Annotated in this window: 395 protein-coding genes, 24 tRNA genes, 1 other RNA gene, 5 pseudogenes, 2 riboswitches and 1 other annotated feature (2 of these 428 cut by a window edge); of the genes and pseudogenes, 219 read left to right on the plus strand and 206 right to left on the minus strand. The window is 45.0% G+C overall.

Going from position 1 to position 461,373, the window contains the following annotated elements; genetic code table 11:
• On the plus strand, window positions 1-789 hold the 3' portion of the coding sequence (glyA, locus tag A6E01_RS03250; protein WP_017029154.1) for a serine hydroxymethyltransferase. The gene continues 462 nt to the left of window position 1, outside the view; the window shows 789 of its 1,251 coding nt (coding positions 463-1,251); the start codon falls outside the window, past its left edge; the stop codon is at window positions 787-789.
• 51 nt (window positions 790-840) lie between these two features.
• On the opposite strand, the gene A6E01_RS03255 is transcribed toward glyA, so the two are convergent.
• The 15 genes and pseudogenes from A6E01_RS03255 to leuS form a co-directional block, all read right to left on the minus strand.
• Window positions 841-1,335 carry a M48 metallopeptidase family protein gene (locus A6E01_RS03255; RefSeq protein WP_065209566.1) on the minus strand — a complete coding sequence of 165 codons (495 nt, stop codon included), beginning with the start codon at window positions 1,333-1,335 and terminating at the stop codon, window positions 841-843.
• Between the two features lie 112 nt (window positions 1,336-1,447).
• Window positions 1,448-1,777: a hypothetical protein gene (locus A6E01_RS03260; protein WP_017029156.1), complete on the minus strand. Its 330-nt coding sequence runs from the start codon at window positions 1,775-1,777 to the stop codon at window positions 1,448-1,450.
• Window positions 1,778-2,388: 611 nt separating this feature from the next.
• Window positions 2,389-3,414 (minus strand): IS110 family RNA-guided transposase, encoded by a 1,026-nt coding sequence (locus A6E01_RS03265; protein ID WP_065209567.1) that lies wholly within the window; start codon window positions 3,412-3,414, stop codon window positions 2,389-2,391.
• 542 nt (window positions 3,415-3,956) lie between these two features.
• Complete coding sequence (gene lipA / locus A6E01_RS03270) at window positions 3,957-4,922, minus strand: lipoyl synthase (RefSeq protein WP_017029157.1); 966 nt, start codon at window positions 4,920-4,922, stop codon at window positions 3,957-3,959.
• Window positions 4,915-5,628, minus strand: a complete 714-nt coding sequence (lipB, locus tag A6E01_RS03275) for a lipoyl(octanoyl) transferase LipB (RefSeq protein WP_017029158.1) — start codon at window positions 5,626-5,628, stop codon at window positions 4,915-4,917. The genes lipA and lipB overlap by 8 nt, the downstream gene beginning before the upstream one ends.
• Before the next feature lie 150 nt (window positions 5,629-5,778).
• Complete coding sequence (gene ybeD / locus A6E01_RS03280; protein WP_017029159.1) at window positions 5,779-6,048, minus strand: DUF493 family protein YbeD; 270 nt, start codon at window positions 6,046-6,048, stop codon at window positions 5,779-5,781.
• A gap of 175 nt (window positions 6,049-6,223) precedes the next feature.
• Window positions 6,224-7,405 (minus strand): serine hydrolase, encoded by a 1,182-nt coding sequence (locus A6E01_RS03285; RefSeq protein ID WP_017029160.1) that lies wholly within the window; start codon window positions 7,403-7,405, stop codon window positions 6,224-6,226.
• Between the two features lie 120 nt (window positions 7,406-7,525).
• Window positions 7,526-8,317: a septal ring lytic transglycosylase RlpA family protein gene (locus A6E01_RS03290; protein WP_017029161.1), complete on the minus strand. Its 792-nt coding sequence runs from the start codon at window positions 8,315-8,317 to the stop codon at window positions 7,526-7,528.
• Window positions 8,317-9,438 carry a rod shape-determining protein RodA gene (gene rodA, locus A6E01_RS03295; RefSeq protein ID WP_017029162.1) on the minus strand — a complete coding sequence of 374 codons (1,122 nt, stop codon included), beginning with the start codon at window positions 9,436-9,438 and terminating at the stop codon, window positions 8,317-8,319. The genes A6E01_RS03290 and rodA overlap by 1 nt, the downstream gene beginning before the upstream one ends.
• Window positions 9,435-11,336 (minus strand): penicillin-binding protein 2, encoded by a 1,902-nt coding sequence (gene mrdA, locus A6E01_RS03300; RefSeq protein WP_065209568.1) that lies wholly within the window; start codon window positions 11,334-11,336, stop codon window positions 9,435-9,437. Before mrdA ends, rodA begins: the two co-directional genes overlap by 4 nt.
• A 6-nt stretch (window positions 11,337-11,342) precedes the next feature.
• Complete coding sequence (gene rlmH, locus A6E01_RS03305) at window positions 11,343-11,813, minus strand: 23S rRNA (pseudouridine(1915)-N(3))-methyltransferase RlmH (RefSeq protein WP_017029164.1); 471 nt, start codon at window positions 11,811-11,813, stop codon at window positions 11,343-11,345.
• A gap of 3 nt (window positions 11,814-11,816) precedes the next feature.
• Entirely contained in the window at window positions 11,817-12,134 is a 318-nt protein-coding gene (gene rsfS / locus A6E01_RS03310) for a ribosome silencing factor (RefSeq protein WP_017029165.1), read from the minus strand.
• A gap of 55 nt (window positions 12,135-12,189) precedes the next feature.
• Window positions 12,190-13,200 carry a DNA polymerase III subunit delta gene (gene holA, locus A6E01_RS03315; RefSeq protein WP_017031153.1) on the minus strand — a complete coding sequence of 337 codons (1,011 nt, stop codon included), beginning with the start codon at window positions 13,198-13,200 and terminating at the stop codon, window positions 12,190-12,192.
• Window positions 13,201-13,509: 309 nt separating this feature from the next.
• A pseudogene (locus A6E01_RS21510) lies at window positions 13,510-14,025 on the minus strand (LPS-assembly lipoprotein LptE); the annotation flags it as partial.
• A gap of 132 nt (window positions 14,026-14,157) precedes the next feature.
• On the minus strand, window positions 14,158-16,731 hold the full coding sequence (gene leuS, locus A6E01_RS03325; RefSeq protein WP_065209570.1) for a leucine--tRNA ligase: 2,574 nt from the start codon (window positions 16,729-16,731) through the stop codon (window positions 14,158-14,160).
• A gap of 144 nt (window positions 16,732-16,875) precedes the next feature.
• On the opposite strand from leuS, the gene A6E01_RS03330 reads away from it, so the two are divergent.
• Window positions 16,876-17,346 carry a zinc ribbon-containing protein gene (locus A6E01_RS03330; RefSeq protein WP_017031150.1) on the plus strand — a complete coding sequence of 157 codons (471 nt, stop codon included), beginning with the start codon at window positions 16,876-16,878 and terminating at the stop codon, window positions 17,344-17,346.
• Window positions 17,347-17,357: 11 nt separating this feature from the next.
• Here A6E01_RS03330 and A6E01_RS03335 read toward each other — a convergent pair whose 3' ends face one another.
• From A6E01_RS03335 to miaB, 6 genes are all read right to left on the minus strand, one after another.
• Complete coding sequence (locus A6E01_RS03335) at window positions 17,358-17,912, minus strand: hypothetical protein (RefSeq protein WP_065209571.1); 555 nt, start codon at window positions 17,910-17,912, stop codon at window positions 17,358-17,360.
• Between the two features lie 67 nt (window positions 17,913-17,979).
• Window positions 17,980-19,506: an apolipoprotein N-acyltransferase gene (gene lnt, locus A6E01_RS03340; protein WP_065209572.1), complete on the minus strand. Its 1,527-nt coding sequence runs from the start codon at window positions 19,504-19,506 to the stop codon at window positions 17,980-17,982.
• A gap of 55 nt (window positions 19,507-19,561) precedes the next feature.
• On the minus strand, window positions 19,562-20,458 hold the full coding sequence (gene corC, locus A6E01_RS03345) for a CNNM family magnesium/cobalt transport protein CorC (protein WP_017243017.1): 897 nt from the start codon (window positions 20,456-20,458) through the stop codon (window positions 19,562-19,564).
• A 60-nt stretch (window positions 20,459-20,518) separates the two neighbouring features.
• Window positions 20,519-20,983 carry an rRNA maturation RNase YbeY gene (gene ybeY / locus A6E01_RS03350; protein ID WP_017243016.1) on the minus strand — a complete coding sequence of 155 codons (465 nt, stop codon included), beginning with the start codon at window positions 20,981-20,983 and terminating at the stop codon, window positions 20,519-20,521.
• Window positions 20,983-22,089: a PhoH family protein gene (locus A6E01_RS03355; RefSeq protein ID WP_017243015.1), complete on the minus strand. Its 1,107-nt coding sequence runs from the start codon at window positions 22,087-22,089 to the stop codon at window positions 20,983-20,985. The genes ybeY and A6E01_RS03355 overlap by 1 nt, the downstream gene beginning before the upstream one ends.
• Before the next feature lie 66 nt (window positions 22,090-22,155).
• Window positions 22,156-23,580 carry a tRNA (N6-isopentenyl adenosine(37)-C2)-methylthiotransferase MiaB gene (gene miaB, locus A6E01_RS03360; protein ID WP_017243014.1) on the minus strand — a complete coding sequence of 475 codons (1,425 nt, stop codon included), beginning with the start codon at window positions 23,578-23,580 and terminating at the stop codon, window positions 22,156-22,158.
• 594 nt (window positions 23,581-24,174) lie between these two features.
• On the opposite strand from miaB, the gene A6E01_RS03365 reads away from it, so the two are divergent.
• Window positions 24,175-25,332: an FAD-dependent oxidoreductase gene (locus A6E01_RS03365; RefSeq protein WP_082961333.1), complete on the plus strand. Its 1,158-nt coding sequence runs from the start codon at window positions 24,175-24,177 to the stop codon at window positions 25,330-25,332.
• 122 nt (window positions 25,333-25,454) lie between these two features.
• Here the strand turns inward: A6E01_RS03365 and A6E01_RS03370 are convergent.
• From A6E01_RS03370 to lolB, 20 genes are all read right to left on the minus strand, one after another.
• A tRNA-Leu gene (locus A6E01_RS03370) sits at window positions 25,455-25,539 on the minus strand.
• An 83-nt stretch (window positions 25,540-25,622) separates the two neighbouring features.
• Window positions 25,623-25,697 (minus strand) — tRNA-Gln (locus A6E01_RS03375).
• Between the two features lie 34 nt (window positions 25,698-25,731).
• Window positions 25,732-25,816: transfer RNA gene (locus A6E01_RS03380), tRNA-Leu, on the minus strand.
• 174 nt (window positions 25,817-25,990) lie between these two features.
• Window positions 25,991-26,065 (minus strand) — tRNA-Gln (locus A6E01_RS03385).
• Between the two features lie 34 nt (window positions 26,066-26,099).
• Window positions 26,100-26,184: transfer RNA gene (locus tag A6E01_RS03390), tRNA-Leu, on the minus strand.
• Window positions 26,185-26,236: 52 nt separating this feature from the next.
• Window positions 26,237-26,313: transfer RNA gene (locus tag A6E01_RS03395), tRNA-Met, on the minus strand.
• Window positions 26,314-26,351: 38 nt separating this feature from the next.
• Window positions 26,352-26,436 (minus strand) — tRNA-Leu (locus A6E01_RS03400).
• A gap of 82 nt (window positions 26,437-26,518) precedes the next feature.
• Window positions 26,519-26,593 (minus strand) — tRNA-Gln (locus tag A6E01_RS03405).
• A gap of 34 nt (window positions 26,594-26,627) precedes the next feature.
• Window positions 26,628-26,712 (minus strand) — tRNA-Leu (locus A6E01_RS03410).
• Window positions 26,713-26,795: 83 nt separating this feature from the next.
• Window positions 26,796-26,870, minus strand: a tRNA-Gln gene (locus A6E01_RS03415).
• Between the two features lie 34 nt (window positions 26,871-26,904).
• Window positions 26,905-26,989, minus strand: a tRNA-Leu gene (locus A6E01_RS03420).
• 73 nt (window positions 26,990-27,062) lie between these two features.
• Window positions 27,063-27,139: transfer RNA gene (locus A6E01_RS03425), tRNA-Met, on the minus strand.
• Between the two features lie 80 nt (window positions 27,140-27,219).
• Window positions 27,220-27,294, minus strand: a tRNA-Gln gene (locus A6E01_RS03430).
• 8 nt (window positions 27,295-27,302) lie between these two features.
• A tRNA-Leu gene (locus A6E01_RS03435) sits at window positions 27,303-27,387 on the minus strand.
• Between the two features lie 40 nt (window positions 27,388-27,427).
• Window positions 27,428-27,504: transfer RNA gene (locus A6E01_RS03440), tRNA-Met, on the minus strand.
• Between the two features lie 417 nt (window positions 27,505-27,921).
• Entirely contained in the window at window positions 27,922-29,013 is a 1,092-nt protein-coding gene (gene ychF, locus A6E01_RS03445) for a redox-regulated ATPase YchF (RefSeq protein ID WP_065209573.1), read from the minus strand.
• Between the two features lie 10 nt (window positions 29,014-29,023).
• Window positions 29,024-29,614: an aminoacyl-tRNA hydrolase gene (pth, locus tag A6E01_RS03450; protein ID WP_017027130.1), complete on the minus strand. Its 591-nt coding sequence runs from the start codon at window positions 29,612-29,614 to the stop codon at window positions 29,024-29,026.
• 148 nt (window positions 29,615-29,762) lie between these two features.
• Window positions 29,763-30,710, minus strand: coding sequence for a ribose-phosphate pyrophosphokinase (locus A6E01_RS03455; RefSeq protein ID WP_017027129.1), 948 nt, complete (start codon window positions 30,708-30,710; stop codon window positions 29,763-29,765).
• Window positions 30,711-30,736: 26 nt separating this feature from the next.
• On the minus strand, window positions 30,737-31,606 hold the full coding sequence (ispE, locus tag A6E01_RS03460) for a 4-(cytidine 5'-diphospho)-2-C-methyl-D-erythritol kinase (protein WP_065209574.1): 870 nt from the start codon (window positions 31,604-31,606) through the stop codon (window positions 30,737-30,739).
• On the minus strand, window positions 31,603-32,223 hold the full coding sequence (gene lolB / locus A6E01_RS03465) for a lipoprotein insertase outer membrane protein LolB (RefSeq protein ID WP_237334488.1): 621 nt from the start codon (window positions 32,221-32,223) through the stop codon (window positions 31,603-31,605). The genes ispE and lolB overlap by 4 nt, the downstream gene beginning before the upstream one ends.
• Window positions 32,224-32,345: 122 nt before the next feature.
• On the opposite strand from lolB, the gene hemA reads away from it, so the two are divergent.
• From hemA to ybaK, 8 genes are all read left to right on the plus strand, one after another.
• Entirely contained in the window at window positions 32,346-33,602 is a 1,257-nt protein-coding gene (hemA, locus tag A6E01_RS03470; RefSeq protein WP_065209576.1) for a glutamyl-tRNA reductase, read from the plus strand.
• 16 nt (window positions 33,603-33,618) lie between these two features.
• Window positions 33,619-34,707 carry a peptide chain release factor 1 gene (gene prfA, locus A6E01_RS03475; RefSeq protein ID WP_065209577.1) on the plus strand — a complete coding sequence of 363 codons (1,089 nt, stop codon included), beginning with the start codon at window positions 33,619-33,621 and terminating at the stop codon, window positions 34,705-34,707.
• A gap of 3 nt (window positions 34,708-34,710) precedes the next feature.
• Window positions 34,711-35,568: a peptide chain release factor N(5)-glutamine methyltransferase gene (prmC, locus tag A6E01_RS03480; RefSeq protein ID WP_065209578.1), complete on the plus strand. Its 858-nt coding sequence runs from the start codon at window positions 34,711-34,713 to the stop codon at window positions 35,566-35,568.
• On the plus strand, window positions 35,568-35,951 hold the full coding sequence (locus A6E01_RS03485) for a SirB2 family protein (RefSeq protein WP_017027123.1): 384 nt from the start codon (window positions 35,568-35,570) through the stop codon (window positions 35,949-35,951). The genes prmC and A6E01_RS03485 overlap by 1 nt, the downstream gene beginning before the upstream one ends.
• A 3-nt stretch (window positions 35,952-35,954) precedes the next feature.
• Complete coding sequence (locus tag A6E01_RS03490; protein ID WP_065209579.1) at window positions 35,955-36,764, plus strand: SirB1 family protein; 810 nt, start codon at window positions 35,955-35,957, stop codon at window positions 36,762-36,764.
• Between the two features lie 23 nt (window positions 36,765-36,787).
• Window positions 36,788-37,639, plus strand: coding sequence for a 3-deoxy-8-phosphooctulonate synthase (gene kdsA, locus A6E01_RS03495; protein ID WP_065209580.1), 852 nt, complete (start codon window positions 36,788-36,790; stop codon window positions 37,637-37,639).
• A gap of 126 nt (window positions 37,640-37,765) precedes the next feature.
• A complete protein-coding gene (gene ushA, locus A6E01_RS03500; protein WP_065209581.1) occupies window positions 37,766-39,406 on the plus strand; it encodes a bifunctional UDP-sugar hydrolase/5'-nucleotidase UshA in 1,641 nt (546 codons plus the stop codon).
• Between the two features lie 15 nt (window positions 39,407-39,421).
• Window positions 39,422-39,895: a Cys-tRNA(Pro) deacylase gene (gene ybaK, locus A6E01_RS03505; protein ID WP_065209582.1), complete on the plus strand. Its 474-nt coding sequence runs from the start codon at window positions 39,422-39,424 to the stop codon at window positions 39,893-39,895.
• Between the two features lie 2 nt (window positions 39,896-39,897).
• Here the strand turns inward: ybaK and A6E01_RS03510 are convergent, their stop codons facing one another.
• On the minus strand, window positions 39,898-40,482 hold the full coding sequence (locus A6E01_RS03510; protein ID WP_065209583.1) for a LysE family translocator: 585 nt from the start codon (window positions 40,480-40,482) through the stop codon (window positions 39,898-39,900).
• 108 nt (window positions 40,483-40,590) lie between these two features.
• On the opposite strand from A6E01_RS03510, the gene A6E01_RS03515 reads away from it, so the two are divergent.
• Entirely contained in the window at window positions 40,591-41,034 is a 444-nt protein-coding gene (locus A6E01_RS03515) for an Lrp/AsnC family transcriptional regulator (protein ID WP_065210341.1), read from the plus strand.
• Between the two features lie 252 nt (window positions 41,035-41,286).
• On the opposite strand, the gene rluF is transcribed toward A6E01_RS03515, so the two are convergent.
• Both rluF and smrA read right to left on the minus strand, forming a co-directional pair.
• Window positions 41,287-42,294 (minus strand): 23S rRNA pseudouridine(2604) synthase RluF, encoded by a 1,008-nt coding sequence (rluF, locus tag A6E01_RS03520; RefSeq protein ID WP_065209584.1) that lies wholly within the window; start codon window positions 42,292-42,294, stop codon window positions 41,287-41,289.
• Window positions 42,295-42,312: 18 nt separating this feature from the next.
• Complete coding sequence (smrA, locus tag A6E01_RS03525; RefSeq protein ID WP_017031135.1) at window positions 42,313-42,897, minus strand: DNA endonuclease SmrA; 585 nt, start codon at window positions 42,895-42,897, stop codon at window positions 42,313-42,315.
• Window positions 42,898-43,282: 385 nt separating this feature from the next.
• Here smrA and A6E01_RS03530 point away from each other — a divergent pair.
• Window positions 43,283-43,359 (plus strand) — tRNA-Pro (locus tag A6E01_RS03530).
• A gap of 311 nt (window positions 43,360-43,670) precedes the next feature.
• On the plus strand, window positions 43,671-44,654 hold the full coding sequence (locus A6E01_RS03535; protein ID WP_065209585.1) for a transporter: 984 nt from the start codon (window positions 43,671-43,673) through the stop codon (window positions 44,652-44,654).
• Window positions 44,655-44,659: 5 nt separating this feature from the next.
• On the opposite strand, the gene A6E01_RS03540 is transcribed toward A6E01_RS03535, so the two are convergent.
• Genes A6E01_RS03540 through A6E01_RS03555 form a run of 4 tightly spaced genes read right to left on the minus strand, consistent with a single transcriptional unit; the run spans window position 44,660 to window position 47,028 of the window.
• Complete coding sequence (locus A6E01_RS03540) at window positions 44,660-45,205, minus strand: hypothetical protein (RefSeq protein WP_237334489.1); 546 nt, start codon at window positions 45,203-45,205, stop codon at window positions 44,660-44,662.
• Window positions 45,206-45,216: 11 nt separating this feature from the next.
• Window positions 45,217-45,897 (minus strand): C39 family peptidase, encoded by a 681-nt coding sequence (locus A6E01_RS03545; RefSeq protein WP_167714317.1) that lies wholly within the window; start codon window positions 45,895-45,897, stop codon window positions 45,217-45,219.
• Window positions 45,898-45,901: 4 nt separating this feature from the next.
• A complete protein-coding gene (locus tag A6E01_RS03550; RefSeq protein WP_065209586.1) occupies window positions 45,902-46,225 on the minus strand; it encodes a carbon storage regulator in 324 nt (107 codons plus the stop codon).
• Between the two features lie 23 nt (window positions 46,226-46,248).
• Entirely contained in the window at window positions 46,249-47,028 is a 780-nt protein-coding gene (locus A6E01_RS03555; RefSeq protein ID WP_065209587.1) for a hypothetical protein, read from the minus strand.
• Window positions 47,029-47,568: 540 nt separating this feature from the next.
• On the opposite strand from A6E01_RS03555, the gene A6E01_RS03560 reads away from it, so the two are divergent.
• The 3 genes from A6E01_RS03560 (at window position 47,569) to A6E01_RS03570 (ending at window position 50,077) form a co-directional block, all read left to right on the plus strand.
• Entirely contained in the window at window positions 47,569-48,210 is a 642-nt protein-coding gene (locus tag A6E01_RS03560; RefSeq protein ID WP_065209588.1) for a helix-turn-helix transcriptional regulator, read from the plus strand.
• 222 nt (window positions 48,211-48,432) lie between these two features.
• Complete coding sequence (locus tag A6E01_RS03565) at window positions 48,433-48,993, plus strand: outer membrane beta-barrel protein (RefSeq protein WP_017031128.1); 561 nt, start codon at window positions 48,433-48,435, stop codon at window positions 48,991-48,993.
• 43 nt (window positions 48,994-49,036) lie between these two features.
• Window positions 49,037-50,077, plus strand: a complete 1,041-nt coding sequence (locus A6E01_RS03570; RefSeq protein ID WP_017031127.1) for an ion channel — start codon at window positions 49,037-49,039, stop codon at window positions 50,075-50,077.
• 36 nt (window positions 50,078-50,113) lie between these two features.
• Here A6E01_RS03570 and catB read toward each other — a convergent pair whose 3' ends face one another.
• A complete protein-coding gene (gene catB, locus A6E01_RS03575) occupies window positions 50,114-50,749 on the minus strand; it encodes a type B chloramphenicol O-acetyltransferase (protein ID WP_065209589.1) in 636 nt (211 codons plus the stop codon).
• A 268-nt stretch (window positions 50,750-51,017) separates the two neighbouring features.
• On the opposite strand from catB, the gene galE reads away from it, so the two are divergent.
• From galE to A6E01_RS03595, 4 genes are all read left to right on the plus strand, one after another.
• Window positions 51,018-52,031 carry a UDP-glucose 4-epimerase GalE gene (gene galE, locus A6E01_RS03580; RefSeq protein WP_026012711.1) on the plus strand — a complete coding sequence of 338 codons (1,014 nt, stop codon included), beginning with the start codon at window positions 51,018-51,020 and terminating at the stop codon, window positions 52,029-52,031.
• Window positions 52,032-52,042: 11 nt separating this feature from the next.
• Window positions 52,043-53,095: a UDP-glucose--hexose-1-phosphate uridylyltransferase gene (locus tag A6E01_RS03585; protein ID WP_017031124.1), complete on the plus strand. Its 1,053-nt coding sequence runs from the start codon at window positions 52,043-52,045 to the stop codon at window positions 53,093-53,095.
• A 76-nt stretch (window positions 53,096-53,171) separates the two neighbouring features.
• A complete protein-coding gene (gene galK, locus A6E01_RS03590; protein WP_065209590.1) occupies window positions 53,172-54,335 on the plus strand; it encodes a galactokinase in 1,164 nt (387 codons plus the stop codon).
• A gap of 213 nt (window positions 54,336-54,548) precedes the next feature.
• Window positions 54,549-55,034, plus strand: coding sequence for a VOC family protein (locus tag A6E01_RS03595; protein ID WP_017030954.1), 486 nt, complete (start codon window positions 54,549-54,551; stop codon window positions 55,032-55,034).
• A 185-nt stretch (window positions 55,035-55,219) separates the two neighbouring features.
• Here A6E01_RS03595 and A6E01_RS03600 read toward each other — a convergent pair whose 3' ends face one another.
• The gene (locus A6E01_RS03600; RefSeq protein ID WP_017031121.1) at window positions 55,220-56,299 is read right to left on the minus strand and encodes a LacI family DNA-binding transcriptional regulator; all 1,080 of its coding nucleotides are present in this window, start codon (window positions 56,297-56,299) and stop codon (window positions 55,220-55,222) included.
• A gap of 249 nt (window positions 56,300-56,548) precedes the next feature.
• Between A6E01_RS03600 and A6E01_RS03605 the strand changes: the two genes are divergently transcribed.
• From A6E01_RS03605 to A6E01_RS03635, 7 genes are all read left to right on the plus strand, one after another.
• Window positions 56,549-58,651, plus strand: a complete 2,103-nt coding sequence (locus A6E01_RS03605; protein ID WP_017031120.1) for an alpha-galactosidase — start codon at window positions 56,549-56,551, stop codon at window positions 58,649-58,651.
• Window positions 58,652-58,731: 80 nt separating this feature from the next.
• Entirely contained in the window at window positions 58,732-60,435 is a 1,704-nt protein-coding gene (locus A6E01_RS03610) for a solute:sodium symporter family transporter (RefSeq protein WP_017027100.1), read from the plus strand.
• A 638-nt stretch (window positions 60,436-61,073) separates the two neighbouring features.
• Window positions 61,074-63,728 (plus strand): beta-N-acetylhexosaminidase, encoded by a 2,655-nt coding sequence (locus A6E01_RS03615; RefSeq protein ID WP_017031118.1) that lies wholly within the window; start codon window positions 61,074-61,076, stop codon window positions 63,726-63,728.
• 1,555 nt (window positions 63,729-65,283) lie between these two features.
• A complete protein-coding gene (locus tag A6E01_RS03620; RefSeq protein ID WP_017031117.1) occupies window positions 65,284-66,405 on the plus strand; it encodes a porin in 1,122 nt (373 codons plus the stop codon).
• A gap of 64 nt (window positions 66,406-66,469) precedes the next feature.
• A complete protein-coding gene (locus A6E01_RS03625) occupies window positions 66,470-67,093 on the plus strand; it encodes a YccT family protein (RefSeq protein ID WP_017031116.1) in 624 nt (207 codons plus the stop codon).
• 103 nt (window positions 67,094-67,196) lie between these two features.
• Window positions 67,197-67,568: a DUF2799 domain-containing protein gene (locus A6E01_RS03630; RefSeq protein ID WP_017027453.1), complete on the plus strand. Its 372-nt coding sequence runs from the start codon at window positions 67,197-67,199 to the stop codon at window positions 67,566-67,568.
• 616 nt (window positions 67,569-68,184) lie between these two features.
• A complete protein-coding gene (locus A6E01_RS03635; protein WP_017027454.1) occupies window positions 68,185-68,877 on the plus strand; it encodes an oligogalacturonate-specific porin KdgM family protein in 693 nt (230 codons plus the stop codon).
• A gap of 106 nt (window positions 68,878-68,983) precedes the next feature.
• Here the strand turns inward: A6E01_RS03635 and A6E01_RS03640 are convergent, their stop codons facing one another.
• The gene (locus A6E01_RS03640) at window positions 68,984-69,808 is read right to left on the minus strand and encodes a DUF2797 domain-containing protein (RefSeq protein ID WP_017027455.1); all 825 of its coding nucleotides are present in this window, start codon (window positions 69,806-69,808) and stop codon (window positions 68,984-68,986) included.
• Window positions 69,809-70,435: 627 nt separating this feature from the next.
• Here A6E01_RS03640 and gltX point away from each other — a divergent pair.
• The 3 genes from gltX to A6E01_RS03655 all read left to right on the plus strand — a co-directional run bounded on the left by gltX (window position 70,436) and on the right by A6E01_RS03655 (window position 78,433).
• Window positions 70,436-71,863: a glutamate--tRNA ligase gene (gene gltX / locus A6E01_RS03645; RefSeq protein WP_017027456.1), complete on the plus strand. Its 1,428-nt coding sequence runs from the start codon at window positions 70,436-70,438 to the stop codon at window positions 71,861-71,863.
• Window positions 71,864-71,945: 82 nt separating this feature from the next.
• Window positions 71,946-77,366, plus strand: a complete 5,421-nt coding sequence (locus tag A6E01_RS03650) for an ATP-binding protein (RefSeq protein ID WP_237334490.1) — start codon at window positions 71,946-71,948, stop codon at window positions 77,364-77,366.
• A gap of 8 nt (window positions 77,367-77,374) precedes the next feature.
• Window positions 77,375-78,433 (plus strand): HD-GYP domain-containing protein, encoded by a 1,059-nt coding sequence (locus tag A6E01_RS03655; RefSeq protein ID WP_017027458.1) that lies wholly within the window; start codon window positions 77,375-77,377, stop codon window positions 78,431-78,433.
• Here the strand turns inward: A6E01_RS03655 and A6E01_RS03660 are convergent.
• Window positions 78,430-79,833, minus strand: a complete 1,404-nt coding sequence (locus tag A6E01_RS03660; protein WP_017031112.1) for a sensor domain-containing diguanylate cyclase — start codon at window positions 79,831-79,833, stop codon at window positions 78,430-78,432. The two genes, A6E01_RS03655 and A6E01_RS03660, sit on opposite strands and share 4 nt — an antisense overlap.
• A 515-nt stretch (window positions 79,834-80,348) precedes the next feature.
• On the opposite strand from A6E01_RS03660, the gene tig reads away from it, so the two are divergent.
• From tig to A6E01_RS03695, 7 genes are all read left to right on the plus strand, one after another.
• Window positions 80,349-81,650 carry a trigger factor gene (gene tig / locus A6E01_RS03665; protein WP_017027460.1) on the plus strand — a complete coding sequence of 434 codons (1,302 nt, stop codon included), beginning with the start codon at window positions 80,349-80,351 and terminating at the stop codon, window positions 81,648-81,650.
• A gap of 110 nt (window positions 81,651-81,760) precedes the next feature.
• Window positions 81,761-82,384 (plus strand): ATP-dependent Clp endopeptidase proteolytic subunit ClpP, encoded by a 624-nt coding sequence (gene clpP, locus A6E01_RS03670; RefSeq protein WP_017027461.1) that lies wholly within the window; start codon window positions 81,761-81,763, stop codon window positions 82,382-82,384.
• Between the two features lie 67 nt (window positions 82,385-82,451).
• Window positions 82,452-83,729, plus strand: coding sequence for an ATP-dependent protease ATP-binding subunit ClpX (gene clpX / locus A6E01_RS03675; protein ID WP_017027462.1), 1,278 nt, complete (start codon window positions 82,452-82,454; stop codon window positions 83,727-83,729).
• Window positions 83,730-83,964: 235 nt separating this feature from the next.
• A complete protein-coding gene (lon, locus tag A6E01_RS03680; protein WP_017027463.1) occupies window positions 83,965-86,310 on the plus strand; it encodes an endopeptidase La in 2,346 nt (781 codons plus the stop codon).
• Between the two features lie 195 nt (window positions 86,311-86,505).
• Complete coding sequence (locus tag A6E01_RS03685; RefSeq protein ID WP_017027464.1) at window positions 86,506-86,778, plus strand: HU family DNA-binding protein; 273 nt, start codon at window positions 86,506-86,508, stop codon at window positions 86,776-86,778.
• A 159-nt stretch (window positions 86,779-86,937) separates the two neighbouring features.
• Window positions 86,938-88,794, plus strand: a complete 1,857-nt coding sequence (gene ppiD, locus A6E01_RS03690; RefSeq protein WP_065209592.1) for a peptidylprolyl isomerase — start codon at window positions 86,938-86,940, stop codon at window positions 88,792-88,794.
• Window positions 88,795-88,940: 146 nt separating this feature from the next.
• The gene (locus A6E01_RS03695) at window positions 88,941-89,246 is read left to right on the plus strand and encodes a ComEA family DNA-binding protein (protein WP_017027466.1); all 306 of its coding nucleotides are present in this window, start codon (window positions 88,941-88,943) and stop codon (window positions 89,244-89,246) included.
• Between the two features lie 8 nt (window positions 89,247-89,254).
• Here the strand turns inward: A6E01_RS03695 and rrtA are convergent, their stop codons facing one another.
• Window positions 89,255-89,791 carry a rhombosortase gene (gene rrtA / locus A6E01_RS03700; protein ID WP_237334491.1) on the minus strand — a complete coding sequence of 179 codons (537 nt, stop codon included), beginning with the start codon at window positions 89,789-89,791 and terminating at the stop codon, window positions 89,255-89,257.
• A 6-nt stretch (window positions 89,792-89,797) separates the two neighbouring features.
• On the opposite strand from rrtA, the gene A6E01_RS03705 reads away from it, so the two are divergent.
• The gene (locus tag A6E01_RS03705; RefSeq protein ID WP_065209594.1) at window positions 89,798-90,412 is read left to right on the plus strand and encodes a tRNA-uridine aminocarboxypropyltransferase; all 615 of its coding nucleotides are present in this window, start codon (window positions 89,798-89,800) and stop codon (window positions 90,410-90,412) included.
• Window positions 90,413-90,419: 7 nt separating this feature from the next.
• On the opposite strand, the gene A6E01_RS03710 is transcribed toward A6E01_RS03705, so the two are convergent.
• Genes A6E01_RS03710 through A6E01_RS03720 form a run of 3 tightly spaced genes read right to left on the minus strand, consistent with a single transcriptional unit; the run spans window position 90,420 to window position 93,614 of the window.
• Window positions 90,420-91,733, minus strand: a complete 1,314-nt coding sequence (locus tag A6E01_RS03710; RefSeq protein ID WP_065209595.1) for an anti-phage deoxyguanosine triphosphatase — start codon at window positions 91,731-91,733, stop codon at window positions 90,420-90,422.
• Between the two features lie 22 nt (window positions 91,734-91,755).
• Entirely contained in the window at window positions 91,756-92,343 is a 588-nt protein-coding gene (gene yfbR, locus A6E01_RS03715; protein WP_065209596.1) for a 5'-deoxynucleotidase, read from the minus strand.
• Between the two features lie 56 nt (window positions 92,344-92,399).
• A complete protein-coding gene (locus A6E01_RS03720; RefSeq protein WP_017027471.1) occupies window positions 92,400-93,614 on the minus strand; it encodes a pyridoxal phosphate-dependent aminotransferase in 1,215 nt (404 codons plus the stop codon).
• Between the two features lie 228 nt (window positions 93,615-93,842).
• Here A6E01_RS03720 and A6E01_RS03725 point away from each other — a divergent pair, with 228 nt between their 5' ends.
• The 6 genes from A6E01_RS03725 (at window position 93,843) to A6E01_RS03750 (ending at window position 100,480) form a co-directional block, all read left to right on the plus strand.
• Window positions 93,843-95,147 (plus strand): isochorismate synthase, encoded by a 1,305-nt coding sequence (locus A6E01_RS03725; protein WP_065209597.1) that lies wholly within the window; start codon window positions 93,843-93,845, stop codon window positions 95,145-95,147.
• Complete coding sequence (menD, locus tag A6E01_RS03730) at window positions 95,144-96,847, plus strand: 2-succinyl-5-enolpyruvyl-6-hydroxy-3-cyclohexene-1-carboxylic-acid synthase (RefSeq protein ID WP_065209598.1); 1,704 nt, start codon at window positions 95,144-95,146, stop codon at window positions 96,845-96,847. The genes A6E01_RS03725 and menD overlap by 4 nt, the downstream gene beginning before the upstream one ends.
• 6 nt (window positions 96,848-96,853) lie before the next feature.
• Window positions 96,854-97,663, plus strand: coding sequence for a 2-succinyl-6-hydroxy-2,4-cyclohexadiene-1-carboxylate synthase (gene menH, locus A6E01_RS03735; RefSeq protein WP_237334492.1), 810 nt, complete (start codon window positions 96,854-96,856; stop codon window positions 97,661-97,663).
• A 49-nt stretch (window positions 97,664-97,712) separates the two neighbouring features.
• Window positions 97,713-98,708 (plus strand): o-succinylbenzoate synthase, encoded by a 996-nt coding sequence (gene menC / locus A6E01_RS03740; RefSeq protein WP_065209599.1) that lies wholly within the window; start codon window positions 97,713-97,715, stop codon window positions 98,706-98,708.
• 4 nt (window positions 98,709-98,712) lie between these two features.
• On the plus strand, window positions 98,713-100,146 hold the full coding sequence (menE, locus tag A6E01_RS03745; protein WP_017027476.1) for an o-succinylbenzoate--CoA ligase: 1,434 nt from the start codon (window positions 98,713-98,715) through the stop codon (window positions 100,144-100,146).
• Between the two features lie 133 nt (window positions 100,147-100,279).
• A complete protein-coding gene (locus A6E01_RS03750) occupies window positions 100,280-100,480 on the plus strand; it encodes a hypothetical protein (RefSeq protein ID WP_017027478.1) in 201 nt (66 codons plus the stop codon).
• A gap of 26 nt (window positions 100,481-100,506) precedes the next feature.
• Here A6E01_RS03750 and A6E01_RS03755 read toward each other — a convergent pair whose 3' ends face one another.
• Window positions 100,507-101,430 (minus strand): YeiH family protein, encoded by a 924-nt coding sequence (locus A6E01_RS03755; RefSeq protein WP_017027479.1) that lies wholly within the window; start codon window positions 101,428-101,430, stop codon window positions 100,507-100,509.
• 243 nt (window positions 101,431-101,673) lie between these two features.
• On the opposite strand from A6E01_RS03755, the pseudogene A6E01_RS21680 reads away from it, so the two are divergent.
• From A6E01_RS21680 to A6E01_RS20875, 4 genes and pseudogenes are all read left to right on the plus strand, one after another.
• A pseudogene (locus tag A6E01_RS21680) lies at window positions 101,674-102,055 on the plus strand (Tim44 domain-containing protein); the annotation flags it as partial.
• Between the two features lie 44 nt (window positions 102,056-102,099).
• Window positions 102,100-102,549: pseudogene (locus A6E01_RS21685) on the plus strand (Tim44 domain-containing protein); the annotation flags it as partial.
• 367 nt (window positions 102,550-102,916) lie between these two features.
• Complete coding sequence (locus tag A6E01_RS03765; RefSeq protein WP_017027481.1) at window positions 102,917-103,162, plus strand: GlsB/YeaQ/YmgE family stress response membrane protein; 246 nt, start codon at window positions 102,917-102,919, stop codon at window positions 103,160-103,162.
• A gap of 91 nt (window positions 103,163-103,253) precedes the next feature.
• On the plus strand, window positions 103,254-103,547 hold the full coding sequence (locus A6E01_RS20875) for a YkgJ family cysteine cluster protein (RefSeq protein WP_082961334.1): 294 nt from the start codon (window positions 103,254-103,256) through the stop codon (window positions 103,545-103,547).
• Window positions 103,548-103,606: 59 nt separating this feature from the next.
• Here A6E01_RS20875 and pta read toward each other — a convergent pair whose 3' ends face one another.
• Both pta and A6E01_RS03775 read right to left on the minus strand, forming a co-directional pair.
• Entirely contained in the window at window positions 103,607-105,739 is a 2,133-nt protein-coding gene (gene pta / locus A6E01_RS03770) for a phosphate acetyltransferase (RefSeq protein WP_017027483.1), read from the minus strand.
• 94 nt (window positions 105,740-105,833) lie between these two features.
• Window positions 105,834-107,030 carry an acetate kinase gene (locus A6E01_RS03775; RefSeq protein WP_017027484.1) on the minus strand — a complete coding sequence of 399 codons (1,197 nt, stop codon included), beginning with the start codon at window positions 107,028-107,030 and terminating at the stop codon, window positions 105,834-105,836.
• A gap of 330 nt (window positions 107,031-107,360) precedes the next feature.
• Between A6E01_RS03775 and yfbV the strand changes: the two genes are divergently transcribed.
• The 5 genes from yfbV to malZ all read left to right on the plus strand — a co-directional run bounded on the left by yfbV (window position 107,361) and on the right by malZ (window position 112,832).
• Window positions 107,361-107,813: a terminus macrodomain insulation protein YfbV gene (yfbV, locus tag A6E01_RS03780; RefSeq protein WP_026012921.1), complete on the plus strand. Its 453-nt coding sequence runs from the start codon at window positions 107,361-107,363 to the stop codon at window positions 107,811-107,813.
• A gap of 314 nt (window positions 107,814-108,127) precedes the next feature.
• Window positions 108,128-109,093 (plus strand): ABC transporter substrate-binding protein, encoded by a 966-nt coding sequence (locus A6E01_RS03785; protein ID WP_017031097.1) that lies wholly within the window; start codon window positions 108,128-108,130, stop codon window positions 109,091-109,093.
• 65 nt (window positions 109,094-109,158) lie between these two features.
• Complete coding sequence (locus tag A6E01_RS03790) at window positions 109,159-110,076, plus strand: ABC transporter permease (protein WP_017027487.1); 918 nt, start codon at window positions 109,159-109,161, stop codon at window positions 110,074-110,076.
• Window positions 110,073-110,867: an ABC transporter ATP-binding protein gene (locus tag A6E01_RS03795; RefSeq protein ID WP_017027488.1), complete on the plus strand. Its 795-nt coding sequence runs from the start codon at window positions 110,073-110,075 to the stop codon at window positions 110,865-110,867. The genes A6E01_RS03790 and A6E01_RS03795 overlap by 4 nt, the downstream gene beginning before the upstream one ends.
• Before the next feature lie 123 nt (window positions 110,868-110,990).
• Window positions 110,991-112,832: a maltodextrin glucosidase gene (malZ, locus tag A6E01_RS03800; RefSeq protein ID WP_017027489.1), complete on the plus strand. Its 1,842-nt coding sequence runs from the start codon at window positions 110,991-110,993 to the stop codon at window positions 112,830-112,832.
• Window positions 112,833-113,029: 197 nt separating this feature from the next.
• Here the strand turns inward: malZ and dusC are convergent, their stop codons facing one another.
• Complete coding sequence (gene dusC / locus A6E01_RS03805; RefSeq protein ID WP_017027977.1) at window positions 113,030-113,986, minus strand: tRNA dihydrouridine(16) synthase DusC; 957 nt, start codon at window positions 113,984-113,986, stop codon at window positions 113,030-113,032.
• Between the two features lie 143 nt (window positions 113,987-114,129).
• Here dusC and A6E01_RS03810 point away from each other — a divergent pair, with 143 nt between their 5' ends.
• Entirely contained in the window at window positions 114,130-114,732 is a 603-nt protein-coding gene (locus A6E01_RS03810; RefSeq protein ID WP_017027978.1) for a YecA family protein, read from the plus strand.
• A 38-nt stretch (window positions 114,733-114,770) separates the two neighbouring features.
• Here the strand turns inward: A6E01_RS03810 and dsbB are convergent, their stop codons facing one another.
• Window positions 114,771-115,292, minus strand: a complete 522-nt coding sequence (gene dsbB, locus A6E01_RS03815) for a disulfide bond formation protein DsbB (protein ID WP_017027979.1) — start codon at window positions 115,290-115,292, stop codon at window positions 114,771-114,773.
• A gap of 141 nt (window positions 115,293-115,433) precedes the next feature.
• Complete coding sequence (gene nhaB / locus A6E01_RS03820; protein WP_017027980.1) at window positions 115,434-117,029, minus strand: Na(+)/H(+) antiporter NhaB; 1,596 nt, start codon at window positions 117,027-117,029, stop codon at window positions 115,434-115,436.
• Between the two features lie 636 nt (window positions 117,030-117,665).
• On the opposite strand from nhaB, the gene fadR reads away from it, so the two are divergent.
• From fadR to A6E01_RS03835, 3 genes are all read left to right on the plus strand, one after another.
• The gene (gene fadR, locus A6E01_RS03825; RefSeq protein WP_017027981.1) at window positions 117,666-118,505 is read left to right on the plus strand and encodes a fatty acid metabolism transcriptional regulator FadR; all 840 of its coding nucleotides are present in this window, start codon (window positions 117,666-117,668) and stop codon (window positions 118,503-118,505) included.
• Between the two features lie 347 nt (window positions 118,506-118,852).
• Window positions 118,853-119,140 (plus strand): hypothetical protein, encoded by a 288-nt coding sequence (locus tag A6E01_RS03830; RefSeq protein ID WP_017027982.1) that lies wholly within the window; start codon window positions 118,853-118,855, stop codon window positions 119,138-119,140.
• A gap of 600 nt (window positions 119,141-119,740) precedes the next feature.
• Entirely contained in the window at window positions 119,741-120,031 is a 291-nt protein-coding gene (locus A6E01_RS03835) for a hypothetical protein (protein WP_017027983.1), read from the plus strand.
• Window positions 120,032-120,109: 78 nt separating this feature from the next.
• On the opposite strand, the gene A6E01_RS03840 is transcribed toward A6E01_RS03835, so the two are convergent.
• From A6E01_RS03840 to imuA, 3 genes are read right to left on the minus strand one after another with little or no spacing between them, the layout of a single operon-like run.
• Entirely contained in the window at window positions 120,110-123,199 is a 3,090-nt protein-coding gene (locus tag A6E01_RS03840; protein WP_065209600.1) for an error-prone DNA polymerase, read from the minus strand.
• Between the two features lie 32 nt (window positions 123,200-123,231).
• The gene (locus A6E01_RS03845) at window positions 123,232-124,662 is read right to left on the minus strand and encodes a Y-family DNA polymerase (RefSeq protein ID WP_017027985.1); all 1,431 of its coding nucleotides are present in this window, start codon (window positions 124,660-124,662) and stop codon (window positions 123,232-123,234) included.
• Window positions 124,659-125,333, minus strand: a complete 675-nt coding sequence (gene imuA, locus A6E01_RS03850; protein WP_017027986.1) for a translesion DNA synthesis-associated protein ImuA — start codon at window positions 125,331-125,333, stop codon at window positions 124,659-124,661. The genes A6E01_RS03845 and imuA overlap by 4 nt, the downstream gene beginning before the upstream one ends.
• A gap of 151 nt (window positions 125,334-125,484) precedes the next feature.
• Between imuA and A6E01_RS03855 the strand changes: the two genes are divergently transcribed.
• Together A6E01_RS03855 and A6E01_RS03860 are read left to right on the plus strand one after the other, a co-directional pair.
• Window positions 125,485-126,825 carry a DUF1800 domain-containing protein gene (locus tag A6E01_RS03855; RefSeq protein WP_065209601.1) on the plus strand — a complete coding sequence of 447 codons (1,341 nt, stop codon included), beginning with the start codon at window positions 125,485-125,487 and terminating at the stop codon, window positions 126,823-126,825.
• A 13-nt stretch (window positions 126,826-126,838) separates the two neighbouring features.
• Window positions 126,839-127,948 (plus strand): DUF1501 domain-containing protein, encoded by a 1,110-nt coding sequence (locus tag A6E01_RS03860; protein WP_017027988.1) that lies wholly within the window; start codon window positions 126,839-126,841, stop codon window positions 127,946-127,948.
• Here A6E01_RS03860 and A6E01_RS03865 read toward each other — a convergent pair.
• The 3 genes from A6E01_RS03865 to A6E01_RS03875 all read right to left on the minus strand — a co-directional run bounded on the left by A6E01_RS03865 (window position 127,945) and on the right by A6E01_RS03875 (window position 132,648).
• Window positions 127,945-130,212 carry a putative bifunctional diguanylate cyclase/phosphodiesterase gene (locus A6E01_RS03865; protein ID WP_082961335.1) on the minus strand — a complete coding sequence of 756 codons (2,268 nt, stop codon included), beginning with the start codon at window positions 130,210-130,212 and terminating at the stop codon, window positions 127,945-127,947. The genes A6E01_RS03860 and A6E01_RS03865 overlap by 4 nt on opposite strands.
• A gap of 38 nt (window positions 130,213-130,250) precedes the next feature.
• Window positions 130,251-131,183, minus strand: coding sequence for a transporter substrate-binding domain-containing protein (locus tag A6E01_RS03870; protein ID WP_065209603.1), 933 nt, complete (start codon window positions 131,181-131,183; stop codon window positions 130,251-130,253).
• 61 nt (window positions 131,184-131,244) lie between these two features.
• Window positions 131,245-132,648, minus strand: a complete 1,404-nt coding sequence (locus tag A6E01_RS03875; protein ID WP_017027991.1) for an aminotransferase class V-fold PLP-dependent enzyme — start codon at window positions 132,646-132,648, stop codon at window positions 131,245-131,247.
• Between the two features lie 767 nt (window positions 132,649-133,415).
• Between A6E01_RS03875 and A6E01_RS03880 the strand changes: the two genes are divergently transcribed.
• On the plus strand, window positions 133,416-133,853 hold the full coding sequence (locus tag A6E01_RS03880; protein ID WP_017243745.1) for a DUF3859 domain-containing protein: 438 nt from the start codon (window positions 133,416-133,418) through the stop codon (window positions 133,851-133,853).
• 96 nt (window positions 133,854-133,949) lie between these two features.
• Here the strand turns inward: A6E01_RS03880 and A6E01_RS03885 are convergent, their stop codons facing one another.
• Both A6E01_RS03885 and A6E01_RS03890 read right to left on the minus strand, forming a co-directional pair.
• Window positions 133,950-134,831 carry an NAD(P)-dependent oxidoreductase gene (locus A6E01_RS03885; RefSeq protein ID WP_065209604.1) on the minus strand — a complete coding sequence of 294 codons (882 nt, stop codon included), beginning with the start codon at window positions 134,829-134,831 and terminating at the stop codon, window positions 133,950-133,952.
• 256 nt (window positions 134,832-135,087) lie between these two features.
• A complete protein-coding gene (locus A6E01_RS03890; protein WP_017027994.1) occupies window positions 135,088-136,026 on the minus strand; it encodes a LysR family transcriptional regulator in 939 nt (312 codons plus the stop codon).
• 107 nt (window positions 136,027-136,133) lie between these two features.
• Here A6E01_RS03890 and A6E01_RS03895 point away from each other — a divergent pair, with 107 nt between their 5' ends.
• Together A6E01_RS03895 and pdxY are read left to right on the plus strand one after the other, a co-directional pair.
• Window positions 136,134-137,162, plus strand: a complete 1,029-nt coding sequence (locus A6E01_RS03895) for a B12-binding domain-containing radical SAM protein (RefSeq protein ID WP_065210344.1) — start codon at window positions 136,134-136,136, stop codon at window positions 137,160-137,162.
• A 323-nt stretch (window positions 137,163-137,485) separates the two neighbouring features.
• Window positions 137,486-138,343: a pyridoxal kinase PdxY gene (gene pdxY / locus A6E01_RS03900; RefSeq protein WP_026012887.1), complete on the plus strand. Its 858-nt coding sequence runs from the start codon at window positions 137,486-137,488 to the stop codon at window positions 138,341-138,343.
• Between the two features lie 135 nt (window positions 138,344-138,478).
• Here the strand turns inward: pdxY and A6E01_RS03905 are convergent, their stop codons facing one another.
• Window positions 138,479-138,661, minus strand: coding sequence for a hypothetical protein (locus A6E01_RS03905; protein WP_065209605.1), 183 nt, complete (start codon window positions 138,659-138,661; stop codon window positions 138,479-138,481).
• Between the two features lie 344 nt (window positions 138,662-139,005).
• On the opposite strand from A6E01_RS03905, the gene A6E01_RS03910 reads away from it, so the two are divergent.
• Window positions 139,006-139,287 carry a type 2 periplasmic-binding domain-containing protein gene (locus A6E01_RS03910; protein ID WP_065209606.1) on the plus strand — a complete coding sequence of 94 codons (282 nt, stop codon included), beginning with the start codon at window positions 139,006-139,008 and terminating at the stop codon, window positions 139,285-139,287.
• A gap of 32 nt (window positions 139,288-139,319) precedes the next feature.
• On the opposite strand, the gene A6E01_RS03915 is transcribed toward A6E01_RS03910, so the two are convergent.
• On the minus strand, window positions 139,320-140,240 hold the full coding sequence (locus A6E01_RS03915) for a LysR family transcriptional regulator (protein WP_065209607.1): 921 nt from the start codon (window positions 140,238-140,240) through the stop codon (window positions 139,320-139,322).
• A 158-nt stretch (window positions 140,241-140,398) separates the two neighbouring features.
• Between A6E01_RS03915 and A6E01_RS03920 the strand changes: the two genes are divergently transcribed.
• From A6E01_RS03920 to A6E01_RS03950, 7 genes and pseudogenes are all read left to right on the plus strand, one after another.
• Entirely contained in the window at window positions 140,399-141,220 is an 822-nt protein-coding gene (locus A6E01_RS03920) for a hypothetical protein (RefSeq protein WP_065209608.1), read from the plus strand.
• A gap of 85 nt (window positions 141,221-141,305) precedes the next feature.
• Window positions 141,306-142,529: pseudogene (locus A6E01_RS03925) on the plus strand (DUF1254 domain-containing protein); the annotation flags it as partial.
• Between the two features lie 776 nt (window positions 142,530-143,305).
• Window positions 143,306-143,590 (plus strand): annotated as a pseudogene (locus A6E01_RS21215) (DUF1214 domain-containing protein); the annotation flags it as partial.
• Window positions 143,591-143,989: 399 nt separating this feature from the next.
• Window positions 143,990-144,598, plus strand: a complete 609-nt coding sequence (locus A6E01_RS03935) for a hypothetical protein (RefSeq protein WP_102543106.1) — start codon at window positions 143,990-143,992, stop codon at window positions 144,596-144,598.
• A 26-nt stretch (window positions 144,599-144,624) separates the two neighbouring features.
• Window positions 144,625-145,917, plus strand: a complete 1,293-nt coding sequence (locus tag A6E01_RS03940) for a collagen binding domain-containing protein (protein ID WP_017028004.1) — start codon at window positions 144,625-144,627, stop codon at window positions 145,915-145,917.
• A gap of 319 nt (window positions 145,918-146,236) precedes the next feature.
• Window positions 146,237-146,638 (plus strand): hypothetical protein, encoded by a 402-nt coding sequence (locus A6E01_RS03945; protein WP_017028005.1) that lies wholly within the window; start codon window positions 146,237-146,239, stop codon window positions 146,636-146,638.
• A gap of 79 nt (window positions 146,639-146,717) precedes the next feature.
• On the plus strand, window positions 146,718-147,071 hold the full coding sequence (locus A6E01_RS03950) for a hypothetical protein (protein ID WP_017028006.1): 354 nt from the start codon (window positions 146,718-146,720) through the stop codon (window positions 147,069-147,071).
• A gap of 141 nt (window positions 147,072-147,212) precedes the next feature.
• Here A6E01_RS03950 and puuE read toward each other — a convergent pair whose 3' ends face one another.
• From puuE to A6E01_RS03965, 3 genes are all read right to left on the minus strand, one after another.
• Window positions 147,213-148,139, minus strand: coding sequence for an allantoinase PuuE (gene puuE, locus A6E01_RS03955; RefSeq protein ID WP_065209611.1), 927 nt, complete (start codon window positions 148,137-148,139; stop codon window positions 147,213-147,215).
• 62 nt (window positions 148,140-148,201) lie between these two features.
• A complete protein-coding gene (locus A6E01_RS03960) occupies window positions 148,202-148,933 on the minus strand; it encodes an aspartate/glutamate racemase family protein (protein WP_017028008.1) in 732 nt (243 codons plus the stop codon).
• 3 nt (window positions 148,934-148,936) lie between these two features.
• A complete protein-coding gene (locus tag A6E01_RS03965; RefSeq protein WP_017028009.1) occupies window positions 148,937-149,608 on the minus strand; it encodes a GntR family transcriptional regulator in 672 nt (223 codons plus the stop codon).
• Between the two features lie 332 nt (window positions 149,609-149,940).
• On the opposite strand from A6E01_RS03965, the gene A6E01_RS03970 reads away from it, so the two are divergent.
• A complete protein-coding gene (locus tag A6E01_RS03970; RefSeq protein ID WP_017028010.1) occupies window positions 149,941-151,380 on the plus strand; it encodes an NCS1 family nucleobase:cation symporter-1 in 1,440 nt (479 codons plus the stop codon).
• A gap of 68 nt (window positions 151,381-151,448) precedes the next feature.
• Here A6E01_RS03970 and A6E01_RS03975 read toward each other — a convergent pair whose 3' ends face one another.
• Both A6E01_RS03975 and A6E01_RS03980 read right to left on the minus strand, forming a co-directional pair.
• Entirely contained in the window at window positions 151,449-151,781 is a 333-nt protein-coding gene (locus tag A6E01_RS03975) for a hypothetical protein (protein WP_017028011.1), read from the minus strand.
• A gap of 122 nt (window positions 151,782-151,903) precedes the next feature.
• The gene (locus A6E01_RS03980; RefSeq protein WP_065209612.1) at window positions 151,904-153,124 is read right to left on the minus strand and encodes an MFS transporter; all 1,221 of its coding nucleotides are present in this window, start codon (window positions 153,122-153,124) and stop codon (window positions 151,904-151,906) included.
• 117 nt (window positions 153,125-153,241) lie between these two features.
• Here A6E01_RS03980 and A6E01_RS03985 point away from each other — a divergent pair, with 117 nt between their 5' ends.
• Window positions 153,242-154,111, plus strand: a complete 870-nt coding sequence (locus A6E01_RS03985; RefSeq protein ID WP_065209613.1) for a LysR family transcriptional regulator — start codon at window positions 153,242-153,244, stop codon at window positions 154,109-154,111.
• 94 nt (window positions 154,112-154,205) lie between these two features.
• Here the strand turns inward: A6E01_RS03985 and A6E01_RS03990 are convergent.
• Window positions 154,206-155,356, minus strand: a protein-coding gene (locus A6E01_RS03990; protein WP_102489714.1) for an IS3 family transposase whose coding sequence is annotated in 2 segments (ribosomal slippage) — window positions 154,206-155,113 and window positions 155,113-155,356 — 1,152 coding nt in all. Because the reading frame shifts where the segments join, the coding sequence is not laid out codon by codon here.
• A 69-nt stretch (window positions 155,357-155,425) separates the two neighbouring features.
• Here A6E01_RS03990 and A6E01_RS21620 point away from each other — a divergent pair.
• From A6E01_RS21620 to A6E01_RS04005, 3 genes are all read left to right on the plus strand, one after another.
• The gene (locus A6E01_RS21620; RefSeq protein WP_257744130.1) at window positions 155,426-155,554 is read left to right on the plus strand and encodes a hypothetical protein; all 129 of its coding nucleotides are present in this window, start codon (window positions 155,426-155,428) and stop codon (window positions 155,552-155,554) included.
• Between the two features lie 362 nt (window positions 155,555-155,916).
• A complete protein-coding gene (locus A6E01_RS04000; RefSeq protein ID WP_017028018.1) occupies window positions 155,917-157,074 on the plus strand; it encodes a D-alanyl-D-alanine carboxypeptidase family protein in 1,158 nt (385 codons plus the stop codon).
• An 83-nt stretch (window positions 157,075-157,157) separates the two neighbouring features.
• Window positions 157,158-157,781 carry an NAD(P)H-binding protein gene (locus tag A6E01_RS04005; protein WP_065209615.1) on the plus strand — a complete coding sequence of 208 codons (624 nt, stop codon included), beginning with the start codon at window positions 157,158-157,160 and terminating at the stop codon, window positions 157,779-157,781.
• Window positions 157,782-158,013: 232 nt separating this feature from the next.
• Here the strand turns inward: A6E01_RS04005 and A6E01_RS04010 are convergent, their stop codons facing one another.
• The 6 genes from A6E01_RS04010 to A6E01_RS04035 form a co-directional block, all read right to left on the minus strand.
• Entirely contained in the window at window positions 158,014-159,129 is a 1,116-nt protein-coding gene (locus A6E01_RS04010; RefSeq protein WP_065209616.1) for an ISAs1 family transposase, read from the minus strand.
• Window positions 159,130-159,650: 521 nt separating this feature from the next.
• A complete protein-coding gene (locus tag A6E01_RS04015) occupies window positions 159,651-160,958 on the minus strand; it encodes a tyrosine-type recombinase/integrase (protein WP_065209617.1) in 1,308 nt (435 codons plus the stop codon).
• Window positions 160,959-161,047: 89 nt separating this feature from the next.
• Window positions 161,048-161,138 (minus strand) — tRNA-Ser (locus A6E01_RS04020).
• Between the two features lie 175 nt (window positions 161,139-161,313).
• Window positions 161,314-161,390 (minus strand) — tRNA-Pro (locus A6E01_RS04025).
• 2 nt (window positions 161,391-161,392) lie between these two features.
• Entirely contained in the window at window positions 161,393-163,192 is a 1,800-nt protein-coding gene (locus A6E01_RS04030) for a DUF3413 domain-containing protein (RefSeq protein WP_065209618.1), read from the minus strand.
• Window positions 163,193-163,217: 25 nt separating this feature from the next.
• Window positions 163,218-163,433, minus strand: coding sequence for a YejL family protein (locus A6E01_RS04035; RefSeq protein ID WP_017028634.1), 216 nt, complete (start codon window positions 163,431-163,433; stop codon window positions 163,218-163,220).
• 84 nt (window positions 163,434-163,517) lie between these two features.
• Between A6E01_RS04035 and yejK the strand changes: the two genes are divergently transcribed.
• The 3 genes from yejK (at window position 163,518) to A6E01_RS04050 (ending at window position 167,266) form a co-directional block, all read left to right on the plus strand.
• Entirely contained in the window at window positions 163,518-164,519 is a 1,002-nt protein-coding gene (gene yejK, locus A6E01_RS04040; RefSeq protein ID WP_017028635.1) for a nucleoid-associated protein YejK, read from the plus strand.
• A gap of 181 nt (window positions 164,520-164,700) precedes the next feature.
• Window positions 164,701-165,819 (plus strand): aspartate-semialdehyde dehydrogenase, encoded by a 1,119-nt coding sequence (asd, locus tag A6E01_RS04045; protein ID WP_026026173.1) that lies wholly within the window; start codon window positions 164,701-164,703, stop codon window positions 165,817-165,819.
• A 436-nt stretch (window positions 165,820-166,255) separates the two neighbouring features.
• A complete protein-coding gene (locus tag A6E01_RS04050; RefSeq protein ID WP_065209619.1) occupies window positions 166,256-167,266 on the plus strand; it encodes an IS110 family RNA-guided transposase in 1,011 nt (336 codons plus the stop codon).
• Between the two features lie 220 nt (window positions 167,267-167,486).
• On the opposite strand, the gene A6E01_RS04055 is transcribed toward A6E01_RS04050, so the two are convergent.
• Both A6E01_RS04055 and A6E01_RS04060 read right to left on the minus strand, forming a co-directional pair.
• Window positions 167,487-168,335, minus strand: coding sequence for an ion transporter (locus A6E01_RS04055; RefSeq protein WP_082961337.1), 849 nt, complete (start codon window positions 168,333-168,335; stop codon window positions 167,487-167,489).
• A gap of 195 nt (window positions 168,336-168,530) precedes the next feature.
• Window positions 168,531-169,172 carry a YchE family NAAT transporter gene (locus A6E01_RS04060; protein ID WP_065209621.1) on the minus strand — a complete coding sequence of 214 codons (642 nt, stop codon included), beginning with the start codon at window positions 169,170-169,172 and terminating at the stop codon, window positions 168,531-168,533.
• A 603-nt stretch (window positions 169,173-169,775) separates the two neighbouring features.
• On the opposite strand from A6E01_RS04060, the gene adhE reads away from it, so the two are divergent.
• Window positions 169,776-172,448 (plus strand): bifunctional acetaldehyde-CoA/alcohol dehydrogenase, encoded by a 2,673-nt coding sequence (adhE, locus tag A6E01_RS04065; RefSeq protein WP_065209622.1) that lies wholly within the window; start codon window positions 169,776-169,778, stop codon window positions 172,446-172,448.
• 265 nt (window positions 172,449-172,713) lie between these two features.
• Here adhE and A6E01_RS04070 read toward each other — a convergent pair whose 3' ends face one another.
• The 5 genes from A6E01_RS04070 to sodB form a co-directional block, all read right to left on the minus strand.
• Complete coding sequence (locus A6E01_RS04070) at window positions 172,714-173,259, minus strand: amidohydrolase family protein (protein WP_237334493.1); 546 nt, start codon at window positions 173,257-173,259, stop codon at window positions 172,714-172,716.
• 31 nt (window positions 173,260-173,290) lie between these two features.
• Window positions 173,291-174,414, minus strand: a protein-coding gene (locus A6E01_RS04075; RefSeq protein ID WP_102477418.1) for an IS3 family transposase whose coding sequence is annotated in 2 segments (ribosomal slippage) — window positions 173,291-174,162 and window positions 174,162-174,414 — 1,125 coding nt in all. Because the reading frame shifts where the segments join, the coding sequence is not laid out codon by codon here.
• 51 nt (window positions 174,415-174,465) lie between these two features.
• On the minus strand, window positions 174,466-174,867 hold the full coding sequence (locus A6E01_RS04085) for an amidohydrolase family protein (RefSeq protein ID WP_237334494.1): 402 nt from the start codon (window positions 174,865-174,867) through the stop codon (window positions 174,466-174,468).
• 73 nt (window positions 174,868-174,940) lie between these two features.
• Entirely contained in the window at window positions 174,941-175,618 is a 678-nt protein-coding gene (locus A6E01_RS04090) for an SDR family oxidoreductase (RefSeq protein WP_017027023.1), read from the minus strand.
• Window positions 175,619-175,966: 348 nt separating this feature from the next.
• Window positions 175,967-176,551, minus strand: coding sequence for a superoxide dismutase [Fe] (gene sodB, locus A6E01_RS04095; RefSeq protein WP_065209625.1), 585 nt, complete (start codon window positions 176,549-176,551; stop codon window positions 175,967-175,969).
• Between the two features lie 341 nt (window positions 176,552-176,892).
• Here sodB and grxD point away from each other — a divergent pair, with 341 nt between their 5' ends.
• On the plus strand, window positions 176,893-177,222 hold the full coding sequence (grxD, locus tag A6E01_RS04100; protein WP_017027025.1) for a Grx4 family monothiol glutaredoxin: 330 nt from the start codon (window positions 176,893-176,895) through the stop codon (window positions 177,220-177,222).
• 94 nt (window positions 177,223-177,316) lie between these two features.
• On the opposite strand, the gene A6E01_RS04105 is transcribed toward grxD, so the two are convergent.
• The 11 genes from A6E01_RS04105 to A6E01_RS04155 form a co-directional block, all read right to left on the minus strand.
• Window positions 177,317-178,642 carry a Na+/H+ antiporter family protein gene (locus tag A6E01_RS04105; protein ID WP_017027026.1) on the minus strand — a complete coding sequence of 442 codons (1,326 nt, stop codon included), beginning with the start codon at window positions 178,640-178,642 and terminating at the stop codon, window positions 177,317-177,319.
• A 33-nt stretch (window positions 178,643-178,675) separates the two neighbouring features.
• Window positions 178,676-179,320, minus strand: a complete 645-nt coding sequence (gene rnt / locus A6E01_RS04110; protein WP_026026054.1) for a ribonuclease T — start codon at window positions 179,318-179,320, stop codon at window positions 178,676-178,678.
• Window positions 179,321-179,480: 160 nt separating this feature from the next.
• Window positions 179,481-179,897, minus strand: a complete 417-nt coding sequence (gloA, locus tag A6E01_RS04115; RefSeq protein WP_017027028.1) for a lactoylglutathione lyase — start codon at window positions 179,895-179,897, stop codon at window positions 179,481-179,483.
• 38 nt (window positions 179,898-179,935) lie between these two features.
• Window positions 179,936-180,571 (minus strand): endonuclease III, encoded by a 636-nt coding sequence (nth, locus tag A6E01_RS04120; RefSeq protein WP_017027029.1) that lies wholly within the window; start codon window positions 180,569-180,571, stop codon window positions 179,936-179,938.
• A 10-nt stretch (window positions 180,572-180,581) separates the two neighbouring features.
• Complete coding sequence (locus A6E01_RS04125; protein ID WP_065209626.1) at window positions 180,582-181,274, minus strand: electron transport complex subunit E; 693 nt, start codon at window positions 181,272-181,274, stop codon at window positions 180,582-180,584.
• On the minus strand, window positions 181,274-181,903 hold the full coding sequence (gene rsxG / locus A6E01_RS04130; RefSeq protein ID WP_065209627.1) for an electron transport complex subunit RsxG: 630 nt from the start codon (window positions 181,901-181,903) through the stop codon (window positions 181,274-181,276). Before rsxG ends, A6E01_RS04125 begins: the two co-directional genes overlap by 1 nt.
• A gap of 4 nt (window positions 181,904-181,907) precedes the next feature.
• Window positions 181,908-182,957: an electron transport complex subunit RsxD gene (gene rsxD / locus A6E01_RS04135; protein WP_017027032.1), complete on the minus strand. Its 1,050-nt coding sequence runs from the start codon at window positions 182,955-182,957 to the stop codon at window positions 181,908-181,910.
• Window positions 182,957-185,524 carry an electron transport complex subunit RsxC gene (gene rsxC / locus A6E01_RS04140; protein ID WP_065209628.1) on the minus strand — a complete coding sequence of 856 codons (2,568 nt, stop codon included), beginning with the start codon at window positions 185,522-185,524 and terminating at the stop codon, window positions 182,957-182,959. Before rsxC ends, rsxD begins: the two co-directional genes overlap by 1 nt.
• Window positions 185,525-185,530: 6 nt before the next feature.
• Entirely contained in the window at window positions 185,531-186,118 is a 588-nt protein-coding gene (gene rsxB / locus A6E01_RS04145; protein ID WP_017027034.1) for an electron transport complex subunit RsxB, read from the minus strand.
• Entirely contained in the window at window positions 186,118-186,699 is a 582-nt protein-coding gene (gene rsxA, locus A6E01_RS04150) for an electron transport complex subunit RsxA (protein ID WP_065209629.1), read from the minus strand. Before rsxA ends, rsxB begins: the two co-directional genes overlap by 1 nt.
• A 1,146-nt stretch (window positions 186,700-187,845) precedes the next feature.
• Window positions 187,846-187,921: transfer RNA gene (locus A6E01_RS04155), tRNA-Asn, on the minus strand.
• Between the two features lie 516 nt (window positions 187,922-188,437).
• Here A6E01_RS04155 and uvrB point away from each other — a divergent pair.
• Genes uvrB through A6E01_RS04170 form a run of 3 tightly spaced genes read left to right on the plus strand, consistent with a single transcriptional unit; the run spans window position 188,438 to window position 192,240 of the window.
• Entirely contained in the window at window positions 188,438-190,465 is a 2,028-nt protein-coding gene (gene uvrB, locus A6E01_RS04160; RefSeq protein WP_170875130.1) for an excinuclease ABC subunit UvrB, read from the plus strand.
• 19 nt (window positions 190,466-190,484) lie between these two features.
• Entirely contained in the window at window positions 190,485-191,888 is a 1,404-nt protein-coding gene (gene luxO, locus A6E01_RS04165) for a quorum-sensing sigma-54 dependent transcriptional regulator LuxO (protein ID WP_065209630.1), read from the plus strand.
• Window positions 191,881-192,240, plus strand: a complete 360-nt coding sequence (locus A6E01_RS04170; protein WP_017243445.1) for an Hpt domain-containing protein — start codon at window positions 191,881-191,883, stop codon at window positions 192,238-192,240. Before luxO ends, A6E01_RS04170 begins: the two co-directional genes overlap by 8 nt.
• A gap of 30 nt (window positions 192,241-192,270) precedes the next feature.
• On the opposite strand, the gene yvcK is transcribed toward A6E01_RS04170, so the two are convergent.
• Window positions 192,271-193,155, minus strand: a complete 885-nt coding sequence (gene yvcK, locus A6E01_RS04175) for a uridine diphosphate-N-acetylglucosamine-binding protein YvcK (protein ID WP_065209631.1) — start codon at window positions 193,153-193,155, stop codon at window positions 192,271-192,273.
• 173 nt (window positions 193,156-193,328) lie between these two features.
• Window positions 193,329-193,496: riboswitch (molybdenum cofactor riboswitch) on the plus strand.
• On the opposite strand from yvcK, the gene moaA reads away from it, so the two are divergent.
• The 11 genes from moaA (at window position 193,485) to A6E01_RS04230 (ending at window position 203,852) form a co-directional block, all read left to right on the plus strand.
• Window positions 193,485-194,474 (plus strand): GTP 3',8-cyclase MoaA, encoded by a 990-nt coding sequence (gene moaA, locus A6E01_RS04180; RefSeq protein ID WP_017029750.1) that lies wholly within the window; start codon window positions 193,485-193,487, stop codon window positions 194,472-194,474. It overlaps the preceding riboswitch by 12 nt.
• A 51-nt stretch (window positions 194,475-194,525) precedes the next feature.
• Window positions 194,526-195,038, plus strand: coding sequence for a molybdenum cofactor biosynthesis protein B (gene moaB / locus A6E01_RS04185; RefSeq protein ID WP_017029749.1), 513 nt, complete (start codon window positions 194,526-194,528; stop codon window positions 195,036-195,038).
• Window positions 195,039-195,044: 6 nt separating this feature from the next.
• Window positions 195,045-195,524 carry a cyclic pyranopterin monophosphate synthase MoaC gene (moaC, locus tag A6E01_RS04190; RefSeq protein ID WP_065209632.1) on the plus strand — a complete coding sequence of 160 codons (480 nt, stop codon included), beginning with the start codon at window positions 195,045-195,047 and terminating at the stop codon, window positions 195,522-195,524.
• Entirely contained in the window at window positions 195,521-195,766 is a 246-nt protein-coding gene (moaD, locus tag A6E01_RS04195) for a molybdopterin synthase sulfur carrier subunit (protein WP_017031046.1), read from the plus strand. The genes moaC and moaD overlap by 4 nt, the downstream gene beginning before the upstream one ends.
• 1 nt (window position 195,767) lies before the next feature.
• A complete protein-coding gene (moaE, locus tag A6E01_RS04200; RefSeq protein WP_017031045.1) occupies window positions 195,768-196,217 on the plus strand; it encodes a molybdopterin synthase catalytic subunit MoaE in 450 nt (149 codons plus the stop codon).
• A 528-nt stretch (window positions 196,218-196,745) separates the two neighbouring features.
• Window positions 196,746-198,374, plus strand: a complete 1,629-nt coding sequence (locus A6E01_RS04205; protein ID WP_065209633.1) for an ABC transporter substrate-binding protein — start codon at window positions 196,746-196,748, stop codon at window positions 198,372-198,374.
• 93 nt (window positions 198,375-198,467) lie between these two features.
• Window positions 198,468-199,388, plus strand: coding sequence for an oligopeptide ABC transporter permease OppB (gene oppB / locus A6E01_RS04210; RefSeq protein ID WP_017029744.1), 921 nt, complete (start codon window positions 198,468-198,470; stop codon window positions 199,386-199,388).
• Between the two features lie 24 nt (window positions 199,389-199,412).
• Entirely contained in the window at window positions 199,413-200,315 is a 903-nt protein-coding gene (gene oppC / locus A6E01_RS04215) for an oligopeptide ABC transporter permease OppC (protein WP_065209634.1), read from the plus strand.
• Window positions 200,316-200,335: 20 nt separating this feature from the next.
• Complete coding sequence (gene oppD / locus A6E01_RS04220; protein WP_017031042.1) at window positions 200,336-201,313, plus strand: ABC transporter ATP-binding protein; 978 nt, start codon at window positions 200,336-200,338, stop codon at window positions 201,311-201,313.
• Window positions 201,310-202,311 (plus strand): murein tripeptide/oligopeptide ABC transporter ATP binding protein OppF, encoded by a 1,002-nt coding sequence (oppF, locus tag A6E01_RS04225; protein WP_017031041.1) that lies wholly within the window; start codon window positions 201,310-201,312, stop codon window positions 202,309-202,311. Before oppD ends, oppF begins: the two co-directional genes overlap by 4 nt.
• A 596-nt stretch (window positions 202,312-202,907) precedes the next feature.
• Window positions 202,908-203,852 (plus strand): glutathione S-transferase family protein, encoded by a 945-nt coding sequence (locus tag A6E01_RS04230; RefSeq protein WP_017029740.1) that lies wholly within the window; start codon window positions 202,908-202,910, stop codon window positions 203,850-203,852.
• A gap of 101 nt (window positions 203,853-203,953) precedes the next feature.
• Here A6E01_RS04230 and A6E01_RS04235 read toward each other — a convergent pair.
• The 5 genes from A6E01_RS04235 to A6E01_RS04255 all read right to left on the minus strand — a co-directional run bounded on the left by A6E01_RS04235 (window position 203,954) and on the right by A6E01_RS04255 (window position 204,697).
• A tRNA-Tyr gene (locus A6E01_RS04235) sits at window positions 203,954-204,038 on the minus strand.
• A gap of 80 nt (window positions 204,039-204,118) precedes the next feature.
• Window positions 204,119-204,203: transfer RNA gene (locus A6E01_RS04240), tRNA-Tyr, on the minus strand.
• A 79-nt stretch (window positions 204,204-204,282) separates the two neighbouring features.
• Window positions 204,283-204,367: transfer RNA gene (locus A6E01_RS04245), tRNA-Tyr, on the minus strand.
• A gap of 80 nt (window positions 204,368-204,447) precedes the next feature.
• A tRNA-Tyr gene (locus A6E01_RS04250) sits at window positions 204,448-204,532 on the minus strand.
• An 80-nt stretch (window positions 204,533-204,612) separates the two neighbouring features.
• Window positions 204,613-204,697 (minus strand) — tRNA-Tyr (locus A6E01_RS04255).
• Between the two features lie 318 nt (window positions 204,698-205,015).
• Between A6E01_RS04255 and A6E01_RS04260 the strand changes: the two genes are divergently transcribed.
• Both A6E01_RS04260 and A6E01_RS04265 read left to right on the plus strand, forming a co-directional pair.
• On the plus strand, window positions 205,016-206,080 hold the full coding sequence (locus A6E01_RS04260) for an efflux RND transporter periplasmic adaptor subunit (RefSeq protein WP_017031039.1): 1,065 nt from the start codon (window positions 205,016-205,018) through the stop codon (window positions 206,078-206,080).
• Window positions 206,080-209,190 (plus strand): multidrug efflux RND transporter permease subunit, encoded by a 3,111-nt coding sequence (locus A6E01_RS04265; protein WP_017027270.1) that lies wholly within the window; start codon window positions 206,080-206,082, stop codon window positions 209,188-209,190. The genes A6E01_RS04260 and A6E01_RS04265 overlap by 1 nt, the downstream gene beginning before the upstream one ends.
• A 48-nt stretch (window positions 209,191-209,238) precedes the next feature.
• Here the strand turns inward: A6E01_RS04265 and A6E01_RS04270 are convergent, their stop codons facing one another.
• Window positions 209,239-210,039 carry a DNA-3-methyladenine glycosylase family protein gene (locus tag A6E01_RS04270; RefSeq protein ID WP_065209635.1) on the minus strand — a complete coding sequence of 267 codons (801 nt, stop codon included), beginning with the start codon at window positions 210,037-210,039 and terminating at the stop codon, window positions 209,239-209,241.
• Between the two features lie 29 nt (window positions 210,040-210,068).
• Entirely contained in the window at window positions 210,069-210,626 is a 558-nt protein-coding gene (locus tag A6E01_RS04275) for an outer membrane beta-barrel protein (protein ID WP_065209636.1), read from the minus strand.
• A 177-nt stretch (window positions 210,627-210,803) separates the two neighbouring features.
• Here A6E01_RS04275 and A6E01_RS04280 point away from each other — a divergent pair, with 177 nt between their 5' ends.
• Window positions 210,804-211,121 carry a DUF1244 domain-containing protein gene (locus A6E01_RS04280; protein WP_065209637.1) on the plus strand — a complete coding sequence of 106 codons (318 nt, stop codon included), beginning with the start codon at window positions 210,804-210,806 and terminating at the stop codon, window positions 211,119-211,121.
• Window positions 211,122-211,154: 33 nt separating this feature from the next.
• On the opposite strand, the gene A6E01_RS04285 is transcribed toward A6E01_RS04280, so the two are convergent.
• Both A6E01_RS04285 and A6E01_RS04290 read right to left on the minus strand, forming a co-directional pair.
• Window positions 211,155-212,792, minus strand: coding sequence for a VRR-NUC domain-containing protein (locus A6E01_RS04285; RefSeq protein WP_065209638.1), 1,638 nt, complete (start codon window positions 212,790-212,792; stop codon window positions 211,155-211,157).
• A 133-nt stretch (window positions 212,793-212,925) separates the two neighbouring features.
• The gene (locus tag A6E01_RS04290) at window positions 212,926-213,996 is read right to left on the minus strand and encodes a PLP-dependent cysteine synthase family protein (RefSeq protein ID WP_017027845.1); all 1,071 of its coding nucleotides are present in this window, start codon (window positions 213,994-213,996) and stop codon (window positions 212,926-212,928) included.
• A gap of 129 nt (window positions 213,997-214,125) precedes the next feature.
• Here A6E01_RS04290 and A6E01_RS04295 point away from each other — a divergent pair, with 129 nt between their 5' ends.
• Window positions 214,126-214,593, plus strand: coding sequence for an Lrp/AsnC family transcriptional regulator (locus A6E01_RS04295; RefSeq protein ID WP_017027846.1), 468 nt, complete (start codon window positions 214,126-214,128; stop codon window positions 214,591-214,593).
• A 49-nt stretch (window positions 214,594-214,642) separates the two neighbouring features.
• Here A6E01_RS04295 and putP read toward each other — a convergent pair whose 3' ends face one another.
• The gene (gene putP, locus A6E01_RS04300; RefSeq protein ID WP_017031033.1) at window positions 214,643-216,076 is read right to left on the minus strand and encodes a sodium/proline symporter PutP; all 1,434 of its coding nucleotides are present in this window, start codon (window positions 216,074-216,076) and stop codon (window positions 214,643-214,645) included.
• Window positions 216,077-216,342: 266 nt separating this feature from the next.
• The gene (gene tesB / locus A6E01_RS04305) at window positions 216,343-217,200 is read right to left on the minus strand and encodes an acyl-CoA thioesterase II (RefSeq protein ID WP_065209639.1); all 858 of its coding nucleotides are present in this window, start codon (window positions 217,198-217,200) and stop codon (window positions 216,343-216,345) included.
• 151 nt (window positions 217,201-217,351) lie between these two features.
• Here tesB and A6E01_RS04310 point away from each other — a divergent pair, with 151 nt between their 5' ends.
• Window positions 217,352-217,798: a YbaY family lipoprotein gene (locus tag A6E01_RS04310; RefSeq protein ID WP_017243359.1), complete on the plus strand. Its 447-nt coding sequence runs from the start codon at window positions 217,352-217,354 to the stop codon at window positions 217,796-217,798.
• A gap of 53 nt (window positions 217,799-217,851) precedes the next feature.
• Here the strand turns inward: A6E01_RS04310 and A6E01_RS04315 are convergent, their stop codons facing one another.
• Window positions 217,852-218,154: an MGMT family protein gene (locus A6E01_RS04315; RefSeq protein ID WP_017031030.1), complete on the minus strand. Its 303-nt coding sequence runs from the start codon at window positions 218,152-218,154 to the stop codon at window positions 217,852-217,854.
• A gap of 59 nt (window positions 218,155-218,213) precedes the next feature.
• Here A6E01_RS04315 and A6E01_RS04320 point away from each other — a divergent pair, with 59 nt between their 5' ends.
• Together A6E01_RS04320 and ffs are read left to right on the plus strand one after the other, a co-directional pair.
• On the plus strand, window positions 218,214-218,948 hold the full coding sequence (locus tag A6E01_RS04320; protein WP_017031029.1) for a VP0952 family biofilm-associated protein: 735 nt from the start codon (window positions 218,214-218,216) through the stop codon (window positions 218,946-218,948).
• A gap of 112 nt (window positions 218,949-219,060) precedes the next feature.
• An RNA gene (gene ffs / locus A6E01_RS04325) (signal recognition particle sRNA small type) lies at window positions 219,061-219,157 on the plus strand.
• A gap of 617 nt (window positions 219,158-219,774) precedes the next feature.
• Here ffs and A6E01_RS04330 read toward each other — a convergent pair.
• Window positions 219,775-222,132 (minus strand): putative glycoside hydrolase, encoded by a 2,358-nt coding sequence (locus tag A6E01_RS04330; protein WP_065209640.1) that lies wholly within the window; start codon window positions 222,130-222,132, stop codon window positions 219,775-219,777.
• A 376-nt stretch (window positions 222,133-222,508) separates the two neighbouring features.
• On the opposite strand from A6E01_RS04330, the gene A6E01_RS04340 reads away from it, so the two are divergent.
• From A6E01_RS04340 to A6E01_RS04395, 12 genes are all read left to right on the plus strand, one after another.
• Window positions 222,509-223,852: a glucoamylase family protein gene (locus A6E01_RS04340; RefSeq protein ID WP_065209642.1), complete on the plus strand. Its 1,344-nt coding sequence runs from the start codon at window positions 222,509-222,511 to the stop codon at window positions 223,850-223,852.
• 17 nt (window positions 223,853-223,869) lie between these two features.
• Window positions 223,870-224,910: a hypothetical protein gene (locus A6E01_RS04345; protein WP_198589759.1), complete on the plus strand. Its 1,041-nt coding sequence runs from the start codon at window positions 223,870-223,872 to the stop codon at window positions 224,908-224,910.
• Between the two features lie 56 nt (window positions 224,911-224,966).
• The gene (locus tag A6E01_RS04350; RefSeq protein WP_082961338.1) at window positions 224,967-226,331 is read left to right on the plus strand and encodes a hypothetical protein; all 1,365 of its coding nucleotides are present in this window, start codon (window positions 224,967-224,969) and stop codon (window positions 226,329-226,331) included.
• A 128-nt stretch (window positions 226,332-226,459) separates the two neighbouring features.
• Complete coding sequence (locus tag A6E01_RS04355; RefSeq protein WP_065209643.1) at window positions 226,460-227,575, plus strand: ABC transporter ATP-binding protein; 1,116 nt, start codon at window positions 226,460-226,462, stop codon at window positions 227,573-227,575.
• A 28-nt stretch (window positions 227,576-227,603) separates the two neighbouring features.
• Window positions 227,604-230,978 (plus strand): GH36-type glycosyl hydrolase domain-containing protein, encoded by a 3,375-nt coding sequence (locus A6E01_RS04360; protein ID WP_065209644.1) that lies wholly within the window; start codon window positions 227,604-227,606, stop codon window positions 230,976-230,978.
• 148 nt (window positions 230,979-231,126) lie between these two features.
• Window positions 231,127-232,113 (plus strand): LacI family DNA-binding transcriptional regulator, encoded by a 987-nt coding sequence (locus tag A6E01_RS04365; protein WP_065209645.1) that lies wholly within the window; start codon window positions 231,127-231,129, stop codon window positions 232,111-232,113.
• 8 nt (window positions 232,114-232,121) lie between these two features.
• On the plus strand, window positions 232,122-233,369 hold the full coding sequence (locus A6E01_RS04370) for an extracellular solute-binding protein (protein WP_065209646.1): 1,248 nt from the start codon (window positions 232,122-232,124) through the stop codon (window positions 233,367-233,369).
• A 24-nt stretch (window positions 233,370-233,393) separates the two neighbouring features.
• Complete coding sequence (locus A6E01_RS04375; RefSeq protein WP_065209647.1) at window positions 233,394-234,269, plus strand: carbohydrate ABC transporter permease; 876 nt, start codon at window positions 233,394-233,396, stop codon at window positions 234,267-234,269.
• Between the two features lie 2 nt (window positions 234,270-234,271).
• Window positions 234,272-235,093 (plus strand): carbohydrate ABC transporter permease, encoded by an 822-nt coding sequence (locus A6E01_RS04380; RefSeq protein ID WP_065209648.1) that lies wholly within the window; start codon window positions 234,272-234,274, stop codon window positions 235,091-235,093.
• Entirely contained in the window at window positions 235,093-235,581 is a 489-nt protein-coding gene (locus A6E01_RS04385) for a hypothetical protein (RefSeq protein WP_065209649.1), read from the plus strand. The genes A6E01_RS04380 and A6E01_RS04385 overlap by 1 nt, the downstream gene beginning before the upstream one ends.
• A gap of 2 nt (window positions 235,582-235,583) precedes the next feature.
• Complete coding sequence (locus tag A6E01_RS04390; protein WP_065209650.1) at window positions 235,584-237,767, plus strand: glycoside hydrolase family 3 N-terminal domain-containing protein; 2,184 nt, start codon at window positions 235,584-235,586, stop codon at window positions 237,765-237,767.
• Window positions 237,768-238,180: 413 nt separating this feature from the next.
• Window positions 238,181-238,381: a hypothetical protein gene (locus A6E01_RS04395; protein ID WP_017031000.1), complete on the plus strand. Its 201-nt coding sequence runs from the start codon at window positions 238,181-238,183 to the stop codon at window positions 238,379-238,381.
• A gap of 51 nt (window positions 238,382-238,432) precedes the next feature.
• Here A6E01_RS04395 and A6E01_RS21220 read toward each other — a convergent pair whose 3' ends face one another.
• Complete coding sequence (locus A6E01_RS21220; RefSeq protein WP_156744612.1) at window positions 238,433-238,576, minus strand: hypothetical protein; 144 nt, start codon at window positions 238,574-238,576, stop codon at window positions 238,433-238,435.
• A gap of 17 nt (window positions 238,577-238,593) precedes the next feature.
• On the opposite strand from A6E01_RS21220, the gene A6E01_RS21690 reads away from it, so the two are divergent.
• The 6 genes from A6E01_RS21690 (at window position 238,594) to A6E01_RS04420 (ending at window position 245,118) form a co-directional block, all read left to right on the plus strand.
• A complete protein-coding gene (locus A6E01_RS21690; protein ID WP_082961339.1) occupies window positions 238,594-238,770 on the plus strand; it encodes a helix-turn-helix domain-containing protein in 177 nt (58 codons plus the stop codon).
• 201 nt (window positions 238,771-238,971) lie between these two features.
• Window positions 238,972-240,078 carry an HlyD family secretion protein gene (locus tag A6E01_RS04400; RefSeq protein WP_065209651.1) on the plus strand — a complete coding sequence of 369 codons (1,107 nt, stop codon included), beginning with the start codon at window positions 238,972-238,974 and terminating at the stop codon, window positions 240,076-240,078.
• Window positions 240,068-241,132, plus strand: a complete 1,065-nt coding sequence (locus A6E01_RS04405; protein ID WP_065209652.1) for a DUF2955 domain-containing protein — start codon at window positions 240,068-240,070, stop codon at window positions 241,130-241,132. Before A6E01_RS04400 ends, A6E01_RS04405 begins: the two co-directional genes overlap by 11 nt.
• A 230-nt stretch (window positions 241,133-241,362) precedes the next feature.
• Entirely contained in the window at window positions 241,363-241,785 is a 423-nt protein-coding gene (locus A6E01_RS04410) for a hypothetical protein (RefSeq protein WP_065209653.1), read from the plus strand.
• A 241-nt stretch (window positions 241,786-242,026) separates the two neighbouring features.
• Window positions 242,027-243,058, plus strand: coding sequence for an FUSC family protein (locus A6E01_RS04415; RefSeq protein WP_065209654.1), 1,032 nt, complete (start codon window positions 242,027-242,029; stop codon window positions 243,056-243,058).
• 440 nt (window positions 243,059-243,498) lie between these two features.
• On the plus strand, window positions 243,499-245,118 hold the full coding sequence (locus A6E01_RS04420) for a BCCT family transporter (protein WP_170875129.1): 1,620 nt from the start codon (window positions 243,499-243,501) through the stop codon (window positions 245,116-245,118).
• Window positions 245,119-245,228: 110 nt separating this feature from the next.
• Here the strand turns inward: A6E01_RS04420 and A6E01_RS04425 are convergent, their stop codons facing one another.
• On the minus strand, window positions 245,229-246,383 hold the full coding sequence (locus A6E01_RS04425; RefSeq protein ID WP_065209655.1) for an amino acid permease: 1,155 nt from the start codon (window positions 246,381-246,383) through the stop codon (window positions 245,229-245,231).
• Between the two features lie 591 nt (window positions 246,384-246,974).
• Here A6E01_RS04425 and A6E01_RS04430 point away from each other — a divergent pair.
• The 3 genes from A6E01_RS04430 (at window position 246,975) to A6E01_RS04440 (ending at window position 250,548) form a co-directional block, all read left to right on the plus strand.
• Window positions 246,975-247,565, plus strand: a complete 591-nt coding sequence (locus A6E01_RS04430) for a murein L,D-transpeptidase catalytic domain family protein (RefSeq protein WP_017027565.1) — start codon at window positions 246,975-246,977, stop codon at window positions 247,563-247,565.
• 261 nt (window positions 247,566-247,826) lie between these two features.
• On the plus strand, window positions 247,827-249,041 hold the full coding sequence (locus tag A6E01_RS04435; protein ID WP_065209656.1) for a peptidoglycan DD-metalloendopeptidase family protein: 1,215 nt from the start codon (window positions 247,827-247,829) through the stop codon (window positions 249,039-249,041).
• Window positions 249,042-249,339: 298 nt separating this feature from the next.
• The gene (locus tag A6E01_RS04440) at window positions 249,340-250,548 is read left to right on the plus strand and encodes a multidrug effflux MFS transporter (protein WP_237334495.1); all 1,209 of its coding nucleotides are present in this window, start codon (window positions 249,340-249,342) and stop codon (window positions 250,546-250,548) included.
• Between the two features lie 40 nt (window positions 250,549-250,588).
• Here the strand turns inward: A6E01_RS04440 and A6E01_RS04445 are convergent, their stop codons facing one another.
• Together A6E01_RS04445 and A6E01_RS04450 are read right to left on the minus strand one after the other, a co-directional pair.
• Window positions 250,589-251,587, minus strand: a complete 999-nt coding sequence (locus A6E01_RS04445) for a TerC/Alx family metal homeostasis membrane protein (RefSeq protein WP_017243335.1) — start codon at window positions 251,585-251,587, stop codon at window positions 250,589-250,591.
• Between the two features lie 370 nt (window positions 251,588-251,957).
• Window positions 251,958-253,220, minus strand: a complete 1,263-nt coding sequence (locus tag A6E01_RS04450; protein WP_065209658.1) for a metal-dependent hydrolase family protein — start codon at window positions 253,218-253,220, stop codon at window positions 251,958-251,960.
• Window positions 253,221-253,870: 650 nt separating this feature from the next.
• Between A6E01_RS04450 and A6E01_RS04455 the strand changes: the two genes are divergently transcribed.
• The gene (locus A6E01_RS04455) at window positions 253,871-255,358 is read left to right on the plus strand and encodes a SulP family inorganic anion transporter (RefSeq protein ID WP_017030986.1); all 1,488 of its coding nucleotides are present in this window, start codon (window positions 253,871-253,873) and stop codon (window positions 255,356-255,358) included.
• 10 nt (window positions 255,359-255,368) lie between these two features.
• A complete protein-coding gene (locus tag A6E01_RS04460; RefSeq protein WP_065209659.1) occupies window positions 255,369-256,202 on the plus strand; it encodes a universal stress protein in 834 nt (277 codons plus the stop codon).
• Window positions 256,203-256,408: 206 nt separating this feature from the next.
• On the opposite strand, the gene A6E01_RS04465 is transcribed toward A6E01_RS04460, so the two are convergent.
• On the minus strand, window positions 256,409-256,747 hold the full coding sequence (locus A6E01_RS04465; RefSeq protein WP_065209660.1) for a cytosolic protein: 339 nt from the start codon (window positions 256,745-256,747) through the stop codon (window positions 256,409-256,411).
• A gap of 248 nt (window positions 256,748-256,995) precedes the next feature.
• Between A6E01_RS04465 and A6E01_RS04470 the strand changes: the two genes are divergently transcribed.
• The 3 genes from A6E01_RS04470 to A6E01_RS04480 all read left to right on the plus strand — a co-directional run bounded on the left by A6E01_RS04470 (window position 256,996) and on the right by A6E01_RS04480 (window position 259,210).
• The gene (locus tag A6E01_RS04470) at window positions 256,996-257,253 is read left to right on the plus strand and encodes a hypothetical protein (RefSeq protein ID WP_017030983.1); all 258 of its coding nucleotides are present in this window, start codon (window positions 256,996-256,998) and stop codon (window positions 257,251-257,253) included.
• A 503-nt stretch (window positions 257,254-257,756) separates the two neighbouring features.
• Window positions 257,757-258,539 carry a hypothetical protein gene (locus A6E01_RS04475; RefSeq protein ID WP_065209661.1) on the plus strand — a complete coding sequence of 261 codons (783 nt, stop codon included), beginning with the start codon at window positions 257,757-257,759 and terminating at the stop codon, window positions 258,537-258,539.
• Between the two features lie 35 nt (window positions 258,540-258,574).
• On the plus strand, window positions 258,575-259,210 hold the full coding sequence (locus A6E01_RS04480) for a hypothetical protein (protein WP_065209662.1): 636 nt from the start codon (window positions 258,575-258,577) through the stop codon (window positions 259,208-259,210).
• Between the two features lie 229 nt (window positions 259,211-259,439).
• On the opposite strand, the gene ltrA is transcribed toward A6E01_RS04480, so the two are convergent.
• Entirely contained in the window at window positions 259,440-260,912 is a 1,473-nt protein-coding gene (gene ltrA / locus A6E01_RS04485; RefSeq protein WP_102328750.1) for a group II intron reverse transcriptase/maturase, read from the minus strand.
• Between the two features lie 714 nt (window positions 260,913-261,626).
• Between ltrA and A6E01_RS04490 the strand changes: the two genes are divergently transcribed.
• Window positions 261,627-263,222 (plus strand): hypothetical protein, encoded by a 1,596-nt coding sequence (locus tag A6E01_RS04490; protein ID WP_065209664.1) that lies wholly within the window; start codon window positions 261,627-261,629, stop codon window positions 263,220-263,222.
• Between the two features lie 350 nt (window positions 263,223-263,572).
• Here the strand turns inward: A6E01_RS04490 and A6E01_RS04495 are convergent, their stop codons facing one another.
• Both A6E01_RS04495 and A6E01_RS21515 read right to left on the minus strand, forming a co-directional pair.
• Window positions 263,573-264,055 carry a hypothetical protein gene (locus tag A6E01_RS04495; RefSeq protein WP_065209665.1) on the minus strand — a complete coding sequence of 161 codons (483 nt, stop codon included), beginning with the start codon at window positions 264,053-264,055 and terminating at the stop codon, window positions 263,573-263,575.
• A gap of 637 nt (window positions 264,056-264,692) precedes the next feature.
• Window positions 264,693-267,014 (minus strand): Lcl domain-containing protein, encoded by a 2,322-nt coding sequence (locus A6E01_RS21515; RefSeq protein WP_237334496.1) that lies wholly within the window; start codon window positions 267,012-267,014, stop codon window positions 264,693-264,695.
• Window positions 267,015-267,576: 562 nt separating this feature from the next.
• Between A6E01_RS21515 and A6E01_RS04505 the strand changes: the two genes are divergently transcribed.
• The 3 genes from A6E01_RS04505 to A6E01_RS04515 all read left to right on the plus strand — a co-directional run bounded on the left by A6E01_RS04505 (window position 267,577) and on the right by A6E01_RS04515 (window position 270,357).
• Window positions 267,577-268,056: a hypothetical protein gene (locus A6E01_RS04505; RefSeq protein WP_065209666.1), complete on the plus strand. Its 480-nt coding sequence runs from the start codon at window positions 267,577-267,579 to the stop codon at window positions 268,054-268,056.
• 133 nt (window positions 268,057-268,189) lie between these two features.
• Window positions 268,190-269,215, plus strand: coding sequence for a LacI family DNA-binding transcriptional regulator (locus A6E01_RS04510; protein ID WP_065209667.1), 1,026 nt, complete (start codon window positions 268,190-268,192; stop codon window positions 269,213-269,215).
• 314 nt (window positions 269,216-269,529) lie between these two features.
• The gene (locus A6E01_RS04515; protein ID WP_017029629.1) at window positions 269,530-270,357 is read left to right on the plus strand and encodes a family 16 glycosylhydrolase; all 828 of its coding nucleotides are present in this window, start codon (window positions 269,530-269,532) and stop codon (window positions 270,355-270,357) included.
• A gap of 72 nt (window positions 270,358-270,429) precedes the next feature.
• Here A6E01_RS04515 and A6E01_RS04520 read toward each other — a convergent pair whose 3' ends face one another.
• Both A6E01_RS04520 and fusA read right to left on the minus strand, forming a co-directional pair.
• Complete coding sequence (locus A6E01_RS04520; protein WP_065209668.1) at window positions 270,430-271,431, minus strand: substrate-binding domain-containing protein; 1,002 nt, start codon at window positions 271,429-271,431, stop codon at window positions 270,430-270,432.
• A 166-nt stretch (window positions 271,432-271,597) separates the two neighbouring features.
• Window positions 271,598-273,619 (minus strand): elongation factor G, encoded by a 2,022-nt coding sequence (gene fusA / locus A6E01_RS04525; protein ID WP_065209669.1) that lies wholly within the window; start codon window positions 273,617-273,619, stop codon window positions 271,598-271,600.
• A 404-nt stretch (window positions 273,620-274,023) separates the two neighbouring features.
• Here fusA and A6E01_RS04530 point away from each other — a divergent pair, with 404 nt between their 5' ends.
• The gene (locus A6E01_RS04530) at window positions 274,024-274,497 is read left to right on the plus strand and encodes a Fur family transcriptional regulator (protein ID WP_017029632.1); all 474 of its coding nucleotides are present in this window, start codon (window positions 274,024-274,026) and stop codon (window positions 274,495-274,497) included.
• A 10-nt stretch (window positions 274,498-274,507) separates the two neighbouring features.
• Here the strand turns inward: A6E01_RS04530 and A6E01_RS04535 are convergent, their stop codons facing one another.
• A complete protein-coding gene (locus A6E01_RS04535; RefSeq protein ID WP_017243900.1) occupies window positions 274,508-275,278 on the minus strand; it encodes a glutathione S-transferase family protein in 771 nt (256 codons plus the stop codon).
• 426 nt (window positions 275,279-275,704) lie between these two features.
• Here A6E01_RS04535 and A6E01_RS04540 point away from each other — a divergent pair, with 426 nt between their 5' ends.
• The 3 genes from A6E01_RS04540 (at window position 275,705) to A6E01_RS04550 (ending at window position 278,776) form a co-directional block, all read left to right on the plus strand.
• Window positions 275,705-276,826 carry an ISAs1 family transposase gene (locus A6E01_RS04540; protein ID WP_065209670.1) on the plus strand — a complete coding sequence of 374 codons (1,122 nt, stop codon included), beginning with the start codon at window positions 275,705-275,707 and terminating at the stop codon, window positions 276,824-276,826.
• 41 nt (window positions 276,827-276,867) lie between these two features.
• On the plus strand, window positions 276,868-277,587 hold the full coding sequence (locus tag A6E01_RS04545) for a sulfite exporter TauE/SafE family protein (RefSeq protein ID WP_065209671.1): 720 nt from the start codon (window positions 276,868-276,870) through the stop codon (window positions 277,585-277,587).
• A 61-nt stretch (window positions 277,588-277,648) separates the two neighbouring features.
• The gene (locus A6E01_RS04550; protein ID WP_017029635.1) at window positions 277,649-278,776 is read left to right on the plus strand and encodes a glycoside hydrolase family 88 protein; all 1,128 of its coding nucleotides are present in this window, start codon (window positions 277,649-277,651) and stop codon (window positions 278,774-278,776) included.
• A 131-nt stretch (window positions 278,777-278,907) separates the two neighbouring features.
• Here A6E01_RS04550 and A6E01_RS04555 read toward each other — a convergent pair whose 3' ends face one another.
• The 6 genes from A6E01_RS04555 to A6E01_RS04580 all read right to left on the minus strand — a co-directional run bounded on the left by A6E01_RS04555 (window position 278,908) and on the right by A6E01_RS04580 (window position 286,057).
• A complete protein-coding gene (locus A6E01_RS04555; RefSeq protein WP_017029636.1) occupies window positions 278,908-279,228 on the minus strand; it encodes a hypothetical protein in 321 nt (106 codons plus the stop codon).
• Between the two features lie 159 nt (window positions 279,229-279,387).
• The gene (locus A6E01_RS04560) at window positions 279,388-280,611 is read right to left on the minus strand and encodes a dipeptidase (RefSeq protein ID WP_017029637.1); all 1,224 of its coding nucleotides are present in this window, start codon (window positions 280,609-280,611) and stop codon (window positions 279,388-279,390) included.
• A 202-nt stretch (window positions 280,612-280,813) separates the two neighbouring features.
• Window positions 280,814-282,214: an FUSC family protein gene (locus A6E01_RS04565; RefSeq protein WP_017029638.1), complete on the minus strand. Its 1,401-nt coding sequence runs from the start codon at window positions 282,212-282,214 to the stop codon at window positions 280,814-280,816.
• A 155-nt stretch (window positions 282,215-282,369) separates the two neighbouring features.
• Window positions 282,370-284,529 carry a glycoside hydrolase family 3 N-terminal domain-containing protein gene (locus tag A6E01_RS04570; RefSeq protein ID WP_017029639.1) on the minus strand — a complete coding sequence of 720 codons (2,160 nt, stop codon included), beginning with the start codon at window positions 284,527-284,529 and terminating at the stop codon, window positions 282,370-282,372.
• Between the two features lie 162 nt (window positions 284,530-284,691).
• Entirely contained in the window at window positions 284,692-285,315 is a 624-nt protein-coding gene (locus A6E01_RS04575; RefSeq protein WP_017030962.1) for an SGNH/GDSL hydrolase family protein, read from the minus strand.
• Between the two features lie 70 nt (window positions 285,316-285,385).
• Entirely contained in the window at window positions 285,386-286,057 is a 672-nt protein-coding gene (locus A6E01_RS04580; RefSeq protein WP_017029641.1) for a glutathione S-transferase, read from the minus strand.
• 377 nt (window positions 286,058-286,434) lie between these two features.
• Between A6E01_RS04580 and A6E01_RS04585 the strand changes: the two genes are divergently transcribed.
• The 4 genes from A6E01_RS04585 to A6E01_RS04600 all read left to right on the plus strand — a co-directional run bounded on the left by A6E01_RS04585 (window position 286,435) and on the right by A6E01_RS04600 (window position 292,611).
• A complete protein-coding gene (locus A6E01_RS04585) occupies window positions 286,435-288,003 on the plus strand; it encodes an ABC-F family ATP-binding cassette domain-containing protein (protein WP_065209672.1) in 1,569 nt (522 codons plus the stop codon).
• Between the two features lie 383 nt (window positions 288,004-288,386).
• The gene (locus A6E01_RS04590) at window positions 288,387-289,478 is read left to right on the plus strand and encodes a NapC/NirT family cytochrome c (protein WP_017029643.1); all 1,092 of its coding nucleotides are present in this window, start codon (window positions 288,387-288,389) and stop codon (window positions 289,476-289,478) included.
• Between the two features lie 13 nt (window positions 289,479-289,491).
• Window positions 289,492-291,942 carry a molybdopterin guanine dinucleotide-containing S/N-oxide reductase gene (locus A6E01_RS04595; RefSeq protein ID WP_026026244.1) on the plus strand — a complete coding sequence of 817 codons (2,451 nt, stop codon included), beginning with the start codon at window positions 289,492-289,494 and terminating at the stop codon, window positions 291,940-291,942.
• Window positions 291,943-292,071: 129 nt separating this feature from the next.
• Window positions 292,072-292,611 carry a hydrolase gene (locus tag A6E01_RS04600; protein ID WP_017029645.1) on the plus strand — a complete coding sequence of 180 codons (540 nt, stop codon included), beginning with the start codon at window positions 292,072-292,074 and terminating at the stop codon, window positions 292,609-292,611.
• Between the two features lie 96 nt (window positions 292,612-292,707).
• On the opposite strand, the gene A6E01_RS04605 is transcribed toward A6E01_RS04600, so the two are convergent.
• Window positions 292,708-293,193 (minus strand): VOC family protein, encoded by a 486-nt coding sequence (locus A6E01_RS04605; protein WP_017027103.1) that lies wholly within the window; start codon window positions 293,191-293,193, stop codon window positions 292,708-292,710.
• Window positions 293,194-293,415: 222 nt separating this feature from the next.
• On the opposite strand from A6E01_RS04605, the gene A6E01_RS04610 reads away from it, so the two are divergent.
• Together A6E01_RS04610 and A6E01_RS04615 are read left to right on the plus strand one after the other, a co-directional pair.
• A complete protein-coding gene (locus tag A6E01_RS04610) occupies window positions 293,416-294,327 on the plus strand; it encodes a LysR family transcriptional regulator (RefSeq protein ID WP_065209673.1) in 912 nt (303 codons plus the stop codon).
• A gap of 108 nt (window positions 294,328-294,435) precedes the next feature.
• Window positions 294,436-295,638 carry an MFS transporter gene (locus A6E01_RS04615; RefSeq protein WP_065209674.1) on the plus strand — a complete coding sequence of 401 codons (1,203 nt, stop codon included), beginning with the start codon at window positions 294,436-294,438 and terminating at the stop codon, window positions 295,636-295,638.
• 49 nt (window positions 295,639-295,687) lie between these two features.
• On the opposite strand, the gene A6E01_RS04620 is transcribed toward A6E01_RS04615, so the two are convergent.
• Window positions 295,688-297,004, minus strand: a complete 1,317-nt coding sequence (locus tag A6E01_RS04620; RefSeq protein WP_065209675.1) for a serine hydrolase domain-containing protein — start codon at window positions 297,002-297,004, stop codon at window positions 295,688-295,690.
• 289 nt (window positions 297,005-297,293) lie between these two features.
• Between A6E01_RS04620 and A6E01_RS04625 the strand changes: the two genes are divergently transcribed.
• The 4 genes from A6E01_RS04625 to A6E01_RS04640 all read left to right on the plus strand — a co-directional run bounded on the left by A6E01_RS04625 (window position 297,294) and on the right by A6E01_RS04640 (window position 302,962).
• Window positions 297,294-297,929 (plus strand): trimeric intracellular cation channel family protein, encoded by a 636-nt coding sequence (locus A6E01_RS04625; RefSeq protein ID WP_065209676.1) that lies wholly within the window; start codon window positions 297,294-297,296, stop codon window positions 297,927-297,929.
• A gap of 144 nt (window positions 297,930-298,073) precedes the next feature.
• Window positions 298,074-300,353, plus strand: a complete 2,280-nt coding sequence (mrcB, locus tag A6E01_RS04630; RefSeq protein ID WP_237334497.1) for a penicillin-binding protein 1B — start codon at window positions 298,074-298,076, stop codon at window positions 300,351-300,353.
• Window positions 300,354-300,526: 173 nt separating this feature from the next.
• Window positions 300,527-300,937: a hypothetical protein gene (locus A6E01_RS04635; protein ID WP_017030952.1), complete on the plus strand. Its 411-nt coding sequence runs from the start codon at window positions 300,527-300,529 to the stop codon at window positions 300,935-300,937.
• Between the two features lie 117 nt (window positions 300,938-301,054).
• Window positions 301,055-302,962: a BCCT family transporter gene (locus A6E01_RS04640; protein ID WP_017029648.1), complete on the plus strand. Its 1,908-nt coding sequence runs from the start codon at window positions 301,055-301,057 to the stop codon at window positions 302,960-302,962.
• Window positions 302,963-303,041: 79 nt separating this feature from the next.
• On the opposite strand, the gene A6E01_RS04645 is transcribed toward A6E01_RS04640, so the two are convergent.
• The 4 genes from A6E01_RS04645 to A6E01_RS04660 form a co-directional block, all read right to left on the minus strand.
• Window positions 303,042-304,481 carry a DUF1254 domain-containing protein gene (locus A6E01_RS04645; protein WP_065209678.1) on the minus strand — a complete coding sequence of 480 codons (1,440 nt, stop codon included), beginning with the start codon at window positions 304,479-304,481 and terminating at the stop codon, window positions 303,042-303,044.
• A 100-nt stretch (window positions 304,482-304,581) separates the two neighbouring features.
• Window positions 304,582-305,211: a Crp/Fnr family transcriptional regulator gene (locus A6E01_RS04650; RefSeq protein WP_065209679.1), complete on the minus strand. Its 630-nt coding sequence runs from the start codon at window positions 305,209-305,211 to the stop codon at window positions 304,582-304,584.
• Window positions 305,208-306,236 (minus strand): metal-dependent hydrolase, encoded by a 1,029-nt coding sequence (locus tag A6E01_RS04655; RefSeq protein ID WP_065209680.1) that lies wholly within the window; start codon window positions 306,234-306,236, stop codon window positions 305,208-305,210. Before A6E01_RS04655 ends, A6E01_RS04650 begins: the two co-directional genes overlap by 4 nt.
• A 103-nt stretch (window positions 306,237-306,339) precedes the next feature.
• A complete protein-coding gene (locus tag A6E01_RS04660; RefSeq protein ID WP_065209681.1) occupies window positions 306,340-307,215 on the minus strand; it encodes a LysR family transcriptional regulator in 876 nt (291 codons plus the stop codon).
• Window positions 307,216-307,275: 60 nt separating this feature from the next.
• Between A6E01_RS04660 and A6E01_RS04665 the strand changes: the two genes are divergently transcribed.
• A complete protein-coding gene (locus A6E01_RS04665) occupies window positions 307,276-307,713 on the plus strand; it encodes a CidA/LrgA family protein (RefSeq protein WP_065209682.1) in 438 nt (145 codons plus the stop codon).
• Window positions 307,710-308,396 carry an LrgB family protein gene (locus A6E01_RS04670; RefSeq protein WP_198589094.1) on the plus strand — a complete coding sequence of 229 codons (687 nt, stop codon included), beginning with the start codon at window positions 307,710-307,712 and terminating at the stop codon, window positions 308,394-308,396. Before A6E01_RS04665 ends, A6E01_RS04670 begins: the two co-directional genes overlap by 4 nt.
• A gap of 66 nt (window positions 308,397-308,462) precedes the next feature.
• Here the strand turns inward: A6E01_RS04670 and A6E01_RS04675 are convergent, their stop codons facing one another.
• The 6 genes from A6E01_RS04675 to A6E01_RS04700 all read right to left on the minus strand — a co-directional run bounded on the left by A6E01_RS04675 (window position 308,463) and on the right by A6E01_RS04700 (window position 315,113).
• On the minus strand, window positions 308,463-309,515 hold the full coding sequence (locus A6E01_RS04675; RefSeq protein ID WP_082961340.1) for a LacI family DNA-binding transcriptional regulator: 1,053 nt from the start codon (window positions 309,513-309,515) through the stop codon (window positions 308,463-308,465).
• A 234-nt stretch (window positions 309,516-309,749) separates the two neighbouring features.
• A complete protein-coding gene (locus A6E01_RS04680) occupies window positions 309,750-310,712 on the minus strand; it encodes a helix-turn-helix domain-containing protein (protein ID WP_065209684.1) in 963 nt (320 codons plus the stop codon).
• A 115-nt stretch (window positions 310,713-310,827) separates the two neighbouring features.
• Entirely contained in the window at window positions 310,828-311,859 is a 1,032-nt protein-coding gene (locus A6E01_RS04685; RefSeq protein ID WP_017029660.1) for a porin, read from the minus strand.
• 559 nt (window positions 311,860-312,418) lie between these two features.
• Entirely contained in the window at window positions 312,419-313,540 is a 1,122-nt protein-coding gene (locus A6E01_RS04690) for an ISAs1 family transposase (RefSeq protein ID WP_065209685.1), read from the minus strand.
• 80 nt (window positions 313,541-313,620) lie between these two features.
• A complete protein-coding gene (gene yjeH, locus A6E01_RS04695) occupies window positions 313,621-314,814 on the minus strand; it encodes an L-methionine/branched-chain amino acid transporter (RefSeq protein WP_065209686.1) in 1,194 nt (397 codons plus the stop codon).
• Window positions 314,815-314,861: 47 nt separating this feature from the next.
• Window positions 314,862-315,113, minus strand: coding sequence for a hypothetical protein (locus tag A6E01_RS04700; RefSeq protein ID WP_065209687.1), 252 nt, complete (start codon window positions 315,111-315,113; stop codon window positions 314,862-314,864).
• Window positions 315,114-315,335: 222 nt separating this feature from the next.
• Here A6E01_RS04700 and A6E01_RS04705 point away from each other — a divergent pair, with 222 nt between their 5' ends.
• On the plus strand, window positions 315,336-315,722 hold the full coding sequence (locus A6E01_RS04705) for a hypothetical protein (RefSeq protein WP_017029670.1): 387 nt from the start codon (window positions 315,336-315,338) through the stop codon (window positions 315,720-315,722).
• A gap of 86 nt (window positions 315,723-315,808) precedes the next feature.
• Window positions 315,809-315,976 (plus strand): hypothetical protein, encoded by a 168-nt coding sequence (locus A6E01_RS21395; protein WP_167714318.1) that lies wholly within the window; start codon window positions 315,809-315,811, stop codon window positions 315,974-315,976.
• 322 nt (window positions 315,977-316,298) lie between these two features.
• Here A6E01_RS21395 and A6E01_RS04715 read toward each other — a convergent pair whose 3' ends face one another.
• The 5 genes from A6E01_RS04715 to ugpB are packed head-to-tail and all read right to left on the minus strand — an operon-like array spanning window position 316,299 to window position 321,328.
• Complete coding sequence (locus A6E01_RS04715; RefSeq protein WP_017029671.1) at window positions 316,299-317,138, minus strand: HAD-IIB family hydrolase; 840 nt, start codon at window positions 317,136-317,138, stop codon at window positions 316,299-316,301.
• A complete protein-coding gene (locus A6E01_RS04720) occupies window positions 317,131-318,237 on the minus strand; it encodes a sn-glycerol-3-phosphate import ATP-binding protein UgpC (RefSeq protein ID WP_065209688.1) in 1,107 nt (368 codons plus the stop codon). The genes A6E01_RS04715 and A6E01_RS04720 overlap by 8 nt, the downstream gene beginning before the upstream one ends.
• A gap of 3 nt (window positions 318,238-318,240) precedes the next feature.
• The gene (gene ugpE, locus A6E01_RS04725; protein WP_065209689.1) at window positions 318,241-319,089 is read right to left on the minus strand and encodes a sn-glycerol-3-phosphate ABC transporter permease UgpE; all 849 of its coding nucleotides are present in this window, start codon (window positions 319,087-319,089) and stop codon (window positions 318,241-318,243) included.
• Window positions 319,089-319,970, minus strand: a complete 882-nt coding sequence (gene ugpA / locus A6E01_RS04730) for a sn-glycerol-3-phosphate ABC transporter permease UgpA (RefSeq protein WP_065209690.1) — start codon at window positions 319,968-319,970, stop codon at window positions 319,089-319,091. The genes ugpE and ugpA overlap by 1 nt, the downstream gene beginning before the upstream one ends.
• Window positions 319,971-320,020: 50 nt before the next feature.
• The gene (gene ugpB, locus A6E01_RS04735; protein WP_017030933.1) at window positions 320,021-321,328 is read right to left on the minus strand and encodes a sn-glycerol-3-phosphate ABC transporter substrate-binding protein UgpB; all 1,308 of its coding nucleotides are present in this window, start codon (window positions 321,326-321,328) and stop codon (window positions 320,021-320,023) included.
• A gap of 218 nt (window positions 321,329-321,546) precedes the next feature.
• On the opposite strand from ugpB, the gene A6E01_RS04740 reads away from it, so the two are divergent.
• From A6E01_RS04740 to A6E01_RS04775, 7 genes are all read left to right on the plus strand, one after another.
• The gene (locus A6E01_RS04740) at window positions 321,547-322,284 is read left to right on the plus strand and encodes a glycerophosphoryl diester phosphodiesterase (protein WP_017029673.1); all 738 of its coding nucleotides are present in this window, start codon (window positions 321,547-321,549) and stop codon (window positions 322,282-322,284) included.
• 10 nt (window positions 322,285-322,294) lie between these two features.
• Window positions 322,295-323,053 (plus strand): DeoR/GlpR family DNA-binding transcription regulator, encoded by a 759-nt coding sequence (locus tag A6E01_RS04745; RefSeq protein ID WP_065209691.1) that lies wholly within the window; start codon window positions 322,295-322,297, stop codon window positions 323,051-323,053.
• A gap of 494 nt (window positions 323,054-323,547) precedes the next feature.
• Entirely contained in the window at window positions 323,548-324,855 is a 1,308-nt protein-coding gene (locus A6E01_RS04755; RefSeq protein WP_065209693.1) for an MATE family efflux transporter, read from the plus strand.
• 56 nt (window positions 324,856-324,911) lie between these two features.
• Window positions 324,912-325,676 (plus strand): ATP-binding cassette domain-containing protein, encoded by a 765-nt coding sequence (locus A6E01_RS04760; RefSeq protein WP_065209694.1) that lies wholly within the window; start codon window positions 324,912-324,914, stop codon window positions 325,674-325,676.
• A 3-nt stretch (window positions 325,677-325,679) separates the two neighbouring features.
• Complete coding sequence (locus A6E01_RS04765) at window positions 325,680-326,486, plus strand: ABC transporter ATP-binding protein (protein WP_017030927.1); 807 nt, start codon at window positions 325,680-325,682, stop codon at window positions 326,484-326,486.
• A 12-nt stretch (window positions 326,487-326,498) separates the two neighbouring features.
• A complete protein-coding gene (locus tag A6E01_RS04770; protein WP_065209695.1) occupies window positions 326,499-328,004 on the plus strand; it encodes an ABC transporter substrate-binding protein in 1,506 nt (501 codons plus the stop codon).
• Between the two features lie 5 nt (window positions 328,005-328,009).
• Entirely contained in the window at window positions 328,010-329,746 is a 1,737-nt protein-coding gene (locus A6E01_RS04775; RefSeq protein WP_017029682.1) for an ABC transporter permease subunit, read from the plus strand.
• Between the two features lie 256 nt (window positions 329,747-330,002).
• On the opposite strand, the gene A6E01_RS04780 is transcribed toward A6E01_RS04775, so the two are convergent.
• Window positions 330,003-331,010 (minus strand): LacI family DNA-binding transcriptional regulator, encoded by a 1,008-nt coding sequence (locus tag A6E01_RS04780; protein WP_017029683.1) that lies wholly within the window; start codon window positions 331,008-331,010, stop codon window positions 330,003-330,005.
• Window positions 331,011-331,173: 163 nt separating this feature from the next.
• On the opposite strand from A6E01_RS04780, the gene manD reads away from it, so the two are divergent.
• The 4 genes from manD (at window position 331,174) to fdhF (ending at window position 340,465) form a co-directional block, all read left to right on the plus strand.
• Complete coding sequence (gene manD / locus A6E01_RS04785; RefSeq protein ID WP_017029684.1) at window positions 331,174-332,391, plus strand: D-mannonate dehydratase ManD; 1,218 nt, start codon at window positions 331,174-331,176, stop codon at window positions 332,389-332,391.
• 46 nt (window positions 332,392-332,437) lie between these two features.
• Entirely contained in the window at window positions 332,438-333,571 is a 1,134-nt protein-coding gene (locus A6E01_RS04790) for a Gfo/Idh/MocA family protein (protein ID WP_065209696.1), read from the plus strand.
• A 190-nt stretch (window positions 333,572-333,761) separates the two neighbouring features.
• Window positions 333,762-336,044, plus strand: a complete 2,283-nt coding sequence (metE, locus tag A6E01_RS04795) for a 5-methyltetrahydropteroyltriglutamate--homocysteine S-methyltransferase (protein ID WP_102542852.1) — start codon at window positions 333,762-333,764, stop codon at window positions 336,042-336,044.
• 221 nt (window positions 336,045-336,265) lie between these two features.
• The gene (fdhF, locus tag A6E01_RS04800; protein WP_065209698.1) at window positions 336,266-340,465 is read left to right on the plus strand and encodes a formate dehydrogenase subunit alpha; all 4,200 of its coding nucleotides are present in this window, start codon (window positions 336,266-336,268) and stop codon (window positions 340,463-340,465) included.
• A 76-nt stretch (window positions 340,466-340,541) separates the two neighbouring features.
• Here fdhF and A6E01_RS04805 read toward each other — a convergent pair whose 3' ends face one another.
• Together A6E01_RS04805 and A6E01_RS04810 are read right to left on the minus strand one after the other, a co-directional pair.
• A complete protein-coding gene (locus A6E01_RS04805; protein WP_198598442.1) occupies window positions 340,542-341,825 on the minus strand; it encodes a serine hydrolase domain-containing protein in 1,284 nt (427 codons plus the stop codon).
• Window positions 341,826-341,853: 28 nt separating this feature from the next.
• Complete coding sequence (locus A6E01_RS04810) at window positions 341,854-342,246, minus strand: RNA polymerase subunit sigma (protein WP_065209700.1); 393 nt, start codon at window positions 342,244-342,246, stop codon at window positions 341,854-341,856.
• A gap of 190 nt (window positions 342,247-342,436) precedes the next feature.
• On the opposite strand from A6E01_RS04810, the gene A6E01_RS04815 reads away from it, so the two are divergent.
• Together A6E01_RS04815 and A6E01_RS04820 are read left to right on the plus strand one after the other, a co-directional pair.
• Window positions 342,437-343,984, plus strand: a complete 1,548-nt coding sequence (locus tag A6E01_RS04815) for a cryptochrome/photolyase family protein (RefSeq protein ID WP_065209701.1) — start codon at window positions 342,437-342,439, stop codon at window positions 343,982-343,984.
• Between the two features lie 5 nt (window positions 343,985-343,989).
• Window positions 343,990-344,226, plus strand: a complete 237-nt coding sequence (locus tag A6E01_RS04820; RefSeq protein ID WP_017029691.1) for a hypothetical protein — start codon at window positions 343,990-343,992, stop codon at window positions 344,224-344,226.
• Window positions 344,227-344,387: 161 nt separating this feature from the next.
• Here the strand turns inward: A6E01_RS04820 and kdgR are convergent, their stop codons facing one another.
• Window positions 344,388-345,173 carry a DNA-binding transcriptional regulator KdgR gene (gene kdgR, locus A6E01_RS04825; RefSeq protein WP_017029692.1) on the minus strand — a complete coding sequence of 262 codons (786 nt, stop codon included), beginning with the start codon at window positions 345,171-345,173 and terminating at the stop codon, window positions 344,388-344,390.
• A gap of 217 nt (window positions 345,174-345,390) precedes the next feature.
• Between kdgR and A6E01_RS04830 the strand changes: the two genes are divergently transcribed.
• Together A6E01_RS04830 and A6E01_RS04835 are read left to right on the plus strand one after the other, a co-directional pair.
• Entirely contained in the window at window positions 345,391-345,918 is a 528-nt protein-coding gene (locus tag A6E01_RS04830; RefSeq protein WP_017029693.1) for a YgjV family protein, read from the plus strand.
• A gap of 119 nt (window positions 345,919-346,037) precedes the next feature.
• On the plus strand, window positions 346,038-346,715 hold the full coding sequence (locus A6E01_RS04835) for a DUF3047 domain-containing protein (RefSeq protein ID WP_017029694.1): 678 nt from the start codon (window positions 346,038-346,040) through the stop codon (window positions 346,713-346,715).
• Here A6E01_RS04835 and A6E01_RS04840 read toward each other — a convergent pair.
• Entirely contained in the window at window positions 346,707-347,531 is an 825-nt protein-coding gene (locus A6E01_RS04840) for an FTR1 family iron permease (RefSeq protein WP_017029695.1), read from the minus strand. The two genes, A6E01_RS04835 and A6E01_RS04840, sit on opposite strands and share 9 nt — an antisense overlap.
• A gap of 318 nt (window positions 347,532-347,849) precedes the next feature.
• Here A6E01_RS04840 and A6E01_RS21400 point away from each other — a divergent pair, with 318 nt between their 5' ends.
• From A6E01_RS21400 to A6E01_RS04855, 4 genes are all read left to right on the plus strand, one after another.
• Entirely contained in the window at window positions 347,850-348,005 is a 156-nt protein-coding gene (locus tag A6E01_RS21400; protein WP_017029696.1) for a hypothetical protein, read from the plus strand.
• A gap of 235 nt (window positions 348,006-348,240) precedes the next feature.
• Window positions 348,241-349,122, plus strand: a complete 882-nt coding sequence (locus A6E01_RS04845) for a LysR substrate-binding domain-containing protein (RefSeq protein ID WP_026026246.1) — start codon at window positions 348,241-348,243, stop codon at window positions 349,120-349,122.
• Window positions 349,123-349,259: 137 nt separating this feature from the next.
• Window positions 349,260-350,153 (plus strand): acyltransferase, encoded by an 894-nt coding sequence (locus tag A6E01_RS04850; protein ID WP_017029698.1) that lies wholly within the window; start codon window positions 349,260-349,262, stop codon window positions 350,151-350,153.
• A gap of 167 nt (window positions 350,154-350,320) precedes the next feature.
• Entirely contained in the window at window positions 350,321-350,878 is a 558-nt protein-coding gene (locus tag A6E01_RS04855; RefSeq protein ID WP_017029699.1) for a sugar O-acetyltransferase, read from the plus strand.
• A 60-nt stretch (window positions 350,879-350,938) separates the two neighbouring features.
• On the opposite strand, the gene A6E01_RS04860 is transcribed toward A6E01_RS04855, so the two are convergent.
• The 5 genes from A6E01_RS04860 to A6E01_RS04880 form a co-directional block, all read right to left on the minus strand.
• Complete coding sequence (locus tag A6E01_RS04860) at window positions 350,939-352,120, minus strand: multidrug effflux MFS transporter (protein ID WP_065209704.1); 1,182 nt, start codon at window positions 352,118-352,120, stop codon at window positions 350,939-350,941.
• A 111-nt stretch (window positions 352,121-352,231) separates the two neighbouring features.
• A complete protein-coding gene (locus tag A6E01_RS04865; protein WP_017029701.1) occupies window positions 352,232-353,620 on the minus strand; it encodes a HAMP domain-containing sensor histidine kinase in 1,389 nt (462 codons plus the stop codon).
• On the minus strand, window positions 353,617-354,303 hold the full coding sequence (locus tag A6E01_RS04870; protein WP_065209705.1) for a response regulator transcription factor: 687 nt from the start codon (window positions 354,301-354,303) through the stop codon (window positions 353,617-353,619). The genes A6E01_RS04865 and A6E01_RS04870 overlap by 4 nt, the downstream gene beginning before the upstream one ends.
• Window positions 354,304-354,314: 11 nt before the next feature.
• On the minus strand, window positions 354,315-354,890 hold the full coding sequence (locus A6E01_RS04875) for a PepSY domain-containing protein (RefSeq protein ID WP_065209706.1): 576 nt from the start codon (window positions 354,888-354,890) through the stop codon (window positions 354,315-354,317).
• 238 nt (window positions 354,891-355,128) lie between these two features.
• Entirely contained in the window at window positions 355,129-356,031 is a 903-nt protein-coding gene (locus tag A6E01_RS04880; protein ID WP_065209707.1) for a 1,4-dihydroxy-2-naphthoyl-CoA synthase, read from the minus strand.
• Window positions 356,032-356,252: 221 nt separating this feature from the next.
• On the opposite strand from A6E01_RS04880, the gene A6E01_RS04885 reads away from it, so the two are divergent.
• Entirely contained in the window at window positions 356,253-357,689 is a 1,437-nt protein-coding gene (locus tag A6E01_RS04885; protein ID WP_237334498.1) for a M48 family metalloprotease, read from the plus strand.
• A 197-nt stretch (window positions 357,690-357,886) separates the two neighbouring features.
• On the plus strand, window positions 357,887-358,282 hold the full coding sequence (locus A6E01_RS04890) for a DUF2391 family protein (protein WP_017029707.1): 396 nt from the start codon (window positions 357,887-357,889) through the stop codon (window positions 358,280-358,282).
• A gap of 22 nt (window positions 358,283-358,304) precedes the next feature.
• Here A6E01_RS04890 and A6E01_RS04895 read toward each other — a convergent pair whose 3' ends face one another.
• From A6E01_RS04895 to A6E01_RS04910, 4 genes are read right to left on the minus strand one after another with little or no spacing between them, the layout of a single operon-like run.
• Complete coding sequence (locus A6E01_RS04895; protein ID WP_017029708.1) at window positions 358,305-359,063, minus strand: iron ABC transporter ATP-binding protein; 759 nt, start codon at window positions 359,061-359,063, stop codon at window positions 358,305-358,307.
• Between the two features lie 2 nt (window positions 359,064-359,065).
• Window positions 359,066-360,016, minus strand: a complete 951-nt coding sequence (locus A6E01_RS04900; protein WP_065209709.1) for an iron chelate uptake ABC transporter family permease subunit — start codon at window positions 360,014-360,016, stop codon at window positions 359,066-359,068.
• A complete protein-coding gene (locus A6E01_RS04905; RefSeq protein WP_065209710.1) occupies window positions 360,009-360,965 on the minus strand; it encodes an ABC transporter permease in 957 nt (318 codons plus the stop codon). Before A6E01_RS04905 ends, A6E01_RS04900 begins: the two co-directional genes overlap by 8 nt.
• A 22-nt stretch (window positions 360,966-360,987) precedes the next feature.
• Window positions 360,988-361,908: a siderophore ABC transporter substrate-binding protein gene (locus tag A6E01_RS04910; protein ID WP_206191626.1), complete on the minus strand. Its 921-nt coding sequence runs from the start codon at window positions 361,906-361,908 to the stop codon at window positions 360,988-360,990.
• Window positions 361,909-362,013: 105 nt separating this feature from the next.
• Here A6E01_RS04910 and A6E01_RS04915 point away from each other — a divergent pair, with 105 nt between their 5' ends.
• Both A6E01_RS04915 and A6E01_RS04920 read left to right on the plus strand, forming a co-directional pair.
• Window positions 362,014-362,952, plus strand: coding sequence for a LysR substrate-binding domain-containing protein (locus A6E01_RS04915; RefSeq protein ID WP_017029712.1), 939 nt, complete (start codon window positions 362,014-362,016; stop codon window positions 362,950-362,952).
• A 146-nt stretch (window positions 362,953-363,098) separates the two neighbouring features.
• Entirely contained in the window at window positions 363,099-365,072 is a 1,974-nt protein-coding gene (locus tag A6E01_RS04920; protein ID WP_017029713.1) for a TonB-dependent receptor domain-containing protein, read from the plus strand.
• Between the two features lie 81 nt (window positions 365,073-365,153).
• On the opposite strand, the gene A6E01_RS04925 is transcribed toward A6E01_RS04920, so the two are convergent.
• From A6E01_RS04925 to A6E01_RS04940, 4 genes are all read right to left on the minus strand, one after another.
• A complete protein-coding gene (locus tag A6E01_RS04925) occupies window positions 365,154-366,206 on the minus strand; it encodes a DUF2955 domain-containing protein (RefSeq protein ID WP_017029714.1) in 1,053 nt (350 codons plus the stop codon).
• The gene (locus tag A6E01_RS04930) at window positions 366,196-367,371 is read right to left on the minus strand and encodes an HlyD family secretion protein (RefSeq protein ID WP_017029715.1); all 1,176 of its coding nucleotides are present in this window, start codon (window positions 367,369-367,371) and stop codon (window positions 366,196-366,198) included. The genes A6E01_RS04925 and A6E01_RS04930 overlap by 11 nt, the downstream gene beginning before the upstream one ends.
• 103 nt (window positions 367,372-367,474) lie before the next feature.
• Window positions 367,475-368,623 (minus strand): DUF481 domain-containing protein, encoded by a 1,149-nt coding sequence (locus A6E01_RS04935; protein WP_065209712.1) that lies wholly within the window; start codon window positions 368,621-368,623, stop codon window positions 367,475-367,477.
• 97 nt (window positions 368,624-368,720) lie between these two features.
• Window positions 368,721-368,990, minus strand: coding sequence for a hypothetical protein (locus tag A6E01_RS04940; RefSeq protein WP_065209713.1), 270 nt, complete (start codon window positions 368,988-368,990; stop codon window positions 368,721-368,723).
• Window positions 368,991-369,210: 220 nt separating this feature from the next.
• Between A6E01_RS04940 and A6E01_RS04945 the strand changes: the two genes are divergently transcribed.
• On the plus strand, window positions 369,211-369,627 hold the full coding sequence (locus A6E01_RS04945; protein WP_017029718.1) for a CBS domain-containing protein: 417 nt from the start codon (window positions 369,211-369,213) through the stop codon (window positions 369,625-369,627).
• Between the two features lie 225 nt (window positions 369,628-369,852).
• Entirely contained in the window at window positions 369,853-370,623 is a 771-nt protein-coding gene (udp, locus tag A6E01_RS04950) for a uridine phosphorylase (protein ID WP_017029719.1), read from the plus strand.
• A gap of 74 nt (window positions 370,624-370,697) precedes the next feature.
• Here the strand turns inward: udp and A6E01_RS04955 are convergent, their stop codons facing one another.
• Window positions 370,698-371,858: a Card1-like endonuclease domain-containing protein gene (locus A6E01_RS04955; RefSeq protein ID WP_017029720.1), complete on the minus strand. Its 1,161-nt coding sequence runs from the start codon at window positions 371,856-371,858 to the stop codon at window positions 370,698-370,700.
• A gap of 224 nt (window positions 371,859-372,082) precedes the next feature.
• Here A6E01_RS04955 and hinT point away from each other — a divergent pair, with 224 nt between their 5' ends.
• The 6 genes from hinT to A6E01_RS04985 all read left to right on the plus strand — a co-directional run bounded on the left by hinT (window position 372,083) and on the right by A6E01_RS04985 (window position 377,267).
• On the plus strand, window positions 372,083-372,433 hold the full coding sequence (hinT, locus tag A6E01_RS04960) for a purine nucleoside phosphoramidase (RefSeq protein ID WP_017029721.1): 351 nt from the start codon (window positions 372,083-372,085) through the stop codon (window positions 372,431-372,433).
• A 41-nt stretch (window positions 372,434-372,474) separates the two neighbouring features.
• Window positions 372,475-373,836, plus strand: a complete 1,362-nt coding sequence (locus A6E01_RS04965) for a COG3014 family protein (protein ID WP_170875133.1) — start codon at window positions 372,475-372,477, stop codon at window positions 373,834-373,836.
• Window positions 373,836-374,225: a YcfL family putative periplasmic lipoprotein gene (locus A6E01_RS04970; protein ID WP_017029723.1), complete on the plus strand. Its 390-nt coding sequence runs from the start codon at window positions 373,836-373,838 to the stop codon at window positions 374,223-374,225. Before A6E01_RS04965 ends, A6E01_RS04970 begins: the two co-directional genes overlap by 1 nt.
• 9 nt (window positions 374,226-374,234) lie before the next feature.
• A complete protein-coding gene (gene lpoB, locus A6E01_RS04975; protein WP_017029724.1) occupies window positions 374,235-374,825 on the plus strand; it encodes a penicillin-binding protein activator LpoB in 591 nt (196 codons plus the stop codon).
• Between the two features lie 235 nt (window positions 374,826-375,060).
• The gene (gene ycfP, locus A6E01_RS04980) at window positions 375,061-375,600 is read left to right on the plus strand and encodes an alpha/beta hydrolase YcfP (protein ID WP_017029725.1); all 540 of its coding nucleotides are present in this window, start codon (window positions 375,061-375,063) and stop codon (window positions 375,598-375,600) included.
• 377 nt (window positions 375,601-375,977) lie between these two features.
• Window positions 375,978-377,267 (plus strand): NAD(P)/FAD-dependent oxidoreductase, encoded by a 1,290-nt coding sequence (locus A6E01_RS04985; RefSeq protein WP_065209714.1) that lies wholly within the window; start codon window positions 375,978-375,980, stop codon window positions 377,265-377,267.
• A gap of 73 nt (window positions 377,268-377,340) precedes the next feature.
• Here the strand turns inward: A6E01_RS04985 and A6E01_RS04990 are convergent, their stop codons facing one another.
• Together A6E01_RS04990 and mfd are read right to left on the minus strand one after the other, a co-directional pair.
• The gene (locus tag A6E01_RS04990) at window positions 377,341-378,150 is read right to left on the minus strand and encodes a peptidoglycan binding protein CsiV (RefSeq protein WP_065209715.1); all 810 of its coding nucleotides are present in this window, start codon (window positions 378,148-378,150) and stop codon (window positions 377,341-377,343) included.
• 167 nt (window positions 378,151-378,317) lie between these two features.
• Window positions 378,318-381,773 carry a transcription-repair coupling factor gene (gene mfd, locus A6E01_RS04995; protein ID WP_065209716.1) on the minus strand — a complete coding sequence of 1,152 codons (3,456 nt, stop codon included), beginning with the start codon at window positions 381,771-381,773 and terminating at the stop codon, window positions 378,318-378,320.
• A 227-nt stretch (window positions 381,774-382,000) separates the two neighbouring features.
• Here mfd and lolC point away from each other — a divergent pair, with 227 nt between their 5' ends.
• The 3 genes from lolC to lolE are packed head-to-tail and all read left to right on the plus strand — an operon-like array spanning window position 382,001 to window position 385,138.
• Window positions 382,001-383,209: a lipoprotein-releasing ABC transporter permease subunit LolC gene (lolC, locus tag A6E01_RS05000; RefSeq protein WP_026012923.1), complete on the plus strand. Its 1,209-nt coding sequence runs from the start codon at window positions 382,001-382,003 to the stop codon at window positions 383,207-383,209.
• On the plus strand, window positions 383,202-383,897 hold the full coding sequence (gene lolD, locus A6E01_RS05005) for a lipoprotein-releasing ABC transporter ATP-binding protein LolD (protein ID WP_017029731.1): 696 nt from the start codon (window positions 383,202-383,204) through the stop codon (window positions 383,895-383,897). Before lolC ends, lolD begins: the two co-directional genes overlap by 8 nt.
• Window positions 383,894-385,138: a lipoprotein-releasing ABC transporter permease subunit LolE gene (gene lolE / locus A6E01_RS05010; RefSeq protein WP_017030890.1), complete on the plus strand. Its 1,245-nt coding sequence runs from the start codon at window positions 383,894-383,896 to the stop codon at window positions 385,136-385,138. Before lolD ends, lolE begins: the two co-directional genes overlap by 4 nt.
• Before the next feature lie 103 nt (window positions 385,139-385,241).
• Here lolE and A6E01_RS05015 read toward each other — a convergent pair whose 3' ends face one another.
• Entirely contained in the window at window positions 385,242-385,787 is a 546-nt protein-coding gene (locus A6E01_RS05015) for a DUF2062 domain-containing protein (protein ID WP_017243895.1), read from the minus strand.
• 8 nt (window positions 385,788-385,795) lie between these two features.
• Here A6E01_RS05015 and A6E01_RS05020 point away from each other — a divergent pair, with 8 nt between their 5' ends.
• The 5 genes from A6E01_RS05020 to kdsB are packed head-to-tail and all read left to right on the plus strand — an operon-like array spanning window position 385,796 to window position 391,793.
• Window positions 385,796-388,093, plus strand: coding sequence for a DNA internalization-related competence protein ComEC/Rec2 (locus A6E01_RS05020; RefSeq protein ID WP_237334499.1), 2,298 nt, complete (start codon window positions 385,796-385,798; stop codon window positions 388,091-388,093).
• A gap of 32 nt (window positions 388,094-388,125) precedes the next feature.
• Window positions 388,126-389,874: a lipid A ABC transporter ATP-binding protein/permease MsbA gene (msbA, locus tag A6E01_RS05025; protein WP_065209717.1), complete on the plus strand. Its 1,749-nt coding sequence runs from the start codon at window positions 388,126-388,128 to the stop codon at window positions 389,872-389,874.
• A gap of 3 nt (window positions 389,875-389,877) precedes the next feature.
• The gene (gene lpxK / locus A6E01_RS05030; RefSeq protein ID WP_026012922.1) at window positions 389,878-390,876 is read left to right on the plus strand and encodes a tetraacyldisaccharide 4'-kinase; all 999 of its coding nucleotides are present in this window, start codon (window positions 389,878-389,880) and stop codon (window positions 390,874-390,876) included.
• Window positions 390,866-391,045, plus strand: a complete 180-nt coding sequence (locus A6E01_RS05035) for a Trm112 family protein (protein ID WP_017029737.1) — start codon at window positions 390,866-390,868, stop codon at window positions 391,043-391,045. The genes lpxK and A6E01_RS05035 overlap by 11 nt, the downstream gene beginning before the upstream one ends.
• Before the next feature lies 1 nt (window position 391,046).
• Entirely contained in the window at window positions 391,047-391,793 is a 747-nt protein-coding gene (gene kdsB, locus A6E01_RS05040; RefSeq protein ID WP_065209718.1) for a 3-deoxy-manno-octulosonate cytidylyltransferase, read from the plus strand.
• Between the two features lie 183 nt (window positions 391,794-391,976).
• On the opposite strand, the gene A6E01_RS05045 is transcribed toward kdsB, so the two are convergent.
• The 3 genes from A6E01_RS05045 to A6E01_RS05055 form a co-directional block, all read right to left on the minus strand.
• Window positions 391,977-393,503 carry a SpoVR family protein gene (locus tag A6E01_RS05045; RefSeq protein ID WP_065209719.1) on the minus strand — a complete coding sequence of 509 codons (1,527 nt, stop codon included), beginning with the start codon at window positions 393,501-393,503 and terminating at the stop codon, window positions 391,977-391,979.
• A gap of 23 nt (window positions 393,504-393,526) precedes the next feature.
• Window positions 393,527-394,798, minus strand: a complete 1,272-nt coding sequence (locus A6E01_RS05050) for a YeaH/YhbH family protein (RefSeq protein ID WP_017030375.1) — start codon at window positions 394,796-394,798, stop codon at window positions 393,527-393,529.
• Between the two features lie 187 nt (window positions 394,799-394,985).
• On the minus strand, window positions 394,986-396,920 hold the full coding sequence (locus A6E01_RS05055) for a PrkA family serine protein kinase (RefSeq protein WP_065209720.1): 1,935 nt from the start codon (window positions 396,918-396,920) through the stop codon (window positions 394,986-394,988).
• A gap of 205 nt (window positions 396,921-397,125) precedes the next feature.
• Here A6E01_RS05055 and A6E01_RS05060 point away from each other — a divergent pair, with 205 nt between their 5' ends.
• The gene (locus tag A6E01_RS05060) at window positions 397,126-397,869 is read left to right on the plus strand and encodes a MipA/OmpV family protein (protein ID WP_065209721.1); all 744 of its coding nucleotides are present in this window, start codon (window positions 397,126-397,128) and stop codon (window positions 397,867-397,869) included.
• Between the two features lie 74 nt (window positions 397,870-397,943).
• Here A6E01_RS05060 and A6E01_RS05065 read toward each other — a convergent pair whose 3' ends face one another.
• From A6E01_RS05065 to A6E01_RS05085, 5 genes are all read right to left on the minus strand, one after another.
• Window positions 397,944-398,444, minus strand: coding sequence for a YfbU family protein (locus A6E01_RS05065; RefSeq protein WP_017030372.1), 501 nt, complete (start codon window positions 398,442-398,444; stop codon window positions 397,944-397,946).
• Window positions 398,445-398,506: 62 nt separating this feature from the next.
• Entirely contained in the window at window positions 398,507-399,241 is a 735-nt protein-coding gene (gene pflA, locus A6E01_RS05070; protein WP_017030881.1) for a pyruvate formate lyase 1-activating protein, read from the minus strand.
• A gap of 130 nt (window positions 399,242-399,371) precedes the next feature.
• Window positions 399,372-400,385 carry a lipid A deacylase LpxR family protein gene (locus tag A6E01_RS05075; protein WP_017030370.1) on the minus strand — a complete coding sequence of 338 codons (1,014 nt, stop codon included), beginning with the start codon at window positions 400,383-400,385 and terminating at the stop codon, window positions 399,372-399,374.
• 128 nt (window positions 400,386-400,513) lie between these two features.
• Window positions 400,514-402,790, minus strand: a complete 2,277-nt coding sequence (pflB, locus tag A6E01_RS05080) for a formate C-acetyltransferase (protein ID WP_065209722.1) — start codon at window positions 402,788-402,790, stop codon at window positions 400,514-400,516.
• A gap of 355 nt (window positions 402,791-403,145) precedes the next feature.
• The gene (locus A6E01_RS05085; RefSeq protein WP_017030878.1) at window positions 403,146-404,687 is read right to left on the minus strand and encodes a DUF3360 family protein; all 1,542 of its coding nucleotides are present in this window, start codon (window positions 404,685-404,687) and stop codon (window positions 403,146-403,148) included.
• A 611-nt stretch (window positions 404,688-405,298) separates the two neighbouring features.
• On the opposite strand from A6E01_RS05085, the gene A6E01_RS05090 reads away from it, so the two are divergent.
• From A6E01_RS05090 to A6E01_RS21405, 5 genes are all read left to right on the plus strand, one after another.
• On the plus strand, window positions 405,299-406,069 hold the full coding sequence (locus tag A6E01_RS05090; RefSeq protein ID WP_017030367.1) for an ABC transporter ATP-binding protein: 771 nt from the start codon (window positions 405,299-405,301) through the stop codon (window positions 406,067-406,069).
• A 66-nt stretch (window positions 406,070-406,135) separates the two neighbouring features.
• Entirely contained in the window at window positions 406,136-406,912 is a 777-nt protein-coding gene (locus A6E01_RS05095; RefSeq protein WP_017030366.1) for an ABC transporter substrate-binding protein, read from the plus strand.
• Between the two features lie 170 nt (window positions 406,913-407,082).
• Entirely contained in the window at window positions 407,083-407,823 is a 741-nt protein-coding gene (locus A6E01_RS05100; protein WP_017030876.1) for an ABC transporter permease, read from the plus strand.
• Between the two features lie 3 nt (window positions 407,824-407,826).
• The gene (locus A6E01_RS05105; RefSeq protein ID WP_017030364.1) at window positions 407,827-408,510 is read left to right on the plus strand and encodes an ABC transporter permease; all 684 of its coding nucleotides are present in this window, start codon (window positions 407,827-407,829) and stop codon (window positions 408,508-408,510) included.
• Window positions 408,511-408,726: 216 nt separating this feature from the next.
• Window positions 408,727-408,879: a hypothetical protein gene (locus A6E01_RS21405; RefSeq protein ID WP_167714319.1), complete on the plus strand. Its 153-nt coding sequence runs from the start codon at window positions 408,727-408,729 to the stop codon at window positions 408,877-408,879.
• Window positions 408,880-408,928: 49 nt separating this feature from the next.
• On the opposite strand, the gene xthA is transcribed toward A6E01_RS21405, so the two are convergent.
• From xthA to dinG, 5 genes are read right to left on the minus strand one after another with little or no spacing between them, the layout of a single operon-like run.
• Entirely contained in the window at window positions 408,929-409,735 is an 807-nt protein-coding gene (xthA, locus tag A6E01_RS05110; protein WP_065209723.1) for an exodeoxyribonuclease III, read from the minus strand.
• A 26-nt stretch (window positions 409,736-409,761) separates the two neighbouring features.
• Window positions 409,762-409,926 carry a pleiotropic regulatory protein RsmS gene (gene rsmS, locus A6E01_RS05115; RefSeq protein ID WP_017030361.1) on the minus strand — a complete coding sequence of 55 codons (165 nt, stop codon included), beginning with the start codon at window positions 409,924-409,926 and terminating at the stop codon, window positions 409,762-409,764.
• Window positions 409,926-410,474 carry a primosomal replication protein gene (locus tag A6E01_RS05120; RefSeq protein ID WP_017030360.1) on the minus strand — a complete coding sequence of 183 codons (549 nt, stop codon included), beginning with the start codon at window positions 410,472-410,474 and terminating at the stop codon, window positions 409,926-409,928. Before A6E01_RS05120 ends, rsmS begins: the two co-directional genes overlap by 1 nt.
• A 9-nt stretch (window positions 410,475-410,483) precedes the next feature.
• Window positions 410,484-411,263, minus strand: a complete 780-nt coding sequence (locus A6E01_RS05125; RefSeq protein WP_026012825.1) for a sulfite exporter TauE/SafE family protein — start codon at window positions 411,261-411,263, stop codon at window positions 410,484-410,486.
• Window positions 411,264-411,280: 17 nt separating this feature from the next.
• On the minus strand, window positions 411,281-413,350 hold the full coding sequence (gene dinG, locus A6E01_RS05130) for an ATP-dependent DNA helicase DinG (RefSeq protein WP_065209724.1): 2,070 nt from the start codon (window positions 413,348-413,350) through the stop codon (window positions 411,281-411,283).
• A gap of 534 nt (window positions 413,351-413,884) precedes the next feature.
• Here dinG and A6E01_RS05135 point away from each other — a divergent pair.
• Both A6E01_RS05135 and glgA read left to right on the plus strand, forming a co-directional pair.
• Window positions 413,885-414,910: a porin gene (locus A6E01_RS05135; RefSeq protein ID WP_065209725.1), complete on the plus strand. Its 1,026-nt coding sequence runs from the start codon at window positions 413,885-413,887 to the stop codon at window positions 414,908-414,910.
• Window positions 414,911-415,230: 320 nt separating this feature from the next.
• Window positions 415,231-416,679 (plus strand): glycogen synthase GlgA, encoded by a 1,449-nt coding sequence (glgA, locus tag A6E01_RS05140; protein ID WP_017030355.1) that lies wholly within the window; start codon window positions 415,231-415,233, stop codon window positions 416,677-416,679.
• A 625-nt stretch (window positions 416,680-417,304) separates the two neighbouring features.
• Here the strand turns inward: glgA and purB are convergent.
• From purB to mnmA, 3 genes are all read right to left on the minus strand, one after another.
• Window positions 417,305-418,675 carry an adenylosuccinate lyase gene (purB, locus tag A6E01_RS05145; RefSeq protein ID WP_017030354.1) on the minus strand — a complete coding sequence of 457 codons (1,371 nt, stop codon included), beginning with the start codon at window positions 418,673-418,675 and terminating at the stop codon, window positions 417,305-417,307.
• 141 nt (window positions 418,676-418,816) lie between these two features.
• Window positions 418,817-419,434 (minus strand): high frequency lysogenization protein HflD, encoded by a 618-nt coding sequence (hflD, locus tag A6E01_RS05150; RefSeq protein WP_017030353.1) that lies wholly within the window; start codon window positions 419,432-419,434, stop codon window positions 418,817-418,819.
• A 17-nt stretch (window positions 419,435-419,451) separates the two neighbouring features.
• On the minus strand, window positions 419,452-420,582 hold the full coding sequence (mnmA, locus tag A6E01_RS05155; RefSeq protein ID WP_065209726.1) for a tRNA 2-thiouridine(34) synthase MnmA: 1,131 nt from the start codon (window positions 420,580-420,582) through the stop codon (window positions 419,452-419,454).
• Window positions 420,583-420,747: 165 nt separating this feature from the next.
• Here mnmA and A6E01_RS05160 point away from each other — a divergent pair, with 165 nt between their 5' ends.
• Complete coding sequence (locus A6E01_RS05160; protein ID WP_017030351.1) at window positions 420,748-421,011, plus strand: hypothetical protein; 264 nt, start codon at window positions 420,748-420,750, stop codon at window positions 421,009-421,011.
• Between the two features lie 52 nt (window positions 421,012-421,063).
• On the opposite strand, the gene A6E01_RS05165 is transcribed toward A6E01_RS05160, so the two are convergent.
• Window positions 421,064-421,753, minus strand: coding sequence for a pseudouridine synthase (locus A6E01_RS05165; protein ID WP_065209727.1), 690 nt, complete (start codon window positions 421,751-421,753; stop codon window positions 421,064-421,066).
• A gap of 303 nt (window positions 421,754-422,056) precedes the next feature.
• Here A6E01_RS05165 and A6E01_RS05170 point away from each other — a divergent pair, with 303 nt between their 5' ends.
• Window positions 422,057-424,285 (plus strand): NADP-dependent isocitrate dehydrogenase, encoded by a 2,229-nt coding sequence (locus A6E01_RS05170; RefSeq protein WP_065209728.1) that lies wholly within the window; start codon window positions 422,057-422,059, stop codon window positions 424,283-424,285.
• Window positions 424,286-424,358: 73 nt separating this feature from the next.
• On the opposite strand, the gene A6E01_RS05175 is transcribed toward A6E01_RS05170, so the two are convergent.
• Window positions 424,359-425,783 (minus strand): basic amino acid/polyamine antiporter, encoded by a 1,425-nt coding sequence (locus A6E01_RS05175; protein WP_065209729.1) that lies wholly within the window; start codon window positions 425,781-425,783, stop codon window positions 424,359-424,361.
• Between the two features lie 306 nt (window positions 425,784-426,089).
• Here A6E01_RS05175 and A6E01_RS05180 point away from each other — a divergent pair, with 306 nt between their 5' ends.
• Entirely contained in the window at window positions 426,090-426,380 is a 291-nt protein-coding gene (locus A6E01_RS05180; RefSeq protein WP_017030347.1) for a putative quinol monooxygenase, read from the plus strand.
• A gap of 93 nt (window positions 426,381-426,473) precedes the next feature.
• Window positions 426,474-427,256, plus strand: coding sequence for an esterase/lipase family protein (locus tag A6E01_RS05185; protein WP_017030346.1), 783 nt, complete (start codon window positions 426,474-426,476; stop codon window positions 427,254-427,256).
• A gap of 115 nt (window positions 427,257-427,371) precedes the next feature.
• Here A6E01_RS05185 and A6E01_RS05190 read toward each other — a convergent pair whose 3' ends face one another.
• On the minus strand, window positions 427,372-428,028 hold the full coding sequence (locus A6E01_RS05190) for an NAD(P)H-dependent oxidoreductase (RefSeq protein ID WP_017030345.1): 657 nt from the start codon (window positions 428,026-428,028) through the stop codon (window positions 427,372-427,374).
• A gap of 305 nt (window positions 428,029-428,333) precedes the next feature.
• Here A6E01_RS05190 and A6E01_RS05195 point away from each other — a divergent pair, with 305 nt between their 5' ends.
• Entirely contained in the window at window positions 428,334-428,564 is a 231-nt protein-coding gene (locus A6E01_RS05195; RefSeq protein WP_017030344.1) for a glutaredoxin family protein, read from the plus strand.
• Window positions 428,565-428,622: 58 nt separating this feature from the next.
• Here the strand turns inward: A6E01_RS05195 and cspD are convergent, their stop codons facing one another.
• Window positions 428,623-428,844 carry a cold shock domain-containing protein CspD gene (cspD, locus tag A6E01_RS05200; protein ID WP_017030343.1) on the minus strand — a complete coding sequence of 74 codons (222 nt, stop codon included), beginning with the start codon at window positions 428,842-428,844 and terminating at the stop codon, window positions 428,623-428,625.
• A 443-nt stretch (window positions 428,845-429,287) separates the two neighbouring features.
• Here cspD and clpS point away from each other — a divergent pair, with 443 nt between their 5' ends.
• Complete coding sequence (gene clpS, locus A6E01_RS05205) at window positions 429,288-429,608, plus strand: ATP-dependent Clp protease adapter ClpS (RefSeq protein ID WP_017030856.1); 321 nt, start codon at window positions 429,288-429,290, stop codon at window positions 429,606-429,608.
• Between the two features lie 57 nt (window positions 429,609-429,665).
• Window positions 429,666-431,930 (plus strand): ATP-dependent Clp protease ATP-binding subunit ClpA, encoded by a 2,265-nt coding sequence (clpA, locus tag A6E01_RS05210; RefSeq protein WP_065209730.1) that lies wholly within the window; start codon window positions 429,666-429,668, stop codon window positions 431,928-431,930.
• 143 nt (window positions 431,931-432,073) lie between these two features.
• Here the strand turns inward: clpA and infA are convergent, their stop codons facing one another.
• From infA to aat, 3 genes are all read right to left on the minus strand, one after another.
• The gene (gene infA / locus A6E01_RS05215; RefSeq protein ID WP_001040192.1) at window positions 432,074-432,292 is read right to left on the minus strand and encodes a translation initiation factor IF-1; all 219 of its coding nucleotides are present in this window, start codon (window positions 432,290-432,292) and stop codon (window positions 432,074-432,076) included.
• 71 nt (window positions 432,293-432,363) lie between these two features.
• On the minus strand, window positions 432,364-433,062 hold the full coding sequence (locus A6E01_RS05220) for an arginyltransferase (RefSeq protein ID WP_017030340.1): 699 nt from the start codon (window positions 433,060-433,062) through the stop codon (window positions 432,364-432,366).
• Window positions 433,063-433,105: 43 nt separating this feature from the next.
• On the minus strand, window positions 433,106-433,813 hold the full coding sequence (gene aat, locus A6E01_RS05225) for a leucyl/phenylalanyl-tRNA--protein transferase (protein WP_065209731.1): 708 nt from the start codon (window positions 433,811-433,813) through the stop codon (window positions 433,106-433,108).
• A 6-nt stretch (window positions 433,814-433,819) separates the two neighbouring features.
• Between aat and A6E01_RS05230 the strand changes: the two genes are divergently transcribed.
• Together A6E01_RS05230 and aroA are read left to right on the plus strand one after the other, a co-directional pair.
• Window positions 433,820-434,275, plus strand: coding sequence for an outer membrane lipoprotein (locus A6E01_RS05230; RefSeq protein ID WP_017030338.1), 456 nt, complete (start codon window positions 433,820-433,822; stop codon window positions 434,273-434,275).
• 119 nt (window positions 434,276-434,394) lie between these two features.
• Window positions 434,395-435,678 carry a 3-phosphoshikimate 1-carboxyvinyltransferase gene (gene aroA, locus A6E01_RS05235; RefSeq protein WP_017030337.1) on the plus strand — a complete coding sequence of 428 codons (1,284 nt, stop codon included), beginning with the start codon at window positions 434,395-434,397 and terminating at the stop codon, window positions 435,676-435,678.
• Window positions 435,679-435,762: 84 nt separating this feature from the next.
• Here aroA and A6E01_RS05240 read toward each other — a convergent pair whose 3' ends face one another.
• Both A6E01_RS05240 and A6E01_RS05245 read right to left on the minus strand, forming a co-directional pair.
• On the minus strand, window positions 435,763-436,566 hold the full coding sequence (locus A6E01_RS05240; RefSeq protein WP_065209732.1) for a glucosaminidase domain-containing protein: 804 nt from the start codon (window positions 436,564-436,566) through the stop codon (window positions 435,763-435,765).
• Window positions 436,567-436,738: 172 nt separating this feature from the next.
• Window positions 436,739-436,984 (minus strand): YciN family protein, encoded by a 246-nt coding sequence (locus A6E01_RS05245; RefSeq protein WP_017030335.1) that lies wholly within the window; start codon window positions 436,982-436,984, stop codon window positions 436,739-436,741.
• A 245-nt stretch (window positions 436,985-437,229) separates the two neighbouring features.
• Between A6E01_RS05245 and topA the strand changes: the two genes are divergently transcribed.
• Together topA and A6E01_RS05255 are read left to right on the plus strand one after the other, a co-directional pair.
• Window positions 437,230-439,863, plus strand: a complete 2,634-nt coding sequence (topA, locus tag A6E01_RS05250; protein ID WP_065209733.1) for a type I DNA topoisomerase — start codon at window positions 437,230-437,232, stop codon at window positions 439,861-439,863.
• 181 nt (window positions 439,864-440,044) lie between these two features.
• A complete protein-coding gene (locus tag A6E01_RS05255; protein ID WP_065209734.1) occupies window positions 440,045-441,349 on the plus strand; it encodes an inosine/guanosine kinase in 1,305 nt (434 codons plus the stop codon).
• Between the two features lie 297 nt (window positions 441,350-441,646).
• Here A6E01_RS05255 and A6E01_RS05260 read toward each other — a convergent pair whose 3' ends face one another.
• The gene (locus A6E01_RS05260; RefSeq protein WP_065209735.1) at window positions 441,647-442,069 is read right to left on the minus strand and encodes an H-NS family histone-like protein; all 423 of its coding nucleotides are present in this window, start codon (window positions 442,067-442,069) and stop codon (window positions 441,647-441,649) included.
• Between the two features lie 457 nt (window positions 442,070-442,526).
• Window positions 442,527-442,711, plus strand: a riboswitch (Lysine riboswitch).
• A gap of 90 nt (window positions 442,712-442,801) precedes the next feature.
• On the opposite strand from A6E01_RS05260, the gene A6E01_RS05265 reads away from it, so the two are divergent.
• The 9 genes from A6E01_RS05265 (at window position 442,802) to hisIE (ending at window position 451,991) form a co-directional block, all read left to right on the plus strand.
• Window positions 442,802-444,397, plus strand: a complete 1,596-nt coding sequence (locus A6E01_RS05265; RefSeq protein ID WP_065209736.1) for a Na+/H+ antiporter NhaC family protein — start codon at window positions 442,802-442,804, stop codon at window positions 444,395-444,397.
• Window positions 444,398-444,613: 216 nt separating this feature from the next.
• Window positions 444,614-444,741 (plus strand) — a sequence feature (His leader region).
• A gap of 45 nt (window positions 444,742-444,786) precedes the next feature.
• Window positions 444,787-445,683 (plus strand): ATP phosphoribosyltransferase, encoded by an 897-nt coding sequence (gene hisG, locus A6E01_RS05270; RefSeq protein ID WP_017030330.1) that lies wholly within the window; start codon window positions 444,787-444,789, stop codon window positions 445,681-445,683.
• 3 nt (window positions 445,684-445,686) lie between these two features.
• A complete protein-coding gene (gene hisD / locus A6E01_RS05275; RefSeq protein ID WP_065209737.1) occupies window positions 445,687-446,982 on the plus strand; it encodes a histidinol dehydrogenase in 1,296 nt (431 codons plus the stop codon).
• Between the two features lie 12 nt (window positions 446,983-446,994).
• A complete protein-coding gene (gene hisC, locus A6E01_RS05280; protein ID WP_065209738.1) occupies window positions 446,995-448,047 on the plus strand; it encodes a histidinol-phosphate transaminase in 1,053 nt (350 codons plus the stop codon).
• A gap of 27 nt (window positions 448,048-448,074) precedes the next feature.
• The gene (gene hisB / locus A6E01_RS05285) at window positions 448,075-449,148 is read left to right on the plus strand and encodes a bifunctional histidinol-phosphatase/imidazoleglycerol-phosphate dehydratase HisB (RefSeq protein ID WP_065209739.1); all 1,074 of its coding nucleotides are present in this window, start codon (window positions 448,075-448,077) and stop codon (window positions 449,146-449,148) included.
• A gap of 3 nt (window positions 449,149-449,151) precedes the next feature.
• Window positions 449,152-449,778: an imidazole glycerol phosphate synthase subunit HisH gene (hisH, locus tag A6E01_RS05290; protein ID WP_065209740.1), complete on the plus strand. Its 627-nt coding sequence runs from the start codon at window positions 449,152-449,154 to the stop codon at window positions 449,776-449,778.
• 32 nt (window positions 449,779-449,810) lie between these two features.
• Window positions 449,811-450,548: a 1-(5-phosphoribosyl)-5-[(5-phosphoribosylamino)methylideneamino]imidazole-4-carboxamide isomerase gene (hisA, locus tag A6E01_RS05295; RefSeq protein WP_065209741.1), complete on the plus strand. Its 738-nt coding sequence runs from the start codon at window positions 449,811-449,813 to the stop codon at window positions 450,546-450,548.
• Window positions 450,549-450,585: 37 nt separating this feature from the next.
• On the plus strand, window positions 450,586-451,359 hold the full coding sequence (hisF, locus tag A6E01_RS05300; RefSeq protein ID WP_017030324.1) for an imidazole glycerol phosphate synthase subunit HisF: 774 nt from the start codon (window positions 450,586-450,588) through the stop codon (window positions 451,357-451,359).
• Window positions 451,356-451,991: a bifunctional phosphoribosyl-AMP cyclohydrolase/phosphoribosyl-ATP diphosphatase HisIE gene (gene hisIE / locus A6E01_RS05305; RefSeq protein WP_017030323.1), complete on the plus strand. Its 636-nt coding sequence runs from the start codon at window positions 451,356-451,358 to the stop codon at window positions 451,989-451,991. Before hisF ends, hisIE begins: the two co-directional genes overlap by 4 nt.
• Window positions 451,992-452,043: 52 nt before the next feature.
• Here hisIE and A6E01_RS05310 read toward each other — a convergent pair whose 3' ends face one another.
• The 4 genes from A6E01_RS05310 to A6E01_RS05325 form a co-directional block, all read right to left on the minus strand.
• Window positions 452,044-452,538 carry a YchJ family protein gene (locus tag A6E01_RS05310; RefSeq protein WP_017030322.1) on the minus strand — a complete coding sequence of 165 codons (495 nt, stop codon included), beginning with the start codon at window positions 452,536-452,538 and terminating at the stop codon, window positions 452,044-452,046.
• Window positions 452,539-452,590: 52 nt separating this feature from the next.
• Window positions 452,591-453,226, minus strand: coding sequence for an EAL and HDOD domain-containing protein (locus A6E01_RS05315; RefSeq protein WP_017030321.1), 636 nt, complete (start codon window positions 453,224-453,226; stop codon window positions 452,591-452,593).
• Window positions 453,227-453,470: 244 nt separating this feature from the next.
• Window positions 453,471-454,190, minus strand: coding sequence for a UDP-2,3-diacylglucosamine diphosphatase (gene lpxH, locus A6E01_RS05320; protein WP_017030320.1), 720 nt, complete (start codon window positions 454,188-454,190; stop codon window positions 453,471-453,473).
• Window positions 454,191-454,253: 63 nt separating this feature from the next.
• Window positions 454,254-454,748: a peptidylprolyl isomerase gene (locus A6E01_RS05325; RefSeq protein WP_017030319.1), complete on the minus strand. Its 495-nt coding sequence runs from the start codon at window positions 454,746-454,748 to the stop codon at window positions 454,254-454,256.
• Between the two features lie 156 nt (window positions 454,749-454,904).
• Between A6E01_RS05325 and cysS the strand changes: the two genes are divergently transcribed.
• Together cysS and A6E01_RS05335 are read left to right on the plus strand one after the other, a co-directional pair.
• Window positions 454,905-456,284, plus strand: a complete 1,380-nt coding sequence (cysS, locus tag A6E01_RS05330) for a cysteine--tRNA ligase (RefSeq protein WP_065209742.1) — start codon at window positions 454,905-454,907, stop codon at window positions 456,282-456,284.
• A gap of 81 nt (window positions 456,285-456,365) precedes the next feature.
• Window positions 456,366-456,944, plus strand: a complete 579-nt coding sequence (locus A6E01_RS05335; protein WP_017030317.1) for a thymidine kinase — start codon at window positions 456,366-456,368, stop codon at window positions 456,942-456,944.
• 129 nt (window positions 456,945-457,073) lie between these two features.
• Here A6E01_RS05335 and A6E01_RS05340 read toward each other — a convergent pair whose 3' ends face one another.
• The 4 genes from A6E01_RS05340 to cmoB form a co-directional block, all read right to left on the minus strand.
• Window positions 457,074-458,051, minus strand: a complete 978-nt coding sequence (locus A6E01_RS05340) for an alpha-L-glutamate ligase-like protein (protein WP_026012684.1) — start codon at window positions 458,049-458,051, stop codon at window positions 457,074-457,076.
• Between the two features lie 4 nt (window positions 458,052-458,055).
• Window positions 458,056-459,561 carry an inactive transglutaminase family protein gene (locus tag A6E01_RS05345; protein WP_065209743.1) on the minus strand — a complete coding sequence of 502 codons (1,506 nt, stop codon included), beginning with the start codon at window positions 459,559-459,561 and terminating at the stop codon, window positions 458,056-458,058.
• Between the two features lie 32 nt (window positions 459,562-459,593).
• Window positions 459,594-460,346 (minus strand): ATP-dependent zinc protease family protein, encoded by a 753-nt coding sequence (locus A6E01_RS05350; protein ID WP_026026295.1) that lies wholly within the window; start codon window positions 460,344-460,346, stop codon window positions 459,594-459,596.
• 176 nt (window positions 460,347-460,522) lie between these two features.
• Window positions 460,523-461,373, minus strand: the 3' portion of a protein-coding gene (gene cmoB, locus A6E01_RS05355) for a tRNA 5-methoxyuridine(34)/uridine 5-oxyacetic acid(34) synthase CmoB (protein ID WP_017030313.1). Its footprint extends 124 nt past the window's final position; only the last 851 of its 975 coding nucleotides appear in the window; the start codon falls outside the window, past its right edge — the gene reads right to left on this strand; the stop codon is at window positions 460,523-460,525.

The raw sequence follows: 461,373 nt of genomic DNA on the forward strand, positions 1-461,373 counted from the left end.
TACGAAGAAATGGAAGCTTTGGCGGTTGAGCACAAGCCTAAGATGATCATCGGTGGTTTCTCTGCATACTCTCAAGTATGTGATTGGGCTCGTATGCGTGAAATCGCAGACAAAGTTGGCGCTTACTTCTTTGTTGATATGGCGCACGTTGCAGGTCTTATTGCTGCTGGCGTTTACCCGAATCCAGTTCCACACGCTCATGTAGTTACAACAACGACTCACAAAACTCTAGCTGGTCCTCGTGGTGGTTTAATCCTTTCTAACGAAGGTGAAGACCTTTACAAGAAATTGAACTCTGCGGTATTCCCTGGTGGTCAAGGTGGTCCTCTAATGCACGTTATCGCTGGTAAAGCAGTAGCGTTCAAAGAAGCACTAGAACCAGAGTTTAAAGAATACCAAGCGCGCGTTGTTGCTAACGCAAAAGCTATGGTTGCTGAGTTCTTAGCTCGTGGTTACAACATCGTTTCTGGCTCTACAGAAAACCACCTATTCCTTGTTGACCTAATCGACAAGGATATCACTGGTAAAGAAGCGGATGCGGCTCTTGGCGCAGCTAACATTACAGTGAACAAGAACTCTGTACCAAACGACCCTCGTAGCCCGTTTGTTACTTCTGGTATCCGTATCGGTTCTCCTTCAATCACTCGCCGTGGTTTCACTGAAGAAGACGCGAAAAACCTTGCTGGCTGGATGTGTGACATCCTAGACAACATGGGTGATGAGTCGGTAATTGAAGCGACTAAAGCTAAGGTACTAGAAATCTGTAACCGTAAACCTGTTTACGCATAAGATTAAAGGAGCCTGAATGATAAAAGCGAGCCTAATGGCTCGCTTTTTTGTTTATTGGTTCTCTAGATACATCATGAACAGTCGAGCATCTAGCTCAAGCTGATGGTAATCAGGTTCCATATGACAACAAAGTTGATAAAAGGCTTTGTTGTGTTCTTTTTCTTTCAGATGCGCTAATTCATGCACGATCAACATTCGTAGCAATGGCTCTGGTGCATCCTTGAATACATTTGCGATACGAATTTCATTCTTTGATTTTACCTTACTCCCTTGAACGCGATTCACGTAAGAGTGCAGGCCCAATGCATTGTTGATGAGGTGGATCTTGTGGTCGTAAATCACCTTGCTTAACGGGGCCGATTTTTTCAGAAAACGATTTTTAATTGCCATTGTATATTCAAACAAGGCCTTTTCGCTTTTGATGGTGTGCTTGGTAGGGTAACGCTGCTCAAACCATGCGTTTAGCTGCCCTGACTCTACAAGTCGGGTGATAGGCGTGACTATGTGTTCGGGGTAGCCCTGAATGTATCTCAGTGAAGGGTTCATCGTATTCCAAAGCAATAACAGAAGTGCCCAATTCTACCCAATTCCTAATGCCTAAAGAATGGATTTATTGAGCTCTTCTATATTCAATGCTTGATGATAGATAACTTGGCAGTTAACCGCCTTTGTTGATACTCAGCTGCGTGCCTGATTTACAACGGAATGTATAGTAGCGACGGCTTTCGCTAAATTTAGATAGCCCTTCGCCTGAGCAGTAATCGATATTGATGTCGCGCATAACCTCTAGGGTTTTTTCATTATCTAGAGCGAACTTAGACCCATCCGCACAAATGATACGAACCTTGCCATCATCACTCACCGAGTAGAGTGAGACCTCGGTGTTACACAGTTCAAATGATGCTTCTAAGTAGTTGTCTTCTTGAGTGTTTCTATCTGCGCAGCCCCACAAAAACAGAGCTGACAGCGCGCATAATAACAGTCGCATTAAACGACCTCCCTTATTTATGACCAGTCCTAGCTTTAATCATAATGGGCTTAGCGTAGAAAGCAAAAAACCACTGCAATGTGTGGGTGTTTATTTGGGAGTTTTGAGGTTTGTCGCAATTGGGGGAGTGCATTAACTTGCGAGGTTTGCTTAACAAGGCGTCATTCTGGAAAACTCGAGGAGTTTATCCAGAACCTTAGGGAGTGCGATATTGAGATTGTGCACACTAAGCTCCTAGATAGTTGCAAGCAACTTCTAGGATGACAGTGGTGTTGTGCTTATTTCAAATCGCAAGGTTCGCCATAGACCAAAACGTGTCATTCTGGAAAGCTCGCAGAGTTTATCCAGAACCTTGGAGAGTGCGATATTGAGATTGTGCGCTCTAAGATCCTTATATGGACCCCCTCGGTAAATCAACAAAGAATTTGGAAAACAAGTATAGATGCGCACTTATATACGGGCTTTATTGAGGAGCTACCTCGCCCTAAAATGTAGTCGCACCAGTAGGCTATTTCTCGATATCGGCAAGTCTACTGCCTCGAATCTTATCTAGCTCATACTGGTCGGTCTTACCTGTCTTACATCGCTCTTCGTTGACTATGCTCGGTCTATCATGACAATTTAATTGGCTGATAGTCCGAATCATTCTTTAATAAAGCATAAGCGGTTCGAACGGTTTTGTTCGCTAAAGCAATTGCAGCGATCTTTTTTCCTCGCCGTTCGACTAGCGCTTGTAACCACTGCTCTTTGTTTGTTGTCGCTGGACGGTTTAATACATGAGTGATAACGGAAAGCGCTCCTTGAAATAAAACTGAACGAAGTCGCTTATCCGCACTGTACTTAGATATATGTCCAATACGCTCTTTCCCGCCGGAACTGTTCTGTTTAGGTGTTAGCCCTATATTAGCGGATGCTTCTCGGCCATTAGAAAAGTTTTCACCTCGCCCTAATCGTAACGCTAACCCTAGCGCCCCGACCCCTTCTAGCTTCATCAGCTTTTTGCAAATATGATGCGACTTAACCAAAGATTCGAGCTGCCTATCTAGTTCTTGCAAGTGTTCAATTTGGCACAATAAATGTGACCATGACCTGTGTAGCGCCGTTCTAAAACTATCAGGTAAAGAGTTATCAGCATCTTCTAGGATGAAAGGGATTTCCTTTCTTAACTTAGATAGGCCTTGCGGTAGAATAACTCCGAACTCAGCTAATACTCCTCGCATCTGGTTACTTTGTGCGACTAGTTGAACCTTAGCCAAGTGTCGCATACGCTCTAACGATTGAAGTGCCTGCTCCTCAGTTGAGTGAATATGAGTACCATGGATGTGCTCTTGCTGTGCTGCAACACCAATGGCTAAAGCATCATTCCTATCTGTCTTTTGCTTGGTTTGAAATGCTTTTACGGCTCTGGCGTTGATGACTTTTACAATGTGGCCTGCGCTAATTGCGAATCGAGCCCAGTAGTGTGCACTGCCACAGGCTTCCATAGCCACGAGGGCTTGTTTTTCATTTATCAGAATTTCTTTGAGTTTTGCTCGACTGACTTCGCGGTTGTAAATGACTTTTCCGTTAGGGCAGAGTTTGCAAACTTGGAATACATTCTTTGCTAAATCAATAGCTAATAGATTAGGCTTAGTCATGTATGGGCTCCTTTGGCTAATCTTTAGTCGGATTAAGACCGTAGCTCCTCAAGGAGAGGGAGTCCATACATCTAGATAGTTGCAAGCAACTTCTAGGATGACGGTGGTGTTGTGCTTGTTTCAACTTGCAAGGTTCGTCATAGACCAAAACGTGTCATTCTGGAAAACTCGAAGAGTTTATCCAGAACCTTGGAGAGTGCGATATTGAGATTGGTGCGCGCTAAGATCCTAGAGAGTTGCAAGCAACTTCTAGGATGACAGTGGTGTTGTGCTTATTTCAAATCGCAGGGTTCGTCATAGACCAAAACGTGTCATTCTGGAAAACTCGAAGAGTTTATGCAGAACCTTAGGGAGTGCGATATTGAGATTGGTACAATCTAGAGCCCAGAGCCCAGAGCCCAGAGCCCAGAAACAAGAATCCAGAAACGAAAACCTAGAGAGTTGCGGGGCAACCTCTAGGTTTGTGGAATACAAAGTATCGCTGGTGGGGAGATCCCAGATAAAGCAACGCTTTTCTGGGATAAAAAATCCTAGGGGATTTTTTACTTAACTTCCTCACCCTTTGCTTGTAGGTCTGCGTGGTATGAAGAGCGTACGAAAGGGCCACAGGCTGCGTGGGTGAAGCCTAGCTCTAGTGCAATCTCTTTTAGCTCGTCGAACTCTGCTGGTGGAACGTAGCGTTCTACTGGCAGGTGGTGGCGGCTTGGTGCTAGGTATTGACCTAGAGTTAGCATGCTTACGCCGTGCGCTCTGAGATCCTTAAGCACTTCTACGATCTCTTCTTTCGTTTCGCCTAAGCCCATCATTACGCCAGACTTAGTTGGAACGTCAGGGTGTTGTTCTTTGAATTTCTTCAGAAGTTCTAGTGACCACTTGTAGTTAGCTCCAGGGCGTACACGACGGTACAGGCGTGGCGCTGTTTCTAGGTTGTGGTTGAACACATCCGGCGGATTTAGCTTAAGCTCTTCTAGGGCTTTATCCATACGACCACGGAAATCTGGAACCAGAGTTTCAATGCGAATGTTTGGGTTAAGCTTGCGGATCTCTTCATTACAGTCAGCAAAGTGTTTAGCGCCGCCATCACGCAGATCATCACGATCCACTGATGTGATTACCACGTACTTTAGCTTCATGTCTTTGATGGTTTGAGCCAGCTTTTGTGGTTCGTTGGTTTCCGGAGCAACCGGACGACCATGGGCTACATCACAGAAAGGACAGCGACGAGTACAGATAGCACCTAAGATCATGAAGGTCGCTGTACCGTGGTTAAAACACTCTGCTAGGTTAGGGCAAGAGGCTTCTTCACATACCGAGTTCAGGTTGTTTTTACGCATAGCAGACTTAATGTCTTGAATGCGCTGGCTATCAGCAGGTAGCTTAATCTTCATCCATTCAGGCTTACGAAGGACTTCGCTGCGTTCAACTGGAACTGACTTAGTAGGGATCAGCGCCATCTTATCAGCGTCGCGATATTTGACGCCTTTTTCCATTTGAATTGGTTTACTCATAGCTTTCTGTCATTTCTATTACGTCTGTGTAATCCAGTAAGGCACTTAATTCCTTAACCAGAATACCTTGAATGTTTGCACGCTGATCATCGGTTGTGAAATCAGCGACCTGAACCATTTCCATACCGGCATAACCACAAGGGTTGATGCGTAGGAAAGGGGAGAGATCCATATCTATATTCAGAGCTAATCCGTGAAAGGAACAACCTTTGCGGATTCGAAGTCCAAGGGAGCAGATCTTTTTACCCTCTACATACACGCCAGGAGCATCTGGACGGGCAGCAGATTCGATACCGAGCTTAGCAAGGGTTTGCACCACGGTGTTCTCTATATGAGTTACCAGTTCACGCACCCCTAAACCGCGTCGACGCAAGTTCAGTAGGAAGTACACCACCATTTGGCCTGGGCCGTGATAGGTTACCTGACCGCCGCGATCACTTTTTACCACAGGGATATCACCGGTATTAAGGAGGTGTTCCTCTTTACCCGCTTGGCCTTGCGTAAAAACAGGATTGTGCTCAACAATCCATACCTGATCGACGGTATTCTCGTCGCGCTCATCGGTGAATCGGTGCATTCTCTGCCATATTGGTTCGTAATCTTGACGACCAAGATGGTGGATCTCCAATCGATCACTGAGTAGCGATGAGGTTGCGTTTGCTTGTTTCTCTGTATCGTTAGGCAATTCGTTACTTCCCTGAATCATCTATATCGAAGTACGCACATTACTAGCAACGTGAGGTTATTTCTACTAGAAAAAGGCGAATTAATACTATTTGTATTACAAAAAATGGTGCTCAAAGATGCACCACTTTTAAGATCAACGGCTTACAACTTAACAGTTAAGTCTTGGCGGTTATAACACGACGCGAACGATTTCAATATCACTGAGTTCTTTGTACAGTGTTTCAACTTGCTCGATAGAGGTAGCTGTAATGGTTACCGAAACCGCGTTGTACGTACCTTTACCACTTGGAGTGATTTTAGGGCTGTAGCTACCAGGTGCGTGGCGTTGGATCACTTCCAAGATGAGATCTGGCAGTTCAGGCTTTGCGTAACCCATTACTTTGTAAGTAAATTGGCACGGGAACTCCAACAGGTCTTTTAGTTTTGGTTGCTCTTGCATGGTTGCGACTCCAAATGGAAATAGTGTAAATAAGGGCCATTTAAGGCGCGAATGTTACTTTGATTGAACTAAAAACTCAATATGAGGTTCCATTGCCTGTATTTCAAGCTAGCGATAGATAAAAAAGAAGCTGCTATAAAGCAGCTTCTTTTCACATTAACTTAAGCGAAAACGCTTAGAACCAGCTCTTAAAGAGCAGTACCAAATAGTCGATAAGTCGACTGAATAGGCCACCTTCATCAACACTTTCTAGAGCGAGCAGTGGGTATTCAGCGATGTCTTCACCATCGACTTGATAGAATACTCGACCTACAACATCGCCCTGTGCGATTGGCGCTTTGAGTTCTTTATCTAGCACAAAGCTCGCTTGTAGGTTCTTCGCTACGCCACGTGGAAGCGTCACATAGGTATCTTCAGCTAGACCCAATTTAACGGTGTCTTGGCTACCCATCCAGATTTTCTCTTCAGCAAACACTTCGCCTTTTTTATGAGGAGCGACTGTTTCGAAGAAACGGAATCCATAGTTCAGCAGTTTTTTGCTTTCTGCTTTACGAGCATTAGCACTCTTAGTACCCATAACGACCGCAACAAGGCGCATTTGGCCTTCTGTGCCAGAGCTCACTAGGCTATAACCCGCATTGCTAGTGTGGCCAGTCTTGATGCCATCAACGTTCATGCTTTTATCCCACAATAAACCATTACGGTTGTACTGAGTGATGCCGTTGTAGGTGTACTGCTTCTCTGCGTAGAGTGCATACTCATCAGGCACGTCACGGATAAGGGCTTTACCTAGTAGAGCCATGTCGTATGGAGTTGAATATAGGTTATCGTTATCAAGACCGTGGACGTTGGCAAAGTGTGAGTTATCCATACCTAGCGATTTTGCCCAAGCGTTCATGAGATCAACGAAGGCATCTTCAGAGCCAGCAACGTGCTCAGCCATTGCAACACAGGCATCGTTACCAGATTGAATGATGATGCCGTGGTTAAGCTCGTCAACCGTGACAGTTGTGCCCACTTCGATGAACATCTTTGATGAATCTGGGAAATTTTTCGCCCAAGCATTCTTGCTGATAACAACTTCATCATCTTTAGAGATGTTGCCACGCTTTAGCTCTTGGCCAATAACATAGCTGGTCATCATCTTGGTTAAGCTCGCTGGATGAAGCTGAGTATTCATCTCTTTCTCAGCCAATACCTTGCCTGAGTTGTAATCCATCAGTACATAGCCTTTGGCTGCAATCTGTGGAGCATCCGGTAGCACGATAGGTGCGGCCTGAGAGGTCGCTGCAAAAGCAACTGAGGCAAACGCACTCGTTACGGCGAGAGATTTAAGTGATTGGGTGATAGTTTTCATCTTTTCCGTGTAATGTCCAAATTGAAGGCAAAACTTTTTGTATAGTAGCAGAATCAAAAGTCTAGACCAGAGAAACTACCATAATGCTTGCCAAAGTGTGAATTTTAATCCGCGCCCGATCTACTCAGGTTTATGCTTTTTAATAAAGGCGCTCGGATGTCCATTTTGTTGTAGTTTCTCTAGGAGCTGCTTAGCTTCGATGGCGTCAGCAATTGGACCAATAAAGATTCTATTGATGTCATCCTGTTTTTTTACATAACTTGGCTGCTCATACTCTTCAGTGAGTTTGTTGGACAGCTTCTTCGAATTGGTTGCATTTCCAAGGCTCGCTACTTGAATCACATAGCTTGGGTGAGCATCCGATTTTGTGTTGTTGCCAGCCTTTGGTTTAGTCGTAATAAACTCTATTTCGACATTCGCCACGCCAGTTTGCACTACTCCAAGTTTAGTAGCTGCCGCATAGCTCAGGTCGATAATTCGCCCCTCATGAAATGGCCCCCTGTCGTTGACGCGAACAATGGCCGTTTTGCCATTGTCGACATTGGTGACTTTGACATAACTTGGAATAGGAAGATTTTTGTGAGCAGCACTCATGGAATACATGTCATAGGTTTCGCCATTTGAGGTCAAATGCCCATGAAATTTTTTGCCGTACCAAGAGGCCTTTCCCTTCTCTTTAAAACCCTCAGGGTTATTTATCACAGAATAGGATTTACCACGTACAGTGTAATCTTTGTTTCCACCTAGGCTATAAGGTTCGTAGCGTGGAGTCGCATCCTCGATATGGTTCAAGGAGATCGGTGAGTCGGGCGGGACATCTTGTGCTATTGCATAGCGATCTTTGTCCGATCCTGAACATCCAGCAATGATTGTCAGAGCTGCGCCCAATCCTAGGGTTGTCAATATTCGCATTAGTTTGCCTTCGAAAGCATTTTTCTATGAGTTTGGATGGACATTAATATGCCAAAGCCTGCCATTAAGGTCACCATTGAGGTGCCGCCATAACTGATTAATGGCAAGGGTACGCCCACTACGGGCAAAATCCCGCTCACCATACCAATATTTACAAAGATGTAAACGAAGAAACTCAGTACCACGCTACCTGCCATCATTCGACCAAAGGCCGACTGGGCCTGACTAGCGAGATACAAACCTCGACCAATAATGAAAAGATAGACAGTGAGCAAGAACATGACGCCAATCAGTCCCCACTCTTCGGCAATAACGGCAAAGATGAAGTCAGTATGGCGCTCCGGTAGGAACTCTAGTTGTGATTGGGTACCTTGCAGCCAACCTTTACCGGTTAAACCGCCAGAACCAATCGCAATCTTACTTTGGATAATGTGATAGCCCGCACCTAGGGGATCGGACTCTGGATCAAATAGGGTTCTAACGCGCACCTTTTGGTATTCACGCATCAAGAAAAACCACAGTATCGGCACGAACGCCCCCACCGCTAGAGCTGCCGAGAGGATGATATTCCAGCTAATTCCCGCTAGGAAAATCACGAAGATACCGGAAGCTGCGATCAAGATTGAGGTACCCAGATCGGGCTGTTTAGCGATCAATATTGTGGGTAACATAACCAAGATTAAGGAGGTTGCGAGAACCCTAAAGCTTGGCGGAAGAGGGCGGTTACCTATGTATCTCGCGACCATGAGTGGTACAGCCAGTTTCATTAATTCAGAGGGTTGAAAGCGTACAAAGCCAAGATTAAGCCAGCGTTGAGCTCCTTTTGATGCCTCACCAAAGAAGAGCACTCCTAACAATAGGATGAGCCCTCCAGTGAACAGCAATGGAGCGAGTGTCTCATAGGTCCTTGGGGTGATTTGAGCCATGATAACCATGACCCCTAGCGCTAATATCATGCGCATCATTTGACGTTCCATCATGGCGAGATTTTGGCCACTGGCGCTGTACATGATCACCAGAGAGCACCCCATCAGGATCAGAACTCCAAAGATCAAAGGAAGGTCAAGGTGCATACGCTCAAACAGTGAGCGGTTTTTGCCTGTTTCAGGATCTAGTTTCATTCTTCAGGCTCGATATAGTCATAAGTTGGGTTTAACAAAATATGGTCAAAGATCTGTCTTGCCACTGGTGCACCATGAGTTGAACCGCCACCCGCATTCTCTAGAACTATGGTCAAAATTACCTGAGGATTATCGTATGGCGCGAATCCTGTGAACAGAGCGTGATCTCGCAAGTGTTCAGCTATCTCGTCAGCATCGTATTTTTCATCTTCCGCGAGTCCAAATACCTGTGCCGTTCCCGATTTACCGGCGCTCTTGTATTTCATGCCTGCAAATGCGCGGCGGGCAGTGCCTCGTTTACCATGGTTAACCAAGTACATGCCGTGCTTGGCAATGGTCCAGAATTCCTTCTTCACTCCAGTGATGGGTGGATAAAGCTCTGGCTGTTTAAACTCTTCCACTGTGCCATTATGCTCAACGGGCTTGATGGTTGAGCGAAGGATCTGCGGTGCCATTACCTTGCCTTCATTGATCAATACCGAAGTAGCTTTAGCAATCTGCATTGGGGTTGCTGTCCAGTAACCTTGACCTATGCCGACAGGAATTGTGTCCCCTTGATACCAAGGTGCGTTATGTCTGGCACGCTTCCATTCACGTGTCGGCATGTTGGCTTTGCTTTCTTCATAGATATCGATGCCAGTGTAGTCACCAAAACCAAACTCTTGCATCCATTTAGAAATACGGTCGATGCCCAAGTCATAAGCTATTTGATAGAAGAAGGTATCCACCGACTCTTCGATGGCTTTATTAATATCAACTTCACCATGCCCCCAACGTAACCAGTCTCTAAACGGTCGAGTTTTGGAATTTGGAATACGCCAATATCCAGGGTCGTTACGTGTTGTGGTCGGGGTAATCACCTTTTCCTGTAACGCGGCCACTGCAATGAAGGGTTTTACTGTCGATGCAGGAGGGTAAATACCTAACGTGGCACGGTTTACCAGCGGGCGATTAATATCACTGAGTAGCGCTCTATAATCTTTGCCTGAAATGCCGTGAACAAAGGAGTTAGGGTCATAGCTAGGGCTAGATACCATAGCCAGCACCGCATCAGTATGAGGCTCAAGGATAACCGCGCTGCCTCGACGACCATCCAGAAGCTCGAACAAATAGCTTTGTAGCTTAATATCGATGTTCAGAACGATATCTTCACCCGGAGTAGGTGGTTCATATTTTAGGGTACGAATGACGCGGCCGCGGCTATTGACTTCAACCTCTTGGTAGCCCGGTTTGCCATGCAAGAGATCTTCGTAGTACCGCTCGATGCCTAACTTACCAATATCATGTGTCGCTTGGTAATCCTGCACCTTATCTTCGCGGGTTAAGCGCTGTATATCGCGATCATTGATACGGGAAACATAGCCGAGAACGTGGGTCAGGATCTCTCCATAAGGATAGAAACGTTTTAGGGTAGCGTTGACTTCTACGCCTGGAAACTCATGCTGATGAACAGAGAAGATAGCGACCTGTTCTTCTGAAAGTTGCCCAAGTAGTGAGACTGATTTAAAACGTCTAGAACGCTTACGATCTCGCTGAAACCGCTCTACTTGCTCTTCCGAAATAGCGGGCAGCAGTTGCTGAAGGCTAGAAATCGTTTCATCAAGGTTGGTGACCTTTTCAGGGGTGATTTCTAGGGAAAATACGGGTCTATTCTCGGCTAAAACAATGCCATTTCTGTCGTAGATCAAGCCACGGTTGGGCGCGATAGGTACGACTTTGATACGGTTATCGTTAGAGCGAGTTTGGTAGTCTTGAAACTGATTAACCTGAATATGGTACAGGTTAACGATAAGCAGACCGATGAGTACAAGGATGCCAATGAAGGCAACCAAAGCGCGGTTGCTAAAAAGACGAGTCTCGAGTTTATGGTCTCTAAAGTGAGAGCGCTTACGCATCATGCTCTGTTACTCACGATGGTACGGGTGGTTCGCGTTAACGCTCCAAGCTCGATAAAGACTCTCTGCCATTACTACGCGCACCAAAGGGTGAGGAAGAGTCAAAGGAGAGAGTGACCAGCTTTGTTCTGCTGCCGCTTTACAGGCTGGCGCTAAACCCTCTGGGCCACCAATTAAGATGGATACATCTCGAGCATCAAGTTTCCAGCGATCCAATTGTTTAGCCAGTTGTGGTGTATCCCAAGGCTTGCCTGGAATATCTAAGGTCACAATACGGTTTCCCTTAGGTACCGCAGCCAACATGGCTTCGCCTTCTTTTTGCAAGATGCGTGCAATATCGGCATTCTTGCCTCGTTTACCAGCAGTAATTTCAATGAGCTCTAGTGGCATATCGTTGGGAAAACGACGCTTGTACTCATTAAAGCCTTCTTCTACCCATTTTGGCATTTTAGTGCCAACGGCAACGAGTTGGATCTTCACTGATTAACCCCAAAGTTTTTCTAGTTGGTAAAGCTCGCGATGTTCTTCTTGCATGACATGAACCATAGTAGAACCCATATCTACGACAACCCATTCACCTTCAAGTTCACCATCCATTCCTAGAGGCTCAATACCGATCTTTTTTGCTTCAATAGCAATATGATCAGCGATTGAAGATACGTGGCGCTTAGACGTGCCTGTGCAAACCAGCATGTAATCAGTCACGCTTGATTTACCCTGAACGTCCAATGTCACGATCTTTTGTGCTTTCATATCGTCAGCTTTATCAGCTAAAAAGTCTTTTAATGCTTCGCCTTGCAATGCCGGCTCCTTAATAAATTTGTTTAGGTTCAAAAAAGTATACCATGCGTCGCTGTTAAGCGTTTCTCGGCATGCTCATATCGAGTGTCAACTGGGTAAGTATTGGCCATACACTGTTGTCGTAGTCGGTTTTCACGGTATGTTCTGCCTGAGCTAACGTACATACCATGCTATAGAGTGTTTTTGGCGTATGGCGGTTAAGGGCTGCTGTATAAAGCGGTCGCTTGTTGTTCCAAACGCGGTATTGGTCAAACACTTGTTGTAGGCTTTTGCTTGTGAGTTCTTGTTTGTAGCTCATCAAGGTATTCAGCTCTTTTTGCAGTGTTCGCAGTAAGATCACCGCTTCAACGCCTTCACCATGTAACTCACGCAGGATTCGCTGGCTACGTTTAGCCTTGCCTTCGAGCATGGCATCAATCCAGTTAAACGCCGTAAAGTGGTTATGCCTGCTCAAGGCTGATTCTATACGAACTAGGGTAAGTACACCGTCAGGGTAGAGTAAACAAAGCTTCTCTAAACTCTGACTCAGCGCTAATAGGTTCCCTTCATGCCATTGAGCCAGCATTTGCACCGCCTCAGTATCAGGCTTGAGCCCTAATTGATGGCAACGTTGAAGTACAAACTGAGGCAGTCGTTGAATATCGGGTGTGAGACAACTGACCCAAAGGCCATTGGAATTCAGCGCCTTAAACCACTTAGCGTTTTCTTGTGCTTTAGTGAGTTTACTTCCAGATACAATCAGAATGACATCAGGGTTGAGTACTTGATGAAGGTTAAGTAGTTCTTTGGTTATGGCTTGATTAGTGCCCGATTCAGGGAGTTCTAGTTGTAGAATTTTCTTCTCAGCAAATAGACTCATCGAATTACAGGCATCAAAGACCTCATTCCAGTCGGTTTGAGCTGTAATAGAAAAGCGAAACACCTCACTAAAGCCTTCTGATTTGGCTCTGTGCTCTATTTGGTCTCGAGATTCTTGAATGAGTAGGGGCTCACCACCAAACAGCAAATACACTGGGTGCAGTTGCCTTTGTAGTGTGTTGGCCAACTTGTCGGCAAAGATACGCATGCTTAGTCTCTACTTAGCAACGTCAGATTCAGAGTTCACTGTTGTGTCTTCTTCTGTGTTAGTTGCTTCAGAGCTGTTTGCTTCAGACGTATCTTCTGAATCGGTTTCTACACTCGCGTCTGGATTCTCGGCTTCTGAGTTGCTGTCAGCTTCTGAAGTTGATGATGCAGGAGGCGCCGTTTGCAGCTCAACAGGAATTGTTGCCTGATCGTTTTTCTCGTATTCAGCCTGCAGACTAATCTGGTCGTCTTTTCTTTGAGAAGGGTCTTCAATCACGCCGTCTTCATTAACGAAGGTATCAAATGAGCCGTCATCGTTATCAAGGTCGGTGCGTAATCGCGCCAGCTGACGAATGATCTGTCTTGCGGCTTGCTTGCGCATCTCATCTTCAATCATGTCTCTTTCAACAGATTTTGCCAGTGCGGTTAACGGGTTATCGAGATAACTGCGGTTAACTTGGGTGCTGAATGTTCGTGTACCCACATCTGGAACCACGACGCGGTAGCTTGCTCTTAGAGTCAGTTCTTTTTCCGCTGCACGACTGTTTTGATATAGGGAAAGGGTGCGTTCGCTAATACTCTCGGTAAGCAGGTGAATATTGGTGATATTCGCCGCTGGAGTAACAAGCTGTATGCCATTTTGTCTTAGTTCCGTTTTGACCTCTCGAGTGAACTGAGCATAGTCATCGTAGCTGGTCAAAGACATGGAACTGACTTCTTCTGGCACCAAGTAGCTGCCGCGAAAATGAAAACCACAGCCGCTCAGTAATGAGGCAATAAGTAGAGCAATAGCTAGGCGTAAATGAGAAAGGCGTGCAATTTGCATCAAAAGAATACTCTCTTAAGGAAGTTCGGTTCTTATCGTGCTTCTCTGGAACAAGGCCGTTTGCGACAAAAAAGCAGGATAAAAAACGAAAAGTGAGGGCTACATGATGTAACCCTCAGCTTTAAGCGTAGATTAGTTTGCTACAATATTCAGTAGCTTACCTGGTACATAGATCACTTTACGCACAGTTTTATCTTCGATGAACTTAACGACGTTCACATCGTTTAGACCCAGTTCTTCAACTTGCTCTTTCGATGCATCGGCAGCCACGGTTAGTTTTGCACGAAGTTTACCGTTTACTTGAACAACGATAGTTTTTTCGTCTTCAACTAGTGCTTTCTCATCAAACGTTGGCCATGTTGCCGAGTCTACGTTTGATTCACCTAATGCAATCCACATTTCGTAAGAGATGTGCGGAGTCATCGGGTAAAGCATACGAACTACCGCTTTTAGTGCCTCATCAAGGATCGCTCTGTCTTGAACTGATTCTTGAGGCGCTTTTGCTAGCTTGTTCATTAGTTCCATGATGGCAGCGATTGCAGTGTTGAACGTTTGGCGACGGCCAATATCGTCAGTCACTTTAGCAATGGTCTTGTGAACATCACGGCGTAGAGCTTTTTGGTCACCTGATAGTGCAGCAACATCAACAGATTCAGCAGCACCCTTAGATGAGTGTGCGTGAACCAGTTTCCAAACACGTTTCAAGAAGCGGTTTGCACCTTCAACACCAGACTCTTGCCATTCAAGGGTCATATCGGCAGGAGAGGCAAACATCATGAACAGACGTACTGTATCAGCGCCGTACTTGTCGACCATCTCTTGCGGATCAATACCATTGTTCTTCGACTTAGACATCTTGATCATGCCTGAGTGTTCTACGTTACGACCTTGAGTGTCTACCGCGTTCTCGATGCGACCTTTACCATCACGCTCAACGGTTACATCCGTTGGTGCGATCCATTCTTTAGTGCCTTTCTCGTTGGTGTGGTAGAAGGCGTCAGCCAGAACCATACCTTGACAAAGAAGCTGCTTGAACGGCTCGTCAGAGGTCACGTAGCCTGCATCACGAAGCAATTTGTGGAAGAAGCGAGAGTACAGTAGGTGCATACATGCGTGCTCGATACCACCCACGTACTGGTCTACAGGTAGCCAGTAGTTTGCTTTTTCTGGATCTAGGATATCGTCCGCTTGTGGTGAACAGTAGCGTGCGTAGTACCAAGATGACTCCATAAAGGTATCAAAGGTATCTGTTTCACGAAGTGCTGGCTCACCGTTGAATGTGGTTTTTGCCCACTCTTTATCAGCTTTGATAGGGCTCGTTACGCCATCCATCACTACGTCTTCAGGTAAAATCACTGGTAGCTGGTCAGCAGGTACCGGATGAACTTCACCGTCTTCCGTCGTTACCATAGGGATTGGAGCACCCCAGTAACGCTGACGAGATACACCCCAGTCACGTAGACGGAAGTTTACTGTCTTAGTGCCTTTGCCTTCTGCTTCCAGTTTTGCTGCGATAGCATCAAAGGCTGCTTGGAACTCAAGGCCATCAAATTCGCCTGAATCAAACAGTACACCCTTCTCAGTGTATGCAACCTCTGAGATATCTAGCTCAGCGTCATCAGTTGGCTTGATTACTGGCACTATGTCTAGGCCGTATTTAGTCGCAAATTCGTAGTCACGTTGATCGTGAGCAGGAACTGCCATAACAGCGCCTGTGCCGTAATCCATCAATACGAAGTTAGCAACAAATACAGGTACTTCACGGCCGTTCAATGGGTGAATTGCGGTAAGGCCAGTCGCCATACCTTTCTTCTCCATTGTTGCAAGCTCAGCTTCAGCAACCTTGTTGTTTTTGCACTCTTCGATGAACGCAGCAAGCTCAGGGTTATTCTCTGCAGCGATTGCTGCTAGAGGGTGACCTGCAGCAATACCCACGTAAGTCACACCCATTAGGGTATCTGGACGCGTGGTGTAAACTTCTAGGTCTTGTTGACCATTAACTTCAAACTTTAGCTCAACGCCTTCAGAGCGACCGATCCAGTTGCGCTGCATGGTCTTAACCATTTCAGGCCAGCCATCGAGGTTATCTAGGTCATCTAGAAGCTCTTGAGCGTATTCAGTGATCTTAATGAACCACTGTGGGATCTCTTTTTGCTCTACTGGAGTATCACAACGCCAGCAGCAGCCATCTTCAACCTGCTCGTTTGCAAGAACAGTTTGGTCGTTTGGACACCAGTTAACCGAAGAGGTTTTCTTGTAAACCAAGCCTTTTTCATAAAGCTTAGTGAAGAAGCCTTGCTCCCAACGGTAGTACTCTGGAGTACAAGTCGCGAACTCGCGGTTCCAGTCGTAACCAAAGCCAAGAAGCTTAAGCTGGTTCTTCATGTACTCGATATTTTCGTATGTCCAAGGAGCCGGTGCAGTATTGTTCTTAACTGCAGCGTTCTCTGCTGGCAGGCCAAAAGCATCCCAACCAATAGGTTGCATCACGTTTTTGCCTTGCAGGCGCTGGAAGCGAGATACTACGTCACCAATGGTGTAGTTACGTACGTGGCCCATGTGTAGACGACCACTTGGGTACGGAAACATAGAAAGACAGTAGAATTTTTCTTTGTTTGGGTCTTCACTTACAACAAAGGTTTCATTGTTGTCCCAGTGCTGTTGAACTTTTTGTTCAATATCTTGCGGGTTGTATTGTTCTTGCATCGACGCTATCCATTTTCTTGGAAACTGTGAGAACGATTAAATCAGTTCGTTTTAGATCAGCATAGAATACCTAAAGGAGCTAAAAGCAACAACCACAAAGCAAGCTTTAAGCAATGTTAATTGCCATTAGGCAAAGGAGGGCATATGCCAAAACGTCAGGCGGGTTATGATGAGCTGTTATCCGATGTAGTAGAAACCTTAAAACACAGCCCAGATGAAATAAATAATGTGATTGCTAATTCAGAGAAGGTGGTTGAGGCTGCCAATGACATGACCAAAGACGAATTAGCCTTAGTTTCGGCGTATGTTAAGTCGGATCTGCAAGAATTTGCTAATAACTTTGAAGAGAGCAAGTCGGGGCCTTTTTACCTCATGATTGCAAATACGGTGTGGCAATCGCTATTGGATATTACCGATAAAACAAAAGTCGAATGGGTTGAATTTTTTCAAGATCTTGAGCACCAAGGGGTGTATAAGTCCGGCGAGATTATCGGCTTGGGTGTACTAATCTGCGAAAAATGTGGCCACCGAACTCAATATAATCACGCCACCGAGATTCAGGCGTGCCCTCAATGTGGGCATGATGAGTTTTCTAGGCAGCCACTAAAACCTTAGGATTCAAGACCCTAGTAATCTTGATCTAAGGTTACGTTCCAATTGGACTGCAGATCATTAGCTGTGATCTCTTCTGCGATGTCTTCACGAGTCGCAGTCGGAGCCCAAGTTAACCCGTAATAGAGTTGATGAGTACCGTAATCGTCCTCAATGGAACCCCTTAATAAGAAGGGCGCCACCAAAACGGTATTTGGCTTTATGTTGACGCTTTGAGAAACCTTGCGTGTGATATGTTTTTTGCCATTTTTAAACTGTGTTCTGCGATGAGGGTAGCAACGTATTTCGGTAAGAAGTTGATAGCCAGTAGGCATATCATCAATGTAAAGATACCCTTCAAGGTCGCCATTATCGTTTCTTTTTCCGTTCGTTAGATACCCAGATTTATATTGGTCACCAAATTTCAGGTCAAATCGTCGGCAAGTGAATTTGTTCACACCGTCATAAGAGATGGAAAATGGTATAGCGACAGCGCCCATAGTATTCGAACTGTCTTGAGTATTTCCGGCACAACCACTTGTTGTTAGAAGTAAGATAGAAATAGGAAGAAGAGAGAAGTGTTCTTTCATTGCAAACCCTTGCTAGTTGATCTCTTTTCAAGCTAGCAAAGGCTTACCGTATTGAGTTTAGTGCTAATTAGTCTTTCGGCCGAGTTCTCATAGATAGGAACACAGAGAACAATAGGATACAGAAAACTGCGATATCTAGCGGTAACCCACCAAATTGAACGTAAGGGGTTTTACCGTTTGTCGGTACGACCTTCGCTCTTAGTACTGCTTCCTCAAACTGTGGAAGATCAGCGGTTATGTGACCTTTGTAATCCGTGACGGCGGTGACACCGTTGTTCGTTGCGCGAATCACGGGCATACCAAACTCTAAGGCTCTCATGCGAGCAATAGCCATGTGTTGAAGCGGGCCTATTGAGTCACCAAACCAAGCATCGTTAGATAGGGTCAAGATGTAGTCAGTTTCGTCGGTGATATTATCTCGAAGCTGCTGGCCAAAGATAATCTCGTAACATAGCGCTACCACCATATGCATGCCTTTGGCGACAATATTGTCTTGCACATAATCACCACGATCAAATGAAGACATCGGTAAATTAAAGAACGGCGCCAGAGGTCTTAAAAAGTCCTCGAGAGGCACAAACTCACCAAACGGCAACAGGTGATGCTTTTTATAGCGAGGCTGAGTGTCGTAGTTGTATTCACCTGATGGTGTCACTCCAACCGTTGTGACGCTGTTGTAATAGGTGTGACGCCCCTCTTGAGTCAGGACCCCAGTGATTACCGCTGAATCGTTCTGGCGAGCCGCTTTATCGAGATTGCTCATGAAAGAGGTGACTTCGTCTTCGAACGCAGGTATTGCCGCCTCAGGCCAGATGATAATATCCGCATCCCAGTTTTGGCGAGTATGGTCCATATACTTCATTAGCGTTGGCCAGCGCTGGCTTGGTAGCCACTTTGTCTCTTGCTGAACATTGCCCTGAATAAGTGCCACTGTTTGTGCTCGACTTTCGTCAGGGGCTACCCAGTTGATGAAATGCGTTAATCCTGCAACGGCAAACAGTGCCACAGGAATCCACACTTGTTTCCAAGTACGGCGAGTAATAATCATGGCTAAGCTACTCGATATCGCCATCACCCACATGCTAATCAAGTCTACACCGCCGATAGGAGCTAATCCGGATAGTGGTGATTCTATCTGTGTGTAACCTAGTAAAAGCCAAGGGAAGCCTGTTAGAGCCCAGCCACGTAACCAATCACAGATTATCCATAAAGCGGGGGTGACAAGTAGGGCATTAAACCAGTGCTTGTGTCCGTTAAATTTCGTATATAGGGCAGCAAACAGCGCCGAGTAGATCGAGAGATAACCAACCAGCAACGCCATGAGTAGTAGGCTGGCGGGTTTTGGCATGCCACCAAAGGTATCTATGCTGACATGCACCCAACTGATGCCTGTGGCAAATAGCCCTATGCCCCACAGGTACCCTATTAAGGCAGAGGAGCGAGTTGATTGTCCCTTAAGTAAGAGAAGCAACAGCAACGGGCTGAGCAGAGCCAGGGGCCAAATTTGATATGGGGCGAAGGAAAGAGTTGTGCTGGCGCCAACAAAAGCGGCCGCAAGCGGCCGCATTAGGCGATGAGTCATCAATGATTTCATCTTAGTATTGAGTCTGTTTCTCTAGAGGGTTATACCTCGTCCGAGAGCAAGCGTGTTATTCGCCACTCTCTTTCTCAGACTCATTGTCTGGGACGGTAACCTGAAGTTGAATAATACGGCGATTATCTGCTGACGTGACCTTGAAGCTATACGCCTCGATCTCGACGATTTCGCCTCGACTAGGTAGATGACCAAATTGGGTCATGACCAAACCACCTACGGTATCCACTTCTTCATCGCTGAAGTTAGTGTCAAAGGTATCATTAAATTCTTCGATAGTCGTCAGAGCCCTGACAGCAAATGTATGTTTGCTGAGCTGGCGGATCTCTAACTCTTCTTCGTCGTCAAACTCATCTTCAATCTCACCAACGATCTCTTCAAGAATATCCTCGATAGTGATCAGGCCAGATACACCACCAAACTCATCGACCACAATTGCCATATGGTAGCGCTCTTCGCGGAATTCCTTAAGTAGGCGATCCACACGCTTACTCTCTGGAACAACCACTGCAGGGCGTATGACTTGCTCGATATCGAAGGGTGCACTTTCCGAGCCTAGATATTTCAACAGGTCTTTAGCCAGCAAAATACCTTCAACGTGGTCCTTATCCTCGCTGATAACAGGGTAACGGGAGTGTTGTGCGTCAGTGATAAGATTGATGAGCGCATCAAGGTCGTCAGTGCGTTCTACCGTAACCATTTGCGAGCGAGGGATCATGATGTCACGAACTTTCTGCTCGGCAATTTCCATCACACCCTCAAGCATATCTCGAGTGTCATGGTCGATTAGGTCGTTTTCTTCCGAATCACGGATGACATCGACGAGTTCTTGGCGGTCTTTAGGGTCCACTTGGAAAAGTTGACCTAGACGTTCGAAGAAGGATTTCCTACTCGGACCTTCTGATTTTTCCTTTGAGCCCTCTTTAGAGGGCGAGTTGTCTTCGCTGTTCATTGCTTCTCAATGGTTAACGCTATCAAATGTGTAATAGCTCACTGTATCTTTATATTGGGATTACTGCTTTTCTGCAAGGTAAGGATCGTCAAAACCTAACCCTTGCATAATTTCAGTTTCTAGAGATTCCATCTCTTCGGCTTCTTCGTCCTGAATATGGTCGTAGCCAAGCAGGTGTAAGCTGCCGTGCACCACCATATGAGCCCAATGTGCAGTCAGAGGTTTTTGCTGCGCAGCGGCTTCATCTTCAACCACTTGCTTGCAAATGACAAGATCCCCTAGCAAATTTATTTCTACGCCGGGAGGTGCCTCAAATGGGAAGGACAGAACGTTGGTCGGCTTATCTTTACCACGATAATCGTGATTAAGCTGGTGGCTCTCTTCAGAATCCACTATACGAATAGTGAGTTCTGAGTCAGGCTGAAATTGCGTTAACGTGTAATCAAGCCAAGACTGAAAGTCTTGTTCTGAAGGTAACTGGCTGTCGTTTTCAACAGCCAGTTGTAGGTCCAGATAAATGGCCATTATTTACTCACAAGTTGTGATTGTTGCTGAGTTTGAAGTGCAGCGTCAGCGACAAGTTTAGCTTCACGCTCTTCGCGTTCTTGACGACGACGTTGTTCAATCGCTTTCTTTTCTTTTTGGTCTTGAACTTCCCACTTCTCATAGGCGTTAACGATACGTGCTACCACTGGGTGTCGCACAACATCATCCGCTAAGAAGAAGTTGAAGCTGATATCGTCCACTTCAGAAAGTACTTCGATAGCGTGGCGTAAGCCAGATTTAGCACCACGAGGTAAATCTATTTGGGTAACGTCACCTGTGATAACAGCTCGCGAGTTAAAGCCGATACGCGTTAAGAACATCTTCATCTGCTCGATGGTGGTGTTCTGGCTCTCATCCAAAATAATAAATGCGTCGTTCAAAGTACGGCCACGCATATAGGCAAGAGGCGCAACTTCAATAACGTTACGTTCAATCAACTTTTCAACACGCTCAAAACCTAACATTTCAAACAGTGCATCATAAAGAGGGCGAAGGTAAGGGTCGACCTTTTGGCTGAGATCGCCAGGCAAGAAACCCAGCTTTTCACCGGCTTCTACCGCAGGGCGAGTCAATAAGATACGTCTGATCTCTTGGCGCTCAAGTGCGTCGACGGCAGCTGCAACGGCTAGGTAAGTTTTACCAGTACCAGCGGGGCCAACACCAAAGGTGATATCGTGGGTGACCATGTTCATCAGATATTGGGCCTGGTTTGGCGTGCGAGGTTTAATCACACCCTTTTTAGTCTTAATAAACACTTCTTTGCCGTGAGAGAACTCAGCTTCGGCAGCCTGCTCAAGGACGCCACTTTCTTTCACTTCTAGATGGATTTGCTCTGGCTCTATATCAGGGATATTGCCACGAACAGGCGCAGTTTGAACGTAAAGTCTTTTAACGATATCGAGTGCCGCAGAGGCGGTATGAGGTTGGCCCACGATGGAGAAGTGGTTACCACGATAGTTGATTTCAACGCCAAGGCGACGTTCTAGGTGCTTGATGTTGTCATCAAAAGGGCCACAAAGGCTAGAAAGACGGTGATTATTTGCTGGTTCTAGATCGATCTCTAGGGTAACAATTTTATTGCTCAATGGTGCCTCGCATTTACTGTACTGAAGGAGTCCTTGTGGACTCTTTCAGTATAGCTGTATGTTACTTTAAGGTGTAAATGTCGCTACACCTAATTCATCTTCCTTGCGTGTCTTAGTCATCATCTCAGTTGGAGAGACAGCGATACGAAGGTCCATTTCTGATTCTGTGCGAACAAGTTCGCCACGTAAAGAGTTAGCGAACACGTCTGTGATTTTTACATCAACGAATTGGCCAATTAGGTCAGCATTACCTTCAAAGTTCACTACGCGGTTGTTTTCTGTACGTGCGCGAAGCTCCATCAGATCTTTCTTCGATGGGCCTTCTACCAATACGCGTTGCACTGTACCTAGCATTTGACGAGAGTAACGCATCGCTTGTGCGTTAACCGTTTGCTGTAGCTCGTACAAACGCTCTTTCTTCTCTTGCTCTGTCAGATCACATGGGTAATCTGCTGCTGGCGTACCAGGGCGAGGAGAGAAGACAAAGCTGAAGCTCATGTCGAAATCAACGTCACGGATGATCTTCATTGTGTCTTGGAAGTCTTGGTCAGACTCACCAGGGAAGCCAACAATAAAGTCTGAGCTGATCTGGATATCAGGACGAGCTTTACGCAGTTTACGGATAATCGACTTGTATTCGATTGCGGTATGAGGACGCTTCATCATAGTCAGGATACGGTCTGAACCGCTTTGCACTGGTAGGTGCAAGAAGCTAACTAGCTCTGGAGTGTCTTCGTACACTGCAATGATGTCGTCAGTAAACTCAAGCGGGTGGCTTGTAGTAAAGCGAATGCGGTCAATACCATCAATTGAGGCTACTAGGCGCAGTAGGTTTGCAAACGAACAGATGTCACCATCGTACGTTGGACCGCGGTATGCATTTACGTTTTGGCCAAGAAGGTTGACTTCGCGTACACCTTGCTCAGCAAGTTGTGCGATTTCAAATAGAACATCGTCCATCGGACGGCTAACTTCTTCACCACGAGTGTAGGGTACAACACAGTATGTGCAGTATTTAGAACAGCCTTCCATAATAGAAACGAACGCTGTTGCACCTTCAGCGCGAGGCTCAGGTAAGTTGTCAAACTTCTCGATCTCAGGGAAAGAGATGTCCATAACAGGGGCATCATCGCTTTGAGATTGTTTGATCATCTCTGGAAGACGGTGCAGTGTTTGCGGGCCAAAGATAACATCAACGTAAGGTGCACGTTGACGAATATGGTCGCCTTCTTGAGTCGCAACACAACCACCAACACCGATGACTACGCCTGGTTTAGTGTCTTTTAAAGTCTTCCAACGGCCAAGCTGGTGGAACACTTTTTCTTGTGCTTTTTCACGAATAGAGCAGGTGTTTAGTAGTAATACATCCGCTTCTTTAGGATCTTCTGTTAGCTCAAATCCGTTGGCGGCATTAAGCAGGTCAGCCATCTTTGATGAATCGTATTCGTTCATCTGGCAACCCCAGGTCTTGATCAGAAGTTTCTTACTCATTGCATTCACACTCGTGTTAATTAATCACTTTTCAACTGGCTATATTGCTCAGTATTTCACCACGCATAGTCGTGGCGAGCCGCGTATTGTACTGACTAAATGATGCAATGACTAGCTTTCAAGCTTAAATTTCATCCGTTGCAGGGTAAGGCATTGTTTGTATTGAGCTGCTTTTTTGTAGATTTAATCCAAACTGGGGAGGTAACAACAAATAAACTTAAGGGGGAGAATTAGGGTCTGTTGACCTTTTGCGATTAAATTTTGCTCGACCAGAAGCCATTTAATCAAGGCGAGGGACTTGCAGCCTAGTCATCTAAGCAAAAGGCGCTCAACGAAGAGTAAATGGCTTCTGGACGAGCCCTTCGGGTAGCGCTTTGTTGGGCATTACTACCGCGTTAGCCGCTTTTCATGTGGAACCACCACACCTAAAAGCGACTGCCTTGTATTAATACCCAACAAATCGCTACAAAAACAACCTCAAAAGATCAACAGACCCTAGAGCATGAATAAATTGAGTCCTCGTACAGGCATTGCTGAGCGCTTTTAAGTACAATTAATCAAAAGGCATAAACAAATGTTATTTAAGGATAAAGGGTGGCACACATGCATTTTGATGTAGCAGTGATAGGCGGTGGCATGGTTGGCGCCGCAACAGCGCTCGGGCTGGCAAAGCAAGGTAAACGAGTTGCGATTGTCGAGGGCTACCAACCTAAGTCTTTTGAATCTTCTCAAGACTTGGATATCCGAATCTCAGCCATATCAAAAAGCTCCGTTGATCTTCTAGAGCAACTGGGTGCTTGGCCCCATATCCAAAGTAAGAGGGTTTATCCCTACTCAGGCTTGGAAACGTGGGAACTTGAAAATTGCTGTACACGCTTTGATGCGGCTGATCTTGATTTGCCTCTGCTGGGTTATATGGTTGAGAATCGTGTTTTGCAGTTGGGGATCTGGGAGGCTCTGAGTGAGGACTCGAACGTGACCTTTTACTGCCCGGACTCTTTGGTGAGTATGACGACAAATGAACAGGGTAAGCACTTAGAGCTGTCGTCTGGGGATGTATTGAGCGCCAGCTTAGTGGTTGGAGCGGATGGTGCAAACTCAAAGGTGAGACAAATCGCTGGAATTGGCGTGACAGCCTGGGATTACCGACAAGATTGTATGCTGATCAATGTGGATACAGATTGCCTTGATGTCGATGTGACTTGGCAGTGGTTTACTCCTAGTGGCCCAAGGTCGTACTTGCCGATGGGCGAGGGCAAAGGTTGCCTAGTTTGGTATGACTCACCGCAGCGCATTAAGCAGCTTGCTCAATTAAGTGTTGCAGAATTACAAGCTGAGATAGAGCGATGCTTCCCTAAGAGAGTTGGCCATGTAACGGTAAAAGATTCGGCTTCATTTCCTTTGAAACGTCGCCATGCCCAACACTACTGTAAGGAAGGGGCTGTGTTGGTGGGAGATTCCGCCCATACCATCAATCCATTGGCGGGACAGGGTGTTAATCTAGGCTTTAAAGATGTTACTGCATTGCTGACAACATTGAGTGATGGCGATTATTCTTTGGATAATCTTGAACAATATCAGCAACTAAGAAAAACAGATAATTTGATAATGCAAACCGCTATGGATGTATTCTATGTGGGCTTTAGCAATAATCTAGGACCAGTAAAGATGCTAAGAAATGTTGGGCTTAAACTGGCTGACAGTGCAGGCCCTCTTAAGCATCAAGCATTGAAGTATGCCTTAGGGTTATAGCGTTTTTAATTGTTAAAACGGAAAGGGCGCAGATAGCATGATGTTGTCTGCGCCCTTTTTATATGAGATGACTTTTCTACAGGCAATAAAAAACCCGTCTAAAAGACGGGTTCTCTATATGATGGTGCGGAAGGAGAGACTTGAACTCTCACACCTTGCGGCGCCAGAACCTAAATCTGGTGCGTCTACCAATTCCGCCACTTCCGCATCAATTTTGTGGTTAGAGAGATGATTGGTGAATCTCAATAACGTTGTGTACTCTTTTTACTAAGAGCTACCACTTTAAATAGTGGCTGGGCTACCTGGATTCGAACCAGGGAATGCTGGCATCAAAAGCCAGTGCCTTACCGCTTGGCGATAGCCCAACAGAGAAAGTTCCATGAACTCAATCTTAAATAATGGTGCGGAAGGAGAGACTTGAACTCTCACACCTTGCGGCGCCAGAACCTAAATCTGGTGCGTCTACCAATTCCGCCACTTCCGCATCGCTTTGTTTTATCTCTAAGCAAGAGTTTAGTCTTAGTCGATGATTGGTGAATCAACTAGACGTTGTGTGCTCTTTTACTAAGAGCGTCCACTTAAATAGTGGCTGGGCTACTTAGAGCCGAACCAGGGGGAATAACGAGGCATCAAATGCTTTGTCTCACCCTTATTGTAGTGGCTGGGCTACCTGGATTCGAACCAGGGAATGCTGGCATCAAAAGCCAGTGCCTTACCGCTTGGCGATAGCCCAACAGAGAAAGTTCTAAGAACTCAATCTTAAATAATGGTGCGGAAGGAGAGACTTGAACTCTCACACCTTGCGGCGCCAGAACCTAAATCTGGTGCGTCTACCAATTCCGCCACTTCCGCAACAATCTTGTAGTCTTAGTCGATGATTGGTAAATCAACTAGACGTTGTAAATGGTGGCTACTGCGGGATTTGAACCTGCGACCCCATCATTATGAGTGATGTGCTCTAACCAGCTGAGCTAAGTAGCCACTCTGTTTTAGAGATAACGTGATCCCTAAATTAAATATGGTGCGGAAGGAGAGACTTGAACTCTCACACCTTGCGGCGCCAGAACCTAAATCTGGTGCGTCTACCAATTCCGCCACTTCCGCATCAATTTTGTAGTCTTAGTCGATGATTGGTGAATCAACTAGACGTTGTGTGCTCTTTTACTAAGAGCGTCCACTTAAATAGTGGCTGGGCTACCTGGATTCGAACCAGGGAATGCTGGCATCAAAAGCCAGTGCCTTACCGCTTGGCGATAGCCCAACAGAGAAAGTTCTAAGAACTCAATCTTAAATAATGGTGCGGAAGGAGAGACTTGAACTCTCACACCTTGCGGCGCCAGAACCTAAATCTGGTGCGTCTACCAATTCCGCCACTTCCGCATCAATTTTGTGGTTAGAGAGATGATTGGTGAATCTCAATAACGTTGTGTGCTCTTTTTACTAAGAGCTACCACTTTAAATAGTGGCTGGGCTACCTGGATTCGAACCAGGGAATGCTGGCATCAAAAGCCAGTGCCTTACCGCTTGGCGATAGCCCAACAGAGAAAGTTCCATGAACTCAATCTTAAATAATGGTGCGGAAGGAGAGACTTGAACTCTCACACCTTGCGGCGCCAGAACCTAAATCTGGTGCGTCTACCAATTCCGCCACTTCCGCATCGCTTTGTTTTATCTCTAAGCAAGAGTTTAGTCTTAGTCGATGATTGGTAAAATCAACCAGACGTTGTATATGGTGGCTACTGCGGGATTTGAACCTGCGACCCCATCATTATGAGTGATGTGCTCTAACCAGCTGAGCTAAGTAGCCACTTTAATTTTGAGCGAGAGAGGATAAACTAATCTCGCTTTATTTCCAATGATTTTTTAATAAAATCACGAAATAAAATGTGGCTGGGCTACCTGGATTCGAACCAGGGAATGCCGGCATCAAAAGCCGGTGCCTTACCGCTTGGCGATAGCCCAACTAAATATGGTGCGGAAGGAGAGACTTGAACTCTCACACCTTGCAGCGCCAGAACCTAAATCTGGTGCGTCTACCAATTCCGCCACTTCCGCATATTTCCTAATAACTCTCAAAAAGAAAGCATTTAGGAAATGGTGGCTACTGCGGGATTTGAACCTGCGACCCCATCATTATGAGTGATGTGCTCTAACCAGCTGAGCTAAGTAGCCATTACCATATTGTCTTTCTCAACGCTGTTAGACAGTGTCGAGAACGGAGCGCATTATGCGTATATCCCCGGAAACCGTCAATAGTTTTTTTGAAGATTTTGTCACTTATAGCGCGTTCGAACTTTTTTTAAACAAAGCGCCCCGTTTTTATTCAAAAATGCACCAAGAATTAAACACAAACAGACAACAGAAATTAAGTTATTCATGACCTAGTTGGAGAATGAATAACATAGTTGATAAGCAGATTATCTGTGGATCCAAAACAAAAAAGACCGCCGAAGCGATCTTTTTAATCAAAGCTTAATCAATGTTTAGCTAAGCTAGAATGGGTTTAATCAAGGAGGGTTCGCGCAGCATACAAGTGTATGTGAGCAAACCCGACGCAGAGTAAATGTATTCTAGCAACGATAAACTTGATTAAACGTTGAAGCGGAAGTGTATTACATCACCATCTTTAACGATGTAATCTTTACCTTCTAGACGCCATTTACCTGCATCTTTAGCGCCACTTTCACCCTTAAATTGGATGAAATCATCGTAACCAACCACTTCAGCACGAATGAAGCCTTTCTCAAAGTCAGTGTGGATTTTACCTGCTGATTGAGGAGCCGTTGCACCAATAGGGATAGTCCATGCACGCACTTCTTTAACACCGGCGGTAAAGTAAGTTTGTAGAGTAAGAAGGTCATAACCTGAACGAATAACACGGTTTAGGCCTGGTTCTTCAATGCCCATATCAGCAAGGAACTCAGCGCGGTCTTCGTCGTCAAGCTCAGCCATTTCGGACTCGATAGCGGCACAAACAGGAACGACTACGTTGTTCTCTTTCGCTGCGAACTCTCGTACTGCGTCTAGGAACGGGTTATCTTCAAAGCCGTCTTCATTAACGTTAGCGATGTACATAGTAGGCTTTAGCGTTAGGAAGTTTAGGTAGCCAACCGCTGCCAATTCTTCTTTGCTTAGCTCAACCGTACGAGCCATTCCGCCTTCAGTTAGGACTGGAAGTAGTTTTTCTAGTACAGAAAGTTCAAATTTAGCGTCTTTATCGCCACCTTTGGCTTTTTTAGCGTTACGCTGCATCGCGCGTTCACAGCTATCTAAGTCAGCCATCGCTAGCTCAAGGTTGATCACCTCGATGTCTTCGATAGGTGATACTTTACCTGAAACGTGAACAATGTTTTCGTTCTCAAAACAGCGAACAACGTGACCAATAGCGTCAGTTTCACGGATGTTAGCTAGGAATTTGTTGCCTAGACCTTCACCACGAGATGCACCCGCTACCAAACCTGCAATATCCACAAATTCCATAGTAGTAGGCAGGATCTTTTGTGGATTTACGATTTCAGCAAGAGCGTCTAATCGTAGATCTGGCACAGGAACCACACCTGTGTTTGGTTCGATGGTACAGAACGGGAAGTTAGCCGCCTCGATACCTGCTTTAGTTAGAGCATTGAAAAGAGTTGATTTACCAACGTTTGGAAGACCAACGATGCCACATTTAAAACCCATGATTAAAACCTTATTCTGCTTTGAACGTGTGTAAGCGATTTTGTGCTTTAGTTAAACCGTCTTTTAGCAATATATCTAAACTGCGTACGGACTCGTCGACTACGGCTTCAAGACATTCTTGCTCTTTAGCTGGAGCTTTGCCTAATACATAGCCAGCTACGCGGTCTTTATGACCTGGGTGGCCGATGCCGATGCGTAGTCGATAAAATTCTTTGTTATTGCCTAGTTTGCTAATGGAGTCTTTTAATCCATTGTGGCCACCGTGACCGCCACCTTTCTTGAACTTGCCTACGCCCGGAGGTAAGTCTAGTTCATCGTGTGCGATCATTATCTCTTCAGGTTTAATCTGATAAAACTTGGCTAATGCCGCAACAGATTTACCGGATAGATTCATGAAGGTGGTCGGGATCAACAAGCGTAGGTCGTGGCCATTTGCCAAGATTCTGCCTGTTAAACCAAAAAACTTTGGCTCATTTTTTAGTGTCACATTGTGTACGCGAGCTAATTCTTCGACGACCCAAGCGCCTGCATTGTGACGTGTTTTAGCGTATTCAGGACCCGGATTCGCCAGACCGACAAGTAATTTGATTTCTTGGCTCAAGATTTGACTCTCGTAAATGTAGGTGACAATAAAAAGCGCGATATGATAGCACGCAACGTAGCTAAGAGTAAAAAATCCCGGTGCTTATTACTAAGTACCGGGATTTTCAAAGTTATTTAGGTTCAATGGAACCCGATGTTAGCAACAATTAGTGGCTGAACATCGCTGAGATTGACTCTTCGTTGCTGATGCGACGAATAGCTTCAGCAAGCATGCTAGATAGAGTTAGTTGAGTAACTTTACCTGTTGCTGCCATCTCTTTGCTCAATGTGATTGAGTCAGTGATGATCACTTGGTCAAGCACAGAGTTTTTGATGTTCTTAGCAGCGTTGCCAGAGAACACTGCGTGAGTTGCGTAAGCAAATACACGCTTAGCGCCGCGCTCTTTAAGAGCTTCAGCTGCTTTACACAGAGTGCCACCTGTATCAATCATGTCGTCAACGATCACGCAGTCGCGGCCTTCAACATCACCGATTAGGTTCATTACTTCTGAAACATTAGCACGTGGACGACGCTTATCTACGATAGCGATGTCGATGTCACCAAGCGCTTTAGCAGTAGCACGAGCACGTACAACACCACCAAGATCTGGAGAAACAACAACAGGATCTTCTAGGCCACGGTTTGCCATGTCTTCTAGTAGTACTGGAGTACCGAAGATGTTGTCTACCGGCACGTCGAAGAAACCTTGAATCTGTTCAGCGTGTAGGTCGATAGTTAGAACGCGGTCAACACCAACGTTAGACAAGAAATCAGCGACTACTTTAGCCGTGATTGGCACACGAGCAGAGCGCACGCGGCGATCTTGGCGAGCATAGCCGAAGTAAGGGATTACAGCTGTAATACGGCCAGCAGAAGCACGACGCATAGCGTCGATCATTACCACCAATTCCATTAGGTTGTCATTGGTAGGTGCGCACGTTGATTGGATGATAAATACATCGCTACCACGAACGTTTTCATTAATTTGTACAGCGACTTCGCCGTCAGAAAAACGGTCTACAGTAGCATCACCTAGAGAAATGTATAGGCGATCAGCAATGCGTTGGGCTAGTTCAGGTGTTGCGTTACCAGCAAATAGCTTCATATCAGGCACGGTGGAAACCTCAAGGTTGCGTCCAGTTAATTGGGTAGTGTTTGGGCAGTAAACTGCGCCAATGTCAGGTGCAAAGGAGAAATATTGTTTCCTTGTGCAACAAATGCTGTTGTATTTTCAGGGAGTTGTCTTAATATGGTTTCTGCCTCTAATTGAGTATCAAACTCAGCAAAAACGCAAGATCCTGTCCCCGTCAATCTTGACGGCGCGTATTGTAACAGCCATGAAAGTTGCTTATCAACCTCTGGGTACAGTAAACGCACTATTTTTTCGCAATCGTTTTCGTAAGGACTGCTATCTAGTTCATTCCAGCCACGTTTTTTGGTGTCTCGCGTTAAATCTGGATGAGTAAAAATATCTACCGTGGCGATGCTCACGTCCGGTCTTACCACTAAATACCACTTTTCAGCAGGAGTCACAGGGGTCAAGTTCTCCCCGACACCCTCTGCAAAGGCGGCGAAGCCTTGCACAAATACAGGAACATCAGCCCCTAAGCTTAATCCAATATCTGCTAATTGTGGCAGAGGAACGTTTAGACCCCATAGAAAGTTCAGAGCAACTAAAGTCGTTGCTGCATTTGAAGAGCCGCCACCGATGCCACCTCCCATAGGAAGGACTTTCTTTATATGAATATCCGCGCCGAATTTGCATTGCGCGTGCGCTTGTAAGGCGGTCGCTGCTTTCCAGATAAGATTTTGCTCAAGTGGCACACCCGCAAGCTCAGGGGTAACGATAATTTTTCCGCTATCGTTAGGGGTAATGGTGAGTTCATCGCCAAAGTTAATGAACTGGAACAAGGTTTGCAGTTCGTGGTAGCCGTTTGCACGACGACCCGTAATGTAGAGAAAAAGATTAAGTTTGGCGGGAGAAGGCCAAGTGGTAGCTGTGGTTATCATTGGATCTCCCACTTGCTAACAGCAATGTTTAACTTAATTGGCTCGCGAGAGAGGGTCATTCTATTAGGAAGAATAACATCTTCGTTTTCTTGATAGCCTTTGTAGTCCATCAACCAAGTTTGCTCACCACGAGTTTGCTGAAGCGAAAGCAATGTACCGTTGTCGGCCACCTGGAAGTTATCAGCCGCAGTAGGCTGCCCTTTAATCCAGTCTTGCATATAAACAATAGGTAGGCGCATGCTTGTCAATTGATAGAAAAGTAAGTCGGCATCTTTATCAAAGTAGCGATTGCCATCAATGTCGGTTACCTTTGCCCCTTCATCATCAATCACAAGGTTCAATACCGTCTTACCTAAAAAGGTAGATAGGCGCAGTTCACTCTTTTCAGGAGATTGCTTCCAGTGGAAATTTAGGCTTTGGCGCTGAGTAGGATCTATATAGCCAAGCTTTCCAGTGATGCGAAAGTGAGTCAGAGCGGACAGTTTTTGCTGGTGATCTTGATACTCGACACTGTGCGTAGGCATGCGCTGCGTGGTTTCACAGCCAAACAGAAGCAAGACCAAAACAATTGGCGTAAACCTAACCAACCATTTAGAAAAAAAGGATATTTGAGTCATTTGCATGGCAAGAATGAGAGTTCTGATTCAAGGTTTGTGCCAATGATACAATAAAGCCTCTTTTATTGCTGTAGTGGTTCAAGTAAAATTGCGGTTTTGTTTTGTCCATGTCTAAGTAGTCCATGTCTCTATTGACCATAGGAATCAATCACAATACCGCCTCGGTGGAACTGAGAGAAAAAGTCGCGTTTTCTCCAGATAAGATGAGCGATGCCTTGCAGCAGTTGCAATCAATGCCTGTGGTCAGCGGCAGTGTGATCTTATCTACGTGTAATCGCACAGAGCTCTATGTTGATGTTGATGCGCAAGCAAGCAACGATATTGTTGATTGGTTGATTGACTTCCATCAGGTTGATGATGGTGATTTAAAGCCGAGCCTCTATACACATAGGGATGAGCAGGCTATCCAACATCTAATGCGCGTTTCGTGTGGACTAGACTCTCTGGTTTTGGGCGAGCCTCAAATCTTGGGGCAAGTAAAGCAAGCCTACGCTGATGCGAAAGAGCACGAAGCGGTGCAAGGTAATCTTGATAAGCTTTTTCAAAAGGCTTTCTCTGTTGCTAAGCGCGTTCGCACAGAAACAGACATCGGTGGCAATGCCGTATCCGTCGCCTATGCCGCGTGTACTCTAGCAAAGCACATCTTTGAGTCCTTAGATCGCTCGCGTGTGCTGCTCGTGGGCGCCGGTGAAACTATTGAATTAGTTGCCAAGCATCTATCTGATAATGGATGCACGCAAATGACGGTAGCCAATCGAACCAAGGAGCGAGCAGCAGGCTTAGCATCGCAGTTCGATGCGCAAGTGGTGAGCTTAAGTGAGATCCCTACAGCACTGGCACAAGCCGATATTGTGATCAGCTCAACGGCAAGTCCTCTGCCCATTATTGGTAAGGGCATGGTTGAAAGCGCGCTTAAGTCTCGTAAGCATAAGCCGATATTGTTTATCGATATTGCTGTCCCTCGTGATATTGAATCTGAGGTATCAGAATTAAGCGATGCGTATCTGTATACTGTCGATGACCTACAGTCCATCATTGACCAGAATATTGAACAGCGCAGAGCAGAAGCGGTTCAGGCAGAAAAAATCATTGGTATAGAGAGCAAAGAGTTTCAAAGCTGGTTGCGCTCTCGAAAAGCCGTAGAAAGTATTAGAGATTACCGCCGTGCATCCCACACAATGCGACAAGATTTGCTCGCTAAGAGCTTGCAAGCTTTAAGCGCTGGTGGTGATCCAGAAAAAGTATTACTAGAGTTAAGCAACAAATTAACCAATAAGCTTATCCATGCCCCAACTAAGGCGCTTCAAGAGGCGGCTGAGAAGGGAGAGTTGGATGATTTGGCTGTATTGAGAAAAAGCCTAGGTCTCGAAGACCTTTAACTAATTTAAGAAGAATATGAAAGCATCGATTTTAGTGAAGTTAGAAACGCTGGTTGAGCGTTACGAAGAAGTGCAGCACCTGCTTGGTGATCCCGATGTTATTGGCGATCAAAACAAGTTCCGCGCGCTATCAAAAGAGTATTCTCAGCTAGAGGAAGTCACTAAGTGCTTCCAAGCCTATCAGCAAGCTCAAGAAGACCTTGAAGCGGCGCAAGAGATGGCTAACGAAGATGATCCTGAGATGAAAGAAATGGCTCAGGAAGAAATCAAAGATGCAAAAGCAAACATCGAGTCTTTGACCGATGAGCTACAAATCTTACTTCTACCTAAAGATCCAAACGATGAGCGTAACTGTTTCCTTGAGATCCGCGCGGGTGCAGGTGGTGATGAAGCGGGTATTTTCGCAGGTAACCTTTTCCGCATGTACTCTAAGTTTGCAGAGAAGAAAGGCTGGCGCGTTGAAGTCATGAGCGCTAACGAGTCAGAGCAAGGCGGTTATAAAGAAGTGATCGCTAAGATTTCTGGCGACGGCGTTTACGGCACCATGAAATTTGAATCAGGCGGTCACCGCGTACAGCGTGTACCAGAGACTGAATCTCAAGGCCGTGTACATACCTCTGCATGTACTGTTGCGATCATGCCTGAGATCCCTGAAGCGGATCTGCCAGAGATTAAAGCAAGCGATCTTAAAATTGATACCTTCCGTGCATCTGGCGCGGGTGGTCAGCACGTTAACACCACTGACTCTGCTATCCGTATTACTCACTTGCCAACAGGCACAGTAGTTGAATGTCAGGACGAGCGTTCACAGCACAAGAACAAAGCGAAGGCGATGTCTGTGCTAGCGGCGCGTATTATTCAGGCCGAAGAAGCGAAGCGTGCAGCTGAGGTTTCTGATACTCGTCGTAACCTGCTAGGTTCTGGTGATCGTAGTGACCGTATTCGTACCTACAACTACCCGCAAGGCCGAGTGTCTGATCACCGTATCAACCTAACTCTGTACCGTCTAAACGAGGTATTGGAAGGGGATATGCACGCGCTTATCGATCCTGTGATGACTGAACACCAAGCTGATCAGCTAGCAGCCCTTTCTGAGCACGGCTAATTCGTGTCTTTGCCTAGTATTCAAGAGTCGCTGGTTGCAGCGACTCTCTTGTTGACGGAATCTGGCGCTGATTCAGCCAAGCTGGATGCCTCTGTGTTGCTTTGCCATGTGTTGCAAAAGCCGCGCAGCTACCTGCTCACTTGGCCAGAAAAAGCCCTCACCGAAGAGCAGAACCAAGATTTTAACGCCTTGATAGTGCGCCGCGTTAGTGGCGAGCCTGTGGCTTATATCACCGGCGAACGAGAGTTTTGGTCTCTGCCGCTAAAGGTTTCCCCAACTACCTTGATTCCGCGCCCAGACACCGAGCGTTTGGTTGAGCTTGCACTTGAGAAAATAGGCTCAGAGCCAGGTAAAGGGTTAGATCTTGGCACTGGCACTGGCGCGATAGCGCTAGCCTTGGCATCAGAATGCCCTCACTTTGAATTTATCGGTGTAGATATTCAGGCGGATGCTCAGGTTCTGGCGACAGACAATGCACGTCAATTGGGTATCCGTAATGCTCGCTTCTTACAAGGCAGCTGGTTTGAACCTGTTGTTAATGAGGGGCCATTCCAGATCATCGTATCTAATCCTCCTTATATTGATGAGCAAGACCCACATTTAGCGGTAGGAGACGTTCGATTTGAACCTGATTCTGCGCTAGTGGCTAAGGACAATGGTTTAGCGGATCTTAGGCACATTGCATTGCATGCTACAGAATACCTTGCCGAGAATGGTTGGCTGCTCATGGAGCACGGTTATGATCAAGGGGAAGCAACACGACAAATTCTTACAGAGATGGGCTATGACTCCGTCTCTACTGAACAAGACTATGCCGGTCAAGATAGAGTGACCTTAGGCCAATTTAAAGGAAGAAGTTAATGTACGTTGCATTAAAGCACACCCATCTAATGTTGATTGCATTGAGCGCAGGATTATTTCTGACTCAGTATATCTTGATGGTGACTAAGTCACCGCTGCAAAACAAGACATTCATTAAAGTTGCACCACATGCCGTCAATGGCTTGCTGATTTTATCTGGCATCATGTTGCTGTTTGTGACGGGTTGGGTTCCGTTTGCGCCTGGCTCTGAATGGTTATCTGAGAAATTTACCGCATTATTAGCCTACATTGCGCTTGGTGTGTTTGCACTACGCATGGGTAAAAACCAATTGTTACGTGGCTTTGCATTCTTAGGTGCCATGGGTTGGTTGTTGATGGCATTCAAAATTGGCATGACGAAAATGCCAATGTTTATGGGGTAAACAATGTCAGATCTGTGGTTTAACGGTCTTGATGATTTAGAATTGGTCGAAGGCGCATTGCGTCTTTGCTCCCAGGTCGACCCTAGCATTAATGCTACTTGGGTTGAGTTGCAATTAGAAAAGATGCTTGATGAAGCTGAACAGGTTTTATCGAGAGAAACGAACGAGAAGGCACGCTTTGATGCCTTAATACGCATGTTCTATCAGGAGTGGGGCTTTCAGGGTGACTATGAAAACTACTTTTCTTCTGAGAACGCCTTTGTAGAAAAGGTTCTGCAACGTAAGAAGGGCATCCCTGTCAGCCTTGGTGCACTGATGTTGTATTTAGGTCGTAAACTTGGTTTTCCAATAGAAGGTGTCAGTTTTCCCACTCAGTTCCTGTTAGTGGTTAAATGGCCAGATATGAAGCCTGATTATGTGAATCCGTTTAATGGCGAGTATGTGGCTAAGCACACGTTGCAGTCTTGGCTTAAAGGCGCCGAGGGTAATGCAGCTATGCTTAAGCCTGAGCATTTGTCGATTGCCGATACTTCTACCATTATTGGACGCTGGCTAGGCGTGCTGAAGGGCGCTCTTATGCGTGAGGAGCGCTATACTCAAGCCTTGGCGTGTAGCAATCTTGCGTTGAGCCTAGTGCCTGAAGACCCGTATGAGATTCGCGACAGAGGCTTCATCTATCAGCAGCTAAATTGCTTCCAGGTTGCACGCAAAGACTATGAGTTTTTCATTGAAAAATGCCCTCATGATCCCGCGGCAGACATGCTCAAGCTACAATTAAAATCAATTAACGACGAGCCAGTGGTCTTACACTAGCTTCAATAAAAAGAGAGATACACATGGAACAAAAAGTAGTTCAGGTTGGTGATATTTCAGTTGCCAATGATAAGCCTTTCACTCTATTTGGTGGGATTAATGTTCTTGAATCACGCGATCTCGCAATGCGTGCATGTGAACACTACGTTGAAGTGACGGATCGCCTAGGCATTCCTTACGTGTTTAAAGCCTCGTTTGATAAAGCAAACCGCAGCTCAGTTCACTCTTACCGTGGTCCTGGCCTTGAAGAAGGAATGAAGATCTTTGAAGAGCTGAAATCTACGTTTGGCGTAAAAATCATTACTGATGTGCACACTGAAGCGCAAGCGCAGCCTGTTTCAGAAGTGGTTGATGTTATTCAGCTTCCTGCTTTCTTGGCTCGTCAGACTGACCTTGTAGAAGCGATGGCAAAAACGGGCGCTGTAATCAACGTGAAGAAGCCTCAGTTCATGAGTCCAAACCAGGTAGGTAACATCGTTGATAAGTTTGCTGAGTGTGGCAACGATAAGATTATCTTGTGTGAGCGCGGCGCATGCATGGGCTACGACAATCTAGTTGTGGATATGCTGGGCTTTGGCGTAATGAAAAAGGTGTCAAACGGCAGTCCTATCATCTTTGATGTGACTCACTCACTACAAATGCGCGATCCAAGTGGTGCAGCATCTGGTGGTCGCCGCGAGCAGACAGTAGAACTGGCGAAAGCAGGTCTTGCTACAGGTATCGCAGGCTTGTTTATTGAAGCGCATCCAGACCCAGATAAAGCGCGCTGTGATGGCCCTTCAGCTCTGCCTTTGGACAAGCTAGAACCATTCTTGACACAGATGAAATCACTGGATGATTTGATTAAGAGCTTTGCTCAAATCGATATCAAATAGGGTTTAACACTCTAACTCTGTGATAGTAATAGTAAAAACGGGCATTGCATTCGCATGCCCGTTTTTTTGTTGCTATTTTTTGTGCGAATACATTTCATTGGAAAGAAATACATGGAACGGTTAAAAATGAAATCATTGGTCTTGGCTGTAGCGTTTGGCACGCTCGCGGTAGGCTGTGCATCGGATAATGTTGTTGAAACCAACGGCGTTCAAAAGCTGACAATCTTACATACCAACGACCATCACGGTCGCTTCTGGCCAAACAAATATGGCGAGTTAGGTATGGCGGCGAGAAAGACGCTCATCGATCAAATTAGAGAGGAAGTTGAGTCTGAAGGTGGCGCCGTATTGCTGCTTTCCGGTGGTGACATTAATACCGGTGTTCCTGAGTCCGATCTTCTCGATGCAGAACCTGACTTCAAAGGTATGACGTTACTCGGCTATGACGCAATGGCACTGGGTAACCACGAATTTGATAATCCATTATCGATTCTAGAAAAGCAGCAAGAGTGGGCTGAGTTCCCTATGTTGTCTGCCAATATCTATGACAAAGAGAGCCAAACACGTAAATTTCAGCCTTATCAGATGTTTGAGAAAGAAGGTCTGAAGATAGCGGTCATTGGCTTAACCACGGAAGACACAGCAAAGATTGGTAACCCTGAATTTATTCAATCTCTCGATTTCAGAGATCCAAAGCCAGAAGCCAAGCAGTTGCTTGCAGAGATTGAGCAATCCGAACAGCCAGATATCACCATTGCTGTGACTCACATGGGTCACTACCAAGATGGCAATAACGGCGGTAATGCTCCGGGTGACGTAGCGTTAGCTCGTTATCTTCCAGCTGGCGCTTTAGACATGGTGATTGGTGGTCACTCACAAGAGCCTGTTTGTATGGAAGGGCCTAATCTGGTGAAGAAACAGTTCAAGCCTGGTGATGAGTGTCAACCTGACCAACAAAACGGCACTTGGATCATGCAAGCCTTTGAGTGGGGCAAATACGTTGGTCGTGCGGATTACGAATATGAAAACGGTGAATTAAACCTTGTTCATTACGAACTTGTGCCTATCAACCTAACCAAAAAGGTAGAGGTTGATGGTAAGAAAGAGCGCGTCATCGTGGGTGAAGAAATTGAGCAAGATTCAGATGTCGAAGATTTCTTAGCGCCGTATCAAGAGCAAGGCCAAGAAAAATTGAATGTGAAGATCGCAGAGTCTAATGGCAAGCTGGAAGGCGATCGTAATAAAGTTAGATTTGAACAAACCAATCTAGGACGCTTGATTGCTACCGCGCACATGACTCGTGCAAAAGCTGACTTTGGCGTAATGAACTCAGGTGGCGTGCGTGATTCTATTGCACAGGGTAATATCACCTATAAAGATGTGTTAACGGTTCAACCGTTTGGCAATATCGTTACCTATGTGGACATGACGGGCGTTGAGGTATTGGATTACCTGAATGTTGTTGCATTGAAACCAACGGACTCGGGCGCTTATGCTCAGTTTGCGGGTATTTCTATGACAGTGACGAGCAAGGGTGTTACTGATGTGATGATTGGCGGCAAAGCGATTGATCCAAACGGTAAGTATCGCTTTAGTATCCCTAGCTTCAATGCCGCGGGTGGTGATGGTTATCCTGCGATTACCGCTCATCCTGGTTATGTGGATACTGGTTTCGTTGATGCTGAGGTTCTGAAAGAGTATCTTGAGAGCCATAGCCCACTAGACGTAACTCTATACGCGCCAAATGGCGAAGTTCGTTACCCGTAAAAATAAGAGAGAACCATGACACCTGCTGTACGTTTATTGAAAAAGAACAAGGTACCCTTTGAACTTCATCAATATAAGCATGACCCAAACCATGAAAGCTTCGGTTTAGAAGCTGTTGAGGCGACGGGGCAGCCTGCGGAGCAGGTGTTTAAAACTCTACTTTTCTCAGTGGACGGCAGTGCCCAAGGTCTAGGAGTTGCTGTTGTCCCTGTTAACAAAAAGTTGAATCTTAAGCTTGCCGCCAAGGCGAATAAGCTTAAAAAGGCCACTATGGCCGACCCTGCATTGGCACAAAAAATCACAGGTTATCTGGTTGGAGGGATAAGCCCTTTAGCTCAGAAAAAACGCCTGCCAACCTTTATTGATCAAAGTGCCGAGCATCAAGCCACCATCTGCATTAGTGGTGGAAAGCGAGGGCTAGAAATTGAAATCAACCCACAGTTGTTGGTTGAGCAAGTCCAGGGCTGCTTTGCCCCTCTAAGTGAGTAAAGCTAAAGCATCGCAACGGCGGATAACAGCAATAGAGAAGCCATCCCTACATTGAAGCTTTTGATTCGAATGGAGGTAGTGAGCCAGCGCTGCAGTTGCATGCCTGCTAATGTCCACAGTGTGACCGATGGTATATTGGCTAAGGTAAAAATCCCTGAAATCACCAGTAGTTCCCACCACGAACCCGTTGCACTAAACAAAGCGATAGCGGTCAACGCCATCGACCACCCCTTTGGATTAACCCATTGAAAGCTCGCCGCACCTAAAAAGCTCATTGGTGTGAATGAGCCTTTCTCCTTCACCTTACCGCTGGTGGCGATCTTTGCGGCCAAGTAGAGCAAATACCCAAGGCTGACATACTTAAGTATGGTGTGACTTTGAGGATAAGCATTAAACACGCCAATCAACCCAACTCCTACCAAGATCAGCATTACGGCAAAACCTATCGTAATCCCCAACATGTGAGGGATGGTTTTCCTAAAACCTACATTAGCGCCCGAACTCATCAACATTATATTGTTTGGTCCCGGAGTCGCTGTGGAGACAAAAGCAAACAAGAGTAACGCGCCTAAGTGATGCAGTTCCATGACTAAAACCTTCTATCGTAAATGGATAGAACAATTTTAATTGTGGCACTGAGCAATTATTCGCTTATATTGATAGTAATAAACCCAATTGAACAATCTGAGTGCGCTATGGATAAGTTTGACGACAGAATATTGCAAGAATTAAAGCGAAGCGGAAAAATAGCCAATGTTGAACTGGCAGAGAAGGTAGGTTTGTCGGCTTCGGCGACATTGCGGAGAGTGCAGGATCTCGAGCGTAAAGGGATCATTAAGGGTTATCGGGTGCTTCTTGATGGTGTGCAGCTTGGCGTGGGTTTCGTGGCTTACGTGTCGATAGGGCTCTCCTCGCACAGCAAGAAGGCCCAACATGCCTTTGAACAGCATGTTCGCTTTGTCGATGAGGTGGTGGAGTGTCACAATATTACTGGCGCTAATGAGTATTTGCTGCGAATTGAGACAAAAGATTTAGCCGCATATAAGCGTATTCATGCCGATGTGCTGGGAGAGTGTGAGTACGTGAAATCGATTACTACTATGGTGGTGATGGATTCGCCTAAGGATGAAAGGCTTTGATCAGCTGCAAGCTTTAAGCTGTCAGCTTTCAGAAAGAGCTTTAATATCGATAGGAAATGGTCATTCTGGAGCATACGAGGTATTTATCCGGTATGCCTGCCTAGCAGAATCTTAGAGTGCATATGGCTAACTGCAGCACTCCCTAAGATCCTAGATAACAGCTAAGCTGTTTCTAGGATGACGGCTGAGGGGTGACTATTTCAAGAAGATACTTGTAGCTGAAAGCTTGAAGCTGACAGCTACAAATAAGTCTTACTTCTTCAAGCTGAGCTTTCCCTTCACTCGAGGCTTGTTGCCTTCGCTTGGTTTTGTAGGGGTGGCTTTTGGTTTAGCGTAACTTTTATTGCCAGATGGCTTTCCAGTTGACGAATTGCCCTTTGGTCTGTGTCTGCTAGGGGTAAACTTGCCATCAAATACCTGCTTTTGCTCATCGCGGTTGCGACGGGCTCTAGAGGCTTGGTTTTCTTCACGGCTATCGTAAAGCTTAGCGTCAGTGGCTTTTCTTATACGTCGGCCTTGAGCATCCTTTACGGAGGCTTCTTCTGTTCCTACAGAATCGCCGCTGAGTTCAAGCAAGGTTTTTACCTCATCATCACTTAAGTAGCGCCATTTACCGTTGGGAATGCCATCGATAGTGATATTCATAATACGCACTCGGCGCAGTTTGAATACACGGTAATCTAACGCTTCACACATGCGTCGAATCTGACGGTTCAACCCTTGAGTTAAGACGATGCGAAAGCTGTACTCGGACTCTTTAGTGATCTCACATGGCAAGGTTACCGTGTCCAAAATGGGCACACCGCTGGCCATCTTCTTCAAAAACTCTGGTGTGATAGGTCTATCAACACGAACCACATACTCTTTTTCGTGGTTGTTCCCAGCGCGAAGGATCTTATTGACGATATCACCATCGTTGGTCAAAAAGATTAGGCCATCTGATGGCTTATCTAATCTACCAATCGGGAAAATACGTTCTTTGTGTCCAATAAAGTCGACAATGTTTCCAGGGATATCGCGCTCTGTGGTACAGGTGACCCCTGTAGGCTTGTTCAGTGCTATGTAGAGGGCTTTGCGCTTTTCTCTTAGTGGTTTGCCATCAACAAGAACCTCGTCCTCTGAAGAGACCTTAGTGCCCATCTCTGGGATTTTACCATTAATGGTCACTCGGCCTTGTTCGATCAGTCTGTCCGCCTCTCTGCGAGAGCAGAAGCCAGTTTCACTGATGAATTTATTTAGTCGCTTTGCGTTATCAGACATAGTTCTCTCTGTTTTGAGTTAACCTTGACGTTTTTGGTGACGTTCTCGGTTCTCTAGTTTCTTCTCTTCGTTCTTCTTCAGCATTACATAGATTGCGCCACTTCCACCGTGAAAGGCTTGAGCTGAATGAACACAAAGTACTTCATTAATTTGTTGTAGCCAAAAAGCAACGTAGCTTTTCATTAGTGCTGGTGGGTTTGAGTTATGACCCTTACCATGCACGATAATGATAGTTCTTGCTTCGAGTCTTAAGCATTGCTTGAGGAAGTGTACAACTTCATCTCGTGCCTGAGTTAGGGTTCTGCGATGCAGATCTAACTTGGCTTGAATTGGGTACTTGCCCAGCCTTAGTTTCCGGTAAACACCATTTTGTACACCGCTACGTTTAAACTCGATAATATCGTCAGGCTTTAGCATGGGCGCATTATCAAGCGTTAAATATTCAGGTAGTTCTTCTTCAATACTTACCGCCGCCAGTTGTCTCAGTAGATGGTTATCATCGGTGGTATGAGACCTCTTATGGACGGCGGTGTCTTGATGGAGAGGTTTAACATCTCCCATCATCTCATGAAAGGAAAAATCATTTTCAAATTCTTCAGACATAAAAATCAAGAAATAGGTTGGAATAGGGAGATTATAATTGGAAATCGACGAACGTCACTTAAAAAAGAAAAACCGAGGCAATTCAGATTGCCTCGGCGCAACAATTGGCTGCTAACTGATCTAGTGAGGAGATTCATCACCCATTGCTGAATGATGTAACCATAGTAATTTGTGACTTGAAAGTAGAGATGATCTGGATCAATTGTTGCTCGTATGTAACTTTTAGTTTGCTGTTAATGGCTGGTGGCTCTCATTTTTGGTGAGGTAGTGTGATTTGTCGCCACATAGATAGCTCAAACGCATTTTTATAAAGATAGGTATTGCGCAGTGAGAAAAAATCCGTAATATACGCGGTCTCAGCAGGAAATACTCCTCGTTGAGAACTCGGTGAATAGCGCAGCTTGGTAGCGCATCTGGTTTGGGACCAGAGGGTCGGGGGTTCGAATCCCTCTTCACCGACCATACATAGAAACCCCGCACATCGTGCGGGGTTTCGTCGTTTTAGAGGGAAACAAATCAGTCGAGTACGGAAGCCCGCCGCGCTGGAACGCCAGTCCGCCGGAAGCCCGGTCGCATCCAATCCCTCTTCACCGACCACTTTAAAGAAGCCTGTCAGAAATGACGGGCTTTTTGCGTTTCTACAGTATGTACTTTTGTCCCTTCAATGCTTAATCAGATTATATTTTCTTGTTGTTATTTTTTAGGTGAATAAGTTGCGGTATACGCAAAAGTTGTCTAAAAATTAACCACTCTTTACGAGGGAGGATTTTGTGATGTTAGGCAAGCCGATTGTCTGGTGTAGCGCAGTCTTATTGTGCATGAGCCAAACTATTCATGCGGAAGAGAACAACGACGTTACACTGACGGTTGGGGATGTCATTGATAAGCCGGGAGTTTTATCACCTAAAGGGACTTGGTCCTTAGAAGGCTCTCTTAGCTTTACACAGAACTCCTCAAATCGTGTCTCTGTTGTTGGCTATACCGTGCTTCCCACCTTAATTATTGGCCGTATAGAGGTCAGTGATGCAGATTTTGTGACGACTACTTTTGGTTTAACTGCGCGATTAGGACTAACCAACGCGACGGAGTTTGAACTACGTTTGCCTTATGTTTACCGTAATGATCAGATAACAGTGAGACCAATACAAGATGGTTCCCCCGACGTGATTAACCGTTCGAATAGCGGAGGAGCGATGGGGGATCTAGAAATTGGTTTGCGTCATCAGTTTAATTTTGAAAGCACACCCTATTGGATAGGGGGGCTGAGACTCAAAACCAGAACGGGTCGCTCTCCTTATGAAATTGATATTGATGAAACTACAAATACTCTAGAGGACGTCTCTACAGGCTCAGGGTTTTGGAGTATTGAACCCAGTCTCACCATGCTCTACCCAACTGATCCCGCAGTGCTATTCGCTAATATAGGGTACATATATAATATTGAAGATAAAGTCGAGGTGGGTAGTGAAGAGCAAAAGATTGATTTGGGGGATACCATATCAATTGGGGGAGGGATGGGGTTTGCTGTCAATCCAGACCTGTCGTTCTCAATAGGAGTGACCCACAGAACTATTCTAAAGAGTAAGATCAATGGACAAGAGCCGGATGACGCCAAGCTTTTACACTTAGACTCTTTGACGGTAGGGGTGAATCTAAGAATGAATCCACGCTCATCTTTAAACATCAGCGCACAAGCCGGACTGACCGAAGATACACCAGACTTTCAACTATCGGTCAGAGTACCTTATTACTTCTAGTCAGTTTAGTATCTATGCTGAAGTAAAGACTCTTTCAAGCGAAGATCATCTCTGATCTGCTTATTAACACTCTCTACTCGAGCATCCACATCGACAACAGTATTAAGCCCAAGCACACTATCATCCAAGGTGTTTTGGATGATATTGATAATGCTTGGTCCAGTTATGTCAGGCTTGGGCAATTCAGCTTCCTCTGATTGAAGGTCTGTGCCGCCAATGACATTACCTTCTCCAACCTGAACCACATTAACGAGACTAGAGTTAGTTGGATTATAACCTTCGTCATTAGACGTTGGTTTGGCGGTGAGAGTACCATTGTGGAATACGAGATTAGCAATAGTTGTTTGATAGATGTTTTTTCCGTTGACCGCAGCCGTGATGCTTATGCCAATATCAATGACATAATCGTTGCTAAGCTGAAAGCCGCCCCTCAAGGTCGACAGAGTGGTGTTGTCGGCGATTTCAATACCAGCTACACGGATCTCATCAGCGTGTAAAGTACTGACGGGAAGTAACAACAACCCGAACGCTACTATTAACTTACTCGTCATTATAGCCACTCCTAATAGTCCCCAGAGATGGGTAGCGTGATACTAAACACCCCTAGTGAATCACGTGAAACGCCTGCTTCTAGTGGTGAGGCATTGTAGATTGAGAACTCATCATCTGTAATGAAGCCTGCCTTGCCTACTTCTGCTTCATTACGCACTATCAAGGTGAGCCCCTGATAATACTGATTGAAGTGTTCAACAGGCATAACCATAGTTCCGCGAGAGGGATCCCCAATAACAATATTGTTCTCACTTATCCCTCGAATGACAACAAAGTGCATATAGCCATCGAAATTAACTAAGGTTATTCCGGGAACTCCAATACTACGGAGTTTCTGTAAGCTAATATGAAAACCATCGGCCTTTAGGCCCACAGACTCAAGATAGAACTTCATGTCTAACAGGGAAAAGCCTTGTTGATTGATGAGACTCTTGTCTCCTTGTTCATACATCACATCAAAGATATCCTGCTCTCTGGCAGGGCGTTGATAATGAAACTGCAACAAAGAAGCCAGAGCAGCAGAGCCACAACTGAAATCATATTGCTGTCGATAAACATCACCAAAAACCAGTTCTTTGTAGCTTTTGACTGGCACCGAATAGTTAGCTCTGTGCGGCAGGAATTCAATAGCAAAGGTTGATGCCGACAGTGTCAGCACCAACCATGCTAGGGGTCTTCTTATCCTTTTCATCTTGCTATTCGATACTCAAATTGACGACGGTTGAATTCTGAATCAGTACGTTGTTACCTGTATTTTGAATAACGCTGGAAATACCAGAGCTATCAGACAACGCTCCCGAAGACAGAATGTTATTACCGCTAACTGTGTTGCTTGCTGTGTTGCCGACGCTTATGCCATCGACGTCAGAAGCTAAACTCGTAAAATCGAGTTCTACAGACTGCTTACCTCTAGATTGCTCCATCACCTCGTTGGCAACAGCTACGTTGGGCAACACGAGTTCTTCAGCGTGCACAGAGAAGGTCAACATCAAACTGATCGTGCACAGTGTCAAACGCATCATATTCTCCTAGCCAATTTGGTTTAATCCGCTAAAACATTGGCATTGGTTGTCACGTTTTGTTGGACTAAGGAATTAGCTCCAGCATTTTGAGTCACTGTAGTGATACCAGCTGCACCACCAAATCCACCAAGGTTATTGGTATTACTCATTCCAGCTGCACCACCAGGTCTTCTTCCAAAGCCACCACCTGAATTCAAACTATTACCACTTACGGCACCAATTTGAGCTGAGTTTGCGATAACGACGTCAGCATCTAGGGTGATAGTGTTATGACTGTTCTCATAATTAGCACTGGAATCAGTATTAAAACTATCTTTGGCATCATTTCTGGTCACTGTGCTGTTATCTGATTTGTCGGTCATACTATTGTCTGACTTGTCATTAAAGCTGTCTTTTGCATGATTGCTGGCGTCATTTTTGACAATACTACTGTTGTCCGATTTGTCTGTTGTACTGTTGTCTGACTCATCGTTAAAGCTGTCGGCTACATGAGTACTAGCATCATTTTTGACAACACTACTGTTATCAGACTTGTCTGTAGTACTACTGTCTGATTTGTCGACCATACTGTGGTCTGAATTGTCGGTCATACTACTATCAGAGCGATCGTTGTAACTGTCATCAATGTTGGCACTGTCTTCCCACTGGTTATTCCCATTGCCGTCATCAACATAGTTATCATCAACTTCTACACTGTTCGATGGGCTTGGTGAACCATGTCTGCCACCATCAGCTAACGCATTGCCGCCAAGAAACATTGCCGCCAATACTATAGCGATTGCTGTTTTATTAAGACTCATAATAAGTACCCCATTTATCCTTGCTTGTTCAGTTAAGGGTTTTACAAAAATACGTCGTTACTCTCACTTCTCCTCGAGAGCAATGAGATTATAGATAAGGCAAAGCTGAGTGTTAGTGGTGAGAGCTTGCATCTCAAAGTAAGTAAGACCTTTGTGGTAAAAATCATTAATAAACAATGAATTAAGTGAGTTTTTGACAAGGTTGCTTAGAGTATGAAAACTCATGTTAAAAAAGGCTGAGGAAGTTTGAATCTAAATTTTAGCACCGGCTAAATTAAGGGAAATCTAAATCAAAGTATGAGGCGTAGTATTAGCAGATAAAACAGTTGCTTGAAATTTAAGAGACTTAGAAATAGGCATAGATAGGTTCTCAATAGTAGTAATTTTGATGAATGATGTAATGGGATATTCATCTAACTCTCAGCTTTTCACCTTTCTGTTGGAAGCTCTTTAAACTATATTTACTGTACGATTTTTAATCAATTCAGTGAGGCGGTGGCACGTTTAGGTTGTAGTGTGAGCCACTAAAAAATACTAGTCATGAACACTCGAACTTTGTTGATCCTTGCGGAGAAAAATCTGCAAACTAGTCTTCTAGAAAAGCAGCTTTCCGCCAATACAGCCCTGAATGTACATACTTGCCTGCCTGAAGAAGCCATTACCAACAGCCAAACTCTCGTAACTGACTTAGTTTTGATAGAGCACAGTTACTTGCGTGATATCGACAACAAACAACTTTTACCCGACTTTGATATGTTAAGTTGGCCTCTTATGGTGCACAACGTTCCTGCCACACCACTGGATGAAGAACTTCTACGTTGGAAGTTGTTAAAAGGAGTACTTCTTAAAAATGCGATGGTTGAGCACATAAACGAAAGCATTGAATACATCTTCAATGGAGGCCTCTGGCTACCTAGACCCTATATGGAGCGATTAGTATCGAGCTATCGTTGCTCTGATCTATCTTCCGATCCACACGATTCGGATTTAACCTCTAGAGAAAAGCAAATATTAGAGCTATTGGCTTATGGCATCTCGAACCAGCAAATAGCGACGCGATTGTTTCTCTCGGAGAGCACAGTAAAAAGTCACATCTACAAGCTGTATAAAAAGTTAAATGTTCATTCGCGCCATGATGCAATTAAGTATGCACGTATGAATGACTACTCGCTGACGAAATAGCCACAAACCCGTTCTCATTAAACTAGATAATATCCTTTAATTTCATCTGCTTATTTTATTTAGGTATATGGTCATCTGTTGCATTAGGGCGGTCACACTTTTCAATTAATCTCTTCAGATTAGCTACATTTACTATCGTGTTTCTCTATTTCATCATAATCAAGGTCTAGTATTAGGTATCAGTATTACGAATACTTTTTGAGCTTGTAAGGACATTAGCGAATGATCAAAAACGCTCTCACAATCCCGCTACTAATCGCGGTTTCGTTTCCTTCATTGGCCGCGGAGTCTGACAATATTACGTTTTCTCATTTTTATGGTGGGATCAAACTGGGGTCTGCGAATTATGGTGACTTGGGTTCGGGTGTAACAAGCGTAAGCGAAGTGGATGATTCCCCATTTGCTTGGGGGGCCTTTTTTGGTGTTCAGGCATTGCCATGGCTAGCTTTTGAATTGGGGTACCATGACTTAGGCGAAGCTGACCTCAAGGATATACCGGGTAGCTACGACGCTAAGACCCTTGATCTAACGGCAAAAGGCTCTTATGAAATGGTTGATCGCCTCTCTATCTTTGGCAAGATAGGTTTTCAGGCCTACGAGTGGAGCGCCAATGGAGAGAATGTCTTTGAAGACGATCAAGGCTGGACCCCACACTTAGGTGTTGGGCTTGAGTATCAATTTCATAAAAACTGGTCTGGCGCCGTTGAGTACACATGGTATAACGATATTGGTGGTCCAGATATTAACTACTATGGTATTTCAGCCGCTTACCACTGGTTCTAACAATGTCCCAAATTGCGGTGTAATTCGAGAAATGGAATGACGAGTGATACTTAAACAACGACTACTTATTTGGTGGGATAAATACCTTTCGAGATACGCGTTGGTGTTAGCTAGAACCAACGCATTGTTTTTGGTATTTGCATACTCAACTCTAGTTTATTTGGGCTATCGAGTGCTTGGAGAGCATGCACTTACCGATCAGCTTGTTGATTTTATTTACTTCCTTGCCGTCACTGGTTCAACCGTTGGGTATGGTGACATGTCACCTTCTACGCCCAATGGCCGCCTATTCACTGCCTTTTTTGTTATACCTCTATCGTTAGGTTTATTTGGTGTCATTATCGGCAAGGTCATCAGTGCGTTTTCGACGTTCTGGTTTCGTCAATTTAAAGGAAAACACAACGTGAATTTTACTAACCATATTGTGATTATTGGCTACAATCGCGACAGAACGCCACACTTAGTGCAAATGCTGAAGCGAGAAGAAAGGCAGCGTAAAATTGTTCTTATCAGTGTCCAAGAGCAACAAAACCCACTCGGCGATGATGTTGAATTTATCAATGCACATAGTTTTACTGAAGAAGATGATCTAAAGCGAGCGAGCATAGATAAAGCGTCGTGTTTGGTTGTCGATACAGATACTGATGAAATGACATTAACCATTTCTTTATTTGTAGCTAGGCTGAACCCGAATGCACATCTCGTTGCTCACTTTGTGGATGATGTGAAATGTCAGATCCTTTCAGCGCATTATCCCAATGCTGAATGCATATCGAACCTTTCAACTGAATTGCTGGCCAAGTCGGTAATAGATTTCGGTAGTAGCTTTATACACAGTGAATTGGTCTCCGCCCACAAGGGACAGACCCAGTACAGTATTGTGGTGCCTCAAGAGGTGCCTGATTTTGAACTGGAAAAAGTGTTCTTAGATTTCAAACAGAACTTCGAAGCAACGATTATTGGCAGTCGTAATTCGGCAGGAGAGGTCAATATCAATCAAAAGCTCAGTACTGTGATTAAAAGCGGTGAGATTTTATTCTATATCGCAGATGAAAGAGTCGAGTTTTCAAGTTGGCCTAAGTAAAGAATGACTAAGGCCATTGCATTGCGGCAACTTGGACTACTCGTTTATTATGCTCTCTTTCCAATAGGCATAAAGGCCTTCAATATTAGAGGAGCAAAGTAATTTCATAGCTTCTTTGATATGCAAATCGCTCCATTCCCACCATTTCATCTCGATAAGTTGAGTGCGCTGATGTTCGTTAAAGCGATAACGGATATGTTTTGCCGGGTTCGAACCTACGATGGAATAGGGCTCAACATCTTTGGTTACCACGGCTCGACTCGCAATAATGGCACCATCACCAACTCTGACACCATTCATGATCATCGCTTCAGTACCAATCCAGACATCATTGCCAATGACAGTATCACCTGAGCGCTCAAAGCCATCTTTGGCATCCATAAAGTGTTCATTATCTTGATAGAAAAAGGGAAATGTACTGGCCCACTGATTCTGATGACCTTGATTACCGGCCATCATAAACACAGCTCCTGAACCGATCGAGCAATAGCTGCCGATGATCAATTTGTCCACGTCATCTCTATCAGGAAGTAAGTAACGAGCGCAGTCATCAAAGCTGTGTTTATGGTAATAGCCAGAGTAATAACTGTGTTTACCGACAATGATATTGGGGTTAGTAACTTGCTCTTTGAGCGTTTTCCCTATGAATGGGCTTTCAAAATAATTGGTCATCTAGTCGTTCTCGTAAGCTGATTGATTAAAAGTACTGTGTAAAATCAGAACTTTCAACATCTTAAAGATGGCATCATAGATACACCGATGGTGATAACGTTTACACTTTACTTATCCCTTATTTATCCTGTGAGTTAATCTTTATAGGTATGTACTGCTTCTTTTTTGTGGAAACGTTTACACTGTTTGAGTTTGATCACGGATCGATCCTGTAATTGATTGCTAAACTGATTGGCAGTTGATCAATTTAATGTACAGAGAGGTTATTGTGAAAGTACTCGTTACAGGTGGTTTGGGATATATAGGAAGTCATACTTGCGTGCAAATGCTAGAGGCAGGTATGGAACCTATCATCGTAGATAACCTTTGCAATGCAAAAGAAGAGGTTCTGCAGCGCATTGAGGCTTTGACTGGGATATCACCAAGATTTCATCTTGGTGATATCCGAGACGAAGCCTTCTTAGATAGCGTGTTTTCACAACATGACATCGCAGCGGTTATTCATTTTGCTGGCTTAAAGGCAGTGGGTGAATCAGTGGCAAAACCTCTTGAGTATTACGATAACAACGTTAATGGCTCGTTGGTGCTGTGTCGCTGCATGAGGAAAGCAGGAGTGAAGAGCATAGTGTTTAGTTCTTCAGCCACGGTATATGGCGACCCTGAGATCGTACCCATCACCGAAGACTCTCCAACGGGTGCAACGACCAACCCGTACGGCCGCAGTAAATACATGGTAGAGCAGTGTTTATCGGATCTGTTTGATGCAGAGAATGACTGGAGCATTACCTTGTTGCGCTACTTCAATCCTGTTGGTGCTCATCCAACGGGAAGTATGGGTGAAGATCCGCAAGGGATCCCGAATAACTTGATGCCGTTTATTGCTCAGGTAGCGGTTGGACGTCGAGACAAATTAGCGGTATTTGGTGATGATTACCCAACCCCAGATGGCACAGGTGTTCGTGACTATATCCACGTTATGGATCTTGCAGATGGACATATAGCCGCATTAAAAGCAGTGGGCAAAGAAGCCGGGCTGCATATCTATAACTTAGGTACCGGCAAGGGTTCAAGCGTATTGGAAATGGTTGAAGCCTTTGCTAAAGCGAGCGGCAAGCCTGTGCCTTATGAGATCTGTCCTCGTCGGCAGGGAGATATTGCAGAGTGTTGGGCAAGCACACAAAAGGCACAGCAAGAGCTAGGTTGGAAGGCAAGTCGCAGTGTTGAAGCCATGACCGCTGATACCTGGAACTGGCAATCACGCAATCCTCAAGGTTACGAATAAAGAGAACAATTATGTCAAACATCGAATTTAACCCAGTAGATCACCCACATCGTCGCTATAACCCATTAACTGGGCAGTGGATACTAGTTTCACCACACAGAGCAAAGCGCCCTTGGAGTGGTCAGGATGAGAAACCATCGACACAAGAGTTACCTAGCTACGACAAAGAGTGCTTTTTGTGTCCAACCAATGCTCGTATCTCTGGTGATGAAAACCCTGATTATGATGGTACTTATGTATTTAGTAATGATTTTGCGGCCTTAATGCCTGACTCCCCTGATGCACCGCAATCGGATAACCCCTTGTTCAAGACTCAAGGGGTGCGGGGCTTGAGCCGAGTGATTTGTTTCTCACCAGACCACAGTATGACGCTACCTGAGTTACCTGTGAACAAAATCAGGGGCGTAATTGATACCTGGAATGAGCAAATTGAAGAGCTGGGCAAAGAGTATTTATGGGTGCAGGCCTTTGAGAATAAGGGTGAAACAATGGGCTGCTCACAGCCACACCCACACGGTCAGATTTGGGCGAACAGCTTCTTGCCCAATGAGATTGAGCGTAAAGAAAAGCACTTGAAAGAGTATTACCAACAACAGGGCTCAAACCTGCTGGTGGATTACGTTGAAGCTGAAATAAAAGATGGGTCTCGTACTGTAGTTGAGACTGAACATTGGATTGCTGTAGTGCCTTACTGGGCGGCGTGGCCTTTTGAAACCATGCTATTACCGAAAACACATATTCGCCGAATGAGCGAGCTAACCGACGAGCAGCGTGATGATCTTGCTGTAGCGATCAAGAAGCTCACAAGCCGTTACGATAATTTGTTTCAGTGTTCATTCCCTTATTCTATGGGCTGGCATTATGCCCCCTTCTTTGAAGAGGGAACGGACATAGAACATTGGCAGTTACATGCTTTGTTTTATCCGCCGCTACTGCGCAGTGCCACCGTCCGTAAGTTTATGGTGGGTTATGAGATGCTTGCGGAAAGCCAGCGCGATCTCACCGCAGAGCAGGCTGCACAGCGTCTTCGTGACCTCAGTGATGTGCATTACAAAGAACAATAATAACCCTAGAAAAAGCGACTGATCCAAACGGGTTTAGAGCAGTTGCTTTCAACAATAAAAATTAGAGAAAAATCCTATGTCTGAACTTATTCAAAACGTGAAATCCTCTTTCGAACAGGTACTTAACTACAAACCAACTCATATTATTCAAGCTCCGGGTCGCGTGAACTTGATTGGTGAACATACTGATTACAATGACGGTTTTGTTCTTCCTTGCGCTATCAACTACCAAACCATGGTTGCTGCAGCCAAACGTGATGACAATATCGTTCGTGTGATATCCGTTGACTATGACAATGCTGTAGATGAATTTGATATCACCCAAGAGATTGTATTCCAACAAGACAAAATGTGGGCCAACTATATCCGAGGCGTGGTGAAGTGTTTATTGGGCCGAGGTTTTAAGTTTAAAGGCGCCGATATTTCAGTAACGGGTAATGTGCCACAAGGAGCTGGCCTGAGTTCATCGGCAGCATTGGAAGTGGTTATAGGTCAAACCTTTAAGGTGCTTTACCAACTAGAGATCAGTCAAGCTGAGATCGCTCTCAATGGTCAGCAGGCTGAGAATGAATTCGTAGGCTGTAACTGCGGCATTATGGATCAAATGATCTCAGCAGAAGGCCGTGAAAACCACGCAATGTTGTTAGATTGCCGCAGTCTGGAAACGAAAAGTGTATCAATGCCTGAAGACATGTCGGTGGTGATTATCAACTCTAATAAGAAGCGAGGGCTTGTTGATAGTGAGTACAATACTCGCCGTGAACAGTGTGAAGAGGCGGCTCGTATTTTCGCAGTTAAGGCTTTACGTGACGTAACGATCGAGCAACTTGAAGGTAAAGCCTCAGAGCTCGACGAAGTCGTATTTAAACGTACTCGCCACGTTATTACCGAAAACAACCGCACACTAGAGGCCACTGACGCACTTATTGCGGGTGATATGAAGCGCATGGGGGAGCTAATGGCTGAGTCGCATGCGTCTATGCGAGATGATTTTGAAATCACGGTGAGCGAAGTCGATACCTTAGTGGAGATTGTTAAAAATGTCGTGGGCAGTGCTGGTGGTGTTCGTATGACAGGTGGTGGCTTTGGTGGCTGCATCGTCGCATTAGTGCCCCCAAGCCTAGTAGAGGAAATAAAGTCTTCCGTTGAGCAACAATATGAAGCGGCAACAGGCCTTAAAGAGTCAATCTACGTCTGCCAAGCCAAGCAAGGTGCTGGTTTAGTCGAGTTGATAGACTAACAATCTCTTGATTCTTAGCTCTAAACACTCTAGCTGCTAATTTGTTGAAAACATTTTCTTGAAAGAAAGGTGGGGCAGGTAGAGTGTTAATTTTTATAGTGAAATATTATCATTTAAATAAATTTTAATAATTTTTATTGATAAGCAGTTCTCCATATACTCTCTCCATCGACGCAAAACACGAAACAAATTACTAAGAGATTGGAGCAGATTATGAAAATGAATCACGTAGGTATCATGGTTGGCGATATGGACAAAGCGGTTGAGTTTTATACTAAAGCGCTGGGTCTTAAAATCGTAATGAACAACACTAAGGTTATCGAAGAGCGCGAAACCGCTATTGGCCGTATGTGTATCGCAGTATTCGGCGAAGGCTTTAAAGGCTTCAACATTGCACACCTTGTCACTTCAGACGGCATCGGTGTTGAGATGTTCGAAATGAAAGAGCGCCAAGAGCGTCACGAAGTTGACTTCTCTCGCCTAGGTATCTTCCACTTCTGCCTGCAAACAGAGGACTTTGAAGGTGCTATCGCTCGCACAGAACAATACGGCGGTAAGGTTCGCATGGACATCATGCGCTACCACCCAGAAGACGACAGCAAACAAGCAAAAATGGTGTACCTAGAAGACCCGTTTGGTAACTTGTTCGAGCTTTACTCGCACACTTACGAAGAAACGTACGCTTCTGATTACTCTTAATCGAGACAGTGAGTGAAATGAGAAAGGATTGGCTATTGCCAATCCTTTTTTGGTTTTGAAGATTCAATGACATTAGTTCAGAATTAGAAAATACCTAGCAGTGAGGTGTCTTCTATTTCAGTACCTTCTTATCTCTGACTAGTACGCACACTCCGGCGTGTAAATAAGCGTTCAGTGCGATTATCTTACTGATCCGGTAGCAGAGCCTCAACTTGGCGAAGTAGATCCTGTATCTGTTGCTTTTGATAGTGAGCTTCTATTTTTGGTTTGCTGCTCTCACGCTTTATGAGCTCGACAGGAATACGCACTTGTTTCTGTGGGGGCTCAATGAGAGGGTCGTGATTTTTTAATTCGATGGCGAGAATCACGGCTTGTTGTCCTATTTCAGTAAAGTCTTGCTTCACTGTGGTGAGGGGCGGGTTGAAGTAAGCACTGTCTGCTATACCATCAAATCCAACGACAGCCACTTGCTGGGGAACCTCGATGTTCATTTCGTTTAGGGCTCGAAGTGCTCCCAAGGCCATCTGGTCACTAGCAACCAATATGGCATCAAAGCTCTTTTGTTTTGCTATTGCTTCTCGAACGGCAAGGTACCCACTTTGAGCTTGCCAGTCTCCTTGATATTGAAAAACCGCCGACTTGTTTACGTCACTTAGCGTACTGAGCCAACTTTCCAGTCGAATCTTAGAGGCACTGGATTTGCTCGGTCCGGTGATTAGTACGAATTGCTCTCTATTACCTTCCAATAGATGGTGTACGGACTGTGCCGCACCGTCCGCATGTTCGCCATGAACAAAATGCACACCAGTGCCATCAGGTACATCAATAAAGATAAGATGAAGGCTTTGAAACTGCTCTACTAAATGAGTCGCGTCTTCAGAAGTCAGTGGCACATTTAGGATCACACACTCCACTTGCTGTGCAATAAGCTCGCGAATGGACTGTTGGATATTGCTAAGGGTGGGGTCTGAAACCACAGAAAAAGCAGTACCAAAATGCAACTCATGCGCTTTCATACGCACGCCGTTGGCTATCAGTGCCGCACCATGTAATGCCATATCAAGAGTGATTAAGCCTATGCTGGTGGAACGGGCACGGCTAAGCATTTGCGCGCCCTTATTTGGAACATAGCCTAGTTGTTTAATTGCTTTGTTAACTTTGTTCCGTGTTTTCTCCGCGACATTTTCGGATCCATTCGTCACTCGTGAAACGGTTTGTGTCGAAACACCAGCCAGTTTTGCGACGTCTTTGAAGGTGACACTCACTGTTATTTCCTCAACTTTGTTTCCCGACTGGGTCAATACTATAAAAATTATCACAATATAACCTTGACCAACTTCAATAATGTCGTAAAAACATGCAATTATGTTCTCGAAAACAACTAGATCTAGATCGAATTATGTACCTATTGCGCCTTGTTTAGATCACATTTAACAGCCTTTTGGCTACAAAGTTTAGCGTTTTGTATCAGTATTAATCGTTATTAATGTTTACGAAAACAATGTTGGTTTACCATGAACGAATTTATCCATCTACAAAGTAAAAATCACAGCTTGATCATCAAGACTGCTCGAGTTCCTGAAGTGTTGCATTGGGGCGCAAAGATCGCTCAGATCGATGAGGATCTGTTGTTGTCTACCGAGCGTCCCATTTCTCAAGCGCGCTTGGATGTTGATGTGCCACTATCCCTGTGTCCTGAGTTGGGTAGTGGTCATTTTAATGCACCTGGCATTGAAGGGCACCGCGATGGACTGGACTGGGCACCAGTATTTAATTTGGTTGCGACCAAGCAAACTACAGATGCTGTTGAGTTCACGCTACGTGATGATGTGGCAAAGCTGGAGCTTACCATTGAGCTAGAGCTGGATTTTGACACAGATGTACTTAAAAAACGCACCTCGGTGAAGAACTTGGGAGACAGTCGTTACTACTTGGGTAAGCTTTCATCAACGCTTCCATTGCCAAACCATGCTAACGAACTAATGACTTTTCATGGTCGCTGGTGTCATGAGTTCCAAACTCAGCGTCAACGTTTTGAACATGGCGGATTTATGCAAGAGAACCGTCGTGGCCGTACTTCACATGAGAATTTCCCAGGACTGTTTGTGGGGAGCAATGGTTTTAGCGAACAAAGCGGTCAGGTGTGGGGTTTCCATTTAGGTTGGAGTGGTAACCATCAGATGCGTGCAGACGTTCGTAGTGATGGTCGTCGATTTGTTCAGGCTGGAGAGTTGCTTCTAGCGGGCGAGTCGATCTTGGATGCGGACGAATGCTATCAAAGCCCTTGGCTTTATGGCTGCTACAGCAATTCTGGTCTCAATGGTATTTCACAGCGTTTTCAACAGTTTGTACGCCAGAATATCGTTAAGTTTCCAGTAGATAAGCCTCGTCCTGTGCACCTTAATACCTGGGAAGGCATCTACTTTGACCACAAGCCTGAATACATCATGCAGATGGCAAGTGAAGCCGCAGAGATGGGAGTGGAGCGCTTTATCATTGATGATGGCTGGTTTATTGGCCGTGATGGTGAGCGCGCCGCTCTTGGTGACTGGTACCTAGATGAAATGAAATACCCAAATGGTCTAGAGCCAGTGATTGAGCATGTGAATGAAAAGGGTATGGAGTTTGGTCTTTGGGTTGAGCCTGAAATGGTGAGCCAAGATTCTAACCTGTACCGTAATCATCCGGAATGGGTGCTAGGTCTGCAAGGGTATCATCAGCCATCAGGTCGCTGGCAGTACGTTTTGGATCTGCAAAATGAAGGTTGTTTTAACTACTTGTTTGAGCGCCTTAATGATCTACTGACTCGTTATAACATCACTTACCTTAAGTGGGATATGAACCGCGAACTTGTTCAGCCAGGCCATCAAGGTCGTCCAGCGGTTCACGGCCAAACAATGGCACTGTATCGCTTAGTTGATGAGTTAAACAAAGCGCATCCTGAGGTTGAAATAGAGTCTTGCTCGTCAGGTGGCGGTCGAATTGATTTTGAGATCCTAAAGCGTACGCAACGATTTTGGGCATCTGATTGTAACGATGCATTAGAGCGCCAGGCGATCCAAAAGGGTATGAGCTACTTTTTTCCACCTGAAGTAATGGGCGCTCATATCGGTCCTGATGAGTGTCACTCAACTAATCGACGTCATCATATTAATATGCGCGGCGTAACTGCTCTTGGTGGTCATATGGGGGTTGAGCTTGACCCTGTAAAAGAGCCTCAAGAAGAAAAAGAAGCCTTCTCTCGCTACATTGCTCTGCATAAGCAATATCGCCACTTGCTGCACAGCGGTCGCAGTTTCCGTATCGACCCTGCGGACAAAAACCAGAATATCTACGGTGTTGAAAGCGATGATGAAATGTTGATAACGGTTTGTCAGTTAGCAATGCCAGATCATGCGCTTCCATCTCCTCTTCGCATTAGCTGCACTGATTCTGACGCCAAATACCAAGTGAAATTGGTAGAGATGCCACAGACCAGTTTTCAGCTGATGAAGCAACGTCCTAAATGGCTAGATAAAACACTGACTCTAAGCGGCGACAATCTGAAAGAAATAGGGATAACACTGCCTATTCTCGACCCAGAATCCGCTCTGATTGTGCACCTACAAAAAATCTAATAACGACAAAACCTCTGTAAAACACTACCGGCAGCGAGGTATTGCTGCCGAATAAAATATAACAAATAAAGGAAAATAAAATGTCTATAACGGTATTGCTATCGTTCTTTCTGTTTACTGGGTTTGTGGTGGCTTACACCTATAACAAAGTAAAGAATGACAAGAACACCTCACAAGACGGCTTCTTTCTTGGCGGAAGAAGCCTAACTGGTGGCTTGATTGCGAGCTCACTTATTTTGACTAACCTTAGTGCAACGAGTTTCGTTGGTATGAGCGCACAAGCTTACACCCACAACATGAGTGTTATGGGATGGGAAGTGGCCTCTGGTGTGACGCTCGTTATCATCGCTTTGATGCTCGTGCCACGCTATTTGAAGCAAGGTATTACCACCATTCCTGATTTTCTGGAAAGTCGCTACGACCTTTCTGTGAAGAAGTTTGTTACGCTACTTTTCCTTTGTCAGTACGTGATCAACATTTTGCCGACAACTCTTTATGCAGGTGCTGTGGTACTGGGTGAAATCTTTGATGTTCAGGCTCTATTGGGCATCTCTGAATTCAGTTCTATCGCTCTGATTGCGGCCACCATAGGACTACTGGGTTTCTTCTATGCTATCTATGGTGGTTTAAAGGCGGTGGTTATCGCTGATACTATCAATGGTGTTGGCCTGATTATTGGCGGCCTAATGATCCCTGTATTTGGACTTATGGTATTAGGTGGCGGTAGCTTCGGTGCAGGATTGGATACTTTGCTAACAGCTGCTCCTGAGAAGCTTCAATCTGTGGGTACTTCAACGGATCCACTGCCGTTCTCGACACTATTTACGGGTTTGTTGCTGGTGAACCTTTACTACTGGGGTACAGATCAGTCTATTATCCAACGTGCTCTTGGCGCAAAGAATCTAAAAGAAGGTCAGAAAGGCGTTATCCTTGCGGGTGCGATTAAGGTTATTTCTCCTCTATTTCTTATCATCCCTGGAATTATCGCATTCCATATCTTTGGAGCGGATGCGGGTAATCCAGATACCATGTACACGCGTTTGGTTAATGAGGTTCTGCCTAAACCACTGGTTGGCTTCTTTGTTGCAGTGATGTTTGGTGCCATCCTAAGTACCTTCAATGGTGTATTGAACAGCTCAACGACCTTATTTGCTCTTAATGTGTATAAGCCTTTATTTGGTAAAGGAAAGAGTGATGAAGAGTTGGTGAGTAAGGGTCGCATCTTTGGTGTTATTATTGCGATAATCTCTGTATGTATTGCACCTTTCATCATGTATGCACCAGAAGGCTTGTTTCAATATCTACAAATGGTTGCGGGATTCTTTAGTGTGCCTATCTTTACCATTGTGTTTGTGGGATACATCTCTAAGCGTGTACCCGCTATTGCAGCCAAGATTGCTTTGACAGTATTCGTATTGTCTTACGCGGCAATGCAGCTAGTGTTTGATACGCCGATTCACTTCCTACACCAATTGGCTATCTTGTTTGTAGTGTGTACGGCTCTGATGTTCATCATTGGTCACTTTATGCCTCGTGAGACCGAGTATGTGATGCCAATAAATGAGAATATTGATGTTACACCATGGGCATTCCGCTTTGAGGCGTCAGCCATTATCTTGTACATGGTTCTAGGTGCTTATGTGATGTTCTCTGATGTCGGCTTTGTTTCTAATGACCCAACAGTAATGCAAGTCTATGGATTCTGTGGATTGATTATGCTTGCAGGAATCGCCTTCCGCTTACTAAGACGTAAGGCAAAAAACAAAACAGTGGCATGTGCCTAGCTGAGTAAAGTACAACCACATAGATACGTTCTAAAAGCCCTTGCTTTAACCTTCATTACTCAATGGATGGATTAAGCAGGGGCTTTTTGCTATGCGCTTTAAATGCTTTAAATATCAAGTATGTTATTTTTAGTTGGAAAATTAGTTGCTGATCACATTACTGTCTTCTGGAGTAAGGTGCATGCCATTTTTGTGGCTGAATAATACAGCTATCAGCGTAATACTTATAAAGTGAGTTCTTCTTTCTTTCCACTAATCCCACCTTAATCCCTTGCTATGATTAGCTTCTGGCTTTACCTATCTCAATCTAAGCTGGTTGTTTCACTCGCTGAGCAGAAAAACAACAATCGTCGTTAAGATCTAAAAAAACACCATTTTGACGTTTTTGACGAGCAGTGGTGATAATCACACTTTCAATATAAAAATACCTCAACGCAGCCTAGGTATTGAGTGTTAATTAAAGTGTTTATTGGTATTTAATTCATATAAAACAATAAGTTAAATCAACTCCCTTCCGTTTTTACTCCTATTTGACCTTGACTTACTAAATTTGCAATGCGAATTAACGCGTTTTAGATTATATGCAGACCTACTCATTAGCTGATTTAGAAAAATTAAAATACCAATAGGGACTTATCATGTTGAAAAAGAGTTTGATTGCTACCTCTGTAATAACCGTACTGGCTGGGTGTTCTTCAATGCAGAACTCACCACAGAATACCGTTGACCTGCTTGCTAACAATCTAGACATCAAATATGAAGTATTAACTAACCACGGTGCGGATGAAGGCTTGAAATGCCAAGATCTAGGCGCAGAGTGGGCTTCATGTAACCAAGTTAAAATGACGCTAACCAACGATGGTGAAGCGGTGGATTCAAACGACTGGACTATATACTTCCACAGCATCCGTTTGATTCTAGATGTCGATAATGAGCAGTTTAAGATTACTCGAGTGACTGGCGATCTACATAAACTTGAGCCAACAGATAAGTTTGAAGGATTTAAGGCGGGTGAGAGTGTTGACCTAACCTTTATTGGCGAATACTGGCAATTGTTTGAAACTGACTTCATGCCGGGCGCATTCGTTGCAGCTGATGGTGCGGAGCCGAAGCAAATCGTATCACTGAGCGATGTGGATATGACTGATTTCGTGAGCGGTTTAGAAGGGGACAACCTTAAGCGTACCGCTGGCGACAACAATATCATTGCCACAGCGGCATCACGCTTTGATAAAAACAGCGATGTAGCACTAGAAGACGTTACGACAGCCATTATTCCTGCACCGTCTTTCTCTCAAGCTAAAGAAGGTTCACTGGATATCTCTGGTGGTCTTAAGCTAGAAAATGCACCATTTGAAGACGCGCAAGTGCAGGCTCTTGAGAGCCGAGCTGAACTACTAGGTGTTAACTTAGCGGGTACGACACCCGTTCAGATCGCAATTACTCCTGAAGAGTTCAAAGCAGAACATGCTAAATCTGGTGCTTACTCTCTAAACATTGAGCAAGATGGTATTGAGATTAAAGCCTTCGATAATGCGGGTGCGTTCTACGCGATGCAGTCTGTTTTCGCATTGGTAAACCTAGATGCACCCACTGAGCTACCTCAGGTTGAAATCAAAGATGCACCACGCTTTGACTACCGCGGTGTTATGGTCGATGTAGCGCGTAACTTCCATACTAAAGAAGCGATTTTATCGACCATCGACCAGCTAGCCGCTTACAAAATGAATAAACTCCACCTTCACTTAACTGATGATGAAGGTTGGCGTCTAGAGATCCCAGGATTACCAGAGCTTACAGAGATCGGTGCGAAGCGTTGTTTCGATTTGGATGAAAAATCGTGCTTACTGCCTCAGCTAGGTTCAGGTTCAACAACGGAAAACTTTGGTACAGGCCACTTTACTCGTGCTGATTACCTAGAAATCTTGAAGTACGCGAAAGCTCGCAACGTTGAAGTGATTCCAGAGATTGATATGCCAGCTCACGCAAGAGCAGCAGTAGTTTCAATGGAAGCTCGTTACGACCGTTTAATGGCTGAAGGCAATGAAGAAGCGGCTAATGAATATCGCCTAATGGATCCTCAAGATACTTCTAACGTTACTACGATACAGTTCTACGATAAGCAGAGCTTTATCAACCCATGTATCGATTCATCTAAGCGCTTTGTTGACAAGATCATTACTGAAGTTGCAGCCATGCACAATGAAGCAGGTATGCCTCTTACAACATGGCACTTTGGTGGTGATGAGGCGAAGAACATCAAGCTAGGCGCTGGTTTCCAAGACATTAATGCTGAAGAGAAAGTGGCTTGGAAAGGCAACATCGACCTATCTGAGCAAGACTTACCATTTGCTAAGTCTCCTCAATGTCAGGCACTAATTCAAAGTGGCGATGTTGAAGAGTTTGGTCACCTTCCAAGCTACTTTGCAGAAGAAGTTTCAAAAATCGTTGCACAGAAAGGCATTGCAAACTTCCAAGCATGGGAAGATGGCCTGAAATACAGTGAAGGCGCAGATTCATTTGCCACTGAAAACACACGTGTGAACTTCTGGGAAACTCTGTACTGGGGTGGCGCGGCAACTGTTTATGAGTGGGCGAACAAAGGCTACGACATAGTTGCATCAAACCCAGATTACGTTTACATGGATTTCCCATATGAAGTAGACCCGAAAGAGCGCGGCTACTACTGGGCAACTCGTGCAACAGATACACGTAAGATGTTTGCATTTGCTCCGGAAAACATGCCTCAGAACGCAGAAACTTCAGTAGACCGTGATGGAAATGGCTTTACAGCGGCAGGTACGGTTGAACAGGAACGCCCATTCTACGGTATGTCAGCTCAGCTTTGGTCTGAAACAGTACGTACTGATGAGCAGTTTGAGTACATGGTATTCCCTCGCGTTGTTGCAGCAGCAGAGCGTGCTTGGCATGCAGCTGAATGGGAAAACGAATATAAGGTTGGTGTTGAATACTCCCAAGATACAGACCTTGTGAACAAAGATGCACTTCTTGCTGATTGGACTCGTTTTGCCAACGTAATGGGTCAACGTGAACTGGCTAAGATTGAAAAAGCGGGCATTGATTACCGCCTACCAATCCCAGGAGCTGAAATTGTTGATGGCAAGCTTGCTATGAACGTTCAATTCCCAGGTGTAGAGCTTCAGTACTCTGTTGATGGTGAAAAGTGGGTGACATACCAAGATGAACAGCGTCCATCTGTTTCTGGTGATGTATGGATTAAATCAGTTTCCGCTAGCGGTGAAAGGGAGAGTCGAGTAACACAAGTTAAGTAAACTACGTAGGGTTTGTTTATTTCCTCTTGGCCAGCACTAGATGCTGGCCCTTTTTTTGCCTTGAATAAAGTACGCATATTTAAGGTTCAATAACATTAGTTATGCTCGCCATCAGTCGCCACTTGCAGTGTCTGTTGTTTTTAGTCTCTAGCGCATCAAGGGTGTGACATCCTGACTTAGCACCGTCTACTCTTTCCTTTCTACACAACTAACACGAGACTCGTTGTTGCCGAAGTCTTTTATCGGCAATCTTATGAGGTATTTAGATCCCCGATAAGAGCACTCGGGGATGACAGAGCTTAGAAAGTCCGACTCTTCTAACGTATTGATATTAATGTGAAATCCACAATTTAGAGGCCCTAAGGGGTGCTTTGCCAACCCAAGCATAAAACTCACCAAAAGCAGTAGATACTCGAATGTTCCTATCGAGTATCTACTGCTTTTGATATCCCGTAATGTCGCCCCGAGGTTTCCAATAGGGGCTCTAAGAGATGTGTGCTGACCCAAGTACTAAACTCCCCAAAACCCGTCATACTCGAGTGCTTCTATCGAGTATCTACCACTTTTGATATCCCGCAATGTCGCTTCGAGAACTCCAATCGGGGCGCTAAGGGGTGTGTGCTGACCCAAGTACAAAACTCACCGAAACCCGTCATACTCGAGTGCTCCTATCGAGTATCTTCCACTTTTGATATCCCGTAATGTCGCTTCGAGATCTCCAATCGGGGCGTTAAGAGGTGTGTGCTGACCCAAGTACAAAACTCACCGAAACCCGTCATACTCGAGTGCTTCTATCGAGTATCTACTATTTTGGTATTCCACAATGCGAATCCAAGATCTCCGATAGGGGGCTTCAAGAGATGTTTGTCGACCCAAGCACAAAAACTCACCGAAACCCGTCATACTCGAGCGCTTCTATCGAGTATCTACTTTTGAATACCCCGCAATGCAGCTCGTTTTCACTAGGGCTCACTACTTCAAAACAAAGCTGAACGAGAGTGTATCTGCTACAGTTCTTGGCCAAATCTTATAACCACTCTCTTTTGCTAAGGTTTCTTGAGCGAAAATACACCTATTTTTACCTTCACATCCCTCCCAAGATACTCAACTTAATTCACATTCTTAATTTAGATTGTGTGGTTTGCCGTTAAAAATGATTTAACGGAAGGTTTGGAATCTCTATATGCAGTCCTTTCAATTGCTTAGCTTAAACTTAGATCACATTTTCTGTGATTATTTTGAACTTCTGTAATTTGAAATCTAAATCCAGTATGACCCACTTCAACTTTTTCTTGTGATTCAGAGTTGAAAGTCGTCTTATCATGAAGGTTTTTTTCGATGTAAATGGAATTTGACGATTTTGACGTATCGTAACTGACTGAAATTATTGAATTAATTATCTTTAGGTTTTTTGATAGTGAACTTGCTCAAACAAATCCCTCACACTTATTTCGTGTTTGAAAAAATCTGTAAGAATTATCCCAGTAAACAAAAACGGCACCGGAAGTGCTGATTACTCAAATAAAATAATTTATAAAATACAAGGGGTTCCTTCATGTCTCTGTTCAAAAAGTCTTTAGTAGCGGTCGCGTTATCCAGTCTTTCTCTAAGTGGTGCAGCACTAGCTGCGGGTATCCAAGGTGAGAATGCCGCAGAAAATTTCTTAACAAAGAGTGATTTTTCATATGAGGTTTACGGCATCATCGCTTTGCAAGCAGCATACCGTGACTACGATAGTGGTGATTCAGCTACAGACGACAACTTAAGTGGCATGCAGTTGAACAACGAATCCCGTATCGGTTTTCGTGGCAAGAAGCAATTCAAGAACTTTGGTCCAACATTCTTGTGGCAAATTGAAGGTGGTTATGTAGATCCGAGCTTTGGTGGTTCAGGTGCTGGTCTTGGTGAGCGTGATACCTTCGTTGGTTTTGAAAGTGAAGGCATGGGTCAAGTTCGTTTAGGTCGTGTTTTGACTCCTATTTACGAGCTGATTGACTGGCCAGCATCTAACCCTGGTTTGGGTGATGTATACGACTGGGGTGGTTCAATTGGTGGTGCAAAATACCAAGACCGTCAATCAAACACCATTCGCTGGGATACTCCAAAATATTTTGATGCGTTATCTTTTGATCTAGCGGCAGGTGCGGGTGATGAGGCTGCGCTCGGTGCAGGTGACGATTACTGGTTTGGCGGTGCTGCACACTACAACGTGGGACCTTTCCAATTTGACCTAGCGTATGAGCGAAATGATAAGTTCAAATCTGAAGGTGCAGTGTGGACGAACGATACTTACCTAGCTGGCATTCAAGCATGGTTTGAGAATGGTATTTCATTCTTCGCTCAGTACAAGCACATGGAAGCATCAACAGACACTGGCATTGATGAATCACAAGGCGCTATGTCTACAGGTCTTATCTACACCACGGGTGATTGGCAGTACAAGCTAGCTTATGCAATGAACTTCGAGCTTGAGCGTGATGGACAAACTATCGACAACTCAGACGATAACGTAATCTCTGGTCAGATTCTGTACTTTGTTGACCCATCAGCGGTTCTGTATGCACGTGCACGTACTCTAGACTTTGGTGATAAAGTGGTAGCAACGGATACTACGGACCTTCGTTGGAAGTCTGAAGACTTCATGGAATTCTCAGTAGGTGTTGAATACTACTTCTAATTCAGTCAATTTAATAAGGGCGCCTCGCGCCCTTTTTGTATTTAAATTTATAGGAATTATTTTTATGAAAAAGTCTTGTTTAGCCTTGGTGACTGGCCTTTTAATCAGCTCTAGCGCATTTGCTGACAGCTTTCTTTCTTTTCAAACTGAGATAGTTCCTCAGGTCGTTAATAATAAAGCGGTCGATAACGGTATCTTTACCGATATTGACCAAATAAAAATCGTTGAAGGTAGTAACCAAATTGGCGTAACTGTGGGTCAAATAGTATTTGAAGACGCGAAACGTCGTAAGTTTGATTCAAGCCTGATGTTGATGACGTTTAATGCCGACGATGAAGACAGTTACCAGTTATCTTACAAAAAGATGCGAACAATGGAAGAGGCCAATAAGTTTGATAGATCTCCCGAGTTTACTTTGACTGATGGTTCGGGTGAGCCGGTAGACTTTGAATTAGTGGTGTTACCAAAAAGTGGTTTTCAAGGCTTCAACGACTACGAAAAACAAGTGGTTTCGTATAATAAATTAGTTAAAAACGGCACAGCTTCAGCAACGGCAGCTGTCGCGGTTTCTGCTGCACCAACCACTGACGGTGTTGAGGTATCTGAGGGCATTAAGGCTCAGTTCTCTAATCTTTCTCGAGATGAGCAACAGCAGTTCATGCAATGGGCAATGCAAAACCTTAAATAGAAAAAGTTCTTTCTCGTCTGAAATTTAATCTGCAGTTTCTCTTTCTACCGTATAGAGGGTGGTCAATGGGTAGACATCACTTTGGTGATTGAGAGAGGAACTTATGAGATTACTATTAACGGCTGTATTTGCCAGTCTACTGACAGCATGTGCAGCGACGCCATCTAACTCTTCTTGGCAAGAGATCGGGTATAAGCAAGGTGCTAAAGGGTTGCCGATGCAAACCACTGCCAATCTAGAGCAACGCTTTGACCTTGATATGGTGAAAGAGGGTGAGTACACAGAATACCTTGCTGGCTTTGAACAAGGTAAGCAGAAGTTTTGTAACCCAGTTCAAGCATATGAGTACGGAACATGGGGCAATAGATACAAGGGTCAATGCAGCGGACTCCCTGAAGAGGCATTGATCGCTGAGCAGATGAAGTTAGGTTACGAAAGATACATATTTAGTGATAGCGAAGGCTACTACCCTTAACATTACTTCAAAGTTTTAAGGCTCCTTGATACTTTTCATGTTGAGTATCTAGGGGCTTTATTTTTGTCATGAAAATACTCTGTATTTCACACCAAAGCCAACCAACTTAACGCCCTATCAATTTTTATAAGCAGTAAAAGTACGACTACTTTACGTGACTCTTGTCACCCTTTTCTGATTATGTCCAGATTATTGCTTCAATTTATCTAAATCTACTTTGACTCAAGTCCCATTCAACCTATCCATATTCGATTGACATCGTGATCATAGTCACCTTTTGTATTTGTTGTTGAATTCTCTACAAAATTTACATTTTCACTAACTTGTTGTTTTTAGTGGTTTAATTAACTTTTATTTTTTTTATAAGACATGTTGATGTGATATATGTCGCACTGTCGATAGCTTTATTTTTCTTTGCGAATTAACTGAAGCAGGATGCATCCAAGTCATGGAGACATTGTAGCTACTGAAATCGAACTCGAATTCGAAAGTGCAGTACTACTGAAGCTGAAAAGGATTTGTTCTTGGTTCTAGAAGGGTTGCCAAGAAAATCATTAGAAGAGCTTGTGAATTGAAGCTCTCAATAAATTCTAGTTTGACAAATGTAGGTATAAACATGAAAAAAGTTATCGGGTTAAGTGCACTGGCATTGGCTGTTTCTTCTCCAGCATTCGCATCTTCTTACGTTACAGGTAATGTTCAGTTTCACGATGACGGTCGTATCCACGGCTCAAAATCAACTTCGACACTAGAAGCGGGGCATACTTTTGAAAACAGTTTAGGCGGCCTGACTCTTTACACTGAGTTTGACGGCATTCAACTTGGTGAGATTGTTACTGAAAATGGTGGTGCAGGTAATACTACTCCTGCTATCACTGTTGGTGGTGAGCAATCATTTAACCTAACCGATCACCTATGGGTTGCTGCTGGCTACCAGCATTTGATTTCTGCGGGTGAGTCTATTCAGTACCGCCCATTAATTAAGATTGGCTACAACTTCGATAACGGCCTTTCTATTAGCAACCGTACTCGTGCTCATATTGATGCAACTGATGCCGATGCTGATACAGATTACCGCATGGACAACCGCATTGCTTACGATTTTGCGGACATGGATCTGGCTCTAAGCTACAACAACGTTTACATGATTGAAGGCGAGACAATGGATCACGAGATCCGTGCAACTTGGACACGCAATGGTGTTCAGCCTTACTTCGAGTTCCGTAGTCAAGCAAATGGTCTAGATAATGCTCAAGGTGACAGCTTGACGAACAATGCCTTCGTATTTGGTGCTTCTTACGGCTTCTAAGGGTTATTTCCTCATAGGGCGTTTACCTTTTTTGCCCAGTAAACACAAGGAAGGGTGTTAATTGTTTGATTTGCCGAGCTGGATTGTCAGCTCGGCTTTTTTGTTTTTAATACTCAGCGGTGATCTCGTAGGAAGTGAATTTACGCAGGTTAATCACACCGGTATCGAAGTATAAGTACTGACCCTTGATGCCAAGTAGAGTGCCACCTAAACGTGGTGTTTTATCAAAGTTCAAGGAACTGATCTTGGTTGGGTACTCGGTCACAGGGTAGTCAATCTCAACAACGTCAGCATCTAGGCGTTCAATTGCGTCTGCACCGAACCTAAGCTGAAGCTCTGATAGCTTTTCTTCTATCTGAGGAATCAACTCTTGGGAGCGTTGCTTCAGGTCTATGCTGTCTGCTTTGCCTTTTAGCATGTTGCGCCAATTGGTTTTATCAGAGATAAACGCTTTTAATGCCGTTTCTACCAAACCCGACTGAAGGCGAGAACTGACCTTGAAAATCGGTAGGGCTTGGTTGGCTCCCTGGTCTATCCAGCGAGTAGGTATTTGTGTATGACGAGTAATACCGACCTTTATCGCAGTAGTATTGGCCAAATAAACGTAGTGGGGCACAAAGCAATTGTCTTCGCCCCATTGGGGTTCTCGACAGGTGCCTTTATCAAAATGGCAGGTTTCCGGTTTCATTATGCACATGTCGCATTTAGCAAGCTTGGTCATGCAAGGGTAGCAAAACCCTTGAGAATAACTTTTCTTGGTTTTCTTGCCGCACTCTTGGCAATGGATGTTGCCTGAATGTTCTAAAGTGAGCGGCTTACCAATCAAGGGCATAAGATCAAGCAACTGATCATCTAGTGGTAATTGATAGGTGACTTGTCCATCTTGTAGAGCGGAGGTCATCTTGCGGATATGGCCAGTTATTTGAGTCATGCTTTGCGTATTCCTTTGTATTTCGCAACCGTTCGTTAGTATACCTAACAAAATTGTGACTGTGCTCGTAAAGTTGTTTATAGCGAATCGAGGTATTTTAATTACTGATTTAGTTACCTTTTGTTGCAGGTGCTTACATATTACAACTGTAAGCCATTTGCAATAAGTGTGATCTAGATCTCTTTTGGTCTATTAATATTGCAATCTGTCATAATACTGAAACATTAATGTTGTTAAGGGGCGTTAGATGGCGCATATTGAAAGGGTGTTAAACATTATCAAGGAAAGCTTATGCATCACCTATCTATGATTGAACATTCTGAATTTGGTCTTATCAGCCGTATCGCTCTATTTTCATTGGTCTCACTGATCTGCGTAGTAAGTTTCATATTATGAATACTCTAAGCTAGGGGAGTATCTGCAAAGCTACATCGGTTATGCCAAATACTCCCCGCCCCCGCGTCATTTCACTATCTTAATTTTTGCTCTAAATCACCTTGCTTAAGGCTTACTCTGCCCCTCTTTAACTAGTTTCAGCTGGATCTCGTTGTACATTTGTACTTCGGTGCTAAAATAGCGACAAATTTTACGCTTATCCAAGCGACTGGACTGTTAAAGGTAAATTCAATGACGGTAAAAACTCGTTTTGCCCCAAGCCCAACTGGCTTCCTACACGTAGGCGGTGCTCGTACTGCACTTTATTCTTGGCTTTACGCTAAAAACCAAGGCGGTGAATTTGTACTGCGTATCGAAGACACTGACCTAGAACGTAACTCTCAAGAAGCAGTAGACGCTATCCTTGAGGGGATGCAGTGGATGGGACTGGATTGGGATGAAGGTCCGTACTTCCAATCTAAACGATTTGACCGCTACAACGAGTGTATCGACCAACTACTAGCAGAAGACAAAGCGTACAAATGCTATGCGTCTAAAGAGTTGCTTGAAGAGATTCGCGCAGAACAAGAAGCCAATAAAGAAGCACCTCGCTACGATGCCAATCACCCTAAAGTTGTTGCGGCAAATGCCCAAGCTAAAGATGGTGACGATTATGTAGTTCGCTTCCGCAACCCGAAAGAGGGTAGCGTAGTATTTGAAGACCAGATTCGTGGTCGTATTGAAATTGGTAATGACCAGATGGATGACCTTATCATTCGTCGTACCGATGGCGCGCCAACATACAACTTCGTAGTTGTAGTGGATGACTGGGATATGGGTATTACCCACGTAGTTCGTGGTGAAGACCATATCAACAATACGCCTCGTCAGATCAACATCTACAAAGCATTAAATGCGCCAGTTCCTACCTTTGCACACTGTGCAATGATTCTAGGTGACGATGGTGCAAAACTGTCTAAGCGTCATGGCGCTGTATCAGTAATGCAATACCGCGATGAAGGTTACTTGCCGAATGCTCTAAACAACTACCTAGTTCGCCTAGGTTGGTCTCACGGCGACCAAGAGATCTTCTCAAAAGAAGAGATGATTGAGTTCTTTAGCCTGAATGCTATCTCTAAATCAGCCTCTGCGTTCAATACAGACAAGCTGTTGTGGCTAAACAACCACTACATCAAGACTTCAGAGCCTGAGTACGTTGCTAAGCACCTACAATGGCATTTGGATCAGCAAAACCTAAACACAGACAACGGTCCTGCTATTACTGAAGTGATCACATTGGTTGGTGAGCGTTGCAATACACTTGTTGAGCTAGCTGAGCAAGTTCGTTACTTCTATGAAGACTTTAGCGAGTTTGAAGCGGGCGCTGCTAAGAAGCATCTGCGCGGCGTAGCAAAAGGTCCTCTAGAATTGGCACTGGCTAAAGCTGAAGCACTGACAGATTGGTCTACTGACGCGATCAAAGATGGCGTGATCAAAGCCGTTTGTGACGAGCTAGAGATCGGCATGGGCAAAATCGGCATGCCACTGCGCGTTGCGGTTACCGGTGGCGGTCAATCTCCATCTGTAGATGCTGTCATGGAGTTGATTGGCAAAGAGCGTGTTATTGCTCGTATCAAGCTTGCGCTTGAGTTCATCGCACAACGCGAGGCAAATGCTTAATTAGCTGAGTCACACTCTAAGCAAACTGATTTAATCAAACCGCTAACTTTCAGTAAGTTAGCGGTTTTTTTGTATTATAGTTATGGGACTGTCTTTGTCTCGCTATGGTGCCTTCTTGAAATCTCGTGCTATTCCTCTTTTTGATACCCTTAGGTTTTTAATACCGTTGCTGTTCGGCTTGCTGTTTTCAACGCTTGGTCTTGCTGATATCGAACTGACTGAAGAGGAGAAGGCTTGGCTTAGAGAGGGACAAAAAGTTCAGGTTGCGGTATTTGAAAGTCATCACCCTTTTATGTTTACGAATAATCGGGGCGAGTTTGCCGGTATAGTTAATGATTACCTTCAATACATAGAAAAAGAGACGGATATAGATTTTATAGAAGTCCCTATAGTTACCCTTGAAGAAGGCTACCAAGGCATAGAGGATGGCAGCTTAGACTTGTATCCAATGACCTTTGATTTTTCAGGGTCACAGATTGCTCTCAATTACTCAGAGCCATACCTCCCATATCATTATTTTGTATTTACCAACATTAACGATACCTTTGAACCAAAATTGACGCCCAATTCTGAAATACTGCCCAAGCTTGCTGTCATTAAAGGAAGTGCGGTTGACCGATTCCTCCATACTCAAGAGAGCAACTTAGAGGCAGTTTACTTTCAAAGTGATAGAGAAGCGCTTAAGGCACTGGATACAGGACTGGTTGATGCTTTTGTGGGTGAAAAAGTTTCCTCTCAAGGACTGATTAAAGGGCTCCACCTCAAAAACGTCAAAGAACTAAGACCGGTAAGAGCGCTTTATGGCTTGCGACTGCAAATGGCCACCAATCCCAAAGCTACTCAGTTATTGTCGATTATAAATAAGACATTGAAGAGTATGCCCTATGATATTCAAAACGGCATTATGGCGCATTGGTATGATAATGAGCCGCATAAAAATCGACTAAATGGCTATACCTACTTCAATCGTGTCCCCTATATGTACACCTCGGACTCGGCAGTTGGACTAGAGTTTTCTATCTTGCAACACCTGTTTGAGTCCATGGGTTACGAGGCAGGTAATTTATTAGCTGGAAGCCAAGATTTTAATTATGCCAAAAAGTTGGTAGCCGACGACCTTGATTTTGTATCAACTCAAATCGTCGATAGTTGGGTAGTGCAAAATCAAACGCAGGGAGACCTGTTTTACTCTGATCCTTATTTAGTTCAAGAGTACCGACTGGTTTCTCGTTTGGGTGAGCGTATAGCGTTAGATGGTCAAGTACCCAAGATAGTAGGGAGTATTGTAAGTAGAGATGATGTGGTCGTTGCCCATGCTATCAAAATGCTTGGAGAGCGCTTTGGCCGAGGGGTCGATAAGGAGTTTATTGATTTAACTCGCGCTTTAGAGGCGCTTGACGAAGGAGAAGTGGATTTTCTGCTGCTCGATTCAAGGCAACTGTCCGTTCATTTGAGCCGTCTGAATCAAGAATTGAGCGTCAATATTACTCATGATCAAAGCACTCGCTTTAGAGTTCCGCTGACGATTGCTTTTCGTGATCCAGTGCTTCGCGACAAGTTTAATGCTGAGATCAGTATTTTTGCCCGCAGTGCGAAGTACCGCCGCTTAGAAAAGCTGTACGAGAATGCATCATTTCGCTCCAAGGCTCAAAGTGGTGAATTGATGGTAGAAATCGTAGCTTACTTGATATCCGTAGATAGGGATGAGCTCATTGATAAGGTGTTTGAGGCATTTAATTTCTCTAGTGGATTCGAGGCGATTAGCCTTCAATTGGGCGACAACCCTAACAATGTGAGAAATTATTCTACGAATAAAGGCCGGATGGTAAAGGTTGATAACTTTAGCCGTCAGGGGTTGATACATTTAACTATGCCATTAATACAAGAAGACGGCATAGAGCAGGTTAACCTTGGTGAGTTAACCATTTATTCAGAGCTGACAAATAGCACCTCATTTGACCAAAACTACATCCCTCCATTAAGTGTCTTTGAGGGGTTCAGCGCAGCCGATTATCAGAATATTCGTGAAATTTACCAGCGCTCTAACTTACAGGTATCAACGTTAAATCTATCTCAACAAGAGGTTGAGTGGATCAAAGAGAATCCAGTAATCTCGGTTGGTATCGACCCTGCTGCTTTGCCTTATGAGGGCGTTCAAAATGGTGAATATCGAGGGATTGTTGCCGATGTGCTGAAGGAGATGAGCCATAAAGTTGGCGTTCAATTTGAACCTTACTTGGTTGGCTCTTGGCAAGAAACTGTTGATAAGGTGGAGAGACAGGAATTACCTATGGTTTCCGCCGCCATAGAAAACAAGAGCATGTCGTATGATTACGTGACGACTTTGCCATTATTCACGGATCAACTCGCCGTGGCGGGTAGGACAGGACTTGACTATGGTCATGGCTTGGAAAGCATGGATGGAAAACGGGTCGGAATTCAGCGCGGTGCCTCAAATACTCCAACGCTAATGGACAACTACCCAGAGATTGAGTGGGTGTTAGTGGATAGTTCTGCTATTGGCTTAGAACGATTAGCGAGTGAAAAGTTAGAAGGATATGTGGATACGACTTATGTCATTAACTTCATTTTTAATGAACACTCCTATCGTAATTTGTCCATTGTGGACCGCTTAGATTACAAAGTAACGCCTACCTTTCACACATTAAAGAGCGAGCCGATACTCAGCTCTATTGTCACTAAAGCGGTACGTTCAATCAGCGCTAGCCGAAAACAGCAGATCATAAATAACTGGGCCTCAAGTCGAGTGATAGAGAAGATCGACTATCGAATGATATTGTTGATATCCGGTTTCTCGCTCCTTGTCCTTGTGATTTTTTTCATTTCAAATAGAAGACTAAAGAAGCAGGTGGAGGCGACTACTAAGGCAGAGCAGGAGGCCCTTGCCAGTCGAAATCAACTGTTTGATATCCTCAATACCTCGAGTATTGCGGCAATCATGGTGCAAAATGATCGCATTGTTTACTCCAATACCCGTGCTTTAGAGCAGTTTAAACTAAGCAGCAATGAGTCTTATGGAACACTCATATCACGTGTTTATGCGGATGCGGAGGATAGAGAAAATGTCTATCAGGAGCTTCAAGATAAAGGAAAGATCGTTGATAGGGAGATGGTGTTTCAGCGAGAGGACAACAGTCAGTTTACTGCTTTGTGTAGTTACTACGAGATAGATTATCTAGGTCAGCCGGCCGTGCTTTTCTGGAGCTATGATATTTCAGAGATCAAGGCGTTAAATAAAGAGCTAGCAAACGCTATTGTTGCAGCCAACATTGCCAATCAAACAAAAAGTGACTTCTTGGCTAACATGAGTCACGAGATCCGCACTCCAATGAATGCCATTATCGGCATGTCTTATCTCGCCCTTGAAGGTAACTTGAATAGCAAGGCGCGAAATTATATCAGTAAGGTCCACCAGTCTGCTCAATCTTTATTGTTGATAATCAATGATATATTGGATATTTCTAAGATTGAGTCGGGCAAGTTAGACCTTGAACAGCGCCCTTTTTCTTTAAAGGATACCCTAAGGGATATCGCTAATATTCTGAGCTTTAGAATTTCAGAAAAGAACGTAGATTTCATTTATAACATCGAGCGCTCTATTCCAAGAATGGTGATTGGTGATGAGCTTAGACTGTCACAGGTGTTGATAAACCTAGGTAATAACGCCACCAAATTTACCGATAAGGGTGAGATTCTTATCGGCCTTGAAGCTAAGCCTGTGGATAGCCGAGAAGATCTGTATCGTTATCACTTTTATGTGCAAGACACCGGAATAGGGATTGCAGAAGATAAACTCAACAGCTTATTTGAGTCATTCCAGCAGGCGGACGCATCAACGACACGGGAGTATGGCGGCACAGGGCTAGGTTTGAGTATTAGCCGTCAGATTATTGAGTTAATGGGCGGACGAATATGGATAGAGAGTGAGTTAGGAATAGGGAGTACCTTTCACTTTGAGGTTGAGCTTAAGGTTGCCACAAACGCCAATAGGCTCATTCAAGAAAGGTTGGATAATATCAGTGACTTGAGTGATAAGTCTTTGTGGGTATTGGAGTCTTCCGAAAAGGGGGAACTGGCGTTACGTAATGCCTTGCTCGGCACTGATTTAAACCCAAGAATTTATGATGACTTCTCGAAATTATTAGAAGCGCTGAAAGAAGCGAATCAAGTTCAGTCCATTATCTACGTTTGCGATGTCGGACTCTCAAAAGATGCCTCCATATTTCAATCACAGCTAAGGCAACTCAAAGAGAAAGGACGAGTGATCTTAAGTAGCGCCAATGAAGATAGGACTACTCTCGCCAGAGAAAATGATATCGAAACTTTACCTCGCCCTTGGCTTCCCTTTGAGTTCCTCGCCCAAGTCAGTGGTTTAGAGCTTGATGATGGGAAGCAAGCGACGGGAGAGGACATTGACTATGAGACATTGTTACGCGGAACACGAGTGCTTCTTGTGGAAGATAACGAGCTCAATCAAGAATTGGTTCTTGGACTTGTTGAACCCTTTGATCTTGATATTGATGTGGTAGGGAATGGACAACTGGCTGTAGAAAAGGCCAAGCAGCAACGATATGCGATAATCCTGATGGATATTCAGATGCCCGTGCTTGGCGGCTATCAAGCCACTGAGCAAATTCGAGCGTTCGATAAGCAAACGCCTATCGTGGCAATGACTGCGAATGCGATGGTGGGTGATGAAGAAAAAGCCGCTGCAGTAGGGATGGACGACTACTTGGCGAAACCCATAGAAGTGGCGCGCTTGATGGAAGTACTGGTGCGTGCAGCTCTAAAGGAACAAGGGCTGAGTGATGCAACGCCACAAATAATACAGCCGCAAGTCGCAACGAAAGAATCTGAAGAAGGCATCCTATTTTCTGCTGAGAAAGGGTTACAAACCTGCAATCAAAATAGAGCCTTGCTGTTAAACCTACTTCGCAAATATTTGACTAACTCTTCAGCGCGTATCGATAGCTTTGTTCAAGCGCTAGAAGAGAAAGACTGGGAAACAGCAAAACGAGAAATCCATACAGTTAAAGGTACCTCAGCAAATATCGGTGCCATGGTGCTTACAAGCTTGTGCGTCCGTTATGAACAACAGATGCATTCTAGTTCTCCTGAGTTGACGCATCTGCAGATTGATCGCCTTCGTTCAGTATTGATGGAGACAGAGGTCGCAATAGAAGCGTACCTTCATGATAGCCATGCTTTGGCGTTGTTGACTCAAGGCAGCGAACAAGATGATATAACAGTCTATGCGCAGAGTGTACGTTATGAAGAGTTGTATCCCCATATGAGCGAGCTTAAGGGGCTAGTGGAAAACTATGACCTTCAAGCGACGGATAAAGTACAAGCACTTAGAGAGCAGTATTCACAGACTGAGCTACTACAATTACTCGATGCCATAGAAGGCGCTTTGGCCAGCTATCAGTTTGATGGAGCGTTAAAGGTGCTAAATGATTGGTTCGAGAGTCACAAATCTTAGGGAAAGAGATGCCAGACGAAAAGACAATGCTACACCAGGATCAAGATAAGCCCTTGTTATTAATTGTGGATGACACCGCGGAAAACATTGATGTTTTAGCGGGGTTGTTAAAGCAAGACTATCGAATCCGAATAGCGACCAATGGTGAGTTGGCGCTGAAACTGGCTCAAGTCATACCGCTTCCTGATCTTATTTTGCTGGATATAATGATGCCTGAGATTGATGGCTTTGAGGTGTGTCGCCAGTTAAAAAGCCAAGATAATACTCAGCATATCCCTGTTATTTTTGTCACCGCAAAGATATCGCCCGAGGATGAGATCAAAGGCTTGCAACTTGGGGCGGTGGATTACATAGGAAAACCTATCGTTCCTCCCATCGCCAAGCAGAGAATTGAAACACATTTGGCATTATCAGACCAAAATAAGCAGTTGTATCTAAAGGTAAAAGAACAAACAAAAGTCATAAAACAAACCAACGTTGAGCTGCTTAAAAGGCTAGGAAGGGCGGCGGAATACAAAGATAACGAAACCGGTATGCATGTTTTGCGTATGGCGAATTATGCCTATATTTTAGCGAAGTCGTGCGGTATGCGGGATGAGCATGCTGATCTATTGAGAGAGGCGGCACCCATGCACGATATAGGCAAGATTGGCATTCCTGATGGCATTTTACTAAAGAAGGGGAAACTAGACCCTGAAGAGTGGAATGTGATGCGTACTCATGTGCAAATTGGCGTAGATATTCTGGGTGATAGTGAAGACTCTAAGCTCATGGAAATGGCTCGTATCGTTGCCTTAACTCATCACGAAAAATGGGACGGTACAGGTTACCCCAATGGCTTAGAGGGAGAGCATATTCCTTTAGTTGGACGCATCTGCGCTATTGCTGATGTATTCGACGCGTTAACGTCTGCTCGTCCATACAAACAGCCTTGGTCTGTTGAAGAAGCATTACAGTTTTTGGGTGAACAAAAGGGTCAACACTTTGATGCTACGCTGGTGGATCTGTTTTTAAGCCAAGAGCCTAAAATACGGGAGATCATGAGAAAATATGCTGAGCCTGATTAGTGGTTGCTGTTTTTATCTAGCGCATTGATAGTCTCTATCTCTGCTCGACGAAGGCCCTTAAGTTGTCGCTTGAGGGCTTTGTTTTTATACATATTAATGTCTGCTTCAGACAGCAAGTGATCAAAAGTGATGCTCTTATTGTGGTACAAGCTATAACCAATGCTGACTTTGATATTGACGAAGGCACCTTGTACCAGATATTGGCCTTGCTCAACTCTAGATTGGATGGACTGTACCAATTGCGCTAACTCGTCCTCGTTCTTAATTCGAGAAACAATAATAAGGAACTCATCGCCGCCCACACGCGCAATCGTATCGTTAGCGCGGACACTTTTTCGTAATCGCTTAGCCACTTGTTTCAATATGAGGTCGCCACTGGCATGACCGTAGTTGTCATTTATCTGCTTAAAACCATCAAGGTCGATATTCAGTAAAGCAAATCGTGTCCCCGAATGCTTAGCGTTCCCTATAATGTTTTTGAGGGTATAAATAAAGTAGCGACGGTTTGGAAGGCCTGTCAGTTCATCTTGCATAGAGCGCTGCCTAGCTTGCAGATATAGCATTGAGATGATGGCGAACATGGCGAGTATGATGGACAGTATTAAATAGCCGTACCATCTGACAGGATTGATAAGATACCAAAAGGCTGGATTGGCATCCGGCTTTTCAGCAATGAACACCTCCCAATCTCCGTAGTTAATTTCAACATCATTCACCAGCAGTGGCTTTTTCATCGCCTGTAGATCGCCAAATACTTGCGTAGGGGCTTCTTTCTGCCTTACAGCAATAGAGTAAACGGTATCTAATAGGTGAGAGTCTTCTACGACTTTCTGTATGTTAATCAACAGAAGAATGTGTCCTAGGTAGGAGCGACTGCCGATATCTCCTGTGAAAATGGGACTGCGCAGTATGTACAACTCGGGTGCATCTTCAACCTTGTGTATGGTGCCTTGAGCCCAGGTCTTAGGGTGACTTTTAAGCTTTTGTATCTGATTTTTAACCGTTGGAGAACTTGTAGTATCGAGCCCAATAGTAGGAGCATAGAGCAATTCAGGATAGACATAGGTGATAATGTCATCGATAGCGACTCCAACCGCCATTAATTGACTGTCATGATTAAGTAGGCTTTGACTGATTTTTTGTAGCTGTTGATTGGTGATACTGGGCTGAGTGCTAATGATGTTGGCTAATGTATAGGCTGAGTAGATTTTTTTCTGCAAGGATAAAGATAGCTCAGCCGAAACCTCAGCCACTTTGTTTTGCGCGTCAGACAAGCGGATGGTTTTTAATTGATTTTGTTTTACCGCGTACTGATTCTCAATGAAATAGGTTCCAACTATTCCACATAGCAGTATTGCAGAGGTGATGAGGGCTTTTTCTAGCCTTGACGTTAGTTGCACATTTTCCCACCGATTCGCATTGCGATTGCATTTACAGATATTACTTTTGACTGAAGTATAAATAGCATAGTGAATTCTCAGCAGTAAGGTAGGACTATTCTGTCGTGTAACAATACGCTGATCTGTAAAGTAGGTGAAGTTTGAGGGAGATCTCGTTTTTTGTACTTATATGGCATTTTTTATTTTTGCTGTTGATTTTATCAAACCTGCCCCCATTGTATCTTTCAGTGAGATTTCTAAAATATCTCGCCATCAATATTGAAGAGTGTTTAGGGGCACGTCTCGACACAGCTGGTCTATGTCGGTAGAATGTCGCGTCAATTTATTACTCTGAGGTTAATTGGAGATGTCTTGGCTTAAGATATCGCTAATTGATTCGTTGTTGCTTTGATAGCAACGGCACTCTTTTTTGTATTTAGGTGTCTCTTTGAGGCGCACACTAGGATGTTGTCACTCTCTGTAAGGGCTGTGACGCCATGCTCAGGAAACTGAGCTTTTGTTGAGGTTTAAAAATAATGCAAGCTACTGTTGAAACTCTAGAAGGTCTTGAGCGCCGTCTAACTATCACTGTTCCTGCTGCTAACATTGAAGATGCAGTAACAGCTGAACTACGTAACATCGCTAAAAACCGTCGTTTTGACGGCTTCCGTAAAGGCAAAGTGCCTATGAAAATGGTAGCGAAAATGTACGGTAAAGCGGTACGTAACGACGTTATGGGTGAAGTGATGCAGCGTCACTACATCGAGGCTATCGTTAAAGAAAAGATCAACCCAGCAGGTGCTCCAACTTTCGCACCAGTAGAAACCGCTGAAGGTCAAGATCTTGTATTTACTGCAACTCTAGAAGTTTTCCCTGAGATCGAACTTAAAGGTCTTGAGAACATCGCTGTTGAGAAGCCAGTAGTAGAAGTTAAAGATGCAGACGTAGACAACATGATTGAAACTCTACGTAAGCAACAAGCAACTTGGACTGAAGTTGATGCAGCTGCTGAAGAAGGCATGCGTGCAACTATCGATTTCTCTGGTTCTATCGACGGTGAAGAGTTTGAAGGCGGTAAAGCTGAGAACTTCCCACTAGAAATGGGCCAAGGTCGTATGATCCCTGGTTTTGAAGACGGTATCACAGGTAAGACTGCTGGTATGGAATTCGACATCGACGTAGCTTTCCCAGAAGACTACCACGCTGAAAACCTAAAGGGTAAAGACGCTAAGTTCTCTATCAAAGTGAACAAAGTTGAAGCTCGTGAGCTTCCAGAGCTTACTGACGAGTTCGTTGCTAAGTTCGGTGTTGAAGAAGGCGGTGTTGACGCACTTAAAGCTGAAGTACGCAAGAACATGGAGCGTGAACTTAAGCAAGCTGTTAAGACTCGCATCAAAGATCAAGCAATCGACGGCCTTGCTAAAGAAAACGACATCACTGTTCCTTCTGCTCTTATCGAGCAAGAGATCGGTGTTCTTCGCCAGCAAGCGGCACAACGTTTCGGTGGTAACACTGATGCTGCTGACCAGCTTCCTCGTGAACTGTTCGAAGAGCAAGCTAAGAAGCGCGTAGTTGTTGGTCTTCTTCTAGGTGAAGTAATCAAAGCTGAAGAGCTAAAAGCAGATGATGAGAAAGTTAAAGCTCTTATCACTGAAATGGCGACAGCTTACGAAGACCCAACTGAAGTTATTGCTTACTACGAAAGCAACGAAGAAATGATGAACAACATGCGCAACGTTGCTCTAGAAGAGCAAGCGATTGACGCTATCATCGCTAAAGCACAAGTGACTGACAAAGAAGAGTCATTTGATGCAATTATGAACCAACAGCCTGCTTAATGGCGTTGTGTTCACGTAGAAGGTTGACTTTTAAATAACACTTCTACTAATAATGGTCCGTATGAGATAATCATTCGGGCCATTTATTTTAGGGATAGGGATATAACACTATGAGCTACCAAGAAAAAAATGTAATGTCGCCGATCGTCGATGCACTCGTACCTATGGTGGTAGAGCAGTCTTCGCGTGGCGAGCGTTCTTACGATATCTATTCTCGCTTGCTTAAAGAGCGAATCATTTTCTTGACTGGACAAGTCGAAGATCACATGGCCAATCTCGTAGTGGCCCAGTTGTTGTTCCTAGAATCAGAAAATCCAGAAAAAGATATTTTCCTATACATCAACTCTCCTGGTGGTAGTGTAACTGCTGGCATGTCTATTTATGACACTATGCAGTACATCAAGCCGAATGTGAGCACTGTATGTATGGGCCAAGCGTGCTCTATGGGCGCATTCCTGCTAGCAGGTGGTGCACCAGGTAAGCGTTTTGCTCTTCCTAACTCTCGTGTGATGATTCACCAACCGTTAGGTGGTTTCCAAGGCCAAGCGTCTGATATTCAAATTCACGCTCAAGAAATTTTGACTATCAAAAAGAAACTAAACACACTTCTTGCTGAACATACTGGTCAGCCAATGGAAGTAATCGAGCGCGATACCGATCGCGACAACTTTATGTCTGCAGACGAGTCAGTTGAATACGGCTTAGTAGACTCAGTGTTGTCTCGAGGCAAATAAGCCCGTCGGTTCAAGTTTTTTGATATAAACTTTATTAGATTAAAGTTTAAAGCTAAGAGGTTAGCGAATGACAGATAAAAGCAAAGAGAGTGGCAAGCTTTTGTACTGCTCTTTCTGCGGTAAAAGTCAGCATGAAGTTCGCAAGTTGATCGCGGGCCCGTCCGTTTACATCTGTGACGAGTGCGTTGATCTTTGTAACGATATTATTCGTGAAGAGATCAAAGAGGCTCTGCCGAAGAAAGAGTCAGAGGCGTTGCCGACTCCACGAAATATTCGTGAACACCTTGACGATTATGTAATCGGTCAAGAGTATGCGAAAAAAGTGCTTTCAGTAGCTGTATACAACCACTACAAGCGCCTACGCAACGGTGATAAAACCGCTGACGGTGTTGAGCTAGGTAAGAGTAACATCTTGCTGATTGGCCCAACGGGTAGTGGTAAGACACTGCTTGCAGAAACGCTAGCTCGTTTCCTAGACGTACCGTTTACTATGGCGGACGCTACAACACTAACTGAAGCGGGTTATGTGGGTGAAGATGTAGAAAACATCATCCAGAAATTGCTTCAAAAATGTGATTATGACGTAGCAAAAGCTGAGCGCGGCATCGTTTACATCGATGAGATTGATAAAATCTCTCGTAAGGCTGAAAACCCATCTATCACCCGTGATGTATCAGGTGAAGGTGTTCAGCAGGCACTACTTAAACTGGTCGAAGGTACAATCGCTTCAGTTCCGCCTCAAGGTGGTCGTAAGCACCCTCAGCAAGAGTTTTTGCAGGTTGATACCTCGAAGATTCTATTTATCTGTGGCGGTGCATTTGCTGGCCTAGATAAAGTGATTGAGCAACGCGTTGAAACGGGTTCTGGTATTGGCTTTGGCGCGGAAATCCACGCGAAAGACGAGAACAAGAGCATCAGCGACATGTTCAAGCAAGTAGAGCCTGAAGATTTGGTTAAATACGGCCTTATCCCTGAGTTTATCGGTCGTCTTCCGGTAACGACGACTCTTACTGAACTTGACGAAGCTGCCTTGATTCAGATTCTTAGCCAGCCTAAGAATGCACTGACTAAGCAGTATGCAGCCTTGTTTGACATCGAAGACGTAGAGCTTGAATTCCGTGAAGATGCACTTAACGCAATTGCGAAGCGTGCAATGGAGCGTAAAACAGGTGCTCGTGGTCTTCGCTCAATTCTTGAGAACGTGCTACTTGATACCATGTACGAACTGCCTTCAATGACAGACGTAAGCAAAGTGGTTATCGACGAGTCCGTTATCAATGGTGAGTCTGAACCACTGATGATCTACAACGGCGGTGACAACCAAGCGGCGATTGCAGAATCGTAAGGTTGAGCCTTAGAAAATAAAAAGCGAGCAGTAGCTCGCTTTTTTTGTGTCTGTTGATCGCATACTTACGTATGAGATGACTTGTATTCCACTGTTTTACATTCTATTTCAGTCAAAACAACGAAAAACGAGCACTATTTGAGTAAGTTAGCTGATTCTTATTGTTACAAGTATTGATTCTATTTAAAGTGACCTTATATAAAGACCATAAGCCGAAAACGGAAGAGAGAGAACTATGAACTTGGAGCGTTCCGAGCGTATTGAAATACCCGTTCTACCATTACGAGATGTGGTCGTTTACCCACATATGGTCATTCCTCTGTTTGTTGGTCGCGAAAAGTCGATCAACTGCCTTCAGTCTGCGATGGATAATGACAAGCAAGTACTGCTTGTCGCCCAAAAAGAAGCGGACACCGAAGAGCCGACCAAAGATGATTTATTCCAAGTAGGTACCGTCGCCACCATACTGCAGCTTCTCAAATTGCCAGATGGTACGGTTAAAGTGCTGGTTGAAGGTCAGCAACGTGCGCAAATTCACTCTGTGCGCGAAGACGATTTCTTTATCGCGGATGCTGAGTTCCTAACCACGCCGGTGATGGATGATAAAGAAGAAGAGGTGGTTGTACGCAGCGCTATCAATCAATTCGAAGGCTTTATTAAACTGAACAAGAAGATACCGCCAGAGGTATTAACCTCTTTGAATGGTATCGATGATGCCCCACGTCTTGCGGATTCCATTGCCGCTCACATGCCTCTGAAACTTGCTGAGAAGCAGCGAGTGCTTGAGATCATCGACGTTAACGAGCGTCTTGAGTTCTTGATGGGTAGCATGGAGTCTGAGATTGACATCCTGCAGGTTGAAAAACGCATCCGTGGTCGCGTCAAAAAACAAATGGAAAAATCCCAGCGCGAGTACTATCTGAATGAGCAAATGAAAGCGATTCAGAAAGAGCTTGGCGATATGGATGATGCACCAGATGAGTTTGAAGCGCTCAAGGCAAAGATCGAAGAATCTAAAATGCCTACAGATGCTCGTGAGAAAACAGAGCAAGAGCTGCAGAAGTTGAAGATGATGTCACCTATGTCGGCAGAAGCGACAGTGGTGCGCAGCTATATCGACTGGATGGTGGGTGTACCGTGGGCTAAGCGCTCTAAGGTGAAGAAGAACCTAGCCAAAGCTGAAGAAGTGCTCAATGCCGATCACTACGGCTTAGAACGCGTTAAAGAGCGTATCCTTGAGTACTTGGCGGTGCAAAACCGTATCAACAAGCTGAAGGGACCTATCCTGTGTCTTGTTGGGCCTCCAGGTGTCGGTAAAACCTCTCTAGGTCAATCTATTGCAGCTGCAACAGGTCGTAAATACACTCGTATGGCACTGGGTGGCGTACGTGATGAAGCAGAGATTCGTGGACATCGCCGCACTTACATTGGCTCTATGCCAGGCAAGCTTATTCAAAAGATGTCTAAGGTCGGGGTGAAGAACCCTCTGTTCTTGCTTGATGAGATCGACAAGATGTCGTCTGACATGCGCGGTGACCCTTCATCAGCGTTGCTAGAAGTACTGGATCCAGAGCAAAACAACGCCTTTAACGATCACTATCTAGAGGTTGATTACGACCTGTCTGATGTGATGTTTGTGGCAACGTCGAACTCTATGAATATTCCAGGCCCACTGCTAGACCGTATGGAAGTGATTCGTCTATCGGGTTATACGGAAGATGAAAAGCTGAACATTGCCAAGAACCACTTACTTGACAAGCAGATCAAGCGCAATGGTTTGAAGCCTCAAGAGATTGAAGTTGAAGACTCTGCCATTGTAGGCATTATCCGTTACTACACTCGTGAAGCTGGCGTTCGTAGCCTTGAGCGCGAGATTTCGAAGATCTGCCGTAAAGCGGTGAAGAACATCTTGCTGGATAGCGCTTTGAAGAAAGTCGTCGTCAACCAAGACAATCTGAAAGAGTACTTGGGCGTGCAGCGCTTTGATTACGGTAAAGCTGATGACAGCAACCGTATTGGTCAGGTAACGGGTCTTGCATGGACTGAAGTCGGCGGTGATCTACTGACCATCGAAACTGAGTCTATGGTAGGTAAAGGCAAGCTAACACAAACCGGTTCACTGGGCGATGTTATGCAAGAGTCTATCCAAGCTGCGATGACGGTAGTGAGAAGTCGTGCAGAAAAGCTGGGTATCAACCCAGATTTCTATGAAAAGCGCGATATTCACGTTCATGTTCCTGAAGGCGCAACACCGAAAGATGGCCCAAGTGCAGGTATCGCTATGTGTACGGCACTGGTTTCAAGCTTAACGGGTAACCCTGTAAGAGCGGATGTTGCGATGACAGGCGAAATCACTTTGCGCGGTGAAGTTCTACCTATCGGTGGCCTAAAAGAGAAGCTACTAGCGGCGCACCGTGGTGGCATCAAAACCGTACTGATCCCTAAAGATAACGAACGCGATCTGGAAGAAATCCCTGAAAACGTTAAGAAAGATTTAGTGGTAAAACCAGTACAATGGATTGATGAAGTATTGACCGTCGCCCTGCAAAATGACCCGAGCGGAGTGTCCGTAGAAGGGTAAAAGAGTGATAAGTCGCAAATATTAGTACGTAAATTAAGCTGATGAGTACAAAATACTTGTCAGCTTTTTTATTGGGCGCTACTTTAACTAATGAGGCTGTAGCCCTTTCCTAATAAGGGTTACAAGCTAGATTCATAAAAACAATGGAATTGACCTACCTAAACTTTCACTCAGGTAGTAATAGGGGAATATATAGTGAATAAAACTCAACTTATCGAAAAAATCGCGGATAACGCAGATCTTTCTAAAGCTTCTGCCGGTCGTGCTCTAGATGCAGTGGTTGAATCAATCAGCGACTCACTGCAAGGTGGCGATCAAGTGGCTCTAGTGGGCTTTGGTACTTTCAGCGTCCGCACTCGTGCTGCTCGCACCGGTCGTAATCCAAAAACTGGTGAAGAAATTCAAATTGCAGAAGCTAAAGTACCTGCATTCAAGCCAGGTAAAGCACTTAAAGACGCAGTTAACTAATAAATTGCTCTCAAGTCACATCAGATAACAAATTATCGTTATCAAACCTTGTATTTATGCGCATCCTACTGGTGCGCATTTCTTTTTCTGATATCATCGGGTGAATGATTTTTAGAGCCTGAGTTCAATACAGGCCGCACTTCGGAGTTTCACACTATTATGATGGAAAGATTACGCGAAGGCGTAAATAGCATCGCAGTTAAGATCATTCTAGGTCTGATTATTCTCTCTTTCGTTTTTACCGGCGTAAGTGGCTATTTAGGTGGCGGGAACAGTACTGCTGCTAAAGTGGGAAATGCTGAAGTTTCTCGCGCAGAATTTGAAATGGCTTACCAGAATGAGCGCAATCGTGCCCAGCAACAAATGGGCGATTATTTTACTAGCCAGCTAGGCGACCCTGCATTTGTGCAGTCGTTCCGTCAGCGTGTGTTGGATCAAATGGTTAATCAGGTGTTGCTTGAGCAGTACGCTGAATCAATGGGCCTTCGCATCAGCGACCAACAGATTCGTGAAGTGCTGCTAAGCATGCCTCAGTTCCAAAGCAATGGTCAGTTTGATCAAGAGGTTTACCAAGCGTCTTTACGTCGTGGCGGTTACAACGCAGAAAGCTTTGCCGAGTACCTTCGTAGCGACCTTGTTCGCCAGCAAATCCTAAGTGCTATTGAGCAGAGCGAATTCGTGCTTCCTCAAGAAGTTGCTCAAGCATCAATGCTACTGACGCAAAAGCGTGACATTCGCACCATCACTATTGACCCAAATGAAATGGCAAAGAGTGTTGAGCTAACGGATGAACAGCTTCAAGATTTCTACCAAAACAACCCTGAGCGTTTCACTCGTCCAGAGCAGTTCAAGGTGTCATACGTTGAGCTATCTGCTGAGAAAATGAATCAGAGCGATGCGGTTACTGACGAAGAAGCTAAAGATTTCTACGAGAAGAACATCGACCGTTACTCTACTCAAGAGCAACGTAGCCTTAGCCATATCCTAGTTCAAGATGAAGCGAAAGCCGATGAACTATTGGCTGAACTAAAAGCAGGTGCTGATTTCGCTCAAGTAGCGAAAGACAGCTCAGAAGACTTTGGTTCTGCTGAAGAAGGTGGCGCACTAGGTTGGGTTGAAAAGGGCGTGATGGACCCAGCGTTTGAAGAAGCAGCATTTGCTCTACAAAACACGGGCGATTACACCGAAGTCGTTAAGTCTGATTTCGGCTATCACATCATCAAGCTAGACGACCTAAAAGCGGCGCAAGCTAAGCCGTTTGTTGAAGTAGCAGCAGAAATTAAGACAGAAGTTGCTGAGCAGCAAGCTGTTGACCGTTTCTACGCACTACAGAATGAGCTTGAGACAGTCGCGTTTGAATACCCGGATTCACTGGATGACGCTGCAGAAGCGGTTGGCCAGAAGGTGATCACTACAGACTTCGTTTCTGTTGCAGACGCGCCTGAAGTGCTGAAATCTCCTGCTGTTATGCAAGAGCTACAAACACCAGAAGTTCGTGAAGATGGTCTAAACTCTGCGGTTGTTGAAGTTGACCCTGAGCACATCATCGTTGTTCGCATTGAAGATTCTCGCCCTCAAACTGTACTTCCATATGAAGAAGTAGCAGCTCAAGTTAAAGAGCAGCTGCAACAGGTTGAAGGTCGTAATCAAGCGAACGAACTGGCGGCTCAAGTGGTTGAAGCGCTTGAAGCTGGCGACAAGACTTTGCTTGCTGAAAATAACTTAAGCTTCAGTGAAGTACAAAGTGTTGACCGTGGTTCTGATCTTTCGCGCACTGTATTTGCAATGCCTCGCCCTAGCGAAGGTAACCTGCACTACGCGAAATCAATCGACGCTGCGGGTAGCATCGTGATTATTGAGCTAAACAAAGTGGTTAGTGAGATTGACGACCAGTTCAACGCTCAAATCAGTGAACAGTTGCAAACAGGACACGTACAACAAGACCTTATGGGTCTAGTACAGACACTGCGTAACACGACTGATATCGAGTACTACATCTCTGGAGATGCGCAGTAATCATACCGCCGCATTTGCATTAAGAAACGGGCCGCTTTTAGCGGCCCGTTCTAGTTTCTGCCAGTGTTCATTCCAACTATGAGCGCTTTTTTCTAGCTTGAGTAGGGCACGTTTGTGCCTAATTGACTTAAGGGAAGGAGAAAGAGATGGGATTAACGATGATAAAGCGTTTGTGGGTCATTGCACTTTTAGCGCTAGTACCGGTTATAGGGTATGCCGCAGATGAGATGAAGGGCGATAAATACGAAGGTATTGAGATTGAAGTGAACATCAATACTGCCTCTAGTGACGAGCTCGCAACACTACTGCTTGGGGTAGGAGAAACAAAGGCAAAACAAATCGTCGCCTTTCGTGAGGTGCATGGTGAATTCAAAGATGCTGATGAGTTGCAGATGGTGAAAGGAATCGGGCAGGCGACAGTCGATAAAAATCGCGCTCGTATCCGGTTATAATTATAGAACTATTGCTTTAACAACTTACGGGCTAGCAGCGCGACTGCTAGCCCAGATAAGGAGCCAATCAGGTGTGATTCAGTGGATACCCTAGCATTGATAAGCTCAGCAGTAGATAAAGTCACGAGTCCGCTATTTTCAGCCAGTAACTTCAACCCTAAGCCCGCCAACAAAAACCAACTGCTACGCTTCCCTCTAGTGACTTCTTGATAGGCATATAGGGCAAACAACCCGTGCAGTACGCCCGATAAGCCATAGTAGATTTGGGTCTGCGTAAACAGTAGCCCAATACCGATGAAGGTCGAGATAAGGGCGATATAGATACTCAGTTTTTTCCATCGAGCATGAAATAAGTAGCTAATGATCCAGAGTCCAGCGAGGTTCATCAGCAAGTGATACGCATTAGTATGGGTAAAGTTGCCTGTTATTAGTCGCCACCATTGGTGTGTTGCGATAAGATCGTGCTCCCAACGTAGCGCAGTTGATACCGCTGGAATCATAAACGTCGCTAAGAGTAAGCTGAAGGCAATTAGGAATTTATACACGTAACTATGTCCCGATACTGTGAAAGGTGTGGCCGCGCCAAGAAAGCCTGTTTGTGTCAATGGATTCAGGCGGTTGAAAGCTCTATTGAGGTGGTTATTCTGCAGCACCCTAGTGAGGTGAATCAAGCGAAAGGTACCGCCAAGATTATAGAGTTGAGTGTTTCACCTAGTCACCTTTTGGTTGGAGAGGACTTTTCGGCTCATCCAGTGGTAAATCAATGGTTAGCTGAGCCCAATACGCTCAATCTCATCCTGTTTCCCACTCTTGATTCTGTGGAGCTGGGTGGCACGGTAAAGACCTTAGCCAATTATCACAAAACACGCTTATTTCTCATTGATGGAACTTGGAAGAAAGCCTTTAAGATGTATCAGTTATCCAGCAACCTTCACTCGTTGCAGCAGGTCCATTTACCTAAGGATTTAGAGGGGCGCTACACCATACGCAAGGCCCCTAAAGAGAATGCGTTATCTACCGTAGAGGCTGCTTATCACGCGCTTACCATAATGAACGCCTGTGATGCAAAACCCTTAATCAACGCCTTCGATAAAATGGTTGAGTTTCAGATCTCTCAATTGCCTGAAGGTACTTATGATAAGTACTTTGGCGGTCGCAATAGATAGTCAACAGCTAGCTTGCAAACATCTTTGAGTGCATCTTTTGCGCGTACCCATCGGTCATAGCAGAGATGTAGTCGCAGATGACTCTAAATCCTTGGTCTTGCTGATCCCTCGCTAGTCTCCACTTGTTCTTGGTTGCCTCTGGAAGCAGTCTTTCTGGGTCACCACTGAGCGCTTCAAAAAGGTCTATGACGATTTGCTGTCCCTTGTACTCAATGAGCTGAACCTCAGTGGCTTGAATCACATAGTGACTGACAAAAACCTTAAACACCTCGAGTACATCGAGCATCGGAGGATGAAGGGTGGCGTTGAATCGAACAAGAGGATGGCTAAATTCACTGTCGGTGACTTCGGTAATTTCCGCACTGGTGAGTAAGGCATTAACGATACTGCCAATGGCATCTTTTCGCAGATAATGCTCCCCAGAGAAGAGTTGCTCGCTTAAGCGGTTGATCTCAGCCTCCATCCAAGGGTGACCACAATCTGCAAGTTTGCTGGCGGCCGATTCGAGCCATTGCTGCTTAGAGACCAAGCCTAAAACAATGGCATCCTCTAGATCATGTACTCCATAGGCAATATCATCTGCTAACTCCATGATGGAACAGTCGAGTGACTTGAAACGGGTCTTCTTGGTGGTATATCGATTGCCCGCGTGTTGCTTAAGGCTACAAAATGGTTCTATGTCCTGTGATGGTAGCCCTTGAAGCACCCATTCAAAATACGCGTTGTCGATATCAAAGACACCCTTCGCAGGTGTCCAGCGACTTGCCTTAAGCTGTCTTGGATTATCTATGCCATCGGGTATGGAATCGCGCTCTACTTTACTCAGCAGTGACGGGTATTTGAGAAGCCCAAGCAAAGTGCGTCGGCACAGATTCATGCCGTGATGCTGAGTGTAGGGCTCTAGTTGGCTGACGATCCTAAAGGTCTGAGCATTGCCTTCAAATCCACCATGCTCACGCATCATATAATTGAGCGCAACCTCACCACCGTGTCCGTAGGGTGGATGGCCAATGTCGTGAGCAAGGCACAGGGTTTCAATCAAGCTGGTGGTAGGAAGTATTGAAAGAAGATCAGGGTGCTTAGATTGCAGCTGGGCGAGAATACCAGAGCCAATCTGCGCAGCCTCTAGAGAGTGTGTCAGTCGCGTGCGATGAAAGTCATTGCCACCAGCGCCATGCACCTGTGTCTTGGCCTGCAAGCGCCTAAAAGCAGCAGAATGGAGCACTCTAGCCCTATCTCTTTGATAAGGGTCGCGGTGATCATTAAGGCGTGCTTTATTCTCTTCGTTTATACGCTGTTGCCAGAGGTTTTCTACTTCCATGTGATTCAACTACTTTGTTAGATTAACTGATCTCATCAAGGGTCAACTCGAAGCTCGCGGAGAAGGTTTTTAGGAAATAACACATTTCCGGAGAGTCCCTCTCTTGCAGTGTTTGCTCTAAACGTCGCTTTGCTGCGGCAAACTCATGATTACCCGCTGAAAGCTCTTCCAGACACTTTAGATAGGCACAAATGCAGTCAGCTTGCTTTACTAGCGAGTGCTCTTCGTCTGTGGCTTCTCCGTTAATAAGAAATGGCTTAAAGTCATCGACTAATTCTTCTGGAACCATAGACAGAAGCTTCTCTTCCGCCGCGGCCTCGATCTTTTTGTATTCCTTGGCAATGTAGGGATTGTAGTATTTGACTGGGGTAGGAAGATCGCCTGTCAGAACCTCACTACTGTCGTGATACATGCCGAGTACTGCAATGTGTTCAGGGTTGACATTACCACCAAATTTTTTGTTTTTGATGATAGCAAGTGCATGAGCAACAAATGCGACCTGAAGGCTGTGCTCTGAGATGTTTTCCTTAGAAACAGAACGCATCAATGGCCAGCGCTGAATAAGCTTCATCCTAGCTAAGTGGGCAAAAAAGTGGCTTTCTTTGTGCATGCTAATCAACCTTGTAGTAAGACAAAAAAAGAGGCACTAGGCCTCTTTAACGTAAGTTATTGTGTGTACTGCGTGATGAAACGCTCGAAGCGTCCTATCGCCACTTCGAGGTCTTCGATATGTGGCAAGGTGACAATCCTAAAGTGGTCGGGCTTAGGCCAGTTAAATCCTGAACCCTGAACCAATAGCACCTTCTCTTGTTTCAAAAAGTCTAGCACCATTTTTTGATCATCATGGATTTTGTAGATCTTGGGATCTAATTTAGGGAACAGGTACAGTGCACCTTTGGGTTTGACACACGATACACCGGGAATAGAAGTGATCATGTCAAACGCTCTGTCTCGTTGCTCTAAAAGTCGACCACCCGGCAGTATCAACTCGTTGATACTTTGGTAACCCCCTAATGCGGTTTGCACGGCATGTTGCATAGGTACGTTGGCACACAGTCTCATAGACGAAAGCATGTCTAAGCCATCAATATAGCCTTTTGCAAGGTGCTTGGGACCGGTGATGAACATCCAACCACTGCGGAAGCCACAAATACGGTAGGCCTTTGATAGACCATTGAAGGTAACCATCACCACGTCGTCTGCCAGAGTGGCAATAGAGGTGTGAGTGGCACCGTCGTAAAGGATTTTGTCGTAGATTTCGTCGGCAAAGATAATAAGGTTGTGCTCGCGAGCGACCTCAATAATTTGCAACAATAGATCGCGACTGTAGACCGCTCCGGTTGGGTTATTAGGGTTGATCAGAACCAGACCACGCGTCTTGGGTGTGATCTTAGACTTGATATCTTCGATATCAGGGAACCAATCAGATTGCTCATCACATAGGTAATGAACTGGGTTACCCCCAGATAGAGATACTGCTGCCGACCACAAAGGGTAATCAGGCGCAGGTACCAGTAATTCGTCGCCATTATTCAGTAGGGCTTGCATCGCCATTACGATCAACTCGGAAACACCGTTACCCATGTAAACGTCTTCAACGTCTAATGAACGTAGCCCTTTTCTTTGATAATACTGAACCACAGCCTTACGAGCAGAGTAAATACCTTTAGAGTCACAGTAACCCTGAGAGGTTGGTAGATTTCTCAGTACATCGACTAGAATTTCATCAGGGGTATCAAAACCAAACGGGGCGGGGTTGCCGATATTTAGTTTAAGAATTTTATGCCCTTCTTCTTCCATGCGTTTAGCATGTTTGAGTACGGGACCACGAATGTCGTAGCATACATTATCGAGTTTTGATGACATCTCGATATTTTTCATTGTTAACCCTTAGAGTTTATCGATGTTAATAGTGTCAAATTACACCAAATTGGTAATTTTGAGTAGAAAAATCTGTACCCAAACCATTGAGTTACGCCCATTTCAGAGCTTAAATTTATGTTTGCTCTACAATTGTAGTTGTCCTGCTTGATTTGGCTAATCAGTCGCCCTAGAGTATGCGCATGAACAGGGTAAATCTTAAGAGAAAATAGAGAGTTAGAGGTCACATTGTCTCATCTTGCAAATGCTATTAAACAGCTCGCCCAACAAGTTGAATCCGCACCGAGAGATGTCTGCCGTGTAGAGGTGGCCATTGAAGAGTTGTGCGCCGATTCTGTTCTGCCATGGATGGGAAACCAATCTCTGTTTCCAAAATTTTATTGGCAGTCTCGTGATACCACCGAAGAAGTGGTCGCATTGGGTCAGGCTAGAACGTTTAACGAGATCAACCCCGCCTACTCGGTACTCAATCAGGATCAGAGAATTTGGGGGGGATATGCCTTCCCTTATAAAGAAAATAAAGGACGTTGTCTGAGTTCATTCTTCTTTTTGCCTCATATTGAACTCGTCCGAAGAAAACAGGATTGGTTTTTAGCGGCTAACCTGATGGAAGATAGAGATGCGGTGCGCCGTGCTGTCTATCGTCTCAATGGCGATACGATGTCGCTTTCTGAGCACATGCCAGCAGTTACTGACGTCTTACATACCCCAAATAAAGAATTATGGAATGATAATGTCGAACTGGCATTAGAGACTATCCATAACAGTGATTTGAAAAAAGTGGTTTTGGCTCGCCAAACCACCATCAAGTTGGATTCTGTGCTGCAGGGCATCGAACTATTAGCCTTGAGTCGTAAACAAAACCGTCACAGTTTTCACTTTCTATTCCAGCTAGAAGAAGGCCATTCGTTTATTGGTTCGACGCCCGAGCGATTATACAGTCGTCGTGGTCAACTGATTGAAACCGAGGCACTCGCCGGCACCATTGGTCGACACAGCAACCCAGCGCAAGATCTGCAGTTGGCGAATTGGCTGATTAATGACAAAAAGAATCTGCAAGAGAATCAATATGTGGTGGATGATATTGTCGAAAGCTTGGCACCCTTTTGCTCAAATATTGAGGTAGAGGGTGAAGCTCGTTTGGTTCGCCTTCGTCGTGTTCAACATCTAAAACGCCATATACAAGCAGAGCTAACCAAGCACGCAGACAGAGGAAGACTTCTGCAAGCTCTGCAGCCGACAGCAGCCGTCGCAGGATTACCTAGAAGTCTAGCCTTGGAGTTTATTGAATGTCATGAGCCATTCTCACGAGCTTGGTATAGTGGCTCGGTAGGCTATATTAGCGAGCAAAGTGCAGAGTTTTGTGTGGCTATTCGTAGTGCTCTAGTGCAAGAGGATAACCTGCATTTGTTTGCGGGTGCTGGCATCGTTCCTGGCTCGCAAGCTGAACATGAGTGGCAAGAATTAGATAAGAAAATGTCGACGCTTCTTAGCCTCATTACCGAGCAAAGTGTATTGGAACAGGCTTCATGAGTCGGCTGTCCCTTGATGGCTTATCTCAAGCACAAGTAAACCGGGTTTGGTCGGCAGTTTTACTTGAAGAAGCGACCCGCTTTGGCGCCAAGCATGTGTGCATTGCGCCAGGTTCGCGCTCCACACCGCTAGCCTTAGAGTCCATCCAACAAGACAATCTCACTCTGCATACTCATTTTGATGAGCGCGGCTTAGGCTATTTTGCATTGGGCCTTGCTAAGGCAACTCAAACCCCGGTTGTTGTTATTGTCACCTCAGGAACGGCGGTTGCTAACTTACTACCTGCGGTTGTAGAGGCAAACCTTACCGGCGAAAAACTGATAATAATGACCGCAGATAGGCCAATCGAATTAGTTGGGGTCGGCGCGAACCAAGCGATTGTTCAACAAGGCTTATTCTCAACTCATGTCGTTTCTGCGTTAAACCTGCCAAGTCCAAGCGCTTCGGTAAATGTGCGTTGGTTACTTTCTCAGTTTGATGAAGCGCTGTATACACAGCGAGAGAAGGGCGGGCCTGTACACATTAATTGCCCGTTTCCTGAACCTCTCTATGTAGAAGATTGCCCTTCGTTGTCACAGATAAAAGATCTGCCTGTGAATTGGCTCAACTCCCGTGAAACCTTTGTGCAAAAAGAACAGGGTACTCGCTCTAATGCCTTTGTGGAGTTTCTGGATGCTCACAAAGACCACAATGGATTAATCATTGTTGGCCGACTGCCTTATGAGCAGTCACTGAAGGTCAAACAACTGGCTCAGCAGTTAGGTTGGCCGCTGTTGTGCGATCCTCAATCAGGTATTAGCTCTGAGTGGCAAGGCTATGATGTATGGCTTCATAATGACACGGCAAAAGCTCATTTAGCACAATGTGATTTGGTTATTCAATTTGGCGCTCGGCTAGTGTCAAAGCGCTTGTTGGCGTTTTTAAAGCAGCGGGTTCTGCAGCCGGACTTTACGGCGTATGCATTGCTCAGCGATGAGGCGGGTTCTTTAAACCCAGATTATTTGCCAATGCAGCGATTTTCAGCGCAATGGCATATGGATAAACCTCTTTCTTCGCAAAGCCAGAATTGGGCTGACGAATTGACATCCTACTCTGAGCAGGTTGCCAGCCAGGCTCGTAAGCTATGCCGTAGCGACATTACCGAACTAGAGATAGCGCATCGACTCTCTGAGATCACTGATGGCTATCAACTGTTCCTTGGTAACAGCCTTGGCGTACGCCTTGTTGATATGGTTTCTCAAAACTTAAATGTCGAAGCCTATTCAAATAGAGGAGCTTCAGGGATTGATGGCATTATTGCCACTAGCGCGGGAGTGGTGGCAGGCTCAAGCAAGCCAACTCTAACGTTTATTGGCGATACCTCACTACTGCATGACCTAAATTCTCTGTCATTGATAGCGGATAAGGGCTGTATCGTATTGGCACTGAACAATGATGGCGGCGCTATCTTTGATATGTTGCCCGTGGATGAAAACCACAAGCAGCGCTTGTATCAGATGCCTCATGGCTATCAATTCAAACACGCTGCACACCAGTTTGGTATGCTCTTTGAGCAACCTAAAACCTGGCATGAGCTAGAGCAAGTTGTTGCAGATTTCGATGCCTCTGGCTCTCGCTCTGTGCTGATTGAGGTCATCACTCCACCTAATGAGGCCTCCAATCATATAAAAGCGCTAGTTACTGCTTGCAAAGGGCACTGATTGCCCTTGTCTAATAAAACGTCGTCATTATCCCCTCTTAAGGCTGTAACAAGCACACCGACGGTACGCCTAGTCTTTGTACATGGTTTTTTGGGAAGCAGTGCTGATTGGAAGCCTGTAGCTCAATATCTTCCGGATAGTGTTGATGTGTATGCCTTAGACCTTCCCGGACACGGCAGCGCTAAGCAGATACGTCCTAAAGATTTCAAGGGTTTCGTCGATGATATAAAGGGACAGCTACGATTCCTGCCTGACGACGGAATTCCTTTGTTCTTAGTAGGGTATTCCCTTGGAGCGAGATTGCTGATGCATTTGGTTGCCGAGCTTGATGCCGATGAATGTTCCATTGCCGGATTTGTGATCGAGGGCGGAAACTTTGGCCTGCAACAAGAGTCAGAGTTAGAGTCCCGATGGGAAAATGATTGCCGCTGGATTGCTCGTTTTAGAGAGCACCCCCTCAATGAAGTGCTCAATGATTGGTATCAGCAAGGCGTATTTTCGTCACTGACTTTTGAGCAAAGAAAGGGATTGATTGAAGAGCGCTTAAACAACAATGGCAAGGCATTGGCTGAGGTAATGTCGGCGACTTCGCTGGCTAAACAAGACGACTTATTACCATCACTGCAAAGCTCAAAGCATAATATCTACTATATTGCAGGAGAGAATGACGAGAAGTTTTGTCGGTTGTATGAGTCTAGCAAGGTTGATTATGAAGTAGTTTCGGGGGCCGGACACAATGCTCATAAGGATCAACCTAGCAAATATGCCAAAAAATTGACTCAGCTCTTATCCCTTAGAGACACAGACTCGTTATGATGCCCCCCGATTGGTGCTTCCACCAATGTTGGCTTAGGAAACAATAATTATGAGAAAAGCTAATTTGTACCGTTATCAGTTAGAGATGGATAGCGGTGTTATATTGCGTGAACAACGATTGACCCAACGAGAAGGTTGGGTTGTAGAACTATTTGAAGATGGCCGTGTTGGCCATGGTGAAGTTGCCCCCCTAGTTGGATTTAGCCATGAAAGCATGGACCAAGCGTTTGTCGAGGTTGTTGCTAGGCTTGAAAAGTGGATTGCAGGTGAGCCCCTAAATAGCACCTGTCAGTACCCTTCTGTAGCATTCGGTTTATCTATGGCCGAATATGAATTGAAAGGCTTGCTGGGTGAAGAGGGAAACTATCAAGCGGCACCATTGTGCAATGGCGACCCTGACGACTTGATCCCAGCGCTTGATGCGATGCAGGGTGACAAGGTGGCTAAGATCAAAGTGGGCCTGTATGAGCCTATTCGTGATGGAATGTTGGTCAGCCTGTTTCTGGAATCAGTGCCTGATTTACAACTTAGGCTTGATGCCAACCGAGCTTGGGATTTGAATAAAGCAAAGCTGTTTGCAAAAAAAATCAAACCATCACAGCGCTCGCGCATTCAGTACATTGAAGAGCCCTGCCGTGCTCCTGGAGATAGCTTAACCTTCGCTATTGAAACCGGTATTGCTATTGGTTGGGATGAGACACTGCAAAACGGTGTAATGAACCCAGATTTCCATTTGGAGTCTTTAACCGGTGCGAAAGCCATTGTGATCAAGCCAATGCTGATTGGCAATATTGAGCGTTGCATTCAGTTGATTGAAAAGGCGCAAGCTGCAGGTCTAATGGCAGTGGTCAGCTCAAGTATCGAATCGAGCTTAGGGCTCGATCAGTTGGCTCGCTTTGCTCATCAATTTACGCCAATGACCACACCGGGTTTAGATACCTTACAACTGTTTAAAGAGCAGCTTCATACGCCGTGGCCCGGCAGTGAACTGCCAGTGAGAAGTCTTAGCTCTCAAACCCTAGTTTGGCACCAGAGCGCGGAATAGCCTTTTGTTAGCGCCCAACTTTGAACTTTGCTCACCTCTTTCCTATTGGAGCAGATCGCCTGATGGGGAAGGGGGAGGAAAGCCAACTACTGTAAATACGCCTTCACTACAAACCGCCTCTCATAACTATGCTTGGGATCAGTTAGCAGGCTATGTTGTCAGTGTTCAAAAGCAGTTTTTTTCTCAAGGCCTAGAAAGCGGCGATGTATTATTGGTTGTGACTGCTCACAGTTCTTTTGAGTGCTTAATGGTTTATCTAGCCGCTTTGGAAAGTGGCATCATTGTGGCTTTTGTACCAGTTCTTCCTCATACGGAACTGATGAAACGAAGTGCAATACTAAGCAGTTCGGCATGCTTTATCTGTCCTTCTATCGAAGATCACTCCATTGCGCTTCCAAACACCCTCGTTATTGATTTCTCTGAACCGACAGATATGAAGAAACCGCGTTACGGTGAATTTTGTTCATCTAACATTGCGAGTTTGATTTTTACTTCTGGCTCGACGGGTGATCCCAAGGCTGTAGCGCATACGGCGCAGAGCCACCTTGCTTCTGCTCGCGGGTTAAAAGACGAATTTGGTTTTGATCACACCAGTACTTGGCTTCTATCTTTGCCTCTTTTTCATGTCTCTGGTCTTGCCATAGTGTGGCGATGGCTACTGAGCGGTTGTTGTCTGCGCTTGAAACAAGGAAAAGGATTGGTTCTTGATGGGGTGACTCATACCTCGATGGTGCCAACGCAATTGCTGAGGGTGCTAGAAGAAAACAAAAACATTGAGCTGGAGCGGGTGTTGCTTGGCGGAGCCATCATACCGCACCAGTTGGCGAGTTTAGCTAAGGAGCGAGGAGTTGATACTTGGGCAGGCTACGGCCTTACTGAGATGGCGTCCACGGTGACAGCTAAGCGTGTGGATGAGAATGATACAACAGGCAAAGTCCTCCCTCATCGACAACTTAAGGTGCAGGACCAACGAATATTTGTTCGTGGAGAGACTTTAGCCGCAGGGTACTGGCGAAAGGGCAAACTGTATCCGCTTTTGTTAATTGATGGCTGGTTTGATACCAAGGACCTTGGGCAGTGGTGCAATGACGAGTTAGTGATCCTTGGGCGAGCGGACAACCAGTTTATTTCTGGAGGTGAGAACGTCCATTGTGAAGAGATAGAGAGAGTATTGCTTAAGCACCCCCGTGTCCAACAAGCCTTTATTGTGCCTGTTGCGGATAGGGTCTTCGGGCATCGACCTGTTGCCGCTCTATCACTTGACGGAACAGAGCTAAGCGCTTCCTTCAAGCTTGAACTTAATACGTTGTGCCAATCTCACTTGCAGGGCTTTAAACGTCCAATCGCGTATCACACCATACCCGCTCAATTGCTTGGGCAAGGCATTAAGGTCTCTCGGGCACAATTGAGAGACTGGCTTCTTCGCACACGGCAATAATCACCACTTAACATCATTTTGTTATGACTTAGAGCAAAAGGTGATTTTTTAATCTCCTCGCATGGCGTCATAATTCTATTTCAGTAACTAAGGAATCGAAGGAAGAACCTCCCTTCGCTAAATGGAATGAATTATGTATGTACTGTGGGCTCTAGTGGCTTTATCCCTTGCTATCGCACTCTTCACTAATGGTCTTGTCGGCTCAATCGCTGTGGCAATAGGCTTCGTTTTAGTGCTCAGTATTGCTATCAAGTTTGGTCGTACTAATGCCCAAAAAAGCAGTCATCGTATGTTGTCTCGTGTTAAACCGAGCCACTATGACAAGGTGCTTTAGCTTAAAATCAGCTTAAAACCGAATAGTTAGTAAAGTAACCAGACCAACGTACCAATAGAAATTGCCAGCCATAGCCCTACACCGAATAATAAGGGTTTGAGCCCTGCCTCTTTGACTTGCTCCAACGAGATTGCAGAACCAATCAAGAATAAACATGCGACCAGTGTTTGCTTAGCGACAGAGAAGGTCATCTGATAAAGGGTCTCAAACTGAGGCAAAAGATCACTGACCACCACCGCTGCAATGTACAGAAATATAAAGGTTGGGATTTGTAGCTTCTGTTTTCCTTTTCCAAAGTACCATGCACTGCCAAGAGCGACAGGGATGATCCACAATGCGCGAGCAAGTTTCAGGGTGGTTGCGGTTCTTAGCGCTTCTTCGCCGTATGCGCCAGCAGCACCCACAACCGATGAGGTATCGTGAATAGCAATGGCAGCCCAAACCCCGAAGGTGTGCTGATCTAGATTCAGAGCATGACCAATGACAGGAAATACGAACAGCGCCACGGAATTAAGAACAAAGACCACTGCGAGCGCTAAGCCAGTTTGATTGGCATTGGCATTGATTGCAGGCGAGACTGCGGCAATAGCACTGCCACCACAAATAGCGGTACCACTAGAGATGAGGTAGCCCGTTTTCTTATCTAGGCCTATCTTGATAGCGATCCAGGTGCCCAGTATCAGCGTAACAAAGATAGTGGTAACGATAAGGCCGATCCCGCTGGAGGTTGCTTTAAACGCTTCAGAAAGGGAAATCCCAAAACCGAGTCCAATAATTGAATAGCTCAGCAGCTTTTTGGTCCACTTGGCAAGAGGAACATTGGTTGGAACCCAACCGAGCTGTGAGAGAATTAATCCTAAAACGAGGGCTGAAGGAGATTGCAACCACGGAGTGAAGCAAAGGACTAACACCACGAAAAATGGAATATGGGACTTAGAGAACTGCTGCATGGATTCGATGTCTTGGAAATTCAGTCCTTTATGATAACGAGCGCCACTAAATTTCGCGAATTTATGTGCTTTTTAGTACTCAAAGTTCTATACAAAATAACGTATATTCCATGTGGTGATTAAAAAGAGTGTGATCCAGTGCGATATTGCAATAAACTTTAACAACTCAATGTCGAAACTAAGTTCAAATATTGAACTCTAATAGGTAATATTGAGCGGATTCTTAAAAACAAAAGAGAGAATATGAAACGCATTTTTTCGATTATGGCTGTATTGCTAGTATCAGTTTCTATGGTGTACGCACCGGTTTCTGAAGCTAAGCGATTTGGCGGCGGTAAGTCTTTCGGTAAGAGCTTTAAAACAGCACCTGCACCAAAGGCTCAACCTACAAACACTAATTCACTGAACAACAAGGGCACACAAACTTCTCGCAAGGGTGGTTTAATGGGTGGCTTGATGGGAGGACTACTAGCAGGCGGTCTTCTTGCTGCGTTCTTTGGTGGAGCATTTGAAGGTATCCAGTTTATGGATATCTTGATCATGGGTTTGATTGCATTCTTTGCATTTAAATTCTTGCGAGGCATGCTGGGCTCGAAAGCCGGTAGCATGAATCAGCAACGCGCGGCTTACTCAAACGGCCCACAAGGCAACACTCAGTTCAGACAGGAAGCAGAGCCTCAACCGTTCTCGCAGCCTGCTCCAGGTACTGGATTTGGTAGCACTGCGCAATCTGATGTGCCACACAACTACCCGCCGGGTTTCGACCATGCAGCGTTTGTGAACGGCTCACGTGAGCACTACCGCATCCTTCAGGGCGCATGGAACCATAATGAGCTTGAGACGATTCGTGAATATGTATCGGCAAGTTTGTTCGACGACCTGAAATCTGAGCGAGCTTCACTGCAAGGTGAGCAACACACTGATGTGATGTTTGTGGATGCTGAAATTGTTCGTGCAGACTACGATGCTAGCAAGGCACAACTTAGCCTGCAGTTCTCTGGCCGTTACCGCGACACCATTGAAGGCGTGGAAGAAGATATCAACGATATCTGGCACCTTGAGCGTGACCTGACAGAGCAAAACGCACCTTGGTTGATTGTTGGTATTCAAGCTAACTAATTCCACTGGCGTTAACGTGTTTTCAAAGGCCTGAGCTATGCTCAGGCTTTTTTTTCGTCTGGATATAGGGGTTGTTCCATTAGGCTAGTGGATGTCAGTGATTGGCTCGGCGTGCGCTAAGATTCCAGCTCAAGGCTGGAATGACGTAAATAGTGGGGCTGGAATGACGGAATTATTTAGGCTGGAATGGCGAAAGCAAGAGGGCAGTATGACGCCTTTAACTCCCGTTGCACCACTTCGTCATGCTGGAAGCCACAAGGTGGCTATCCAGCCTCTTCGATCCGAACACACTTCAAATCTTACCTATTTTCCATCCCGCCAATCCTCAACTAACCTTACAGTCTGATTACATCAAGAGGGTATCCACATGATGGGCTTTATTCTGTTTTTGTTGATAGGTGCGCTAGCGGGGTGGCTGGCGGGCAACTTTATGAAGGGCGGCGGCTTTGGTTTGGTCGGTAATATTGTGGTCGGTATTCTTGGCGCAATCTTCGGTGGTGTTATCTTTAAGATCTTGGGCTTGACCGCTGGTGGCCTAGTGGGGTCTTTGGTGATGTCTACTGTAGGTGCGGTGTTGCTACTGTACATTGTTGGTTTAGTGAAAAAGGCTTAAAGGGCCTTTAGTGCGCCTGCATCGGCAGAACATTTCGATATCACGGTGTAATTGACGTATGATGCGGCAAGATTTTTAGAAGTAGAGTGCCATGGATACTATCCCAGTTAAGCAAGAGTCTGAGCCCGAAGTCAGTTGTAATACTTGTCGCGCTTGTTGCTGTCGATTAGAAGTAATGATCATTACCGATACAGGCGTCCCTGAAGAGCACATAGCAAGGGATAAGTGGGGAGGGGAGACCATGCTTCGTCTAGATGACGGATGGTGCTCCGCGGTGGATAGAGAGACCATGATGTGCACGATATATGAAAACCGCCCATGGATTTGCCGCGAATTCGAGATGGGTTCGTATGAGTGTCGCAACGAATGGCAATCGAGAGATTAGCTTCCAATAAAAAGGGTCGGTATAAACCGACCCTTTTTCATTTCAGCAAACAGTAAAAATTACTGAGTTGCTTGAATTGCTGTTAGAGCAACAGTGTAAACGATGTCGTCTACTAGTGCGCCGCGAGACAAGTCATTTACTGGCTTACGCATGCCCTGAAGCATTGGACCAATAGAGACTAGGTCTGCTGAACGCTGTACCGCTTTGTAAGTTGTGTTACCAGTGTTTAGGTCTGGGAATACAAATACAGTCGCTTTACCCGCTACAGGAGAGTTAGGTGCTTTAGAAGCCGCTACGTTCTCCATGATTGCAGCATCGTACTGTAGAGGGCCGTCGATCACTAGATCAGGACGCTTCTCTTGAGCAAGCTTAGTTGCTTCACGTACTTTATCTACGTCTGCACCTTTACCTGACTCGCCAGTAGAGTAAGAAATCATTGCAACGCGTGGGTCGATACCAAATGCAGATGCAGAATCAGCAGATTGGATAGCGATCTCAGCCAGTTGCTCAGCTGTTGGATCTGGGTTGATTGCACAGTCACCGTATACCAATACTTGATCAGGCAGAAGCATGAAGAAGATTGAAGAAACGATAGACGCATCAGGTGCAGTCTTGATGATTTGGAACGGAGGAACGATAGTGTTTGCTGTGGTGTGAACCGCACCAGAAACTAGACCGTCTACTTCGCCTGCTTCCAACATCATAGTGCCAAGGAATACTGAGTCTTGTAGCTTCTCACGAGCAACAACTTCAGTCATGCCTTTCTTAGAGCGAAGCTCTACTAGGCGTGCAACGTAGTTTTCACGTACTGCTTCAGAGTCGATGATCTCAACGCCAGCGCCAAGCTCAACACCTTGTTGTGCTGCAACGCGACGGATTTCTTCTGGGTTACCAAGAAGTACACAAGTTGCGATACCGCGCTCAGCACAGATAGAAGCAGCTTTAACGGTACGTGGCTCATCACCTTCAGGAAGAACGATACGCTTGTTAGCACGACGAGCATATTCTGTTAGCTGGTAACGGAATGCTGGTGGGCTTAGGCGACGAGATGCAACAACACCTTCAGTTAGAGAGTCGATCCATGGGCCGTCGATGTGGCTTGCAACGTGTTCGTTAACGAACTCGATACGCTCTTTATCGTCTGCAGGTACTTCAACGCTGAAGCTTTGCAGGTTAAGAGACGTCTGCCAAGTGTTACCTTGCGCCTTGAAGATAGGTAGGCCAGTATCGAATGCTGGCTTACATAGACCTTGAATTTCTTTCGGGATGTCGTAACCGCCCGTCAGAAGTACAGCACCAATTTCAACACCGTTCATTGCTGCAAGAGCTGCTGCTACGATTACGTCTGGACGGTCTGCTGAAGTTACCAGTAGAGAACCTGGTTTGAAGTGCTCGATCATGTTTGGTAGAGAGCGTGCACAGAAAGTGATGCTCTTAATACGACGGCTAGAGATTTCACCTTCGTTGATGATATCTGCATTAAGGTGCTTAGCCATGTCGATAGCACGAGTCGCGATAAGCTCAACACTCCAAGGCACGCAACCTAGTACGCGTACTGGGCTAGTGTTGAAGATTTCCATCGCTTGGATGTTTGCTTGATGCGCTGCATCTGAATCGTCAAAGATTTCAGATAGGTCAGGACGAGTACGACCTGCTTCATCTACTGGAGCGTTAAGTTTGTTGATGATAACGCCAGAGATGTTTTTGTTTTTCTTGCCACCGAAGTTAGATACTGCAACTTCGATACGCTCTTTAAGCTGAGATGGATTGTACGTGCCAGGGGTTGCAACGAATACGATCTCTGCGCCAAGAGTCTTAGCAATTTCTTCGTTTACTTGGTTTGCAAACGGGTGCTTACGAGTTGGAACAAGACCTTCAATCAGGGTCACGTCTGCATCGTTAATTTGGTTGAAACGCTCAACGATTGTTTCTAGTAGTACATCCATTTGCTCGTTACGGATAAGCGCTTGCGCTTCATCCATAGGAGTTGGAGTACCGATTTTGATATCGTTTGCTGATTCAAGAATGGTAGACGTTAGGTCAGGTTGGCTGCCACCAGTACGTGGCTGAGCGATAGGTTTGTAAAACGAAACGTTTACACCCTTGCGCTCCATTGCGCGGATAACACCCATGCTAACACTAGTAAGACCAACACCAGCGCTAATTGGGACAAGCATAATGGTACGAGACATAGTCTGAAGACCTCGAAATGTAATAAAAAGTCACAGCTGGGGGACAGCTGAACCAAAACTAAACGGGTGAGGAAGACCTCACCCGTTTAAAAGATTAAAGAGCAGCTAGACGAGCTGTGTCTTCTGCAATAACTAGCTCTTCGTTAGTAGAGATAACCATTGCTGGGATACGGCTGTCAGCAGAAGTGATAGTACCTTCGCCACCGAAGCGAGCTTTAAGGTTTGCTTCACCATCTACTTCGATGCCGAAGATGCCTAGGCGGTTAAGAACCATTTCACGGATTGGAGCAGAGTTTTCGCCGATACCACCAGTGAAAGTGATTGCGTCTAGACGACCATCTAGAGTTGCAGTGTAACCCGCAACGTACTTAGCTAGACGGTGACAGAACACGTCCATAGCACGAGTTGCTTCTTCTTTCTCGCCGTAGTTGTCTTCAACGAAACGACAGTCAGAAGTCACTTCAGTTAGACCTTGTAGACCAGACTCTTTAGTTAGCATAGTGTTGATTTGATCAACAGTGTAGCCTAGAGAGTCGTGCAGGTGGAAGATGATCGCAGGGTCAATGTCACCACAACGAGTACCCATTACTAGACCTTCAAGAGGAGTAAGACCCATAGAAGTATCTACAGATTGACCATTCTTAACAGCACACACAGAAGCGCCGTTACCTAGGTGACAGTTGATGATATTCACTTCTTCAACTGGCTTGTTTAGTAGGCCTGCAACTTCACGAGTGATGAATAGGTGAGAAGTACCGTGCATGCCGTAACGACGGATGCCGTGCTCTTTGTACAGGTTGTACGGTAGAGCGTATAGGTAAGACTCAGAAGGCATTGTTTGGTGGAACGCAGTGTCAAATACAGCAACGTTCTTTAGCTCAGGGAAGTTGTGCTTCGCTGCTTCAATACCAATGATGTGAGCTGGGTTGTGAAGAGGTGCGAAAGTCGCAGAATCTTGAATACCCTTAAGAACTTCATCAGTGATAAGTGCAGATTGAGTGAACTGCTCGCCACCGTGAACGATACGATGACCGATCGCGCCTAGGTTTTCTTTAAGTTCAGGCTTAGAAGCAAGAATAGTTTCTACCATGAATGCTAGTGCTTCTTCGTGAGCTGCGCCGTCGCCTAATTGAGCTTCGTGCTTACCGTCAAGTTTCCACTTGATACGAGCTTCAGGAAGGTGCAGACACTCTGCAAGGCCTGTTAGGTGCTCTGCTCCTGATTCTGCGTCAACAACAGCAAATTTAAGAGAAGAACTACCGCAGTTTAAAACTAAAACTAGCTTGGACATGTTTGTTTACCTGTATTTCATCTGATTATTCAGAAAGAATGAATTTAGTCTTCAAGAGTAGTCGAGTTTCAGTGTTGAAAGACTACTCTGTTTTTAATTGCAACAATTTCCCTTTGTTGACCGTATATACCTTTCAAGATACGTTTTTCAATCCTTGCTAACACGCCTTGCTCTCGCCTAATATGTAGTTAGGCATGATGCTATGGACGAGACGCTGACAAGGATAGCGATATTAGGCAAATATAACAAAAAAAATTGAAATTTCTTTATCTTTTATCAATTTTTTGTGGTTATTTTTTAAATCTTCAACTTTTTTTTAGCGGTTTGGGTATGGTTGAGAAAGTCGGAATGCTTCACAGATTAAAAGACGGTCAGACGTACATGGATCTTTGGCCCATGCGAAAAGAGCTTTCGCCAATGTTTCCTGAGCATCGCATTATTACAGCCACTCGATTTGGCGTAAGAGTCATGCCTGCAGTCGCAGCTATTAGCGTATTAACACAATTGACCTTCCAAAATGGCTCAGGACTATCGCAAGCGATCATCGTTGCTCTGTTTGCGATTAGTTTGCCGGTTCAAGGTTTTTGGTGGCTTGGGACTCGCTCTAATACGCAACTGCCTCCAGCACTTGCCAACTGGTATCGAGAGATCCACCAAAAGATCTTAGATTCCGGGGCGGCGCTCGAACCACCCAAAGCAAAACCTCGTTACAAAGAGTTAGCTCAGCTATTGAATCGTGCATTTAGGCAACTCGATAAAAACGTATTAGAGCGCTGGTTCTAAATACTCTCTCTTTCTAAACGGCTTTTTCTTCCCTAGTAGAGTGTGCTTTTTGATGAAGTGCGCTCACCTCGTTTCATATCCTTTTCCTCAAATCGCTTTTTTCTGTGACATTTTCTTAACATTTCCACAAATAAGAGAGCTAAGTCACTTTGTTGGCTTTTGTTTTCTAACTCTTACTGGTAATAATAGATGTCTAGAGTGCTCTGTTTTGATTAAAGAAACATCGAATTAACGGTTATTTGATGCTTGTTTGTTCATTATAGCCTCTAAAAGGACATTTAATTCAGCTCTATCTGCTGATTCAAGGAGTGAAAATGAAGACAAATAAGATGATTGCCACCGCATGTTTAGTCGGTGCTGCGCTTCTATCTAGTACCAGTGTTATGGCAAAAACAGCTAAAGTGGCGGTCTCTCAGATTGTTGAACACCCGGCATTAGACGCAACGCGACAAGGCCTGCTCGATGGTCTAAAAGCGAAAGGGTATGAAGAAGGTAAGAACCTTGAGTTCGACTATAAAACCGCTCAAGGTAACCCAGCCATCGCGGTGCAGATTGCTCGCCAGTTTGTGGGTGAAAATCCTGATGTCTTAGTGGGCATTGCGACACCAACCGCTCAAGCGCTGGCGTCTGCGACTCGCTCCATTCCTATTGTATTTACCGCAGTGACTGATCCGGTAGGGGCAAAGCTTGTTCCGCATTTAGATAAACCTGGCAAGAATGTAACGGGTCTTTCAGATCTATCTCCTGTGGCTCAGCACGTCCAGCTAATCCAAGAAATATTGCCTGATGTACAAACCATTGGTGTGGTGTACAACCCAGGCGAAGCTAACGCAGTAAGCCTAGTTCAACTGTTAAAAGCGGCGGCAAAAGAACAAGGCTTAACAGTTATCGAGTCTACAGCTCTGAAGAGTGCGGATGTGTTGTCTGCAACTCAAGCTATTGTTGCAGAAGCTGATGTTATCTATGCACCAACGGATAATACGGTCGCAAGTGCCATTGAGGGCATGATTGTCGCAGCTAACCAAGCCAATAAACCCGTATTTGGCGGAGCAACGTCTTACGTTGAGAAGGGCGCAATTGCTAGCTTAGGTTTTGATTACTACCAAGTTGGTGTGCAAACTGCCGATTATGTTGCAGCAATTCTAGATGGCAAAGAGCCTGGCTCACTAGATGTAAAGATTGCCGAAGGATCTGATATTGCAATCAGCGAAACGGCAGCTAAAAAACTAGGCATTAGCATTCCTCAATCTGTTGTAGCTCGAGCTACCCAAGTTAAATAAGTAAGTAGCCAGCCTCAGGGCTGGCTTTTCCACTTTGTGGAGCTTAGAGCAGCGAAGGAGTATGTATGTCTGCTTTTGCATTTTTTGGGGCACTTGAACTTGGGCTGGTGTACGGCCTTGTTGCATTAGGTGTTTATCTTACCTTTCGCGTTTTAGATTTCCCCGATCTGAGCGTAGATGGTTCTTTTCCTATGGGCGCTGCGGTCGCAGCCACCGCGATAGTAGCGGGTATCAACCCTTGGCTGGCGACAGGAATGGCCATAGTCGCGGGTTCTATGACCGGCTGGGTAACGGCTTTTCTTGCGGTACGTTGCGGCATTTTACATTTGCTTGCTTCCATTCTTACCATGATTGCCGCCTTCTCAATCAATATCCGCATTATGGGTAGACCTAACGTAGCCTTGCTGGGTGAAGAGACTATTCTTACCCCGTTTGAGAGTATCGGCGATCCTATGCTGATTCGCCCTCTAGTGGTGGGCGTTCTCGTTCTTGTTGCTGCCATGTTTATTATCCGACTGCTGAATAGTGATTTTGGTCTTGGCCTTAGAGCGACAGGCGTAAACGCACGCATGGTCCGAGCGCAAGGTGGAAGTACGTCTTTCTATACCTACTTTGGACTAGCTTTGTCTAACGGCTTTGTCGGCTTTGCGGGCGCACTATTTGCGCAAACCAATAGCTTTGCTGATGTGACATCTGGAGTGGGAACCATAGTCGTGGGCTTAGCGGCGGTGATTTTGGGGCAAACTCTTATCCCAGGGCGAAGAATCTGGGTAGCGGTAACAGCCGTTATTGTTGGTTCGGTCTTGTATCGTTTGGCGGTCGCTTTTGCGTTAAGTTCGGGCATGTTTGGTTTGCAAGCATCCGATCTTAACTTGGTGACGGCTGTTTTGGTTGCGGTGGCATTGATTGCGCCGAAGATGAAGGCGAAATACAAAGCGAAACAAAAACTGCAACAAGCGCGCACTAATAAGGAGGTGGCATGATTGAATTAAGTAATATCCAAGTCACCTTTAATCCTGGCACTATTTTGGAAAACCGAGCTTTGCGCGGAGTCGACCTTGTCGTGCCTGAGCATGAGTTTTTGACTGTTATTGGCTCAAATGGCGCAGGGAAGTCAACCCTGCTCGGGGCGGTAACCGGTGAAACGCCTATGGTAGGAGGCAGCGTTGTTATCGATGGTATTGATGTCACGCGGCGTCCGGTGCACCAAAGAGCAAGTCTATGCGCTCGAGTATTCCAAGACCCTTTAGCGGGCACGTGTGGCGACCTTACGATTGAAGAGAATATGGCTCTAGCCTATCGCCGAGGACACCGACGTGGTTGGAGCTTAGCTTTATCGAGCAAGCGCAGAAAACTATTTCAAGATCGTATCGCTATATTAGGATTGGGGTTAGAAGATAGGCTTGGCGATAGCATTGGCCTTCTCTCTGGCGGCCAACGTCAAGCGGTAAGCCTGGTTATGGCCACTCTATCAGGCAGTAAACTTCTATTGCTGGATGAGCACACCGCAGCGCTTGATCCTCGCATGGCCGCTTTCGTCATAGATCTAACCAAGAAGGTAGTGAAAGAGTTCGACCTCACCGCGATGATGGTAACCCACTCAATGAAGGATGCTTTGGCTTGTGGTGATCGTACGGTAATGCTGCACCAAGGTGAGATTGTGTTGGATGTCGCGGGCGAGCAACGAGCTAATATGGGCGTTCCAGATTTACTGGATATGTTCAGTAAAGTTCGCGGTGAAGAGCTTACTGATGATGGGTTGTTACTCAGTTAGCCGATAACTCTACGCTATTATCTCTACAAAGCGTGATCTCCCCTTGATATGCGGTGGATCGCGCTTTTTTATCCCTGAATAATTCACTAATTTGTGGGCAAATCGTTCCGTTTCGGAGTTTGTATGCAAAGCCCATTTCTGTTTCATCCTCAATCGAGTGATAGTCTTACCTTTGATGGTACTCATTTAACCGCAACACTGTTTGTTGAACCTATTGATGGCATACAGCAAGTCGTCATCAGGCATGAGCCGGACAATGAGCAGTTTTATATCCCAATGTCTCAAATTAAAGATGCTTCTAAGGGACGACTGCAGGTATGGCAGGCTCGCTTTCCTATTAATGAAGATAGAGAGGTCTCTCACTATGTGTTCAAGGTACAGACCAATACGGCTCAGTATTGGTTAGATGCGCGCGGTGTTTCTAACCGTATTCCACCAAAGGAAGTTCATTTCAAATACAACGCTCAGCATCGCCCTGCGGATTGGGTTCAGAGTCAGGTTTTCTATCAGGTATTCCCAGATCGCTTTTGCAATGGCAACCCAGACATTGGCGTTTCCAGTGGAGAGTACAGCATCAAACAAGGAACGGTTGCTGCGATTGAATCTGAATGGGGCACGCCCATCAACAATGATGAATCAATGTCCGTTCAGTTCTTCAATGGCGACATTGCAGGCATTTACTCTAAGTTGGATTATTTGCAGGATTTGGGCGTAACAACCCTGTATCTCAACCCTGTATTTAGCTCTCTTAGTAACCATAAATACGATACGACAGACTATTTTAATGTTGATCCGCACATTGGCGACAATGAACAGCTCGCTGAGCTATGCCAAGAGGTTCATCGCCGTGGTATGAGGATAGTGCTGGATGCGGTATTCAATCATACCTCTGCTGAACACCCTTGGTTTGATAGAAGCGGCAAGGGCACCGACGGGGCGTACCATAACCTTGACTCCAAATATCGAGATTATTACTTCTTTGATGGGCAATCACAAAACTACGAGGGATGGAACGGCGTTCAAAACCTGCCAGTACTTAACTTCGAGCACCCAGAAGTGCGCGATTATATTTATGACTCCGACTCCGCAGTCATAAAGCATTGGCTACGTCCTCCGTACAGTATTGATGGCTGGCGCTTTGACGTGATTCACATGTTAGGCGAGGGCAAGGGCGCCTACAACAATGCGCACTATGTCAAAGCATTTCGTGATGCCACCAAACAAGAAAACAGCGAGGCGCTAGTGCTCGGTGAGCACTTCTTTGAAGCCACCTCATGGCTGCAAGGAGACCAAGAAGATGGCGCAATGAACTACTATGGGTTTGCTCATCCCGTGCGCGCATTTTTCGCCAACCAAGATATCGCTTATGACCCTATTTCTTTATCTAGTAGTGAGTTTCAGCAATGGTTACTAGAAGCAAAAGCTAAGGTTCCTTGGCATAATCAGTTGGCACAATTGAACCAGCTAGACAGCCACGATACTGCGCGCTTTATTACCTTGTTGAAGGGTGATGAGGATAAAATGCGCCAAGCAGGTCTGCTCTTGATGACGTACATCGGTGTGCCGTGCCTTTATTATGGTACCGAGGTAGGCCTTGAGGGTGAGAACGATCCCGACAACCGACGCACCTTCCCGTGGGAGCGTGTTGAGCATTCGCAGTGGGTACCATTCTTCAAGAAAATGCTGGCATTGAGGCACAAGTACAAGGCGCTACAAAGTGGTGATCTGCACTTCTTTGAAAGCCAAAATGAGCAACTAGCTTTTGCACGAAGCTTTGGTGATGAACAGCTGGTAGCGTTATTCAATAACAGTGATAAGCCAAGCGAGTTCCGTGTGCCAGTGTGGCAATTAGGATTAGAGAGCGGTTCAGCCGAAAGTGTGCTTTCAGAAGAACATGTATCCATTGAAAAGGGTGAGCTTGTGGTGACCTTAAGTGGTAAAGGCTGCGACCTAATCAAGCTATAACTATTTGAATGAAATAAAGAAAACGACCTTTAATATGTATGGAATTAAAGGTCGTTAAAAGAATCTCAGTTCTAGAACCTAGAACCTAGAACCTAGAACCCAGAACCCAGAACCCAGAACCTAGAACCCAGAACCTAGAACCTAGAACCCAGAACCCAGAACCTAGAACCTAGAACCCAGAACCCAGACTCTTAGCCTCAAGCACTGGCTAGCAACTCTTGGTGATAGCGCTGAATGTATTCCACGATAGGTTCGGCCTTGTTATAGGTGCGTATGCTATGGAACAGCTCTTTCGCCTCAGGGTATTGCTGGCGAAGATACGAAAACCATTGTTTTACACGATTCGGGTAATACAGCCCTTTATCGCCTTTCATCTCATATTCTGAGTATCTTAATAGCAGGGATACTACTTCATTCCACGGCATAACGGTTTGGTTGTGCTTAACCACATTGCCAAGGTTTGGCACGTTGAACGCACCGCGACACACCATGAGAGAATCAATGCCTGTGGTCTCAATGCAGCGTTGCCCGTCTTGGTAATTCCAGATTTCTCCGTTGGCTATCAGTGGCATCTTGGTGTGTTGACGAATCTTATTGAGATAATCCCAGCGGATCTGATCGGCGCGATAACCGCCTTCCTTGGTGCGTGCGTGTACGGTTAACTCACTGGCACCAGCATTTTCTACGGCGTCTACGATTTCAAAGCAATCTTCTGGGTTTTCCCAGCCAAGACGGATCTTTGCGGTCACAGGGATCTCGCTTGGCACGGCCTCACGACACGCGTTGATGATCTGATACATGAGCTCAGGCTCTTTTAACAGAACCGCGCCACCCTTGCTCTTATTAACGAGGCGAGCAGGGCAACCAAAGTTCAGGTCGATCCCCGCAGCGCCAAGAGTAACGGCTTTGTGAGCATTTTCTGCCATCCACTGCGGATGTTGACCCAGAAGCTGCAAGTGTACAGGCGTTCCAGACTTTGTCTTGGAGCCTTGCAGGAGCTCAGGGCAAAGCTTGTAGAATGAACGGTCTGGCAATAATTGGTCGCTGACGCGCACAAACTCAGTGACACATAGGTCAAAGTCGTTGATGTCAGTGAGGATTTCTCGCATTAAGTGGTCGAGAACGCCCTCCATAGGGCCAAGTACGAGACGCATTTTATTCTACCTTTGTTTGCAGGAGGGCGGATTTTAGTGGGTTTTGAGCAAAATGTCACCGACAAAGTTTTCTGGCAACTGGCACTGTAGCAGCCTAGGCCATTTTCACTCATACTAGAGGAAATTTTTAGAGAGTAGATATCATGAGTGATTTGATTGGCTTACCTGAGAGTGTTCAAGAGAGTAGTTATTTTTGGGAAGGCGCTATTTTAGCTGCTAACTTGACAGTGAAGCCACTAGAGCCAGAAATGTGGGCTTCAGAGTTGTGTGGTGATGAGTTTGAGGAAGCAAAGCCGACGATCATTGAACATATCAATGCCCAATACGGCAAACTCAAAGCCAACCAATACTCAGTGCTTGAGCTAACGAATAATGATTCTGAACACCTTGCTGATTTAGCCGAAGGTTTTCTAGCGATATGGCCCATTGTTGAGCAAGAGTGGCAGTCTACAGAGGTTGCTGACGGCACGGCAAGAATGCTATCGGCCTTGCTAACGACACTATCGCTATTGGTTGATGAAGAACAAACCCATCAGCAGATGAAAGAGGCAGGCTATGAAGAGCTGCCCCAAATTAACGATCTTCAGCCACAGCTTGATTTGATGGTTAATGAGGTCGCACAAGCGGCCGATGAGCTTATGGTGGGCAATAAGAGCCAAACACTCAATCCATTCAAGGGTGTGGGGCGCAATGACTCTTGTCCTTGCGGCAGTGGTAAGAAATTTAAGAAGTGTTGCGGTTCTTAAAACCTAGAACCTAGAACCTAGGTCCTAGGCTGTCGATTCTAGGTCCTAGATTTTAACCCAACCAACTGAAGCAGTGTAAATACAATAGAAACACCTAAGCTCGCGCCAAAAATAATCACCAACCACTGTGGCATTGAGAGTTCAAAAAACTGCCAGACGATTTTGCTGCAATCACCAGAAGGCTCGAACATCCAAGGTACCCATTTATCTAGCGGTGCCCAGCTTGGAAAGTTGACAAAGATATCGCAGGTTTTAAACGGTGATGGGTGAAATTGATAGTCTACGTGTTCAAGAGATAGCATGAGCCCCTTGTAACTAGACGCAATCCAGCCCACTAATCCTAGGCCACGAACGATGGGGTTTTGCGGTTTGCATAAGCCAACTGCGGCAGCAACGGCAATGCCCATCATAGCCACGCGTTCATAGATGCACATAACACAGGGAGCGAGTAGCATCACGTGTTGAAAGTAAAGAGCACACAGCTCAAAGGCGATCATGGCAAGTAGCAGAAGTAGCCACGACAGGCGTGAGCGAGAGAATTGATACAGGTTCTCGAACATGAATTGATTTCCTTATATGCACATCTTCCATGCGCAAAAAAGCCGGCGATAGCTGTTGATCACGCCGGCTGATAACAGTCTGTTAGTTTTACCCGTTTAAAGCAGGCAAATCAATAGACTACATACAATCCTATTGGTTCCCTAATGATGCCCAGCAGAGCTAGAAGCCTCGACGGCTTGCATCGGTGCATCAGATACCCAACCAAAGTCATAGAACATTGCGGTGACAGGTTCTAAGAAGAACATGATACCAATCAATCCCACAACCGCTAGTACGATGGTATATGGGAAAGCCATAATAACCATACGGCCATAAGAAAGACGAATCAGTGGTGCCAATGTTGATGTTAGTAGGAATAGGAAGGCTGCTTGACCGTTTGGCGTTGCTACCGATGGCAGGTTTGTACCTGTGTTGATGGCAACAGCGAGTAGATCAAATTGCTCACGACTAATGACGCCTTGTAGCAATGCATCTTTCACTTCGTTGATGTACACCGTGCCGACAAACACGTTGTCAGAGACCATGGAAAGCATACCGTTAGCAATATAGAACAGAGCCAATTGCGTGCCTTGGTCTTCCACCGCAAGTACCGCATCGATAATAGGGGCAAATAGGTCTTGTTCAATAATCACCGCAACGATGGCAAAGAAAACAGCAAGTAGGGCGGTGAAGGGCAGAGCCTCTTCAAACGCTTTACCCATAGAGTGCTCTTCGATAACGCCGGTAAACGCGGTCGCTAGAATGATGACGGATAAGCCAACTAGACCCACAGCGGCAACGTGTAATGCTAGGCCTGCGATAAGCCAAACCGCGATTGCACCTTGTATCCATAGTTTTGCGACATCTTGCTTAGTACGACGCTTTTTCTCTTCTTGGTTGTAGTCTTCCAGTATTTGGCGAACATGAACCGGTAACTCAGAGCCGTAACCGAAAACCTTTAGCTTTTCGACAGCAACCGTGGTTAGCAGGCCCATTACCAATACAGGTAGGGTAACGGGTAGCATGCGCATGATGAACTCACCAAACAACCAGCCGGCTTGATCGGCAATAATTAGGTTTTGAGGCTCGCCTACCATGGTCATTACACCACCTAGCGCAGTACCAACACCGGCATGCATTAGCAATGAGCGTAGGAATGCTCGGTATTCATCAAGGTCATCACGAGTCAGTTCAGTTAAATGCCCATCTTGGGTGTGATCATGATTGCTTGCGTGGCCCTGACCCGAAACAACCTTGTGATAGATTGAATAAAAACCCACAGCAACACTGATAACAACAGCAATAACCGTTAGAGCGTCGAGAAATGCCGATAGAAATGCCGATGCAGCACAAAATGCGAGAGACAGCATCGCCTTAGAGCGAATACCTAGCAATATCTTGGTAAAGATATACAGCAGAAGTTGTTTCATGAAGTAGATACCGGCAACCATAAAGATCAACAGTAATAGCACTTCTATGTTAGCCACCAGTTCATGCTTCACCATTTCAGGGCTAGCCATGCCTATGGCAATCGCTTCTATTGCGAGCAGACCGCCGGGCTGTAGCGGATAGCACTTAAGTGCCATAGCCAGTGTGAAAATAAATTCCACCACTAGTAGCCAACCCGCCAAGAAGGGGTCTACAAAGAAAAAAACCAATGGGTTAATAATCAAAAACGCAACAATGGCCACCTTGTACCAATCAGGGGCCTTGCCAAGAAAGTTCTTGATGAAGGCGTTTCCTAGGCTTAAAGGCATAATGCTTCTCTCTATAAGTATTGAAATCTTGTTGAGTAGGGCAAATTGCGCTTCATCCCAGGTCAATTAGATTCCAGCAAATGGATAAGCTTAAGATATAAAATTTTGCTGTGGGATGGAGTACGTATATTTGCGAGTAGAGAGCCCCAGTTTTACTGGTAACATCTCGTAACACTCATTTTATCGGCGCATCTTTACTCGTATTAGGGTATTAGTCAAATTTATAGTGTGATTTAGATCTTGTTTGCAATAAATACAGCCAAAAATACCCATTTATATAACTCTACTTTGTTGTAGGTGGCCATTTGGTTATATCAGGTGCGTTTATTTGTATGAGAAATAGTTTACGGGATTAACTTGTTGTTTTTTATTGTTTTATTTTTTTATTTAGCATAGGAAATTATTTTTCAAACATCGATATATCTTATTTCATATTTTAGCTCATGTGATTTTCAATCAGCATTTACCTGAACATCGGTTTTTACTGTTTTTTTGATTTTTATGGGATGGTATTTAGTTAAAAGCAATGGGTTTAGGTCGAAGCTCACAAGTTATTTTGCACTGATTTTTGTAATTCAGAATTAGGTGGTATGATGAGTAATATTTGAATGAAATTTGAGTTGGAATATCCAATCTATGGTTATTAAGGCAAAAAGCCCAGCAGGCTTTGCAGAAAAGTACATTATTGAAAGCATTTGGAACGGTCGCTTTGCACCAGGTTCCATCCTACCCGCTGAGCGTGAGCTATCTGAACTCATTGGTGTGACTAGAACGACGTTAAGAGAAGTTTTACAACGACTTGCACGTGACGGTTGGTTAACTATCCAGCACGGCAAGCCGACTAAGGTAAATCAGTTTATGGAGACCTCTGGTTTGCATATCCTTGATACACTGATGACGCTAGATGCGGATAACGCAACCAGCATTGTTGAAGACCTATTGGCAGCAAGAACCAACATCAGCCCTATCTTTATGCGCTATGCATTTAAGGTAAACAAAGAGCAATCTGAAGAAACCATTAAGCGCGTTATCGAGTCTTGTGAGGCTTTGATGAAGGCGGATTCGTTTGCAAGCTTTATGGAAACCTTCCCTTATGCAGACAAAATTGCGCAAAACGTAAAAGAAGATAACGAGAAAGATGAGCTGAAACGCAACGAGATCTTGATTGCGAAGACGTTCAACTACTACGACTATATGTTGTTCCAGCATTTGGCGTTCCATTCAGGAAACCAAATCTACGGTTTGATTTTCAATGGCCTGAAGAAGCTCTACGATCGTGTGGGCGCGTTCTATTTCTCAAGCCCAGCTTCGCGCGAGTTAGCATTGAACTTCTATAAAGACTTGCTAGCAATTTGCGAAGAAGGAAGACGAGATCGCTTACCTGGCGTTGTTCGTCAATACGGTATCGAAAGTGGTCTGAACTGGAATGAAATGAAGGTGAGTTTGCCGACAAACTTTACTGAAGACGACAGTTAAAGCTTAAACTTAGATACTTTACGAAGCCTCGCATTTGCGGGGCTTTTTGTTATCCGGGCGACAGGATGAGTATGACGATCTACTGATGCTTTGCGTAGTGGTTCGAAAGATTTGGCGATAACAATCGGTCTGTTTGATAGCTTAACTAGATTAACTTTATGAGTTGCGAGTGTGGAGTAAGCGACAACGATTACAGCAATATTGATCGAGTGTCGTCTATTGACCCTGTTTTTTATTCCCATAGATACTATTAGTAATGATTATCAATGTGAATGTATTTATCATTAAAGTGGTACTAGAATTAAGGGGCGCTCACAGCTTTAACTGAGTTTAAGGAGGGCGTTCAAATGAACCTAAAAACTGGCTTTATTGCAACATGTATAGTGGCGTTTTCACCCGCAGTACTTGCACAACAAGAGGTGTTTAACGGTTTTATTGATGATAGCAACGCAGTTTTGATTGCAGAGAATCGAGGCGGTACCAGCAACGAAATGAGAGATCCAAAATTTCAGTCTACTACGCTCGAAGATAAAGGCATGACAGATGCTTACGAGAATAAGGAAATGGAGCAAGACATGAAGGAAATGGTGGATGACAGCGACAACCGTGAGCGAGTCCATCATAAGCGTGCCTAATTGCATGTACGATGAAACTGCTACTTGAGCCGCTTCGTTAACGAGGCGGTTTTTTTGTTTCTGAGTATCTGTGATTACAGTCGAGTTAGGTACGAAAATAGTTAACCTCCTACTAGGTTCGCAGCCAAATCTACTCTTTACCCTTTCTCTCATCCCACTTGCCGGTATTTGTGCCTGATTATACCTCTAGTTTGCTTTTTCCGTACAAGCTTTGGGTTGCGATGCCTAGATTCTTCTTTTGCTGTATCTACGCCAATTAGGCGTGCGATCAGATTTGGTTGCGAGTGATTGTGTATTGGCTCTAAGGAATATTTATTAGAGCCATTTCTTAAATCTTTATTGCCGAATTGAAAGATTTTTAGAAAAGGTAGGGTCTATTGGATTAGCTTCACTTTATGATTTTGTTGTTTACAGGTGAAGTACTCAGTAATCGTTACTGATCCTTTTTGAGAGAGTCGCGTAATTACTGTTCAGTCCCTGTTGAGGAAATGAAGATAAAAGAGAGAATGATAATCATTGGTCTTTTATTTATCATTAATGTGGTATCAAGAAGAAGGGGGCGCTCACTAATTTATTTATGTGTAATCGAGGGCGTTCAACATGAACTTTAAAACCAGTTTAATCGCAACCTGTATTATCGCTTTTTCACCTGCTGTTTTAGCGCAGCAAGATTTTTCTTTCGGCTTTGTTGATAACAGCAACTCAATCTTAATCGCCGAAAACCGAGGTGGTACCAGCAATGAGATGAGAGGACCTCAGTTCCGTTCTCACTCAATGGACGATAAGGGCATGATCGATGCTTATCAAGATAACAAGATGGACGAAGAAATGAAGAGTTCAGTAGACAGCGAAGGTTATGATCGTGACACAGTACATAACAAACGCGCTTAGTCTTTTTTTAACCATTTTGCTCTTATAAACCGCTTCATCTTTGAAGCGGTTTTTTTATGTCTAATCGTAATTTCAAGATCAATGAAAATCTCGAGAATGGGTAGATAAGGCTGACAATTTATCGCTGATATCGATTAATTGGCCGGCTATGATATGGATAACATCCCCTTCTTTTTCTATTATCCCTTTCACTTTTAGTACCTTAGCGGTCAGATAGCTTTGCTTTTGTGCTCTAGCGGTTGCCTGCCACACCACAACATTAATATTGCCCGTATCGTCTTCTAGGGTGAAAAACGTCACGCCTCCTGCTGTGCCTGGAGACTGACGACCAGTGACGACTCCCACCACTGTGACCATAGATTGGTGAGCTTGATGCGCCAGCTGGTTTTGCCGAGTAAATCGACCTAGCTTGTTTGCCTTTTCTAATAGGGTAATAGGGTGCTGAGTGAGCGACAATCCTGTCGCTGAGTAGTCTTCAATTAAGGCCTCATACTCGTTAGTCTGAAAAGAATAATCCGCAGATGTGCTCTCTTCAATCTGGCTAAACAAAGGAAGGTCGTCGGCTGAGTCCATTAATTGCCAGCGCGTCGAGTAGCGATCACCGGCAAGGCTAAATAACGCATTGGCTGAGGTGATAACATGAAGCTGCTGTCGATTCATTCCAATATTTTTGATTTGTTGAAGGTGAGTAAATCCACCCACTGGTCGCGCAGCTAGTAGTTGTTGTCTGCTAGTCACTGATAAGCCTTTTATAAGTTTTAACCCGAGTTGTATTTCACTGTGGTTATGGTTTCTTATTATTGAGTGTTCTTCGCCGGAGCGGTTAACGCACACCGGGTGAATGACGACGCCATGTCGCTTAGCATCTTGTAATAATTGAGACGCTGAGTAGAAACCCATTGGTAAACTATTAAGTAGAGCGGTATAGAACTCCGAAGGATAATAGTATTTAAGCCATGCTGAGCAGTAAGCAAGGACCGCAAAAGAGGCGGAGTGACTCTCTGGAAATCCGTACTCGCCGAAGCCACAAATCTGTTCAAATATTTTTTCAGCAAAACTGACTTCATAGCCGCGCTGGCGCATGCCCGATATGAGTTTGTCTCTAAACTTAAACAAGTCGCCATTTTTCTTCCAAGCGGCCATGGCTCGGCGCAACTTATCGGCCTCGCCACCGCTAAACCCTGCTGCGACCATGGCGAGTTTAATCACTTGTTCTTGGAAAATAGGTACACCGAGTGTTCTTGATAGCACTCCTTCGACCGCCTTAGAGGGGTAGGAGGCCGCTTCTTCTCCGTTTCTTCGTTTCAGGTAAGGGTGAACCATGTCTCCCTGTATTGGGCCTGGCCTTACAATAGCGATTTGGATGACCAGATCGTAATAACAGCGTGGCTTCAGCCTAGGTAGCATGCTCATTTGAGCTCGAGACTCAATTTGAAAGACACCTACGGTATCGGCTTTTTGTAGCATGCCATAGACATTAGGGTCGTCTTGCAATCGAGTAATATCAGCGATATTAAGTTGTCGATGATGATGTTGTTCAATCAACTGAAAACAGCGTCGAATAGCGCTTAGCATGCCCAAGGCCAGCACATCGACCTTGAGTAACCCAAGACTTTCTAAGTCATCTTTATCCCACTGTATAATGGTTCGCTCCGGCATGGCTGCATTTTCAACAGGAACCAACTCATATAAAGGGCCAGAGGAAATCACAAAGCCGCCCACGTGCTGCGATAAATGGCGTGGAAATCCGATGATTTCATCCACCAGTTGTATGAACTGCTTACCTTTTAATGATTCAGGCTTTAGTCCTAACTCATAGATCTGCGCCTGCCAGTTAAGCCCGCGGTCACGACGGTTAATGTTCTTGATAAAGAAATCGAGCTGAGTTTCATCGATACCAAGAGCCTTACCCACCTCACGGATAGCGCTTTTAAGGCGGTAGCTGATGACTGTTGCGGCTAATGCAGCACGCTCACGACCATATTTTGTATAGATATATTGAATGACCTCTTCACGGCGTTGATGCTCAAAATCAACGTCGATATCAGGCGGCTCATTACGCTCTTTACTAATAAAACGCTCAAACAGTACCGATATTTGCCTTGGGTCTACCGAGGTGATCTCTAAGCAATAACAGACCACAGAGTTAGCCGCTGAGCCTCGCCCTTGATAGAGGATCCCTTTTTGCTTGGCGAACATCACCACATCATGAATGGTTAAGAAAAAGTGTGCGTAATTAAGCTCATCAATGAGGGTAAGTTCTTTCTCTATGAGTTGTTCAACATCCTGAGATAGCCCATTAGGAAACCTCAGGCGTTTCCCCTTATTCACCAAGTGGCGAAGATGCTGAATGGGAGTGAGGGAAGCAGGGACAATCTCTGCTGGATATTGATACCCAAGACTCGCCATATCAAACTCACACAGATTTGCTATCGAGTACGCTTCATGTAGCCATTCACTCTTGAATAATTTGTGTAGCTTTGCCTTATTGCGTAAAGCACGTTCCGCATTAGTAAGTAGGTGCTCACTAATATCATCGATAGTGGAACCTAGCTTAATGGCAGTCAGTGTGTGTTGCAGGGAAAGGCGAGTCGCATTGTGCATCAGCACACCGCCACACGCCGTAATAGGCAGAGAATAACGGTGGGCTAATTGCTGACAATGCTTTAGGTACTGCTGATCATGGTTACTTAGATGTCTTTGAATGCCTAACCACAGTCGCGCACTATGGTGCTTGCTCAGCCACTGCGCCCATTCATCGTCGTATTCCTTCATCTGAGGAATCCAAATAATGAAACACTGCTTGATAGAAAGCAGATCCCACTCTGATAGCGAGTACTGACCTTTTTCACTGCGTCTGCGTGCATTGGTAATGATACGAGCCAGCTCTGAGTAGGCCTTTTGGTTTGGGCATAACAATACGATTTGGCACTCTTGATTAAACCAAAACATGCTGCCAACGATGAGCTTAATGCCTAGCTTATTCTGTTTGATCGCAGTATGCGCACGAACAACGCCTGCTAAAGAGCATTCGTCGGTGATGGCTAAAGCAGAATAACCAAGGAAATCAGCCTGCATGATCAACTCTTCAGGGTGCGACGCGCCCGTCAAAAAGGAGAAATTGCTCTGACAAAAGAGTTCTGCATATTTGAGTGTATTAATGTTCATCTTGATAGGAACTACAGTAAAGGGCTACTCAGTTAACTGAATAAGCCTTGTATGAACCATTCCTTGGTTGGGGTCCGGTATATCCATAACCAGCGTCCGCTCTGTTCTCGCGCGACAAAATAATCTCGATTGACTGAATTCCCATCCCACCACCCACTATGGATACGCTCAGGGCCTTGCACGATCTCTACCTTGCTTTCTAAAGGGAGAGGTTGAGCGTAAATAAAGCTAGGGCGAGACAACGCCGTGGGGGGGTGTGTACGTGTAGGTTTAGAAAATGGGTCGATGGAGCGAGTACTCAGTTCAGGCCTTGGGTCACAGCTAGTTTCAATCCCCTGAATGGCCTCTTTACCTAGCTTAGCTTGTAGTAGAGAGAGCAGTTCCAGTGGTGATATCTCACCGCTATGTTGGTCAAAAAGGTCACTTCTGTTGGCTGGCGTTTCGGCCATTCTTACTACCTGTAAATCAATAGCCAGTACTGGTGCATTAAGGCGTACTGACTCTAAGGAGAGTTTGGAGAGTTGTAGCCATGTCTTCACGCTATAGTCACCAATAGCAGAATAAAAGCTGACTTGTTGCTGAGACTTATCCCTTTGATAGAGAGTCAGCTGTATCTCATAGGCGACCTTATCTCTGAGCTTAAGAAAGCACTCCATTTGTTCAAGTAAGCGGGTTAAGGGTTTTTGTAGCCAGTCGGTATGCTCAATTTCATACAATAAATTCAGGTGCTGATTGAAGTGAGCGGGTGGGTGATAGAAAGCAACGGGATGCTTAAATTGCCCTAATAGACGACCCACATAATTGACCACTTGGATGTCGAAGCGACGCGCTATCTCCGTCATATTCAGCGCGGTCAGTTGCGTTAGATTATTGACTCCAATACGAGCCAGTTTCTCGATATTGGCCGAACTGAGCTCAGTGGCAATCAGGGGACGTGAAACAATGGCGCTCTCAATCTCAGTCATGTTATCGGAGACGATATTATGCTGTGTTTCCGCTAGCAGCTTTGCACCCAGAGGCGAGTAAGCTGTGGCATAGCTATAGTGAAGATGCAGCTGATCTAGATGCTGTGAGATCACCCGCCAATAACTCTCTAGGTCTCGATAAAGAGTCAGCATATTTGAGACCTTAAGTAGCAGGCCTTGATGGGTATACAGGGTGATATCCGAGGTATAGACATACAACCATTGTGCAATTTGCTGAAGTTTATCTTCCTCTATTTTCTGTTGGTATGGGAATACTTGTAAATCTGCACACAGAGATGCCGCGCTGCCTAAGCCCATGCCTAGAGTGATACCTTTTTCTATAGCGGCTTGATTAGCCTGAGTAATTTGATGTTTTTCAACAATACAGATAGCAGGGTTCTCGCTGCCATCAGCGTGATTCTTAGCCGGTGCAATCGCCTCTGAAAACAAGGTATCTAGCTGCAACCGAGGAAAGTGAATATACAGCCACAGATTCATGCTTGCTGCCTCTTGCGTGCAGGAAAAGGAATAACTTGATGCTGAGGCTTTTCAGTGCACAGTTGTGGCCAGCGTTGGCTGAGATCAACGGTAAAGGTTTGCTGGTGCCAACCACCGCGTCGCTTATTCACGCTGACCTTAACTCCGTTTTCAGTGGCCTCTAGATTGACACTAAGGGGGATGGGCAGTGAGCATCCATTATGCTGGTCGAGATTAAAGTGAATATTGAGTGCTCGACCTTTCTCTGCGGCCACCTGCAGTCTACGTGCTTGGTGCATTTCAAGTTGCGGATGCCATAAGCAGACACATGCACAGCTACCACTCTTTAAACACTGCTCAGCGGCCCACAGATTGTGCTTAGTATCTTGTATCACCAAAATATTGCTGGTGGGTATGCCCTCCTTCTCAAAGTAATGAGCGCAAGGGGAGGCGGGAGGGTTGATCAGCACGATAGTTCGGTTTTGAGCAACTGTTTGTAGCATAGGTGTCATTAGGCGCAGCTCACCAATACCGGCCTCTGATTGGATCTCCATCAGGCCAGTTTTTGGGAAACCCTCTAGGTGCTGATCCCACTCGCTGAAACAAGAAGCTTGGCTTTGTATCGAGCTTTTTTGCTCTGAACCCTGCCAAATCAACTGCTTACGTTGTAATAAATCAATGATGTTTTGCATAATAAATACCTGTATATATATACAGTATATTTAACTTTTTATTAGACGCAAGGGATAGCGTTAAGGGATCCTAAAGATCATCATGGAAAGATAACGAAACTTTGTGTGCGATTTAACTAAACTAACATCAGACGTGTATGTGAGAGATGTTATGGATAGAGCTGTGATCGCCTGCAATCGCTTTGGATTAGGGGCAAAAGAGAAGGAGCTAGAGTTAGCCCAAGCGGACCCTATTAGATGGCTTAAGAGTCAATACCAAGCTGACATTAGCCAAGAGTTTTCTATTCACCAGCCAACCGCAAATGTCATTATGGCAAGAACGGCAAGCTATCGGGAGCAGACCCAGCAAGCGAAAAAAAATCAAGCCGCAGCAGAGGAACTGCAAAAAATCAAAAAAGAAGGCGCTCAGTTTGCTAGGCAAACCTATCGTGATTATAGCGGTGACTCCTTGATGACCTCGATTAATACCAGTAATAGCGCCAAGCATAGATTACTGGAGTTTTTCTCTAATCATTTCAGTGTTTCAGTAACCAACCCCTTGATGCGAGCTTTAGCGCCAACTCTGGAGAGAGAGGCGATACTTCCACACCTTGATGGCTCTTTTGAGCAGATGCTACTTGCGGTTGAGCAACACCCAGGCATGCTTATTTACCTCAATAATGAGCGCTCGTTTGGCCCCAATTCTCGTATTGGACTTAGGCGTAAGAAGGGGATAAATGAGAACTTGGCAAGGGAGATATTGGAGCTTCATACATTAGGTGTGGATGGTGGGTATTCTCAGACCGATGTCACTGAGTTGGCGAAAGGCATCAGCGGATGGAGTGTCTCAGCTAAGAGCGATAACGGTTTTTTGTTTCGTAAATATGGTCATGAGCCCGGCAAGCGACAACTGTTGGGGAGAGCCTATTCACAACAAGGCGAAGAGCAAGGAAAACAGATGCTGCGAGATCTGGCTCGCCATCCTAATACCGCGAGACACTTGAGTTATAAACTTGCGCGCCATTATATCAACGACACGCCATCCCCTGAGCTAGTGAAGTCTCTCTCAGAGGCTTGGCTTGCAAGTAATGGTGATATTCATAAGGTGATGCAGGCGTTAGTCTCTCACCCTGAGGCGTGGCAAAGTGCGTCTAAGTTTAAGACCCCTAGAGAATACATTGTCTCTACCGCTCGAGCGGTACCCAACAGCAAATTGACTGAGCGCAGAGCCTTAGCAAGCCTTAGCCAGTTCGGTCAGATGCCCTATACATCAGGCAGTCCAAAGGGTTTTAGTGACCTAGAAATGAACTGGATGGGAGGAAGCAGTTTGCTGACTCGGGCTGATTGGGCGAACACCTATGCGAAAGAGAGCAAGGCCGATGTGAATCAGGTGATGAGTGTGGCATTTAACCAACAGCTTTCGCCTGATAATAAACAACGTATTGTGCGGGCAGAAAGTCGTCAGCAAGCGCTCACTCTATTGTTAATGAGCCCAGAATTTCAAAGGCGATAAGGGAAGTAAGGTTATGGAATCATCGTCAAGAAGAGCATTTTTAAAGGGAACGGCTGCCAGCTTATTGCTGTTTCATTCCCCTTGGGCTTTGGCAAAAAAATCAGCGCGTTCCCCTAAGGTGGTCTGGGTTGTGTTACGCGGCGCCTTAGATGGAATGCATACCGTCATTCCAAGTTTTGACCCTATGTTAGCCACTCACAGGCCTAGCCTTTCTAAGGCGGCTAAGGGATCTACACTTCAGTTAGAACAGGGGTATTTGCTGCATTCTGCATTACCCAATCTGCATCAATGGTATAAAAATAAACAGCTAACAACTGTGGTGGCCGTTGGCACAGGATACGGTTCACGCTCTCATTTCGATGGGCAAGATTACCTTGAGTGGGGAGGCGAGAATAAAGAGTCTGGCTGGCTTGCCCGAGCTCTTGAAATGCAGCACAGCTCTGCCATCGCGGTTGCACAATCAACACCACTAAGCCTTCAAGGCACAGAAAAAGTGACCTCTTGGTATCCCTCTCGTTTTAAAGGCAGTAGTGAAGATACCTATCGCTCCATTCTCTCTTTGTATGATGCTGATCCTGCCTTGCAAACAGCATTTAAGCAGGGGATTGAGCTAAAAATGACTACAACAATGGAAGGCATGGGTAAACAAAGTGGCCAGTTTGTTTCTCTTGCTCAAAGCTGTGGTCGTTTATTAAAAGGCAGCGAGGGTGCAGATTGTGGAATGCTGGAGTTGGGCGGATGGGATACACATAATAATCAAGAACCACGCTTGAAGCGGCAGTTTGCTCAGCTAGATAAAGGGCTCGTTGCATTGAAAGAGGAACTGGGTGAGGAGTGGGATGATACGTTGGTGATTATCGCTACAGAGTTTGGTCGCACGGTTAGGCAAAATGGCACTCAAGGCACAGACCATGGAACCGCAAGTGTGTTGCTGTTTGCTGGGGGAAGGCTCCCACAAGGAGGAAAAGTGCTGGGTGAATGGCCAGGGCTGAAAGAGAATCAACTTTACCAAGGGAGAGACCTAAAACCGACCTCAAACACCTTTGATTGGATTTCTCAGCACCTAGCCTATCATTGGGATACAAACGTCAACACACTCAATCGTGCAGTACGAGGAGCTTAACTGGTACGGTTATTTTGCTCTAGCAACAGTGCCTCAAACGCTTCTTTGGTAAGAGGGCGACTGTAGTAAAACCCTTGTGCAAACTCACAAGAATGGCTTTGCAGGTAATCCTTATCCCACTGCGTCTCAACGCCCTCAGCCACGACCTTAAGACCAAGTGCTTTGGCCATGGCTATGATGGCATTGACCAACTCTTGTGAGGATGGCGTCGTTTCCATATCTTGCAAAAATGAACGATCTATCTTCAGCTTGCTAAACGGGAATTTCTGCAAATAACTGAGTGCAGAATAACCGGTACCAAAGTCATCAATAGAGAGATGAGCGCCCAGTTGTTTAATTTCCTCAAACAAGCGTACTGTTTCAAGGGTGTGATTGAATAGCAGGCTTTCAGTGATCTCAATATCCAGTAAGCTTGACTCTAATCCTGAGTTACTCAACGCCGTTAGGATATTCTCCATCAAGGTGTCTTTTTGTCTAAACTGCGCCGCCGAAAAGTTGACGGCAATAGACAACGGCTGAATGCTTTGCCACTGCTTAGCCTGATGACAAGCGGTGTGCAGAGCAATTTCGCCAAGCTTATGAATAAGGCCATTCTTCTCGGCAATCGGAATAAACTCCTCAGGAGAGACAAACCCAAGTTTCTCATCATTCCAGCGCATCAGGGCTTCAGCACCTATGATTTGTTCACTGCTGAGTTCAATGATGGGTTGATAGTACATCTCTAGTTCATCTTGATTGATGGCTTGGCGTAACCTAGCGTCGATATCCAGGTTTCTCTGAACATCGGTATTCATGCTTGAGTCATAAAAACTGAAGCCATTTCGCCCTTCTTTCTTGACCCTATACATAGCGGTATCGGCATGCGCCATCAGTTCTTCAGCATTCTCACCATCTTGAGGGTAGATAGACATACCAATACTGGTAGAAACAAAAAACTCACTCGCTTCAAGTTGGAATGGGTCTTCAAAGGTTGCAAGTAATTTTGACGCTAATAACTGGGCTTGTTTTTCTGAATTTAAGTTAGGGATAACCAGCAAGAACTCATCCCCCCCAATACGAGCGACAACGTCAGTCTTGCGCACAGAATCTTTTAAGCGTTTAGCGGTCTGCATTAGAATTTGATCGCCGGCTAGGTGACCCAAGGTGTCATTGATTTGTTTGAAATTATCTAAGTCAATGAACATCACTAAAACATTCATCTCCTCGCGTCTTGCTTGAAGCAAGGCATGTCTAAGCTTCTCATCTCCAGATTTACGATTGGAAAGTCGGGTCAGCGTGTCATGGGTGGCTTGATAGGCCAGCTCTTGCTCATACATTTTACGTCGGTCGATCTCTGTCTTTAGACGCTCGTTCTGCCGAGTGAGAGCTGCTTGCTGGTTGTGTGTTTCCTCAATCTTAGTCGTAAGTATGAGGTTGGTATTATTGATGCGTAGTGAATAATAAAGCCCTAGTATGACGGGGACCGCTAGAAATGAGAGGCCGATAGTAAACCAGGTTGAAGTAATGATCTGGCTTTCAGATACAGGTTCAAACCAAGCATGCAGTCTGAATGGGGTTTGTCCGACTTCTTGGTCAAAATACAAGGTATTACCTTGTTTGAAATTAATAGGTTTTCCTTCTGCGTCAAAGGTATTCCAAATGGGAAGCATGCCTTGTTGTGTTGCGAGATCTAATTTACTACTGCTATTTTCGTATTCTTGTGTGGTTAACAGGCGAACAACCACATCTAAATTGATATCACCCACGACCACACCAACCAGTTCGCCATTGAAATAGACGTTCTGTAGCACTCGAATGATTATTTTATCGTTTTTAGCCAGCACGTCTATTTTGTGATCGGCGGTACTCAATTCATCAAAGGGAACACGACTGACATCAAAGGGGAGTCTTGGGTGTGAGTCGGCAATGACATTAGATTTAAAGCCTACCAATAGCATTCGGTCAAAGAGGGCACTGGTGTTAAGTTGGGTATCTGGCTTCGTGAGGCGGACTAGATTTCGGCGTAATTGCAACAAGCTCGACCCTAGGCCATATTCCATGGACATTCCAGAGGCAAGGTTGGCAAAAAACGTATAGGTGGTCTTGTGCTTAGCTACGCCTTTTACATCTTCGGTAGTGGCGTCAAAGAAGTAACTTAGAGATTCAGAGTAGCTCTTAACCTTTAGATTTAACTCGTTAAGCTGTGACTCTTTTAGGCGGTTCTGCCCTGCATTAGTCACGGTAATCATAAGCAATAAGTAGGCTCCTAAGAGGAACCCACCCATTAAAATTGCATTTCGGCTATTAATTCTAAGCCTCATTTTCATATATTGTTGTTCTCGTGGGACTCAAAGTAATCACTGTAAAAGTAAAATACTGATGGGTAGTACTTTTCGACCAGTTGATTATAAGTGCCATCGCGTCTGATTTCTTTCAAATAATCATTAAAGGCCTTGCGTAGATTTGGTGAGGCTTTACGAAAGCCAGCGGCCATGAACTGCTCTTCAGATACAGGACCAATAACCTTGATCTCTCCAGGCCACTTCTCTAGTGCGATTAGGGTATCAGGGACATCAAGTAAAGTATTCTCAGCATCTTCATTTAAGATAGCGGGCACCATCTCATTCAGTTTACGCGCCTTTACCGGAAGAATAACATTCGCGCCTGTGTCATAAAGATCGTATAGGTTTGGGTCTAAACAGGTTTGTTCCATCGCCAACACATCTTGCCCGTTAAGCAATTGTTTAACCTGAAGAATATCTTTATCGATGGAGCCGCTTGGGGTGATCGGCTTTAGTTTTGAATCTGAACGAGAGATCAACCAAACCGCTGATGGGAAATAGTCATCAGAAAAATCCACTAGCTCTTCTCGCCAAGGGAGAATGGTTGCGCCATTAGAAATAACATCACCGGTAATAGGAACAGTGTCACCATACTGTATCTTGTTATCTTTAAAGATGGCTTCCTTACCAGTCAGTTGACCAAATGCGGTATTCCAAGTGCTAGGAACGAATTCGTACTCTACGCCTATGTATTCAGCAAAGCCCTGAATGAGTTCGATATCGAGTCCGCGAGCAGAATAAAGCCCATCTCTATTGATGTAGCTGACGAAGTTAGCGTAAGGGATGCCAATGTGTCTAATGACACCGGCTTCTTGAACTTCTTTTAAATCATGAGCATGGCTAGATTTGATACCAAAAAGCATCGCTAAGCAGAGGCCACTGACAATACTTAAAAATCGAGTCTTTTTTATCATTATAGTCATCCTTGGTTTAAAGCATTTAGGGCTCGCCTAAGCCAAGCGAGCCCTGTTTTTCTTAAGCCATACGCTCGTATAAATGCGCCATAGCTTCTACTAGTCCTTTCACATCGTCTTCATCGTGGAATAGGTGAGTAGAGATACGTAATGCATAAGTATCAGTAGTGTCACCTAGATGCAATGGGAAGTTTGTTGTACGGATGATGTACCCGTAGTCTTCGCGAAGGCGATCACGGAACTCGGTTAGACGAGCACCACCATCACCAACATCGCCAGCTAATGGATCAAATGTAGTTAAACCACTGGACAATTCACGATTTGGTGGGCAGTAGAAAATGCCACCTGGTATTTTCTTAGCCAGCTCTTCTTTACATAACGCACTGAGGTCAAGTACGCGCTCTTCAATCTTATCACGTCCAATCTCATCCCAAAGCTTACAAGAGTCAGTAAGTGCTTGCTTAGCTGGGTAGTGATCATTACCAATGTACTGCATACGTTGAACTAGGCTCATCATTGAATATCGGTCTTCACCTAATGATGAGTTTACTAGGTAGAAAGGACGGCGATCAGATGGCCAGAAGCGCTCTAATCGTTCAGCTTCTTGGCGGATATATAAGATACCAGTAGCACCAGGGCCACATTGCCATTTATGACCAGAACCTGCGTAGAAATCACAGTCCATATCGTGTAGGTCAATGTTCATCATACCAATAGTATGCGCGGCATCAACTAGTGTTGGAATACCGTTGTCACGAGCAAGAGCACAGATCTCTTTTGCTGGTAATAGAGTCCCTGTTTTGTAGGTGATGTGTGAGAACATGATCAGTCTAATATTATCTCCATGTTTTGAAATTTCATTGGAGAAAGCTTGAACAAAATCCTCTTTAGTTAATGGAGAGTCACCTGTGTAAACCGGAATCTCGATTTCTACGACGGTAGCACCAACACGATCTGCAGCGACAAATAGTGGTGAAGTACCACCAATGTGCTCATGGTGAGTGGTGATGATCACATCACCTTCTTTAAAATCTAGGCCGCTGACTACAGAGATCATGCCATCGGTTGTGTTGCGGCTAAGAACGATTTCATTTTCATCTGCGCCAAACCCAGGAGCAATGTCGGCAACCATTTCTCCTACATAAGGCCAACTACCAAACTTGTTTTGCATATCCCACGGGTATTTTGCAACGATCTCATTATTCTCAGTAAATGTTTGCATTACGCTCTTAGGCATAGAACCAGTCGTACCTACGTTCATGTAGACACTGTCTTTAGCCAAAGTGAATTCTTTTTGAACTTGCTTCCAAAAGTTTTTATCAGAAGAGCCATTGTTGCCTGGAAAGCTTGGCTTTTGCGCCGCTGCACTTGTAGAAAAAAGAGTAGAGCCTAATCCTGCAACTGCGACACCAGCACTGCCTTTTAGAAAGTCCCTGCGATTAAACTTCGACTTGGTTTCACTCATTATTTAATTCCTTTAGTAGAGTTAGTGAAATGTGTAACAAAAAATAAACAAATCTTTTATTCTAGCAACAATGTTGACTTTTCATTTGGATAAATAACGATCAAGTAGTCGATAAGGTAATTAATCGTTAGTGAGCCTATTAGGTATTTCTAAATAACTGAGCTCAATATTTAAATCGTACATTGTTCACTTTAATGAAACTCTGAATAACGATAAAAAAGCAGTCAGTTATCATGATTGTGTAATTTTCAACCTTTGTAAAATGAAAAAATCATTACTTTTAGATTTATTCATCACGATTATATTTACAAAAAGAAACAATTGATATGCCTAGCGTTGCAGCTAGTTTCGAAGTGTGATCTAAATTGTACAAAAGTGCTGTTTACAATTTAAATTCAATCACTTATGAGAAAGAAACGATTTCATGTATACAACGCACCTATTTTTAACACATAGTGTGCACTGGATAACATAAATTAGTGGGACTTTGAGGTTAACAATCTTGTCTTGAGCACGACATAGGTTTAATTATCTTTTCTTTTGTCTTATTAATTACGCTTTCGCAATGAATAATGCCTTAGGTAGCGCTAGAAGGAAAACCATTGACAACTTCAACACATTATTGATGTGGTAGTGAATATATTTTCATTATCTGTATTGGTTTATTTCTCCATTTCGTAACGTTTGCATTGGTGGAGGGGGTTTTTCCGATCATTTGCCCATGATTAAGCGTGTATAATGGCGCTTTTACTTATAGAGAAAAAACCTTGGCCAAGCGCACTCCCATCATCGAAACCACCTCTTATGGCATCTACTCTCACTGGGATGCGAATTCGAAAGACCTTCCGAAGATCACTCAGTTTACCAATACAGTGACGGCTGAAGAGGGGGTAGAATTTGGTTTTATCGTCAACATCAAAAAAGCAAAAGGAACCCTGCTCAATTACTGCATCTATCATCCTGGAATCATCAATAAGAAGGGCAAGGTACTGGCCCCTTTTGATGGCGAGATCTATGTACGCAGTAATGATTGGAATTTCTATCTAGGGGATACTATCCAGTTGTTGCATCCTGTTGATGGCTTAGAAAGCAATCTAGGTGAATGGCGTATGGTGCTTGAGATGCAAGGTAAGATTATTGCTGAAAAGACTTTTCGTGTCGTAGGGCGTGATGAGGCGCAATTTTGGAAGCAGCGCGGGTTCTAGTTTCCCTTTGGTGTATTTTCTTTCAGATACAAAAAAGCCTTACTATCGCAAAGCAACAGTAAGGCTCAAATTCAAACCGTTAGGTTTATCTTCTAATTACTTCTTTAGGTTAGTGAAGTAGTCGAAGATTACTGGTACGTCGTTGTTACCCATGCCTGCATCAACAGCAGCTTGTAGGCTAGTAGAAGTACCTTGAGCGATTAGAGACTCAGTACCTAGCTCTTCACATAGTGCAAGGAAGTAGCCAAGGTCTTTGTTTGCGTTAGCAACAGAGAAGCCTAGTTTTTCTTCGCCGTCTACAGCGTAGAACTTACAGAACTGCATGAACGGAGAGTTAGATGGACCAGCTGACATGATGTCAAATAGTTGCTGACCGTCAACGCCTGCTAGTTTAGCAACTGCGAACGCTTGAGACATAGTAGCAACAGTAGTCATACCCATGAAGTTGTTAACTAGCTTAGTAACGTGACCTGAACCTAGAGTGCCTAGGTGGAATACGTTTTCGCCTTGCTCGTCAAGAACTGGCTTAACTTTGTTGAAAGTATCGATGTCGCCAGCAGCCATGATGTTTAGAAGACCATCTTTAGCGTGAGCAGGAGTACGACCTAGCGGAGCGTCGATCATGCCAGCGCCTTTAGCAGCTAGGTCAGCACCAATCTTCTTAGTAGAAGCTGGGATAGAAGTACCGAAGTCGATTAGAGTTTTGCCTTCAGACATACCCGCTAGGATACCTGTTTCGCCGTAAACTACTTTCTCAACAACTTCTGAAGTTGTTAGGCAAAGCATTACGATGTCAGATTTTTCAGCAAGTTCTTTACCAGAAGTTGCTTGAGATGCGTTGCCACGAGCTAGAACTGCTGCAACTGCATCTGTGTTTAGATCCATTACGTTAACTTCGTAGCCACGGTTTTGTAGATTTTCAACCATGTTGCCGCCCATAAGGCCAAGGCCGATGAAACCAATTACTGGTTTAGTCATGTCTAACTCCTAAATATACTATTGTATGATTATATCGGGAGAGAGGATATACGCCCATCAAGATTTAATCAATCGTAGAATCACAAGAAATGTAGACCAAACTCAAATTTTTTGAACATCCACCAGAAACAAAGTAACAAAGTGTGTCTGGGACATGCAGGTTGCAACAAAAAATGAGTATCTGATCACATATGTCAGTGAGCCTATTTTTTCTATCGAACGACTTTTAAAGATTAGGTCATATTAAAACACCAGCTCACTGGTTGAGTACATTTGAAGGTAAGATCTTTTTCTCAATGAGCTGCTCTAACAAAAGACGGGTCTGTTTTCTAAAGTAGTCACGAAGCAAGCGCACTGTAGGGGTGATGGACTGACGGCTTGGGCACACCAGCCACAGCTCAGTGGGTGTCGGTTGATAATCGGTTAGCACATTGACTGTGCGCCCTGAGAGTAGGTCGTCCGCCATATCTAGGCAGGACTTAATTGCAAACCCATGCCCTGAGACACACCAGCGTCTAACAAGGTCGCCATCGTTAGAGGCTCGGTTGCCTTTTAGTTTGACCTTGAAAGAGTGTTCCTCTTTTTTAAAGCGCCATTCATTTTGCACAATATCACCCAGTTGATAGAACAAACCGTTGTGATTTTTCAGTTCATCGGGGTGGCTTGGAATCCCATGAGCCGCTATATAGCTTGGCGAGGCACATAACAGGCGAGGGACATTGCATATCTTAAAGCCATACATGCTGGCGTCCGTTGGAGAGCCGTAACGAAGCGCCATATCTACCGAGTCACGATAGAAGTCGATATTGCTATCACTGATATTGCTGCGTAGCGCTACCTCCGGGTGGTCATTGAGGAACTCGTCAATCCACGGGGTAATCACATTGCGACCAAGGTCTGATGACAGAGCAATTCTGATCTCGCCCCCGAGCACATCAAGGTCTTCTTGGACATTGGACTGCGCTGCATCAAGCAGCTGCAGCGCCTGTTCGCACTGAGGCAGATAGCGCTCTCCTGCGGGTGATAGCCGTAATTGGCGAGTGGTGCGAATAAATAACTCCACCCCTACGGCTTTTTCGACGCGCTTAATGGCAGCGCTTGCGGTGGCCATCTGCATATCTAGGCTATTGGCTGCAGCGGTGATGCTTCTAAACTCAGCCACCTTAAGCACGACCTTGAGGTCATTCAGTAACATGATATTCAATCCTAGTTTGATAATATATCAATCAATATAGTGTTTTTCATTGAGGTAGCAAGTCGTAACATAGCGGCAATTCGTCATTGAACAATACAGTGGTAGCTATGCAACAACTTCATTTTCAGCAAGGGCCGATTCGTCCGCCATCAGAGGCAGATAGCCTATTGATTCGTACAACCCAAGGATGCCCATGGAACAAGTGCAGTTTTTGCACCCTATTTGAAGGTATGGAGTTCTCTATTCGCCCTGTAGAAGAGATTAAGCGTGATATTTGGGCGGCAAAAGCATTCTATAAAGAGCGCAAATTCACCAGCTGCTTTCTACAAGATGGTGACTCGTTTGCTATGCAGACCGCCGATTTACTTGAGGTGCTGCATACCTTAAAAGAAGCCTTTCCAGAGCTAGAACAGATTAGCTCTTACGGCAGAGCGCAGACCATGACCAAGAAGACGCCACAGGAGATGAAGGCTATCTGCGACGCTGGTTTGAACATGCTGTATTGCGGAATGGAGTCGGGTTCGATAGAGGTACTTAAGAAGATGAAGAAGGGCATAACCCCTAAATCAATTCTTAAGTCTGCCGAGTATGCAAAGCAAGCGGGTATGAAAATGATGACGTTCATCATCATGGGACTCGGTGGCAAAGAGCTTTCCGAGAGTCATGTGACTGGAACGGCTGAGCTATTAAATCAAATTAACCCAGAAGAGATACGAGTGCTCACCCTTGCGGTCAAAGCGGGAACAGATCTCGACGACATGGTTCAGCAAGGTAGTTTTACTCCGCTCACTGAAAAAGAGATGGTGGAAGAGCAAAGAAAGCTCATCAGCCTATTAGACGGCATTGATAGTCAGTATGGGAACTTCCATTCTATTAATCTATTAATGGAATTGAACGGTCGACTACCTGGCGCAAAGCAGGCTTTGTTATCGATGACGGATCAGTTCTTAAGTATGAATCGTGATGAGCAAAACAATTTTATACTGGGTCGTCGCATTCACTATTACACCAAGTTGCAAGATATGGGTAACAAGCTCTACTTTGATACGGTTCAGCAGCAACTTAGCAAGATTGGCAGTACCAACTTAGACGCGATTGAAGATGTCTTCTACCACCTTCGCCAAAGAATGATTTAAAGAGAGTCGCAATGATTGATATACAGCAATGGCTGATGTTTTATACCTTCATCGGTTCAACGCAAGCGCCAAGCACCGCGCACTTCAGCGATTTGTCTATCGAGTCTCTATAAGCGGTATTTTGCCACGCTCACAAAACAGTCTAGAGCTAGGCTGTTTTGTGGATCACGACTCGCTTCCCCTCGCAATTCACTTCTGATGGTTCAGTCCATCAAGTAGGATTAATAGCACTTAATCTTTATCGCTTATCATTTCATCGTTCAAGCAACCAAGGTTCAAACATGGATTGCGGTTTGCCCCTTAATAACGATGAGAACGACACTATGAAAGGCATTATTTCTATCCAATCACACGTTGTGTATGGCAGCGCAGGTAACAGCTCTGCGGTATTTCCCCTGCAGCGATTAGGCTTCAATGTATGGCCGATTCATACAGTCCAATTCTCAAATCACACTCAGTATGCGCAAGGCTGGACAGGGGAGAAGTTTGACCCAAGCACTATTGGCGATCTGCGACAGGGGCTAAGTAATATCGATGCCCTTGAGAAGTGCCATGCGGTGTTGTCAGGGTATTTGGGAAGCTCTGGCCAAACTCACGAAGTATTGAAGCTGGTGAATGAGGTAAGAAGTGCCAATCCGTCGGCAATTTATGTGTGTGACCCTGTGATGGGCGATGTTGATAAAGGCTGTGTGGTAAGCGAAGAGGTCACCGGGGATCTGGTGAATCATTTAATGCCTGCTGCGGACGTCATAGTGCCAAACCAATTTGAACTAAGCTGCTTTACGCAGATGAAGATCACTTGTCTAGACGATGCCATTGCTGCGTGCCAAAAAGCGCTAACACTAGGACCAAAGATGGTATTGGTGAAACATCTGCATGGTATCTCAAACAGTAAGTTTACTATGATGCTGGCAACCAAACAGGGGTGCTACATGGTTCAGCGCCCATTGTTAAGCTTTGAGCGCCAGCCTGTTGGCGTGGGCGATCTTATCTCGGCGCTGTTTACCGGTGGTTTGCTTAAAGGCTTGTCGGCGGTGGACTCCTTTACTCACGCCAACAACGCTTGCTTTGGGGTGCTTAAAGAGACATCGGATAGCGGTGAATGGGAATTGCAGACAGTGGCAGCTCAGCAAAGCCTGATTGAGCCTAAAGAATGCTTCTCTGTGGTGCGCCTAACCTAAATACTTGCGGTATTCCCTGTTATATCAATGCAAATCACATTTATATAGCAGGGCTATATTGGTGAACCGCCAAATTTTTATTATCTAGCTATAACTTATAGTCTTTGATTAAAGGCAATTTAATAATCCTATCTACTATTCAAAATGGCTAATCCATTTCTTAAGCAGTGTACTCAATTGCTGTTGCTCATCATTACTTAATGGAGAGCAGAGTTCATTGACCAATAAGTAGTAGGCAAAAGAAAACCCCATCAGGTTTCCCTGATGGGGTTCTATTTCTACTCGCAGCAATCCGGCTACTAAAGGTGCTCCCTGCATCTTTCCTTGATAGTGGTTAATATCCTTTAACCCAGTTCCATGTCATCGCCATCCTAGCGGTGTCCATACTAGCCTGTCATCCTGACGGGCGAACTCTATCCTAGAGTATTACATCCTTGCTAATAACTAATCCTAAGTTATCAAATCTTCTTCCTGAAGATACCTATTCCGTTAGGGTTTGTTCCTTTTCCTGCCAACATCCTGTCGACATGATTAGTATCTCCGTTATCGATGCCTGTAACAATCAGGTGTGGCATATTTTTATTTGTTTACTGATGGTTGAAAAATAATAAGTCATTAAAAAACAAAGCGTTAGGGTGAGGTGAAAGTGATTGCATTGAAGTTTGTATCTGATCGCTGACTTATTTGTGAGAGATCTCTTACAAAAGCTTGGGGCGATCCTCTCTGTTGCCGCCATGATGCTGGCTGTTTCCAACAGCGATAGATTAGGGGAAGTCTTTGAAAGCATGTTTAATCGCTGGGGCAAGCCTTTGGGGCTAAAATGCTTTGATTTTCCCTTCCCATTTAAGAGTGTGAATTATCACATTACTTATCAGCGTTGGTTTATTAATGATCTGAACCACCAAAGGCTAAGAGAGCTTATTAAACAAGAAGTTAGTCTATAACCCTCTTAGTCAGATCAAGAGCATTGGCTGCGTTATTTGCTGCCGACCTTCACTGCATCTGAGATGATTTCCGTCAGCCATTTGTATTTAGGGGAACTCAAGTTCTTTTGGTGTATGAAGAGATAGATTTGCATGGTACCGATTTCTCTCATATCTAGAATCCTTACTAAGCGAACCTGTTTGCTAACGGCTTCAATTGTTGGCGGAAAGCATGGGCCAATAATGTCGCTATTGATAATGGTAGAGATTAGCCCTGCGACAGAGGTGGTTCTCATTGCCATATGAATGTTTTTACCTGCCTCTTTTAGTCTGTCTTCCAATCGTGAGTGCTTATTTGGGTCTAAATAAGCTAGATCTATGTGCCCAAAGGAGTACTCAAGCAATTCATCGATATAGGCTTCCGACTTTTTAAATGGGTGATCGCGACGCATGGCAATCATAAATTCTAATTGCGTTATGGGTATGGCCACAATCTCAGGTGGCAAGTTTTCAGCCTCAAAATGAATCGCTACATCAATAGAGCCATTGCATAAGCCAGTTAATGTATTAGGGGAAATGGTGTGCAGAATCAGTGTCGATTTAGGGCTTTGTTCATGAAAAGCCTTGAACAGACCAGTGCCCAGCCACACCTGAAGATGCGGATTAATATCCAAATTAAAGCTCTGTTCTAGAGTGCTAGGATCAAACTGTTTCGTTTCTTCTATCGCGAGAGAAATCCCTTCTAACAAGGGGAATACTTTTGCATAGAGCTCATCTGAATATGGTGTTGGCACGAACTGGCGATGAGATAAAACAAACAACTCTTCATCCAATGTTTCTCTTAATTTCTTGATGTTTTGGCTAACTGCAGGAGTGGTTACAAACAGCCTCTCGGCTGCTCTTTTTAGGCTTTTCTCTTGGTAAACGGTGACGAAAATCTTCAGTAGGTTGAAATCAATCTTGTTTAAATTCATAAGGTTATTCTAGAGCGTTGCAATACTTCATTGGTTAAGCATAGCTTAACTTATGGTTAACTACATATGAATATTTTTAATCAAAACTTCTCGTTATAGTAGCTGCAAATTAGCTTGAAGTGCAGGGATCGGACTTCTTAAACCGTATTGAGGTTAATATGAAAAAGAACCGTATCTCCCTAGCTTTATGTGCCCTAATTTCTTCTTCACTTTCTTTCGTTTCTGTTGCCGAAGAAACCGAATCAGACGTTCAAGACATGTCAGATCCATTAGCGGTCTATACGCAAGCTGGCTTTGGCTATACCGATAAAGGTCTCAATTTAAAAATCGGTCAAACCTATGACACAGGTAGTGACATCACTATGGGTATGAATGTCCTTGAGATCAAAGGCATTGCTGGCGGTGCCATTGGTTTTCGCGATAGCGATGATCCGCAGTTTGCCAACGTAGATGACTCAATTGACTCTATTCGTTTTCGAAACTTTACCGTGGATTTAACCAATGGTCGTGGTGCCCAGGTAGATATCTCTTGGGACTTTGACTCAAACCAAGGCTCAGCGTCATACAGCTTTATTCAGGCACTTCCTAAGATGGGCATGTTCAACTTCTACCCATTAGCCGGTCTAGGTGTTGCTGCGGGTGAAGAGCTTGTTCCTGAAACAGGTGGAGATTTAGATGCGGACCAACTACGTGATCGTTACAACATGCACGGTACATTCTATGTGGCGGGTATGTACAGTAAGATGCAGATTACAGACAAATTCTGGCTGAACTATAACCCTATGTATTTAGGCTCTATTTCTGGTTCAAGCACCTTTAAAGACTTTGGATTTGAGGGCGACGACTCTGTATTCGCACACGAGTTTGCAGCCAGCTATCAAATTACCCCACGCGCTAACGTTCGTTACTTTGCTAACTGGACTGAAAATACAGACTTCACCGATGGCGACCATCGCATCGAGTTCAACTACCAATTCTAATCTTGCTTATTTTTGTTCCTATTTCTTAGATGCCGACTTGCTAATGCAATTCGGCGTCAACGACACATAATTTTTTAGGTGGCCTATGAAAACTCTTAATAAATCTATCTTATCAGCGATGATGATCGCCGTGATGTCAGGTTGTACTGCCATTGGCAACAACTCTAACGAGCATACCGTCGTTACCCCATCAGGAGAATTCACATTCGACAATAGCTTTGAGCATGGCTTGCCAACCGAAGCAAGCTCCAAGGCTTTGTTTGATGAGATTGATTATCAACGTGCATCGCAAGCCTATATCTGGGCGGTGCCACTGGTATCAAACTATGCGTGGAAAGCGGCATACGCTGAAATGGGCGCAGAGGATGGGCAGATCACTTATGTTGAATCACATAAATCTAAATTGGGTGGCTTGACTTATAACACCTCAACACCCTACGCGATTACCTGGTTCAATGTTGAAAAAGAGCCTGTAGTAATTGAAGTACCAACGGATGAATTACGTGGTGCGGTACATACCATGTGGCAGATTGGTATTTCACAAATGACTAAGCCAGGCACCTATGTAATCAAGGCTGCAGGTAGCGAAACTCCGGAAAATCTACCGAAAGATGCGGTCGTGTTAGAGTCGGACACCAATTATGTATTCTTTGGTGTTCGCTTAATGGCGAAGACTGAACAGCAACGCATGCAAGATCTTGAAGCACTGCGTATTACTCGCCTTGATGGTTCAGTTCTAAGTGATAAACCCGTTAACTTTCCTGAAGTCGGTATCGATGCGAAACACCCTCGTGGCATGGCTTTCTGGGACGTATTGAACGAAGCAATACAAGCAGAACCTGTAGCAGAAAGAGACCGTATGATGCATGACATGTTACGTCCTCTAGGAATTGAGAAGGGAGAGGCGTTCTCACCAAATGCAAGACAGACTGGTATTTTAAACAGCGCAGTTGTCACAGGTGAAGCGATGGTTAAGAACATTGACTTCAACAAAACAGAGCGTCTCCCACAATCTGTCTATGGTCCAAAAGGCAATACGTGGGAGATTGCAACGGCATCGACACCCGATCAAAATCGTGGCTATGGCATGGATCTAGATGGTCGTGCAGCATGGTTCTATGAAGCCGTGACTAACGATATCGCAATGCACGGATTTGAAAATGGTGGGTGGGGCCAGATCTACCTTGATAACTACAGAGACAATGACGGTAATGGTTTAAATGGTAGCGAGCACTACACCTTAACACTTGATGGTGATGTGAACTTTGCGGATCTGTTTTGTCGGATAGACGGCACCTGTTACCAGGTGCCACCCTCCTCAGAACCGTACGTGCAACTTTCACTGCATACGGCTCAAGCCTCCACAAAGGCACCGTTAAGCACCCAGTAACAAAATTACCTTTGCGATACACACTCAAAGCTTTAAAACTGCCCCAATGACCACTTAACGAATAAGAAACCACGGTTCGTTGTCAGAAGACGCACTGATTTCATTCGAAATCATCATTTGCTTTTCTTCTTTAATAAAGTTCTTCAAGCTATCTCGCAACGGGAGACCAGTTAGAAGTCAGCTCGCTTTCGCGCCAGATATAAACCTGTATCTACTTCATTACAAAGTAGCATTCGCTTTTTCTAACCTCCTTTACCTGCACACCTATCGGCAACCTTCACAGGTTGCTTTCCCATAGGGAGATATACAGGCTTACCCTGTTCCGTATGTCGCGTAAAATGTCAACTTAGATGCCCACAATGGTGCGGAGAGTGCAATGACCACGAAAGAGTATTGTCCAATCTCTTTCCGACTCTCGTTGCCTTTTGGCTACAGCGTATTAACCACTTCCGCTGCTTCATCGTATAACGCGCCTTAAATGGATTCACATTACATTCATCATATTGACCCCCTAGCACTCACCCAACTTGTGGTTGTCAGGAGAAACGTCCTCTCACGATTCCGTTCCCGCTCAGTTTAACGACCAAGCTTCGTTACATTGTCAGAGCCGCTGCTTTATTCAGGCTCCTAGGGGCATCTGGTGGTACAGATGGTTCACTCTTCGTGGTGAACAACGCTTCATACGACTTCAGGTCGCACGGACAATTACGGTTTATAACGTAGAAAACCGAGCGATTATTGATAACTCAATCCAACGCGCTGATGTTGGTTCTAACATTCCAGGAACCGTCAAAGATGAAGAAGGCAATTATACGTTCCACTTCTCACCGACGAAACCTGATGGAGTTAACGCTGCAAACTGGGTAGAGACGCGTCCAGATGAAAACTGGTTTGTTTATTTCAGAGCATATTCACCAAGTAAAGCGTTTGTAGAGCAGCAACCTCATACCATTGTACCTAACTTCCAAAAGGTAAAATAAACCTTCGTTGTATGAGCTTCCAAAGTGAGATTGGAAGCTCTCAAACCTTTGATGTCCGCAATAAGATATAAGTTAAGTAAAACTTAACTATTCATTAAAATTATATAAATTCCTTTAATTCAATAGCTTGATTATATTGTGCACAGATTAGTTTGAAGCGCGGGGATTGAGCTTCTTAAACCGTTTTGGATAGACGGTAATGTTCTCTGCTGATGGTTAATAGCTTAACTCTGGGTTGCATGAGTAGAGCCGGACTTTTCTCGAGCTTTCAACAAGGCGCTGAAGGCTTTTAAAACAAAGTAAACGGATTTTTAGATACCTCAAGCCAGGATACGCACTCTTAGATTGCGTCCCTAGCAGAATATTTATTCCATTTTTAATGGGCGATGAGATCTATAAATGAAAAAAATTCTTACTTTTTCTCTGTGCATGGCTTCGGGCCTAGCATCAGCTGAAAGCTACCAGTCACATGATTACATCGATTTAGGTTTTATGAATAACGATTTTGGCTCCGGTTTCACCGTAGCGGGATCTTTCGATGTCAAACAAATTGAGCCTTTGGTTGTTATTGGCTCTTACTCCCAAACCAGTGATGACTATGACTTTTCTCGTGTCAGTGTTGGTGCGGGCTGGAAGTTACCTCTCAACGTACAGCATGATCTTTTTCAGCGTATTGACCTGTTCTTCCACGGTGAAATTGAAAATATTCAAGTGTCTGGAACAGGGAATTACTACTGTGTAACACCAGAATTCGGTGCCCCAATGTGCGTATCATCGTCATTAGATGAAAGCGACACTGGCCTTTATGGTGGTGCTTTAGCGAGATGGCAACTTACTGACAAATTAGAGTTGTTAGGTGATGTATCCATCAGAACAACGCGTGATTTCAATATTCCAGTGATGATTGGAGCGAATTATAGCTTCACTAAAAATTGGGTACTCAACGCAGAGTATGAGTTTGGCAACTACGACCATATTTCAATATCTGCACGCTACCAATTTAACTAATTTTTAGACAATTTCTGGAGTTCTGAATGAAAAATTTACTACATGTCGCCGTATTGAGCCTTTTCTTAATGGGTTGTGGAGACGATGACCTTTATAAGACAAGCATTCCAATCTTGGAAGAAGGTGTATTGGGGGTTCAAATCCTTGACACTGATGGTGTGGAAGTTGACGGCGCGCGTATCTCTATTTTTGATGACAACAACGTTTTTGTTACGAGTGCATTTACAGATAGCATCGGCGAGCGCTCTTTTGAGCTGCAAGAAGGTGTTTACACCATCAAGGTAGCAGCTCAAGGATATATCCCATCGCCAGTACAGGGTGGCATTGCAATTCCTGTGCAAATTAATGGCGGTGAAGCCACGGATCGCTCTATCCCGCTCACGTTTGACCCAAATGCAGCGAATACGACTTATATCCAAGGTAATGCCAATATTCGAGGTAACTTAGTGGTTATTTCTGATGATGCTAATGCGTATTCAACGTTTACGGATTCTAATGGTAATTACTATCTGTACAACATTCCAGCAGGATCAAACTACAAATTGACGTCTTACCATACGGGCTATGAGACGGATCTTCTTGATGTTTCGCTCAGTGTTGATACTCCTATTCTGGATAAGAACATTAATGCTCGTCAATCGTCAGCATTGCCTGAGTTAACGGGTTCTGTAACCTTCTTGGCAACAAAAAACGGTACCGTAGATATTACCGTTACTTTACCTGAAACAGGTGATGTGATCCCAGGGGCGGTGACGTACACAAGCGGTACTTACACAATGAATGATTTACCGAAGGGCCAGTTCAAAGTTTGGGCAACCTACAATAATGACGGTTATGTCATGGACCCAGATTGGATTGCTAAAAATGGCGGTGAGGATTCTGCATTAGGTCTTGTTGTTAATAGCTCTAATCTAACAAAAAACTTCTCTGTCACTGGCGCAGTTGAGCTTGTATCACCAACCAACTCGTTAGATGAAGTGACCCCAAAAGTAATTAGCACTACAACACCTACGTTTGAGTGGAAAGCTTACTCATCAGCACAAGATTATGCTGTTGAAGTCACTGATATCGATGGAAACCTTGTGTGGGGTGGCGTGGAATGGAGTGGGGATGAAGCTGCCCCAATCGCTACACCAAAGCACGGTTCGATAGGCTCGGTTACATCAATTAAGTATAACTTTGATAACAACCCAGAAACCCCAAGCCTTGAAGATGGTCAACTGTATAAATGGTCTGTAACGGCAATAAATACAGGTAATACAGCTATCTCTACCAGTGAAAACCAAGTTGGTATTATTAAAGTTGAGCTACCGCAGTAGCGTAGACTCTCGATAACTCCTGAGCCAGTAAATCCTTGCTGGCTCAATTCACAGGCTAAATCCTCAATTAAGCCTAGCTTAACCATTCATTAAATTTATATGAATTCCCTTAATTTAATTCACTGGTTATATTATACGCAACTTAGACAGAGGCGCAGGGATAGAGCTTCTTAAACCGTTTTGGATAGACGATAAAATTCCCTGCTGATGGTCAAGAGCTTAACTCTAAATAGGATGAGTAGAGTGTCGTTAAGTTGAAGACTAAAAGCATTATTTTGTGAACATTGCGCTACGACGCATGACAAATAAGGTTTTCTTAATGAACAACAAATTTTCTCTTTCGCTACTTACTGTACTTCTTTCTAGTGTTGCTGTTTCTGCCAATGCCTCTGTAAAGCTTGGTATGGGTGTTGACCAAGGTTTAGGTATGAACCTTAAGCTTGATGATACCTTCAACATCTTTGCGGGTAACAACGGTATGGCGTTTGATTATCATGTCCTACGCGGAAATTTGTCAGCGAGTACTCCACTTTCTTATTTTGTTGGCGTTGGTGGTTACTACGAGTGGGATGATGACTTTGGTATGCGCGTTCCTGTCGGTCTAGATTGGAGCTTTGCATCAAACTGGAACCTTTATGGTCATGTGAATCCAGAGGTGCAGTTTCATCGCAAAGCGAAGTTTAAAGTCGGTGCTGGCTTTGGTGTCAGTTACAAGTTCTAAACCAACACTTCTATAGCCGACATTCCCATGTCGGCTTTTTTGTTCAGATAACCCTAAAGCACTCACAGCGAGGTTAGTAATGCGCAATAAGATTTCCATTGGCTTAATGACATGCCTGCTTCCTCTTGAAAGTAAGGCCTCTCTTCGTGCTGAAAGTAATGCTAGCTATTTGAATGAAACACCTGTTGTTGAAGTTGAACAGAACTCTGTGATTACACAAAGACTGCAACAATTATTTCCTTTGAGAGAAAAAGCGGCAGGTAGAGCATCTGATTTTACGTTGTATGAATTTCGTCAATTTCGAGATGAAAGAAGCGGTTCAGCACTGTTTTTACCTCACTGTGAAATAGAACAAAAAGCAAAAACCAATTCAGTAACGACTTGGCACCAAATGCAAGCAGATGGTCGATTGATTAAAAAGGCCGACTGTTAGTTAGCTTCACGACGTTATTTTCTGGAGTGCTAAGATCCGCTTTTACTTAATATTGATAGCGTTGTGATAGGCTGATAGATAGGTCCAACATCCATTACTTGGCATTGATATTGGACCTAGAGTCACTATCTTCTATCAGGCTTAAGCTGGATGATGCTCAATCCAATGCTTGGCAATATCTTCTCTGGTAGCAATCCATACATTATCGTGTGACTGAACGTAATCTAGGAACCGCTTTAGTGCCATAAAGCGGCTTGGCTTACCTATGATTCGACAGTGCAGTCCAATAGACATCATCTTAGGTTTCGTTTCCCCCTCAGCGTACAAACAGTCGAAGTGGTCCTTCAAATACTGAAAGAACTCATCACCATGGCTGAATCCATACGGCGATGAGAAACGCATATCGTTGGTATCTAAGGTGTAAGGGATCACCAAGTGAGGTTGAGTTTGCTTAGCGCCCTCATAGGCTGGAACTTGCGCCCAAAAGGGTAGGTCATCGCCATAATAATCAGAGTCGTACAGCAGTCCGTCTTGCTGAGAGGCGAGCTCACGTGTGTTGGGGGAGTCTCGCCCTGTATACCAGCCGATAGGGCGCTTACCTGTAAGCTCTTGGATGATATCAAGGGCCTGCTGCATGTGCTGGCGCTCTTCTTGTTTTGGCATGTGCTGATAGTGAATCCATTTTAAGCCATGACAGGCAATCTCATGCCCATCTTGAATAATGGCTTTTGTAACCTCAGGGTTGCGCTTGAGCGCGGTTGCCACGCCAAAGACGGTAAGAGGAAGTTGGCGCTGCTTAAACTCATTTAATATCCGCCAAACGCCTGCTCTAGAGCCATATTCATACATGGACTCCATGCTCATATGTCGGTCGGCATAGGCTTCAGCGCCCGGAATTTCTGATAAAAAGGTCTCTGAGTGCTCATCGCCGTGCAGAATGCAGTTTTCCCCTCCCTCTTCATAATTGAGGACGAATTGAACGGCTATCTTTGCCTTGTTTGGCCAGTTGGCGTGAGGAACATTGTCTCTACCATATCCGATGTAATCGCGAGGGTTGAATTCATCCATAATTAAAACCTTGTGCTGTTGTAGCTAATGAAAAACGTACCAAAGGGAATTAGGAGGCAGTGTTACTGACTCCAATGCTTGAATTGCCCTTGAAATGCTTTAGGGAGAGGCTTTGCATACTGCCCCTTTTTTGATGTGGTGAGTTTTAACTGATGCAGCGACTCTGCAAGTTTTACCGCGGCAACCACGCCATCAATGACGGGGACTTCGAGTTGTCGTGATAACTCATCCGCCAAGTCTGACATTCCGGCGCAGCCAAGGACAATGGCTTCAGCACCATCTTCATTGATCGCTGTTAGGCATTCCTGTTTTAGCGCTTGATAGGTGTCGAGATTGATGGACTCGAGATCGAGAACCGCAATATCGGTGGCTCGCACCCCGCTGCATAAATGCTGGTAGCCATAGCGTTGTAACAGATGCTCACTTGCTGGCAAGGTTCTGGTCATGGTCGTCACCACGCCAAATCGATAGCTCACTAGGCTGGCAAGTTGAAAGGCGGCGCCGGCGATGCCGATGACAGGCTTTGTGGCAATTTCTCTCGCGGCATCAAGGGCAGGATCACCGAAGCAGGCAATAATATGAGCATCCACACCTTGCTCTTCGCCTTGCTGAATTAAGTCTAAAAGAGCCGCTGCTGCGATGGTTTCATCAAAAGCACTCTCAATACTCTCGGGGCCATTGATTGGCGAAGAAGCCATTATCACAGTATCCGCGAGGGCTACGTTGTGGGCGCTGATGGCTATTTTGTCTGTCATACCCTGACAGGTATTAGGGTTGATAAGGTTTATTTTCATTCATTAATCCATGTTGGCGAAAAGCTGTTGAAAGTTAATTGATTGGGACTGGCTAGACTCAAGATTGAGTGATGATTTGATCATTTCTAGGTGATGAGTCATCCAGTGGATAGCTTGTTCAGCCTGATTGTTATCCAGAAGATCCAGAAATTCAGAGTGATCGCCACAATCACAGCTCACGCTACTGCGTGAACCATAGGCGGCGATGATGAGAGAAGAGCGGTAGCATAACTGTTCAATAAAATTGGCTAGCACTGAATTGCCAGATTGCTTTGCCAGCTCAAAGTGGAAGCGGGCTGTCAGCTGTATAGAGGACGCGAGATCTTTTCGCTGCTCCGCTTTTTTCTCTTCGCTTACCATTGCTCTGAAACGACAAGAGCTTTGTTCGTCCCAGTTCGCAAGAATATCCTTAACAAGCAGTGGCTCAAGCATGATGCGGCTACGTAATACATCTTCAGCTTCTTGCTTGCTTGGGTTATTTACGTGTGCGCCCTTGTTTGGCTGGATGACCACAAAGCTTTCCAGTGCAAGGCGCTGTAGTACCTTGCGAATACCTGTACGGCTGATCCCAAAGGCTTCAGAGAGCTTGTCTTCTGGGAGGCGTACTCCTGGCTCAAGCTTATGCTCGACGATTGCTTTTAATATCTTCTGATAGACTTTTTCATCATTTGCCATTGTCTAGTGTTCCTTCTTTGTTCCCTTATATAGATGCAATATGTATACCATTTTAGTAAAAGTACCAATTAATAATTGTATACAATCTTCAGGCTCCTTGATGTAAAGGATAATAGAGGGTGAGTGTAGTTTCGCGAGAAAGAGAGGCTTATTGGTTGGCAAAGGCAATAGCCTAAATAAGCACCATAAAGACGCACAATGTTTGATTATGGTGCGATAAATCATTTAATTTAGGGGGTACTTCCAAAGATCCTTAGTGTTAATAAGGGATCTTAATGTTGGCACGCAAATTGTATTGAGAATTGTATACAACAATACATGGAGATGTGTCTATGAAAACGGAATTACCTGTTAGTCCAAGATTAAGCAATAAGGATCTTGCCCCAGAAGAAAAGAAAGAATGGGGCTGGTACAGTATCTTTGCTTTTTGGATGTCAGACGTGCACAGCGTTGGTGGTTATGTGTTTGCGGCGAGTTTATTTGCCCTAGGCTTAAATGGTATTCAGGTCTTTATCAGCTTACTTGCTGGTATATCGATTGTTTTATTATTTGCTAACTTAATGGGTAAACCAGGTCAAAAGGCGGGTGTCCCTTTTCCTGTGGTAGCTAGGATGTCGTTTGGCGTATTTGGTGCCAACATTCCGGCGGTGATTCGCGGATTAATCGCAGTTGTTTGGTATGGCATTCAGACTTATTTAGCTTCCAGCTCATTTATCATCTTATTACTCTACTTTTTCCCACAAACGGAAACCTTGGCTAACGGTCACTTCTTAGGGCTTTCTTATCTTGGCTGGGTTGGCTTTAGCGCTATGTGGGTTTTGCAGGCAATTGTCTTTATGTTTGGAATGAAGATGATTCGTAAGGTGATTGACTGGTCGGGTCCAGCCATCTATTTGGCGATGTTTGCTCTGTGTGGCTATATGATTAATTTGGCTGGATGGGAGAACATTAGCTTTAATCTGGGCAAAGAGTCATTGGTTGGAACAGAAGCTATTTTGCAGATGATTGTCGCAACAGCGCTTGTTGCGGGGTATTTTGCAGGTCCAACACTGAACTTCAGTGACTTCTCTCGCTACTGCGGTTCTTATAAGCAACTTAAAATAGGCAACCTTTTAGGCTTGCCAGTGAACTTCATCTTATTTTCGTTGTTCAGTGTGATTATCGTATCGGCGTCTATTCCAGTGTTTGGTGAAATGATTGTTGATCCTGTTGAAACCGTGAAGCGATTAGACTCGGGAATGATTACGGTATTGGGTGCCTTGACCTTCATTTTTGCGACGGTAGGTATCAATATTGTGGCGAACTTTGTTGCTCCAGCCTTTGATTTCTCAAATGTATCGCCACAAAAAATCAGCTTTAAAACAGGTGGGTTTATTGCCGCATTTGGCTCGGTATTGCTAACACCATGGAACCTATTTAATAACCCTGAAGTGATTCACTATACCGTAGATGTTCTAGCAGCGATGATTGGTCCACTTTATGGCATCATCATCGTGGATTACTTCTTTATTAAGAAAGAGAAAATTGATGTACCTTCACTGTACACCGAGTCTCCGCAAGGGCTGTACTGGTACAAGGATGGCATTAACATGAATAGTGTATACGCTCTCGCTATAGCGAGTATGGCGGCAATTCTTTCGACCTTCTTTATCACTGAACTTGCAAACTACGCGCTGTTTATTGGTGGCTTTGTATCGGCCTTTGTCTATAAATTCTTAATGCAGAAGCGTTTGTCTTGGGCAGGTCAGTCGACGTTCGCCAAACAATCTTAAATTCACGCATAAAGTAAAAGGGCTATCCATTCTATGGATAGCCCTTTTTGTATTTTCTGTATTGGTGATTAGTTTGCTGGCAACACAACTGCCGAGGCTTCGTCGCTAGAGCTGCTATCTAGCTTCTTAGAGAGATACTCATAAGCATGGACTAGGTAGAGCTTATTGGTTTCTCGCTGACACCAACTTCTGGAAAGGCCTCTTCGATTGAATTCGCTACCGATCGCCGCTTGGGTTTGATTAGTGCGACGGCCGTAGTACAAGGTATCGCAAAGCTGGATATTGGACATGTACTGAGGGTAGAGGTTGACCGCAGACTTGTTGGCATTGAGGTGCTTAGCTTGATTGTGAGTACACCCAGTTAAAATTAATAAAAACAAAGCGATAAGGCTCTTTTTCATTGTCTATGCGCCATCAGTTAATGCGAGAAGGCGCCATTATAAGCATTAGTTCAGTGTTTGTTTGTCAATTTTGCAACAGGCCGTAACAGCGCTCACGTTAGTCGAACGTTATATGGGCGAATTTACGCCTTCTTGGAAACGAAAATGCCGTTCTCAGCGGATGAGTCTCGCTTGTCGATACGTTTGAGTAGCCCTATAGCAACAAACATCGCAATGAAGAGGGTTGTACCGCCAAACACCACAGCAGACCAACCGCCATGCTGCCAGCAATAGAGTAGCAAGAACCCACCTAGACTGCCGCCAATGTAGTAATGAACAAGGTATAACGCCGTTGCTGTCGCTTTAGCATGTGTCGCTTTTCGGCCTACCCACCCATAGGCAAGGGTATGGGTGAAAAAAGCGCCAAAGCTGATCAGAAGAAGCCCTATCATCATGGCGCCAAGGTGCTCCAATAGGGCAATCCACATTCCAAGCATGCTTAGTAGCGAGCCTAAAAACATGCCGTGAATCGGGGAGAAGTGGCGGGTCCAATGACCTGCACATTTGGAACTAAAGGTACCAGCCAGATAGCAGACGAAAATCAGTGAGGCCAAACCAACAGGAACATTGTGCGGAGCGCCAACTAGGCGAAACCCCATCACAGAATAAAGGTTCACAAACAGCGAGAAATTGATGCCGCCAATGAGCATAGCAACCCATACCCTGTGATTTTTGAAGTGACCGATTATCGCTCTGTGTTGATGATGAAAGCTAGTAGAGGAAGGGGTGAAGCCTTGCTGTTTTGGCAATAGGTAACCAACAAGCAACGCCCCAACTAATGTAAACCCTAGCGCAACTTGAATTGCTGTTGCCACGCTGTAGTGATCAGCAATTAATCCACCGCTGATCCTGCCGGCGATGCCGCCTAGGGAGTTGGCCGCTATGTAGCTACCAATTGCCATAGAAAAGGCTTTGCTATCAAGTTCTTCTGCCATATAGGCCACCGCCACAGCGGCAAAAGCGGCAAGCGCAACGCCAATAATTGCTCGGCAAACCACTAAGAACAGAAACGATTGGCCCAACAGCATAAGCCCTGATATGACAGGAATTGCCAGCAACCCAAACATCATCACCGGCTTTCTTCCTATTGATTCAGAGATCACTGCCATTGGCACCAAGCAAAATGACAGAGCCAGTGTTGTTGAAGCAAACAGCCAATTTACCTGAGTTTCAGACACAGAAAACTGTATTGCAAAGGCGGGCAGCATAGGTTGAAGCAGATACAGATTGGAGAATACAAGAAATGACCCTAGGGCGAGAGAAAGGGTAATGCGTTTATATTCTGGTGAACCAAAGCTGACCATGTTTGCCTCAATGAAGGGTGGTACGAAAAAAGAATGCTCAAAGTGTGATTAGGCTATCACCAAGACATTGATATAAGAAATATATTAAAAATATCAATCCCATATATTTTTGATCTCATGGAATCCAAACAGCTCAAGCATTTTTTGGCGGTCGCAAAGCACGGCAACTTCACGCAAGCGGCCAAAGAAATTCATATCGCGCAGCCTGCACTTAGCATATCAATCAAGAAATTTGAGCAGTCATTGGGCGTGGTGCTGTTTCGCCGAGAGGAGAAAAGGGTCAGCTTGACCAAAGAGGGCGAAGTCCTGTTAGTACATGCTCAGCGAGTTATCCAACAACTGCATGATGCCACTTTGGCAATTGATGAACTTAAAGGATTACAAAAAGGTGAGGTGCGATTGGGTGCCCCGTCCATGATGGGGAGTTACTTCTTTCCGCGCGTAGTGATGGCATTTAAGAGCCAGTATCCCGATTTAAAGCTGACATTGGTTGAAGCTGGCACACGCTCCATTCGCAAAATGCTGCTGGAGGGGGAGTTAGATTTGGGGGTGATCAACTGCGACGATGTGCCCGACGATCTGCATGTTGACCATTTGTTCACAAGTCAGATGGTGGCGGTTGTGGGCTCAGAGCACGAACTCGCGAGTAAGAAAACCATTGGCTTTGAAGAGTTCTTTGAATATGAACTGGTGATGTTCAAACACGGCTACTTCCATCGAGATTTTCTTGATCAGGTCAGTGAAGCAAATGGTTTATCTATGAGGTCCTCCTTTGAAACCAATTTGCTGCCTATGATCCTAAGTATCGTTAAGCAAGAGTTTGCGATCACAGCATTGCTCGATCTGGTCACTGAGTACGAAAATGGCATCGTTGGGATACCGTTTACACCCCCAGTAACTCTAGATCTAGGGCTCGCATGGCGAAAGCAGGGCTACCTGTCGATTGCTGATCGCACCTTTATCGAATTTGTAAAGCGTTATGTGTGATCTTATCTGCGACAGAACTTAGAAAGCAGATGCATTCAGTTTGTGTTTTATCTGTGTTAGTGAGTGATCTGCACCAGCAAGACTGGACACTTCATTAAGCGACATTTTGTTGTTCAAAGTTAACTGGGCTTAGATACCCAAGAGCACTGTGCCTTCTCGTCCGATTATAATCAACCTCTATGTACTCGAAGATCGTTTGCCGCATCTGGTCTCTCGTCATAATCGGCTCATATTGGATCGCTTCTACTTTCATTGAATGGAAGAAGCTCTCAACACAAGCATTGTCCCAACAGTTTCCTTTCCTACTCATACTTTGCTTTAGATTATAGCCCTTTATGATGTTTCGATAATCTTTTGAGCAGTACTGACTACCTCGATCACTATGAACGATAACCTGCTCAGGGAACCCGCGACGGAACAAAGCCATTGATAATGCATCGCAGACGAGCGTAGCTGTCATTCTAGTATCCATGGACCATCCGATTACTTGTCTTGAGTAAAGGTCAATAATTACCGCCAAGTACAGCCAGCCTTCGCTTGTCGCAACATAGGTGATGTCTCCCGCCCACTTTTCATTGGGAGCCGCTGCGTTAAAGTTCTGAGCCAACAAGTTTGGAGCAACAGGCATTTGATGCTTGCTGTCTGTAGTGCACTTAAATTTGCGTGCCGCTTTCGGCGTTAAATCTTGACGCTTCATACTGGCCGCAATGGTTTTAACATTGTGGTTATTACCGCTTTCAGACAGTTCTTTTTGGATTCGCCTTGAGCCATCTCGGCCCTTGCTGTTGTCAAAAGCTTCTTTGACTTTTGTATCAAGCTTTTGACGTATTGCCTCGCGTTGAATGGCCTTATGGCGATGTTTAATCCAGTAATAAAACCCACTTCGGGATACCCCTAACACCTTAGCCATACGCACGATATTGAAGCAAAGCAGGTGTTCGAGCATAAATTCATAGCAATTTACTTTAGATTTTTCGCGAAGTAGGTGGCGGCCTTTTTTACAATTTCTAGCTCTTCTGATTGCTCAGCCAATTGCCTTTTGAGCTTGGCAACCTCTGCGGCTAGCTCTTGCTCTCGCTGACTCGTATTGGTGTCTTTCTTCGAGTTCTTCCGCCACCCATAGATTTGAGATTCATGTAAAGAAAGCTGTCTTGCTGCAGCAGCTACTCCGACTTTCTCTGCTAGCTTCAAAGTTTCTGCTTTAAATTCAGGGGAATGTTTAATTCTAGTTTTCTTAGTTGTCATTGTTCACCTCGTTAGTGATTGTACTCACTTAACTCGGTGTCCAAAACTGCTGGGGCGGATCAACAGCAAGTGAGCGATACTATCGCAAAAATGATCCACAGAGATGCACCACGTTTCTTCTCTGTAGAGCTGTTTGAGAATCAGAAGGGTAAATCTGACACCATTGAGTATGTTGCTAAGGTAACAGAGTACGAGTAGCGCACTACTATTGGTGCGACTCAATCGACAGGGTTGCGCTTAACTCCTAAAATAGTGTGGGAACCTAGAGAGCCTTAGCCTTATCAGCTAAGGCTTTTTAGCACCTATCGATACGCCTAATCAGACTAGTTCTTTCAGGTTTTATTGCTGAATCTGGGTATATGTAAGCAAATGTGTCTCCGATTGCGAAATAACTGTGTTTACCAAGATATAAAGAGATAATGATTTTTTGAGCTTATTCACTTTTTGCAGTAATTTAACTGAATTTTGTGAAGTCATAGTATCTAATACTATATGCCATCTAATTATCACGAAATGCCTGTAAAGTAGGCGAAATTTCTGGAAAAACGTTATCTAAATTTATGAAAAGAAGACTGAACGGACTAACTCTTACTCTTTTAGCATCACTATCATTTTCTGTTTTTGCAGCTCCTATAGCGATACCTAATCCTCCCTCTTTGTCTGCCAAAGGTTACGTACTTCTTGATTATCACTCAGGTGAAGTGATTGCAGAGCACAATCCACACACCCAGCTTAAGCCTGCAAGCTTAACCAAGCTGATGACCAGTTATACTGCCGGCCAAGAACTGAATCGCGGCAATATCGCTAAGACAGATCAGGTGACTATCAGTCGAGAAGCGTGGGCGAGAAATTTCCCTGATTCTTCAAAAATGTTCATTGAGGTGGGCAACACCGTCGAGTTTAGTGATCTGTTGCGCGGATTGATTGTTCAATCCGGCAACGACGCATCGGTAGCGATAGCAGAACACGTGGCGGGCTCTCAAGCGGCATTTGTGGACCTGATGAATAACTGGGCGCGTCGCCTGCAATTGAACGACACGTACTTTGCAAACCCTCACGGTCTTGATGATCCAAACCAAGCGACCACTGCCTACGATATGGCGAAACTGGGCCAAGCATTGATTCGTGATGTTCCAACCCTGTTTCCCCTGTATAGCGAAACGTCTTTTACCTACAACGGCATAACTCAGCATAACCGAAACGCACTGCTTCGCGATCGCAGCATGAACGTTGATGGCATGAAAACAGGTTACACACAAGGCGCCGGTTACAGTCTGGTAAGTACCGCAACCCAAGGAGACATGCGCTTGATCTCTGTGGTGATGGGAACGTCTAGCCCGAATGTTCGTACAACAGAGAGCAAGAGCCTACTTAACTATGGCTTTAGATTCTTTGAAACCATTCAACCTCATGAGGTGGGTGCAGAGGTGACGGAAACCCGCATCTGGATGGGTGAAGAGAATCAAGTGAGTCTTGGTATCGCTGAAGACGTATACATGTCGGTTCGTCGTGGCTCAGGCAATAATATTCGCGCAGAAGTTGACTTACCTTCAACCTTGAAAGCGCCGATCGCACAAGGCGAAACACTGGGTAGTGTCAATTATATTGATGAAAATAATCAGGTGTTGAAGACGGTTCCACTGGTTGCCTTAAATGATGTAGAGCAAGGGGGCTTCTTTAAGAGGATATTTGACTACATTCGCTTGATGTTTATCTAAGCCAGTAAAAGTTAGAGATAGATCAAAGGATCTAACTGTGCTTTATTGCAAAATACAATCATTATCATTTACAGGTATTGATTATGCAAAAGGTGGTTATTTTTGGGGCTGCAAGTGGCTTAGGGGCTGCGACTGCAGCCTATTTTTCTGTGCAAGGCTATGATGTTGTTGGGGTAGCAAGAGATCCTAGTAAGAATCTAATGCTAAACCAAGATTCATCTCTGCGATGTGATGCCACAGTGCAATCAGAGGTTGAATCGGTGGTTGATTGTATTGCTGAGGACACTTGGGTTATTTCAAGCATGGGCAGTTTTCAGTCAGATAATCCAGTGGATTATATTGGACATCGATATTTGATTGATTCCCTGCAGCGCAAGGGCGTCAAACGATTACTGCTAGTTACATCACTAGGCTGCGGGGACAGTTGGCCTTATCTCTCTGACAATGCAAAGAGAGCCTTTGGGGCTTCTGTTCGAGAAAAGTCACTAGCCGAGTCTTGGCTACAAACCAGTTCACTGGCCTACACAATTCTGCGACCAGGCGGACTAAAGAATGGCGAATCAACAGGAACCGGAGTTCTATCACAACATGAAGAGGTACACGGCTCTATCACACGCGGTGAAGTCGCAAGGCTGATTGAGCAGTTGCTAAAGACTGAATCTAGCGTAGGTAGCGTGTATCAATGCGTAGATAAGGTAACGGTTTAGTTTCACATTTTTAAAGGCCTGAACTCTGTTCAGGCCTCTCTCTATCACTGCATCTTATTAACAAAAAATCAATTTTATCAACTGGTTAGCTTCTTCTCTGGCAAGTACTTATCCAATAAAAGTAGAGCTATAAAGATGTAAGCCATCGATCCCGCTATTTGAATCAACCTTAACATGACTTTTGTTTCTGCATCTAGCATTAGTGGACCAGGGTGAGAGCACGAGTGATTATTTATTGCTCATCACTTACCATTGACGCTAGTATTTGCTCTAAATAGCTGATTTCCATCGCAGCCATCTTAGTTTTTCGGCGTATACTCGCTTTTCTAGTTGTGTCACTTCTGAGCATATTCACTGCCATGTGTCGCACGACAGCTAAAACCTGCGCAGCATTCTCTCGGTATATCTGACAAGCATCTTCATTAAATGCAGTATCTAGAACCCAGTGGAGGCTATTCTCGATACCCCAATGCTCTTTAACACCTGTTGCAAATGTTTCTTCATTCAGTTCCTTTGAACTAATGTAGTATCGGTATTCGAGTGAGCATTTTTTGCCTGTTTTGTCATAGCGAAAGCTTATCGCCTGCCCAATGCTTTCAATGCCACTCCAATCATTAAACGGTTCTGTTTTTGGGGCTGGTATCACTCGATATTCACGGATTTCGAGTCGCCCATGTTGTTGTTCCAACGGTGACTCTTTGAGATCATCTTCCAAAGCTGAAAACTCAGATTTGATGGCATGGAATAGTTTTTTCTGATTACCTTTGACTGCCAGAAGATAGTCACCTCCATTGTTTACTATCGTCTCCGCAACTTCTTTTTGGCAGCCCATAGCATCGATAGTAATTAGGCATCCTTTTAGATCCAACACCCGTAAAAGTTCAGGAATGGCCGTGATTTCATTGGATTTTTTCTCAGCTTTAACTTGGCCTAGGACCAACTTGTTTTGAGCACAAAAAGCACTGACCATGTGTATCGTTGAGGTTCTTGAGTTGCGGTCATATGAACTTCGAAGAGCCTTGCCATCAATGGCAATAAAACGCTCTTCCGTTACTTCACATAAGCTGTTGACCCAACGAGTAAAGCACAGTTGAAACTGCTCTGCATCCAAACGAGAAATGACTCGAGCTATCGTGTCATGAACAGGTAGACCTTGTTCAAAAAGCCCTTTTTCTTGCAACCATCCAAGATGAGCACGTCCAAAATCTTCAATATCTTCCCAGCCTTCAGCCCCAGTAATAACGGCGCAGACAGTCAGAAATAATACATCAAAGAGTGGATAACTGACTTTTGCAGACTGTCTTGGATCAACTAACGAACTAAAGTGCTTGGTAAAGATATCGGACATATTGCTCTCCTAAAAGAGAGTATGAGATCACACCTAGAGTTGATCTTCAAATCGATCGTTTTAAGTGTTCAAAATATGTTCGCGATCTTGCCCTGACATTGATACTAACCGGAGCACCTGCACCTACTAAAATTCCAATTTTTTTTCGGCTGTGGGTAATAAGATGACGGAAGTCATACATGTATTGATCAGGGTTATGAACAGTTTCTAGCATATATCTATCAGCGAACTTAATTAAAATTTATGTAAAGAGTGCCATACTTCACTGAAGTCAAAATTGATCAATCTCGATAACTTAATATTTTTACGGAAAAAAACTATCATTTATAATGACTTAACTATCAGTAATGGATCTTCTTGCTCGATTGCGTCTTTTAAAGCCCTAACAACCTGCCAGTGCTCCGTTAGTTTAGATATGGCAAACAGCTATAGGGATCGATTAATAAATTTTTACCCCGACTCATTTCGGGGCACAATCATGCTGGTAACAATTATGTTGGTATAGCTATCGGCAATACTTGTTAAAGTTTGCCAAGCATCCCTAAGTCCAACTCAATCGCTATTAGAGCTTTGTAAAGCTGATTCACACACATGGATTTTCCATATCTCCCATAGGTTATTCCTTTTTTGGTATGCCCAACTAATTCTGCTACTACATTTTCAGGTATACCTTTTTGCTGTAACTCGTCAATGAATGTATGCCGAAAGCTATGAAGAGTTGGACGATTCTTACCTATAAATCCAGATTCAGTTAGCGCGCGCTCAAATCGTCTAGCAAATTGTTTACCCCAGTCCTTATCAACACCAATTGGTTTTAGATCAAATAACTGCTCAGACCCTGTCTTTTTTCGAGCAAGACAATATCTAATGAAACCACGCTCAATAAGGTAGGGGTGCACAGGTATAAGACGCAATGATGATGGTGTTTTTAGAGACATATCATCTCCATCATCATTGATCGATAACACCCATAGACCGCCTTTCTCATAAACGTCATTAGTACGCAACTGACAGATTTCGCCTATCCTAGCCCCTGTATGTAAAAGCACTAAAGGAATCCAGAAGTCCTCAGTTATGGTTTGCATGGATTGATTAGCAAAGTCTTTATCGTAGGGGTGAGTGAATTTTTTGTGTCTAAACAATTTCAGTAGCTGTTCACGACTCCAACGGGGACGATCTTGGTGTGGAGCCTGTTTTCTAACTGCTAGCTTAATTCTCTCAAAAGGACTCACTTTACACTCGCCTCTGAGACACAACCAATGATAAAACTGTTTCACTGCCGCCAGATACTCAACATTAGTCTTACGACTTCGACCTTCATTTAACAGGTTGTCTCGGTACTCCATTGCATCTCTTGGGGTTGCCTTCAGGGCTGACATACCGAGTTGAGACAAATAGTGACTCACTCGTGACTCTAACTGCTGAATACTGCGATTTTTAATTCCCTCCGACCGTTTTGTATGAACAAAGGCATTCAAAAGGTCTTTATTCGTAGTTTTAAAATCGGGGTTATGCTTTGCTTTAGTTACTTTGGGCTTGCGTGCGCGCGTGACACGACCAGAAGCTGCGGATGTGAAGTTTTGCTTTCTGATAGTCTCTACAATCGCGCTCAAACGTTCTTTAAATATTTCTGGTGTATCAGATTTGGAAATGGTCTTAATAGCTCTTCTAGCTTCAAGAGAGACTATCAGGTTGCGGTCAATAGCTTGATATCGATTAGTCGTTCCCAAGGAGAAGCGTATTTCCTTTGGAAAGCCATTTTTTTGGAGTGATAGAGGGATGTAGATACGAGTGTAGTAGGTAGAGTTTCTATTTCTGGTTAGATACATGTCGTGACACCTATTCGTGACACCTGCAAGTTCTTAAACGCCAGATATGAAAAAACCCGCTGAAAATCAACGGGTTATCTCAATGAAAGTGGCGGAGAGATAGGGATTTGAACCCTAGAACCGCTATTAACGGTTGCCGGTTTTCAAGACCGGTGCTTTCGACCACTCAGCCATCTCTCCGTTGCGGGAAGAATAATATAGAGATTAAAAACCTTTGTAAATACTAAATTTAGTAGAAAAGGTCTGAGTGATTGTATTTTGAACAATAAGTTGGGGTGAGCTAAGTCGCTTAGTTATCTGGGGCTGAAATGTGTTCAAAAAAGTAAGGGAGCCATCGGCTCCCTTCGGTGTTTCGTGGTCGGACTGACAGGATTTGAACCTGCGACCCTCCGCCCCCCAGGCGGATGCGCTACCAAGCTGCGCTACAGTCCGAGTTATTGCTGTTCGTAGAAACGCTTAGTTTCTGACAATCCTTGCATAATAACGGACAGTTTCGGTTTTGCATCGCGCTGTCTACGGTAATTGTGGTCAAACACTTTGTAGTTGCCGTAGCGGTCTAAGACGGTGATTTCATTAGGAGAAATCAATGCAAATTCGCGGGCATCGCCAGCCATCGTCCAGCGACGATTCTTGCTATTAAATAGGTTTTGACCGCTACTGAAATCCGCAGGGTTCGAAGTCACACCAAGCAGGTCTTGCATCAGGGTCACTGACAAATCAAAGTGACTGGATACGTGGGTCCATTCCTTTGCTGACTTGTTAGGCCAATGCACGACCATAGGCACCTGCAATTGGTACTTGCTGTAGTTACTGTTCGAACCCCAACTGTTGGTGTTGGTTTCGTTAAATTCCCAGCCATGGTCTGAGGTAATCACGACAATGGTATTATCCAGCAACTCTTTGTCTTGCAGGGTAGCAAGTACTTGTTCGATTGTAGCGTCAATTTTGCTAGCAGTAGTGCTGTAAGCCTGACGAAGGACTGCTCCTGCATCTTTTCCTGAAGTGTCACTTACATGGTCTTCAAACTGTTGCATCTGCGTGAGATGAAGCAGGCTAAACCAGTTTTTGTTACCTTCGTTATCAAGCCACTGTTGCCAGTTACTTACGGCCGCTGTATCAGACTTACTGATCTGTTCGGTAAGGCTATCGTCTAAGCCGCTTAAGATGACATCATCATAAATGTTTGATGAGAAGTCATTACCACTAAAGAAGCCCATATCGTAGTTGCGATATTGAAGCTGCTCTACAAATAAAGGCTGAGTCTCGTGATAGCGAACATTGGCAGAGTACGTCGCTGGGATGCCATAAAACAGTCCAAAAGATGCTGAATTATCGTTGCCGGAGCTGTAGTGATGGGTGAAATTCTGGTTTTGTGTCGCAAATTCGCTAAGAGCAGGCATGGTTTCTGGAGTCATGCTGTCTGCACGTAGATCTTCAACCACAATCATCATTAGGTTGTAGTTCTTACTCTTACTCTTATTTACCTTCAATGTTTCTAGAGGATAAGTGAGTACTTCTGTATTCGCTTCACCGCGTTCAACACGCTCTTGATATTCTTCTCGGTCGAACCAACCCTGACGCTCTAAAAAGGTCTTAGCGGTCATTGGATATGACAACGGAAAGTTAGCACGTTGATTTGTAATTGGGTTGTAGAAGGTAGCATCAGCCCAGATATAAATCAGATGACTGAAAATAAAGCTAACAAAGAAGACCACAGCAATAGGGCGACCAATGCGCTTGTGCGACAGTTTTCTTTGTTTGCGCCAAACCCACTCAGCAAGAGCGAGTTGCACAAAGAATATGATGGGTACAAGAACGAACAGCGTTTGCCATTTTGCATTGATGGCATTCTTATCGTCGCTTAACAACAGTTCCCAAACGATAGGGTTAAGGTGCAGATTAAGCTCTTGATACGCTTGTGTATCAAGTAGCAAAACAGTCAGCCCAACCGTACTCGCGAGCACACCGACTATCCTGAACAGCTTAAAGTTTGGGACAATGAAGGTTATGGGGAATAGGCAGAGTACATAGAGCCCAAATACCAAGAAACCAAAATGGCCTACCCAAGATGAGAATAGGTACAGTTGCCCTAAAAGGGTATCTGGCCAAGGGGATTCGGCTATGTATCGCGTACCAATGAGCATTGCAACGATGACATTGAAAAAGCTAAACCAATGTCCCCAACTGACCAGTCTTGATACTCGTTCTGCGTAAGAATTACCGCTATCTACCATGAATGTTCGTTCTTGTTATTAGTTGTTAGTCTTCAACAGATGCAATGAGTGCATCTGAAAAAGTTTTGGCGATGGCCTTCCTTTGTCCTTTAGCCACGTTCTGGTTAAGAACGTTTGTCGCGATATTGCCAACCAACATCAAGCTCAGTTCTGGAGTCGATTGGTGCTTCTCAAGGACTGCTGCAATTTCAGCTAACATGGTTTCGACTTTTTCGTCACTGTATTTCGATGTAATAGGCATAGTTACTCTGCTAATGATAGTGTAAACGGCTTATGATAACCTACTCTGAATAACAACTGAAATCACAAGAGATAGAAATCTCCTATGAGTTTACAATTATCTAATGTCATTTTGCATCAATTAGTTAAAGATTCTGAGCAACAGCTAACGGTTAACTACCGTGAATCGGCCCTAGCTAATGACGCATCTACTGAAAGTTTAGTCGCCGAATTGCATCGAGTGTTCAATGCAAAGGCAGGAAAAGGCTTTGGAACCTTCTCAGATGAGAGCGAGTTCAAAGTTTGGTTAGATAATACGTTATCTGACGATCTCGACTTTTACACTTTCTCACAAAATAGTGCCAAGCGACTGATCTCTGAGATCAGCAAGTATTCTTTCGCGGAAGAAGGGTTTTTAGTGTTAGCTCACTATCAATCTTTAGCCACGGACTACCTGTTTATTGCGCTTATCCCTTCGAATGAAAGCCTGAAGGTCACTGAAGGGCTGGATATTAGTGCTACGGATTACCTGGATATCTCGAAGATGGATATCGCGGCGCGTATCGACTTGTCTACGTATCAAACGGATAGCGACTCGAACCGCTCGCTTACTTTTATCAAGGGACGAGTAGGGCGCAAGGTATCGGATTTCTTCTTGGATTTCCTGCAAGCTGAAACGGGTTTGGACACGAAACAGCAAAACTTAGTGTTGATGCAAGCGGTGGACGACTTTGTAGCGGATGCTAAGTTAGAGAAAGACGATGCTAACTCATACCGTAAGCAAGTTGCAGATTATTGCAATGAGCAGATCAAAGCCGGTGATGAGGTAGAGGTTCGTGAACTGTCGCAAGAGCTACCAAAAAGCGATGACGGCACCAGCTTTGCTGATTTTACCGAAGAGCAAGGTTATGAGCTAGAAGAGAGCTTTCCTGGTGATAGAGCCGCTGTGCGCAAGCTAACTAAGTTTGTTGGCGCAGGTGGTGGTCTGAATATCAGCTTTGACTCCATGCTAATGGGTGAGCGCGTTTTTTATGATCCAGAGACAGATACCTTGACGATCAAAGGGACGCCACCGAATCTACGTGACCAGCTAACAAGAAAGGGTTAACCCTTAAAAACAAGCAGTTAAGACAACGCAACCCTCGAGGTTGCGTTTTTTTTGCACTTTATGAATAAAAATTCTTGTCATTCGCCTCAACTTTTTTAAATATGAAGGACAACAATAAAATTTGATTAGCACTGGTGATAATTTTCAGTGCATTCCCAAAATTACATGGAGTATAGAGATGATGCGAGTAGGTTTAGTTGGCTGGCGCGGTATGGTTGGCTCAGTTTTAATGCAACGAATGGTAGAAGAGCGCGATTTTGATCTGATTGAGCCAGTTTTCTACAGCACCTCTCAGGTGGGTATTCCAGCTCCTGTTTATGCAGGTAAAGATGCCGGTATGCTGCAGGACGCTTTTGATATCGAAAGCCTTAAGCAGTTGGATGCCATTGTTACCTGTCAAGGTGGCAGCTACACAGAGAAAGTTTACCCAGCGCTAAAGCAAGCGGGTTGGAAAGGCTACTGGATTGATGCGGCTTCTACACTGCGCATGGATAAAGACTCCATCATTACTTTAGACCCTGTGAATCTAGAGCAAATCCAACAAGGCATTCACTCAGGTACTTCTACCTTTGTTGGTGGTAACTGCACAGTAAGCTTGATGCTGATGGCGCTTGGCGGTCTGTATGAGAAAGGTCTTGTTGAATGGATGAGCGCAATGACGTATCAAGCGGCTTCTGGCGCTGGTGCGAAAAACATGCGTGAACTGATTTCTCAAATGGGCGTAGTGCAGCAATCTGTTGCAACGGAACTTGCCGATCCAGCAACCTCTATTCTAGATATCGATCGTAAGGTTGCTGAGACTATCCGTTCTGACGCTTTCCCTACAGAGCAGTTTGGTGCCCCGCTAGCGGGCTCTCTGATCCCTTGGATTGACGTTAAACGCGAAAACGGCCAAAGCAAGGAAGAGTGGAAAGCTGGCGTTGAAGCAAACAAGATTCTTGGACTAGATGGCAACCCGATTGCGATTGATGGTACTTGTGTTCGCATCGGCGCAATGCGCTGTCACGCACAAGCGCTGACTATCAAGCTTAAGCAAAACGTACCTATGGATGAAATCGAAGAGATCATTGGTACGCACAACGACTGGGTTAAGGTGATTCCTAACGAGCGTGACATCACAGCTCAAGAGCTTACTCCAGCTAAAGTGACAGGTACTATGTCTGTTCCTGTTGGTCGTCTGCGTAAGATGGCGATGGGCGATGACTTCTTGAATGCCTTTACTGTTGGTGACCAGCTATTGTGGGGTGCGGCAGAGCCACTACGTCGTACACTGCGTATCATTCTGGCTGAGAAAGCTTAATAGCGATATTGTATTGGTTGAATTGAAGGCGCCCTACGGGGCGCTTTTTTTATTTCAGCTGAAAGCTGTCAGCTATCAGAAGTAAACAGCTTCATTCCAGCCATGAGGTGGAGTATTGGGTGGTGCAGGTCTATGCGTGTGCGCTCTAAGTTACTGGCCTTCGCCAGTATGACGTTGTTTCTATGGTGTTTTCACTCTTAGATGTCATCATTTGTCATATAAAAGAAGTAGTCCCAAATAAAGTAAATTATCTGGGACTAAGCTAGGGTGAGAAGAAGAGACTAACGCGTCAAAGGCTTCGAGCTTCCGGGGATGCCAAAGTCTCTTCTCGCTCTAGCGATTCTGAGCTTCTATAACAGGTAATCGCACAAGATCTTTAACCGATATGAAAAAGCCATGAATCGCTCTTACCTTTCAATGTAAGGATAGTAGATTTATGAAAACTCTCTCTATTTCGCAGTTAAAAAACTGTACCGCTATTGGCATTGATGTCTCTAAAAAGACGCTAGATTTTGCAGGATTAACGGCAGGAAAAACCATTCTGTATCAACTCAACAACACCGTAGAGTCGATAGAAAAGTTGGCTGAAAAGCTCGTAGAATCGCAGTACAAAGGTAAAATAATCTGTGAATCAACCGGTCATTATCACCTCAAGTTAGTCTCCGTATTTTCAAAGCATAACCTTAATCTCTACGTCATTAATCCATTGCAATCGAGCAAGCATAGCAAAGCTAACATTCGCAAGACTAAAACAGATCCCGTCGATGCTGAGACACTAGCCACAATGTGTCTTACTGAGAGAAACCTGCCTAAACCGACTAAACTAAGTGACCGTAATCTATTGATTACATTGAAAGTAGGCCAAATAAAGGCAATAGAGAAGCTAATACAGAAAATGGGGAGTAGCCTTCGTTTGTTCGAGGAAACTTATCAAGGTTTAGGGTTTGAGTTAGATGAAGTTCAACAAGAGCTCGCTACGAAACTGGCGGAATTAAAGTCGCTTCACAAGCGTATGCTTCGAGAGCTTGAGGCCTTGATTGTTGAAACTAACGAAAGCGCAAGAGACACCGATATCTTAGCCAGTATTCCAGGGATCTCTTCGACCACTGCTGCTCTTTTAAGCCAACTGGATAGAAGGGTTAAGAGTTGTCATTCATGGGTGGCGTTTGTTGGGTTGGACACCAGCATTCGACAAAGCGGAACGTGGAGAGGGAAAGGAAAACTGAGTAAGCGAGGAAACACTTATTTGAGGAAAAGAATCTTCTGCTCAGCTTGGGGAGCGACAATGCATGATGAACATTTTAAAGCTTACTACGACAAACTGAGGGCAGAAGGAAGGAGCTATAAAGAAGCCTTGTGTATCTTAGCTAAGAAACAAATTAGGATCGCTTATCACTTGTTGAGCAGTGGTGAAAAATACGATCCTATTAAGGCTTTTGGGGCCTAATAATTTGACAAAGTCGTTTAACAGGCATTCCCGAGCGCTTCTATTGGGAATCTACCTATTCGTGATTCTATTGAAAAGGTCCCCGATAAAAGACGTCGGGGACGACATAAGTTTAGCTATTGTGGTGATCATGATGACCACGTCATTCCAGCCTTGAGCTGGAATCTTAGAGGGTGCGGGACTTGGTATTAGTCAATCAACAGCTATCACTGCACTTCTCTCAATCGTAATCACCAGTCTTACCAGTGATCTTCACCACCCGCTCTTCATGCTCGGGTAGTTCACTGCCACAGTGCTTGCAATGAAAGGCATCAGGTTCGTGGTCGTTTTTCATACAATTTGGGCACATCACAAGATCTCTATGGTCTCGATAGACTTTTTTCTGCTGTTTCACCTCTTGGCTCATTTCTGCGGTAATAATGCCGGTGGGTACCGCCAGAATTGAGTAACCGAGTAGCATGGTCAGCGATGCTATTGCTCTGCCTAATGTGGTGACTGGGGAGATGTCGCCGTAACCAACAGTGGTGATGGTTACGATAGCCCAATAAATACTGGTCGGAATACTGGTAAAGCCGTTCTCTGGGCCTTCGATGATGTAGAGCAACGCACCAAAGATAGTGACCAAAATGGCCACCATGCTAAAGAAGATAAAAATCTTACGTCTAGAGTTCCAAAGGGAGCGCATGATGATATTGGAATCTTGAATGTATTGAACCAATTTCAAGATTCTGAAGATGCGCATTACCCTCAGCAGCCTTACAACCCCTAGGAAATGCGCGTTTGGCACTAGCAGTGCTATATAGAAGGGTAAGATGGCCATAAGGTCTACGAAGCCGTAGAAGCTCTTAGCGTAAGCCCAAGGCTTAGGTGAGCAATACAGGCGCAATAGGTACTCTACGGTGAAGAGGGCAGTGAATAGGATTTCAAGATAATTAAGCTGCGTTCCCCACCTTTGACTTACCGATTCTACAGAGCCCATGATCAACACCAGCAAAGAGCCGATGATGGAAGCAATCAAACAGATATCGAACCAGCGACCTAGGGGCGTATCGGTACGAAAAATGATCACATAAAGTCTGTATCTAAAAGTATGTTCTGGATGCGGCATATCAAATTAACTTAAATCAGTAATAACAATAGGATAGCACGTAGATTTAAGGCAGCTCGAAAAAGAAACCTGGAGTACATATTTGTTTAACTAGAACGAAAAAAGCACCTAAAAGGTGCTTTTTTGTACGAATACGTATGTATTTCCAGAAAGTGCTTAGCTCATCAAGCCAGGGAATAGCGCTCCAATTCCGTTGGCAATGAACTCTATGCCCAGCGCACCCAAAATTAAACCCATGATACGTGTGATGACGTTGATTCCTGTTTGCCCTAAAAAACGTACGATGAAAGGGGCAGAGCGGAACAACACCCAACAGCAAAAAGAGAACACAATAACGGTAATGGTGACCGCTACATAATCTATTGGACCTGTGTGATTTGATCCAAATACGATGGTCGAACTGATCGCACCTGGTCCGGCCATTAGCGGCATTGCTAGTGGAACTACGCCCACTTGTTCCTTACTAATACTCTCTGCTTTTTCTTGCTTGTTTTGTTTTTGCTCACCCAATTGGCCGTTCATCATGGCAAAGGCGATGCTGACCAAAAGTAAGCCACCTGCAATACGAAATGAGTCTAGAGAGATACTAAACACATCAAGCAACATCTGACCTGCAAACAAAGACACAATCAAAATTACCGCTACAGCAATGTTCGCTGTTGAGGCCGTTTTAATGCGTTCTTCTGGAGATAGATGATTCGTTAATGACACGAAAATCGGCATGATGCCCACAGGGTTAACTATGGCAAATAAGCCAACAAAAAACTGTAGATATACAGCAACGTTTATACCTTGCATTAGCGAGCCTTAATAAGAAAAACAGGGTGTAAGAAAATTCCGCGCTACTTTAATCAAGGACGAGAAATTACGCCAGTGAAACTTTCAAGTATTCACCTGAAGTTTTCTAAATCATAGTGCATTTGCCATTAGATAAACTAATGCAAGAATTTTGGTGTTTAGCGAGAATGATGCAGTGTGTTTTTTATGCTAAAAGAAAAGAGTAGTACGATCTTATAAAGAAGGATAAAAAATAAAAAGCCTAGTAAAATTTCTCGTTGTCCTATACCCAACAATGGTTATACTAGGGTCTGGCACGTTTTAGACGGCCTACAGAATTTGAAAATTTATGACGTAATGGAATTTTAATTACGTAGTAATAGATGTACTTTCATGGATGAGATCAGGGTCACAGATTGGTGTATTTGTCATACAATATGGCATTTAGAATTAGCTTAGCTAATAACCATTTGGTGGTAGTTCTTTCAAACTAAGTGATCTGAATCAATTTTATTCGCAGAGTGAAATAATATACTCGTCTGTGAAAGCTATTTACTAAGTTGTGTTGTTTAGCGAACAAACCTTACTAAAAAGTTTTTAATTTAAAATATCTAGGAGATAATTATGCCTGTAACTAATATGGCTGAACTGGACGCTCTAGTAGCTCGCGTTAAAGCGGCTCAGGAAGAGTTCTCAACTTTTTCTCAAGAAAAAGTTGATGCAATCTTCCGTGCGGCTTCTCTAGCAGCTAACCACGCTCGTATTCCACTAGCTCAACAAGCAGTTGCGGAATCTGGCATGGGCATTGTTGAAGATAAAGTGATCAAGAACCACTTTGCTTCTGAGTTTATCTACAACAAATACAAAGACGAAAAAACCTGTGGCATCTTAGAAGAAGATGACAACCTAGGCACAATGACTATCGCAGAACCTGTTGGTATCATCTGTGGTATCGTTCCAACAACGAACCCAACATCTACTGCAATCTTCAAATCTTTAATTTCTCTTAAAACACGTAACGGCATCATCTTCTCGCCACACCCACGTGCTAAGAACTCTACTAACGATGCAGCTAAACTAGTTCTAGATGCAGCAGTAGCAGCGGGTGCTCCAAAAGACATCATCGGTTGGATTGACCAGCCTTCAGTTGAGCTATCTAACGGCCTAATGAAGCACGACGGCATCGCTCTTATCCTTGCTACTGGTGGTCCAGGCATGGTTAAAGCAGCTTACTCTTCTGGTAAGCCAGCAATCGGTGTTGGTGCGGGTAACGTTCCAGTAGTTATCGACGAAACTGCAGACATCAAGCGTGCTGTAGCTTCTATCCTTATGTCTAAGACGTTCGATAACGGCGTAGTGTGTGCTTCTGAGCAGGCTGCAATCGTTGTTGACGAAGTATACGACGAAGTTAAAGAGCGTTTTGCTTCTCATAAAGCGTACGTTCTGTCTAAAGCTGAAGCGAACAAGGTTCGTAAAGTACTGCTTATCGATGGCAACCTAAACGCTAAGATCGTAGGTCAACCTGCTCCAGCAATCGCTGAAATGGCGGGTGTTAAAGTTCCTGCTGACACTAAAGTTCTAGTAGGTGAAGGTCTAGGTAAGGTTTCTTACGACGACGAGTTCGCACACGAGAAACTATCTCCAACTCTAGGCCTGTTCCGTGCTGACAACTTCGAAGACGCTGTTGCTCAAGCAGTAACTATGGTTGAGATTGGCGGTATCGGTCACACATCTGGCCTATACACTAACCAAGATACTAACGCAGACCGTATCCGTTACTTCGGTGACAAGATGAAGACTGCACGTATCCTAATCAACATCCCTACTACTCACGGTGGTATCGGTGACCTTTACAACTTCAACGTTGCACCTTCTCTAACTCTAGGTTGTGGTTCTTGGGGTGGTAACTCTATCTCTGAGAACGTAGGTCCTAAGCACCTTATCAACAAGAAAACTGTAGCGAAGCGAGCTGAAAACATGTTGTGGCACAAACTACCTAAGTCTATCTACTTCCGTCGTGGTAGCCTTCCAATCGCTCTTAGCGACCTAGAAGGTAAGAAACGCGCATTCCTAGTTACTGACCGTTTCCTATTCAACAATGGTTACGCTGATGACGTAGTTAAACTACTTAAAGCTCAAGGCATCGAAGTTCAAGTATTCTTCGACGTAGAAGCAGATCCAACACTATCTGTTGTTGAGAAAGGCGCTGAAGCAATGAAGAGCTTCCAGCCTGACGTTATCCTAGCTCTAGGTGGCGGTTCTCCAATGGATGCGGCTAAGATCATGTGGGTAATGTACGAGCACCCAGAAACGCACTTCGCTGAACTAGCGATGCGCTTCATGGACATCCGTAAGCGTATCTATAAGTTCCCTAAAATGGGTCAAAAAGCTGAGCTTGTATGTATCACTACAACTTCAGGTACAGGTTCAGAGGTTACTCCATTCGCTGTTGTTACAGACGACAAGACGGGTGCTAAGTACCCACTAGCTGACTACGAAATCACGCCAAACATGGCTATCGTTGATGCGAACCTTGTAATGAACATGCCTAAGTCTCTAACAGCGTTTGGTGGTTACGATGCAGTAACTCACGCACTAGAAGCTTACGTTTCTGTTCTTGCTAACGAATACTCTGACGGTCAAGCTCTACAAGCACTTAAGATGCTTAAAGAGTACCTACCTTCAAGCTACGCGAATGGTGCTGCTGACCCAATCGCTCGTGAGAAAGTACACAACGCAGCAACTATCGCTGGTGTTGCATTTGCGAACGCATTCCTAGGTGTGTGTCACTCAATGGCTCACAAAATTGGTGCTGAGTTCCACTTGCCACACGGTCTTGCTAACGCACTACTTATCTCTAACGTTGTTCGTTACAACGCGAACGATAACCCAACTAAGCAAACTGCATTCTCTCAGTACGACCGTCCGCAAGCACGTCGTCGTTACGCTGAAGTTGCAGACCACCTAGGCCTAAGCCAAGAAGGTGACCGTACAGCTCAGAAGATTGAACGTCTTCTAACTTGGTTGGACGAGCTTAAGACTGACCTAGACATTCCTAAGTCAATCAAAGAAGCGGGTGTTTCTGAAGCAGACTTCGTTGCTAAGCTTGATGAGCTAGCGGTTGAAGCGTTCGATGACCAATGTACTGGTGCTAACCCACGTTACCCTCTAATCACAGAGCTAAAAGAAGTTCTAATGGCTGCTTACCACGGTACTGCATTCGTTGAAGGTGAAACGTTCGAAGGTACTACAGTAATCAAGAAAAAAGCTGACCAAAAGCCAGCTAAAGCGAAGTAATTCGATTCTTGAATAGTGGGCTTGAAAGAGCCCACACTGAATAGACAAATCCCAGCGCTGAAAGGTGCTGGGATTTTTTATGTGTGCTCGAAAAGAAGAAGATTATACCAATCACACTATGTAAGTGTTCAGAAATAGCGAAGGAAAAATACTCAAGAACAAGGCAGAATTTTTCGATAAGTAGTTATTCTACAATCAAAAATTCTAACGAAGTTATCGAGTATTTTAACCAGCTAGGCTGACCAGTTATTTAGTACGATTGGTATCAAAATCGATATAAATTTTTAGGGTTATCCACTAGCACTTTGTGGATAAGCGTTGCGTCGTTGTCTGTCTGCACTGACAACAGGTTCAATAAATGCACATCATCAGGCATGACGTTGCCGGCGATAGTTTCACTTGGATGTGGCCAATCTGTGCCCCATAGGATCTTGTTGGGATTGGTCGCTATATAGGCCTTACCAATAGCGAGAGTGTCAGCAAAGCTTGGCGATCCAGATTCACTATCGTGATAAGCCGCCGATACCTTCACCCAAGCTTTGTTTGCGTTCATGAGCTGGCAGATAATCTCAAAAGCAGGGTGCTTCACTCCCTCTCCAGCGGGTAGGTGCCCTCTATGGTCAAATACCACATCACAAGGCAAAGAAAATAATAGATCTTTCATCGCAACTATCATGTCCGCGGTTACCCAAAAGCAGATATGCCAGTTGAGCGGCGCGATTTTTTCTGCGCAGCGCTGGATCAAGTCTAAATCTAGGTCTTTGAACTCGGTGATCATAAACCGAAGAAGTGGACCCCAATGGTTGGACACATAAGCTAATTCCTTAAGTGGTTGATCCAGCTCATGCAGCGTATCTCTGCCTACCGAAGTAGACTTCATCAGGGGTTAGGTCATTGAGGCCTTGATGGTTACGCTCCTCATTATAAAACACCATGTAGTGGCCGATTTCAAGTTCGGCTTCACGGGGCGTGGTGTAAGCTTTTAAGTAAACCTCCTCATATTTCAGACTTCGCCATAATCGCTCGATAAAAACGTTGTCGATCCAACGGCCTTTCCCATCCATGCTGATCCGTACGCTATGGTCGAGCAACTTCTGTGTGAACTCAGTACTGGTAAACTGGCTGCCCTGATCTGAGTTGAAGATATCGGGTGGTCCGTAGTGTTGAAGCGCATCTTCAAGAGCATCAATACAAAAGCCTGTATCCATGGTGTTCGAGAGGCGCCAAGACAACACCTTACGGCTGTACCAATCGATAATGGCAACCAAGTACAGGAACCCTTTAGCCATCGGAATGTACGTGATATCAATAGCCCAAGCTTGGTTGGGGTAAGTAACTTCGATGTCACGCAATAGGTAGGGATAAACCTTGTGTGCTTTGTTCGCCAGTGTCGTTTTTGGCTTGGGATAAATCGCTCCAATGCCCATTTCACGCATGATCCGAACGATACGCTTGCGATTAACCTTATGGCCTTTTTTAGCCAGCTCAGTTCGAACACGCCTACTGCCCATGAACGGATACTGAAGGTGAATTTCGTCAATCATTCGACGCAATTCAATCTCCTCAGTAGAAAGTCCGATGGGTTGGTAATAAGCCGTAGAGCGAGCAATATTAAGAAGCTCGCACTGGCGCTTTATCGGTAGTTGGGTGGATTTATCCAGCGAACTCTTTCGCTGTGCTCGATCTAACGACCGAGCACTTTCGCCAAAAAATCATTTTCCATGGTCAATTGACCGATCTTAGCGTGAAGTTTGTCCACTTCTTCAGAATTGTCTTTGCCCAACTGACTTTCAGAGGCAAAGATCATGGCTGCATTTTCAAGCAGCTCTTTCTTCCATGTTGAGATCTGGTTGGGGTGCAGGTTGTACTTCTGTGCTAACTCAGCGACAGTTTTATCACCTTTAGCGGCAGCCAATGCCACCTTAGCTTTAAATTCGGGAGAGTGGTTTCTGCGTTTTCTAGTCATAATCTGCTCCAGTATTTCTGGGTACTATCAAAACAGATCAATCACTTAAAGTCATGTCCGAAAATCGGGGACCACTTCTCGAATTCCGCATACACCTAGACTGTCCATTTGTTGTAGTTGAGAAACAGAGAAGCTGTCATCGATAGTTACAACAGCGCGAGCGCTATCTCCAAGTTGTTGCATCGCATCTAGGGTGCATTGATTATCATTGCCGTAGGCAGAAGGGGTCACGATTACATTTCTCGAAAAGCCAATTTTGCTCTGTAACTGTTGGTACATAGGAACAGTGGCAGTGGGAATGTTAGTGGTGTCTTCGGCACGATAAGCAAAACTATCGGGGTCAAAGATGTGATGGTGACAGTCACAGCTACCCTCAGGTACAGCAAGGGATAGAGACTCCTTGCTAGTGGTAAAAGGTATGTTGTCGCCTGATGATAAATTTTGTTTGGTCATGGAAATATCGCTGAATATCCGTGTGATTCAGTATAGAGGATAGAACTTCTATTACTTAAGATAAATCATTGATTTACCATGACATTACACGGCCGTTGAACGAGTCGTTTGACACAATGTACTCAGTGTTTCTTATCAATTCTTCTCGAATGTTCGCAAAGCTGTTTTGATAGTCATCATGACGAGAGTGATGCACGCTAGGCAAGATCCCACCAACGCGAATATCAAAGGGATTGAGTTCCTTAGCCCAGCTCTTTGTTAGGCCACTGACCATAGAGCTTGTGCTTTCGGTACCAATGATAGAGTCGGAGCGTTCATTGGTCAGGATATTAACAATTACCCCTTGCTGGTGATTCTTACGCATTTGTTCTGCGCAAGCGTGTCCGCAACTGAATAGCGACTGAACAAGGTGAGAAAATTGAGCACTAAACTCTTCTGCTGGAGTCGGGCTCACCAGAGTCGGTAATGGGTGGTTTTCCCAGTTATTAATCAGGATATCAACACCATGGTTGTAGAAGCTCTCAATGTAGCTAAACATATCATCGACATTATGCTGCGTATCGTCAGGTAGGGCATAGGTACACACATTAAAGCCAGACTCTATACATTCTCTGTATGTGCCTTTGAGGAGTGATGCATTTTTGTCTGTAATGACAACCTTTGCTCCAAGAGAGGCAAAGTGAAGGGCAAGAGTCCTTCCAAGTATCGTTCCAGCCGAGGTAATTAATACCACGGAATTGTGAATAACCATTGTTGACCACCTGATTTTTCCAGAGCTTAAATTTAAACTACTGATCACCGCAGTGACAAATAGAGGGCTTAATAGCCCTCTATAAATGAATCCGCTAGTTGGATCTAAGAGCCATGTCTGACTAATAGTTATACGATCGAATATAGTGAATAAGATGTGAACAAGGTGGTGATTTCTTGTGTTTATGATGGGCGATTACTTGAACTAAGGAGTAGCTCACAGTTTGTATGATAGAGGCAGCAAGAACTAATGGAAATTTGTATGAGTTATCATGCTTAGTGCATAATCACCCACTACAAACAAAAAAGGCTACCTATTTAGGCAGCCTTTTCATTATAAATCAACTAATTACTTAGCTAGGTTCTCTGCAACGAAGTCCCAGTTAACTAGAGCCCAGAAGCCATTCATGTACTCTGGACGAACGTTACGGTAATCGATGTAGTAAGCGTGTTCCCATAGGTCAACAGTTAGAAGAGGAGTAACACCTTCTTCTGTTAGAGGAGTTGCTGCGTTTGAAGTGTTAACGATTGCTAGTGAACCGTCTGCGTTCTTAACAAGCCAAGTCCAAGAAGAACCGAAGTTGTTGATTGCAGAATCAGTGAATTTAGCTTTGAACTCTTCAAAACAACCAAATGCTGCATTGATCGCGTCAGCAACAGCACCTGTTGGTTCGCCACCTGCGTTTGGCGCTAGGCAGTGCCAGTAGAACGTGTGGTTCCAGATTTGTGCTGCGTTGTTGAATACACCACCAGTAGAAGTCTTAACGATCTCTTCTAGTGTTTTGCCTTCAAACTCAGTACCAGGGATCAGACCATTTAGCTTAACAACGTAAGTGTTGTGGTGCTTACCGTGGTGAAAATCAAGAGTCTCAGCAGAGATATGTGGTTCTAGCGCGTCTTTTGCGTAAGGAAGAGCTGGTAGTTCAAATGCCATTTGCTCGGTTCTCCATTTATGTGGGCTAAGCCCTAAGCTTCCAATGTAGTAACAAATTACACTCGATGAGAGATTTCTCATCAAATGCATGTGACAGGGTCGGTAGTATTACGAACCGCTGTGCAAATTAGTTCTCTAACTTCGTTTGCATTCTATCAATTTTTTATACTAATAAAAGGTTAGGCAACAAATTTATAATATTTCGTAACCAACGGAATGCGCCTAGGCCAACTTTTGCCTATTTTCGCAACAATAACCATATTTAGTTTATGGTTTTTATTCTAAGCTAGTAAGGTAAAATAACGGAATACTATATAGAGTACATGGATCCGAGGACCGCTATGGAAACCCTAGACAAAATCAAACAGCAGATCGAACAAAACACTATCCTTCTTTACATGAAAGGTTCACCTAAGCTTCCTAGCTGTGGATTTTCTTCTCAAGCGTCTCAAGCATTGATGGCGTGTGGCGAAAAGTTTGCATACGTTGATATCCTGCAAAACCCAGATATCCGTGCTGAGCTTCCAGCTTACGCACAATGGCCAACTTTCCCACAATTGTGGATTGAAGGTGAGTTGATCGGTGGTTGTGACATCATCATCGAGATGTTCCAAAAAGGCGAACTTCAGCCTCTTATTAAGCAAGCGGCTCAACGCTCAGCTAGCGAATAATCTTCGCACTGCTTTGAAACTACAGAGCGCAAATACTAAAAAGGCTTCCAATTGGAAGCCTTTTTCTATTCTAGAGCTAGGTTAGAGAACCCGACTATAAAACCATCGCTGCAACCCAACCGAAAATGATCAGTGGGATGTTGTAGTGGATGAAGGTTGGAACCACGGTTTGCCAGATGTGCTCGTGTTGTCCATCGGCATTAAGACCAGATGTTGGACCAAGAGTAGAATCTGAAGCCGGAGAACCTGCATCACCCAGTGCTGCTGCAGTACCGACTAGAGCAACGATCGCCATTGGCGAGAAACCGAATGCAGTGGCTAGTGGTACATAGATAGTTGCGATAATTGGGATAGTTGAGAATGAAGAACCAATACCCATAGTCACTAGAAGACCAACAATCAGCATCAACAGTGCCGCTAGAGGCTTGTTGTCACCAATAGAAGTAGACAGAGCTTCAACCAGAGTTTCTACGCCACCTGTCGCTTTCATCACTGCTGCAAAACCTGCTGCTGCAATCATGATGAAGCCAATCATTGCCATCATGTGCACGCCGCGAGTAAACACATCTTGCGTCTCTTTCCACGCAATAACGCCACCAAAGGTAAATACCATGAAGCCCGCTAGTGCACCGATGATCATTGAGCCAGTGTAAAGCTGCACTGAAAGTGCCGCGACGATAGCGATTACAGCAACAAGAATGTGTTTCTTGTTGATGTGGCTTGGCTCTGCGTCTACGTGAGTAATTTCAGTTTCTTTATAAGTGCGAGGCTTACGGTAGCTCACAAAGATAGCCACAAGAAGACCGGTGATCATGCCTAGTGCAGGCAACAACATTGCCATTGGTACATCAGAGGCAGTGATGTTCTGAAGGCCGTTGTCGTTCAGGTTTTTAAGCAAGATGTTGTTTAGGAATATGCCACCAAAACCAATTGGTAGAACCATATATGGAGTAACTAGACCAAAGGTCAGCACACACGCAATCATGCGTCGGTCAATGTTTAGCTTTGAGAACACTGCAAGTAGAGGTGGAATAAGAATTGGAATAAATGCAATGTGAACTGGGATAACGTTCTGCGATGACATAGTCACTAGGATAAGAGCAACCAAGACGCCGTATTTAAGACCGGTAGAGGCTGTGTCATTCTCTTGGCCATTGATGCGTTTGATAACGCTTTGTGCCAATAGGTCAGTGATGCCTGACTTTGAGATAGCGACTGCAAAGGTACCTAGCATAGCGTAGCTAAGCGCGATAGTTGCACCGCCACCTAATCCACCTTCAAAGGCAGCAATGGTGTCGGTAATGTTCATGCCTGCGGAAAGCCCACCAACAATGGCACTGAAAGTTAACGCAACAACGACGTTAACGCGCATCAATGCCAATAACAGCATGATACAAACGGAAATGACAACGGGATTCATTATACTTCTCTAATTGTTTAGTTGTGTTTGTGTTTATTCTTCGTCAAGCATTGGCCAGCCGCCTAGGGCTTTCCATTTGTTGACAATTTTACAAAATAGTTCAGCGGTCTTTTGTGTATCGTAAAGGGCTGAATGTGCCTCTTTATTATCGAACTCGATCTCGGCTGCCTTACACGCTTTGGCTAAAACGGTTTGACCATAAGCTAGGCCGCTAAGAGTCGCAGTATCGAAAGTGGCAAAGGGATGAAACGGTACGCGTTTCAATTTGGAGCGTTCACTAGCCTGAGAGACAAAGCCATGATCAAAGGCGGCATTGTGCGCCACGATGATCGCTCGGCTACAACCAGCTTGCTTTTGTTCTTTTCGGACCAGTTTATAGATCTCTTTCAGTGCTTCCGATTCTGGGATAGCCCCACGTAACGGACTGAAAGGGTCACGCATTCCAATAAACTCGAGTGCTTCCTTCTCTAAATTTGCTCCTTCAAATGGTTCTACTTGGAAAGTCAGGGTGCTTGCGGGGTGCAAGTCTCCGTTTTCATCCATAGCTAGGGTTACTGCGCATATTTCAAGCAACGCGTCAGTGGCGGCATTAAAACCAGCGGTTTCTACATCGATAACCACAGGGAAATACCCTCTAAATCGTTTTTTTAGCGTCAAAGCTTCATTTTCTACAGTCATAACAAGCAAAGCATATGGATTAAGGGGAGCATTATTACAGATTCATAAGGTTTTCTAAACCCATACATTAATTTTCCTGAGTCTAAATATGACAAAAGGGCTGTAATTGTCTTTCGACAATCACAGCCCTTGCAAACGTGTTTACTTTTCTGAGAAGTGCTTAGCCGTTCAAACCCGCAGAAGCATTTTCTCGCTGTATAAGTTCTATCTTGTAACCATCAGGGTCAGTAACAAAGGCAATATGTGTTGAACCACCTTTTACTGGACCTGGTTCGCGCGTGACGTTTCCGCCGGCTGCCTTGATAGCATCGCAAGTGGCATAGATATCTTCATAACCAATAGCCACGTGACCAAATGCATCGCCAAGGTCGTACTCTGTCGTACCCCAGTTATAGGTCAACTCAATGACGGCGCCTTGTGATTCATCACCAAACCCAACAAAGGCAAGGGTGTATTCGTACTCTTTGTTTTCGTTCTTACGCAATAGCTCCATACCCATTACCTTGGTATAGAACTCAATAGATTTATCTAAATCACCCACGCGAAGCATGGTGTGTAGTACGCGACCTTGAGACATGATTGTTCCTTAATGTATTTGTGAAATGAACCTAAGTATTAATCGATAGCTTTATCTTTGAACTCGCACAAATCTTCTATCATACAGCTGCCACAGCGTGGCTTGCGAGCAATACAGGTGTAACGACCGTGTAGAATTAACCAATGATGTACGTCCAGCTTGAACTCTTTTGGTACTACCTTAAGAAGCTTCTGCTCAACATCATCTACAGTCTTACCCATAGCAAACTTGGTGCGATTAGAAACGCGATAGATATGGGTATCAACCGCAATCGTTGGCCAACCAAATGCAGTATTAAGAACCACGTTAGCCGTCTTTCTGCCAACGCCTGGTAGGGCCTCGAGCGCTTCTCGGTTCTCTGGAACTTCACCACCATGCTGTTCAAGTAAGATCTTACACGTCTTGATGGTGTTTTCTGCTTTCGAGTTAAACAGGCCAATGGTCTTGATGTATTCTTTTAAGCCATCAACGCCAAGATCCAATATCCCTTGCGGTGTATTAGCGATGGGGTAAAGCTTATCTGTTGCCTTGTTAACACTGACATCGGTTGCTTGAGCCGATAATAGTACGGCAATCAGTAATTCAAACGGAGAGCTCCAGTTGAGCTCCGTTTCTGGATGAGGGTTTTCCTCACGCAATCTTTCAAGTATGAGTCGACGCTTATCTTTATTCATTGAATCCGTTTTAGTTGTTAGTGACACGAGCCCGTTCTATTTGTTGCTTCTCTTGCTTAGGTGCTTGCTGCGCTCGGTAGTTGTCTAGCCAGTTTTTGCCTGCAATCAAGAAACCAACACCGATAAATGCACCTGGTGGCAGCATTGCGAGTAGGAAGTTGCTGTCAACGTGATACACCTGAATGCGCAACACACTTGCCCAATCGCCAAGCAACAAATCCGCGCCGTCGAAAAGAGTACCATTACCGAGGATTTCACGAATGGCCCCTAGGACCACAAGCACAGCGGTCATACCCAGTCCCATCCAAAGACCGTCCAGCACAGCCAGTACAGGTGTATTCTTAGACGCATAGGCTTCGGCGCGACCAATGATAATGCAGTTGGTCACGATCAATGGGATAAAGATGCCTAGAGATAGGTATAAGCCATAGGCGTAGGCATTCATTAGCAATTGAACACAAGTTACCAAAGCCGCAATGATCATCACGAAGATAGGCAAACGGATCTCTTGGGGCACATGGTTGCGAATTAGGGAGACGGTTAGGTTCGAACCGACTAATACCAATAAAGTAGCGATGCCAAGACCCAGTGCATTGGTCACCGTTGCCGATACTGCAAGCAGTGGACAAAGGCCAAGCAATTGCACAAGGGCAGGGTTGTTATCCCAAAGACCGTTCTTTAGTAAAAGTTTTTTCTCTGACATTATTTCACCTCACATTGTGGTGAGCTACTCAAGATCTGTTGCTGATTTTGCGTAAAGTATAGCCCTGTGTTGTAGATGGCCTTCACCACTGCGCGCGGAGTAATCGTTGCGCCAGTAAATTGGTCAAATTGCCCACCGTCTTTACGTACCTTCCAGCTATCTTGATTGTCTGCTGTGATCTCTTTGTTGGCAAACGACAAAATCCAATCCGATACGCGCAAATCAATTTTATCGCCAAGTCCTGGAGTTTCTTGATGTGACAATACGCGAGCCCCTAACACCTTGCCTTGTAGGTCGACACCCACCAACAGACGTATCGTGCCGTTGTAACCATCAGGTGCGATAGTTTCAATGGCAACTGAAGTTGGCTCGCCATCAACAGTAGCGATATAAGCGGGCATGTTTTCTTGTGTGCCTAACGCTTCATTTTGTAAATCGATGCAGCTGGCATAGAGTTCATTGTCGTGCAGGCTCGTTGGGATCACTTGATTAAGCTGTCCTTGCAACTGAGCGATTTGCTGCGCTTTGATTGTATCCTCGGTCAACAGATGGGTAACAGAGACCACACCTGTTGTGATGCAAGCGAACATGGCGAGAACTAAACCGTTTTTTCGTATGGTTTTTAACATGATATTACTTGTGACCGTAGGTTCTAGGTTGTGTGTAGTAGTCGATAAGCGGTACACACATGTTGGCGATAATAACCGCAAAAGCAACGCCGTCTGGGAAGCCGCCAAAGGTGCGAATAATGACGATCAGTGCACCGATTAAGCCACCAAAAATCAGTCGGCCCTTAATGGTTGTCGCAGCAGAGACAGGGTCTGTTGCGATAAAGAATGCGCCGAGCATAGTCGCGCCAGAGAACAACTGGAACAATGGTGAGCCTAGCGTGCCTGGGGCAATGATGTAGAGTATTAGGCTAGTTAAGAATACGCCACTAAGTACACCTGCTGGGATGTACCATTGGATCACGCGCAGCTTAAGCATGATTAATCCACCCATTAGGAATAAGACGTTAATCCATTCCCAACCGTAGCCTGCGATACCAGAGAATAGAGGACTATTACTGATTTCAGAAAGCGTTTGACCATTCCCAAGCCCAGTTTTCACTGTATCAAGCGGCGTTGCCATGGTGATCCCATCAACCCCGGTACGGATCTGTTGCAGCGACATACCATCAAGGTTGTAACCGCTAAAGATAAGCGATAGAGCATCGGTAGCACCCACAGGTGAGGATGAAATCTGCGCTGGAGTTAGCCAACTGGTCATCTGTACTGGAAACGAAATCAGTAAGACAACGTAAGCCACCATTGCAGGGTTAAAGAGATTTTGTCCCACTCCGCCATAGAGGTGCTTAGCAACCACAATGGCAAAGAATAAGCCTATGACGGTGATCCACCACGGTGAGAGTGGCGGTATCGCGATGGCTAACAAGAGTGCAGTGACTAATGCAGTATTATCACGAAGCGCTCGTATTGGAGAGCGACCTCTAGCCAGCATGATGAGAGACTCAAACGTCCAAGCCACTAATATAGCGAACAGCACTTGAATTAAGGTGCCAAAACCAAAGAAGTAGGTTTGCGCCAAAATACCCGGTACAGCACACAGTGCCACCAGCAGCATCATAGTCGATAATGAGCGACGCTTTTGAGTATGGGGTGAACTGGCGATAAAAAATGCCACTAGTTATTCTCCTTTGAGTCACTGCTATCGGCTTGCGCTGCCGCTTTTCTTGCTTTTGCTCGTGCTATCGCGGCAGCAACTGCTGCTTTTTTTGGATCTTCTGCTTCAGGTTGCTCGCTCGTTTCAGACTCAATATCAGCGGTCTGTTGTTGCTGAGCTTTGCGTGCTTTCGCTCTTGCAATGGCAGCCGCAACCGCCGCTTTTTTCGGGTCATCCGATTCTGCTGATTCGCTAGCTTCAGGCTCTGTATCAGTAGTTTGTTGTTGTGCCTTGCGCGCTTTTGCTCTTGCTACAGCGGCCGCGACAGCTGCTTTTTTCGGGTCGTCGGATTCTGCTGATTCGTCAGCTTTTGGCTCAGTATCAGCAGTTTGTTGCTGAGCCTTGCGTGCTTTAGCCCTTGCAATGGCAGCGGCGACGGCCGCTTTTTTCGGGTCATCCGATTCTGCTGATTCGCTAGCTTCAGGCTCTGTATCAGTAGTTTGTTGTTGTGCCTTGCGCGCTTTTGCTCTTGCTACAGCGGCCGCGACAGCTGCTTTTTTCGGGTCGTCCGATTCTGCTGATTCGTCAGCTTTAGGCTCAGTATCAGTGGCTTGTTGTTGAGCTTTGCGTGCTTTAGCTCTTGCTACAGCTGCTGCGACCGCAGGTTTTTTCGAATCATCCGAATCTGCGGATTCGCTGGTTTGAGGCTTTGCACTTGCTTGCGCTGCTTTACGTGCCTTAGCTCGTTCGATAGCTGCTTTCACTGCATCTTGCTTGTCAGCCTTTGCATCGCTAGTTTCTGAGTTTGTTGATGCAAGCTGTTCTTTCTTCGCCTTGGCGCGAGCAATAGCGGCTGCGACTGCGTCACTTTTCGTTCCTGCAGCTGTTGGTTGCTGGTCCGCTTTTTGTTCGCGACGAAGACGCGCTTCTTCTTTGCGTTGTTCACGCAATTTGCGCATCTCTGAATTGTCTGGTTCAGTGGCATTTTCTGACTGTGCTTCGGCTTGCTTCGCTTTAGCCCTAGCAATAGCGGCGGCAACGGCAGGCTTAGGACCTTCAGTCTTCTTCTGTTTAACGCGTTCTATTGCTGCGGCAATAGCATCATCACCACCTTCAGTCTTCATCTGACTGCGACGTTTTTCTGCAGCGATCTTGTACTTCTGTTCGCGCTCAATTTTATCGCGCTCTAGGCGTTCTTTACGCTGCTCAAAACGAACCTTAGCGCGTTCAGCGGCTTCGGCTTCAGCGGCTTGAATTTTGATTTCTGTCTTAGATTGACGGAAGTAATTCACCAATGGGATGTTGCTCGGGCACACATAGGCGCAAGCACCACATTCGATACAATCCTTAACCTTGTATTCTTCGCATTTTTCTAGGTCTTTGTCTTTCGAGTACCAATACATTTGCTGTGGTAGCAGTGAGGCAGGGCAAGCCTCTGCACATTGACCACAACGAATACAAGCCATTTCATCGGCTGTGAACTCTAGCTCTCTTTTCGCAGGGGCTAAGATACAGTTGCTGGTTTTCGTGATAGGCACCTGAGTGTGAGGCAGGGTAAAGCCCATCATTGGGCCGCCCATGATCACCGACTGTTTCTTCCAAGGAGAAAAGTGGGCTTGTTCAAGTAACGACTGCACTGGAGTACCAATTGGCACCCATAAGTTTTGCGCTTGGCTGACACTGCCACCTGTCATAGTCACAACACGTTCAATCAAAGGCTCGCCATCGATGACCGCGCGTTTTACAGCAAAAGCAGAACCCACGTTTTGCACCATGATGCCGATGTCAGCAGGCAGACCGCTTGAAGGCACTTCTTTGTCGGTTAATACCTTGATCAGCTGGCGCTCACCACCGGATGGGTATTTGGTTGGGATAACGCGAATGACGATATCGTGACTCTCTCCAGCCTTATTAAGGGCTTGGATGGCTTCCGGTTTGTTGTCTTCAATGCCAATAATGCACAGCTTAGGTTTTAAGATGTGACTTAAAATCTCAATGCCTTGGATAACCTGCTCTGCGTATTCACGCATCAGGCTGTCATCGGCAGTAATGTAAGGTTCACATTCAGCAGCATTGATGATCAAAATATCAGTACGACTAAAACCAGATTGCAGCTTTCTTGCGGTTGGGAAGCCTGCGCCGCCCATACCTGATATCCCCGCTTGGCGGATGACATTGACCAGCTCTTCCGCGCTTAGTTCTTGGTAGTTGGTGATACCACTGTGCTCAATCCAGGTATCTTTCTGATCCGGTTTGATAACGATAGAAAGCTCTGGCAATCCCGATGGGTGGCAACCTGTTCTTGGCTCAATGGCTGTGACAACACCTGAGGTAGACGCGTGCACTGGCAAGCTTAAGCTGGTGTGGTATTGAGTCAGAGGTTGGCCTTTTAAAACCGAGTCTCCCACCTTGACCAGTAGATCACCTTCTTTACCAATGTGTTGCTTGACTGGGATGACTATCTCATTCGCAATATTAGCTCGCCCGATTTTATGGGTGAGTGATTGTGCTTTGTGTTCTGGCGGATGAATGCCTCCAGGGAAGTCCCAGAGATGGCCAGAGCGAATTTGTTCAATAAGTGACAGCATTGGTGGTTATGAGTTCTCAGTCGTTGTGCTTGGCACATTGGTATCTACATTAACTACTGGAATGGTATCAAGTTGCCATTTCCAGGTGTCCGGTGTGGCTTTAACCGGAATCATTTCAATACATTCAGTTGGGCAGGGTGATACACAGAGATCACAGCCAGTGCATTGATCGGCAATGATGGTGTGCATGGCCTTTGTTCCGCCAACGATGGCGTCTACTGGGCACGCTTGAATACACTTAGTACAGCCAATGCACATGTCTTCGTGGATGAAGGCGACTTTCTTTACATTGTCGGAAAGATCGTGTGCCGAATCGGGTACGTCAACCCCCATAAGGTCTGCCAGCTTTTGAATTGTGGCTTCACCACCTGGAGGGCATTTGTTGATTGCATCACCGTTAGCAATCGCTTCAGCATATGGGCGACAGCCAGGATAGCCACATTGGCCACATTGTGTCTGTGGCAAAATGGAGTCAACTTGTTCAACGATAGGATCGGCTTCTACTTTGAAGCGAATCGAGGCGAAGCCAAGCAATCCGCCAAATAGAGCGGCAAGGGCAACGAGGGCGACAATGGAGATTAAGATAACTTCCATTAGATCTTCACCAAGCCAGTAAAGCCCATAAAGGCAAGCGCCATTAAACCAGCGGTAATCATCGCAATGGAGGCGCCTCTAAAAGGCACCGGAACATCTGAAGCTGCAATACGTTCGCGCATTGAAGCAAACAGGATCAATACCATGGAGAAACCGACGGCTGCGCCAAATCCGTAGATGATGGATTCAACAAAGCTGTGATTTTCGTTTACATTGAGCAGTGCTACGCCCAATACGGCACAGTTTGTGGTGATCAATGGGATAAAAATGCCGAGCAGGCGGTATAGCGTAGGGCTGGTTTTGTGCACCACCATCTCAGTAAATTGAACCACGACCGCAATCACCAAAATGAAACTCATGGTTCTTAGATATTCGATGCCAAGCGGCTGTAGTAGATAGGTTTCTACTAAATACGCACACACTGACGCCAAGGTCAGAACAAAGGTTGTCGCTAGCCCCATACCTATCGCAGTCTCTAATTTTTTAGAGACTCCCATAAACGGACATAAGCCTAAGAATTTCACTAGCACAAAGTTGTTGACCAGCACTGTACCAATCAACAACAAAAGATATTCGGTCATACCAATTTTTTACTCACCCAGATCGAGCTGAACATTATCCTAATTTGTCAGGTATTTAACAACACAACATCTATAGGGATTTAGAACATTTGTAGAAAATATAGCCGTTTATACGCAGTTCTTTTCAAATTGAGTGCATAAAAGTGGGCTGTAACGTCTGATAACGTCGTTTGTTTTTGGTTTTGTGGTTGTTTATGGAGACTAAGGTTGCGAATTTGAGTGGGGAATGACTCGGTTTCGCCCTTGTTCACATTGGCAGTGCCAGATCAGAACCGTCATTGGCGAGGTCTCTTATCGGCAATCTTTAAGTTGGTACGTACTTAAATTCCCGCTAACAACATGCGGGAATGACGGGATTTTTACTTTTGTGCGCACGGCCAACACTAAAGACGTCATTGCCGAGGTCTCTTATCTGCAATCTTTAAGTTGATGCATACTTAGATTCCCGCTAACAACATGCGGGAATGACAGGCTTTTTACTCTTGTGCGCACGCCCAACGCTAAATACGTCATTGCCGAGGTCCCTTATCGGCAATCTTTAAGTTGGTACGTACTTAAATTCCCGCTAACGGCATGCGGGAATGACGGGCTTTTCACTTTTGTGCACGTTGGCAGCGTCAGCTCAGAACTGTCATTGCCGAGGTCTCTTATCGGCAATCTTTGAGTTGGTACATACTTAGATTCCCGCTAACGGCATGCGGGAATGACGGGCTTTTTACATTTGTGCGCACGGCCAACGTTCAAGACGTCATTGCCGAGGTCTCTTATCGGCAATCTTTAAGTTGGTACGTACTTAGATTCCCGCTAACAACATGCGGGAATGACGGGCTTTTCACTTTTGTGCATCTTGGCAGCACCAGCTCAGAACTGTCATTGCCGAGGTCTCTTATCGGCAATCTTTTGTTTAGTACGTACTTAGATTCCCGCTAACGGCATGCAGGAATAACAGGCTTTTCACTTTTATGCACGTTGGCAGCGCCAGCTCAGAACTGTCATTGCCGAGGTCTCTTATCGGCAATCTTTGAGTTGGTGCGTACTTAGATTCCCGCTAACGACATGCGGGAATGACGGTTATTTTTGGGCTGTGGTGCAAAGTACAGACGAAAAAAAACCGCATCATTTTCATGATACGGTTTCTTCGAAATTTGGCTCCCCCTGCAAGACTTGAACTTGCGACATACGGATTAACAGTCCGCCGTTCTACCAACTGAACTAAGGGGGAATTGCTCTAAAGCGAGGCGAATATTACTGAGAAGGCTTATCTCTGTCAACATTAAATCTGAAGATTTATAGGAAAAATTACGCGACTCGTGTTGTGGATAATGTTGAGGCCAGTCGTATTAAGGCTTGATGACAGTTATCCACTGATTTTGTGGATAAGTGTGTTGATGAGATCGGGGTAATTTTATTTTGTTAACATGCTGGTAACCTGGTCTAGTGCGGTTATCTATTGTAAGTGCATATAATACAAGGTGTTGTACGAGAAGTATGTGCTATAACAAGATTTGAGAGGTGTTTCGAGGTTGTTTAAAAAATAAACAGAAAGTTAACGATTGACTAAATTTTGGGGAAAAGCTGTGAGTTAAATAGATGTTACAATAAGAGGGGTTTTCTTGCAGGGGAGAAGAATATAGCAAATGTTAAAATCGAGTGCTAGCACTATTGGTGATAAAATTGATATAAATACCCATAAAGATAATTTAGGTGAAGGTAACCCATTGTGGATGAAGAAAAAAGCATCAAAACGTTTGATTTGGTTTCGAGCTATCAGCCCGCGGGAGATCAACCCACAGCCATCAAACAATTGCTTGATGGATTGGATAGTGGTCTAGCCCACCAAACGTTATTGGGTGTGACTGGCTCGGGTAAAACCTTTTCGCTGGCGAATGTTATCGCCGAGGCGCAGCGACCGGCCATCATTTTGGCACCGAATAAGACCTTAGCTGCTCAATTGTATGGGGAGATGAAGGCCTTCTTTCCTAACAATGCCGTTGAGTACTTTGTTTCGTATTACGATTACTATCAACCTGAAGCGTACGTTCCGACTACTGACACCTTTATTGAGAAAGACTCTTCGGTGAATGCCCATATTGAACAAATGAGGCTGTCAGCGACCAAGGCGTTGCTAGAGCGAAAAGATGCCATCATTGTGGCGTCCGTTTCGGCTATTTACGGACTGGGTGATCCTGAGTCTTATCTTAAAATGATGTTACACGTTAGGCGTGGCGATGTGTTGGATCAAAGAGATATCCTACGCCGTCTTGCAGAATTACAGTATTCAAGAAACGATGTGGCATTTGAGCGTGGACAGTTCCGCGTTCGAGGTGAGGTGATTGATATCTATCCCGCTGAATCAGAGCATGATGCGGTGCGCATTGAGATGTTTGATGACGAGATAGATTGCATCAGTATTTTCGACCCACTAACAGGTTCAGTGATCCAAAGAGATCTACCTCGGTTTACCATCTATCCGAAAACCCACTACGTCACACCGCGTGATCGCATGCTGGAAGCGATAGAGAAGATTAAAGACGAGCTCGTTGATCGCAAGAAATACTTGCTTGATAACAATAAGTTACTTGAAGAGCAGCGCATCAGTCAGCGTACTCAGTTTGATATCGAAATGATGAACGAACTTGGATTTTGCTCAGGGGTAGAAAACTATTCAAGGCACCTTAGTGGCCGTGAAGAGGGTGAGCCGCCACCAACCTTGTTTGATTACCTTCCTGCAGATGGTTTGTTGGTTATCGATGAGTCACACGTGACGGTTCCGCAGATTGGCGCTATGTACAAAGGTGACCGTTCTCGTAAAGAGACCTTAGTCGAGTTTGGCTTTCGTTTGCCGTCAGCCCTTGATAACCGTCCATTAAAATTTGATGAGTTTGAAGCTTTAGCCCCTCAAACTATCTTTGTTTCGGCAACGCCGAGTGATTATGAAAAAGAGATGTCCGGCAGTGATATTGCTGAGCAGGTGGTTCGTCCTACAGGTTTACTAGACCCTGAGATTGAGGTGCGCCCTGTAGGTACTCAGGTCGATGACTTGCTATCTGAGATACGCATTCGAAGCGTTAAAGATGAAAGAGTGTTGGTGACGACACTCACCAAGCGTATGGCTGAGGATTTAACGGAATACCTGACTGAGCATGATGTTAAGGTTCGTTATTTGCACTCGGATGTAGATACTGTAGAACGCGTCGAAATTATCCGCGATCTGCGTTTAGGTGAGTTTGATGTGCTGGTGGGCATTAACTTGCTTCGAGAGGGCTTGGATATGCCAGAGGTATCGCTGGTGGCGATTCTCGATGCCGATAAAGAAGGCTTCCTTCGCTCAGAGCGCTCGCTGATTCAGACCATAGGTCGCGCCGCACGTAACCTTGAAGGTAAGGCTATCTTGTATGGTGATCGCATTACCAAGTCGATGGCCAAAGCGATAGGCGAAACAGAGCGTCGACGCTTGAAGCAGCACCAGTACAATGAAGATAATGGTATCCAGCCGCAAGCTCTGAAGAAAAGCGTCAAAGATATTATGGAGCTGGGGAGTGTTGCTAAAGCTGGAGGCAATAAGAAGTCGAAAGCTGTGCCATTATCGAAAGTGGCGGAAAGCGATGAGCAATATAAGACTTTGTCACCGCAAGAATTAGAGAAGCTTATACTTAAGCTAGAAAACGAGATGTACCAGCATGCTCAGAATCTTGAGTTTGAGCAAGCCGCTGCCAAACGAGATCAAATGGAAGAGTACCGAAGGCAATTCATCGCCAACAGCTAGGAGTTAGGTTTAACAGCGAATGTCAAAAAATAAAATAGCAAACAAGCAGTTAAGATTGTTGATGGTAGAGGACACGCTTTCAGTGGCGACCTTATACCAGACCTATCTATCAACATTGAATTTGGATATTCAAATCGTTTCTAGTGGTGAGGCGGCATTAGCACATCTAGAGCAGCAGCCCATCGATCTTATGCTGCTGGACTTACGCTTGCCTGATATGACAGGAATGGACGTACTGAAAAAGGTGCGGGCAAGAGCACCTAAGGTCCCGGTTATCTTCATGACAGCACATGGCTCTATCGAGGTAGCCGTTGAAGCGATGAGAGCCGGTGCCCATGACTTTTTGATTAAGCCATGTGAGGCGGATCAGCTCCGCATTACAGTATCTAAAGCCATACACCAAACTCAAAATGGCAAGCACGATGTTCTTGGCGAGATAAACCAATATCAAGGCTTTATTGGCTCTAGCGCTAGCATGCAAAAAGTCTATAAAACCATAGACTCGGCTGCATCGAGTAAGGCGAGTATCTTTATTACTGGCGAGAGCGGAACAGGTAAAGAGGTGTGTGCTGAAGCTATCCACTCTGTGAGCAATCGAAGCACTGAACCCTTTATTGCGCTGAACTGTGCCGCTATTCCTAAAGACCTGATTGAAAGTGAGCTTTTTGGTCATGTAAAAGGCGCCTTTACTGGGGCTGCAACGGATCGAAAAGGGGCGGCAGAGTTGGCTGATGGCGGTACGTTATTTTTGGATGAATTGTGTGAGATGGATTTGGACTTACAAACCAAGTTACTGCGCTTTATTCAGACTGGTACCTATCAAAAAGTCGGTTCATCAAAGCTCAGTGCAGTCGATGTGCGTTTTGTGTGTGCGACCAACAAAGACCCTTGGCAAGAAGTGAAAAGAGGGCGTTTTCGTGAGGATCTTTATTACCGTCTTTACGTTATCCCATTGCATCTGCCACCTTTAAGAGACAGAGGGGATGACATCGTCGAGATTGCCTACTCTTTGCTAGGTTTTACTTCCCTTGAAGAGAGTAAGCAGTTTGGCAAATTCAACGAAGAGGTGCTTCGTCACTTCGTTGCCTATCCTTGGCCGGGGAATGTGCGCCAGTTGCAAAATGTAATTCGTAATATTGTGGTTCTCAACGAAGGCGAAGAGGTGAAAATGGACATGCTACCTTCACCCTTAGACCGTTTCAGAGTGGCTTCCTATTCCGAAGAGGTTATCGATCAGTTCATAGACCCTGAGCACAATGACGACAGCAAAAAGATCGTTCCGTTGGCGTTAGTGGAGCGCAGAACCATAGAAAGAGCCATAGAACTGTGTGGTGGCAGTATACCTGCCGCCGCTACTGAACTGGATGTCAGTGCATCAACACTCTACAGAAAACTAGAAAAATGGGAGAAAGGGCGTGGATGAACTCAATCTGTTGCAAAGCGATAAGATTACTAGCTTACGTGCTCAGGTGGGCGAAGAAGCCATGCCAGTATTACTGGATATCTTCAAGCAAGAGCTTCAGCAATACATTGGTCAAATTGAAGGCGTAGCTGCTAGCGAAGAGAATAGAGAGATGATTGCTCGTACCTGTCACGCGATAAAAGGCAGTGCGCCGAGTTTTGGTGCTGCCTTACTTTCAGAAAAGGCCACCGAAATGGACGCCTTTTACAAACAACAGCAGCTGCAAGATTTTGACAATCAATGCGACGAGCTAATCGCACTATTGCGACGTACGGTGTTTAAGTTGGACCAATTACAAGCCCAACTTCATTAGATACCACCTCAAAAGATCAATAGACCCTAGCTACAGCTGCTCTAAAACCGCTAAACGAAGTTTCTCGCGATCATGACGCCAGCCTCTATTCATTGAGGCAAGATCGCGGGTAACGATGTTCCATTTATCTTCCAATTCTGGGTGTTCAACGCTGCCCAATACCACATCGATTTTTCGTCCTTGACAAGCACGCTCAATCCAATTCAGTTTTTGCCTTAAATCCATGCGACCCGCCGGGCCAAATTCAGGACTCAGGTTTTCAATTAGTATTACCTTTGCGTTGGTATTGGCCTTAATGGCTTTGCCGATTTCAGGCAATAACAGAGGTGGCATGATACTGGTTAAAAAGCTGCCCGGTCCCAAAATGATCACATCGGCTTGCTTGATGGCATCAACCGACTCGCAAATAGCAGGGACTTCAGGGTCGAGATCAAGCCTTAACAGATCTTCTTCCATTTCATCTACGCTGGTTTCACCCTTTACCCAACTGCCCTTAGTGGATAAGGCGCGTAAGTCTGAAGGGTGCTCGGTCATCGGCAAGATATTGACATCCACCTTAAGTAACTCGCGGACCAAATTGATGGCCTCTAGTGGCCTAACCGAGAGATTATCCATAGCGGTGAGAATTAGATTACCTAGATTATGACCATCGAGCTCGCCAGCCCCGCGAAAGCGATATTCAAACATCATTGAACTGATAGAGGGCTCTGTAATTAACTGGTTGATACAGTTGCGCGTATCACCCCATGCAATGCCGCCTTGGCAGTAACGAATACGCCCGGTAGAACCGCCATTATCTGTGGTGGTGACTATGCCGGTTGCATTGCTTCCAAAATCTTTTAAAGCCGCCAAAATACGACCAAGACCATGCCCGCCACCGATGGCGACGACTTTTTTAGATGAGTAAATTTCCACGCTAATCGCTTATTTTCCTTAGTAATACTGGGCAAATGTACCCGAATCTTTAGATTAGACCAAATTTACCGCGAATGAACTTGATTAAGCGCGCCTTTTGTAACATTCATCTTGGCAAAAGTTACTGCATTCCTTTAGGCTTTAGCATTCGCCTGCGAAAAATGGTTTATACTGTAGGTGTAAAACTCCGAGTCTCCTTCACTAAGTTTGACGCTGTGTTCCCGAAAGCGAACGTTTGGGCAGAACAATATGTGATTTAGGCCGTGGCATTTCGCCACCAGGGTTGCTCTAGAAATGGAGTTGCCTCCCGTATTTAGGAAAGGTGTTTTGTGACGCAACAATTCGAAGATAGTTTTCATCGCAAGTTTTATTACTTGCGACTTTCAGTTACCGACGTGTGTAACTTTAAGTGCAATTATTGCTTGCCGGATGGGTATCATCCAGAGGCGAGTAAACGCCCCCCATTTATCACTCTCCCTGAGATACAGCGTGTAGTGAGAGCGTTTGCCCATTGCGGTACGACTAAGGTTCGTATCACTGGTGGCGAACCAACTTTGCGTAGAGATTTCACGGATATCGTGCACAGCGTTGCCGAGACCCCGGGCATCGACAAAATCGCAACCACCACCAACGGTTATCGTATGGCTAAGCAAGTTTCCGATTGGAAAGAGGCTGGGCTTACGCATATCAACGTTAGCCTAGACAGCCTTGATCCCAAGCAATTTCATCAGATTACGGGTCAAAACCGTTTTCATGATGTTATGGCGGGTATCGATCGCGCCTTTGAGGTGGGATACGAGCAGGTCAAAGTGAATGTGGTGTTACTCAAAGACCTCAACAGCCAACAACTGCCGCAATTCCTAAGCTGGATCAAAGATAAGCCTATCCAATTGCGTTTTATCGAACTGATGAAAACCGGCGAAATGGATGAGCTGTTTGATAAGCGCCATGTTTCTGGGGTCGCAATACGAAATCAACTGATAGCCAATGGTTGGCTCTTAAAGCTTCGAGAAGTGAATGATGGGCCAGCCCAGGTATTTATCCACCCGGATTACAAGGGTGAGATCGGCCTTATCATGCCATACGAAAAAGGCTTCTGTTCAACCTGTAACAGGCTGCGTGTATCAGCGATGGGTAAATTGCACCTTTGCCTATTTGGTGAAGAGGGCTTAGAGCTTCGCGATCTGATGCAAAAAGATGAGCAAGAAGAGGCTTTGATTGCTCGTATATCGCAGGGTTTACAAACCAAAGATATCAGCCACCATCTTGATCAAAATAATCCAGGAGCGACACCGCACCTGGCATCGATCGGCGGCTAATCTTCGTCACACTATTAATTTACAACAAACAGTACATAGGAATTGAGAGAAATGGGACACGCTCATAATGATTTTACGCCGGCTAGTATTGCCGTATTGACTGTATCAGACACTCGCACTGAAGAAACCGATACCAGTGGTGGTTACCTAGCAGACCAGGTAAAAGAAGCAGGTCATAAATTAGCGGACAAACAAATCGTTATTGATGATGTTTATAAAATTCGCGCTATCGTCTCTAAATGGATTGCCGATGAAAATGTTGATGCCATTTTAGTCACCGGTGGCACAGGCTTTACTGCTAGAGACTTTACACCTGAAGCATTAGCGCCACTTTTTGATAAGCAAGTTGAAGGGTTTGGTGAGCTATTCCGCGCTGTATCATACGAAGAGATTGGTACTTCAACTATTCAATCACGCGCTTTGGGCGGTTTTGCCAATCGTACGGTTATTTTGGCAATGCCAGGCTCAACCGGTGCTTGCAGAACAGCGTGGACTCGCATCATTAAAGACCAATTAGATTCTCGCCATAAGCCATGTAACTTCATGCCGCATATTGGGATGTAAGCAACGATGAGTGAATTAACCCATATTAACCAAAGCGGTGAAGCGAACATGGTCGATGTGTCTGCCAAAGCAGACACTGTGCGTGAGGCGAGAGCAGAAGCGGTCGTCACCATGTCAGAGCAGACCCTCGCATTGATTTTGAGTGGTGACCATCATAAAGGTGATGTGTTTGCTACCGCGCGCATCGCGGGTATTCAAGCCGCGAAGAAGACATGGGATCTTATCCCCCTTTGCCACCCCTTGTTGCTGTCTAAGGTTGAGGTTCAATTGACCCCAATAAAAGAGACCAATCAGGTGCGTATTGAGTCAACTTGTAAGCTTGCGGGTAAGACAGGTGTTGAAATGGAAGCCCTAACAGCGGCCTCTGTTGCAGCCTTAACCATCTACGACATGTGTAAAGCGGTACAAAAAGACATCGTGATTTCTCAGGTTAGATTGCTTGAAAAGACCGGTGGTAAATCAGGTCATTTTGAGGCGGCGTTATGATCAAGGTCGTTTTCTTTGCTCAGGTGAGAGAGCTTGTTGGTGAAGATGAAGTTACTATCGACAGTACGTCTACCTCGGTAGACGCTATCAGACAGCAACTTATTGAACGTGGTGATAAGTGGGCTTTAGCATTAGAGTCAGGAAAGCTGTTAGCTGCAGTTAATCACACTATGGTTCCATTAGACTCGACCGTTAAGTCGGGCGATGAAGTGGCCTTCTTCCCTCCGGTAACAGGAGGTTAATGTGGATAAGGTACTGGTTCAAGAGCAAGATTTTGACTTAGGTGAAGAATATGCCTTGTTGTCTGAGTCTTCCTCTATCGGCGCTGTAGTTACATTTGTTGGAAAAGTACGAGATTTTAACCTCGGTGATGACGTTATTGGCTTGAACTTACAACATTACCCGGTCATGACCGAGAAGGCACTGCACGAGATTTGTAGCGAAGCACGCAGTCGTTGGCCTTTAGATAGGGTCACCATCATACATCGCGTTGGTGACTTAGATATCGCCGACCAGATTGTGTTGGTGGGGGTGTCTAGTGCACACAGAGATGCTGCGTTTGCGGGTTGTGAGTTCATTATGGACTTTCTGAAAACCAAAGCACCATTTTGGAAAAAAGAACGTCTTAAAGGCTCTTCAAGATGGTTGGATTCGAGAGAATCTGATCAAATTTCTATGAAACGTTGGTCATAATCTTGCAGAATTCACCTGTGTGACAATGATCACAAAAATAGTGAAACCTAAAGCCCCTTATTTCAGAGGGGCTTTTTTGATCTAGATCATAAGTATTTAGCTGTTTTTATATCTTTATGATTTTTAAATGCCAAGCCAAAAGTGAAAAACTTAAAGGGTTGGTTTTCATTTGGTGCATTTTAGGTTGCTGACTTGTTAAGTGATCCCTTGTTAAGTTTGAAGTGGATCACTAAATTGTGATAATTCATGTAACAAAGTGTTTTTCATTAAAAAATTGCAGGTTAGATCACTGAACTTTTTCGCTAAATCCAAATTTAGTTCTGGAAAATTGACCTAGGCAGGAATTTAGCAATTGCGTGAATACATTTTTATGGCAAAAACTTTCAAGGATGGTAACTTTGTTTCCAATCTTTATGGTCTTTTAGCTTTTTAAGTTTCTTTCTGGATACAAAGTGACTTAAAAACAACGGCTTGAAGTCAGAATAAAGAGTTCATGGATGCAACGATATAATAACTGGAGTTTATTGCATGTATAAAAATAAGATCACCCAAGCTCTAATCCTTGGAGCGGGCCTAGCTGCGGCAACCACCTCTTTCGCTACTCTTGCTGCTAACGTTCCTGCAGGTACTGAGCTTGCTCCCGTACAGGAACTGGTTCGTGGTAACGGTACAGAGGTTGCTTCGATCGACCCGCATAAAACTGAAGGTGTTCCTGAGTCTCACGTTATTCGTGACCTACTTGAAGGCCTAGTAAACCAAGATGCAGACGGCAACACTATCCCTGGTGTAGCTGAGTCTTGGGAAACGACAGACAACAAAACGTTCACTTTCAACCTTCGCAAAGATGCTAAATGGTCAAATGGCGACCCTGTAACAGCTGAAGACTTCGTTTACAGCTTCAAGCGTGCCGTTGATCCAAACACTGCTTCTCCGTACTCATGGTACCTAGAGATGACCACTATGGTTAACGCAGACGAGATCATTGCTGGTAAGAAAGACAAAGAAACTCTAGGTGTTAAAGCTCTTGATGAGCACACTCTAGAAATTCAACTAGAACAAGCTGTTCCATACTTCGTTAAGATGATGGGTCACACCACTGTTAAGCCAGTTCACCGTGGAACTGTTGAGAAGTTTGGTGACCAATGGACTAAGCCTGAAAACTTCGTTGGTAACGGCGCATTCGTTATGGACAAGTGGGTAGTGAACGAGCGTATCGAGCTAGTTCGTAGCACTAACTACTGGGACAACGAAAACACAGTTCTTAACAAGGTAACCTTCCTACCAGTTGAGAACCAAGTTGCTGAAATGAACCGCTTCCTATCTGGCGAGATTCAAATCACTAACGAACTGCCTATCGAGCACTTTAAACGCCTGAAGAAAGAACACCCAGAGTCTGTAGATGTTAAGGGTAACCTATGTTCTTACTACTACGGCTTTAACAATAAGAAAGCACCATTTGATGACGTTCGCGTTCGTGAAGCACTGTCTTACACTATCGACCGTAACGTAATCGCGAACCTAATCCTAGGACAAGGTCAAAAGCCAGCTTACTTCCTAACTCCTGAAATCACAGCGGGCTTCAACCCTGAGCTTCCAGAGTACGGCAAGATGACTCAAAAAGAACGTAATGCTAAAGCGAAAGAGCTTCTAGCTGAAGCGGGCTTTGATAAGAGCAACCCTCTAACGTTCACACTGCTTTACAACACATCTGAAAACCACAAGAAGATTGCTACAGCAGTACAATCTATGTGGGCTAAAGACCTAGGTGTTAAAGTAACGCTTGAGAACCAAGAGTGGAAAACTTACCTAGATACACGCCGTCAAGGTGACTTTGACGTTACTCGTGCGGGTTGGTGTGGCGACTACAACGAAGCATCAAGCTTCCTATCGCTAATGCAATCTAACAACAGCTCGAACGATCCTAAGTACCACAGCGAAGCTTACGATGCACTAATGGCGAAAGCTATGGCTGCTACCAGCGATGCTGAGCGTGAAGCAATTTACGTAGAAGCTGAAAAGCAACTTGCTAAAGATATGCCTATCGCGCCTATCTACCAGTACGTTACTTCTCGTCTAGTTTCAGAGAAAGTGGGCGGCTACCCAAGCAACAACGCAGAAGACAAGCTGTTCTCTAAAGATATGTACATCATTAAGTAATTCCTACTTAAAACAATAATAACTATGAAAGACACTGCATGTGGAAACACATGCAGCGTCTAATTTTTTGTCACAGACTGGATGGATGAGTTTATGCTTAAATTCATTATGAAACGGATTTTTGAAGCAATACCAACCTTGTTGGTGTTGATTACCGTGTCTTTCTTCCTGATGCGCTTTGCGCCAGGTAACCCATTTTCAAGTGAGCGCCCACTTCCACCGGAAGTTATGGCGAACATTAATGCTAAATACGGTTTGGATAAGCCTGTATTTGAACAATACACGACGTACCTAACCAATATCCTATCGGGTGATTTTGGCCCGTCATTCAAATATAAAGATTTCACCGTAAATGAACTGGTCGCTAACGCGCTACCTGTATCGGCTAAAGTGGGCTTTCTTGCCTTCATCTTTACCGTCATCATGGGTGTTACCGTCGGCACCATAGCCGCACTACGGCAGAACAGTTGGCTCGATTACGGAATAATGGCCACCGCCATGCTCGGGGTGGTAATGCCATCCTTCGTGTTGGCACCCGTATTGATTTACCTATTCTCTATCAACCTTGGCTGGCTACCTGCTGGTGGTTGGAACGACGGCTCATTCCAGTACATGGCTCTGCCAATCATAGGTATGTCTTTGCTGTACGTTGCTACCTTTGCGCGTATTACTCGCGGCTCAATGATTGAGACGCTGAACAGTAACTTCATCCGTACCGCTCGCGCGAAGGGTCTTAGCTACCGTTACATCATCATTAAGCACGCACTTAAGCCAGCATTGTTGCCAGTGGTTTCGTACATGGGCCCTGCATTCGTAGGTATCATTACCGGTTCGGTTGTTATCGAGACCATCTTTGGTCTACCAGGCATAGGTAAGTTGTTTGTCAACGCAGCCTTTAACCGCGATTACTCTCTAGTAATGGGTATTACCATACTGATTGGTTTCTTGTTCATTCTGTTTAACGCCGTGGTCGATATCTTGCTTGCAGTCATCGATCCTAAGATTCGCTACTAACAAGGACTAACAAGGACTAACAACATGTTGATTAAAAAAGAAAACCTTGAAGCGGTCGAAAAGATGTCTGAGAACCTTGAGATCGAAGGTCGCTCATTATGGCAAGATGCTCGCGTACGCTTTATGCGAAATAAAGCGGCGATGGTGAGCCTCGTTATTTTGGTTCTGATTACCTTATCGGTAATCTTCCTGCCAATGATGGCTGAGTTTGCTTATGACGATACCGATTGGTACGCACTGCACTCTGCGCCATCAGCCACACATATTTTTGGTACTGACAGCTTAGGTCGAGACCTATACGTTCGTACTCTTATCGGTGGCCGTATCTCGCTAATGGTGGGTGTACTTGGTGCATTGGTTGCGGTATTGATTGGTACCTTATACGGTGCTACATCGGGCTTTATTGGTGGCCGTACCGACCGCATCATGATGCGTATCCTAGAGATCCTGTACGCGGTTCCATTTATGTTCCTAGTTATCGTACTAGTGACCTTCTTTGGCCGTAACATTGTCCTTATCTTCGTTGCTATCGGTGCTATTGCATGGCTTGATATGGCACGTATCGTGCGTGGTCAGACATTGAGTCTGCGTAGTAAAGAATTCATTGAAGCTGCGCACGTCAGTGGCGTGAGCAATTGGAAGATCATTACTCGCCACATCGTACCCAACGTTCTAGGTATCGTAGCGGTTTACTCAACGCTGCTAGTACCAAGCATGATCCTTACTGAGTCGTTCCTGTCGTTCCTTGGCCTTGGTGTTCAAGAGCCGATGACAAGCTGGGGTGCACTACTGCAAGAAGGTGCTAACACAATGGAAGTTGCTATCTGGCAATTGATGTTCCCAGCCGCCTTCATGGTAGTTACTCTGTTCTGCTTTAACTACGTTGGCGATGGCCTTCGTGACGCGCTTGATCCTAAAGACAGATAAGAATAATAAGGAATAGGGTAATGACGAATAAACTACTAGACGTAAAAGACCTGAGAGTAGAGTTTACTACTCAAGATGGCATCGTTACTGCGGTAAACGATCTTAACTTCTCACTAGAGCCGGGCGAAACGCTAGGCATCGTTGGTGAGTCTGGCTCAGGTAAATCACAAACTGTATTTGCCATCATGGGCCTACTGGCAAAGAACGGCATTATTTCAGGTAGTGCTAAGTTTGAAGGTCGTGAGATCTTAAACCTGCCAGAGAAAGAACTGAACAAGGTTCGCGCTGAACAAATCGCGATGATCTTCCAAGACCCAATGACCTCTCTGAACCCTTACATGAAAGTAAGTGATCAGTTGATGGAAGTGCTTATGCTGCACAAAGGCATGGGCAAAGCACAGGCGTTTGAAGAATCAGTGCGCATGCTTGAAGCGGTCAAAATCCCGGAAGCACGCAAGCGTATCACTATGTACCCGCACGAGTTCTCTGGCGGTATGCGTCAGCGTGTAATGATAGCGATGGCATTGCTATGTCGTCCAAAGCTACTAATTGCCGATGAGCCGACCACGGCATTGGACGTAACGGTTCAGGCCCAGATCATGGACCTACTTAACGAGCTGAAGTCAGAATTTGATACCTCAATCATCATGATTACGCACGACCTTGGTGTTGTTGCGGGTTCTTGTGACAAGGTATTGGTGATGTATGCAGGACGTACTATGGAGTATGGTTCAGTGGATGAAATCTTCTATGAGCCAAGCCACCCGTATGCTGAAGGCCTACTAAAAGCAATTCCTCGCTTGGATACCGAAGGTGAAATTCTACCGACTATCCCAGGAAATCCACCAAACCTACTTAAGCTGCCACCGGGTTGTCCTTACCAAGATCGTTGTCACCGTGTGACGGATCGCTGTATGAGCGAAACGCCTATCCTGACACCATTTGGCACAGACCGCCAACGCGCATGTTTTTCTGATCACGAGGCTTGGACACGATGAACGCACCTTTTATTGAAGACAAAAAACTGATGCTGGATGTGAAAGAGCTAAAGGTTCACTTCCAGATTGCTTCTAAGTCAGCATGGCCTTGGAGCAAACCTACACCACTGAAAGCGGTAGATGGCGTGAACGTGCGCTTATACGAAGGCGAAACACTGGGCGTAGTAGGCGAATCAGGCTGTGGTAAATCAACCTTTGCACGTGCTGTTATTGGTTTGGTTGAAGCGACTGAGGGCGAAGTGGTTTGGTTGGGTCAAGACCTGACCAAGATGAAAGACATTCAACGTCGCGAAACACGTAAAGACATCCAGATGATCTTCCAGGATCCCCTGGCGTCACTTAACCCACGTATGACTGTCGGCGACATCATTGCTGAGCCTTTGCAAACCTTCTACCCGAAGCTAAGTAAAGATGAAGTGAAGCAAGAAGTTAAGAAGATGATGGACAAGGTAGGCCTGCTACCTAACGTTATCAACCGCTACCCACACGAGTTCTCGGGTGGTCAATGTCAGCGTATTGGTATCGCTCGTGCATTGATTCTTAAGCCTAAGATGATCATCTGTGATGAGCCTGTATCAGCGCTAGACGTATCTATCCAGGCACAGGTAGTCAACCTTCTTAAAGAGCTTCAGAAAGAATTTGGCTTGAGCCTAGTGTTCATTGCACATGACCTTTCTGTGGTTAAGCACATCTCAGACCGCGTTCTCGTTATGTACCTAGGTAACGCAGTAGAGTTGGGTGAATCTAAGGCATTGTTCGCACATCCTAAACACCCTTACACACGCGCCTTGATGTCAGCGGTACCTATCCCTGACCCTAAGCTAGAGCGTGCAAAGAAGATTGAGATGCTAGAAGGCGACTTACCGTCACCGATGAACCCGCCATCAGGTTGTGTGTTCAGAACTCGTTGTCCGGTTGCGACAGAAGAGTGTGCTAAGAAAAAACCCGTACTAGAAGGTGATGATGTGCACGCAGTGTCGTGCTTCCATTCATACTAATTCTTTCCGCCTGTGACAGGCTTGAGCGTGTTGTGTATGCAGCACGCTCTTTTTTTTTGGAAAAATTCTTGCAGAGTTAACGGTGGCTCCGTACTAAAAGCAGATAACTGTTATGTTGGAAAATACGAAGTATTTATCCAGTATCTTGGAGGGTGCGAAGCTTAAACATGGTGCTCACTAAGGTCCTGATTTTCATCAGGATGACGATGAACGTGAATAGAATAACGTCAGTGCGTAAAGCGTCATGCTGGAAAATACGAAGTATTTATCCAGTACCTTAGAGAGTGCGAAACTTAAACATAGTGCTCACTAAGATCCTGATTTTCATCAGGATGACGGTCAGCGTGAAATAAATAACGGTAGTGCGTAAGGCGTCATGCTGGAAAATACGGAGTATTTATCCAGTATCTTAGAGAATACGAAGCTTAAACATAGTGCTCACTAAGGTCCTGATTGTCATCAGGATGACGTTTGTTTTGGTTGAGTATAACCCCACCGTTCTTCAACATTTTCGACCAAGATCTTCAACTTGGTTTCCTGTTCATTCCTTGTTTGCCACTTATACTGATCACAAACCAAAGATAAGGATTGAGTGAATGGGCAAGTTAGTTGAGGGTGTTTGGCGTGATGTGTGGTACGACACTAAATCCAGTAACGGTAAGTTTGTGCGTGAAGATGCAGGATTCAGACATTGGATAGAAAACGCTGACGATGCTCAGTTCAAGCCAGAATCTGGACGTTATCACCTCTATGTATCTTTGGCTTGTCCATGGGCGCACCGCACCTTGATCTTTAGAGCTATCAAAGGCTTAGAAGAGCATATCTCTGTCAGTATTGTCAGCCCTGACATGTTATCAGAAGGGTGGGAGTTTGATTCACCAGAGCCTTTGTACGGACACTCAAAGATGCATCAAATCTACACTCAGGCAAAACCTGATTACTCGGGTCGAGTTACCGTGCCAGTACTATGGGACAAGCAAACTGAGACCATAGTCAGCAACGAGTCGTCTGAAATCATCCGCATGTTTAACAGTGAGTTCAACGAGCTTACAGGCAACAACGATGACTATTATCCATTGGCACTGCGCAGCGATATCGATGAATGGAATGACTATATCTACCCAAACATTAACAACGGTGTGTATCGCTGTGGATTTGCAACCACTCAAGAGGCGTATGAAGAGGCATTTGATGCCTTGTTTAGCGCATTAGACAAAGTGGATGAACATCTAGCAGAGAATCGCTACTTAACCGGTGCGCAGCTGACTGAAGCAGATTGGCGTCTATTTACCACCTTAGTGCGTTTTGATGCGGTGTATGTGGGGCATTTTAAATGCAATAAAAAACGCATTACCGATTACCGCAGAATTCAAGGCTATTTAAAAGAGCTGTACCAGATTGCAGGTGTTGCTGAGACCACTAATATTGAGCAGATCAAACGCCACTATTACTTCAGTCACAAGGGTATCAATCCAACTCAGGTGATCCCTAAGGGGCCAGAGCTGGATCTTGAATCAGAGCACAATAGAGATTTGATTTAGACAAGCGGTGCTGTTTCTAGGAAAGATGGATAATGCTTTTGCGCAGAAAAAAGTGACACATAAAAAAAGACCCGCTCAATGAGCGGGTCTTTTTTTATGTGTGGTGGTGGGAGATGGATTCGAACCATCGAAGGCAGTGCCGTCAGATTTACAGTCTGATCCCTTTGGCCACTCGGGAACCCCACCAGGGTATTTTTATACTTAATTAATGGCTTCCCAACCCGTTAATCAAGTGCTTCTCAATTGATGTGTCAATTAAGAGAATGTGGTGGTGGGAGATGGATTCGAACCATCGAAGGCAGTGCCGTCAGATTTACAGTCTGATCCCTTTGGCCACTCGGGAACCCCACCAGGGTGTTTTTATACTTAATTAATGGTTTCCCAACCCGTTAATCAAGTGTTCTCAATTGATGTGTCAATTAAGAGAATATGGTGGTGGGAGATGGATTCGAACCATCGAAGGCAGTGCCGTCAGATTTACAGTCTGATCCCTTTGGCCACTCGGGAACCCCACCAGGGTATTTTTATACTTAATTAATGGTTTCCCAACCCGTTAATCAAGTTATTCTCAATTGATGTGTCAATTAAGAGAATGTGGTGGTGGGAGATGGATTCGAACCATCGAAGGCAGTGCCGTCAGATTTACAGTCTGATCCCTTTGGCCACTCGGGAACCCCACCAGGGTGTTTTTATACTTAATTAATGGTTTCCCAACCCGTTAATCAAGTTGTTCTTAACTGACGTATCAATCAAGAGAATATGGTGGTGGGAGATGGATTCGAACCATCGAAGGCAGTGCCGTCAGATTTACAGTCTGATCCCTTTGGCCACTCGGGAACCCCACCAGGGTGTTTTATACTTAAGAGCAGTTTTCCCAACCCTGTTCTCAAGTTCGGAGCGCATAATATCCAGACCTGGATTTTCTGTAAAGTATTTTCTTTAAAATTCAGTCCGTATGCCCGATTTTTGCACGCAATGGCTAAAAAGCGTCATTTTCGACGGTCGATTGTACGCAAAGCTTAGCCTTACCGCCGATCGTATAATCATCTCAAAACGTATTAATGCGTCTAAATCCCAATACTTTACATTGATTGACGTTATGAACTCATCGAGCTGATAAAATGGCGCCAGATTAGGAAAATCTACGAATTATTATGAAGAGAATGACTCAACAAATGGCAAAACCACTTTCTATCGCCTCTGCACTGTTGCTTGGCACTTTACTCTGTGCGCCATCATTTGCAAAAGGGCCTCGCGGGCCTTCACAAGTCGCTGTCACCACACAAGACGTGGGTGTGCACGAGATTTCTCAAAGCTTAGCACTGGTTGGTAAGCTCAAAGCATCGCAATCTGTAATTATTGCCCCTGAAGTCAGTGGCACTATCGAGCGTATTGCCGTTGGAACCAATCAGAACGTGAAAACCGGTCAGGTGCTTATTCGACTTAGTGATGACAAGGCAAAAGCATCGGTTGCTGAGGCGCAGGCTTATTTAAATGACGAGCAGCGTAAGCTCAACGAATATGAACGCTTGAGAAAGAGCGCGGCGATTACCCTTACTGAGATTGAAGGGCAGAAATCGAGTGTGGATATCGCTAAAGCTCGTCTAGATGCCGCGAAAGCTGAACTACAAGACCGAACCCTTAGAGCACCATTTTCCGGTCAGATTGGCTTTGTTGATTTTAGTTTAGGTAAATTAGTTAGCGCGGGCACAGAACTGCTCACCCTCGACAACCTAGAAAAGATGGAGCTGGATCTTCAGGTCCCTGAACGCTACTTGCCATTGTTATCCACTGGCATGTCGGTTTCGGCTATCTCCAATGCGTGGGGTGACCAAATGTTTGAGGGTACGTTAGTGGGCATCGACTCACGCGTAAATCCAGACACCTTGAACCTTCGTGTGCGTATCGATATTGATAATGATACGGGTAAATTGAAACCGGGTATGTTGGTTCAAGCAACAATGAAATTCCCGCCAATCGAAGCGGCTATTATTCCTGTTCAAGCACTTGAGTACATGGGGACTAAGCGTTTTGTGTATGTGGTTGAAGAAGGTAACAAAGCGGTGCGTCGTGAAGTCTTCCTTGGCACTCGTGTAGAGAACGAAGTGGTTATTGAAAAAGGCTTAGAAGTCGGCGAAACCATTGTAGTGCAGGGCGTGGTAAACATGCGTGGCGGCGCTTTGGTTAAAGTGGTAGGCGAAGAAGAGAGCAGTGAGGTTGGTCAGTAATGCTGTTATCTGACATTTCGGTTAAACGACCGGTTGCCGCTATCGTTCTGAGCTTGTTGCTGTGTGTGTTTGGTATTGTGTCGTTCTCAAAGCTTGCTGTACGAGAGATGCCAGACATCGAAAGCTCAGTGGTTTCGATTAATACTCGATATGACGGCGCTTCTGCCACCATCATTGAAAGCCAGATAACTTCGGTCATTGAGGATCAATTATCGGGTATCAGTGGCATCGATGAGATCACCTCCACCACTCGAAATGGTATGTCACGTATTACCGTGGTATTTGATCTAGGCTATGACCTCAATACGGGGGTCAGTGACGTTCGTGATGCGGTGGCAAGGGCTCAGAATCAGTTACCCGATGAGGCCGATACGCCCACTGTTTATAAAAATAACGGCAGTGGCGAAGCCTCTATCTACATCAATTTAAGTTCCGACTTTTTAGATAGAACAGAGCTTACTGACTATGTAGACCGCGTATTACTAGACCGCTTTAGCCTGATCTCCGGCGTGAGCTCGGTGCAGGTATCTGGCGGTTTGTATAAGGTGATGTACGTTAAGCTCAAGCCAATCTTAATGGCAGGTCGAGCGGTGACCACTGCGGATATTACCTCAGCACTGCGCTCTGAAAACATTGAGAGCCCAGGCGGGCAAGTACGAAACGATGCCATCGTTATGTCGGTAAGAACCGACCGTACCTACAACAGCGCGGAAGACTTTGATTACTTAGTAGTAAGAAGAGCCGCCGACGGCACGCCTATTTATCTAAAAGATGTGGCGGACGTTTACCTTGGCGCGAAAAACGAAGACTCCACCTTTAGAAGCGATGGTGTGGTCAACGTGAGCTTGGGTATCGTGCCTCAGTCGGATGCTAACCCCTTGGATGTGGCGACAGCCGTTCACAAGCAAGTGGATGACATTCAAAAGTTCTTACCTGAGGGTACGCGTCTAGCGGTAGATTACGACTCCACAGTGTTTATCGACCGTTCCATTTCAGAGGTTTATAACACCTTGTTCATCACTGGTGGTCTAGTGGTGCTCGTGCTGTATATCTTTATTGGTCAGGCGAGAGCAACTCTGATCCCAGCGGTAACGGTGCCGGTATCGCTAATCTCCTCATTTATCGCTGCCTATTACTTTGGCTTTAGTATTAACCTCATCACGCTAATGGCGCTTATCTTGTCCATTGGTCTGGTAGTGGATGATGCCATCGTGGTGGTTGAGAATATCTTCCACCATATTGAGCGCGGTGAAACGCCACTACTGGCGGCCTATAAGGGTACGAGAGAGGTGGGCTTTGCGGTTGTTGCGACCACATTGGTATTGGTGATGGTATTCCTGCCAATTTCCTTTATGGATGGCATGGTGGGGCTGCTATTTACTGAGTTCTCTGTGCTGCTGGCAATGTCCGTCATATTCTCGTCCTTGATTGCATTGACCTTAACACCAGTGCTGGGTAGTAAAATCCTATCGGCCAATGTGAAGCCAAATCGATTTAATCGTGGCGTGGAGTTCTTGTTTAAGAAGCTTGAACGAGGCTATCGACGCGTACTGATTGTCGCCTTGAAGCTTAGATGGGCGGCGCCTGTGGTTATCCTTGCCTGTGTGGGCGGTTCATATCAATTGATGAATCATGTGCCAGCGCAGTTAACCCCGCAAGAAGACCGCGGCGTTATCTTTGCCTTTGCTAGGGGCGCAGACGCAACCAGTTATAACCGCATGGCGGTTAACATGGATATTATTGAAACACGTCTGTTACCTCTGTTAGGGCAAGGATTACTTAAATCTTTCTCTATTCAATCGCCAGCCTTTGGCGGTAATGCGGGCGACCAAACAGGTTTTGTCATCATGATCTTGGAAGATTGGGAAGAGCGAGACCAATCGGCAAATGAAGCTCTGGGTGTTGTGCGAAAAGCCCTTGGCGATATTGCTGATGTTCGTATCTATCCATTCTTGCCCGGCTTTAGAGGCGGTTCGAGTGAACCTGTGCAGTTTGTTCTCGGTGGTCCAGATTATAGCGAGCTAGAAAAGTGGGCGGAGATCTTAAAGAACGAAGCCGACGATAGTCCATTTATGGATGGCGCGAGTACCGACTACTCTGAAAAAACACCCGAGCTTGTGGTATCCATAGATAAAGATCGTGCCGCCGAGCTTGGTATTACTCAAAGCGATATCTCAGACACCCTAGAGATCATGCTAGGGGGCAAAACAGAGACCACCTATGTTGATCGTGGTGAAGAGTACGACGTTTATCTGCGTGGTGATGAAAATAGCTTTAATAACATCACCGACCTAAGCCAGATTTATATGCGAACGGGTAATGGCGACCTAGTGACCCTAGATTCCATTACTAAGGTGCAAGAGATTGCCTCTGCCATTCGTTTGTCGCACTACAACAAGCAAAAATCCATTACGGTTAAGGCGAATCTAAAAGAGGGGGCGACCTTAGGTGATGCACTGGACTTCTTAGATCAGAAAGCCATTGAGATTTTGCCAAGTGATATCTCAATCTATTACTCCGGAGAGTCGAAAGACTTTAAAGAGAACCAATCGTCAATCTTGATTGTGTTTGCGTTAGCACTGCTGGTGGCCTACTTGGTACTAGCGGCGCAGTTTGAGAGCTTCATTAACCCGCTGGTGGTAATGTTCACTGTGCCTATGGGCATCTTTGGTGGCTTCCTTGGGCTAGTGATCATGTCGCAGGGGCTGAACGTGTATAGTCAGATCGGCATGATCATGCTTATTGGTATGGTGACCAAGAACGGTATCTTGATTGTCGAGTTTGCCAACCAACTTCGAGACAAGGGCGTTGAATTTGAGCAAGCAATTATCGATGCGGCAGCGCGTCGTTTAAGACCTATCATGATGACGGCCTTTACTACTCTTGCAGGTGCTATTCCGTTGATTCTATCTACGGGCGCGGGTTACGAAAGTCGAATTGCGGTGGGTACTGTTATCTTCTTTGGTATGGCATTTGCGAGTTTGGTGACCTTGTTTGTTATCCCTGCAATGTACCGACTACTGTCGATTAAGACGCAGTCACCAGGTCATGTAGAAGAGATGCTGAATCAAGATATTGAACATGATACTAAGGGACGTATCAGTCACTAGTAACTTACATAGCTGACTAAATCAACAAGCCAGATCTTCGGATCTGGCTTATTGGTTCCACAGATGAAAAGTGGCGTAGCTTCCATAGGGATGTGCGGTATCATCATTGAGCCTAGCAAAATGGGCTAATGCCTTTTTCACCACCAAGTCCCCACTAAGAAAGCAGTCTTGTTCTGATAGACCACGTAATTGCACATATTGCACAGTCCATGGACCAATGCCTTTGATGGCGAGCCATTCGTTGGGCGATGCACTTGGATGTTCAACTACGAAGTTGGCAAGGGCGCTTAGGGAGTCTTTTCGACGCTGAGGCATCTTTAGAAACGATAGGTCTGCACTGGCGACCAATTCAGGACTAGGAAACTGGGTAAGGTCGGTCAGTTGTTCGGTCAGCCTGTTTAGGTGAGTAATGGCTGCCGTGACCGACACTTGCTGGCCGAGTACGGCTCTAACCCCTGCCTCCCATGAACTCCACACCCCTGGAATACGAATGCCTGTCCTTTTGATGAGATCAGGCTCAACCGCTTTGAGGTGAGCCTCAATAGCGTCAATATCCGCATCAAGATCCAGCATCCTTCTTAGTTTGGCGATTAATGGCTTAAGCTCAGTATCAGACGCAATATCGTATTCTAGAGTGAGGGATTGAGGGCGGCTCTGAGTGAGCCTAAACCAAATAGGTTTGTCATTTGAAAAGGCGTGTCGAGAGTAGCTGTTTTCGTCTATGGACTCGATATGCTTAATCGCTCTACGCTGATAAAACGACAGCATAAAGGGCCAGTCTAGCGGCCCCTTATATTCGAGTTCTACACTGGGTAAGGATTTTGATTTGGATAAATCAGACGCTGCCATCTTTTAGTGCTTATCTAGCTGCGATGACATTAAAAGTCGAGTCCAAGGCTGATCTGTAAGCCATCATAATCTGCATCATAATTGCCCACACCTGAGTTAGCGTAGCCATAAATGTATTCAGCTCGTAACCAGTAGTCAGTGTTGATGTTCCATATCAAACCTGCACCCACGGTAAAGACACCACCTGTGGTATCGCCAATATCCTCTCTTGAGCCATTACTTGTATCATGGCCTTGGATATTCGTTGCTATGGCACTGGTGCGGCCAAAGATCTCTAGTGGCGTATCGCCTAATTCGCCCGTGGATAGCAACAAGGATAGGCCTAACTCGTAGTAGTTAATCTCATAGGTTTTGGCATCGTCAGAGGCTTCAGAATAACGAAAGAAGCCTTCCATGCTAAGGTGCTCATTGAAGGATTGTCCCCCACCGATTATAAAGCTTGGGCTTGAGAAGCTATCGGTAGAATCACCGTCTGGAGAGAAGCCGACATCTCCGACGCCGAGGAAAAATGAGTTGTTACCCGCAGCGGTAGCAGAAAATGAGAGTAGGGCGGCGGGTATTAAGCTAAAGAGGCGTAGCTTGTTCATAGTCATCCTTGATTACGTGTTAGTATTAACATTATCGATACTTAGCTTAGATAAATAACAAACCGTTCGAAAGTGTATTTACATCATAAGCTTAACAGTTATATTACAACTAGGTTTCTATAAATATCAAAAACGTTATCTAGGGTAAACAGACCCAGTAGTACAAGGAGAAGAACATTGACTCAGGTAAAACATCAACAATTGTCTCAAGAAGAGCAAGACAAACTGGATGCTGCTGTATTTCGTCGTCTACTGGCTCATTTAGACAACAATAAAGATGTGCAGAACATCGACCTAATGATTCTGGCTGGGTTTTGCCGCAACTGCTTTAGTAAGTGGTATGCCGCTGAAGCCAAAGACAATGGCTTAGATCTGGATATCGACGATGCTCGCATGCGCGTGTATGGCATGACTTATGATGAGTGGAAACAGAACCACCAACTGCCGGCTACACCAGAGCAACTTGCCGCATTCGAAGCAAAAGACAAGAAGTAACAATCTTCACTAGCTCTTTGAGACCTCAGGGAGCTAGTGATTCACGTAACACACCTCAGCCTTAATACCTAACTTAGAAAACTGCTTAAACCAGCGAATCTGGTTGTCTTGCAATTTATCGCCCGGTCCTTTTACCTCAATCCAGCGATAGTCATTATCCTTAAAGGCGATGAGATCCGGCATGCCGGTTCTAAAGCTGCGAATATCACCCAGTATGACCTCAAAGAGCCCTAGCAATTCTTCCATGCTCAAGCAGCGCTTCGCATGTTGCAGAACCGCCAGATCAAACATTGGCCAGTGCACAAAGGGGTTAGTGAGTCCTTGCTTGCATTGATAGACTCGTTCCAGCTCTGCAAAACCTAACCGCTGTAATTCTTCTTTTCGAGTATCAATGAGTTGCTGACGTTTCTCAGTAAACTCAGGCGTGTAGAGATCCTTTGGACCAACCTGATAGGCATTGAGAAAGGCCCCTTCAATGGGCGCATAGATCACATCCCAAAAAGCGAGCCCAAATAGGCCCGTTAAAAACGTATTCTCTAGAAAGTAGGCTTGCCAGCCAGATTGTTCTAGGTGATGCGCGACAGCAGACTCAACCCTTTGGGCGGAGAGATCGAGCTCAATATGGTAGGAAGCAATATTCGGCTTAGAAGCCCTAACTGCCTTTATGCCAAGCTTACGGTTTAGCTGTTGATGCAACCGCTGTGCTACCTCATGCTCGGGTTCGTCTTGCGGCGCTTCTAGCATTTGCTTAACAAGGGTTTTAGCCTCACTCAGCTCATCACGCTTAATAAGTATGCGTACTCTGCGCTCTCTTGAAGGGGCAAGAGCCGATTGCTCAAATAATTGAATCGCTTTGTCAAAGTCTTCTAGGCGCTCAAAATCACGAGCAATGTTGTTGATTAACCTTTGATATCGCCTCGATACATAAGAGTGTTCTATGTTGGCTGGCATTGCTTCGATCAATGCTTCGAGCAGTGCTGACAGATACTCAAGCTTTTCTGTCTTTGAGGCAGACTTTTCCATTTGATAATAACGGTCGCTAATTTGCGCTAGCGAGAGTAATTGCTCAACCTCAGCTCTGCGGTTAAAAAAGCGTAATTCTTTGCTTAGGCTGTATTGCTCAAATTGATGAAGCCCAAGATCACTAAGAACAAATTGGCTCAAATCCTGCCTCGCGTTAGCAAAGAACAGTGTGGTTAATGTGCCCAGAAAGGCACTGTACTCTAGGTGTATCAAGGTAAAATGGAGTTGGCCGGTTGTTATTTCTGTGCATTCTTCACAGGCCTGCTGCACGAGGTTTGATTTAGATAAGGATTTGCCGAGCTGGGGAAACAGCTTAAGAACCTCTGGCTTGGTGAGTATAGAGCGGCAGAGAATTTCGGTGTCTATGGCATCGGGTAGGGAGATAAAGCTAAGGCGTGCAAGCTGCTCAAACGCTCGGTTTAAATCGGGGATTTCAGCATAGCGCAGTTTGTCACTGCGAAACCACTCTCCCTTTCTTGAAAATAAGCGCACCAGTAGCCGCTGCGCCTCTATATGGAGAGAGTCATAATCCTTTATCCATTCAAGCTCATCCCTGTGCAACAAATCAGAATAATGATTCTGAGCATGCTCAATTAGGGTATTGAAATTGCGATGGTAATAGCCTTCAGGCAGCTCGATTTGTTGCATTGTATCCTTAGATTTATTCAAGTGTTTGAATCAGGATTAAGGATACAACAAAAAGATAGGGGGTTAGCTATTTCTAGCTAACCCCCTATCTTTAATAATCTTTGGCTAGCGGCTAGCGGCTAGTAGCTAATGATCAATGATTAGCCAACAATGTTAACAGATGATCACGACTGGCGCTGATGTCACCGATAGTTTCTTTAACCCACTGTGGATTGTAGTAAGTATCAAGGTAGCGCTCGCCACTGTCACACAACAAAGTGACAATAGAACCGGTTTCGCCATTATCTCGCATCTTTCTTGCAAGCTGGAAAACACCGTATAAGTTAGTGCCGGTAGATGGACCCACTTTACGTCCAAGCTTTTCTTCTAGCCATTGCATAGTCACGATAGAGTGCGCATCAGGCACTTTGATCATCTCGTCAACCACACCAGGAATAAAGCTTGGCTCAACACGAGGGCGACCAATGCCTTCAATGTTACTGCCACGATCTAGGGTGATCTTAGCGTCACGCGATTGGTAGTAGTCGTAGAAAACAGAGTGCTCGGGATCGACAACACAAAGCTGAGTTTCACATTGCTGATAGCGAATGAAGCGACCAATGGTTGCCGACGTGCCACCTGTGCCTGGGCTCATCACGATCCATTTTGGAATCGGGTGTTGTTCCATCTTCATTTGACCGAAGATAGAGTTCGCGATGTTGTTGTTTCCACGCCAGTCGGTGGCGCGCTCAGCGTAAGTAAACTGGTCCATATAGTGACCGCCTAGCTCATCCGCCAAGCGATGTGATTCTGCATAGATCTCATCAGAGCGTTCAACAAGGTGTGCCTTACCGCCGTAGAATTCAATTTGCTCAATCTTTTTCTTTGCGGTGCCTTTTGGCATAACCGCAATAAACGGCAGGCCTAGCAAGCGTGCAAAGTAAGCCTCTGAAACCGCAGTGCTTCCTGAAGAAGACTCAATGATTGGCGTTTTTGGGCCAATCCAGCCATTACATAGTGCATACAAGAACAGTGAACGGGCAAGGCGGTGCTTAAGAGAACCGGTTGGATGAGTACTTTCATCCTTTAGATAGATATCAATACCGGGAAACTCGTCCACATCTAGCTTAATAAGGTGAGTGTCCGCAGAGCGTTGATAGTCAGATTCAATGATTTGAATAGCGCGATTGATCCAACTGTGAGTGCAAGTAGATTCAGTGTTCATGATGTGATTCCAGAAGTATTTGACCGAATACAGATAATTTACCCCTTACCCCTGAGAAAAACTTACCCATAAATGCAGTGTTTAGCCTAAAATGTAGAATAATTTTCTCTTTATGTGGGTTCTAATGAAATGAAACTGGACCGAACAGACAAAACGCTACTCACCATGCTGCAAAAAGATGCCACGGTATCCCTTGCTGATCTTGCAGAAGCGGTGAACCTGACGACAACGCCGTGCTGGAAACGACTCAAGCGATTGGAAGAAGATGGAGTTATTCAAAACAGAGTGGCATTGCTCGACCCTGAAAAACTGGGATTGTCTTTTACGGCCTTTGTATTGATAAAAACCAGTGATCATTCCCATGAGTGGTATCAGCAGTTTGTAGAGACGGTTTCTGAGTTTGAGCAGGTGATGGAGTTCTACCGAATGGCAGGGGACTATGACTATATGCTCAAGGTATTGGCGAAAGATATGCAGAGCTTCGATAACTTCTATAAGACCTTAGTGAACTCAGTCTCAGGAATATCGAACGTAACCTCAACCTTTGCGATGGAATCCATTAAGTACACCACCGAATTACCATTAGGCAAGATATAAAAAAGGCGAGGATTAAACCTCGCCTAATCGTAGTGTTAGCCCATCAAGATCAGAAGTTGAACTTGTTCAGTGTTTCCTGAGATGGCGCAGGTGTCATCTTACTGACTACCACAATAGCAACAAACGATAGAATGAATGCAGGTAGTAGCTCGTAGAAGTATTCACCTTCAATAGAGATGTAGTTCTTCACAATGAAGATGGTTAGCGCACCGATAATCATACCGGCCAATGCGCCCGCTTTAGTGGTGCCTTTCCAGCAAAGCGCTAGAATCATCAATGGACCAAATGCAGCGCCAAAGCCACCCCATGCATAGCCAACCATAGCCAGAATAGAGCCGTCGTCATTCGCCGCAATAATCAGTGCCAGTACCGCAAAACCAACCACACCCATACGGCTGATCCATGCTTTCTTCTTCTCATCGTATTTGCTGAAGAAGGGAACATCTTCGGTTAGAGAAGAGGTCAGTACTAGTAGCTGTGAATCGGCTGTCGACATTACCGCTGCTAGAACGGCCGCCAAGATAAAGCCTGCAAATACCGGGTGGAATAGGGCATTAGTGAGCGCAAGGAAAATACGCTCAGGGTTGCCGCCTTCTCCAGACACTGAAGCTAATGGATGAATAGCGTCATAGCCGATACCGATCAGCGCGATAGAGACTGAAATCACAAGAGTCAGAATCATCCAGCTAATACCAACGCGGCGAGCTTTTGCAATGTTCTCTACCTTATCGATACCAATAAAGCGCGCTAGGATATGAGGCTGACCAAAGTAACCAAAGCCCCAAGCCATCAATGAAGCGCCAGTGATAAAGCTGGTGGAGAACTTAAAGGCATCCGGTTTGATGTCACTGATCATTACCGGTGAATCTGCAATGGCCATGTAGCCTAGAAGCATACAGAAGAACAGAGCAGCAAGCATCAATATGCCTTGTACTAAATCCGTCCAACATACCGCCATGTAGCCACCAAGGAAGGTGTACGAAATCACCACAAATGCCGTCACATAAAGCGCGACTTCTTCAGTAGCGCCAAAGCTATGAGCAAATAGCAGCGTGCCGCCTTTTAGACCTGATGCAACATACAAAGTGAAGAAGAAAAGGATCACCAGGGTAGAAACGGTTTTGATAAGACCTGAGTTATCTTCAAAGCGCTTAGCTAAGAAGCTCGGAATGGTCACAGTATCGGTAACTTCTGTCGCATAGCGAAGGCGCGGTGCAACAATCAACCAGTTTAGGTAAGCGCCTAGGGTTAGACCTACAGAGATCCAAACACCTTCAACTAAGCCACTAGCGAATACTGCGCCAGGTAGGCCCAATAGTAGCCAGCCACTCATATCTGATGCACCCGCACTTACAGCGGAAGTTACAGGTCCTAGTGAACGACCACCAATAATGAAGTCTTGGTTGTCGTGCGTTTTTCTCATTGAGTAATAGCCAATCCCTAGCATAAGAACTAGGTAGAGGCCGAATTGTAAATAAATCATGTTCTGCCTTTACATCTGAGGGAGAAAAGAAATGGAAGATTTGCAATAGTAATTGCTAAAGGGATGTTAACAGTGATGTTGTGAATGTTAATCCAAACAGCCATTTATAGTCGGCCAGCTCACAAAATAAGCAAGTAATTCCGATGTTTAGCGTATTTTACGGATAGTTATGCGGATAACAAACGGATGAGATCAACATTTGTGTAGAAACTAAAAAGCACACTCTAGCATGAGTGTGCTTTGCTATGTTTCGCGTTGGTGTTTGCTTACTTAAAGCGCATAACACCTTCTTGAACCGCGCTTGCCACCATGTTGCCAGAGCGGTCGAAGATTTCACCGCGCACTAAGCCTCTTGAGTTAGCCGCATTTGGACTCTCGATAGCATACAGTAGCCAGTCATCCATCTTAAACGGACGGTGGAACCACATAGAGTGGTCAATAGTCGCCACTTGGAACTTAGGGGTGAACAAGCTGACTTCATGAGGATGAAGTGCCGTTACCAAGAAGCCCCAGTCTGATGCGTAAGCCATAATATACTGATGGATTAATTGGCTCTCAGGAAGTTCGCCATTCGCTTTAATCCAAAGGTATTGTTTAGGATCTTCTTTATGCGGCTTGAGCGGATTGACTACCTTAACTGGGCGAACCTCAATAGCCTTCTCACCGCAAAAGGTTTGTCGAATTGGCTCAGGCAAAAACTCAGCAATCTTGGAAGCAAGTTCGCCTTCTGATGCAAAGTTCTCAGGCCCAGGGATGTCAGGCATAGCATTTTGATGCTCAAATCCTGGCTGTTCACCATGATAAGACGCTGTGAGATAGAAGATTGGGCGACCGTTCTGTATGGCTTTTACACGTCGAGTGCTAAAGCTTCTTCCGTCTCTAAGGTTCTCAACATCGTAGATGATGCTTTTGTTGGGATCGCCAGGGTGCAAGAAATAGCTGTGAAAAGAGTGGACACTACGATCGCTTGGGACGGTATAGCGAGAAGCCGAGAGTGCTTGCCCTAATACTTGACCACCGTACACTTGCGGTAATCCAAGGTGTTCGCTTTCACCTCGGAACAAACCGAGTTCAAGTTGCTCTAACTGTAAAAGTGTTAATAGTTCATTTAGTGGCTTGCTCATCCGACCTCCGATTCAGTTGCAATCCGAAAATACCCGTTAACGAACTAATAGACAAGAGCTATTTGTGACAGAGCGCGCGTTTTATATTGAGTAACATCGGTAACTAAGCGTAGGATATAGTTAGGAAAACCCAACAAATAAGAGAGAATCAATGACCATGAACTTACGAAATTGGATGTTGGCATCAGCAGTGGGCGTGTTGCTATCAGGGTGTGCACAAACCGAGAGTGACGCAGTGAAAGCGACTATGGCAGAAAGCACAGAAATGGTTGAGGTGACAGGGACTCTTGCCTACAGAGAAAGAATAGCCTTGCCGGATAATGCCGAGGTAACGGTGACCCTTGAAGATACCTCCCTGGCAGATGCGAAAGCTGTGGTTCTCGATACTCAAACCTTTACCACAGAGGGCAAGCAAGTGCCGTTTAGCTTTAGCCTCAGCTATAACAGCGCGGATATTGACCCTAGACACACCTACAATGTTCGAGCGCAAATTCGTGTGGATGGCAAACTTAGATTCACCACAGATACTGCGGTAAGAGTGATTACCGATATCGAACAAACTCACGACGTGGCGATTCAATTAGTCGGAGTTCGTTAAATTTTCACATTTAACTAACATCTGACAAAAAGTGGCGATCCTAAGCTTTTGGCTTAGGGTTGCCAGCGAAACTGCCTTAACTTTACTTTTCCTGTTGCACTAAAGACAATTCCCTCTTCAACTAGCCGTGACTTCTGGCGTTGCAAATCCTCACCCTTAAGCGAAATCTCACCTTTACTGTTGATTACTCTATGCCATGGCAGGGCTGAGCCGTCTGGTAAATTACTTAAAATGGCGCCTACCTGCCTCGCGTAACCCGGATAGCCCGAAAATTTAGCAATATCTCCGTAGGTACTGACCATTCCTAGCGGAATTTGGTGAACTACCGCAAAGACTTTGTATTTTAGTTGTTGCATAATGTTATCGACTGTTAAATAAATTGAGGAATAAAAACAGCAATCGCAAGGAGGCGAGTATGATGTTTTCTACAGTTCAGTTCTTTATTACCACGTTGTTGGCCATTATATGTGCTCAGTCCATCGATGTCAGTCAGGGAAATGTTCCCGTTCTGGCTCTGGCTATCCCAGCACTGTGGATTATCTCGCGCTCACGTGCATCAGGCATTTTCCTACTTGTCGGCCTTTGTCTATACGGCTTCACGCTCTCATATCAACCTACAGCACTTTCAGTATCGATGTGGATCTTATTCCCTCTATTGATGGTGGCGTTTTCTAAGCGCTGTAACATTGGCGCTCGATTTGGGGTGTTCTCGTTTTTCTTGTTCATGCAATCGGGGATTATCTATTCCCAAGTTATTGGTGCGCTAAGCGGAGAGGCAATCTACACACTACTGCAAATGGTCAGTGTGGCGATGATTTGGCTGGCGGCCGTTTCGTGGAAAACCTCGTCTAAGCACGGCTGGTGGGCTCTTTTCTTAGTGCTGCCTTTGTTGGTGGCTGATATGACTCACGCCGCGCTTATCTCATTGACGATTGTCGGCATCATGTTCTCCATGGAAAGCATGGTGAAGAGCAAGTCCAAGCTTCTTAAACTGCAATGCTGGACACTGCCAACCGCAGCGTTCGCTTCATTGGTTGCAATGCCAAGCGGAAATGTACAAGGAATCGTACTGCTGGTTTGGCTACTGATTTTGGGTGCAATCTGGATGACAGATTACATCCTGCGCATAAATGAAGAAATTGGCGATTAAACTTTCAACGGTTAGCACCAAAGCCAGAAAAAGCGCTTGTATAAACTCAGGGGATGATGAATAATCCCCACACTTCTTTAGCAAAGCTATTTGTTGAAGATGCTCTATGGAGGCCTGGTCCTCCCGCAACAATAGTTCGTGAACTCGGTCAGATCCGGAAGGAAGCAGCCGCAGCGGATGACTTGTGTGCCGGGATGTGGCTGGGTCTCCACCCAACCTGATGTTTGCAAAATAAGTTGATTTCAGCGACACCTCCTTCGAAATACCCTCTAAGCTACTGAAAATAAACTTTCACTCAAATATCTTTATGAGTTACAGCGCTTTTCTGATTGGTACTAAACATTGGTACTGAACTCTGCGAATTTTTCTTTCAGCTAGAATTAAATTTTGTGCTTTCTATACTCATCACACTCTTGCTAGTCCACTGTTTGGATTTAGACCTGATGTGAAAACTTCATTGAGTTCTATCTCAAAACAGATCGCTCGATCCAATACCTTGTAACTCCAAATTGCTCTAAAAAGAATTTTATTTGTCGCGACTGTCGAATGGTATGAACACCTCGATAGGCATCATTACGGCAATGTATATGCAGTGTTACCGAGTAAAATGATTAATCAGAGCCAGCAAGTCACTTCCCAAATTTGATAGGACATAACCCAACTAAGTAAAGAAAGATGATTTTGAAGTGAAATCTTAACCCGTTGGTTTCGGTTAAGGTGGTACCTAATCGCTCAATTGGCTAGGTATTATAGGCAGGTGCGTATAGGGGAAGAGAAGAGGTTGAAGACAAGGAAAGACTTGCCTCCAACCTAGCTGTATCGGTAGCTACAATATGACGAGTTGAACACTACCTATCGAGAATTGCATATCTTGTAATGTGTCGGTAGAACCGACCCATTCAGGAAGTATTGAAACTGCTGTGTCAATATTCTTTAGGGTATTGATATCTATGTTACCGCTGTCATCTGAGAACAGTGCACGTAATGGCACTTGAACTTGCTGCCATCCAGATTGTTCTTCGAGAAAATAGGGTTGTGAGTTACCAAACTCGCTGGATTCCATCTGAACTTGGAAGCGTCTCGTTGGGTGGTCGCCGTAGTTATCGACGTAAAACATAAACTGGAGTACGCCTGTGTCTATGTAGTTGGATAGATCACGGGTATATTCATCGGTTGTTTTTAAAACCAATCCTCCATTTGCACCTGCTGGAGCATCCGTATATGTTATGCGAATATGATCAGGTGCCCAATCAAGAGTGGAAGCCCCTGAGGTCATCCAGTTGTCAATACCCGTTGCCCAACCACCTAAAGCCCAATTATCTAAATCGAACACTTTAGATGCTGCGTAAGGATCGTTTATATCATCTGCAGCAAGTGGTGTGCTGGTGGTGTCACACTCAAGTACGTTACTTTGCTCGATAGAGCTACCTATGATACGAGCATTACCAAATTGAAAATTGAGATTGGTTGAAGAATCCAATGATAATGGGGAAATAGTATTCGCAAAGTCCATACCGTTATCAGAGAAGCATGAAAGTGGAACCTTGATAACCTGAGTGCCCTGATTGTAGTTGGCAAGTAATGCACTGGTGATTGAAACTTTGCCAATGTCTACACCGATTTCATTTTGAGTCGTTACATAGATCTCTTGGTCTAAAGCGGGTTTACTCATTGTAGAGACATCAAACTGTAAGGTCGCACTGGATGGGTCAACATCCAAATTAACATGACTTGAATCGTTACTTTGTAGCAATAATCGGCCTTGTTTATTGTCGGAAATGTTGACGTTAAGTGTACCTCTTGGTGTACCTAATGGGTTTTGAGTTTGGATATTGCCCTGCATCATATTGCCACTTTCATCAACAGTCGCTTCTATACCATCACTATCAATGATGACGACATCAAAGCTTTGATCATCACTTGGACCATAGAGGGCTATCTCTTTGGTAGGGTCACTCATTGCGATCTGAATATCGCGAATAGAAAAGTCGATCCCTTGTAGAGTATCCGTAGACTCTACCCATTCAGGTAAGATAGACATGCCTTTATCGATGTTTTTAAGGGAGTTGATATTCACACTGCCATCTTCACGCGTGAAAAGGTCACTCAAGGGGATCTTTATCTCTGTCCAGCGATTTGCTGCTGTATTTTCATTTAAGAGATATGGCTGAGAGTTCCCAAACTCACTCGATTCCATTTGTACTTGCAGACGTTTTGTTGGGTGTGAAGCGTAGCTTGAGACATTTAGTGAAAATTTGAGAATACCGGTATCTATGTAATCAGAAATGTCTAGCGTGCTTCCATCTGTTGTGGCGAATACCAATCCACCATTCTCACCAGCAGGTGCATCAGTATATTCCACACGAATATGATCACTTGCCCAATGAAGAGTGGATTCGCCAGTTGTCATCCAGTTTGTAATGCCTGTTGCCCAACCTTCTGTACCGGTGTCGCCTACCTTAAATAGAGTTGATACTTGGTAGCTATCGTTCGGGTCATCAGCTTCGACCCTATCACTGGTTGATTGGCACTCTAGGACATCATCTTGTTCGATTGAATCGGCAATAATTTGGATGTTGCCAAGGGTAAAGTCGAGGTTACTGGAAGATTCGAGCGCAAATGGCGCTAATGCTTGAGTGAAGTCCATTCCAGAGCTTATAAAGCAAGACAGTGGAACCTTGACGGTTTGTGTTGCTCCATTGTAGCTAGCCAAAAAAGTACTGGTTAGTTCAACATGCCCAATATCTTGGTCCATCTCTTTTTGGGTCGTTAAATATACTTCTTGACCAACAATAGGCTTGCTCTTCATTTTGCTGTCAAACTGCAAGATAGCTTTTGAGGTATCAATATCTAAAAAGACAGCCTCACCGTCATTACTTTCTAGTAGAATACGGCCATTTTCATCGTTGGTGATGGTGACGTCGAGATCGCCACTGGTGCTTTCCGTCATACTTTGGGTGTGAACATTACCTTGACTCACCGAACCACTGCTGTCGACGAATGCTTTTGTTCCTGAACTGTCGATGACGGCCATTGAAAATAAACCATCGTCACCTGAACCATAAAGCACAATCGAATCAACAGACTGTTTCGGCTCTTCGTAGGGATCATCTAGGCAACCCGCTAACGATAAAGCGCAGAGAGATGCAATAAGTGTTTTCTTACCAAATGTAAACTGTTCCATGGCTTTGTTTCTCAATCCTATGGCTACTTAATAACTGATTTTTATATTTAGTTAAACGTTTAATCTATAGCGAGCATGATACTTAAATTTCAAGGAGGCAAGGAAAAAGATAAAGTCAATGTTATTTTTGTGAATCTCGACAAGAATAGGTGCCCAGTTTTGGTTGGCAATGCACCAAATTGTTTGTTCTTGCCTATCTCTGTTTACAACTAACGCTTTAAGTCTTTGAAAATTAAGCATTAATTTTTATATCTATTAATTGGATAAAAATAACTATATCTGGATCACGTTTGTGCAATACACACTATTGACGATTTAATAAATCTGTCTCAATGTAATATAAACGTTTAAACAACCCTACGATGAATTGGAATTGATGATGAGTAATAAAAAGTATGCCTTTGCAGCTGCATTGATAAGTTTCAGTGTGAGCACTTTTGCCAGTGATATTGTTTTAGACGAATTGACGATCAGAGATCATTTATACCCAGAAAATTTTAAAGCTGAGCTTAACAACAACTTAAATTTCTTCCGGGATGGTGTTGGTGTCGACCCAGTTTCTAAAGTTCCTTTTGATACCGTTTCTATTGTCGATGGTGAAGTTGTTCCTTTCTATTACGTAAATACCACCGAAATTGGCCTGTACCTTAATATCTTGGTAGAGGTTGAAAAAGCGGGTAACGCTGATGCATTGATAAGAATTAGCGAAGTTCTTGATGTACTAGAAGAAACACCAAAGTGGAAAGGACTGTATTTTTGGCCATATGACATTGTTGACGGAAAACTCCAACCAACAGAAGAAGGGATCGTTCCTGCTGTTGATAATGCCAATTTAGCGCTTTCACTGGCTGGTGTCGCAGGGGCGTATCTTGATTCAACGTCTCCAGATAAACAAGCCATTGTTTCAAGAATCGAAGCCATTCTTGAAGGACAAATTGATGGATGGATATCTATCTATGATAAAAACCGAGGCTTGATGAATGCGGGCTGGAGCACCAAAGACAATGCTGCGTTGCCATATTTCATTGACCGAAAAGCGAATGAAAGCCGCCTAGCGCCGTTATGGGCTGCGTTGATTACCCGTGATCAAGGTTCAAATGCAGTACCTACCAGTGCTTTCGATAATATGGAGCTATACACACACCCATATACTTTCAATGGCAAAGAATACAATCCAATGCTGACTTGGAATGGCACTTACTTCCAAGGCATGTTGCCTTCAATTTGGATGAATGAAAGACAACTCATGCCAGATTACAGTCTTGTCGAAGACATGACCTTTGTTCAAATGGTTTACGCAGCAAAACACAACATTCCTCTACTTTCTTCTTCAGCAACGGTTGACGATGGGTACTCTGAATTTGGTGTGCCTTATCTTTCAGAGAGCAAAGTCATGTTTAACAATGAAATGCATGCTGGAGATACAGGAACGCCTCATGCTACGGCTCTGTCATATATTGTTAGCCCAGAAACTTCTGTGGCAGCGTTAAAAGCCCTTAAGGCTTATTACCCAAGCATTGAAAGCGAATTTGGTTGGTATGATGCGGTTGATACTGAAGGGCGTATGTCGACCAAAATACTTTCTCTAGACCAAGGTATGTTTGTTGGTGCTTTTGTTGCTGATGAGATTAATGCCGATGTACAAACTTACTTGGAAGCGCGTGGCTACATGAGTGATGTAGAAAAAATGTATCGCAGCTTCATTCCTAACAACAAGTAAATGTAGAGGGCGTAAAAATGAAAAATATCTCTACATTGCTATGGACTAGCTTAGCTTTGGTTTCTACAAACGTACTTAGTAATGAATCCAAGGCAAATATGTGGGATGGCATCTCTTTACCAGGGTACGGCAGTGTTAAATCTAAGCCGGGAATGTGGGATGGTATTGAGTTACCTGGCCACGGAGCTGTGGCAGGTGATCAATTAGAGCTTCCAAAAAACGATGATTCTTTGCGAGATATCGGTGGTTTTGGTGAGGTACTTATGGCATCAGAATCGGGCGGAGCAACTCCCAAGCGAACGCGTATTCTGACCGGGTACGAGTACGAAGAATACGTTTACAAGAATGCCCCTAGTCAGCTTTTTCACTCCATTATTTTTGCTGATGGCTCAACAAAAATCGGCGAAAACTTCCGACTCGCTTATGTAATCAAAGAGACACATAAGTATCGAGGTAAAGATAAGGTATCTGAGGGTAATTCGTTGCTTACGATTGACCTTATGCCTCGTTATGAAAAATGGGTAAACGAGAACTTCAACTATGCCATCGAAGTTGGCTACGAAAAAGTATCTGGTTTTGATGAGAGTACGCGATACCAAATTACTCCTGAACTTAACTTTTCTCTTGGAAAGCACTTCTTACACCTGAATCTAGAGGCTGGTTACTGGGATGAAGAAAAGGCGATGTTTTACGAAACAGAGCCACTGTATGTCTACCGCTTCAATGATTGGATTAATTTAGGTAGCAAGTTCTTGTATCACGAAGACAAAAACGATTTTGCGTGGAAAGAAATCGCCATCAAACCTTTGATTCAGTTCCGCTTTGATAACAACGTGTATCTGGAACTTCGTTATGAAAGAGGCGAAACCGAAATCTATGATGGAACGGGATACGATTACAACAACTATGCCTTGTACTCAGAGATCCCTATTAACTCAAGTATTAGTTTATTGGCAGATCTCGCCTATCGAGACCACAAGCAGAGAAACGGAAATGAATATACCTGGGGCGACAAAGAAGGTGTATTTGCCAAAGTCGGTATCATTTGGAACTTCTAAATAATTAACCGTGATATGACAAAGCCCTTCGGGGCTTTTTACTTAATGAGACTCCTATGAAATTCAGACTCTTATCCATTTTCACTCTATCGGTTCTTATCTTTACTGGATGTAATAGTAGTAGTGATGACTCGCCAGACCCGGTTGTTCCTGAAGAAGATGTGATCACTCAAATCAGAATCGAATCAAAATACTATCCTGTGGGATTTGAACAATCGCTACAAGACAATATGGACTACTTTATCGATGGTGTTGGGGTTTCAACTCTAGCGCACATTCCTTTTGATCATGTTCTGGTGGATGGTGACGAGATACTTCCTTCTCACTACACCAATATATCGACTATTGCGTTGTACATTAATGTCCTCATTCAAATGATTGAGTATGGCGATGAAAATGCGATTACTCGTCTAAGCACAGTGCTTAGCGTGTTAGAAAGTGCGCCAAAATGGAATGGACTTTTCTACTGGCTGTATCAGATAGAAGGTTCGAATTTAACGATTGATGATAGTGCCATCGCTTCGGCGGTAGATAACGGAATAATGTCTTTTACGTTAGCGGGTCTCTACGGGGCGCTAAATAACCATACTGATGAACGTCTAAACCAACTCTCTCTGAGAGCTGACGTATTATTGAGTGCACAATCTACAGGTTGGTCTGAACTGTATGATGCTAGCCAAGGTTTTTTAAGAGCGGGTTGGAGCCGAAAGGACAACGCCTACCTTAGTTATCATGTGGACCGTAAAGCCAATGAGAGCAGATTGGCAACACTTTGGGCGGTGATGATGACCGACAGTCAGGTTCCGCACACGGCTTTTACTGACATGACACTAGTGAGGGGAGGGTTCTCAAATGCGGGCTTAGATGTCGCGCCTATGCTCACCTGGGATGGTTCATATTTTCAGGCCATGCTTCCAGCATTGTGGCTTGATGAGCAGTCATTGATGCCTAGCTACGAAATGGTAGAGGAGTTTACTCAAGTACATCTTCAATATGCAGACGACCACAATATCCCGCTAGTTTCAGCATCTTCAACTGTCGATGATGGGTACGCTGCATTTGGGTTGGAGTCTGTGTCTGAAAGTCATCGAAAATACAACAATTCAATTGAAACGGGCACCACCGGCACACCTCATGCTTTGGCGTTGTACTATATGATTTCACCGACCGACGCCATACAGCGTTTAAATCAGTTGAAAATAGACTCGCCCCAGATTGAAACATCGGCTGGATGGGCTGATGCCATAGACAGCACTGGGCAAGTTTCAAGTAAGGTCATTGGTCTTGATCAAGGTATGTTTGTAGGCGCATTTATTGCTGAACCTGTGCGCGAAAATGTCGCTATGTACCTTGATATCAAAGGACAAACCTCGGCACTACAGTCTCTTTACAGCTCTTTTGTAGCAGATGAAATATTGTAAAGTCACTGGTAGAAGACAGAGATCACGAAACGACAAACTATCGAAATGAAATCATTGCTTTGATTCAGCCGTATAGTTACTATTTTGTTGAAACGTTTAACCCCGCTTTAGATAGGAAGTTATAGCCCATGGCAAAGGTCACTCTTGAAGGCATTAACAAGGTTTACGACAATGGCTATCATGCGATTCATGATGTCAGTTTAGACATTAAAGATGGCGAGTTTATGGTACTCGTTGGACCATCAGGTTGCGCAAAGTCAACAATGCTAAGAATGGTTGCAGGTCTAGAAAGTATTACAAGCGGTCAATTGTTTATCGGTGACAAGGTGTGCAATGATTTGCCGCCAAAAGACCGTGGTATCGCTATGGTTTTTCAAAACTATGCACTTTACCCACATATGACCACCTATGAGAATATGGCCTTTGGCCTTGAAACGGCAAAGAAATCTAAGCAAGAAATAAAACGACGAGTATCAGAAGCCGCTGAGCTATTAGAGATCACTGATTTACTGGACCGAAAACCGAATCAAATGTCGGGTGGACAGTGTCAGCGTGTGGCATTAGGTCGAGCAATGGTAAGGAAGCCAGAGGTTTTCCTATTCGATGAGCCTCTTTCAAATCTTGATGCTAAGTTACGTGTTTCTATGCGTATGCGAATCACTCGATTACATCAACAACTTCAAGAGTCTAGCAGTCCGGCGACAATGGTTTACGTTACCCATGATCAAGTGGAAGCGATGACAATGGGGGACAGGGTATGCATCTTGAATAAGGGGCATATCATGCAGGTGGACACACCAATGAATGTATATCACAACCCGAAGAACCGCTTTGTTGCTGAGTTCATCGGCTCGCCTGCAATGAACATGTTTGCAGGGAAAGTGAGTAAGTTTGAGGGTTCGGTTGGCGTTGACTTCGGAGGCAAATTAATTGAATTGCCTGCTGAGCGTCATACGCGTGCTGAACTTTGGACGGACAAAAATGTACATGTAGGTATTCGCCCAGAACATATTGCCGTTAGGTTAGAGAAAGGCAGCAATACATTGTCTGCGGAAGTGGAAGCTATTGAAGAGCTTGGCTCGGAAGTTTATGTGCACCTGAATGTTTTAGGCTGTCACGTTATTTGTAAGCAGTCAGATCGTGAGCAGGTTCCTGCTGTCGGCTCTCGCTGTCATATCGAATTACTCATGGACAAATGCCATTTATTCGATGATTCAACCGAAAACAACATTTTCTATTCTTAACAAACTCAGCGTCTGGAGATTTGTCGCGATGCACCAATTTATTAATGAGCCGGCTTTGATCGTCGGTGATGAAAAACTTAACATGACCTTCAGCCCAACTGGCGTGCTGTCTGCGATTCGCAGTGAAAAATTAATGGTCTCACTTTTTGATACGCCGTTGAATGAGTTGTCGATTAGCAATATCTATCTACGCACGTTCGACAATGATGTTATTTCTGCAACACCGTTACTTTTTTTTAATGAAGAAATTGAAACGTTTAAGCAGAAAGATGGTTCACTAGCCTGGAAAACAACGACAGATAAATATGAAGCATTAGTATCGCTAAGAATTGTAGATCGTGCTTTCTTCTATGATGTTGAAGTAAATAACATCGGAAGTTCAGAGCTGACCTTTGACTTGGTTTATGGACAAGACCTTGGATTGGCGGATGAAGGTGCAGTTAAAACCAATGAAGCGTATTGCTCTCAGTACTTAGACCACCAAGTCTATCAACTGGATGATTTCGGGTTCACCGTGTGCAGCCGTCAAAACCTTCCACAAAGCACGGGTAATCCGAGAATTCAGATCGGTTCGTTCTCTCCTGTTATTGGCTTTAGTACGGATGGATATCAGTTTTTTGGCCAAGAGTACAAAGTCACTGGCGAAGCCATGGCTCTGAAGAAGTACGAACTAGCGAATGAAAAATATCAGTTTGAAATGGGCTATATTGCACTTCAAACGGAGTCCGTTACTTTAGCGCCAAATCATGCGAATGCTCAGACATTCTATGGCGTTGTTGAGGGGCATTGTGAAGAATCAAACCTCAAACAACACATGGATGTCGCGTCTATTAAATCTATGCACGCAGATGGTGAACACACTGTTAGTTGTGACAACCTTCTGCCGTATAAGGCTCGAAGAAAAGCACCTTACATTAAAGGTGAAAAGCTAACTGACGATGAATTACGCGATCTTTTCGGTACTGAACGCCGTTTCTCTGAATCTAAAGAAGGTGAGCTCCTATCGTTCTTTTATGGTGACAGTCAATATGTGACGCTGGCCGCAAAAGAGCAATACATGGAACGCACAACGGGGCACGTAATCGCAACAGGAAACAATACCGATTACCAAAACTCTATTATGAGTGCGACCCATCATATATTTGGTGTTTTCAACTCCCAATTAACTCTGGGTAACACATCATTCAATAAGCTATTAGGTGTATGTAGAAACCCTCTCAACCATTTCTCCAATGGCGGTCAGCGCATCTGGATCAAGCAGGGAGAGACATACCAAGCGTTAGGGATGCCTTCCGCTTACGAGGTCGGAACCAATTACTCTCGTTGGGTTTACAAATACCTTAACGGTTTCATTGATGTACGCTCATTCGCCTCTGCAGACACGCCAATCATTCAATTAGATATTGAAACCCGTGGCTTGGACACAGCGCTAGATATTGCCGTATCACACCAACTTGTATTTGGTAATAACGAGTCAGATAGTGTTATCCGTGTCACTCAAGGTGAAGATGGACTCACAATTCAAGGCCGTAACGAGTTAATTGAAAAGTTCTCGTCGGAATTGAGTTTCAGCCTGTTGCCGAGCTTAGAGTTATCCGAGTGGGACACTATTTCTAACCCCGAGACTGGTTCGGTAGATTATCTTGTGCTTAAAGGCCTCGTGCATGATCAAGCGAGGATTACTTTTGGTGGTGAATTGGCCGGAGTTAACTCTAAAGGCCAACGTATTGAATTTGACGAAGAGACAGCAAAGTGTGAGTCACAGCGACTGAAGCTAACTAAAGGGTTCAAGCTGCATTTTGAAAACGATGAAATTAACAGCCAGCGCTTAAACGAAACTGTTCACTGGTTTACGCACAATGCGTTGGTTCACTACAGTACACCACATGGTTTGGAGCAGTATTCTGGCGCAGCTTGGGGAACTCGAGATGTATCTCAGGGGCCATTTGAGCTGTTCATGTCAATGCAAGAATATGGCAAAGCAAGAGACCTGCTTAAAGAGATTTATAGCCATCAGTATCAAGAAACAGGAACCTGGCCTCAGTGGTTTATGTTCGATCAGTATGCACAGATTCAACAAGAAGATGCCCATGGTGATATCATCGTTTGGCCGTTAAAGGCCTTAGGCGAATACCTAGCGGTTACCGATGATTTCAGTGTACTTGATGAGATGCTGCCATACACGTTGGCGAAGGAAGAGTTTACTAAGAGCGCTGAGCGTTACTCACTGTTTAACCATGTAGAACGCCAAATTCAGCACATCATCGATAACCTTGTTCCAGGCACTTCACTTTCTTGCTATGGCGACGGTGACTGGGATGACACCCTACAACCTGCGAATCAGTCGTTGCGTGAAAACATGGTCAGTGGTTGGACGATTCCATTGACATTACAAGCGCTTAAAGGAATGGCTAGCGTCCTAAAAGGGGCAACAAAGTTTGATCATTTCAGTGAAGAGTTAACAAAGCTTGCCACTGATATGGAGCAAGACTACCACCATTATTTAATCAAAGATGACACCATTGCTGGCTTCATCCATTTTGATCGAGATGAGCAAGGTGAGGTTGAACAAGTAGAGTACCTTCTGCACCCGTCAGACAAGAATACTGGCATTAAATATCGCTTGTTGCCTGCGAGTCGCTCCATCATTTCGGAAACGTTCACTCCGGAAATGGCGCATGAGCATATGCTGATGATTAAAGAGAACTTAGTGCACCCAGACGGGGTACGACTCATGGATCGCATGGCGGAGTACAAGGCAGGCAAACAAACCTACTTCAAACGTGCAGAGCTTGCGGCAAACCTAGGTCGAGAAGTTGGATTGCAATATTGTCATGCGCATATCCGATTCATCGAAGCGCTGTGTAAATTAGGCGATGCGGAAGCGGTATTTGACAACTTATACAAGATCATTCCGGTGGGGATCCAAGATATTGTTCCTAATGCTGAAATGAGACAGTCAAATGCTTACTTCTCTAGTTCTGATGCGAAATTTAATGACCGTTATTCGGCCTACGATAACTTCGATAAAGTTAAAGCGGGTGAAGTCTCTGTTAAGGGCGGATGGCGTATCTACTCCAGTGGTCCTGGCATTTACTTGAATCAGCTGATCAGTAATGTGTTTGGCTTGCGATTTGAACGTGGCAACTTAGTACTTGATCCGATTGTATCGTCTCGACTAGGTACTGTTTCAATGGACTACGAAGTTGAAGGTAAAGCCGTGAAAGTGGTCATTACATCAGCTGAAGGTCAATACACACCTAAAACGATTCAACTAAATGGTGTCGATGTTCCTTTTGAACTTCAACAGAATCGTTATCGTACCGGTGGTGCGGTTGTGGAATCTAACTATCTGAAAAACAAGCTTAATGAATCAGGTAATGTTCTGAAGGTCACACTGTAGCCGATGATGTTAACCCGGTTCACCGGGTTAACATCATGAATTTCAACATTGACTTGGTATTAATTGTTGCTTATTGCACATTCTTGGTAGAATCGTTTCAACACATACGATGATGATGAAATCAATTGAAGCAAGGACTCTGTAGAACATGGCAGTGACGATAAAAGATGTAGCAAAGAAAGCAAATGTATCGATCGCAACGGTATCTTATTCAATAAACGGAAGCCCACGAATTAGTGATGCGACCCGGGAGCATGTATTGAAAGTTGCCTCTGAGCTTAACTATGTTGCAAACAACAATGCAAAACAGCTTAAACAGAAAAAGAGCAATGCGATTGGCCTATTTTTTAACTCATGGTTTGGACCGATCTACAGTGAGTTAGTGAAAGGTATAGAGCAAGTCTGTCATCAAAATGGGTATGACCTTGTTGCTTGCAGCGTGTATGGCAATGAGGGGTCTACGGCGCACAAATACATTCGCGATCGCATGGTAGACGGCGCCATTATTTTAACCAACTCGTTTGATGATGAGTTTTTAAAGTCGGTAGCAAAGAAGGACTTCCCTGTTGTTGTTTTAGATAGGGAGGTCTCGGGCCCGAATATTTACAACATTCTCATTGATAATTTTGGTGGTGCGTTTTCAGCGACCAAAGCTTTGATTAACTCCGGTTGTAAAGAGATTTACTACTTTGGAGGTCCTGAAGACTCTTATGATGCTCAAAAGCGCCTTGATGGTTATATCTCAGCATTGGGTTACTACAAGATTAATGTGGATCAATCATTGCTGATAGAAGGGGATTTCACCGAGCGTACAGCATATAAAAAGATGCAGGAACTGATAGAACAAGGTAAGCAGCCAAAAGCGGTATTCGCTTCCAACGATGAGATGGCAATTGGCATTATCCGTGCAGCGAAAGAAAAAGGTATCGCAATTCCAGAAGACATGAAACTGGTTGGGTTTGACGATATACAGATGGCAGAACTCATGATTCCAAGACTCTCCACTATCTCCCACCAAAAAATGGGTATGGGCGAGATAGCAGCAAAAACACTGCTCGATGCAATGAACAGTAAAGATGAAATGGAAGATCTGAGAATTCTACCGACAAAATTAATTTTAAGGGAAACTTTGTAGGGTGGATCATGAAAAAATGGTTAATTGGGTGTGTGCTTGCTTTTAGTTGCCAAACGGTTACGTTTGCTGCAACTAAGCTAGAAGTCATGACACCCGCTGGTAACTACATGAATTTTGTTCGTAATGTAGTTGTACCTGAGTTTAAGAAGCAATATCCCGATGTTGAAGTCGTTGTTTCAAACGATGAAAACTTAGAAACTCGAATGGCGGCAGGTGACTTACCAAATTTATACGCGGGTGTATTTGGTTATCAACCAGCTAAATACGCAAAAATGGGCAAGCTCGTTTACTTTGATCAGTTTGAAGGTTATCAAGAGCTTATCGATCGAATAGATCCTGTTTTTCTACGCAAGAATTTTGGTCGTAGCTACTACATTCCATGGAATGCCACCACCCAATTAATGATTTATAACAAAGAACTATTCTTGGAAGCTGGGCTTGATCCAGACCAGCCACCGCAAACTTGGGAAGAGTTTTTATACGCAGCAGAAAAAATAAACCAGTTGCCCCCGCGTCAAGATGGGAGCCCAGTTTACGGGACTGTATTTTGGAATGATGTATTGTCTTCTGGTAGTTGGTACTGGGGTATGTTGGCTCAGATGTACTACAACTTTAATGAGGGTGAATTTACACTACTTAACCGCTTTGGAACGCATCCTGTTTTTGATAAAGAAGAAGCCAATATGGCGGCGTTCTTAGAGACAATGCAACAAGCACAAAAGTTTGCACCGTTGACGATGGAGAAAAGCTTCTTCTCTCGCAATATTGGTATGTGGCCACAGTTTGGGTTTGGTTGGAAAGCCAACTTACAAGAAGCGGCGCAGCGACCTATGGTGGTAGGGGAAGATGTTGGGCTTGCACCGATACCGACCTTGAACAAGAGCGATACTTCTTATTCAACCCTTGATGGTCGTGCACTTATGATATTCAAGAATACGGTTGAGGTTGAAGAACTTAGCTGGGCATTTGTTCAATTGCTAATGGGTGATGAGCTTAATCATCAAGCAAACGTAGAACTTGGTCAGTTGCCAGTATTAACTGAATTGCAAGACAGACCTTATTACCAAAGCAAGGAAGCCAAACCATTTGTAGATCAGCTTTCCTTTACCATTATGAGTGAACCCTTTTCACAATCAGCTGATGTTGCAACTATATTACTGCAGCAGTATTCCAAGGTTGTACTTAAAAAAGAAATAACTGCTGAGACGGCCGTTGAGTCAGCAAGTCAGCAAGCAAATAAAATATTTGTTCATTAATATATAAGTTCGAGTGGTACTAATATGAAAAAGAATAACCTCATCATGGGGTATGTTTTCCTTGCGCCTTGGATAATATATTTCATGGTTTTTTTGATGTATCCTTTTTATCTTTCGTTTGAAAGTAGCTTTTTAGAAACAAATATTTTATTGCCTGAGAATACCAAATTTGTTGGATTATCAAATTGGATATCTGTGGTAACAGATTTCATGTTTTGGAAATCACTGTTTAATGTATTGTTCAACCAAGTAATATTCGTGTTCCTTAGTTTTTTTATTGGACTTGGTCTTGCCTTGCTATTAAATGAGATAAAGTTCATGGCAAGCTTTTTCAGAACGATAATGTTTATTCCTGTTATCACTTCTATTACTGTCGCTATGGTTATCTTTGATTTTATTTCCGGACCGTCAGGGCCGATACAAAGTTCTATGATCAACGCGCATATTATATCTGAACCCATTTTCTGGAAATTTGAACAGTGGCTTCCTATGCCTGTTATTGCAGTATTTAGTGCTTGGAAGTGGTTTGGTGTTCAGATGATCATATTCCTAGGTGGTATTGCAAGCATAAACCGTTCTCTCTTTGAAGCTGCAGATATCGACGGTGCATCTTGGTGGCGAAAGACACGTAAAATCACACTGCCTATGATTATGCCTCAGATTATATTTGTTATGACCATGAATATTATCAATGGTTTACAGATGTTCATTGAAGTGTTTATGAACTTTGACTTAAGTGGCGGCCCGTATCAATCCGCGCTAACACCTGTTTTATATTTGTATCAAGTAGGCTTCGAAAAGATGCAAATGGGTGAAGCCTCAACCATAGGCTTAATGCTTGCAGCTGTTATTTACTTATTAACAATGATGCAACTGAAAATCACAAGTAAAGAAGACTAAGTATGAACAAAAATAAAAATACAATGATCCTGATTTACGTAACACTCGCGGTTGCTTCTATAGTCGTATTGTACCCATTCTTTTTTATGTTGATTAACTCATTTAAAACTGGGCCGGAGATAATGCACTCTCCTAATAGTCTTCCGACAGAGTGGTCATTTAAAGGATATGTTGAAGTATTTGATTCGATAAATTTAGGACGAGTGTTCTTTAATACTATCTTCATTTCATTATCGGTTACGTTTTTAAATGTATTGTTTTCTTCTATGGTTGCTTACGCCATTGTTAAAACAAAACTCCCGGGGAGAGAGTTTTGGTTGAAGGTGATTCTTGGTTCAATGATGATCCCTGCAGTATTATTTACAATCCCAACTTATATGATGATGTATGAATGGAACTGGATAAACACTTACAGAGTATTAATTATTCCAGGTTCTATTAGTGCATATAATATATTTCTTCTAGTGCAATTCATGAAGCAAATCGACAATGCCTATTTAGAAGCAGCTCGCATTGATGGTGCTAATGAAATTCGTATCTTTAGAAAGATTGTTTTGCCTATGTTAAGACCAGCGCTAGCGACGGTAGGTATTCTAACGTTCATGGGGGCTTGGAATGACTTCATGGGACCGCTTTTGTACGTGAGAGATGAGTCTCTAATGACGTTGCAACTGGCTCTCTATAATTTCCAAACTGAAGTGCCAGGCACCAACTTAGAGCAGTTATGGGCAATGACGACCATGATCGCAGTGCCTGTGGTTATTGTCTTCTTCTGTTTACAGAAAAACTTTATTAAAGCGTTTACTGGTGTTGGGGTGAAGTAATGAGCAATGGAATTAAATTGGGGCTCTTTGCACTGTTGGTGGCAATTGCTTACGGCACAGCCTGGCTGAAAACATATCAACTTTCTGAACGATACAATGAATACGCTCACCAGCAGATTGAAGAGCAGAATTTACTGATTGCCCTGAAAGGCATGAATAAGCTTGAACTGCGGCAAGATGATGTTTATCTAGGTGGATTTCAACAAGTACTCGAAACTTGGGAAAATGCAGTTCTTGGTCCTAAACCTTCGTTTTACGACGACGCCAAAGCAATGCCTGAAAAGATCCTTGCTCAGCTTAACCAGCAACAGCTTGAAATGTTTATTGAGACTTACGTTGAGCTAGACGCTCGTTATGTGCCTGAAGCGGCTGAGCAATTGCGAATACTGGCATTGCAAAATGGGGATAGTGAACTTGCCACTGAGATGAGTGAGTTTTTGTTGGAAGCATTTCCGAACTACAAACCTAAGTCCACTTTGGAGCAATAACGATGGTTAAATATAAAGACTCTTCATTGGCTATTGATGTTCGCACTGAAGATTTGTTGTCAAAAATGACGTTCGAAGAAAAAATGGGTCAATTATGCCAATCGCCAATGTTGGACTATGGCTCTTATAAAGCGCTTTACCTAGACAAGGTACGCAAGGGGAAATGGGGCTCTCGAATTTTAGCTGATACTGCATGGGCCGGAAATGCACCGGGTGAATCGGTTGATCCCAATCAGTTAAATGAGATTCAAAAAGCCGCGATAGAAGAGAGCCGATTGGGTATTCCTATTATCTTTGCTCGCGATGTTATCTATGGGCAAAAAACAGTGCTACCCATTCCGTTAGCCCAGGCCTGCTCTTGGAACCCATTATTAGTAGAAGAAGCTTATCGTGGTATTGCGGCGGAAGCGGCCTCGCTCGGTATTAATTGGACGTTTGCTCCTATGCTCGATATTGTTCGCGATCCTCGTTGGGGTCGGGTTATTGAGAGTAGTGGGGAAGACCCTCATTTGACCAGTCAAATGGCCAAAGGCGTTGTGCGTGGCTTTCAAGGCGATGACTTAACTCAACCTGAGAATATTTTGGCCTGTGCTAAGCATTTTGTTGGCTACGGGGCTTCAGAGGGCGGTCGTGATTACGACACAACGGAAATCTCCGAAAATAGTCTGCATAATGTGTACTTGCCTCCATTTAAGGCAGCAATCAATGCAGGTGTAGGTTCATTGATGACTGGATTCAATGACCTTGGTGGTACACCTGTCACCGGGTCTAAACCATTAGTTCGTGACTGGCTAAGAGGGCAACAAGGCTTTGATGGTTTAGTGGTGAGTGATTGGGGGTCTATTTCTGATCTTGAGTACTTTGGTGTTGCGAAAGACAGTGAACATGCTGCAGCACTCGCCCTTGAAGCGGGTGTTGATATGGCAATGACCCATGAAGCATACGAAGATAATTTGGCTCTAGCGATAGAAAGGAACCCAGAGCTTATAGCTGAATTAGATGATGCTGTGCGGAACGTTCTTCGAGCTAAGTTTCGTCTTGGTTTGTTTGAGAGACCTTACGTTGATCCGAAACATCATCTTAGTGTTCTTGGCAAACCTGAGCATGCAAATAAGGCTCTGGCTCTTGCAGAAGAAAGCTTAGTGCTATTGAAAAATGACAATGACCTCCTTCCGCTAGCTGATTCAGGTTTAACCGTAGCCGTGATCGGTCCGCATGCAGACTCACAGCGACAGCATTTAGGCTCTTGGTGTTTGGATGGTAGTAGTGACGATGTAGTTTCTATCATCGATGGGTTAAGAGCTCAATCAAAGCAGAATACTATCATTACCGACAGTGTCGCGTTCAGTGACGATATGGTGGAGTGCGCGCACCGAGCCGATGTGGTTGTGTTGTGTATTGGGGAAAGCCATAGAAGAACAGGGGAGGCACGTAATGTAGCCGACCTTGCATTGCCCGCGGGTCAAGAACAGCTTATTTCAGCAATCGGAAAAACTGGCAAACCATTGATTGTGGTTCAATGTACAGGACGCCCGATTCCGTCTCCTGCGATAGAGCAGCACGGCGATGCACTTGTCTATGCTTGGCAAAGTGGCACCCAAACAGGGAATGCCGTTGCACGAATTCTCTACGGGTTGGTCAATCCATCAGGCAAGTTATCCATGTCCGTCCCTCGCTCTACGGGGCAGATCCCAATCTATTACGCACGTAAAGAACTAGGAAAAATGCGAGCGTATCAAGATTATCAGCCTTACAAGGATTGCCAAGATACACCGCTGTATCCGTTTGGCTTTGGATTGAGTTATAGCCGCTTTTCATATAGCGACCTGAAATCATCTAAACCTAAGGTCTCTATCGGAGAGGAGGTTCATGTATCCGTTGCCGTTACCAATGATTCTGAGGTTGATGGATGTGAAGTGATTCAATGCTATATCTCACAGAAAGGGACTTCAACTACACGCCCTCGTAGAGAGTTGAAGGCTTTTAAAAAAGTAGACTTAAAGGCTTTTGAAAGCAAAACGATTGAATTTACTTTAACCACAGATGACTTCGCTTTTTATGGCAAAAAAGGAACTATTGAGCAAGAAGCTGCCAAGGTCACGATCTTTGTCGGTGGTGATTCAAACTCCAGTTTGCAAGTATCCATTGATGTGCTCAGTGCTCAGTGCTCAGTGCTTAGTGTTTAGTGCATAGTCATTATAAGTTTGAGTACATCGCATCTGAGCTCATTGTATAGAGCTAGATGAGTAGTATCTGAATTAATGGCCATGGTTTTGCCGTGTTCGATAACTCGCTCTAGTATTACTACTAGAGCGAGACGTAGAGCTAATCGTCTTCTATTGTTAACCCCTCGTCCGCATAGGGTAAGTATCACTTACACTCTGTTTCCTACGGCAGTATCCCTAAATATTTAAGTGTCTGATTTTCATTATAAACACTCTGAAAGTTGTTCTAAGATGGTTAGGGCTATGATTTCTATTTTTCCATTACCTAGAAGTTACCGCTAATCGAGGAAGTCGGCGCACTGGCTTGGCTCGTGGTGTGTACGCACGAAGTAAAACTCAGCAAAGGATATGCAGGAAGCTTAGGGGACCCTTGTATGGATATATCGAAAAAGCACCCACTTTGGCGTAAACCTACGCATCACCTTGATGCAGAGGCGAGTAGTGATCACGTTCATTGGATCGAACTGTTTTACGATTTAGCGCATGTGGTTTCGATATTTGTACTTGGCAATTATCTTAGCCACCACCTTGGGTTGCCGGGCTTCGTTGGCTTTGCTGCCCTCCTAGCAATGTGAGACGGTTACCCTTTCAAATAACTTACAAACAAAAAAATTGTGAGTCCTTGGCTATTCGTAATACTTTACATGCGTCGCATTAAGACTATATCCCATGGTGATATTGCTGGTGCCATCAACGATGTAAACATCTTCAGACTTAAGCTCCGAGGAAATCGTGCCCTTAACCCAAACAGGGTATTGAACCGTTTTCATTGGATAGCCTTTGGGAAATGACACGCTTTCGCGAGATCGCCGGCAAACTTCGAATTAAAGCTGCCAAAGAGCTTCTAACATCTACAGAGCTAAGCACTACCGATGTCTCTACTGAGGTTGGATACACAGATCAATCCAACTTTTGGCGAGCTTTTGTTAAAGGAACTGGCCTCAATCCTAGCGAGTTTAGGTAAATGACTTCGACGTATAATAATTAGACGACAGCAGTTTAATGTATTCACTTGTTGAACTGTGATGGTGGTACAGTTTTTTAACCCTAGCTGTCATCAAGTGGCAATTGTGTATACAGGCCCTGATATAACCTCACAAAAGATAACTCTAACTTTCGCTACGAGAGGTTAGGGAAGACAAATAGTTTGTGAGAAGTACACGTTATGGCAGAGCAAGAGAACACTCCAGAGACAGCAGAGCAACAGAAGCCAGTAAACAAGGTAAAGAGGACAACCAATGCCATCTTAGCTTTGGTGTTTGTATCCATCGGTACTGCTGTGGTTTCCGACCGAATTATACCTACAACCGATAATGTTAGAGTTGAAGGCAACGTAGTGAGTTTGATCCCTGAGGTGTCGGGCCCCATTGACACAGTGTTGGTTGAGCCTAATAAGGTTGTCAAAAAAGGGACTGTTCTCGCAAAAATTGCGCCTATTGATTACCAAATTGCACTTAAGAAAGCGGAAACCAAGGTTAAACTCACTGGGCAAAATGTCGGTGCACAAATGGCCGATGTTATGGCTGCCCAAGCGCAGTTGACCAATGCCGTTGTTGCCCTTGATAACGCTAAACGCCAAGGTCAACGCTTATTGAGTTTGGCTGATAGAGGCATTGTTTCTAAGTCTGACGCCGATAATACGCGCGCTGCTCTACAGACAGCTAAGGCAGATGTCGCAAAGGCAAGAGCGAACCTTGAGCGAGCTAAAACTCAAGTGGGTGCCAATGGCGAAGACAATGCTCAAATGCAGACCGCATTGCTTGAATTACAGCAAGCCCAGCTGAATGTTGAGCGTACGATCCTTCGTGCTCCGACAGATGGTTCAGTCACCAACTTCAAACTCACCGAAGGGGCTTATGCAAAGGCAGGGCAGAGTCTATTAACCTTTGTATCTAGTGACAATCTATGGATAGAAGCGAACTTTCGAGAGAACAGCCTTGGCAATATAAAACAAGGTAACAAGGTAAAGGTTGCCTTAGATTTTGCCCCCGGAAAGACCTACTCAGGTCGTGTGGTATCGGTTGATTTGGGCGCTGCATGGGGCGTTGCAGACCAGCCTGGTGCACTTGCCAGTGTAACCAAGCAAAATGGTTGGCTCAGAGATTCACAGCGTATGCCTGTAACTATTCAGTTGGATGATGCAGATGCGACTGAATATATGCGTATTGGTGGACAAGCGGATGTGGTCGTTTATACCGATGAGAGTTCACTGATGAATATGCTTGGGAAGGCTTGGATTCGACTTGTGAGTCTATTCTCTTATGTTCGATAACATCACAAAAGCACAGGAGCGGAAAATATTTCGCTTCATCTTTGGGGTAGGGCTATCAACGTTTATTGCAGTGTGGTTTAACTGGCCTTTAGCGTTTTGTGCGCCACTACTTACCGCAAAGTTCATTGTCGATAAGGCTGAATTTCATATCTTGCATGTGAAGCAACTGGTGTATGCCTTGGTTGTGACCATGTTGATCAGCTACGCGCTATCTACAGGATTTCCGGAGTATAAGATTGCCTTCCTCGCGCTCTATGGGGCGGGCATTCTATGGGCCTATTATCTGTTTACTGACCCTAAGTGGGTCATGTTTGCAACGTTTCTGGTAATTAACCTGCTGCTGCAACCGTACATTACCATAGTGGATCAGCAAGCCGCCTTAGATGTCGGTATTGGTTTCGCTTTCTCTGGCGTGGTATCAGTAGGGTTTTATGCGCTGTCACATGTCTATTTTCCGGAGATAGAAGAAAACAAATTCAATGGATTTCCTCCATCTCCTCTGCCACAGGCTATGAGATGGGGTGGAGCGATAAGAGCGTGGCTGATCTCCTTTCCTCTGATTTGTTTGTATTTCTACTATCAGCTGTCTCAGGTAATGCTGACGGTCGCTTTTGTTACCTTGCTCTCTTTGTTTACAACGGGAGAGAAGGCCAATAAAACGTCAATGTTCTTCATTATTGCGAATGTATTTGGGGCGATTTTAGCCCTCATCGCTTTCTTCGTGATGTCACTGACACCGAATATGTGGGTTTACATGTTGGTGATGTTGTTAGTAATTTGCCTTATCGGCACCAAGATCTATACCGATCCTGCAAAGGCACCTATTTATGCCACTGCATTTACCGGTTTTCTGGTACTGATCGGTTCTTCAATGACTACCGGCGCACTGGATGACAAGCTGTACGTTCGAATCTTCCAGCTTATCTTGGTGATACCTTACCTAGTGTTTATGGTGTATTTCTTTGAAGGCCGAGATGAAGCAAGAAAGGCATTAGTAGCCAAAACAGAGAGAACCTTGAAGAAGTCAAAAAGAGAACTATCCAAACGCACATAAGTAATAGTGTGTGTAGGGCCCTCATGAACGCTGTCTTGTTAAAATAGATTGATGCCACCTAGTGTATTCACGGGTGGCATTTTACGTGGGTTAATTATTTATCAAATGAATGGAATGACTGGCGCAAAATGGGCGTTATTGTTTTCTGTTTTCTCTAGAATACATTACATCGAAGGGGATAAATCGCAGTAAGAGTTTGGCCCTTAGCAACTAACTACAGAGAGTGAACGATGAAAAGCAATCTAAAGATTCTAGAAAAAGTAACCCTTGGCGTAATCGCAACCGGTATCGCAAGTGACCTTTGGAGTTGGTTGGTGATCCCTGTTGAGGACATCTTTGTGGTGGGCGCTCTGATTTCCTTGATGTTGAGCTTCTTCGTATGGCTTGAAGGTTTCCTTGCGGTTAAATGGCAGGCTAAGGGTGAAGCGAAGAAATATAAGATAGGTCGCGGTATTACCTCTTATATTTCACTTGTTGGTGGTAAGTTTGCGACGATGGGTGCAATTGGCTACCTATTCCCTAAGGTGCAGATGCTAGGTTACTTCAACGGCGTGGTAGTATTCTTTGGACTTATCTTCCTTATCATGGGATTTGAAGCCGCTTGGGACAAGCTCAGCACAAGCAGTCCAAAACAGCTTACTCAAGCTAGCTAATTATAAAGAAGCCGCTCAGTTGAGCGGCTTTGTTGTATTTGAAATCTAGAAAGTGGTCGATTACAGATAGAAGATATAAAAATCCCTTTTCCTCAACAATCCAACGTCAGATATTCAGTAGGATTGATAGTTGTAAGCGTGTCACCAAATGGCAATCGTGCTTAGTCATTAACCGTTAATCTACCGCTCCTATCAAGGGGAGTACATAGCGCGACTTCTACGACTAACTACGGAGCAAAACATGTTAGATAACTTTGCTAAGAATATTATCCCGCCTAAGCCTTACCTAGTATTGGGAAATAGAATGTTTCTATTGTCCGCTGTATTGCTAGTGATTAGTGCGTATCTCTACAATGTAGATGAAGCCTTTGTTGCAGTGGAAGTTGGCATCATACACTTCTTATATAACCTAAAGTTTGCCAACAAAAAAACGGTTTTTTGGGGTGGCTTAGAGCCTTTAGTCACGACTTTGATTGCTGTGCCTCTGTCATTGGTGCCTATGCCGTATGCGCCATTCACTACAGCGATTTTTGTGTTTGTGCTAGTGCTCATTGAACGTGATAACCACCATCAAGGTGTGCCTAAATACATATTGCCTTTGAGTTTCTTGCTGCTCTCTATGATGATGGTTCCACAAGGGGTTGAAAGCACTGAACTGATGATACAACGCAGTGTATCTGTTGTGCTTGGCATAGTGGTTGCGATGTTAGCCACAGCTTTTGTTTGGCCTAATGCCTCGCAGAATCAAACTCAAGATAAAGCCCAAGATAAAGCAAAGCGCACAATCAATAAGGTCGATGTTAAATACTCTTCTCGAAAGGCGTTGGGCATAGGCTTGATTCTTTCATTGGGTTTTATCGATGGCTCAGGAGCGGCTTTAGCTGCCTACCTTTTTATGATGATTCACAGCCCGATTTCTAAGCAGTTGGCGCCTAAGGCGTGGCAACGCTTCAGCGGCACAGTGCTTGGTGCAGTCATTTATGTGCCTCTGGGACTGCTCATGGGGTACCTAGATTCAGAGCTAATGGTTACCGCAATCAAATGGTCTTTGGTGATTGTTTCACTGTATATGATCTTGGTTTACCTAGAACACAATTACACGGTCGCTACAGCGTTTATCATGTTATTGATATTGGCCTATGCTGTTGGCCCTTTTAACTTGCAGATTACAGAGCTTGTTTTCATGCCTCGTTTTTGGAACACCCTGATCGGTGGTGGTGTGATGGTGCTGCTAGGTTTCCTTGTCCCATTGCGAGATAAAGATTTCGCCTAGAAATAGGCCTTTGTGTGTATTTCCAATAAGTAAAAGGCATACGGATGGTGCCTTCTACTTGGTCACTGACCAAAAAGTTGTTATAAAAAATGCCGTTCGACGACTGAAAACTCTTACATGCATTAATGCCGCAGGTCCTACTTATTTCCCCATCCCTTGAAGCATAGAATGGATGTGATGCCGTCTAAATAGAGAAAGATGGATTAAAGTTCCTTTATGTTTTAGTTGAATTAGTGAACGATTTTGTGTGAAAGCCTCAAAAATGGCCCTTTTGTGTTATCATGCCGCCGTAGGGGATAAGATCAGAGCTTAGAGTCGCCGGCAATCTACAACTATTTTTAATGCCAATAACGCACTCATAAGCCTCGACTTATCAAATTATCACTAACATGGAGTTAGTCGTTTGTTATCGCTTTTGCGGTAGCTAAACCTCATTGTTTATGAGTTCAAAATCAAAAAAATATAGTATTGAATCCACCGACTATCAGGTCGGTCAAGATAACGTAACGAAATGGGGCATGGATATCCATAACACCGTTTTTATGGGCTCTCTAGCGTTATCACTTCTTTTCATTGTTACACTGTTAGTCATGTCGCCAGCTGAGGCTAAAGCTGCGATTGATTCTGTGAAAGGCGCTGTTCTTTCATACTTCGACTTCCTATTTATGTGGGGAGCAAACCTCTTCCTAATCTTTGCCATCGTTATTGCTTTTTCACCTTTAGGTAAAATTCGCTTGGGCGGTGATGGCGCAACTACCGACTACTCAACGTTTTCTTGGATTACGATGCTGTTTGCAGCGGGTATGGGTATTGGCCTTATTTTCTGGGGTGTTGCAGAACCGACCGCGTTCTATACGGGTTGGTATGGCACGCCATTGAACGTTGAGTCACACACGATGGAAGCTCGCGAGCTAGCATTGGGTGCAGCGACGTTCCACTGGGGTCTGCATGCGTGGGCTATCTATGGTGTAACGGCACTTTGTCTGGCTTACTTTGTGTATAACAAAGGCTTACCACTTGCGATGCGCTCTGTGTTCTATCCGATATTAGGGGATAGAGTTTGGGGCAAAACCGGTGATGTTATCGATATCCTGACCGTTCTGGTGACACTATTTGGCTTGGCGACGTCTCTTGGCTTAGGTGGCACGCAGGCAGCGAGTGGTATCAGTCATGTATTTGGTCTAGATAACAGCTTGCTGCTTCAGCAATCTATCATCGTACTGATCATGGGCCTTGCTATCATCTCTGTGCTACGTGGTATGGATGGTGGCGTGAAGCTGCTCAGTAACATAAACATGGCGATTGCTATCCTATTCCTTCTGTTGATGGCGGTGCTGAACTTCACAACAGTACTAGACTCATTCACAACAGCTGTGGTTGGTTACGTTAAAAATGCTTATGCATTGAGCCAAACCTCAGGTCGTGAAGATACTACCTTCTTGCATGGCTGGACAGTGTTCTACTGGGCTTGGTGGGTTGCTTACGCACCGTTCTTTGGCATGTTTGTTGCGCGTATCTCGAAAGGACGTACTGTTCGTCAGTTCCTTGTTTACGTACTGATTATTCCAACACTCGTAACTACAGCATGGATGTCGACGTTTGGTGGCATTGCTATCCAACAGATGATTGATAACGTGGGTATATTGGGAGCCAAACAAGCGCTTAGTGATGTCTCTTTGAGTCTCTTCTATATGCTTGAGGCCTATCCGATTGGCGACATACTGTCAGTGGTTGCGGTGATCCTAATTGTTGTGTTCTTTGTTACTACCTTGGACTCTGGCTCGATTGTTATTGATAGCATGACTGCCGGCGGAAAGATGGACGTACCAATGAAGCAAAAAATCATTTGGGCACTGATCTCAGGCACTATCGCTATGGTGATGTTGTGGATTGGCGGCACTGAGTCTATTCAGGCGCTACAGTCGATCACGATAATTGCAGCAATGCCATTCACCATCATTCTACTGATTGGTTGCTTTAGCTTGGTGAAAGGCTTACTGACAGAAGTAGGCGGTTCAAAAGCAGATGCTGACTATGTTGAAGCTGAAGTGAAAAAATAACTTACTTTTAATAAAGTAAAAATGTGAAAGCCTCGGTACGTAATGTGCCGAGGCTTTTTTTGTTTATTAGCGTTAGAGATAGTATTTAATGCCCGGCACTAAATACCGGATTACACCAACTGAGACATCAACAAGAAGCCGCCAAAAACAAACCCAAACAGCATCATACTATTGCCACCCTCAGCGGCGTAACGCTCGCCTAGGGTATCGCTCTTCCTCAGTTTGTACACCATAGCCAATGGAACAAATACGGCTAGGAACACTAGGATGATTCCTGCGTATGCCAGTACAGACAAGAACTGATCTGCCGCCAAGATCGCACCAACTAGTGGGAGTACGAAGGTAATCACATAGGTCACAACGCGGTTTTGCTTAAAGGTGTCACTATTTTGATGAAACAGCGACATGGCAACGCCAAAGAATGAGGTGAGCAGCGCTAGACCGGTAAAGAGTGACAGTACCGTGCCAATCCAAGGTGCTTCATGTTCAAATCCTGCCATTAACTCAGAAACACTCGAGAACTGTTTTAGTTGCTCTGGTGGCAAGTTGCCCACAACCGCAAATAACCAGCATAGGTAGCAAAACAACGGGATCAGAGAACCGACAATAACCATATTGCGCAGCTGTTTATCTGTGGCATCGCTGTTGTATGTAACCAAGCTTGGTATCACCACCATAAAGCCAAAGCTCGTGAAGAGCACGGCACTGGTCTTGATAAGCTCTAACTGGCTGTGATTGCTCACTTGCGCTAGGTTTTGCGCAGAAAACTCGGGTAACAGTGCAAACAGGGTCAAGACCAAGCTCGCTACCATGATCAAGAAAAGCGCGCGGTTGAGCTTATCAATTACTCCAGTACCACAAGCTACAATAGCGCCAGCGACTAGGGTGAATAGGATTTGGCTTTGAGTGAAGCTAATGGAGAGTCCAATAGCGGCTACGCCCTGTGATAGAAGATCTGCGGCACCTAAGATGTATGCCATCAATAAGCAGATCAGTAGTGCGTAAAGTAGCCCGTTTGTCACGAGTTGGCCGCCCTTGCCTAGGGATGATCGGGCGATTGAGTTAAGACCTAAACCGCCACCTGACTTGATGGTGGCTTCAAGTAGAAGCAATGCAGAGTAGGTAGTACCGAACCAAATAAAAGCCATCAATAGTGTGCCGTACACAAGGCCAAATTGAGCTAATACCATTGGAATTGCAAGCATGCCAGCGCCAAGAGCGGTGCCGGAGATAATAAGGGCGCTACCCAAAAGTTTTGTATTCATTTTCTATAAAACCGTAAATATTAATTAAATTTTTAATTCATGCGCGTACGCGCAGGCGTATTGAGAAGGAAGTGAAGATCAATACGAAAAGTAAAATCGAGAAAATGAATAGGACGGCAAGAGGGGGTTGCTGGTGCAAGGAAGAGCAAAAGGGGATAGAGGTGCTTTTGAAATGTGAGCTTGCTGGTGTGGCGACCCTTCAGTGGGTTCCATAATAGGTGTTGTGATCTTGAAAATCATTAAGGTGTCCTAAATAAAGAGACAATCCTTTGAAACAAACATAGTAAATCCTGAACTATGTGCTCTCGAATTGAGAGGATTTCATCTTATATAGGTAGAGATGGATTGCAAAGGGCAAATTGCAGAATGACGGTGTTCTGTTGTGAAAACTATCATTTCACGCCATGGTCATTAGTTAACGCAATTTCGACTTGAAAATATGGTTATTTTATATACAATCTCGGTCTATAAACAAGCCTTGCATATGACCGGAATGAATAACCCTAAGTCATGGGTAAGTGAACATTAATCTCTATTGGCGAGTAATATAATTTGACAGTGAAATCGTTATTTTTATTTTTGTCTGCACTCATGTTGTCGAGCGCAGTAACCGCAAAAACAGCCGAAAAAACATCACAAATTAACCAGATCGAAGAAAAGTACAACACTATAGGTCTAGAAGGTGTGATGGACTTTGATTTGTTCAAAAACGCTTATCAGGCATATAAGTCAACAGATGGTGCTAAAAAGCCCGTACTGACTATCATCGATTATGATCGCCCATCAACAGAAAAGCGTTTCTTTGTTATCGATCTCGAAAAAGAAGAGTTGGCGTTTGAAACCTATGTGGCTCATGGCGTGAACAGCGGTGGTAAAACTGCGACAGAATTTTCGAACATAATGAGCTCGCGACAAACCTCGCTAGGTGTTTTCTTAACCAATGAAACCTATTACGGTAATCATGGTTATTCCTTGCGCCTTGATGGTGTAAGTAAAGGAGTGAACGACATGGCAAGAGACCGTCACATTGTTGTTCATGCTGCAGAGTATGCGACTAAAGAGTTCATCAACAAGCACGGTTATCTAGGACGCAGTTGGGGTTGCCCAGCACTGTCTCCAGAAGTGAACAAAGAGATCATTGATATGATCAAGGGTGGCAGTGTTATCTACGCGAGTGCGTAAAACGACGCTCCCCAAAATACAAAGCTAGATTTTATAAGCCCGTCGATTTTATCGGCGGGCTTTGTTGTTTCTGGAAGCTCGGTATTGGTATCTACACTATAGTTCGCCCAACGGGTCTCCATTTCCAAGAACATAAAAAGCTCAATACAAAAGAGTTTGCGAGCAGTTTCACCCCGCTTAGTCTATCAAGTTCATAATCGGGCTTTTTAATTCCATTGTTATGTTATAACATCTCGGCAATTCCCCCACGCACGATATGTAATGAAACACTTTAGACTTATCGCTTTGGCTATTGCCATAGTCGCTTTTACGCTTGCCTTCTTGTTACCCAAAGCACTGCAATCTGAATCCAATCACGGCCAAGATATCGATATTTTGATCACTCAGGCACCAGAGGTTCCGCGAGAGCCAACGCCTGTGCGTGTACATTATTTCGTTAAGGTTGGAGATACCCTCAGTGACATTTTCTCTGCGTGGGAGCTACCCTACAGTAACTTGCAACAGGTGCTCTCGGCTGATGAGGTCCCGCTGCAACTCGATACGATAAAGCCAGGGGATCACCTTGAGTTTGTCATTGACCCTGTAACACGGCAGATCATATCCCTTACCTACAATATCAGCTTGGTTGAGCGTGCGACTTATACTCGAATTGAAAGTGGCGAATTTGATTACCACTTTATTGAAGAAGAAGGCGAGTGGAGAGAAACCCTTTATTCGGGCACTGTTGAGGGTAGCTTCTCTTTATCGGCTCACAAGGTTGGTTTGAGTTCCAACCAGATCGCCAATATCACTCGCGTTCTGCACGATAAAATTAACTTTGCTCGAGAGCTTAGGGCTGGCGATCGCTTTGATGTATTGATCAATAAGCAGTACCTAGGCGATCACCCTACAGGCAATAGCGAGATTAAGGGCATTTCCTTTAAGCTAGCGAGAAAAGAGGTCGCAGCCTTTTTGGCGGATGATGGTCGTTTCTACGACCGTGAAGGAAATAGCTTAGAGAGGGCGTTCAATCGTTACCCCGTTGATCCGCAGTTTCGCCGTATCACGTCTTCATTTAACCCGAGGCGAAAGCATCCAGTGACAGGGCGTATTACGCCTCACAACGGAACTGACTTTGCTACTCCAGTGGGTGCCGCTATTTATTCGACGGGTGATGGTAGGGTTGTTGGGGTTAGAAATCACCCATATGCAGGTAAGTATCTGGTTATCGAACATAACAGTGTCTATACCACCCGTTACCTTCACCTTGACCGATTCTTGGTCAAAAGAGGTGATTATGTGGAGCGTGGACAGAAGATTGCTATTGCCGGTGCTACGGGAAGAATTACCGGCCCCCATCTGCACTTTGAAGTCCTAGTACGAAATCGTGCGGTTGATCCTATGAAAGCGGATTTACCCATGGCGAGTTCAATTTCAAAAGAAAACAAAGAGTCGTTTGCTGCGCGAATTTCTAAGTTTGATGAGCTAACTATCTAGTGTATGCGTAGGTTTAATTTTTAGAGTAAGGGCTAACTTCGTAGTTAGCCCTTATTTTTGCTAACTAGACTACGATACCGTGCTTTATTCCCTCTCTTTCAGGGTTGTTGTAGGGCTGTATTTAGAGAAGCGATTAATACTCAATCAATGACTAAGTCAACGATTACGCTAGTACGCCCCTCCTTAAAGAGGGTTAGGTAGGGTTTTGAATGATGCAATCATACATAAGCGATTATTCAAAATTTGAAAGGTCGGCTATGATCCCGATACTTTCAAAGATGCATGTGAATTACTCTATATGACTCAATTATCAATAACACAGCGATGTTCAGCACCGTCAACGCTTACTTTAGTGTTGTTGACTGGGTTAGCGGCAATGGCAATCAGTATCTTTTTGCCTTCATTACCGCATATGGCGGAATACTACGACGTTGATTACCCGGTCATTCAGATCTCGATTTCTGGCTACATCATAATGACTGCTGTGGTTCAGCTTCTTGCTGGTCCTTTATCGGATAGGTACGGGCGTCGCCCAGTGGTGCTAGGTTCTATCGCTGCATTTTCGCTTGCGACAGTAGGTTGCCTACTGTCTGAAAATATCTGGCTGTTCTTGTTCTTTAGAATGCTTCAAGCAGTAATTGTTACCGTGTCGATCATTGCACGGACAGTGGTGCGAGATGTTGATTCTGGTCCACAAGCAACACGCAGAATGAGCTACATCATGATGGGAATGTCTTTAGTTCCTATGATTTCGCCAACCCTAGGCGGTTTCTTAAGTGAGTTCTTTGACTGGCATGCAGCTTTTCTTTTGTTGCTCGCATTTGCGATGATTGTGGGTGTGCTAGCGTATTTTGATATGGGCGAGACAGCGCCAAAAATACATCGGACGCCAACGACACGCAATCGGGGCTTTAGAGTGCTCTTGAAAGATAAATACTTCATCAGTAATTCCTTGATTACCATGCTGTCTAATGGCGCGTTTTTTATCTTTTTATCCGCAGGTCCACTGATTGCGACTCAGCACTATAGCTTGTCTCCATCCGCTTTTGGGTTGTATTTTGCGCTAACTCCAGCGGGTTATCTGTTAGGTAATTATCTGACCAGCCGTTTAAGCCAGACCTTTTGTTCAAAAGTGCTCATAAAGACGGGCAGTGGTATTGCTGTGCTGGGTCTTTTTGGCATCATGTTTGTTGTCAATGGTGGCATAGACAGCCCTAGTATTTTCTTTGGCCTGATGTTTTTCGCAGGTATCGGGAATGGCTTGATAATTCCTAACGCGACCGTGCGTATGCTTGATGTTACTCCAGCATTAGTGGGCTCAGCATCGGGCTTGGGCGGGTCAATAATGACTGCTGGTGGGGCTGTTCTGTCTCTTTCATCAGATATTGCTGTCTATCCAGGTTCAGGAGTATTGCCGATAACGGGGGTACTGTTTGTCTGTTTTGTTGCTGTGCCATTGATGTTATCTATGCAAGACGAGCCAAACAAAAGGCTAGCGAACGGCTAGCCTGAATGGATTGATAAGTAACGAGCGCAGGCTTTGTTGTTTATGAATTTGATAATTCGCTAATGCGGTTTTTATACATAGATGCGACTACCGCGCTGCTCATAATGGTCACCAAGAAGCCTAAAGACCAAGTGGTTGCAATGGCATACTCAGTGCCCACCAATACCATCTTTATACCGATAAAGATCATGATGATAGAAAGCGCCGGCTTTAAGTAGACAAACTTATCCAACATCGCTTGCAATACAAAGTACAGCGAACGCAGTCCAAGGAGTGCAAACACGTTTGCAGCCAGTACCAAGAACGGCTGTTGGGTTACTGCAAAGATTGCAGGGATTGAGTCTAAAGCGAACATGACATCCATCACCGCGATGACACCCACCACAATCAGCATTGGCGTCGCAATCCATTTGCCAGCTTGTTTGAATATCAAGCTGTTGCCCTGATAGTCATCTGACACTGGAAGGAACTTGCGAATGAACTGCTCAGGGTAAGGGTTTACTTCTTCCTCTTCGCCCTTATCACGTGCTAATTGAATGCCGGTCCAAATTAGGAAGGCTGCAAATAGATACAAGACCCAGTGATACTCTGCCAGCAGCTTAGCGCCAATAACTATCATCACCGCGCGCAGGACCAACGCACCAATAACACCCCATAATAGAGCTCGAGGGCGCAAGTGTTCTGGCACCTTGTATTGGCTAAAAATGATAGCAAATACAAACAGATTATCGACGCTTAAAGACTTCTCAAGCAGATAGCCAGTCAAAAATGCGACGGTTGCTTTGTTTGCCGAGTAAACGCTGTGCGGTGCGTAGAAATCCCAGAAAAAGTAGATAGAAGTGGCAAATACAAATGCCAACACGAACCAGAATATGCTCCAGCCCAATGCTTTCTTCATAGATACAGTGCCACCGCGAGTTTGGTAGATATCAAGCGCAACAAGTACCAGGGTCAATAGACCAAAGACGCCATACATGATGAGCGATTCTTGCATTGGTACAGATGAACTTAATTGGGTGGTATTTTCTATTGGGGACATACTTCCTCCTGGGCAGAAGGACGGTGTTTAGGTGACCTTCCGCAAAACATAAAAACCAACAGGCATACACAGTATGCTGCTGATCAATGAATGCGTTGGTCTCGTTGGAGTGACTGAAAAATATTCAATCACCTTTACTTACCGGTTAAACATGCGCTTAACGGGATGACGATAAGTAAACTTGCGCTAACTACTCCCCAAAACAGGGCCATGATAGGCTTATTTGGGCCAATAGCCAACAAAAACTATTTGTGGTTAATGTACAAAAGCTTTGTTTAGTGATGCAGCTCAAGCGAGTAAGTTTTATCTGTGATACTTAAAAAAAAGAGGCTTCAACCTTAGTTGAAACCTCTTCTGTTCTGTATGCGTTTTAAAGGGTGTTTTTGTATACTTCACCGTCTTTCATGATGACTTTCTTCGCATCATCACTCATCACACAATCAACGCCTTCAAGAGGGTTACCATCGATGATTAATAGATCAGCGTAAGCACCTTCCACAATTTGACCAAGCTTACCTTCTTGATATGGGTGTTGGTAAGTCGACATCTCAAACAGGCGACCACAGTTAGACGTTGCCATGCGAAGCGCTGTGATAGTGTCGAAGGTTTCTTCGATAGCACCTAGTTCTTGCATCTGTGTTTCATGAACATTAGCAGTACCCACGCAATCTGTACCATAGGCAAGGTTCTCAATGCCATGCTTCTTAATTAGGTCAGCAGATTTAAACATCGCCTTACCAACGCGCTCAGTCTTCTTGTAAGTTTCCTCGTTTGGAAGAGGGATCTTGCGCTCTGCAATCAGCGAAGAGGTAAAGTAAGACGGAACCACCCAGATACCTTTGTCTTTGATGATTTTAGCTATCTCATCATCCATGATGGTTGCGTGTTCAAAACACATGACGCCCGCTTCGGCAGCGCGCAGCATTGCTGGAGTAGTATGAATATGAGCGGCAACGTAAGTCCCGTAATCGGATGCGGCCTCTACTGCTGCCTTCATTTCGTCTAGGGTGTATTGCAGAGTATCTAGCGGATCAAACGTTGATGATGCACCACCGCCCGCCATGATCTTAATCTGCGATGCGCCTTTAAATAACTGCTCACGCACAGCTCGCAATACCTCAGTGCGACCGTCTGCCACTTTAAATGTGCCAGATTTCATCAATGGAGAGTCTTCATGGCCATTCGCCAAGCGCTCTTGAGCCTGATTTTGACGATAATCTGAGTGACCACAGGTTTGTGAAATAGCAGCTTGAGAGGGCAGGATTCTTGGGCCCGTTGCGTAACCACTATCAATGGCGTTCTTAAGTCCAAGCGTGTTGCCACCCACATCACGACAAGTGGTGAATCCACGCATCAGCATCTCTTGCGAGATCTTAGCTGAGCGAATGGCCATCTCTTCGCGAGTTATTGAATCCATTACATCAAAGCTACCTGAAAGGGTAATGTGTACGTGGGCATCAATGAGACCTGGCATTACCGTACCACCTTTAGCGTCGATGATTTCGTCCGCGATGCTCGGGTCGATATCGCCAATCTTGATGATTAGATTGTCTTCAATCAGAACAGAAACGTTTTCGATTAGCTCGTTGTCTGTACCGTTAAACACATTTGCATTAGTAATTAGCTTTTTCATATTCTGTTCCTCTTTAAGGCTGCAATCATTCGGTTGATGCATTCATCTTAGGGGCACAGGCGTATCAATAATTGCCATTTAGTGACAGTGTTCTTTTTATTTTCTAGTAAAGAGAAGAAAACGAGAATGCCATGAATCCGGTAATGGGAAGCACCTATCTTAAAGGTGAGTCTCTAAGGTTTTTAAAGTGGACTGAAAGAAAGCGTAGTCTTAATAAGAGTAATGTTTTTTTCTGACTGGAATTGAATAGGGGAGCGCTGCCAAACTGATTGTTACTCCTTTTTCAAACTAAAGTATTTATTTGAATAACCGATAAAATTGAGATTTAAGTTTGCATTCATATGCTCCGTATTCATGTTGCTAACGATGGATTAAGAAGTACATCCGAGTATACTTGCCATTTTTAAAATACAACAAAAGGATGTTAATACCTGTGTTAATTACGCCGCCTTAAACGCTCCACCCCTCCTATAGCTCTCACTGCTAACCGAAGTAAAATACTAGCCTTTAGTATCTGCTTATTCTTTGCGCTTGTTAATTATCCGTCTTTATTAGGCTGCTTTTTCACGCCAAAATTTTATCAAAGAAGCATCTATCTACACCCCAGATCTATTTCTGGTGCGTTTTGCTGTGCCTAAATTGAGAATTCAATGTACCAAAATATAAAAATTGATTGGATGTCTAACATCCGTGGAGACCTACTTGCTGGTCTCGTTGTTGCGCTTGCGTTAATTCCTGAAGCCATTGCCTTTTCTATCATCGCTGGCGTCGACCCTAAAGTTGGGCTCTATGCCTCTTTCAGTATTTCTGTTGTTATCGCAATAACCGGAGGCCGTTCGGGGATGGTTTCGGCGGCCACTGGTGCCATGGCATTATTAATGGTTACCTTAGTAAAAGAACATGGGTTGGAGTATTTACTGGCTGTAACAGTGCTTACTGGTGTCCTGCAGGTATTGGCAGGATATTTGAGGCTCGGTAGTCTCATGAGATTTGTCTCACGTTCCGTTGTAACTGGTTTTGTAAACGCTCTCGCTATCTTGATTTTTCTTGCTCAGCTACCTGAACTCACCAACGTAACTTGGCATGTGTATGCGATGACCGTTGGCGGACTAGGCATCATTTATCTCTTCCCTTACCTTCCGGTCGTTGGCAGATTAATCCCTTCGCCTTTAGTGTGCATCATCGTCCTGACGATAATCGCTATCGGATTTGACATTGATATCCGCACTGTTGGTGATATGGGTAACTTACCCGATACTTTGCCAATCTTCCTTTGGCCTGATGTGCCTTTCAACTTAGAAACCCTGTCTATCATTTTCCCGTATGCAGTTGGACTTTCTGTCGTCGGTTTATTGGAATCGATGATGACGGCGACGATCGTTGACGACCTTACCGACACAAGCAGTGATAAAAATCGAGAATGTAAAGGCCAAGGCATTGCCAACATCTTTACTGGTCTGTTTGGTGGTATGGCAGGATGTGCCATGATTGGGCAATCGATGATCAATATCAAATCAGGTGGTCGAGGCCGACTATCGACGCTATCGGCTGGTGTGTTCTTGCTAATTATGGTCGTTTTTCTTGGTCCCTGGTTGAAGCAAATCCCAATGGCAGCATTAGTCGCTGTGATGATTATGGTGGCTATCGGAACCTTCTCTTGGCGTTCTATTATGGACCTAAAAAAACACCCGTTATCAACTAATATCGTCATGCTTTCTACCGTAATTATTGTTGTGGCGACCCACAACTTAGCGATTGGTGTGCTTGTCGGCGTTCTGCTTGCCTCGTTGTTCTTTGCCAACAAGATAAGTCGAATGATGGTAATCAAAAATGACAGCGTGGAGTGTAGCTCTCGAAGGTATACCGTCATCGGACAGATCTTTTTCGTATCTTCAGACAAATTTATTGAGTCGTTCGATTTTAAAGAAGTAATTGAATCAGTAACGATAGATTTATCAGCAGCACACTTCTGGGACGTCACATCAGTTTCAGCGCTAGACAAAGTTGTCGTTAAATTTCGCCGTGAAGGTACACATGTTGACTTGATTGGAATGAACCAAGCCACACGTACCATTGTCGACAAATTTGGTGTACATGATAAGCCCGAAGAAGTTGAAAAATTATTGGCCGGACATTAAGGAAGAATGCATGAAAAAAATAATCGCTTGTATAGATGGCTCTAACCTAACAACTTCAACCTGTGAAGCTAGTGCTTGGGTTGCAAATAAAGTGGATGCCCCGTTAGTTTTATTCCACGCTCTGGATCACTCCACTTTACCCGTAGTTAGTGAGTTCTCTGGCCAAATCGGTTTAGGGAGCCAAGAAGAGTTGCTTGCAGAACTCACTGAGCTCGATCAAGCTCGCAGTAAAATCATGTTACAACACGCTAATGCATTACTTACTGAAGCTCAAAATTGGATTGTAAACCAAGGCGTAAAAAACGTGAGCAAATTACAACGCCATGGCAGTTTATTGGAAGGCCTCATGGATATTGAGGATGAGTTACGTGTATTAGTTATTGGAAGGTCGGGAGAGTCACACTCAGTAGGCTCACAGCTTGAAACCGTAATCCGTTCTATTCGGGCGCATATATTGGTCGTATGTGAAGGCTTTCAACTTCCAGACTCATACATCATTGCGTTTGATGGCAGTTCTTTTAGTGAAAAAATGATCGAAAAGGTAATTCAAACCCCTTTGCTAAAAGGAATAGATTGCCACTTAGTGATGATCAATGATGGTGGGAATAAAAACGAAGCACTCGAAAAAGCAACAATTCAACTCGAAGAGTCGGGTATAAAAGTAACAGCAGCGGCACTCACTGGTGCGGTCGACAAAACACTTATCGATTACCAGCAACAGCATGGGGTCGGTATGATGGTGATGGGCGCTTATGGGCACTCTCAACTAAGGCAGTTTTTTGTAGGGAGTAACACCTCCAAAGTGTTATCTAACAGTCACGTCCCATTATTGTTGATTCGATAGGTTCTTGTTGAGTTTCAATTGGTCGGTGAAGTTCAGGTTGATGCCTGAAATCAATCTGAACACAAAATAAAATGGCTTCTCTCTAGGTGAAGAAGCTCATTCATTGCTAGAGAGGTGGCTCGCCAGTTAAACCCAGAATGGCTTTTCTTATTCAGGTGAGGAGCCAACGGCATTTAATTCTTCTATGTCAACATACAGACTGACGTTCAGTCAATACGGGTAATAAAGGTTTGCTCGTCATCAACAAAAGCCACAAACCCGCCGTGATAGATAAACACCCGACCACGCCCCTCAACTAGGCAAGCAAGCTGCGGGTTCAAATCTTCTTCGTTATTTTCGCTTTGAAAAGTGCCGGTATCGGTGATTACACCGCTGAGTGGCGGCAAATATCCATAAGTGCGCTTGGCTTGATCAATCAGGCTCAATTCGCTGGCGGTAGAGAAGCAAGAGGGGATCGCACCTGCGTCTTCGATAAACATGGTTTTCAGTTCTTCAAAAGCTGTTATCACCAGCCAGTCGATGTCGTTAACATGATGGATAAACATAGAGTTTCTCGATAATTCTAGTGCGTGGATTTTATCACTATCAGCAGGGAACGCAGTAGATATTTAGTTGCTAAAGGCGGTAATTTTATGTCGTTTCCAGATATTCATTAGGCCAACAGAAAAACGTTTTATTTCTATACCTTCATCTTATCAGTTCTGATTCCAGTCTAGTCACAATTACTTTATGTTTTTCTTGCTAAAAAGGTAGAAAAGTTTACAGTGTTATTAAGTTGAGATTGAGGTTTGATATGCCATTACAGAAAAAACAATCCAAAGTATCGCTAAACATTAAAATTTCATCAGACTTAGATTTTCGTCTTAAACGAGCTAGAAAAGCAGCACGTGAACAGGGATTGATGTTCAACGTATCTCAAGAAGTTGAAAAATTCCTTGAGAAGGAAGTAAAGAAAGTTGAACGCCATCTATCAATAGATGAAGAGATTAAAGGTAACCTAGAGGAACTTGGTGGATTAAATATAGATAGTCTAATGAAATCAATGGATTAATTGCAATTCTAGCTTGTATTGATTCAACTCACTTACGAAGTATAACTAAGCTTGGAGAAGATTATGGGGACAATAATTGGGCTATTGATTTTAGCCGGCGTCGATACAATCCTAAAGCGTAAAACGGGACTTCACTTGCATCAGTGGATTGCAAAAAAATATAGAGATTCTCAGCATAACAAATAAATCATTTCACCGATTTGACTTCAGGACTTGTGCCAAAAAATATTCAAATATGGAATGGGCTAGTTATCTAGCTCACTTTTGCCCCATTTCGCGTTAGCCCCTTTACTTTTCGAACTTTTTCAATTTGCGTTTACCTTACTAAAGCTTATCCGACGAAGTCTGAAAGTTATACTTTCTAAAACTATGCGTCATTTTGAAATCTAATCTCCCTTACCTCTAGCTAAGATGTTGATTATCAATTGAACTACGATAAGAAAGTCCGCATTATGGAACGATAAAAGACGACTGAAAGCGTTATGTGTTTTGGAGGAGCGTATATGTACAGCTTTCACAAAAAAGACTGCCTTCAAAGGGCTATGAACTTAATCAAAAAAGCCGATGATGCATCACTGCGATACGCGTGTCTCGAATTAAGGCAGTGTATTGAGTCAATCGCTTATGACAAGCTAAAAATGTATAGGAGGTTTGTTCCAGAGAGCGAGTTTTCACGCTGGCAACCAAAACGTGTATTTGATTTCTTAGAAGAAATCGAACCGAAATCAACAAAGGACTATGTTTTCCGAATTATCGAACAGAAGCCAGATCGCAGTCTTGGAAAAGCTATTTTTTCGGGCAATCATAAAACGCTGACTTCCAAACATACGAAGAAAACTTACAATAAGTTAGGCAATTACCTACATAGTCCCACGTTGGTACAGCAAAGTGATTACTATAAGAAGAGCAGCAAGTTAGCTTCTGATTTGTTAAAAATAATAGAAGAATTAGCTCCTATTGTTGATTCAAGTTTTGATACAAACATTGGCGAAATCGTTAGCTTTGAATGTGGGTCATGCGGTGATGCTGTTTATCATAGAAAGCATGGGTTAGATGTTGGCAAGCATGTTCGATGCCTAAAGTCGGAGTGTGGGATGTTGTATGTTGTAAATAAAGTTCGTGGTACTAAGATCAGTTTTGAACCAGTCCAAGCCAAAATTCCGTGCGATTGCGGACATACAACATTTATTAATTATCAGAAATTAAAAGATCCTTCCCACGTAAATTGCCCCTGTGGAAAAATATACGATATAAAACAGCAATGGGTCTTTGGAGAACGCACATAACAAGTTGTTCAACAGCTAAAAATTAGGAGTAACCTTTGGATATACAAGTATTTACAAACGAAAGGCTGATATTTGCTCGTTTCTTTTATTCAGAGGGAGTTAAGCCTTTCAAATCAATCATGACTTTCATAGAAAATGAACAAGAACCATATGTTCCAGTATATGATGAGTCTGGCGAGCCTCAATACATTTATGAATGGATCCAAGCTCAAGATGGCATTGAAGCTATCGGCTTGGCTGCTCTGTCGATGCTATCATCAGCATTGCAACTATACATGAATGGGTGGCTTGATCGTCAAGAAGCGCCTAAAGGCGTTGGAGTGGTTTCAAGAAAAGGGAACAAAGGTTGGTTCCATGCATTAAAAGACGGAATCGCTTCTCATGGTATAGATTTTACTCAATGCCCAATAGATGTTGATGTGCTTGAACAGCTAATTTTAGCTCGAAATAGAACTCCACATAGTGAAGACATTACATCAAATTCAGTAAATCACCTAAAACGAGATTTAGATAAGTTTCAGTCTCATGTATTTGTCAAACCTGCTGATGTGCCAAGGATAAATGCTGGGTTTAACTGGGTTCGTGTTCACGTTGATGAAAGTAACTTTAGCCAAGCAACAGATTCAGTAGAGATGTTTTGCAATTGGCTTGAAAAACAGCATTGGCAGTAACAGCCATATAACAAGCATTCAATTTTTCAAGATACTTTTTCTAATCAGGCAGAAGTTTGTTAGTGCAATAGTTCTAGCACGTTTCTGTCCAAAAACTTCTCAGCGCTAGCAAGGTTTTGTCGGGTGGACGACACTTGTTACCAAGTGCCGTCTCCCTAAGAACCCAGCGTGCAACTTTCACTGCACTAGGCTCAAGCCTTCACGAAGGCATCGTTTGATACCCAGCAACTTACAAGGCAGTCGAAGCAGGTTCGTTCCAAGAGTTACGAGCTAGCCTTTTAGACTTTCTCTTTGCCAAGTATTCTTGGTATTGAGGGTCAAATGGCGTTGCAGCACTTCGGATTTTCACATGTCTTTCTATCGGCACTTTAGCTATTTGGAAGAGATTGAACTGGCAATCCATATCCATGATCTTCTGCCAACCGTGAAACTGCCACTGGCCTTTTCGGTTGATGAAGTATTTTAGGGCAATCCAAGTTTTAGACTTTGTTGGATGACGCCTCTTAGCCCAGTGCCATAACGTATGAAATAGCTTGTGACCTACATATCCGAAGACCTGTTTAGCCACGCAGTGTCGATAATAGTTCGACCATCCCCTGAGTTTCGGATTTATCAATTTGATAAGATCATTTACTGGCAGGGTTACGTGCTTTTTGACGAGTTCACGCAGATTACTTAAGAACATCAACGTATTGGATTTACTCGGCTTAATGAGCAGTTTCCCTTTGTACTTCCTAAGGTTGAACCCAAGGAAATCAAAGCCATCGTTGATATGAGTGATGTGCGTTTTCTCTTCGGATAATGTTAAGCCTCTGTCCGCTAAGAAGTCAGCAATCAACGGTTTGATATCGTTCTCCAGCACTTCCTTTGAAGCGCAAGTGACGACGAAATCGTCGGCGTATCCAATGAAGTTAGCTCTTGCACCCTTTTTGAGTGCAGTAGATTTAATGTGCTGTTCGAAACCAGAGAGTGTCATTAACATCAAGGTTGGGGATATAATCCCACCTTGAGGCGTGCCTTCATCTGTGTCGTAAAATAGCCCTTTGTCTACAAAGCCAGACTTTAGCCATTGCTCCAACATCCGTTTATCAACAGCAATATTGTCCATAAGCCATTGATGCCCGATTTTGTCGAAACAAGCTTTAATGTCCCCTTCAAGAACCCATTGTGCTGACCGCTTCTGACTCAAGCAGATAAAACACTGGCTGATTGCATCTGCAGTGCTTCGCCTTGGTCTAAAACCGTAGCTGTTAGGGTCGGCAAGACTTTCTGACACAGGCTCTAATGCTAATAGATGAAGTGCTTGTTGCGCTCTGTCTATCATGCATGGAATGCCCAATGGTCTAAGTTTGCCATTCTTTTTGGGGATGTAGATACGCTTGAGTGGTTTGGCTTGATATGCCTTTCTGCTCAATTGATTAACTGCTTTCATGCGGCGTGTATCTGTATTCCAGATGACACCGTCTATTCCTGGCGTTTTACTGCCTTTGTTTTGAGATACCCGCTTAACAGCAAGAAGTTTTGCTGAGCGAGAATGAGTCAGTAGCCACTGCAAGGCTTTCGCTTTGCCGAGTTTACCTTCTCGTGTTGCCTTTGCGATACGCATCTGAAGCTTTAATACATGCGACTCAACAGATTTCCAGTCGATTGACTGCCATTGAACGTTGTCAGGAGAGGCACTAATCTCTTTTGAAATCATCATTTGCGTTTCTCCTTGAATAAAGTTCTTCAAATTCTCTCGCAACGGAAGACCAGTCGGAAGTGGGCTCACTTTCGTGACCAGACATAAGTCTGTATCTGCACCGTTACAATACAGCCTTCGCTTTTTCCAACGTCCTCTACCTGCATCACTATCGGCCACTTAGGCTTTCCCAGAGGGAGTGATACAGGCTTACCGTGTTCCGTATGTCGCGCAATGTCAGGTTAGATGCCCGCTATAGTGCGGAGAGTTCGACGATCACGAAAGAGCATGGGGCAATCCCTTTCCGACTCTCGTGCCTTTTGGCCACAGCGTATTAACCACTTCCGCTGTTTCATCACATAACGCACCTTACGCGGATTCACTTGTGTTCATCATACTGACTACCTAGCACTCACCCGATTGTGGTTATCAGGAGGATCGTCCTCTCACGATTTTGATCCCGATTGGTCTATGACCAACCTTCGTTACATTGTCAGGCTCGCTACTTTATTCAGAGCCTTAGGTTCATCTGGTGATACAGATGGTTCACACATTAAGCGGTGAACAGCGCTTCATACGACTTCACGTCGCACGCCCCAAAGTGATTTACGGTTTTCTGAGCCCCAATCTTCCAAACAGTCATTTGACTCAATTTTTCTAACCAATGTATTGTACTTATTGTCTGGTTAAACAGTAATATCTCGATTTAGCTTACAAATGAATAGAGGTTGGTAAATGTTAATCCCATTTGGGCTGAAAGGTGGTGAAATCGTCCACGTCGATGATGTCGACAATGGTAAAGATTGTGGTGTCATTTGCCCGGGATGCAGACAACCTCTAGTAGCAAAAAATAATTGTCAGGAAAAGTCAAACCACTTTGCACACTGCAGTGGCTCAGAGTGTAATGTTTATGCACCTATGACTTGCCTTCACCAGTATGCCCAATCTCTCCTCGAACAAGAAAAGCAAATCGTCTTGCCTCCTGTGATTTACCGATTAGAAGGCCAGTTATCGTCAGGTCGTACCGTGACCGAAACATATTTTCTGTCGCGAGCCAAGGGGATTACCTTTGATATGATCTGCAACGAAGAAGCCTTCGGGCCTTACCGCATTGACTGTATGGGGCACAAAGGGAAGCAGTCAGTCGCCATTGAGGTGAAGGTTACCCACGAGAACACGCCAGATAAATCCAAAGCTCTGCGTGAAGCTAGCCAGATTGCGATTGAAATAGACTTATCCCACCTGCACGGTACTAGGACGTTGTTGGATGCCGAGCAGATCAAGAGAGCCATACTTAATCCTGATAATATTATTTGGCTATCGGAGCCTTTGATGGCAGAAGAAAGACAGCAGGCTGATCTGGCCTTTAGGCAGAAGGTTGAGGACCATCAGCAGGCTATCGACCAGCAAGAACAGATGCTTCGAGATCAGGAGCTGTCCGAGCAGCTCTGGATAAACAACGCCTCCCAAACAGTACGAGCGAGTATCAGCCATCCTCTCGAATGGCTCAACACCACGCTATCCCCCGACTGGATTGAGCAATGGGAAAAAACGAAATCACTGCCAGCTAATAGCCTTATCACACAATCAAATATTGAGTATTTCGGGGAATTACTTGATCTACCGGTTACTGGTGACTGGGTGTTTAATACCCCTAGGTTGCATTGGCAGGCACTCGTGCTTTACTTCCTTGACCATAACGACAAGTGCAACTTGAGTGATGTCAAAAAATTTGTCATGAGGCAAGCAGGAATTCATCCTATGATGCAGACCTTGAACAACTCCCGTTACAGCGCGAAGAAGGTCGCCAAACAAGCATCTGTCTATGTCGATTTGAACTCGTTCTGGTTCCTCACTCCAGATGAGCAATCACGATTAGTCGATCCATATTTTCTTATTGAAGCCTACATCGAGCATTTGATACGAAAGAACGTTGTTTTCCGCGTTCCTTTCCTCAACATTTACCGTGTGAATGGCGGCAGTTTATCAGTCGTTCTAGCTGAAAATCGCAAACAAAATGAATCACTCAGGAAAGAAAAAGAAGACCATCAAAAAATGGAACAACGACAGCGGGATTTTGCTGGGTATTTCTCAAAGGATAGGGAAGAAAAGGTTGTGGATTTAGTTGCCGCTGATAATGACATCGTCAAGCACCACAATGGTGTCGGCCTTCGTTGCACTGAATGCCATATTATTTGGCCAATAAGCATTGATAGAACTCACCAACAGTGCCAACGCTGCGGCTCAGATAAACCTTTCAGACAAGATACGTTAACAGCTGAATATCTTAAAAAGGCCGTCCACCGTTATCGTTGTTTACCATTTTTGTGAGTCTTGCTTGTGAGAAGGGCAATGCCATAGTTAGGATGGCGTTAACGCCACTTGGTATTGATGTGCTGTTACGTATTCATCACTTGACGAAAGCCATTCATCTGCCTCCTTCTGCCCATCTTCGAGTTAGTCAGTTTCAAGTTGATTAACTTTTACCCCAAAGTGAGTCAAGGTGAGATTGGCCCTGACTTAAAACCTAGCATTTTGACTTACTTTTTCTATTTAGTTATGTAGCCAAATTTGCTATGCCACTACGACATACATCACTTAGTCTCATAATCATGGCGCTTTGTGCGATGCTTTCAAATTCGGTATAGACGTCGATAATCGCATCCTTAGCAAAGGTGGATTTAAAGAGCATCCCCACCAGAATTGCTCCAAGCTTTTGTAAACCCTTGCGTACTAACTTCAACGGTATGACCATTGTCATGTACTACAGTTATGTCAGTTGTTGATTTTTTAAAGTTATTAACTATGAATTCATTTCCTTTGAGGTTACGCGCAACGGCTGTTTGGAAGAGGTCACCTTTACCGTCGGGTTCGCAATAAACCTGCATCGTTATATTTTGTCCAGCAATCCGCCAAATCTGATTGTCGGAATTTTCATAGTTTTGATGTTCCGTTGTACAGTAAGAACCCTCTCCAGACAAAGTACTAAAATACACTCTTTGTTTTCCATCTCCACCATTCGAAATCGAAATGAAATTTAGATATCCACTATCATTATAAAAAGAAGGTGCCACGGTTCCCTTTTCACCCCACGGAATAGTGGGAATACTGTCCTCCGAAAAAACTGGCATACTCACCAATATTAAAACTAAAAATCTAAACATTTTTTAACCATTACCTTACCTGTAAAACGCACATCTTTTCAGCAAAAAGCTTCGATCACAAACCATAAGAAACATACCGTAACAATTTACAGGTATTCTTGAGAGGTATCTCAAATGGTGATGTTAAAAGGTGTAGTAGCCGAGTGAAATTGGCTACTACATTAGAGGTTTTCCATACTCCAAGTAATCCGTTAAACACTAATTTAGCGATCCATGAAACTCATTTTTGTCCAGCTTCGTGCTGGCGGGTTAGATCAACGTAACGCAGATTTGCCCCCAAACTCGTTAGATTATATGCTCTACAAAATTTAGGGGTCTCCATTTTCCCTACCAATCTAATCAGACTGGTGTCTAACAAAGTGGGGCCTTACCAGGGAGTAGATTCAATACATCATGCCAGTGCAAAATTGAACCTGAATTCTAGCCCCCGAAAATTAACTTACCTTTCTCATATCTAGGACTTCAAATGTATGGCCAATTTGATAGTTCACTACACATTTAAGTCTGAGTAATTAAATTCATAGTCCGTTATGGTTGTAGGGAAGCCTTACATTGAGCATGAAAAAAGCCATCAGCTTAAGCTAGTGGCTAATGAATCATAAACGCATCTTATCGGGAGGCAGTTAAATGTCGTCTGTTATTGGCGGTGTGTCGGGGGACCTGTTGGTGCTTCATTTGCTGTGATATAACCATCTTTGTTTTTATCCAAATGATTAAAACGCTTGGTGCCTGCCTTAAATTCAGAAGATGATACTTTTCCATCACCATTTTTATCCAATCGATTGATAAACTTATTGCTCTGGTTTTGGTTTTTATTGTGGGTCTGATTTTGACTTCCAGAGCGAAATTGGCTACTTACACTCGTCGTAGTATATTCGTTGATCTTTTCAGCCTGAGGTGGCGTGTTTACTTGATCCGCGAAGTCTTCATAACCGCCTCTTACACTACGGACATAGTTATCAACCCGAATATAGTCGCCTTGCGGGCCACGTGACATCGGTTGTCCCGCTTTAGGATCACTACGCTGGGAACCTGCACCATGTACATCCATTATGTTCTCATGCATCTGACCCAAAGCTTTACCGAAAGACACATAAACTGCGCCAGACTCTGGAGTAGGGCCATCAAGGTGAGTGGTTGAACTCCAATAGTAAGGGTAGTCTTTTTCACCAGCTTCATTTGTTATTGAAGATGTGTAGAAAATAGGGTCGATGGCTGCTGAGTTAGAGGTTTCAGGTGAGCGGGTATAATCGACAATGCTTTGTAACTCTTTTGCATTTGGTAAACGCCAATCACTTTGGTCTGCTAATGTTAGGTTTTCTGAATACTCTAGAGCTTCTTGCCAATTCAAACCTATTTTACTGTCTTCTTGTTGCCAAGTTAGACCTGTCGCTAAATCGGTGATGGTGCCATCATCATTATCAATGAAGTTGTTTTTGCCGTAGGCTTCATTGCCTCTAACAAACCTAAAGTACATTTTATTCGGTTCTTTAGTGCGAGGGTTAAACTTTGGGTAACCTTTGATACGACCATCAACAAAATTAACCCCAAAAACCGTATCATCATTCTTCATGGTTTTGTCAACATACTCAGTACTGGACCAAGTTTGTGCATCAATTTCTCGCTCACCAATTTGTGTATTACCGAGAGGTTGGTTAAAGAAACTAGTGTCGATGAAAGGTGTGACCGCTTTTTGTCCTTTAACTTGACCTGAGAACTGAATGAGTGAATAGAGTTCTTTAATGGTAGGAATGCGCCAGTCATCATGACCAGCTAAGTTTAGACTGTTTATTTTGAGCATTGCTTCATCGTAGCTAAGTTTTTCCCCCATCTGCTTTTGCCAGATTAAGCCGGTAACATTATCGGTGATAGTGCCATCATTATTGTCTGTATATGAAGGTTGGCTCGAGCTGTAGTTGGAATCCTGACCATAAAAATCATGCCCACTATCTGGAAATGGTATCACTTCATTATTGTTGTACGATTTTCTTTGTCCGGTATCGACAATTGCGTAGCTAGCAGTTTGTGATGTTTGGACTAGTTCGGGTTGGGTCGCACTATTTACGACCATAAGGTCTTCACCGAAAATAACATGGCCACTGAAGTTTTTACGAATCACTTTCAAACTCGCTTCAGTGTCAATTGTCCCATCATTAAAGTGTGTGTAGACAAGGTTTCTCACTTTCGCTTTTTGAGCGAGTGTACTTGAGTCATTCAAATTGAGATGAGCGTGAACTTTCTTGTTTGAACCATTTCCCTTCTCTTTTTTTGCTCCTTTATTTTTTTGACGCCCGCCTATCATGACCATTCCGCCAGAATCAATGATCATATAATCCGCATTCTTAGCGAGAGTAGGCAGAGCTTCTGAATAAGTTAGATCCCCAGTAATAACAATCGATTGGTTATTGTGGTCAAAGCGATAGGCGATAGTATGGATTGTATGTGGAACTTGAAGTGTCGTGACTTGTATATCACCAACAGCAAATGATTCCCCGCCTTTTATATCGGTCACATCAAAAGCTTTGATTCGATCATTCAGATTTCTTTGGGTTTTGCTGAGTCGATATTCAATATCAGATTCATACAAATCTACGTTTGTTTCTGTCATTTTTTCGGTGTTGGGAGGGCCAATAATGGTGAAATCATTTCTGCCTAATAATAGGTGAATTAATACGGGAACAAACTCTTCATTATGATCTAGATGGTGATGAGTAATAAATAAGCTTGATAAGTCACGAACATCAAAGCCAATTTTAGATAAGTTTGCTTGAGTTCCATTACCCATATCAACCAATATATGGGTGTTACCAGCAGAGATTAAGATACTAGCGCTCGCGCGATTTTCATTATAAATAGGCGAGCCTGATCCAATGATAGTAGCAGTAAGTTGATCTTCCGCATGAACTGAGTTCGTTATCAATGTCACCAAAAAAATAAAACCGAGTATGTGCTTTTTCATAATTGCCTTCTTATGAATTGTGTTGAGAAAATGGGATAGGTACGATGAAGACAAGGAGTAGAGTATCAATGAGAAATATATTGAAAATTAAATTTACATAATTTTACGCTACTGATTAGATCTAACGAAATTTGGCCTATAACATTCGAGGCCTACTCTAATCAAAATTTCTTCTTTATTATTCAGTGGCAATAAGCTTAAAAACAAAGGTGTGGTGTGGCCTGAGAATGATCTGTTCCAGTGTTACTGGACACTCGACTAAGCGAATGTTGCCATACCTCAATTAAATCATGCTTTACTAAATTAGAATAAACGCAACTGGAACTATCCAGAAACGTGTTACATGCCCATGTGAACTCATGTGATCACCAAGCAATGGCTAGCAAAAAAACCTCTTCATCTGAACACTCTCTTAAAAGAACTAGAAATAGCCCTCTCTTATGCTTCTTTGGTTCGATGATAGAAATGAATAATGTGTCATTAAATGGCAGTTATTGAAATCCAACTCTGGATAAGATGTACATCAAATCGAGGTCACCTAGCCAAATTGAGAGAGTTATGTATGTCTAACGTAGAAAAGAGTTATGGTTTCAACACTCAGCAACGCCTATTTGTGGGTTACACGCTAGCGGTATTGGTCGATCTAGTGGTACTAAACCTGTTTGATGAGTACTGGGGATTTGTCAGTATCGAGTCTTTCACAATCTCACTGATTGCTGCACTGCTACTTCAGTTGCTGCTTAAGCTTTCTATCGGGCTTGAGCATAAGATTGCTAATCACTTTAAATCTAAGCCAGGTAAAGCCCCTAAGGTGTACCGAGCGATTTCGACTTACATCATCTTGGTGGGCTCAAAGTTCATTATGTTAGAAGCAATTAACTTGTTGTTTGGTGAAAAAGTACAATTTACTGGTCCTTGGAACGGCGTTGTCGCCTTCTTTGGTGTGGTGTTTGCTATCTTGATTGCTGAAATGATTGTATCGAAGATCTACTTTGCCCTAGACGATACAGAGAAACAATCAGCAGAAAAAGCGGCAGCTTAAAAGACTTACAGAGCCATCTCGCAAGAGGTGGCTCTTTTATTATCTACCGTGCCATCATTTTTAGAACTCGTTAACTGCACCGCAGTAAATAATCGGTATAATTTTGCTACCCTCCTTACGCCTGACAGCTTGAATGAAAACGCCCACCGCAAAAGATGTCGCAGATGCTGCCAATGTTTCTATAAGCACGGTATCACGCTATCTCAATCGAACCGCTCCAATTGCCAAACAGACGATTATTGCCATTGAGCAGGCCATATCAGAATTGGGCTTTATTCCGTTAAACACAAAGCAGAATGTTGATAGGACTAAAGAAAAGCTGATTGGTTTGATGATTCCGACATTTGATAGCTCTTTTATTAGCAGCACTTTAGAGGGCATGGATCCCGCAATTCAAAATAGTGCATATCGCCTTGTTATTGAAACGAGTAACTGGGACAAGGATAGAGAAGTAAAAGTGATTCAACGAATGTTGAAGCAAGGGATTCAAGGACTTATTGTTCTAGTTAATAGTTTGTCGGAAGCCGAAATAAAAGCCATTGTCGGTGAGTTGCCCGTGTTGGTTGTAGCTGGTGTGAGTGAAGATATCTACCCGCATATATGCATTGACAACGTGGCTGGTGGACGCTTGGCTACCGACTATCTTATTGAGCTTGGGCATAGAAATATTGTTAATCTACATAGTAGCGAGCTTGGTAATAAGGATTCCTTGCAACGCAGCCAAGGTTATCGTGAGAGCCTTGAAAGCGCAGGAATACAATTTGAGGCAAAGTTGAGTTTAGAAGGTGGTTACCGAGCAACTTGTGCCTCACGAGCAACGCAATCGTTGATTGATCAAGGTATCGAGTTTAGTGCGATATTTGCGGGCAATGATCTTAGTGCTTTGGGTGCAATCAAGACCTTATCGCAAAATGGCATCAAGGTGCCAGATCAGGTGTCTGTGATAGGTTTTGATGATTCGCCTGCCGCGTCCGTATTCTTACCCAAACTGACAACCATAAAGCAGCCCTTGTCGAGAATGGGCGAGGTGGCGATACAACAGATGATGGTTATGTTCGCTGGCAAAAAGACGAGTTTACCGACTTTAGAACTCGAGCTTATCGTTAGAGCGAGTACTGCTACGGTAGCCAGTGAAGGTGATAAACCATCTTGTGGTTAGCTCGCCCAATCTTTTGAGTTACCGTACATCGATCCTAGCCGCAAACCAAAGTCATCTCATGAAACAAAACTCGAAATTCTCTTATAAGCTATTGTTTATTAAGTATAAAATCAATGAAACTGATTGGCTGTTTCATCTCTCACTATTGATAGCATTCTTAACAAATTCTCTTGCAGATAAATATAATGATTTCAGTTAATTAGAACACTTGCTGTTAAAAAACTGCAATGTGAATTGAGCTGAAAACCTATTGAAAATAACGCTCTGTTTGAAGCAGTTTCTAGATAGTCTCAACGGTCTTAAGGGAAGAAACAATGAATCGAATTGCGAAACTGGGTAGCGCTTTGCTTATGAGCTCTATTCTTATGGGATGTACATCAGGCAGTAGTGCTCCCGCAGAAAACCAGAATGCCAATCAAGATACTATGGCGGCATCTGGCAAGCTAAATACGACGGATGTGCCTTTGTATGGCGCAGAGGTTTACAGTAAGGATAAGGTGAAATTTGGTAAGTTTGTTGTTCGAATGAAGATGGTATCGAACCCTGGTGTTGTTTCATCGTTCTTTACTTATGACAATGAGTCTTGGCAGGGCGGAATACCTTGGCGTGAGATTGATATTGAAGTGATTGGTAAGAATCCAAATCAATTCCAAACCAATCTAATTACTGGCGACTCAGCGAATAGAATCCATTCTGAGAATATTCACGAGCTTGCGAATATGGAAGAGTTTCATGAGTTTACTGTGATCTGGACACCAGACAAGATCAGTTGGTTGGTCGATGGTAAAGAGGTCTACACTGAGCGCGCTGAAGATTCTCAGCAAGTCATCGACATGCGCTCGTCCCCACAAAGCTATCGTATGAACCTATGGATTTCAGAGGCGGCTGAATGGGTTGGTAAGTTTAATAAAGAAGATCTGCCTCTTTACCAATATGTTGACTGGATTGAATACCACAGTTACGAAAATGGTGAATTTGAGCTAGATTGGCGTGATGACTTTACCTCTTTTGACAGCGAGCGCTGGGGCAAGGGCGATTGGGGCTTTGATTCCAACCTAGTGACCTTTGCACCAGAGAACGTCATCATCAAAGATGACATGCTAATCCTTGGCTTAACGGCAGGTAGCAAAGGCATCAAATAACGTCTAATCACAAGCGCTTTTTAGGTCTTTTGAACACCGCTTTGCTTCGTTAGCTTAGCGGTTTTTTTGTATTTAATTTAACATCTTGGATGTACTCTCTCGAACGATGAGTTCGGCGGGAGGCACAAGAGGTTTATCGGCATTGCGGCTCATAATGTCACAAATATAGCTTAGCGCTATTTTACCTATGTCATACAAGGGCTGACGCACTGTAGTTAAGGATGGAGTGCATATTTCTGAGGTATAGAGGTCATCAAAACCGATAACGGAGACTTGTTGGGGAACGTCAATATCATGCTCTCTTAGGGCTCGAATTACACCATAAGCGCTTAAGTCATTAGCAGCAAAAATAGCGCTGAACGCTATATCATCTTTGATGAGCTGAAGAACCGCATTGTAGGCGGTTTCGGTATAATAACCACCATCGACAATGAGCCTTGAATCGACCTGCAACCCCGCTTCTAGCAAACTTTGCTTGTAGCCTTCTAGTCGATCCTTGGCATCTGGTCCCTCGTTTAAGCGACCATGAGCATGGACAATCCGGGTATGTCCTAGTTGTATCAAATGGTTGGTGGCTATTCTTGCTGCAATTACATTGTCGATCTTGAGTATCGGCAGAGATCCCTTATCTGAGCCCGCAACTATGAGTACGGAAAGCGTTCCTACCAATCGTTTGATTTCATCTTCGCTAAGTAAACTGACCACCAGTACTAGAGCATCCACGCCTAAATCGAGCATCTGTTTGATGATCTTTTGCTCTCGAACCTGACTAAAGCGAGAGCTCTCAATTCGCAAACTATAGGCACTGTTTTGAGCGCAATGATTGATGCCGTTCAAGATGCTAGCAAAGTACGAGTTGTCGAATGTTGGCACCACTACGCCAATCTTCATACTGCGCGCTTTGTTGCCATGATGTTTTGTGGTCTTAGCGTTAAAGTTCAGGTCGGATATGGCTTGCTCTATCGCTTGGACCTTCTCTTTGGCTATGTATCCCGTCTGATTATTAAACCGAGATACTGTGCTTACGGAAACGCCAGCAAGGCGAGCGACATCATAAACGGTAGGCTTTTTCATACAGGTAGATTAGCTATTGAGCTTTATTGAAAAGTGACGCAATAATGTATCTTATTGTGGGATAAAAAGGTTTTGATTTTGCTACTTTTTGCCTGTTTGTGTCTAAGAACGCAGATAAAAAAGCACCAGCGGAGTTCCACAGGTGCTTAGTCTCCTTAGCGCTCATTTATGCAGGGTCTAGCTCCTTACATACTCGCTTTTGAACAAGTGGCGGGGCTGGTTCGTAGTGGCTCAAGCTCATGGTAAAGGTACCTTCTCCGCCAGTCATTGCCTTGAGTCTTCTCGAATAGTCTTGAAGCTCATTAAGAGGTGCTTTGGCCATGATCAAAGTATGCCCGATGCTGATACTTTCACTGCCTTCTACAAGCCCTCTGTTCCCTGCAAGATCACCGGTGACATCCCCAACGCTATTGATAGGAAGCTCTAAAGTGAGGTCTACAATAGGCTCTAGAACAATAGGGTTTGCGTCTTGAACGGCTTGAAGAAAGGCTTTTTTACCTGCGATAACAAAGGCGATTTCTTTGGAGTCTACAGAGTGGTGTTTACCATCAAACACAGTCACTTCGATGTCTCGTATTGGATTGCCAGAAATTGTGCCTTCTTCCAAGCCTTGGCGAACGCCTTTTTCAACCGCGGGGATCAGTGACGTAGGGATAGCGCCACCCACCACTTTATTGACGAATCTGAAGCCTTCACCACTGGCAAGGGGTTTGACTTTCAGCTTTACCTCACCAAATTGTCCAGCACCACCACTTTGTTTTTTGTGGCGATAGAGCGCTTCGGCTTCTCGGGTAATGGTTTCAAAGTATTCAACGCTTGGTTGGGAGGTGTCCACTTCTAGCTTGTAAACCTTGGCCATTTTTTCTAGAGCGACCTTGAGATGAAATTCCCCCTGACCGGAGAGTAAGGTTTCGTTGCTGCGGTGACGGTGCTCAATCTTCAAGGTAGGGTCTTCACAGGCAATACGTTGTAGCACCTCTCCCAGTTTTTGTTCATCCCCGCGCTTTTTAGGTTTTAGGCACAGTGAGTACATAGGGCTTGGGAAATCTAAGGTTTTTAGGGTGACGCCATCTTCATCATGAGAGTCGTGAACAATCGAATCAAAGTTGAGTTCATTGACCTTAGCGATTACGCAGATATCTCCAGCTCTGGCATGGTCTATCTCATTACGGGTTTTGCCTTGCAGTTGATAAAGGTGCCCAATCTTAAAGGCTTTATTGCTCTCATCCACAAAGAGTTGGCTACCTGTATGCAAGTCTCCTTGGAACACTCGAAGGTAGGCCATTTTTCCCATATAAGGGTCAACGCTGACCTTAAACACGTGTGCAACGGTATGCTCCAGCGTCTCACAGTTCACCGGGGTAAGTTTGCCATCTTTTTCGAGCAAAGGAGGGTTGCCTTCATTTGGCATTGGCATGAGCTCACTGAGTGTTTTCAGCAGTAACTCTAACCCAGCCCCGGTTTCTGATGAGACGAAACAAATAGGGACTATGTGTCGTAGGCGCAGAGCTTCTTCAAATGGGTCGTGCAGCTGTGTTGCTGTGAGTGATGAGCCTTGTTCTAGGTAGATTTCCATTAGGTCTTCATCAAGCTCGACGACTTGATCAATCAAGGCCTCGTGCGCAGTATCAACCGCTTGAATAGAGGTCGCAGGCGTGTAGTCAGGCTCAAAGTAGCAATCGATTACATCAGTGCTATCTTCACTTGGTAAATTTAGCGGTAGGCAGTGACTACCAAAGGTGGTTTGGATCTGCGCAAGGAGTTCGGGCAACTGCTCTGGGTGCGTGTCTATCTTGTTGATGATAATCATCTGGCAGTTGTTTCGCTGTTTGGCGAAATCAAACAATCTGCGAGCGCTTTGATTGATTGGAGTATTGGGGTCGATAACAAGCGCCGCTGTTTCAACGGCAGGAAATACGCTTAGGCTTCGACCTAGTAATTCGTTTTGCCCTGGAGTGTCGATAACGTTGAGGCGGTGTTTTTTGTAGCTTAAGGTGACGGGGGTGGCTTCGATGCTGTGCTGATAATGAATGGATTGCTCATCAAAATCGGTGACAGTATCACCTCTGTCAACACTGCCAAGGGAGTTGGTTTCATAACAATGAAACAGCATCTTTTCTATTAATGTGGTTTTACCTACACCGGCTTGACCGGTAAATACAATGTTGCGAATGTGATTGATAGGCATAGTGGCCTCCTTGCAAGATTCTTTCTAGGTATCCTCAATCAAAGGCATTGAGAATTAACTTGGGCAATAGAAGGTTAGGGCGGGAATTCCCGCCTTGTCGTCTTCCAAGTCATCTTGCGAGATAGGAGCCGCATAGGCTGTACTCAATGGAAATTGAACACTGTTATAGCATGACGAATTTCATTGGCTCTTGGTGTGATCAGCCTAGTTATTGGGCAGTTTGAAAGTTAATCTAAATCAAAATTTGCTCAGATAGTTTAAAAGTCGACAAGTTTTGAGTGAAGGTTGTGAGTCTGAAGGCTGTTTGAGAGTGAGGTGTGAGAGTAAATAGTAGGAAAATGGTCGCGTTTTAAAGTAGACTGATCTACCGTGTTTACGTCAATTAAGCAGATCTAAAGAACTCTATGCAAGACCCTCGCGAAAGCTCTAAAACCGAAGCCATCATTGAACACGCTACTGCCAAGTGTAAGCAAAATGGTGGACAGCTGACAGAAAAACGAAAGAAGATCCTGTTGTGTCTGACTGGAACTCAAAAAGCACTATCGGCTTATGAAGTCGCTGATCTGTATAAAGAACAGTATGGTCAGAGCATGTCACCGATGTCGGTTTATCGCATATTAGATTTTCTGCAAGAACAAGGCTTGATTCATCGACTGCAAATTGCCAATAAATACATCTCATGCATGCACATCACCTGTGCTCATAGCCATGAAACGGCACAATTTTTGATTTGTTCTAATTGCTTTAAGGTCAAAGAGGTCAGTATCGATCCTGCACTGATCAGTGAGCTAAGGCAAAACGTCGCTGATGCTGGCTTTGTATTTGCTAGCCAGCAACTAGAGGTGAATTGCCTTTGTGAGGACTGCAAAAACCTATAGAATTAACGGGTTATTTACCCATCTGAGGTAGCCAGTCCAAGATAGCTCGTTTGAAGCTTGGGCGATCCATTATGGCTTCTTTCCATTGTTCCAGGTGCTGATAATTCTCAAATGGAAATTTGGCTGCTTTGAGTATGATAAGCTGCGGCACCCAAGCAATGTCCGCGAGAGAGTATTCTTCTCCGGCTAACCATTTGTGGTCTTTTAAACGCTCATCCATCTTTTTAAAACAGTCATCGATAACCTGCGTCGCATTCACAACATCTTGCTCAGAAAAGCCTTCATTAGAATTAAACCGTTCATGAAACTCTAGTAGAGCCTTATCAAAGGTTTGGTTCTTGCGGTAATCATCCATTACCTCTTGTGAGCGTTTCATCTTGTCGCCGGAACCAAAATTTGAGTACATGTAGGTCTTGATGGATAAGTGGTTGTCTCGGGCTAGATACATCCACTCGTACATCTGGCTTTCGTCCTGTTTGGACTGTGGGCGAAGAGAACCTGATGCGTAATGCTGATCGATGTAGTCGATAATATCCGCCGAATCAATGATAACAACGCCTTCATCCACTAGAGTGGGAACCACAGCATTGGGGTTGATGCCAATGTATTCCTTGGTTAGCTGTTCGCCTTTTTGCAAATTGATAGGATGGCTTTCCCACGTAAGGCCTTTTTCCTCTAGCGCAAGTCTCACTCGCATTGCACAGTTAGAAAAACCTGTGTGGTAGAGATGCAATCCTTTGAAACTTTCTACCGATTTATTGGTTGGTTTGATAATACCCATATTGTTACCTCTTCATCGATTAGTGCTAGTGAAGGAAACCTGAGTAGCCCACTAGTTGATAAATACAACTTTAATGACATTGGTAGAGTTTGTCAACCATTTTGTGTCTGTCGTTTTATTAGCTCGATCTAAAGAGATTCAGCAAGGCGCTATCGACCGAAAAGTCAGTTAGATAAAACATTGCAACTTAATAATTGAAACGACGGTTTGATATTGATTGAGAATTTGATGGTTGAACTGTACAATGAGGACGCTGAATCACTCTTAGTGAGGCTGTTTTCAACTGACTTTTTTCAATGTGATTTGCTTACGTTGAAATGATACAACGTACAGGGTGAGATCGTGAACGTTTTTTAATCAAAATCACAATCGATTTGACGATCACATTTAGCTGTGATCATATACTCCCTTTTTAGGGAGAGCATCATGCACATTGACCACTTCAAAGAACATTTTCAAACGATTATCGACCAACGCCAAGGTGCAAAGGTCACATATTGCCTGTTTGAAGTCCTTTTTGGCTCGCTATGTGCGGTGATTGCAGGCGCGAAAGGTTGGTTCGATATTCGTGAATACATTCTCGGTCATCATGATTGGTTTAAGCATAATGACTTGTTTTTGAATGGTATTCCTGCTGATGACACAATAGCTCGTATCATCTCTACCATTGAACCCGAACAGTTCCATGAGTGCTTCATTAACTGGATGTCATCAATTCATACTCTCACCGAAGGTCAAGTGATTGCGATTGATGGCAAAACACTTCGCGGCTCATATAATCGTGAAGACAGGAAGAGCACCATTCATATGATTAGTGCTTATGCGTCGTCCAACAAGCTCGTACTGGGACAGCTAAAAACCGAACAAAAAAGCAATGAAATTACAGCGATCCCTGAACTGATAAAGATGCTCGATATCAAGGGGGCCCTAGTAACAATTGATGCTATGGCCTGTCAAACCAAGATTGCTAAAGCCATTGTAGATCAAGGTGGAGACTACCTGCTTGCCGTAAAGAGCAACCAAGGAAAACTCCGACAAGCAATAGAAAAGGCATTCTCTTCTCAGCGAGCCAATGTGGCTGATAACATCTCTCTTGAGCAAGGACATGGCCGTATAGAGTCTCGTCAATGCTATGTTTTTGACAGTGCAAAACTTGAAGGTAATTTCTCTCTCTGGAAAGGCTTGAAGAGCATTGTGATGGTTGAAAACTTTCGCCTTGAGAAAGATAAATCTGTCGACCTAGAGTACCGTTATTACATCAGCTCCAAAGAGCTTAGTGCAGAGCAAGCTGCTATGGCTGTCAGAGAACATTGGGGCATAGAGTCAATGCACTGGGTACTTGATGTCACCATGAATGAAGATGCATGCCTGATATACAAAGATCACGGTGCAGAGAACCTATCATGCCTACGTCATATGAGCTTGAACATGCTCCGAGAAGAGCCAACCAAGCTAAGCATTGTTGGTAAGCAAAAGCGCTGCATGATGAATACATCGATGCTAGAGGCAGTATTAAGTGCTGGTTTTACTCGAGTGGTGAAAAACTAGGCACTCATGCGGTCACCCTGATACAACGTAGAAGAGATAACATGGATCCAAATATAATCATTGCATCAATATTGATATTTATTGGTGCTTTTATTCAAACAACGACTGGATTTGGAATGGCTATTGTTGTTTCTCCAGTACTAATACTGATAGCGCCTGATTTTATTCCTGGGCCTATGATTATTGTTGGGTTATTTCTTTCTTCAATTAATGCTATTAAATATAGAGACCATATTTCTCTTGTTAGATTAAAGAGTGCGTTTGTCGGGCTTTTACCTGGAATAATATCAGGGGGTTTGCTTCTTTATTTTATCGATGTGACTAAGTTTTCATTGTTTATCGGTATTGTTGTATTGCTGGCGGTTATCGTTAGTTTACTGCCTATGAAGATTGATGAAACACCAAGACGCCTTGTATCGGCAGGATTTCTATCAGGTTTTCTAGGTATGAGCTCTGGGATAGGTGGTCCTCCTTTAGCGCTACTTTGGCAGCATCAAGCCGCGATGCTAGTGAGAGCAAACTTAGCCGCCTTCTTTGTTATAAGCTCAACTATTTCGTTGATCATTCAAATACCAATTGGATATATGAGTATGAAACACTTGTATTTATCATTGCCATTATTGCCGGCCAGTTATTTTGGTGGGCGTTTAGCAATTATATTTGTGGAGAGAATTCCGCAACATATGGTAAGGGCACTTTCATTGGGTCTTTGTAGTATAGCTGCTTTAGGAACTATATATTCTAGTATTATAAGAATGTGATTAAATTAATATTAAAAGCGAATCTATTTCGTTGCGGTGTAACTAGTATTAGGGGATAACAATGAACAAAAACGCTTGGGTAACCACTGCATGGGCCGATATTTTTAAGAAAATCAAATCGACTAGTCAGGAAATGACCATTGATTTTCCCTCAATGACAGAGAATGGTGTTTACCAAAATACTCACAAGCCATGGGCTTGGGTAGTAGGTTTCTGGCCTGGTTTGCTTTGGCTATTGTATGAGAAAGAGTCTTATAAACCCTTTATGGATATGGCCATTGATAGAGAAAACACTATGGATGGGCCTTTGGATGAGTATGTGGATATTCATCACGATGTAGGCTTTATGTGGCAACTGACGTCAATGAAACACTATGAACTGCTGGGCAATGATCTCTCCAGAACACGAGCGTTGCGAGCTGCGAGTCATTTAGCCAGTCGATTCAATATCAATGGTCGATTCCTTACCGCTTGGAACAAGAATGATGTTAACTCGGCAGACCCAAGGGGTCTTAGTATCATCGATAGCACGATGAATCTGCCAATACTTTATTGGGCCGCAGAGCAGCTCGATGCACCGCGATTTAAGTTGATCGCAATGGCGCATGCAGACACTGTTTTGAAGGAGTTTATTCGTGAAGATGGGTCTGTTCGACACATGGTTGAATTTGACTTTCTTTCCGGGGAAGTGAAAAAGCATCATGGCGGGCAAGGCTACAACCAAGATTCTGCATGGAGCAGAGGAGCATCTTGGGCAATTCATGGTTGTGCGCTTAGCTATCAATACACCAAAGAACCTCGGTATCTCGATGCCGCAATGAAAACAGCGGATTTTTTTATTAGCCAATTACCTGAAGATCATATCCCTCATTGGGACTTCAGAGCCCCTAGAGACGAAAATACGCCAAGAGATACATCAGCAGCGGCTTGCGCGGCTAGCGGGATGATCCTTATTTCAGATCTCGTCGAGGATACTGAGCTGAAAGAGCGCTACTTATCAACTGCGACAAATATTCTAAAAAGCTTGAGCGATAACTACAGCACTTACGATGACCCTAGCCAACAAGGGCTACTGATTGCTGGTGCATTTAACTGCCCACAAGGTTTAGGTATTAATTGTTCTCTAATTTATGGTGATTACTACTTTGTAGAGGGGATGTCTAAATTGGTAGACAGGCTTCAGGGGTAAGTGGTTTCGCTGTTTACTATTAACGCATAAAGCGTACCGAGTAATAGATGTCGGTCTAATCGTTTAAGATCCTGATTATGACCGACGTTTTAGGACTGTCCGTTTTTAGTCTCTATTCTTTTAAGCATGAATTATTCGCAGTGAATACTGTCTTTAACACCTTGTGGAACGGCTAGATCTTCACATTTGGAGATAGTGCGCGCTTTTTCTTTTTGCTGTCCATTAGTCTCAATGTACTGGTCGACATCACCGGTTGCTTCTAGTTGCACTAGAGCTTGGTTGTGCGTGACGGCGTTGATACTGGCTTGCTGCTCAGAAGTCATGTGTGCTTCGGCTCTGATTTCGTCAGTAGATTCTGCAGCATTGTTGGGGTTTGCCACTGCTGCACCTGCCATCAATGCAGAAGTGATGATGCTCAGTTGGATCGTTTTGATGATGTGTTTGTAGTTCATGGATATTCTCCTAATCAAATTTCAATGACACCGTAAACGGCTGCGGTGTTTTGCTGTTGATAGAAGATTACATCGGATTTTGTCGATCTTTTAATCGCACTTGTAGGGTGCTGTCCTACAAAAAAACGGCCACAAGGGCCGTTTTGTATAAGGTTACCGTTACTTCCAAGTTTGCTGGTAAACGCGAGTTAGGTTGCCACCAAACAGTTTACGTAGGTCTTCATCGGTGTAACCCATTTTCCAAAGCTCATCGACAGTAGCTGCTAGGTGTTTAGACAGCTCAGCACAGCCAGTCGCGCCTTGGTCGAAGGCATAAATCATATAGCCATTATCGGTATATTTTTCCGCATGTTTTTTGGCAAACGCGACTACTTTCTCTGTTTTCATCATGTCATCAGTAGCAATACCCACATGGTCAACACCCACTACTTGCACCGCGCCATCAATCATTTCAGCATATTGCTTCGGTGTAATGTCTTCTGGCCAAACACCGTCCATCATCCATTCAGTACCCGTGACTGAGATTACGCCACCCATGTCGGCGACTGTTTTTGCTTGCTCATCTGAGATCAAACGATAACAAGGGGCAAGGCGGTAGTCAGCATCGCCTTTCTTTAAGCCCTTGCTTGCCATGCGCTCTTGCGTTTCCGGCACGGTTTCATGAGGCTCACAACCGTAGGTAGAGGCCAGTGGTGAATGCGAGTAGATTGCTGGGACACCCTTATGGTTCTTCTTCATATAATCGGTAATGTCTTTGGTGGTCTGGTTCGACGTATGCGAAAGGTCAACGGTAATACCGTGTTTCACCATCTCGTCGATGACATTCTTACCAAAATCGGTGAGACCAGATTCGTCACCACCCATACTAGAGATCACGCCAACACCGGTTTGCTCTTTGCCGTTATAAACAAGCTGCATGGTTTTGATGCCCATATCAGCCATGGTTTTAACCTTACTTACATCGCCTTCCAGCATCATTGTGGTTTGAGAGTTCCACATTATTGCGTACTCACCATTTTTGTGTGCCAGTGCGAAATCTTCAGGCGTCTTCACAATGCGTATCTTGGTATCAGCGGATTTGATGGCATGGTTCCACTTTTGATACTCAGACTGAAATGCTATCCACGTTGGTGTATGTGGCGCCCCTAGAGTGACTGAAGCTCCAGTAATGCCACGTTGATGGGCAAGGTCAATGTATTGCGCTACCTCTGAGTCTTTGTCCCAGCCAGTTTGATAAGGTGATGCATAGAAATCGATAGCGACATTGTCCACAACAAACTGCTGCGCTTTAGGGGTTGCCTGGTCGTGCCAATCTTTGGTTTCAATGGATGCAAATGCTGAAGTAGACGCCAAGATTATTGATGCAAGAAGTAACTTTTTCATATCTAAATTCACCTGTTCGTTTAGGCTATATCGTCGTGTTGATGTAGTTACTATAACGGCTGAGAAATCTTCAAATACCCATATTGCGCCAATTGTTTCAGAATGATGATAGGGGTAATAAAGAGAGAAAAGTAACTGTAACGTATTGATTTATAGTTAGTAGCTTAGACTAAATCTCAACGAGTGAAGGAAAGTATGCGGTTTAAGTGCGATGAAATAATTGAGTATAAAAACGTACGATAGTTAAGGCGACCATGACGTACACCAGCATGTTCACCGGTGTCGTGATCTCATAGACGGGTATAGGCTTTGTGGCTGCCATTGTGATCATCAATAGTAGGTTGCCTCCGAGGACTCGATAGACGAGCCATTGCGGGTTGCCAAAGGTGCGGTAAATAACAAATACGTTAATAAAGTAAAAGGTCAGCAATTGCCACACCTCGGTCATAGCGGGCATTAACAGTACATATTGAATAAGAAAGCCAACGCCAAACACCATGTAGCCAATCATCCAATGCTTTATCATTTGCTGCGGCATGTTACTCAAGACGGCGGCACACACTGCGCTGTTAATAATAAACATGGTGCCGGAAGGAATAGGTAGGTAGAGCCAAAACAAGATAGCGGAAGTGAAGCTAGCGCTACCAACCAAAGTATTCCTTGCTCGCTCGCGCCACCTATATTGAACTCTGCGTAAGGCTTGATAGTTATCTTTGTGATTGTCCTGATAGAAATGAGTGACTGTTGTCGGTAATGGTAGGCTCTCGCAACCGTCTTTTGAGACAGACTGTTGGATAAGGGCTATTGCGGAATTAAGGATCTTGAATTCATATGGGCTCAAGCCGAGTGAATAGGCTTGATCAAGCAGTCGCTTGGCAACCCAAATCGCTTTGGCTTGATGATCGTGAATGAGCTGCTTTCGTGTTGGTGTCCTGTCGTTCAATTCAGGAAGGCTCAAAAGATCAGCTAGTGCCTTCTGCGCTGAATTTTCAACGCTGTTCAGGTGCTTTTCATTGAGATGATAGCGGTCGGAGGTAGTGCCACACACCATCGACTGATGCAAAGGCAAAGCCGCATCTAAAACCAAGCGCACTTCCGACTGAAAGCGTTTTTCTTCATTTTCAGGCCAAATCAGGTTGAAGACCACGGAATAGATGAATAGCCCCAAGAAGGTTTCTTGAAGCCTGAGAATAGCCACATCTAGGGTGATGTCGCCTTCGAGCCCACCGGAGATCGCGAGCAAAATACATACGATAAACCCAGTAGTAAAGGCATAGCCATAAACGGGGTCGGAGCCCATGTAGATGCATAGCGCAAGCAGCAATACGGTGGCAGCCAAAAACCATGTTGGGTCTTGGGCAAAATTTGCAATCAACATGATGCCAATCAATGCACCAAACAGGGTGCCGATCAGTCGTTTACGTGCCTTTTTTTTTCCTGCTGTTAAGGTGTCAGATATTGCTAGCACATTGACGGTCATCGCTGACCAATAAGGCCGCTCAAGGTTAAAATATAATGCAAAGGCGATGGCTAGACAGAAGGCGAATGCGACCTTTAGCGCAGTTTTGGTTTGGTCTGTCAGTTGAGGTGCAAAGGGCGACATAAAGGTGTGAGGCTGTGGCTACGAGATCCACATATTTTATCGCGGATTGATATAGTCAAAAACTCACACTTGATGGAGTGAACTCATCAAAAAGGTGGATTTGAAACAACTGCCAGTTAAGTTGACAGTTGTTGTTTCTGCTGATAATTCAGAAGTTAACCCTGAATGGTAAATGTTGCTGATAACGGAGCGTTTGAGTCGTTACCTATGAATACGTCTATCTCACCTGCATCATTGGTAAAGCACTCTTCAGCGCCATAGTATGCCAATGATTCGGGTGTAAGCGTTAACGCCACCTGTATTGACTCTGCAGGCTTAAGGGTTACTTTCTTGAATGCCTTGAGCTCTTTTACTGGGCGGGTAGTGGAAGCCACTTTTCGTCGAATGTAACACTGAACGGTTTCACGTGCGATAACGCTACCAAGGTTAGTCACGGTTACCAAAACCTGCTGGTCTTCATTAGGCGCAACCATTGCGTGGGAGAGTGTGACATCGCTAAATTCAAATTGGCTGTAGCTTAACCCAAAGCCAAATGGATACAGTGGGGTTTCTAAGCTGTCTTTGTAGGGGCGATATTCAGGGAAGCCACGCATTTTACCTATAGGTTTGCGAGCGTAATACATAGGTATTTGCCCTGTGCTACGAGGGACTGTCATTGGCAATTTACCACTTGGAGATACCTCACCAAACAACAGCCTTGCCACCGCGGTGCCTGTTTCTGTTCCCGACTGCCATGCTTGTAGCAGTGCATCGGCGTATCGCTCTGTCATCGGTGACGGAATAGGGCGTCCGGTACATTGAACGACAATTAAAGGCTTACCTGTTTCGCCTATCGCTTCTATGAGCTCTTCTTGACCAGGCGGTAGTGTCAGTTCAGCGATATTACGTGCTTCACCATTACGGCGTTGGCTTTCGCCGACACATAATACGACCACATCAGCGCTGTTAGCACACTCAACCATTTCATCACTAAAGGTGGCGTGCTCAGTTAGAACCTCAACGTTTTTTACTAGGTTAGAAATGCCTTCTGCAATAGAGGTGACGTCACCTGTTTTACCGTCGAGACACCAAGAGCCAAGGTGTTGACGCTTGGAATGTGCATGAGGGCCGATCACTGCAACCTTGTAGGCTTTATCGCGTAAAGGCAATACTTGGTTGTCGTTCTTAAGCATGACAATGCTTTGTTCTGCTAGATCGAGGGCTTGAGCGACATGATCGGGGTGGCGAAGTATTGTTTTATGCCTATCTGGATCAACGTATGGGTTCTCAAATAGGCCAACCTTAAATTTCGCCTCTAACACTCGGCTGGTGGCAAGGTCGATGGCTTCCATTAATTTGGGGTCGTTCTCAACCAGCTGCGCTAAATGATCTTCGTAAGCTTCATTGGTCATGGCCATGTCGATGCCAGCCAATAGTGCCTTTTTGGCCGCGCCTGCGCCATCTTTAGTGACACCAAAATATTCAAGATCAGCAATTGATCCCCAATCACTGACAATCATACCGTCAAACCCGTTACCCTCCCTGAGCCAGCCATTGATGAGCTTTGAAGCGGATGAAGTTGGAGTGCCTCCAAGGTCATTGAACGCTGTCATTAAGGTGGCGACACCGGCTTCTACTGCTGATGCGAAAGCAGGTAGGTAGACGTTATGTAAGGTATTGTCTGTGATTTCCGTTGTGTCGTAATCACGACCTCCTTCTGCAGCACCATAACCCACAAAGTGTTTAGCGCAAGCAAGGATAGAGTCAGGGTCACTCAGGCTGTCACCTTGGAAACCTTTTACAACAGATTTAGCGAATTGCGAGCCGAGATACGGGTCTTCACCGCTACTTTCAATAACGCGCCCCCAACGAGGGTCGCGGACTATATCTAGCATAGGGGCGAAGGTCCAATTGATACCCAGTGACGCCGCCTCTTTAGAGATGCTGCGATACGCTTCTTGTACTAGTTCAGGGTTCCACGAGGCTGCTTGTGCTAAGGGGATAGGAAGCACCGTTGCTTGACCATAGATAACGTCTCTGGCAAAGATGATTGGGATGCCCAATCGACTGCCTTCTACTGCGGCCTTTTGAATTTCGTTTAGCTGCGCTGGCTCTACCGTGTCAACAGGGTTGTTTCCTGCCCAAGCAGTCTCAGCTAAGATCTTCGAACCCCATTGTCCCTGTTTAACCTTAGCTAGATAATGCTGTTTATTGTTTTCGTAGTCATGCATCGGACATTGGCATAACTGGCCAATTTTCTCGGCTAAAGTCATGCGACCTAGCAAGTCATGTACGCGCTCTTTAACGGGTAATTTAGCGTCTAAATAAGCATTCATTACAGCTCCTAAAATGGGATATATACCCTTGGAATTTTGGCAATGGCTTAGTTCAACATAGAACGCGTAAAGGGCATAAACTCTTTGCAAGTGAGATGCTAGAACATTGATGTATATCGAGTTATTAACCCTTGTTAGATTCTTAAAACTAGAATCTAATGGTCAAGTCATTAGTTTAGGCACCAGTTCGGAAAGCGTTTGGGCAAACTTTTTGTGCTGATCGGCTGGCCAATGAATACCCTCTTTGGCGCAAGGTTTAATGAAAGTAGCAGCATCGAGAAAATGACAACCTAGCTCCTGCGAGCGCAACTGATAATAATGAGCAAGTTGTTTGGATTTCTCCTCTGCGCAAGTAAAGCCCTCCATCGTTGTCGATGATTCAAATACCCAAGCAGGTGATACCAATAATACTTGTGGAGGGGTTTTCATAAATGCATGCTCAAATTTTTGCACCACCTCCACTAAGCGTGCCGCGCCCTTTGAGATATCGCTAGCGGTGACACTAAAGCGAGATTTTAGGTCGTTGGTGCCTAGCAGTATGACTACCAAATCTGGGTGATGACTCTCTAGGCAGGGAAGAAGATAATCTAGCCCTTTTTTCCCAGGAGCATATGGGTCTTCTAGTGTTGTGGTTCGGCTATTTTGCCCTTCTTCTATGATGCGATAATGTGGCGAAAGGTGCTGTTGTAATAGCATAGGCCAACGCTCGTTTTCATTGTATCGGCGCGGCAGATCCGGCGAGTATCCCCAGGTGTTTGAATCACCAAAGCAGAGCACAGTTGTCATCTAATTAATCCCTTCAGAAAGTGGTTATGAAGTCAGAGTTCGGCTGGTAAATAACGTCGTCATTCCAATTCTATATTGCTCTATTTCTTGCCAAATAACAGTCTTTTCGATTATCTAGCCAGAGTTCATGTTGCTGCATAACCATAGAAAATAGCGAGCTTTGTAGGTAATCATTTAGCCATTTTCGTAGATTAGGGTAGGGGCTTTGACGAAAGCGCTGTTTGTCGACTTTGGCGAACTTACGCATAAAAGGAAATAGCGCAATATCCACTAGGCTTTCGTTTTCTGAGAACAAATAGGGGTGCTTGCTTAGCCTTGCCTCAAGTGAGCTCACATATTCTTCGCAAGCTTCGCGACATTCTTGTAGGTTGTCGTTGTGATAGCGCTTGGCGCAGCTGTAGGCGTCAAATAAAGGAATGAAAGTGTGTTCAAACTCAGTAATGAAAGAGGTCATCCAAGGTAATGCTTGAGGGTCTTCGCGGCGCAATAGATTATCAGGATCATCTTGCCTTAAAGCCCACAACATAATCTCTAAGCTTTCTTCTAAGACCACGGCTGCGCCTGTTTCATTCTTTGTCAGAACCAATACAGGCACACTGCCTTTGGGGGAGGCGAGTAGCATTTCGTTGGGTTTGTTGTCGAGTTTAATAGCTCGAATGAGCACCTGCTGATTGGCCTTTATAAGCGCAGTTCTTGCTCTCATAGCATAGGGGCAGTGCTGCAGTGAATAGAGTATTGGCATGTTTTTCATACGCTTAAGTGTAGTGAAGAAAACCGTGAAGCTACTTTTTGTTGTACAGTTTATTGGTTTTATTTTGAATACAACGTAAGTTTTGTGAGCCAGTAAACTTGACTAACTCTTCGCCAACTCGTTAGTATTGGCGCATCACTTCTTTCGGAGACTACGCCAATATGAATAACTAAACCTGTCATCCATTTTTCATTTTATTTTTGGATTTACAGGGTTAGTAGGCGTAGCTCACTTACCGATATTTCGTTGCACCAGACATTAATCTAGTTTCTCCACGCGTTGCGTGTGTTGGCGTCGATCTCATCTCAAAACTGCATTTATCATTGCATTAGCTGCGGCTGTTGTCCCTGTCTTACAGGAGGCAAATTATGCCAGTATTACAGGCTAACAATATTAGCCATCAATTTGATAACGGTGATATGCCGTTTCAACACCTATCTTGCTCTATGAACCAGCGACGTGTTGGGTTGGTTGGGCGCAATGGCGTCGGAAAGTCGCTGTTTGCCTCTATATTGAGCGGAGAGATAACGCCATCTGATGGCAAGGTGACCTTACCCTCTTCGTTTGCGACTTATCGCCAGCAACCCTCAGAATTGCTCTCTAGCGACCGCACCATTGCGCAGTTTCTGGGTAAAGATAAGGTGCTTGAGGCGATCGGTAAGATTGAAGCGGGTGACAGCTCTGAACACTGGTTCGAACTCGTGGGTGAGCAGTGGGATCTTGCTATTCGGCTAGAAAATCAGTTGCAAGCAATAGGCTTACTACCGCGCTCAGACACACTTTGTTCCGACCTTAGTGGAGGGCAATTGGCACGATTGCAACTATGGCAATTGTTTGAACAAGACGTTGAGCTTCTGATTCTCGATGAACCCTCAAACCACCTAGATGTAGCTGCCAAGCAGTGGTTGATAGAAGCTATGCGCTCTTTTGAGGGGGCTATTTTACTGATCAGTCACGACCGTGAACTGCTTCGTCAAATGGATGAGATCTGGGAGTTGTCGGGTTTGGGCCTTACCGTATTTGGCGGGAGCTATGACGACTATGAAGAACATAAACGCACTGAGCTAAGGGCTGTCGAGCGCCACTTAGCCAATGTAAGCAAGCAAGCTAAGCGTTTAGAGGAGCAAGCGCAGCGCAATCGCGAAAAGGCAGAGCAAAGAGCGGCGCAAGGAAATAAACAGCGCAAAGAGGGAAGTCAGCCAAAGATTTTACTGGATGCGAAAAAGGATCAAGCGACCGCACGAGCCTCAAATCGCAGTAAGAATGAGCAGCTTCGCCAAGCTCACTTGCAAGATAAAGCACACACATTGAAATCGAGAAAAGAGCAATTGGAGAGTCAAAGGCTATATCTTGCGGATACTCAAAGTAGCTCACGAAAAGTGATTTCACTGCTTGAGGGGATATTGCCATTTGGCCATGCACAGCCGATTACGTTGCAGTTATATGCGGATGACAAGGTGCATCTTATGGGGAGTAACGGAAGTGGCAAGTCGACGCTATTAAAGGTATTACTTGGAGAGTTCGCACTTAAGTGGGGCGAGTTGCAAATCAATACACCCGTGTATTACCTAGATCAACACTTTGGCGGTATTGATGTCGAACTTTCTATATTTGAGAATTTGATGCAGCAATGTGCAGGCATGCAAGAGAGCGATGCGAGAACCTTGCTTGCAGGTATCGGTTTTCGTCGCGACCAGGTATTTCGCCTTGCTAAAGTGCTCAGCGGCGGCGAGAAAATGAAGCTTGCTATGCTCATTGTCAGTCATCAGCCAACACAGCCACTTCTTTTACTCGATGAGCCTGACAATCACTTAGATCTTGATTCGAAGATGATGCTGGCTGCCGCGCTGCAGATTTACCAAGGAGGGTTTATTTTGGTGAGCCATGATCAAGATTTTTCCAAAGAATCTGGCGTTTCTCGGCAGGTTCAGCTTTAAGCTGCGATAAATACCCTTGTCTAATCCTGAGCCAGCGCGAATAGCGCTGGCTCATTACTGTACCTTGTAAATGTCGGTTATGCCTCAAACTCGCCACCTTCCAATCTAGAAATTGATCTAGATTATCAAGTCATTGATTTACTGAATATTATTGTTAAAAAGGCAATTTCAATTCACGTTTTTAATCCTCATTCTTTGATACAACAGAATATACCTACTACTTTTGTAGTAATTGCGTGCCCCGTTGCCAGATAGAAATTTGTTTGGTGATGAGAGGTCAAAGTGGCGCTCATAAACCTAGTTGTAGATATTTTCACTCACGCCGATGGTTTAGTTCGGTCTTTTAGTATGTGCAAAAGTATCGCTAAACAAAGGAAACTATTATGAAGAAACGTTATATCGCTTTGATTGCACTAATCGGTGTCGGTATTGGCTGGCTCAGCCTAGGTGGTACAGCTGCAATACTCCACTATACCTCTAGCACTGAATTTTGTGTGTCTTGCCACACTATGGAAAAACCACTTTTAGAGTACCAAGGTTCTGTGCATTTCAGTAACCAAAAAGGGATTCGCGCTGAATGTGCTGACTGTCATATCCCTGAGGAACCACTGGATTACTTGATTACGAAAATTCGTGCCTCGAAAGACATTTATCACGAGTTTGTCACCGGCAAAATTGATACCGATGAAAAATATGAGCAGCATCGTTTAGGCATGGCTGAAATGGTGTGGGAGCAGATGCGTGAAAACGACTCGGCTACGTGTCGCTCTTGTCATAGTTGGGAAGCAATGGAAACCTATGACCAATCGGCGAGCGCGCAAGATATGCATGCTTATGCGCAGACAAGCGGTGAGACCTGTATTGATTGTCACAAAGGGGTTGCACACTTCCCACCACAAATGGAACTCGACACTTCAGAGTTCGATCATCTATTTGACCTCGCTAAAAATACTCAGCCAAACGCTGAAAATGTTTATCCGATTGAAAGAATTCAAATGGGTGAGCTTGCGACGATTAACCCAACCGTTAAATTGGCAACCGTTGAGAGTGATGGTGACAAGCGCACCGTTAAGGTTTCCGGTTATCAAATGAAGGGCGCTGAGACGGTTATTTATATGGGCGAAGGGCAACGTGCAATTCTGGCCACACTAACAGAAAAAGGTATTGGCGAACTTAAGCTGGGTGAGCCTAAAACAGATGCCTACGGCAACGAATGGCGCACTGCTGAGCTGACCGGTTCTATCGAAGACCCTGTTCTTGACTCTGCTGAACCACTTTGGGCTTACGCCGAGCAGTTAGATAATGTTTATTGTGCAACATGTCATGCCAAGATTGCACCGCATCACTTTACAGTTAACTCATGGGGACCCGTTGCTAAGAGCATGGGAGACCGAACTGATATTACAGAGTTAAACCTTGAGATCTTAACTAAATTCTTCCAAAACCACGCTAAAGACGTGGCAAATCATGAATAAGGACGATGTGACTATGACTAATATTTCTCGTCGCGGTTTTTTGAAAGGTGCAGGTGCCTCTGCAGGTGCACTCGCTATTTCATCTATTGCCCCGTTGCCTGCCAGTGCAGCGACTGGTCGTTCTGACTCATTGATCCTAACCGCCAGTCGAATGGGACCATTATTGTGTGAAGTCAAAGATGGTCAGTTGGTGTCAACTAAAAGTGGTTTAGCTCAGACGGTTCCAAACAGCTTACAGCTTACCGGCCCTTCACAGGTGCACACCAAAGCGCGTGTTAAGTATCCGATGGTCCGTAAGGGCTATCTAGAAAACCCGAGCAACCCGCAAGGGGTTCGAGGGCGTGATGAATTTGTTCAGGTGTCTTGGGATAATGCCTACAAGCTGATTCATGAACAACACATGCGCATTCGCAAGCAGTATGGTCCCGCGTCGGTGTTCGCAGGCTCTTACGGCTGGCGTTCAAGTGGCATTTTGCATAAAGCTCAAACCTTGCTGCAACGCTATATGAGTATGGCTGGAGGCTATTCTGGTCATCTAGGGGATTACTCTACGGGTGCCGCACAGGTGATTATGCCTCACGTTGTAGGCTCTATCGAAGTGTACGAGCAACAAACTACTTACCCTGTGATTTTAGAAAATAGCGATGTAGTAGTGCTTTGGGGGCTTAACCCTCTTAATACCTTGAAAATTGCTTGGTCTTCAACAGATGGACAAGGGCTTGAGTTCTTCCATCAGCTGAAAAAGTCAGGCAAAACCATCATCATTATTGACCCAATGCGCTCAGAAACGGCGGAGTTCTTTGGTGATGCCGCGCAATGGATTGCCCCTAATCCGCAATCTGACGTGGCATTGATGATGGGCGTCGCACATCAACTGCTTGCCAATAAACAGCACGATACCGAGTTCCTTGATAAATACACCGTCGGCTTTGATAAGTTTGAAGCGTACTTGATGGGTAAAGAGGACGGCGTCGAGAAAACACCGCAGTGGGCCGCTGAAATCAGTGGTGTATCGGTGAAACAAATCGAGCTGCTGGCTAAGATCTTTAACGAAAACCGCACCATGCTCATGGGTGGTTGGGGAATGCAGCGTCAGCAATACGGCGAACAGCGTCATTGGATGCTAACTACTTTGGCGTCAATGCTAGGGCAAGTGGGTTTACCTGGTGGTGGCTTTGGTTATTCATATCATTACTCCAATGGGGGCAACCCAACCCGTGATGCAGGCGTTCTTCCTGCTATCTCGCCTACATTAGGTGGCGCATCTGCTGGTGGTAATGACTGGGCTATTCAGGGGTCAGTTACCGCATTTCCAGTTGCTCGCATCGTTGAGTGTCTTGAGCGACCAGGATCTCAGTTTCAGCATAACGGCCATACACTGACATTCCCTGAACTGAAGATGATCTGGTGGGCAGGTGGTGCCAACTTTACCCATCACCAAGACACCAATCGCTTGATTAAGGCGTGGCAAAAACCAGAATTAATTGTTATCTCTGAACCGTATTGGACCGCTGCGGCAAAACACGCAGATATAGTGTTGCCAATTACGACGTCGTTTGAGCGTAACGATTTGACCATGACGGGAGACTACTCAAACCAACACTTGGTTCCAATGAAGCAAGCGGTTGAACCGCAGTTTGAATCGCGTAGTGACCTGGACGTTTTTTCTGACATGGCTGAATATCTACGACCTGGCGGTAAAAATGTGTATATGGAAAACAAGACCGAGATGGAATGGTTGCGTGATTTCTATAAGGTAGCTCAACAAGGTGGACGCAATGCCCGTGTGCCTATGATGAACTTCTCCAAGTTCTGGGAAGCGAATGAGCTGATCGAGATGAAGTGGAATGAGAAAAACGCGCAATTTGTTCGTTTTGGTGATTTCCGTGAAGATCCTGTGATGAATCCATTAGGTACACCAAGTGGCAAGATCGAGATCTTCTCTAAAACCATTGAAGGCTACAAGCTAGAAGACTGTCCTCCACACCCAACATGGATTGAGCCTACCGAATGGGCGGCAAACTATAAGCAGGGTGAGTTGCAGTTAATGACCTCTCACGCGGCGCATCGTCTGCACAGCCAGTTTAACTATGCGGATATTCGTAAGGAGTATGCGATACAAAACCGCGAACCTATTACGATTCACCCAGAAGATGCCAAAGCACGTGGAATAAGCGATGGTGATCTTGTTCGCGCCTTTAATGATCGCGGGCAAGTGCTTGTTGGGGCTCACGTCTCTGATGGAATTAAACAGGGCAGTGTGTGTATACACGAGGGTGCATGGCCAGATCTTGATCCTAAGACAGGCATGTGTAAAAACGGTGGACCGAACGTGCTCACCATGGATATTCCAACCTCTCGCCTAGCCAATGGTAACTGCGGTAACTCTGGCGTGGTTAGAATTGAGAAGTTTGTCGGTGAAGCGCCAACGCTAACCGCATTTACACCACCTAAGAATGGGTAAATCCCAGCGCTAAAGTAGAGTGCTAAAAATGAGAGAGGCAACAGCAGTGTTGCCTCTTTTTTATTGAGCTTAAGTTGCCGTGCAATGGATTTGCTACAGTGATAACAGGGTTTCAATCTGAGGGTACGCATGCTAACAAAAGAAAACACAGGGCTTATCGTCGTGGATGTTCAGGGGAAATTGGCCCGGCTGGTACATGACAGCGAGGCTTTGATTTCTAATTGCACAAAGCTGATTACTGGCGCGCAGATATTGGGGCTCCCCATAGTTGTACTCGAACAAAATCCTGAAAAGTTGGGCCCTACAGTGGATGAGATTGCGACGCTTTTTGGAGACGTAACGCCCATAGAGAAATTTACGTTTAATGGCTGTGAGTCGGCCACTTTTGTTGAAGCAGTTAAAGCCCATGGCGTAGATACTTGGCTAGTCTGCGGTATTGAAGCGCATATTTGTGTGTATCAAACGGCAACAGGGTTGGCAGAGCTTGGTTATAAGGTTGAACTGGTCAGTGATTGTGTGTCGTCTCGTACTCTAGATAATCAGCATCTAGGGATAACTCGCATCATTGAGGGTGGCGCTGCGGTTACGGGGCTAGAGATGTGTTTGTACGAACTGGTGGGGGATTGCAGGGCGTCAGAGTTTAAGTCGATTTTGCAGCTAATTCGCTAACAGAGTGCCTTTGCAGACAACACAAATAGGTAAAAACTAGAAACGCAAAAAGGACTGGCCATAGCCAATCCTTTCTCATTTCACTTACTGTCTCGATTAAGAGTAATCAGAAGCGTACGTTTCTTCGTAAGTGTGCGAGTAAAGCTCGAACAAGTTGCCAAACGGGTCTTCTAGGTACACCATTTTTGCTTGTTTGCTGTCGTCTTCTGGGTGGTAGCGCATGATGTCCATGCGAACCTTACCGCCGTATTGTTCTGTGCGAGCGATAGCACCTTCAAAGTCGTCGGTTTGCAGGCAAAAGTGGAAGATACCTAGGCGAGAGAAGTCAACTTCGTGACGCTCTTGGCGCTCTTTCATTTCGAACATCTCAACACCGATACCGTCAGAGGTGACAAGGTGCGCAATGTTAAAGCCTTTAAAGCCTTCGCCGAATACTGCGATGCACATACGACCAATAGCGGTTTCGCGCTCTTCGATAACCTTAGTGTTGTTCATTACGATTTTAAGACCCAGCGCTTTAGTATAAAACTCAACCGCTTTGTCCATATCGCCAACCATGATACCTACGTGATTCATTTTCATAATCTGCTCCAATCTCTTAGTAATTTGTTTCGTGTTTTGCGTCGATGGAGAGAGTATATGGAGAATCGCTCATCAATAAAAATTATTAAAATTTATTTAAATGATAACACTTTGTTTGTTCGATAGGTATTCTCGATAGCAACAGCGCAAGTGTTGTCGAGTCCCTTGAGTATGTTTGCTAGAGTAGAGCTAATTGTTGATGGAAATAAGATGCTCTAAGAGATGGAATTCAAGAACCTTAAAAGCTTTGTCGCGGTTGCTACTCACCTTAGCTTTTCCCGTGCGGCAAAGGAGTTGAATACTGTACAACCCGCTATTAGTCGTCACATTACCGCCCTTGAGGATGAACTGGATACTAAGCTCTTTTTCCGAACCTCAAGAGAGGTCTCTTTGACGGTGGCAGGGGAGAGGTTATTTCAAGATGCGGGCTTCTTGCTTAGCCAGGTAGAGCAAACAAAGCAAGCCGTTGTGCGAGCCTCTAAGGGTCAGGTCGGGCGATTATCTATCGGCTACTTAGGCGGAGCTACGTTGTTTTTCTTGCCAAGATTGGTGAGAAGCTACATTCAAAGTCATGCAGATATTGATGTGAATTTGATTGAGCTAACGGCTTCTGGACAAATTGAGGCTCTATTAGATAAGCGCATCGACATTAGCTTTTCTAGGCCTTTGCCTGAACAATTCGCTGAGCGTTTTATTTCTAAAGAGGTTTATAAGGACAAGCTAGTGCTGGTGGTGTCTCGGGATCATCCTCTTGCCCAACAACCTAGCATAAAGCTCAATCAATTGAGGGAAGAACCCTTTATTTTGTTCGCTCGTGAATCCGCTGTAGGGCTGTATGATTCTGTAATTAAAGAATGTCAGTTGAGTGGTTTTTCTCCACGCATTGTGAACAGTCCTCGCCAAATGCAAACAGTGCTAACGCACGTGGCCTCAGGGCTTGGCGTATCGATTGTGCCCTCATCGGTTCGAGACTTACGTAGTAACGAGTGCGTGTTTTTGCCTATAGAGCATTTGCAATCTAGCCTGCAATTAGTGATGAGCTATCGCCAGCATAATACATCGCCAATGATTGAAGATTTTGTGGAATTGGTTGAGCAAGACCTCGACACCATACAACAGCATATGTCGCGATAATCTATGTTGTTTCGCTATTGAATCTAAAGTAAATCATCATTTTTGTTATTGATCGGCTTCTTTTAAGATTGTGTCACTTCGAAACGACACAACTATCAGAGCATGATTATGAGCCAAGCAAAAACACCTACATTGGGAACAGGCCGTTTACTTTTAATGTCGAGCGCAGTCTCTGCTACCGCGGCCAACTTATATTATAACCAGCCAATATTGCCACAAATGGGCGCAGAGCTTGGCTTAACACAAGATCAGTTGGGCTCTATACCAGCCGCGAGTCAAATAGGCTATGCAGCAGCACTGCTATTCTTATCTCCACTCGGAGATACCATACCGCGTAAGCGCCTTATCGCTATCTTATCGGTACTGCTCGTCATGTCGTCACTATTGGCATTTTCAGCAAGCAGTTTACTCGCATTAGTCGTGGCATGTTTCGTCATCGGATTGAGTGCCAATATTACCCAGCAGCTCATCCCTTTTGCAGCATCACTCAGTACTCCAGAGTCGAAAGGCAAGGTGATTGGCACACTGATGACGGGCCTCACTATCGGCATCTTGTTGTCACGTACCCTAAGTGGGTTTGTGGGAGAGCAGTTTGGCTGGCGCGCGGTTTTCATTATGTCCGCCGCTATCGCGATGATTTTTGGTGTATTGCTTTACACTTTTCTACCAAGCAATAAGCCAACAAGTACCATGCCGTACCCTAAATTAGTGGCGAGTATGGCGACATTGTTTAAGAAACACAGCGTCTTGCGTCAGTCAGCACTAACCGGCTCGTTGTGGTTTGCTTCGTTTAATGCGCTTTGGGCTACATTGGCTTTGCACGTTCATGAAGCACCGTTTAATTACAATGCACAGCAAGCTGGATTGTTTGGGGTTATAGCCTTGGCTGGCGTGATTGGCGCTAAGGTTTCAGGCTCACTAGTTAGCAAGGTTGGTTCTCGCAACATGATCAATATTGCGTTGCTGTTTATTGCGTCTGGTTTCGCAGTATCGGGAATGTTTGGAGACAGCTTAATTGGGCTAATCGCCGGTATCATCCTTGTTGACCTGGGGGTGTTTAGTGCGCAAGTGTCAAATCAGGTGCGTGTGTTCTCAATCGATCCTGCTGCGCAGAGTCGAATCAACGGCATATATATGCTGGGCTATTACTTAGGTGGTGCATTTGGTTCATTTGCTGGCGTTATGGTATTTGAGCAGTATGGCTGGCAAGGCGTTGCTGCCTTTAGCAGCGCGATGGTAGTAGGCAGTTTGATGGCGAATAACCTAGTGTCATCGAAGCTTAAACGCCTTCAGCAAGCTGAGCAATCTTAGCGTAGGAAATAGCAATGGGAGCAGCATGCTCCCATTGTTCACGTTTATGCTATTTATCGAACATTCCTGAGGTTGCGATAGGGCGCAGGAATCTATGCAATGAATCATCAGGCACATTGGTTGAGTAAAATGCAATGACTAGGTCTTTGTCTGGAGAGACATACAGGCCTTGAGACTGAAGACCCGCCTTCCACATATCACCGTCGCTCCATATCGCATCCCATTGTCTGCTGTTGCCTAGCATGCTGTCATCATTGAGGCGGCTCACAAATTGTGGACCATCAAAGCCAGAGAGATAAAAGTCTTTATCGCGAACGCCACCACGAATACGCTCAATCATATCTGGTGTTACCACCTGCTTAGTGGATGTCTTATTCCAGCTTGGGGTATAAAGCATGCCAAAGCGCGCTAAGTCTCGCAGTTGACTTGAGATCACGCCGTGAGCAATAGCAGTGCCGCCTGGAGATAGATGAAATTGCAGAGGGCCATCAGATCCCACGTTTGACCAAATGTTGTCGTTCACGTAATCAGAGAATGTCTGATTGGAAACGGCTTCTGCCAGCAAAACCAGCATCTGCGTAGTTGGGGAGCCGTATTCGAATTTACTTCCTGGCTTAGAGACCGATTTTGCGTCTTTAAGTACTTCAGGTACACGTTCGTGCTCGCCTTTATACTCCATGCCAAATTCGGCGAGGAAGGTACGAATAGCAATTGAATCTGGGTCTGAGCGAGTGGCATCATTCTCTTCTGAGTTCATACCCGGCGTCATGTCCAGAATGTCGATGATCTTGATGTCAGCCCAATCCGTGTCTTTGAATTCGGGCATATAAAAGCCAATGGTCTTTTCTTGGTCTATCTTGCCTTCGTTGATCAGCATATCGATGACTAGGCTTGTCCAAGGCTTAGCCGTCGACATCCAAATGTGGTTGTCTGTTGGCTTCATTCCCGGATAGGTTTCATAGACCACTTCACCCTTGTGCACCACGATAAACGATGCGGCAAAGCTTTGTGGGTGGGTCATGAACTCATCTAGCGAGAGTGTGCCAAACTGCTTGGTTTCTGCCGTTATCTCACCGATCTTAGGGTTAAGCGAGGTGGCCAGTGGCATGTGCTTGGTTTGCGGTGCTAAAACCGCGGTTGGTAATACCTCTGAGGTCCTCATGGAGAACCAAACCGCTAAGTCTTCGCCTTTCAACATCTCTGGCAGGTTGTAGTTGTCTCTGTAAGAGCGGATTTGCTCATTAGTGAAGCCGTTTTTAAATTCAGCGATTGGGGTGCGAGTTTGAGTAGCGTCGGCTACTGCGTTTGCTGAAAGTAGAGAAAGCGCAACACCTGCCGCTTTTAGTTTGCTTTGATTGTTTGACATGATCACTCCGAATAGCACTTGGCTAGCGAACAAGTCGTTCAAGCCTGATTGTCGTTGCTGCCATCATAAGAAGGAATTCAAAACTAGAATAATCGTTGTTGAAGGATTAAACCCTACTTGTGTTGGGTTTTCTGAGGGTTATTGGTATCGAATTTGAAGTAATTGCGCTTAACTGAGGGTTTTATCCTACAAATGCGTTTATAGCTTTACATGCAGGTAGTCTAAATTGACGCTCTGTGCTTTCACTTCCTATTGGTAAAGCTCTTCTGCTATCAACATTGGCCATAACATGTATCTAAGTACCTCTTTTTTAACCGAAACCTTTACCGTTTTGGGTACCGCCGCTTTCGCTTTATCTGCCGTATTGGCCGCCAATGAAAAACGGACAGACGTATTCTCTGTGGTGGTACTTGGAGTGGTCACCGCGGTAGGTGGGGGAACAATACGGGATTGCCTGCTTGGGGTGCCAGTATTTTGGTCGGAGGCGCTGTTTTTCATCTGGATTGCGATCATCAGCAGCTTAATTGGTTTTGTTTGCGTGCCATTACTTAAAAGGCGCTTTGTTAATCGCTTATATTTGTACATTGATGCCATTGCTATCGCCATGTTCTCCATTCAAGGGGTTGAGAAGGCATGGGACTTGGGATTTGGCCTGCCTTTAGGTCCTATTATCATGGGGGTATTAACGGCCATTGGTGGCGGCGTCGTGCGAGATATGCTGCTTCAAAGACCAACCTTATTTCTTAATAAGGAACTCTATGCCATTCCTGTGGCTTTAGGATGCACTTTCCACGTCACTGTATTGGCACTAGCACCCGCACTGTCTTACATCAGCTCGGTTTGTGCCATAGGCCTGGTTATCTATATTCGTTACCTTGCCATTAACAAGAGCATCGAAGTGCCTTCATGGGCAGTGTTCAAATAATGCTCCGAAATTAGAACTCCGATTGCCTCTTTCCTGCTTTGGATAAAGGAATAGTGGGATAGCTTGGCGTTTTAACGTCTTTCTGACACTCCAATCTGTAGGGAAAGTATGTTGCGCCGAGACTGAAATCGATAGCATAGAAACATGACTAACACTGCCTCTAGCAAGGACAAAAAACGCCCATCACCCCGAAAAATTATAGGGTGTGTTTTACTTTTATTCGTTATCGGTTGGGGAGCGTTTCACTACAGCGTTTCCTCAATGGTAGAGCAACGCTTTTCAGGCCCCTTGTTTGAATTGCCGACCGTGGTCTACGCGCGCCCAATGACCCTCAATATTGACTTAGCGGTGAAGCAACAGGACGTTGTCGATGAGCTCAAGACGCTTAATTATCAATTAGTCGACAAGCCAGCACACAGTGGCGAGTACAGTGTGGCAGGCAATAGCATTACTCTGGTGCGCCGTCCCTTTGAATTTGCTGATGGCTTTCGCGATGTGCAGAGAGTCAAGCTGACGTTCAGTCGCTCACGCATTCAATCCATGATTGATGTTGATAGCGGTATGGGACTGGGCTTATTCCAACTTGAACCCAAGATGATGGGTTTGATGGGGGAGGATGGTAATCAACATCGACTCTATCAGTCTTGGAAAGCGATGCCGGAAGGCGTGGTCAAAGCGCTACTATTGACCGAGGATAGAGCGTTTTTCGAGCATGATGGCGTATCAGTTACCGCTATCGCTAGGGCATTTTTTACCAACGTCAAAGCGGGACGAACCGTTCAGGGTGGCAGTACTTTAACCCAGCAATTGACCAAGAATCTGTTTCTTAGTAGTGAGCGCAGCTGGAGTCGAAAAATCCGTGAAGCTTATATGGCGCTACTCATCGACTCTCGCTATACCAAAGATGACATTTTAGATGGCTATGTGAACCAGATTTATTTGGGTCAACAAGGCAAGGATGCGATCCATGGCTTTGAATTAGGTGCTCAGTTTTATTTCAATCGACCTCTACAAGAACTAAGAATCGATCAGCAAGCCTTGCTGGTGGCGTTGATAAAAGGCCCGTCTTATTACAACCCGTGGCGCTTCCCTGAGCGAGCCAAGACACGCCGCAATACGGTTCTGAAACTGCTGGCTGACGATGGTCATCTAGAGCCTAAAGAATATGAAGCTGCCATTGCTCGAGAGCTTGATATACAGGTGCGAGGCCATGTGAGCTTGAGTCGTCCAGCCTATTTCGACCTTGTTTCTGATGAGCTAGAAGTGGCTCTGCCAGGACGTAACATTAAAGGCGCACGCATATTCACCACCCTGGACCCTCTCTCCCAACAAAACGCCGAAAGTAGCCTTTTATCGACGCTGCCATCGCTAGATGCCAAAGCGGGCGTGGAACTAGAGGCTGCGTTTATCAGCATCGATTACAGCAATGGCGCTATTCGCGCGATAGTCGGAAATCGAAACCCTAATTTTGCTGGCTTCAACTATGCGCGCCATGGTAAACGACAAGTAGGGTCGATAATCAAACCAGCAGTGACCATGGCTGCACTTCGTTCTCCTGAAAAATATAATCTAGCCAGTGCCTTAGACGATAAACCTCTTACTGTTAAGCAGCCCAATGGAGACAATTGGCAGCCTCGTAATTACAGCAGAGAGTTTTGGGGAGAAGCCTCCCTGTATACGTCTCTTGCACACTCTCTTAATGTGCCCATGGTGAACCTAGGCATGCAGTTAGGATTAGAGAATGTGGCTGATTTTATTGAGCAGTTGAGTGGGCAACACAGTGAGATAAAACCGCTTCCATCAATGGTACTTGGGGCCTTTGAAATGACGCCTATCGAGGTAAGCGGGCTCTATCAACCCATTGTAAATCACGGCGCGAGGCAGCAAGCGTATTTGATCAGTGCGGTGGTTGATGCAAAGAGCAAGGTCTTGTATCAGCATAAGCTTAACCCTGAGCAGGTTGCACCTGAACAAGCTGCAGATTTAACCGTAGCGGCAATGCAGGGAGCAGTAAGCGAGGGCACGGCTAAATCACTGGGCTCTGTAGGGGTTAAGTACAAGCTAGCAGGAAAAACAGGCACCACTAATAGCAACCGAGATAGCTGGTATGTGGGCGTCGATGGACGTGAGCTGGTGACGGTTTGGCTTGGGCGAGGGGACAACGGCAACACTAAGCTAACTGGTGCAACAGGTGCATTATCTGTATATCGACAATACATCATGCAACGTGGAGCGCTAGAAATTAGCCCTCATTATGCCGATGATATTGAGATGGTTAACTTCAGCCGTCGTGGTCAGGGTAAACTCGCGGCCAGTTGTGGTCGTGGATCCGTCACTCTGCCTGTATGGGGCGCTAGTCAATTTACTTCATCGGGGTGTGTTGGGGATGAAATCACGAACTTTTTCAAGAGCTTGTTTAATTAAGTCAAAAAGGATACCAAAGACCAGTGCGCCAAAACTGGGCTAGGCATTATATCAATAGTGAATAGTTGTTATTGAGATAAATAATTTTCACGAATACCAAGCGTGCCCTATAGTTACCCTATACCAGTGATGCCTGAGGCATTCTCGCTGAATTAATGTAGGGGTATGAACAAATGAAAATTGTATCGATAGTGACTTATATATTTAGTTTGGTGTTTATTGCCGGTGAAACGCTACGTCGAGGAATAGGATACTTCTCTGTCAATGCTACCACTATGGTTGAAGACTATGTGTGCGGGGCATTATTGCTATTGGCGGCAGTACTGTGGTCGAAGGGAAGTAAGTATGCACATAAGTACATGATTGGCGCGTGGGGCTATGCAGCAGGCGGAATGTTGGTGCCTTTTTTTGCTCATCTAGAGGCTTACTTGCGTGGTGTCCAAATACGTTCAGACCACCCAATCGATGATGTGAATTCAGTGATTCTAAAGGGTGTTATTTGGAGTATTTGTGTCATTTGTTTTATCGTAACTCTCAAGACAAAGCAGGATTTGAGCCTCAACGATAAAGGCGCATCAGCATAACCCTTCTCTTTATCTACCTGCATAAGCAATATGCTTAATCGTCACGACAAATAGCCTGAATTGTTAAAAATCAAAGAGCGAGAGACTATGCCCTCTAACTTTATTAGGGTATGTGCAATGCAAAAGTCGTTCTCTCTTATAGATAAGCCAACCTTCTTTGGCGCTCTATTTTTACTCTTGAGTGTGGTGTTCCCACTCATACTATTTCCAGTTCAAGGTGCCAACTGGATCGCGGTTGCTAAGTCGTTTATGACGGACAAGCTTGGGGTTTTATACCTTGCACTTGGCATCGCTGCTATGTGTTTTATGATCTACACCATCTTCAGTGATCTTGGGCAGATCAAGCTAGGTGATGCCGATGAGCAGCCAGAATTTAGCAATGCCTCTTGGGCCGCTATGCTGTTCTGTGGTGGCATTGGTGCCAGTATTTTATATTGGGGCTGTATCGAGTGGGCCTACTACTACCAAACGCCTCCGTTTCAACTTCAAGCAGGAAGCGAAGAAGCGATACGCTGGGCGGCAACCTATGGCCTTTTCCACTGGGGACCTATCGCATGGTCTATCTACCTTATTCCAGCCCTGCCGATTGCCTATTTCTATTACGTTCGTAAGCAGCCGGTATTAAAGATCTCTAGTGCTTTGATGCCCGTCTTGGGTGAGAAACGTGCCAATGGTGGTATCGGGAAACTCATCGATGTGTTGTTTATCTTTGGCATGTTGGGCGGGGCAGCTACAACCCTAGGCTTGGCAGCACCGCTTATCAACGGTGGTCTGCATCATATCTTCGGTATTCCTAACAATACGCTAAGCCAAGTGGCTGTCTTACTTCTGTGCACCGCTATTTTTGGTTACTCAGCTTACGCGGGTTTAGAAAAGGGCATTAAGTTTCTAAGCAATATCAATTTCTGGGGTGCGATGGGGTTATTGCTGTTTGTGCTAGTGGCAGGGCCTACCGTGTTCATATTAGAAACGGGCTTAGACTCGATTGGACGAATGCTGTCGAACTTCTTCATGATGGCGTCTTGGGCGGAACCCTTTGGTGGCTATGGCGAGTTTACTGACACTCACTTTCCGCAAGATTGGACCATTTTCTACTGGGCATGGTGGCTAGTGTTCGCGCCTTGTATGGGGCTGTTTATTGCGCGTATCTCTCGCGGCAGAACCATCAAACAAATGGTAGTAGGGTCAATCTTCTACGGCTCTTTAGGTTGTTTCTTATTCTTTATCGTTCTGGGTAACTACGGCCTGTCTTTACAGCTTACTGGTGAGCTAGACGTGGTCAGTATCCTCAATCAATCTGGCGCTCCTGCCGCTATCTTTGCGACCTTGGATACCTTGCCGATGGGGACTATGGTCATTGGGGTTTTTACGCTGCTGTGCGTCATTTTTACCGCTACCTCTTTTGACTCTATCTCATACATCTTGGCATCTGTGGTGCAAAATGATGTGACTGAAGAGCCAATGCGTTGGAACCGTCTGTTTTGGGCCTTTACCTTGTCATTCTTACCGACGGTATTGATGTTTATGGGTGGCTTATCGACGCTGCAAACCGCTGCCATTGTCGGTGGTCTGCCACTGCTGATTATCTCTATCATGTTGATGGTGTCTTTTGTGCGTGCGGCGACACTGGATATTAAACATCAGCCGGAATATGAAGAACCTACGATCAATATCGAAGACCTTCCTGAGATGGATCCATGGTCAGCCGAGGGTATGGCGCTAGCTCAGTTTGAGCGCTTTAAAGATTTGGCCCAGCAAGCCGCTGAAGAAGAGCGTGAAGCGATGGCAAGCCTAATGAGCATGCGCAAGGAAATTCGAGCCTATGCCCTTGAGCATCACGATGATGCGCATTGCGCAGATCACCACCTGCCTGAAGAGATGCAAGCTGAGTTGCAACGATTAACAGATGAATTGACAGCGGCAAAAGAAAAGAAACAGGTCATGTCAGAGCAGGCTCAAGAATCGAGAATGACGTTCAACGCCATTATTTTAGAAGGTTTATCTGCAAATATGGCAACTTCCTAGGCACATAGCAGATAGTATTAAGCCGAGTCGCAAGACTCGGCTTCTTTTTTATATTCACCTAGCCGGTGAGTTGTTTTTATTAGTTAATGCGCTCAATTGACGGTGGTACAAACTTGAACCACTGCTCACTTGGGCCATACATGCGGAATAGTGAGAACCACTCTTCGCCCGCATTCAATGGCATACAGTTGGTCATGGCATCAGTGCAGTTTGCTGACCAGTGAATATCAACTGAGCCATTTGGGTTAACCTGAAAATCAGATTGGTTGGATGCAATACCAATTTGTGTGCCCGCACCTTTTAAGTAAGCGCCAGTTTCCATTGAATACGTCAAGAACGAGTAGAATCGCTCTGCGGGTACCGCGCTAGAATCTGCAATGTGTACTTTATAATCGTGGTCACCAGAGAGTGGGCGACCTTCGTTGTCTAGAACACCTTTGATGTAGGTTGTTGATTTAGACTCAGCCAAAGAGGCTGGTGGTGCAAAGTAATAGGTAAATGTCGTTCCTCGACCAGAGTAATCGTTCCAGTTTTCATCCACATAGGTCGCATTGGTGGTCATCATCTCTTGGTTTACAGGGATGGTCCATTGAGAAGCTTCACCCCAAAGACGCGGTGCGTAATAGGTAAAGTCATGCTTCATCTCATCTTTCAGTTCAACAATAGCAGCATTGAACATAATGACCTGATCTGCCGTTGGCTCGAATGCTTGGCCTTTTTCGATACCAATCATCTTCATCATTCCGTAGAAGGCTTTTTCATCGGCCTTGATACGCTCTTGTTGAATCGCCTTATTAGCTGACTCCCAGAATGACATATCCCACTGAATGTGACCGTCATATTGAACGTTATCTAAGGTAACAAACTCAGTCGTTGGCTTTGAACCTAGTGGGTAAATCTTCATTTTCTGCACATACTCAGAGTGGCCCTTCATGTCTTTTTCAGACGTGGTTTCTGTTAGTGAGCGAATAGAGATGTAGCCACGATCTGTGGGTTGTACTACCACAATGTAGCCATCGGTATTACCTTCATATCCTTCTGGAACAATTAGGTACTTCCCGCCTTTACCTTTGTCTTCACCACCAGGACCTACATCCATAATTGGCTGATGCCAAGACGTTAGAAAGGTACCAAAGAAGGCGTTGCTATCTGTTGCTGGGGGGATTTCTACCACAACAGGGCCATCAGCGATGTTGTGATAAGTGTGAACGTATGGAGAGTTATTATTGCCCGTTACCATAGCGGCTTCGGCAGTCATTGGGCGCTCGTAGTAATACACAGTGTTGTTACGTTTGTCTTCGTTGCCAAAGGTATCAAAAGCCACCTGCGCCATTCGCTCGTACATTACCTGAGGCATGATCCAGATACCTGCTTCTAGAGCACGGCGGTTAAAACGCTTTTCATCTATATTGACGGTTTGTGTGTCAGCTTGCGTCGTCGATGAAGTAGAAGCGATAGCACTAGCGCTAACAGTAGACAAAATAGCAGTGATAGTGAGCGATAAAACAGTGTGTTTCATTTGCGATACCTTAGTTACTAAATGAGTTATGGGGGCGTTGTGAACAACGTGGCGCCATAGTAACGGTCGCAAATGATAAAGATTTCGCATGGTGCGAAATCTACCTAATTATTTCTACTTTTCGGTAGCTTTGTTTGATAGTGCCTTGCTTGTCGAGGGCTTTCATCGCTCGAGATACCTTGTGACGACTGACGCCTAAGTAAGAGGCAAGGTCATCATGAGATATCTGAACCACCAGGTCGCTACCACTTAATTGTGTTAAACGGTCCATAAGACGCTCGCTTAACGGGCGGGTTGCGAGATTATCAAATTTGCCATACATAATTCGCAAACGCGCAACGATGGAGTGGGCAACAAATCGATAAACTTCATTAAGAAGTGCTTGTTCGACTCGTATTTGAGAGTGAGGAATACCGATTATCTTGATATCTGTGAGTGCGACTGCTGAATAGGGGAGCGCACCCCCATCCACAAAAGCCGCGTCTCCAAACCAAAATCCAGCAGAGCATTTCTCGATGATCACATAGTTGCCTTCTTCATCAATATAAGAAACCTCTACCTCACCGCTGACGGTCAGTGCTAATTGATTGGGAATGTCACCTTGTCGAAACAAATGCTGTCCCGCTTCTAGGGAGTAGCTCTTAGCACTGACAAATGCCTTGTATAGACAAGGATATTCGTCGCAGTTTATAAACGGTTTGATAGCTGGTGGAGAAAGCTCTGTTGTCATCGAATATAGCCTAGAGTCTGTGTTGTCAGGTTTGCATCTATGGATTGATCACCCTTCATTCGCTCCCACAATGTACTGAGATGCTCAAAGCCTCTTTGGCTTGGAAATCGTTGCGGCGCGTCGACTAATACCCAATTACCGGCGTCGTCACGCTCGGCATAGACAAACTCAAATGAAAGATTGTCACCCATGCCAAGTCGCAAGTCCGAGACAATGAGTGAATCTTTCTCTTCGCGGTAATTTAAGTAGTTATGCGAGAAGGCTTTCAGCCCTTTTAATGTGGCTGGCTTTTCTTCTAGAGGCCATGCACCTAATGGGCGACCCACAAAGTCGATATTGGTGTCTTTATCGAGTATTGATGCAAGGCCTTCCCAATAGTAATCGTCGTCCATTACCACGACTCGCCAAAGCACCGTATTAAACGGGGTGGGGGTGATCATGACCTGTTTGTTTGGGAGGTTTTGCGCAGCTAGATTATGTTCGACTCGATTGGCGATGTATTGTTGAGCTGCAAAGCCCCAGCCTAGGTATAGGGTAGAGAGAAGCAATACGCTTTGACACCATTTAGCCCCCGCGGTTTTGGAAAACAGAGCGACAACAATCGCCACCAACAATGGGAGCGTATAGAGCGGGTCTATGATGAAGATATTACGCAGTTCAAAATAGCCCTCAAACGGCCAAATAAGCTGGGTGCCGTAGGTGGTCATAGCGTCAAGAAGCGTGTGGGTCACGAGCACGCTTACGGTCAGTACAGAGACTCGTTTGAAATTCCAGAATGCATCGGGACGAAATCGGCAGTAAAGCCAAGATAACAGCAGTGCAAATGGAGGCAATAGCAATAAAGAGTGAGTGAAGCCACGATGCTTAATGGTGTTGCTTACCGCATCGCCATAGTCGAGAACAACATCAAGATCGGGCAGTGTGCCCAGTGCGGCGCCAGCCAACAGCACCTTGGCATTGCATTGCTTCCCTGCGACAGCACCGGCAATGGTTGCCCCTAGTGCTGCTTGTGTTACTGAATCCATTGATTTCCTTTTATCGAAAACGTTATTTAGATGAAGATGGTAAAGGGTTGTACCCGAGATCAAAACGCTAAGATCAGCGTAATATTGATTCTGCCACTATACCTTAATTGCCAGCGTTGCGAATCACACCGAGCATAGCCTCACTGGCTTTAGATACATAGTGTTCTTTACTCCAGATAGCGGCAAGTTCCCAGCGAATGTTCTGTTTAATGGGTATAAAGCAATAGTCATCACTATTGAGCCTTTTGCAGATGGGCTCGGGCATAAAGCTCACGCCTGTTCCACTTTTCACCATAGCCGCCAGAAAGTCCCACTGACTGCTCCTAACCCCGATTCTAGGCGTGAACCCGTGCTCAAGACACATCTGGGTGATCACCTCTGAGATAATAAACTCAGGGTTATACAGATAAAATGGCAGATCCTTAAGCTCCACAATATCGAGCTGTTGTTTATTTTTCCACTGCTGCGTTTTTGGTAATACCGCAAAGATGGGGTAACTGCCGATAGCCCAAGTATTAAATCTTGGGTCGGGCTCCGTGAGCATGGTAATGGAAATATCAATCTTCCCATCAAGCACGGCTCGCTCCAGTTTGCGGCTGCCGCTCTCTACGATTGAAACCTCAATATCTGGATACTGAAGAGAGAACTCCTGAATGAGGTGGGTGTATAGATGACCCACCATTGGAGGGATCCCTAAGGTAATCTTGCCACTTTTGAGCTGTTTTAGATCGTTGAGCCTCACTTCCAACTCTTGTTGTTGAAACAGTATCGACTGTGCGTATTGAAAGACGATCTCGCCAGCATCGGTTAATCCTAGCTCCCTGCCATTGCGATAGATGAGCGCTTGCCCATAGGCGCTCTCCAAAGATTTAAGCGCCTTGCTAATCGTAGGCTGAGTGACAAAAAGCTGTTCAGAGGCTTTGGTAAAGCTTTTGCTTTGGATCAGGGTGACAAAGTACTGAAGCTCTTTCATGGTCATCTTTACATTCCTTTTTGGAATACTTTGTGATCATTTTATTCATTGGAGTTTGGTTATTCAATGTTTGATAATTTAATCACCATTTCGTCAGCCGTATTTTCAATGAACCGCTTAAAACTAAAACACATAGGCATGACCATCATACAGATCGTAGCGCTCTGTCTAATTTGGCTATTCTCCGACTGGCTTGTATCTACTTTCCATATTCCTTTGCCTTCAAACGTGTTGGGTATGTTTTTGTTGTTGGCTTTGCTGTTTAGCAAGGTGGTCAAAGTGAAATGGCTTAAAGCGGGTTCTAACTGGTTGATTGCCGAAATGCTGCTGTTCTTTATTCCTGCGGTTATTGCCATTGTGAACTATCAAAGCTTGTTTGAGCAGCAAGGGCTAAAGATTGCTCTGGTTATAGGCACTAGTACCATCTTTGTTCTATCGGTAACGGCGCTAGTGGTGGATGTGGTGTACCGCTATGAGCTTAAAAAACTTCGAGGTACTCGATAATGCACACGTATCTAGCCATTTTCTGTTTTGTGTTTACTGTTGTGGGTTATTACTTCACTAAGTCACTGCATGGTCGATTTAACAAGACTTGGTTGATACCACTGGTTTCGGTGCCGGTGTTGATTGTGGCTGCGCTACTACTGCTGGGCATTAGCTATGACGACTATATTCAAGAATCCCACTGGTTGGTGTGGATGCTAGGGCCAGCCACTGTCGCATTTGCTATCCCTGTGTATGAAAACAGACGATTGATTAAAAACCATTGGTTGTCGATTTCGCTGGGGGTAGTGGTTGCGGTGATTGCTGCCCTAGTGAGTACGATATTACTGAGCAAAGGTATGCATCTTTCTGAGTTGCTGCAAAAAAGCTTGGCGGTTCGCTCGATTACCACACCTTTTGCGGTAGTAGCTTCCAAAGCCATTGGTGGTCAGCCCGATCTTACCGCAATATTTGTTGTTATGACGGGTATCGTCGGGATTGTCGTTGGTGAAACTATGCTGAGCCTATTTAGAATCCGCTCTCGTCACGGCAAAGGCGCAGGTCTTGGCGCATGTGCTCATGGCTCAGGCACGGCAATCGCCTATGGCATTCATTCCAAGGCGGGGACCATTGCAAGTTTAATCATGCTGTTTTCAGGGGTAGCGACAGTTCTGCTCTCACCAATAATCGCTTTGATGGTGTAGTTTACATCGCTGTTACCACAGCAAAGGCTGAAAGATTCCAGATAAGTCGCATTTAAAGCACTGTGTTTATTCGACTGAATGGGTATTTCGAAGAGTTGTGTTTGTTGTTCTAGGTGAAAAGCCAGTAGGTGATGCCACAGATTTTCCCATAATCAATTTGCCATACAAGGTTACTGATTTGATAGGCTCACACTGCTTTATTCGACCTAATAGAAGTTGTATTGCTTGTTTTGCCATCTCTTTTGCAGGTTTATCCACGGACGTGAGTTGAGGTTCAAAAAACGAATCCATCTCAGAATTATCTATGCTCACTATGGATACTTGTGAGGGGATATCTATGCCTTTTTGCTTTAAGGCTTGTCCAGCCCCAATCGCCATTTTGTTGTTAAAACAGACAATAGCAGTGAATTTGACTCTTAGCTCGAGCAATTGCATACATGCTTGATAGCCACCATTGAGTTGATAGTCGCTGGTGGCGATGAGTAATGGATTGAAGCCTAGGTCAGCCTTATAAAGTGTTTCGATGTAGCCCTTCATTCGAGCTTGACCACTGGGGTTATCAGTAGGGCCGGTGATGCAGGCGATGTGGCGGTGTCCCTTTGCAATGAGGTGTTCCATTGCCATCTTGGTCAATTGTGACTGATCTATCGACACTGTTGGATACGTTAATGTGTCAGAGGAGCGGTTCATCACTACCAAAGGAATGGTGAGTTCTTTGTGCAGTTTTTGAATGTGCTTGTCTGATAGAACTCGGCTATACAGTAGTACCGCATCGCACTGGCCTTGAAGTTGCACAATGGTTTCATACTCACTGGTTGCATCACTTGAGGTGCACACCAGATTAAGGCTCATTTGATGTTTTTGCAGCTCTTTTGCGATGACGGGTAACAGTACTCCCCATTTTGACCTATTTGACTCAGGAAATACAACAGCCACAGTGTTGGTTTTATTGGTCGCTAAGGCTTGTGCTGTCTTGCTAGGCCGAAAGTTAAGTGTGGCTATTGCATCGAGAACCTTTTCTCGGTTTTGTTCCCCAACATTGCCATTGCCATTAATAACACGAGATACCGTCGCTTTAGATACTCCAGCGAGCTTACTGACTTCAAGAATGTTACTCATAGCGCTTCCCTAGAAGATTAGATGTCACAAGTTGCGAGGAAACAGCGCTACCCGAGTGGGAGTAACTCGGGAGCACTATTTGTCGAAAAGGCAGTTTGTTGACAAGACTGACCTAGGAGGCGTTATCTCCTAGTGACCATATTAAAGTTAAGTGTATTGACGATATAGGTCATTTGGGGACTTTTAGGTGATCGGCTTAATCGGCGGTGAAACCTTATACAAGTTTCGCTTTTGCTAGCGTTCTTTTCTGATCTGAGCAGGTGTTTTATTGGATAGGCGTTTGATTGCGCGATTAAAATTGGACACATCGCTGTATCCCATTCGAAAAGCAATGTCGCTGATACTTTCATTAGATTCCGCTAAAAGCTGCTCGGCTTTGCTTAAGACCGCTTGTTTCTTTATTTCTTTGAAGGTGGTGTGGTTGTCTTTAAGGTAGCGATAAAGGGTTTTTCTTGTTACTCCAAACAGCGACGCCAACCAGTCTATCGTGAAGCTAGGAAGGTGGCAGTATGTTTCAGTCAACAGTCTGATTTCTTGGATATCGCGAGCGTGTAATGAGCGACTAGCTAACGCCTCAAAGCTTTGCAGCGGAGGCAATTCGATAGTCAAATGCGGTTGATTGTATGCGACTGCAGTATCAGTGAATAAATAACCTTCATACAGGTAGCCTTGGTGCAAGGCTGTCATCATATTTACCTTTGACGGAGACCACTCGTTACCTAACCAATGACGACATAAATTGATTAGTAGTGAAACACGAAACCACTCAACTGCGGCGTATCCTGGATAGGAAGGAGCAAGGTTTCCTCTATTACACAAACACCACTGTTCATTTAACTTTTGTAGCCAGTAGGTATTTTGTCGGGTTAACGTATGAGAGTGCGTTATTCGTGCCGTGAGTGCCTGTTGGAAGGTATCGTTAGGTCGGAAAAAACGTCGCCTGTCTTGTAATAGACTCTTTGCAGCCTCTTTTCCCACAATAATAGGCATGTCTGGAGCGCACAATGGGGTGATGGCTTCTATAAATAATGAATAGTTCTTTACGGGAATCCACTTCTCATTGTTTGAGTATTTGGTCGGAAGATCGACACTCTTTGCTATGGATTTCCAATCAATGTTGTGTCGCTCTAGGTAGGGAATAAAAAATAGCATAGAGTCAGAAGCGGTAAGTAGCAGCGAACGAGAGTCTTTACGCATAGGAGCTCTTTTGAGGATACTTTTTTGGGGCTGATTTCAATAGAGAGATACTTTTTAAACTGAGAACGAATAGAGCTCAGTACACTAACGCGACTGAGCTCTTTGTTTTAGTAGTTTAGAAGCTGTAACGCATACCCAGCATTACTTCATCTTGGTCGTTGTCACCGATACCACCTTGACCTTCGTCAAGCAGGTTGATCTTGTAACTGCCGAAGAAGGCTACATCACCCATGTAGCGAGCGTATTCGATACCAACGAAGTTGATATCAAGATCTCGGGTATCTTCGGCATGGAAGTAGCTGTAAGTTAGGTTCACGTTGTTTTGGCCAAACGCGTAACCTAAGTAGGCATCCGCTGCGTTGTAGTTTGAACCCTTAACATAATGACCGCCTTCAAGAGCAGTAGAGATAGTACCGCCTTGGTATAACGCGGCTAGCCATAGGCCGTTTTCATGGGTGTATTTTGCTGCTGCCATAAATGCGTCAGTGGTATCAGTCTCATTGCCGTTACCGTAAGTCTCATCACTCGCGGCATAACCCACACCAATGTCTAGACCGAAAGGCAGAGCGTATGCCACAACAGCGCCGTAGCCGTTACTTTGTGCAGATTCGCTGTCTGAATTAAAGTTGCCGTCAACTTGTACCGTCAAGCCTGAGTTAGTCGTCCACTCATAGCGCAACACGTTTTTAGCTCTATCTGCGGTAGCAACTGTGTATTCGTTGATGTAACCACTGTAGGTTTCTGCAGCATCGGTCCAGTCGGTCAAGTATGTCACAGCGTTGTTTTGGTGACCGTAGTAGAAGTTACCAATGTTTGTTTCTACACCTGCGTACAAGAAACGAGTGTTAACGGCAACGTCATCCTTTGCACCGTCTTCGTTCTCGGTTAATTCAAACTCGTACTTACCAAAGAATGCGACTTCATCATTAAGTTTTTGAGTGCCATCTACGCTCAATCGAACGCGAGAAGCGTCAGAGTAGGTGTGATCGTTGCTGTCTGTTTTGTTTGCATCCGAGAAGTTGCCGCGTACTTCCGCGCGACCGCCAAAGTTTAGGATGGTATCTTCATTTTGATAAACGGTTGCTGCTGAAGCTAAAGTGGAGGCGAAGATACTAGATACTGCAATAACTGATAGTTTCAATTTCATTGTAAAACCTAAATTTCCTTGTAGTAAAAAATTCCCAATAAATATTTGCGGGAATAATTGATTATTATTATTTAATTAATCGCTGGCTAATGGTGCTTTTAAAATGCATAGATAATAAAAGAACGAAGTGGATTTTTTAATAATATGAAAGAGTTGTACAATCGTGTTTGATGGATCAGGTCCTCACAAGGAAAGCTGAGAAGGCATTGAGGTGATGGGGCTGGCGCTGTTGGCAATGATTGTGGCTATTTATCTGAATATGTTAAGGAAACTCGATGACGCCTTTCTAGGGATTGAGAGTGTTTGATTCTAGTATGGAGGTGAATTGCTACATTGTTTACGATCTATTATGTTCAAATCAAAGCGGTAGCGCTCTCTTCTTATTATAAATGAAGGTGATTAACAATAATAAGTTATGCTTATATGTACAGTTTTTTTTGAGATAAACAAATGTGGTCATATTGGTTTGGTATTATTAAATCTAGGAATTAAAACCCAGATTACGGCCAATAATATAACGGCATAAGTCATAGCTAACCCAGGGTGACCGCATGAGTGCCTAGTTTTTCACCACTCGAGTAAAACCAGCACTTAATACTGCCTCTAGCATCGATGTATTCATCATGCAGCGCTTTTGCTTACCAACAATGCTTAGCTTGGTTGGCTCTTCTCGGAGCATGTTCAAGCTCATATGACGTAGGCATGATAGGTTCTCTGCACCGTGATCTTTGTATATCAGGCATGCATCTTCATTCATGGTGACATCAAGTACCCAGTGCATTGACTCTATGCCCCAATGTTCTCTGACAGCCATAGCAGCTTGCTCTGCACTAAGCTCTTTGGAGCTGATGTAATAACGGTACTCTAGGTCGACAGATTTATCTTTCTCAAGGCGAAAGTTTTCAACCATCACAATGCTCTTCAAGCCTTTCCAGCGAGAGAAATTACCTTCAAGTTTTGCACTGTCAAAAACATAGCATTGACGAGACTCTATACGGCCATGTCCTTGCTCAAGAGAGATGTTATCAGCCACATTGGCTCGCTGAGAAGAGAATGCCTTTTCTATTGCTTGTCGGAGTTTTCCTTGGTTGCTCTTTACGGCAAGCAGGTAGTCTCCACCTTGATCTACAATGGCTTTAGCAATCTTGGTTTGACAGGCCATAGCATCAATTGTTACTAGGGCCCCCTTGATATCGAGCATCTTTATCAGTTCAGGGATCGCTGTAATTTCATTGCTTTTTTGTTCGGTTTTTAGCTGTCCCAGTACGAGCTTGTTGGACGACGCATAAGCACTAATCATATGAATGGTGCTCTTCCTGTCTTCACGATTATATGAGCCGCGAAGTGTTTTGCCATCAATCGCAATCACTTGACCTTCGGTGAGAGTATGAATTGATGACATCCAGTTAATGAAGCACTCATGGAACTGTTCGGGTTCAATGGTAGAGATGATACGAGCTATTGTGTCATCAGCAGGAATACCATTCAAAAACAAGTCATTATGCTTAAACCAATCATGATGACCGAGAATGTATTCACGAATATCGAACCAACCTTTCGCGCCTGCAATCACCGCACATAGCGAGCCAAAAAGGACTTCAAACAGGCAATATGTGACCTTTGCACCTTGGCGTTGGTCGATAATCGTTTGAAAATGTTCTTTGAAGTGGTCAATGTGCATGATGCTCTCCCTAAAAAGGGAGTATATGATCACAGCTAAATGTGATCGTCAAATCGATTGTGATTTTGATTAAAAAACGTTCACGATCTCACCCTGATAGCTAACCCAATTGAAAATAAGACTAGAACACATAAGATTGTCGAAAATATCGCAAGAACCTTTCCTTTACCGTTGAGTAGCTTAACGGCACTTAACATCGCAAACAGGTAGATCACCACGAAGATCCCGTTGGCTAGGGTCAGAAACACTTCGATATCGATATTTGAAAGCTCTCCAAATACACAGGATAACGCCAAAGTAATGCCAACAAACACCGTGGCTACAGATGGCACTCCCTTGATTGATATTCGTGCTACCGAGCTTGAGGGTTTGTACTCTCTTGCCAGTGACCAAATCATTCGCGCTAAGCTTTGTGTGTATAGGTTGATAGTGGCAAAGCATGCCAAGAATCCGGTTAAGCTGATGAGCCATGTTAGCCCAGAGCCAAACAGAAGATTGGAAAGATAAGGCACTGAGGTGGTATTTAACTCCTGCGTTCCAAAGGCGTGATGCTTTAGTACAACTAAAGAAAAGAGATAGTAAACAGTGCCAGCGATAAGGCAGCCCACCAAGATAGCGATAGGGTAATCTCGCTCAGGTCGCTTAAACTCTTCACCCATATGCGCAAACGCCTCAATGCCAACAAAGCACCAAAACATCACAGCTACAGCACTGCCAATGGCAGGAAGGTTATTGGCAGGTAAAGTAGCGGGAATACTGTCGGAAACCGAAATGTCACCAAACCACACAAAAAGCCCAACGAGTACCAATATTCCAATGGCAATGCCGGTTTGGAACTGACTGGATATTTTGCTACCTGAAAAGTTTACGACCATTAAAAGAACAACCACAAGCAACTGGGCAGTCAATGGCTGTGCCAGAAAGCTAGGTAAAAACTGCTGAGCAAATCCACCGGCGATAGCAATGGCTGCCGGAACACCTACAGGGATAACACTGATAAATAAAAGAGCGATGGCTTTTTCAAGGCGAGATCCAAAGGCCTGTTTTACAAAGTAAGAGGCTCCCCCAGCATTGGGGTAGCGTTTACCCAAGGCTGCAAAGGTGAAGGCAATGGGGCACACTGCAAAGATAAGCAACCACCATGCCCATAGCATATCTTGCCCAGCAATGCTGGCTGCGATGGCGGGCACCATGAAAAGCCCAGTTCCAAGCAGGGTGGTAGACATCTGGCCTATGCCACCAATCAATGTGATCTCTCGCTTTAAGCCTGACATCATCTTCCTTGAATATGCGTTTTTAGATTTGGATTTAATACTGAACGTTAGATTATGGCGTCAGCACGCTCTATGAGGTCGCTTTGCGTATAGTCTTCTGCCGATTTCCCTTCAGCAATTAAATCAAGCACCTGATAATCAGCCAGATCAGAAAATTCTTTGTTAAAATAGTCGCGAAAAGCTTGCTCGTTCGGCCACTTACCACGAACGATATAGCCATCATCCTTATCAAAATCTTCGGTCTCAAAAAACGAAAAATCCGTCATACCAATGTTGTGGCAATACAGTACTAGATACACGATGAACCCTTGAGAAAAGCTTGTTAGGGCATGTATTTAAAGGGAATAGATTGTGATTTGCAAGGCCTTATAATTTTATCTGGTTCTGTATTGTCCGCCTTATGTCCCCACTCGAATAAATCCTAAACAGAACTGTAAGATTACCGTAAATTCTCTTTCTCATTAACAACTTACACATTTTACCGTTTTACTATCCGTGCAAATTGTTGCAGTGGAAGTAATATGAAAAAGTTAGTCAGCCTTTTGGCGGCAGTGGGCCTGTGTGTATCCTTGAGTGCCAAGGCTGAAACGGGAATTGGTATTTCGGTAGGTAAGCCGTTTTGGGGGCTGGATGTGGCCCACAATGGCTTTCGAATGAATGTGAGTTTGGATGACCAATTTGGCATTGGAGCGAACAAAACCTTTGCGGTGTCGGGTACGCCCATGTATTTCTTTATTGGTGGTCAATATGTGGATAGAAACCAACACTATATTGCGCTGACTCCGGGGATTGGCGCGGAGTTTCGGGTTAAGCCTGTGGGGTTTTATATCGACCTTACTCCTGCGATTTATCTTGATGAACTGGATGTTGAGTTGGAAGCAAGGGCAGGGATTAAGGTGTATTTCTAACGGGGTAGTATTTCATTGCTTGGCTAATTTGAACTTAAGTATCGGCACTACGTAAGAATGGTCATTGTCGCTGTGAGGGAATGATCATGAGAACGCTTCTTTTATCTGCTCTGCTTTGCCTTTCGTTTGTTTCTACACCGTTTGCTGGCACAACACCTTGGCTGCCTTGTTACGTCAATGGCGAGTATGTTGGCAACATTATGATCACTGAGTGCCGCAAAAAAAACGGCAAGATCTATAAAAACGAAAAGTAGTCGGTAGTTGAGCACTTACAGTTGAGAACCGAAAATTAAGCACCTAGAAATAAAAGCCTAGAGCATCCATTGTTCTAGGCTTTCTTGTTTATTACACCGATGCATATCAGATGTCAGTGCAAGTCATTGGTCTTAAGTGGATTCCTGCGGCATTCTCTGCGGTCACTCATCATTTAGGAAAGCGTGTCCTTGAGCTTACTCGTTGTCGCAGTTCTGCTATTGCTTTGGTCCCCAACTCGAAACTTTCTTATAGGCTTCTTTTCGCCCTTCATCTTTTTCATCGTGCTGTGCCTAGCCGCGATCGCTTTTGGCTAACAGGCCTTTAAGCGGAACGGCACAGTTGATCGGTAAGACAATCTTGTTTTGCTTCAATAATATGGCGAGCCAGTTGCGCGAAACCAAACCCACCGTCTTCATTTAAAAGCACGCTAGGCTTGTGCGCTAGTTGAGGCAACACCTTTTGAATGTTACGCACGCCAAATGTGGTGGGTAGCCAAGCAAACATGGCCTCATCATTTTGCGAATCACCGATATAAACCACCTTGTCTAAGTCGATGTCACTAAAAGGAGAGTGTGCCTTGAGATAGGCTTCACTTGTTACGCGCTTACTGTGTTCGCCAATCCAAACATTAAGATGAATCGAGCTAAGAGACGCGTTGACAGTATTGCCATCGATAACCAAAGCCCTCGCTTTCGTCAGCAACTCCTTCGCTACTTGTTCACTGACGGGCTCTCTGTCTTGACTAAGATTAATGGCGACATCGCAAAAACGAAATGGCTGGTCTGCAGCAAAACGAATGCCCTCGTAATCTTCCAAGATTTTAGCAAGCGCCGATTTAAGCTCTGTTTGCTCAAGATGCATTTGAGGTAGAGGGATTTTAGATTCAGTTGCAAAGCCAGATTCGTTTTGGCTCATCCAAAATGCGCCATTTTCTCCGATAGCCCCATGAACGGGCCAAACCTTAGCGATCTGATCGCACCAACCTGCGCATGCCCCAGTAACTGCCACCACCTTAACGCCCACTTCTTGCAGATCGTAGAGGGCTTTTAGGGTGACATCAGGAAGTTGCCCCTTCCAGGTCAAGGTATCATCTACGTCAGTAAGCAACCATTCGATGTTCGCCAGTTGCTGGCGCTCAATTGAGTGTAGTGACTTAAGCATTCACCACCTCTTTTACACACTCTTGGTGAGAGGAAAACTCGATGCGTTTTTCGCTTGTCGAATCAAATAGGTGCAAGTGCTGGTGGCTGAAAGTAAGGCCTAGCACATCGCCGGACTTAATGTTTTCGTGTCCATCCACGCGCACTACCAGTCTTTGTTCACTGCTATCTAAGGTGTGGCAGTAAAGCAAGAGATCAGCGCCCAATGCCTCTATCAGCTCGACCTTGACGGAGAACTTTGGTGTATTTTTCTCTACGAATAGATGCTCAGGACGAAGGCCAACCTTGATTTGCCCTAAGGCTAAGTTTTGAGTTGCGATAGTGGTGAGTGAATCGGCAACGTGCATACCAAGCTCGCTGATCTGTCCATCTAGGATGTTCATGGCAGGTGAGCCCATAAAGGTCGCCACAAATAAAGAAGCCGGAGCATCGTAGATCTCTAATGGAGAGCCTACCTGTTCAATATCGCCCTTGTTTAACACCACCAGTTTATCAGCCAGCGTCATAGCTTCTACCTGATCATGGGTAACGTAAACAGAGGTTGTATTAAGGCTCTTCTGCAAGCGCTTGATCTCAAGACGCATTTGAACACGCAGCTTAGCATCTAGGTTGGATAGGGGTTCATCAAACAGAAACACCTTAGGCTTGCGAACAATTGCGCGGCCCATTGCGACGCGTTGTCGCTGGCCGCCAGAGAGCTGCTTAGGTTTACGGTCTAATAGTTGGCTAAGTTCAAGCATTTCTGCCGCTTGCGTGACCAACTCATGAATTTCCTTCTTAGGTGTTTTTCGGTTTCGCAGTCCATAGGCCATGTTGTCGTAGACAGACATATGTGGATACAGGGCGTAGTTTTGAAAAACCATAGCGATATCACGCTCGCCGGGTTCTCTATCATTCACCACCTTGTCATCAATGCTGAGTTCGCCACTTGAGATTTCTTCAAGACCGGCGAGCATGCGGAGCAGGGTCGACTTACCACAGCCACTTGGACCAACGAGCACAACCATTTCGCCGTCATCAATAGAAAGGTTAAGGCTATGAATAGCTTGATATCCGTTCGGGTAGCACTTTGCGATATTTGAAAGAGTTAGGGTAGACATAATTTATTTCTCCGAGTCCACTAGGCCTTTAACAAAGGCTTTTTGCATCGCAATAACAACGATAACAGGGGGTAGCATGGCAATAATGGTGGTGGCCATGATCTTGTTCCATTCAATCACGCCATCGACGACGCCAAGCATCTGCTTGATGCCCATAACAATGGTGTAATAACTGGCGTCAGTAGTGATGAGCAATGGCCATAGATACTGGTTCCATCCATAGATGAAGGTAATGACAAACAGCGCTGCGATATTGGTTCGTGATAGTGGCAGCAAGATGTCAAAAAAGAACTTGATAGGGCCTGCGCCGTCAATACGAGCAGCTTCGACTAACTCCTTTGGCACGGTCAGAAAAAACTGCCTAAACAAGAACGTGGCGGTGGCACTGGCAATCAATGGAATGGTGAGTCCGTAGTATGAATTCAACATGTTGAGATTGGTCACCACCTCAAAGGTGGGCATGATTCTTACTTCCACAGGCAGCATTAGGGTGAAGAAGATCATCCAGAAGGCGAGCATTCTTCCCGGAAAGCGAAAGAACACCACAGCGTAGGCAGACAAAATAGAGATAGTCAGCTTGCCTATGGTAATGCACATGGCCATCACGAATGAGTTCAGCAGCATTTGCGGGATAGGCAGGGTGCTGTTGTTGTATGCCTCGCTGCCTGAAAGCAGGTCTCTGAATACACTGAATCCAAGGTCGCCAAACCACAGTGGCGTGCCAGTGGCAAACTCAGTGTTGTTATGAGTAGTTGCCACCAGAGCAATCCATACTGGCAGGGCGATGGAAACGATGCCTACAATCAAGACCAAGTGACAAAAGAGTTTAAATAGCGGTCGTCTTTCTACCATTAGTAAGCCACCTTCTTTTCTACATATTTAAATTGAATCACAGTCAGTGAGGCAACCAGTGCCATCAATATCACGGACTGCGCTGCTGATGAGCCTAGATCTAGGCCAATAAAGCCATCGTTATAGACCTTGTAAACCAGCGTTGAGGTGCTGTTGCTTGGCCCGCCTTGCGTCATGGCATGAATGACCGCAAAGGTGTCGAAGAAGGCGTAGACAAAATTCACCACTAACAAGAAAAAGCTGGTTGGTGAGATAAGAGGAAAGCTGATGCTCATGAAGCGCTTGATTGGCCCACTGCCATCAATAGCGGCGGCTTCATGCAGAGACTTAGGCACAGATTGCAACGCAGCTAAGAAGAACAGAAAGTTATAGCTGATCTGTTTCCACGTAGACGTAATAACCACCATCCACATGGCATAGTCGCCATTTAGGGTAGGATTCCAGTTCACTCCGAAGGCCTCTAATATTTCAGTGATGACACCAATGGTTGGGTCAAAGAGAAATAGCCATAGGGAACCGGCGACAACGGGAGCGACCGCGTATGGCCAGATAAGAAACGTTCTATAGAAGGTCGCACCACGTAGAATCTGCTCTGCAAATGCTGCCAATACTAGCGCTGAGACTAAGGCCAGCACTGCCACGCACACACTAAACATCATGGTGGTGGAAAAAGAGGCCCAATAAAGTGGATCATTGAACAGTCTGATGAAGTTTTCCAACCCCACAAATTCGCGACTGATGCCAAAGGCATCTTCGAGTTGAGTGGATTGGAAAACCGCCTGCCCAGCAGGCCAGATAAAAAACACTAAGGTGATGATCAGTTGGGGCGCTATCAAGGCTACAGGTAGCCACTTGTGCTTAAACACAACTTGAGATGACATAATGGTAAGTCCAAAAGGCGCCACCCAAATATGGGTGGCGCAGTACTAAGTTACTTTTGCGTGCGCTCGAAGCGGCGCAGTTGCTGATCGCCACGCTCAACAGCGGTGTTCAAAGCGGTTTTTGCTGATTTATTGCCAGCCCAAACTGCTTCTAACTCTTCGTTGATGATGTCGCGCGTTTGTAGGAAGTTACCAAAGCGAATGCCCTTAGAGTTTACCGTTGGCTCGCTTGAGGTCATCTGCAATACAGCGGTATCCGTGCCAGGGTTTTTGCTGTAGAACCCTTGCTCTTTCGTTAGCTCGTACGCTTCTTTAGTGATGGGTAGGTAGCCCGTAAACTGGTGCCAGTCAGCCTGAACTTCTGGGCTAGATAGGTAGCTGAAGAACTTAGCGACGCCTTTGTATTCAGCATCGGAGTGACCGCGCATTACCCAAAGAGATGCACCGCCAATGATGGTGTTTTGTGGCTTGGAAACCAGCGTGTCATCGTAAGGAAGTTCAGCTACACCAATATTCGTGTCCTGCATATTCTCTTGGATTCCAGCAAGGCCAGCTGAAGAGCCCATCGTCATGGCACATTCGCCAGTGTAAAACAGAGGCATGCCGTCTGATTGGCGACCGCCATATTTGAAGATCCCTTCTTCAGACCATTTTCCTAGCTGTTCAATGTGCTTAACAAAAGGTTCAGAGTTAAAGCTATAGTCAGTGTCAAAGCCATCGAAGCCGTTGTTATTCGTCGCTACAGGGATGTTGTTGCGTGCACCAAAGTTTTCGATCTGTACCCAAGACTGCCATGAAGTCGTGAAACCACACTTTTCACCGGAAGCGATTAACTTGCGAGAGACGGCTTCCATCTCTTTCCATGTTTTTGGCGCTTCCTTGATGCCTGCTTTTTCAAACATATCTTGGTTGTAATACATCACAGGTGTAGAGCTGTTAAACGGCATTGAGAGCATCTTGCCATCGTTAGAGGTGTAGTAACCTGTTACAGACGGTAGGTAGTCATCAGCGTCAAAAGGTTCTTTTGTGTCTTCCATTAACTGATAAACAGGGTAAATAGCTTGCTGTGCGCCCATCATAGTGGCAGTGCCGACCTCAAAAACCTGCACGATTGCCGGTTGCTCTTTTGCACGAAACGCTGCTATCGCACCCGTCATAGTTTCTGCATAGCTGCCTTTGAAAACAGGCTTAATTTCATACTCTGATTGGCTAGCGTTAAAGTCAGCGGCAATCTCGTTTACCTTTTGACCTAAAGCGCCACCCATGGCATGCCACCATTCAACTTCTGTTTTAGCTTGAGCGTGAGCACTGAATAGTGCAGTTGCGAGTAAAGCGCCGGTTAGGTGCTTGATAGACATAACGTTTCCCTTTTTCGTTGGCTGAAAGAAAGCGAATGTTCAATTTTGTTCATATTCGCTTTTTTGTGTTCAAGTGAAAGTTAAACGAGATAAATGACGCTTGGGTTACAGAAAAATGAACTTATTTGAAACGAAACAACTTAAAAAAACTGACATATTTCAGTCATAAAGCGCTGACACTCTGCAAGTGAATCAATATGAAAATAGAGTGAACTCAGATGAAAAAGGAACGCAAAACGACAGCTCATCGCGGTGTCTCAAGCCTAGCGCCTGAGAATACAATGGCGGCATTTAAACTGGTGAAGGAGCATGGCAGTCAGTGGATTGAGATCGACGTGCAATTGTCGGCAGATGGGGTACCTATGGTTATCCATGATCGCACGGTCAACCGCTGCACCAACGGGCGTGGTAGCGTGAGAGAGATGAGCGTGTCACAACTAAAGATGTTGGATGCAGGAGGATGGTTTGACGATAGGTATGTTGATGAACGCATCCCAACCCTAGAAGAGACGCTTTTGTACGTGAAGGAGGCTGGGCTGCATCTCAACATCGAGCTTAAGGTGTATCCTGAAGATAACGTCATCGCTTTGTGCGATAAAGTGAAAGAAGTTGTTGAAAAGTCAGAAATACCTCTGCCACAGGTATTGTTTTCGAGCTTTGATAATGGGGCGCTCTATCAGCTGATGCTAACATTGCCTTTGATAAGAAGAGGCCAGCTATGGCAACAAATCCCGGATGAGGCTCTTTCTTTACTGCGTAAAATTCAGGCCTATAGCGTTCATTGTGATTACCGTTTTTTGCTAAAGCAAGAGGCCGAATTAATAAAAGAGGCAGGTTATCAACTGTATTGTTACACTCCTAATTTCCCTGAATTGGTTGAAAAACACTGGCAATGGGGCGTAGATATGATGATAACGGACGACCCTAAAGCCTATGCTTTAACTCTGGAAACTTGATATTACCAATATGCAAAACCTGAGCTTACGCCAACAGCAAATGCTAGAGATGATCTCCTCCCAAGAATACTGCAGTGTGGAGGCGCTCTCGGAGCATTTTTCGGTCACCACCCAAACCATCCGCCGAGACATTAATGAGCTATGCACCTTAGGATATGCGCAGCGCCATCATGGTGGGGTAGGTTTACCTGCGACGCTTGCAAACCGCAGCTACATTTCCAGGGTCAGCACCAATCAAGATGAAAAGCGTGCGATAGCTCGTGAGGTAGTCCAGAAGATCCCTGATGGCAGTACCGTTTTCCTTGGAATAGGCACAACCATTGCAGCTATTGCTGAGCAGCTCTTCAATCATACCCAGTTGCGCGTAGTGACCAACAATTTCCAGGCTGCTCATATCCTCTCTCAGTACGATCATATTGAAACCTGGATGCCCGGAGGAAGGTTACGCAGTACCGACGGTGATATTGTTGGTGAGGAAGTCAGCCGATTCTTTGAACAGTTCGTCGCCGATATAGGCATAGTAAGCTGTGCATCAGTATCTCAGGTGAGAGCGGTATCCTCTCACTTGTCTGATTCAAATCCGATGAATGAAATGGAGATCGCTATGGAGCATGAGCTTCGTGAGGCTCAGGTCAGCCAAGCGATCTTGGCTAATTCTCAGCAGAAGTGGCTGGTAGCGAACAGCAGCAAATGGCACAGAAAGGCCAATGCTCGCGTGGCAGAGCTTGATTATTTTGACCATGTGTTTGGCGATAGAAAGAAGTGTTGAGTTGGTTGCACTATCGTTAGTGGCACTCGGCTAAAACTAAGCTAATTTATTTTTTATCAATAGTTTAAGCTGGTTTTTCCGATGCACAATAAAGTGCCAAAGGGCGCGGCTATTCAATCTTTCGCTGAGTTTCAATGGTGCTATGGCTTGTCTGTAGGCAATGCAAACGGCACATCTTTTTGCCACAAATGTTAAGACACATCTGCCAAACCTTCTGCTTAGATTCACTGTTCAAGCATTTGACCTGTGATGCACACAAATGACCATCCAATATCAATCTTTCAATATGCTCAGCACTTATCTCTACTTGCACTGTGTTTTGATTCCAGTCCATAATACGCGCTCAATTTACATTAATGATAATCATTCTCAAATAATATCAGGGTAATCGAGAACAAAAAACCATCGATTTATTAATGATAAGAGAATGCGCATTCTGAGTGCTTATTACTATTTACTGCTTAAGGCAGTCATGTTTCGCGGATTTTAGCTAGATGAATTTGTCCCACAAAGATTATTTAAAGATTGCTTTTCCTTTTATTGTTTCAACGGTTACCCAACCCCTGCTAGGCGCTGTAGATACAGCGGTAGTAGGGCAGATTGGCGTTACGGAACTCATCGGTGGTGTCGCCATTGGCGCCGTGATTATGAATACCTTGTATTGGCTATTTGGGTTCTTCAGGGTCAGTACCACAGGTCAGAGTGCGATTGCGCTAGGCAAGAACGATGACCGAGAGTTGGCGAGTAGCTTGCTGCGCCCATTTGCCCTCGCATTGCTGGTTTGTTTGGCTTTTATTTTGCTCCAACCCTTGATATGGAGCGGGGCAATGTGGGTGATCTCTCCTGATGCAGAAGTCGCGATGCACGCCAAAACCTATTTTAGCATCATGATCTTTGGCGCCCCTTTTGTGCTGATTAACTATGTGATTATTGGCTGGTTGATGGGACAAGCGAAGGCCAAGGCAACCTTGTTTACGCAGGTATTTGGTAACGTATTGAACATTATTTTGGACATAGTGTTCGTCTACTACTTTGACCTTGGTGTCGCTGGAGTAGCGTACGCCAGTTTAATTGCACAAGTTACCACCTTTGCTATTGGCGCCTATCTGGTATTGGCAACCTCAAAGGTTTCTTTATTAAGTCACCTATCTTTAGTCAAAATGTCACGTGCTGATCTTAAGGTGATAGTGAGCGCTAACATGGACCTGCTGCTGCGTACCGTGTGCATTTTGATCTTCTTCAACATGATGGCACGTGTAGGTTCTCAGCTGGGTACAGATGAGTTGGCCGCCAATGCGATTATGATGCAGGTGACTTTTCTTGTGAGCTACATGTTCGATGGCGTAGCCAATGCCTCTAGTGTATTTGCCGGCAAAGCGGTGGGACGAAAGGACATCCGATTGCTAGACGATGTCTTAAAACTCAATATGCAATGGACCACAGGCTTCATTGTTGTACTGACCCTGCTGACCTTAGTATTCAAGTATGACCTTGTGATGCTATTTACGGATATACCCAACGTGGTAAGCATCTATCAAGATATGTCGGTTTGGTTGATCATTTTCCCTCTAGTGGCTGGCTATGGTCTAACCCTCTACGGCATCTTCACTGGTACAGGTACAACAAGGCCGGTAAGAAACTCAAGCTTTATCACTCTGCTGGTGTTCTTAGTGGTTCAGTTCATTGCGGTGAAGCTGTGGGGTAATCATGGGCTGTGGCTGGCATTCACCTTGTTCTATGTTGGCCGATTTGTATTTTTGTACCCTTACATCGGGCAAATTAGAGTTAGATGTTTTAAATGATATGTTATATCATTCGCGCATATTTCGAGACCTGATTACGCGCTAGCTAAAATATAATGAACAGCAACTTGCCTCTGCTTGAGGTTTCTAATCTCACGATCAGTGACTCAAGAAGAACCATCTTTAAAGATTTGAGCTTTGCCATTAACTCCGGACAGACCTTAGCGGTAATGGGGCCATCTGGTATAGGCAAGTCGATGTTGTCCAAGGCCATAGCGGGCTTTACCCCTGCTGATATTGTGGTGTCGGGTAGCATAAAAGTTGCGGGTGTAGAGGTGGCTCAATTGCCACTTCTGGCACGAAAGGCGAGCCAAAGGCCTGCGGTTATCTTCCAAGATGCACTGCAGGCGCTTAACCCATTGGCTAAAGTCGGTACCCAACTGAGCCTAGCGCTGAGTTCAAGGAGCACGAAAGCTAGCACGCAACAGCTTCAACACATCACTGAGCTTTTGCAGAGCCTAGGTTTTGATTATCCCAAAGAAACACTGGCCAGTTATCCGAGCCAACTCTCTGGTGGCCAAAGGCAAAGGATCTGCATTGCTATCGCGCTATTAGGTGATGCCAGCGTTCTCATTGCAGATGAACCGACCAGTGCCCTTGACCCTGTCTCTGAAAATGAAATTCTACGCTTATATCGTCAGGCTATTAAGCAAGATAAATTGGCTGGTTTTTTGATTACCCATGACCTTCAAGCGGCGCTTGCTTGCGACAAGCTCTTAGTCATTGACGATGGAAAGATGATTGCTTATGGCCAGCCCTATCAAGCATTACATGAAAGCGAGCACAGGTTCTGTTCTCAAGTGCGAGAGTTGATGGCATAACCTATGGCACACCAACACGATCTATCGGCACAAATCCAGTTTGATGGGGTTTGTGTTCACTACACCGCTTCCAAATGGTTCAAGAAAGTGCCTTTTCGAGCGCTTCACCGCTTAGATTTGACGATCGGCACAGAAAACCTGGCGGTAGTAGGGCCTTCCGGGGCTGGGAAATCCACCCTGATTGAGCTGTTGTTTGGGCTTAGATTGCCAACCTATGGCGAGGTGACTATTTGTGGCTTGCCGCTTTCTACGTCGTCTAAAAAACAGAGAATGGAGCTATGTAAGCACATTCAGCTGATCCCTCAAGAACCTCACACTAGCCTGAATCCTTATTATTCTGTTCGCAAGATCTTACTCGAGCCTATGAAAAATGTAGGGATCATTGATAAGCACGAACAGCGAATAGCTGAGGCTTTGACGGCCGTGGGCTTAGAAAATAAACATCTAGACTATCTGCCAAAACAGCTGTCGACAGGGCAAGCCCAGCGAGTGGCAATTGCTCGCGCATTGGTGGTTGAACCTTGCGTGCTGGTGGCAGATGAGCCGACAAGCAGCCTAGACCCGATTAGCCGAAAGCAGGTGCTTGATTTGTTAAAGCATCTACAGAAGACCCGCCATATGCGACTTATTCTAGTGACCCATGACTTACAGGCAGCCAAGGCACTGTGCAGTCATGTATTGGTATTAAGCAAGGGTAGGGTGGCTGAATATGGTGATCTTGATAGGGTGCTTAGCGCCCCTCAACACACGACGACACAAGCCCTTATTCAGGCACAACACGTTTCTACTTTTACACCATCATTTAAATAAAAGAGTATTTCCATGCGCTTATCTATGAGTAAAATTGCGGCATCAATCGCTTTGATTCTTCCCCTTTCAGGATGCTTTGATTCAGGTTCAGAACAAGCAGTAGCCACTGAGTCTAACGCTGAAGCTACTGAACTCCATGTGGCGATGATGCAGCCCCCAAGAACGGGTCTTTCTCCACTATCGGATGATGCATTTAAGCTTTCTCGTTGGAGCACAGCTGAAACCTTGATCAACCTCAGCGATCAATCTATTGCAGAGCCAATGCTTGCAACAAGTTGGGAGCAAGTAGACCCAATGACGTGGCACTTTACTCTGCGTAAGGGCGTGAAGTTTCATGATGGCTCGGAACTGAATGCGGATATGGTGGTGAACTCATTAGAGCGTGCCCTTCAGGCTGCCCCTAAACCTCGCATCCTAGACAGTATTGATTGGCAAGTGAGTAAACTGGCCGAGGATAAAATTGAGATAAAAACAAACTTCAACGATCCACTACTGCCAAGCCGTCTTTCGAGCCCTCAGTTGTCAATCCTTTCCACTGCCGCTTACTTGGATAATGGCCGTGTAGACCCAACTCGCGCGGGCTCTGGGCCTTTCGTGCTGACCAATATCAATGGCACGACGAGTGCAAATCTAGAACGCTTCGACGATTATTGGGGTGAGAAGGCGAAGGTAGAGAAGGTATACGCTGAATACGTTCCAGACGGTTTTGCACGAGCTGCAGCGCTGCGTACGGGCAAAGCAGACATTGTTGAAGCAGTGCCTGTTTCTCAAATCGCAATGATCGACTCAGAGCTTCTTCATGAAGTGGCAATGCCACGCACCAACACCCTGTACTTAAACAGTAAGTCTGCGGTATTCAAAGACATTGAGATGCGTAAGATTGCCTCGGGTGCCGTTGATCGCGACCAAATCATCAACATGGTTTATGAGAACCATGCCGATAAGGCGCAGGGTCTGCTTGGGCCTGCACTCGCGTGGGCTGCGCCAATTCGAGGTGAGGCTGTGCCAATCGACAGCACGACGAAGGCCAATGGCGAGACCATCACTATCGGTACCTTTACCGATCGCGCAGAGCTTCCTGAGGTTGCAGCATTATTAAAGCAACAACTTGAAGCCGCTGGATTTAAGGTTGAACTTGATATCCGCGAGTACGCGCAAATTGAGAATGATGCCTTAGCGGGTAAATTTGATGCCTTCTTGCTATCGCGCGCAACAGTGCTGGATTCTGGTGACCCAGTTGCTTATATGCAAAGCGACTTTAGCTGTGACGGTTCGTTTAACCTTGGCCTGTTCTGCTCAGAAACGGTTGACCAAGCCATTGAACATGCTGATCTTCAGCAACTTGGAGAGCCTCGTCAGCAAGCGATTATTGAAGCTGAAAAGCAGATACTAGCGGAATATGCGGCGATTCCTCTGCTGCACGAGCGCGTCATTCAAGGTGAGAGCACTCGAGTAAAACACGCACAGCGTGACCCTCGCGAGCGTCGTCTAGTAGACCAACAAACAGAGGTTAACTAGTTACCATGCTGTCTGCTGTAGCGAGGCGAATAAGTCTAGATCAAGCGATGCCTTGGGTATCTCGCCTCTTCTTTTTGGCATTCGTGGTGGTATTGGTGGGGTTGATGCCGGAGTTTGCTGGCATCGATCCAAGTCAATCCATCCTTCGCGCTCGTTCGGGTCATCAGCAGTTACTGACTGCTGAGGCCTTGCAATCGATTCGTGATGAGTTGCAGTTAGATCGTTCTACTGGCGAGCGTCTGTGGGACTGGCTGTCTAGTGCAATGCAAGGGGATCTCGGAACCTCATGGGTTGACGGTTCGCCAGTTATCGATGGAATACAGCACACAGCGTCCACCTCGTTTACATTAATGGCAAGCGCCTTGGCGCTCACTGTCATCTTTTGTTCAATTGCATTTGTATACACCATGGTAAGTTGGTATCGCGGGCGATTGGTATCCTCACATAATAGCCTGAGCTCTGTATTGGTGGCTCTACCTGAGTATGTGATTGCCGCAATGCTGATATTGGTGTTTGCCATTTGGCTTCAGTGGTTGCCCCCTTATGGTTGGGTTGAATGGAAGAACCTATGGCTACCAAGCCTTGCCCTTGCCTTACCGGCCAGTGGCCTTCTTAGTCGTCTACTGAGTGACAGCCTTAAACGTGTCCTTAGTGAACCTTGGGTGATCACTTGGCTGAGTGCGAACATCTCTATCTATCAGATCACCTTGTTTGCTCTGAAGAGAGCGACGAGCAATCTGATCCCGCAGTTCTCCATGGTCATTATTGGCCTGACGGGTGGGGCGGTTGCCGTTGAGGTGATCTTTTCCATTCCGGGCATTGGTCGAATGTTGCTAGGGGCGGCGAAATCCCAAGACCTTCCTATTCTGCAGGGAGGGCTACTCGTGTTATTGGTTTTCTCAATTACGATTAGCTGTATAGGGATATTGCTGCAGAAAATAATACTCGGTAAGGCACTGTCTAGCGGCAAGCTTATTGGCTCGCAATCATCGTTTAGTTTTACTAAAAATAAGTGGAAGCGACTGAGTAGTCTTTCTATTTTTGTGGTTCTTTTTGTCTTTGTGGGAATCGCAACACTCAATGACCCATATACCAGTCAGTTTGGGCGTTTGGTATCGCCAAGTCTTGATATTCCTCTTGGTTCAGACGCAATCGGTCGAGATCTCTTTGCTCGCGTCGGAACGGGGATGTTATCAACACTGCAGGGTGGCATTCTAGCGACAGTACTAAGTCTGTTTGTTGGTATCGCGCTGGGTTTGTGTACTCGATATAGCCAGGGTCTCATAGAGATCACCAAGGGCTTGCCTTATATTATTGTGGGTCTTCTGGTGGCAGGTTTAACGGGCATGAGCCCTCATAGTGCTTTGATTGCGATAGTGGTGACCTCATGGGCACCGCTGGCCGCGCACTGTTCAAGCTTGTTGCTAGAGGCCAAGGCTCAGCCTTATGTTCATCTCGCCCCTACGTGGGGAGTCAGGTCTTGGGACATGTATAGGCATTACTTGCTTCCCTATGTATTACCGCCTTTACTTCGACACGCGTTACTTCGACTGCCGGTAATCACGCTTAGCCTAACGTCACTGAGCTTTATTGGCTTAGGTGTGAAACCACCAGAGCCGGAGTGGGGGCTATTGATAGCTGAAAACCTTCCCTATATTGAGCGGTCGCCCTTTGGCGTTGTTGCGCCTATTCTTGGGCTGGTGTTGTTGGGGATTGCGGTAAATTTGATGTTTGATGACTGACAGCTGTCAGCTGGAAGCTATCAGCTGTCAGACGTTCATACACCACCAACACTAAATATGTCATTGCCGAGGTCTTTTATCGGCAATCTAGAGTGTGCGTAGTTAGATCCCCGATAGGAGCATTCGGGGATGACGAGTTCGTACGTAATTGGGGGGAGAACGCTATCTCAGCTAACCCAACAGTCATCCCAATTAGAGTGCCGTCATCCCAGACTTGATCTGGGATCTTAGGGAGCACCATGCCGACTAGAACGCACTAAACTTGACGTACAGAGTCTCTTTGAACCAGCGTTGAGGGAACAATCACCCGTTGAAAGTCCTTATGCTTACCCATAATGGACTCAATGGAGAGCTTGGCAGATTCGACGCCAATCTGGTAGGCGTCCTGACGAACCACTGAGACTGGAACTTTAAACAGTTCCACCATAGGGATCTCATCAAAGCCTAGCACAGAGGCTTGCTCTGGCACTTGAATGCTGGCGGTATTAAATGCTTGCAAAAGCTTAGCGGTAATCGCTAAGTGTTGGGTGAAGAACGCGCTGGGTGCCGTTTTCTTTTTTAGCAATTCAATCGGGTCTTTCTCGAATCCTTGCTCTCTATCCCAATAGAGAATGGCATCAGGATCCTTCTCAATCCCGTGTTTTTCAAGGGCCTCCACATACCCTTGATAGCGAGCTTGACGTGATTGGCTTTGTGAAAACTCTTGGGCGACAAAACAGATGTTGCGATGACCCATTTCAATCAAGTGCTCGGTGGCTTCAAAGGCGGCTTGTTGATAATCGGAAAGCACCAAGTGGCTGTGACAATCGGGATACTCCAGTTGGAATTGCACTATAGGCATGCCACCGGTAATAAACTGATTGATGAGTTCAGAGTTTTGCCCCGATGAGGTGATGATGATGCCATCGACGCACATCTGCTGCAGTGATAATAGTGCGCGCTTCTCGGCCTCTACATCAAAGTCACTGTTATAGATCATCACATTGTAATTGTGTTTTTTGCAGTAATCGTCGATACCGCGCATAACGCGACTGGTGTTGAAGCCTGCGATATCACGCACCACTACGCCAATGGTTTTGGTTTTCTCTACCTTGAGGCTGCGTGCGATAGGGTTTGGGACGTAATTAAGCTCTTTGATCGCCGATTCAATCTTTAGCTTAGTTTGTGGCGACATATGACCAAAGCGACCATTAAGATACTGGGAGACCGTACTCTTAGACACACCGGCCTGTGTCGCTACATCGACAATTCTTACTTTCTTCATATTCGCTTTTAAACTGTTAACCACATCAAACTAGAGAGTTGACATTCTATTCGGAGATCTAGATGATAGCAAGTAAATCGGTTTACCAAACCGTTTTAGTAAACCGATTTACTTAAATTTAAAACCGAATCAAAATCAAATTAAAATTGAATGAGAGATTAAGATGATAATCCAAGATGTAAAAGTATTTGTCACCAACCCAGGAAGAAACTTCGTTACCGTTAAGGTGGTTACCGATGAGGGTGTGTTTGGCCTAGGTGATGCAACGGTTAATGGTCGTGAGATGGCTGTTGCCGCTTACCTAGAAGAGCATGTGAAGCCATGCCTAATCGGTCGCGACCCGCACATGATTGAAGATATTTGGCAATACCTCTACATGGGGGTGTACTGGCGACGTGGTCCAATTACGATGGCTGCAATTGCTGCTATTGATATGGCGCTTTGGGACATTAAGGGCAAAGTCGCAGGCTTGCCTGTCTATCAATTGCTCGGTGGCAAATGCCGTAACGGCGTAAGGCTGTACGCTCATGCCAATGGTGAGACCATCGAAGATACCTTGGACAAGGCTGAGGAATGTATAGAGCAGGGCTTCAAGGCTGTACGTCTGCAGTCGGCTATCCCTGGATTGTCTGAAACTTATGGGGTTCTTGGCGACAAGAAAGATTACTTTGAATTGCAAGGCAACCGCCCATTACCGCCAGAGCAGGATTGGTCTACTAGTAAGTACTTTAAATTGGTACCTGAGCTATTTGAAAAAGCCAAGGAGCGCTTTGGTGATCAAGCTGAATTTCTGCATGATACACACAGCCGCTTAACGCCCATTGAATCGGCAAAACTGGGCAAGATGCTAGAACCGTACAACCTGTTGTTTTTAGAAGACGCATCCATTGCTGAAAACCAAGAAAACTATAAGTTGATTCGTCATCACACCACAACGCCTCTTGCCTTGGGTGAAACCTACAACACCATTTGGGACTGTAAAGACCTGATTCAAAACCAGTGGATTGATTACATCCGCACCGCAGCAACTCATGCGGGGGGGATTACCGGGATGAAGAAGATTTCAGATTTTGCCGCTGTGTACAACGTAAGAACCGCTCCCCACGGCGCGCCAGATCTATCGCCAATCTGTTTTGCTGCGCACATGCACCTGAATATCTCTACTCATAACTTTGGTATCCAAGAGTTTGTTGGCTTTGGCAACGAGGCGTGTCAGTCCATCTTTAAGCACGATATGAAGCTAGACAACGGCATGATCTTAGTCAGCGACGCACCAGGTCTGGGTGTGGAGTTTGATGAAGAAGAAGCCGCAAAATACGAATATAAGCGCTCATACCTGCCAGTAAGCCGACTAGAAGATGGCACGCTTTGGCACTGGTAAGTCTCATACAAATTAGCGCTTATTAAACAGAAATTTTGGAGAAGAAATGAATCAGAAAATATTAGTGTTCGGTACAGGGTTTGCGGGACAAGGGCATGCCAAGGCATTCAGAGATGCGGGCGCGGAGGTTGTCGGTATTGTTGGGCGCACCGAGCATGTTGTGACTCAGGTAGCCAAGGATCTTGATATTCCATACTCAGGAACCAACTGGGCATTGGCATTAGAGATGTGTAAGCCGGATATTGTGTCTATTGCGACGCCAGGTGGAGCGCACGTAGAGGCGATCAAAGAAGCGATTTCGTTTGGTTGTCATATTTTCTGCGACAAACCGCTCACTGAAAGTGGCGAAACAGCGCTAGAAATCTATCGTCTGGCTAAAGAAAAAGGCGTTAAGACGGCATTTGCATCAAGCTTTCGCTACATGCCTGAGATCATGCATGCCAAGCAACTGGTGGCCGCAGGGGCGATTGGTGAGCCCACTGAAGTTGAGTGTATTTCTCACTTCAATCTAGATAGAAATATCCCATTTGGTTGGTCGCACCGCACTGAGGCGGGTGGCGGTCGCTTGAACAACAACTTTACGCACTTGCTGTCGATTGTAACCTCAGTGGTGGGTGAAAAGCTCCTTTCCATCAGCGGTGAGGTGCGTAACGATATGCCAAAAGCGCCAGTGGTTGAGGGCGTGCATAACTTTACTGAGCGTCGAAACTTTATCCCTAAAGACATCAATGATCCGAACCTTGAATGGCGCGCTTGCGATGTAGAGTGGTCATACACAGTCATGGCCCAAATAGAGAGCCGTATTCCAGCGGCTAACCCAGTATCTGTTTTGTTCAAGCATGGCGGGTTAACCCCACGCTTTAACGAAGACCATATCGTGTTCCATGGCAGTCAGGGCTCTATTTATATCAAAGGGCACTATGGAGATGGACCTCTGTACCTATGGAAAGAAGGACAGTGGCAAGAGGTTGCGCTGCCTAGCGAAATCACCGAGAAGCTTCCTGCGATAGAGTGCGAAACACAGCGCAGCTGGACTCATCTTGCTACGCAGTTGGTGAAAGATGTCAGTGGCATTGAAGTGGAGCCTTACCAGACGTTTGAAGACGGCTGCAGATATCAGCTGATCATCGACTTGATTCGTAAGAACGATCGCTGGGTGGATGTTACTGATTTACTGTAATTGATTGCTTAATCGAAACTATTGAAAACGCAGAGCAGGCTATCGTTCTGCGTTTTTTAATTCCACGTTACGTCAAATTGCACGATTCCTATACTGAAATTCCTTCATAATCCATATGAATCATTCGATGTTGTTTCCTGTCGTCACCTAAGAGATATTTTAGACGTCCAGACATCTTACAAGGAACGGCATCATGACAACGACACACATTCTTGGTTATCCACGAGTTGGCGAAAAACGCGAGCTTAAATTTGCACTAGAACAATACTGGAATGGAGAATCCGACGTTAAAGCACTGCAAGACGTCGCCTCGGATATTCGCAAAAACAACTGGGCCCTTCAGCAAGACAATCAACTGTCATTTGCTACTGCGGGTGATTTTGCATGGTACGACCATGTATTGGGTACCAGCCTGTTGCTAGGGCATGTGCCAAAGCGCCATAAAAATGGCTTTCCAGATCTTGATACCCTATTTCGCATTGGCCGAGGGCAATCTCAAGCAAGTTGTGGCTGCTCTGGGGAAGCGGCGTCAGACATGACCAAATGGTTCAACACTAACTATCACTATATTGTTCCTGAGTTCTCAGCTGACAATAAGTTTGAGCTAAGCTGGACTCAGCTGTTTGATGAAATCAATGAGGCGCAAAAGCAGGGTCATAAGGTTAAACCCGTTTTACTGGGACCGCTTAGCTACCTTTACCTCGGCAAGGAGGTAGAAGAGGGGTTCGATCGCCTTACGCTTCTGCCAAGACTGCTCGCGGCCTATCAGGGGATCTTCGCCAAGTTAGAAAAACTGAATGTTGAATGGGTTCAAATAGACGAGCCAATCCTATCTCTAGAGCTGGATGCAAAATGGCTGAGTAGCTTTAAGCTGGCATACCAAGTAATAAGAAGTGACGTTAAAGTGCTTCTGACCACCTATTTTGATTCAGTGGTAGACGCCCTGCCGACGATTACTGAACTTGCCGTTGACGGCCTGCATGTGGATTTGGCCAGCGCTCCTGAGCAACTGTCAGAGGTTGTTGAAGCTCTACCTGAAAACTGGGTGCTATCGGCGGGGGCAATCAATGGTCGAAACGTATGGCGCGCCAATCTTGTAGAAAAACTAGCAAGCCTAACAGCAGCAAAAGAAAAGTTAGGTGAGCGCTTGTGGGTTGCTACCTCTTGCTCACTACTGCACAGCCCTGTTGATCTAGAGCTAGAAACGGGATTGTCCGAAGAAACTCAATCATGGTTCGCGTTTGCTAAGCAAAAGGTAGCAGAGGTGAACTGGCTTGCTAAGGCGTTAGAGGGCGACAAGCAAGCTATCGCGTATTGCGAGCAATACAGCCAGCCTATCATCAAGCGTCAGCAATCATCCTTAGTTAACAAGGCAAGTGTTCAAAAAAGACTGGCTAATCTAACACCGGCAGATGCCGAGCGCAGCGCCAAATATGCTGAACGCTCTCATCACCAAAAAGAAGTGATTAAGCTTCCATTACTGCCAACGACCACCATCGGATCGTTTCCACAGACAAGTGAAGTGAGAAAAACCCGAGCCGCCTTCAAGCGAGGAGAACTGACACAAGGGCAATACCGCGAAATCATTCAGGGCTTTATCAAAGATACGGTTGAGCGTCAGCAGGCCATTGGTTTGGACGTACTGGTGCATGGTGAAGCCGAGCGCAACGACATGGTCGAGTACTTTGCTGAAAACCTTGCAGGCTTTCAAACCACACAATTTGGCTGGGTACAAAGCTATGGCTCTCGCTGCGTGAAGCCTGCCATCGTGGTGGCGGATATTGAGCGAGAACAAGCGATCACCGTCGATTGGACTCAATACGCGCAATCCCTTACAGACAAACCGATGAAGGGCATGCTTACAGGGCCTGTGACCATTCTTTGTTGGACCTTTCCTCGTGAGGATATTACCCGAGAGGCTATCACTAATCAGCTGGCCTTTGCACTGCAAGATGAGGTTGCTGATCTGCAATCTGCAGGCATCAATATTATACAGATTGATGAGCCTGCAATACGCGAAGGCTTGCCACTGAAGAGTAGGGATCATCAAGAGTATCTCAATTGGGCAGTGAATGCTTTTAAGGTGTCTGCAGCAAGCGCCAAACCTGAGACTCAGATCCATACCCACATGTGTTATAGCGAATTTAACGAGATCATTGACTCGGTCGCAGCCCTAGATGCGGATGTGATTACCATAGAGACCTCACGCTCAAACATGGAACTGCTGAACGCATTTGAAGAGTTCAATTACCCTAATGAGATTGGTCCAGGTGTTTATGATATCCACTCACCCAACGTACCAAGCGTTGAATGGATAGAGCAGTTAATTGAAAAGGCGGCTACACGTATCCCTGTCGAGCGCTTATGGGTAAATCCAGACTGCGGCCTTAAGACCCGCAACTGGCAAGAAACAGAACAATCTCTTAAAAACTTGGTTGAAGCGACTCAGCGCCTGAGGGCGAAACTCGCTTAGCCAATCTTTGTAAATGTTGTAGACCTAGGGTTAGCTTCGGCTAACCCTTTTGTTGTTACACGTCAAATCCTCCTACCAGTCACATTATTTGTATGACAAATAGCCAAGAGGCTTATTTCCATAGTAGTATTGTGGAATTGAATAACCTTGCCTAACGCGCGGTTATTCTTATTCAAATAATAAAATTCCCGCACGACGGGGTGAGTGATTAGGAGTTGGCTATGGTTCAGATTGTCATTGATGGAAAGTATCGTGTAGTAGAGCAGGGCATGACTTTGCTTGAGGCTGCCAATGTGTGTGGTGTGGAGATACCCTCACTGTGTGGTGCTAACAAAAGTGGCGAGAAGGTGCCGTGCGACTTATGTGTGGTAGAGGTTGAAAGTGGCGGAGTGCAGCGCTCTTGTGAACTTGAGGTGCACAATGGACTGAACGTTGTCACTCAATCTGAACACCTGAGTGAACATCGTCGTCAAGCCTTGAACCGCATCATGACCGACCACTACGCCGACTGCGAAGCGCCGTGTAAAACGGCTTGCCCTGCGGGTGTTGATATCCAATCTTATCTGTATCACATCGCTCAAAATGATCATCAAAAAGCCATCGAAGTGATCAAGCGTACCTTGCCTATGCCCCTCTCTATTGGGCGCGTTTGTCCTGCTTTTTGTGAAACTGAGTGCCGCCGTGGATTAGTGGATGACTCCATTGCGATCCGCCAATTGAAGCGTCATGCGGCCGATGCTGATCTAGAGGCTCAAGAAGCCTACATTCCACCAAAGAAAGACGATAAGAATAAGCGTATTGCCGTTGTGGGCAGTGGGCCTGGCGGTTTGACGGCGGGATATTATCTGTCCAATGAAGGCTATGAAGTGACGGTATTTGAGTCTATGCCTCATGCGGGCGGATGGCTTCGTTACGGTATCCCTGAGTATCGACTGCCTAAAGATATCCTAGACAAAGAAATTGAATTGATGTGCCGTAATGGCATGTCAGTGGAGTGTGGCAAGAAGCTTGGTGAAGACTTTACGCTTTCCTCATTAAGCGAGGAATACGATGCGGTCTGCCTTGCGGTGGGCGCGTCTAAAGCGGTTGAGATGCATTATGCAGGCAGTGAGTTGGCTGGCTGTTATCTAGGTGTCGACTACCTAAAAGACTATGTTACTGAGCAAAACTACACCACAGGCAAAAAGGTTGCCGTCATTGGTGGTGGTAACACGGCGATTGATTGTGCCAGAACCGCTGTACGTGATGGTGCAGACACCACCTTGATCTATCGCCGTACTCGAGCGGAAATGCCAGCGGAAGACTACGAGATAGAAGAAGCAGAACACGAAGGGGTGAAGTTTCACTTCTTGACTAACCCAGCAGAAAACATTGCGGATGAAAATGGTCGAGTAACCGCCATTCGCCTTGAAAAAATGGAGTTGGGTCCCGCCGATGCATCGGGCCGTCGCAGTCCAAAAGCGACGGGTGAATTCTTTACTGAAGAATTTGATACCGTGATTGCAGCGGTTTCGCAAAAGCCAGACTTAAGCTTTATGGATGATGAGCAACTAGAGATCCCTCTGACTCGCTGGAACACCGCCGATGTGAACCCTGAGACCCTGCATACGGGTACGGGAAACATCTTCAGTATTGGTGACTTTCGCCGTGGCCCTGCTACAGCAGTAGAAGCTGTGGCCGATGGTCGCATTGTTGCTCAAGCCATAGATCGCTTCTTTGAAGGGGATATGGATAACGTTCCTGCGATGCCATTTAATTCTCGTAAGGGGAAAACCGTCAAACAGGTTGATCCTCTGCACTTCCAAAACATTCAGAAAGTTGCACGCAGCATTATGCCTGAGCTGACTAGCGCTCAACGTGAACAGAGTTTCTCTGAGGTAGAGTTAGGCTTTGATAATGCCGAGGCGATGGCAGAAGCCGCTCGCTGTCTTGAATGTGGCTGTCAGGCAAATACCGACTGTGACCTTCGTGATTACTCCACTGAATATGGAGCAAAACAGTCATTCAAGGGCATCGTAGAGATTAAGTCTGATGCTGACTGGCAGGCAATGCGCAGCAGTGATAGTCGCAGTAAGTTCTGTGTTGATAATAGCTCTGAGTTTATCGTGTTTGATGCCAACCGCTGTATCAGTTGTGGTCAGTGTGTACAGGCGTGTCGCGAGCAGTCTGTGCACGGTGTGCTTAGCTTTATGACCAATCAAGATGGTCGCCCTGCGGCGCGCCCTGAGTGCCGCCCAAACTTCGGGCCAAATCAAACCCTGATGGGCGATTCTGCCTGCGTTCAATGTGGCGCGTGCATTCAGGTGTGCCCAACGGGCGCAATGATGGATGGTCGTGACCGAGCGCAAGGTCGTATTGAAAACCTTAAGGTGGTGGATACTATCTGTACCTATTGCGGCGTGGGTTGTAAGGTCAGCATGCATGTGGATGAAGAGGCCAATACCATTCGTTATGTGAAGGGCGGGGATTCACCCGTAAACGAAGGCATGCTTTGTGTGAAAGGCCGCTTTGGCTTTGACTTTGTTGGCAGTGATGCACGCTTAACAACGCCACTGATACGCAAAGATGGTTGGTTGCAGCCTGCATCATGGGAAGAGGCCATTGAACTGGTTGCCAGCAAGTTTGGCTCTATTAAGCAGACCTTTGGTGGCAATGCATTAGCGGGTTTCTCTTCGGCAAAAACCACCAACGAAGACAACTATGCCTTCCAGAAATTAATCCGTCGCGAGTTTGGCACTAACAACGTCGATCACTGTGCACGCTTATGTCACGCCTCAACAGTAACGGGGCTAGAGGCCTCATTGGGCAGTGGCGCCATGACCAATGATATCCCAAGTATTAAGCACTCCGATGTTATCTTTGTTATTGGCTCAGATACGACAGCCGCGCACCCAATCATTGCCTCACACATTAAGCAGGCGATTCGACATAATGGTGCCCGCTTGATTGTCGCAGACCCTAAACGCATTGGACTCGCTGATCATGCTGAGCTCTACTTGGCGCAAAGACCGGGTACCGATGTGATGCTTCTTAATGGTGTGATGCAACAGATCATCAAGAACGGTTGGTACGATATGGATTATATCGAAGACCGCGTTGATGGCTTTGATACCCTGCTACAAGAGGTGATGTCTCCAAACTACGCCTTAGATAAGGTGGAGTTGGTGACCGGCATTAAGGCTGAAGATGTGTATGCTATGGCTCGCACCATAGGTACGGCAAAACGTACCGCTGTTTATTACGCCATGGGTATAACCCAGCACACCACAGGCCATGAAAACGTACGCTCTATTGCTAACCTGCAGCTACTATGCGGCAACATTGGCATAGAGGGTGGCGGTATTAACCCGTTACGCGGACAGTCCAATGTTCAGGGGGCTTGTGATATGGGGGCTTTACCCAACAACTATCCGGGCTACCAGAAGGTATACAACCCGCTTGTACATCAGAAATTCGCCATTGAGTGGAATGCGCCGAATCTGCCTACTGAAGCAGGCTTGACCCTAACGGAGATCATTGATGCGGCGTGTAAGCGTGAGGTTCGAGGCTTGTATGTTATGGGTGAAAACCCAGTACTTAGCGATCCCGATCAGGCGCATGTGCTTGAAGGTTTAGAGGCGCTGGATTTTTTGGTGGTACAAGATATCTTTCTCACTGAGACTGCAGAATATGCTGATGTAGTGTTGCCATCGTGCTCGTTTGCTGAAAAATCGGGTCACTTTACCAACACTGAGCGCCGAGTTCAGCGCTTGAATCCTGTGGTGAATCCACCGGGTGAAGCGCTTGAAGACTGGGTGATCATCCAAGATATTGCCAATGCTATGGGTGGCGCTTGGGACTATAAGCATGTGAGTGATATCACCTATGAGATCACCCGCGTGACGCCGCAATACGCAGGGCTAGGTTGGGATGCCATTCCTGCTGTGGGTAAGCACTGGCCAAGTAACAAGAACAACCCTCAGGGCACGCGTATCATGCATAAGGAGCAGTTTACGCGTGGCAGAGGGCAAATGGAGGCGATTCCATTTAGGTATGCCGCTGAGCTTCCCGATGAGGAGTATCCTCTTATCCTGACGACAGGTCGCATTCTTGAGCAGTTCCACACCGGAACCATGACTCGCAAGACAAAGGGATTGGATAATCTAGCGGGCCCAAGAGCGATGATCAGCGTGGCAGATGCCGAAGAGATGGGGATTGGCAACGGTGAGATGCTGAGCGTTTCTACTCGTCGTGGCACCATTGATATTGCAGCCTTTGTGACCAAGCGTATTCAAAAGGGCGTGGTATTTATCCCATTCCACTTTGTCGAGTCACCGGTAAACCGCTTAACTAATACGGCGAAAGACCCACACTCAAAGATCCCAGAGTTCAAGGTTGCTGCGGTTAAAGTGACTAAGAAGTGTGAAGAAGCGGTAAGCTAATCATAGGCTCCAGAAAGGCCAGAGTACTGGCTTTTCTGGAGAGTTGTCAGCAATTAGCTTTAAGCTGACAGCTATTTTAGTTAAAAGACTTCGCTATCTGACGAGCATAGCTCTCTTCTTGGTTATTCCCGTCACCGCTTGAGAAGAAGGCGATAACGAGATCTTTACTTGGTGAGATATACAAACCTTGACCGCCGACACCAGATTTAAAAAGGTCTCCGTCTTCAAATATGGCATCGAATTGGAATGCGTTTCGCAATCCCGTATCATCATAAAACGAGTGCGCAAATTTTTGTCCCGCAAAGCCCTTGTGATAGGCGCTTGGGTTTCCTGAAGTTTGGATGAGTTCTATCACGTCACTTCCAACACCTTTATGGCCTGCCAGTTTTGGTGCAGATGGGGTTAGCATCATGCCATATTTGGCCATATCTTCTAAAGTAGAGTTCATAGAGAAGAACTGTAGCGGGTAGCCACCGTGTGGAGAAACCGCTACAAAGGCATCATTGTTTGCGCCCATGTATTGCCACATATGTTGCGATACAATTTCATTCATTGGCTTATTGATGACGTTCTCTACAATACGGCTTATGACGAAGGTATTGATAGAATTGTACTCAAACTTTTCCCCGCCAGGTCCTCTGCGATGCATTTCAGCTACGGTTTCCAATGGCATTTGCTGGCCTTCACCTTCAAATAGACCTATTGATACGGCCCACTTAAACCATGGCTGTTCGGGATTAGTTCGTGAGTCATGATTTGGCTCATCGTGTTCGGTAGCGTTTAAGCCGGTTGCCATATTTGCAGTATCGTAGACCGTAACGCTATCCCAGTCGCTACCTTTTAGCTCTGGAATGTATTGAGAAACAGGAGCTTGCGGATTGACCTTTCCTTCAATTACAAGCTTGGCTAGCTCGATACCAGAGGTGATCTTAGCGTTAGAGAACCAGTTATGCTTGTCCGTTTTGCGCATAGTGTTATAGCGCTCAAATACAATCTCTCCTTTCTTCACAACCAAAAAACCATCTACAGGGAAGCTATCCAGATGCTCGTTTAGCGTTTTGGCTTCGCCATGTACTTTGGCTGTTATCATACCAATGTCGTTATTTAAAGCGTACGGGAGTTCATACACCTGACCGTCACGAGTGATCTGTGCTGTCGGAAAAAATCGGCTCATGTTCTGCCATGCGTATTGTGACTGCGGTTCAGGAAACTGAATCTTCACCTTATTGTCTTTCTCCAGAAAAAAATCATGGATCTGCTGGATTTCTTGAGGAGTTGCGGTCTCATTGATACTCGGCTTCGCCATTACGACTCCGGTACTTAGCGTTGCTGCAATAGATAGTGCGATATTATTTTGCATGGGATTACGACCTGTATGATCCATTGAACTAGTTAAGAACCGTATAACCACGACCCACCATGCAATTTCGCATGATGTCGCGCTCAGCTATTTCGTGTTGTTCTTCGTTGTATTTCTTTTCTGCGCCATGAGACAAGGCGCCACCTATGATGCCAATGCCGGCACCAACCTTCGCACTCTTAGAACCACTCCCACCAGAGATCGCACCACCGGCAGCTCCTAGTGCCGCACCCTTGGCAGTGGAACCCACCAGGTCATGGCCCAGGGAATCAGTTTGTTTCTGCTCTGCTTGCTCGCTATAGGCTTGGCACTCGTAGAGATCGGCATGGTATTTTTCTTGGTCGACCCCTTTGGTATCGACGATGATGTTTGCGTAGCTTGCTAGTGGCAGGAGCGCTAGGAGCGTCGCTGCTTTTGTCATTCGTTTCACGTTACTGTCTCGATTGAAGATGATGTGGACAGGTTAAGTGCTGACCAAAACATATATAAATCGTCGTTGATGGACTTAATCATGCAAATCTAGGTTTTGAGGTGCTACGTTTACAGTGATCATTTAGAGACGCTGGTGAGTATCTAAATGGATAGGGACATAATTAGATAAGGGAAAATGAATGAAATACGCCTGCGTGCGCCTGGTTCTTGGTGATCAATTGAATATCCAGCACTCCTGGTATGAACAAGTTAGCGACGACATTTTGTATGTGATTGCCGAGCATCATCAAGAGGCGACGTACGTGAATCACCACGTTCAAAAGATCTGTGCCTTCTTTTCCGCTATGTCGCTCTTTGCTAAGACATTGAAAGATAAAGGCCATCATGTTTTGCACCTGACTCTGGATGACACTCAGGCGTTCTCAACATTCAGTGAGCTGCTTACTCATCACATTAAAGAGGTGCAGGCGTCGCGTTTTGAATTTCAAAGGCCGGATGAATACCGACTCCTTACACAACTACTCGCACTAAAGTTCCCCAACTGCGTTAGCAAGATGGTGGAAAGCGAGCACTTCCTATTGCCGTTTGACGACATTGCTCAGCAGTTTCCCGAAGGTAAGCATGTGCTGATGGAGCACTTCTACCGCCGTATGCGCAAGCGCTTTGATATCTTGATGGAAGAGGAAAAACCGCTAGGGGGGCAGTGGAACTTTGATAAAGAGAATCGTAAAAAGCTGACAGTAAAAGATGTCGCTTTGGTGCCTGAACCCTTGATGTTTGCAACTGATGTTCAAGATATCGTGCTGCGATTAGAACGGCATAAGGTCGCGACCTTAGGTAGTTTACAAGGTGAGTTGCTGTGGCCTGTTTCTCGGGAGCAGAGCCTGCAGTTGTTGGTGTATTTTTGTCGAAGTTGTCTACCTAACTTTGGCCGCTTTCAAGACGCAATGACTGAAAAAACACAGCATTCATGGAGCCTCTATCATTCTCGCCTCTCTTTTTCTCTCAACAGTAAATTGCTTTCACCCTCTGAGGTAATTAGTGCATCGGTAGACGCGTTTTTACATTCTGAGGGAGAGATAGATATCGCTCAGGTAGAAGGCTTTGTGCGCCAAATACTAGGATGGCGAGAGTATATTCGCGGAGTGTACTGGGGCAATATGCCTAGCTATGCTAAGAAGAACGCCTTGTGTGCAAACAACACACTGCCAGATTATTTTTGGACTGGGAAAACCCAGATGTCTTGTCTTCGAGCCAGCATATCGCAATCGCTGGATTACGCTTACGCACACCATATTCAGCGCTTAATGGTGACAGGGAACTTTTGCCTGATCACCGAGATAGACCCAGACCAAGTAGACCAGTGGTACTTGGGTGTATACGTTGATGCCATTGAGTGGGTAGAGATGCCGAATACTAGAGGAATGGCACTATTCGCCGATGGAGGGGTAGTGGCCACCAAACCGTATGCAGCCAGTGGTGCTTACATTAATAAGATGAGCGACCACTGTAAGGGTTGCCATTATGACGTAAAGAAAAAAGTGGGAGAGCGAGCCTGTCCGCTGAACAGCTTGTACTGGCGCTTCATGAATAAACACAGAGAAAAATTGTCGAAAAACCCGCGTACACGCATGATTTTCAGTGCTTGGGAGCGGATGGGTGATGAGCTAAAACAACAAACCCTGCAGCAGGCTGAAATCTACCTTAATCAACTTGAGGACCTGTAAAATTGATGAGTGACTCTATGCCTATCTCACAGGTCTTCTTCCAACTTGAGGCGCATTATGGGCGCTTTATATGGTGGCCAGAACCCGATCCCTATCGAATCATGGTGGGTGCCTTCTTGGTGCAAAATACCAATTGGCGAAATGCGCAAAAGGTGTTAGATAACCTTGGTGATGACCTAGCGCCCGCAACGATTCCAACGCGTCATTGCCGAGGTCTTTTATCGGCAATCTCTTCGTTGTGAAGATCCCCGATAAGAGCACTCGGGGATGTCGGGATTAGAAGCGCTCGCGTATGACCTAAGACAGAAGACAGAGGTACTTGACTCGACTTGTGCTCAAATGTCAGGCTATCAGCTATCAGCTATCAGCTATCAGCTATCAGCTATCAGCTATCAGCTATCGACTAGGCGACAGGGTAGTCGTGGTAACCTAATTGTTCTGAGATTCGCTTACCTGCGTGTTGTAGCATTTTTACGTACTCAGGCTTACGGTCAATATCAAAACGAATAGTCGGGAAAGAAACCGATACTGAGGCAATAATGTTGCCAAAGCGATCATAGATAGGTGAGGCTATACAGCGTAGCCCTGGTTCTTGCTCTTCGTTGTCTTCACCAAAGTGTTGTTTAGCAACGAGTTCCACTTCACCCATCAACTGGTCTGCATTTTCGTGGGTTTTGTCGGTATGCTTGATGAACTCTACAGGCTCTAAGATACTTAGGGCTTCGTCATGACTTTTGCCTGCCAACAACACCTTGCCTATTGCAGTGCTGTAAAGAGGGTTACGTCGACCTACACGAGAGTGCATACGTAGGTTGTAGCTAGAGTCTATTTTATGAAGGTAGATGATTGCGCCTTCATCCAGAGCACCAAGGTGAACTGTCTCGTTGGTTTGATTGGATATCTCACGCATCTCTTTGTCAGCAATATCGATCAGATCAACGTACTCTAAGGCTTTAGCGCCCAGCTCAAATAACTTAAGCGTGAGTGCGTATTTATCGGCTTCTCCTTCCTGGGAGACAAAACCAAGCATCTTCATGGTTTGCAAGAATCGATAGGTGGTTGCCTTTGACATCATTAAGCGCTGTGAAAGCTCAGATACACCAATCTCTTTTTGCTCAGCGAGAGCTTGTAAAATATTGAACACCTTTAGTACCGATGAAACGGCTTCAGGCTGTGTGGATTTTTCCATCCTAGTCCTTGTTTTTTATTACTGCATTTTTTCGGAAAGTATACAGACAAAAAGCCATTGAGTCAGTTATTTCAAAAATGCTTTTCATTATTTTGAAACCGAACAGATTTGTTGAGGATATATTCAGTACTTCTAATAATAAATAGATGAAACGACGTTTTAAAATGTATACTGTGTAAATTATTAGAAATTAGTAATCGTGCCGGTGAGAGAGTAGATGTCAGATCTTCATTTTTGGGGACAAGTATTAGGGTTTGTAGGTTACGCCATTGGTGTGTCTACGTTTTATCAAAAAGATGATAGACGTTTAAAGATCATGATGATGGTATTCAACATTAATCATGTGTTCCACTACCTGTTGCTGGGCTCAATGATGTCTGCGTTGAGCGCTCTACTTTCCGCGATGAGAACGACGACATCAATTTTCACGTCTTCTAAGTTAGTTGCATATATCTTTATTCTCGCATCTGGTTTGCTGGGATATACCCTTGCGGAAAGCTGGGCGGACATCTGGCCAATTTTAGGAACCGCCATTGGTACCTATTCGGTATTTGTCCTAAAGGGGATCCCTATGCGTATAGGTTTTTTGTTAGGTGCATGCTGTTGGTTGGTCAACAATATTATCGTAGGTTCAATCGGTGGAACGTTATTAGAAATGACCCTGATTGGCGCTAATCTGTTTACTATGTTTCGCCTGCACAAAGAGGCACAGGTAACGAGTGTCACAGCGGAAGAAATACAATAGAGTTCTGAGTATCCTTGAATACAAAGCGTCATTCTGACGCAGGTCAGGATCTTCGAGTGCACATAGTTGTAAGATCCTAGTTACTTATAGACATGAAACTTAGTGGCTTAGGAATCGCAATGAAAGATAATAGCCTGCTCGCAATGATGCTCTTGGGTTGCATGTTAATGAGTCCCGCTGCATTCGCACAGGTAAACATTACCGATATTGCTCATGGCGGAATGGAGGCATGGAAAACCAAGGATATTACCACCCCAACTCGTTACAATGTCACCGACTATAAAAACCGGCCTGCGATACAGGCACGTAGCGATAATGCCGCTTCGGGTCTTGTCCTCAACAAGCGCATCGACCTCCTCGATACTCCTTACATGAATTGGTCATGGCTGGTAAAACAGTCTCTCCCTGCGCTTCAAGAAACCACCAAGCAAGGGGATGATTTTGCCGCGCGGGTATACGTGGTCATTGATGGAGGGATGAAGTTCTGGAACACAAAATCCATAAGCTATGTTTGGTCAAGTGCTCCGGCAGATGGTGAGGTTTGGGATAACCCCTTTGCAGGGGCTAATGTAAAAATGCTCGCCACCCGAGGTAGCGAGTCAAATTCTAAGCAGTGGTACGACGAAAAACGTAATATCTATCAAGACCTAATCCACTACTTTGGTGACAAGGGCAGCGATAAAGCCAATCAAGCAAGCTATCGCTATATCGATATGGTGGCGATTATGACCGATACCGATAATAGCGGAAGCCATGCAGAGTCTTATTATGGCGATATTATCTTTTCTTCACGATGAGTGTGCAGCCGCATTCAGCTTACTGTTGACCCTTTTACTCAGAGCAAAAATCACAACTAAGGTTGAGGTATAGACGATCAGCTGCATTAGGCTTGGCTTCTCTGTGTAGCCGAACACAACATGCATTACTAGCGCTAGCCAGTTTGTATGGTGGTCAAAATAAGGGGTGGTATTCCAAACCTGTGGAATGAGTGATGGAACAAGCCCTATCGAAGAGAGCTTTGCCACCGCGTTGGCTGCCATGCCTGCAGACAAGAAGGTCATGATCACAGCAAAAACATCAAACACCTTGCCAATATTGACGCGAATAAGACCAAAGTACATGAGCACGCCTATCACAATGGCTTCAAGCGCCCCAAATACACTGCCTAGTATTATAGAGTGAACCGATACGCCAGATTGGCTCATCAGCCCCAGCAAAAATAGTACGACCTCGCTGCCTTCTCGCACCACAGTTAGGAATGCCACAATAGAGAGTGAGAGCAGAGGTGAAGCAGCATCGGAGACATCAATATTAGAGATCTTTTGACCTATCTTTTTGCCCTCTGATTTCATCCAAATGACAGTCCAAGCAATAAGTAGGCTAGCAAGGATGAGGATGATAGCCCCGGTTAGTTTCGCTTTAAGTAGCGAAGCTATATAGGCGTTAGACAATGCCAAGCTAGCCAGTAAAATTGATACACAAACACCAGCGATACCGCCTAAAAGTATCCATTTATTTGCCCCCTTAACCTGATGTGTTGCCGCCAGTAGCAGGGTGATGATCAGCACCATCTCAAACCCTTCCCTAGAGACAATGGCCATACTTGCAAACATAACAACTCCGTTTATAAATGAAATGAGTTCTCATTATCAATAGAATGAGCGCCATGTTACAGATGGAAAAAGTGGAACTAAGATGCCGAATTTGGGATTACTGGTATAAAGGAAGTTCAGCCTCTCTTGGACTGGACTGATAGTAAAAAAGTATGATTCTGTGTGCTATTCGATAGCTGCTATCAATGGGTTTTCTGCCTTGATTGAAAATAACATAAGTCGGTTCCTTAAAGGTGATTTGTGTCGCTGTGATTGAGCTATTGTTAATGTATTGTGATTCGTAATGTTTAGGACTATTACGGATAAAGAGGATGTACCATGGTAGTGACAAAAGAGAACTTCAAGAAGGAAGTGGATAAGCGACACCAATCAGTATCAGACATGAAAGACAAAACGTTGCCAAAGTTTTTGGTGTTTTTTGCCTTGTTAGCGGGTTGGTGTTCCTTAGTGGTTTATTCGACGCTGACGAGTTAGTAGCAAATTGTTAACAAAAAAGGAGCAAAGGCTCCTTTTTTTGATCTCGTGCATAGCACTCATTATCTAGTTAATTATTTGTCTTTCAATACCTTAGTCTCTTTGTCTATCCTTCAGCCCGTTTTTGATATTCACGGTGTGACTGATTCGTGAGAATTAAGCTTTAGCCATCTAGACGTTTACACTTCACTATAAGGTGGGTATGTTAATAGGGTAGGGATCACTAGGATGGATGATGTTAGAACTAAAACACTTACGGACAATGCAAGGACTGGCCAAATTTGGTTCTATCGCTAGCTGTGCCGAGAACTTGCATATTACGCAATCGGCGATCTCTCATCAGCTCAAAGAACTTGAGGTAAGAGTTGGTGGGCAATTGTTCTATCGTAAGACCAAGCCGATACGTTTTACCTCTCAAGGGCAGATTATCATTGAGCTCGCGAATCGGGTTTTGCCACAGGTCTTGGCCACCGAACAGCAACTAAGCCAACCACAAGAAAATACCCGCTTTACCTTAGCCATTGATTGCCATTCTTGTTTTCAGTGGCTGCTACCAACAATCAAGCGCTTCCAAAGCCAATACGCAGAACTGGATGTAGACCTTGAGTCGGGTTTTCATCAGCACCCTCAAGAACGCCTGCTAGCGGGTGAGATAGATCTAATGATTACCTCTGATATCGAAACTCGCGGAGATATCCATTTTCTGCCATTGTTCGGCTATGACCTGCAACTGGTGATGAGCAGCGATCACCCTTTGAATGGTAAACCCTTCATTGAACCTACAGATCTAGCCTCAGAGATATTGCTCACTTACCCAGTAGATAAGCGCCGGATGGACGTTTATAACCTATTCCTTAAGCCAGAGCAGTGTGAGCCTCTTAAATGGAAGAAGGTAGACAATACATCAACGCTATTGCAGATGGTTTCAGGTGGCTTTGGGGTTGCGGCTTTGCCTGATTGGGCTGTGCGCACGTTTGAAAACCAAGACCTGATCTCTACAAAGCCATTGGGCGGCGGAATACGACGCCATTTATATGCAGGTGTACGCGTGGCAGACAGCAAGTTGGAGCATATACAGGCATTTACCGAATTAACACAGACACATCACGCCAACTAGAGCTCATCGGACGTGTTTCTGTTTTTCCTGCGTTTATGTGCGATGTTTGGTATTGATTAAAGAAAATGTGTTTTTGAGATTAATATGCGGTTAATTCTGATATATGATGACGCCTTCACATGCTACGGACTCAGCAAATGCTTAAAAATCTTCAGATGATCATGAATGTTTTCTTGGTCATGTTTAATACTGCTTACACCTCGTTTGTCGTCAGTATTCTGGCAATTATCAAAATAGTCTTGCCATTCGCCGGCGTCAAAGTCTCAATGAGCAAACTGGCCAACAAGCAGATGTGGCTTTGGGCAACGATTAATCTGTGGCTACTCAATGTCAATAACAAGATTGATTGGCAGATTGAGGGGGGAGAAAACCTTTCCACTGAGCAGTGGTATTTACTGATCTCCAATCACCTTAGCTGGGCTGATATCGTCATCTTATCTTCGGTGATGAAAGATAAGATCCCTATGGGTAAGTTCTTGCTTAAGCATAGCCTTTTATACGTTCCTTTTGTTGGCTTAGCATGCTGGGGTCTCGACATGCCGTTTATGCGTCGCCACTCCCATGAGTTTTTGGTGCGTAATCCTGAGCGTCGTAACGATGATTTTGATGCGATTAACAAGGCGTGTGAGAAGTTTCGACGTGTACCTACGACCATGATCAGTTTTGCTGAAGGCACTCGTGCTAATCCAGAGAAAATGGCGACGGCGAAGACCCCTTATCAACACCTGTTGAAGCCAAAAACTGGTGGCGTTGCATTTACCCTTAACGCTATGAACGAGTTATTGGACGGGGTAGTGGATGTCACTCTTGCTTACCCTGAGAACCGCGAAGACCCATTTAACGACTTATTGAAGGGACGTCTGACTAAGGTTGTGGTGAATATTCGAGTGTTTGATATTGATGAGAATCTGCGTGGCGATTACTTTAATGACAAAGTGTTTAAGCGCGGTTTCCACCGATGGCTCAATACTGTGTGGCAAGAAAAAGATGAATATTTAAAGGGTGTTTACTCACCAAATAAAGACCAGTAAGAAAGAGGCAGCAGTAGCTGCCTTTTTTACGTCCCCTCCCCATAACTCTAGCCTCACACTTCATAACTACAGAGCGTGACCATGTTCGATATTCTGAAATTCAATTCTCGCCTTTAGAACCCTCTTTTTGCATATTGCTGGTTCGATCTATTTCATCGGTAGTAGTAATGAAAACTGAAAAAGAAAAGATGCTGGCTGGAGAGGCGTATGAAGCATGGGATGAGGAACTTCTCGCAGAAAGAACACACTGTCGTAAGGCGGTAAAAAAATTTAATGAGACCTTACCTGGAACACCGAACTGGCGTTCTACTTTAGAAAATCTGATCCCAGGAAGCGGTGATGCTTATATTGAGCCACCGTTTCGCTGTGACTACGGCTCTAACATCAAGCTGGGCAAAAATTTCTATGCCAATTTCAATTGCGTCATCTTAGATGTGAATACGGTAGAGATTGGCGACAACGTGATGTTCGCTCCTAACGTGCAAATATACACGGCAGGTCACCCGGTTGATCCAATACAGCGCATCGAAGTGGGGATTGAGTTTGGCTTGCCTATTAAGATTGGCAATAATGTCTGGCTTGGTGGTGGCGTGATTGTCTGCCCTGGGGTGACCATAGGCGAAAACGCGGTTATTGGCGCGGGCAGTGTGGTTGTGAAAGATATCCCGGCTAACGTCGTAGCTGCAGGCAATCCCTGTAAAGTGATTCGTACTATTGACGTTTAGATTTAGGATGAGTCATAGCTGAATTTAAAAGGCGCTTCTTTAAGCGCCTTTTTTGATCCATTATCCGTTTGGCACTTCACTCTTGAAGCCTCGGTAGATATTGCCGTAGGTAATAATTGAAAACAGTGCAATGACACAACCAAGTTGCCATGCTTGGGTGAGCCCAAGGGCCATCAATCCCATACTAACAATCGAAGAAATCATCATTTGTCCGCCGCCCGACATTGCCGCCGCAACGCCGGCTTTACGTCCGTATGGCTGCATTATCATGGCCTGTGCACAGGGCAGAGCTAAACCATTGCCCAGCACCATAAACAGTTGCCCGATCATCAACCATAGAGGCTCTAACGGGCAGAATATCAGCCAAATAGCGCCAATCATTTGCAGAAACGGGGTGATTCGTAGGGTTTTATGGATGCCAATGGCTGGCCTGAGTCGGTTACTCAAAGAGGTACCAATCAGCATTCCTGCCGTTGGGATCAATGCCCACAAAGCGTATTGATCTGAGGTCATGCCAATTTGGTTTTGCATGATGAAGGGCATCAAGGAAACAGTGGTCACCACTAGGCTAAAGTTGAGCCATGAGATACTAGAAAAGCTAATGAAGTAGCGTGAACCGAGCAATTCTTTGTATTGCGCTATCATAGACCCCACAGAAGGAACCTTGCGCTTGTCTAACATCGTCTCCTTAAAGTTCATCATGAGCACTAGCCAAGCGACTGCGACATAACAAAGCAAAGAGATAAACACCATGCCCCAGCCAAAGTAGTGGTTAATAAAACCACCGATGACGGGAGCGACTAATGGAGTGAGCGAGGCAACCATGGCGATGTAAGAAAGTGCCGTAGGCAATTGTGAACCGGTGTAGCTATCGCGGGTTGATGCCCTTGCCAGAACGGCACAGCACCCTGTACCTAACCCTTGTAGGAAACGACCCAACACCATGGCGTGGAATGAGTCGGAATACAGGATAATGGCTCCCAACCCTAGCATGGCAATCAACAATCCACTCAAAAGCACTTTTTTACGGCCAAGAGCATCGGAAATGGGGCCATAGATGAATTGCGAAGGCCCAAATCCAAGTAAGTAAATACCTACTAGCAATTGAGCCTGATCCAATGTGATGGAGAAATCTTTGGCAATCCACGGAAGAGAGGGAAAAACGAGACCCATACTCAACTGACCAATACTGATGATCAAACAGGCGAGAAAAATAGGCTTTTTACGAAATAGCTGAGTCATGGGTGTCCGGCTTGGTATACGCGATGAGCATTAGAAGGAGAATCATCGTGCTAAATTAGAAATTGAACCGAGGGTTCATCTAGCAGTATACCAAGCTTGTATGACTTTTTCTTAGCCTTTTGTGTTAGGAATGTGAAAGACGATCTTAAGGCCAGTTTCTTGTATTGAATCGCTAAAACCAACATCGATATCCATCTCATGCAGTTTTGCTACTACCGCCACTAATGCGAGTCCAAGTCCATGCCCTGGGGTGTTTCGAGATTTGTCCGCACGGTATAAGCGCTGCATGATTTTCTGCTGTTGATCCTTAGGCACGCCAGGGCCATTGTCTTGGATAATGAGAGCGTCTTGGGATAGCTGTATACTGACATGTGCCTGATTGGGACAATACTTATAGGCATTATCGAGCAGGTTGTAGATCAAGCGAAACAGCAAGGATGGCTCACCTTTCATGGCCACAGGAGAGAGGTCTATAGAGAGTGTTTGCTGTTTTTCTTCTAGTTGCGCCTCGGCAAGTTCAGCTGCATCTTGAATGATGCGAGACAGGTCTAACTCCACAAACTGGCTTTTATCGCCGATATTCTCCAGCTTACTGAGTTCAAGCATGGCATTGAAGGTTTGCAGTAGGTCATCAAACTCTTGTTGGATCTGGGTCATTTGTTCATCAGTTTGTTGTCTGTGTTCAGCACCGCTTTCTAAGATGGATAGGCGGTTTTTGATACGAGTAAGGGGCGTTCTCAGATCGTGAGCAATAGCGTCTGTCACCCCTTGGATCTGCGTAATTGATGACTCGATTTCATCCAACATAGCATTGATGTAGTGCGCGATGTTATCCCACTCATCATGAGAGTTATTGGTTTGAATTCTGCCCCCAAAACGCCCTTTCTCTATCTGAGAAACCACAGAGTGTATGCCGGATAATTGTGACTTCATCTTGCGGCGTATTATCCAGCTTGGGATTAGTGCGATGAAAAAGGCACAAATGAGCACCACGATAGCGGCATTTTCAAAGTTTTCACGTACCTGCCATAGGTATTCGCTATCGGTGGCAACCAGAACAGAATAACCGTCCATTTCAAACTGGCAGCCTTCCAATAAAGAGAGGTTGCCACTGTTGCCACGGACAACAGGAAACGGCTTGAGTGTTGGGCATGACGGTAGCGTGCTTGGGAAATGATTGAGGGATCCATAGATCTCGCCTGTGTCACTTCGCAATACTGTAATAATGCCTTGTGGGTCGTAAAGGGTGTCATCAAGAAGGTCGGGCAGGGTGCTAGGTGCATTAGTTTCACTGGCGCTTAACAACTGCTGGGCGTGTTGTAGCAGGATTTGCTGACGTGACTGTATCAGCGGCTGTATGCTCAGTTGGTAGATGGTGAATAGTGCGACTGCTACGGCAAGCCAAAGCATGATTGCTATAGACAAAGAGAGTCGCCACAGAGAGTGACGACGCCAGGTGTTGATCACCAATGCCTTGCCTTGAGCGAGCAGGTTATTCATGTCGCTTTTACCATCCGATAACCAGCGCCGCGTACCGTTTCAATAAGGTTAGGTTGCCCTTCAATTTCTAGCTTCTTTCTCAGGCGCGCAATGTGTACGTCTATGACATTGGTTTGAGGGTCAAAATTGTAATCCCATACCGCTTCAAACAATAGCGAGCGCGTCACTACTTGCCCGGCGTGTTCTACCAAGTAGCGCAGTAGCTTAAACTCTTTGGCTTGCAGGTTAACCTTTTGCGAAGCAACAAAGACCTCTTGTGACAACAGGTCTAACTGAATATGACCATTGCGAAGCTGGCTCTGAATCGATGGGGCGGATGACGACACCGCTCTGCTTGCTAGGATCTCTACACGGGCTATTAGTTCTGCTAACGCGAAGGGCTTGGTTAAGTAGTCATCTCCCCCCTGTTTCAGCCCTTTTACTCGTTCATCTACACTATCTAGTGCGCTAAGGATAAGTACTCGAGCAGTGGTATTTGCTGCTCGTAAAGTGGAAAGTAAGGTGAGGCCGTCAATAGAGGGCAACATGCGATCGAGCACGATCACTTGATACTCGCCTTCAAGGGCAAGAAACAAACCATCCTGCCCATTATCTGCGCTATCTACCTCATAGCCTTGCTGTTTGAGTGATTGACAAAGATACTCTCGAGTATCCTTGTCATCTTCGATCACCAATACCTTCACTTAGATTGTCCTTATTTATGCTTCTTGTTCTTCATTACTGGGATTTCTTCACCAGTAGCAACATTAATCAGAAGCTTTTGCTTGCCTTGCTCAGTGCTTGCTAGCTCGACCTCATAAAAGACGATGCCTTTTTTGCTTTCAAGTTCGACTTCTAAAGCCTTAGCTGAATATTTTTCTTCCAGCTCGGTCAGCTTTTTCAGAATATCAAACTCGGCCTTTTGTACTTGCTCAATAGCGTAGCGCTCATCGTCATCTAAGTCACTGAAACCAAGAGTGGTGAGGCTTTCAGATTGGTGTCTAAGTAGCGCACCATCTTGCACTGAGTAGCTCATCTTATGTTCAAAGCCTTCATTTAGGTCAACAACCTTAAATTTGTACGCGAACATAGTGTCTTTGTAGTCATCTAACTCTACCTCAGTAACCACTCCCGTTGAGATAGTGCGAACCTCTGGGGCTAAGTTCACTAGGGTGGCAGAGCCAGAGTTGATCGCCATTAGGCTTAGCGCTGCTTCTTGTTGGTCGTCTGCATGAACGAATGGCACAACAGCAAGAAGGCTGGCAAATAGTCCGGTTTTAAGTAGTTTCATGTTTGTTTTCCTCGGCTAGGTAGTCACTGTAAAATAATGAGCAAGGGCATGGGTGACAGAAAATAGAAACGCATAAGCTGTTGCACATACCAGTAGTCCGCGCTTGTTTTTATGTTTCACTTTCGTTTCACTCCATGTCTCTCGATATGCAATTACTATAAAAGACCGAGATAAACCCAAGATGGAGAGAAGATTAAATAAAATTAATCTTCTCAAAAGTTGTTAGTAGAAATCGCTATTAATAGTGCCAAGGGAACTTAGTGAAATCCTTCGCGCGTTTCTCAAGGAATGCATCGCGACCTTCTTGTGCTTCATCAGTACCGTAAGCTAGGCGAGTGGCTTCACCGGCAAACAGTTGCTGACCAACCAAACCATCATCAGGCAGGTTGAAACCATATTTCAGCATACGCATAGCAGTAGGGGATTTACTGTTGATTTCGGCTGCCCAGCGCAGTGCTTCTGTTTCAAGATCGATATGATCGATGACCTTGTTCACCATGCCCATGTCATAGGCTTCTTGAGCGGTGTAATCAAAGCCGCAGAAAAAGATCTCTCGAGCACGTTTTTGGCCAATCATTTTGGCCAGATAAGCGGAACCGTAACCAGAATCAAAGGACGCGACATCAGGATCGGTTTGCTTAAAGACAGCATGTTCTTTTGAGGCAAGTGTCAGGTCACACACTACATGCAAACTATGCCCACCACCCACGGCCCAGCCTGGAACGACGGCAATGACGACCTTTGGCATAAAGCGAATTAAACGCTGAACCTCTAGGATATGTAAGCGCCCCATACGTGCGACATCTGCTACGTTCTCGCCATCACCCTCGTATTTATAGCCATCTTTGCCACGAATACGTTGATCTCCACCAGAAGAAAAAGACCACTGGCCTTTTTTAGAAGGACCATTACCGGTCAATAATACACAGCCTACGTCTGACCACTGCCTTGCGTGATCAAGTGCGGTATACAGCTCGTCTACCGTTCTAGGGCGGAAGGCATTGAGGCAATCGGGGCGGTCAAAGGCTATGCGAACAGTTCCTTGGGTCTTACTTCGGTGATAGGTAATATCTTCGAAGTCAAAGCCGGGTACAGTTTCCCAAAGTTCGGGATTAAAAATAGATGAATTGGTGTCAGTCATGATAGTTCTCACTGGATGTTTCTAATAGGCTAGGAACTTGAATGGTGTCAGTCAATATGAGTCTATGATTTGTTTGGTTTTTTCGTTATTTGTGTCGTTAATTTCAGCAATGTCATGAGATTACTGCCAAGGATTTCGAAATAGTGGATTGAACAACTATCTTGATGATGAACTTTTGTTATTATCGAGAGATATGAAACAAAATGTTAAGCAAGGACGATATGAATTTTTTTGTAGAGAAGAATGTAGCGAGAACATTCATAGTTTCAGCGGTAGCACTTGGCTTGGCGGCATGTAGTGTCAGCACGGATTATGATAGAGAAGTTGGCGCGCAAAATGCGGCAGCGGTTGAAATGCAAATGGGCGTGTACGATAAAAATGAGATGGAAGCGTACGTACAGCAAATTGGTGCTCGTTTAGTCAGCCACATTGAAAACCCTGAATTTGAATTCCAGTTCAAGATCGTTGATGACGCCATCCCAAATGCCTTTGCGCTTCCTGGTGGCTACATCTTTGTATCACGTGGACTGCTTAGCCTAGTGAATAATGAAGATGAACTCGCCTGTGTAATGGCGCACGAGATTATCCACGTGACCGAGCGTCACTCTGTGAAACAGATGCAATCGAGCGTGCTTCCAGGTCTTGTTGAGCTGCCGGGTAATATTGTTGGGGGGGTTATCAACGAGGATCTCGGCGACCTTATTAATGCACCAATCACGACCAGCAATAGCTTGTTGATGGCAGGCTACAGTCGTGGCCATGAAAGTGACGCGGATAGACTCGGTATTCAACTGGCAGCCAAAGCGGGCTATAACCCTCTTGCGATGAACAGTATCTTGTTCCGTCTTAACCGAGCGGTAGAGATCCAAACCAAGCAAGAATCGGAAAAAAGCTATTTTGATTCTCACCCCTATACGCCAGATCGTGTATCCGACGTAAAAAAGGTAGCCAAAGATCTCAAGGTGGCTGAATTGGCACCAATCCACAAAGATTTCGTTTCTCAAATCGATGGCTTATTGGTTGGAGAAAATCCAGGTAAGGGGTTGTTTAGAGAGCAAACCTTTTTACAGCCTGATATGAAATTTGTTATCGACTTCCCTGAAGAGTGGCAAACCGTCAATCAAGCTGCCGCTGTAGCAGCGGTGGATAAAGAACAAGATGCAGCAGTTGTATTGAGTCTTGCGTCTAACGAGTTTAGTGCCAAAGAACATGCGCTTCGCTTCCAGAACGAGCTTAAGCGTCGCTATAACACGGAGCTAGATGTCGATGAGAAGAAACTGGACTGGGGCAATTCAATCTACAGTATCACCCTTACCAACGAGCAAAAGCAGGGCACCAGTTACATGACTCGCGGTTGGGTTAATCTAGGTATTGATACCTATCAGATCGTGACTATCTCTACCGAGGAGAAGCAGAAGGTTGCCAATGATAGCGCTAGCACTTTCCGTCCAATGACAGAGGAAGAATTGGCCTCTATTACTCAATTAGAGCTTAAGGTGGTTGATGCTAAGCAAGGCGAGACAATCGATACTGTGTATAAAGCAACGAACAGTAAGACCTCAGCCGAACTCTTAGCGGTAATGAACGCCGTTGATGAGACTGAAGCGCTTAAATCTGGAGATAAAGTGAAGGTCGTTGTTGAAGCGCCTTACAAGTAACTAGCGCATCAAAATAGCAAAAGAGAGGCACACAGCCTCTCTTTTTTTGCCTAAACAAATGCGAGATAACGAATTGATTTGTAAGTCACCTTTGTGCGTTAGCCTTGCAGCAACTAGCATTAATCCAGTTAATAAAATCAGGCCAACAGCGATAAAACGCATCGCTATTTGAGCCAATGGGCTATTGGAGAGAGTCGATGAAATTCAGCTTCAATATGGAGGATGCCAGTCAGGTATTTGTCGGAGCATTTGCTCTTGCGGTGCCTATTTCATTTTCTGAAGAGGCTTGGCGGTTAGGGGAAACCTTACCACTGGGAAACTTGATGATGTTGTTTGCATTATCGGTGATATTTCTAGGGGTGTTTACCTATCAGAGCGTGTTTCAAAAGAACGTTCGTCATCGGCTGTTTGTATTTCTGTTTCGTATCTTTATCGCCTACGTTATAACGGCGCTGGTGGTGAGTTTAGTGCTATTTTGTCTAGATAAGCTACCACTGCTCACTGACCCAATGACGTCACTAAAGCGTGTCATTGTCATTACCATGCCTGCATCAATGGGGGCGATTGTTGTGGATAGCTTTGATAAAGAGTAGCTATCCACAATGCATTATTTTGCTAGCTGTAATACAGGCAAATTTTCTGCCCGTTGGCTTCACTGATAGTAAAGTCTATCTCGTAAATCCCGCTGAGGGTTTCGGCATCAATCACTTGCTCAGTTTTACCTTGCACTATCACCTCTCCGAGTTTCATGGCGATGATGTTATCGGAATAAACCGATGCAAAGTTGATGTCGTGAATAACAATAACCACCGCTTTTCCAGATTCGTGAGCAAGCTTTTGCAGCGACTTCATGATGGCCACTGAATGCTTGATATCAAGGTTGTTTAGCGGTTCATCAAGGAAGATATAGTCCGTATCTTGCGCCACTACCATGGCAATAAAGGCCATTTGTCTTTGGCCACCGGAGAGTTGGTCTAGAAAGCGGTCTTGAATATCGATGATGTCGAGTTGCTTTAGAGCGCGGTCAATGATCTCTTCGTCAGTAAGGGTGAGTCGACCATTGCTGTGAGGAAAGCGACCAAAAGCAACCAATTCACGCACGGTAAAACGCATATTGATGTTATTGCTTTGACGCAGCACCGCTAGGCGTTTTGCCAATGCTTGAGTGTCCCATTGAGATAGGGGCTTTTCAGCGATTAACACTTGCCCAGCATCACTATCGGTCAGGCGACTTGCCATCGACAGTAATGTACTTTTTCCTGCGCCATTAGGGCCAATGATGCTGGTAACTTCACCAACCGGGAAGAGGGCGTCTGCATTATTAACAACGTATTTGTCGTTGTATTTCTTACTTAGTCCAGTAATTTTAATCATGGTTAGCTGATCTTGTTTCGTACGAGTAGGCTCAGGAAGTAACTTCCGCCGACAAAGTTAATAATAACGCTGATGGTGGTCTGAAAATCGAGTAAGTGCTCAACCAGCCACTGACCACTGATCAGTAGTGCAATAGAGACCACACAACTGCTAGCGATGAGAAATCGGTGCTGGAAACCGGTGAATATTTGCCGAGTCAGACTCACTACAATAAGGCCAAGAAACAGTACCGGACCCACTAGCGCCGTCGATATCGAGACTAGTAAGGTGGTAACGAACATGACTTTTTTAGTGAGCTTTGCAGTGTCTACACCTAGGCTTTTGGCGTTGTCCACACCCAGCCAAAGCACGTCCAGTTGCGAGGCATATCGATAGAGGTAGGCAATGCACGCCAATAAGGGAAGGGTGCACCAATACACTAATTCTGTGCTGACATTGTTGAAGCTGGCAAACATCGAATTTTGGATAGCGATAAACTCGTCAGGGTCTATCACCATAGTGAAAAAACCAGTGACACTATTAAATAAGCTGCCACACACCACGCCGATCAACAGTAGGGTAAAGATATTGGTTCTTTGCTTCTTGAAGTACAGTCCAAACAAGAATGTCGCCAATACCGCCATAATCGAAGTTGAAAGCACAAAATTGATCTTGGCGTCTGTGATCCAGAGGCTTAGTCCGCCGAAGCTTGCCACCAAGATCACTTGAATCATGATGTACAGCGCGTCGAAGCCGAGGATTGACGGGGTCAAAATTCGGTTATTAGTGACCGTCTGGAACACTAAGGACGAGGCGGCAATCGCCATGCCAGCTAATACGATGGCCAGCACCTTTGGTATGCGGCGTGACAGGAAGAACTGATAGTTGTCGACGGTCAGTCCTTTGCCAAGAAAGTAACCAATAAACAGTAAAGAGAACCCTAGGATGAGGGCAAGTTTGGTCGAATCACGCATTGCTCTTATCCTTCAATATTAGGTGGATGAAGACCACACCGCCCAAGATGCTGATCACCATTGAAATAGGGATTTCATAAGGGAATAAGATCACTCGCCCTAACACATCGCAGGCCAGCACTAGCATGATCCCGGTATACGCTGTCCATGGCAGATTCTTGCGCATATTATCGCCAACAAACATAGACACCAGGTTGGGAACAATCAGCCCAAGGAAGGGGATGACGCCCACAATCATGACTACTGATGAAGAAAGTACGGCCACCAACAACACGCCGATAAAGACGATTTTTTGATAGTTCAGACCAATGTTTTTCGCAAAGCTTTCGCCAATACTGGCCGCGCTAAACTGGCTGGCAAACCCATATGCAAGCAAGGATGCAGGTATGGCTAAGTAGAGAAACTCGTAGTTGCCCTGCAGTACAGAGGCAAAATTCGCCACTGTCCAAGACGACATGCTCTGCACTAGGTCATATTTATAAGCAACAAATGTGGTTAGCGCCGAGATGACGTTGCCGTACATGATGCCGATAAGAGGCACTAGCATGGCATTCTTGAATTTCAGACTCTGCAAGAAGCGGACGAAGACTAGAGTACCGATTACTGAGAAGGTGAAAATAAGCGCAAGGTGCGCCCAGCCGCTGATATCGGAGAAAACCACTAGGCTCAATACATAGCCCAATAGTGCACAGTCTATGGTGCCGGTGGTTGAGGGAGCGGCAAAGCGGTTTTGCACGATTTGCTGCATGATGAGACCGGCAATACTCAGGCCAGCCCCTGCAAGGCAAATAGCAATGAGACGTGGAAGTCGGCTCTCAAATAGGATGTGCCAAGCGTGACTGTCTCCCTCAATCAGAGCAGACAAGTTCATGCTGGCAACGCCAATAAACAAAGAGGCTGACCCTAATACAATTAAGGCCAGCGCAGACAGATAGTGATGTACTTTCATCTGATTAGTCGTTTAGAACCTACTACAGAACAGATTCAACATCATCAATCATGATGTGTGTTGCTTTATATCCGCCAGCACTTAGGTACCAAGCTGCTGGGTCCATAAAGACCACCTTTTCATGCTTATAGGCAGGAGTGCTATGCACTAGGGCATTATCAAATAGGGCTTGCGCACGGCCGTTACTGGTGCCAATAGCTTGTTCTCTATCGAGAATAATCATTGCGTCAGGTTTCGCTTGAGCAATGTATTCAAAGGAGATGAGATTTCCGTGAGGACCTGTCGGTTTGGTCGATGGCGCGCTTGCTGATTTAAAGCCAAAGTCTTCAAATATGATTGAGAAGCGACTCTGCTCACCATACATGGCCAGATTGTTGCCATTGTTCATCACAGCCAAAGTACGAAGGTTTTCTTTGCTTGCTAGGGCATGAACGTTTTGCATTCTTTCATCGGTATTCTTGATAAGCGACTCAGCGATGTCTTGCTTATCAAAAATGTCACCCAAAACACGCCAATGGTGCTGAGTAGTCTTCCAATAGTCTTTGTTATCGATCTGGAACAGGTAGGTCGGTGCAATCTGGCTTAGTTCTTTATACATTGCCGCCTGACGACCTTCGGCAATGATGATGTCCGGCTTAAGCATGTAGATGCTCTCAAAGTTTGGCTCTTTCAGAGAGCCAACCGTTTCATATTCGTTCCCTGCATATTGAGAGATAAAGTGTGGAAGCAGAGGCTTTACAACACCAACAGGCTTAACGCCTAATTCATCCAGAATATCTAGGCTACCATGGCCCAAAACCACCACACGCTTTGGTGTTTGATTAATTTCGATAGTTCCCATTGTGTGGGTGATTTCTTTAGCTTGAATCGCTTGTGGTAAAAGGACTGAGCAAAGAACGGATAAGGAGGTCACTAGATGCTTTATGGTTTTATTTTTTAACATAGTGCTAATATCACAACCTGTTTAATTACAAATGAGAATTAATTTCAATTGACATAAGTTATCAAATGCATAAAATCCGTCAAATATATATTTGGAATAATCACTATGCGCATATTGAATACTGGCCAGTTAGATCTGAACCTGCTGGTGGTACTAAAGCAACTCCTTGAAGAGAAACATGTTTCCAACACGGCACTGTCCTTGGGAATGAGTCAGCCAGCAGTAAGCCGCGCTCTACATAAACTGCGAGTCGTGTTTAACGATGAACTTCTTATTCGTTCAGGTGAAGGCTATCAGATTACTGAGCGAGGCAAGGTGCTGCAATCGGAACTGGATCAGGTACTGCAAGGACTGGAAACCTTGATGCAAGGGGACAGTTTTGATCCCGCCTCTTCAACCAAGACCATCAAGCTATTTGCTCTGGTGCCTCAAGCTACGGCGCTTGTCCCTAAGTTGTTTTCTGAGCTGAGAGAGCGTGCACCCAATATGAATATGGCCGTAGATACCGTACCACAACATCACTTTTCAGGATTAGAAAGTGGTGATGTGCACTTTGTCATGAGTACAGCGCAGCCTGACTATCGCCAGCAAAATCTCTATCGCTTGCCAATCCAAAAACGAGACTTTCGCTTATTGATGAGTGAAACTCATCCTTTGGCCAGTAAAGAAACGTTAGAGGTTGATGATCTATTAACCGCCTCAATGGGGCGCATTTCTTTGTATGGAGATACGCGCTTTAATCTGCAAACTCGATTGAGAGAAAAGGGTTACCTAGGACGAGACGAGTCTCTGAATGTGCCTATTTCTTTAACCAATTTTAACCTTGCCGCCTCTATTGCAGAAAGTAGTGATGTCATCTTCCATTTACCGACTCCCTACGCTAAGCAAGTTGCCAAGACTGGAAAGCTGATTCTAAAAGAGGTGCCTGAAGATATACGCTCAGACAAAGAGCAGGTCTATGTGTATTGGCACAAACGCTTTCAAAACGACGGTATGTGCACTTGGTTCAGAGAGTTAATCAAAGAAGTGTATAGCGTGAGCTAAAGGGATAGTCTGATTATTGCGCACTATTCATAAGCTGAATACTAACAATTCACCTTATGAATTCGGTTGTGTTTGTTAACTATAGCCACTGTCGAGTATGTTAATGCGAAACATTATCATTACTATTACACAAAACAGTGGTATCCATGTCAACTCGCACCAAAGTCTCTACTGCCATACTCGCCGTTCTTTCTTCTTCGGCTTACGCTAACGAAGCGATTGAAACTGATGAGCAAATGGTTGTTACAGCAACACATACAGAAACATCCGTTATTGAAGCGCCAGCGACCATCTCTGTAATCACAGAAGAAGAGTTGATGGCAGAACCTGGCACAGCCCTTAATGATCTTGTTAAGAATATCGCAGGTGTTGAGAGCCAAGTGGATGGTGGGCGTGCTGGTAGAGAGATGATCTCTATTCGTGGTATGGACTCAAAGTTCACCATGATCCTGATTAATGGTCGAAAAATCAGCTCTTCGAATGCTATTTTCCGTGGGAATGACTTTGACCTATCAACGATTCCAAAAGAAAGCATTCAACGCATCGAAGTGATCCGTGGCCCAATGTCGGCACTGTATGGTTCTGAGGCCCTTGGCGGCGTGATCAACGTGATTACTAAGAAACCGGATAACGAATGGCGTACTCAGTTTAATGCTGACTATGGCTACAGAGACGATGATGATGGCGGTGAGTACTCAACCGGCCTTTACACCTCTGGTGCACTGATTGACGATACCTTATTTATGTCCTTTTCTGTCAGTCAAAGTGCTCGTGATGCTTGGAACCCTTATACAGGGACAGCAACAGGCAGCAACGGTGACTACGACCGCTCTGAGGCTACCGCCCTTGAAGAGCGTGATACGCTGGCAGTGACGGGTGGCTTGTTGTGGTACATCAACCAAGACCATGACCTATCATTTGATTTCACCTATTCTGACGATGACCGCGAGGGCATTATTGAATCAACCTCAGGCTTAACCGAATCAGATCAGCGTGTTAAGCGTGACACCCAAGCAATTACCTACAATGGTGTATGGGATTGGGGTGACAGCTTACTCCGCTATAATCGTGATGCGGTAGTCAGTAAGGATAACTACAACAGCAAGAACACGACTCTAGGCTACTACGATATCGATGAGGTCAATCACTCAGTTGATGGTCACGCGACCACCTACTGGGGCGATCATACGGTGACATCGGGTGCAGACTGGAACTATTCTGAGCTAAACAATCCAGATAGCTTAACCGAAACCGGTACTGCAAGCGTTAACCAATATGCTCTATTTGTGCAGGATCAATGGGCATTTGCTGATGACTATACCTTCACCTATGGTACCCGTGTGGACATGCATGATGACTTTGGCGCACATTGGAGCCCAAGGGCTTACCTAGTGAACAACTTCAGTGACAAGATCACGATTAAGGGTGGTGTGGGCACGGCATTTAATGCACCAACACTGCTACAGTTGTCAGAAGAAAACATCATCAATAGCTGTAAAGGCAGCTGTCAGGTCGTGGGTAACCCAGACTTGGATCCTGAAACCAGTGTCAGCTATGAAGCTTCTGTGGCTTATGTAGAGACCAACTGGCAGATTGAAACAGGCGTATTCCGCAACGAAATCAAGAACCTAATTGATCAAGACCGTGATAATCCAGTTGGCAGCATCAATGGTCAGGATATCTATACCTACAAGAATATTGATGAAGCGGTTATCCAAGGGTTTGAGTTTACGGCAAGCTACGAGATCATCGAATCTGTGAACCTTCGTGGTAACTACACCTTCCTTGATACAGAAGACAAAACCACTAATGAATCCCTAGAAGATCGTCCTGATCATGCAGCGATGGCGCGACTTGGTTGGGCTGTGAATAATGATCTTGATACCTTCGTGCGAGTGAATTACACCGGTGAAACGATTATCTCTAACGACGATAATGTCTCACGCCCTTCCTATGTGACGGCTGATCTAGGTGTGAACTACTCGATTCATCAACAGTTTAGACTGCGTGCAGGCGTGAATAACCTAACGGATGAGCGCTTTGATGAAGTGGAAGTAACTTCTCGCGGTTATGCCATCGACCCAAGAACTTGGTATGTGGGTATGACAGCGGATTTCTAAACTTTTGCTCTAGTTTCGCTCTCATTAAAAAAGCCAACAACTGTTTTCAGTTGTTGGCTTTTTGCGTTATTGGCTTTGTTTTTAGGCGGTTTTCTTTTTATTGAACACAAAGGCGTCCAACACCCGTAGCGCGACAATAACGTACAGAATCGCTAGGGAGATGAAGAAGATTCGAGAATTCAACGCACTGATAAAGTCGGAGTCGGCTCCCATATTACCGTTGATTAAAACAATGATACAGGTCATCGCTGAGCCGTAATATTTGCCTCTTGGGTTGGATGAGAAGATGTTCATTCCCATAAATAGCGCGATTCCAAACATCAAGATGATGAAGAACTGAAATAGCGGCACTGCCACTAAACCCCAGTAGAACACGAAGGCTATTAAGCCACCCAAAATGGTAGAGATAAGAGAGTTACGCCCTGCTTCTTTACCGGCGCTAAGCTCGGGTTTAAGGGTAAACATTGCCGCAAAAATCATGGTTAGCAGTAAATCGGTGCGAGCAAAGGTGATACAAAATGCCACGATCGGGAAGGCCACTAAGGTGCTTTTTAAAGCAAATTGAGCGGCTACCGGTGAGTAGACATTTTTAAATGGCGCAGGTGAGGGCAAGGTGACCTTATTCGTATCAGGCAAAATAAAATGCAACACAAAAACGAACAGCATTGCCGCCCATGCTGAACCGACAAATCCTAATGAAAACCCAATGGCCAAACCCTCAGACATATAGGTAAGCATAGGTAGGATCAACATTGAGAACATGGTCATTAGAGTGAGCCAGAACGACCCGCCTCGGTTGATATAGTAATAGATGTTGAACAAGGCCATGAACATTAAGATCAAGAAGATGACTGGGAACTTGATCAATACTACAGAGAAAAACAGGCCAAAACAGAAGCCCTTTACCGTGTTCAATAGCCCAACACCCAGTTGCTTTGGCGTCATTTGAGGCACAGGCATTGATAACAACAATGTGGCGAAAATAGGGAACAAGAATGCCAATGGCCAGTTGAAGATGTAGGCGATCGCAGCAGAGACCGCGACTCCTACTGCAAATCGAAGCTGTCGCACCATGGTTGCATCTTGCAATGCAACCTGGATGCTAAAGCGTGGAGTGTCGCTCTTAGTAGACATAAGAGATCCAGCTCAACAGGCGGATATAGACCTTCGCAATACCATTTAATATAAAGTTATCGCTGGTATAAAACTGTACGTCAGCTTGACCACCTACGCGGCGAAGTCCCTTTGGCAGCTCTTCATCAAAAGAGATCACCACTGGGAAACGTTGCGGATCGCGAAGCCAGCCAGAGCCAGAATTTACTGTAACCAACCCGCCAACAGCATCCGTAGAGCCACTTGCAACAGCAAAGCCGATACTGCGTACTTTTCCTTTGTAGATTTTCCCCGGAGTAATGTCTAAAGAAATGTCCACGGGATCGCCAATCTTCAAATTTGCGAGGTTGTTTTCTTTAAGGTTTGCTTCAATCCAAGAATCGTCGGCATCGATGAAGGTCATTACTGGCGCGCCGGGATTGGCGTAGTAACCCACATCCACCTGCAAGTTAGTGATGCCACCGTTAGTCGGAGCAAGTACGCGGGTTCTACTGAGATCTAATTGTGTCTGTTTGAGTTTCGCTACTGCGGTTCTTACCCTAGGGTTTGCCGCCCCTTCAGGGCCAAGAGACTGTTTGGCTTTATCAAGGTTTGCTTCGGCGCTGCGAACTTGTGCTTTAGCTTGCTTAATTGCAGCTCGCGCTTTATCGCCATCAGATTTGGAGTAAAGCTTGCGCTGCTCTAGCTCGAAAACACGTGCGCTTTGCACATTGACGTGCTCTAGATTTGTTTGAGCCTCAACCAGACCTGCTTGGGCTGTGACGACACTTGCCATCCCTGCGCCAATTTCTTGGCCGGCGATTTCTAACTCCGATTCTGCCAGTTCGACACTGAGCTCATAATCAGCAGGGTCAATACGGAAGAGCTGCGAGCCACGCTCAATGACATCGTCTTGGGCAACATTAACTTCTAGTATCTTGCCTGAAACTTGAGGAATGATAGGGATCACATAGGCTTGAACGCGAGCCTCATCCGTCCAAGGCGTATGTCTGTCGGCAAATAAGTACCAAACAAAGATAAGACCAACAACGATAAAGACATTGCGCGTGATTTTCTTCACTGGGTCATGGATTTCTTCTGCAGGTGTCTCTGGCGCTTGAGCCGCTTCTTTCTCCGTCGCAGGTTGAGCCTCGGCTTCCGGTTGTGTTTTTTCGGCTTCGGTTTGATTTTCTTTGTTGTCGCTCATTGTTACCTCTGACATCCATTTTCAGGTAAGTATCACGTTATTGAATTGTGAAATATCGTTACATTTTATGTGCTTATCATGCTGTTGTATAGCACTTGCGAGCTTAAAATTCGTATTCGATGCCGACGGTGAATACAACATCGGTGGCTTCTGGTTGAATTCCATCTTCATCGGCGATGGGGTCAATGGTGTTGTCGATAACGGTAATCAGCTCCAAGTCAAAGTCGTCGATGAGCTCGATATCAAATCCAGTCTCAATACGTTGGATAAAGCTACCCGATTCCCGATTCACCACCTTGCCATCGTAAACCAGGAAGAATTCGATATCTGAGGTGATGTCATATTCAAAATCAAAACCAAAGGCGAGCACAGGAGAGAACACCTTGTCATCCTCATCGGCCTCGACATTCACAAAGCGAGTGTACTGAACGCTTGGGCCGGCATAGACTTCTAAATCCATGCCCTTGATGTCGATGACCTCATAGCCGACCGCAACACCCAATGAGGTCTGATGGTCGATGTTTCTAAATTCATCGAGAATGAGGTCGTAGCTGGGCAGGGTGAAATACAGTTTCTTCGAGTAGTAAAGATCGTATTTAGCGGTAAAGCGATGATTGTCTTCTGTGGTTATACTGGTGCCGTTGACTTCCTCGCGAACCTCTTCGTAGACGCCTCTGTAGGTGACGTTAAAGCGCCCAGAAGTAATCAGATAACGGAGATCACCGGCAATATAATAATCGAAGCTTTCAGTGTTCCCGGATTTAAAGTTTAATCCAGCACTAAGTTCTCCAGTCCATAAGCTTTCACCACTTTTCTCTGATGGTGAAATAGACAGTATGTTCTCTCTTGGATAGGTGACCGAAGGCAGCTCCATGAGATAGACGTTCTCTTCATCAATGACAATATGGCCTTCAATGATGGTGCCATCAAGAAAACGAAGTTGCATGATGTCTTTGGTTCTTAGCTCCTTGATGTCCTTCATCTTTACTTTGTGAACACCCACTTCATCACTATCAAACTCGACTCTTTCGTCGTACATGGCAATGATGTCACCTCCGAGCAGTTCGCCCTTGTGGACGAGTAGCCAATCAAACTTTGTGGGCACAGAGGGTATTTCAATAAACCAAGCAGGAGCAGTCAGTTCCGGCTTTTCGCTAGTTGAGTCTAGCTCTGACTCAGCGAAGCAGGTAAAAGGGAGGGCAATGGCGCAGAAAGCGACGCTAATTTTCTGTTTGTGAGACGTCATTGTCATAATGAAACCAAATCCTTGTGTTCCATTAAAATTAGACCATTTCTCGTTAAAAAACAGTGAGTTTGTGAAATAGCTTTAAGCAATTATGCGAGAGAGGTTATTTTACTCTCATCAGTTGGTGCTCAGCATGTGAAAACTTAAAAACACGAACTTGTGACGGCTTCATTTTCTCAACGGTTTCAAGCATCTCTTGCGTGTAGTCTCTGCGTTTCATCCATTCTAGGTCTTCCTTAAAGTTGTCCTCACATATGACAAAGGACTCGTCCCTAAAGCGGCTTTCTTTAACGTGGACAACCCAAACCCTAGATTGAAACTCACTGACCTCTGAAAGCCACTTTTTAGCGGAAGAAAATATTTGGTTCAACATGATATAGGGCCCTAGAAAACAGCGTATAAGAATAACAGATTTCGCTTTTGTAACCACATTGAGATGTACGGCACCAAAGTGCCTTTTGAAGCACTCATTTATCTTCAGAGTTTGATGAAAGACAGAGGTTATTACTGAAATAGGTAAAAACAATTTAGTAAATTCTCAAATTTGGTCGACACTTAACAGGTAGAGTGACGTTGTGTGGAAGGAGTCCAGAATGCAGTCATTAAAAGTTAAAGATTATATGAACCATCAAGCAGTTACATTTACCCCAGGTATGTCATTGTCTGCAGCACTGGAAAAAGTTTTACACTCCGCGCATGTGGGCGGGCCGGTAATTAATGAACAAGAAGAGGTAGTGGGATTCTTATCGGAGCAAGACTTACTCGATAAGTTGATCAAGGTGAGTTATCACTGCCAAGATACGCATATTGTCAGCGACTGTATGTACAAAGACGTGCTTTCAGTCACCCCTGAAACCTCGATCATAGATTTAGCGTCGATGATGCAAGTAGGTAAACCTAAGGTGTACCCAGTGATTGATAATGGAAAACTGGTGGGTATTATTTCACGCAGTGACGTGCTTAAGGCGGTAGGTGCATCTATTGACTTGTGCTTTAAAAACCCAATCTAATCGTTAAAATGTTTTGTGTATTTCAGTTAAGCCTCGATTATTCGAGGCTTTTTTCGTTTTGGAGCGCGAGATTAGGCTTTTGTTATTCTAGAATGTGATAGCAACCGTTTAACCTTGAAACCACTCCAACAAGGTAATTGAAAATCGTGACCATGCTCACAATTGGTCGTGATTATATTGTCTAGAGTAGTCGCTAAATAATGACCACATTAGAAGGGTATTGTGATGACAACTGAACAAAACGTGTTTCACTTGGGTGTAAATAAAACTGATCTGCAGGGCGCAACACTGGCCATTATTCCGGGTGATCCGGACCGTGTGAAGCGTATCGCTGAATGTATGGACAACCCAGTGTTTCTCGCCAGTCATCGGGAATACACTGTCTATCTGGCTGATCTTGCGGGTAAAAAAGTAGTGGTGTGCTCTACGGGTATCGGCGGACCATCCACCTCTATTGCAGTAGAAGAGTTGGCTCAGCTTGGCGTAGATACATTTTTGAGAGTGGGAACAACGGGCGCCATTCAGCCACATGTGAATGTGGGGGATATGATTGTCACCACAGGTTCTGTGCGTCTAGACGGTGCTAGCTTACATTTCGCTCCAATGGAGTTTCCTGCGGTAGCCGATTTCAATATCGCTCTGGCGATGAAGGAAGCGGCACTTAGTGAGAAAGCCACTGTGCATACGGGCGTAACAGCATCGAGTGATACCTTCTACCCAGGTCAGGAACGCTACGACACCTTTAGCGGTCGCGTAGTTAAGCGATTCCAAGGGTCGATGCAAGAATGGCAGGACATGGGGGTGTTAAACTTTGAGATGGAGTCTGCGACCTTACTGACTATGTGTGCAAGTTCAGGACTTCGAGCGGGTTGTGTTGCCGGGGTTATTATCAATCGAACGCAGCAAGAGATCCCTGATCAATCGAAGATGAAAGAGATTGAAGGGCTATCCATTCGCACTGTAGTGGAAGCGGCAAGACGTGTACTTGAGTCTTAATCTGAAGCTTAATTGATTAAAAAAGGCCTGACTTCGGTAGAATATCGAACTCAGGCCTTTTACTTTTTGAGGGATTAGATCAGGTCGGTTCCACCTGCTTTAATTAACCATTCTCGCAAATGGCTTCTCAAATCTTTCAGCTCTTCAGGGCCAATCAAACCCAGCCCTAGATCCATCGCTCGGGTAATGTCGTTATAGCGCAGCGGTCTGAAGCTAACGAGCATTGCTCTCGCTTGTAATCCACCAAGCAGATCACGCAGGGATTCGAGCTTGTAGAGCGTATCGTCACCATCATCACGCATACCCTTGGTCTTACACTCAATGATATGCAGTTTGTTGTTCACAACAGTGGCGACATCCAATTCATTGCGAACCTCTTTTTCGCCAATCTTACGCGTTACTTGAACATTCAAAGAACAGTCTTGGATAGTGGTCAATTCTTGCTGTACAGATTTTACCTGAGTATGCACATAAGACTCTAACCATTCACCGTTAGAGAAGCGCCTTGCTTGCTCGGAGCGGAAGGTTAGAACACCGTTGCTGTATGCGGCTAGTTCAGAATCCACTAAATCTTGAAGCAGGATATTAAGCTCGCGATAACCTTGCTGCTTTTCAGATAGCGCCACATCAAGCTTTTGCTCTTTGCGGCAGGTGGTGGCTAAGAAATTCAGTGTGGCAAGACCAGGGCCAAGCTCCAGGGCGTTACTTGCCCACTTTTCACAGATCTTAAGCAGCGTATCGTCAATTTGGATAGCATCATTAGGATCTGGGAACTCAGATTGAGCACCGAAGATAGTCAGGTAATCAGCAATGGTAATATGGTCTTGTACCTGTGCGTCTTGTAGCCCATCGGGGTACAACCAACTTAGGCTATCGGTGTTGGGCTCAACCACAAAAATAGGCCATCTGTAGCTGCGCACGACTTCATAGACTGAGAGTAAACGGTGGCGAAGTCCGCAGCTTGCGTTAAGTTTGATTTCTTCACCCGTGAGCTTTAAGCGCTCAGCCAACAGGGTGATCTCTTTTTTAATGATGGCAGTGTTGGAGACGTTGGGGATTTCAAAAAACTCACTCTTAATGCCGCGCATACCAAGTACAATGCTCAGTTTATCGAACATAGGTTTTTGAGAGGAATCGCCTATAAAGATCGTATGACGACTTGAGGCTCTATCATCGAGTAAAGGGGTGACCAGTCTGATCGGGTCTTTGTCGATAATACCAATTTGAATTGGCATAAGGGGTCCTTCTTTTAATTGTTATAAGATTCGTCGGAACGAATGCAACCGACATCTTATCTCTATAGATAGCGAGGATGTCTAAAAATTACAATTGCTTACACTAATCTTAGTTTCCAATTTTGAAAAGGTACTCCTTTATTATTTTACGCCTTAGGAAGTTTGCTTTTATCTAGGTAATGATACAATCTTGATAAAACTAAGGAACGGGCTAGAGAAATACCATGGCTGAAGAAACTATTTTTAGTAAAATCATACGTCAAGAGATACAAACCGAGCTGACATACCAAGACGACTTGGTTACTGCTTTTCGCGACATTAATCCGCGAGCGCCTTCGCACATTTTGATTGTGCCAAATCATGTTATCCCAACCGTAAACGACGCGACTGAAGAAGACGAACGTGCATTAGGCCGTATGTTTACTGTTGCAGCAAAAATCGCAAAAGAAGAAGGTATTGCAGAAGATGGCTATCGCCTTATTGTGAACTGCAACTCTTTTGGCGGCCAAGAGGTTTATCATATCCATATGCACCTTGTCGGTGGCAAGCCATTAGGACCAATGTTGGTTAGTTAATGCAGCCAGTGAATAAATCGATACGATTTTGTTTGATTGTAATGAGCAGCGCAGTGATTACTGCCTGCTCTTCTCTTTCTGCCGGTAACTTGTTCAGTCACTACACCGCTCAAAACAAATCAGTTCATCAAGCACTGCAAGCCGGTGACTATGTAACGGCGCAGGAAAAGCTTCCTGATTATCGCGCTGGCGACATTCTGGATAATATGGAAAAAGGGCGCGTTAATTTCTTAGCCTCCACTTATCCTGCCAGTAAAGCATCTTTTGAGTTAAGTGATAGAGCGGTACGTGAATGGCAAGATCAAGCACTGATTTCTGTTAGCGATACGGCAACGAGTGTTGGCGCCTTGGCGGTCAATGACAATATCACCAATTATGAGCCTGCCGACTATGAACTGGGTTTTTTGCACTTATATCTGGGGTTAAATTACATCCAGATTAACAGTCTTGAAGGGGCGTTGGTCGAGATGCGCCGTGCCAATCAAGTGCAAGAGCGTGCGAAGCAGCAAAGAGAGTCTGATCTTAAGTCAGCGGAAGCTGATTTGAAGAAAAGTGGCTTGAGCCCGAACTTGGGGAGCGTATTGTCTCGTTATCCAGATGCGGGTGATAAGCTAAAAGCGGTTCAAAATGGCTATTTGTTGTATCTGTCAGCGTTGCTTTATGAGACGCAAGGCGACCCTAACAGTGCCTATGTCGACTATCGCCGTGCGCTCGCCGTAGCGCCTGATAACAGACAAGTTATAGACGGAGCGCTTAGAGTGGCAACCCTATTGGGTATGCGACAAGACTTAGAGCTTCTCACTAAACAATATGGCCCTTATCAACCCTTACCTAAAGGCGAGGGACGCGTGATCATCCTCGATGAGCGAGGGGTGGTTAAGGCGATGGATGATTGGCGAATCACGATTCCTGTTAGAGATAGTCGTGGCGATGTTGGTTTCTATTCGGTTGCTTTGCCGTATTACAATAATAATGCAGGTCAACGATTTGGTGCGTTACAGCTGGACGGTAAAGGGCTTGTTGGCGACGAATTGGTCGATGTTAATCTCATGGCCAGCAATCAGCTAACAGAGCAGATGCCAAAGATTTTAGTGCGTCAGGTATTACGCACAGTAACAAAAGACCGGTTGCGTAAAGAGACCGCAAGCGGTAATGATGTGGGCAACGCTTTGTTCAACGTTTTTAATACCCTAACCGAACAGCCAGACACTCGCAGTTGGCAATCGCTGCCTGCAGAGGTGTACAGTTCAGGTGCTACACTAGAAGTAGGAACGCACCAGTTAACTGTGGCAGGGAAGAGCCATGAGTTTTCTGTACGAGAAGGTGAGACTACCTTAGTATGGCTATCAAGACAGGGTAGTAACGTGACAATATGGCACAAACAATTGGGAGCGATACAATAATGAAAAAACTGGCGCTACTGTTCGTGGCTCTTGTAGCATTGGCAGGCTGTTCTCAAAACACCGCAGGCTTGAGAGTGGATGGAAAGAGTCAAAAGGTACTCTTTGGCGATAACGTCTTGGGCAGTCGCCTTGTCGTTGATGATATTGCGACGGTAGAAAAAGAAGACCGCACTAGAGGCATAGTGACGGTGAGCAGCACTTATAAGGCTGATTTACGTATCCAATATCGCTTTTATTGGTATGACGACAATGGGCTAGAAGTAAATACCAAGCCTTCTGCTTGGAGACAAGATGTAGTGAGAGGTTTCGAAACTCGAACCTTCTCTGAAGTTTCAATCCATCCGGAAGGGACTCAGTTTAGAGTGCAAATCCGAGAGTCGGACAACTAAGGAAATAAGATGAAAAAAAGTGTAGTTGCGTTATTAGGCCTAGCTGTCATTCTTGGTGGCTGTTCAAACAAGGTAAACTATGGTGACGCGCAAGCTGTAGAAACCACTACGGTTGATTTTGGGTCTACGGATCTGCAAAAGATTGCAGGTGAAATGGTAGATAGCATGCTCAACTCAGGTTCAGTAGCAGCGATTACTAAAGATCAGCGTCCGATTGTGTTTGTAGAGCGTATTAAAAACAAAACCAGTGAACACATTGATACCGAATCTATTACCGATTCTGTCAGCACTAAAATGCTGAACTCGGGTAAGTTCCGCTTCGTGGATATGGACCGTGTTGAGTCTGTGCGTAAGCAGCTTAACTTCCAGAACAATGATGAGCTTGTCGATCAAAGCAGCGCCATACAATTCGGTAAGATGGTGGGTGCGCAGTACATGCTGTACGGCAACCTATCAAGTATTGTAAAAGATGCGGGTAGTGACAAAGATGTGTACTACAAGATGACGATGCGTTTGATGGATCTAGAAACCGGCTTGATAGAGTGGGCTGACGAAACTGAGATTCGTAAACAACAGTCTAAGAGCTTGTTCGGACTGTAATTTAGTCAAAACGTTAGAGGCCAGCAATTTGCTGGCCTTTTTTATTTTTCACGGCTCGGTTTGTGGTTATCAATAATTTCTTCAATACTTGATGTGGCTCAAGAAATGACGGCAACAATTTCTCTTCGATAACTTCTTATTGGCTGAATACGTGTTAGATTTAAATGAGTAGTGACTATTTTCGGCAGACATAATTTCTCAACCACTGGCTGTCAGCATTTACAAGGAAGGCTCCATGATTATCTATCTTCACGGCTTTGATTCAACTAGCCCAGGTAACCACGAGAAGGTACTGCAACTTCAGTTTATCGACGAAGACGTACGTTTTATCAACTACAGTACGTTGCATCCTAAGCATGATATGGCGCACCTTCTAAAAGAAGTACACAAAGCCATTGAGTCATCAAAGGATAAGAATCCGATTATCTGCGGTGTAGGCTTAGGTGGGTATTGGTCAGAGCGTCTTGGCTTCTTGTGCGGTATTAAGCAGGTGATATTTAATCCTAATTTGCATCCTGAGCGCACCATGCAAGGCCGAATTGACCGCCCAGAAGAATACGATGATATTGCGACTAAGTGTGTAGAGCAGTATCGAATCAAAAACAAAGAGCGCTGCATGGTGATACTGTCGAAGCATGATGAGATTCATGACAACACAGTGACGGCTGATGCGCTGGAAGATTACTACCAGATTATTTGGGATGAGCATGAGACACACAAGTTCAAGAAGATCTCTCAGCATCTGCAAACCATTAAAGCATTTAAGAATGCTTAGAGGTAAAAGCCTAACAAGCCAATGATATCCGAGGACGACGATTATCAATTGCATGAACATATCAACAAGGCCTGCTTATGCAGGTCTTTTTTTATCCAGATCGTGTGTAATTCGCGCTCTTTTGAGCAAGATAATCTCAATTTCATTACAGTAATTGGGGTTATTTGCAGATTGTTGGTTGCTCAGTTAGTCGATTTGGATATAATGCGATTAAAAATAAATTGATTTAGATCAAAAAAAATTGAGAGGCGAGAATAGAATCGCCCTATAAAACTTAACGTGAACAACAGTGTCTACTGATACTCAATCAAATTCTCACAGGTACGCATAAGCGGGCCTGAAATCAAAAATTATCATTTGTATCAAGGAGTGTTGAAATGACACGAATCATTATTGTAGGCGGCGGCGCTGGTGGATTAGAACTAGCGACCAAAATGGGTCACAAGTTTAGACGCAACGAAAACACCAGTGTGACCTTAGTTGACCGTAAAGCGAGTCACCTTTGGAAACCTCTGCTACACGAAGTAGCAACAGGCTCTCTGGATGCGGGTGTGGATGCTCTAAGCTACCGTGCTCACGCCAAGAACCATGGCTTCGACTTCCAAATGGGCAGCCTTTGCGACATCGATCGTGAACGTAAGGTGATCATTCTTGAAGAACTAAAAGATGCCAACGGCGAACTATTGATCCCTAAACGTGAAATTGAGTTCGACTACCTAGTAATGGCGATTGGCTCAACCTCAAACGATTTCAATACTCCAGGCGTACGTGACAACTGTATCTTCCTAGACAGCCCTGAGCAGGCGCACCGTTTCCGTGAAGAGATGAACAATCAGTTCCTTAAGCTTCACGCACAATCAGGACAAGGACAGGTTGATATTGCCATCGTTGGCGCAGGCGCTACCGGCGTTGAGCTTTCAGCTGAGCTGCACAACGCGGTGAAAGAGCTGCGTAACTATGGCTTCGGCGACCTGGATTCAAGTAAGCTAAACGTAAGCCTTGTAGAAGCGGGTGAGCGTATCTTGCCTGCTCTACCTCCACGTATCTCTCAATCGGCTCACCAAGAGCTGACTAAGCTCGGTGTGAACGTTCGTACGGCAACTATGGTGACACTGGCTGATGAATCTGGCCTGACAACCAAAGATGGCGAAAAGATCCCGGCACAGATCATGGTATGGGCTGCCGGTATCAAGGCTCCTGACTTTATTAAAGATATCGCAGGCCTAGAAACAAACCGTATTAACCAGCTAGTGGTTAAAGATACGCTGCAAACGACTCGCGATGATAATATCTTCGTTATTGGCGACCTTGCTCAGTGCACGCAAAAAGACGGTAAGTTTGTGCCACCTCGTGCGCAGGCGGCTCACCAGATGTCTAGCCATGCATTCCGCAATATCTTAGCGATGATGAACAACAAGGCGCTTTCGGCTTACGAATACAAAGACCATGGTTCATTGGTATCACTGAGCCGCTTCTCTACCGTAGGTAGCTTGATGGGTAACCTAACCAAGGGTTCTATGATGGTTGAGGGTCGCATTGCTCGCGTAGTGTACATCTCTCTATATCGTATGCACCAAATGGCGCTGCACGGCATGTTTAAAACAGGCTTGATGATGTTGGTAGGGCGCATTAACCGAGCGCTACGTCCAAACCTGAAGTTGCACTAATCGTTAGTTAACGCATAAATGCAAAAAAGGGGAGTTGGCTTAGCCAACTCCCCTTTTTTAATATCGATTGGTATCAATCTTCAACTCTTCGTACCTGAATAATCATGCCCATAAGAGGGTGATCTAGGTAGTGCGTTTCGCTACTGCGCATACGACGCTTTTGTTCCATACGGTAGCTCTTCAAGAACTGCTCTTCCACTTTTTCAGGAGAGACTTCCTGTAGATTACCCGCCTGCACATTGCTGTTTTCGGCTTCGGTATCTGCTAACACAGCAAAGTTTTCGCTGTCCTTAAGCTCATCCGGTGCTTTCTCAGTAAAGGTAACGCTGCGAACACCCGGTTCGCGAAGATCTAATTCTGTTTCTACAAATAGGTAGTGCTGAACATAAACCTGAATCGCGCCGTCTAGTTCATACAGAGGCTGAGCAATGGTTTTCTCTTGGATATCGTCGCCCATACCCGCGTCACTGCTTTGAGAGCCAATCTTTGAGCCATCAGCGTTAAAGGTTTTAGAGTAGTCTTTACCTGCCTGGATATGGAACTTAGGCGCGCTTGCTCGACCTTGATCCCCTTGACGCCATGCGGTATGTAGTAACACCTCAAAGCCTGCGTGTTCTTTCAGCACGTCTCGCTCTTTAAGAAGCTTGTAGTTATCGTAAGAAAGCATCTGTGCTCCCTTCTTTTTACGATAAGCGTGATTGTTGAACGGTTCTACCCCTTCCATGTTGATCTGAGTTAGCTCATTTGGCCATGATTCAGGGGTTTTTTCAGGGTCGATCGAACGCTTGAATATCAGGACTTCAATGTCAAATTCTCTCTGTTGTGCTTGTGCGAGTGTAGGAATCAGCAGCAGCATCATCAATAGAGGAATAATTTTTTTCATTCTGGCTCCATGGCTTGTCAAAAGGCCGTTTATCTTTATGAATACTATGAGATTATTCTTATCTTCATACTAAAATCAATTGTGAGTAAAGTCGTCACGAAAGGGAAGTTTACCCTAGTTTTAGGCAGTATAGCAGATCTCATTTTATTGCTATGACTGCCAAGTCTTTACGCCACTCTATTTTGTGCAAAATCTTCGATTAATTGCTTAACGTAAGAGACGCGATCTCTGCGGTCGACCAAGCTTTGCATAAATTTAATCTTAGTCGGCCCGTCCATTGCAAACTTGTTGGGTTGTGACTGCAATAGCTTAACCAAATACATCGGGTTTATGTCAGCGTCCGGATAGAACTCGATGTAGCCCCCTTTCTCATGAGCTTCGACTTTGTCTACCTTAATGGCCGCCGCTGCAAGTTTTATCTCAGAGACTTGTAGCAGGTTCTTCGTGGCATCTGGAAGTGGGCCGAAGCGGTCTATGAGTTCGACCTTCATCTCGGTAAGTTGGTTATCGTTAGCCACGCTGGCAATACGTTTATAAAGCGACAGGCGAGTATTTATATCTGGGATATAGTCATCCGGTAATAATGCGGGCAATCGCAGTTCTACCTCGGTTTGCTCACGCAGTAGGTCGTCCAGTGATGGCTCTTTACCTTCTTTCAATGCTTCAACCGCTTGCTCTAGCATCTCCATATACAAGGTGAAGCCAATAGAGTGGATCTGGCCACTTTGCTCATCACCCAACAATTCGCCAGCGCCACGTATTTCAAGGTCGTGCGTAGCAAGGGTGAAGCCTGCGCCCAAGTCCTCAAGAGAGGCAATGGCCTCAAGACGCTTGGCTGCATCCTTAGTGACGGCTTTAGGGTGCGGGGTAAGCAAGTAAGCATAGGCTTGGTGGTGCGAGCGACCCACACGTCCGCGTAATTGGTGAAGCTGGGCTAAACCTAGATTGTCTGCACGATTCATGATGATGGTATTGGCCGTTGGTACATCAATACCGGTTTCAATGATGGTGGTACACACCAATAGGTTAAAGCGCTGGTGGTAGAAATCGTTCATTACCGATTCCAGTTCGCGCTCTCGCATCTGACCGTGTGCGGTAGTAATGCGGGCCTCGGGTATTAGCTTTTCAAGGTCTTGCGCTACCTTATGGATGGTGTCCACTTGATTGTGCAAGAAATACACTTGGCCACCGCGCATGATCTCACGCAAAACGGCTTCGCGAACTATGGCGTCGTCACTTTGACGAACAAAGGTTTTGATTGCTAAGCGGCGAGCTGGTGGTGTGGCGATGATAGAGAGGTCGCGCATGCCACTCATTGCCATATTCAGCGTTCGCGGTATTGGGGTCGCGGTCAGCGTTAGGATATCGACATCAGCACGCATCGCCTTCATCTTCTCTTTTTGTCTTACGCCAAATCTGTGCTCTTCATCGACAATTAATAAACCAAGATCGGCAAACTTGATGTCATCTTGCAGGAGTTTGTGAGTGCCAACAATAATATCGACCTTACCTTCAGCCACATCAGCCAGAATTTGTTTCTGCTCTTTGGCACTCTTGAATCGGGATAATACCTCTACACGAACCGGCAGGTTGGCAAAGCGGTCTCGAAAGTTTTCAAAATGCTGCTGAGCGAGCAGGGTAGTTGGCACAAGTACCGCCACTTGCTTGGCATTATCGGTGGACACGAACGCGGCGCGCATGGCGACTTCCGTTTTACCAAAGCCAACATCACCACACACCAATCTGTCCATGGCTTTGGCTTGGCACATATCTGAGAGAACGGAGTTGATAGCTTGAGCTTGGTCATCGGTTTCTTCAAATGGGAAACCCGCCTTAAATTGGGCGTATTGCTCTCTATCTAACTGAAACTTATAGCCCGGTTTAAGTTCACGCTTGGCGTACACATCCAGAAGTTCAGCAGCCACATCGCGCACTCGCTCTGCCGCTTTACGGCGAGCCTTACCCCATGATTCACTGCCAAGTTTGTGCAGTGGCGCGGTATCTTCTGCGCCACCAGAGTAACGGCTAATGAGATTGAGTGAAGAAACCGGAACATACAGCTTGGATTCGTTCAGGTACTCAAGAGTCACGTATTCGGTTTTGATGCCACCAGCCTCTAGGGTTTGCAGACCAAGATAGCGACCAATACCATGGTCTAAATGCACAACTGGCTGGCCGGGTTTAAGCTCGGCTAGGTGGCGGATAACCGTATCGCTATTGACCGCTCGTTTATCTTTTTTGCGCCTTTGAATCACGCGATCGCCAAGTAAATCACTCTCACAAATCAGCGCAAAATCAGGGCCTTCATGAATGAAGCCATGCTCTGAGGCGCCAAGGACGAGAGTGAACTTATCATTACCAGAAAGGGCATCTTCAAGACTAGGCACCGCTTTTGGCGCAATCTTGACAGGGCTTAGTAGCTCTAACAAAGCCTCGCGACGGCCTTCAGACTCAACAGAAAAAACTATCTTGCCGGTATAGCCTTCGCTGAACTGACGCAGAGCCGACATTGGCTCTTTGGTTTGCGGAGCTGCGGCAAGCGCCGGTAGCGGCTCTATGTCTAGGTTGAAGCGACCTGCTTTGGTATCAGTGCTCTCTTTATTGAGCTTAACCTGTGGCCATTGCTTAATAGCGGCAAATAGCTCGTCCTTCTTCATCCAAAGCTCTGTGGGTTCTAGCAGTGGACGCAGCGGATCTACACGTCGCTGATCAAAACGATAATCAACGTCGGTAAGGAATGTATCTATTGCCGGTTCTATTTCACCTACAGAGAGCAGTAAGGTGTTTTGTGGCAGATAGTCGAACAGGGTTTCTGTGTTCTCAAAAAACAGTGGTTGCCAGTACTCAATCCCTGCGGGCCAAGTGCCCTTTGACACTTGCATATAAACCGACTCGGGCTCGCGTCTTGCATCGAACTTTTGTCTCCAACGAATACGGAAGTCTTCAATGGCCTCTTCATTGGTGGGAAATTCATGGGCAGGTAACAGTCTAATCTCATCGATATCGGCAATAGAGCGCTGATTCTCAGGATCAAAGGTGCGAATGGTGTCGATCTCGTCGTCGAAAAAGTCAACGCGATACGGGTCAGAGCTTCCCATAGGGAACAGGTCTAAGATAGAACCACGACTGGCGTATTCACCGGGACCAAATACTTGGTCAACGTTTCGATAGCCTGACTTTTCAAGTTGCATCCTGAGCTTATCTAGAGAGAAGAGGTCGCCCGCTTTCACCATCAAGGTGTGCTGTAGGAGAAACTCTCTTGGAGACTGCCTCTGCAATAGAGTGCTAATGGGAACAATGATGATGCCATGGTCAAGGGTCGGCAGTTGGTACAGGGTAGAAATGCGGTCGGAAATAATATCTTGGTGAGGAGAAAAACTGTCATAGGGCAGTGTTTCCCAATCCGGGAACAAGGAAACAGGCGCAGAGCTAAATTGCTCCAATTCCATCTGCAATTTTAGTGCTGTCTGCGGGTCACTCACGATTAACAGCGTTGGTCCTTGGTGTTGTTTGTTCAACTGAGCTACAGCGATAGCTAATGACGCACCTTGTAGGTTGCCTAGCTGTTTTCTATCGCCAGCGGTGGACGCAATCGGTAGAGCAAAAAGCGAGTGGTTATCCATAAGAGTGTGAGTTTCCAAGATAAATTGATCAGCATGTAATGTATCTGATTATCGTAAACCCAGACGGGTTTATCTATCAATAAGTGGTCAAAATTGGCGGATAGTTGATGTGATTGCTCAATTATTGGCTTTTTGTGGAAGTTTCCAAATAAAAACAGGGGCAAACACTACTCGAAAAGGCGATTAGTGGTTACATTAAGGGCATTGTACTCATTTTTCGGTTGGTTATGTTTCGACCCGTTTCGCTTTATATTGGCCTGCGTTATCTCAGAGGACGTTCGGGAGATCGATTTAGTCGATTTGTTTCCTACATGTCTACCGCAGGCATCACCATAGGTGTGTTGTCTCTCGTCACCGTAATGTCTGTGATGAACGGTTTTGAAAGCCAGCTTAAGGGACGTATTCTTGGAGTGCTGCCTCAAGCTATCGTGGGTGATGTGTCCGGAAAAACCCCACTGACCGAACAGCCCCCGCAATTTATTACCTCTCTTCCTCATGTTATCGAAAGCGTTCCGATTGTATCGAGTGAAGCGGTATTACAAAGCCCCGCACAGCTTACTGCCGGTCAATTGATCGGTATTGAGGGAGATGCAGATGAGCCTTTGCGTCAATTTATGCTGTCGGGAAGTGTGGACTCTTTGCAGCAAGGAAAATACCGAATCATCATAGGTCATACCCTGGCGCGTAAGCTAAAGGTAAATCAAGGCGATAAAGTGCGCCTTATGGTTACCAGTGCCAGTCAATATTCTCCCCTTGGGCGCATTCCTAGCCAGAGAAACTTTACCGTATCGGGCATATTTAACACAGGCTCCGATGTGGACGCTCAGCTTATGGTGACCAATATTGAAGATGCCGGTCGCTTATTACGAATGAATAAAGAGCAGGTTTCGGGTTGGAGGCTCTATCTTGATGATCCCTTTGCCGTAAGCACTCTCGCAGCAATGCCACTGGAAGAGGGCTGGGCTTGGCAAGATTGGCGCGCACAACGGGGCGAGCTATTTCAGGCGGTTAAGATGGAGAAAAACATGATGGGCCTTATGCTGGGTCTTATCGTGGGTGTGGCAGCATTTAACATTATCTCTGCGCTGATTATGGTGGTTATGGAGAAGCAATCTGAAGTGGCCATTCTAAAAACACAAGGAATGACCAAGCAACAAGTGATGGCCTTGTTTGTGGTGCAGGGCGCAAGCAGTGGCGTGGTTGGCGCTGTGTTTGGTGGCTTGCTCGGCGTTCTGCTGTCAAATAATTTGAATTTAATACTGCAAGCCATGGGGGCATCCCTTTATGCCTATGGTGGACAACTGCCTGTGTTAATTGAGTACGGTCAAGTACTCCTAGTGGTTGGATTAGCTGTGTGTTTGAGCATAGTGGCAACCCTTTACCCTTCCTACCGAGCTGCATCCGTTAAACCCGCTGAGGCGTTAAGATATGAGTAATTTACTAGAGTGTCAGAACCTAAAGAAAACCTACACCGAGGGCAGCGTTGATACGCAAGTGCTTAGAGGTGTGAGCTTTACGGTGGGACACGGCGAGCTGGTCTCAATTATCGGAAGCTCAGGCTCGGGCAAGAGTACCCTACTGCATATATTGGGCGCATTGGATGATGCGACGGTGGGAGACGTGCAATTTAACGGGCAAGATTTAGGCGCACTCTCAAGTAACCAGCAAGCGAAACTGCGCAACCAACACTTAGGCTTTGTGTATCAATTCCATCATCTATTAGCAGATTTCTCTGCGGTAGAAAACGTGGCAATGCCTCTGTTGATTGGCGGTGAAAAGCCAGCTAAAGCTAAGCAAGCGGCGAGGGAATTGCTAACTCGCGTTGGTTTAGAGCATCGTTTGGAGCATCGCCCGTCAGAACTGTCTGGCGGAGAGCGTCAGCGTGTGGCTATCGCGAGAGCTTTGGTGAATAAACCCTCTTTGGTGTTAGCCGATGAGCCTACAGGTAACCTAGACCACACTACTGCTCTAGGTATCTATGACTTGATGCGAGAGCTGAACCAGAAATCAGGCACAGCCTTTTTAGTGGTGACTCATGATGGTGAACTGGCCTCTAAGATGGACAGACAAATGCATATGCAAGACGGCCTTTTGGTTCAAGTTGAAGAAGAGGTTGCCCAGTGATCAACTCTTTATCACTGTTTATTGGTGGGCGCTTCAGTCGGGCCAAGCAGCGGAACAAGATGGTGTCCTTTATTTCCCTTTCATCCACCTTGGGGATCATGGTGGGGGTTGCGGTGATCATTATCGGCCTATCTGCGATGAACGGCTTTGAAAGAGAGCTAGAGAATAGAGTGTTATCGGTTGTTCCCCATGGCGACTTTTCCGCGGTGAACAAACCAATTCAAGATTGGCCTCAGCTGGTAGAACATATCAACAAGCAACCGCAGGCGGTCGCTGCTGCGCCTTTTGTGAAGTTCACTGCATTGGCGGAGCGTGGTACACATCTTAAAGCAATCCAAGTGAAGGGCGTAAATGCGGCACTGGAAAGTGAAGTATCTAGCCTATCTCAGTTTGTGCAGGGGGATGCTTGGCAAAACTTTGCTCCGGGATCAAATCAGGTGGTGTTGGGCAAAGGCGTTGCTGATCAGCTAGGCGTTGACGTCGGTGATGGCATTTCTCTCATGATCCCTGTGGCATCGAAAAACGGTCGAACACAAGCACCAAAACGTGTTCGCCTAAAAGTCAGTGGCATTTTCTCGCTCGGCGGACAACTGGATCATGCCTTAGCGATGGTTCCACTTGAAGATGCTCAGTCTTATCTTGGCCTTGGTGATACCGTGAGTGGTATTTCAGTGAAGACGACCAGCGTATTTGATGCTCCAGACTTGATGAGAACGCTAGGCAGTAGCCTGCCAGTTTATGTGTATATCAATAGCTGGAAGCAAGAGTTTGGCTACATTCATCGAGATATTCAGATGGTTCGCACCATCATGTATTTGGTTATGGTATTGGTCATTGGGGTTGCTTGCTTCAACATCGTTTCTACCTTGATGATGGCTGTGAAAGATCGCTCTGCGGAAGTGGCTATCTTGCGCACTATGGGGGCTCAAGACTCTTTGATTAAGGCTATTTTCATGTGGCAAGGCGTGTTGTCAGGGGTTATGGGGGCGGTAGCAGGGAGTGTGCTCGGGTTACTGGTGGCGCTAAACCTGACTACACTGATCCAACTGGTTGAGAAGATCATTGGGCACAAGTTCTTATCGGGTGACGTGTATTTTGTAAACTTCCTGCCGTCCGAAGTTAACCCAATGGATGTGTTGATTGTCTCCGGGACAGCAATTCTTTTGAGCTTGGTAGCGACTTGGTTCCCAGCAAGTAAGGCAAGCAAATTGAACCCCGCGACGGTGCTGAGCGCCAAATAGCACTCTTACCAATTGGTATGAATAAAGAATTAAAAAAGCGTTGCTCAGTGAGCAACGCTTTTTTTGTGTCTAGGATTTTTGTGCTGGGGCTTTGTTGTGAGAGTTAGTTTGTGTCTTTCTTGGCAAAAGGGTTTAGCTTGAGTTTCAGTTTTCGCTTTTGCCAGCTGCGCACCACGGAATATCGCCATAGCGCACGAATACCGAAGTAGCCCATTGCAGAGAAGATGACCGCACAGATGGCACAGCCAAGCAGGAACGGTGGTCCGATAGTGGACATCTGAGAGACTAAGTAGTCCCAAGATAATTCAAAATGAAACGCCTGTGCAGGCAGGTGCATTACCCAAGCACCAAGCTTATAGGCCAGATAGAACATAATTGGCATGGTGACAGGGTTACTGATCCATACCAAGGCTACCGAGAGCGGCAGGTTGACGCCAAACATGATTGCAAGCCCTGCTGCCATAATCATTTGGCTAGGAAGGGGAACAAAACACATGAAAAGGCCGACAGCAAAGGCTCCTGATGCGGAGCGTCGATTCAAAACCCACAAGTTTGGGTTGTAGAGAACATTTCCAAATATTCTAAGCGCTTTTTGACGTTTAATCAGTTCATGGTCCGGCATGAAGCGTTGAATAAATTTTCTAGGCATGAGGGAATATGGCTCTCTTACTAGGTAACTGGAATCTTATTTCATTCTCAGCGACGATTGTCGCAGCAATGTATTGGCACACTCTTCCTGATTTGAGGTGGCTTGTTCCGATACTTGCCATAGTGTTGCTCTGTTGCCGATTTAAAGTACTAAGGATAGCACTCGGGGTCTCGTTGGCATCAGTGGTTAGTCTAGTACAGAGTCATGTTTTTGTAAGAGACGTCAACACCTTATTCGATTGCGCTGAGAATATTACCATAAATGTTGAGTTGCACAGCACATTTAGATCAAATCTTTATTTTTCAAATTCGGTAGTTAACCTAGATCAAATTCATGGTTGTGATGCCAACTATTCTGGCTTGCTGTTGCTTAAAGTCCCCTTAGATTTGGCGCAAAATATAAAACTAGGGGAGACGTGGCGTGTAGAGGCTGAGATAAAGCCCATTTACGGCCTGCTCAATGAAGCAGGCTTTGATGCTGAGCGCTTTTATTTTGGGCAGCGAGTCATAGCTCAAGCTAGGGTGCATAAATTACTTCAGCGGATTGAGAAGGCAGACCTAAGAGGCCGCTGGTATAACGAGGTTTACCTGCAAACGGCGCAATTGGAATCTCGACCATTAATCTTAGCTCTGCTGTTTGGGGAACGCTCTCTTATTGAGAATCAGCAATGGAGTCACCTAAAACGAACCGGAATTGCCCACTTGATTGCAATTTCTGGATTACATATAGGGCTCGCCTATATGGTGGGCTGGTGGATAGGGCATATCTTACGCATTGTTATCCCCACTTGGCTTTGGCTACCTGTTTTGTCTGCTGTGGGCATGGCAACCCTTTATGCGTGGCTTGCTGGGTTTAGCTTACCCACCCAACGCGCCTTGGTGATGTGCCTCATTGCCGCTACAGCCCTGTTTCTTGGGATTCGCCTAAGTCGCTGGCGAATATTGTGGCTGACCCTGGCAATAGTGCTAACCCTGTCACCCATGTCAGCGGTAACTTCCAGTCTTTGGCTCAGCGTTGGAGCCGTCATTATTATTTTTCTGGCTATTGGGCCAAATCAAAGCCGTCTCGAAAAGCAAAACCCCGAACCGCGAGTTGGCAAAGCAGAAAAGAAACAGAGCAAGATATACATCAAGAAACTGTACACCTGGTTTCGAATTCAGCTCTATCTCAGTTTAGGACTAGCGCCCATATCGGCTTGGTTGTTGGGCGGGGTTGCTTGGCTCTCTATCTTGTTCAATGCCATCGCTATTCCTCTGGTTTCACTGTTTGTGGTTCCGCTATTGCTTGCCGGTATCTTGTTAAATCCCGTATCTGAGTCATTAGGTTTTGGCTTGTTTCAATTGTCCGATATGGGTTTGAGTCTGCTGGCAGACCTAATTTCGAAGACACAGGCCTATTCGAACCTATGGTTTCAAGCCTCACAGATGCAAATTTTGGGGTTAGTCTTGTTATTCGCTCTCATCTGCGTAAGAAAGCGCTGGCTGGTTTTCATGCTATGTATTGGTGGACTATGTGTCGCGATGGTTGGGTTAGAAAACAATGATACGAAATGGCGCCTTGATGTACTGGATGTCGGTCATGGTTTAGCCGTGCTGATAGAGTCAGATGAGCGCACCATTCTCTATGATACGGGAGCGGGGTGGGATGAGGGCAGCATAGCGCAGATGGTCGTAGAGCCGGTAATTGTGCAGCGCGGTACTGGCATTGATGCTCTTTTTATTAGCCATTGGGACAATGACCATCAAGGTGGCATGAACTACCTTATTGCGCGCTTTTTACCTAGGTATGTTTTTACTCCGCAACAAGACATCAAGACACTACCTTGCATGCAAGGGCAGTTCTGGTGGTGGCAAGGATTGCAGTTTGAAATAGTTTGGCCTCCGAAGACCGTATCTAGAGCCTATAACCCTCACTCGTGCGTCATGCGGATCTCTGATGGGACTCATTCGGTGTTATTGACCGGAGATATTGATGCAATTTCAGAGTATCAATTGGTTGATGCCGTTGCTCAATCTGACGTGATTATCGTGCCTCATCACGGCAGCAGTACCTCTTCAACTCAGGTATTGGTCGATAAAGTTGATGCAAATATCGCCATAGCCTCCACGTCGAAGCAGGGGCGTTGGTCGCTTCCTAACCAAATAGTGGTGGATAGATATCGCCAATCTGGGTCTCGATGGCTGAATACGGGTACCGATGGGCAGGTATCTGTACGTTTTTTGAGTGATGAGGTGAAGGTTATGACTCTGCGCAACCCACAAACTGCTGCTTGGTATAGGCAGATTTTGCGGAAGGGAGTAGAATAACTATTAACTGAATAAAAAATAAAGCAATTCTTATGACACAACTTGAAGATGAGTCTACGTGGAAAACCTTTAAACGCCTGTGGAAATACATTCGTTTATACAAGCTAGGACTCTTCGTTGCAGCGTTCGCCCTGATTATCAATGCGGCTGCAGATACCTACATGATTTCCCTATTAAAGCCACTGCTTGATGAAGGCTTTGGCGATGTAGAATCCAATTTCCTTAAAATCTTACCTATGATCATCCTAGGTATGATTGTGGTGCGTGGTCTCTCCGGATTCGTATCCACCTATTGCTTGAGTTGGGTGTCAGGCAATGTGGTTATGTTGATGCGACGCGCTATCTTTAACCACTTCATGCACATGCCTGTTCCCTTCTTTGATAGAGAGTCTACCGGTGGTTTGCTGTCTCGCATTACCTACGACAGTGAGCAGGTTGCGGCCGCCACCAGTAAAGCCTTAGTTAACCTAGTGAGAGAGGGCGCAAGCATTATCGGCTTGCTTACCTTAATGTTCTGGAACAGCTGGCAGCTCTCTTTGGTCCTTCTTGTTGTAGCGCCCGTTGTCGCCTTCGCTATTCGCGTAGTTTCAAAGCGTTTTCGTAAGATCAGTAAGAACATGCAAACGGCAATGGGACAGGTAACGTCTTCCGCCGAGCAGATGCTTAAAGGCCATAAAGTGGTTTTGAGCTATGGTGGTCAAGAAGTTGAAAGTGGTCGCTTTGATCAAGTTAGTAATAAAATGCGCCAACAAACGATGAAAATGGTGACAGCGCAAGCTGCTGCAAACCCCATTGTTCAGTTGATTGCTTCCTTTGCTCTTGTGACAGTGCTGTATTTGGCAAGTTTTGAGCAAGTGAGAGCAGACCTTACTCCGGGTGCATTTACGGTTATCTTCTCTGCTATGTTTGGCATGATGCGACCGCTAAAATCATTGACTAACGTGACTTCTGAGTTCCAGCGCGGTATGGCTGCAGCCCATACCTTGTTCACTTTAATGGATTTAGACACTGAGAAAGATACCGGCGAGAAAGAGATTAAGCGTGCCAAGGGCGTGGTTGAGGTTAAGGATGTGACCTTTACTTATCACGGTAAAGATAGGCCAGCGCTCTCTCACATTGATTTTACTATTCCACAAGGTAAGACCGTCGCTCTAGTGGGGCGCTCAGGTTCTGGCAAGAGTACCATTGCTAACTTATTTACTCGTTTTTATGAGGTAGATGGCGGGGAGATTTGCCTTGATGGTGAGAACATTAACGACTACAAACTGACAAATTTGCGAGAGCAATTTGGTCTAGTTTCGCAAAATGTTCACCTGTTCAACGATACTATTGCCAACAACATAGCGTATGCCGCTGAGGGTGAATTCACCCGTGAGCAAATAGAGCATGCAGCTAAGTTAGCTCACGCAACTGAATTCACTCAAAATATGCCTGATGGTCTAGATACCATGATTGGTGAAAATGGTGCGAGTTTATCCGGTGGTCAACGTCAAAGGGTTGCTATAGCTCGTGCGCTGCTGCGTGACGCTCCAGTATTGATCCTAGATGAGGCAACCTCCGCGCTTGATACCGAGTCAGAGAGAGCCATTCAGGCCGCACTGGATGAACTACAGAAAGATAAAACAGTACTCGTGATTGCGCACCGTTTGTCCACGATCGAAAATGCAGACGAGATATTGGTGGTGGACGACGGCGAGATTATTGAGCGCGGTACTCATGCTGAATTGATTGCCAAGGGCGAGGCCTATGCGCAGTTGCATAAAATACAGTTCGGTGACTAGTTAGTGATACATCTACTCTGGTTTAGCTCGAGCCCTATGCGATGGTTGTTTTGGCCACTTTTGTGGCCTTTAAGTCAGCTTTTTAAGGTGATTAGCCAAGGGCGTAGGCGTGATTATCTGCAAGGAAAGAAGCCTAGCTACCGTGCACCTGTTCCTGTCGTTGTGGTGGGAAACATCACAGCGGGTGGCAACGGCAAAACACCTGTAGTTGTGTGGTTGGTTGAAAGCTTGCAGGCTCAGGGCTTGACTGTCGGTGTGGTTTCCAGAGGGTATGGCGCCAAGGCTCCAAACTACCCCTTGCTAGTAGGTCAGGATACACCAACCAAACATTGTGGTGATGAGCCAAAGCTAATTGCTCAGCGCACCGGGGCGATTGTGGTAGTTGACCCAGTACGCTCGAATGCGGTTAAGCACCTGCTACAGAATGACGTGGATATTGTGGTTACAGATGATGGACTGCAACATTACGCCCTACAGCGTGATATAGAGTTTATTGTTATCGACGGTAAGCGTCGGTTTGGTAACGAGCACTTGATTCCTCTAGGGCCCCTTAGAGAGAAGATGAGCCGTCTCCAAACGGTGGACTTTCGCATTACCAATGGCGGAGACGCTCAGCCTGACGAAATTGGCATGACGTTGCAACCGTCACTGGCGGTAAATCTTGTAACTGGAGAGAAAAAGTCTGTTGATCAGTTGGGAGCACTTACCGCTATAGCCGGTATTGGCCACCCTCCACGGTTCTTTGATACCCTAGAGTCAATGCAGGCCAACGTAATCACGACCAAAGGGTTTGCTGACCATAAGGCGTTGCTAAAGGCGGATATTACGCCGTTAATTGCCGATGGCCATCAGCTAATAATGACAGAAAAAGATGCGGTTAAATGCCGTGACTTTGCAGATGATAATTGGTGGTATCTACCTGTATCAGCACAGATTAGTGATGATAACCGCCATAAAATAATGAATAGAATTCAAGAGGTTTTAAAGGAATATGGATCATAGATTGTTAGAGATCGTTGCATGCCCAGTATGCAAAGGAAAGCTGACTTTTGATAAGGAGAAGCAAGAGCTAGTGTGTAAATTGGATCGTCTTGCTTATCCAATCAAAGAGGGAATTCCTGTACTCCTTGAGCCTGAAGCTCGCTCAATTTCAATGGACGAGGGACGCTAAGATGTCATTTACCGTCATCATTCCTGCTCGATATCAATCAACGCGCTTGCCAGGCAAACCACTGGCGGATATCTGCGGAAAACCAATGATCGAGCACGTGTATCGACAGGCGATTCAGGCCGGTGCTGAACAGGTGATTATTGCCACCGACGACCAGCGTGTCGCGGATGTGGCGACTGAGTTTGGTGGTACGGTTTGCATGACCTCACCTGACCACGAATCGGGCACTGAGCGCTTAGCGGAAGTTGTGGAAAAAATGGGAATTGCACCGGACCATATTGTGGTGAATGTGCAAGGAGACGAGCCCTTAATTCCACCAGTGGTGATTGCTCAGGTAGCAGATAATCTGGCTGCTTCTACTGCGCCAATGGCGACACTTGGGGTTGCTATTGAGGATGCAGAAGAAGCCTTCAACCCTAATGCGGTGAAGGTGGTGACAGATAACCAAGGCTATGCACTCTACTTTAGCCGTGCAACCATTCCTTGGGACAGGGACCAGTTTGCTGATGATAAATCTCAGCTAAACCAACCCCTAATGCGTCACATTGGCATCTATGCTTATCGCGCTGGCTTTATCAGCAAATATATCAACTGGGCACCTTCAGCCCTTGAAAAGATAGAGAGCCTAGAGCAGTTACGAGTGCTTTGGTACGGAGAAAAGATCCATGTCGCTCTGGCCAAACAAACTCCACCACCGGGTGTCGATACGCCAGAAGACCTAGAAGCAGTAAGAGCGCTGTTAAGCTAGGTTGTTGTTGAATATAGAAAAAGGAAACAGCAAGCTGTTTCCTTTTTTCGTTTTTAGCGTTGTAATAATTTCTAGCTTCTAGCTTCTAGCTTCTAGCTTCTAGCTTCTAGCTATAATCTTGTAGCTTGTAGCTTGTAGCTTGTAGCTTGTAGCTTGTAGCTTGTAGCTTGTAGCTTCTAGTTCCTAGATACTCTTCCCATAATCAGTGCGCTTTGGGCAGGAGGCGAGGACGTCTCTGTGACCGGACTCTTTAAGCTCTTCTAGAATGACATCAAAGCCCCACAGTCGATACAGATGCTTGAGAACATCGTCGTAGCTCTTGTCTAGGGGAATGCGTTGATGAGGGATGTGTTGCAAGGTTAAAGAGCGATCACCGCGCACATCGACATTCCATACCTGAATATTGGGCTCCAGGTTGCTTAGGTTGTACTGAGCCGCTAGCTTTTCTCTGATTTCTTTGTAACCCATTTCATCGTGGATGGCATCAATCTCGATATAGTTCTTCCTATCATCGTCTTTGATGGCAAAGAACTTAAATTCGCGAATAAGCTTTGGAGACAAATACTGGCTAATAAAGCTCTCATCCTTGAAGTTCTGCATCGCAAAATGCACTGCCTCTAACCAGTCACTGCCTGCTAAATCTGGGAACCACTCCCTGTCTTCGTCTGTGGGCTCTTCACAGATGCGACGGATGTCTTGGAACATGGCAAAGCCTAAGGCATAAGGGTTAATACCACTAAAGTATTGGCTATTGTAGGCTGGCTGGGCAACAACGCTGGTATGGCTGTGCAAGAACTCCAACATGAATTTATCGGAGACCAACCCTTCGTCATACAGGTGATTGAGAATACTGTAGTGCCAGAATGTCGCCCAACCTTCGTTCATTACTTGGGTTTGCTTCTGCGGATAGAAGTATTGGCTGACCTTGCGCACGATGCGCACGATTTCACGCTGCCATGACTCTAACAAGGGAGCGTGCTTCTCAATAAAATACAGGATGTTTTCTTGTGGCTCTGAGGGGAAGCGCTTCTTCTCAATCTCAGCGCTGTCAGCGGACTTTGGAACGGTCCTCCACAGTTCGTTGACCTGTGATTGCAGATACTGCTCGCGCTCTTGCTGCCTTATCGTCTCTTCGGCGATGGAGATCTTCTCAGGGCGCTTATACCTATCAACACCATAATTCATTAATGCGTGACAAGAGTCGAGTAGCTTTTCTACCTCATCAACGCCGTATTTCTCTTCACAGTTGCTGATATAGTTTCGAGCAAAAATAAGGTAATCGATGATTGAACTGGCGTCAGTCCAAGTCTTGAATAGGTAGTTGCCCTTGAAAAAAGAGTTGTGGCCATAGCTTGCGTGGGCCATAACCAGAGCCTGCATAGTGACAGTGTTTTCTTCCATTAAGTAGGCAATACAGGGATCAGAGTTGATGACGATCTCGTAGGCAAGCCCCATCTGACCATGCTTGTAGTTTTGTTCGGTCTGTATAAATTTCTTACCAAACGACCAGTGATGGTAGTTAATCGGCATGCCGATACTGGAATAGGCATCCATCATCTGCTCGGCAGTAATGACCTCAATTTGATTGGGATAGGTATCTAGCTTGTAGTGTTTAGCTACACGCTTTATTTGCTGGTGGTACTCTTCCAGCAAATTGAAGGTCCAATCGGGACCGTCAGGCAATGTTTTGGATTTAACTTCTGCTGTCATAGCGCATCCTTACTCGTATTCCCTTAGCTATGTTCCTTCTGGAACAGCTCCCTAAATACAGGGAAGATATCTTCCACCGCTCGGATATTTTTCATGGCAAAATTATCAAACTGGGACTCTAGCTTTTCGTACTCATGCCACAAGGTTTGATGACTTCGGCGCGTGATCTCTATGTATGAGTAGTACTGGCAAATGGGCAATAGGGCTTCAGTGAGCAACTTCTTACACCTTGGAGAATCATCAGCCCAGTTATCGCCATCGGAGGCTTGTGCCGCGTAGATATTCCACTGATTGGTGGGGTAGCGTTCTTTGACAATCTCATCCATCAGTTTCAACGCACTGGAGACAATGGTTCCACCGGTTTCTTGCGAATAGAAAAACTCGTGCTCATCCACCTCTTTGGCCTGAGTATGATGACGTATAAACACCACTTCTACGTTCTCATAGGTGCGATTAAGGAACATATACAAGAGGACATAAAAGCGCTTAGCAATGTCCTTGGTGGCTTGATCCATTGAGCCGGATACATCCATTAAGCAGAACATTACCGCCTGGCTGGATGGAATAGGGCGTTTTTCATAGTTTTTGAAGCGCAGGTCGAAGGTGTCAATAAAGGGCACACGTCTCATTTGAGCGCGGATCTCTTCTATCTCTTCCTTAATGCTTTTTTCTTGCAGTGGTTTTGCTGGCTCGCAACTTTTTAGGGAAGTCAGTTCATCTTCTAACTCACGGAGTTTACGCTTCTTACCTGCAGACATTGCAGTGCGTCGAGCCAGAGATTGTTGTAGCGAGCGAACGACGGCTATGTTGGAAGGAATGCCTGCTGTTTGGTAACCCGCTCGATGGGTTTTCCATTCAGTGATGCGGTTAACTTGGTTTTTCTTAAGGTTTGGAAGCGCGAGATCTTCGAACAGAATGTCTAGATACTCGTCTTTTGATATCTGGAATATAAATTCATCTTGGCCTTCGCCGTCGGGGCTAGCGTCTCCGTCACCAGAGCCCCCTTGACCACCGCCACCTGGAGGGCGTTCTATCTTGTCACCGCGGATAAATTGATCGTTACCTGGATGAACACGTTCGCGATGCCCACCTTGACCTTGATGAAAGGCAGGTTCGGTAATGTCACTTTTAGGGAGGGTAATATCCTCGCCGTTATCGGTATCCGTAATCGAGCGACGATTTACCGCATCAGAAACGGCTTCTTTAATTTTTTGCTTATGTCGGCGAATAAAGCGCTGTCGATTAACAGTGCTTTTATTCTTGCCATTCAGCCTTCGGTCAATAAATTGAGCCATGCGCCACCTCAATAAGTCCTACATGGTGATACTCGTATAACCCACTGTTGAGTCGACATTACGAGTCGAGTCATACGCGTATGATCCTTGCGCCACAACCTAAGTTGCATCAATGCCCTCAACTGCTCAGATGCAAGAAAGAGGGCATAGTGTCCAGTGAGTGACAGGGTTAACGTCACTCTGTCTATTAAGAAGACTTACGTACTCGCAAGTACCATTCAGATAGCAAGCGAACTTGCTTCTCTGTGTAGCCTTTTTCCATCATGCGATTAACAAAGTCGTCGTGTTTCTTCTGATCCTCAGTAGAGGTTTTTGCATTAAACGAGATAACAGGGAGTAGCTCTTCCGTATTCGAGAACATTTTCTTCTCGATAACAGTGCGAAGTTTCTCGTAACTTGTCCAAACAGGGTTAGTGCCACCATTGTTGGCGCGAGCCCTTAGAACAAAGTTCACGATTTCGTTTCGGAAGTCTTTCGGGTTACTGATACCCGCTGTTTTCTCAATTTTTTCTAGTTCTCCATTAAGCGATGAGCGGTCAAATAGCTGCCCTGTCTCAGGGTCGCGATACTCTTGGTCTTGAATCCAGAAGTCAGCGTAGGTGACGTAGCGATCAAAGATGTTCTGTCCATATTCAGAGTAGGATTCTAGGTAAGCCGTTTGGATCTCTTTACCAATAAACTCAACATATCGAGGTACTAAGAAGCCTTTCAAGAACTCAAGATAACGCTCTGCTTGCTCTTGAGGGAACTGCTCTCTTTCTACTTGTTGCTCAATGACATAGAAGAGGTGCACAGGGTTTGCGGCAACCTCAGTCTGGTCAAAGTTAAACACTCGAGACAGGATCTTAAAGGCGAAACGGGTAGAAAGCCCTGCCATCCCCTCATCGACTCCTGCAAAATCTTTGTACTCTTGGTGACTCTTCGCTTTAGGATCCGTGTCTTTTAATGTCTCACCATCATAGACGCGCATTTTACTAAACACAGAAGAGTTCTCTGGGTCTTTCAGGCGAGAAAGGATGCTAAATTGTGCCAGCATATCTAGGGTGCTAGGCGCACAAGGCGCATTAGTTAACTCACTGTTTTTCAGGAGTTTCTCGTAGATTTTGACTTCTTCAGAGACTCGCAAGCAGTACGGGACCTTTACGATGTAAACGCGGTCAAGGAATGCCTCATTGTTCTTGTTGTTGCGGAATGTGGTCCACTCGGATTCATTGGAGTGAGCCAAAATCATGCCATCAAATGGCAGTGCTGATAGTCCTTCCGTACCGTTAAAGTTGCCTTCCTGAGTTGCGGTTAGCAGTGGATGTAGAACCTTGATAGGTGCCTTGAACATCTCCACAAATTCCATCAAGCCTTGGTTGGCCTTACATAGTGCGCCAGAGTAGCTGTAGGCATCTGGGTCATCTTGAGAGAAGTGTTCAAGTTTGCGAATATCAACCTTACCCACAAGAGACGAGATGTCTTGGTTGTTTTCATCACCGGGTTCGGTTTTCGCCACACCAATTTGGTCTAAAATTGAAGGGCGTAACTTGATGACTTTAAATTTCGATATATCACCACCAAATTCGTGCAGACGTTTTGCTGCCCAAGGTGACATGATGGAACGTAGGTAGCGTTTATCTATGCCATATTCACTACGCAGTATTTCGGCGTCTTCAGATGGGTCGAATAGGCAGAATGGATGGTCGTTGACTGGGCTGCGTTCCCCATCGGCGGACAACACATAAATAGGTGCTTGTTGCATGAGCGCTTTTAACTTCTCGGCCAGCGATGATTTACCACCACCAACAGGGCCAAGTAGGTACAAAATTTGCTTCTTCTCTTCTAAGCCTTGCGCTGCATGCTTAAGATAAGAGACGATCTGCTCGATGGCATCTTCCATGCCATAAAAGCCTTTAAAGGTTTTATACCTTGCTATGACGCGGTTTGAAAAAATGCGACTTAAGCGAGGATCCAGAGCAGTATCAATCAGTTCCGGTTCGCCAATAGCATGCAAAAGACGCTCAGCAGAGTTTGCATATGCCATTTTGTCTTCGCGACACAATGACAAAAACTCCTGAATCGAGAGCTCTTCTTCCTTTGCAGCTTCGTATCTGTGCTGAAAATGTTCAAAAATACTCATAACAAAAATCCCCTTTAAAATGTTACAAGACCCAAGCCAATCGTTACGCTTATCCCAACTTTAATCCTAGACATGAAAAAACAGATTTGCTTGAAATATAATAACTTTTTCATTATTTAGCACTAAACCGACTATCAAAATGCGTGTATTATAAGACCTGCAAATAAGCAACAAAATTACAACATTGACGCAAAAGGATTTGCCTTTGAAATGGATTGGATTTTCGGCAGCGCTTCTCGCTTTGTCATCTAGCCCTGCAGTAGCAGGGTGGTCTTTGGGTGTTGGTGCCTCATATTCGCCTGCGGTTTATAAGGATACGCCCTCTAATCAGGTTGTGATTCCTGTTATCGGATATGAAGGAGAGCACCTTTATCTGCGCGGTTTTACCGCTGGATATCGAGTTTGGGAACGCCGTTCCCCGCACAATCTCATCTTTCGTCTAGCCTATGACCCTAGAACCCTGCAACCTTCTGACTCCGATGACCCCATCATTCGCCAAGTGGATAAGCGAAAGAGTACTGGGCTAGGGGGTATCAGTTATCAGTATGCCAACCGCTCTATCGGTCAGATACAGCTCACCATTGCTGGCGACATTGCCGGTGTCCATGATGGGTTATACGCAGAAACGGTGTACAGTGTGCCAATTCGCACCAAGCGCTGGATGCTTACGCCCTCTATCGGTTACTCGTTGAATTCATCAAAGCTGAACAATCATCTGTACGGCGTTTCTCAAGAAGAGGCAGACAGAATTAATGGGTTGGACGAGTTCTCTCCAGATGGAGATGGTCAGTTCTTTTTAGGCTTACGAGGATTGTTTAAGTTTACTGAGCATATCGTTGGAACGGCAGGGCTGCGCTATACCAATCTAGAAGGGGACTTAGAAGACAGTCCTTTGTTGGAAGATACGGATTCATTTTCCGCAAATATAGGGTTGGTTTACGCCTTTTAGAATCTGACAGCTGACAGCTGATAGCTGATAGATGTTATTGAGGCCCTAGGCCCTAGGACCTAGGGCCTCATTTATTATGCGTTAAAGATCTGAGTGATCTCAGTAGCACATAAGTGGTATTGACGTGGGCAGTTGCGCCACGTTGTCAGCATGCGGCGGTACTTGTCTAGCATCGGCATCTGGCTGTTGAAGTGGTGATCCGCTTTGTCGAACTGAGGGTAAAGGCCCTCTGATTCAGTTAGGAAGCGCACGTAGTTTACGATGCTTGCTTCAGTTGCGATATCAAAGCCTAGGAACATAAGGCGACGCTTGTCCACGTTCGCTTGCTCTGCAGTAGCCAGCATGTTGAACGACTCTTGCATCGCGTGGTACATCTCCATGATGTCGATGACTTCACGACATTCGCTCTCGCTGATTGCCCCAAAGTCTTTGTCTAGCTCACGCATTTGCAGACCGTAGCCACGCTCAACGATTTTTTGTAGACGCTCGTACTTGTCTTTGTTTTCTGGAGAAAGCTTAGACATTAGGTAGTATTGGTTCGAAAGGATCAAACGCTGTGCGTTGGTCATTTCCATAGATAGGTTTCCTTAATGAGATCTAAATGTACGTTAGTGCCACTAATTGGCTGAGTACAAAGTTAGTATTTAACGTTGTCGTTGTATTGACTAAGAATACCGACAATCTTGTCCATTGTTTCTTTCGATGGTGGCTCTGTACCCTCTAGAGGGTAATCGTAACCGAGCGCTTCCCATTTGTGCGCCCCGAGCTTGTGGTAGGGTAGTAGCTCTACCTTCTCGATGTTATCCATGTCTTTAATAAATTCGCCAAGCATGTGTGCAGATTCATCATCATCAGTGTAGCCAGGAACGATTACGTAACGAATCCACGTTGTTTGGCCAATTTTGTGTAAGTAACGAGCGAAATCTAGAGTACGTTTATTGGATACACCGATAAAATCTTGGTGGATTTCATCTTTCATGTGCTTGAGATCCAGCATAACAAGATCAGTCGCTTCTAACACTTCATCGACTACATCAGTATGCTTGCGGATATAACCATTGGTATCTAGGCAGGTATGGATGCCTTCAGCTTGCGCTCTGCGGAAAAAGTCACGAACAAACTCAGGTTGAAGCATTGCCTCACCACCTGAACAGGTGACACCGCCGCCAGACGCATTCATAAAGTGACGATATGAGGTTGCCTCTTTGACCAGCTCATCGACGGTAATTTCTTTGCCGTCATGCGTGTCCCATGTATCGCGATTGTGGCAATACATGCAACGCATCAAACAGCCTTGCAAGAACACGATAAAGCGAATGCCCGGGCCGTCAACAGTGCCACAAGACTCAAATGAGTGAATTCTGCCTTTCATAGATTTTCTCTATTCTGATCATTTTGCGAATGTGATAAGTGTATTACAAACAGGGATCATTACCTAGACCAGAGGCCAGATAAAGCCGTGAATATTCATAGATTTTTACGTATTACATTCAAGGCTTAATCTAGAACAAGTAGAACAAGGCAAGTGAACCGTTGGTGTGCACGCCTTTATCATCTTCTTGATAATCTCGACTCTTACTCGAGATGGACAAACTGGCTCCCCAGCCTCGATAAAAGCCAGCTAAACCGACGCTGGCAGTACCTTGTAAATGCTCTACTTCGCTGGCGGTAATGCCGTCATCGGGACGGTCGCCATCGATAGTGATGTCGTTGAAGCGCACTCGTCCTTCGACACCGGCAAACATGTACCAACCGGTTTTATTTCGTACGATCAAGCCTGGGTCTATAGTGGATTCATTGCTCACCTTCGCACTACCAAAGCTCTGATTTAGGCCCGTGCCCCAGCGCCACATTACACCGCCTGCTACCTCACTGCGATAGTTACCACCCAACAATCGACTGGGTACGCTAATCTCATGGGTCGTATTGCCACTCGGTTCGGATTGATACAGTTTATCGGTTCTGTGATAACCAAGGTTTAACACCAATTGATTATCAATTTGGTTGTCCCAGCCCTGAGGATCCTCGGACTTAATGATGCTATGGACAAACTTTTGCGTTTCTTCAGCGTAGGCGTTTGGGCCTACGGTACCGAACATTAGGCTATAGGCACTCACGCTTGAAGGCGAGATAGAGTAGAGCGTGGTTGAAACGTAAAGGAGGCCAGCATAAGGGCGTTCGTCTGGGATCGGATTGGGATCCTCGATATCTTCGGGGGTCCACATTTTCTGCCCAAGCTCGATGCTGTATTTGTGCTTTACGGTACCCGTTGGATCGAATTTAAAGTGAGAGCCAGGAAGAGAGTCAAAAAAACTGTTGGGCTCAATACTAAATTCGCTGGAATAAACTAAGAATAACCCGTTAGAGTAATCTTTATCTGTGGTGACGATACTGTCGTTGTCTATACCGATATAGAAAGAACTATCGGAGGGTTCGGATTCGGCATAAGCGAAACTGGGCGCACATGCAAAGGAGCACGCTAATAACAAACGCGCGTTGGTTGAAAAGTGGGACATACTACTCCGTGTTTGATCTAAACATCCTGTCTCGTGGCTATGAAGCTTATTACAATTTTAGGTAATAAAAAACCCCGCCTAGGCGGGGTTTTCGTTATATCTTGCGACTCAGTCTAAAGTTTTAAAACTTATAGAGACTCAGTGAAAGTACGAGCGATAACGTCTTTCTGCTGTTCTGCAGTTAGAGAGTTGAAACGCACAGCGTAACCCGATACACGGATAGTTAGCTGAGGGTACTTCTCTGGGTTCTTAACAGCGTCTTCTAGAGTTTCGCGGTTTAGAACGTTAACGTTAAGGTGTTGACCACCTTCAATGTCAGACTCATGGTGGAAGTAACCATCCATTAGACCAGCAAGGTTAGCGCGTTGGCTGCTTTCTTCTTTACCTAGTGCGTTAGGTACGATAGAGAAAGTGTAAGAGATACCGTCTTGAGCATCAGCAAATGGTAGTTTACCTACTGAAGTTAGAGACGCTACCGCACCTTTTTCATCGCGACCGTGCATTGGGTTAGCACCAGGAGCGAAAGGAGCACCTGCTTGACGACCGTCTGGCGTGTTACCAGTCTTCTTGCCGTAAACCACGTTTGAAGTGATTGTTAGGATAGACTGAGTAGGACGAGCATTACGGTAAGTCTTAAGCTTACGGATCTTGTTCATGAATACAGAAACAATTTCACAAGCGATATCATCTACGCGAGCGTCGTTGTTACCGAATTTCGGATAGTCGCCTTCGATGTTGAAGTCGATAGCGATGCCATCTTCGTCACGAACTGGGCTTACTTTAGCGTACTTAATAGCAGCTAGTGAGTCAGCAGCAACAGATAGACCAGCAATACCACAAGCCATTGTACGAGCAACGTCACGGTCATGAAGAGCCATAAGAGCTGCTTCGTAGCTGTACTTGTCGTGTGAGTAGTGGATTGCGTTTAGTGCAGTCACGTATTGGGTAGCTAGCCAATCCATGAAGTGATCCATCTTGTCCCAAACGTCAGCGTAATCTAGCACTTCGTCAGTGATCTTAGGCATCTTAGGACCCACTTGGATCTTAAGTTTCTCATCCACACCACCGTTGATAACGTAAAGTAGTGTTTTAGCAAGGTTTGCACGAGCACCAAAGAACTGCATTTGCTTACCAACAATCATTGGAGATACACAACAAGCGATTGCGTAGTCGTCAGATTCTAGGTCAGGACGCATTAGGTCATCGTTTTCGTACTGGATAGAAGAAGTATCGATAGATACCTTCGCACAGAAACGCTTAAAGCCGTCAGGTAGTTGCTCAGACCAAAGAACAGTGATGTTCGGCTCTGGGCTTGGACCCATAGTGTATAGGCTGTTTAGGAAACGGAAGTTAGAACGAGTAACTAGCGTACGTCCGTCAAGACCCATACCACCCATTGATTCTGTTGCCCAGATTGGGTCACCAGAGAACAACTCATCGTATTCTGGAGTACGTAGGAAACGAACCATACGTAGCTTCATTACGAAGTGGTCAATCATTTCTTGAGCTTCTACTTCAGTGATTTTGCCAGCAGCAATGTCACGCTCGATGAAGATATCAAGGAAAGATGAAGTACGACCAAGAGACATAGCCGCGCCGTTTTGAGATTTAACCGCTGCTAGGTAACCGAAGTAAGTCCACTGGATAGCTTCTTGAGCAGTTTGAGCTGGCTCAGAGATATCACAGCCGTACTTAGCTGCCATTTCTTTCATTTGACCAAGTGCACGGTACTGCTCTTGCAGTTCTTCACGCAGTTGCATAGTCAATTGTAGGTCTTCACCGCCTTCCAGTTTCTCTTGAGTAGAGTGGAACTGTGCAGCTTTGTTCTTCATTAGGAAGTCGATTCCGTAAAGAGCAACGCGACGGTAATCACCGATGATACGACCACGGCCGTATGCATCTGGAAGACCAGTTAGAACACCAGACTTACGACATTTTAGGATGTCAGGAGTGTAAACATCGAAAACACCAGCATTGTGTGTTTTGCGGTATTCAGAGTAGATTTTGTTAACTTCTGGATCCAGTTCACGATCGTATGCCTTGCACGAACCCGCAACCATACGGATACCACCGTTAGGGATAAGAGCGCGCTTAAGTGGTGCTTCAGTTTGAAGACCAACGATAGTTTCAAGATCTTTGTTGATGTAACCAGCGTCGTGAGACGTGATGGTAGAGATAACAGAAGTATCGAAATCTACAGGAGCGTGGGTGCTGTTCTCTTGCTTGATGCCTTCCATAACTTTAGCCCAAAGCGCGTCAGTCGCTTCAGTACCTTCAGTTACTAGGAAAGACTCATCGCCTTCATATGGCGTGTAGTTCTTTTGAATGAAGTCACGAACGTTTACGTCGTTTTGCCAGTCACCTGCCGCAAAACCTTCCCAAGCTTTAGCAAATTGCTCTGCCATGATGTACCTACCTTATTAGTAGCAAAAACACGTGCCGTCCCACTACTCAAAATTGAGCAGCTAAGTGTCGCAAGCGACACAGCACACTTAAGATTAATAACAATATGGATAAGTTTAGTATCAACCTAATACTTATTCATATTGGTACGAACCAATCAACAAACAAGTCAATCTTCAAAAATAATTATAAGTTTTAAACTAAATTAATAAAAGCATTTTTTTGCAATCTTTGAACTCAGTTTCACTTAGTTGACATTACTCAAAAGTATTACAGATTTTTAGACGACTTTTGCCCAGTAATCAAACTCTAATTTGCAACAAAGGGTAGTGCGTTAGCACTACCCTTGAATATGCATTACAGGAACGCTTTCAAACCGTACTGTGATTCAAGCATACCTACAGCTAGCATTGCTACTAGACATACTACGAATACACCCACAGGGATAATGATTTTATCTGCGAACGATAGACGTGAAGAACGCTCTTTGTCACCGATGAGACCGTTGTTGTCCAAGAACATAGTCAGAGCCCATGCAAGAACTGGGTTAGTCACTACAGCCGCAAAGATACAGATACCTGCTGCTTGTGAGTCTTTAGTTTCTCTAACCATCTGCATACCCGCTTCTAGAAGCGGTAGGAATACACCTACAAGCAGTGCAATACGCATCACTGGAGGCCATACAGCAACATCCATTGGGAAACCAAGGATAGCAACGACAATACACATTGCGCCTAACAAGATTGCGCCGCCTGGAATAGGACGCTTAGCAATTGCAGCTGGGATCATGTACGTGCCCCAAGATGACGTGATGTTACCACCACCTACTGCAGTACCGACAATCTGACGAACCGAACACATGGTCATAGTGTCATCTACGTCCATCAATACTTTTTCAGTCTTTTTAGGGTAGTTCAATTCTTGGAAGATACGGTGACCTAGGAAGTCAGGTGACCACATTGCTACTGCAAGAATTGCAAACGGCAGAGATGCTACAAAGTGAGAAACATTTGGAAGACCCAGTTGCCAACCTTGTTCTGTGCTGCCCCACCAATAAACAGGGTTCAGGTTAGGAATACCCATTTGCGTTTCAAACGTAAGGTCAAAACCTGCGCCTAAACCAAGCGCGATAATTAGGCCTGCAATAGCACAAACAGGGATAGCCAACCAACGCATACCAATCTTAGCTAGGTAAGCATAGATAGCGATGTTAATACCCAGTACCACTAAACCAATGTAGCCAAGGCTACCTGCGGCAACGTCAGCAGACTGAAGACCTACAGCCCAAGATTGGATATCACCAATCTGACTCATGGTTCCGGTAAAGCCGAGGAAGATCAATAGACCGCCAGCGGTACCCTCTGAGGTGAGGTTAACGAGTTTCGAACCACCCTTAAAGAAGCTAAGCAATAAACCGAAGATACCAAGAAGAATAGCCAGCGCTAGAGGGTGAGCACCTGCAAGTGCAATAGAACCGATAAGAGGAATCATTGGACCGTGGTTACCGGCCAAGTTCGCTCTAGGGTTAAAGAAGCCAGAAGCAAGGATACAGAATAGCAGCGCTGGGATAAGCATCTCTACACGAGCGACTTCGATAGCGAACTCTTTGCCTAGGTTAACGTGATCCCATGCTTGAGTTAGGCCATCAGCCCAAGACATCATTACTGCAGAGTACATTGCGATAATGCCGATAGTACCTGCTAGAGCTGGAACTAAATCTTCTAGTTCAAAGCGGAAATCACGACCAGGAAGGTTCAAACGGAAGCGGCGAGGCTTCATGATTTGTAGTTCGTGATCTAGGTAATCAGAACGGCTTGCGAATTCAGAGGCTGGTTTATGCAGTTCTGAATAGCTTTTTTCTTCAGCTTCAGACTGCTTGTTGTTGACAGCGTCGGACATAAAATCCTCGTTAACTTATAGGTAGAAATAAATCTGGGTTAATTTGACACGTTCGCGTGAATCATTTGCGACGGCATAATTTCTCATACTTATTGAAATGTAGCACGTCGTTTTCGAAATAATCTTAGGCGAAAATTTGAAAAATACTCGTCAAATTTGAATTTGTTGGCCGGAGTGTAACAAGGTCGCAACTTAGAACAATTGATCTTGATCAGTTAAAGAAAATTACTGAAATAAAAGTACATAAAGGGATCTGGGAACATAACCACGCTAAAAGTGTGGTAATTACACTTACATTCACAAAGTCCTATTTACCTTTGGTTACATTATCAGCACTCTTGCGCAAAATATGCTCAAAGCCACAAAGTTGTTGCTAATGTGTAAAAATGTGTGGTCTTTTTATCAGTTTCATTTACATTTATAGCCCTATAACGTGCTGTTGTTAGCGCGTTTATTCGCCAATTATAACGTTGTATGTATATATAGGCGGTAAATATGACTAAATATCCTATAAATTCGCTGTTGTTGAACCATTGCTAATCGTTTGCGCAAATGGTACCTTTCTTTCATCAACATAGCCTGACACTAGGATTACAGGGAGAAACAAGCGCATGACGGATGTACCCGCGCTAAGAATTAATAATCTGCATAAAACCTTTGGACAGAACGAAGTACTGAAAGGCATCTCACTTGATGCACATAAAGGCGACGTCATCTCTATCATTGGTAGCTCAGGCTCAGGTAAAAGTACTTTTCTTCGCTGTATTAACCTTTTAGAGACACCTACAGCTGGTGAAATCTGGGTAAACGGCGAACTGATTGAGATGAAAAATAATCGTCTCGGTGAACCTTTCCCATCAAACGCTAAACAAGTACAACGAATTCGTTCTCGACTCGCTATGGTATTCCAAGGCTTTAACCTTTGGTCACATATGACTGTATTAGAGAACGTGATCGAAGCGCCTGTACATGTTCTTGGTGTACCAAAAGCACAAGCTATCGAAAATGCGAAACAGATCCTGCAAAAAGTGGGACTGTACGAGCGCAAAGATTACTACCCAGGTCACCTTTCTGGTGGTCAGCAACAGCGTGCAGCAATAGCGCGTGCGTTGGCGGTAGACCCTGAAGTAATGCTATTTGACGAACCTACCTCTGCTCTGGATCCAGAGTTAGTAGGCGAAGTGCTTGGCGTTATGCGTGACCTTGCCGAAGAAGGCCGCACTATGTTGGTTGTGACACACGAAATGGCATTTGCTCGTGATGTGTCTAACCACGTTATGTTCTTGCATCAAGGTTTAGTTGAAGAGCAGGGCGACCCTGCCAAGCTATTCACTAGCCCTGAATCAGAACGCCTACAACAGTTTATTTCATCAATTTACTAAACGAAGTGCTCATAAAGCGCTCACTTAAACACAACAAAAAAACACTTAAATCACAGGAGTATGGATATGAAAAAGTGGTTATTGGCTGCGACACTAGCAGCAACAGCACTTTCTGGCGTTGCACAAGCGAAAGAATGGAAACAAGTTCGCTTTGGCATTGAGGGTGCTTACCCTCCATTTAGTAAAACTGAAGCCGATGGCTCACTAAGCGGCTTTGACGTAGATATGGCTAACGCGCTGTGTGAGGAGATGCAGGTTAAGTGTGTACTGGTTGCTCAAGATTGGGACGGTATCATTCCTTCTCTACTAGCACGTAAGTACGATGCGATTATCGCTGCAATGTCTATTACTGAAGAGCGTAAGAAGCGTATCGACTTTACCGGTAAATACGCGCAAATTCCTAACAAGTTTATTGCTAAGAAAGGCGCTGACCTTGAGTTCACTAAAGCGGGTCTAGACGGCGTTAAGATCGGTGTTCAACGTGCAACTACTCACGACAAGTACCTATCTGATAACTACGACGGTCAAGTCGAGATCGTTCGTTACGGTTCTTTTGATGAAGCGTATCTTGACCTTGCAAACGGCCGTATCGCGGCAGTACTGGGTGATGCATCAGCACTAGAAGAAGGTGTTCTTAACTCTGCTGAAGGCGACCAATACGAATTCGTTGGTCCTTCTCTAACGGATCCTCAGTGGTTCGGCGAAGGCATGGGCATCGCGACTCGCAAGCAAGATAAAGAGCTAACTGCAAAACTAGACGCTGCAATCCTTGCTCTACGTGAGAAGGGTGTATACGACGAGATTGCTGCTAAATACTTCAACTATGACGTATACGGCGAGTAAGCCTCTTAGGTAACAGCTATAGCCCGGTAATAGATCGCTATTCCCGGGCTATTTTTCACAGCCTCATCAGATGTTGTTTGATGAACGCTTCAGCGGTTTGTACTGTTGTAAACAGGCAACTGTCATCAACTAGGACGCCAACATAGCCGTAATAGTGTTGGAAGATAATTATGTTAGATTTACAGGGATATGAAGCCTCGATTCTCAGTGGAGCTTGGCTGACGTTACAGGTAGCTGTGCTATCACTGCTTTTGGCAGTAATACTCGGCATGGTGGGTGCTTTAGCTAAGCTATCTCCTTATCGTGTGGCCCGTGGTATTGCGACCCTTTACACCACCATTATTCGTGGTATCCCAGACTTAGTGCTGATGATGCTGATTTTCTTCGGTGGCCAGATCCTGCTTAATAATAGCTTGTATGGCATCAACGAATGGCTTAATGAGTACTTCACATCAAGCGATCCCAATCATGAGTGGGTAGCTTATGTTCCAGATTATATTGATGTTAGCCCTTATGTGGCGGGCATCCTTACAATAGGCTTTATCTTTGGAGCCTATATGGCGGAAACCTTCCGCGGAGCGATAATGGCGGTCGACGCTGGCGAACTAGAGGCGGGTAAAGCCTACGGTATGAGCCCAGTACTTGCCTTTAGACGCATTCTTTTACCGCAGATGATTCGACATGCACTGCCTGGCTTTGGTAACAACTGGTTGGTATTGCTAAAAACCACCGCGCTCGTTTCCATAATTGGCTTGGAAGATATGGTTCGCGTGAGTGCTATGGCGGCGGGTACGACCAAGGCACCGTTTACCTTCTACATGGCGGTATCGTTGATTTTCTTATTGTTTACTGCGGTATCCACGGGCTTGTTAAAGCTTGTTGAACGCAAATTTAGTATCCAAGCGAGGTAGGACATGGATTTCTCAATTATCCTCGACAGCTTCGACATCTATTTAGAAGGCCTATACACCACGGTATGGCTGGTAGGCTTGGCGCTGATCATCGGTTTGTGTATTGCCATTCCTTTAGCCATTGCGCGCAACAGTAAAAACTGGTTGTTCGTAGGGCCGACTTGGGCATTTATCTATTTCTTCCGCGGCACGCCTTTATTGGTGCAGTTGTATCTGATTTATTACGGTATGGATCAGTTCTACCCAGTAAAAGATACCATGTGGGAGAATGCGTGGTTCTGTGCGTTAGTCGCATTTATCCTTAATACCTCAGCGTACACCTCTGAAATCATACGTGGCGCTATTAATGGTTTACCTAAAGGTGAAGTGGAAGCGGCTAAGGCTTATGGTATGAGTCCATTTGCCACCTATCGTAGAATCATTTTGCCAAGTGCACTTCGCCGTGCTTTGCCTGCTTACAGTAATGAAGTGATCTTCATGCTGCATGGCTCGGCCGTTGCAGGTATTGTCACCATACTTGATTTGACCGGTGCAGCGCGTTTGGTGAACTCTCGATACTACGCGCCGTTTGAGTCTTTCCTAACGGCAGGCCTGTTCTATATGAGTTTGACCTTCATTATCTTGTTCGTATTCAAACATGCAGAGAAGAAATTCTTAGCGTATCTAAGACCATTAGAATCGAAATAGAAACACGATAAATCTAAAGCCGACTTGATGAAGATCCAGTCGGCTTTTTTGTGCTTATTATTCATGGTTTATGCATTGAGGGTTTATGCGTTACTGAACGATAAAATTTAATCATCTAGACGACAAATAATCGGATTAGTCCAGATCCTAACAATCTGTTTCAATACCGCCCAAGCAAAGAGTCAGTTCTATTTTATCTGCAAATTGGGTATATAAATGTTTGAAATCGAAGACGTAGTGGTAGCAACCAAGGGTATTGATCTTGGCCAAATGGTAGTCACAGGTTTAAGCGCGGGTGGGTATTATGTCCATGTAACCGTAGACAGTATGACATTGACATACCCAGCGCGTGACCTAAGCAAAGCATAAAATAAAAAAGGTAGCCCAATGGCTACCTTTTTACGTTTCAAGTGGGCAACTATTTAAAGGTTGCCCAGATCGGAGCGTGATCAGAAGGCTTCTCGATGCCACGCAGTTCGTAATCAACCTCTGATTCGATACATTTCTCTGCAAGAGAAGGCGTTGCCAATACCACATCAATACGTAAGCCTCGATTATCAGGGAAGCCCTTAGAGCGATAATCAAACCACGAAAAACGGTCATTCACTTCAGGCTGCAGCTTGCGGAACGTATCTTCAAAGCCCCAATCCATCAATGTCTTTAGCCACTCACGCTCTTCAGGTTGGAAAGAGCACTTACCCGTCTTAAGCCAGCGCTTACGATTTGGCTCGCCAATGCCTATATCCGCATCGATAGGGCTGATATTGATATCTCCCATAACAATTAACTGCTCTTCGCTGTTGTGATGATCAATTAGGTAGGTCATGAGATCTTTGTAGAACTGGCGCTTATAGGGATACTTAGTTTCATGGGAGATATTATCGCCCTGGGGAAAGTAGCCATTAAGGATGGTCACCGGCAGGCCTTGTGCGTCTTCTACTGTCACCATGATCATGCGCTTTTGATGATCTTCATTGTCAGTAGGGAAGCCTTTTTGTACTGAGATCGGCTCTTTCTTACAAAGCATTGCCACACCATAATGGGCCTTTTGACCATGGTGATACACCTTATATCCCATTGCCTCGACGTCTTCGATAGGGAAGGCTTCGTCATGTACCTTGATTTCCTGCAGTCCGATAACGTCTGGCTGGTGCTTATCTATGATGGCTTGCAGTTGGTGAAGTCGGGCACGAAGGCCGTTGATATTGAAACTAATTACTTTCATTATTCAATTCCGTTGATTGAGCAGAGCTAGTCTTGTTGTTGTTTTTTACTGATCAGATCGCTCTTAACGATCTCAAGGGCAGAGAGAGCGGTATCGATATCTACCTCATTGGATTCAAACAGGTAGATAAGGTCGACAGCCAGTTTAATGTCATCTGGTGCATTATCTAATGGCGATTTAGGTTCACTCATTATTGATGTTGCTCCCTAAAGGTTATCTGTTTTTCTATCTTGATAATGGCGTCTTTGCAACGTTGCAGGCGCTGCTCTGCGGTGATCAAGGCTTTTTGAGCTTGGCCTTGATTAAAACCCACCGCGGTGTCTAATGCGCGCTGTCTATCTATCACCATCTCCATGAGCTGGCGCTCCCACTCTTTGTGTTTAGCAAGGTCTTGATAGATGGCGTTGATAGGCTTGCGGTAATAGCTCTTGTGCTTAGGCTCATCTTTACGAAAGTAAGCGGTGGAGAGCTCGCGCGTTATGGCGCTTATTTGTGCTAGCAATCGTTCGGATAAATACTCGGCACGCTCAGTTGTGAGTAGCCCGTGCTGTTTTTCACGGCTTATTGCTTCATAGGTGTTAGTGGCTTCTTTTACGCAAGGCAGCAACACCTTGGCACGGCAGTTAAATAAACTGCTATCAAACAAGGGCAGGTGATGTTCGCCACGCTGCTTGTCCAGCTGTTCTGCGCTGTACGCCATTTGCGATAGTTTTTCTTTTAGTTGTGCGAATTGACTCATCAAGATCCCTTACAGAGTGACGAACCAAGCGTCATAAGCAAGCTTAGCAGCTAGGATAGTCACCACAGTGACAAATACAGGGCGGATAAACTTAGCGCCAAATCGAATGGCCGAGTGTGCTCCAAAATACGCACCAAGCATTAGACAGAAGCCCATCGTCAGACCTAATAGCCAATCGATATGTCCCAATATGGCAAAGGTAATCAATGAGGTGAAATTACTGGTGAAGTTCATTGCTTTCGCAAGGCCAGATGCTAGCAATATATTCAGGCGATAGAGTGCCATGCTACTGACGGTCCAAAACGCGCCGGTTCCAGGTCCTGCCACGCCATCATAAAAACCCAGACTAAAGCCCTGCGTCACTTGCGTGATGTTGTGCTTTCTACCCGGCTCAGGCATTAGGTTTTTATTCGCATCGGGGGTTTTATGGATGATGGTATAAAGAGCTGCCGCCAAAATAACGAGAGGGAGCACCTTTTCTAACCACTCGGTAGAAATAGAATCTACAAACAAGGTGCCACACGTTGCGCCAATGAGAGTGGCAATGAAGGTAGGCAGCCATAATCTAGGCTTAAACAGCTTTTTCTTGTAATAGGTAAAGGCCGCTGTTGAAGAGGCAAACGAGGCAGCTAACTTATTGGTACCCAAAGCGATATGTGGAGGTAAGCCAATAGAAAGCAAAGCTGGGACAGTAAGCATCCCACCGCCGCCAGCGACCGCATCAATAAAGCCTGCTATAAAGGCAACAATGGCCAATATGAGCAGCATACTTGGTTCTATGTATTCCATTGAGTAATGAATCAGTCCTAATCGATGCGACGTTTAAAGGGTGGTAAAGAGTCTAGTAATGCCTTGCCGTAACGTTTGGTTACGATACGGCGGTCGAAGATAATAACTCTACCAGAATCTTGCTCCTTGCGCAGTAATCTCCCTACAGATTGGATCAGCTTTTTACTGGCCTCCGGCACCGCAATTTGCATGAACGGATTGCCGCCACGGCTTTCTATATACTCGGCGTGGGCTTCTTCTACAGGCGAAGTGGGAACCGCAAATGGGATCTTGGTAATGACCAGGTTCTCTAATAGCTCTCCAGGTAAATCAAGACCCTCAGAAAAGCTGCCGGTACCAAACAAGATGCTGGTTTTTCCTTTTTTTACTGCGGCTTTATGATTTTTTATGATTTCAATTCGAGAACTGTCGCCTTGAACCTGCAACTGCCAACCCTTTTTGGTGAGTTCTTTTTGCATTGCATCCGCAACTTGGTTCATTTGCCAGTAAGAGGCAAATAACACGAGATTGGCCTTATCAGGCACTAACCAATTAATCAGCTCTTCACTGAGGTATTCGGTAAACTGTGGCGCTTGAGGCTCATACTTTGCTTTAGGCACAATCAATTCGGCATTGTTCTGATAGTCGAAGGGCGAGGCGAGGGCTAAAAACTGCGTTCCTTCCTCTTTATCGTAGCTAACACCACTTTGCTGGCAGAAAAACTGGAACGAATTGAGTGCTCTTAGTGTGGCTGAGGTTAATACCGCGCCAACACACTTGCTCCAAAGCTTCTGATCAAGAGACCAGCCCACCTCCAAAGGTGAAACACTGACGATGAAATCCAGCTCTCGCTCGGGGTTAGTTTCGATCCAGCGAGCCAGTGGAGCGCCTTTGTCACGTGACGGCTCAGCCATTAACTGCCAAACCTTGGCGAGGTTTTCTAGACGTTGCAAAAAGAAGCCTGCTTCGGCAAGCGCTGGCTCGGCTAAGCGAGGGGATACCTCACCGTCTTTAACGCGTTCACTAATAAGGTCGGTGATCTTAGCCAGAGCTTGTGCGGCCTTATTACAGACGGTTTTTAGCTCTTTACTTTGCTCTACTAGCCAATGGGGCAGTTCACCATGCTCAAATCTCAATCGATTTTCTTTAAAACCGGCCGGGTCTAGCTGACGCGCAACGTTGTTTAGGCTGGGAATGATCTCACCGATAGAGTTTTGCAGCTCAGTAAGAAAGCGATCGACTCTTTTGGCATCACCGAGAGAAGATATCTTGCTGCTGCTTTTGTTTAGGGTTTCTAGCCATGCCGCCGCGCCTTTTAAGCTAGCGGAAGCGGAGGAGTGATCTCTGGCAACCTTAGGGAGATGGTGCGCCTCGTCGAATACATAGATGGTATTTTCCGGCTCGGAAAGAATTACGCCGCCACCCAAGTCTAAGTCGGCCATAACCAAACTATGGTTGGCAATAACCACATCGGCTTTATCGAGCTCAGAGCGTGCTTTCTGAAAAGGGCAATCCCTATGTGCTGGGAGTCCGTTATTGCAGCTGTGCTTATCACTGACAATGCTTTGCCAAACCGCATCTTTTATCGGCTTGGGCCAAGAGTCTCTATCACCATCCCATTTGTTCTCAGACAGCGCCTTGTACATTCTCTCCAACAAATCGATATCTGATTTGTTTGGCTTGGTTTCGAACATGGCTAATTGCGTCTCATCCGCGCCGGATGCCGCCGCGAGCTTCTCAGCGCAGCAATAGCGTTGTCTGCCTTTGGCCAATATAAAAGAGAACTCGAAATCCACTAGGCGACGATAAAGGGGAAGGTCTTTATTAATCAGCTGTTCTTGCAGAGCAACGGTAGCGGTAGAGATCACCACCTTGCGGCTACTAAACTTTGCCACTGGAATAGCGGCCATCAAATAGGCTAATGACTTACCAATGCCAGTTCCGGCTTCAGCCACTATGAGGCGATTCGACTTGTGATAATCACCACATAAGGTCTTGGTTATCTCTGCTACAAGGTAATTTTGCGCGCGACGAGGGATAAAGTTATCCAGCTGATCATGCAGGTTTTTATAGCTGTGGCGAATCGCTTCTTGGATTTTTCTATTCATTTCTTTTCAAACAGTTAGATGCTTTGGCCATGATAACACACCTCTAAAGCACAAAGAGTTCCCCTCAAAATGTTATTTATCGAATATTTTTCGTGATCAATATCTCATAAATGTCATTAGGCTACCTAAGCTACTGAAACTTCTATATGAATCCATTGTCGCGCCATCTTGGTAGATAATTTTATAAGTGCTTTTAGATTTTGTTATGTCAATAAATTAAACCCTGAATGTAAAAGCAAAAGCAGTGGTTAATTCTGTAGAATTATTATTTTGCAAAATTGTTAAGTGGTGGTGAATTGGCTGTAAAAACTGTGAGCTATGTATTTGCACTGCTTTAAATAGTTGTTTTTTAAGGTTTTTTATATTTTCATTTGTAATTTTTAGGGTGTTTGACACTGCTTTAGAAAAATTGCAATGTATCACCAACTTCAGGAGAACGTAGATGTAGAAGCATTTTCGCCTGATGATTATAAAAATAAAATTATTTCAAGAGCCGCATAGGGTTCGAGTTAAAAGAAAAGGACGTAAATTAACATGAAAAAGACACTATTAGCGCTAGCAGTAGCATCTGTAGCTGCAACTTCTGTAAACGCAGCAGAAATCTACAAGTCAGACGACGGTTCAGTAGACTTTTACGGTCAACTACGTCAAGAACTTAAATTTCTAGACGGTAACGACCACGACGCAACATTGAGCTCTGGTTCTTCTCGTACAGGTGTTAAGGGTCAATACGCAATCACAGATAGCGTAGATGTAGTAGGCCTTGTTGAGCTAGGCATTCGCGACAACACTGACGTTAACGTACGTCAGCACTATGTTGGTTTCGCTGGTGACTTCGGTACAATCAAATTTGGTAAGCAGTGGACTACTTCGGATGACGTGTACGGCGCTGATTACTCTTACTTCTTCGGTGGTTCAGCACTACGTTACTCAACTCTTAACGGTGCTCAACACGAATCTCAAATCAAATACAACATCGACTTCGATAGCTTCTGGGTTAAAGCAGGTTGGGGTCTAAACGATTCTGATTCTGAAAACGATCTATACGAACTATTCGTTGGTGGTAATGTTGGTGACCTAGCTCTACACGCAGGTGCTGGTTATACTGGTGAGACAGCAGGTACTGCTACTAACGGTTTTGAGCTAGAAAACACTTACGCTGAATTTACTGCAGAGTACGGTCTTGGTGATCACCTAATTGGTTTCACTTACTACTGGGCTGAACTAGCAAATCAAAATGGTTCAGAGAAAATTGACGAAAGTGGTATCTCTCTAGCTGGTATCTTCCAAATGATGGAAAAAACTGCACTTTACGCTGGTTACGAATACACAATGCAAGATGCAAGTGGCTTCGTTGGTGACAATGGTGATGAAGACGGCACGCTTATCTACGTTGGTGTAGAGCACAAGTTTAACTCTTGGGCACGTGTATACGGTGAATACGGCTACGGTGACGGTACTACTCTAGGTTACAACAACCAAGGTTCTGATTCTCAAGTAGCTCCAACAATGGCAGACGGCGAAAGCAACTTCGCAGTTGGTGCACGTTTCTACTGGTAATCACTAGTAAAACATAAGTACTTCAATGCCCAGCCTCAGTGCTGGGCATTTTTATTTTCAAAGCCACTAAATTTCCATATAAAAGCATTTTTATCTTTTTTTATCTCCGCGTTAACTCCCATTAAGACAATGGCTTGCGATTCGATGCACTGCTCGAGAACATTAAACCCAATGCCTATATTGAGCTTGCTGACCAATGCCGCGAAGCACTAGCGCAATCGTTTGTTTTTTATGTTAAAATCGCCTAGAAATGACGCGAGTCAAATCTATCAAAAACAGAAGCTGTCAACAGCTCTAATGAAAAACAGGATTTCCCCAAAATGTCACAATTAAAAGTTTGGTTTACAGTTTCCGAAGCTGAAGGACTAGTAAAAAGCGGAGGCTTGGCTGACGTTGGTAAGGCGCTGCCTAAAGCACTACAAAACCTTGGCACTAACATTGCGATTGCAATCCCTGGCTATACAAAGTTACCTAACTTTGAACAGAGCCCAGTTGTGCTTTCTACTACGCTAGAGCACTTTCCACATACTCCGTATCAAGTTCGGAAGTTAGAGCTTGATGGCGTACCAGTATACGCATTTGAGTGTGCACAGTATTTCGACCGTCCAGAGCTTTATGCTGAGCGTAACCAAGCGTATGCGGACAACGGTGAGCGTTTCGCGTTCTTTGCTGCAGCAAGCCTAGACGCACTGCCGAAGCTTAACTTCAAGCCTGACGTGGTTCACGCGAATGATTGGCACACTGGCTTAGTGCCTTTCTTATTGAAGACACGCTTTGCGAACAACGATTTCTATAAAGGCATCAAGAGCGCACTGACTATTCACAACGCATTGTTTAAGGGCATTTACCCATACAATGAAGTGAGCATCATCCCAGAACTAAAGCAAGTTGAAGCAAGCACGGTGAACTACGGTCACGATTGTATCAGCATGCTACGTGCAGGTATCCAATACGCTGACAAGCTAAATGCCGTGAGCCCGAACTACGCAGAAGAACTGAAGACCCCACTAGGTTCTCATGGTTTAGTGAATGACTTCGTCTCTCGCTCTGCCGATTTTTCTGGCATCGTTAATGGCTGTGATTACAGCGAATGGGATCCAGCAACAGATAAGTACCTAGTGAAGAAGTTCAAGCCAACTAAGGCGAGCTTTAAAGCCGGTAAATCTGCCAACAAAACAGCGCTTCAACAGGAGTTCAATCTTCCTGTGGCTAAGCTACCTATGTTCGGCATGGTGTGTCGTTTGACTCATCAAAAAGGTTTCCACTACATTCTTCCTATCCTAGATCGCTTCTTGAAGAACGATGTACAACTAGTGATCATCGGTACTGGCGATCCTGATATTGCCGCGCAGCTGCGTGAAGTATCAGAGCAGTACGGCGACAAGTTTGCTTTTGTAGAAGCATATGACAACCGTCTAGCTCACCTTGTGGAAGCAGGCTCAGATTTCTTCCTAATGCCTTCAGAATTTGAAGCATGTGGCTTGAACCAGCTTTACTCTATGGCTTACGGCACACTGCCAATCGTTCGCGATGTAGGTGGCCTGAAGGATACCGTGAATGATTACGATACCGAGCCAAGCGTTGGTACCGGCTTCTCATTCCACGACCCAATCCCAGACGAGCTATTGGTTTGTATGCAACGCGCACTGATCCTATACCTTCAACAACCAACAGAGTTCGCTGAAGTGCAACTACGCGCCATGAAGCAAGACTTCGGCTGGGACGTAGCGGCAGAGAAATACCTAGAGATGTTTAGAAGCTCTTTGTAGGTTAAGTAAGCGGTCCAAAGTTGAATTAGACAAATACGTCATCCTAGAATTTACGAAGTAAATATCTAGGAACTTGGGGAGTACGAAAACCCGATTTGGGCACTCTCTAAGGTCCTGAATCGAGTTCAGGATGACATTTGTTTGCTTCCACTGTGTGCATGCTAAGAACTTGTTGGGTTGGCATTTGATGATCAATCGTGCGTATATATTTAATATAACGCACTCGTCATCCTAGAAAGTTCGGAGAACTTATCTAGGATCTTGGTGAGTGCAATAGCCAGCTATAGGCACTCTCTAAGGTCCTGAATCGAGTTCAGGATGACATTTGCCTGCTTTCACTCAGTGCATGCTAAGAGCCTGTGGGTTGGCATTTGATTATCAATTGTGCATATATATTTAATATAACGCACTCGTCATCCTAGAAAGTTCGAAGAACTTATCTAGGATCTTGGGGAGTGCAATAGCCAGCTATAGGCACTCTCTAAGGTCCTGAATCGAGTTCAGGATGACATTTGTTTGCTTCCACTGTGTGCATGATAAAGCCCACAAAAAAAGCCTGAATCTTTCGATTCAGGCTTTTTACTATCTTCTAGTAGCTAGTAGCTAGTAGCTAGTAGCTAATAACTTAAAGCTTATCCGTCAACTCAATTGCTTGACCAATATAGTTCGCTGGAGTCATTTCTTTCAGGCGAGCTTTCTCGTCTTCTGGAAGCTCTAGGCCGTCGATGAAGTTACGCATTGCTTCGCCGTCAACGCGTTTACCGCGTGTTAGCTCTTTTAGCTTCTCGTATGGCTTCTCGATGCCGTAGCGACGCATTACTGTTTGTACTGGCTCTGCCAATACTTCCCAGTTCTTATCTAGTTCAGCAAGTAGCGCTTCACGGTTTACTTCTAGCTTGCTAATACCTTTCAGAGTCGAAGTATAAGCAATGATTGCGTAGCCTACGCCAACACCTAGGTTACGAAGAACCGTAGAGTCAGTTAGGTCGCGCTGCCAGCGAGAGATAGGCAGTTTTTGTGCTAGGTGGCCGAATACAGCGTTAGCAAGACCTAGGTTACCTTCCGAGTTTTCAAAGTCGATTGGGTTAACCTTGTGCGGCATGGTTGAAGAACCAATTTCGCCAGCGATGGTCTTTTGCTTGAAGTGACCCAGTGCGATGTAACCCCAGATATCACGGTCGAAATCGATCAAGATAGTGTTGAAACGAGCAACTGCATCAAATAGTTCAGCGATGTAATCGTGTGGTTCGATTTGAGTTGTGTATGGGTTCCAAGTTACGCCAAGAGACTCAGTGATGAACTCTTCTGCGAATTGGTGCCAGTTTACTTCAGGGTAAGCGGATAGGTGAGCGTTGTAGTTACCTACTGCGCCGTTCACTTTACCTAGAATCTCAACAGCTTCGATCTGCTTGTATTGACGCTCCATACGGTACGCCACGTTAGCCATTTCTTTACCCATAGTCGATGGGGAAGCTGGCTGACCGTGTGTGCGAGATAGCAGTGGAATGTCACGGTATTCAACAGCAAGTGCTTTTAGAGCATCAATGATGTTCTTGATCTCAGGAAGAATCACAGTCTCACGCGCTTCTTTAAGCATTAGTGCATGAGAGGTGTTGTTGATGTCTTCTGAAGTACATGCAAAGTGGATGAACTCGTTAACCGCGTGAAGCTCTGGTACGCCAGCAACTTTTTCTTTTAGGAAGTACTCAACCGCTTTTACGTCGTGGTTAGTCGTGCGCTCAATGTCCTTGATGCGTTGTGCGTCTTCTTCGCTGAAGTTAGCCGCTACGTTATCAAGAAATTGGTTTGCTTCAGCGCTAAACGCTGGTACTTCTGCGATTGCATCTGTTGCTGCAAGCTTTTGTAGCCAGCGGATTTCAACGATAGTACGGTATTTTAGGAGGCCATACTCACTAAAGATGCTACGTAGTGCAGAGGTTTTGCTACCGTAACGGCCGTCTACTGGTGAAACAGCAGTCAATGCTGACAGTTCCATGTTGTTCTCCCGAGTTGAGTTTCTTAAATTTTGTGAGGTTTATACCAGTAACAAGGGCAATTGTCACTAGTGTTGCGCAAACGATTGCGTTAATTTTCTGTGCGCAAAAAAATTAGCTCGCGACAATGCGCGAGCCAATGTTTAAATTCGAGCTAAAAGTATCTCAGCCTGCTCAATCATTTTCTTGCGGCCAAAGATTAGGTGGCGACGCTTGCCACCCACCTGACGCCACAGTACGGCACTACGAATGCCAGACAGGAGTAGGGCACGTACCTTGCTTTGTACCGAGGTTTGCTGAAGCATTGCTGGGTTGCCAGTGACTTGAATACGCGGGCCTATAGGGCTGACCACATCAAGATAGACACTCGCGAGGTTGTTGATCATTTGTTCTTCAAACAGATCAAAGTGCTCAGTTTGGCGCTCAATTTGTTGAATGCGATCGCCCAGTTGCGCCATAGAGTCACGGCGCTGGCTTAGCTTGCGCTCCAGTGCCATCAAGCTTATCACGTAGCGAGTCAACTCATTGCCTGTCGCCGAGCTATCAATGCCACGTGCTAGACACTCAAGACCCACCTTTAGATCGCGCTCATTGCCAAAGACGCTGACCGTGTCCGCAGGGTTGGTATTGATAATTGCAGCAACTGAGGTTTCAAACGCGGCAGAATTACAATGTCCGTCTTTTGCCACTTGTTGAACTAAAGCGACAGCCTGGCAAATGCCAGCAAAAGCGATGGTACGGTCATAATTGGTATTTGCCACGTAAGAACTCCTTTGTCTTAAGCTTTGATTCGTTTTTCGATAATTCCGCCACCCAAGCATACATCGTCTTTATAGAAGACCGCAGATTGACCAGGGGTAACGGCTACTTGTGGTTCGTCGAAGATCACTTTGATGTTCTCGTCGTCCACAGGAATAATGGTACATGGAATATCGGTTTGGCGATATCTCGTTTTCACAGTGCAAGTCATTGGCTCACGAATAGGGTTGCGTTCGACCCAATGTAACTGAGAGGCAATTAGGCCTTCAGACTTAAGCAATGGATGATCCGCACCTTGAACCGCAATCAATACGTTGCGCTTCAGGTCTTTCTCAGCAACGTACCATGGGTCTTCGTTACCACCGCCGCCTTTTTGGCCACCAATGTGTAGACCTTTGCGTTGACCTAGGGTGTGGTACATCAAACCCATGTGTTCGCCAATCTCTTGACCTTCAGGGGTTTCAATTTTACCCGGCTGTGCTGGCAAATAGCGAGAAAGAAAATCTGTAAACTTGCGCTCACCGATAAAACAGATGCCAGTTGAGTCTTTTTTCTTCGCTGTGATCAGACCTTGCTCTTCAGCAATGCGGCGAACTTCTGGTTTCTCGATGTCGCCCACAGGGAATAAGCTACGGCCAACTTGTTCATGGCTTAACGTGTACAAGAAGTAGCTTTGATCTTTGTTGCCATCTAGGCCGCGAAGCATGCGTGGCTTTTCGCCTGCCGCAATTTCTTCTGCGCTAGGGAAGGTACGACGCACGTAGTGACCCATTGCAATGTAATCAGCGTCCAGAACTTCGTCAGCAAATTCCAAGAAGGCTTTGAATTTGATTTCTTTGTTACAAAGGATATCTGGGTTTGGCGTACGACCTGCTTTGTACTCCTGAAGGAAGTACTCAAACACGTTGTCCCAATATTCTGCAGCAAAGTTTATCGTGTGCAAATGAATGCCCAGCTTGTCGCAGACCGCTTGCGCATCGGCAAGGTCTTCTGCTGCTGTACAATACTCTTCGTTGTCGTCTTCTTCCCAGTTCTTCATAAACAGGCCTTCAACTTGATAGCCTTGCTGTTGAAGCAGGTACGCAGAGACAGAGGAATCAACCCCACCGGACATGCCGACGATGACTTTCTTTTGGCTGTTGTCAGACATTCAAAATTACCACTAGATAAACACGGTCGCAGATTCTAACAGAAACAAACCCAGTGTGACAGATCCGCGATGTGAATCACACTTTCAAATTGACTGAAAAGTGTAAACATTTTCTGTCATACTATGTGCCAACATTTCGTTGCTCCCACAATAGGGCCAAAGACCATGCAAGACCAACAAGAAGTTCAAGACCAACTAATTGAAATCGTTGAAAATCAGATCGAATCTGGCAATCCAAAGAAAGTAAAAGAAACGCTGATGCGCCTAATGATGACAGGCAATAGCCGCGACGATGCTATCGCCATGATTGGTTGCGCGGTAGCAATCGAAGTGTTTGATGTAGTGAACAACGGCGCAGAGTTCAACGAAAAGCGTTATGCAGAGCATTTAGACCGTCTTCCAGATTTAGGGTTTATGGAAGGGGAGTGAGGCAGCCTCAAGCTTCAAGCTGTCAGCTGTCAGATTAAACAGAGCCTAGAACCTAGGTCCTAGGGTCGGCTTCTTTCCATTCACCGTTTGGTAAATCGCCTAGGCTGTATTTACCTATGGAATAGCGGATTAATCGCAGAGTGGGGTAGCCGATGTTGGCGGTCATGCGGCGCACTTGTCGATTGCGACCTTCTATAATGGTAATCGCAAGCCAAGTGGTTGGAATGGCCGCGCGAAAGCGCACTGGAGGGTTTCTATCCCATACCTCAGGCTCTGGCATGATTTCTACCTGTGCGGGTAGTGTCATGCCGTCTTTTAGCTCTACACCATTGCGCAGCTTATCCAAATCTTGCTCTGATGGCGCGCCTTCTACTTGTACCCAATAGGTCTTTGGGGATTTTGAATCAGGTTGAGTCAATTTAGCCTGTAAAATACCGTCATTGGTCAGCAGTAATAATCCTTCACTATCTCTATCGAGTCTTCCTGCAGCATACACGTCCTTTACCTTGATGAAGTCGGCAAGAGTTTGCCTGCCGTCACCATCAGTAAACTGGCTTAATACATCAAAAGGTTTGTTGAACAGCAGTACTTTTCGCTCTTCGGCAGAAACACGTTTAACCGTGCGTACAGGCTTTCTTCGATTGGAAGAGCTAGAGCGCTTTTGGCTGAACTTGTTACTGGGCTTCGAAGATGTTTCAGAAGTTCGAGACTTATTTTGAGGTCGGCGGTTGCCGCTAGACATGTTAACTACCTTGCATTTTTGTAAACAAACTGTATGAGTTCATTCTCACGAAACAACATTTGCTTTATGATACGCGCAGCAAACGGGTTAGGCTAATCATAACACGATTGCTAACAGAGCCGATTATTTGATAGGTTAAACAGTATCGCCTTGTATGACTTAAGGCGTTTTAGGCTATTTAAAGCCAAGAATTGATAAAACCCAAGACACAACATCACGATCGCACGATGCGAACGCTATAAAATCGACTAACACGAGAGCTGAATACAGCCAGTGAACAAAAATTAAAGATAGGGAAATTTCATGTCTGCACAAAAGCCCACCATTATTTACACCATTACCGATGAAGCTCCAGCGCTGGCAACATACTCATTTTTGCCAATGGTACAAGCATTCACTGCATCGTCTGATATTGCAGTTGAAACTCGCGACATCTCATTAGCGGGTCGTATCATCGCTAACTTCGCTGAGTACTTGAAGCCAGAGCAACGTATTGGTGACGCATTATCAGAGTTAGGTGATTTGGCGAAAACGCCAGAAGCGAACATTATTAAACTGCCAAACATCTCAGCGTCTATCCCGCAACTTAAAGCAGCAATCAAAGAGCTACAAGCAAAGGGCTTTGATCTTCCTGATTACCCAGAAGAAGCAAAAACTGACGAAGAGAAAGCCATACAATCTATCTATGACAAGATCAAGGGTAGTGCGGTAAACCCAGTATTGCGTGAGGGTAACTCAGATCGCCGTGCTCCTGCTTCAGTAAAGAACTACGCGAAGAAGAACCCACATTCAATGGGTGCTTGGTCTAAAGATTCTCAATCACACGTAGCAAGCATGGACGGCAACGATTTCTTCGGTAGCGAAAAATCGGTCACCATCGATGGTGCGACAGAGGTTCGTATTGAACTGCGTGGTGATGACGGCAGCGTTAACACATTAAAATCAGCCTTCGCACTGCAAGACAAAGAAATCATTGATACTTCTGTGTTGAACAAGAATGCGTTGGTGTCTTTCTTTGAGAAAGAAATTGAATCGGCAAAAGAGCAAGATGTACTGCTTTCTCTGCATATGAAAGCGACTATGATGAAGGTATCAGACCCAGTTATCTTCGGTCATGCAGTTAAGGTTTACTACAAAGACGTATTCGAAAAATACGGGTCTCTATTTGACGAGCTGGGTGTTGATGTAAACAACGGTCTTGGCGATGTTTACGCTAAGATTGAGTCTTTACCTGAAGCGCAGAAACAAGAAATTATTGCCGCGGTTAATGCGGTTTATGAAACGCGCCCAGAGCTTGCAATGGTAGATTCAGACCGTGGCATTACTAACCTTCATGTCCCATCAGACGTTATCGTTGATGCTTCTATGCCTGCAATGATCCGTACCTCTGGTCAAATGTGGGGTCCAGATGGTAAGCCAAAAGATGCGAAGGCGATGATTCCTGATCGTTGCTACGCAGGCGTTTACCAAGCAGTGATTGATTTTTGTAAGCAGCACGGTGCATTTGATCCGACCACTATGGGTAGTGTGCCAAACGTAGGTTTGATGGCGCAAAAAGCGGAAGAGTACGGTTCTCACGACAAGACATTCATCTTAGCTCAGTCGGGTAAAGTCTGTGTTGTTGATGCGAACGAGAAGGTGCTTCTTGAGCAATCGGTTGAAGAAGGCGACATCTTCCGCATGTGTCAGGTAAAAGACGCGCCAATCCAAGATTGGGTGAAGCTGGCGGTTAACCGTTCACGTCTTTCTGGTACTCCAGCGGTATTCTGGTTAGATTCAAATCGTGCACACGATGCAGAGCTTATCAAGAAGGTAGAAGCGTACCTGCCTGAACACAATACTGACGGTTTAGACCTTCGCGTATTGTCTCCAGTAGAAGCGACCTTGTTCACTCTAGAGCGCATCGCTAAGGGTGAAGATACCATCTCTGTAACGGGTAACGTACTGCGTGATTACCTCACTGATTTGTTCCCGATTCTAGAGCTAGGTACTTCAGCTAAGATGCTGTCTATCGTACCTCTAATGAACGGTGGTGGCTTGTTTGAAACAGGTGCTGGTGGCTCTGCTCCTAAGCACGTTCAGCAGGTAGAAAAAGAAAACCACCTACGTTGGGATTCTTTAGGTGAGTTCCTAGCACTGGCTGCATCTCTTGAGCACCTAAGTGAAGTGACAGGCAACGAAAAGGCCCGTGTACTTGCAGAAACGCTTGATGTAGCAACAGGTAAGTTCCTTGACGAGAACAAATCTCCTTCACGTCGCGTGGGTGAACTTGATAACCGTGGCAGTCACTACTTCCTTGCTCGCTACTGGGCAGAAGCATTGGCAAGTCAAAACAAGAATGCTGATTTGGCAGCGCAATTTGCTGCGGTAGCTACATCTCTGGCGTCTAATGAAGAGAGTATTGTTGGCGAGCTTAACAGTGCGCAAGGCGTTGCAGGAGTGTTAGGTGGTTACTACTCACCAGTAGATGCGATTGCCTCTGAGCTAATGCGCCCAAGCGCTACGCTAAATCAGATTATCGACAACGTATAATCCAATATAAAGAGTAAAGCCCGAGCTAAGTGATTAGCTCGGGCTTTTTTATGCGTAGAGATTGGTTTAACGGCTATGCGTGAAGATAACCAGTGAACATCAGATAAACAGAAAGTGCAGCCAACGCTATCAGTGCTCGCTCTATCCAAGTATCTACTACTGAATACACTTTCTCGCCGGCCTTTATGCGTGAGGCGTGCGTGTATCGGAAGAACGGAATACCTATGGTGTACAAAATAGTCGCCATCAACTGATATTCAAGTCCTGCCGCGGTAATTAGCCAAGCGCAAAACAACGCTGCGCTTGTGGCTAACGCTATGTGCCCGTAATTACGCTTTTCTAAACCAAGAGACTTAGGATCTAGCGAGATCTTAAGAAGGAAAAGACAGCTAAGTAGGTAGCAAGGTAGAACCATTACCGATGCGATGTTAATCGCTGCTAGATAGACGTTCTCAAACATCACGACCAGTAAGACACACAGCTGCATGAACAATGTGGAGACATTCAATGCATTGATTGGCGCCTCATTTTTATTGGTGCGACTGAAGAAGCGCGGGAACTCACCCACTTTACCTGCTTCATAGGGCACTTCAGCCACCAACATGGTCCAGGCCACAAGGGCACCGAACACTGAAACCAGCACACAGATGTTGACTAGTACACGTCCGTATGGGCCGATTGCGGCTTCTAACAGAGACGCTGCTGACGGGTTTGCCAATTGTGACAACTCTTGCTGAGGCAAGATGCCAAAGGCCAATATAGAGATCAGGCTGTACATGCTGATAGCGACTAAAAAGCCAATAAGGGTTGCTTTACCGACATCCGACTTCTTTTTCGCCCTGCCAGATAACACCACAGCGCCTTCAATGCCCACAAAGCACCAAAGGGTCACCATCATAGTGCTCTGGATTTGAGTGACCACAGAGCCAAGTTGCTGTTCTTCTCCCCATACATCCAGGGATAAGTTTGCAGGCTCAAAGCTGTACATAATGATGGCAATAATAATGATCAAGCCAATCAGCTTACCTACCGTTGAGATAAGGTTGATAAAAGATGAACTGGCGGTGCCTCGCAGTGCTATGGCGTTCATGCCCCAGAGTAATGCTGAGCACAGGAATACGGTTTCTATGCCGTGTTGTAGCAGTACAGGGAAGAATAAGCCTAAAGAGTCATTGATCATAACCGCAAGGGCGACGTTACCCATACAGGTCATTAACCAATAGCCCCAAGCGGAGTGGAAGCCGATGTATTCGCCAAAGCCGGCTTTCGCGTATGAGAAAATGCCGGAATTTAGGTTAGGTCGTTGTTCGGCAAGTACTCTAAAGGTTTGCACCAATAGAAGCATGCCGATACCTGTGACCAACCAAGCTAGGGATACTGCACCGATGGAGGCTTGTTCAGCCATATTTTGCGGAATACTGAAGATACCGCTACCGATCATTGAGCCAAATACGATGGCGATTAAGCCAACTAAGCCTACGGAATTCTTATTACTCATTGCGTGCTCTAAACTGCTTCAGTGGTCATCAAAAAAGTGCGATGACCAAAATTATGTGAAGTAAACTGATGAGTTGAGTGTTATTTGACCGCCGCTCATCACAAGGGGGAGGGATTATACTGATTGGTATGCTGAATAAGTAGAGTTAATCGTAACGAGAGATTAAAACTATAATTCCATGGATGATCGATGTTCTTTAAGTGAAATAAGGCAGATACTTAGCATTGAGTTTTCGCAGTCTTATTATTGTGCCGATCACTCATTGGAAGACACATTTTTTTACAAAATAGAATCAGGGACTTAAGAATGACAAAGCTAACCATAGTAGCCAATATTGTTGCCAAACAAGACAAAATTGAGCTGGTGAAATCGGAGTTGCAGAACCTTATCGATACAACGCGCGCTGAAGAAGGGTGTGTGAACTACGACCTACATCAAGACAATGATAATCCAGCACATTTTCTGTTCTTTGAGAATTGGGAAACACGCGACCTATGGCGCAAGCATATGGAAAACGATCATCTAGCGGCTTATATTGCGGCAACAGAAGGAGCGGTAGAGTCTTTCGTTGTGCATGAAATGACGCAGGTAGGCTAGCTTGTATGTCGGTTTGATTTTGCACAAAATTGGGTGAGTGTTTGATTCCTGTTTGATATTCTAGTGATAGAAGAAATAGGAGTCATTGAGTCTATGAGAAAGAGCCTGATCACAGTAGTTTTTGGTGTATTAGTTACGGGTTGTAGCCAATCTGAAGCCCCCAAAGAGATCAGCGATTATAACTCCCACAAGAACCAGCAGGTGATCATCGTTCACGGCCTTGCTCGCAGTGCATCTTCAATGGAGGAGATGTCGGAAAGAGTAGAGGAGCATGGCTATCAAGTTTGCGTGGTGGATTACCCAACTGTGGGTAGAGAGCTAGACTACACACTACGTAAAAGCGGTCTGCAGATAGATGAGTGCGTTTATCAGTTTGATCGCGAGCTGTCTCAGGCTAGTGGTAGTAAAATACACTTTGTTGGGCACTCTCTAGGTGGGTTGGTTATTCGAGATTACCTTGCCAAAAAGCCAGCAATGACGTACTCCCAACATCTAGGTGAGGTAGTGTTTTTAGGCACCCCAAATCATGGCAGCGACGTGGCGGATTTTTTCTCTAGTCTTTGGCTGCTGCCACTTGCGGGTGGCACGGCTGCCTCATTAACCACAGATCCGCAAAGCTTGCCTAATTCATTGCCGCAGCCCAATTATCCGTTTGGAGTAATCGCAGGGACTGATACCTACCCGGTTTTAAGGCATGTGTTCGAGAATTCGAACGATGGCCTAGTGTCGGTTGAGTCAGCGCAATTAGAGGGTATGCAAGACTTTATAGCGGTGGACATCAAACACGACAGCTTGAGAAGTGACCCTATGGTGACCGACCTTGTTCTTAACTACCTAAGCAATCGGCGCTTTGCGGTAACAGAACCAGCGCAATAAGTGGTTTTACTCATTAGAATGAATAACGGCTGACTCATGATATTGAGTCAGCCGTTTTCGTGTTTGGAGTTAGGCCTCGCTACTAAATAGCTACTCAAAAGGTACTAAAGAGCGACTAAAGGACCTTGACGACTTTATCTAGGTCTAGGCGAGACTTAGGAAGATTGGCATTGTAATCTTCTTCTTTATGGTGATAACCAATGGCGAGAGCGACATTACATACGTAGCCATCCAACTCTTCAGCAAAGATGTCACCAATCAGTTCACTGTCCACCCCTTCCATAGTTGTCGAGTCGATCCCTAGCCTTGCAAGAACGTGTAGAGCGTTACCTAGAGCCAGATAGGTTTGCGACTTGGTCCATGTCGAGGTATCACCATTTTCGTCGGTATTGAGCTCAACAAAGGCAAATGCGCCAAACGCCGAATCGCGTTGCTCTTTCGGGGTTCGACCATCTTCAATACCCTTATCCACGACCTTAGCGTAGTCTTCTTTCGTGTAACGCGGGTTGTGAGCAAATAAGATCACGTGAGAAGCGGACTTCACATGAGGTTGGTTAAATTGGTGTTTTATGGCAAACGTATCGTGCATGCGTTGCTTGGCTTCGTCGCTTTCAATGACGATAAATTTCCAAGGCTGTGAGTTAATGGATGACGCGGATAGGCGAAGCGCTTCGTAGATCACGTTTAAATCTTGTTGAGGAATACGCTTAGATGCATCGTAGCGTTTTGCTGTGTAGCGATTTTCTAGGTCAGTGATGATTGGATGAGCCATGGCTGAGTCCTTTAATAGTTGGGTGAGGTAGCAAGTGAGCGCGACCAAATAAACTGTGAGTGCTTTGAATAAATCTAGACTATTTGATCGTGCGCCGTGAATAAACCGCAGTTCATGCAAATTACTTTCAAATACTATTCAATAATTCTAATAGTATTGTGAATCCATTTATAGATAGCAGTTATCCTAACTAATTGAATATTATGAATATGCTGTATTTGATCACAAAAAGCGGGTATGTCAGATATTTGCGATTCTAGCGGTGATCTCGCATAATCGGCACAAATATCATCTGGGTTTAACGCATGAAAAGATTAGTTTTGTATGTAAAGGATAAGTGCCCGCATTGCAAAGATGCTCAGCGCTATCTTGATTCTAAGGGTTATAAATACCGCTTAACCAACGCCAAAATGCAAAGAGGTCGAAAGGAACTAGACGCTATCGGAGCTCGGTCTTTACCTGTACTGAAGATAGGTGACCAAATCATGATTGGTTGGGATCCGAAGAATTTCGAGCGAATGTATAGTAGTAATTAAGCTTGCTGCAAAAACGAAAAAAGAGGCCCTAGAGCCTCTTTTTACTTATACGGTAACGCTATTTTGCTGCATCGCTTTCTATTGGTACCACAGCGCTAGCATGGGAGCCCTTAGGCCCATCTTCGACTTCGTAGTTGACAGTTTGACCCGCTTTTAATGTCCTATAACCATCCATCTGGATAGTTGAATAGTGAGCGAATACATCGCCTTCTTCTCCTTCTGGGCAAATAAACCCAAACCCTTTGGCGTTGTTAAACCATTTAACTGTACCTGTTGCCATGCTTTACATCCTTATGCATTTATTACTTGTTGTGCGCTGTGTCGCAATAGTCTGAATGATCAAATTACTTCAGTTAAACCAACATCATCAGCCTACTTTGTTTGAATAGAAAATCTCAAATGATGATTTTCTAATCAGACAATAGAATAATGTAGACGAAGAATCATCATCGTCAATACATTTCGTTCGATTATTTAACAGAATAATAACGATTGCTTTGCGATTAAACAACGCGGATCACTCAATATGTGGTGCAAGGTCAAGGTATGAGCAACATGTTGCAATAAACAGCGGGTTTCGAGGCGAAAGTAGGCTAAAAAACGCTCGTCCGATACTGATAGCAATCTTTTATTTGCAGGGATACAATTGCTCTATTAGTCTCTAAAGTAGCTGGAAAAAATTCTGCTACAAGAGTGATTGTTTTTTCTACTAAAGACGTAAAAATGAGTAAATTTTTTGAATGGGTGACTCCAGACTCAGACTTGCTGGAGAAAGAAAAAACCGAGGTAAAACCACCACCTATGTATCACGTTATTCTTAATAACGATGATTACACCCCTATGGATTTCGTTATTGAGATCCTTGAGCGCTTCTTTGGTATGGATGCCGACAAAGCGACTCAGACCATGCTTCAGGTGCATTACCAGGGGAAAGCACGTTGTGGAACGTACACAGCTGAAGTTGCAGAAACAAAGGTTGCACAGGTTACTATGTATTCTGAACAGCAAGAGCATCCTTTGTTGTGCACCATGGAAAGAGCATAACCACATCGCTGTCGAACAGGACTAAGTGGTTGTATTTGAAGTTTTGGGGAGGCCTGTATGCTTAACAAGGAATTAGAAACGAGTTTGAATGGCGCTTTTTCTCAAGCGCGAGATAAACGGCACGAGTTTATGACGGTAGAGCATTTGCTGTTGGCGCTCCTGGACAACCAATCCGCTCAAGAAGCTCTCAAGGCTTGCGGAGCAAACATTGACACAATTCGTCAAGAGCTTGATACCTTTATTGAGCAAACCACGCCATTAATCGCCGTTGATGATGCGACGCGAGAGACTCAGCCAACCTTGAGCTTCCAGCGAGTACTGCAACGCGCGGTTTTCCATGTGCAATCTTCTGGTCGTAATGAAGTGTCTGGTGCAAACGTGCTGGTCGCTATCTTTAGCGAGCAAGAGTCTCACGCTGCCTACCTTCTGAAAAAGAATGATGTGAGTCGATTAGACATCGTTAATTTCATCTCTCACGGCATCACGAAAACACAAAAAGATGAGCCATCTGAACTGTTTGGCAGTGCAGAGACCACAGAAGAAGTCGCGCAAGAAGATCAGTTAGAGAATTTTGCCACCAACCTGAATATCGTGGCTCGCAATGGCAATATCGATCCGCTTATTGGTCGTGACCAAGAGCTGGAGCGCACTATTCAAGTATTGTGTCGTCGTCGTAAGAACAACCCTCTACTTGTCGGTGAAGCAGGGGTGGGTAAAACCGCAATTGCTGAAGGCCTAGCGTGGAGAATTGTTGAGGGCGACGTGCCAGAAGTTATTGCCAACTCGGTTATTTACTCTCTGGATATTGGTTCACTGCTTGCAGGCACCAAATACCGTGGTGATTTTGAGAAGCGCTTTAAGAATATCCTCAAACAACTTGAGAAAGAAGATGACGCTATTCTGTTCATTGATGAGATTCATACCATCATTGGTGCAGGCGCAGCATCGGGTGGACAAGTTGATGCCGCTAACTTGATCAAACCGCTGTTAAGCAGTGGTAAGTTGCGTTGTATTGGTTCTACGACCTATCAAGAGTACAGCACTATCTTTGAAAAAGAGCGCGCGCTGTCTCGCCGTTTCCAGAAGATTGATGTGGTTGAGCCTTCTCTCGATGACACCACTAAGATCCTTATGGGTCTTAAATCGAAATACGAAGAGCACCATGAAGTTCGTTACACCAACAAAGCCCTTCGTGCTGCGGTAGAGCTTTCTGCCAAATACATTAACGAGCGCCATTTGCCTGATAAAGCCATTGACGTGATTGATGAAGCGGGTGCGAAGAGCCGCTTAGTACCTAGCAGTCGTCGTAAGAAGACGGTAGGGGTGGGCGATATCGAAGCTATGGTGGCTAAGATGGCGCGCATTCCAGAGAAGTCGGTCTCTTCTTCAGATAAAGACATTCTTCAGAATCTAGATAAGAAAATGAAGATGTTGGTGTTTGGACAAGATGAGGCTATCGATGTACTGAGCGAGTCTATCAAGTTGTCTCGTGCTGGTTTAGGCGCAGAGAACAAGCCTGTGGGTTCTTTCTTGTTTGCAGGCCCTACTGGGGTGGGTAAAACAGAGGTGACAGCACAGCTTGCTAAACTGATGGGTATTGAACTGCTTCGCTTTGATATGTCTGAGTATGGTGAGCGTCACTCTATCAGCCGTTTGATTGGTGCACCTCCAGGTTACGTTGGATATGACCAAGGTGGTTTGTTAACGGATGCCGTTATCAAGCAGCCTCACTCTGTGGTTCTTCTTGATGAGATTGAGAAAGCACACCCAGATATCTTCAACTTGCTTCTGCAAGTGATGGACAACGGTACGCTAACGGACAATAACGGCCGTAAAGCTGACTTCCGTAACATCATCTTAGTCATGACTACTAACGCGGGTGTGGTGGAAACTGAGAAGCAATCGATAGGCCTGATCCAACAAGATCACGCACCTGATGCGATGGCTATTATTAAGCGTGTATTTACTCCAGAGTTCCGTAACCGCTTAGACAACATCATCTGGTTCAATAGCCTAGATGAAGAAGTTATCCACCAAGTTGTCGATAAGTTCATTGTTGAGCTTCAGGCGCAGCTTGATACGCGTGGTGTATCTCTTGAGGTTGCCGATAGCGCTCGTAAATGGCTAGCTGTGAAAGGCTACGATAAGTCGATGGGTGCAAGACCAATGTCTCGAGCCATTCAAGAGAACCTGAAGAAACCATTGGCTAATGAGCTGTTATTTGGCGTGCTGGTGAATGGCGGTACTGTGACCGTTGATCTTAAGAATGACGAGTTGCAATTCCACTATGCGAATACAGAGGAAGAAGCGGTTCATCATTAATAGTTTCATTATTAATGGGTAGAACGTTGGGTTCTGAAGGAGCCCAACCCTAAGCTCACTGAGATTGGATAGGACTATTAATCTTCAGCCAACAAAAAACGGAGCCTAAGGCTCCGTTTTTTTATGCATAGTTAATAGAGATATTAACGAGCACGGAAGACGATGCGGCCTTTACTTAGGTCGTATGGAGTCATCTCTACAGTCACTTTATCGCCAGTTAGGATACGGATGTAGTTTTTGCGCATCTTACCAGAGATATGTGCAGTCACAACGTGACCGTTTTCTAGTTCTACACGGAACATAGTGTTTGGCAGAGTGTCCAGGACAGTGCCTTGCATCTCAATTACGTCTTCTTTAGCCATTTAATCCTCGAATCAGAATAAGGGTAATCTTGGTAACTCAATTTAGTTACCTATTCACATTGGGCGATATTCTACCCTTGCCACCGGTGATTTACTAGCTTTTGATGCGAATCAAATCGGACTTTGTAGTTCATGGCTGGGCATTCATCAATTTGATAGCCCAGATAGAGCCACTTTTTACCTTGTGAACGGGTGTATTTGATTTGATAGAGCACTGACAAGGTTCCCAATGATATAGGGTGCTCAGGGTCGTAAAAGGTATAAAAAGCACTATTTGCACTGCTCACTTGATCTGTGACCGCGACAGAGACTAGTTGCTCTTGATAATAAATTTGCAAAAAGGTGGTTGGAATCGTATTTGAGCGAATAAATTTGGCAAAGTCATCGCGTTTTGGAGGGTACATACTGCCCTCAAAGTGCCGAGCTTCGATATATTTCTCGTAAACGTCAAACCAATCTGGGTTAATTTGCGTGGTCACTTCCCAGGTATATTGCTTGCCTTTGTTAAGCAAACGCTTTTGGCTTTTTGATGGTTTGCAGTGCTCAACGTCTATTCGAATGGCGATACACTTACTGCACCCTTCACAATGGGGGCGATAAATCGTGTCTCCACTGCGCCTAAACCCATTTGCTAACAACAACTCATAGCCTTGCAAGCTTTGCAGTTCACTATCCAGAGCAATCGCGACACGCTCTTGCTTGTCCTTCAAATAGCTGCATTGATGGCTTTGGGTGAAACCCACTCGAATTTGTTGTAACTCTGGATTCATTTACGGATAGATTCCTTTTTGGTGTTAGCTGACGAGATAAACGTTATGAAGTGAACAGTTGCTGACTGTCGTAGCAACCTGCATTCATCGGCGCATCTCTACTCTCTAAAAGATAGTCTTGAAAGGTGGTTCTTGGTATCTCAATTGCGCCTAAAGAGGCCAAATGTGGGTTCATGATCTGACAGTCAATCAGTTTCCCACCATGGCTGATGAAGTGTTTGCAAAAATACCACAACGCTACCTTTGACGCGTTGGGCTTAACACTGACCATAGACTCTCCGCAAAATACCTGACCCACAGAGACGCCGTACAGGCCGCCTATGAGCTCATTACCATCCCATACTTCTACTGAGTGGCACGAACCTGCTCGAGCGAAGGCTTTATAAGCCGCAAGCATTTGCTCTGTTATCCACGTTTCTTCATCAGGGCGGGTGTCAGCACACAACTGAATAAGGGCTTCTGTGGCGTGATTTAGAGTCACTGTATAAGCGTGCTTTCGTTGAAACTTGATTAAACTTTTTGCAGGCTTGAAAGTCTCAGGTATAAATACCGCTCTTGGCGATGGACTCCACCATAAAATGGGTTCACCATAGCTATACCAAGGAAATATCCCTTGCCTATAGGCGCTTTGTAGTCTGCTTACAGAGAGATCCCCCCCAAATGCCAACAGCCCATTAGGTTCAGCCAATGCTAAACTTGGGTCAGGGAACTGGGTATTACTGAGACTGAGTTCTGGAAGATATAAGGTCATTATAAAATGAGAGTACTGATTACATTTTTGCTACTGTTTCCATTATTAGCACAAGCGGCTTATCAAAGAAATACAGCGCGTCCAGTTAATGAGGTGGTTTATGGTCAAGTGGATACCGTTCGCTATATTTCTCAGCAACAAATAGTGGAGTCCGAGGCTAAGGGATGGCAAACCTTATTGGGCGCTGTCGTTGGTGGCGTGATTGGTAATCAATTTGGTGGGGGTACAGGCAAGGAAGTAGCAACCGCGATTGGTGCAGTGGCGGGGGCGGGGGTTGTACAACATTATGGTAATCAGCAGTACCGAGTTGAGCACAAGCTAGTGGAGATACTGATCAAAACCGATGACAATCGATTGATTGATGTAATTCAGGATATCGATAGAAACATGCTTTTCTCTGCCGGCGATACCGTTCGTATCCTTTATTTTGATAATGGTGTGCGAGTAGATTTGCATCAATAAAACAAAATTCTCAGATTTAGTGCCAATTGAGTCTGTTTTTCTTTGCGCAATTTCGATAGTCTGAAATTATCTTCAATATCACGACTTAGCATCAAATTGCTTTCAAGGAAAAGACGTCAATGGAAAGCTTAACCCTACAACCTATCTCTAAGGTCAGCGGCCAAGTTAACTTGCCGGGCTCTAAGAGCGTATCCAACCGTGCACTACTGCTTGCAGCCCTTGCAAATGGCACTACTCGTTTAACTAACCTTCTCGACAGTGACGATATTCGTCATATGCTGAATGCCCTTGAGCAACTAGGCGTAAAATACAGCCTATCTCAAGATAAAACAGTCTGTGAAGTTGAAGGTCTGGGTGGTGTATTCAATGCGCCTAAAGCACTAGAACTGTTTCTAGGCAATGCGGGTACGGCAATGCGCCCATTGGCTGCGGCACTTTGTGCTAGCCAAGGTGAATTCGTACTGACGGGTGAGCCGCGTATGAAAGAGCGCCCAATCGGTCACTTGGTTGATGCTCTGCGTGAGGCTGGTGCTGAGGTGACGTATCTTGAAAACGATGGCTTCCCACCGCTTAAGATCCAAGGCACAGGGCTAACCTCTGGTGAGGTATCTATTGACGGCTCTATTTCTAGCCAGTTCCTAACAGCATTTTTAATGACTGCACCTTTAGCTGATGGTGATATCACTATCAATATTGAAGGCGACCTAGTGTCTAAGCCTTACATTGATATTACTTTACATATCATGCAACAGTTCGGTGTTAGCGTTGAAAACTACGATTATCAAAAATTCATCGTACGCTCTGGTCAAAGCTATGTAGCACCAGGGGATTTCTTAGTAGAAGGCGATGCATCGTCCGCATCATACTTCTTAGCAGCCGCTGCCGTTGGCGGTGGTGAAATCAAGGTGACAGGCATTGGCAAAGACAGTATCCAAGGCGATATTCAATTTGCAGATGCACTGCAGGCTATGGGCGCTGAAATCGAATGGGGCAGTGATTACATCATTGCTCGTAAAGGCGAATTGAAAGCCGTTGATATGGACTTCAACCATATACCAGATGCAGCAATGACCATTGCAACAGCAGCGCTGTTTGCAGAGGGCACCACAGCCATTCGCAACGTGTACAACTGGCGTGTAAAAGAAACAGACCGTTTAGCGGCAATGGCCACTGAACTTCGTAAAGTGGGTGCGACGGTTGAAGAGGGTGAAGACTACATTATTATCACTCCACCACAGCAGTTGATTCATGCAGCCATTGATACCTATGACGATCACCGTATGGCGATGTGTTTCTCGCTAGTGGCATTGAGCGATACACCTGTGACGATCAACGACCCGAAGTGTACGTCAAAAACCTTCCCTGACTACTTTGATAAGCTCCAAGGTCTAGTGGTCGCTTAGGTTGACAGAAAATTCCCTCGAAAGAAAACGAGTAGAATAAAAAAACGGGCTCCCATTGGGAGCCCGTTTTTTATGTAACCAGCCTTAGTTGGCTGGTGGCACCTGCTCAAGGAGTGCCTTGTTGTGACGTAACATCGTCAGAATATCATGGATGTAGTCATCAGAGCGCTCAGAATAGCTGCCTAGCCCATGAATCAGCTGTTCAGCGGTTGGCGTCTTATGTTGTGCGCGAATATTCGCACGGAGCTCTCTAAAGCTGCTGTAGGCTTGGTTGGTGTTTAGGTTATCGACGTAGGCGGATACTGAGTCACCAACGGAGTCGAACTTAGCCACTTCGTGGGTCATACCTTCTTTACGTTGGTTTGGCACAACGCCACAGCCTTGGGTAAAGCACCACTGACCAAAGAAGTTATTGGCTTCTTTTGCAAAACGGGAGGTTCCCCAACCACTTTCATTAGCAGCTTGGATCAAAACCAGTTGTTCTGGAATCACGTCTACATGAACAAGTAGCGCATCGACTTCATTTAGGCTGAATTCTTTCACTTCGATGCGATACTGACTGGCAATTTGAGTCAATGTGTTCTGCTCTGCTTCAGACAATACTTGGCCACCAACTAACTCGCTTTGTAGCGTCACTAACGTTTGGCGTTGCTGCTGAACAAAGGCATTTTTCTTTTCAATGTACGGCTTAATGAAGGCAAAAAATGCACTTTTCTTCTGATTTACGTCGCTGATTGCGGCAAAATCGGGTACCGATACTTTTTCAAATTGTAGAGAATTTTGGTTATTACCCATACCTAGATGGTAATAGGTGGAAGCCATCAAAATGATAGCCATGCTACCAATAATAATTGCGCCATTTGTTGGTATAAATCTGCGTAAACTCACCGTAATTCCTTGTCTCAATCGATTGAAAAATGTGAAGTGGGTCATTATATGTGAGAGCGAAGCGCTTGGATACAGGCGCAACATTATGTTGCGTGTTTTATATGGCACATGGTGGAAAGGCGTCGATATAGAGGCAATAAAAAGAGGCCCTTAGAGGAGCCCTTTTTAATAATTAACGAACTGTAAATTCTTTTGAAAGGTGGTGCGCTAAGTATTTGAACATGTTGAAAACAGCGGTAGTGTTAGGGGTTGGCAAACCGTTGCCATCAAGGAAGTATTCACCCTTGAATATCAATACTTCATCCTTTTCAACAACCGAGGTCGCGCGCATTCCCTCTATATAGTCGTCGTGTTCTTGGATGATGTTATTTGCAATCATCAGCAACTCAAGTTCTGAGATAGGCTTCTTATCACTCATCTTGTTACCTATAGTTCAATTAAATTCTGGCGCTAAGTGTACCGCTAATAACAGGCAAAACAAAAGCAGATTCATGTAAATCCATCTATGGTCTATCCTGACTAGACTGGCTATTAAGCGCACAATTAGCACTAAAAGAGTAAAAATGGGTTGATTTTGAAAAAATCTCGCTCAATAGTAAAAAAAGAATCAAAAGTAGAGTTCGCACGTTTGCGGGCCAAAAACATAGGACAGAACGTTCAGTTATGGGTAAGTCTCTCGTTATAGTGGAGTCACCAGCTAAGGCAAAAACGATCAATAAATACCTTGGCAAAGACTTCATTGTTAAATCTAGTGTTGGTCACGTACGTGATCTACCTACTGCGGGTCAATCCAGCGGTAAAAAGGCTACGCCTGTATCCACCAAAGGAATGAGCGTAGAAGAAAAAGCACGCATTAAGAAAGAAAAAGATAAGAAAGCTCTGATCAAAAAGATGGGTATCGACCCATACCATGGTTGGGAAGCTAACTATCAAATCCTTCCTGGTAAAGAGAAGGTAGTTTCTGAACTGCAAAAACTCGCTAAAGACGCTGACTACGTTTATCTCGCAACCGATTTGGACCGCGAAGGAGAGGCTATCGCATGGCACCTTCGTGAGATCATCGGCGGCGATGAACAGCGATACAAGCGTGTAGTGTTTAACGAAATTACTAAAAATGCTATCCAGCAAGCGTTCGAAACTCCGGGCGAGTTGAACATGGATGGTGTTAATGCTCAGCAAGCGCGTCGCTTTATGGACCGCGTTGTGGGCTTTATGGTTTCACCGTTACTTTGGAAAAAGGTGGCTCGTGGTCTGTCTGCGGGTCGTGTTCAATCCGTTGCTACCAAGCTTGTGGTTGAGCGTGAACGCGAGATCAAGGCATTCACTCCTGAAGAATACTGGGACGTTCATGCGAATACGCTAACCAACAAGAGCGATGACTTCCGTTTGATGGTCGCTCAACGTGACGGACAAGCGTTCAAGCCGAGAAATGAAGCAGACACTAAAACCGCTTTAAACGTTTTAGAAAAAGCAGAGTACGAGGTTTGTAAGCGAGAAGACCGCCCAACGAAGAGCAAACCTTCGGCGCCTTACATCACATCGACGCTGCAGCAAGCGGCAAGTACGCGTTTGGGTTACGGCGTTAAGAAAACCATGATGCTGGCTCAACGTCTGTATGAAGCGGGTTACATTACCTATATGCGTACCGACTCCACTAACTTGAGTAGTGAAGCGGTAGAAAACTTACGCAGCTACATCGGTAGCGAATACGGTGATAAGTACCTACCTGCGAAGCCTATTACTTACGGAAGTAAAGAGGGCGCGCAAGAGGCGCACGAAGCGATCCGTCCTTCGAGCGTAGAAGTGAAGGTCGACGACCTAGCGGGCGTTGATGCTGATGCTCATAAGCTGTATGCACTGATTTGGAATCAGTTTGTGGCGTGTCAAATGACACCGGCACAATATGACTCGACAACCATCAGTGTTAAAGCGGCTGAATTTACCCTAAAAGCGAAAGGTCGAATCCTTAAGTTTGATGGTTGGACTCGCGTTCAGCGCCCTATGGGTAAGAACGAAGATCAGCTCCTTCCTGAGGTTAAACTGGGCGATAAGCTTTCACTGAAAGAGCTAGAACCCAAGCAACACTTTACTAAGCCACCGGCGCGCTTTACTGAAGCAGCCTTGGTTAAAGAGCTTGAGAAGCGCGGTATTGGTCGTCCATCAACGTACGCATCTATCATCTCGACCATTCAAGATCGTGGATACGTGAAGGTTGAACAGCGTCGCTTCTATGCTGAGAAAATGGGTGAGATTGTTTCAGATCGCTTGAACAATAGTTTCCTTGACCTGATGAACTACGACTTTACTGCCCGTATGGAGCAGAAACTCGATCAGATTGCAGAGGGCGATGCGACTTGGACTCAGGTTCTAGATAGCTTCTTCACTGATTTCTCATCTGAGTTAGAGAAAGCTGAGCTGGATGCAGACGAAGGCGGTATGGAACAAAATCATATCGTAATGACAGATATTGAATGTCCGACGTGTTCTCGCCCTATGGGTATCAGAACTGCGTCAACGGGTGTTTTCTTAGGGTGTTCGGGCTATGCGTTGCCACCGAAGGAGCGTTGCAAAACGACCATTAACCTCGGTGATGAAGATGGAATCATCAACGTTCTTGAAGAAGACCCAGAAACGGCTGCGCTACGTGCTAAACGTCGCTGTCCTATCTGTGAAACAGCGATGGATGCTTATCTAATTGATGATAAGCGTAAGCTTCATGTGTGTGGTAACAATCCAAACTGTGAAGGCTACGAGATCGAAAACGGTGAGTTTAAGGTCAAGGGCTATGATGGTCCTGTTGTTGAGTGTGATAAATGTGGTTCTGATATGGTGTTGAAAAACGGCCGTTTTGGTAAATACATGGATTGCACCAGCGAAACCTGTAAGAACACCCGTAAGATTTTGCGTAATGGCGAAGTTGCGCCACCAAAAGAAGATCCAGTGCACTTCCCTGAACTACCTTGTACTCAGTCGGATGCGTATTTTGTACTTCGTGATGGTGCTTCAGGTCTGTTCATGGCAGCAAGCAACTTCCCTAAATCCCGTGAAACTCGAGCGCCGTTAGTGGAAGAACTGTCTCGCTTTAAGGATCGCTTATCGCCTAAATTCCAGTATTTGGCGGATGCTCCTGTAGAGGATCCAGATGGTAGGCCAACAGTGGTTCGCTTTAGCCGTAAGAGCAAAGAGAACTATGTTCGTTCTGAAATCGATGGTAAGCCTTCTGGTTGGACTGGCTTATACATTGACGGTAAGTGGGAAATTACTGACAAGCGCAAAAAACCAAAAGCGAAGAGCTAGCGGTTTGCAGCCTGAATGACAAGAGCCAGTGCCGATGATTCGTGCGCTGGCTTTTTTGTTTAAAATTTGACCGAAAGAGTAATTTAATTCTGAGTTAAACGTTTGCGTTTTCATAGTGTGTTGAAGGTCACATTTCTAGCGTCTACAATTTGCAGTTCTATTCCCCTAACATAGAACTCGAATGAAATTTCCAGGCCAACGCAAATCTAAGCACTACTTTCCAGTCAATACCTCTGATCCATTAGTTCCGAAAACACAATCTGATGACGGTGCTCATAGCACCTATGTTGTGGGAATTGATCAGACGTTAGTAGATATAGAAGCTACGGTGTCCGATGACTTCATTAGCAAGTTCAATCTTAGTAAGGGGCATTCGTTAGTCATTGACGACCAAACCGCAGAGTCTCTGTATAACGAACTTAAACAGCAGCAATTGATCACTAACGAATATGCGGGTGGCACCATTGGTAACACCTTGCACAACTATTCAGTATTAGCAGATGATAAGTCTATCTTGCTTGGCGTAATGAGTGCTGAAATTAAAATTGGTAGTTATGGCTTTCGCTATTTGTGTAACACTTCTAGCCGAATGGATCTTAACTACCTACAAGGTGTGAATGGCGCTATTGGCCGCTGCTTTACCCTTATCTCGGATGGGGGAGAGCGTACCTTTGCCATTAGCGAAGGTCAGATGAACCAACTTCGCGCTGAGAGTATTCCAGAGTCTATTTTCCCTGACGCAGCCGCTCTTGTGCTGACCTCATACCTAGTTCGTTGCAAAGAGGGTGACCCTATGCCTGAAGCAACGATGAAGGCTGTCGAGTATGCGAAAAAGCACGACGTACCTGTTGTATTAACCCTAGGCACAAAATTTGTTATTCAGGATGACCCGCAATTCTGGATTGATTTTATTTCAGAGAACGTTTCTGTTGTGGCAATGAACGAAGAAGAGGCGGAGGCGCTGACAGGCCTGAGCGACCCTTTGTTAGCTGCTGATAAAGTATTGGACTGGGCTGACTTAGTACTGTGTACTGCGGGCCCTGTGGGACTATTTATGGCAGGCTACACTGAGGAGAGTGCTAAGCGCGAAACCTCACTGCCGCTTCTACCAGGAGAAATCGCAGAATTTAACCGCTATGAATTCAGTCGCCCTGCTTTAAAATCGGCGTGTACTACTCCTTTTAAAGTCTACTCTCACATCGCACCATATATGGGTGGTCCAGAGAAGATTAAGAACACCAATGGAGCAGGGGATGCGGCTTTATCTGCTTTGTTACATGATTTGTCAGCAAATAGATTCCATAAGCAGAATATTCCTAACTCAAGTAAACATGAGCACGAATATTTGACTTACTCTTCTTTTTCTCAGGTTTGTAAATATTCTAATCGCGCCAGTTATGAAGTTTTAGCGCAGCATTCACCTCGTTTATCTCGTGGATTACCAGAGCGAGAAGATAGCCTAGAAGAGGCGTACTGGGAAAGGTAATATTCTGTAATTAAATTAAGGCTCCGATAGGGGCCTTTTTACATAGAGCTGACAATTAACGTTTATTTGTGCTTTAGAGGGATTGGGATTAAAAATACCTAGTGGTACTGGGTAGTACAAGAGCTTACAAACTTATCGGTATTGCAGTCGATATAGCTCTGTTCAATGATTTAATATCATTCCTTTATCTATTGTTATTTTTTTGTGCTTAAGATTGCATATATTGGTTAATTGAAGGCATAAAAAAGCTCCCGAGTAGGGAGCTTAATTCAATCTAATGCAAATCTAGTATTTAAATTATGCTTTGATTAGGAAAGAGTCTAGAGACTTACCTTCATCAAGTTGTTTTTGGATTGCAGAAGGCGTACGGCCTTGACCAGTCCAAGTTTTAGTTGCACCACTTTCATTTACGTATTCGTATTTAGCAGGACGTGGAGCGCGTTTAGATTTTGCTTTACCCGCTTTAGCTGTAGAATCACCAGTAACTGCTGCTACTAGATCTTCAATATCAATGCCTTCTTTAAGAAGTTGTTGAGCATATTCTGCTAGTTTCTTTTCTTTTTCTTCACGTGCTGCACGTTCTTCAGCTTCGTTTTCACGACGTTCTTCTACAACAGTCGTTAATTTATCTAAAGCTTCTTCTAGTTGTTCAAAAGTTAGTTCACGAGAGAAAGCGCGAAGACTACGGATATTTAGAAGTGTTTTAGTGATTTCAGACATTTTTTGATCCCATCAGATTTATACAGCAAACAAATGTTGCCTAAGTAAAGTGCACAGATGTGCCACAGAATAAGTCAATTATATAAGAGCTTTTCAAATAGTTAAATATAAAATAAATAAAATTTCAAAAATAATAAGAAACAAAAGATTGGAAAATAAAAGGAATTTTTAAACTTACATAAATTAATCGGTACTATTCAAAGTAAAGTTTCTTAACTTAAATCTCTTTATAGAGCTTTAACTCTATTTATTGGGTGGCAATACTGATTAGCTAACTACCTGATCTTCAAGGCTAAATCTATATGGGTGAGATTTTGAAGCTGGACTACTCATGCTTGGATACTGCTTCCGAATGAAGTGTTGCCACTTTATGTTGCATTTTCTATTTAACTCAGTAGAATGCGTCGCTCCTAGATCATCTAGTAGCATATTACATTTTGTAAGTTGCGTAACTAGGGGATGAGGTAGAGGCGCAGATACTATCAGTAGCTAACAATAGAGTGATGTCGTTGTAATTGTTAGTGAAAGGAGTAGCTGCCGAAATGAGTAATCCAATCAAGGTTGCTTGTTGGGGTTATTTCCGAAAGGAATAACACTGCCATAGTCTATTGTGTTGTTAAACTATGGAGCGCTACTGTGGGGTAACCTGTCGCCTGATGGGTTGCTTATTCAACATCATGTCGAATACCTATCTACAGTAGATCTCTTACCAAATTTGGTATTAAGAAGATCATGAATTTAATGGATTTTGCTACATCGCCTGTTTCTTTATTGCCCCCATTATTGGCTTTAGGGCTGGCTATTATTACTCGTCGCGTACTGCTTTCTTTGGGTACCGGTATCGTCCTTGGCGGTTTCCTTTTAGCTGATTACTCCGTAACTGGAGCAGCGGGTTACATTTTTGACACCGTTTATGGCGTATTCATTGAAGACGGCAGTATCAACTCATGGAATATGAGTATTGTTGGGTTTCTATTACTACTAGGCATGATGACAGCATTGCTGACATTGTCTGGTGGTACTCGCGCATTTGCTGAGTGGGCTCAGTCTCGCGTGAAAAGCAAGCGTGGCTCTAAGCTACTTGCTGCTTTCCTAGGTGTGTTCATCTTTATTGATGATTACTTCAACAGCCTTGCTGTTGGCGCGGTTGCTCGTCCTGTGACAGACCGCTTCTACGTTTCAAGAGCAAAACTTGCCTACATTCTTGATTCGACAGCTGCGCCTATGTGTGTGCTGATGCCCGCTTCAAGCTGGGGTGCATACATAATGACGATCATTGGTGGCATCCTTGTTAGCCACAACATGACCGAATATTCTGCACTGGGCGCTTACGTTCGTCTTATCCCAATGAACTTCTATGCCGTGTTTGCACTGCTTATGGTATTCGCTGTAGCCTGGTTTAAGATTGATGTCGGTGCGATGCGTCACCATGAGATTGAAGCATCTCAAGGTCGCGGTTTCGAAAAAGACGAAGAAGCAGAAGGCTCTCACTTAATTGATGAAGAGCTGGATATTGAGCAAAGCTCTCGCGGTTCAGTTACAGACCTTATCCTTCCAATCGTTACTTTGATCGTAGCGACAGTGGCGGCAATGATGTATACCGGCGGCCTAGCTCTGGCTGAAGATGGTATTGCATTCAACGTGCTAGGCGCGTTTGAGAACACTGATGTAGGGACTTCTCTTATCTATGGTGGTCTCGTTGGTATTGTCGTGGCACTTGCAACCGTATTGCGTCAGGGCTTGCCTGCAGTTCAGGTTAGCCGTGCATTGTGGATTGGTGCGAAATCTATGTTTGGCGCAATTCTAATCCTAGTTTTTGCATGGTCTATTGGTAGCGTAATTGGTGACATGAAGACAGGTTCTTACTTATCGTCAATGGCACAGCAAGCGAACATCAATGCAGGCTGGTTGCCAGTCATCCTATTCTTACTAGCGGGTGTGATGGCATTCTCTACCGGTACTTCTTGGGGTACGTTCGGTATTATGCTGCCAATCGCCGGTGACATGGCGGGAGCGACAGACCTTGCGCTAATGCTTCCTATGTTGGGCGCTGTACTGGCAGGTTCAGTCTTTGGCGACCACTGTTCACCTATCTCTGACACCACTATTTTGTCATCTACGGGTGCGCGTTGTAATCACATCGACCACGTTTCAACTCAGCTGCCGTATGCGCTCTCTGTAGCGCTTATTTCTTGCGTGGGCTTTATCACCCTAGGTATGACGACCTCAGTGGCGATTTCGTTTGCAGCATCAAGTGTGGCTTTCGTGGTGGTATGCTTTGTACTTTCAACGCTGTCTCGCTCTAAGATGACTTGCCAAAAGGCATAGTGCGTCTAAGCACAGAGTGAAATGATGATTAAAAAGGAAGCTTTGCTTCCTTTTTTTGTAAACGGTATTTTACGTTTCGGTCGAACCCTAAGTAAATTTACCCTGAAATCGAATTTTTCATAACTAAACGGTTGCAAAGTTTGATCTGCTTAGTTAGTGTGTTTGTAAGCCAATTGAATAAGCCTTTAAGAACATGCGCCGACAAGATATGAACCTTCATCATCACCATCACCCACACTAGTCTTTCGGGCGAGTTGCGCGTATCCGGGAGACAATGCTCTCGGAGGTTGAATCAAGAATTCAGATTTAAACCCTTGGGAGCCTAGCCCCAAGGGTTTTTTCATTTTTACACGATTTACAAATTAGAATATCAGCACAGGGAATCTGCAATGCAAACACAACGTCTAAGAATTGCTATTCAAAAGAAAGGTCGACTTAGCAAAGAATGTCAGGAATTACTCAAGAAGAGTGGCGTTAAATTCAACATCATGGGAGAGCGTCTAGTCGCTCATTCGTTAAACACACCGATCGATCTTCTGTTGGTGCGCGATGACGATATCCCGGGTCTTATCATGGATGGTGTTGTTGATTTAGGTTTCATTGGTGAGAACGAATTAGAAGAGGTTCGCCTTGATCGCAAAGCGCAAGGACAACCAAGCGCCTTTAAGACACTGCGTCGCCTAGATTTTGGCGGTTGCCGCTTATCTATCGCTGTGGATAAAGAGATGGAATACGCAGGTCCTCAAGACCTAGCCGGTAAACGCATTGCAACAAGCTACCCACACTTGCTTAAGGCGTACATGGACACGCAAGGCATCGAATTTAGCACCTGTATGCTAACCGGTTCTGTAGAAGTGGCTCCTCGTGCGGGTCTTGCTGACGGCATTGCTGACTTAGTGTCTACTGGCGCGACGTTAGAAGCGAATGGCCTAAAAGAAGCCGAAGTTATCTTCCGTTCAAAAGCGACACTGATTCAACGTGACGGCGAGTTTGACCAAGAGAAACTAGACCTTATCGATAAACTGCTCACTCGCATGCAGGGCGTGCAGCAAGCCAAAGAATCTAAATACATCATGCTTCACGCGCCTCTTGATCGCTTAGAAGAAGTCACTGCGCTACTTCCAGGTGCTGAAGACCCAACAGTACTGCCTTTATCTAACGATAAGTCTAAAGCCGCTATTCACCTAGTAAGCTCAGAAAATCTGTTCTGGGAAACTATGGAGCAGCTTAAAGAGTTGGGTGCAAGCTCAATCCTAGTGCTACCTATTGAGAAAATGATGGAGTAGGTGATGAGAACGGTTACTTGGGAATCATTAAGTAAAGAGCAGCAAAGCGCTGTTCTGCAGCGCCCAGCCATTGCTGAGGGTGCAAACATTACCGCCGCAGTCTCTGCGGTAGTCGACAGCGTTAAAAAAGACGGTGATAAGGCACTGCTGGAGCTTACAGAGAAGTTTGATGGTATTCGCCCAGACAGTATCCGCGTCTCTAATGCCGACATCGATGCCGCCTCTGAGCGTCTGTCTGAAGAGATGAAGGCTGCGCTTAACCAAGCGTACCAAAACATCGCAAAGTTTCACCAAGCGCAGAAACCAACGCCAATAAAGGTAGAAACTCAGCCGGGTGTGGTATGCGAGCAAGTAACGCGTCCTATTAATACGGTCGGTTTGTATATTCCCGGTGGTAGCGCACCATTACCATCAACGGTATTGATGCTTGGCGTGCCAGCGCAAATTGCAGGCTGCAACAAGGTTGTATTGTGCTCACCTCCGCCGATCGCCGATGAAATCCTGTATGTGGCTAAGCTGTGTAATATCGACGAAGTGTATAACCTAGGTGGTGGACAAGCGATTGCGGCTATGGCCTATGGCACGGACACGGTAGCCAAGGTTGACAAGATCTTCGGACCAGGCAACGCGTATGTTACAGAAGCTAAGCGTCAAGTGAGCAATGATTTTCGCGGTGCAGGCATTGATATGCCAGCAGGTCCTTCAGAGGTGCTAGTCATTGCCGATGAAACTGCAGACGCTGACTTTATTGCCGCAGATCTATTGAGCCAAGCAGAGCACGGCCCGGACTCTCAAGTTGTTCTTGTGACGCCTTCAGTGCTGATTGCTGACCAAGTGACCGACGCAGTTCAGCGCCAGCTGCAGTTACTGTCTCGCAAAGATATCGCTCAGCAAGCTCTAGCTTCTAGCTTAATCATCATTGCTGAATCAGTGACTCAAGCCATCGCTATCTCGAACTACTACGGCCCTGAGCACTTAATTGTTCAGACTAAGAACCCACGTGAGTTAGTGCCACTTCTTGATAATGCTGGCTCTATCTTCTTAGGTGACTGGTCTCCAGAGTCTGTGGGTGATTATGCATCGGGCACCAACCACGTACTGCCAACATATGGCTATACGCGCACGTACTCTAGCCTTGGTTTAGCAGACTTTAGTAAACGCATGACGGTACAAGAGCTGAGCGCAGATGGCTTAAGACTATTAGCACCAACGGTTGTGACTATGGCCGACGCTGAAGGTCTTGATGCCCACAAACGCGCTGTGACCATACGCGTAGAAAAACTGTTATCGGCTGAGTAGGAGAGATTGAACATGGAAAAGTTAGCTCGTAAACAAGTTCAGGCTCTTACTCCGTATCTCTCGGCTCGCCGCATTGGTGGTTCGGGGGATGTATGGCTAAACGCCAATGAATCACCGTTTGATAATGCCTACACACTTGAGGCTTCTCGCCTAAATCGTTATAGCGAATGTCAGCCTCCACAGTTGATTGAAGCTTATGCCGCTTATGCTGGCGTTACACCACAACAAGTGTTGACCTCGCGCGGTGCCGATGAAGGCATCGAACTGCTTATCCGTGCGTTTTGTGAGCCGGGCGAAGACGCAATTCTATACTGTCCACCTACCTATGGCATGTATGCCATTAGCGCCGAGACGATTGGGGTTGAGCGTAAGACAGTGCCTCTCACACAAGAGTGGCAGTTGAACTTGGAATCCATCGAGCAAAACCTCGATGCGGTGAAACTGGTCTTTGTTTGCTCGCCGAACAACCCAACGGGGAACTTAATCAATCGTGAAGATATTGTCTCTCTACTTGAGATGACAAAAGATAAAGCGATTGTGGTGATGGACGAAGCCTATATCGATTTCTGCCCAGAAGCGTCTACGGTTGATCTTCTGAGCCAATATCCAAACCTTGCCATCTTGCGCACCATGTCTAAAGCCTTTGCGCTTGCGGGTCTGCGTTGTGGGTTTACCTTGGCAAATGAGGCGCTGATTCAGGTACTACTTAAGGTGATTGCACCTTACCCAGTGCCAGTGCCAGTGGCGGATATTGCTTCATCTGCCTTGTCCAAAGAAGGGCTTGAGCGTGCAATGACGCAGATTTCAATCCTAAATGATAACCGAGCATTCTTAGAGGGTGAGTTACAGGCCCTCCCTGATGTGACGGTATTTGCCGGATTTGGTAATTACTTGTTGGTGCGCTTTAGCGATGGCGATGCGTTATTTAAAGCCGCTTGGGATGCAGGTATTATCTTGCGTAACTCCCCAATTAAAGACTGCGTGCGTATCAGCATTGGCAGTCGTGAAGAATGTGAAAAGACGCTGAATTTTATTAAGCAACAATTGGCTCAATTTGCTGCGTAGGACGCCGAATTAGAAAAAGGAATAATAATGAGCAACTCCCAAAAGATTTTATTTATCGACCGCGATGGCACCTTAATTGTTGAGCCACCGGTAGATTTTCAAGTAGACCGCCTAGACAAACTCAAGTTTGAACCTTTGGTGATCCCAAGTCTACTAACCCTCCAAGATGCGGGATACCGCCTTGTTATGGTGACCAACCAAGACGGCTTAGGCACAGATAGCTACCCGCAGGCTGACTTTGATGCGCCTCACGACTTGATGATGCACCTTTTTGAATCTCAAGGCGTACGCTTTGATGATGTGCTTATCTGTCCGCACTTTGAAGAAGACAACTGCTCTTGCCGCAAGCCAAAGCTTGGTATGGTGAAAGAGTACCTGCAATCAGGCAAGGTAGACTTTAAAACATCGGCTGTGATTGGCGATCGTATGACAGACCTTCAACTCGCCGAAAATATGGCGATACAGGGTATCCAGTACAATCCTGAAACGCTAAACTGGCCTGCTATCGTCAAGATGTTGACTACCAATCCTCGCATTGCAGAGGTCGTACGTACCACCAAGGAAACGGACATTCGTGTTGCGGTAAACCTTGATGAAGCGGGCGGCAACAAGATTGAGACTGGCCTTGGGTTTTTCGACCACATGCTAGACCAAATAGCCACACACGGCGGCTTCCAGCTCAAGCTATCTGTTGATGGTGACCTGCACATCGACGATCACCACACCGTAGAAGATACGGCACTGGCCCTAGGCCAAGCTATCAAAGAAGCTTTGGGTGATAAGCGTGGTATCGGCCGCTTCGGCTTTAGCCTGCCAATGGATGAGTGTTTGGCGCAGTGTAGCCTAGACCTTTCTGGTCGTGCTTTCCTAAAGTTTGATGCCAAATTTAGCCGCGAAGAGGTTGGCGGTTTCTCAACGGAGATGGTGGTTCACTTCTTCCGCTCTCTTGCTGATGGCATGGCGTGTACGCTACACCTGTCGTCAACGGGTGATAACGATCACCACATCATCGAGAGCTTGTTTAAAGCATTTGGCCGTACTTTGCGCCAAGCGATCAAGGTTGAAGGTACTGAGCTACCAAGTAGCAAAGGGATGTTGTAAGAGATGAGTGTGGAAAATCAATCGCAAACTGTTGTGATCATTGATACCGGCTGTGCAAACGTATCTTCAGTACGCTTTGCTATCGAACGCTTAGGCTTTGATGTGTCAGTATCAAAAGACCCAGACGTAGTGCTAGGGGCTGACAAGCTGTTTTTGCCTGGCGTTGGCACCGCTAGTGAGGCAATGCAAAACCTTAAACAGCGCAATCTGATTGAGCTGGTTAAGCAGGTAGAAAAGCCGATGCTAGGCATCTGCTTAGGTATGCAGCTTCTTGGGAAACTGTCTGAAGAAAAAGGCCAAAAAGCCGATGAGATTGTACCCTGCCTTGGCCTTTGTGAAGGAGAAGTGCGCAAGCTAGACAGTAAAGACTTTCCTCTGCCTCACATGGGCTGGAACACAGTGTCGGCGGCAGAAGGCCACCCTTTGTTTAAGGGGATTGAGTCAGGAGAGTACTTTTACTTTGTGCACAGCTTTGCGATGCCAGTAGGGGACTACACCATTGCCAGTTGTGACTACGGCAGTCGCTTTAGCGCAGCAATTCAGAGTGGCAACTACTATGGTGTTCAGTTTCACCCAGAGCGCTCTTCAAAGGCTGGCTCACAACTGATTAAAAACTTTTTAGAGCTGTAAGGCTTTAAATCTTTCGACTTTAGGGACTAGAAGTGATTATTCCAGCATTAGATTTAATTGAAGGTCAGGTAGTCAGATTATACCAAGGTGACTACGGACAAGTAACAGAGTACAAGGTAGACCCGGCAGAGCAGTTCAACCTCTATCATCAAGCGGGTGCTAACTGGTTACATTTGGTTGACCTAACGGGCGCAAAAGATACCAGTGCACGTCAGCTTGATCTTATCGGCCGACTTCTGAAAAGCACCCCAGCTAAGATTCAAATCGGTGGCGGCGTTCGTACAGAGCAAGACGTCATTGATTTGCTCGATGCCGGCGCAGAGCGAGTGGTTGTAGGTTCAACCGCCGTTAAGCAACCAGAGCTGGTCAAAGGCTGGATGGAAAAATACGGCCCTGAACATATTGTCCTAGCGCTGGATGTCAACATAGACAAAGAAGGCAATCGCAAGGTTGCGGTATCAGGATGGCAAGAAGACTCAGGCGTGACGATTGAAGCGCTTATTGAAGACTTTTTAACCGTTGGCTTAAAGCATGTACTTTGTACTGATATTTCAAAAGACGGCACTTTGACGGGCTCCAATGTAGAGCTGTATGTCGACCTGTGTAAGCTGTATCCACAAGTGCATTTTCAATCCTCTGGTGGTATCGGAAGCCTGGCGGATATTGAAGCACTAAAGGATACCGGCGTGCGTGGTGTCATCGTGGGACGCGCCTTGCTTGATGGCAAGTTTACCGCAGAACAAGCATTTGCGAGCTGGGAAACAGCCTAGTCATTGAGTTTAAGCTTTTAAAAGGATTACAGGTATTATGTTAGCGAAGCGAATAATTCCTTGTTTAGATGTCCGCGATGGACAAGTTGTAAAGGGTGTTCAGTTTAGAAACCATGAAATCATTGGTGACATTGTTCCCTTGGCTCAGCGTTATGCCGAAGAGGGCGCTGATGAGTTGGTGTTCTATGATATTACCGCCTCTAGTGATGGCCGTGTAGTAGACAAGAGCTGGGTTGCTCGTGTTGCTGAGGTGATTGATATTCCGTTTTGTGTTGCTGGTGGCATAAAGTCCGCTGAAGACGCCTCTCGTATTTTAGAGTTTGGCGCTGATAAGGTATCCATCAATTCTCCAGCCTTGGCTGATCCAGGATTGATTACTCACTTAGCGGACAAATTCGGCGTGCAGTGTATTGTTGTTGGTATTGATTCGTACTTTGATAAAGAGACGGGTAAGTATCAGGTGTACCAATTCACTGGAGACGAAGCGAGAACCAAAGCGACTCAATGGGAAACCAAAGATTGGGTGCAAGAGGTGCAAAAGCGTGGCGCGGGTGAAATTGTGTTGAACATGATGAACCAAGACGGTGTTCGCAATGGCTACGATGTTACTCAGCTGAACATGGTGCGTGAGGTATGTAAGGTACCTTTGATTGCATCAGGTGGCGCAGGCGCTATGGAACACTTTGCAGAAGCCTTCAATAAAACCAATGTGGATGGTGCGTTAGCCGCTTCTGTATTCCACAAGCAAATCATCAATATTGGTGAATTAAAACAATACCTTAAGACCCAAGCAGTAGAGGTGAGAATATGAGTTTTGCAGCAGCTGAAGTAACGACATTAGCTGAAAGAATTGACTGGGATAAGGTTGATGGCTTGGTGCCTGCCATTGTTCAGGACTTCACTTCTAGCCAAGTATTGATGATGGGTTACATGAACCCAGAGGCATTGCAGAAAACGGGCGAAACTGGAAATGTGACCTTTTTCTCACGCACTAAGCAGCGTCTGTGGACTAAGGGTGAAACCTCTGGCAACGTACTGCAGCTTAAAAACATCGCGCTAGATTGCGACAACGACACCCTGCTGGTGAAGGTAGCGCCAATTGGTCCTACTTGCCACACTGGCACAACAACCTGCTGGGATGCAGACTCTCAAGAAGAATCGCAAATGGTGTGGCTTCATCAGCTCGAGACTTTATTGGCCGAGCGCAAATCAGCCGATCCTGATTCTTCCTACACCGCTAGTTTATATGCCCGTGGCACCAAGCGTATTTCGCAGAAAGTGGGCGAAGAAGGCGTTGAAGTCGCGCTTGCGGCGACGTCGGGCGATAAGGCGGAACTAGTGTGTGAGTCTGCGGACCTGATTTATCACTTGATTGTGCTACTTCAAGACCAAGGCTTATCGCTAAATGACGTGGTGAACAAGCTTAAAGAGCGTCATAAATAATAATTAGCCAATTCAATTTAAAAGGCCATCTCAAAAGAGATGGCCTTTTCATTTAACTACCGCAGCACTTTTTATATTTCTTGCCACTACCGCAGACACAAGGGTCATTACGGCCAATTTCTCTCTTCTTCACTGGAAGAGGGTAGTCATACATCTCACCATCAATATAAAACCACTGGCCGTCTTCTTTAACGAAACGTGATTTCTCTGTGAAACTGTATTGGCGTTTATCTTCGATAAAGTAGGCATTAAAGGTGACGTAACCTTCATAGTCATCTTTACCAGGCTCTGTACTCACTACCTCTAGTTTTTTCCAATCACCATGAACGGATTCAGCAATGGCGTCGGCTTCCGCTGCAGCGTTGCAACTAGGATGGTAGGTGTGCACCACAAAATCCACGAGTCTTAATTCGTGCGCACAATAGCGAGCGCGCATTAGTTGCTCAGGCGTAAAGGCATTGCTTGGGTCGGTATGGATAGGCTGGCAGCAGTCTTGATAAGCCTTTTGGCTATGACAACGGCAAAGGGAAGTGGCTAATTCGCTCATTAAGGCTTCATAATTGTGTTATTTGTACCAATTATAACACCGATAATTGAGATTATTTATTGCTGATTGACGAACGCTTATCCGCAAAGGAAATAAATTGATGTTGTGGATTTTGCAGTGCTTCATTGGCCGCAATAGTATTCGGCAATTCGTAGACAGTCTCTGAACTCAGGGCTTTGTGGTTCAATTCTTGATACACCTGCCTGTACCAAAGTGGATAAGACTCATTTAATACGTGTTTTTCAAACATCTCGGGTATGGAAAGATAATAGCCTTGAAATAGATCGAAGCCCGCATTCAGTGCCTGTAAATACTGGTGTTCATGCTCAATTTTTTCTGCAATAAATCGAATGTTTAGGTGTTTGTTAGCCTCGATAAAAAGATGAGAATCGAAAAGAGAGTACTGCTTTATATCAATCTTGATAATGGAAATAAATGGAATAACCGGATCCCATTCTGGAGATGGAATAAAGTCATCCAGTGCAATCTGATAACCCTTTGCGTGTAGATCTTTAATGGCTTCGATTAACTCAGCGCTTGGCGAATCGCCCTCTAATACCTCAACAACGATATTTTCAGGTGGCAGACATAACGGTAGGCCATTTATTATGCAATCATGGCTAAAGTTAATATAACCCGTGACATTATTTAGCAGTAAACGTGAATGGTCTAATAAAAGATCAACCATTATGGAACGAGTTGCATAATTGGCGTTAACTTTTGGATAACGATTTAAATGGCTTTGTCTATACAGCAACTCATAGGCTACTGTATTGCCATTGCGGTCAGAAATCGATTGTCGAGCAATATATGAACTATACACAAAAATTATCGGCTATCACAAAAATGTCACATTAGATAATAGACACAAATTATGAATTAAAAATGATTTTTGTCTAAAAATGCCTATTTGGTAGTATTAATAATTCAATTTATAGAGGTTGATTGAATAAATTAAGGTCATCCTTGGTGACTTCAAGGATTGAAGCTTCAGTAAACCAGTCCCCAAGAACGATGCGTTGTCTAATTCCATCGGCATCTAATGGGTGGATATCTTGGCGGTGAGTATGGCCGTGAATAAGCCATTTTGCATTGTGACGTTGCATAGCATCAATAACCGCCTGCTGATTCACATCCATAATATCATAGGATTTGGATTGCTTGTCATCATTGGCATTATTCTGCACTTTCTTAACCAGTTTACGGCGAAAGGATAGGGGAACTCGGTTGTAAATCCACTGCAACCATTTAAGGTGCATCTTCTTACGGAACTCTTGGTATTTAACATCATCGGTGCATAGGGTATCGCCATGCATGATTAAGGTTGGAGTGCCATAAAGGTCGATTAAGGTTTCATCGCCTAAAAGCTTTGCCCCGCTTTTACGCTCAAATCTCTTGCCCACTAAGAAGTCGCGGTTGCCTTGGACAAAAAAGCATGGCGTTCCTGAGTCTACAAGCGTTCTTATCTCATTGGTTACTGTGTTGTTTAGCGGAGAATCATCATCGTCTCCAACCCAGAACTCAAAAAGATCCCCAAGAATATAAACCGCGTCTGAATTCGCTGCTTCTTCACGCATAAAGCGTACGAAAGCGTCCGTCATGTCGCTGCGATTGGGAGTAAGGTGTAGATCTGAGATAAAGAGAGTGCGCATTGGGAGAGGGTTCCATTGGAGAGAATAAACCGCCCAAGCCAAGCTTGGACGGTTTGAAAGCTATTACTCAGTGATAGTAGTGCCAGTAATAATAACTTCTTCTAGAGGAACATCTTGGTGCATACCCATGCTACCAGTGCTCACGCCTTTGATTTTGTTTACTACATCCATGCCTTCAGTCACTTTACCGAATACACAGTAACCCCAGCCGTTCATGTCTTCTGATTTGAAGTCCAAGAAAGTGTTGTTGTTAATGTTGATAAAGAACTGTGAGCTAGCAGAATGCGGTTCCATAGTACGCGCCATTGCGATAGTACCAACAGCGTTGCTTAGACCGTTGTTTGCTTCGTTCTTGATAGTGTCGCGAGTGGGTTTTTCACGCAAGCCAGAAGTCATACCGCCGCCTTGGATCATAAAACCATCGATAACACGGTGGAAAAGAGTGTTGTCGTAAAAACCATCTTTACAATACTGAGCGAAGTTTGCCGCTGTCGCAGGTGCTGCTTCGTGGTTCAGTTCTAGAGTGATGTCACCGTGATTGGTGTGAAGGGTGATCATAAGAGCGTCCTTAACGTTTATTTAGTAGATAAATCGAATCAAATTCTAACCAAACTCTCAGCACAATCAACTGCTATCCGAGTTTTATGTTACTTAACGGGTTATGTGTTGGTATACTAACCGCATTATTGCCACCAAGAAGTAAAAGCAGAAGAAATGCTCAAGATATACAATACACTGACGCGTCAAAAAGAAGAATTCAAACCTATCACTGCCGGTAAAATAGGCATGTATGTCTGTGGAGTGACCATCTATGACTTGTGTCATATTGGACATGGTCGCACTTTTGTTTCTTTTGACGTAGTGTCTCGTTACCTTAGGTATCTTGGTTACGACTTGAACTTTGTACGCAACATTACCGATATTGATGACAAGATCATCAAGCGCGCGGCAGAAAATGGTGAAAGCTGTGAGTCTTTGACTGAGCGCCTTATTGCTGAAATGCATGCTGATTTTGATGCACTCAACATGAAACGCCCTGACGTTGAACCTCGCGCAACAGAATTCATTGATGAGATCATAGTTCTAGTTGAGAAGCTTATCGAGCGTGGCTTTGCTTATGTTGCAAGTAATGGCGATGTGATGTTCGAAGTCAGCAAATTCGACGAATACGGTCGACTGTCAAAGCAAGACTTAGAGCAGCTTCAAGCTGGTGCTCGTGTCGATGTAGAAACAGCGAAACGCAGCCCTCTGGACTTTGTTCTTTGGAAGATGTCAAAACCTGGTGAACCAACATGGGAATCTCCATGGGGCGCTGGTCGTCCGGGTTGGCACATTGAGTGTTCTGCAATGAACTCATCGATTCTAGGCAACCACTTTGATATTCACGGTGGTGGTTCGGATCTACAATTCCCTCACCACGAAAATGAGATTGCACAATCTTGCTGTGCCCACGGCACCCAGTATGTAAATACTTGGATGCACAGCGGTATGGTTATGGTTGATCAAGAGAAAATGTCTAAGTCTTTGGGCAACTTCTTTACTATCCGTGACGTGTTAGGTCATTACGACTCGGAGACGGTTCGTTACTTCCTCATGTCGGGCCACTACCGTAGCCAGCTAAACTACAGTGAAGATAACCTGAATCAAGCTCGAGCGTCTCTTGAGCGTCTGTACACGGCACTTCGTGGTCTAGACGCTACCGCGACACCGGCTGGTGGTGAAGACTACGTGTCTCGCTTTACCGCTGCAATGAATGACGACTTTAATACCCCTGAAGCATACGCAGTGCTATTTGATATGGCGCGTGAAGTGAACCGTCTGAAGGGTGCTGAGCTAGAAAAAGCAAGTCAACTGGGCGCGCTAATGCGTGAACTAGCGGATGTGATTGGTATTCTTTACCAAGACCCTGAAGCCTTCTTGCAAGGTGATCAAGAAGACGACGAAGTGGCTGAGATTGAAGCTCTGATTAAGCTTCGCAATGACTCTCGTGCTTCTAAAGATTGGGCAAATGCCGACCTTGCTCGCGACAAGCTCAATGAACTGGGTATTGTCTTAGAAGATGGTCCTCAAGGTACCACTTGGCGTCGCAAGTAATTCTTAACCTTTGAATAATAAGGGCTGATATTTATCGGCCCTTTTCTTTATGTAACCTAGAACGATAATAAAGGCTTTAACGTGGCTCAGATGTACTTCTATTACTCAGCGATGAATGCGGGTAAATCCACCACACTTCTACAATCCTCTTTTAACTATCAAGAAAGAGGGATGAACCCACTTATTTTTACCGCAGCACTTGATGATCGCTATGGTGAAGGGAAGGTAACTTCTCGAATTGGCCTTCAGGCTGATGCGCACCTTTTTCACAAAGACACTGATTTATTCAAGAAAATGAGCGAGCTCAATGAAGAAACGCAGCACCACTGTGTACTAGTGGATGAATGCCAGTTCTTATCAAAAGAGCAGGTATACCAACTGACGGAAATCGTCGATAAGTTGCACATCCCAGTATTGTGCTACGGCTTGCGTACCGACTTCTTGGGCGAGTTATTTGAAGGCAGCCTTCACTTGTTAGCGTGGGCGGACAAGCTAGTTGAGCTAAAAACCATCTGCCACTGCGGTCGCAAAGCCAACATGGTGATCCGAACCGATGAGCATGGTAACCCTATCGCAGAAGGGGACCAGGTGGCTATTGGCGGTAATGATAAATATGTGTCGGTATGTCGCGTACATTATAAAGAAGCGTTGGGAAGGTAGGAATAAGGTTAAGAGCGGTCCTGTGTTCTTGGTCCTAGGAGGCTAGAACCCAGGGCCTAGGACCTACCTAAAACAAAGCCCTCATCACTTTTACAGTCATGAGGGCTTTGTTATTTCTATCGATAGAGACTACTTTTTCACGTTATCCAAATGCGCGGCAAATTGCTTAGCGGCGTAGGCTACGCGTTCTGCGGGTCTTGGATACTCAGCGGTTTCACCGAGGTTTTCAACATGTTTCAACCTAGGAAGTAGGCCTGTGCCGTTAGCGATCTGAATCGCTAAACCCGGGCGGGCGTTAAGCTCTAACACCATAGGGCCTTCTTCACTATCAAGTACCATGTCGGTACCCATGTAACCTAGGCCTGTCATTTCCCAAGCGCTTGAGGCCAAGACCAGTAAACGCTCCCAGTGAGGAACCTGCAGCTGCATTAGGTCTTTACCTGTGTCAGGGTGGTGGGTTACGGGTAAATCGTATTGAACAGCGCGCACGGCTTTGCCTGTCGCTATGTCAATACCCACGCCCACAGCACCTTGGTGCAAGTTAGCCTTTCCGTCAGAGTTAGACGTTGACAGACGCATCATCGCCATAACAGGGTAGCCTTTGAATACGATGATACGTACATCGGGCACACCCTCGTAGCTGTAACCCTCGAAGCAGCTGTCGAACTTAATCAAGTTCTCTACAACGGCAACGTCGTTCTTACCGCCCAAGGAAAACAGACCCGCCAGTGTGTTACTGATATGGCGTTCAACATCTTGCTCGTTAACGGTATCGCCAGACGGCTTGGTATAAACGCCGTCTTTGTGCGAAATGATGACCAAGATTCCTTTACCACCACTGCCTTGAGCAGGTTTGATACAGAATCCAGGCCATTCCTTAACCATTTTATGGATACGCTTTACTTCAGCTTGCTGACCGATGACGCCAATGAGCGCCGGCGTTGTTGCGCCGTGAAGCTCTGCAATCTTTTTGGTCTTTAGCTTGTCATCCACAAGAGGGAATTTACTACGGTCATTGTACTTACCAATGTAACTGTGGTTACGTTGGTTCATGCCCATAATTCCCTTTGAGCGAATCTTAAATGGCGAAGTAAACTGACTCAACATAGGCTTAGTCCTCCGCCAGTGGCTTGAAGCGACGTAGCTCGGTTAAGCGGTATCCAGTGTAGTTACCTAGCATTAGAATCAGTGCCAGGATAATTAGCTGCATGCCGATAAAGTTGAAGGTCAGGTGTTGGATGTACATGTTAGTCATTGCTAAGTAAACCAGTACAGCCGTTAGTAGTGAACCACCACCTTGCAGAACCACTTCTTTCGCGCCTTCCTCTTCCCAAAGAATCGACATACGTTCGATAGTCCAAGATAGGATGATCATAGGGAAGAAGGTGATAGACAGACCTTCTACCAAGCCGATATTAAAGGCAACAATAGTGAAGACTGAAATAATTAAGATTACGGTGATGATGACCGCGGATATCCTGGCCACCAGTAGCAAGTTGAGCTTGGAGAGATAACTACGTATCACCAAACCTGTACCGACTATGAGTAGGAAACCGACAATACCTGTCACTAGCTGTGTTTGCACAAAGGCAACCGCAATAAGCACTGGCATGAAGGTACCGGAAGTCTTAAGACCGATGATAATTCGCAAGAACACCACGATGAGCGCACCGATAGGAATCAGCATGATGGTTTTAAACATCGACTGCTCTTCTAGAGGTAGGCTGTGAATGGAGAAGTTGAGTAGGTCATCAGCATTTACCTTGCTTGCGGTTGCAGCGCGAGGCGTAATGTCTTGAGCAATCATAGAGAACAGCACCTGACTGTTTCTACCACCGGTAACGTCAAGAAGTGACACATTCGACTCATCCCAGATAAGCGTGTTTTCACTCTTACCTTGAGTACCTGTCTCAGCGTCAAATAACAACCATTCCTTGCCGTCCCATACCTGGACCATAGGATTGATTGACTGACGGCGACGACCATCTTCCAACTGAATAACACCTACAGTTTTACTCGGTACTTCAGCGTAAGCGAGTAGGGCAGAAAGCGCTTCTTGCTTGGTAAACTGATTGAGCAGTAGGGCAGCGTTCTGGCTGTTGCTATCGTTCAGCTTGCGGATGATCTCGCGAGTTAACGTTTCATCGTTAGCGCTTCGCTTGGTCGCTTCTTCCACAATGGCTTGAGCCGCTGCTTCTTGAGGGCCATCAAAGGTTGGCGCTTCAATGCCACCTTCAGGTGGAATTGATTCTACCTTGGCCTGCGGGTCGACAAGGAATTGAGCCTTGTAGTAGATAGTTTGTGGTCCCTCGGCATAGCGGATAGTCCATTCCGCTCGTCGACCAATATCAGAATTTACATAAGCTACGCCATAACCCGGCGATGATGCAGATTCGTCAATTAGTGTGTAGCCGTTTTGAGTCCCTGGTGCTGCAAGAGAAACCGTCACCGGTTCACCTTGTGCAACAAGCTCAACGCGAGCTTCAATATCCCAAAGCTCTCGGCTTTCACCCGGTGTCCAAGGTACCCCGTAGGAGTCATGGCGCTGTATAGATAATGCGGCGCCAGCAACTATGAGCAGGGCAATAAAAATATAAAAAGGCACTCGTGAAGTCATAACAATCCTTATTATTGAGGCGACCTAATTTGTCACTGCTGTTTTTCTGTTTGAATAAATTCTTTACTTACATCTACTAGGGCAATGTCCTTGATGAACTCTCTGCCTAATAGTACCGGGTGGGTCATGTGAGAGCGGTCAGCCAGAGTGAACTGTGCTTTTTCTCTTACGTCACCTAAGTTAATCCACAGTTCAATAACTGCACGTCGATGCGTTTTAGTTGTATTAGATTGACGAACCTTCGCATAACGAATGAGCGGAGCTTCAATCCATGTTGGTTCAGCATCTTCGGCTTTATCAGTGGATAAGTTAAATTTAACCCATGTGTTGCCGTTTCGTTCAAATTCTTGAATATTAATTGCATTAAGTGACGATGTTGCGGCACCTGTATCAATTCTTGCTTCAAACGTTTGATTTATCTGTTCAAATTTGACTGTTTCAATTGAACCTAAAACAACCAAATCGCCATTGGACACAGGTGCCTTTGGCTTAGGTTGTTGTTCTTCTTGCTTAGGAGCAAGTAACACTCGAGCATTTTGCTTAGCTAGGTTATCAACTCGATTCGACATGATAGCTAGCTGGCCTTCTAAACTCTCAATATAGTCATTTTGATTATCAATTGAAAGCTGTAGGTTACTGATCTGATTAGATAAATTATCTTCAGACGATTTGACTGCTTGCATAGATTCCGTTCTATATTGTCTCGTTTCTTCCTGTGTTGCTTGAGACGTAGCACATCCGGATAAAAGTACCGCTCCGGATAAGGCGACAATATGCTTGAGCATCTTAGACCTATTATCATTTGTACTTAGCTCGAGAATCCGATTCAACTAGTCAGATTCGTAATGCTAAGTGTAGAACACATATTCTATATTTTCGGTAGTTCAATAAAAAACATTGATAATTTTCAATGTTTTAACTGATGTTCATTTAGTGAACAAACGGACATCAGTGAATCCAATTAACTCGGATTTTTTGCAACCAGTATGGCTCTGCGAGGAGCAGGGTAGCCTTCGACAGTTTTACTTGGGTCTTCTGGATCAAGGTACTCAGGTAGTGAGTTGTGCTTCATCCATTCCGTTGATCTTTGTTCGCCTACCGAAGTCGTGTTTTCGTCGACAATTCTTACATCAACCAATCCGCATTTTTCCATCCACACCTTAAGCGCTTTTGCCGAAGGGAAGAAGTACACATTGCGCATCTGAGCGTAACGATCAGCAGGTACTAGCACCGCATTCTCATCACCTTCAATCACTAAGGTCTCTAAGATCAATTCGCCACCGGGCAGAAGTTGATTTTTCAACTGTAGAATATGGTCAAGAGGAGAACGTCTATGGTAGAGCACGCCCATACTGAAGACTGTATCGAAGGCTCTTAGTTCAGGTAGTTGTTCAATTCCAAGTGGAAGAAGGTGAATTCGCTGGTCATTGTTCATCAACTTACGCACAGCTTCAAACTGCACAAGGAAAAGATGTGATGGATCTATCCCTACGCACATTCTTGCACCCGCTCCCAGCATTCGCCACATGTGGTAACCATTGCCACAGCCTACATCCAACACAGAACGGTTTTTCAAAGGGGAGATGTGCGGAAGTAAACGATCCCATTTCCAGTCTGATCGCCATTCGGTATCAATGTGGATATCGTGCAGGGTAAATGGACCTTTACGCCATGGGTGGAACGTTTTTAGCAGGCTTTCTAGTTTCTTCTTTTCACCATCAATGAGGGGGTGAGAATTAGAAACACTGACCTCGTACTGCAATTCGATGTTATCCGGCGTGAGCGCAGGTATCTTATTGAGAGCTCGTAACC

It is taken from the genome of Vibrio breoganii (assembly GCF_001677275.1).
Taxonomy (GTDB): Bacteria; Pseudomonadota; Gammaproteobacteria; order Enterobacterales; family Vibrionaceae; genus Vibrio; species Vibrio breoganii.

Coding starts and splice junctions, on each gene's coding strand:
- prfA (WP_065209577.1), top strand. CDS start 33,619: ATGAAAGCATCGATTTTAGTGAAGTTAGAAACGCTGGTTGAGCGTTAC.
- cysS (WP_065209742.1), top strand. CDS start 454,905: ATGCTCAAGATATACAATACACTGACGCGTCAAAAAGAAGAATTCAAA.
- topA (WP_065209733.1), top strand. CDS start 437,230: ATGGGTAAGTCTCTCGTTATAGTGGAGTCACCAGCTAAGGCAAAAACG.
- A6E01_RS05120 (WP_017030360.1), bottom strand. CDS start 410,474: ATGAGTCAATTCGCACAACTAAAAGAAAAACTATCGCAAATGGCGTAC.
- putP (WP_017031033.1), bottom strand. CDS start 216,076: ATGATTTATTTACAATTCGGCCTCTACCTAGTTCTTATGCTAGGGATT.
- mrcB (WP_237334497.1), top strand. CDS start 298,074: ATGACTAACACTGCCTCTAGCAAGGACAAAAAACGCCCATCACCCCGA.
- fdhF (WP_065209698.1), top strand. CDS start 336,266: ATGGTTCAGATTGTCATTGATGGAAAGTATCGTGTAGTAGAGCAGGGC.
- A6E01_RS04535 (WP_017243900.1), bottom strand. CDS start 275,278: ATGGGTATTATCAAACCAACCAATAAATCGGTAGAAAGTTTCAAAGGA.
- A6E01_RS05310 (WP_017030322.1), bottom strand. CDS start 452,538: ATGAGCGAATTAGCCACTTCCCTTTGCCGTTGTCATAGCCAAAAGGCT.
- A6E01_RS03975 (WP_017028011.1), bottom strand. CDS start 151,781: ATGAAAAAGAGCCTTATCGCTTTGTTTTTATTAATTTTAACTGGGTGT.
- A6E01_RS04920 (WP_017029713.1), top strand. CDS start 363,099: ATGTCAACTCGCACCAAAGTCTCTACTGCCATACTCGCCGTTCTTTCT.
- ybaK (WP_065209582.1), top strand. CDS start 39,422: ATGACACCTGCTGTACGTTTATTGAAAAAGAACAAGGTACCCTTTGAA.
- A6E01_RS03950 (WP_017028006.1), top strand. CDS start 146,718: ATGCGCAATAAGATTTCCATTGGCTTAATGACATGCCTGCTTCCTCTT.
- A6E01_RS04900 (WP_065209709.1), bottom strand. CDS start 360,016: ATGCGTGATTCGACCAAACTTGCCCTCATCCTAGGGTTCTCTTTACTG.
- infA (WP_001040192.1), bottom strand. CDS start 432,292: ATGGCTAAAGAAGACGTAATTGAGATGCAAGGCACTGTCCTGGACACT.
- lolD (WP_017029731.1), top strand. CDS start 383,202: ATGAGTAATTTACTAGAGTGTCAGAACCTAAAGAAAACCTACACCGAG.
- A6E01_RS04410 (WP_065209653.1), top strand. CDS start 241,363: ATGAAAAGCAATCTAAAGATTCTAGAAAAAGTAACCCTTGGCGTAATC.
- A6E01_RS04430 (WP_017027565.1), top strand. CDS start 246,975: ATGTTGTCGAGCGCAGTAACCGCAAAAACAGCCGAAAAAACATCACAA.
- A6E01_RS05325 (WP_017030319.1), bottom strand. CDS start 454,748: ATGATCACCCTTCACACCAATCACGGTGACATCACTCTAGAACTGAAC.
- mrdA (WP_065209568.1), bottom strand. CDS start 11,336: ATGATGCGTAAGCGCTCTCACTTTAGAGACCATAAACTCGAGACTCGT.
- hisC (WP_065209738.1), top strand. CDS start 446,995: ATGGAAAAGTTAGCTCGTAAACAAGTTCAGGCTCTTACTCCGTATCTC.
- A6E01_RS03650 (WP_237334490.1), top strand. CDS start 71,946: ATGGGACTGTCTTTGTCTCGCTATGGTGCCTTCTTGAAATCTCGTGCT.
- A6E01_RS05315 (WP_017030321.1), bottom strand. CDS start 453,226: ATGGTTGATCTTTTATTAGACCATTCACGTTTACTGCTAAATAATGTC.
- A6E01_RS04665 (WP_065209682.1), top strand. CDS start 307,276: ATGTTTGATAATTTAATCACCATTTCGTCAGCCGTATTTTCAATGAAC.
- ychF (WP_065209573.1), bottom strand. CDS start 29,013: ATGGGTTTTAAATGTGGCATCGTTGGTCTTCCAAACGTTGGTAAATCA.
- A6E01_RS04085 (WP_237334494.1), bottom strand. CDS start 174,867: ATGACCAAACAAAATTTATCATCAGGCGACAACATACCTTTTACCACT.
- A6E01_RS04375 (WP_065209647.1), top strand. CDS start 233,394: ATGAAAAAGAATAACCTCATCATGGGGTATGTTTTCCTTGCGCCTTGG.
- A6E01_RS03885 (WP_065209604.1), bottom strand. CDS start 134,831: ATGACTAAACCAGTAATTGGTTTCATCGGCCTTGGCCTTATGGGCGGC.
- A6E01_RS04635 (WP_017030952.1), top strand. CDS start 300,527: ATGAAAATTGTATCGATAGTGACTTATATATTTAGTTTGGTGTTTATT.
- A6E01_RS04320 (WP_017031029.1), top strand. CDS start 218,214: ATGATGTTTTCTACAGTTCAGTTCTTTATTACCACGTTGTTGGCCATT.
- A6E01_RS03585 (WP_017031124.1), top strand. CDS start 52,043: ATGTCAAACATCGAATTTAACCCAGTAGATCACCCACATCGTCGCTAT.
- A6E01_RS04315 (WP_017031030.1), bottom strand. CDS start 218,154: ATGCAACAACTAAAATACAAAGTCTTTGCGGTAGTTCACCAAATTCCG.
- clpP (WP_017027461.1), top strand. CDS start 81,761: ATGAGCTACCAAGAAAAAAATGTAATGTCGCCGATCGTCGATGCACTC.
- A6E01_RS03965 (WP_017028009.1), bottom strand. CDS start 149,608: ATGGCAAATGATGAAAAAGTCTATCAGAAGATATTAAAAGCAATCGTC.
- rsxG (WP_065209627.1), bottom strand. CDS start 181,903: ATGTTAAAAACCATACGAAAAAACGGTTTAGTTCTCGCCATGTTCGCT.
- luxO (WP_065209630.1), top strand. CDS start 190,485: ATGTCAAAAAATAAAATAGCAAACAAGCAGTTAAGATTGTTGATGGTA.
- lon (WP_017027463.1), top strand. CDS start 83,965: ATGAACTTGGAGCGTTCCGAGCGTATTGAAATACCCGTTCTACCATTA.
- A6E01_RS03720 (WP_017027471.1), bottom strand. CDS start 93,614: ATGAAAAATATCGAGATGTCATCAAAACTCGATAATGTATGCTACGAC.
- A6E01_RS04365 (WP_065209645.1), top strand. CDS start 231,127: ATGGCAGTGACGATAAAAGATGTAGCAAAGAAAGCAAATGTATCGATC.
- A6E01_RS04425 (WP_065209655.1), bottom strand. CDS start 246,383: ATGAATACAAAACTTTTGGGTAGCGCCCTTATTATCTCCGGCACCGCT.
- A6E01_RS03765 (WP_017027481.1), top strand. CDS start 102,917: ATGATGGGCTTTATTCTGTTTTTGTTGATAGGTGCGCTAGCGGGGTGG.
- A6E01_RS04780 (WP_017029683.1), bottom strand. CDS start 331,010: ATGAAGAAAGTAAGAATTGTCGATGTAGCGACACAGGCCGGTGTGTCT.
- A6E01_RS03290 (WP_017029161.1), bottom strand. CDS start 8,317: ATGCGAATATTGACAACCCTAGGATTGGGCGCAGCTCTGACAATCATT.
- rsxA (WP_065209629.1), bottom strand. CDS start 186,699: ATGACCGAATATCTTTTGTTGTTGATTGGTACAGTGCTGGTCAACAAC.
- A6E01_RS04370 (WP_065209646.1), top strand. CDS start 232,122: ATGAAAAAATGGTTAATTGGGTGTGTGCTTGCTTTTAGTTGCCAAACG.
- A6E01_RS04015 (WP_065209617.1), bottom strand. CDS start 160,958: ATGTATCTAACCAGAAATAGAAACTCTACCTACTACACTCGTATCTAC.
- malZ (WP_017027489.1), top strand. CDS start 110,991: ATGCAAAGCCCATTTCTGTTTCATCCTCAATCGAGTGATAGTCTTACC.
- A6E01_RS03870 (WP_065209603.1), bottom strand. CDS start 131,183: ATGATAAAAAAGACTCGATTTTTAAGTATTGTCAGTGGCCTCTGCTTA.
- imuA (WP_017027986.1), bottom strand. CDS start 125,333: ATGCAAAACATCATTGATTTATTACAACGTAAGCAGTTGATTTGGCAG.
- menD (WP_065209598.1), top strand. CDS start 95,144: ATGAGTCGGCTGTCCCTTGATGGCTTATCTCAAGCACAAGTAAACCGG.
- hisD (WP_065209737.1), top strand. CDS start 445,687: ATGAGAACGGTTACTTGGGAATCATTAAGTAAAGAGCAGCAAAGCGCT.
- rluF (WP_065209584.1), bottom strand. CDS start 42,294: ATGTCTGATAACGCAAAGCGACTAAATAAATTCATCAGTGAAACTGGC.
- ycfP (WP_017029725.1), top strand. CDS start 375,061: ATGATTATCTATCTTCACGGCTTTGATTCAACTAGCCCAGGTAACCAC.
- A6E01_RS04420 (WP_170875129.1), top strand. CDS start 243,499: ATGAGTTCAAAATCAAAAAAATATAGTATTGAATCCACCGACTATCAG.
- A6E01_RS04005 (WP_065209615.1), top strand. CDS start 157,158: ATGCAAAAGGTGGTTATTTTTGGGGCTGCAAGTGGCTTAGGGGCTGCG.
- pflA (WP_017030881.1), bottom strand. CDS start 399,241: ATGAAAGGCAGAATTCACTCATTTGAGTCTTGTGGCACTGTTGACGGC.
- A6E01_RS03940 (WP_017028004.1), top strand. CDS start 144,625: ATGAAAAATTTACTACATGTCGCCGTATTGAGCCTTTTCTTAATGGGT.
- A6E01_RS03895 (WP_065210344.1), top strand. CDS start 136,134: ATGCAACAACTTCATTTTCAGCAAGGGCCGATTCGTCCGCCATCAGAG.
- A6E01_RS03775 (WP_017027484.1), bottom strand. CDS start 107,030: ATGTCCAAGCTAGTTTTAGTTTTAAACTGCGGTAGTTCTTCTCTTAAA.
- A6E01_RS04125 (WP_065209626.1), bottom strand. CDS start 181,274: ATGTCAGAGAAAAAACTTTTACTAAAGAACGGTCTTTGGGATAACAAC.
- ugpB (WP_017030933.1), bottom strand. CDS start 321,328: ATGTCTATCAAGCACCTAACCGGCGCTTTACTCGCAACTGCACTATTC.
- A6E01_RS03985 (WP_065209613.1), top strand. CDS start 153,242: ATGGAATCCAAACAGCTCAAGCATTTTTTGGCGGTCGCAAAGCACGGC.
- pdxY (WP_026012887.1), top strand. CDS start 137,486: ATGAAAGGCATTATTTCTATCCAATCACACGTTGTGTATGGCAGCGCA.
- A6E01_RS04755 (WP_065209693.1), top strand. CDS start 323,548: ATGAATTTGTCCCACAAAGATTATTTAAAGATTGCTTTTCCTTTTATT.
- A6E01_RS04840 (WP_017029695.1), bottom strand. CDS start 347,531: ATGTTTGCAAGTATGGCCATTGTCTCTAGGGAAGGGTTTGAGATGGTG.
- aat (WP_065209731.1), bottom strand. CDS start 433,813: ATGACCTTATATCTTCCAGAACTCAGTCTCAGTAATACCCAGTTCCCT.
- A6E01_RS03855 (WP_065209601.1), top strand. CDS start 125,485: ATGGATAGAGCTGTGATCGCCTGCAATCGCTTTGGATTAGGGGCAAAA.
- A6E01_RS05230 (WP_017030338.1), top strand. CDS start 433,820: ATGAGAGTACTGATTACATTTTTGCTACTGTTTCCATTATTAGCACAA.
- A6E01_RS04290 (WP_017027845.1), bottom strand. CDS start 213,996: ATGAACACTGAATCTACTTGCACTCACAGTTGGATCAATCGCGCTATT.
- A6E01_RS04815 (WP_065209701.1), top strand. CDS start 342,437: ATGAAATACGCCTGCGTGCGCCTGGTTCTTGGTGATCAATTGAATATC.
- A6E01_RS04895 (WP_017029708.1), bottom strand. CDS start 359,063: ATGATTAAAATTACTGGACTAAGTAAGAAATACAACGACAAATACGTT.
- A6E01_RS05265 (WP_065209736.1), top strand. CDS start 442,802: ATGAATTTAATGGATTTTGCTACATCGCCTGTTTCTTTATTGCCCCCA.
- A6E01_RS05090 (WP_017030367.1), top strand. CDS start 405,299: ATGACGGATGTACCCGCGCTAAGAATTAATAATCTGCATAAAACCTTT.
- A6E01_RS05345 (WP_065209743.1), bottom strand. CDS start 459,561: ATGACTTCACGAGTGCCTTTTTATATTTTTATTGCCCTGCTCATAGTT.
- A6E01_RS04460 (WP_065209659.1), top strand. CDS start 255,369: ATGAAAAAAATAATCGCTTGTATAGATGGCTCTAACCTAACAACTTCA.
- lpxH (WP_017030320.1), bottom strand. CDS start 454,190: ATGCGCACTCTCTTTATCTCAGATCTACACCTTACTCCCAATCGCAGC.
- A6E01_RS03695 (WP_017027466.1), top strand. CDS start 88,941: ATGGGATTAACGATGATAAAGCGTTTGTGGGTCATTGCACTTTTAGCG.
- holA (WP_017031153.1), bottom strand. CDS start 13,200: ATGCGTATCTTTGCCGACAAGTTGGCCAACACACTACAAAGGCAACTG.
- A6E01_RS04510 (WP_065209667.1), top strand. CDS start 268,190: ATGAAAACGCCCACCGCAAAAGATGTCGCAGATGCTGCCAATGTTTCT.
- A6E01_RS04560 (WP_017029637.1), bottom strand. CDS start 280,611: ATGAAAAAGTTACTTCTTGCATCAATAATCTTGGCGTCTACTTCAGCA.
- A6E01_RS05170 (WP_065209728.1), top strand. CDS start 422,057: ATGTCTGCACAAAAGCCCACCATTATTTACACCATTACCGATGAAGCT.
- A6E01_RS03830 (WP_017027982.1), top strand. CDS start 118,853: ATGAACCTAAAAACTGGCTTTATTGCAACATGTATAGTGGCGTTTTCA.
- A6E01_RS04650 (WP_065209679.1), bottom strand. CDS start 305,211: ATGACAACAGAGCTTTCTCCACCAGCTATCAAACCGTTTATAAACTGC.
- oppF (WP_017031041.1), top strand. CDS start 201,310: ATGAACGCACCTTTTATTGAAGACAAAAAACTGATGCTGGATGTGAAA.
- lolC (WP_026012923.1), top strand. CDS start 382,001: ATGTTTCGACCCGTTTCGCTTTATATTGGCCTGCGTTATCTCAGAGGA.
- A6E01_RS04765 (WP_017030927.1), top strand. CDS start 325,680: ATGGCACACCAACACGATCTATCGGCACAAATCCAGTTTGATGGGGTT.
- A6E01_RS05125 (WP_026012825.1), bottom strand. CDS start 411,263: ATGGAATACATAGAACCAAGTATGCTGCTCATATTGGCCATTGTTGCC.
- A6E01_RS04835 (WP_017029694.1), top strand. CDS start 346,038: ATGAAAGATAATAGCCTGCTCGCAATGATGCTCTTGGGTTGCATGTTA.
- lipA (WP_017029157.1), bottom strand. CDS start 4,922: ATGAGTAAACCAATTCAAATGGAAAAAGGCGTCAAATATCGCGACGCT.
- A6E01_RS03515 (WP_065210341.1), top strand. CDS start 40,591: ATGGATAAGTTTGACGACAGAATATTGCAAGAATTAAAGCGAAGCGGA.
- pta (WP_017027483.1), bottom strand. CDS start 105,739: ATGTCTCGTACCATTATGCTTGTCCCAATTAGCGCTGGTGTTGGTCTT.
- hisG (WP_017030330.1), top strand. CDS start 444,787: ATGCAAACACAACGTCTAAGAATTGCTATTCAAAAGAAAGGTCGACTT.
- A6E01_RS03260 (WP_017029156.1), bottom strand. CDS start 1,777: ATGCGACTGTTATTATGCGCGCTGTCAGCTCTGTTTTTGTGGGGCTGC.
- A6E01_RS04000 (WP_017028018.1), top strand. CDS start 155,917: ATGAAAAGAAGACTGAACGGACTAACTCTTACTCTTTTAGCATCACTA.
- A6E01_RS03640 (WP_017027455.1), bottom strand. CDS start 69,808: ATGACTCAAATAACTGGCCATATCCGCAAGATGACCTCCGCTCTACAA.
- A6E01_RS04885 (WP_237334498.1), top strand. CDS start 356,253: ATGAATTTTTTTGTAGAGAAGAATGTAGCGAGAACATTCATAGTTTCA.
- A6E01_RS04965 (WP_170875133.1), top strand. CDS start 372,475: ATGAGCAGCGCAGTGATTACTGCCTGCTCTTCTCTTTCTGCCGGTAAC.
- A6E01_RS03265 (WP_065209567.1), bottom strand. CDS start 3,414: ATGACTAAGCCTAATCTATTAGCTATTGATTTAGCAAAGAATGTATTC.
- A6E01_RS04285 (WP_065209638.1), bottom strand. CDS start 212,792: ATGCAACAAATCGAGCTGCCTGAAGGCTATTACCATCGCAATTTCAAT.
- A6E01_RS21405 (WP_167714319.1), top strand. CDS start 408,727: ATGTTTGAAATCGAAGACGTAGTGGTAGCAACCAAGGGTATTGATCTT.
- A6E01_RS04890 (WP_017029707.1), top strand. CDS start 357,887: ATGAAATTCAGCTTCAATATGGAGGATGCCAGTCAGGTATTTGTCGGA.
- A6E01_RS03490 (WP_065209579.1), top strand. CDS start 35,955: ATGTCAGATCTGTGGTTTAACGGTCTTGATGATTTAGAATTGGTCGAA.
- A6E01_RS04620 (WP_065209675.1), bottom strand. CDS start 297,004: ATGTCAAACAATCAAAGCAAACTAAAAGCGGCAGGTGTTGCGCTTTCT.
- A6E01_RS03635 (WP_017027454.1), top strand. CDS start 68,185: ATGAAAAAAGTTATCGGGTTAAGTGCACTGGCATTGGCTGTTTCTTCT.
- asd (WP_026026173.1), top strand. CDS start 164,701: ATGCGAGTAGGTTTAGTTGGCTGGCGCGGTATGGTTGGCTCAGTTTTA.
- A6E01_RS04805 (WP_198598442.1), bottom strand. CDS start 341,825: ATGCAAAATAATATCGCACTATCTATTGCAGCAACGCTAAGTACCGGA.
- A6E01_RS03750 (WP_017027478.1), top strand. CDS start 100,280: ATGTATGTACTGTGGGCTCTAGTGGCTTTATCCCTTGCTATCGCACTC.
- cspD (WP_017030343.1), bottom strand. CDS start 428,844: ATGGCAACAGGTACAGTTAAATGGTTTAACAACGCCAAAGGGTTTGGG.
- lnt (WP_065209572.1), bottom strand. CDS start 19,506: ATGAAATCATTGATGACTCATCGCCTAATGCGGCCGCTTGCGGCCGCT.
- kdsA (WP_065209580.1), top strand. CDS start 36,788: ATGGAACAAAAAGTAGTTCAGGTTGGTGATATTTCAGTTGCCAATGAT.
- yejK (WP_017028635.1), top strand. CDS start 163,518: ATGAGTTTACAATTATCTAATGTCATTTTGCATCAATTAGTTAAAGAT.
- A6E01_RS04445 (WP_017243335.1), bottom strand. CDS start 251,587: ATGTCCCCAATAGAAAATACCACCCAATTAAGTTCATCTGTACCAATG.
- A6E01_RS03330 (WP_017031150.1), top strand. CDS start 16,876: ATGCCAAAACGTCAGGCGGGTTATGATGAGCTGTTATCCGATGTAGTA.
- A6E01_RS03845 (WP_017027985.1), bottom strand. CDS start 124,662: ATGAATCTGTGGCTGTATATTCACTTTCCTCGGTTGCAGCTAGATACC.
- ltrA (WP_102328750.1), bottom strand. CDS start 260,912: ATGATGATTTCAAAAGAGATTAGTGCCTCTCCTGACAACGTTCAATGG.
- A6E01_RS04940 (WP_065209713.1), bottom strand. CDS start 368,990: ATGTTGAACCAAATATTTTCTTCCGCTAAAAAGTGGCTTTCAGAGGTC.
- A6E01_RS03875 (WP_017027991.1), bottom strand. CDS start 132,648: ATGAGTGAAACCAAGTCGAAGTTTAATCGCAGGGACTTTCTAAAAGGC.
- glgA (WP_017030355.1), top strand. CDS start 415,231: ATGTCACAATTAAAAGTTTGGTTTACAGTTTCCGAAGCTGAAGGACTA.
- hisB (WP_065209739.1), top strand. CDS start 448,075: ATGAGCAACTCCCAAAAGATTTTATTTATCGACCGCGATGGCACCTTA.
- nhaB (WP_017027980.1), bottom strand. CDS start 117,029: ATGCCTTTAAGCCTAGGAAACGCCTTCATCAAGAACTTTCTTGGCAAG.
- oppB (WP_017029744.1), top strand. CDS start 198,468: ATGCTTAAATTCATTATGAAACGGATTTTTGAAGCAATACCAACCTTG.
- A6E01_RS05260 (WP_065209735.1), bottom strand. CDS start 442,069: ATGTCTGAAATCACTAAAACACTTCTAAATATCCGTAGTCTTCGCGCT.
- A6E01_RS04030 (WP_065209618.1), bottom strand. CDS start 163,192: ATGGTAGATAGCGGTAATTCTTACGCAGAACGAGTATCAAGACTGGTC.
- A6E01_RS04675 (WP_082961340.1), bottom strand. CDS start 309,515: ATGAGTAACATTCTTGAAGTCAGTAAGCTCGCTGGAGTATCTAAAGCG.
- A6E01_RS04050 (WP_065209619.1), top strand. CDS start 166,256: ATGAAAACTCTCTCTATTTCGCAGTTAAAAAACTGTACCGCTATTGGC.
- A6E01_RS04520 (WP_065209668.1), bottom strand. CDS start 271,431: ATGAAAAAGCCTACCGTTTATGATGTCGCTCGCCTTGCTGGCGTTTCC.
- A6E01_RS05085 (WP_017030878.1), bottom strand. CDS start 404,687: ATGTCCGACGCTGTCAACAACAAGCAGTCTGAAGCTGAAGAAAAAAGC.
- A6E01_RS03915 (WP_065209607.1), bottom strand. CDS start 140,240: ATGAATTTAAACAAGATTGATTTCAACCTACTGAAGATTTTCGTCACC.
- A6E01_RS05105 (WP_017030364.1), top strand. CDS start 407,827: ATGGATTTCTCAATTATCCTCGACAGCTTCGACATCTATTTAGAAGGC.
- A6E01_RS04360 (WP_065209644.1), top strand. CDS start 227,604: ATGCACCAATTTATTAATGAGCCGGCTTTGATCGTCGGTGATGAAAAA.
- lipB (WP_017029158.1), bottom strand. CDS start 5,628: ATGATTCAGGGAAGTAACGAATTGCCTAACGATACAGAGAAACAAGCA.
- A6E01_RS04400 (WP_065209651.1), top strand. CDS start 238,972: ATGGCAGAGCAAGAGAACACTCCAGAGACAGCAGAGCAACAGAAGCCA.
- A6E01_RS04740 (WP_017029673.1), top strand. CDS start 321,547: ATGAAAAAGGAACGCAAAACGACAGCTCATCGCGGTGTCTCAAGCCTA.
- A6E01_RS04490 (WP_065209664.1), top strand. CDS start 261,627: ATGTTAATCCCATTTGGGCTGAAAGGTGGTGAAATCGTCCACGTCGAT.
- A6E01_RS05165 (WP_065209727.1), bottom strand. CDS start 421,753: ATGTCTAGCGGCAACCGCCGACCTCAAAATAAGTCTCGAACTTCTGAA.
- A6E01_RS03920 (WP_065209608.1), top strand. CDS start 140,399: ATGAAAAAGAACCGTATCTCCCTAGCTTTATGTGCCCTAATTTCTTCT.
- A6E01_RS04405 (WP_065209652.1), top strand. CDS start 240,068: ATGTTCGATAACATCACAAAAGCACAGGAGCGGAAAATATTTCGCTTC.
- A6E01_RS03560 (WP_065209588.1), top strand. CDS start 47,569: ATGAACACTCGAACTTTGTTGATCCTTGCGGAGAAAAATCTGCAAACT.
- galK (WP_065209590.1), top strand. CDS start 53,172: ATGTCTGAACTTATTCAAAACGTGAAATCCTCTTTCGAACAGGTACTT.
- A6E01_RS04295 (WP_017027846.1), top strand. CDS start 214,126: ATGAAACTGGACCGAACAGACAAAACGCTACTCACCATGCTGCAAAAA.
- A6E01_RS04770 (WP_065209695.1), top strand. CDS start 326,499: ATGCGCTTATCTATGAGTAAAATTGCGGCATCAATCGCTTTGATTCTT.
- A6E01_RS04390 (WP_065209650.1), top strand. CDS start 235,584: ATGGTTAAATATAAAGACTCTTCATTGGCTATTGATGTTCGCACTGAA.
- A6E01_RS04495 (WP_065209665.1), bottom strand. CDS start 264,055: ATGTTTAGATTTTTAGTTTTAATATTGGTGAGTATGCCAGTTTTTTCG.
- A6E01_RS04845 (WP_026026246.1), top strand. CDS start 348,241: ATGTTAGAACTAAAACACTTACGGACAATGCAAGGACTGGCCAAATTT.
- A6E01_RS04985 (WP_065209714.1), top strand. CDS start 375,978: ATGACACGAATCATTATTGTAGGCGGCGGCGCTGGTGGATTAGAACTA.
- A6E01_RS04595 (WP_026026244.1), top strand. CDS start 289,492: ATGACTAATATTTCTCGTCGCGGTTTTTTGAAAGGTGCAGGTGCCTCT.
- miaB (WP_017243014.1), bottom strand. CDS start 23,580: ATGAGTAAGAAACTTCTGATCAAGACCTGGGGTTGCCAGATGAACGAA.
- rnt (WP_026026054.1), bottom strand. CDS start 179,320: ATGACTGTAGAAAATGAAGCTTTGACGCTAAAAAAACGATTTAGAGGG.
- A6E01_RS04570 (WP_017029639.1), bottom strand. CDS start 284,529: ATGAATGCTTATTTAGACGCTAAATTACCCGTTAAAGAGCGCGTACAT.
- A6E01_RS03610 (WP_017027100.1), top strand. CDS start 58,732: ATGTCTATAACGGTATTGCTATCGTTCTTTCTGTTTACTGGGTTTGTG.
- clpS (WP_017030856.1), top strand. CDS start 429,288: ATGAGTAAATTTTTTGAATGGGTGACTCCAGACTCAGACTTGCTGGAG.
- A6E01_RS03540 (WP_237334489.1), bottom strand. CDS start 45,205: ATGACGAGTAAGTTAATAGTAGCGTTCGGGTTGTTGTTACTTCCCGTC.
- A6E01_RS04690 (WP_065209685.1), bottom strand. CDS start 313,540: ATGCACATTGACCACTTCAAAGAACATTTTCAAACGATTATCGACCAA.
- A6E01_RS04810 (WP_065209700.1), bottom strand. CDS start 342,246: ATGACAAAAGCAGCGACGCTCCTAGCGCTCCTGCCACTAGCAAGCTAC.
- A6E01_RS04660 (WP_065209681.1), bottom strand. CDS start 307,215: ATGACCATGAAAGAGCTTCAGTACTTTGTCACCCTGATCCAAAGCAAA.
- A6E01_RS05185 (WP_017030346.1), top strand. CDS start 426,474: ATGAGAAAGAGCCTGATCACAGTAGTTTTTGGTGTATTAGTTACGGGT.
- ushA (WP_065209581.1), top strand. CDS start 37,766: ATGAAATCATTGGTCTTGGCTGTAGCGTTTGGCACGCTCGCGGTAGGC.
- A6E01_RS04955 (WP_017029720.1), bottom strand. CDS start 371,858: ATGCCAATTCAAATTGGTATTATCGACAAAGACCCGATCAGACTGGTC.
- A6E01_RS05160 (WP_017030351.1), top strand. CDS start 420,748: ATGCAAGACCAACAAGAAGTTCAAGACCAACTAATTGAAATCGTTGAA.
- A6E01_RS05190 (WP_017030345.1), bottom strand. CDS start 428,028: ATGGCTCATCCAATCATCACTGACCTAGAAAATCGCTACACAGCAAAA.
- A6E01_RS04515 (WP_017029629.1), top strand. CDS start 269,530: ATGAATCGAATTGCGAAACTGGGTAGCGCTTTGCTTATGAGCTCTATT.
- corC (WP_017243017.1), bottom strand. CDS start 20,458: ATGAACAGCGAAGACAACTCGCCCTCTAAAGAGGGCTCAAAGGAAAAA.
- A6E01_RS04720 (WP_065209688.1), bottom strand. CDS start 318,237: ATGTCTACCCTAACTCTTTCAAATATCGCAAAGTGCTACCCGAACGGA.
- mnmA (WP_065209726.1), bottom strand. CDS start 420,582: ATGTCTGACAACAGCCAAAAGAAAGTCATCGTCGGCATGTCCGGTGGG.
- A6E01_RS04010 (WP_065209616.1), bottom strand. CDS start 159,129: ATGTCCGATATCTTTACCAAGCACTTTAGTTCGTTAGTTGATCCAAGA.
- A6E01_RS04380 (WP_065209648.1), top strand. CDS start 234,272: ATGAACAAAAATAAAAATACAATGATCCTGATTTACGTAACACTCGCG.
- A6E01_RS03545 (WP_167714317.1), bottom strand. CDS start 45,897: ATGAAAAGGATAAGAAGACCCCTAGCATGGTTGGTGCTGACACTGTCG.
- A6E01_RS21395 (WP_167714318.1), top strand. CDS start 315,809: ATGAGAACGCTTCTTTTATCTGCTCTGCTTTGCCTTTCGTTTGTTTCT.
- A6E01_RS04470 (WP_017030983.1), top strand. CDS start 256,996: ATGCCATTACAGAAAAAACAATCCAAAGTATCGCTAAACATTAAAATT.
- A6E01_RS04715 (WP_017029671.1), bottom strand. CDS start 317,138: ATGCTTAAGTCACTACACTCAATTGAGCGCCAGCAACTGGCGAACATC.
- udp (WP_017029719.1), top strand. CDS start 369,853: ATGACAACTGAACAAAACGTGTTTCACTTGGGTGTAAATAAAACTGAT.
- ispE (WP_065209574.1), bottom strand. CDS start 31,606: ATGATAACCACAGCTACCACTTGGCCTTCTCCCGCCAAACTTAATCTT.
- A6E01_RS04575 (WP_017030962.1), bottom strand. CDS start 285,315: ATGACAACTGTGCTCTGCTTTGGTGATTCAAACACCTGGGGATACTCG.
- A6E01_RS04760 (WP_065209694.1), top strand. CDS start 324,912: ATGAACAGCAACTTGCCTCTGCTTGAGGTTTCTAATCTCACGATCAGT.
- A6E01_RS04790 (WP_065209696.1), top strand. CDS start 332,438: ATGAATCAGAAAATATTAGTGTTCGGTACAGGGTTTGCGGGACAAGGG.
- A6E01_RS04545 (WP_065209671.1), top strand. CDS start 276,868: ATGGATCCAAATATAATCATTGCATCAATATTGATATTTATTGGTGCT.
- A6E01_RS03980 (WP_065209612.1), bottom strand. CDS start 153,124: ATGGTCAGCTTTGGTTCACCAGAATATAAACGCATTACCCTTTCTCTC.
- lolB (WP_237334488.1), bottom strand. CDS start 32,223: ATGACTCAAATATCCTTTTTTTCTAAATGGTTGGTTAGGTTTACGCCA.
- A6E01_RS04830 (WP_017029693.1), top strand. CDS start 345,391: ATGTCAGATCTTCATTTTTGGGGACAAGTATTAGGGTTTGTAGGTTAC.
- A6E01_RS04450 (WP_065209658.1), bottom strand. CDS start 253,220: ATGAAAAAGCTAATTACTAATGCAAATGTGTTTAACGGTACAGACAAC.
- rsmS (WP_017030361.1), bottom strand. CDS start 409,926: ATGAGTGAACCTAAATCGCCATTAGATAATGCACCAGATGACATTAAA.
- A6E01_RS04415 (WP_065209654.1), top strand. CDS start 242,027: ATGTTAGATAACTTTGCTAAGAATATTATCCCGCCTAAGCCTTACCTA.
- A6E01_RS05195 (WP_017030344.1), top strand. CDS start 428,334: ATGAAAAGATTAGTTTTGTATGTAAAGGATAAGTGCCCGCATTGCAAA.
- A6E01_RS05135 (WP_065209725.1), top strand. CDS start 413,885: ATGAAAAAGACACTATTAGCGCTAGCAGTAGCATCTGTAGCTGCAACT.
- A6E01_RS04705 (WP_017029670.1), top strand. CDS start 315,336: ATGAAAAAGTTAGTCAGCCTTTTGGCGGCAGTGGGCCTGTGTGTATCC.
- hisF (WP_017030324.1), top strand. CDS start 450,586: ATGTTAGCGAAGCGAATAATTCCTTGTTTAGATGTCCGCGATGGACAA.
- kdsB (WP_065209718.1), top strand. CDS start 391,047: ATGTCATTTACCGTCATCATTCCTGCTCGATATCAATCAACGCGCTTG.
- rsxB (WP_017027034.1), bottom strand. CDS start 186,118: ATGGAAGTTATCTTAATCTCCATTGTCGCCCTCGTTGCCCTTGCCGCT.
- A6E01_RS03485 (WP_017027123.1), top strand. CDS start 35,568: ATGTACGTTGCATTAAAGCACACCCATCTAATGTTGATTGCATTGAGC.
- fusA (WP_065209669.1), bottom strand. CDS start 273,619: ATGCCTATCAATCACATTCGCAACATTGTATTTACCGGTCAAGCCGGT.
- A6E01_RS05255 (WP_065209734.1), top strand. CDS start 440,045: ATGAAATTTCCAGGCCAACGCAAATCTAAGCACTACTTTCCAGTCAAT.
- A6E01_RS04850 (WP_017029698.1), top strand. CDS start 349,260: ATGCTTAAAAATCTTCAGATGATCATGAATGTTTTCTTGGTCATGTTT.
- A6E01_RS04645 (WP_065209678.1), bottom strand. CDS start 304,481: ATGAAACACACTGTTTTATCGCTCACTATCACTGCTATTTTGTCTACT.
- grxD (WP_017027025.1), top strand. CDS start 176,893: ATGGAAACCCTAGACAAAATCAAACAGCAGATCGAACAAAACACTATC.
- oppC (WP_065209634.1), top strand. CDS start 199,413: ATGTTGATTAAAAAAGAAAACCTTGAAGCGGTCGAAAAGATGTCTGAG.
- A6E01_RS04945 (WP_017029718.1), top strand. CDS start 369,211: ATGCAGTCATTAAAAGTTAAAGATTATATGAACCATCAAGCAGTTACA.
- rsxC (WP_065209628.1), bottom strand. CDS start 185,524: ATGCTGTCACTTATTGAACAAATTCGCTCTGGCCATCTCTGGGACTTC.
- A6E01_RS04555 (WP_017029636.1), bottom strand. CDS start 279,228: ATGAACTACAAACACATCATCAAAACGATCCAACTGAGCATCATCACT.
- A6E01_RS04935 (WP_065209712.1), bottom strand. CDS start 368,623: ATGACAATGACGTCTCACAAACAGAAAATTAGCGTCGCTTTCTGCGCC.
- A6E01_RS03860 (WP_017027988.1), top strand. CDS start 126,839: ATGGAATCATCGTCAAGAAGAGCATTTTTAAAGGGAACGGCTGCCAGC.
- gltX (WP_017027456.1), top strand. CDS start 70,436: ATGACGGTAAAAACTCGTTTTGCCCCAAGCCCAACTGGCTTCCTACAC.
- A6E01_RS03630 (WP_017027453.1), top strand. CDS start 67,197: ATGAGATTACTATTAACGGCTGTATTTGCCAGTCTACTGACAGCATGT.
- A6E01_RS04855 (WP_017029699.1), top strand. CDS start 350,321: ATGAAAACTGAAAAAGAAAAGATGCTGGCTGGAGAGGCGTATGAAGCA.
- A6E01_RS04505 (WP_065209666.1), top strand. CDS start 267,577: ATGTCTAACGTAGAAAAGAGTTATGGTTTCAACACTCAGCAACGCCTA.
- xthA (WP_065209723.1), bottom strand. CDS start 409,735: ATGAAAGTAATTAGTTTCAATATCAACGGCCTTCGTGCCCGACTTCAC.
- A6E01_RS04395 (WP_017031000.1), top strand. CDS start 238,181: ATGGATATATCGAAAAAGCACCCACTTTGGCGTAAACCTACGCATCAC.
- A6E01_RS05175 (WP_065209729.1), bottom strand. CDS start 425,783: ATGAGTAATAAGAATTCCGTAGGCTTAGTTGGCTTAATCGCCATCGTA.
- moaB (WP_017029749.1), top strand. CDS start 194,526: ATGGGACACGCTCATAATGATTTTACGCCGGCTAGTATTGCCGTATTG.
- A6E01_RS03595 (WP_017030954.1), top strand. CDS start 54,549: ATGAAAATGAATCACGTAGGTATCATGGTTGGCGATATGGACAAAGCG.
- A6E01_RS04880 (WP_065209707.1), bottom strand. CDS start 356,031: ATGACTGACACCAATTCATCTATTTTTAATCCCGAACTTTGGGAAACT.
- A6E01_RS04205 (WP_065209633.1), top strand. CDS start 196,746: ATGTATAAAAATAAGATCACCCAAGCTCTAATCCTTGGAGCGGGCCTA.
- A6E01_RS04865 (WP_017029701.1), bottom strand. CDS start 353,620: ATGAATAACCTGCTCGCTCAAGGCAAGGCATTGGTGATCAACACCTGG.
- A6E01_RS03710 (WP_065209595.1), bottom strand. CDS start 91,733: ATGGAAGTAGAAAACCTCTGGCAACAGCGTATAAACGAAGAGAATAAA.
- A6E01_RS04350 (WP_082961338.1), top strand. CDS start 224,967: ATGAAATTCAGACTCTTATCCATTTTCACTCTATCGGTTCTTATCTTT.
- rodA (WP_017029162.1), bottom strand. CDS start 9,438: ATGAAACTAGATCCTGAAACAGGCAAAAACCGCTCACTGTTTGAGCGT.
- A6E01_RS04745 (WP_065209691.1), top strand. CDS start 322,295: ATGCAAAACCTGAGCTTACGCCAACAGCAAATGCTAGAGATGATCTCC.
- puuE (WP_065209611.1), bottom strand. CDS start 148,139: ATGGATGAATTCAACCCTCGCGATTACATCGGATATGGTAGAGACAAT.
- A6E01_RS04590 (WP_017029643.1), top strand. CDS start 288,387: ATGAAGAAACGTTATATCGCTTTGATTGCACTAATCGGTGTCGGTATT.
- A6E01_RS04680 (WP_065209684.1), bottom strand. CDS start 310,712: ATGCGTAAAGACTCTCGTTCGCTGCTACTTACCGCTTCTGACTCTATG.
- moaD (WP_017031046.1), top strand. CDS start 195,521: ATGATCAAGGTCGTTTTCTTTGCTCAGGTGAGAGAGCTTGTTGGTGAA.
- A6E01_RS05245 (WP_017030335.1), bottom strand. CDS start 436,984: ATGAGTGATAAGAAGCCTATCTCAGAACTTGAGTTGCTGATGATTGCA.
- A6E01_RS04910 (WP_206191626.1), bottom strand. CDS start 361,908: ATGTTAAAAAATAAAACCATAAAGCATCTAGTGACCTCCTTATCCGTT.
- ybeD (WP_017029159.1), bottom strand. CDS start 6,048: ATGCAAGAGCAACCAAAACTAAAAGACCTGTTGGAGTTCCCGTGCCAA.
- A6E01_RS04090 (WP_017027023.1), bottom strand. CDS start 175,618: ATGGTTATTCACAATTCCGTGGTATTAATTACCTCGGCTGGAACGATA.
- A6E01_RS03795 (WP_017027488.1), top strand. CDS start 110,073: ATGATTGAATTAAGTAATATCCAAGTCACCTTTAATCCTGGCACTATT.
- A6E01_RS03935 (WP_102543106.1), top strand. CDS start 143,990: ATGAAAAAAATTCTTACTTTTTCTCTGTGCATGGCTTCGGGCCTAGCA.
- A6E01_RS04925 (WP_017029714.1), bottom strand. CDS start 366,206: ATGTCTACTAAGAGCGACACTCCACGCTTTAGCATCCAGGTTGCATTG.
- A6E01_RS04585 (WP_065209672.1), top strand. CDS start 286,435: ATGCCAGTATTACAGGCTAACAATATTAGCCATCAATTTGATAACGGT.
- A6E01_RS03285 (WP_017029160.1), bottom strand. CDS start 7,405: ATGAAAACTATCACCCAATCACTTAAATCTCTCGCCGTAACGAGTGCG.
- moaC (WP_065209632.1), top strand. CDS start 195,045: ATGAGTGAATTAACCCATATTAACCAAAGCGGTGAAGCGAACATGGTC.
- lpoB (WP_017029724.1), top strand. CDS start 374,235: ATGAAAAAAAGTGTAGTTGCGTTATTAGGCCTAGCTGTCATTCTTGGT.
- nth (WP_017027029.1), bottom strand. CDS start 180,571: ATGAATAAAGATAAGCGTCGACTCATACTTGAAAGATTGCGTGAGGAA.
- A6E01_RS03705 (WP_065209594.1), top strand. CDS start 89,798: ATGTCCCGATACTGTGAAAGGTGTGGCCGCGCCAAGAAAGCCTGTTTG.
- A6E01_RS05075 (WP_017030370.1), bottom strand. CDS start 400,385: ATGTCCCACTTTTCAACCAACGCGCGTTTGTTATTAGCGTGCTCCTTT.
- kdgR (WP_017029692.1), bottom strand. CDS start 345,173: ATGGAAAAATCCACACAGCCTGAAGCCGTTTCATCGGTACTAAAGGTG.
- A6E01_RS03655 (WP_017027458.1), top strand. CDS start 77,375: ATGCCAGACGAAAAGACAATGCTACACCAGGATCAAGATAAGCCCTTG.
- A6E01_RS03970 (WP_017028010.1), top strand. CDS start 149,941: ATGAAAACGGAATTACCTGTTAGTCCAAGATTAAGCAATAAGGATCTT.
- hisH (WP_065209740.1), top strand. CDS start 449,152: ATGAGTGTGGAAAATCAATCGCAAACTGTTGTGATCATTGATACCGGC.
- A6E01_RS05100 (WP_017030876.1), top strand. CDS start 407,083: ATGTTAGATTTACAGGGATATGAAGCCTCGATTCTCAGTGGAGCTTGG.
- A6E01_RS04540 (WP_065209670.1), top strand. CDS start 275,705: ATGCACATTGACCACTTCAAAGAACATTTTCAAACGATTATCGACCAA.
- A6E01_RS04105 (WP_017027026.1), bottom strand. CDS start 178,642: ATGAATCCCGTTGTCATTTCCGTTTGTATCATGCTGTTATTGGCATTG.
- A6E01_RS03790 (WP_017027487.1), top strand. CDS start 109,159: ATGTCTGCTTTTGCATTTTTTGGGGCACTTGAACTTGGGCTGGTGTAC.
- A6E01_RS04440 (WP_237334495.1), top strand. CDS start 249,340: ATGACTCAATTATCAATAACACAGCGATGTTCAGCACCGTCAACGCTT.
- A6E01_RS03555 (WP_065209587.1), bottom strand. CDS start 47,028: ATGAGTCTTAATAAAACAGCAATCGCTATAGTATTGGCGGCAATGTTT.
- A6E01_RS04605 (WP_017027103.1), bottom strand. CDS start 293,193: ATGAAAATGAATCACGTAGGTATCATGGTTGGCGATATGGACAAAGCG.
- A6E01_RS04610 (WP_065209673.1), top strand. CDS start 293,416: ATGGAATTCAAGAACCTTAAAAGCTTTGTCGCGGTTGCTACTCACCTT.
- A6E01_RS03535 (WP_065209585.1), top strand. CDS start 43,671: ATGTTAGGCAAGCCGATTGTCTGGTGTAGCGCAGTCTTATTGTGCATG.
- yfbV (WP_026012921.1), top strand. CDS start 107,361: ATGGTTGAGAAAGTCGGAATGCTTCACAGATTAAAAGACGGTCAGACG.
- A6E01_RS04550 (WP_017029635.1), top strand. CDS start 277,649: ATGAACAAAAACGCTTGGGTAACCACTGCATGGGCCGATATTTTTAAG.
- ybeY (WP_017243016.1), bottom strand. CDS start 20,983: ATGGCCATTTATCTGGACCTACAACTGGCTGTTGAAAACGACAGCCAG.
- A6E01_RS05095 (WP_017030366.1), top strand. CDS start 406,136: ATGAAAAAGTGGTTATTGGCTGCGACACTAGCAGCAACAGCACTTTCT.
- A6E01_RS03810 (WP_017027978.1), top strand. CDS start 114,130: ATGAGTGATTTGATTGGCTTACCTGAGAGTGTTCAAGAGAGTAGTTAT.
- A6E01_RS03755 (WP_017027479.1), bottom strand. CDS start 101,430: ATGCAGCAGTTCTCTAAGTCCCATATTCCATTTTTCGTGGTGTTAGTC.
- yjeH (WP_065209686.1), bottom strand. CDS start 314,814: ATGTCAGGCTTAAAGCGAGAGATCACATTGATTGGTGGCATAGGCCAG.
- A6E01_RS04330 (WP_065209640.1), bottom strand. CDS start 222,132: ATGGAACAGTTTACATTTGGTAAGAAAACACTTATTGCATCTCTCTGC.
- A6E01_RS03335 (WP_065209571.1), bottom strand. CDS start 17,912: ATGAAAGAACACTTCTCTCTTCTTCCTATTTCTATCTTACTTCTAACA.
- A6E01_RS04345 (WP_198589759.1), top strand. CDS start 223,870: ATGAAAAATATCTCTACATTGCTATGGACTAGCTTAGCTTTGGTTTCT.
- A6E01_RS05180 (WP_017030347.1), top strand. CDS start 426,090: ATGACAAAGCTAACCATAGTAGCCAATATTGTTGCCAAACAAGACAAA.
- A6E01_RS04580 (WP_017029641.1), bottom strand. CDS start 286,057: ATGCCAATACTCTATTCACTGCAGCACTGCCCCTATGCTATGAGAGCA.
- adhE (WP_065209622.1), top strand. CDS start 169,776: ATGCCTGTAACTAATATGGCTGAACTGGACGCTCTAGTAGCTCGCGTT.
- yfbR (WP_065209596.1), bottom strand. CDS start 92,343: ATGCACAAAGAAAGCCACTTTTTTGCCCACTTAGCTAGGATGAAGCTT.
- clpA (WP_065209730.1), top strand. CDS start 429,666: ATGCTTAACAAGGAATTAGAAACGAGTTTGAATGGCGCTTTTTCTCAA.
- A6E01_RS04915 (WP_017029712.1), top strand. CDS start 362,014: ATGCGCATATTGAATACTGGCCAGTTAGATCTGAACCTGCTGGTGGTA.
- A6E01_RS04530 (WP_017029632.1), top strand. CDS start 274,024: ATGCAAGACCCTCGCGAAAGCTCTAAAACCGAAGCCATCATTGAACAC.
- A6E01_RS04875 (WP_065209706.1), bottom strand. CDS start 354,890: ATGAAACTACTTAAAACCGGACTATTTGCCAGCCTTCTTGCTGTTGTG.
- dinG (WP_065209724.1), bottom strand. CDS start 413,350: ATGAATAGAAAAATCCAAGAAGCGATTCGCCACAGCTATAAAAACCTG.
- pflB (WP_065209722.1), bottom strand. CDS start 402,790: ATGGCAGAGCAATTTGCTAAAGCTTGGGAAGGTTTTGCGGCAGGTGAC.
- ugpE (WP_065209689.1), bottom strand. CDS start 319,089: ATGGTAGAAAGACGACCGCTATTTAAACTCTTTTGTCACTTGGTCTTG.
- A6E01_RS04615 (WP_065209674.1), top strand. CDS start 294,436: ATGAGCCAAGCAAAAACACCTACATTGGGAACAGGCCGTTTACTTTTA.
- manD (WP_017029684.1), top strand. CDS start 331,174: ATGATAATCCAAGATGTAAAAGTATTTGTCACCAACCCAGGAAGAAAC.
- A6E01_RS03835 (WP_017027983.1), top strand. CDS start 119,741: ATGAACTTTAAAACCAGTTTAATCGCAACCTGTATTATCGCTTTTTCA.
- A6E01_RS05350 (WP_026026295.1), bottom strand. CDS start 460,346: ATGCTCAAGCATATTGTCGCCTTATCCGGAGCGGTACTTTTATCCGGA.
- A6E01_RS03625 (WP_017031116.1), top strand. CDS start 66,470: ATGAAAAAGTCTTGTTTAGCCTTGGTGACTGGCCTTTTAATCAGCTCT.
- A6E01_RS04565 (WP_017029638.1), bottom strand. CDS start 282,214: ATGTCGCCCTTTGCACCTCAACTGACAGACCAAACCAAAACTGCGCTA.
- A6E01_RS21515 (WP_237334496.1), bottom strand. CDS start 267,014: ATGAAAAAGCACATACTCGGTTTTATTTTTTTGGTGACATTGATAACG.
- dusC (WP_017027977.1), bottom strand. CDS start 113,986: ATGCGTCTCGTACTTGGCCCTATGGAGGGCGTTCTCGACCACTTAATG.
- hemA (WP_065209576.1), top strand. CDS start 32,346: ATGTCTCTATTGACCATAGGAATCAATCACAATACCGCCTCGGTGGAA.
- msbA (WP_065209717.1), top strand. CDS start 388,126: ATGACACAACTTGAAGATGAGTCTACGTGGAAAACCTTTAAACGCCTG.
- menC (WP_065209599.1), top strand. CDS start 97,713: ATGAGAAAAGCTAATTTGTACCGTTATCAGTTAGAGATGGATAGCGGT.
- A6E01_RS04930 (WP_017029715.1), bottom strand. CDS start 367,371: ATGAGCGACAACAAAGAAAATCAAACCGAAGCCGAAAAAACACAACCG.
- A6E01_RS21690 (WP_082961339.1), top strand. CDS start 238,594: ATGACACGCTTTCGCGAGATCGCCGGCAAACTTCGAATTAAAGCTGCC.
- A6E01_RS03945 (WP_017028005.1), top strand. CDS start 146,237: ATGAACAACAAATTTTCTCTTTCGCTACTTACTGTACTTCTTTCTAGT.
- A6E01_RS04970 (WP_017029723.1), top strand. CDS start 373,836: ATGAAAAAACTGGCGCTACTGTTCGTGGCTCTTGTAGCATTGGCAGGC.
- A6E01_RS03960 (WP_017028008.1), bottom strand. CDS start 148,933: ATGAAAATAAACCTTATCAACCCTAATACCTGTCAGGGTATGACAGAC.
- A6E01_RS05340 (WP_026012684.1), bottom strand. CDS start 458,051: ATGTTGAGTCAGTTTACTTCGCCATTTAAGATTCGCTCAAAGGGAATT.
- A6E01_RS04270 (WP_065209635.1), bottom strand. CDS start 210,039: ATGGCAGCGTCTGATTTATCCAAATCAAAATCCTTACCCAGTGTAGAA.
- A6E01_RS05065 (WP_017030372.1), bottom strand. CDS start 398,444: ATGGAAATGACCAACGCACAGCGTTTGATCCTTTCGAACCAATACTAC.
- A6E01_RS04655 (WP_065209680.1), bottom strand. CDS start 306,236: ATGGATTCAGTAACACAAGCAGCACTAGGGGCAACCATTGCCGGTGCT.
- A6E01_RS20875 (WP_082961334.1), top strand. CDS start 103,254: ATGGATACTATCCCAGTTAAGCAAGAGTCTGAGCCCGAAGTCAGTTGT.
- A6E01_RS03605 (WP_017031120.1), top strand. CDS start 56,549: ATGAACGAATTTATCCATCTACAAAGTAAAAATCACAGCTTGATCATC.
- A6E01_RS04465 (WP_065209660.1), bottom strand. CDS start 256,747: ATGTTTATCCATCATGTTAACGACATCGACTGGCTGGTGATAACAGCT.
- A6E01_RS04625 (WP_065209676.1), top strand. CDS start 297,294: ATGTATCTAAGTACCTCTTTTTTAACCGAAACCTTTACCGTTTTGGGT.
- A6E01_RS04230 (WP_017029740.1), top strand. CDS start 202,908: ATGGGCAAGTTAGTTGAGGGTGTTTGGCGTGATGTGTGGTACGACACT.
- A6E01_RS04905 (WP_065209710.1), bottom strand. CDS start 360,965: ATGAAAGTACATCACTATCTGTCTGCGCTGGCCTTAATTGTATTAGGG.
- A6E01_RS03620 (WP_017031117.1), top strand. CDS start 65,284: ATGTCTCTGTTCAAAAAGTCTTTAGTAGCGGTCGCGTTATCCAGTCTT.
- leuS (WP_065209570.1), bottom strand. CDS start 16,731: ATGCAAGAACAATACAACCCGCAAGATATTGAACAAAAAGTTCAACAG.
- fadR (WP_017027981.1), top strand. CDS start 117,666: ATGGTTATTAAGGCAAAAAGCCCAGCAGGCTTTGCAGAAAAGTACATT.
- A6E01_RS03905 (WP_065209605.1), bottom strand. CDS start 138,661: ATGCAGGGAGCACCTTTAGTAGCCGGATTGCTGCGAGTAGAAATAGAA.
- A6E01_RS04340 (WP_065209642.1), top strand. CDS start 222,509: ATGATGAGTAATAAAAAGTATGCCTTTGCAGCTGCATTGATAAGTTTC.
- catB (WP_065209589.1), bottom strand. CDS start 50,749: ATGACCAATTATTTTGAAAGCCCATTCATAGGGAAAACGCTCAAAGAG.
- ugpA (WP_065209690.1), bottom strand. CDS start 319,970: ATGTCATCTCAAGTTGTGTTTAAGCACAAGTGGCTACCTGTAGCCTTG.
- A6E01_RS03565 (WP_017031128.1), top strand. CDS start 48,433: ATGATCAAAAACGCTCTCACAATCCCGCTACTAATCGCGGTTTCGTTT.
- A6E01_RS04385 (WP_065209649.1), top strand. CDS start 235,093: ATGAGCAATGGAATTAAATTGGGGCTCTTTGCACTGTTGGTGGCAATT.
- A6E01_RS04685 (WP_017029660.1), bottom strand. CDS start 311,859: ATGAAATTGAAACTATCAGTTATTGCAGTATCTAGTATCTTCGCCTCC.
- A6E01_RS03550 (WP_065209586.1), bottom strand. CDS start 46,225: ATGCGTTTGACACTGTGCACGATCAGTTTGATGTTGACCTTCTCTGTG.
- A6E01_RS04990 (WP_065209715.1), bottom strand. CDS start 378,150: ATGAAAAAAATTATTCCTCTATTGATGATGCTGCTGCTGATTCCTACA.
- A6E01_RS04775 (WP_017029682.1), top strand. CDS start 328,010: ATGCTGTCTGCTGTAGCGAGGCGAATAAGTCTAGATCAAGCGATGCCT.
- oppD (WP_017031042.1), top strand. CDS start 200,336: ATGACGAATAAACTACTAGACGTAAAAGACCTGAGAGTAGAGTTTACT.
- dsbB (WP_017027979.1), bottom strand. CDS start 115,292: ATGTTCGAGAACCTGTATCAATTCTCTCGCTCACGCCTGTCGTGGCTA.
- A6E01_RS04260 (WP_017031039.1), top strand. CDS start 205,016: ATGACTCAACAAATGGCAAAACCACTTTCTATCGCCTCTGCACTGTTG.
- A6E01_RS05045 (WP_065209719.1), bottom strand. CDS start 393,503: ATGACAGCAGAAGTTAAATCCAAAACATTGCCTGACGGTCCCGATTGG.
- A6E01_RS04060 (WP_065209621.1), bottom strand. CDS start 169,172: ATGCAAGGTATAAACGTTGCTGTATATCTACAGTTTTTTGTTGGCTTA.
- A6E01_RS04265 (WP_017027270.1), top strand. CDS start 206,080: ATGCTGTTATCTGACATTTCGGTTAAACGACCGGTTGCCGCTATCGTT.
- A6E01_RS04600 (WP_017029645.1), top strand. CDS start 292,072: ATGCTAACAAAAGAAAACACAGGGCTTATCGTCGTGGATGTTCAGGGG.
- A6E01_RS04820 (WP_017029691.1), top strand. CDS start 343,990: ATGAGTGACTCTATGCCTATCTCACAGGTCTTCTTCCAACTTGAGGCG.
- A6E01_RS04310 (WP_017243359.1), top strand. CDS start 217,352: ATGACCATGAACTTACGAAATTGGATGTTGGCATCAGCAGTGGGCGTG.
- A6E01_RS05020 (WP_237334499.1), top strand. CDS start 385,796: ATGGCTCTCTTACTAGGTAACTGGAATCTTATTTCATTCTCAGCGACG.
- tig (WP_017027460.1), top strand. CDS start 80,349: ATGCAAGCTACTGTTGAAACTCTAGAAGGTCTTGAGCGCCGTCTAACT.
- A6E01_RS04435 (WP_065209656.1), top strand. CDS start 247,827: ATGAAACACTTTAGACTTATCGCTTTGGCTATTGCCATAGTCGCTTTT.
- A6E01_RS05050 (WP_017030375.1), bottom strand. CDS start 394,798: ATGGCTCAATTTATTGACCGAAGGCTGAATGGCAAGAATAAAAGCACT.
- hinT (WP_017029721.1), top strand. CDS start 372,083: ATGGCTGAAGAAACTATTTTTAGTAAAATCATACGTCAAGAGATACAA.
- A6E01_RS03890 (WP_017027994.1), bottom strand. CDS start 136,026: ATGTTACTGAATGACCTCAAGGTCGTGCTTAAGGTGGCTGAGTTTAGA.
- sodB (WP_065209625.1), bottom strand. CDS start 176,551: ATGGCATTTGAACTACCAGCTCTTCCTTACGCAAAAGACGCGCTAGAA.
- aroA (WP_017030337.1), top strand. CDS start 434,395: ATGGAAAGCTTAACCCTACAACCTATCTCTAAGGTCAGCGGCCAAGTT.
- ppiD (WP_065209592.1), top strand. CDS start 86,938: ATGATGGAAAGATTACGCGAAGGCGTAAATAGCATCGCAGTTAAGATC.
- A6E01_RS03510 (WP_065209583.1), bottom strand. CDS start 40,482: ATGGAACTGCATCACTTAGGCGCGTTACTCTTGTTTGCTTTTGTCTCC.
- A6E01_RS03255 (WP_065209566.1), bottom strand. CDS start 1,335: ATGAACCCTTCACTGAGATACATTCAGGGCTACCCCGAACACATAGTC.
- A6E01_RS03865 (WP_082961335.1), bottom strand. CDS start 130,212: ATGGGTGGGTTCCTCTTAGGAGCCTACTTATTGCTTATGATTACCGTG.
- A6E01_RS21400 (WP_017029696.1), top strand. CDS start 347,850: ATGGTAGTGACAAAAGAGAACTTCAAGAAGGAAGTGGATAAGCGACAC.
- A6E01_RS04275 (WP_065209636.1), bottom strand. CDS start 210,626: ATGAACAAGCTACGCCTCTTTAGCTTAATACCCGCCGCCCTACTCTCA.
- A6E01_RS03785 (WP_017031097.1), top strand. CDS start 108,128: ATGAAGACAAATAAGATGATTGCCACCGCATGTTTAGTCGGTGCTGCG.
- A6E01_RS04640 (WP_017029648.1), top strand. CDS start 301,055: ATGCAAAAGTCGTTCTCTCTTATAGATAAGCCAACCTTCTTTGGCGCT.
- hisIE (WP_017030323.1), top strand. CDS start 451,356: ATGAGTTTTGCAGCAGCTGAAGTAACGACATTAGCTGAAAGAATTGAC.
- purB (WP_017030354.1), bottom strand. CDS start 418,675: ATGGAACTGTCAGCATTGACTGCTGTTTCACCAGTAGACGGCCGTTAC.
- A6E01_RS03840 (WP_065209600.1), bottom strand. CDS start 123,199: ATGAACATTAATACACTCAAATATGCAGAACTCTTTTGTCAGAGCAAT.
- A6E01_RS04035 (WP_017028634.1), bottom strand. CDS start 163,433: ATGCCTATTACATCGAAATACAGTGACGAAAAAGTCGAAACCATGTTA.
- smrA (WP_017031135.1), bottom strand. CDS start 42,897: ATGTCTGAAGAATTTGAAAATGATTTTTCCTTTCATGAGATGATGGGA.
- A6E01_RS05035 (WP_017029737.1), top strand. CDS start 390,866: ATGGATCATAGATTGTTAGAGATCGTTGCATGCCCAGTATGCAAAGGA.
- A6E01_RS03615 (WP_017031118.1), top strand. CDS start 61,074: ATGTTGAAAAAGAGTTTGATTGCTACCTCTGTAATAACCGTACTGGCT.
- gloA (WP_017027028.1), bottom strand. CDS start 179,897: ATGTCTCAAGGTCGCGTACTACACACCATGCTTCGCGTGGGTGATTTA.
- A6E01_RS21220 (WP_156744612.1), bottom strand. CDS start 238,576: ATGAAAACGGTTCAATACCCTGTTTGGGTTAAGGGCACGATTTCCTCG.
- A6E01_RS04355 (WP_065209643.1), top strand. CDS start 226,460: ATGGCAAAGGTCACTCTTGAAGGCATTAACAAGGTTTACGACAATGGC.
- A6E01_RS04475 (WP_065209661.1), top strand. CDS start 257,757: ATGTACAGCTTTCACAAAAAAGACTGCCTTCAAAGGGCTATGAACTTA.
- A6E01_RS05220 (WP_017030340.1), bottom strand. CDS start 433,062: ATGAATCCAGAGTTACAACAAATTCGAGTGGGTTTCACCCAAAGCCAT.
- A6E01_RS04455 (WP_017030986.1), top strand. CDS start 253,871: ATGTACCAAAATATAAAAATTGATTGGATGTCTAACATCCGTGGAGAC.
- A6E01_RS05055 (WP_065209720.1), bottom strand. CDS start 396,920: ATGAGTATTTTTGAACATTTTCAGCACAGATACGAAGCTGCAAAGGAA.
- A6E01_RS05015 (WP_017243895.1), bottom strand. CDS start 385,787: ATGCCTAGAAAATTTATTCAACGCTTCATGCCGGACCATGAACTGATT.
- mfd (WP_065209716.1), bottom strand. CDS start 381,773: ATGGATAACCACTCGCTTTTTGCTCTACCGATTGCGTCCACCGCTGGC.
- tesB (WP_065209639.1), bottom strand. CDS start 217,200: ATGAGCAAGCCACTAAATGAACTATTAACACTTTTACAGTTAGAGCAA.
- A6E01_RS04860 (WP_065209704.1), bottom strand. CDS start 352,120: ATGACTCAGCTATTTCGTAAAAAGCCTATTTTTCTCGCCTGTTTGATC.
- clpX (WP_017027462.1), top strand. CDS start 82,452: ATGACAGATAAAAGCAAAGAGAGTGGCAAGCTTTTGTACTGCTCTTTC.